A 454481-nucleotide genomic window follows, 5' to 3' on the forward strand; every position below is an offset into this window, starting at 1 on the left:
TGGGAGAGTAGGACACCGCCGGACAATCTTCCCGTCAGGGCCACCCTTTGTGAGGGTGGCCCTGACGCGTTTTCCACCCCAATTCCCGGACGTCGCGGGCTCGCGCCCTCGTTTCCCGGGATCCCCATCTTCGTCCTCGGTAGCGTCGGAGTCGGGAGCCGCACCTCGGCGATCCCACCGACGACAACGGCCCGAAGACCGGGGGTGGGCATGAAGATCGGGATCATCGGCTCAGGGCACATCGGCGGCAACCTGACCCGCCGCCTCCGGGCGATCGGGCACGACGTGACGGTCTCCAACTCGCGCGGCCCGCGGTCGCTCCAGGACCTCGGCCGGGAGACCGGTGCCCAGCCGGGCACCGTGGAACAGGCCCGTGCAGGACGCGGACGTCGTGGTGGTGGCCGTGCCGCTGATGGCGGTGCCGGACCTGCCCGACGGCATCTTCGACGGCAAGATCGTGGTCGACGCCGACAACTACTACCCCGACCGGGACGGCGACATCCCGGAACTGCTGGACGGTACGTCGTCCAGCCGGTGGACCGCGGAGCACCTGCGCGGAGCGCGGATCGTGAAGGCGTTCAACACCATCAAGGCGCCGCACCTCCTGGAGAACGGCCGTGCCCCCGGCACCGCCGGCCGCATCGCACTGCCGGTCGCCGCCGATGAGCCGGACGCCAAACGGGTCGTCATGAACCTCGTCGACGCGCTCGGTTTCGACGCCGTCGACGGCGGATCGCTGGACGACAGCTGGCGGCAGGAGCCCGGCACACCGGTCTACCTCGCCGACCGGGACGCCGACGGCGTACGGCAGGGGTTGGCGGAGGCACGGCGCTGAGGTCGTACGGCAGAGAAAAGCCCCGCCGGCGACGGTGGCCGGCGGGGCGGGGACGCGGCGAGCGCGACGAACGTCAGGAGGGCTTCGGCCCGCAGATGTAGCGCGGCTCCGCGTCGTAGCGCCAGGTGAACTTCTCCCGCTTGACCACCTTGCCGTCCTTGCGGATGACCCGGTAGGCGTCCTGGGTGAAGCCGTCGATGCCGTTGGCCGGGAGGCACGACGGGCCGGGCGTCAGGTAGATGGTCCGCGGCTTCGTGATGTTGCGGCGCGGGCTGTACTCCGTCTTGACGCTGTCGTAGATCTTCGTGCTCCAGATCGACACGGTGATCGTGCTGGCGGTGTACGACGTGTCGATCAGGACGCCGTACGGGGTGTTGTTGCGGAACTTGAAGTCCAGGTCCGGCCAGAAGATGGTCGACTCGATGACCGCCGGGTACCGGTCGAACCAGTACGAGTGCGGCTTGTGCTCGACGTCCTCCAGCCCCGCGTAGTAGGTGGCGTTGAAGAGCGTCGTGGTGAACTGGGACGTGCCGCCGCCGACCCCGGGGACCAGCTTGCCGTCGAGGATCACCGGCGCGTCCCGGTAGCCCTGCTGGTAGCCCCGCTCACCGGTGTGCCCGTTCAGCGAGAACGTCTCGCCGGGCAGCACCACCGTGCCGTCGACCTTCTTGGCGACGGTGACGATGTTCTGGCTCCGGGGCGACGACAGCCCGCCGGTGAACCGGGTGGTGAACGAGGAGACCTTCTCCTTGATGCCCAGACCGGCCAGCTTCTCGGCGGTGACGTCCGGCTCGGCCGGCTTCAGCGTCGCGGCGACCTCCCGGCCGTCGGCCTTCGGCAACACGGCCAGCAGGTCCCGGCCCAGGGCCGCCGCGTCCAGCTGTTGACCGGCGCGACCCGCCTCCAACACCGTCGGCTTGCCGCCGGCGATGGTCATCCGGGCGTTCCGCGGCTCCACCTCGATGGCGGCCAGGTCGTCGCCGAGCGCGGCGCGCAGCCGCTTGACGTCCACCTGCGGGGTCAGCTTGCCGGTGTCGTCGGCGGTGAAACGGAGACTCTTGGCGATCGCCTTCGGCGGGATGCGCACCGAACCCTTGTCGGTGCGCAGCGTCACCGGGGCCGCCACGGCCGGCTTCGCCAGCTCGTCGACCAGCCGGTCCACCTCCTCGGCGGTGGTCGCCGGATGCGACTCGACCAGCGGCACCGTGACCGGTTGCCGGTCCAGCCAGCCGGCGCGGACGACGTCGGCGGCCCGCTGGGGATCCAACGCCAGACTGGGCTTCGGGTGGACGGCCTTCGGCGTCGTACCGGAGAAGGTGATCGCCGGCATGGTCATCTTCCGGCCCTGGTCGCCGACCAGCGCCCGCAGCGCGGCATGCAGCCGGTCCACGTCGACCGTCACCACCGGCTGCACCGACCGCGAGCCGACCAGCCGGCTCACCGGGTGGGCGCTGGCCGCGGCCGCCGCGGCCACCGTCGCGTCCACGTCGACGCCGAGCCCCACCTCGGCGGGCACGATCTCGGCGGTCCGCTCGCCCACCCGGACCGGCAGAGGGGCGGCCAGCTCGGCCGCCCGGCGGTCCAGCTCCGCCCGCAGCTTCCGCGCGGCCTCCGCGCGGCTGTGGCCGCCCAGCTCGGCGCCGAGCACCGTCGTGCCGCGGGGCACGTCGCCGGCGTACGCGTAGGCGCCCGCACCGGCCACACCACCCAGCACGGCGGTGGTGACCCCGGCGGCGAGCAGCAGCCGGCCACGGCGGGACCGCGCACGGGCCGGCGGCGCCGCCGCGGCGACCGGGGGTTCCGGGTCGTCGGCGGGCCAGGTGACCGCGGTGACCTGCACCGTGGGCCGGTCGTCGGCAGGCGGACTCTTCTCGCCGTACAGCGTCACAGCAACCTCGATCGGACCTCACGGACGGGGGCCCTCCCCGCGCGGAGGACACCTACGGTAACCAACGGTCCGGGGTGTCGGCAGCCGCCGTCCTCCGGGCGTGACGCGGCGTGTCGCGTGGCGTGTCGGACGGTACGGGCCGGTGCCGGGTCACCCCCGCCGGCGTGGGACGGTAGCGGCATGCGAACCGACGAGCGGGTGCCGGCGTACGGGGGCGGCTGGCTGCACCGGGCGGGTGCGCTCCGGGCCGACGCGGAGCGGCTGGCGGCGCTGCGGGCCGACGCGTGCGCCACCGTGCTGCCGCTGTGGCGGGACCGCTGTCTCGTGACGGCCGAGCAGATGCCCGTGCGGCTCGTCGGCGCCGAGGCGGCCCGGGTGCTCGCGGACGGGACCCAGACCGTCTTCCTCGGCGTCGACGACGGAGCGGGGGTGTTCGCCGCCGACCTCTCCGCGCGGCCGGAGGCGGAGGCCGTCGCCCTGGCCGGAGCGGCGTCCACGGTCGACGTCCGCCGACTGGCCGGGCGGCTCGACCCGGCGGAGGCCGCCGCCCAGGCGTACGCGCGGGGGCTGCTGCACTGGCACCGGCACCAGGGCTGGTGCGGAAGCTGCGGCGCGCGCACCACCTCCCGGGACGGCGGGCACGTCCGGCGGTGCGTGGGGGCCGACTGCGGGCGGCTGCTCTTTCCCCGGATCGAACCGGCGATCATCGTGCTCGTGGAGGCGCCGGGCAGCCCCGACCGCTGCCTCATGGCCCGGCACGCCGGGGCGGCGGAGGACGCGTACTCGACGCTGGCCGGGTTCGTGGAGGTCGGCGAGAGCCTGGAGGACGCCGTCCGGCGGGAGATGGCCGAGGAGGCCGGGATCACCGTGACCGGGCTCGTCTACCAGGGGTCGCAGGCGTGGCCGTTCCCGGCCGGTCTGATGGTGGGCTTCCGGGCGACCGCCGCCAGCGACGACGTGCGGGTCGACGGGGTGGAGCTGCTGGAGGCGCGCTGGTTCACCCGCGACGAACTGCGGGCGCGGACGGCGGCGGGCCGACCGCTCGGGCGGATCGACTCGATCGACCACCATCTGTTGGGGAGCTGGCTCGCGGAGGGCTGACCGCTGGTCTGTCGGGCCGCCGACCGATAGCCTCTCGGTCCATGCCGACGTCGACCGGTCTGATGACCGCGGTGAGTTCCCGAGTGGCGGCGATGCTGCCCGAGCGGCTGGTCGCGGGGGCCGTGCGCGCCGTGTTTCCGCGGGTGGAACCGGAGCTCGCGCGCCTGACGGAGTTCATGCCGGCGGGCGGGACCGCGATCGACGTCGGCGCCTGGTACGGGCCGTGGAGCCAGCGGATGCGCCGGCAGGCGGACCAGGTCGTGGCTCTGGAGCCGAACGAGGAGTTGGCGGACTGCATCGAGGCGGCCTTCCCCGATGTGCGCGTCGTCCGGGCGGTGGCGTCGGACCGCGAGGGCACCGCCGAGCTGTATCGCCCGGAGGGCGGGCCGGCGGTCGGGACCTCATCGGTGGAGTACGGCAGCGGAACTCCGGTCACCGTACGCCGCGTCACGATCGACGGGCTCGGCCTCACCGACGTCCGATTCGTGAAGGTCGACGTCGAGGGCCACGAGCTGCCGACCCTGCGCGGCGCGGCGGAGACGATCCTTCGGGACGGACCGGTCCTCCTGGTCGAGGTCGAGGAGCGGATCCAACCGGTCGGACCGATCATCGACCTGCTGGGTGGGTGGGGCTATCGCGGCTATGTGCTGCCGGCGCGGGAGTGGGTGCCGCTCGCCGACTTCGAGTTGGGCGCCCACCAGCGAAAAGCGATCGCGCGCGTCGGTCAGAGCCTGGTCCGACGGGTGGTGTGGCCCAGGCCGCGCTACGTCAACTCAGTGCTGTTCCGGCGGGAGGGCTGAGGGCGTCCGGGCGGGGTGCCGGCCGGGCGGTCCGGGGGAAGTAGGCGACCAGCGCGAGGGCGAGCGTCGTGGCCGCGGCGGCGGCGAGCGCACTCCACATGACACCGGTGAAGGTGTGCGGCGCGATGAGCACCGCCCCGGTGACCAGCCCGCCGGCCCCCGCCCACAGCGGCAACGCCGGCCAGCGGACCCCCATCGCGAGCTGCGCGTTGATGAGCAGGAAGGCGAGCGCGTACAGCGCGCCGGTGGCGGCGAAGACCGGGGCGTACCGGCCGAGGGACGCGTACGCCGGGCCGCCGACCAGGCGGAAGGCGAGCCCGCCGGCCAGGGCGGAACCGGCTACGAGCAGGACGCCGCAGGTCGCGACGACGGCCAGCGCCTCCGTCCGGGAGGAGCCGTCACGCCGGGCCATCCGCGGCAGCGCGAGCACCGTGACCACCTGCGGCGCCCAGAGCGCGCCCTTGGTGAGCACCGTGCCGACGGAGTAGGCGCCGGACTCCGCGGGCGGTAGCAGTTGCCTGGCCAGGAGCAGGTCGGCGTACGAGGCCACCAGCATCGCCAGCGTGGCGCTGCCCGCCGTCACGACCTGCCGCAGGCCGAGGGGCGATGGTTCCTCGCCGGCCTCGGCTGCGACCGGCGTCGCCGCGGTCACCGGCGCGCGGCGGTCTCTCGCGAGCATCTCCAACACGGGCAGCACCACGACGGCACCGACCAGTCCGGCGAGGAGCGCGCCGACCAGCCCGGCGCCGAGGGCGAGGGCGGCGGCCAGGCCCGCGTACCGGCCGAGGGCCAGCACGGCCATGCCAGCCGCGAGCCGCAGGAAGCGCTGATCTCCCTGGAGCTCGCCGAGCAGGCCGGAGGCCAGCACGATCACGAGGGTCGTGGCGATCAGCATGGCCACCACCCCGAGCGGCAGGTCGAGCATGGTGACGACCACGGGGGCTGCCGCCGTGAGGAGGCCACCGGTGACGATCGCGGTGCGGCGGATGATCGAGTTGGTGGACGCGTGTGGGTGACGGGCCCGGTGCACGGCGATGGCCATCTGCAAGCCGGTGCCGGCAACCGCGGCGATGGTCACGAGCGCCTGGGCGGTGGCGAGCGCGCCGAGGTCGGCGGCGGGGAGCAGGCGGGCGCCGAGCATCGGAACCAGGTAGGCGAGCCCGTTCGCCAGGGTGCCCGCGAGCAGCACGGCGCTGCCGCCGAGGGCGACCCGGCCGGTGGTCGAGACGCGCGCGGTCGTGCGTGTCATGACGGCCGCCGACTCCACTCCTCCCGGCGGCACGGTCGAGGTGGGCGGTCGCCGGGGCATCAGGGTATCGGCGTACGGACGGTTTCCGGGGGGCGGAGTCCGCCCCTGTCGACCGGTCGACCGGGGCGGTGGACTCCGCTAACGTCTGCCGGCAGGCGGCGCCGGTCGGCGTGTCGCTTCCCTGCCGGTGCTCGCCAGGACCCTCAGGAGCCGTGCGTGAACTCTTCCGTGGCCCACCGTGCCGACCTGGCCCGGTCAGTGCGCCTGTTCCGCGCGTTCCGGCTGGAGCAGAGCGAACCCGACCTCTTCTACGGCATGCTCGCCGCCGACACCGTCGCGCAGCTGGGCGGCTACACGCCGCTGGCCGGGGCAGTCGTGTTGGACGTGGGTGGTGGCGCGGGCTACTTCGCCGACGCGCTCAGCGGAGCGGGTGCGCGGATCATCTGCGTGGACTGTGACGCCGGCGAGATGTCCGCTCGCGACGGCGCTCCGCCGGCCGGCGGTGTGTTGGGCAGCGCGCTCGAACTGCCGGTCCGCAGCGACTCGGTCGACGTGTGCTTCTCGTCCAACGTGCTCGAACATGTGCCGCGGCCGTTCGACATGGCTGACGAGATGCTGCGGGTCACCCGGCCCGGCGGCACGATGTTCCTCTCCTTCACCAACTGGCTCTCGCCCTGGGGCGGCCACGAGACGTCGCCGTGGCACTATCTCGGCGGACACCGGGCCGCCCGACGCTACGAGCGCAGACAGGGGCGCCGCCCGAAGAACGTGTTCGGCGAGAGCCTGTACGCGATCTCGATCGGTGACACGCTGCGGTGGGCGCGCCGCCAGACAGCTGCGGAGATCGTCGACGTGCTGCCGCGCTACCTGCCACGTTGGGCCCGAGGGGTCGTCCGAGTGCCCGGCGTCCGCGAGGTCCTCACCTGGAATCTGGTCGTTGTCCTCCGCAAGCGCTGACCAGCGGGAGCCGGTGCCGACAACGACGGCACGAGCGTCCGGCGCTCGCCGGTTGCGGCTGCACGTGGTCGCCGCGGTGACCGCGCTCCTGGTGCTCGCCCCACTGGTCCGGCCCGGATACGTGCTCCGGTACGACATGGTCTTCGTGCCGCGTCAGCCGCTGCGGTGGGACCTGATCGCGGCGGCCGACGGGTTGCCGCGGGCGGTCCCGCAGGACGCGTTGGTCTCGCTGCTCAGCCCGCTCGTACCGGGATGGCTGCTGCAGCGGGTGGTGCTCGTCGCGATCGTGTGGCTCGCCGTGGTCGGCGCCGGACGGCTGGTGCCGGCGCGGCGGGAACTGACCCGGCTGGTGGCGGCGGTCGGCTATGCCTGGACGCCGTTCCTGGCGGAGCGGTTGCTACTGGGGCAGTGGGGACTGCTGCTGGCATACGCCGCGCTGCCCTGGTTGGTGCGGGCGACGATCGCCGTCCGCGCGGGACGGTCGGGGGCGCTGCCCCGGCTGGTCCTCGCGGCGGGCGTCGCCGCGGTCACGCCCACCGGCGGGCTGCTCGCCCTGGTGACGGTGCTGGCGCTGTTGGCCGGGCGGACGGTCGGCCGCCACGTGCTCGCCGCCTGGGCTGCCGTGGTGGCGCTCAATCTGCCGTGGGTGCTGGCGGCGGTGGTGACGGCCGCCGGAGGGCGTTCCGCGCCGATCGGCGTGGCGGCGTTCGCGGCCCGTGGCGAGAACTGGGGCGGCCCGCTGGTGGCCCTGGCCGGCACGGGTGGCATCTGGAACGCGTTGACGACACCGGCCAGCCGGGGGGCGCTGCTCGTTCCCGTCGTCACCGGTGGGCTGCTGCTCCTCGCGGTGATCGGTTTTCCGGTGCTGCGCGCCCGTTGGCCGGCCGGCAGCGCGGACCGGTTGGGGCTGCTCGCCGTGGGCTCGTTCCTCGGCGCCGCCGTGGCCGTGCTGCCGGGCGGTCAGGCGGCGCTGCGGTGGTTGGTCGCGGAGGTGCCCGGGGGCGGGCTCGTGCGGGACGGGCAGAAGCTCCTCGTTCCCTACGCAATCTGCCTGGTGATCTGCGCCGCGCTCGGTGGTGAGCGCGTCGCGTCCCGGCTCGCGCCGCCCCGGGACCGTCTGGCACTGGTCGGGCTGGTGCTGCTGCCGGTGGCGGTCCTCCCCGATCTGGCCTTCGGCGCGGCCGGCCGGTTGCAGCCGGCCCGTTACCCGCAGGAGTGGGCGGCGGTGGCCGCGGTCGTGGCGGCGGATCCCGGGCCGGCCCTGTCGCTGCCGATGAGCATGTATCGGGCGTACGACTGGAACCACGACACGGTGGTCATCGACCCGTTGGCGCGGTATCTGCCCGCCGAGGTGGTGACCGATGACGTCCTCATCGTCGGCGACCTGGTGGTGCCCGGGGAGAGCCGGCGCGTCAGCGCGCTCCGGGACGCCCTCGCGCACGGCCGGTCGCTGGCCGGCACCGAGTTGCGGTGGGTGGTCGTGCAGCACCGCGCCGGTGGCGAGCTCGTGCCGGGCGCGATCGACGGTCTCCAGGTCGTCCACAGTGGCCCGGAGCTGACGCTGTACCGGAATCCGACGAGCTCCGCGCCGGCGTCGCCGCCGGCCGGCCGATGGCTCGTGGTGATGGGTCTCGGTGTCGCACTGGTGGTGGTCATCTCGGCCGTCGGGAGCCTGTTGCGCCGTCCTACTGCGTGGTAACGTGCCGCCACGCGTGTCGATGGAGGAGGGTGCACCATGCCGAAGCCGCTCACTCTGATGATGGCTGCGGTGGTCGGAGCGGCGCTGGCGGTGTTGGCCCTGGGCGCCGTCACCCAACAGCTCGTCGTCTCATCCGGCACCGCGGCGAGCCAGGCCGACGACAACGCCGACCCGGAGTTCTACGGCGCTCGTTGATCGCGGGACGGAGCCGGCGCGAGATCGTCGGTGACCGCTGCGACCAGCGCGGCGAATCGTTTTCCCGAAGTGGCCCAGGTGAAATGGGCGGCGTGTTCCTGTGCCGCCTTTCCCATCTCGTGCCGAAACTGGTCGTCGCTCAGCAACCTGCGCACCTGAGCAATGAAGTCCGCCGTGTCGTCGGCGAGCAGGCCCGTTTCTCCGGCGACGATTGCCTCGGCAACACCGCCGGCTCCTCGGAACGCCACGGTGGGGGTTCCGGCAGCGCCCGCTTCGACAATTGTCAGACCCCATCCCTCCTTCAGTGAGGGTGTCAGTGCGACCCAGGTCGAACAGAGCAGTCGTTGTTTCTCCGCGTCGCTGACGAAGCCGGCGAATTGGACCCGGTCGTGGATGCCCAATTGCGTTACGGTCGCGCGCAGGTGGGTCTCCCACCAGCCCTGCCCCGCGACGATCAGACGCAGGGCAGGAAAGTCGACGGCGAGCCGCGCGACCGTCTCCAGTGCGATTTCCACCCGCTTGTGCGGTACGAGTCGGCACAGCACCAGCAGCGACGGATGGGGTGTGCGGAGGGCGGCGCCCGGCGTGATCTCCGGTGTGCCGTTGTAGATCACCTCTACCCGCGACGGGTCCACCCCGAGCCCGCTCAGCTCCCGTCGGGTGGCCGCTGAGACGGTCACGTACCTGCAACGACGGTAGACGCGACCGGCGAGGCGCGACTCGATCCACCAGCCCATCCGGGCACCCCACGAGCCCCGCACGACCGGCCACTGCTCCCGGTGCACATGGTGGACGAGGATGAGAACCGCGCACCGGGCGTAGAGCGGCGAGAGGAAGGGCAGCCCGTTGCACACGTCGACGATCAGATCGGGACGTCCCAATGCGCGACGGCGAGCGGGCCGATGCCGATTCGACCAGAAAGATAGAGCATGGCCGCCCACAGGTAAACCGTGTGCCGGCCGCCGCGACGAAGGATTCGTAACCCGTTCGCCGTTGTATCGTCTCGGGCCGCCCCACCATGACTCGCGCACAATAGTGTCGAGCGGTGCCCGTGCGCAATCAACTCTTCGGCGATGCGTTCGACATAGACTTCCGAGCCGCCGCCTTCGGGATTGCGCGTGTCACGCCAGTTGAGGAACAGTACGTGCCGTCCGGGGCCGTCTAGGATCTGCACCACTGCTCCTACTGCCGAGTAGTGTTCGCGATCGCGCCACCTTAAGGCGCTCGCGTCCGAACCCGCAATGGGTTGACGTGTCCGTCCGACATGGGCCGTCAGGCGGCACCAGACGGGAGAGAGGCGAGATGCGCGACGCGGCGCAGCGACGGGATGAGGTGACGCCCGGTCGCGCCACCACGGCGATATGGCGATTGCGAACGGCATCGGTCTGCGTCGCGCTCACCGCCCTGGCGTTTCTCCAGGAACCCGGCAAGATCGTGATGGACACCAAGGTCGATCTGGCGATCAACCCGGTCGGTTGGCTGGAACGCTCGATGCACGTCTGGAACCCGGCCGCGTCCTTCGGCCAGCTTCAGAACCAGACGTACGGCTACCTGTGGCCGATGGGGCCGTTCTTCGCCGCCGGCGACGCCCTGGGCATGCCCGCCTGGGTGGTGCAGCGCCTGTGGTGGGCGCTGCTGATGTGCGTCGCCTGCGTCGGGGTGATCGTCCTGGCCGAACGACTCGCGATCGGCACACCCGCCGCCCGCATCATCGCCGGCGTCGCGTTTGCGCTCTCCCCGCGGATCATCACCGAGCTGGGGCCGATCTCGGTGGAGGCATGGCCCAGCGCGATCGCCCCCTGGGTGCTCGTGCCCCTGGTCGGGCTGGCCGCAGGGGCTCCACTGCGACGTGCGGTGACGTGGTCCGCGCTGGCGGTGGCGTGCGCCGGTGGTGTCAACGCCACCGCCGTGCTCGCGGTGGTGCCGTTGGCGGTGCTCTGGATGGCGATGCTCCAGCCGCTGCGGCGCCGGTTCACGGCGATCGCCGCCTGGATGCTGGCGGTCGCGGCCGCGACGGCCTGGTGGCTCGTGCCGCTCCTGGTGCTGGGCCGATACAGCCCGCCGTTCCTCGACTACATCGAGACCGCGCCGGTCACCACCCGGGTGACCGACCTGGTCACGGTCCTGCGCGGCGCCTCCCACTGGCTCGCGTACGGCCGATCCTGGCCGGCCGGGGCGCAACTAGCCCTCGACACGGCGCCGATCATCGCCACTCTCGTGGTCGCCGGGCTGGGCATCGCCGGGCTCGCCCGGCGCGGCATGCCGCACCGACGGTTCCTGATCGCCGGCGTGCTCGTCGGGCTGGCGCTGGTGGGCCTCGGGCACGTCGGCGCCGTCGACGGACTCTTCGCCGAGGACCAACGATCGTTCCTGGATCACGCCGGCGCGCCCCTGCGCAACGTCCACAAGTTCGACGTGGTGCTCCGCCTGCCGATCGTGCTCGGCCTCGCCCACCTGGTCGGGGTGTTCAGCCGCGCCGCCTCGGCAGCCGGTGGACGGTGGCACCCGTCGCGCCGTCGAGCGCTGGCGGTGCGGGCCGTCGCGCTCGCCGGGGTGGCGGTCATCGCCGGTCCCGCCGTCACCGGCCAACTGCCGATCCGGGGAAGCTTCGAAAGCCTTCCGAGCTACTGGCGGGAGGCCGGGGCGTGGCTCGACGGCAACCTCGGACACGACCGGGTGCTGGTGGTGCCGGCCGCGCGCTTCCCCGACTACCGGTGGGGAAGCCCGGCGGACGAGATCACCCAGCCCCTGTTGAAGAGCTCCTGGGTGGTGCGCAACTCCATCCCCCTCGCGCCCCCGACCACCATCCGCCTGCTCGACGCCGTCGAGTCGGCGGTGGCCGGTGGCGCCGGCTCGCCGGGTCTCGCCGAGCTGCTGTCCCGGTCCGGTGTGCGGTACCTCCTGCTCCGGTCCGATCTGGACTATGGTGCGGCCCGGGCCGCCCGACCGTTGCAGGTGCGGCAGTCCCTCGACCGCTCACCAGGACTTCGCTCGGTCGCTGCCTTCGGGCCGCTGCTCGGGGGCGAACAGCCGTACCGTGACCAGGGTCTGGACGTCCCCACCCGGGCCCTGCAGGTCTACGAGGTCCAGCGGGTGGTCCAGCCGGTGGTCGCGTATGACGCGGGCGCTCTCTCGACCGTGGTCGGCGGGCCGGAATCGCTTCTCGACGTCGCCGCGGCCGGACGGCTCGGCGCGGCGCCCACCGTGCTCGCCGGTGATCTGCCGGACGGGCGGGCGCTCGGGCCGGTGGTGCTCACCGACGGGTTGCGTCGCCGCGAGGTGTCCTTCGGGCTTTTGCACGACAACGCCTCCGCCACGACCGAGGCCGACCAGCGCTCACTGCTACGGGCCGTCACCCGCGATTACCTGCCCGACTGGGGCGACTCGTACGCGACCACAGTCCGGTACGAGGGAATCCGTGGTGTCACCGCCTCGAGCGCATGGTCCCAGGTGCATCCGCTGACCGGGTCCCGACCCGCACATCAGCCGTACGCCGCGATCGACGGGGATCCCACGACCTCGTGGCGTACCGCGCCCAGCGCGCCGGTCCGACAGTGGCTCGAGGTTGAACTGGCCAAGCCCATGGAAGTTCCCGAGGTGCGCTTGCGGTTCGACACCGGGGCAGACACCATGCCCACTCGCGTCAGCGTCCGAGCCGGTGCCGAGCACGTCACGGTTGACACGTTCGAGCCGACGCTCACCGTGCGTCTGCCCGGAGTGCTCGCGACCACGCGGGTGCGGGTCACCATCGAGTCCGCCCTGGCCGTACGCACCGGGCAGGGCCGCGTGGGAATCGCGGAGTTGGAGATTCCCGGTGTGCGAGCGGCCCGCACGCTGGTCACACCGCAGTCGCCGGAGACCGACCGGCCGGCCACCGTGGTCCTGACCGCGGCACCCTCCATCGACTCGTGCTTCTTCGTCGACGGCGTCCCGCGTTGCGGGACCGGGGTGAGTCGTGCCTCCGAGGACGGCTCCTCGATCGACCGCACCGTGCACCTGCCGACCGCCGGCGCGTACACCACGGCGGTCTGGGCACGTCCCCGACCGGGGCCACAGCTCAACGCGCTGCTGGATCGGGAGGTCGCCGCGGAGTGGCCGCTCACGCTGCCGCCGCGGGTCACCGCCTCCTCCACCGGCCTGCCGGATCCGGCGGCCCGGCCCGGCGCCGTCCTCGACGGTGATCCGGCGACGGCCTGGATCCCTTCCGCCGAGGACAACACCCCCTGGTTGAAGCTCAACTGGCTCACCAGCCGCACCATCAGCGGACTGCGATTCTCGTCCCCGGAGTCGGTCGCGCGGGCCCGGCCCTGGCGGGTGACCGTCCTCGGCAACGGGGGCGTGCGCAACGGGACGGTCACCGAGGACGGGCTGCTCCGTTTCGATCAGCCGCTGCGCACCAACGAGATCACCATCCTGTTCCGGGCGTCGACGTCCGCTCGGGGCTACGACCCGTACCGGTTGCGGACCGAGCGGCTGCCGATCGGCATCGGTGAGGTCGCCGCACTCCCCCTGAGCCCGCAGATCGGTGTGCCGCTGGACGAGCCGGTGACGTTGCCGTGCGGCAGCGGGCCGACGGTGCACGCGGCCGGTGACGAGATCTCGACGACGGTCACCGCCACCCGACGCGAGCTGCTCGAACTCCGCGAGGTGCGAGCGACCCCCTGCGGCAAGGGGCCTTCGGCTCCGCTGCGACTGCCCGCGGGCGAGACACGGGTGACCGCCGGCGGGAGCGACCTTCTCGCGCCGACCCGGCTGGTCCTGGAACCGGAGGGCTCGGGTGCCGGTGCTCCGACCCCGACACCCAGCCCGGTTCGGGTGATCTCGTGGTCGGAGTCGGAGCGGCGGCTCCAGGTGGCGGGGAACCCGGGCGGCACGGTGCTCGCCGTCCGCGAGAACACCAACCCGGGCTGGCGTGCGACGGTCGCCGGGCAGGTCCTCACGCCGTTGGTGATCGACGGTTGGCAGCAGGGCTGGCTCCTGCCACCGGGCGTCGGTGGCGAGGTGGAGCTGCGCTTCACGCCGGACCGCACGTACCGGATCGGCATCGCGACGGGCGGAGTTCTGCTCGGCGTCCTGCTGCTGCTCGCCGTCCTACCGGGCCGACGGCCTCCGGGCGGGCTGCCACTGCCGGCCGACCGTCGTCGCCGTGGCCGGGAGCTCCTGCCGGCGCTCGTCGGCGGCGCGGCCCTACTGGTCGTCGGCGGGCTGTGGCCCGTGCTACCGGCGGTCGGTGGTGTGCTGGTGCCGCTGGCTCTCGCTCGCCTCGCTCCTCACCTGCACAGCAGTGAACGGCGCACGTTGCACCGGGTCAGCCGGTTGCTGGCCTGGCTCTTTCCGGTCATCTGCTTCGGGCTCGCGGGCTGGCTCTCGCTCGCGGATCCCTCCCGGCACACCTCCGCCGCACCTCAACTGGTCGCGCTGACCGCCGTGGTGGCCCTCTGGTGGTCGATCTTGCCGGCTCGGCGACGGCCCAGCGTGGAGCCCCACCTGAGGACCGGCCGCTCCAGGACGTAGTAGCTGACGGCGGCGAATCCGATCGCGCCGAGCACGGTGAGGAGGAAGATGCGGATCGGATCGCCCGTGAAGTACGGCATGCCCTCGGCTCGGTAGATCAGGTCGAGCACGAGGGGGTGCCACAGGAACATGCCGTACGAGAGGGTGCCGAGCCACCGCACCGGCCGGCTGCCGAAGGCCAGGGAGAGCAGCGTGGTCGGGCCGAACACCAACGGAATCATGATCATCACGGCGACGACGACGTAGAGGCCGAGCTGCGTCGCGAACTGCCCGGCGGTGGGCGCCGACAGCCCGCGCGGCCCCGTCACGGGCGTGGTCGCCACGGCGAGCAGTCCGAGCGCGATGCCCCAACAGGCGAGCGGGGCCGAACCGAGCTGCTCGAAGACCTGCCAGGAATGGGGCGCCGTCGCGGTGCGGAGGGCGACGTGGATCGTCGCGAGGACGATCCCCGCCGCGAACCACATGGCGTAGGACGGGAACCACATGATGTGCAGGCCGGTGTCGAGCAGGCCGGCGCTCATCGCGGCGATCCAGATGGCGGTGACCAACAGCCCGGCGCCGGCGAGGGCGACGGTGCGGGCGGGCCGCCAGCGCCGGCCCACGAGCGCCGCCGCCAGGAACGGCAGCGCCAGGTAGAAGATCACCTCGGTGGCGAGGCTCCAGGTCTGGCCGAGCCCGCGCCGGATCTGACCGTGCTCGTAGATCTGCGCGAAGCTGAAGTGCCGTAACCAGTCGCCGATCGGTGCGACGCCGTGCTCCGGCAGGAGACCGAGGCAGACGATCACCGCCAGCCAGTACGCCGGCAGGATGCGGATGGCACGTTTCCAGTAGAAGCGCCGGGCTCCCGGTGCGGCCGAGCCGAGGGCAGCGGCGCGCGCCCAGGGCCGGAACAGCAGGAAGCCGGAGAGCACGAAGAAGAGCGCGACCGCGAAATCCATCATCGCTATCCAGCCGCCCCAACTCTCCCGGGTCGTGACCCCGGTGATGAACCCGACGTGCTGGGCAATCACCGCGGTCGCGCCGAGCACCCGGACGCCGTCGAGGGCGGGAAGTCGGGGCAACGCGGGAGCGGAAACGGCAGTCAACATCAGACTTCCCGGGGGTCGCGGAGAAAGGTGACTGGAGAGTAACGTGCCGGCTTGCCACGGACGTGTGGCTCGTCACATCGATGTCTCGGATGCATGACTAGCGGGTGCCCTTTCGCCCTGTCGCTTGAGGAGGGTCAGTGAAGAGGATCGTCGGCGCCACGTTGGTTGGCCTCGGTTTCCTGTTGGTCGTCGCGGCTGCGGGGCTGCCGCTGTACGTAGCGCCCGCTGTCAGTCAGCTGCCGTACGACCTTGAGCGGTCGACGTCTGTGGCCGAGTCGGCCAGCGCGGAGTTTCTTCAGATCAAGTCGGGCGTGCCGAGCGTGGAGCGGGGAGGGCTGCGGTCGATCGTCGAGGTGATCCCCCAGGCGAAGGCCACCGAGGAGAAGATGACCGGCGACCTCGAGGGCGAAGCGGTCGTCTGGGACGTCTACCAGACCGTCAAGCGCCTCGACGACGGTGAGGCGATCAGCCAGTACAGCACCGAGCTCGCCGTCGAACGTCGCAGCGGCGCCGCGGCGAAGTGGGACGAAGCATGGTTGAAGGACGGGACCGAGCAGCCGGCGAACTACGAGGGCCAGGTCTACAAGTTCCCGTTCGGCACGGAGAAGAAGGACTACCCGGTCTACGACCGGGATCTGCGCCGCGCGGTTCCGGCCCAGTTCAAGGAGGTCACCAAGGTTCGCGGTATCGAGGTCTATCGCTTCGAGCAGACGATCCCCGAGGAGCAGTTGCCGCTCGCCGAGGCGAACCTGAAGTTGCTCCTGTCCCGATTCGCCCCCCAGGCGACGACCGGGCGACTGATGTACAGCAACACCCGCTCGTTCTGGGTCGAGCCGGTCACCGGCTCCTACGTCGACCTGCGTGACCAGCCCCGCAAGGAGTTGGTGCCGGACGTCGGCCCGCGGACGGTGGTGCTGGGCGCCGACTTCCGGTACGACGAGAAAACTCAGAGCGACAGCGCGAAGCGGGCGGCCGACAACGCCTCCGCCATCACGATGGTGCGGCTCTGGGGCCCGCTGGGTCTCGGCCTGCTCGGGCTGGTCGCGATCGTCGGCGGCGCCTGGCTCTCGCTGCGCGGTTCGCGCCGCCCGGGTGCGGCGGTGGCGGCCGCGGGGACCGGGCCGGACGTCGTTGAGCCCGTGGGCAGCGGCGAGCACACCGGCGCCCACCGCGTCGCGGACGACGCGGCGGAGAAGCCGTCGGACGATGGGGCGCCCGCTGACGCTGACGATGCGCGGACCGCGTCGCTGCCGGAGCAGCGGCCTCCGGCGGAGCGCCCGGCGACGCGCTGACGTCGCGGTCCGCGCCGCTGCGAGTATGAGGATCGGTGGGCCCGGGGTGTCCCGGGCCCATCGCCGTCTCTAACGCTTCTCGGCCAGTACGACGAGGATCGAGGCGAGTGACGGGCGTCGGCACATGGCCGCGTCCAGCCACGCCAACGCCGAGGGCACTCCGTGGAATCCGGCACCCCGGAGGGTGAGTGGCTCGAATCCCTCGCGCCGTAACAGGTCGACCAGCGCGGTCCGGTTGAACAGGCGCAGGTGGCCGACGGGAATGGTGTCGGTCTTGAGGCGGCGCAGCGGACCCACGCCGACCTCGGTCGATCGGGTGGACGTCTCGTAGAAGATCGGCTGGATGCCCGCCAGGAAGAGCGCGCGGTTGTACCAGGCCTGCAGGTTCGGCGTGGTGAGGACGAGGTGACCGCCCGGACGCAGCACGCGGGCGCACTCCTCCAGCATTCGGTCCGGGTCGTACAGGTGCTCGAGCACCTCACCCGCGTGGACGAGGTCGACCGAGGCGTCCGGCAACGGGATGCCCTCACCGAGGTCGCACCGGTGGAACTCGTACGGCAGGGCGGCTGCCCGGGCAAGCTGGTGCTCCGAGTAGTCGACGCCGATCCATCGAATGTCCTGTCCGGACAGCATGGCGGCAAGATGGGCCAGGAAGCTGCCGTCACCACACCCGACATCGAGCACCGTGTGGCGCGGAGCGGTCTGTTCGGCGAGCGCCTTCACGACCAGTTCGGTCGCCACATGCTGGCGTTGCCGTAACGGGGGCGACTCGTTGCCCCAGCCCTGCGGGCCGTAGTAATCGATCAGCGCCACGCGGCAGAGCATAACCGTGAGTGGTCTTCGCGTGGGGTGGACGAAGGTGGCCCCCCGGCCCCCGGTTCGCGACGCCCGCCGACCCGTTCGGCCAAGGAGCAGACGCCGGCGGGGCTCGTTATTGGAACGTTACTCATCGATGTCTAGCTGACCGTCGGTGGCGCGCTCCCTGATTCTTGGTGCCGGTTTGAGTCGATATCTAGTGATTGGCTCATCGCGCTACTTCCACGTTCAGTGACGTCGATGCGACATCGCGTGGGTTTTTAGTTACCGGGCAGTAATGCGGGGGTTGTGACCCGCGCCCCAGGAGGTGCACCATCATCCTCGTTCGTTACCAGCCGGTAACAGCGGCGGGCCTGACCCCGGCGTACCACGACCTGAGGAGGAACCCGTGACGGAACATCTGGACCACCCGGGGCGTACCCGGTGGCGGCGGTTCGCCGCGATGATGCTGCCCGCGACGGCCGCCGTCGGCGCCATCCTGTTCGGCATGTCGAGCGGCGCCATCGCGGCCGACGTCACCGTCTCCGGCCAGACCTTCAAGATCGGCGCGGAGCGCCTGGAGGGTGACGGCTTCAAGCAGTACGGCGGCATCGTCCGGGAGAAGGGCAAGGACGGGGAGCCGGGCGCCGTCCACCCGGTCGCCCTCTCCGAGATCGCCTCCGCGGAGCTGTACGACCTCTGCCAGTCCGTCCGCGCCGACCTGCCCGGGCTGCCGGTCGTGCTGACGATCAACGCCGGCCAGGGCAAGGAGCCGGCCCGCGCGAAGGACCTCCTCATCGCGATGGACAGCCTCGGCGGCAACGCCACCTTCACCAACATCCGGATCGGCCGAGACGCCACCGACCTGAACCCGACCGCCCAGGCCGGCTCGTTCGGCCAGAACTCGGACCACGTCACCATCACCGACCTCCAGCAGGTGTCCCGCTACACCACGGCGGCGACGTTCAACCTGACCGGGCTCCGGTTGAAGGTGAACGTCGGCGACGACGCGAAGGGCAAGGAGTGCTTCTGAGCTGAGCGGCGGGTCCGCGACGGTCGTCCGCCGCGGACCCGGCCCAGGTTCCCCGTCCCGTCCCGCCAGGAGGAGTACGTGAACACCGCGAACCCGTCGCCCACCCAGCCGGCCGGTGCGGCCCGTGCCTGGCGAGGCTTCCGCCGCTGGCGGCGGAGCCGGCCCTTCTGGGGTGGCCTGGTCATCGCCCTGGCCGGGGTCGAGATGTTCGCCTCGACCCGGATGACGCTCAACGGGCTGAGCTTCTCCAGCGGGGCGACCGGCCTGCAGGCCCTGCTCATCCCGAGCATCCTGGTCACCTGTGGGCTGCTGCTGTGGTTCACCCCGGCGCAGCGACTGTTCTACTCGGTCGTCGCGGCGGTCACCTCGGTCTACTCGCTGATCGGGCTCAACCTCGGCGGCTTCTTCCTCGGCCTGCTGCTCGGCGTGGTGGGCAGTGCGCTCGCCTTCGCCTGGACCCCGCTCACCCGACCCGCTCCCGCCACGCCCGCGACTACCGAGACGGAGCCGGCCGGAGCGGAGTCGGCCGGGGCCGCCGCCCCGCCCGAGCGGGCGGCCCCGGGCTCCGGTGACCCCCGCAGCTTTCTCGTCGTGCTGGTGCTGCTCGGGTTCGCCGCCACCGGTCTCGTCGCCGTCCAACCGCGACCCGTGCTGGCCGCGCCGGCGCAGTCGCCCCGATCCTCGACAGCTCCCTGTCCGAGCCGGTCGACCGCACCGGCGCCGGCCGCGTCGGCGAGCCGGAGCGCACCGGCGGCCACGCCGACGGCGACCCCGAGCCCCGCCCCGGCGCGTACGTCGGGCGGCAACCTCATCGTCGACTTCTTCCGGGGCATCGGCGACCTGCTCACCGGCGGTGGCCGCGACCGGTCCACCCCGAGCCCGTCGGCCACGCCGACCTCCTCGTCCCCCGCCCGCCCGATCGCCACGGCGACACCGACCCGCCGCCCCGGCACCCCTACCTGCCCGTCCGCGTCGCCGAGCCCGACGGTCGATCCGACCCGGCCCGGGAAGGTCGAGGCGGGGAAGCTGCTGCCCCGCATCGCCGCCGATCCCGGCCAGCCGAAGGTCGCGCGTACGCCGTCGAAGCTCACCGGGTCGTCGCTGACGATGACCGGGCTGCGGTTCGAGGGCATCACCGACCTGCCGACCGAGGACGGCAGCCTGCGGGTGCTGAAGTTCAGCATGCGCAAGGCGGTGACCGACGACTTCCTGCTGCGCGCCGACGGCCCGCGAGGGCTCAACCAGCGGTACGCGACCGACCGCCTCACCGTGCAGGGCGACGTGTCCTTCTACACCACCCGGTTCGTCGGCCGGCTGCTCGGCATCAAGATCACGCTGACGCCGGACCTGCCGTTCCCGGACGGCATCCCGATCACCTCACCCATCCCGGTCACCTTCAGCGACCCGGTGATCGACCTGGCGTACGTCACCACCGACACGCTGACCGCCCGCCCCGCGCTCGCCCTCACCCTGGGCTGACGCCCGCTGCGACGGGCGGGCGGCGGGAACCCTGACGGTGCGGCACATACATGTGGCGGCCGCACCGTCAGGACGCTCGTGTGGCGAGGGGCTTGCGCGGGTGCCCGGCCGACCCGGAGGTCGGCCGCTGTCGGTCAGAGGCGGGCGAGGGCGCGGCGCAGCGGGTCGAGCCCGAGCGCGCCGAGGTCGAGCGCCTGCCGGTGGAACTCCTTCAGGTCGAAGTCGGCGCCCTTGCGCGCCTTCGCCTCGTCCCGGGCCTGGAGCCAGATGCGCTCGCCCACCTTGTACGACGGCGCCTGCCCCGGCCAGCCCAGGTAGCGGTTCAGCTCGAAGCGCAGGTTCTCGTCGGGCACCCGGCAGTGCGCGCGCATGAACTCCCAGCCCAGCTCGGGCGTCCAGCGCTCGCCGGGGTGGAAGCCGAACGGGTTGTCGCGGGGGATCTCCAGCTCCAGGTGCATGCCGATGTCGACGATCACGCGGGCGGCGCGCATCGCCTGCCCGTCGAGCATGCCGAGCTTGTCGCCCGGGTCCTCCAGGTAGCCCAGCTCGTCCATCAGGCGCTCCGAGTAGAGCGCCCAGCCCTCGCCGTGCCCGGAGACCCAGCAGAGCAGCCGCTGCCAGCGGTTGAGCAGGTCGGCCCGGACGGCGGTCTGCGCGACCTGGAGGTGATGGCCGGGGACGCCCTCGTGGTAGACGGTGGTCACCTCACGCCAGGTGGAGAAGTCGGTGATGCCCTGCGGCACCGCCCACCACATCCGGCCCGGTCGGGAGAAGTCCTCGCTCGGGCCGGTGTAGTAGATGGCGCCGTCGCTGGTCGGGGCGAGGCAGCACTCGATGCGGCGGACCTGCTCCGGGATGTCGAAGTGCGTGCCGTGCAGCTCGCTGATCGCCTTGTCGGCGAGCGCCTGCATCCAGTCGCGGAACGCCTCCTTGCCCCGGATGGTGCGCGCCGGGTCGGCGTCCAGCGCCTGCACGGCCTCGTCGACGGTCGCGCCCGGACCGACGATCCGCGCCGCCACCGCCCGCATCTCACCCTCGAGCCGGGCGAGCTCCGCGAAGCCCCAGGCGTACGTCTCGTCGAGGTCGACCTTCGCGCCGAGGAAGTACTGCGACGCCAGCTCGTAGCGTTCCCGGCCGGCCGCCTGCTTGTCCCGCCCCCGCGGGGCCAGCTCGGTGCGGAGGAACTGGCCGAACTCGGCGGTCGCCGCGGTGGCCGCCGCCGCGCCCCGGCGCAGCTCGGCGCCGACGCTGCCGTCCGCCCCGAGCCGCTCGACGAGGCCGTGGAAGAAGTTGTCGCCGTTCGGGTCGGTCCAGGTGTCGCACTGCTTGGCGACCTCGACCAGCTGCACCTTCGAGCTGACCCGGCCGGCGGCGGCCGCCTCGCGCAGCGTGGTCTTGTAGCCCTCGAGCGCGGCGGCGAAGCCGTTGAGCCGGGTGGCGATGTTCGCCTTGGCGTCCTCGCCCTCGGTGGGCATCAGGTCGAAGACCATGCGGATGTCGTGCAGCCCACTGGCGATGACGTTGACCTCGCTGGTCGCCTCGCCCGCCTCGTAGCGGGCCAGGTCGAGGCCGAGCCGCTCCTGCATGGCCTCCCGGGCGGTGCGCTCCGCCTCGGTCTCCGGCTCGGTCACGTCGAGGTCGGCCAGGGTGCGGCGGGTCAGGTCGGCCCGGGCCTCGTAACCCTCGGGCGACAGGTCGTCGAGCTGGTCGTCGTAGCCGGCGATGCCGACGTAGGTCGCACCGGTCGGGCTCAGCGGCGCCCACTCGGCCACGTAGCGGTTCGCGAGTTCGTCGATTCGTCCCACCACGCGACCCTACGTGACCCGACCCGCGTCGTGTCGACCGCGTTTGCGGTGCTCGGGCGTCATCCCGGGGCGCGAGCCCTCCGACGACCGGATGGTGGTGCCGGCCACACGGCCAGCAGGTCCGAATCTCCCGGGACTTTGTCGTACCCCTCCGGCAAAGTGTCAGGGGTGACTGGCGATAACACTCCTGACAGGGCGCCGCTCCGCAGCTGGCTGCCCGCATTCATCGCCCTCGGCGCGATCTGGGGGTCCAGCTTCCTGTTCATCAAGGTCGGGGTCGAGGAGCTGCACCCGCTCCAGCTCACCCTCTACCGGGTCGCCGCCGGCGCGCTGACCCTGCTCGTGGTGCTGGCCGTGCTGCGTGACCGGCTGCCGCGCGAGCCCCGCGTGTGGGCGCACCTCACGGTGGTCGCCACGTTCGGCGTGGCCCTCCCGTTCACCCTCTTCGGCTACGGCGAGCAGCGGGTCGAGTCGATGCTCGCCGGCATCTGGAACGCCACCACCCCGCTGATCGTGCTGCCGCTCGCGGTGCTGGTCTTCCGCACCGAGCGGCTCACCACCCGCCGGGCGATCGGCCTCGCGCTCGGCTTCACCGGTGTGCTGGTGGTGCTCGGCGTCTGGGAGGGCATCGGTGGCGCCCACTTCATCGGGCAGCTGATGTGCTTCGGCGCCGCCGCCTGCTACGGCCTCGCCATCCCGTACCAGAAGCGGTTCGTCGCGGACAGCGCCTACTCCGGCGTCTCGCTCTCGGCCGCGCAGCTGCTGATCGCCACCGCGCAGCTCGCGATCGTCACCCCGCTGGTCGCCGGCGCACCGCCGCTGCCGACCGAGCTGTCGCCCCGGGTGGTCGCCAGCGTCCTCACGCTCGGCGCGCTCGGCACCGGCCTGGCCTTCGTGATCAACCTGCGCAACATCCGGATCATCGGCGCGAGCACCGCCTCCACGGTCACCTACCTGATCCCCGTGTTCGCGGTGCTCATCGGCGCGGTCGTGCTCGGCGAGCGGCTCAACTGGCACCAGCCCGTCGGCGCGCTCATCGTGCTGCTCGGCGTCGCCGTCTCCCAGGGCCTGATCGGTCGCCGGCGCACCACCCCGGTCAGCGTTGGCACCCCCGCCGTGCCCGCCGCCGAACCCGCCACCCCCCGCTGACCTCACCCCGTCAGGCGTGGGCGCGGGTCCAGTCCAGCAGTTGCTCCGCCGGCCAGGTGTTGACCACCTGGTCGGCGGGGACGCCGCAGAGGGCGGCCCGCTCGCAGCCGAACCGCTGCCAGTCCAGCTGACCGGGGGCGTGCGCGTCGGTGTTGATGGCGAAGCGGCACCCCGCCTCCAGGGCGCGGCGGATCAGGCGCTTCGGCGGGTCCTGCCGCTCCGGCCGCGAGTTGATCTCCACGGCGACGTCGTGCTCGGCGCACGCGGCGAAGACCGCGTCCGGGTCGAAGTCGCTCTCCTTCCGGGTACGCGCGCGGTGCCCCCGGTCGCCCGGACCGGTGACGCCGGCGGGCCGGGACGACACCATCCGGCCGGTGCAGTGCCCGAGGATGTCCAGGTGCGGGTTGGCGATGGCGGCCACCATCCGACGGGTCATCTTCGACCGCTCGTCGTTCAGCCCGCTGTGCACCGAGCCGACCACCACGTCGAGCCGGGCCAGCAGCTCCTCGTCCTGGTCGAGCGACCCGTCGGCGAGGATGTCCACCTCGATGCCGGTGAGGATGCGGAACCCCTCGGGCAGCGCCGCGTTGACCTTCTCCACGTGGTCGAGCTGCCGGCGCAGCCGGTCGGCGGTCAACCCCCGGGCCACCGTCAGTCGTGGCGAATGGTCGGTCAGCACCACGTACTCGTGACCCAGCTCCACCGCGGCGAGCGCCATCTCCTCGATCGGCGAACCGCCGTCGGACCAGTCGGAATGGGTGTGGCAGTCGCCGCGCAACGCCGTCCGCAGCGCGGTGGCCTCGGCGTCCAGGTCGGTACCCTCGGTCGCGACCAGCCGCCGCAGGTAGACCGGCTCCTCGCCGGCCAGTGACTCGGCCACACAGCGGGCGGTGACGTCGCCGACGCCGCTCAGCTCGGTGAGCGTCCCGGCGGCCGCCCGGTCCCTCAACTCGGCGGCGGGGAGGCCGGCGAGCGCCTTCGCGGCGGAGCGGAACGCCCGCACCCGGTAGGTCGCCTCGTTCGCCCGCTCCAGCAGGAACGCGATGCGCCGGAGGTCGGCGATGGGGTCCCGGGCCTTCATCCCACCGAACCTAGCGGCTGGGCCGGTCGTCAGGGAGCCTTCGGGCAGCCGTGTCCGCGCTGCCAGGTGCTGACCTCGGTGGTCGGTGCCCGGTTGCCGCCCTTGCGCCACGAGTCGAGGTAGGGCGCCGGCCAGACCACGCCGCGTCGGATCCACCAGCCGTCCTTGCCGGTGCACGGCGGCGAGATGCCGAAGTGCAGGTGGCAGACGTTGTTGGCGTTGCCGGTGCGCCCCACCTCGCCCAGCTTCTGCCCGACGCGGACGCGGACACCGGCATCCACACCCGCGGCGATCCTGCTGAGGTGTGAGCCGTAGTAGCGCACCCCGTCGTCGCCGAGCAGTGACACCGACAGGCCCCCGTTGTTCGGCCCGAGCGGCCCGCGCTTGTCGAACCGGTCGACCCGGCTCACCTCGAGAATCGTGCCGTCGGCCACCGCGACGACGGGTTCACCGCAGTCGGCGAAGATGTCCGTCCCCGGGTAGCCGGAGTGCGTGGGGTGGTAGTCCACGTTGGCGGCGCGGACCGGGAAGACCCGCCGTACGTCGGCGGCACGGCTCGGGGTCGCCGACGCGGCGCTCGGCATCGGCGGGGCCGGGGCGGAGGTGCCGGGCGCCGGCTGGCCGGCGGTGGCGGGTGCGCCGGTCGTCGGGGGCGCCGACCAACCGACCGGCTCACCGGACGGTGGGGCACCGCAACCGGCGGCGAGTGCCGCGGCGAGCAGCAGCAGAACCGGGTACGCGCGGCGTCCCGTCGTCGGCGAGCACATCCGGTCATCCTGGCAGAGTCGGTACGGTGGGGAAGACTGGTCCGGCGCGGAGGGAGGCGACGGTGACGATCGGTGAGCCACCCCAGCCGTACGATCCTCGGGCCGCGTTCCGCCCGTCGCCGCGTACGCCCTCAGGGCTCTTTCCCGCCGGACCACCGACCCGGCCCACCTACCGCGAACCGCACCCCGTCACCGGCGGGGGTGTCACCGCCGGCGCGGGGGTAGCCGCGCTGTGGCTGCTGCTGTTCGGGCTGCTCGGCAGGGACGTCGCGACGTATGCGTGGTGGACACTGATCGCGGGTCTGCTCGCGTGGGCGGTCGCGCTGCTGCTCGTCCGCCACGGCGACCGGGGAGTGGCGACCGGAGTGGCGATCGTCGTCGCCGGCGGCTGGAGCATCGCCGCCGCGGTGGTCGCGGTGCGCTGGGCGACCAGCGGCGACTGGCCGCTCTGGTGAACGCGATCGCGCGGTGACCGCGGTGCGTCATGGCGGCGGCGTCCGGGGACGGCGGCGCTTCGGCGACTGCGTCCCGTGGCGGTCCGGCTGCGCAGCGAAGCCCGTCTTGACGCGGGCCGTGTGACTCGGCACTCTCGGCACTATGGCCTGGACCACCCCGCGGCTCGATCCGGAACGCAGCCGTCGTCGCCTGCAACTCCTCGCCGAGTTGGCGGGCGCCCGGGCGGTACGCAAGCGGGACCGGCCGCAGCGGGTGCGCAGCGAGCAACTGCGACAGCTCATCGCGACCCGGCGACGGATCGCCAACTGACCTGCCGGCTACTTTGTCAGGATTGACCGGCCCTTCGGGGCGTTGACCGGTCGCCTGCCGACCCGACCGGCTAACGTGCACGCGTAACGAGTCGGCGTGCTGTGCCGAGGGCAATTGGGGGGACCGTGTCGTACTTCGCTGCGGCCGTGGTGCGGGATCAGAGCGGCTGGACGGCCGCCGAGGTGAACCTGCGGGGCGCCACAGACATCGACGAGATCGCCGATCGGCTGCGCGACGTCGACCAGGACGCCGACCTGTCGCTGCTGTTCGTCGAGGCCGACGACACGTACCTGGTGATCCTGCGCCTCGACGAGGGCGAGGACCTGCGCATCTTCGGCTCCGACTCCGCGTACGCGGAGGAGTCCCGGCTCGGCGCGCTGCTGGTCGGTGACCTGAAGACCTCCGTCACCGGGCTCGACGACACGGACGAGCCGCGCCCCTCCTCCGGCGGTGACGAGGAGAGCGAACAGCCCGCCGTCGACCCGGAGGCCGACCCCGTCGGCGACGCGGACCTCCTCGCCGACCAGGGCATCTCGGCGCAGAAGCTGCTCGCCCTCTGCTCCGAGGAGGGCATGCTGCCGGCCGACGTGACCGCCGAGGTGTGCCAGATGCTCGGCTGCGCCGACGAGGTCGAGGAGCTGCGTGAGGTCTGAGTCGGCCGGCGAGGAGCCGCTGCTGCCCCTGGGCGGCGAGCCGGCCGACGCCACCGACCCGGCGCTGGAGGGCGTACGGCCCGGTCAGCCCACACCCGGCCGGATCGGCCGGGCCGGTCCCGGTGCCCACGAGGGCCTGGCCGACCCGGGCGAACTCGGCCGCCGGCAGCGGCACGAGCTGTGGATGCGCCGCGCCCTGGAGATCGCGGTGACCGGCCCGGCCACCAGCGGCGCGGGTCCCGTCGGCGCGGTCCCGGCGGAGACCGGCGCGGACGCCGATGCGGCGCGGGCCGCGACTGTCGGTGGCGCCGCTAACGCCGGCGCCGGCTCGGCGGCCGAGGACATCCCGGTCGGCGCGGTGCTCTACGGCCCCGACGGGACCGAGCTGGCGATCGGGCGCAACGAGCGGGAGCTGACCGGCGACCCGACCGCGCACGCCGAGGTGCTGGCCCTGCGCCGGGCCGCCGAGCGGCTGGGCCGGTGGCGGCTGGACGGCTGCACCCTGGTGGTCACCCTCGAACCGTGCACGATGTGCGCCGGCGCCCTGGTACTGGCCCGCGTCTCGACCGTGGTGTTCGGAGCCTGGGAGCCGAAGACCGGCGCCGTCGGCTCACTCTGGGACGTGGTGCGGGACCGGCGGCTCAACCACCGGCCCGAGGTCTACCCGGGCGTGTTGGCGAACGAGAGCGCCGCCCTGCTGCGCGCCTTCTTCCGCTGACCCGCCCGGCTGCGCCGGACCGCGGCCACCCCGCCGCCGGTTCACGCCGGTGGCAGGCCGACGGTGACGACCAGTCCGCCGCCCTCGCGGGGCCGTGCGGTCACCGTGCCGCCGTGCGCGCGGGCCACCGCCCGCACGATGGAGAGCCCCAGCCCGAACCCGCGACCGCCGGCGGCCCGCTCCCCGGCGAGCCGGCGGAACGGCTCGAAGATGGTCTCCACGTCGTAGCTCGGCACCACCGGGCCGGTGTTGCTCACGACCAACGTCGCGCGACCGTCCCGCAGCTCGGTGCTGACCCCGATCCAGCCGCCCGCCCCGACGTTGTGCCGCACGGCGTTCTCCACCAGGTTGGTGGTGAGCCGTTCCAGCAGCACCGGGTCGCCCACCACCGTCGCGGACGCGAGTTCCCGGGTCACCACCGGGCCACTGTTCTCGGCCACCGTCTGGTCGAGCACGTGATCGACCACGGCGGCCAGGTCCACCCGCGAGCGGGCGGTCAGCTCGTTCTCCGAGTCGGCCAGGGTGAGCAGTCCGTCGATCAGCCGCTCGTGCCGCTCGTTCACCGCCAGCAGCGACTCGCCCAGCCGCCGTACGTCTTCCGACGCGCCGGCCCGGCTCACCGCCAGCTCGATCAGGGAGCGGTTCAGCGCCAGCGGGGTACGCAGCTCGTGCGAGGCGTTCGCCACGAACCGCCGCTGCCCGTCGAAGGACCGGTCGAGCCGTTCCAGCATCTCGTCGAAGGTGTCGGCCAGCTCGCGTACCTCGTCGCCTGGGCCGGAGAGCGAGATGCGTTCGTGCAGGCCACGCCCGGCGACGTCCGCGCCGGCGATCCGCCGGGCGGTCCCGGTGATCTGGTGCAGCGGTTGCAGGGCCCGTCCGGCGACCAGCCAGCCGAACCCGATGGCCACGACCGAGACCAGGCCCAGCGCGATGCCGCCCTGGGTGAGCAGCGAGTCGAGCGTCTGGTCCCGCGCGTCGTCCTGCGCCTTGTTCACGATCAGTCGCAGCTGCTCGGCCTGGTCGCCGGTGAGCTTCCCGTCGATGGCCGGGAGCACCGGCTTCACGTCGCGCAGCGCGATGCCGAACGGCTGCACGGTGCGCTGGTCGACCAGCACGTAGGTGACGCCGAGCAGGACCAGCCCGGCCACCAGGAACAGGCTCCCGTAGATCATCGTGAGCCGGGCGCGGAGGGAGAGTCGCGTCACGGGATCCGGTACCCCACACCCGGCACGGTCTCGACCACCTGCGGCTCGCCCAGCTTGCGGCGCACCTTCATGACGGTCACCCGCACCACGTTGGTGAACGGGTCGATGTGCTCGTCCCAGGCGCGCTCCAGCAACTCCTCGGCCGAGACCACCGCGCCGTCGGCGCGCAGCAGCTCCACGAGCACGGCGAACTCCTTGCGGGACAGCGGCACGTAGCGTCCGTCGCGGTGCACCTGCCGGCGGGCCGGGTCGACCACGATGCCCGCCCGGGACAGTGTGGGTGGCGCCGCCCGTCGCGTCCGGCGGCTCAGGGCGTGCACCCGGGCGGAGAGTTCGACCAGGGCGAACGGCTTCGTGAGGTAGTCGTCGGCGCCGAGGGCCAGTCCGGCCACGCGCTCGCGTACGGCCGCCGCGGCGGTCAGCATCAGCACCCGGGTCTCCCCGCCGCCGTCGACGATCGACCGGCACACCTCGTCGCCGTGCACCACCGGCAGGTCCCGGTCGAGCACCACCACGTCGTACTCGTTGACGCCGAGTCGTTCCAGCGCCGCGTCGCCGTCGTACGCGACGTCCACGGCGAACGCCTCCCGGCGCAGCCACTCGGCGATGCTCTCCGCCAGGAGGGTCTCGTCCTCCACCACCAGGACTCTCACCCGCCAATGGTGCCGCGCCCCGGATAACCGGCCCGTAAACGTGCGCGGTTACGCCCGGGATACGCCCCGTGGCGTCGACTGACCGAGACGCCCGGCGGTCCCGCCGGGCGGAGAGGAAGCGTGTGATGCGACGAGGACTGTTCGCGCTGCCGCTGCTGCTCGCCCTGACCCTCCCCGCCTGCGGAGGGTCGGCCGGGGAGCCGGCGGTGGCGACCGCGGGTGGCGGCGGGAAGGCGGCGTCCGCCAGCCCGGCGGCTCAGCTCAGCGACGACGAACGGCGGCTCCGGTTCACCGAGTGCATGCGGGAGAACGGGGTCGACCTGCCGGACCCGGAGCCCGGCGGTGACCGGCTGTTCCGGTTCGACGGCAAGACCGACCCGGCGAAGGTGGAGGCGGCGATGGGCGCCTGCCGCCAGCACCTGCCCAATGGCGGGGAGAAGCTCAAGCTCGACCCGGAGCAGGTGGAGCGGCTGCGCCAGCTCGCCGCCTGCATGCGGGAGAACGGGGTGCCGGAGTTCCCCGACCCGCAGCCCGACGGCGGCCTCCAGCTGCGCCTCGACGTGGTGAACCTCAAGGACCCGAAGGTCAAGGCGGCGATGGAGAAGTGCCGGCAGTACGCGCCGAAGATCGCGGAGGCCACCCGGTGAGCGGTGCGCGCGTCCGGCTCCGCACCGTCGCGCTGACCGCCGCCGTCGCGGTCGCGGCCGTGGCCGGCGTCGCCGCCGCGGTGGGCTTCGGCGGCACCGACCGGGGTACGGCCGCCGCCGACGCCACCCCACCCGCCACGGCCACGGTCACCCGGCAGACGTTGACCGACACCGAGACGGTCGACGGGGAACTGGGGTACGGGGCCACCCGCACCGCCACCGCCCGGCTCACCGGCACGGTCACCGCCCTGCCGGACACCGGAACGGTGGTGAAGCGGGGCGGCCGGTTGTACGCGGTGGACAACGATCCGGTGGTGCTGCTCTACGGCTCGCTGCCCGCGTACCGGGTGCTGGAGCCGGGCGTGAAGGGGCCGGACGTGGCGCAGTTCGAGCGCAACCTGCGGGCGCTCGGCCACACCGGGTTCACGGTCGACGACGAGTACACCGGCAGCACCGCCGACGCGGTCCGCGCGTGGCAGGAGGACCTGGGACTGCCCGAGACCGGCCGGGTCGAGCCGGGCCGGATCGCGTACGCCGACGGCGCGGTCCGGGTCGAGAGCCACCAGGCGGCGATCGGCGACGCGGCGCAGCCCGGCCAGGCGGTGCTCGCGTACACCGGCACCCAGCGGCTGGTCACCGTCGAGCTGGACGTCGACGACCAGCGGCTCGCGGCGAAGGGTGCCGCGGTCGAGGTCGGCCTGCCGGACGGCGACCCGGTGGCGGGGAAGATCCAGTCGGTGCAGACCGTCATCGATCCCGGATCGGGTGGCGGCGCCGGCCAGTCGACGGAGGCCGAGACGAAGATCGAGGTGACCGTGTCGGTGACGGACCCGGCGAAGCTCAGCGCGTACGACCAGGCGAGCGTCGAGGTGACCTTCACCGCCGCGCAGCGCCCGGACGTGCTCACCGTGCCCGTGGCGGCGTTGCTCGCGCTCGCCGAGGGCGGCTACGGCGTCGAGGTGGTCGACGGCGGCCGGAGCCGGGTCGTCGCGGTGACCACCGGGCTGTTCGCCGCCGGCCGGGTCGAGGTCAGTGGCCCGGACCTGGCCGAGGGCACGACGGTGGGGATGCCCGCATGACCGGCGACGCGGTGGTGCTGGAGGAGGTGAGCCGGACCTATCCGGGTGGGGTGACCGCCCTGCGCGAGGTCTCGCTGCGGATCGGGTACGGCGACCTGGTGGCGATCGTCGGGCCGTCCGGCTCCGGCAAGTCCACCATGCTGCACCTCATCGGCACCCTGGACCGCCCCTCCGCCGGCCGGGTCCAGATCGACGGGTACGACGTGGGGACTCTGCCCGACCGGCAGCTCTCCGCGCTGCGGGCCCGCCGGATCGGCTTCGTCTTCCAGCAGTTCCACCTGGCCGCCGGAACCCCGGTGCTGGACAACGTGGCGGACGGCCTGCTCTACGCCGGCGTACCCCGTCGGGAGCGGCGGCGACGCGCGGAGGCCGCGCTGGACCGGGTCGGGCTGGGGCACCGGCTGACCCACCGGCCGCACGAACTGTCCGGCGGGGAGCGGCAGCGTGTCGCGGTGGCCCGGGCGGTGGTGGGGGAGCCGGCGGTGCTGCTCGCCGACGAGCCCACCGGGAACCTCGACTCGGCGGCCGGCGCGGGGGTGCTGGCGCTGCTGCGCGACCTGCACGCGAGCGGCACCACCGTCGTCGTGATCACCCACGACCGGGAGATAGCCGACGGGCTGCCCCGCCAGGTGCGGATGCGCGACGGCCGGGTGGTGGCCGACCGAGCCGGTTCGGGCGACGCCGAGGGGGTGCGGTGATGACCGGGCGGCTGGTCCCGGCCCGGCTCGCGCCGGGCGACGTGGTCCGCGTCGGCGGGGTGGGGCTACGCACCCGGCCACTGCGCGCGTTCCTGTCGGCGCTGGGCATCGCGATCGGCATCGCCGCGATGATCGCGGTCGTCGGCATCTCGTCGTCGTCCCGCGCCGACCTGGACCGCACCCTGGACCGGCTCGGCACCAACCTGCTCACCGTGGCGCCGGGAAACACCCTCTTCGGCGACCGGGCGACACTGCCGACGGAGTCGGTGGCGATGATCTCCCGGATCGGGCCGGTGACCGAGGTGGCCGCGACCGGCCAGGTGCCGGACGCGCCGGTCTACCGCAGCGACCGTATCCCCGCCGGGGAGACCGGTGGCATCGCCACGCGGGCCGCCCAGCTGGGGCTGCCCGGCACGGTGGGCGCGAGCGTCCGCAGCGGCGCCTGGCTGAACGCGGCGACCGAGCGGTATCCGGCGGTCGTGCTCGGCGACGCCGCCGCCCGGCGGCTCGGCCTCGGCGCGGCCGGGCCGCGCGTGCAGGTCCACCTGGGCGGACGGTGGTTCACGGTGGTCGGCATCCTGGCCCCGGCCCCGCTCGCACCGGAGCTGGACAGCTCCGCACTGGTCGGCTGGCCGGCGGCCGAGAGGTACCTCGGCTTCGACGGGCACCCCACGACCGTCTACACCCGGTCGGGGGAGGCGTCGGTGGAGGCGGTCCGCTCGGTGCTCGGCGCGACCGCCAACCCGGCGGCGCCGAACGAGGTGCAGGTGTCCCGCCCGTCCGACGCGCTGGCCGCCGCCGCGGCCACCGACGAGGCGTTCACCGGGCTGCTGCTCGGACTCGGCGCGGTCGCGCTGCTGGTGGGCGGCGTCGGGGTGGCCAACACGATGGTCATCTCGGTGCTGGAACGGCGGGCCGAGATCGGGCTGCGACGGTCGCTGGGCGCCACCCGCGGCCAGGTGCGCGTGCAGTTCCTCGCCGAGTCGCTGTTGCTCTCCGCGCTCGGCGGCGCGGGTGGGGTGCTGCTCGGCATCCTGGTGACCGCCGGCTACGCGCTGTCCCGGGACTGGCCGACCGTGGTACCGGTGTGGGCGATGGCCGGCGGCCTCGGCGCGACCGTGCTGATCGGCGGCGTCGCCGGCCTCTATCCGGCCGTCCGCGCCGCCCGGCTCGCGCCGACCGAGGCGCTGGCCTGAATCCCGGTTGCCGTGGTGCGTTTCCTGTTGCTCCAGCGGCAAGAAACGCACCCACGGCCGGTCAGGCGGTGGGCCGCAGCAGCGTGGTCGCGACCGCGCGGGCGGCCTCGGTCCAGGGCGTCGGTCGCAGCGTCGCCCGGTCGAGGCGGACGATCACCCGCCGCCCCTCGGCGTGCACCGTCCTGCCGTCGGTGGAGCGGAACTCGAAGGCGTACTCGGCGCTGGTGGTGCCGAGGTGCTCCAACCAGAAGTGCACCGCGACCGGGCCGGTGTAGGCGATCGGCGTCCGGTAGCTGATGCGGAACTCGCGGACCGCGTGGAACAGGTCGGGCGGGGTGTCGACGCCCCGGAACGCCAACCCCCGTTCCGACCAGTACGGCACGAGGGCCCGTTCCAGCAGGACCGCGTACCGGGCGTTGTGCAGGATGCCCATCGCGTCGAGGTCGTCGAAGTGCACCGTCACGTGCTCGACGTGGCCGTACTCGACGGCGGGCTGGTCGGCGAGGGCGTGGGTCATCGGGTGCCTTCCGGTAGCAGGGTCGGATCCGGGCACAGCGCCCGGAGGCGGTCGACCAGACCTCGCCGGGCGTGCCGGTAGGCGGCGTCGGGGTCGAGCAGCCGGGACTGCATCGCCGCGCTCATCCCGAGCGCGTCGATCTCGTACGCCAACTGGGCAACGTCCAGGTCCGCGGGGAGTTCGCCCAGGTCGACGGCCTGCTGGACGAGGCGTTCGAGGAAGGCGGTCCACTCGGCGTACGCCTCGGCGAGCCGGTCCCGGACGGGGCCGGGGCGGGCGTTGTACTCGAACTGGGTGTTGGCGAAGAAGCAGCCGCCGGGCAGCACGCGCGCCGCGTAGAAGTCGATCCGCGCGTCGTGCAGCGCCCGGATCCGGCGTACGCCCCGGGGCGCGCGCAGCCCCGGCGCGACGATCCGCTCCTGCCACTGCTCCACGGCCCGTCCGATCGCGGCGAGTTGGAGCGCCTCCTTCGAACGCCAGTGCGCGAAGAGCCCGGACTTGCTCACGCCGAGGGTGTCGGCGAGCTGCGCGAGGCTGAGCCCGTGCAGGCCGGCCTCGGTGGCCAGCGCCACCGCCGCGTCCAGGGCGGCGGCGCGGGCGCGCTCGCCCCGGGCCAGGCGTCCGTCGACGGTCATGCGGACACCGTACTAAAAAAGCACGATCGGTCGTGTTGTTTCAGGCGGTGACGGTGATCACGCAAAAAACACCGCCGCCCCGGCGTCCGCGCGGGACGCCGGGGCGGCGACGGTACGACGAGGGTCAGGCGATGATCGTGTCCAGCGCGATCTCCACCATCTGGCTGAAGGTCTGCTCCCGCTCGGCGGACGTGGTCTTCTCGCCGGTCTTGATGTGGTCGCTCACGGTCAGCACCGTCAACGCCCGCGCCTTGTACCGGGCCGCGATCGTGTAGAGCGCCGCCGACTCCATCTCCACCGCCAGCACGCCGTAGTCGGCGAGCGTGTCGTACAGGTCCGGCCGGTCCGTGTAGAAGGCGTCCGCCGCGAGGATCGGCCCGACGTGCATGGTGACGCCCTGCCGCTCCGCGACCTCCACGGCCGTACGCAGCAGCCCGAAGTCGGCGACCGGGGCGTAGTCGATCAGCCCGTCGAACCGCATCCGGTTCATGTTCGAGTCGGTCGAGGAACCGATCGCCGCGATCACGTCCCGCAGCTGAAGGTCCTCGCGGAGCGCCCCGCAGGAGCCGACCCGGATCAGGGCCTTCACGCCGTACTCGTTGATCAGCTCGTGGGCGTAGATCGAGGCGGACGGCATGCCCATCCCGGAGCCCTGGACGGAGACGTCCACGCCCTTCCAGCGGCCGGTGAAGCCCAGCATGCCCCGGACCGTCGAGTAGCACGTGGCGTCCTCGAGGTAGGTCTCCGCGATCCACTTCGCCCGCAGCGGGTCGCCCGGCATCAGGACCCGCTCGGCGATCTCTCCCGGCTTCGCGCCGATGTGCGTACTCATGGCAAAGATCCTGCCAGGCGCCACCCGCCGATACCGGTTCGGCGCCGCAACCCGGGGTCCTGTACCCTACTCGGCGGTGGTGTGTCCGAGTGGCCTAAGGAGCACGCCTCGAAAGCGTGTGAGGGTTTACGCCCTCCGCGGGTTCAAATCCCGCCGCCACCGCTCGTGAAATGCGAGAACGCCCGGTCGATCCTCAGGGATCGGCCGGGCGTTCCGCTTCTGGTCTCAGTTCCGGTCTCAGTTGGGTTCAAGGCGCGGTTTCCTGGCCCTCTGCCGGTTTCTCCCACAGCAACGGCGACCGCAACCGGCCGTAGACGAGGGTGCCCGTCGGCGGAGGCGTTCGGCGGAGGACTTCGCTACCGGCGTGTCTGAGCTGTGGAGTTGGCTTCCCTTGGGGCTCCGCGGCTTAGGGCCGCCCACGAGGTGTCGACGAGTTGATCGATGTCGGTGTCCGTGAGCGTGCTGTTGACGAGCCATCGGTAGACGAGCGGGCCAGCGAGGAGATCGCGTGCGGTGTCTGGTGAGGTGTCGGGGGGCACGTCGCCGCGGGCGATGCCGCGGTTGATGACGGCGGTGATCGCCTCGAGGCGGGGGTGCAGGTACAGGTCTCGCAGCGGGGCGGCAAGGTCGTCGTGTCCAATGCTGTCGGCGTGAACGGCGAGGACGACTGGTGCCAGGCCGGTGTGAACGAGCCGGTCGACCAGGCTGCGTGCCAGTTGGTGCAGGTCGGCGCGGGTGTTGCCGGTGTCCGGGGCGGGCGCGGGGGGCACCGCCTTGGCCAGGGCCTCGATGACGAGCCGGACCTTGTCGGGCCAGCGCCGATAGATGGTCGGGCGCGTCACGCGTGCCCGAGCCGCTACCCCTTCGATGGACAAGCCGCCGTAACCGGTCTCGCGCAGCAGGTCGATCGTGGCGCGCAGGATCGCCGCGTCGGTCTCGGGCCTCCGTGGGCGGCCTCGCTCGTTCGGCATGCACGTCCTCTTTCATTTACGGTCTGACTCGTAAATTATAAGACCATGACGTCGAAACAGAACGGAGACCTCGCCGCAGTAGCCACCTGGGGACTGCTGGCGGCGTGGGCGATCCACGACAGCGAAGAGCTGCTCACAAGACGGACCCGACCATGCTGAAGATGAAGCGGCAGTGTGAACGCTGCGACAGCCCCCTGCCCGCCGGTGCCGACGCATACATTTGCAGCTACGAGTGCACGTACTGTCCCCGCTGCACCGACGAGATCAGCGCCCGCTGCCCCAACTGCGCCGGCGAACTGGCCCGCCGCCCACGCCGAACAACCGGCGCCGCCACTATCGCCCTGCGCACCCCGGGCCGGGTCGTTCGACTACTGGGCCGAACTCGAAACGCCGACCGGCGATCTCGGTGAACCTCTCAACGAAGGCGCGCTGTCGCGCGGGCAGGAACCGGCCCGGGCAGGCGTGGAACGCGTGCTGGCGCTTGAAGCCGAACGTCGGATCGCAGACCTCGAAAGCGTGTGAGGGTTCACCTCATCCGCGGGTTCAAATCCCGCCGCACCGCCGGTGAGAACGCCCGGTCAGATCCTGACCGGGCGTTCCGCCGTTTCCGGGTCAGCGCGGCTCGCGAGGGCTGATGCCCCCGACGCGCATCGCCTGCGCCGCCCGGATGGCGTCGGCCGTGAAGCGCCTGCCAACCAGCCGAAGGAGATGGTCGCCAACGTCGCCCCGGCGTTGCCGCTCGGTCGGCTCGGCCGCCCCGAGGAGATCGCCAACGTGATCGCCTTCCTCCTGTCCGACGAGGCCTCGTTCGTCATCGGGGCGGTCATCCCGGTGGACGGGCGACAGCTGAACGCCTAGCGGTTGCTCACCGTGCGCCTGCTCAGACCTGCTGCGTCGCCGGTTCGAGTCCCCGCCGGTGGGTCGTCGCCTCCGCGCCGGCCCGCCGGATCGGGGTGAACAGTCCGGCACCCGCCACCAGGAGGCACCCGGCGCCGGCGACGACGGTGACCCAGGTGACGCCGTAGCGGGCGGTGGCCCAGGTGAGCACGGCCGCGCCGGGCGGCCCGAGCGCGTAGTGCGTGCTCCAGAAGGCGGAGGTGACCCGGCCGAGCAGGTGATCCGGTGTGATCTCCTGCCGCAGCGACATCGAGCAGATCCCGCCGATACTGACCCCGCACAGGTAGACCGCGGTGAGCGCCGTGACGACCGGCACCGTTCCCGCGACACCGATGCCCAGGATGGCGAGGCCGGACAGGGAGACCGCGCCGATCCAGGTCACGCCGAAGCCTCGGCGGCGGCGCAGCGGCGCGGCCAGCAGCGCTCCGGCGATCGTGCCGAGCGCAGCCAGCCCCAGCACCGTGCCGACGGTGCGGTCGGAGCCGCCGAGGTCGTGCTTGACGTGGTAGATGAGCACGTCGGTGAAGCCGAACGTCAGGAAGATGAAGACGGAGAGCAGGACGGTCAGCGAGCGGAGCACCGGCTGACGCCAGAGGAACCGGGCACCGGCGAGGAACTCGCTCACCGGTCCCTGCCGGGTCGGCGCAGCGCCGGCCTCGTCGGCCGGAACCGGTCGGCGTAGTCGTACCAGCCAGAGGCCGGCGGCCGACAGCGCGAAGCTGGCCGCGTTGACGGCGATCGCCGCGGTGGGGCCGAACCGGGCCGACACCATGCCGGCGAGCAGCGGACCGCCGACGGCGGCCGTCGCGTACGTCGCCTGCAACCGCCCGTTGGCCTCGGTGATCCGGTCCCGGTCGACCAGGTTGCGGACCGCGGTGACCGCGGCGACCTGGAACAGCATCCCGGCCGCCTCGCAGATCGGCAGGACGACGAAGAGCAGCCACACCTGTGGGCCGGCGAGCCAGGCCAGCGGCACGAGACCGTAGAGCACCAGGCGGACCAGATCCGCGATGATCATCAGCGTGCGGCGGTCGTACCGGTCGACGAGGACGCCGCCGAACACGCCGGCGCCGACGGACGCGGTGCCGGCCACGGCGGTGAGCAGCCCCATCTGCGCGACCGAGCCGGTCGCGTGGAGCACGAGCAGCGGCAGCACGAGGTACGCGAACGAGTCGCCGAGCGCGGAGAGCGACTGCGCGAGCCAGTAGGTGCCGAAGTTGCGGTCCCTCCACAACGGAGCATCAGCAGGCGCGGAGCGTGGACTCACGACCCCAGTGTCCCCCCGCCGCCGTGCGGACTGTGCCACGATCGCTGCCCATGCGTCCCCCGCGTGTCCTCCTGCTGACCTCCGTCGCGGCCGGCGGGTTCTCCGTGCTGGCAACGCTCTTCTCCGAGCCTCGGGCCGCGTTGCAGGCCGGTCTGGCGGCGTCGGCCGCGTTCCTCGGGTACGTGCTGCTCGTGTCCGCCCGGGTGGCGTCGGCCGGGCCGTCGGCGGACGGCCACGCCCACCCGGCTCCGCGCGTGCGGCGGACGCTGGTCGCCGGCCTCACGCTGCTCGCGCTGGTCATGGCGGTGGAACTGCGGTGGCTTTCCGGGCCGGTGGGCGTCTCCGACGTGTTCGTCCCGTTCTACGCCCCGTTGCACGGGGGCGTGACGTCGAGCCCGGGCACGCCGCCGGTTCTCCTGGACCTCTGGCGTCAGTCGATCATGCAGGGCCGGATCGCCGCGGTGGGGCCGCTGCTCGCCACCGTGTGTCTGGCGGTCGTGGTGCTCGCCCTGCCGGCGCGGCGCCGACCGGGCCGTACGCTGCCGGCCGGCATCGTCGCCGCGCTGCTGGTGGTCCTGGCCGTCGCGGACGTCTGGGATTCCGTCGGCGACGCCCCGCTGTCCGGCGCGCTCGCTGCCGGCTGGCCCGCGCTGCCGGCCACCCTGGTCGCGGCGGAGGTGCTGGCGGTGTCGGGCGAGCGTGGCGCGCCCTGCACGCCTCCCGCGACGACCTGACCGGGTCGCGCTCATCCCGCGCCGCGCGGTGGGTGCGTTTCGTGTCGCTCCGGCGACAGAGAACGCACTTACCGGAAGTCAGGCCCGCGCCGGAGGTCAGCAGGGGCCGGCGCCCTCGGCGAAGAGGCGTCGGACCCAGTCCGCGTAGCCGGCGATGACCTTCCGCACCTGATGTCCATCGTGGAGGAACAGGTAGGCGCGGTCGCCGTGCCGGGCGAGCAGCCCGTCGAAGCGGTACGTCCCGGTCGGCGCATCCAGCCGGCTCACCGACGGATAGCGGGACCAGACCTCGGTGATCGGGGTGCCGACGGTGACGCCCTCGGGCGTCCGCATCGGGTCACCGGCCCACACCAGCACCAGTCGGTCATCGATGAAGACCGGGCTGACCGTCTCATGTCCGGCGAGCGTCGGGCCGCAGGCGTCGACGTCCGAGCGCAGGATCCCGCGTCGGGTCAACTCGTCCTCGGTGTCCCCGAACGCGATGTCCGGCAGGCCGTTCAGGTCGAGCACCTCCACGTTCCCGGCCGGGATCGGCCTCTGTGGAGCGATGGAGTCCGTCGGGCTGCTGCCCGAGACCACGGCAGCCGTCAGCAGCCCCGCGATAAAGGCAAATTGTCGCAATTTCATGGCTTCCCCCGGGGTCCCTAACGGGACGGGAGACGCAGAGGTTGCTGCTAACCGCCGGATTGGCCGTTTTCCCATTCGTCGGCGAGGTCGTCCCAGTAGTCGGCACTCAGGCGCCGCCGGCCGTGCGCCAGCCAGCCGGCCGTGTTCCGCTCCACGTGTAATCCCAACTCGGCGAACGGGTCGATCCACGATCCGGGCTCGACGCCGAGTCGGACGAGCGCCGAGTTGATCGGCCAGTCCGGTCGGGCCACCGTGAGTTCGTCGTCGAACCGGGGGCCCCAGGCGACGGCGCCGTCGAGCCAGACCACCGCGGCCTGGTGGCCGAGCCCGCCCAGGAACTCCGCCTCCAGGTAGGCCACCGGACCGCTCCGCGACCAGCCGGCCAGCACCTCGGTCAGCGGCGGCGACAGCACCAGCTGGAACGGGTGGTCGCGGTCCGGCGCGTCGACGGCGAAGTCCGGCAGCGCGCCGGTCAGCTCCTCGACCAGTTGTGGGGTGATCGGCAGCAGCCCGAAGTCCTGCCGCAGCTCGCCGAGCACGGCGTGGTCCAGGTCGGCGGTGTGCTGGCGGAGCAGCTCGATGTCGGCGACCACCGCGCTGAGCTGGTAACTCACCGGGTCGGCTCCGCAACCCACAGCCTGTGGATGGAACATGTGTACGAACGATTGCTCGTGTGGATGTCTCCGGCCCGGCCCCGAGCGGTGCTGCCCGGGGAGGCGGCGGCGCTCAGGCCCGCGCCGGCAGGTGCGCGACGAACGCCTGCCAGGCCGCCGCCGGGAACACCAGCGCCGGCCCGGTCGGGTCCTTCGAGTCGCGTACGCCGACAGCGTCCGGCATGCAGTCGGCGACCTCGACACAATTGCCACCGTTGCCGCTGCTGCGGCTGCTCTTTCGCCACCGTGCCTCGTTCAGCTCCATGTCTCCGCCACTTCCGTGATGAGATCGAGCGATTGCGAGTGGGAGAGCGCCTCGCCGCGCACGTTCTCCCATGCTGACATCATGGCCGCGATGTCGTCCGGCTCGCTAACCACTTGTCCCTGGAGTTGGTTGTCCAGGTAGCCCGCCATCCGGTGGTCGGGAGCGGTGGCGATCACGAACGGGCCGTTGAGCCCCGCGTAGGCGCCCACCGAGGACGGCACCACGTGCACGCGGACGTGCGGCTCCGCGCAGGCCGCCACCAGGGCGCGCAACTGTTCGTGCATGACGGTCCGGCCCCCGACCGGCCGGCGCAGCACGGCCTCGTCGACGACCGCGGTGAACTGGGGCGGGTCGTCCCGCGTGAGAATGCCCTGCCGGTTGAGCCGTGCCGTGAGCAGGCGCTCCACGTCGCCGCGCGGGATGAGGCCGGCACCGCCGAGCACCGCCCGCGCGTACGCCTCGGTCTGCACCAGGCCCGGCAGGACGGCCGATTCGAACGACCGCAGCGACACGGCTTCGCGCTCGATCTCCTGCCAGGGACGGAACCAGACGGGGTCACGACGTCTCGAAGTGTCCGGCCAGATGTCCACAACGTCCCGGTCCAGGGCCTCCGCCGCCGCCAGGCGGTGCCGGGGGTGCGGGATGCGCCCCTCGGCCAGCCAGCGGCCGACGGTCTTGGGGTCGACCCCAACCCGTTCGGCCAGCGATTCGATCGTGTGCCCGGTGTCGCTGAGCGCCACCCGGAGTGCGTCGTTCACGGCACCCTCCATCGGATGTCCAAAATATCCGGCCACCATATCGCTGCGCCCTGTATCTGTCCGACCACGCACGGGAAGGTAGGGTGACGAGCGGAGGGGGCGCCGTGACACCAGTGAGCAGGCGGGCCGAGGTGCGCGGCCACGAGGTGCACCTCCACCGGGCGTGGCTGGCCCTGGCTGTCGCGCGGGTCGACCGGGCCCGCCCCGTCCTACTGCGACCGCTGTGACCCGGCTCCGCGACCACGTCCCCACCCGGCCCACCTGGCGCTGCACCGCCTGCGGCATCGCCTGGCCCTGCTCGCCGGCGAAGCTCCGACTGCTCGGCCAATACCGGCACGACCGGGCCGCGCTGACCGGCTACCTCGTGACGCTTCAGGCCGAGGCGTCCGAACACCTCGCCGGCCTGGACGACGGGCCGCCCCCGGGCGACCTCACCGACCGATTCGTGGCCTGGGCCCGCCCGCCCGGCTGAGACGTCCTCTGTGGACGATATGGCTGGTCGCGGCGTGTTAGTCTCCACCGGTTGAGGGTGATCACGGTTAGCGACCGAGGGGACACATGGGGGCCGGTCTTCCCGACACGGGCGGTGTGCTCGACCCGGGCGGCGCGATGGAGCGGCTGGCCGCCTGGAAGGGCCGCATCGACCAACTGGCGGCCGACACCAGGGCGATGAGCGACCGGCTCCAGGAGCTGCGGCTGACGCTCGCCGACGACAACGGCCTCGTCGAGGTCACCATCGACTCCTCCGGAGCGCTGGTCGACCTGCAGCTCGGGCACCGGATCCAGCGGGTCGCGCCCGACGTCGTCGCCAGGACGATCATGAGCACGATCGCCGAGGCGCGGCAGCAGCTCGCCACACGCTCGCAGGAGATCATCGCCGACACCGTGGGGACCGACTCGCCCGCCGCGCGTGCCATCGCCGAGCGCGTCGGACGGCAGCTGCGCGACACCGGCCCCGCCCCCGGCAACCCCGACGACCAGCGCGCCGGGTGGTGACCGGATGAGCGACGGGTTCGCGGTCGACGCCGAGCAGATCCGCGCACACGCCCGCAACATCGAGGCGCTGCGGGCACGTTTCGCCGCGGTCAAGGGCGCCAGCAAGCACATCGTCCAGGACGACGCCGCGTACGGGCTGCTGTGCGGGTGGATCGCCGGCATCCTGGAGGGCCGGCACACTCGGCAAGACGAGCTGGTCGCGTACGTCGAGGAGAACCTGTCCCTGGTCGTGAAGGGGCTCGGCACCACCGCCGACAACTATGACAACGCGGACGCCGACGCCGACAACACGATCCGCAAGGCCGGAAGCCCGTTGAACGGCACCATGACGCCCTCGGTGACATGAGCGAGTCGCTGGTCGCCGACGTCGTGTCGACGCGGAAGCCCTGGACGGGAGCGGCCGCGGCGGACAGCTTCCAGGGCCTGGTCGACGCGATCCACAGTGAGGGCTGGGTCGACGACCTCCTGGCCGGGGCGGCGTTCGGTGTCGAAGCCGTCGCCACCGTGATGGATCCGTTCAGCGCGCTGCTCGCCAACGGCCTGGGCTGGGCGATGGAATACTTCGAGCCGCTGCGGCAGATCCTCGACCAACTCACCGGCCTGCCCGACGTGGTCGCCTCGCACGCGGCCACCTGGGAGAACATTGCCGGTGAGCTGGCCGGCATCGGCCAGGACCTCCAGCGGCACCTGGGCGCGGACCTGCCGGACTGGCAGGGGCAGGCCGCCACGGCGTACCAGGGGCTGATGGGACACAACGTCGCCGCCATCGGCGGGCTGAGCGGCACCGCCGCCGCGATGGCCGCCGCGACGCAGGCCGCCGGAAACCTGGTCGCGTTCACCCGCGACGTCGTACGCGACCTCATCGCCGACCTCGTGGCGCGGGTGGTGGTCTGGGCCGTCGAGGCGATCTTCGTGGTCACGATCCCGGTGATCGCGAGCCAGATCGCGGCGGCCGTGGTCAAGTGGGGAGGGCGCATCCTCAGCTATGTCGCCGCGCTGATCAGCAGTCTGTCCAACCTCACCAAGCTGCTCGGCTAGGGCGGCGACGATGGCGAAGCCAAGACCACACGGCGACGGCGGGTCGTCGTCATCCCGCCCCGGCGACGGCGACGGCGAGGTCCCGCGGCAGCGGCGCCGCAGCACCGGCGAGGCGCCCAGCAGCATCGCCGAAGGGCACCGGGTGGCCGGCGAGGAGGCGCGGCTGGGCCGCCCGCCCGGCGAATCGGGCGGATCGTCCGACCGGCCGACGGGCAACGACCAGCGATACCGGACCCCGGAGCGCGGTACGCCGGAGTACGACCGGCGGGTGGAGGAGCTCGCCGCGGACCCGGCCCACAACGGCAACATCAGCGCCAAGTCTCGGCGGGAGGCGGAGGTCGGATTGGCGGCGGAGGCCGAGGGCAAGATCCCGGGGCCCATCCGTCGGGCCGAACTCGACAACTCCGACCCCGCATTCCAGAAGGACCAGGGCGAGTTCATCGACGCCAACGGAAACAACTGGGACGTCAAAGCTCCGGCGGACATATTTCCCGCCGGCCGGTACGCCGGCCAGCCCATGCCCGAGGGCATGCGGGGCCGCTACGATGGCGACGAGTTCGAGCAGAAACTCGCCGACGAGGTGGCGGGCGGCCAGAACGTCGTCATCGACACCAAGAATCTGTCGCCGGAGGCTGTGGCGGATCTCAAGAATCGCGTCGCCGGTCGTGACGACTGGGACGGCAAGGTGGTGTTTGACAAGTGAGCAGGTACAAGCGGAGCGCCACCGACGTGGTCCGCTGGCCCGACGACCCCGACGCGCGTGAGGCGCTGGAGGAGTGGTTCGCGGCAGTGCAGTCCGACAGCACCGCGTACCTGTCCGGCGATTTCCTGGACTTCCGCGGCGCGGACCTGAGCCGTCTCGACCTCACCGGCGCCTACCTCGCCAATTCACGCCTGGTCGGGGTTCGATTCGAGGACGCCAACCTCGGCGACGCCAACCTCGACAACGCGGAGCTGCGGGGCGCCGATTTCTCGTTCGCCGACCTGGCCAAGGCCGAAATGGTCGGCTGCTCGGCCGAGAACGCGCGGTTCCGCTCGGCTCGGCTCTTTTCCGTGCAGTTCGACGAGGCCGTGCTGGCCGGCGCTGATCTCAGTCACGCCATCCTCAACTCGGCCAAGTTCTACAAGACCGACCTGCGCGACGCCAACCTCGAACACGCGAGCCTGCGGTGGTGCACGCTGGGTGGCCGCACCATGCCCGCCGTCCTCACCGGGGCGCGGATGGTCGGTGCCCAGTTCGAGGGCGCGAAGGGCGCGGTCGTCGGCCCGGTCCTCGTCGACGAGGGGGCGACCCGGTCGTTGGCCGGCGCCGATCTGGAGGCGTGGTTCGCGGAGCACGGCGCGGAGAGCGTGCAGGTGGTGGGCTGACGGCCGGTGACCACGGAGACGACTCAGGGCCGGTCCCCGCGGGGGCCGGCCCTGTCGTTTCTCCTGCTCAAGAGAGCGGAGGATACGAGATTCGAACTCGTGAGGGTGTTAACCCAACACGCTTTCCAAGCGTGCGCCCTAGGCCTCTAGGCGAATCCTCCGCGGAACAGGATACAGGTCCCCCGGCGTACGCCCACCCCACCACCCCCTGAAGATCGACGGCGGGTCGGGTAGGCTTGGCCTACCCCCCGTGCGGCGTGCATCTCGTGAACCTCCCCAGGGCCGGAAGGCAGCAAGGATAAGCGGGCTCTGACGGGTGCACGGGGGGCCCTTCTGTTTCGGGCCCCCGATCACCTCGGGATCAGTGAAGTCGGGCTGATCCGGGCACACCGACACCGCGCCCTCCGGAAAGTCGAGTGGATCAACGCGTCGGGTGCCCCCGGCCCGGCGGGGTGGGTGGTCACCCGGGGCGGACCGGCGCAGAATGGCTCGGTCGAGAGGAGGCGGGACGGGTGGCACTGGCGCTCTACCGCAAGTACCGGCCGCGTACCTTCGCCGAGGTCATCGGGCAGGAGCACGTCACCGAGCCGTTGTCGCAGGCGCTGCGCAGCGGGCGGCTCAACCACGCCTACCTCTTCTCCGGCCCGCGCGGCTGCGGCAAGACGTCCAGCGCCCGCATCCTGGCCCGCTCCCTCAACTGTGAGCAGGGCCCCACCCCGGAGCCGTGCGGCACCTGTGAGTCCTGCCGCTCGCTGGCCACCGACGGTGCCGGCTCGATCGATGTCATCGAGATCGACGCGGCCAGCCACGGCGGTGTCGACGACGCCCGCGAGCTGCGGGAGAAGGCGTTCTTCGCGCCGGCCCGCAGCCGCTTCAAGATCTACGTCATCGACGAGGCGCACATGGTCTCGTCGGCCGGCTTCAACGCCCTGCTCAAGCTGGTCGAGGAGCCGCCGGAGTACGTCAAGTTCATCTTCGCCACCACCGAGCCCGAGAAGGTGCTCGGCACGATCAAGTCGCGGACCCACCACTACCCGTTCCGGCTGATTCCGCCGAAGGTGCTGCGGCCGTATCTGGAGCAGCTCACCCAGGCCGAGGGTGTCACCGTCGAGCCGGCGGTCTTCCCGCTGGTCGTGCGCGCGGGTGGCGGCAGCGCCCGGGACAGCCTCTCCGTGCTCGACCAGCTCATCGCCGGCGCCGGGGCGGAGGGGGTCACCTACGCGCGGGCCGCCGCGCTGCTCGGCGTCACCGACTCCGCGCTGATCGACGAGATGTGCGACGCGCTGGCCGCCGGGGACGGCGCCGCCGCCTACGCCACCGTCGACCGGGTGGCCGAGGCCGGCCACGACCCGCGCCGTTTCGCGTCCGACCTGCTGGAACGGCTCCGCGACCTGATCGTGCTCCAGCAGGTGCCGGACGCCGCCGCCAAGGGCCTGATCGACGGCCCGGCCGACCAGATCGAGCGGATGGCCGCCCAGGCCCAGCGCCTCGGCCCCGCCACGCTGTCCCGCTGCGCCGACATCGTGCACAACGGCCTGGTCGAGATGCGCGGGACCACCGCGCCCCGGCTGCTGCTGGAGCTGATCTGCGCCCGGATGCTGCTCCCCGGCACCGATGACAGCACCGGCGGCCTGCTCCAGCGCCTCGAACGCATGGAGCGCCGGCTCACCCTGACCGGCACCGACGCGCCGTCGGCCGCTGCCGGCTCCGCGCCGCCGGCTGCCGCCCCGGCCGTACGCCCGGCGCCCTCCGCCCCGCCCGCGGCTGACGCCGCGCCCCACACGGAGACCGCCGGCGCGCCGGCGGCTGCCGGCAGCCTCTCCGGGGTGGCCGCCGCCCGTGCCGCCGCCGCCAACGCGGGGTCGGCGACCGCCGCCCGCTCCCCAGCCGTCGCGCGTGCCGCCGCCGGGTCACCGGACGCCGCGCACACCACCGGTTCGCCGGCCCCGGAGGGCCCTGCCGACGCCGTGCCCGCCCCGACCCGGGGTGGTTCCGGCCCGGACGGGGGGCCTCCCGCCCGCCGTGTCGTGCCGCCGTCCGCGGTGATGCCCGACCCGGCCACGCCCGAGCCGCCACGCCCCGGCGCCGCCCCGGCGGGGCAGCTCGACGCGGTCGCGGTCCGGCGGGTGTGGCCGGACATCGTCGCCAAGGTCAACCGGATCAAGAAGCCGGCCGCCGCGCTGATGCGTGACGCGGTGGTCCGCGACGTGGACGGCGACACCCTGGTGCTGACCGTGAAGTCGCCGGTGCTCGCCCAGATGATGGGCAACCACACGTCGGTGTTGGCCGAGGCCCTCTACGAGGAGTTCGGCGGCCGCTGGCAGATCCGCTGCGAGGTGGCCGGCGAGCGGGGAGCCGCCTCGCTGTCCGGGCCGCCCCGGGCGGCGGGCCCGGCCCCCGCTCGCCCGGCGTCGCCCGGCCCCGGCGACGCTGAGGCGTCCGGCGGCCCTGGTGGGGGCGGTGACCTCTCCGGTGCGGCCCGCGCCGGTGGCGGCGCCGGCCCGACTGGCGGCTCCGGTGGCGCCGGTGGTGCCGGCTCGGCCGGTGGTGCCGGTGCGGCCCGCGCCGGTGGTGGCACGGCCCGCGCCGGTGGGAACGGCACGGCGGTCGGCGAGGCTCCGCCCGGCGACGATGACGACTGGCCGGAGCCGGCCCGCCCCGGCGGGGTCGCGGACGGGACGCGGCAACCGGCCGGTGACGCGGGTGACGACTGGCCCGAGGCGGCCCGTCCCGGCGGCGTGCCGGCGGCCGGTCAGGACGGTGCCGCTGACCAGCCGGGCACCGGACGGCCGAGCGGCCAGAACGCGCCGGGTCCCGTTGGCGCGGCGTCTCCGAGCGCCGCCCCGGCCACGCCCCGGCAGGGCGCCGGTGGGCCGGTGAACAGCGCCATCGCCGCTGCCCGGGCGGCTGCGGCGCGCGGATCGCGTACGGCCCAACCGGCCCGGCAGACCGCGGACAGCGACTGGGCGGGCGAGCCGCCGTACGACCCGGACTACGACGGTCCGGTCCGGCCCGGCGCGGCCCGGCCGGCGGCACCGGCGACCCCGGTCTACGAGGGGTTCGACCCCGGCGATGAGCCGACGGACGACGTCATCGACGAGAAGACGGCTCGGGAGTCGAGCGAGGAGCAGGCGGTACGACTCCTGCGCGAGGCCTTCGGCGCCGAAAAGATCAACGAGGTCGACGCCCGCTGAGCCCGCTCCCGCCGCGCGGGATCGGCGGGGCTAGCGGGTCCAGGCGGGGAGGCCGTGGGGGTGGGCGGTTGCCAGGAGGTGTTCGGGGCCGCCGTTGAGGCGGGCGCGGAGCTCGAAGTGGCGGCCGTCCGGCGGTTGGGGCTCGAAGAACAGGTGCGCGACCGGGGAGTCGTCCCCGGCGGCGGCCCCGAGCCGGTCGAGTTCGGCGAGCACCCGGGTCCACTCCTCGACCGGCACGTACTGCCGCATCACCGAGTGCCACACCACCGTCAGCGTGCCGGGTCGCGGGTCGATCCCGGTCAGGAAGTCCGCCGCGCCGATCGCGGCGACGGGCGGGGGTAGCCGCCGCGCCAGCTCCAGCGCGCCGTCCAGCCGGGCGGCGCGGGCGGTGTGCTCCGGCCAGACGTACGCCCGCAGCGCCAGCACGCCGTCGTCGTCGGCCGGGTCGAGCGGGGCGACATCGCAACCGGACCGCTCCACCACGGTCACCTCCGGGTGGGCCCGAGCCGCCTCCCGTAGCCACTCGGGCGCGCCGCCGCGCCAGGCGTCCGGCAGGCGTACGGGGGAGTCGGCCGGGCCCCACACGAAGTTCGTCGCCTCGATCCGGAACCGGTCGGCGTTCAGGTTGAGCCCGGCGCTCGCCCCCAGCTCGAACAGCCGCACCGGCCGGTCGCCGACCTCACGCAGCGTGTGGAGCAGACCCGCCACCAGCAGGTGCGCCCGGCCCACCTCGTTGGTCTGCGGCGGGCGGCGCAGCCAGCCGCGCAGCGTCTCGCGTTCGGAGTCGACGACCGCGCGGAACGCCTCCCAGGCGGCGGCCTCATCGCCGGGCGTCTGCCGGCCACCGGCGCTGGGATAGAAGTGGGCCAGCTCCGGCGCGCGGCCGGTCAACACCAGGGCGTGCACTCCGCCGAGCAACCGGATCGGCACCACCGCGTCGACCGGGGCGTCCAGGTAGCCGGCGAGCACGTCGGCGCAGGGGCCGCCGGCACGGACGTCGTCGGCGGCCCGGCGCAGGAGGTCCGCGTACCGGTGGGCGGCCATCCGGGCGCAGGAGACGGCCTGCCCCTCCAGGGTCGCGGCGGCCTGCTCGACGGTCATCCGTGGCCTCCCTCGGTGCTGGTGCAGTGATCGTCCGCCCGTGGCGGGGTGGGCGCCAGCACCGGGAGGGGCGAGCCTGCTCACGGACGGATAGGCTGAGCGGCGGCCGAGCAGACGAGTGCGAGAAGGAGCCATCGTGCGCCCAGGTGGACAGCCGAACATGCAGCAGATGCTGAAGCAGGCGCAGAAGATGCAGCAGCAGATCGCCAAGGCGCAGGCCGAGCTGGCCGAGGCCGAGCTGACCGGCACCGCCGGCGGCGGCCTGGTCACCGCGACCGTGTCCGGCGGCGGGGAGCTCAAGGCGATCAAGATCGACCCGAAGGCGGTCGACCCGGATGACGTGGAGACCCTGGAGGACCTGGTCGTCGCGGCCGTGCACAACGCCGCCGAGGCGGCGCGTGAGCTGACCGAGAAGAAGATGGGTCCGGTCACCGGCGGCATGGGCGGCCTCGGCCTGCCCGGTTTCTGAGCGGCAGATGTACGAAGGCGCCATCCAGGACCTGATCGACGAGCTGGGCCGGCTTCCGGGCGTGGGCCCGAAGAGCGCCCAGCGGATCGCGTTCCATGTCCTGTCGGCCGACCCGGCCGACGTCAACCGGCTCGCCGGTGCGCTGCGCAAGGTCAAGGAGCTGGTGCGGTTCTGCACCAGCTGCTACAACGTCGCCGAGTCCGAGCAGTGCCGCATCTGCCGCGACCCGCGCCGCACCGACGAGGTGCTCTGCGTGGTCGAGGAGCCGAAGGATGTGGTGGCGATCGAGCGGACCGGGGAGTTCCGTGGGCGCTACCACGTGCTCGGTGGGGCGATCAATCCGCTGGAGGGCATCGGGCCGGACAATCTGCGCATCCGCGAGCTGATGACCCGGCTCGGCGGTGGTGCCGTCCGTGAGCTGATCCTGGCCACCGACCCGAACACCGAGGGCGAGGCGACCGCCACCTACCTGGCGTTGATGGTCAAGCCGATGGGCATCGCGGTGACCCGCCTGGCGAGTGGTCTCCCGGTCGGCGGTGACCTGGAGTACGCCGACGAGATCACCCTCGGTCGCGCCTTTGAGGGGCGTCGCGCGGTCTGAGAGCTGCCAGCCGCCATCGTGGACTGAGTCGTACCACAGTGTGGGAACGACCGCGTGCCCACAGCCGTCGGCGAATTCGCCCATCGACACCTCATGTATGTGTCGCTTCCGGTGTCCGTGCGGCCGTCGAGTGTCAGAAGGTGTCGGCTTGGTAGCGATTACCTCTCGGGCGTTCCGCTTCCGGGCCGCACTGTCATAGCCTCCCGCACACGGACCGAGCCACGACTCGTGTGGTCAGGCGCATGACAGAGGTGAGAGATGCAGGCGAGAAGGCTCAGAACGGCCGTCGCGATCGCGGCCGTCACCGCCTTGGCGGTTGGTGCCGCCGGGTGTGCGGAGAGCGAGCGTGATGGCGACAGCGGCGAGGCCAAGAGCGGCGGCACCTTCATCTTCGCGGGTGCCGGTGACCCGAAGAACTTCGACCCGATCTTCAACGACGACGGCGAGTCGTTCCGGCCGGTCCGGCAGATGTTCGACACCCTGGTCACCCACACGCCGGGCACGGCGGACCTGACCGGTGGCCTGGCCGAGAGCTGGGAGCACGACCCGACGGGCAAGGTCTGGACGTTCAAGCTGCGGCAGGGCGTGAAGTTCCACGACGGCACCCCCTTCAACGCGGCGGCGGTCTGCTACAACTTCGACCGCTGGTACAACATGAAGGGCGCCGCGGCCCAGGCGAACATGATCTACTACATGGACGTCTTCGGCGGCTTCGCGAAGAACGAGGCTGAGGGCGCCGGCGAGTCGATCTACGACAAGTGCGAGGCGAAGGACGACAACACCGCCGTCCTCTCGCTCAAGAAGTACAAGGGCGCCTTCCCCGGCGCCTTCGCGCTCACCTCGCTCTCGATCGCGAGCCCCGAGGCGCTGAAGAAGTACGACGCCGACACGGTGAAGCAGAACGGCGACTCGTTCGAGTACAGCGCGTTCGCCAACGAGCACCCGGTCGGCACCGGCCCGTTCACCTTCGGTGGCTGGGACAAGACCAAGGGCGAGATCACCCTCAACCGGAACCCGGACTACTTCGGTGACAAGGCCAAGGTCGACAAGCTGATCATCAAGATCATCAAGGACGAGAACACCCGCAAGCAGGAGCTGCGGGCCGGTACCGTCCACGGCATCGACTTCCCGGCCCCGGCCGACACGAAGGCGCTCGCCGACGAGGGCTTCCAGGTCGTCGCCCGCCCGGCGTTCAACATCCTCTACCTGGGCATCAACCAGAAGAACCCGAAGCTGAAGGACCTGCGGGTGCGCCAGGCGATCGCCTACGCGCTCAACCGCCAGCAGCTGGTGCAGACCAAGGGCCCGTCCGGCGCGAAGGTCGCCGACGAGTTCATGCCGGACACGGTGCTCGGCTACGCCCCGGACGTGCAGAAGTACGAGTACAACCCGGAGAAGGCCAAGCAGCTGCTCAAGGAGGCCGGCGCCGAGAACCTGACGCTGAACTTCTACTACCCGCCGGACGTCACCCGGCCGTACATGCCGAACCCGCAGGAGATCTTCACGATCCTGGCCAACGACCTCCAGGCCGTCGGCATCAAGGTCAACGGCGTGCCGCGTCCGTGGAACGGCGGCTTCAAGGACGACGTGCAGACGTTCGGCAAGCAGGACCTGCACATCCTCGGCTGGACCGGTGACTACAACGACCCGGGCAACTTCGTCGGGACGTTCTTCGGTCGGGGCAAGGTCGAGTTCGGCGACCAGGCCATGACCGAGATGTTCGACGCCATCGCCAAGGCCGACGGCACCGTCGACGAGGCCGGCAAGAAGACGGCGTGGGAGCAGGTCAACCGGGACATCGCCAGCAAGTGGCTGCCGGCCGTTCCGGTCTGGCACGCGCCGCCGGCCATCGTCGTCACCAAGGACGTCGAGGGCCTGAAGGCCAGCCCGCTGACCGACGAGCGGTTCAACACCGTCAGCGTCAAGCAGTGACGCCGATCGGCTGACGCCGTAGGCGGAATCGGCCCGGGTTGGGGGTTTCCCCCGCCCGGGCCGATTCCGCGACCATCGAGAGTCTGGTGTGTGAGAGATGTTGCGAGTCATAGTCCGCCGCCTGCTACAGCTGGTGGTGACGCTGATAGCCCTGTCAGCGCTGATCTTCGTCTGGTTGCGGAACCTGCCCGGTGGCCCGGTCGACGCGCTACTCGGTGAGCGGGCGACCCCCGAGACCCGCGCTCTGCTGACCAAGGCGCTCGGTTACGACCAGCCGATCCTCGTGCAGTACGGCAAGTTCATGCAGCGGATCCTCACCGGTGACCTGGGCAACTCGATCCGCACCGGCGACCCCGTCACCGAGGTGATCGGCCGGGCCTTCCCGGCCACCGTGGAGCTCGCCCTCGCGGCGATGCTCATCGCGGTCGGGCTGGGCATCCCGCTCGGTTACCTCGCCGCCCGCTGGCGTGGCCGGTTCCTCGACCACCTGACGGTGGTGGGCACGCTGCTCGGCATCTCGATCCCGATCTTCTTCCTGGGCTACCTGCTCAAGGACGTCTTCACCCAGAACATCCACTGGTTCCCGCCGTCCGGCCGGGTCGGCATCGGGTTGGACAACACCAACGTCACCGGCTTCTTCGTCCTGGACAGCCTGCTGACCCGGGAGTTCGACGCCACCGCCGACGCGCTCTGGCACCTGGTCCTTCCGGCGTTCACGCTCGCCACGATCCCGCTGGCGGTCATCGTCCGGATGACCCGGGCCAGCGTGCTGGACGTGCTGAACGAGGACTACGTACGCACGGCCGAGGCCAAGGGCCTGCGCCAGCGCACCGTCCGGGGCCGGCACGTCCTGCGCAACGCGCTCCTGCCGGTGGTCACCACCATCGGTCTCCAGACCGGCGCGCTCCTGTCCGGCGCGGTCCTCACCGAGAAGGTCTACAACTGGGGCGGCCTCGGCACGCTGATCACCGACTCGATCACCGGCAGCCGTGACTACCCCGTCCTCCAGGCGCTGATCCTGCTGGCCGCTCTGGTCTTCGTGGTGGTCAACCTGTTGGTCGACCTCTCCTACGCCTTCATCGACCCGAGGGTGCGTGTGCGATGACCGAACCAACCACGCAGGCCGGCACCCCGGCTCCCCGCAGCGGGAACGAGCAGGCATCCGACGCGGGCCGCAACCGGCTCGGCGACCGCAAGAAGGCCCGCCTGGACGAACTGGCCCAGGCCAGCGCCGCCACCGGGGGTGTGAGCCTCCTCCGCGACGCGTTCCGCCGGCTGCGCCGCAACCCGGCGGCGATCGTGGGGGCCGCCATCATCGCCCTCTTCGTGCTCGTGGCGATCTTCGCGCCGCTGATCGCCCCGCACGACCCGGTGCAGCGCTTCGACGAGCTGACCAGCCGTCTCGCGGCCGACCACATCCCCGGACGCATGGACGGCTTCCCCCTCGGCTCGGACGAGCTGGGCCGGGACCTGCTCTCCCGCCTGATCTACGGCAGCCGCCAGACGCTCTTCGTCGGCGTCCTCGCCACCCTCATCGGGCTCGCCATCGGCGTGCTGCTCGGCTCGATCGCCGGCGCCCTCGGCGGTTGGGTGGACAACATCCTCATGCGGATCACCGACGTGATGCTGGCCCTGCCCGCCCTGCTGCTGGCGATCACCCTGGTCGCCCTGGCCAGCAAGTCGAGCCAGTGGACGGTCATCATGGCGGTGGCCATCGTCAACGTGCCGGTCTTCGCCCGGCTGCTGCGCGGCTCGATGCTCGCCCAGCGGGAGAGCGACCACGTGCTGGCCGCGCGGGCGCTGGGCGTCAAGCAGCGCAGCATCGTGCTGCGGCACATGCTGCCCAACGCCATGACCGCGGTGATCGTGCAGGCCACGCTGACGCTCTCCGTCGCGATCATCGAGGCCGCGTCGCTCTCCTTCCTCGGCCTCGGCGACCCCGACCGGGACCGGGCCGAGTGGGGCGCGATGCTCGGCGACGCGGGCGTGCGCTACTTCGAGGTACGTCCGGAACTGGCCTACTACCCGGCGTTGGCGATCATCGTGGTCGCGCTCGGCTTCACCCTCTTCGGTGAGGCGATGCGCGAGGCCATCGACCCGAAGAACCGGCGGTGACGGTGGTGCGACACAACAGCACGGCCGGCGGACGCCGGCGAGAGGAAGTGACCCGATGAGCCTGCTCGACGTACGTGACCTGAGCGTCGTGTTCCAACGGCGCGGCGAGCGGCCCTTCACCGCCGTCGACAAGGTGAGCTTCTCGGTGGAACCGGGGCAGACGGTCGGCCTGGTCGGCGAGTCCGGCTGCGGCAAGAGCGTGACGAGCCTCGCCATCATGGGTCTGCTTCCCAAGCGCGGCAACAAGGTCACCGGAGAGGTGCTCTTCGAGGGTGCCGACCTGCTCAAGCTCCGGCCGGACGACATGCGGGACCGGCGCGGCCGGGACATCGGCATGATCTTCCAGGACCCGCTCTCCTCGCTGAACCCGGTCATTCCGATCGGCGTCCAGGTGGCCGAGGTGCTGGAGCGGCACCAGGGCCGGGACCGCAGGCAGGCGCTGCGGGAGGCGCGCGAGCTGCTGGACGCGGTGGGCATCCCCGACCCGGACCGGCGGCTCAAGGAGTACCCGCACCAGATCTCCGGCGGCATGCGGCAGCGGGCGCTCATCGCGATCGCCCTGGCCTGCAAGCCCCGCCTGCTGATCGCCGACGAGCCGACCACGGCGCTGGACGTGACCATCCAGGCGCAGATCCTGACGTTGCTCAAGCAACTGGTGGACGACACCGGGACCGCGCTCATCATGATCACTCACGACCTCGGCGTGGTGGCCGGCCTCTGCGACACGGTCAACGTGCTCTACGGCGGCAAGGTGGTGGAGCGGGCCCGGCGGCACGAGCTGTTCGCGCAGCCCCGCCACCCGTACACGCACGGGCTGCTGAACTCGGTGCCCCGGCTCGACTCGATCCGCGGCGAGCGGCTGCACGCCATCCGCGGCTCGGTGGCGGACAACATCCCCTGGGCGGAGGGCTGCGCGTTCGCGCCGCGGTGCGACAACGTCGTCGACGCGTGCCTCGAAGGGCCGCCTCCGCTCGAGCCCACCGCCACCGGCGGCGACCTGCGCTGCAACAACCCCGTTTCCGAGGAGGTGGCGGTACCGTGACCGAGCGGACCGGACCACTGGTCGAACTGCGCGACGTCAAGGTCCACTTCCCGATCAAGAGTGGCCTGCTCGTCGACCGCACCGTCGGCTACGTCTACGCGGTGGACGGCGTCTCGCTGTCCATCAACGCCGGTGAGACGTACGGGCTAGTCGGCGAGTCCGGTTGCGGCAAGTCGACGCTGGGCCGTGGCCTGCTGCGGCTGGTCGAGCCGACCGACGGCGAGATCGTCTTCGACGGCACCGACGTCCGTGCGCTCAAGGGCGAGACGATGCGTCAGGCCCGTCGGCGGATGCAGATGATCTTCCAGGACCCGCTCTCCAGCCTGGATCCCCGCCAGTCGGTGGAGTCGCTGCTCGTCGAGGGCCTCAAGGCGCACGGGCTGGCCAAGGACAAGGCGGAGACCAACCGGCGGCTGCGCGAGACGCTGGCCGCGGTCGGCCTGCCCGCCTCCGCGCTCACCAAGTACCCGCACGAGTTCTCCGGCGGCCAGCGGCAGCGGATCGGCATCGCCCGGGCGCTGGTGCTCGACCCCGACCTGATCGTCGCCGACGAGCCGGTCTCCGCGCTCGACGTGTCGATCCAGGCGCAGGTGCTCAACCTGCTGAAGGACCTACAGACCGAGCGCGGCCTCACGTACCTGATCATCGCGCACGACCTGGCGGTGGTCCGGCACATCTCGGACACCGTCGGGGTGATGTACCTCGGCGGGCTGGTCGAGGAGGCGTCCAGCGAGGACCTGTACCGCGAGCCGCTGCACCCGTACACCCGGGCGCTGATGTCGGCGGTGCCGGTGCCGGACCCGGTGGTGGAGGACCGGCGCGAGCGGATCCTGCTCGCCGGTGACCTGCCCTCGCCGTCGAACCCACCGGCCGGGTGCCGGTTCCACACGCGCTGCCCGTGGGCACAGCCGACCCGCTGTGGGGACGAGCGGCCGGCGCTGCGCGAGGTGACCGGCGGGCACCGGGTGGCCTGCCACTACGCGGAGGACATCGCCGCCGGGCGGATCCGCCCGCACGAGGTCGAGCCGGAACTGGTCCGGCCGGTCGACGGCGACCTGCCCGGCGACCCGGGCGAGCTGATCCCGACGATCTGACCGCCCACGGACCCGGGCCGGCCCATGGTCGGCCCGGGTCGGGCGGCGCGGGCCGCTTCCCGCTCAGCCTTCCGGGCGGTTCAGCAGGCCCACGGCGATGCCGTGCACCGCGTCCAGGCCCGTCGGGTCGGCGAGGGCCGCCCGGCCGCCGGTGACCACGTACCACTCGTCGGCGTCCTTGTACTGCACCCGCACGGTGACCTGGCCGTCCACCCACTCGGTGCGCAGGGTCAGGTCGCCGGTGACCACGCCGACCTCGTCGGTCATGACACCGCCCGGGCCGGGCACGATGTCCGTGGTCCGGCTCTCCGGCGCGCCCGCGACGTCGGCGGCGCCCCCCGTGGCCCCGGCGGTGCCGCTCTCCGCGTCGGCCTGCATGCCGGCACCGGGCACCGCCGCGGTCGCGCCCGCCGGTCCGTCGGCCTGCATGCCGGCGCCGGGCACCGCTCCGGCCGTCCCGTTGCCGTCCGCGCTCATGCCGGCCGCGGTCGGCGCCCCCGAGCCGGGTGAACCGTCGTCGGCGGCCCCGGCGCCGGTCACGGCTTGCTCGCCCATGTGCAGCCCTCCAACATGTCGGTCAGGGCGGCCTTCTCGGCGCTCGTCACCGTCAGCCGCCAGTGGTGCTTGACCGTGATCCAGTGCTCGGCGTACTGGCACCAGTACGACCGGTTCGCCGGCTTCCACTGGGACGGGTCCTGATCACCCTTTGCCCGATTGGAGGACGCGGAAACCGCGATGAGCTGCGGTCGCGTCGTGTCGTTGGCGAAATCGCCCCGCTTCGCGTCGTCCCACTCGTCGGCGCCGGAGCGCCACGCGTTGGCCAGCGGCACCACGTGGTCGATGTCCACGTCGGACGGGTCGGTGAAGGAGCGGCCGTCGTACACGCTCTCCCAGTGACCCCCGACCACGTTGCAGCCGGAGAGCTTGATGTTCTCCCCGTCCCGCTTGAGCACGGTGTCCCGCACGTCGCAGTTCTTGCCGGTGTCCCGCCAGTGCGGGAAGCGTTCCCGGCTGTAGCCCTTCATCGCCCCGGCGCTTGCCACGGTCAGCTCGGCCAGCTCCTGCAGGGCGTTGCCGCCGCGCGTCGGCGACACGTCCGGGTCCGGCTCGTCCACCGGCACGCAGCCGGACGCGCCGAGCAACAGCGCCGCGGCCAGCGTGACCGCCAGCGCCGCGCGCGATCCTGATCTGGTACGCACAGACGACACCCCTCCAGCTTGCGGGCTTCCGGCGATCCCGCACAGTACCCGGGCACGGTTTCGGCGTTTCGTGGCGTCTCCCACATGGTGACGGAAAGATAGGAAGCCGTGAACCAGACCGCGCCGCAGCTCCGCCTCCGCAGCGCGGCGGGCCGGGGCGCCCTGCTCGCCGCGGTGCTCGCCTCCGGCATGGTCTTCCTGGACAGCACCGTCGTCAACGTCGCCCTGCCCCGGCTCGGGCGCGACCTCGACGCCAGCGTGGCCGATCTCCAGTGGACGCTGAACGGCTACCTGCTGATGCTGGCCGCGTTCGTGCTGCTCGGCGGCGCGCTGGGCGACCGCTTCGGCCGGCGACGCGTCTTCCTCCTCGGGGTGGTCTGGTTCACCGCCGCGTCGGTCCTCTGCGGGCTCGCCCAGGGCACCGGCTGGCTGATCGGCGCCCGGTTCCTCCAGGGCGCCGGCGGCGCACTGCTGACCCCGGGCTCACTCTCCGTGCTCCAGTCGAGCTTTCATCCGGACGACCGGGGCCGGGTGATCGGCGCCTGGTCAGGGCTGTCCGGCGTCTCCACCGCGCTCGGCCCGTTCGTCGGCGGCTGGCTGATCGACGCGCTGTCCTGGCGCTGGATCTTCTTCGTCAACCTGCCGCTCGCCGTCCTCGTGGTGCTCGCCGCGCTGCGCTGGGTGCCGGAGAGCCGGGACGAGGACGTCTCGCGTACGCGGAGGGAGGGTCACGGTCGTCGGCGGTTCGACGTGGCCGGCGCCCTGCTCGGCGCGCTCGCCCTGGGCGGCGTCACGTACGCGCTGATCGACGCACCGGGCCGCGGGTACGGTTCGCCGGCGGTGTGGGGCTCGGCGCTGGCCGGCGTGGCCGCCGCGGTCGGGTTCGTGCTGCTGGAGCGGCACCGGGGCGACACCGCGATGCTGCCGACCGGGCTGTTCTCCAGCCGGCTCTTCAGCGTGCTGAACATCTTCACGGTCGTGGTCTACGCCGCGCTCGGCGGTGTGACGTTCTTCCTCTCCGTCTACCTCCAGAACGTGATCGGCTGGTCGCCGCTGCTCACCGGGGTCGCCCTGCTGCCGATGACCGTGCTGCTGCTGATCGGTTCGGCCCGTGCGGGAGCCCTGTCGGCGCGGATCGGGCCGCGGCTGCCGCTGACCGTCGGGCCGGTGGTCGCCGCCGCCGGGCTGCTGCTCCTTCGGGAGGTGCGCCCGGGGGCGTCGTACTGGGTCAACGTGCTGCCCGGCGTGGTGCTCTTCGGAGCCGGCCTGACCCTGGTGGTGGCGCCGCTGACCGCGTCGGTGCTGGCCGCCGTGGCGGACCGGTTCGCGGGCGTGGCGAGCGGCTTCAGCAACGCGGCGGCCCGGGCCGGCAACCTGCTGGCGATCGCCGCCCTGCCGCTGCTCGTCGGGCTCTCCGGCGGCGGTTACGAGCAGCGCGGCGAACTGAGCGGGGCGTTCCGCGAGGCGATGCTGTGGTGCACGGGCCTGCTGCTGGTCGGGGCGGCGATGGCGGTGACGCTGATCCACCGACCGCCTCGGGAGGCGCCGCCGTCACAGCCGTGCCACACGCTGCCTGCCGCCACCCCGCCGGCCCGCGACCGCCGGCGTTGACCGGTGGGGAGAGGCCCGAGCGGGCCCCTCCCCACCGACGTCAGCTCCGGGCGCGGTTGACCGCGCTGGTCACCGCCTTGATCGAGGCGGTGACGATGTTCGCGTCGACGCCGACGCCCCAGACCGTCCGGCCGTCGACCTCGCACTCCACGTACGCGGCGGCCTGCGCGTCGCCGCCGGAGGAGAGGGCGTGCTCGTGGTAGTCGAGCACCCGTACGCCGACGCCCACCGATCCGAGCGCGCTCACGTACGCGTCGATGGGGCCGTTGCCGACCGCGGTGAGCGACCGCTGCTCGCCGTCGACACCGACGTGGGCCTCGATCTCGACCTTGCCCTCGGCGGTGCCGATCGTGTAGCCGGCCAGCGTGACCGCCGGGTCGGCCTGGTGGTCGACCAGGTAGTGCCGGGCGAAGATCTCCCACATGGCGCCCGGCTCGACCTCGCCGCCGTCGTGGTCGGTGACCTGCTGGACCACGCCGGAGAACTCGATCTGGAGCCGCCGCGGCAGGTCGAGCTGGTGCTCGGACTTCATGATGTACGCGACGCCGCCCTTGCCGGACTGCGAGTTGACCCGGATGACCGCCTCGTAGGTGCGGCCGAGGTCCTTCGGGTCCACCGGCAGGTAGGGCACCGCCCAGGTGTACTCGTCGACCGGCACCCCGGCCGCCGTCGCGTCGGCGTGCAGCGCGTCGAAGCCCTTCTTGATGGCGTCCTGGTGGGAGCCGGAGAAGGCGGTGTAGACGAGGTCGCCCGCGTACGGGTGGCGCTCGTGCACCGGCAGCTGGTTGCAGTATTCGACGGCGCGCTTGACCTCGTCGATGTTGGAGAAGTCGATCATCGGGTCGATGCCCTGGGAGAACAGGTTCAGGCCCAGCGTGACCAGGTCCACGTTGCCGGTGCGCTCGCCGTTGCCGAAGAGGCAGCCCTCGATCCGGTCGGCGCCGGCCAGCAGGCCCAGCTCGGCGGCGGCCACACCGGTGCCCCGGTCGTTGTGCGGGTGCAGGCTCAGCACCACGCTGTCGCGGCGCGGCAGGTGCCGGTGCATCCACTCGATCGAGTCGGCGTAGACGTTCGGCGTCGCCATCTCGACCGTGGCCGGCAGGTTGATGATCAGCTTCCGGTCCGGCGTCGGGTCGATCACCTCGATGACCTTGCTGCACACCTCCAGCGCGTACTCCAGCTCGGTGCCCGTGTACGACTCCGGCGAGTACTCGTAGTAGATGTCGGTGTCCGGGGTGTGGATCTCGGCGTACTTCTGGCAGAGCCGCGCGCCGGTGGTGGCGATGTCGGTGATGCCGTCCCGGTCCAGGCCGAAGACCACCCGGCGCTGCAGCGTCGAGGTCGAGTTGTAGAAGTGCACGATCGCCCGCTTGGCGCCGCGCAGCGACTCGAAGGTCCGCTCGATCAGGTGCTCCCGGCACTGGGTGAGCACCTGGATGGTCACGTCGTCGGGGATCAGGTCCTGCTCGATCAGCTGCCGGACGAAGTCGTAGTCGGTCTGGCTGGCCGACGGGAAGCCGACCTCGATCTCCTTGTAGCCCATCTGCACCAGCAGCTGGAACATGCGGCGCTTGCGCTCGGGCGACATCGGGTCGATGAGCGCCTGGTTGCCGTCCCGCAGGTCCACCGCGCACCAGCGCGGCGCCGCGTCCACCTGCCGGGTGGGCCAGGTGCGGTCCGGCAGGTCGACGCGGAACTGCCGCTGGTAGGGCTCGTAACGCTGGAACGGCATGCCGCTGGGGCGCTGCCGGGCGAACGGATCGGTCTCGACGTCGGTGACGGTGTCAGTCATGACGGAGTGGTCTCCTGAACAGGTGGCGTCAGCAATCGGAAGGTGTCGGCTGGTGCCGGGCCACGATGCTCCGGCGGTGCCGATGGGAGGTTCGGATGTGCTGGACGGCGCGAAGCGACTCCGCGACGAGGTGCCGGCCGGTCAGGCCTCGTCGCGGCGGCCAAGGAGAAGAAGCGCCCGCCACATGACAACGTGACCCTACGTGATGGAACCGGGGGTGCAAAGGTAGGTCCGGATTATGGGACCGACGTCATGGCCGGCTCCGGGACCGATGTCATGGCCGGCTCCGGGGCCGCGGAACCCAGCCTCGGCGTCCGTCCGACCCAGGCCACCGCGGGCACGATGGCCAGCCCGATCAGCACGAAGATCGCTGCCATCGGCAACCAGCCCCAGCCGCCGGTGGTCACGCCGAGCGCGGTCAATCCCGCCGGGGCGATCAGGTACTGCACCTGGGAGCCGAGCCGGAACGCCCCCACGTACGCGCCGCGCTGGTCGGCCGGCGGCAGGGTGGCCATGAGCCCCCAGGCGCCCGTCGACTCGATCAGCTCCGCCATGATCAGCAGCGTCGCGGCGGCCACCAGCACCACCACGGTGAGCACGCCCCGGGTGGCTCCGGAGATCGGCAGGGCCAGGCAGAACAGGGCGATCAGCAGGGCACCCCGGCGAGAGGCCCGTGACGCGCCCGCGGCGGTGTCGGCGCCCCGGCTGACGCGCACCTGGAGCAGGATGACCAGGACCGTGTTGAGCAGCACGAGGGCAGCGATCACCGTCTTCGGGGCGTCGGTGTGGGTGAGGATCCAGAGCGGCATGACCGTCAGGTAGAGCGCCTGATGCGCGGTGAGCAGCCCGGAGAGCAGGGACACCGCCATGAACGGGCGGTCCCGCAGCACGGCCAGCCGACTCATCGGCTCCACCGACCGGGTCACGTGGGGCAACCGGGGCAGTCGCCGCACGAACAGAGCCGACACCAGGGCGACCGCCGAGATGAACCAGACCATTCCCCGGTACGCCGCTGTCGTGTCCACCGCCACCACCACGCCGCTGAGCACCGCACCCAGCCCGAACCCGACGTTCAGCGACGAGCGCTGGTATGCCATCGCCGTCACCCGTTCGGCCGCAGGGAGCGCGTTGATCGAGTAGACCTGAATGGCCACGCCGGTCGCGGCCTCCACGGCTGCCAGCGCCATCACCACGGCGAGGAATCCGGCGAAGCCGCCCACGAACGGGTAGGTCGCGAAGAGGGCGGCGTTCAGCAACAGCCCGACCACCCAGACCCGCTGCGGCCCGTACCGGTCGGTGAGCCCGCCCAGCGGCACCGTACCGAGCAGCGACACCCCCGCCGCGATCGACAGGCCCAGCCCGACCTGGGCGGCGCTGAGCCCCAGCGCCCGGGTGAAGAAGACGGCGCTACCGGCGTGGAACAGGCCGCTGCCGACGGCGTAGACCATGGCCTGCACGGCCAGCGCGCGGGTCAACCCGGCCGGCGGTACGACGTTTGCCACGGCGGTGCGGAAGGTGTCTCTTGTTCCCATGGCCGGGAAGTGAACCGGGCCCCCACGACAGCGGTCGAGCCTTTTAGGCTGGGCCGAATCCTGCTCCCGGGGGAGGTCGCGTGTCCGAGTTGCGGTTCACCCTCGCCGACGTGGCGGGCGTCCGGCTGGCCGTGTCGCCGGTCAACGAGACGGTCATGAGCATCTGGGCCCTGGCCAGCCCGGTCTACTACCCGGTGCACCTGCCCTGGATCGACCGCGCCCGGGTGACTCTGCGTCGTCCCGAGGTGGCCGGCCGGGTCCGACCGCTGTTGGAGCTGGCCCGGCCGCGCAGCTGGCTGCCCGACTTCCTCACCCCGGCGGCAAGGCCGAACGTGGAGATCTCCGAGCAACTCGAACAGATCGCGGCCACGCCGCCGGCCGTGGTGGTCCAGGATCTGCTGGCGACCACTCCGCGCCGGCCGCTGAGCCCGTTCGGTCTCGCGCTGCTCAACGACCCCCGTGGGCTGCTGCCGCAGCTCGTCGACGCGGTGCGGGTCTGGTACGACGAGGCGATCGCCCCGGACTGGCCGCGGATGCGGGCGCTGCTCGACGCCGACGTGGCGTACCGCGCCGCCCAGCTCGCCGAGGGCGGGGCCGGCCGGTTCTTCGAGCAGCTCCACCCGAGCCTGCGTTGGCTCGGCGACCGGGTGGTCAGCGACGACCCGTTCGAGCGGGACTTCGACCTGCGCGGTCGCGGGTTGGCGCTGAACCCGACGGTGTTCACCGGGCACCGGGTGCTGTGGAACCTGCTGGAGGATTCGTTGCCGGCCGGCGCGTACCCGGTCCGCGCGGTCGGAACGCTCTGGGAGGCGAGCCCGACGCCGCCCGGCGACTCGCTGGCGCGGGTGGTCGGCCCCGGCCGGGCCGCGCTGCTGCACCTGCTCGAGACCGCGACCACCACCACCGACCTGGCCCGACTCACCGCGATGTCCGCCGGAGGTGTTTCCCAACATCTCGCCGCGCTGCACGCCGCGGGTCTGGTCTCCCGGTCCCGACAGGGCCGGCACGTCCTCTATCGCAACACCGACGCCGCGAGGGTTCTGCTCCAGGCCAGCCGCGGCGGTGACGCGATCGGGTAGTCAGGCGAGCAGCAGGTCCGCGACGGGGTGGCGATGCCGCAGGCCGACCTCCCGACGACGCAGCTCCTCCGGCAGCGTGAACGGGTCACCGATCCGGCCGACGGCGGCGACGACCAGCGGGTGGACCTCGCCGGGAAGGTCCAGCTCCAGGGCGAGGCCCGGCCGGTCGAAGCGGGTGAGCTGGTGCACGTGCAGGCCGAGCGCGGTGGCCTGCACGGTGAGGTGGGCGACGGCCTGGCCCAGGTCGTACGCGGCCCGCTCGTCGTCGCCCGTGTGCGCGCCCACCACCAGTGCGGAGGCGTGCCGCGCCCAGCCCTGGTCGTCGACCGGCAGGCTGATCAGGGTCCGCTTCCAGGTCTCGTCGTCCCGCCGACCGAGCGCGAACCGCCACGGCTGCCGGTTCTCCACCGAGGGCGCCCAGCGGGCGGCCTCCAGCAGCGAGGCCGCCTCGTCGGGGCTCAGCGTGGCGTCCGGGTCGAACGCCCGGGGGCTCCAGCGGAAGGCGAGCAGCGGGGTGAGGTCGGCCATGGGGGAAGCGTCCAGTATGGCCGTTTCGCCCGACAGGACGGGTCGGCCAAATGTGGGCAAGCGCACCCGTAACGGGATGAAGATCAGGGCGTTCCCGCGCTCGCGCTGGCCGACGGGTCAGGCGACGGCGGCGCGGCCGTGCCGAGCGGCTCCCCGTCGACCACCGGCCCGGCCAGCGCCACGCTGGCCGGAGCGGGTGCCGGCGGCCCGGCCAACGTGATCGTGCCCAGGTCGATCCGGACCGCGCTCGGCGTGCCGTCCTGCTCGAAGCAGTAGATGCCCACGCCCAGCGGGGCGTTCAGCGACGCCGACGTGCTCTCCACCGAGTAACACGAGCCGGTGGCCCCGGGCGGGGGCGTGGCCGGCGAGACGGAGAGCGGGGCGCGCGAATCGGTGAGCACGTCCAGCCAGTCGGTGAACGGGTGCTGCACCCCGGGGTCCAGGCGGCGGGGGAGCACGTCGTCCGGGTCGCCGACGCGTACGCAGCTCGCCGGCTCCGGCCGCGCCGGCGAGGGCAGGGCGCACTGGAACAACCCGGCCGAGGTGGCGGCCAGCGAGATGTCCACCGTCCCGCCCAGCGCGGCACCCGGGACGTCCACCCGCCAACTGCCGTCGTTCGCGCTGGTCACCATGATCACCCGGTCCGCCTCCCCGTCCCGGCGCAGCGTGTAGCGGGCGGTCAGGTGACGGTCCTGCGCCGCCGCCGCGAGCCCGGCCAGTTCGTCGCGCGCGGCGTCCACGGCCACCGGTGCCGGGTCGTCCGGCGGCGGCGCGGCGGGCTGGTCGGCGGTGCAGGCGGCGAGGAGCGCCGGCAGGGCGAGGGCGAGCGCGCCGAGGGCGAGCCGTTCGGGCGTACGCCGGTGGGGCTGGTGCGGGCGAAGCGCGGGCCGGTCGGGCGTGCGCGGGCGGTGAGCCGGGCGGTGATGGGCGTGCACCGGCCCATTCTGCGACCCCCTCCGGCCCTCCGGTGACCCGGCGGACCCGTGCGCCGCCGGCGTGTCGCCGCGGGGCCGGCCGCCCTCGCGCCTGGCCTGGGAGGGGGCGTCGCCCCGGGGTCACCGCGGGCCGGATGGTGGGATCACCTGACCCGGCGATCGGGCCGGGCGGATACCCTGGGGAGGTCTGACACGCGCCGCCGGCCAGGTGCCGGCGGCGTCGGCACGCTCAGGGTCACTGGGAGGGAGTGCACCGTCGTGGCACTCGTGGTGCAGAAGTACGGCGGGTCCTCCGTCGCCAACGCCGAGCGGATCAAGCGGGTGGCCGAGCGGATCGTCGCCGCCCGGAAGGCCGGCGACGACGTGGTGGTGGTGGTCTCCGCGATGGGGGACACCACCGACGAGCTGCTCGACCTCGCCAACCAGGTGAGCCCGCTGCCGCCGGGCCGTGAGCTGGACATGCTGCTCACCGCCGGCGAGCGCATCTCGATGGCGCTGCTCGCCATGGCCATCCACAACCTGGGGTACGAGGCCCGCTCGTTCACCGGCTCCCAGGCCGGTGTCATCACGACCTCGGTGCACGGCCGCGCGCGGATCATCGACGTCACCCCCGGCCGGCTCAAGGGCGCGCTCGACGAGGGCGCCGTGGTGATCGTCGCCGGGTTCCAGGGCGTCTCGCAGGACACCAAGGACGTCACCACGCTGGGCCGCGGCGGGTCGGACACGACCGCCGTGGCGCTCGCCGCCGCGCTGCACGCCGACGTGTGCGAGATCTACACCGACGTGGACGGCATCTTCAGCGCCGACCCCCGGATCGTGCCGAACGCGCGGCACATCAAGCAGATCACCTACGAGGAGATGCTGGAGCTGGCCGCCTGCGGCGCCAAGGTCCTGCACCTGCGTAGCGTGGAGTACGCCCGCCGGGCGGGGTTGCCGATCCACGTCCGTTCGTCATACTCGACCAACACCGGCACGATGGTCACCGGATCGATGGAGGACCTTCCTGTGGAGCAAGCACTGATCACCGGGGTCGCCCACGACCGCAGCGAAGCGAAGATCACGATCGTGGGCGTGCCCGACGAGCCGGGCGCCGCCGCGAGCATCTTCGACACCGTCGCGGGTGCCGAGATCAACATCGACATGATCGTGCAGAACGTCTCCACCGAGGGCACCGGGCGCACCGACATCTCCTTCACCCTGCCCAAGACCGACGGCCCGACCGCCATGGCCGCGCTCAGCAAGATCCAGGAGTCGGTCAAGTTCAAGGGCCTCCTCTACGACGACCACGTCGGCAAGGTCTCGCTCATCGGCGCGGGGATGCGCTCGCACCCGGGGGTCGCGGCCGGCTTCTTCGCCGCCCTCGGCGCCGCCGGCGTCAACATCGAGATGATCTCGACGTCCGAGATCCGGGTCTCCGTGGTCTGCCGCGACACCGACCTCGACGCGGCGGTCCGCGCCATCCACGACGCGTTCGAGCTCGGCGGTGACACCGAAGCCGTGGTCTACGCGGGCACCGGGCGGTAGCGCCGATGGGGGCGCTGCCCACCCTTGCCGTGGTCGGGGCGACCGGTGCCGTCGGCACCGTCATGTGCGAGCTGCTCAGCGGGCGCCGCAACGTCTGGGGTGAGATCCGGCTGCTCGCGTCCGAGCGCTCGGTCGGGCGGCGGGTGCGCTGCCGGGGCGAGGAGCTGACCGTCCAGGCGCTGACCGCGGACGCGCTCGACGGTGTCGACGTCGCGATGTTCGACGTGCCCGACGACGTCTCCGCCCGGTGGGCGCCGGTCGCCGTCGACCGGGGCGCGGTCGTCGTGGACAACTCCGGCGCCTTCCGGATGGACCGGGACGTGCCGCTGGTGGTCCCCGAGATCAACCCGGAGCAGGTCCGCAACCGGCCGAAGGGCATCATCGCCAACGCCAACTGCACCACCCTCGCGATGATCATCGCGGTCGCCCCGCTGCACCGCGAATACGGCCTCCGCGAGCTGGTGCTCGCCTCCTACCAGGCGGCCTCCGGCGCCGGGCAGGCCGGCGTGGACGCGCTGCACGCCCAGCTCACCAAGGTCGCCGGGGACCGGGTGCTCGGCTCCCGCACCGGCGACGTACGCCAGGCCGTCGGCGACGAACTGGGCCCGTTCCCGGCGCCGCTGGCGCTGAACGTGGTGCCCTGGGCCGGCTCGCCCGGCGACGGCGGCTGGTCGTCCGAGGAGATGAAGATCCGCAACGAGTCGCGGAAGATCCTCGGTCTGCCCGACCTGAAGGTCTCCGCCACCTGCGTACGCGTGCCGGTGGTGACCGGCCACTCGGTGGCCGTGCACGCCGTCTTCGCCACCGAGGTCGACGCCGAGGGGGCCCGCGAGGCGCTGCGCAACGCGCCGGGCGTGATCCTGGTCGACGACCCGGCCGCCGGCGAGTTCCCCATGCCGATCGACGCGGTGGGCACCGACCCGTCGTGGGTCGGCCGGATCCGCCGAGCCCTGGACGACCCCCGCGCCCTGGACCTCTTCATCACCGGCGACAACCTCCGCAAGGGTGCGGCCCTGAACACCGCCCAGATAGCCGAACTCCTAGCCACCGAACTAACCACCCCTCACTAACCCCTCCGCCCCCTCCCGCTCTCCCCCTCCCCCCGCCCTCTCTGCGTCGATCTTGCAGTTATGGTGCCCGGAATGACCCGTGTCGCGGCTTCTGTGTGGCACCACAACTGCATGATCGACGGGTGCGGGTGCGGGTGCGGGTGCGGGTGCCGGGGGGGTTAGGCGGGGGCTAGGTGGACGCCGTCGCGGCCTTGGCGTTTGACGGCGTAGAGGGCCTGGTCGGCGCGGCGGAGCGTGAGCTCGGCGGACTCCCCGGGGCGGGGCAGGGCCACCCCGACGCTGATGGTGCGCCCCGTGCGCCGGGCCGCCGCCGTCAGCCGTTCGGCGACCCGCACCGCCTCCTCCGGACGGTTCACCTCGATGACCGCCACGAACTCGTCGCCACCGATCCGGTACAGCTCGTCCCCCTGCCGCAGTGCCCCCTCCAGCGCGCGGGCCAGGCCGACGAGGAGCCGGTCGCCGGCCTGGTGGCCGTACGTGTCGTTGACCGTCTTGAAGCCGTCCACGTCGATCGCGAGCAGGGCCGTCCGCCCCGGGGTGGCCGCCGCGATGCGCTGCCCGAACGGGCCGGTGTGCCGCAGCCCGGTCAACGGGTCGGAGCTGGCCTGCTCGCGGAGGCGGTCGAGCGTACGCAGGCGGTCCAGGCTGTTCCAGGCCTGCGTGGCGAGCAGCTCGGTCAGGCTGACCGTGGTCGGGTCGGGCCGGAGGGCCCGTTCGTCGGCGACGAGCAGCACTCCGCCCCCCTCGGGCGGGCCGAAGGGGACCGTGACGAGGGTGCGTACGCCGGCCCGGTCGAGCGGGCGATAGTCCTCGGTCGGCGGATGGCCGCACTCGCCCAGGGTGTAGCCGGCGCCGTACCGGTGGGCGCGGCGGACGATCCGGTCGAGCGCGTCCGGCCCCGCCTCGGTCAGCTCGGCGCGGATCCGGCCCTCCAACTCGCCGGGGGCGAGCGGGGGCGCGCTGAGCCGCGGCCCGTCGTCGCCGATGAGCACCAGCACGGCGGCGGAGAGCGTGGACACGTCCCGGGCGGCGCCGAGGGCGGCGTCCAACAGGTCCCGCTCGGTCGGGGCGGCGGAGAGCGCGGCGGCGTGCCGGAGCAGCTTCTCGCTGCGGCTCTCCGCCGGTGGGCCGCCCAGCGCCACGATCCGGCTGCCGAGCCGGGCGGCCAGCCGCTCGGCGGTGTCCCGCCACGGGGTCAGGTCGACCGGCCCGCTCCACTGCAGGTCGAGGACGCCGATCGGCCGCCCGGCCGGGTCCAGCACCGGTACGCAGATCTCGGCGGTCACGTCCGGGCGGACGGGCAGGTAGTCGGGGTCCGCGGTGACGTCCGGCACGACGGCGGCCTCGCCGGAGGCGTACACCCGCCCGACGATCCCGGTCTTCGGCGGTACGGTCGCGAAGACCTGCCAGGCGCCGGTGGCCGCGACGCAGCGGAGCCGGTCGCGGACCTGGAGCAGCACCGAGATGGTGGCCGGGGTGTGGTGGGCGAGCGTGCTGACGGTCCACTGGCAGGCTTCGAGAGCGGTCGTGGCCGTGGGGAGGCGGACCGTGACGTCACGGAGAACTCGCTGGTGATCCACTCGCACGTCGTTCCGGGTAGGGGTGGGATCGGCTGGCGCCGAGCCGTGCGATCAAGCGTACTCATGACGTGAGCGGTGCTCGTCTGATCAAGATCGCGCACCGGCTTCGTACACATGTGCTATCCACAGGCTGTGGACGCGGCCGGTGGATGGAGCGGGCCCCGCGCGGCGCGGCGCGGCGATAGCGTGGAGGTCCCGCCGCGAGGAGGCGTGCTGATGCTCATCGCCCAACTCAGCGACCCCCACGTCACGACCGGTCCACTCGCCGCCGAACCGGCCAGCGGGCTGCACCGGGCGCTTGGGCGGGTGCTCGGGCTGCGGCCCCGCCCCGACTGCGTGGTGATCACGGGCGATCTGGTCGAGCACGGGCGCCCCGACGAATACCTCGCGCTGCGCGAGGTGATCGGCCGGTTCCCGCTGCCGGTGCACCTCGTGGTCGGCAACCACGACGACCGCGAATCGCTGCTGGACACCTTCGGGGGCACGCCGTGGCTGGGCGGGGGCTTCTCCGCGTACTACCACGTCGACCACCCGACGGCCACGATCATCGTGCTGGACTCGCTGCTGCCCGGTGCCGGGGGAGGGCGGATCGGCGAGGAGCAACTGGGCTGGCTGGACGGGGTGCTGGCCGGGCGACCGGACGTGCCGGCCGTGGTCTGCCTGCACCACCCGCCGGTGACCGTCGGCCTCCCCGCCGCCGACGCGGTCGGGCTGGCCGACGCCGACGCGCTCGCCGAGGTGATCGGGCGGCACCCACACGTGGTCCGGGTCGCGGCGGGCCACCTGCACCGGCCGGTCGCCGCGGCCTTCGCCGGCACCGTGCTCACCGTGGCGCCCAGCACCGTACGCCAGAGCTCGCTCACCATGAGCGCCGACGAGGAGATCGGCTGGGTCGCCGAGCCCACCGCCTTCCTGCTGCACCTCGTCGAGGGCGACGGGTGTGTGACGCACACCGTCCAGGTCAGCCACTCCGCCGGGCACACCTGCGGCTTCTGACCAACCCCGCGGCCACGGGTCCACCGCCGGGTTCGCCCGGCCGCTGCCGCCCGACCTGTGGTGACCTGTCGCGATCCTCCGGCCATATCGGACTCGTCCTCACCCGGCGCTCCGACCGATCGCCGTATTCGCAGGTCTGATGGCCTGCTGCGGTCGACCGGCGGGGGTCGGGATGAGAGGCTGTCCCCGGACGGGGCAGCGACCCCCAACCGCTGCCACCCGGACAGACCCTTCCGACGGTGTCCGTCGGCGCCCGGTCGACGTATCGCCCGGGCACCGCACGCCGAATTCTCACGAGGAGTTCCATGTCCATCCCCGGGATGCGTCGGGCCGCCGTCGGCCTGACCGCGCTCGCGGTGGCCGCCTTCGGCGCGGTCGCCAGCACCCCCGACCAGGCGGACGCGCGGCCCCGGCCGGTCGACGTCACGCTGCTGGCGCTCAACGACTTCCACGGCAACCTCGAACCGCCGAGCGGCTCCAGCGGCACGATCGCCGGGCAGACCGCCGGTGGTGTCGAGTACCTCGCCACGCACCTGGCCGAGCTGCGCAAGACGGCCAAGAAGAAGAACACGATCACGGTGGCCGCCGGTGACCTGATCGGCGCGTCGCCGCTGCTCTCCGCCGCGTTCCACGACGAGCCGACCATCGAGGCGCTGTCGATGGCCGGGCTCGACTACGCGAGCGTCGGCAACCACGAGTTCGACGAGGGCGCCAACGAGCTGCTGCGGATCCAGAACGGCGGCTGTCACCCGGTGGACGGTTGCGCCGACGGCACCCCCTACCGGGGCGCCGGCTTCCAGTACCTGTCGGCCAACGCGTTCAAGACCTCGACCAACCGGCCGCTGCTGCCGCCGTACGCCATCCACAAGGTCGACGGCGTCAAGGTCGGCTTCATCGGGATGACGCTGGAGGGCACCCCGCAGATCGTCAGCCAGGAGGGCGTCGCCGGCCTGAGCTTCACCGACGAGGCGGAGACCGCCAACCAGTACGCCCGTGAGCTGCGCCGCAAGGGCGTGGAGGCGATCGTCGTCCTGCTGCACGAGGGCGGCACGCAGGCCGCCGGTGGCGGCATCAACGACTGCGTCGGCATGACCGGCCCAATCGTGGACATCGCCAACCGGATGGACCCGTCGATCGACGTCGTGGTCAGCGGCCACACCCACCAGGCGTACAACTGCGACATCAACGGCAAGCTGGTCACCAGCGCCAGCTCCTTCGGGCGCCTCGTCACCGACATCGACCTGCAGATCGACAAGCGCACCGGTGACGTGCTCACCGCCAAGGCCGAGAACGTCGTGGTCAGCCGGGACGTCGCGAAGGACGCGGCGCAGACCGCGCTCATCGAGCGCTACCAGACCGTCCTCGGCCCGGTCGCCGACCGCCAGGTCGGCGAGACCAGCGCGGCGATCACCCGGACCCAGGAGACCCTCTTCGGTACGACGATGGGTGAGTCCCCGCTGGGCAACCTGATCGCCGACGCGCAGCTCGCCGCGACCGACACCGAGCAGAACGCGGTCGCCGCGTTCATGAACCCCGGTGGCGTACGGGCCGACCTGGACGCCGGTCCGGTCACCTACGAGGAGGCGTTCACGGTCCAGCCGTTCGCCAACAACCTGGTGACGCTCGATCTCACGGGCGCGCAGCTCTACTGCGTGCTGGAGCAGCAGTTCGTGGTCAACCGGATCCTCTACCCGTCGTCGACGGTGCGCTACGTGGTCGACCCCAACGGCACCACCGCCCCGACCAGCGACCCGTGTGCCGGCACCCGGGTCGTCCGGGGCAGCCTCGCGCTGGGCGGCGTCACCGTCGACCCCGCCGCCACCTACCGGGTGACGGTGAACAACTTCCTGGCCGGTGGCGGCGACGGTTTCAGCGCCCTCACCGCCGGGACGAACCTGGTCACCGGTCTGATCGACCTGGACGCCTTCGTGGCGTACCTGACCGCCGAGTCGCCGGTCTCCGGACCGGCGCTGGACCGGATCCGCACCACCGCCGAGGCCTCGGCCGCCTGACGGCAACCGCATTCCGATCGGGCCCCGGAGCGCCAAGCTCCGGGGCCCGACCCGTCCCAACCCCGTCACCCCGCGCCGTCTCACCGCGCGGGGCGTTGGGTGGGCGGGGCGTTGGGTGAGCGGGGCGAGATCGTGCTCGATCGTGGAAGGAGTGGGGTCCGGCTGGCGTGGAGGGGACTACATCCGGGATCGAGCGTGATCTTGAGTGTCCCGTGCGTCCCGGGCGGGCGCGGGCGGGCGCGAGCGGGGTGTCGGTCAGGCGGCGGTGGGGGCGGGCTCGGGGGAGGTTGGCGCGGTGAGCAGGTGGCGGCCGTCCTGCGTCGGGGTGAGCAGACGGCGCAGGGACAACGCGACCACGGACGCCGTCAGACAGCCGCCGACCACGGCGACCACCCAGATCCGGCCATCGGCCGCGCCGATCAGGGGGCCGGCGGTCACCGGGCCGATCACGCCACTGATGCCGAAGATCATCGAGCTCATCGCGTTGTAGCGGCCGCGCAACTCGTCGGTGGCCAGCGCGTTGGTCAGCGCCGGCATCACCGGCGAGAGCATGGTCTCGCCGAAACCGAAGATGGCCGCGCAGGCCACCACGAGGAGTGCGGCGACCAGGGCGTTCCCCGGGCCGACGGCCCCGGCGGCGCCGAGCACGAGCCAGGCGGCGGCGAACACGGCGCCCACGGCCGCGAGCGCGCGGGTGCGGCTGCGCCCCTCCATCCGCCGGATCACCACCAGTTGGGCGAGCACGATCATCACGGTGTTGCCGGCGAGCGCCCAGGCGACCACGCGCGGGGTCACCTCGGCGACGCGGACCGCGTACGCGGTGAAGCCGACCTCGATCTGCGCGTAGCCGCAGGTCGTCAGGATCAGGCCGAAGATCACCAGCCGTCGGAACGGGCGGTCCCGCAGCACGGTGAGGTAGCCACCGGCGTTCGGCTGCTCGTCGGCCGGGTCGACCACGAGCCGGCGACCGACGGCGGGGAGGGTGAGCAGGATGACGGCCGGCATCAGGTAGCTGACCGCGTCCAGCACGTAGATCATCTCGAAGGTGACCGGGCGGCTGGTGTCGACCACCGCGCCGGAGATCAGGCCACCGATGCCGATGCCCAGGTTGAGCAGGGCGAAGTTGAGCCCGAAGACCCGCTGGCGCTCACCGTCGTCGGTCAGCGAGGCGAGGATCGTGTTCTGCCCGGACCAGATGGCGGAGCTGCCGATCGCGATCAGGGTGATCACCAGGAAGGCCGAGGCGGTCGAGTCGACCAGGGCCAGTGAACCGGTGCCCGCCGCCTCGACCAGCAGGCAGGGCAGCACGACCCGGCGGGCGCCGAACCGGTCGATGAGCGTGCCGCCCAGCGGAGACAGCGCGAGGGTCACCGCTCCGTACCAGCCGATCACCAGGCCGGCGCGGGGGTCGGTGAGCCCTCGGACATCGGTCAGGTAGATGAACAGGAAGGGCAGAGTCAGGCCCCGCCCGATCGCCGAGAGCAAGGTGCCGACGAGGATGCGGCGGGCTTCCGGGCGACGGGGGAGGGCGCGACGTAACATGCCGCGATTCTGGTCAGGGGCTGTGACGAACAGCGACCGGTTTACCGCCGGCCGAGCGCGACCGGCCACCGTGGTGTGAGCAAGGCCACCGACCACGACGGGCGTGCTGGTCACGCTTCACCACAACAGCTCCGCCACCGGGCATTCATCGGGGTGCCTGGACGGCTCGCGGTTTCGGCCGATCGGGGCTGCGCGTGCCAGATCCCGATCGATACGCTCAGCGCGCCGCACACGCGGGTCTGTCACGGGGGCAATCGATGAACATCCGGCGTTGGGCGCGCTTCGCGCTTCACCCGGGCGGCGGGCAGCGGCCCACCGCCTCGAACGTCAACTTCGTCGCGGGAGAGACCGCGTCGAACGCGGCCGTGGTCGCGGTGGGCGACGGCGTCGACCTGTTCCACAACAGCAGCGGTACGTCCCACGTCATCGTCGACCGGTCGGGCTACTTCATCGCCGCCGCGTCCTGATTCACGGGGCGGTGTCCCGGCTGACCGGTGCTCCGCCCGATCGGCGTGGGCCGCCTCGGCCTGTGCGGGACCGGCTCTGACACGTATTGAAGATTCACTTTCATGAGGAATGGTTGATGACACGAACAGTCGTGGCGCGGCTCGCGCTCGTACCGCTGATCGGTGGGGTTGCTCTGGTCGGCCCGGTGGCGTCCGCGGCGGCGGCGCCGGCAGCCGTCGCGCCGCTGCCGGCCGCTGCGGGCACCGAGCTGTACGTCAGCAGGTCCGGCTGCGTGTCCGGTGGTGACGGCAGCGCGGCGGCACCGTTCTGCACCATCGCCGCGGCTGCTGCGGTGGTGGAACCGGGCCAGACGGTGCTGGTCCAGCCCGGCGACTACCGGGAGTCGGTGGTGATCAGTCGGTCGGGGACCGAGAGCGCGCCGATCACTTTCCGGGCGATGAACGGGCCGGGTCTGAGCACCACCGTGGCCCGGGTGGGCAAGCGGCTGGGCGGCAACGGCAAGGAGGGCGCGTTCAGTCTTCGCGGCGTCCACGATGTCGTCCTCGACGGCTTCCTCGCGTACGGCGACGGTACGGCGGAGGCCGTCCTCGTCGACGGTTCCTCCCGGATCACCCTCAACCGGCTGGTCGCCAGCGAGTACGACGCCCCGGGCGCGATCCGGATCACGGGCGCCGCCGAGGACGTCACGGTGAGCCGCACCTCCTTCCGACCCGGCAGCGGACTGGTGGTGGATCCGGGGGTGCGGGGTGCCCTGGTGACCGCCAGCACCTTCACCCAGAGCAGGATCACGGTGCGGGACGCGCCCGGCACGAAGATCGTCGGCAACACCCTGGAGACCGACTGCACCCTGGCGGTGGACGTCACCGGCACCTCGCCGGGCGTGTCGATCCGGAACAACATCCTGGAGACGGCCACCGGCGCGCTCAGTGACGCGGAGGCGTGCGGGGAGCCGTCGGAGGCCACCGCCATCGCCGTCTCCGCCGGCAGCGTCGCGCAGACCGTGGCGGACTACAACCTGATCGAGCCGGCCAGCGGCGGCCCGCTCTACCGATGGGCCGACGTCGAGTACGCCGGCCTGCCGGAGTTCGTCGCCGCCACCGGCCAGGGCGTTCACGACATCGCCGCGGTCCCCTGGCTGCGGGCATCGGACGCCACGGAGCGGCCGTACTACGAGATCGGCCGGAACTCGCCGGCCGTCGACTCCGCCGACGCGACCGCCGAGGGGGTCTCCCGGACGGACCTGCTGGACAACCCGCACACGGACGACCCGGCGAAGCCCAACACGGGCACCGGTTCGGGCTATCACGACCGGGGCGCGGTGGAGGCGCAGGGGCCGACGGCGGTCCACGAGATGCCGGTCCGGCGGAAGGTGGGCGGCGGCCTGCTGGACGTGACCGTCGGGCTCTCCGTCATCACCTCGTGGACCACCGACGGCCCGTTGGGCAAGGTGTCCCGCGGTTGGAGCGACGAGCCGTTCCGCCGGATCGTGCCGATCGGTCCGGAGGATCACCGCTACCGGCGTGCCGGCAAGGCCTGCGAGACCCACCAGGTGACCTTCAACGACTTCCGGAGGATCTACGGGTCTCCCGTGACGACCTGCACGGTGGTGGGGGCGGCCTACACGCCGCTGGCGCCGCAGCGGGTGCTGGACACCCGCGCCGCGATCGGGGTGCCCGGCACCCTGCCGATCCCGGCGAACGGCGAGGTCGTGCTGGCGCTGCCCCAGATCGACGGGGTGCCGGCGGCGGACATCAGCGCCGTCGTGCTGAACGTGACCGCCACCGCGCCGACCACCGCGGGGTTCCTGCGGGTGTACCCGGACGGCACCACCCTGCCGGCCGCGTCGAACGTCAACTTCGTGGCCGGTGAGACCGTGCCGAACCTGGTCACCGTGCCCGTGTCCAACGGCAACCTGCGCATCCGCAACACCGCCGGCGGCACGGTGCACGTCGTCGCCGACCTCCAGGGCTACTACTCGGCCGGCGGGGCCGGCTTCCGGTCGATCGCCCCGCTGCGGGTGCTGGACACCCGCAGCGCGGGCAACTCCGCGTTCGCGCCAAACACCGGCCGAACGCTGGACCTGACCGGTCGGGTACCGGCCGGCACGACGGCCGTCGTGCTCAACGTGACGGTGACCGCGCCGACGACCAGTGGGGTGCTCACCGTCCACCCGCACGGCACGGCGGTGCCGGTGGCGTCCAACCTGAACTTCGTCGCCGGGCAGACCATCCCGAACCTGGTGATGGTGCCGGTGGTGAACGGCAAGGTCGCGATCCAGAACGTCAGCTCCGGCCGTACGCACGTGGTGGCCGACCTCTCCGGCTGGTTCGGCGGCGGCGCCACGGACCTCTTCGTGCCGTACGGCCCGCGCCGCGTCTACGACAGCCGGGGAGAGGCCGGTGAGGGGTGGCCGCACACGCCGTTCACCTCGGCGGGCGTCCCCGTGCCGTTCCTCGACCCGTCGCGCGACGGCACCGCGCCGCGGCCGACGGCGCTGGTGGCGAACCTGACCGTCACCGCCCCGACCCGGGCCGGCGTGCTCACCGCCCACCCGAACGGATCGGACCAGCCGACCGCGTCGAACGTCAACTACGTCGCCGGTGAGACCGCCGCCAACCACGCCATCGTGGGCGTCGGTGAGGACAATGCCATCGTGCTGTTCAACAACAGCTCCGGCTTCACCCACATGATCGTCGACCAGTCCGGCTACTTCATCGCCGAAGCGTCCTGATCCGCGTACCCCCGGAGCCGGCGCTCCCCGCGACCAGCGGGTGGGCGCCGGTTCCGCGTCCTCGCGACGTGCCTCTCAGGGCCCGAACGGGCGAGGGACCGACCGATCGGCCATCGTCGTCGTCCGAGCGGTTCTGCTGCAATCGGCGTGGGGAGATGTACGCTCCCGCCAAGTCATGATCGACTACCAACGGGGATGGTCCATGAGACGACGTCGGCTGGCCGGACTGGCCGCGATACCACTGATCATCGGAGTCGGCGGGCTGGTCGCTCCGCCGCCCGCGCTGGGCGCGGCCCCGGCCGCCAGCCAGGCGTCGGCTGCCGGCACCGAGCTGTACGTCGACCAGAACCGCTGCCGGAACACTGCCGCGACCGGTAGTGAGGAGGCGCCGGTCTGCACCATCTCCGCGGCGGCGGCGATGGTCCAGCCGGGGTCGACGGTGTGGGTCGGGCCCGGCAACTACCAGGAGACGGTGACGATCACCCGCTCCGGCACGGAGCAGGCGCCGATCACCTTCCGTGCCCTGGCCGTCAAAGGTCCGGCGCGAGTCGGCTTCGTGGACGCCCTCGGCAGCACCTTCAACCTGTTCGGTGTGCACGATGTGGTCATCGCGGACTTCGCTCTCGAGAATCGAGGCACCGCCCCGGTCGTGACCGTGGAGAACTCCGAGCGGATCACGTTGGACGGCAACGGTATCTACTCGTCGACTGCGTCGGTTGGTCTGCGGATCACCGGCGGATCCCGGGACGTGCGGGTCACCCGTCAGTGGTTCCGGGTCGATGCCGGTGCGGCTATGGCCGTCGAGGACGGCTCGACGAACACCCTCGTGGCCGGCAGCCAGGGATTCTCCCGCAGTGGCCTCAGCGTCAGCGACGCGCCTCACACGGTGGTCACCGGCAACACGTGGGTGACCCGCTGCCAGCGCGGCATCAGTGTCACCGGCACGTCGACGGGGGCGAGTCTTCGGAACAACATCGTGTCCACCAACGGCTTCGCCACGTCAATCGCTGTCTGCAAGGTGCCGGCGGACGCCGTGGCGATCACGGTGGACGGGTCGTCGACCGAGGGCACGGTCGTCGACTACAACCTGCTCGACCCGTCCAGCCGGGCGCCGCTCTACGTCTGGGACGACACCGTCCACGCGGATCGGGACACCTTCGTCGCGGCAATCGGGCAGGGTGGGCATGACCTGGTCGGCGATCCCCGATTCGACGTGACCGCCATCTCGCAGCGACGCGGCTGGATCGCGCTTCTGCCGGACTCGCCCGCCATCGACTCGGCCGACGGCGCCGCGGCGGGCGCCACCGCCACCGACATCCTGCGCAACCCGTACACCGATGACCCGGCGGTCGCCAACAGCGGAACGGGCAGCGGTTACCGCGACCGGGGCGCCTGGGAGCGGCAGGGCCCGACGCAGAGCGGGCGGGTCGAGTTCCGACGGGTCACCGGTGGTGGCCCGTCGGACACGGTGGCGACCGGTGCCCCCACGTGGGATTGGCCAACCGAGAGCAACCAGGGTGCCTACGCTTTCCGGTTCGGCGACAAGCCCAACGTGGTCCTCACCGAGTCACCTCAGGCCAACCACACGTTCCGCCGGGCCGGCTTGTCCTGCGTCGAGTACCACCGGAGCATCAACGGCTTCCGGGACATCACCACGGGCATCGGTTACGACCGGACCTGCACGGTGACGGGGGCCGCGTACACCGCGGTCACCCCGAAACGGCTCCTGGACACCCGGGCGGCCGTCGGCGTGACCAGCCGGTCCGCCCTCGGTCCGTTCAGCGCGGTCTCGCTGCCCATCCCGGAGATCAACGGGGTGCCGACCGCCGACATCAGCGCCGTGGTCCTGAACGTCACCGTCACCGAGCCCACCGTGCCCGGGTTCCTCCAGATCTACGACGACCCCTACTGGAAGACGACGACGTCCAGCGTCAACTTCGTGGCCCACGAGACGGTCCCGAACCTGGTCACCGTGCCGGTGGACAACGGCCAACTCTGGTTCGGTAACGAGAGCAGCGGGTCGGTTCACGTGGTCGCCGACGTCCAGGGCTTCTACAGCGCCAACGGCTCCGGCTTCCGGCCGTTGTCGCCGACGCGGGTGCTGGACACCCGCTCGGGCGCGGGTACGCCGATGGCGCCGAACGGTGACCTGCGGCTGGACCTTTCGGACCGGCTGCCCGGCGACGCCACCGCCGCGATCCTGAACGTCACCGTCACCCAGCCGACCACCGCCGGGGTGCTGACGCTCTATCCGGACGGCGCCGCGTTGCCGGTGGCGTCCAACCTCAACTTCGTGGCCGGCCAGACCATCCCGAACCTGGTCACCGTGCCGGTCGTCCGAGGGAAGGTCGCCCTGCGAAACTCCAGCTCCGGGACCACCCACGTCGTCGCGGACCTGGCTGGCTACTACGGGTCCGCGGCCTCCGGGGCGACGCAGAGCTACGTGCCGCTCGGGCCGTCGCGTGTCTTCGACAGCCGCACCACCACCGGGTTGAACCCCCGTCCCGCCGGCCCTGTCGGGAAGCAGGGTGTGGTGCATGTGCGGGGCGAGTACTACCTGGCCACCGCCGTCTCGCCCTGCACGTCGAACTGCCCGGCGCCGACGGCGGTGGTGGCCAACCTGACCGTCACCGCTCCGACCACGGCCGGCGTGCTGACCGCGTACCCCTACGGGGAGGCTCGGCCGACCGCGTCGAACGTCAACTTCGTCGCGGGCGAGACGGCGTCCAACCTGGCGGTCGTGAAGACCGGTGACGGACTGTTGTCGCTCTACAACAACAGTTCGGGCAGCAGTCACGTGATCGTCGACCAGGCGGGCTACTTCATCGCCGCCCCGTCCTGACCTTGCGCGAAGCTACGGCCGCCCATCGCACGTCGATGGGCGGCCGTTTCGTTACCCGGCCTCGGGGCGGCGTTGTCCATCGATCGGCGGTCCACGTCTGACGGACCGTCCCGCTAAGCTCCCCTCGGCAAACGTCTATCTCCAGCGGGGGCTGTGGTGAGAAGAAGACTGTGTTCACTGGTCGTCGTGCCGGTGGTCGGTGGTGTCGGCCTGGTCGCGCCCGCGACACCCGCGGGAGCGGCGCCGGCCGCCTCGCAGGCTCCGGTCGCCCAGGCGGCGTCGTCCGAGGTGTACGTCAGCAGGACGTACTGCCCGTACCCGGGCGGTACGGGGGACGGGACGGTCGACCGGCCGTACTGCACGATCTCCGCCGCCGCCGCGGTGGCGCAGCCGGGGCAGACCATCCTGGTGCAGCCCGGTTCGTACACGGAGACGGTGGCCGTCACCCGCTCGGGTGCCAGCGGTGCGCCGATCACCTTCCGGGCGGTGAACGGCCCGGCGGGCCACGTGCAGCTGGGCGGGTCCGCCGGCGGCCACGCGTTCCTCCTCCGAGGGGTGCACGACGTGCGGGTCGAGGGCTTCTCGGTGCGGTCGTCGGGCACCGCCGAGCCGGTCCTGGTCGACGGCTCGACCGCCGTGACCGTGGACACGCTGACGGTCCGCCCGCCGGCCGGCGCGGCCGGCGTACGCGTCACGGGGGCGTCGAGCGACGTGACGGTCAGCCGGGGCTGGTTCGGCGCCTCCGGGACGTCCGGGGTGGCGATCGACGCCGGTGTGGCCGGTGGCGTGATCACCGGCAACCAGTTCCGGGGTGGCCTGACGGTCACCGACGCGCCGGGCACGGCGATCACCGGGAACACGCTGGTGACCGGCTGCACGTCCGGCATCACGGTGGCCGGTGCCTCGCCGGGCGTGGACCTCCGGAACAACATCGTCCAGGCGGCCGACCTGTCCGGCGGCGCACCCGCCGCCTGCGCCGACCCGGCCGCCGCCACGGCGATCGCCCTCTCGCCGGCGTCCGTCGCGCGCAGCGTCGCCGACTACAACCTGATCGACCCGGTGAGCGGCGGCGCGCTCTACGCGTGGGGCGACACCGCGTACACCGACCTCGCGGCCTTCCGCGCGGGGACCGGCCAGGGCGTCCACGACATCGCCGCCGACCCGAAGCTCACGCCGCAGCAGGGCACCGAGCGGCCGTGGATCGCCCTCGACCCCACCTCGCCGGCGGTCGACTCGGCCGACGCGACCGCGGTCGGCTCGGGCCCGGTCGACCTGCTCGGCAAGGCCCGTGCCGACGCACCGGGGGTGCCGAACACGGGCACCGGTTCGGGATACCGCGACCGGGGTGCGGTCGAGGTCGCGAGCCCGCTCACCGGCACCGGCACGCCCACCGTGAGCCGCAAGGTGGGCGGTGACCCGTACGACATCGTGACCCGGCTGTCCTGGGCGCACTCCTGGCCCGCGGAGACGGATGTCGTCAACGCCTTCGCCTTCCGCCTCGGCGGCGACCGCTTCCTTCAGGTCGGCAACGGCACGGTGCACGAGCAGCGGGTGCGCCGGGCGGGCCTTGCCTGCGTCGGGGTCTACTTCAGCGCCGACGGCTTCCGCACCATCTCCGATGTGAACTTCGTGCAGAGTGGCTGCACCGTCGTCGGTGCCCGCTACAACCCGGTCACCCCGACCCGACTGCTGGACACCAGATCCGGCATCGGCGTCGGCACCTCCGTGCCGGTCGGGCCCAACGCCGAGGTGCTGCTGCCGGTCCCGAGCATCGGTGGGGTGCCGGCGACGAACCTCGACGCGGTGGTGTTGAACGTGACGGCGACGCAGCCGACGACTGCCGGCTTCCTCACCGTCTACCCGGACGGCAGTGCGCTGCCGAGCGCGTCGAGCGTCAACTACGTGGCCAATGAGACGGTGCCGAACCTGGTGACCGTGCCGGTGACGAACGGGCGGATCCGCTTCCGCAACAGCAGCAGCGGCACCGTGCACATCGTCGCCGACCTCCAGGGCTGGTACGGCGGCAGCGGCTCCGGGTTCAAGCCCTTGGTGCCGGTGCGGGTGGCTGACAGCCGCGAGGGCACGGGCGGGCCGTACCTGCCGGACACGACGCGGGAGCTGGACCTGTCGTCGAAGGTGCCCGCCGACGCGACGGCCGTGATCCTGAACGTGACGGTCACCGCGTCGACGACCGCAGGCGTGCTGAAGGTGTACCCGGGTAGCTCGCTGGTGCCGGTCGCGTCCAACCTGAACTTCGTGGCGGGGCAGACGATCCCCAACCTGGTGATGGTGCCGGTGGTCAATGGCAGGGTGAACATCTACAACCAGAGCTCCGGCACGGTGCACGTGATCGCCGACCTGGCCGGCTACTTCGGGTCGGCGTCGTCCGGGGCCGACCAGACCTACGTGCCGTTCGGTCCGCGGCGGGTGGCGGACACCCGGGACGGGACCGGCCTGTCGTACCGGCCGGTGGGGCCGATCGCGGCGAACTCGTCGATCACTTTCTCCCCGCAGAACGTGCAGGGCAGACAGCCCTGCGGCAGCCCGGCCCTGCTGTGCCCGACCGCGGTGGTGGCCAACCTGACGGTCACCGGGTCGACCAGGGCCGGCGTGCTCATCGGATACCCGTACAACAAGCCGCGACCGACCGCATCGAACGTCAACTTCATCGCCGGTGAGACGGCCGCCAACATGGCCGTCATCGGAACCGAACTGGGTGCGGTGGCGCTGTACAACGCCAGTTCGGGCGACACTCACGTGATCGTCGACCAGGCCGGCTACTTCATCGCCGCCGCGTCCTGACCCCCCCGCTGCGAACCGGGGCCGACACCGCTCGTTCGGGTGGTGCCGGCCCCGGCCGTTGCAGCGATGGTGACCGATCGTCCGACGTGCCGGCTCAGCGGTGGCGGTAGTCTCCGGATGGACCATGATCGACATTGGACGGGGATGTTTCATGGGCAGGCGTCGCTTCGCCGGATTCGCAGTCGTACCCCTGGTGCTGGCGGTAGCCGGGCCGGCGGCCCCGGTCCGCGCCGCGGCGCCCGCGCCGGTCACCGCTCGCGCCGTCGCGCCGGTCGCCGCCCAGTCGGCCGCTGCTCTGAGCGAGCTGTACGTGGACCAGAAGCGGTGTGCCGCCGCCGGGGGCACCGGGACCAGCGACGACCCGTTCTGCACGGTCTCGGCGGCCGCGGCCGTCGTGCAGCCGGGCCAGACCGTGCTGGTCGAGCCGGGGCACTACGAGGAGGTCCTGCGGCTCACCCGCTCCGGCACCCCCGACGCACCGATCACCTTCCGCGCCTCGGCCGTCAAGGGTGACGTGCGGATAGGCCGGGTCCGCACCATGGAGGGACCGACGACCGGCAGCGTCGTCATCGTCGCCGGCGTGCACGACGTGGCGCTGCGGGACTTCGTCGTCGAAGGTGTGGCCGGTGCGACCGCGGTGACGGTGGAGGGCTCGACCCGGGTGACCATCGACGGCAACGGCGTACGCGGCGCCGAGGCGACCGGCGGCGTACGGATCAGCGGTGGCTCGCGGGACGTGACGGTCAGCCGGCAGTGGTTCCTGATCGGCGGCGGGCCGATGGTGGCTGTGGAGCCCGGCACGGTCGGCGCGGTGGTCGTCGGCAACCAGGGCTACAGCCGGGCCGGGGTGGCCGTCACCGACGCGCCGGGCACGGTGGTCACCGGGAACACCCTCATCACGCTCTGCCAGCCGGGCGTCGCCCTGGCCGGCGCCTCGTCGGGCACGAGCGTCCGCAACAACATCGTCTCGACCGGCACGATCGTTCGGCGGGTCTGCGCCGACCCGGCGGCCGCTCCGGCGATCACCGTGGCCCCCGGGTCCACGGCCGGCACCGTCGTCGACCACAACCTGCTCGACCCGGTCGGCGGCGGGCCCTTCTACGTCTGGGACGGCACCGCCCACCCCACCCGGGACGGTTTCGTCGCGGCGACGGGTCAGGGCGTGCACGACCTGACGACGAACCCCGGGATCGACGTCGTCGACATCAACTACATGCGGGGCTGGATCACGCTCCGGCCCGGTTCACCCGCCATCGACTCGGCCGACGGCTCCGCCCCGGGCGCACTGCCCAGCGACATCCTGGGAAACCCGTACAGCGACGACCCGGCCGTGCCGAACAGCGGCACCGGAAGTGGTTACCGGGACCGGGGTGGCTGGGAACGGCAGGGCCCCGGCGACGCCGGCGAACCCGACATCCGGAGGGCGGCCGGCGGCGGCCCGCTGGACACGGTGGCGAGCAGCACCCCGACCCACGCCTGGCCGGTCGAGCGCGAGCAGGGCGCGTACGCCTTCCGGTTCAGCGAACAGCTCAGCCCGCGCAGCACCGACGCGCCACGGGCCAGCTACACGTTCCGCCGCGCCGGCTCGGTGTGCGTCGAGTACTTCGCCAGCTCGAACGGCTTCCGCTACGTGCACGGCGGCAACGGGTACGTGGGCCGGGCCTGCACGGTGACCGGGGCGCACTACACCGCGGTCGCGCCCACCCGCCTGCTGGACACCCGGGTCGCCCTCGGCGTGCCGACCACGGTGCCGGTGCCCGCCGGCGGCCGGGTGGCGCTCGACCTGCCGCGGATCGACGGGGTGTCGGCCGCCGACGTCAGCGCGATCGTCCTGAACGTCACCGTCACCGGGCCCACCACGGCCGGTTTCGTCAAGGTCTACCCCGACGCCACCCGCGGCACCGACACGTCGAGCGTCAACTTCGTGGCGAACGAGACGGTGCCTAATCTGGTCACCGTGCCGATGGGTGACGGCCGGATCCACCTGGAGAACGCCAGCGGTGGGACCGTCCACCTGGTGGCCGACCTCCAGGGCTACTACAGCGCCCGGGGCTCCGGTTTCGCTCCGGTGGCGCCGGTGCGGGTGCTCGACACCCGGTCGGGAGCGGCCGGGCCGATGGCCTCCAACGCCGATCTGCACCTGGATCTCTCCCAGGTCCTGCCGGCCGACGCGACCGCCGCGATCCTCAACGTCACCGTCACCCAGCCGAGCACGGCCGGTGTGCTCACCGTCTATCCGGACGGCACGCCGGTGCCGGTGGCGTCCAACCTGAACTTCGTGGCCGGTCAGACGATCCCCAACCTGGTGACCGTGCGGGTCGTCGGCGGCCGGGTGGCGATCCGCAACGCCAGTTCCGGCACCACCCACGTCGTCGCCGACCTCGCCGGATACTTCGGGTCCGCGGCCTCCGGCGCGACCCAGAGTTACGTGCCGTTCGGGCCGGCCCGGATCGCCGACAGCCGCACGGGCGCGGGCCTGATCGATCGCACGGCCGGCCCGTTGGATCGGCAGTCGACGGTGAGTGTCAAGGCGTGGTACTTCTCGCCGGTGGAGGGCGGCGCGTGCACCTCGGTGTGCCCGGCGCCGACGGCGGTGGTGGCCAACCTGACCGTCACCGCCCCGACCACGGCCGGCGTCCTCACCGCCCACCCCTACCTGCAGGCGCCGCCCACCGCGTCGAACGTCAACTTCGTCGCCGGTGAGACGGCCTCGAACCTGGCGGTGATCAAGACGCGGGACGCCAAGCTGTCCCTCTACCACAACAGCTCGGGCAGCAGCCACGTGATCGTCGACCAGGCCGGCTACTTCATCCCCGCCGCGTGACCGGACGCCGAGGTTGTCGGTCGCCTCTGCGATGCTGACCCGGTGACCACCGTCTGGCGTCGGCTGCCCGCACCCGCCCGCGAGATCGCGGTGACCGCCACCGAGGCGGTCACCGCGGCGACCCGACAGGACGCCCCGGCCTACGACGAGGCGGTGGCCCGGCTCGGCACGGCCGAGCGGTCCGGTCTCGTCCTCGGCGCGGTGGTCCGGCTGCTGCTGGAGGAGAGCCACCCCGACGGTCTGGACGGCGACGACGTCCGGCAGGTGCTGGAGCGCTGCGTGCGGGGTGCGCTGCCGTGGCGGCCCGACGTCGACCCGCACGTCCTGCTGGTCCTGCTCGCCGGCGCCCTCGGCGTCTACGACCCGGGTGACGACGACGCACCCCCCGACCCGGCGGCGATCGCCCGGCACGCTCCGCTGCTCGTGGCCGACCTGCTCGCGGGCGCCGGGCGGCCGCTCGACGCCTACCTGTCGGCGGCCTTCACGGAGATCGAGCGGGCCGAGCGGCAGGACTAGCCAGGCCGACCGGGCCAGCGGGGCGCGGGTTCTCGGAAGGCGCCGCGCGGCGCGGGACGCCGGCAGCAAGATGGCGGCATGCCCACGTTGCGGTCCCGCTACCTGCGGACCGAGGCGGCTCACCGGACGACGAGCTTCGAGATCTTCTTCGACCTCGTCTTCGTCTTCGCGCTCACCCGGATCGTCGAGTTCATGGCGCGGCAGCCCAGCGGCGTCGCCCTGACCCGGGGGCTGCTGCTGATCCTGCTGCTCTGGTTCTCCTGGTCGGCGTACGCCTGGTTGGGCAACGAGGTCCGGGCGGACGTGGGTCTGATCCGTGCGGGCACCCTCGTGGCCATGGCGGCGATGTTCCTGGCCGCGCTCGTGATCCCCGACGCCTGGGGGGACGAGGAGGCCGGCCCCCGCGTGCCCGCGCCGCTGATCCTGGCGCTCGCGTACGGAGTCGTCCGGGGCCTGCACCTGGTGCTCTACCGGTACGTGTCGTCGAGCCGACAGTTGAGCCGGACGCTGCGGCTGATCGCCGTGCCGGCGTTGCTGGGCTGGTCCGCGCTGGTGGCGGGCGCGCTGCTCGGCGGCGACACCCAGACCCTGCTCTGGGCGCTGGCGTTCGTGATCGACGTTGGTGGCGGTCGTTTCGCCAGCAGGTACAGCCCCTGGCAGTTGCGCAGCGTCAGCCACTTCACCGAGCGGCACCGGCTCGTCATCATCATCGCCATCGGCGAGTCGTTGATCTCGATCGGTGCCGGGGCCGGCACCGAGCTGGCGAACTGGTCGGTGCCGGTGACGGCGCTGCTCGGCCTCGTCGTCGCGGTCTGCCTGTGGCGGCTCTACTTCGACCGGGTCGCGCCGGCCGCCGAGCGCGCGTTCGAGCTGGCCGAGGAGCCGCGGCGGGGCACCATCGCCGGCGACGCGTACAGCCTCATCCACTTCCCGCTGATCGCCGGGATCATGTACGTCGCGCTCGGCATCGAGGAGGTGTTGGCGACGCTGATCCACGAGCCGCCGGACGGGCACGACGCGCTGCGGATGCCCGCGGTCGTCGCGTTGTACGGCGGCTCGGCCGTCTACCTCGGCGGCCGCACGCTGTTCCTGCGGCTCACCACGGGCCGGGCCCCGTGGCTGCCGCTCGTCGGCGCGGGGCTGGCCCTGGTGCTCCTGCCCGTGGCCGGGCTGGTGCCGGCGATGGTGGCGCTGGTGCTGCTCGTGGTGGTGCTGATCGGGCAGTGCGAGGTGGAGCGGCACGCGTCGACCCTGGCGCGGCCCCGCAAACGGGGCCGGCCCGCCACCGGATGACCGCTGCGGCTGGTCAGGAGTTGGTCGCGGGGCCGAACACCGGCGTCCACTCGCGTACCGAGGTCACCTCGACGCCGGGCGCCGTGTAGTACGGGTCGTCCGCCAGGATCTCGTCCAGCCGCTCGCGGGAGACCATGAAGATCAGCAACGCGCCGGAGTCGTCCGGCCAGGGGCCCGAGGCGAGGATCTCGCCCTGCTCGTAGAGGGCACTGAGCCGCTCCCGATGGGCGGGCCGGGCCTCCAGCCGCCGCGGGTCCTCGCTGAAGGTGAGTTCGACACAGAACATGGCGAGGACCCTACGCCGGCCGCCCGCACCGCGCTGTGTCACCAGCCACCGCCGTCCGACCGTGGTACGCGGCGTCAGCGGGACAGCCGTTCCCGTAGCCAGTCCGGCTTCGGGTTCACCACCGCCTCGCCGCCCGCCACCACCGTCGGCACCGTCTCGTCGCCGCCGGTGACCGCCCGCACCGCAGCCGCGCCCGCCGGGTCGCTCCAGATGTTGACCCAGTGCGCCCGGCCGGCCCGCGAGCCGAGCCGGAACCGCAGCCGCAGGCAGTAGCGGCAGCCGGGCCGCCAGTAGACGACCGGCCGGCCGTCCGCCGCGCTGAGCTGCTGCGCCCGGGCCGCCGGAAGCGACCGGGGGAAGAACAGCGGTGACAGGAGGAACGCGACCGCCAGGAAGATCGCGGACCAGATCACGGCCTGCCACGGCCGGTCCTGTCCGGTCGCGACGAGCACACCCCAGGCCAGCGTCAGCACCGCCAGCGACCAGTTCCGCAACATGACGAGGAATGCTAGCCCCGTCCCGGGTCGACCCCGCCGGCGCCGCGGGATCGGACGGGGCCGGGGGCTTCAGCTCTCCGCGGCCTCCGCGAACACCTGGGCCGCGATCTGGTAGCCGTCGAACGCCCGGGCGACGCCGGCGTACGCGGCGACCTGGAGGAAGACCTCGACGATCTCCTCGCGGGTGGCGCCGGAGTGGAGTGCGATGCGGAGCTGGCCGCGCAGCGGCTCCAGGACGCCGAGGGTCGCGGCGATCGTCACGGACACCAGCGCCCGGGTGCGGGTGTCCAGGTGGTCGGTGCGCGGCCAGACGTCGCCGAAGGCGTGGATGGTGGCGATCCGTTTGAAGTCCTCGGCGTTGTCCGGCTCGCCGGGACCGGCGCCGAGGAACCGTTCCAGGCGGAAGCCGAGCAGCCGCTCGGCCGTGTCCAGCGCGGTGGCGTACGCCGGGTCGTCCGCCACCGGATCCTGCGTCGTCATGAGGCCACTGTCCCAGCCGGGCGGGCGAGAGGGACCGTCTTCGGGCAGAAGTAACCGCGCAGGGTGTGACCGTGGTCGCAGGGCGATCGCCGGACGCGCGCCCGCAGCGGCGCCGGAAACGAGTCAAGGCCCCTCCGTGGAGGGGCCTTGACCTACTGTTACCTCTGGTCGGGGTGGCCGGATTCGAACCGACGACCTCTTCGTCCCGAACGAAGCGCGCTACCAAGCTGCGCCACACCCCGAGGCGTGCCGACAAATAGTAGCCCACCCGGTCCGATGGTCAAACTCGGTACCCCGCCCGTCGCCGGGCCGGCCGGATCAGCGCGGAATGAGCGTGAGAACGCTTGCCTCCGGTGGGCAGGCGAACCGGACCGGCGCCGTCGGGTGGGTGCCGAGGCCGGCCGAGACGTGCAGCCACGAGTCGGACCCGGGCCAGCGGTGCAGACCACGGGCCATCGAGCGGGGCAGCCCGCAGTTCGTGACCAACGCGCCGACCCCCGGTACGCAGACCTGCCCGCCGTGGGTGTGCCCGGCCAGGAGCAGGCCGAAGCCGTCCGCGGCCATCTGGTCGAGCAGGCTCGGCTCGGGGGAGTGGGTCAGCGCGATCGACAGGTCCGCCGTCGCGCTCACCCGGCCCGACACCGCCGGGTAGTCGTCGCGCTCGACGTGCGGGTCGTCCACGCCGACCACGTCGATCACCCGCCCGCCGGCCTTGAGCGTCGTACGGACGTTGTTCAGGTCGACCCAGCCGGCGCCCGTGAACACGTCGCGCAGCTCCTCGTGGGGCAGCTCGACGCCCTCCGTGTACTCCCGGTCGGGCAGGAAGTAGGTGAAGGGGTTCTTCCAGACCGGGCCGGTGTAGTCGTTGGAGCCGAAGACGAAGGCGCCCGGGTAGTCGAGGAGCGGTTGGAGCGCACGCAGCACGCCGGGCACGGCGTCGGGGTGGGCCATGTTGTCGCCGGTGACGACGACCAGGTCGGGGTCGAGGGCGGCCAGCGACGCCACCCAGCGCTGCTTGCGTCGCTGGTCGGGCATCATGTGCAGGTCCGAGAGGTGGAGGATGCGCAGCGGCTCCGCGTCGGCCGGCAGCACCGGCACGTCGTACCGCCGGAGGGTGAACATGTTGCGCTCGATGAGCGACGCGTACGCCAGGGCGGCCGCTCCCGCCGCGACGGTTCCGGCCGCGAGCCGGAATAGTGTGCGCTTTCGCATGGCGTTCAGGGTAGTTTGACCGTCCATGAGCACGCTGAAGGACCGCCTGACCGCGGACATGCGCAGTGCCCTGAAGGCCCGCGACGAGTTGACCACCTCCACCCTGCGGATGGCCCTGGCCGCCGTGGGCAACGCCGAGGTCGCCGGGAAGGCCAAGCGCGAACTCACCGACGACGAGGTTCTCGCGGTGCTGACCCGGGAGTCGAAGAAGCGCCGCGAGGCGGCGACCGCCTTCGCCGACGCGGGCCGCACGGAGCAGGCCGCGAAGGAGACCGCGGAGGGTGAGGTGCTCGACCGCTACCTGCCGAAGCAGCTCTCCGACGCCGAGCTGACCGACCTGGTGGCAGGGGCGCTGGCGGCCGGCGGCTTCACGGGCAAGGCGCAGATGGGCCCGGCCATGAAGGCGGCCCAGGGCGCGGTGGCCGGCCGGGCCGAGGGCGGCCGGGTCGCCGCCGAGGTCCGTCGGCAGCTCGGCCTCTGACCCGACGCTCCACCAGCGGCGTACGCGAACCCGACCAACCCGGTACGCGAAGAACGGGCGGGCACCCCTGTCGGGGTGCCCGCCCGTTCGCGTTCTCCGGCGCGGTCGGCGGCCGAGCGACGATCAGCCGCCGGGGCGACCGCCGCCGGGGCGACCGTTGGGCGGCCCACCGGGCTGGTTGCCCGGGCCACCGGGCTGGTCGCCCGGCTCGCTCCCGCCGCCACCGCTGCTGACCTGGATGGTGACCACACCGCCCTTGATGGTCCGGCCGCTCGGGCTGGTGCCGGCGGCGGTGTTCGGCGGGCAGCTGGAGGCGACCTTCGTGTCGGAGACGACGACCTCGAACCCGGCGCCCTTGATCCGGGACTTGGCGTTGTCGACCGGCTGGCACTTCACGTCCGGGATGGACCGCTGGTCACCCTCGGAGATCTTCTTGCCCGGCGGCTCGAAGTTGATCCGGGGCTTGCCCTTCATCGCGTCGCGCAGCGTCTCCCACACCGGCGGGTTGATGCCGTTCGGCTCGTTGTGGCCCATCTTGACGTTGGTCTGCGGCCAGTCGGGGTCGGCCATGATGCCGGCGACCGCGTACTGCTTGGTCATCGCGACCAGGGCGGCGGTCTTCTCGGAGTCGGTGGTGCCCGACTTGCCGGCAACCGGGGCGTTGACGATGCTCTTCACCCGCGCGGCCGTACGGCTGCCGCCGCACTTGCTGGTGGAGGAGTTGTCACCGACCGGGCAGCGGGCGGCGTCGACGGCGGCCCGGGCCACCTCGGTGCTGACCCGCTTCTCGCAGTGCGGGTTGGCGATGTCCAGGCTCTTGCCGTCCGGGCCGGTGATCTTCTGCACCGGGATCGGGTCGCAGTACTTGCCGTCGGCGGCGAGGGTGGCGTACGCGTTGGCGAGCTCCAGCGGGGTGGTCTGCGAGACACCGAGGGTGAACGCGCCCCACTGGTGTGCCGCCTCCTTGGTCCCGCCGAGGTCGATGTCCTCGGTGGTGCGGAACTGGATGCCGAGCCGCTTCGCCACGTCGACCACGTTCTCCGCGCCGACCTGCTGCTGGAGCGGGACGAAGTACGTGTTGATCGACTGCGCGAACGCCGACCACATGTTCTGGACGCCGCCGGCCTTCTTGCCGGAGTTGGTCGGGCAGTAGAAGTGCGTGCCCGGGCAGGCGGCGGGGCTGCTGCTGCTGATGATGTACTCGGACTTGAACTGCTGCGGCGCGTTCATCGAGTAGCTGAGCGGGATGCCCTTCTCCAGCGCCGCCACGATGGTGAAGATCTTGAAGGTCGAGCCGGCCTGGTAGCCGGTGATGCCGTCACCGCCGGTGAGCAGCGGGTTCACCGTGTTGGGATAGTTGCCGTGCTGGCCCTTCTGGCGCCGCTTCGGGTCGCTGTGCGGCTTGTTCGCCGGGCGCTTCGGGTCGTCCAGCTTGAAGTTGCGGTTCACCGAGAGTGCCCGGACCCGGCCGGTGCCGGGCTCGACCACGGCGACCATCGCCGCTTCCTTGCTGTTCACGCTCTTGGCCCGGCGCACCGCCTTGTCCGCGCCTCGCTGGGCCTGCGGGTCAAGGGTGGTGATGATGGTGTAGCCGCCGCTCTTGAGCCGCCGCTCCCGGTCGTACGAGGTGGAGCCGAACGTCTCCTGCTGCAACCACCAACGGTAGAAGTAGTCGCAGAAGAAGCCCCAGTCCTTCTCGTTCGTGGCCACGCAGCCGTTCGGGGTGCGCTTGTCCTTGACGACCAGGTCGGTCGCCTTGGCGGCGTTCGCCTCCTCCTGCGTGATCGCCCCGATCTTGACCATGTTGTCGATGACGTAGTTACGCCGGTCGAGGGCGAGCGGCCTGCCGCTCTTGGTCGTCGGGTCGTTGGTGGTGGGCGCCTTCACCATGCCGGCGAGGAGCGCCGCCTCCTCGATCTTGAGGTTCTTCGGGGCCTTGCCGAAGTAGACCTGGCTGGCGGCGAAGATGCCGTACGCGCCGTTGCCGAAGGCCGCGATGTTCAGGTAGCGCTCGAGGATCTCGTCCTTCGAGAGCTCCTTGTCGATCTGGAGCGCGTAGCGCATCTCGCGGAGCTTGCGGGCGCTGGTGTCCTCGGTCGCGGCGACCACGTCGGCCGGGTGGGTGGCCGAGTAGGCGATGGCGAGCCGGACGTACTGCATCGTCAGCGTCGAGGCGCCCTGCCGGCCGTTCACGCCCTCGTTCTGGTTGTTGACGAACGCGCGGGCGACGCCGTTGAGGTCGACGCCGTTGTGCTTGTAGAAGTCGTGATCTTCGGCCGCGACGATGGCCTTCTGCATGTACGGCGACACATCGGCGAGCTTCACGTCGCGTCGATTCTCGTCGTACATGGTGGCGAGCGGTGTCTTGCCGTCCGCGGCCAGCAGATAGCTGATCTGTGGCGGTCGGGCCACGGTCAGCTCTGTGGGCAGTGCGCCGAAGGTCTCGGCGCCGGCCTTCGCGGCCAGTCCGGACATCGCCACCGCGGGGAAGGCCGCCGCTGCGACCACCACGCCGGCCAACAGGCCACATATGAGCAGCGATGCGGCGTTGGTCAGCACATTGTGGTCACGTTTCCGCATCCAGGTCACCTCGACAGGGTACGCGAACAGATAACGAGGGGCGCTGGGGCGTTCTTTCCCCATTTCCTGCGCGCGCTGCCCTCGTTGTGCTAAACGCACGACCCCTGGTGCGTGGTTGCGTGGGACCCGACGCTGAGTTTCCTCCTGACGAGGTGACGCCGCAGCGTTTTCACGTACTGGGGAGGGGTAAGCGGCGGTCAACGGCCCGGGAAGCCGGGAGTGTCCGGAATGATGGATTTCGCCGACAACGTTGCGTAATCGGGCGACTACAGAGCATGATGATGGCGGCGACAGCGCCACATGTCGTCCGTGCCGCCTTGGGGAAGGCCGGTCGGGCGATCGGGGGGATTGCCGGCTGACGCGTAACGAGGTCGGTAGGTACTGCAAGGGGGGACGTGTACACATGGGCATGATTGCCGACTGGCCGTCGCTGGCGGCGTGTCAGAACGGGGACCCGGACGCCTTGTTCGTCCAGGGCGCCGAACAGAACGTGGCGAAGCGGATCTGCCGGAGCTGCCCAGTGCGGTACGAGTGCCTGGCTGACGCGCTCGACAACCGGATCGAGTTCGGCGTGTGGGGTGGCATGACCGAACGCGAACGTCGGGCGCTGCTGCGCCGTCACCCCCAGGTGACGAGCTGGCGCAAGATGTTCGAGGCCGCGATGAAGAAGAACAGCAAGGACAAGTCCGGCAAGGACAAGATCCTGGTCACGACCGGCTGATCGCCGCGCCGATCGTCCGCAGCCCGTCGACGTCGTGGACGTCGGCGGGCTGTGCCGTCACCGAGACCGTCGGCACCGCCGGGAACGCCTCGGTGAACCGGGCCGCCACCTGCTGCTCGCGTACCGACTGCCGGGCCAGCGCCGCGTGCGCCCGCAGCACGTCGGCGGCGCCCTCGTGTCCACCCAGCTCGGTCAGCCGGTCCGCCGCGGCGCGGCTGCGGGCCGCGTCCAGCTCCGGCACCGCCGGCCGGTGGACCCGGTTGAGCACCAGGCCGGCGAGCGGCATCCGCTCCTCGCGGAGCCGCCCGGCGAAGTAGGCGGCCTCCCGGACCGCGTCCGACTCCGGGGCCGCGACCAGCAGGAACGCCGTCTCCCGGGCCTGCAGGATGCGGTACGTCTGCTCCGCGCGCTGGCGGAAGCCCCCGAACATCGAGTCGAGGGCCGCCACGAACCCGGACAGGTCGGTCAGCAGCTGGGCGCCGAGCACCTTCTGCACGACCTTGGAGAACATCCCGAACGAGGCGGTCACCAGGCTGAACATGCTGCGTCCCCCGCTGCGTGCCGGGGCCAGCAGCAGCCGCAGCATCCGGCCGTCGAGGAACCGGGACAGCCGGGCCGGCGCGTCCAGGAAGTCGAGCGCCGAGCGCGACGGCGGGGTGTCGACGACGATGAGGTCCCACTCGCCCCGGGCGTGCAGCTGCCCGAGCTTCTCCATCGCCATGTATTCCTGCGTGCCGGAGAAGGTGGAGCTCATCGCCTGGTAGAAGGGGTTGGCGAAGATCTCCGCCGCCTTCGCCGGATCGGTGTGCTGGAGCACCACGTCGTCGAAGGTCCGCTTCATGTCGAGCATCATGGCGTGCAGCTCACCGCCGCTGGCCTCGACGTCGATGCCCTTCACCTGCCGGGGCGTGTTGTCCAGCTCGGTCAGGCCCAGCGACTGGGCCAGCCGGCGGGCCGGGTCGATGGTGAGCACCACCGTCCGGCGCCCGTGCCGCTCGGCGGCCCGCAGTGCCAGCGCGGCGGCCGTGGTCGTCTTACCCACCCCGCCGGCCCCGCAGCAGACCACGATCCGTACGCCCGGATCGGCGAGGATCTGGTCGACGTCCAGCTGCGGCGCTGCGTCTTCGGAAGGCACCAATCGAGCGTATCGGGCCGGCTGCGTCCGTGCCCCCGTGCTGACCGCAGGTGTGAGTCAATCCGCCTTGAGCAGCGCCTCGGCGAGGGCGGCGAGCCCCGCCCGGTCCACCCCGTCCGGCAACAGCGGCAACTCCGTGAGCGGCAGCCCCAACTCCACCAGGTCGGCCCGGAGCGAATCCTCCAGCTCACGGCGGACCACCTGGTCGCGGGCCTCGTCGTGCAGACCGGCCACGATCTCGCGGTCGGCGGGCAGCCCGGCGGCGAGCAGCCCGCGCCGCAGCTCGGTGGTCGTGACCACCCGGCCGGCCGGCAGCGGCGGCCGGGTGCCGTTGACGATCACGCGGCCCACCGGGAAGCCGAGCGAGGTCAGTTCCTCGATCGCGTCGACCGTCTCCTGGACCGGCATCTCCTCCAGCAGCGTCACCACGTGCACCGCGGCCATCGGCGAGCGCAGCAACGCCGCCACACCCTCGCTCTGGGTCTTGATCGGGCCGACCTTGGCGAGCCGGGCGGTCTCGGCGGTGACGTTGAGGAACCGGCCGATCCGCCCGGTCGGCGGAGCGTCGAGCACCACCGCGTCGTAGACCCGGCGCTGGCCGACGGTGCGGGTCGTCGCCTCCTTCACCTTGCCGGTGAGCAGCACGTCCCGCAGACCGGGGGCGATGGTGGTGGCGAAGTCGATGGCGCCGAACTTGCGCAGGGCCCGACCGGCGGCGCCCAGCTTGTAGAACATGTCCAGGTACTCGAGGAGCGCCTCCTCGGCGTCCACCGCGAGCGCCCGCACCTCACCGCCGTCGGGCGCGTCGGTGAGGTGGCGCTCCTCGTACGGCAGCGGGTCGGTGCCGAAGAGCTGGGCGATGCCCTGCCGCCCCTCCACCTCGACCAGCAGCGTCCGTCGTCCGCCGCTCGCCAGTGCCAGGGCCAGGGCGGCCGCCACGCTCGTCTTGCCGGTGCCGCCCTTGCCGGTCACCACGTGCAGGCGGGCGGGCCACCCGTTGCCGGCAGGTTCGGCCGGTCGCTCAGCTGCTCGCACCCGTCGAGCCTATCCAGCCGCGGGGGTCAGGCGACCTCGCAGACCCACCAACCCGTCTTCTGCACCACGGTGAAGCGCAGCTCCTGGTCGGCCACCTTCTCGTCGGCGGTGGTCATGGTGACCGTGGCGGAGACGGTGGCCCGTTCCCCGGTCCGGTTGTCCACCGTCGGCGTGGTCCACCGGAAGCGGGGGTTCTGGTAGCCGGCGGCGTACTTCTCCACCTCCGCCACCTTCGCCGCGATCTTGTCGTCGTCCCGGGCCGAGGCGCAGACGAGGCTGGCCGCCTTCGCCGCGTCGCGCTCCTTGTAAACGGCGGTCAGGAACTGGTCGACGGCGACCGCGGGTTCCTTCGCGCCCTCACCGGTCTCCACGTTGCGCAGGGTCAGGAAGGCGATCACGCCGCCGCCGACGCAGAGCACCAGGATCACGACCAGCGCGATGGCGGCGATCAGCACCCCACGCTGCTTCTTCGGCGGAACGGGCGGCCCGAGCGGCGGGAACGCGGACGGGTCGCCGCCGGGCGGCGGACCGACCGGTGGCGGGCTCGCCGGGGTCGCGGCGGGGAGCGCCGGGTCGGCCGGGGCGGCGCCGGGAGCCGGCGGAACGGGCGGGGCCGGCGGGGAGTCGGCCGGCTGCGCGGGAAGGCCCGGCTGCCCGGCGGCGCCGGGTTGGGCCGGCGGGGTGGCCGGCGATCCGGTCGGGTCGCCGCTGGGCGGTTGGGTCATCTCGTCCCCCGGGGGTGCGGCGCTCGCGCCACCCGGCGCCGAGCGTGAAGTCGAGCCCGCGGCCACGCGACGCGTGCCGTCGGAACGGAAGGGTAACGGTCGATCAGTGGCCCGGTGTCGCCCGTGGCGGCGCTCCTCGGATGGGAGCGCGGCCAGGCGGGGGAGCGTACCCGGCATCTGTCACATATGCGACTGGCGATGAATGGGCCGCGCGCGTCCTGTTGGCGGGACTTCGATGCCGGACCTACGGTCGTGCCGGCACGGGGGACCGGGCCGGGCGCGCGGCCCGGGCCGACGCAGCGGGGACTTGACCAGGTACGACGCCCGGAGGCAGTGCATGCGCGACGCGGAGAACATCCCTCGAGCCCAGTTCCCGGCGAACGACCGGGCGCGCCGGGTCGGCGCCGGGGGCGAGGCCGGGGGGCCGGTCGGAAGCCTGCCGGTGAACGAACGGGCGTACCGCCGGATCGCGGAGCCGGTGGAGGTCGTCCGGACCCTCGGCCGGGCCGTCCCGGCCGGTCGGGAGGAGGAGGAACCGGGCTACGTCATCCACCTGCCGATCCGGGTACCCGACCTGGCCGCGGCGACCGTCCTCGCCGGTCGGGTCGCCGTCTCGCTGGGCTTCCTGCCCGAACTGGACGCGGGCGAGACGACCGTCTCGAAGGCCGACGACCAGAACAACCGGCACCGCGTCTTCTGCGACCTGCTGCTGCCCGACCGGTCCCGCTGCCCGCAGAGTTACGAGCACGACGGGCCGTGCGGCGAACTCCCGGCCGCGCCCGAGCAACGTCCCGCACCCCCGCCGTCCGCCGGACCGTAGGCTGTGCCTCGAAGATTCCGCGTCTTGAGGGAGCCCTGCACCGATGCAGAAGTGGGAGTACGCCACGGTCCCCCTGCTGGTCCACGCGACCAAGCAGATCCTCGACAACTGGGGTGAGGACGGGTGGGAGCTCGTCTCCGTGGTGCCCGGTCCTAACCCTGACCAGCTGGTCGCCTACCTGAAGCGGCCCAAGGCATGAGCAACGGTCCGCACGCGAAGCTCGCCGAGCTGGGTCACGAGCTGCCCGAGGTGGTGCCTCCGGTGGCCAGCTACGTGCCGGCGGTGCAGTCCGGCCAGCACGTCTACGTCTCCGGGCAGCTCCCGGTGGCCGAGGGCAAGCTGCTCGCCACCGGCAAGGTCGGCGCCGGCGTCTCCGCCGAGCAGGCCAAGGACCTCGCCCAGCGCTGCGCGCTCAACGCGCTCGCCGCGGTCGACTCGCTGGTCGGCCTGGAGAACGTGGTGAAGATCGTCAAGCTGACCGGCTTCGTGGCGTCCGCGCCCGGCTTCACCGGTCAGCCCGCCGTGATCAACGGCGCCTCCGATCTGTTGGGCGCGGTCTTCGGGGAGGCCGGGCGGCACGCGCGCAGCGCCGTCGGCGTGGCCGAGCTGCCCCTGGACGCCCCGGTCGAGGTCGAGGTCATCGTCGAGGTCGCCTGACCGCCGCTCCCGCTCCCCGCGATCCGGCCTCGTACTCCGGGGTGAAAGCCGTGAACAGGCACAAAGCCCTGCGCGGTAGCCGCAAGATCGTGGGGAGCGGCGGGCGGGGCCGTACGATCGCAGCCATGACGGGGCACGTGACCGCGCCGGCGGCGGCGCTCGCCGACCAGCTGCCGGCCTGGGTGACGCTGCTGCGCGCGCCGAACCCGGGCCCGATGACCCTCGACGGCACCAACACCTGGCTGCTCCGTGCCCCCGGCGCGGAGCACGCGATCGTCGTCGACCCGGGCCCGGCGGACGAGGCGCACCTCGCCGCGATCACCGCCCACGGGCCGGTGGCGCTGGTGTTGATCACTCACGGCCATCCCGACCACACCGCGGGCGCGCCGCGGTTGAGTGAGCTGATCGGGGGTGCGCGCGTCCTCGCCGCCGACCCGGCGCACACCATCGGCGGTGAGCCGCTGACCGCGCCGGGCGAGCACTTCGGCGGCCTCGGCCTGGAGATCCGACTGCTGAACACCCCGGGTCACACCGCCGACTCGGTCTGCTTCCTCGTGGCGCACGGCGACGAGCGGGTGGTGCTCACCGGCGACACGATCCTCGGGCGGGGCACGACCGTCGTCGCCCACCCGGACGGGCACCTCGGCGACTACCTGAGCAGCCTGGAGCTGCTCTCCACGTACCGCGGGATCCCGGCGCTGCCCGGCCACGGCCCGGCGCTGGCCGACTGCGGTGCGGCGGCCGACTTCTACCTGGCCCACCGGCGGGCCCGGCTGGACCAGGTCCGGGCCGCCGTGGCGGCGGGCGCCGGCACCCCGGCCGAGGTCGTCGCGGCGGTCTACGCCGACGTGGACCGGTCCCTCTGGTGGGCCGCCGAATGGTCGGTACGGGCGCAACTGGAACACCTCGGGGTGGAGATCCGGGAATCCGCGCCCGGGGGTACGGAGTTGGATCAGCCGTGACCTGCCCGGTGTGTGGAACCGTCGCCGTCCCCGGCGCGCGGTTCTGCCACAACTGTGGTTCCGCGCTGCCGGCCGCGGCGATGCTGCCGGCCGCCGAACGCCGGGTGGTGACGGTGCTCTTCGGCGACCTCTCCGACTTCACCTCCTGGTCGGAGGACCTGGACCCCGAGCGGGTCGGCGCGGTCACCGACCGGGTGCTCGCCGCCCTCGCGGGCGCGGTGAAGACGTTCGGGGGCCACGTCGACAAGCTGACCGGCGACGGCATCATGGCGGTCTTCGGCGCCCCCGTGGCGCACGAGGACGACGCCGAGCGGGCGGTGCGCGCCGCGCTCTCCATGCAGCGGGCGGTGCGCCGGGTGCTCGACGACGAGCGCGGCGGCGGTGCCCCCCTCGGCCTGCGGGTCGGGCTCAACACCGGCGACGTGATCGCCGGGATCCAGGCCGCGATCGAGTACACGGTCATCGGCGACACGGTCAACACCGCCGCCCGGCTGGCCGACGCCGCCGCCGTCGGCGCCGTGTACGCCGGAGCCAGGACCTCCGCCGCCACCCGGCACGTCGCCTCCTGGCGGGCGCTGCGACCGCTGCGGCTCAAGGGCAAGCGGGAGCCGGTCGAGGCGTACGAACTGCTCGGTCTCCTGGACGCGCCGGGCACCCGGTCCGGTCTCGGTGACGAGGCGCCCTTCGTGGGTCGGGAGACCGAGATCGGGCGGGTCGCCGGTCGCCTCGCCGAGGTCATCGACCGGGGTGAACCGCGGGTGCTGCTGATGACCGCCGAGGCGGGCATCGGCAAGAGCCGCTTCGCCGCGGAGGTGGAGCGCCTCGCCGCCGGCTACGACGTCGGCGCCGGCCGGTACGCCGCGCACACCGGCGCCCGGGTGCTCTCGGTGCGCTGCGCCGCGTTCGGCGAGCGGCGCCGGCTCGCCCCGCTGGCCGACCTGGTCCGGGCCGCGGTCGGCCTGCCCCACGACTCGTCCACCGCGCTCACCCGCCCGGCGGTCGAGGAGCGGCTGCGCCGCCTCGGCCAGCGGCTCGCCCGCGGTGGGAGCGAGCAGGTGCCGATCGCCACCGACCAGCTCCTCGCCCTGCTCGGCTACGCCGAGCTGCCCGCGCACGGCGGCACCGACAACGGCGAGTGGAGCGGCACCGGCGCCCCGCCGGCCGACGCCGAGGCGGTGCCCAACGCGGTCGCCGACCTGCTCAGCGCGCTCGCCGTGGAGGCGCCGCTGGTGATGATCGTCGACGACCTGCACGACGCGACCGCCGAGACCATCCGCGCGCTCGGCACGACCCTGTCCCGGCTCACCGGCCCGGTGCTGGTGCTGCTGCTCGGCCGCCCCGAGCTGGTCCGGACGGCCGGCACCCTGACCCGCGTCGCCGACGCCGAGGTGCACGCGCTGCCGCCGCTGCGCGGCGCCGACGCGTCCCGGCTGCTGACCAGTTACCTCGGCGGCGGCCGGTTGCCCCAGACCGACGGCGACCGGCTGCTCGCCACCGCCCAGGGCAACCCGTTCTACCTGGCCGAGCTGGTCACCCTCTTGATGGAGCGGGGGGCGCTGACCGCCGGACCGGGTCGGGGCGCCGACGTCGGTTGGCGGCTCGCCCCGGGCTCGCTGGGCAGTCGGCTGCTCTCCCGGGACCTCGCCGCCGTCCTCGCCGCCCGCATCGACGCGCTGCCGCCGGACCCCCGGTCCGTGCTGCGCGACGCGGCCGTGGTGGGTGACACCGTGCCGACGGGCGCGCTGGAGGCGCTGCGGGAACAGCGAACCGGGTCGGCCGGCCGGCCGGCGGCGGTCGCCGCGGTCGAGCTGGAACGGGCCGTCGACGAGCTGCTGCAACGGCGCATGCTGCACCGCACCCGCACCGGTTACGCCTTCGCCACCCCGCTCATGCGGGAGGCCGCGTACACCGGGGTCAGCAAGGCCGAGCTGGCCGAACGCCACGCGGCGCTGGCCCGCTGGGCGGCCCCGGAGCCGGCGGAGGGCGACGCGGCGCCCACCACGACCGGCGGGTTCACCGAGGCCGACCGGGACGACTTCGTCGCCGAGCACGTCGAGCGGGCCGCCGCGCTCGCCGACGCGATGAACCTGCGCCCGGACGCGCCCGCCCGTGCCGTCGTCCCGCTCGGCGTCGCCGCGCTCGGCCGGGCCGCCCGCCGGTCCCTCACGGCGGGTGAGCCGGTGCTCGCCGTCGACTACGCCGAACGCGCCGCCGAGCTGACGCCCGACGGCGTGCCCGCCGCCGACCAGGTGGTGCACGCCCGGGCCCTCCTCCAGGTCGGCCGGGTGACCGACGCCCTCGCGTTCGCCGAGAAGATCGCCGCCAACGCGGGCGACGAGTCCACCCGGGCCAGCGCCCTGCTGCTGGCCGGGCAGGCCCACCAGACGACCGGCGACCAGACCCGCGCGGTGGCCGCCTGGCAGGAGGCGTTGCAGGTGGCGAACGCCGGCAACCTGCCCACGCTCGGCGCCACGGCGATGCGCCGGCTCGGCATGGCCGACTTCGTGGCCGGGCGGCTGAGCCAGGCCAGCAGCCGGCTCGCGGGGGCCTACCAGGTCAGTCTCGCCGCGCAGGACCGCCGCGGGCAGGCGTGGTCGTTGCAGAACCTGGCCTGGGTGACCACCACCCGAGGGGACTTCGCCGGCACCGACGCGGTGCTGGGCCGGGCCGCGCGGCTCTTCGCCGAGTCGAAGGACCCGTACGGGCGGGCCTGGCTGCGCGGCACCACGGCCTTCGCCCGGCTGCTCGCCGGTCGGCTGGGCGAGGCGTGCCGGCTGGCGCGGGTCTTCCTGCCCTTCGGTGAGCGGGTCGGCGAGGCGTGGGCGGTGGGCACGCTGCGCGCGGTCGAGGCGTTCGCCGCCGCCGAGCTGGGCGAGCTGGCCGACGCCGACCGGGAGGCGCGCCGCGCGTACCGGGAGTTCGCCGCCGCGTCCGACGACTGGGGACGCGGCTTCGCGCTGGTGGTACGGGCCGTCGTGGCGCGCGGGCTGGGCGAGCCGGAGCACGCCGCCGACCTGCTGGCCGACGCGACGACGTACGTGTGCCGCACCGCCCACCCGCTGCTGACCGGGATGGCCGGCACGTTGCGCGGCTTCGTGGCACTGGACCTGGGCGACGTGGCCGCCGCCGAGCGGGAGGCCCGGGCGGTGCTCACCGCGGTCGAGCCGCACAACCCGCAGGCGCCGGTCCAGGTGGCGCCCCGCGTGCTGCTGGCGACCGCCCGGCTGGCGGCCGGTGACTCGGCGACCGCGGTGGGGCTGCTCGCCCCGGTGGCGACGGCCGCGGCGAACACCTCCTCGCTGCTCTTCTCCCGCCGCCAGACGTGGGCCCGGTACGCGTCGGCGTTGCTCGCCCACGGGCAGCGCGACCAGGCGTTGGACTGGGCCCGGCGGGCGGTGTCCGCCCCGGCGGAGGACGTGCGCAGTCAGGTGATCGCGGCCGGCGTGCTGGCCGAGGCGCTCGCCGCGTGCGGGCACCCGGACGAGGCGCTGGCCAGCGCGGAGGAGGCGGTCCGGCTGGCGTACGCGACCGAGCAGCGCAGCGAGCGGTACGCGGCCGAGGCGCTGCGCAACCGGATCGCCAACCCCTGAACGGTTCTGCCGGTTTCGCCGATGGCATCCCGGTCGATGCGCGGTTAGCGTGTCGGCGTCGATGGGGCCGTCCAGCGAGGGGGGCCTTCGGTGCCTGGGGAGGGCCGAGATGAAGCTGCCGCGTACGGTCGCGGGCTGGACGATGGCGGTCTTCGGCGTGCTCGCGCTGGTCATGGGCGCGGTCGGGCTGCTCTGGCCGGAGGCGATGCTGCGGTCGCTGGGCTTCGAGGTGCCGGCCACCCGCGCGCCGGGCGACCACACCGGCACCTTCCTGCTCGCCTCGTCGATGGCGTCGTTCAACATGGGCGTCTACTACCTGCTGGCCACCGCCACCGAGTGGCGCGCGTTCTACCGCTTCACGGTGGTGTTCCGGCTGGTCACCTTCACGGTCTTCAGCATCGCGGTGCTCGCCGACATCGCGCCGGGCCGGTTCTTCGGCGTCGCCGCGTGGGAGGGCGCGGGTGCCGTGGCCACGGCGCTCGGGCTGTGGTGGGACGCCCGTCGGGCCGGGTCCGATGGTGGCGCCGCGCCGGCCGGGGACGCCGCCTCGGCGGCGGTGGATCGGGGTGCCGGCGACGGCTCCGGGGCCGGTGGCACGGCGCCCACCGTCGATGCGGTGCGCTGAGCCGTCAGCCCGGTTCGGTATTTTCGAGCGGTGACCGACACCCCGTCCGGCGGCCTGCCGGTCCCCATTGTGCCTGGTCTAACCGATTTGCGGGTCTTTGCCCGAGGTGGCTACGCGACCGTCTACCAAGCCACGCAGATCTCGGTGGGCCGCGAGGTCGCGGTCAAGGTGGAGAACCGCACGCTGGACAGCGAGCGCGACCAGGCCCGGTTCCTGCGCGAGGCGCGGGCGGCGGGCCGGATGTCGTCCCACCCGCACGTGGTCGACCTGTTCGACGTCGGGGTGACGGTCGACCAGCACCCCTACCTGATCATGGAGCTCTGCGACGGGTCGTACGCGGAGCGGATGCGGACCTCGCCGCTCGGCGCGGCGGAGGCCCGCGACCTCGGCATCAAGATCGCCGACGCGCTGGCCCACTCGCACGCGGCCGGTGTGCTCCACCGGGACGTGAAGCCGGCCAACATTCTCTACTCGCACTTCAACTCGGCGGTGCTCGCCGACTTCGGGCTCGCCGTGCTGGCCGAGGTGCGCGACGCCTCGGTCACCCTCGAGGTGTTGACGCCGGCCTACGCGCCGCCCGAGATGTTCAGCCACAGCCCGCCGTCGCCCGCGGTCGACGTCTACGCCCTCTGCGCCACGCTCTACGCCGTGATGCACGGCCGGCCGCCGCGCTGGCAGTCCGAGCGCAACCCGAGCCTCGTGACCGTGCTGGAGATGTTCAACCAGCCCATCCCCGGGCTGCCGGGAGTGCCCGACGAGCTGGTCGACGTGCTGCGCGCGGGGATGGCCAACGACCCGGGCGACCGACCCTCCGCCGTCGAGCTGCTCGGGATGCTCTCCGCGTTGCCGATCGAGCCGACCACCGCACCGGTCAGCGGCGCTCCGGTCAGCGGCGGCCCCGCCGGCTCCGGCGGCCCGTACGCCACCGGCCACGCCGTCCGGCCGGCGCCCCGCACCTCGACGGATGACGCCCACCCCACCCTGCCCAGCCCGACCCGCGGCGAGGGCAGCCGGTGGTGGCGTCGGCGCTGGTTCCTCGGCGGCGCCGGGGTGCTCGCGCTGGCCGGGGCGGCCACCGCCGGAGCCTGGGTGGCCGGGGGCAACCCGACGCCCGGCCCGTCCCCTTCGGTGAGTCAGGCGGCCGCCGGCACGGCCGGCGGGATGCTGCCCGGCTGCACCACCGAATCCGGTGCGACCGCCGTCCTGCCCGGCGGCGCCCGGTGCCTCCCCGAACTGGAGTGCTTCGGGCCGGTACGGGTGCGCGGCACACGTGCCGAGGCGGCTCGGGTCTCCTGCGACGGCCGGCACACCTGGGAGACCTACGCCGAAGGTCTGTTGCCGGTCTCCCTTGTCGGTGCCGGCTACGCCGAGGTGAGTGCCGCGCCCGCCGTCCAGCAGGTGTGCGGCGTCGAGACGTTCCGGCTGACCACCGGCATCGACGCCCCGACGGGCTGGCGCCTGGAGGTGCTGCCACCGGTCGAGGGCAACGTCGACCGCACGTTCCGCTGCCTGGCCGGGCGGGGGGTCGACGCGTTGACCGGGCCGACCCTCACCGGTCGCTGAGCCGGTCGCGGTCCTCGAACCGTCCCGTGGTGTGTCGCCGGTCGCGCACCGCGCGGAGCGCGTCGCGGCTGTCCAGGGCGTCCAGAGTGTCCGCGTCGACGGCGAGCGGACCGGCGGCCGGCTGGCCGGGCACCGCGGGGCCGTCCGTCGTCGACTCGTCCGCCTGCCGGGCGGCGGCCACCGAGACTCCGGCGATCGTCGCGAGCAGGACGCACAGCAGAGCCAGCAGCACGCCCAGGAAGTCGTGCCGCCGCCAGACGGCGAGCGTCACCAGCAGTGCGAGGGCGGCCACGGCGGCGACGACCGCCACCGTCCGCGCGTCTGGCCTGGTCAACCGGTTCACCCGTCCAGCATGTCCCCATGGGCGCGGCTGTCAACCGTTCCACGGTAGGCTCGTGGTGGCGTCAGCGACGACGAAATCGTTACATCGGTCAGTGGATTGACCCCGAAACCGGTGTCTTACGGGCCGCGCACATCCCCCTCGATCCCTAGAGTGACGGAAGTCGAACCACGCCGCCGATCCCGGCTCACCCGGGCCGCACCGGCGGCGGCGCACCGTCCGACGAGGACCCCGAGGTGCGGCAGGCGATCGGGCGCCCGCCGCACCTCGGCTCGGCCCGCCCGGTGAGTCCGCCGCGACGATCACCACGGGAATGGACCCGGCTGGTTACGCTCGGTGTCCCGCAGGCTGCATGCGTCAGCGAGGTCGCCGATGAACGCACACCCGTCCCGCGCCCACCTCCGCTCCGTCGTGGCGACCCTCGCCGTCGCGTCGACACTGGCCCTGGCCGCGGCGGCCGGCTGCGACAGTCGGCAGGAGCCGGACCTCCCGTCGGTGCAGGAGAAGTTGCGCGAAACGCACATCTACGGCCAGTCGAAGCTGCGGATCGGCGTGGCCACCAACGAGCCGATGATGGGCGAGCTGCACAACGGCGCTCACGTCGGTTTCGACGTCGAGATCGCCCGCTACATCGCCGCCTCCCTCGGCTACGAGGGCGACCAGCGGCTGGAGTTCGTCTCGGTGTCCACCGAGGACCGCATCCCCGCGCTCCAGGGCGGCACGGTCGACCTGGTCGTCTCCAGCTTCTCGATCACCGAGGAGCGCAAGAAGCTGGTCAGCTTCGCCGGCCCGTACTTCGTGACGACGCAGGAGGTGATGGTGCCGATCCGGCTCAGGGACCGCGTCCGCACCATCGAGGACCTCCGCGACCCGGCCTACAAGATCTGCACCAGCGGAGGTTCGACCACCGAGGCGGAGCTGGAGAAGCACCAGGTGCGGGCGCTCGTGGTGAAGGACGTCGGCGACTGCGTGGCCGGCATCCGCGCCGGCCGCTACGACGCGGTCAGCTCCGACGAGACGATCCTGGCCGGCTTCCTCGCCCGGTTCCCCACCGAGTTCCAGATCGTCGACATGCCCTTCGGCACGAGCGAGCTGCTCGGCGTGGGCGTGCCGATCGGCGACCCGGCCCTGCGGGACCTCGTCGCGTACTTCCTGGACAAGAGCTACCGGCAGGGGCGGGACGGGCAGGCCAGCCCGTGGCAGACCGCGTACAACCGGACCCTCGGCCCGTGGCTGCCCGCCGAGAAGCGGCAGCCGCAGCCGCTGGACGTCCCGAAGCTGGTGGACTTCGACGACAAGGCGCCCCGGCGGTGAGCGCGTCGCCGACCACCGCCGCCGGGGGCCCGGACGCCGCCGGCCCGGTCCGCCCCGGCGCCCCGGTCGGCGCCCCTCCGGCCGCCCGCGCTGCGATCGGGCAGGGCGCGGGCCACGAGCCGATGGCCTGGTACGAACGTGGCCCGTCCCGGCCCGGCGGACGTGACCTCGCCGAGCGGCGGGCGCGGGCCAGCCAGTCCTTCTGGACGGCGGTGGTCGCCGTGCCCGCTCTCTTCTCGGTGCTCCGGCTCGGCGTCGAGGCCGGCGGCGAGTTGCAGACGACCCTGCTGCTGGTGGCGAACGTCGGCCCGGTCAACCTGCTCGCCGGCTTCCTCACCACGGCCGCCCGGCTGCTCTCGACCGGACTGGTGGCGGTCTTCGCGCTCGGGGCGGTGCTCGGGGCCGCCGTGGACCGGCTGCCGCCGCACACCCGGCGCCGCCCCCTCTTCACCCGCTGGGCGGAGATCACCCCCGCCTGGCTGGTCGTGGCGAGCTTCCTGCTCGCCCTGGTCACCTGGCCGCTGCTCTACCTGCCGCTGCTCATCCCGGCGTTCGTCGCCGCCTTCCAACTCAGCCCGCGCCAGTTGCACGAGCGGGTCAGCGCGCGGGTGCTGCTGGTCGTGGTGCTGCTCGGCGCGTACGCGTGGCTGTTGCTGCCCACGCTGCGTGACGCCGCGCGGCAGGGGGAGGTGCTGGCCCTCGTGCTGCTCGCGGCGCCGCCCGTGCTCGCCCTGGGCATCTCCGGGCCGCTGCCCGGTGCGGTGATCCGGCCGCTCGCCTCGGTCACCGAGGTCGCCGTGCTGGCCATGCTGGTGTGGGCCGCGCTGCCGGTGATCAGCACGCCCGTGCTGCCGCTGACCGTCACCACCGTCGGCACGGAGACCGGCCCGACCGAGGACGTACGCGGCCACGTCGTCACCACGGACGACGTGAACATGGTGATTCTTCAGGAGCAGGGCGGCGTGCGGTACGTGCCGGTCGGGCTGGTGCGCGCCCAGGTGCTCTGCCCGAGCGAGCAGGAACTGCCCCGGCACCGGCTGCGGATCCACGACTTCCACGTCGAGGACTCGCTGCTGGAGGGGATGGGCCGGCGGGTCCGGCCGATCCACCGCATCGACGCCGCCTGCCGCTGACACCCGTGCCCCGGGCGCGCGACCCCGGAATCAGTAGGACTTCTCCTGACCAAGCACGTGCTGAGCCACGAAGTTGAGGATCATCTCGCGGCTGACCGGGGCGATCCGGCCGGCGCGGACGGCCCCGAGCAGGGTGGCGACGCCGTACTCGGTGGTCATGCCCGCGCCGCCGAGGGCCTGCACGGCGGTGTCCACGGCCAGCGCGGCGGCCTCACCGGCGGCGTACTTGGCCATGTTGCCGGCCACCCCGGCCTCCAGGTCCCGGCCGGCGTCGTAGAGGGTGGCCGCCTTGTAGATCATCAGGCGGGCCAGCTCGACCTGCACCGCCGCGTGCGCCAGCGGGTGGGAGACGCCCTGGTGGGAGCCGATGGACCGGCCGCCCCACACCGTCCGGGTCGCGGTGTACGACGAGGCGCGCTCGATCGCGTACCGGCCGGTGCCGGCGCCCATCGCGGCGACCGTGATGCGCTCCGGGTTGAGCCCGGCGAAGAGCGCCGGCAGTCCGGCGTCCACCGACTCGCCGACCAGCGCGTCGGCGGGCAGCCGGACGTCGTCGAGGTAGAGCAGGAACTGGTTCTCCGGCGACACGATCTCCATATCCAGCTTGGACCGGGTCAGCCCGGGCGCGTCGGTCGGCACGACGAACAGCGCCGGCTTCAGCTTGCCGGTAGACGAGTCTTCGGTGCGGGCCACCACCAGAACGTGGTCCGCCTCGTCCACGCCCGAGATGTAGCACTTGCGACCGGACACCAACCAGTCGTCGCCGTCGCGGCGGGCCACCGTGCCGAGCCGGTGGAAGTTCGAGCCGGCCTCCGGCTCGGTGATCGCGAAGACGATCTTCTGGGAGCCGTCGGCGAGGCCCGGCAGGTACCGCTTGCGCTGCGCCTCGGTGCCGTGCCGGTTGATGACGGTCGCGGCGATGGCGGGGGAGACCACGAGCAGCAGCAGCGGGCAGCCGGCCGCCGCCAGCTCCTCGCAGACGATGGCCAGGTCGGTGATCCCGCCGCCCCCGCCGCCGTACTCGGTGGGGATGTTGACACCCAGGTAGCCGAGTCGCCCCGCCTCCGACCACAGCTCGGTGGTGTGGCCGCCGGACTTGGCCTTCGCCACGAAGTAGTCGTGCCCGTACCGGCGGCCGAGCGCCCGTACGGCGTCGCGGAGCTGTTCCTGCTCGGGATTGAGGTCGACGTTCATCGCGGGTCCTCCTCGGGGTTGACCACGGCCAGCACGGCTCCGGCGTCGACCTGCCCGCCGGCCGGCATCGGCAGCTCGGCGACCACGCCGTCGATCGGGGCGAGCACCGGGTGCTCCAGTTTCATGGCCTCCAGGGTGAGCAGCAGGTCACCGGCGGCGACCCGCTGCCCGGTGCTCACGTGCAGCCGGGACACCGTCCCGGGCAGCGGAGCCACCAGCGAACCGACGGCCAGCGCGGCGGTGGGCTCGGGGAAGCGCGGCAGCTCGGTCAGGCTCACCGAGCCGTCCGGGCCGTCCACGTGGACGGCCGCGCCCACCCGGTGCACCCGGAACGGCTGGCGTACCCCGTCGACGTCCAGCACCACCCGGTCCGGTGCCGCCGACACCGGCGCCACCGCGCCCGGCCCGCCCGGGTCGGAGCCGTCGGGCGTGGCTGCGGCGGCACCGCGAGGGTCGTCGCCCGTCCAGCCGTCGGCGCACGGCCGCACCGACCACTCGGCGAGCCCGCCGGTCCGGTCCAGCCGGTAGCGGACCTCGACCGCACCGGTCGTGCCGGTGAAGCGGGTGCGCTGCGGGAACGCGGGAACGTTCCGCCAGCCGGACGGCAGACCGGCGAGCACCGTTGCCGCCGACGGGCGGGCCGCCGCCGACGCCAGCGCGGCCGCCAGCGCGAACAGCGGCACCCGGTCGGCCGGCACCAGCGGCTCGAAGACCTCGGGATGTTGGTCCAGGAACCCGGTGTCGATCTCGACGGCGCCGAAGTCGGGGCTGCGCAGCACCCGGACCAGCAGGTCCCGGTTCGTGGCCACCCCGTGCAGCTCGGCCCGAGCCAGCGCGCCGGCGAGGGCGCGGGCCGCCTCGGCGCGGGTCGGCGCCCAGGCGATCAGCTTGGCGAGCATCGAGTCGTAGTGCACGCCGACCACCGACCCGTCCACGACACCGGAGTCGAGCCGCAACCCGGCCCGGGCCAGGTTCCCGAACTCGCGCGCCACGCCGGGCACGGCGAAGCGGTGCAGCGTCCCGGTCGCCGGGCGGAAGCCCTCGGCCGGATCCTCGGCGCAGAGCCGCACCTCGATGGCGTAGCCGCGCACCGGCACCCGGCCGCGCAGGTGCTCCGGCAGCGCCCCGCCCTCGGCGACCAGCAGTTGGAGCCGGACCAGGTCCAGGTCGCCGTCGGCGGTCAGCTCGGTGACCGGGTGCTCGACCTGGAGCCGGGTGTTCATCTCCAGGAAGTGGATCGCCCCGTCGGGCGCGAGCAGGAACTCGACCGTGCCGGCGCCCACATAGTCGACCGCCCGGCCCGCGGCGACCGCCGCCTCGTGCAGCCGCTCCCGCACCCCGGACGGGAGCACGCCGGGCGCCTCCTCGACGATCTTCTGGTGCCGGCGCTGGATCGAGCACTCCCGCACGCCGAGGGCGGCCACCGTGCCCTGCGTGTCACCGATGATCTGCACCTCGACGTGCCGGCCGCGCTCCACGTACCGCTCGATGAAGACGGTTCCGTCGCCGAACGCGGCGGCCGCCTCGCGTCGCGCGGAGGCGACGGCCCCGGCCAGGTCGGCGGGGTCCCGCACCACCCGCATGCCCCGGCCACCGCCGCCGGCTGACGCCTTCACCAGCACCGGGAACCCGGTGATCTCGGAGGGGTCGGTCCAGCTCGGCAGCATCGGCACGCCGGCTTCGGCGAGCAGCGCCTTCGCCGCCATCTTGTCGCCCATCGCGGCGATCGCCTTGGCCGACGGCCCGACCCAGGTCAGCCCGGCATCGGTCACCGCCGTGGCGAACCCGGCGTTCTCGGCGAGGAAACCGTAGCCGGGGTGCACGGCGTCCGCGCCGGTCCGCCGGGCCGCGTCCAGGATCAGGTCCGGTCGCAGGTACGTCTCGCCGGGCGCGTTGCCGGGCAGCCGGACCGCCCGGTCGGCCTCGGCGACGAATGGCGCGTCGGCGTCCGTGTCGGAGTGCACGGCCACCGTCTCGACGCCGAGCGACCGGCAGGTGGCGAAGATCCGCCGGGCGATCTCGCCCCGGTTGGCGACGAGCAGACGAGTGATCATGAGTGCGCTCCCTACCTACATCCGGAAGACGCCGAAGCCGTCGGCGCCCCTCACCGGTGCGTTGTGGATCGCCGACAGGCAGAGACCGAGGACGGTCCGGGTGTCCCGGGGATCGATCACGCCGTCGTCGTAGAGGCGACCGGAGAGGAAGAGCGCGCCGGACTGCGACTCGATCTGCTGCTCGACCATCATCCGCATCGCGGCGTCGGACTCCTCGTCGTAGTCCCGCCCCCGCGCCTTCGCCGCCTGCCGGGCCACGATGGACAGCACCCCGGCCAGCTGGGCGGGGCCCATCACCGCCGACTTGGCGTTCGGCCAGGTGAACAGGAACCTCGGCTCGTACGCCCGGCCGCACATCCCGTAGTTGCCCGCCCCGTACGAGGCGCCGAGGTTGACCGTCAGGTGCGGCACCGTCGAGTTCGACACCGCGTTGATCATCAGGGCGCCGTGCTTGATGATGCCGCGCTGCTCGTACTCGGTGCCGACCATGTAGCCCGTCGTGTTCTGCAGGAACACCAGCGGGGTGTCGGCGGCGTTGGCGAGCTGGATGAACTGCGCCGCCTTCTGCGCCTCCTCGCTGAACAGCACCCCTCGCGCGTTGGCGAGCACGCCGACCGGGTAGCCGTGCAGTTCGCCCCAACCGGTCACCAGGGCACTGCCGTAACCCGGCTTGAATTCGTCGAACTCGCTGCCGTCCAGCACCCGGGCCAGCACCTCACGCGGGTCGAACGGCACCTTCAGGTCGGCGCTGGCGATGCCGAGCAGCTCCTCCGGGTCGTACTTCGGTGGCTGCGGCGCCGGGTTGCGCGGCGGCGGGCCCTGCTTGCGCCAGTTCAACCGGCGTACGCACTGCCGGGCCAGCCGGATCCCGTCCCGTTCGTCGGTCGCCAGGTGGTCGGCGAGCCCCGACGTCGAGGCGTGCATCGCCGCGCCGCCGAGCGACTCGTCGTCGGTGACCTCGCCGGTCGCCATCTTCACCAGCGGCGGACCGGCCAGGTAGACCTGCGACCGCTCCCGGATCATGATCACGTGGTCGGACATGCCCGGCACGTACGCCCCACCCGCCGTGGCGTTGCCGAAGACCACGCTGACCGTGGGGATCTTCGCCGCCGACAGTCGGGTCAGGTCGCGGAAGACCCGCCCGCCGGGGATGAAGATCTCCGCCTGGGTGGGCAGGTCCGCGCCCGCCGACTCGACCAGGTTGACCATGGGGAGCCGGTTCGCGAGCGCGATCTCGCCGGCCCGCCGGGTCTTCGCCAGCGACCACGGGTTCACCGCGCCGCCGCGTACGGTCGGGTCGTTCGCCACGACCAGGCACTCCACGCCCTCGACCACGCCGATGCCGGTCACCACGCTGGCGCCGACCGGGAAGTCCGTGCCGTACGCGGCCACCGGCGACAGCTCCAGGAACGGGCTGTCCGGGTCGAGCAGCAGCTCGATGCGCTCCCGGGGCAGCAGCTTGCCGCGCGCGTGGTGCCGGCCCACGTACTTCCCGCCGCCGCCGGCCCGGGCCTGGTCCAGCGCCGCGTCCAGCTCCGCCAGCCGGTCGAGCAGCGCCGCACGGTTCTCCGCGTACGCCGGGGAGGACGGGTCGAGCGTGCTGTCCAACGTGGTCACAGCCCGATTCCCTTCGCGATGATCTCGTTCATGATCTCCGTGGTGCCGCCGCCGATGCCGAGGATGCGCGAGTCCCGGTAGTGCCGCTCCACCTCGGCGTCGCGCAGGTAGCCGTAGCCGCCGTGCAGTTGGAGCGCCTGGTCGACCACCTCGGCGCAGGCCGCCACCGCGACGTTCTTCGCCATCGCCACCTCGGTCACCACCGGCTCGCCGGCCGCGACCCGGGCCGCCACCTGGTGCACGTACGCCCTGGCCGCCTCGGCGCGCGTGTGCATCTCGGCGAGCCGGTGCCGGATGAGCTGCCGACCGGCCAGCGGACGGCCGAACGTGGACCGGTCCCGGCACCAGCGCACGGCCAGCTCGACGCTGCGCTGCGCGGTCGCGTACGCCTGGGTGGCCAGCGACAGCCGCTCCGCGGCGAAGTTCTGCATGATCGCCAGGAAGCCGGTGTCCTCCTCGCCGATCCGGTTCGTCACCGGGACCCGCACGTCGACGAAGGACAGCTCGGCCGTGTCCGAGCAGTGCCAGCCCAGCTTCTCCAGCCGCCGCCCCACGGTGAAGCCGGGCGTCCCCTTGTCGATCACCAGCAGGCTGAGCGCGCCGCTGCCCGGGAAGTCGGTGCAGACGGCCGTGGTCACGAAGTCGGCCCGGACGCCGCTGGTGATGTACGTCTTCGACCCGTTCACCACGTAGTGGTCGCCGTCGCGGCGGGCGGTGGTGCGGATCCCGGCGACGTCCGAGCCGCCGTCCGGTTCGGTGATCGCCAGCGCGCCGATGAGTGTCCCGGCGAGCGTCGGCCGGACGTACCGCTCGATCAGGTCGCTCCCCCCGGCGGTGGCCGCACCGGCTCGGCCACCGCCCGCCGCCGCCACCATGTGCGGCAGCGCGATGCCGTGGGTGAAGAGCGCGGCGACCAGCCCGGACGAGCCGCCGGAGCGGATGATCTCCTCGGTCACGATGATCGAGTCGAGCAGGTCGCCGCCGCTGCCGCCGACCGACTCGGGGAAGCCGATGCCGAGCAGGCCCACCTTCGCGGCGGTGGCGTGTACCTGCCGGGGCACCTCGCCGGCCCGCTCCCAGTCGTCCAGGTGCGGCAGCACCTCCCGCGTGACGAACGTTCGGGTCAGCTCGCGCAGCTGCCGGCGCTCCGGGGTGTCCACGATCGTCATCGCCCGGCCTCCGTCGTCAGGTCGGCGGGCAGGTCGACGAGGCGCGACCGGAGCAGCTCCCCGAGCGCCTTCGCCTGCGGGTCGAACCGGGTGGACCCGGCCACCCCGGGGCCGAGCAGCCCCTCGATCACGAAGTTCACCGCCCGCAGGTTCGGCAGTTCGTAGCGGCGCACCATCAGCGGCGCCGTCTCCGGCAGCAGCTCGGCGAGCCGCGCGGCGGTCAGCCATCCGCGCAGCCAGTCGTAGCCCGCCTCGGTGCGCGCCCAGACGCCCAGGTTGGCGTCGCCGCCCTTGTCCCCGGAGCGGGCGCCGACCAGCTCACCCAGGGCCCCCCGCCGGGTCGGCCGACCGGCGTCGTCGACCGGCGGCGCCACATCGGCCGAGCCGTCCGACGCGGCGGGTTCGGTGCGGGTCGGTGGGGCGACCGCTACGCGCTCGCCGGAGGGCAGCACCGCCACGTGCGGCACCGCCTCCTGCGGCACCGCCTCGGCCGTGAACACGCCGTACGGCGTGGCGTCGCCCGGCGGCGTGGTCAGCGTGCAGCCGGGGTAGGAGGCCAGCGCCAGCTCCACCGCGGCCGCCGAGAAGGCCCGCCCGGCCCGTGCCCTGTCCCCGTCCCGCAGGTGTACGTGCAGCAGCGCGCTCGCCGCCTCGGTGTCGACCGCGTCGGCGTGGTCGGTGCGGGCCAGGGTGAATTCCAGCCCCTCGGTGCCCACCGCGTCCGTCAGTTGCCGCCGGACCAGCGCCGCCTTGGCGGGGATGTCCAGACCGCAGAGGACGAAGGTCATCGTGTTGCGGAAGCCGCCCAGGTTGGTGACACCGACCTTGAGGGTGGGTGGCGGGGGCGTGCCCCGGACCCCGCTGACGTGGACCCGGTCCGGCCCGTCCGCGCGCAGCGTCACCGTGTCCAGCCGGGTCACCACGTCCGGGCCCAGGTACGCCGGCCCACCCACCTCGTACAGCAGCTGTGCGGTGACGGTCTCCACGGTCACCGCCCCCCCGGTGCCCGGGTGCTTGGTGATCACCGAGGAGCCGTCGGCGTGCACTTCGGCGATGGGGAAGCCGGGACGGTGGCCGCCGTCCGGCAGCTCGGTGAAGAAGCTGAAGTTGCCGCCGGTGACCTGTGCGCCGCACTCGACCAGGTGACCGGCGACGGTCGCCCCGGCGAGCGCGTCGAGGTCGTCGCGCCCCCAGCCGTACCGGGCGATCGCCGGCCCCACCACCAGCGACGCGTCGGTGACCCGGCCGGTGACCACCACGTCGGCCCCGTCGTCGAGGCAGGCGGCGATCCCGAACGCGCCCAGGTAGGCGTTGGCGGTGAGCGCGTCGGGGCGCGGCAGCGCGTCACCCTCGACGTACCCGACCCGGACGGTCAGGCCGAGCCGCTCGGCGAGCGCGCCGATCGCGGCGGCCAGCCCGGCCGGGTTCAGCCCGCCCGCGTTCGTCACGATCCGGACGCCCCGGTTTAGGGCCGTCCCCAGGCAGCCCTCCAGCTGGCGCAGGAACGTCCGCGCGTAGCCCAGCTCCGCGTCGCGCGCCCGGTCCCGACCGAGGATCATCATGGTCAACTCGGCCAGGTAGTCACCGGTCAGCACGTCCAGCTCGCCACCGTCGAGCATCTCCCGCCACGCCGTGAACCGGTCCCCGTAGAAGCCGGAGGCGTTGCCGACGCGGATCATGCCGGCACCCCGTCCGAGGTGGCCCGCGGTGGGCGGCCGGTGCCGGGCGGGCCGGCGAACGCCTGCGCCACGTCCAGCCACTCGTCGGCCACCGGCCCGGTGGCGGTCAGCGTCAGGTCGGCCCGGTGCGCGCGCTGGGTGACCAGCAGGCAGAAGTCCCGCGCCGGGCCGGTGACCCGGTCCGCGGCGTCCGCGGGACCCCAGCTCCAGGTGTCACCGTCGGGCCCGGTGAGGTCGACCCGCACCGGCGCGGTCGGCACGTCGCGGTCGTGGGCGGCGAAGCCGTGGCCGAGCGTACGCACACCGAGGTGCGCGACGTGCCGGAGCCGCCCGCTGTCCGGCCGGCGGACGCCCAGCGCGTCGGCCACGTCCTCGCCGTGCGCCCAGGTCTCCATGAGCCGGGCGGTGGCCATCGAGGCGGGCGACATGCGGGTGCCGTACCAGGGCAGCTTCTCGCCGGCGGGCACGGCGGCGAGGGCCGCGGCGAGCGCCCGGCGGCCGTCGCGCCACCGGGCGAGCAGGTCGGGTGGCGCCGCGAGAAACTCCTCAGCGCCGTGGTCGACCAGCCGCGCCGGGTCGGGCGCGGAGGTGACCGAGGCGAAGAAGGCGGCCGGGTCGGTGGCCGCCAGCAGCGCCACGTGGTCGGTCCAGGCGAGGTGGGCGATCTGGTGGGCGATGCTCCAGCCCGGTGCCGGGGTGGGTCGCGCCCAGTCGGCCGCCGGCAGGGGGCGGACCAGCGCGTCCAGCCCCTCGGACTCGTCGGCCAGATCCGCGAGCAGGTCGGTCAGGTCGACCATGGTGCCTCCGGTCGGGGCGTGCCGGCGCGAGCGGGCCGGTCAGGGGGTGAGGAGCGTGGCGAGCTGGCGCTTCCAGGTGGTCAGCAGGGCGGTGCGGCGTGCCGAGTCGTCGGTGAGCAGGTTGGCGACGCCCAGCCCGCGGAGCAGGTCCAGGGTGGCCTGCACCGCCTCCCGGACGCCGGGGCGGCTCTCGTCGACGCCGAGCAGCGCGACGGTGAGCCGGTGCATCTCCCGGCCGACCCGTGCCTCCAGGGGCACCAGGGCGGCCCGCAGCTCCGGGTCGGTGCGCGCGGCGACCCACAGCTCGATCGCGGCGACGAAGAGCGGCCCGGTGAAGGCCGCCCCGAGCAGGTCCACGACCCGGTCGAGCCGCTGCGGGCCGGCCGGCAACGCCTCCGCCTCCGTACGCAGCTCGGTCGCCCGACGCTCCGCCAGATGGTCGACGGCCGCGGTGACCAGCGCGGCCTTCGTCGGGTAGTGGTGCAGCTGAGCCCCGCGCGAGACGCCGGCCCGCGCGGCGACCAGGGTCGTCGTGGTGCCGGCCCAGCCGTGCTCGATCAGGCACTCGACGGTCGCCTCCAGGAGCCGGGCCTGAGTGGCGCGGCTGCGCTCCTGTTGAGGGACGCGGGTCGATGCGGCGGGCACGGGGACAGCGTGCCGGTGCCGAAACAAACAGTCAAGCCTGACTTTTTCCGCCCGCCGCCCGCCGCCCGCCGCCGGTGCGGCCCGTCATGATCCGCGCAACTTCGGTGATGTTGTTGCTTCCGAGGCGAGTGGATGGGACAACATCAGACATCTTGGTGCCGTGTCCGCCCTGTGGCCGTGTCCGCCCTGTGGCCGTGTCCGCCCTGTGGCCGTGTCCGCCTTGTGGCCGTGTCCCGCGTGCGAGGCGTCTCGTGGCTGCCGCCAGTCCCGTTCCTGCTGACGTGATCAGCAGTGGGGGTGTCCCGGCCTCCGCCCCCCGGCGACCTTCTGGGCCGCCGGCGGGCGCCTCCGCTCATCCACAGCCTGGGGCGCTGTCGAGCTGCCCCAGATCTGGGGCAGCTCGACAGGACGACGAGGGGCATCCTCACGTCGCCTCTCCCCGGCGGCCTCGCCCTGGCCGGCCGACCCGGCTCAGTGTCGGCCGGGCGGCCGGGCGGCCGGGCGGCCGGGCGGCCCGGCGGCCCGGCGGCCCGGTCCATGCGCCGGGCCGGTGGGCCGTGGTGCGGGGTTGGGGTGGGGTCAGCGGCCGTCGCGGGGGGCGAAGACGGCGAGGGCGTCGGTGTCGCTGTGGCGGGAGCGCAGGTACTCGTCCGCGAACCCGGCCGCGTCCGGGAAGGTCGACTCGGCGGTTACCCGGGCGCAGGCCGCGTCCACGTCGAAGTCGGTGCGGCGCAGCTGCACACCGGGGCCGAGCAGCGCCCAGTGTGCGCCCGGGCCGCCGTACGGCATGCCGACGCTGCCGGGATTGACCACCAAGCGCCGGTTGACGAGCCGGGCGAAGGGCATGTGGGTGTGCCCGCAGACGATCGTGCGGACCTCGCCGGGGACATCGGCGAGGACCTCCGCCCAGCGTTCGACCCGTGTGTCGACCAGCACGACCTCCTCGTCGTCGCGCGGGGTGGCGTGGCAGAAGAGCACCGGGCCGAGGCCGTCGACGTCCAGGGTCACCGTCAGCGGCAGTGTCGCGAGCCGGGCCACCTGGTCGTCGCGGAGCTCGCCGGCGGCCCAGTTCGACACCTCGATCGGAGCGGGCTTCCCGGCCCGTGCCTGCACCAGTTCCCGGTCGGCGTTGCCCCGGACCCAGCGGACCCGGTCACCGAGATCGGCGAGCAGGTCCAGCACCTGCACCGGCTGCGGCCCGGCGGCGATGTCGCCGGTGAGCACGATCAGGTCGGCGGCGGCGACCTCCGGTTCGGCCAGGACGGCCTCCAGCGCGGGCAGTACGCCGTGGATGTCGGAGAGGACCGCGACTCGGTTCGGCATCGCTCCACGATCCTGCCCGCGCGGCCTCCCGGTCCAGCGATTCTGCGGACGGCAGACGCCCCGCCGCCCACCACGGGCCGCGTCGAGGTGCTCGGCGGGGCCGGCCGGAACGGCGAACGGCCCGGACCGTGGGACGGTCCGGGCCGGTCAAGCGCCGGGGTCGGGGATCGTGCCCGACGGTCGGCTCAGACGCGGGCGCGGCGGGCGAGGCGCTCCGGGTCGAGGATGATGATGCTCTTGCCGTCCAGGCGCAGCCAACCGCGCGACGCGAAGTCGGCCAGCGCCTTGTTCACGGTCTCCCGAGAGGCGCCGACGAGCTGGGCGATCTCCTCCTGGGTCAGGTCGTGGGTCACCCGCAGGACTCCGCCGTCCCGGGTGCCGAACCGGCCGGCCATCTGGAGCAGGTTCTTCGCCACACGACCGGGCACGTCCGTGAAGATCAGGTCGGCCAGCGAGTCGTTGGTCCGGCGCAGGCGACGGGCGAGCACCCGCAGCAGCTGCTCGGCGATCTCGGGGCGGTTGTTCAGCCACGGGCGGAGCGCCTGCTTGCGCAGCCGGACCAGACGGGTGTCGGTCACCGCGGTGGCGGTCGCCGTCCGCGGGCCGGGGTCGAAGAGCGACAGCTCGCCGACCATGTCCGACGGGCCCATCACCGCGATCAGGTTCTGTCGGCCGTCCGCCGCCCGGCGGCCAACCTTGATCTTGCCGGACAGCAGGATATAGAGACTGTCACCGGGCTCGCCCTCGTTGAAGACGATCTCGCCCTTGCGGACCTCGATCGTCTCCATCTCCTTGGCGAGCGCCTCGGCAGCCTCCGGGTCGACACCCTGGAAGATCCCGCTGCGGGCCAGTACCTCGTCCATCGCGCACCTCCGGTTGCGCGTTGCCGTCCGTCGGCCGGGTCCGCCGTCCGCTGGTCCCTCGCGCGCCGACAAGTCTAGGCGCACGTGAGCGGTAATCAGAGGTGGCCCCTGGAAACGTGATCGTTGGGTGTAACCCGACCGATCCCTACAGTCGGTGACATCGCCGTCCCCGCGGGGGCGGGTGGTGCCCCTGGTGGGGGAGTTTCCGCGGGCCGTAGGGTCACCGGCGTGTTGACGGAGCCCCTGCTGACCAGCCGTCGGGAGGACGGGCTGGACCTGCCCGCGCTGATCTGGCGAGCAACCACACCGCTACGCTCCGTGAGCTCTGGCCCGCTGGGCGGCGGGATCGGTGTACGCCGATGGGTGTTGAACGCGACGGTGCCCATGTCGTACGCCCGGGAGGACCCCACCGACCACCTCGCCGAGATCGCCGGCGGCCTCGGCCTCGACGGACCCGGCGTGGGTCTGCTGACCGGCGTCGACGTCGCCGAGGTGGTGAGCCGGACGGACGCCGGCGTGCGCGTGTGGGCCACCGTCGGCCTCGGCACCCCGGTCCAGGCCGCCGCGCCCGCCGAGCAGGCGCCCGGGCAGCGGGTCGGCACGGTCAACATCGTCGGGTACGTGCCGGCGCGGCTCAGCGACGCCGCCCTGGTCAACGCGGTGGCCACCGCCACGGAGGCGAAGGCCCAGGCGATCGTGGAGCTGGGGTTGGCGGCCACCGGCACCCCGACGGACGCGGTGACCGTGCTCTGCCCCGCCGAGGGGCCGGAGTTCGCCTACGGGGGTCCGCGCTCGGCCTGGGGCGCCCCGCTCGCCCGCGCGGTGCATGCGGCCGTCCTCGCCGGCGGCGCCGGGCCGGTGGTGCCCTGGTCGGAGCGCCTGAACGGCTGAACTTCCAGCCGATCGGCCCTCGTCGCGGCGTTTTCACCCCGGTAGGGTCGCGGGCGATGTACGCTCCCGCCTCTCCTCCGCCGCGCCCGCGCCGTCGAGCCACCGCCCTCGCGCTGGTCGCGCTCTTCGCCCTGCTCGCGGCCGGCTGCGCCGCGCCCGGCGAGGCGCCGGTCTGGCAGCCCGGGGCGGGTGGCGGCGGCACCGGCGCCCCGATCACCGACGCCCCGTCGGAGAGCGCCGCCCCGGAGGCCGGGGGTGACGCGATCACGCTCTCCGCGACCGGCGACATCATCATGGGCAACGCCCCAAGCCGGCTGCCCGCCAACGGCGGCAAGGGCTTCTTCGACTCGGTCAAGAAGGCGCTCGCGGCCGACCTGGTGATGGGCAACCTCGAAGAGCCGCTGACGGTGGACACCGGCACCGGCAAGTGCGGTGCCAACGCCACCCGTTGCTTCCAGTTCCGAGCCCCGCCCGAGTACGCGGCCCACCTGCGCGACGCCGGCTTCGACCTGCTCAACCAGGCCAACAACCACGGCTACGACTACGGCCCGAAGGGCTACGAGAACACCCAGAAGGCCCTGGAGCGCTACGACCTGGCACACACCGGCGCCCCCGACCAGATCACCGTGGTCGAGGTGAAGGGCGTGAAGGTCGCGGTCGCGGGCTTCTCGTCGTACGTCTGGTCCAACAGCCTGGTCGACATCGCGGCGGCCAAGCAGGTGATCGCCAAGGCGGCCACCATGGCGGACCTGGTGGTCGTGCAGGTGCACATGGGCGGCGAGGGGGCGGACAAGACCCGGGTGCGGCCGGGCACCGAGCTGTTTCTCGGTGAGAACCGGGGCGATCCGGTCAAGTTCTCCAAGGCGATGATCGACGCCGGGGCGGACCTGATCGTCGGGCACGGGCCGCACGTGCTGCGCGGGATGGAGTTCTACAAGGGGCGGCTGATCGCGTACAGCCTGGGGAACTTCGCCGGCGGCGGCAACTCACTGAGCAACGACGGCCGCCTCGGCTGGGGCGGGGTGCTCAAGGTGTCGCTGCACCCCGACGGCAGCTGGGCCGGCGGCTCGTTCACCTCGACGTACATGAACAGCGCCGGCAAGCCGACCATGGACGAGGGCGACCGCGGCCTGGGCCTGGTCCGGGAGGTCACCCGCGCCGACTTCCCACAGACCGGGGCCCGCCTCGACGACACCGGGAAGATCAGCCCCGCCTCGGCCGGCTGATCCGCCCGGCAGCGCGCCACAGCCGCCGACGCCGTCGCAGTGGCGACGTAGGCTGGCCCGCGTGACCAGTAGCTCCTCCGACGCCACCGAGACGGCCCTCGGCCTCAAGCGCCGTGCCCGGCGGATCGGTCGGGTGCTGACCGAGACGCACCCCGACGCGCACTGCGAGCTGGACCACTCCAACGCCCTGGAGTTGGCTGTCGCCACGATCCTCTCCGCGCAGAGCACCGACAAGAAGATCAACGAGGTCACCCCGACGCTCTTCGCCCGCTACCGGACGGCGGCCGACTACGCCGGTGCCGACCGGACCGAGCTGGAGACGCTGATCCGGCCGACCGGCTTCTTCCGGAACAAGACCGACTCGTTGATCAAGCTGGGGCGGGCGCTGGTCGAGCGCTACGACGGGCGGGTGCCCGCCAAGCTCGCCGACCTCGTGACGCTGCCCGGCATCGGCCGCAAGACCGCCAACGTCATCCTCGGCAACGCCTTCGACGTCCCCGGGATCACCGTCGACACCCACTTCCAGCGGCTGGTCCACCGCTGGCGGCTGACCGCCGAGACCGACCCGGTCAAGATCGAGCACGCCGTCGGGGCGCTCTACGAGAAGCGCGACTGGACGATGCTCTCGCACCGGGTGATCTTCCACGGCCGGCGGGTCTGCCACGCCCGCAAGCCGGCCTGCGGGGCCTGCACGCTGGCCAAGCTGTGCCCGTCCTACGGCACCGGGCCCACCGATCCGGCGCTCGCCGCCAAGCTCCTCAAGGGGCCCCGCGCCCGTGACCTGGCGGTCGCCGCCGGGGTCGACCCGGAGCTGGTGCCGGCCCAGGCCGTCGCCGCGGAGGTGCCGTGACCCGCCGACTCGCCACGCTCCTGCTCCTGCCGCTGCTGCTCGCCGCCGCGGCGGGCTGCACCACCACCGACCCGGAGGCGCCGGCACCCGCCCGCCCCGGTGCGGCGAGCCGGCCGTCGCCGTTCGACGACTGCGCCGCGCTGACCACCGCGCCGTCGAAGGCCGGACCCACCACCGCGCCGTCGAAGGGCGCCGCCGCCGACCCGCTGCCGGAATTGACGCTCTCCTGCTTCACCGGCGGCGCGCCGGTCGCCCTGCGGGACGTCCGAGGGCCGGCGGTCATCAACCTCTGGGCCTCCTGGTGCCCGCCGTGCCGCAAGGAGCTGCCCGCCTTCCAGCGGCTCCACGAGCGGGCCTCCGGCCGGCTCCAGGTGATCGGGGTGAACACCCGGGACGCCCGCGACTCGGCCCAGTCCATCGGCGAGGACTTCGGCGTCCGTTTCCCGATGCTGATCGACCAGGGCGAGGCGTTGCAGCGGGCCCTCAACCGCAACGCCATCCCGCTCACCGTCTTCGTCGACGGGCAGGGGCGGGTCCGGCACGTCGACACGTCGGGGGCGCTGGACGACGCCCGCCTCGACGCGCTGGTGCGCGAGCACCTCGGGGTGGCGGTGTCGGCGTGACCCGGCAACCACCGGCCTGGATGGCGACCCTGCTGGCGCGGGTCGGCACCGCCCGGGCCGAGGACTTCACCCGACTGACCACGCCCGAGAGCGGAGGCCGGGAGAGCGCCGTCCTCGTGCTCCTCGGCGAGCAGGCCGACACCGGGCCGGACGTGCTGATCCTCCAGCGGGCCGCGACCCTGCGCACCCACGCCGGCCAGCCCGCCTTCCCGGGCGGCGCGGCCGACCCGGAGGATGCCGACGCGTCGGCGACCGCCCTACGGGAGGCGAACGAGGAGGTCGGCCTCGACCCGGGAAGCGTGACCGTGCTGGCCGAGCTGCCGAAGCTCTGGATCCCGGTGAGCGAGTTCGTGGTGACCCCGATTCTCGCCTGGTGGCACGCCCCGCACCCGGTGCGCCCCTGCGAACCGGCCGAGGTGGCGCACGTGGCCCGGCTGCCGATCGAGGAGCTGGTCGATCCGGCGAACCGGGTCCGCGTACGCCATCCGAGCGGTTGGGTCGGCCCGGCCTTCGCCGCCCGCGGGATGCTGGTCTGGGGATTCACCGCCGGCGTGCTCTCCGCGCTGCTCGACATGGGCGGCTGGTCCCGTCCCTGGGCGCCGGGGCGGCTCGTGGACCTGCCGCCGACCGGTGCCTCGCCGGCGCCCTCCGCCGGAACCGACGAGGTCGACGAGGCGCCCGTCCGCTGACCGCACGGTCACCTTCCGCAAGCGATGGTCATCCGGCGAGCCCGCTGCCCGTACGCTTGACCCGTGTCCGCCGTGGATCTCGTCCTACTGCTGCTCATGCTCGTGTTCGCGATCAGCGGATACCGTCAGGGCTTCGTCATCGGAATCCTGTCGTTCTCCGGCTTCTTCCTGGGCGCCCTGATCGGCCTCCAGGTGGGCCCGCTGCTCGCGCGGCAGTTCGTGGACAGCGGCACACGGGTCCTGATCTCCCTGGTGGCCGTGTTCGGGCTCGCGGTGGCGGGGCAGGCGCTCGCCGGTTGGCTCGGCTCCAGCCTGCGCGCGGCGATCACCGGCTCGGCCCTGCGCAAGATCGACGACGTGGGCGGCGCGTTCGTCTCGCTCTTCGCCGTGCTCCTGGTCGCGTGGCTGGTCGCGGTGCCCCTCGGCTCGTCGTCCCTGCCCTGGCTGGCCTCGTCGGTGCGGAACAGCGCGCTGCTCACGGTCGTCGACCGGGTCCTGCCCGACCAGGCCCAGCAGCTCTCCACGGCGCTGCGGGACACGGTCGACACGAACGGCTTCCCGGACGTCTTCGGCGACCTCGCCCCCACCCGGGCCCGGCAGGTGGAGCCGCCGGACCCGGCGCTCGCCGGCTCCCAGGTGGTGGTCAACGGCAAGCGTTCGGTGGTGAAGGTGCTCGGGTCCGCGCCGAGCTGCTCGCGGCGCATCGAGGGCTCCGGCTTCGTGTACGCGGACGACCGGGTGATGACCAACGCGCACGTGGTCGCCGGCACCCGCACGGTGGCGGTGGAGCTGGGCGGTGACCGCTACGACGGTGAGGTGGTCGTCTACGACCCGGACCGCGATCTGGCCGTGCTGTACGTGCCGGGGCTGCCCGGCCCGTCGATGCGCTTCGCCGCCGGCAACGCGGGCAGTGGCGCGGACGCGATCGTGCTCGGTTTTCCATTGGACGGGCCGTACAACGCCCAGTCCGCCCGGGTCCGGGACGTGGACCGCATCACCGGTCCCGACATCTACTCGTCGGGTGACGTCACGCGGGAGATCTACACGATCCGCGCGCTGGTCCGCAGCGGCAACTCCGGCGGCCCCCTGGTCTCCTCGAACGGGCTGGTCCTTGGGGTGATCTTCGCGGCGGCGGCCGACGACCCGAACACCGGCTTCGCGGTCACCGCGGCGGAGGCCCGCCCGGTCGCCCTGGCCGGCGCCGAGCGCACCCGTGGCGTCGGCACCGGCGAGTGCACCTGACCGTCGCCGGGCGGATCACGTCCCCGGCCGGTCCGTCGCCGAGGCCCCTCGCCGGGCAGCGGGCGTCGAAGGCCGGTCCCGGTCCGGGCGGTGCCGCCAGACGGTGAGGGCGGCGGCGGTGGCGGCCACCACGGCCGCCCCCAGCAGCCAGCCGGCGACCACGTCGCTGGTCCAGTGCACCCCCAGGGCCACCCGGCTGAGCCCGGTCAGCCCGGCCAGCAGCAGCGCGCCCACCCAGAGGGCGGCCCGACGCGCGGGGCCACCCGCGTACGGCAGGAAGACCAGCAGCAGCACCCCGGCGAACAGGGCCGCGTTGAGGGCGTGCCCGGAGGGGAAGGCGTAGCCGGTGGCCCGGGCCACCGGGTCCAGCAGGTCCGGACGGTCCCGGGCCACGAGCAGTTTGAGCAGCGGGCCGAGCAGGCCGCCGACGGTCATGGTGATCGCGACCCAGAGCGCCAGCCGGCGTGCGTCGCGCCCCACCAACCAGATCACCACCACGAGCGCGGCGACCCGCAACGGCATCGGCCCGAACACCTCGGTCCACACGCTCAGACCGCGCGTCCAGGCCGGGTGGGTCAGGGCGTAGCCGTGCAGCGCGTCGGTGACCGCGCTGTCGAGCCGCCGCAGCGGCGGCCAGGTGGTGAGGACCAGCAGAGCGAGCAGCGTGAACGGCACGAGGGCCAGGAACGCGGCGGTCGCGGCGAGGGTGAGGCGCAACCCGCGCGAGTCGTCGGGGTCGAGCCGGCGGCGCCGCCAGGATTCCCGGCCCGGGGGGACGAGGGTACGCGGACCGGGCAGGCTCATGGCGTCAGTTCTACCCCGTCGGGCGCGCGGGCAGACGCCGTCGCGTCAGTGGCCGCGCTGCCGGAGCCGCCGCACCATGAGCGCCGCGCCCGTCAGCAGGGCGACGAAGATGGCCGCGCCGGTCCACAGCTGCTCCGGCGCCGACTCCTCCTGTGCGCCGGCGGGCCGGGCGGTCCACGGGCTGTGCTGGCGGGGCGTGCTGAGGCCGAGCGGGTCGCCGCCGGTGCCGGCGGCCGATTCGTCCTGCTCCAGGCCGGGAGCCGACCCGAAGCCCACGATGCCGGGGGAGGCGTTGTCGTCGAGCGGGTTGCCGGTCACCGGCGGCACGTCGGTGGTGAGCGCGGCGACCGGGTTGACCACGCCGTAGCCGAACCGGTCGTCGCGACCGGTCGGACCGATGTCCCGGGCGGTGACTAGCAGGCGGTTGACCACCTCACCCGCCGACATCTTCGGGTAACGAGAGCGGACCAGCGCCGCGGTCGCGGCCACCAGTGGCGCGGCGAAGCTGGTGCCCTGCACCCGCCAGTAGCCGTCGGGGCGGGCGCCGACGAGCCCGGTGGCCGGTGCGGTGAGCACCGTCGCCCGGCCGGTGATCGACCCGGACCAGAGGTTGTCGCTGCTGCGTTCCAGGCCGGCGACCGCGATGACGCCCGGCTCGCGGGCCGGGTACCAGACCCGGGTGCTGGTGGAGGTGGCGAGATTGCCGGTGCAGGCGACGACGACGACATCCCGCGCGAACGCGTAGTCCAGTGCGGCGGCCAGGGCCGGGCTGTCGCCGCTGCCGCCGAGGGACAGGTTGATCACCCGAGCGCCGTGGTCGACGGCCCAGCGCACACCCTTCGCGACGATCATCGCGTCGTCGTAGCGGTTCTCCTCGTCGAGGACGCGGACCGGGAGGATGCGGGCGTTCGGGGCGAGGCCCACGACGCCCTGGTTGTCGTCGGCGCGCCCGGCGATCAGGCCGGCGACCGTGGTGCCGTGGCCCACCGGGTCGGGTTTGCCGCCGCCGGAGGTGACCAGGTCGATCCCCGGCAGGACCTGACCGACGAGATCGGGGTGGCCGCCGTCCACACCGGAGTCGATGACGGCGACGGTCACGCCGCGGCCGGTGGAGCTGCGCCACGCCGTCCGCGCGTCCAACTCGTCGAGCTGCCACTGCTCGTCGCGGATCTGGTCCGGCCGGCCCTTGGGATCGGTCGGCGCGAACGCCACCGGCGCGCCACCGACCTCGTCCAACGGGGTCGGGGCGGCGACGGCCGGCACGGCCGGACCCGCGAGCGCGACGACGGTCGCCGCGACGCCGAGCAGCGCCCGGCCGGCGATCCGTCGCGTCGCCGTCGGGCAACTGTGCCGAACCTCAGTCACATCCCCAGCCGTTCCATCCGGACAGAACCACGACGAGATTACCGGTTCCCACCCCGCCTTCGGGGCGATCCGTCGACACCGGTCACGATGGCGGCAGGTGGGCCAACTGCACCAGGCGTACGCCCTCCCGTCGGGTGACCAGCCGACCACGGCCGGGCGGCAGCGGTCCCGGTCGGACCGAACCGACGAGGGCACCCTCCTCCGGGTTCCCGGCCATCACCAGCCCGGCGGTGGAGAGCTCCCGGAGCCGCTGCACGATCGGCTCGTACTGGGCGCGGCCGGCGCCGCCCGAGCGTCGCACCAGCACCAGGTGCAGGCCGACGTCCCGGGCCTGGGGCAGGTACTCCTCCAGCGCGCGCAGCGGGTTGGTCGGGCCGGTGGCCACCAGGTCGTAGTCGTCCACCAGCACGAACAGCTCCGGCCCGGACCACCAGGACCGGTCCCGCAGCTGCTGCCCGGTGACCTCGGGCCCGGCGATGCGGCGGGCCAGGTAACCGGCGGCGGACTCCACCAGGTCGGCGGTGTGCGCGGCGGCCGTGCCGTAGCCGATCAGGTGCGGCGATTCGATGGCGCCGAGCAGACTCCGGCGGTAGTCGACCAGGATCACCCGAGCCTGCTCCGGAGTGAACCGGGTGACGATCGTGGTCGCGAGCGCGCGCAGGAAGGAGGACTTGCCGCACTCGGCGTCACCGAAGACCACGAAGTGCGGCTCGCCGGCGAAGTCGAGCGCCACCGGCCGCAGGTCGGCCTCGGCGATGCCCACCGGCAGCCGCAGGCCGGCGGTCGCGGTGAGGTCCAGCTCCGCGTACGGGAGCACCGGCGGGAGCAGCCGTACGCGCGGTGCGGGCCGCCCCGGCCAGGCCTCGGCGACCCGTTTGACCAGACCGGCGGTGTCCGCTGTGGACGCGGCGAGCTGCGGCAGCGCGGTGAGGAAGTGCAGGCTCTCGGCGGTGATACCCCGGCCGGGGACCTTCTCCGGCACGTTCGCCGCCGCCCGGCGGGCCACCAGCGAGTCGCCGGGGTCACCCAGCCGCAGCTCCAGCCGGGAGCCGAACAGGTCCCGGATCGCCGGGCGGAAGTCCAGCCAGCGCAGCGCGGTGGTGACCACGTGGACCCCGTACGACAGCCCCCGGGTGGCCAGGTCGGTGATCAGCGGCTCCAGGTCGTCGTACTCGGCGCGCAGCGTCGTCCAGCCGTCCACCACCAGGAACACGTCACCGAACGGGTCGAGTGTCGGCTGGCCGGTGGCCGTGGCCCGACGCCGCCGGTACGCCGCCATCGACTCCACGCCCAGCTCGGCGAAGCGGCGCTCCCGCTCGGCGAGCAGCGTCGCCACCTCACCGACCGTGCGCCGGACCGCCGTCGGGTCGGCCCGGCCGCTCACCCCGCCCACGTGCGGCAGGTCGCGCAGGGCGGCCAACCCACCACCGCCGAAGTCGAGGCAGTAGACCTGCGCCTCGGCCGGGGTGTGGCTGAGCGCCAGCGCGCAGATCAGCGTGCGCAGCAGCGTCGACTTGCCGCTCTGCGGCGCGCCGACCACGGCGACGTGCCCGGCCGCGCCGTCCAACGCCAGCCAGAGCAGGTCCCGGCGCTGCTCGAACGGCCGGTCGACGACGGCGACGGGCACGCCGAGCGCGCCGTGCAGCTCCGGGTTGGCGGTGGTGAGGCCGCGGGCCGGGTCGACCACGATCGGGCCCAGCAGCTCGTCCAGCGCGGGCGGACGGTCCAGCGGCGGCAGCCACACCGGGTGGGCCGGTGGGCCCTGCCCGGACAGCCGGTCCACCAGCAGGTCGAGCAGGCTGCCCCGGCTGTCCGCGTCCGCCGTCTCCGGCGGGGGCGTGGCGGCGGGCTCGGGCACCGGCACGAAGTGGGTGGTGAAGGTGAGCAGCCGTCGAGCGTCGGCGCCGGGTCCGGCAGCGGGGCCGTGGCGGGGCAGGGCCCCCGAGACGTACGCGGCCCGGAAGCGCACCAGCGGCTCGGTGCCGAAGCGCAGGTAGCCGTGCCCGGGGGTGCGGGGCAGCTCGTGGGCGTCCGGCACCCCCAGCACCGTCCGCGACTCCAGCGCCGAGAAGGTGCGCAACCCGATCCGGTACGACAGGTGGGTGTCCAGCCCGCGCAGCCGCCCCTCCTCCAGGCGCTGCGAGGCGAGCAGCAGGTGCACGCCGAGCGACCGGCCCAGCCGGCCGATCTGCACGAAGAGGTCGATGAAGTCGGGCTTCGCCGACAGCAGCTCGGAGAACTCGTCGCAGATCAGCAGCAGCGACGGCAGCGGCGCGAGCGGGCTGCCGGCGGCCCGGGCCCGCTCGTAGTCCCGTACGCTCGCGAAGTTACCGGCCCGGCGGAGCAGCTCCTGCCGCCGCACCAGCTCCCCGTTGATCGCGTCGACCATGCGGTCGACGAGCGGCAGCGCGTCGGCCAGGTTGGTGATCACCGCGGCGGTGTGCGGCAGCCGGTCGAAGGACGCGAAGGTCGCGCCGCCCTTGAAGTCGACCAGCACGAAGTTGAGCTGCTCGGAGCTGTGCGTGGCGGCCAGCCCGAGGACCAGGGTGCGCAGCAGCTCCGACTTGCCGGAGCCGGTCGCGCCGATCAGCAGGCCGTGCGGTCCCATGCCGTCCTGCGCGGACTCCTTGAGGTCCAGCTCGATGGCGCCCCCGTCGGCGCCCACCCCGATCGGCACCCGCAGCCGCTCCCGAGCCGACCGGGGCGCCCAGCCCTGCTCGACGGTGAAGCGCTCCGGGTCGCCGAGGCCGAGCAGGTCGGGGAGGCCCAGGTCGGTGGCGAGCGGGGCGTCCGCGCCGCGGGCGGCGCCGGCCAGGCGCAGCGGCGCGAGCCGCCGGGCGACCGCCTCGGCGTCCGCCGGATCCAGCTGGTCCGGCACGCCCACCTCGGCGCGTCCCTCCACCGAGTACGAGTGCAGCCGCCCGTCGCGCAGCTCCAGCAGCAGCGCGTACCGGTCGAGCAGTCGGGGCGGCGGGGTGTCCAGGTCGAGGACGGTGACCGCGTCGATGCCGCCGTCACCGGTCAGGTCGGTGGCCCCGGTCAGGTCGCCCCCGTCGAGCACCACCACGACGTGCGGCCCGTCGGTCGCCGCGCCCGTCGGGCTGAACCGGGACCGGTTGCCCAGCACGTCGTCGAGCAGGGGTTCCAGGTCGGTGGCGGAGCTGGTCACCAGGCGGACCGGGCCGAGGGCGTCGGTGCGGGTCGGGTGGTGGACGTGCGGCAGCCACTTCACCCACTCCCAGGCGGCCCGCCGTTCCGGCCCGGCGCAGACGGCGATCAGCAACTCGTCGGGGGCGTGGAAGACCGCGAGCTGGGTGAGCGCCGCGCGCACCAATGCCCGGGCGGCGTGGCCCCGCGCCGGGCCCCCGTCCGCCGCCGGCCGCCCGTCGTCCGTGGCCGCCGCCCCGGCAGCGGGCGCCTCGGCGACGAAGACCCGGGCGAAGCTGCGCAGCGAGAGCGCCACCGGCAGGTCGGGCACCACCGAGTACGCGTCGAGGAAGCGGCGCAGCGCGCCCGCCGTCATCGGCTCCAGCTCCTCCAGCGGTCGGGTGACCGGCGAGACGAGCGGGGTGGCCAGGGTCTGTGGGCCGACGGCGACCCGGACCACCGCGAAATCCGGGTCGGCGGGCCGGCGCTCCCACACCCGATGACTCGCCACGGTCGACCAGAGCCGCCCGGGATCGGGATGCCGGTAGCAGAGCCCGGCGCGCTGCTGCCCGGCGGTCTGCCGGACCCGACGCCGCAGCCCCGCGAGGTGCCGCAGGTACTCCCGCCGGGCGGCCATCATCTCCGACTTGCGGGGGGTGCCGGAGGCGCTGCCCCAGGAGGTGACCAGCATCGCCAGCGAGGAGAGCCCGAACATCCCGCCCACCACGTACGCGTACGCGCCGCCGCCCCGGCCGAACATCATCGCCATCGCGACCGTGCCGCCCAGCATGGGCAGCAGCATGAGCAGTTGCTGCCAGCGCCCACCGGCGCCGACGGGGATCTCTGGCGGGGGCTCGACGGGCAGCTCGCCGACCGGGATCTCCGGCGCCGGCCGCCGGGGCGGGCGCTTGATGACGACTGTGGACACCGACCCTCCCGGAACGCTCGGTAACCCGAAGCTGGCTCATCGTAGGTAAAGTCCTGTCGTCCGCGCAGCCACCTATCGCGCTCGATATGGAGAAGTCTCGATGACAACCGGGCTGGCCCGCGTCACTATCAGCGCACCGCGACGACGGGTGGATGTCGCCCTGCCCGAGCAGGTGCCGCTGGCGGAGCTGCTGCCCGACGTGCTCCGGCACGCCGGCGAGGGGCTGGCCGACGACGGCGAGCGGCACGGCGGGTGGCTGCTCCGCCGCACCGACGGCGCACCGCTGTCGACCGCCCAGGCGCTCCTGCCGCAGGGCGTGCGCGACGGCGAGGTGCTGCACCTGGTGCCGGCCCACGCGCACTGGCCCGAGCTCGAGTACGACGACGTGGTGGAGGCGATCGCCGACGGCGCCCGGCGTCGGGGCGGCGCGTGGACCCCGGCCGCCACCCGTGTCGCCGTCCTGGCCGGCGCGGCGGTGCCGCTCGGCGTGGGGCTGGTCGCCCTGCTCGGCGGCGGTCCACGGGCCGGCGTCGGCTGGCCGGGCGCGCTCGGTGTGGCGGTGCTGCTCGTCGTCGCCGGCACGATCGCCTCCCGGGCGTACGGCGACGGCGTGACGGCCGCGACCGTCGGCGGCTACGCGCTGCCCTACGCGGCCGCGGCCGGTGCCCTCGCCGTCGGTTCGGGCGACCCGGTCGGGCCGTTCGCGCCCCTGCGCTGGGTGGGCGCCCCGGAGTTGCTGGCCGGCGCGGCGTCCCTGCTGCTGGTGGCGGTGCTCGGGCTGCTCGGCGTGGCCAGTCGCCCGCGGGTGTTCGTCGCTGGCGCGACGGTCGGCCTGGTGGGCGTGCCGGCGGCCCTCGGCGGGCTGCTGCTCGGCCCGGCCGGCGCCGCGGCGGTGCTGCTCTGCGGGCTGGTCTTCGCGGTCGGGGTGATCCCGTTGGTGGCGATCCGGCTGGGCAAGCTCCCGCTGCCGCCGATCACCCTGCCGGCCCCGCCCGACGGCGGGACGCCCGTACGCGACCTGCCGGACCGTGGGCGGGTCCACGCGGCGGTGGCCCGCACCGAGGAGACGCTCACCGGGATGCTGCTCGGTCACGCGGTGCTGGGCGCCGTCGCGGCGGCCGTGCTCGCGGTCACCGGCGGGACGGCGGGGCGGGTCCTGGTCGCGGTCACCGCCGGGGTGCTGCTGCTCCGGTCCCGGCTCTTCGTGGCGGTGCGGCACCGGGTGCCCCCGGTGGTCGCCGGCCTCGCCGGGTTCGCCGTCCTCGGGGCGGTGCTGGCCGGGCAGGCGGGTGATGTCGGGCGGCTCGTACTCGTCGGGGCGGGCGTGTCGGTGGCCCTGCTGGCCGTGGCCGCCGGCACCACGTACGCCCACCGGCCGGTCTCCCCGTACCTCGGTCGGGTCGCCGACCTGACCGACATGGCCCTCGTGGTGGCGGTCGTGCCGGTGGCCTGCGCGGTGCTCGACCTGTACGAACGGGCCCGGGGGCTGCTCGGCTGAGCGGCCCCGGGCCCGTTCCGCGAAAGTCGTGGCGCGGTCAGTGCGCGGTCTCGCCGCGCTCCTCCGCCTCCTTGGCGCGCCGGTACGACGCCAGGATCTCGGCCTCGGCCTCGGTCCGCCCCACCCAGGTGGCGCCCTCGACCGACTTGCCCGGCTCCAGGTCCTTGTAGACCTCGAAGAAGTGCTGGATCTCCAGGCGGTCGAACTCACCGAGGTGGTGGATGTCGCGCAGGTGCTCCTGGCGCGGGTCCTCGTAGGGGACGCAGAGGACCTTGTCGTCGCCGCCCTTCTCGTCCGTCATCCGGAACATGCCGATGGTGCGGCACCGGATCAGGCAGCCCGGGAAGGTGGGCTCGGGAACCAGCACGAGGGCGTCCAGCGGGTCGCCGTCCTCACCCAGGGTGCCCTCGATGAACCCGTAGTCCGCGGGGTACTGGGTCGACGTGAAGAGGGTGCGGTCAAGCCGGATCCGGCCGGTCTTGTGGTCGACCTCGTACTTGTTGCGGTGACCCTTGGGGATCTCAACCGTGACGTCGAAATCCATCTGCACGCTCCCTCGTTTGCCCACGCTGGCCAACGGAACCACCGACTGCCGCCCGGACAGGTGAAAGCCACCCGCCGGCTCCGGCCGCCGCATAGTGTTCGGACCGAAGTAGTGTCACCCAGGCCGGTTTTCACACGGGGAGGAGGGGGCCGTGGGGAGGGAAGATTCACACTACCGCCCGGACGCGGGGTCTGGACGCGGTACGGGACGATCTGGTTCTGGCGGTGCCAGCGGTCGCGTATCGGTCCCCGGAGCCCATCCACCCCGTGCAAACGAGGGTAATCCACCCCCGAACTGGCAACCGCCGCGGGACACGCCGCCGGCCCGTCCGGGTCAGGGTCGATTCCCCGTCCTCGGGTCCGATCGGCCGATGACGCCGCCCGCCTATCCGCCGGGAACGCACACCTCGGGGCCGGCGCCGACCTCCGGGATCCCGACCAGCCCCGCACCCGCCGGCCCGAACCCGATCCACCGTCCGGTCGACCGCGGCTACGCGCCGGCCGGTGCCGGTGGACCGCAGGCCACCGGCCGCGCCACGGTCGGCCCGCCCCCATCCGGCCCGCCCCCATCCGGCCCGCCCTTGTCTGGCCCGACGCCCGGTAACTGGGGTGGTGGCCCGGTGAGCACCCCGCCGACCGGGCCCGACCCGGCCGGCGGTTCACCCCGGCGACGGCGCCTGCCCGTGGTGCTCGCCGTGGTCCTGCTGCTCGTGCTGGCCGGCGCCGGCGTCGCCGTGGTCCGCCCCGGCCCGGTCGCCGGTTGGCTGGGCGGCGACCAGGAGAGCCCGCAGGCCGCAGGCGTGCGGCCCGACCCGTCGCCGTCGCCCGTGCTCGCCGGAGCCGATCCGAACGCGCCGCTGCCCACCTCCGACGGCGTACGCGCCGCCCTGGACCCGCTGGTCGAGGCCGCCGTCCTCGGCGACCGGGTGAACGTGTCGGTAGCCGACGTCGCCACCGGTGAGTCGCTCTTCGCCAAGGGCGCCGACGACGGCACCGTCCCCGCCTCGGTGACGAAGCTGGTGACCGGTGTGACCGTGCTGGCCGCGCGCGGACCCGGCTACCGGATCCCCACCAGGGCGGTGGCCGGGGCGAACCCGGGTGAGGTGGTGATCGTCGGCGGCGGCGACCCGACGCTGGCGGTCGACCAGAAGGGCTTCTACCCCGGTGCGGCTCGCCTCGACGACCTGGCCGCCCAGGTCAAGCAGGCCCTCGGCGGCACCGCCCCGACCAAGGTCATCGTCGACTCCTCGCTCTACTCCGGCCCGACCCTCGAACCGGGCTGGGACGAGGACATCCCGGTCGGCGGCTACGGCGCGCACATCACCGCCCTGATGACCGACGGGGCGCGCAGCGACGTGCCGAAGGCGAAGAAGGACCACGAGAACGGCGAACACGCCGCCGAGCGGGTGTCCCAGCCCGCCCTGGTCGCCGGCCGCGCGTTCGCCCGGCTGCTCGGTGTGCCCGCCGGTGCCGTCAGCACGGGACGGGCGCCCGCCGGGGAGGGGGCCGCGGCCGGCGCTCCCGGCGCGGAACTGGGCAAGGTCGAGTCGCTGCCGATGGTCCGCCTGGTCGACATCATGATCACCGACAGCGACAACATCATCGCCGAGGCGCTGGCCCGGCAGGTCGCGCTGGCCCGCAACCAGCCCGCCTCGTTCACCGGCGCCGCCGCCGCGATGGACGCGGTCGCCGGTGAGCTGGGTCTGCCCGCCGACGAGTTGGCTCTCGCCGACGGCAGCGGGCTCTCGCGTACCAATCGGATCAGCCCGTCGCTGCTCACCGACCTGATCACCCTCGCCGCCAGCGGCAAGCACCCCGAACTGGCCGCCATCTTCGGCGGCCTGCCGGTCGGCGGATGGTCGGGCACCCTGGGCGAGCGGTACGCGACGGCGGGCACGAAGCCCGGCGCCGGCGTGGTCCGCGCGAAGACCGGGACGCTGTCCGGAGTGAACGCGATCGCGGGCCTGGTCACCACCGCCGACGGGCGACTGCTCACGTTCGCCGTGCTCACCGACAGAGCGGGCAGCACCGACCCGGCCCGGATCGCGCTGGACCGGATCGCCGCCGCGCTCGCCGGCTGCGGCTGCCGCTGACCGCTCCGGGACGACTCGGCCGTCGACCGCTGACCTGGCGTTCTCGACGGCCGGGAGCGACGGCCGGGCCGCACGGGATCGGTGGGGATCGGTGTCGATCGCCCGCCGCGAGGCCCGGCCGGTGTGTTCCCACGCGGGTACGGTGGGTGCATGGCGCAGTTCGTGGACTGGGATCTGGCCGCCGCGACCGCGGGGGCGCTGGGCAAGTCGGGCCCCAAGGTGACGTACGCGGAGGCCACCAACGTGGTCGGCGACCTGCGTCGGCTCACCGACGAGGCGGCCGGGCACGTGGCCGACTACACCGGCCTGCGGGCCCAGGTCACCCACCCGCCGGTGCGGGTGGTCGACCGGCGCGACTGGGCGGCCGCCAACATCGAGGGCCTGCGCGAGGTGATCAGCCCGCTGGTCAGCCGCCTCACCGGCGACAAGCAGCCCAGCGCGATCACCGAGGCGATCGGCTCACGGCTCACCGGGGTGCAGGCCGGCACGGTGCTCGCCTACCTGTCCGGCCGGGTGCTCGGCCAGTACGAGGTCTTCTCCGCCGACCCCGGTCAGCTGCTGCTGGTGGCGCCGAACATCGTCGAGGTGGAGCGAAAGCTCGGCGCCGACCCGCGTGACTTCCGGCTCTGGGTGTGCCTGCACGAGGTGACCCACCGGACCCAGTTCACCGCCGTGCCGTGGATGCGGGCGTACTTCCTCGGCGAGGTGCAGGCCTTCGTCGACGCCTCGTCCGGCAACGAGCACGTGCTGGAGCGGCTGCGGCGCGGCGTCGCCACCCTCTCCGACGTGATCCGCGACCCGGAGAGCCGCACCAGCGTGCTGGACATCGTCCAGACCCCGGCCCAGCGGGCCGTGCTCGACCGGCTCACCGCGCTGATGACGCTGCTCGAAGGGCACGCCGAGTTCGTGATGGACGGGGTGGGCCCGGAGGTCATCCCGAGCGTCGATCGGATCCGGGCGGCCTTCAACCGCCGCCGCGAGGCCGGCAACCCGCTGGAGAAGGCGATCCGCCGGCTACTCGGCGTGGACATCAAGATGCGCCAGTACGCCGAGGGCCGCAAGTTCGTGCACGGCGTGGTCGAGCGCGTCGGCATGGAGGGCTTCAACAAGATCTTCGGCTCGCCGCTGACCCTGCCCCGGCTGGAGGAGCTCGGTGACCCGGACGCCTGGGTCGCGCGGGTTCACGGGCCGGTCGGCCCGGTCCAGGCCACCGGCTGACCGCACCCGTGGCCGCACTCGCCCCGCCGGTCGCCGCCGTCCGGACGGCGGTCCGCCGCGCGCTGACCGGCCTGCCCGGCGACGGGCCGGTGCTGGTCGCCTGCTCCGGAGGCGCGGACTCGCTCGCGCTGGCCGTCGCCACCGCCTTCGTCGCCCCTCGGCTCGGCCGGCGGGCCGGTTTGGTGACCGTCGACCACGGCCTTCAGGAGGGCTCCGCCGAGCGGGCCGCCGCCGTGGCGGCCTGGGCGGACGACGTGGGCCTGGCCCCGGTCGAGTCGGTCCGGGTGGCGGTGGCCGGGCGGCCGGGCGGGCCGGAGGCGGCGGCCCGGGAGGCGCGTTACGAGGCTCTGGTGGACGCTGCCGTGCGTCATCGGGCGGCCGCGCTGCTCACCGGGCACACCCGCGACGACCAGGCCGAGACGGTACTGCTCGCGCTGGCCCGAGGCTCCGGCCCGCGTGGCCTGGCCGGCATGCCCGCCCGGCGTGAGCTCTCCGGGGTGCCGCTGCTGCGCCCACTGCTGGCGGTGACCCGCGAGCAGACCCGGGCGGCGTGTGCCGCGCTCGGGCTCGACCCGTGGCAGGACCCGCACAACAGCGACCCCGCGTACGCCCGGGCCCGGGTGCGTGCCGACGTGCTGCCGGTGCTGGTCGACGCGCTCGGGCCGGGTGTCCTGGACGGGCTGGCCCGCACCGCGGCCCTGGCCGCCGCCGACGCCGCCGCTCTCGACGACCTGGCCGACGCCGCGCTGGCGGGGGCCCGGCATCCGGACGGCGGGCTCGCCGTGCCGGCGCTGGTCGCCCTCGTGCCGGCCGTGCGGGGCCGGGTGCTGCACGCCTGGGCGCGCGAGTTGGGCGCCACGCCCGGCGCGCTCTCGCACCGGCACGTCGCCGCGCTGGAGGCGCTGGTCAGCGACTGGCGGGGGCAGGGTGCCGCGTACCTGCCCGGGGGTCGGCGGGTGCTCCGCCGCGCCGACCGACTGTTCGACCCCGACCCGGCCTGACACCGGGCCGGTTGGTCCGGCCCCGTGCCGGCCTGACACCGGGCCGGTTGGTCCGGCCCCGAGTCGGTGTGACACCGGGGGCCGGCTGGTTCGGCCGACCGTGCGCCCCGGCGGGCGCCGCCCGCGAGCGGTCCGTGCGCCGCTCGGGCCGTCAGACGGCGTGGCTGCGGTCGCGGAAGGTCGTCCGGTAGGTGTGCGGGGTGGCACCGACCCGGCGGGTGAAGTGGTGCCGCAGAGCGGCGGCGTCGCCGAAGCCCACCTGGTCGGCGACTGCCTCCACGCTGAGCCGGGTCTCCTCCAGCAGCCGTCGGGCCAGCAGCACCCGCTGGTTGGTCAGCCAGTCGTGCGGGGTGGTGCCGGTCTCGGCCCGGAACCGGCGGGCGAAGGTGCGCGGCGCCATGCCGGCCCGGGCGGCCAGGTCGTCCACGGTCACCGGCCGGTCCAGGTGTCCCATGAGCCACTCAAGCACCGGCTCCAGCGTCGGCGCCTCGGGTGCCCTGGGGATGGGCGCCTCGACGTACTGGGACTGGCCGCCGTCGCGGTGCGGCGGAACGACCATCCGGCGGGCCAGCCGGGTGGCGGTGGCCGAGCCGTGTTCCTGACGGACCAGGTGCAGGCAGGCGTCGATGCCGGCGGCGGTGCCGGCGCTGGTCAGCAGCCGGCCGTCGGCGACGTAGAGCGAGTTGCACTGCACCCGGGCCCGCGGGTGCAACCGCTGCAGGTCGTCCACGTGCCGCCAGTGGGTGGTGCAGTCACGGTCGTCGAGCAGGCCGGCCGCGCCGAGCAGGAAGGCGCCGGAGCAGACGCTGAGCACGTGTGCGCCGCGCGCGTCCGCCCGACGCAGCGCGTCGAGGACGGCGTCGGGGGCGTCGCGCTGGTTGTGGGCGGGCACCGCGACCAGGTCGGCGTCCTCCAGCGGGGCGAGGTCGGCGTGCGGGACCAGTTGAAAGCCGGACGCGGTGCGGACCGGGTCGCCGTTCGGGCTGCACACGTGGAAGCGGTAGCCGGGGAAGCCGTCGGCCGTCCGGTCGGTGCCGAAGACCTCGGCGAGCACGCCGAGCTCGAACGCGGCGACCTGGTCGAGGGCGAGGATGGCGACCGAGCGGAGCATGTGACGAGGGTAACCCATCGAATGGCAGGAAATCGATGGGTGATGGCATTACTGCCACTGTCCGGCAGGGTCGGATTGGCGCAGACTTGGGTCAAGTCCGGTGCGCACCGGCGGCGAAATGGTCATCAACCATGCGAAAGCGAGCGCCGCCATGGAGTCTCTGTTCCTTCTCCTGTTCCTCGTCCTCCTCGCCGCAGCCTCGGCGTCCGGCCTCACCGCCGACAGCCGCGACTCGGCCGACTGGAAGCCGACCGACGACGGTCACCGCTGGCAGTCACGTACCTGCTGATGTTGTTGGTCCGGATTTGCGGCAAAAATTCGTGGCGGGACCGCGCCAAAAGGGGCGGCCCCGCCGACGGAGGTCGGGGGACGTACGGCAGGCTAGGAGTCATGGCTGACGGCTCCTGGTACGACGCCGACATCGACCACGTGATCATTTCCGAGGCGCAGATCCGCGAGAAGACGGCCGAACTGGCCAAGCAGGTCTCGGCGGACTACGCCCACGTCGAGGACGGGCTCCTCCTGGTGTGCGTCCTCAAGGGCGCGGTCATGTTCATGGCCGACTTCGCTCGGGCGCTCGGCCGCAGCGGGCCCCCCGCCGAGCTGGAGTTCATGGCGGTCTCCTCGTACGGCCAGGGCACCAGCTCCTCCGGCGTGGTCCGCATTCTCAAGGACCTGGACCGGGACATCGCCGGCCGGCACGTGGTGGTGGTCGAGGACATCGTCGACTCCGGCCTCACCCTCTCCTGGCTGCTGCGGTACCTGGAGTCGCGCTCGGCGGCGAGCGTCGAGGTGGTCGCGCTGTTCCGCAAGCCGGACGCGATCAAGGTCCAGGTCCCGGTGAAGTACGTCGGCTTCGACATCCCGACCGAGTTCGTCGTCGGCTACGGGCTGGACTTCGCCGAGCGTTACCGGGAGCTGCCCTACGTCGGGGTGCTCAAGCCGGACGTCTACGCCCGCTCCTGAGCGATTCTCGTATCGGCGTTCATCAAGCCGACGTTCAGCGGACTCTCAGCTCTTCCGACTACCGTGTAGGACGGTGGCGCGGAGGCTCTTCCGCGTCCGGCCCCTCGACCGCTTGACCGGGTGTTCGCAGGTGGCCGGGCCGGATTCCCCGCCACGCCGGTCCCGCCCGGTCCCGCCGTACGCATCGGCGCGGCTGGCGGGCCCCGCGACCGGTACGCACCGTCGATGCACGAGGTGCGCCGAGTGCGGGGCTCGCAAGCTCACTCCGCGCGCACACGGTGTACCGTCGAATGACCGCAGCGCGGCACTTGTCGCGCTTCGGGGTCGAGGCCGGCCCGCACGGCGGCTCCGGCGGCCGCCGCAGGCGGCGACACCAATCAGACGGTCAGGACGTCGATCAGGAGGATGCGGGCACCCCGGTGCCCGACAACAGCATGGAACGTACGCGTTTCTTCCGCCGACCGGTGGTCTGGATCATCCTGGTCATCCTCGGCGCCGTTGTGCTCAGTCAGTTGTTCACCTCGGGTCCCAGTTACCACCGGGTGGACACTTCCGTTGCGCTTGACCAGCTTCACACCGCCAAGATCAACAAGGTCGTCTTCCAGGACAAGGAGCAGACGCTCCAGCTCGACCTGGCGCAGAAGACCAAGTTCGGCGACACCACGACCGACAAGATCCAGGCCCAGTTCCCCTTCGAGGTGGGCGACGAGGTCTGGAACGAGGTCCTCGCGGCCAAGGCGGCCAACCGGGTCACCGGTCCCGCCGACACCAAGGTGTCGTCCGACAGCATCTGGGTGAGCCTGCTGGTCAACCTGCTCCCCATCGTGCTGCTCGTGCTGCTGCTGCTGTTCTTCATGTCGCAGATGCAGGGCGGCGGCTCCCGGGTGCTCAACTTCGGCAAGTCCAAGGCCAAGATGATCACCAAGGACACGCCGAAGACGACCTTCGCGGACGTCGCGGGTGCCGAGGAGGCGGTGGAGGAGCTCCACGAGATCAAGGACTTCCTTCAGAACCCGGCCAAGTACCAGGCCCTGGGCGCCAAGATCCCGAAGGGCGTGCTGCTCTTCGGTCCGCCCGGAACCGGTAAGACGCTGCTGGCCCGCGCGGTCGCCGGCGAGGCCGGGGTGCCCTTCTACTCCATCTCCGGCTCCGACTTCGTCGAGATGTTCGTCGGTGTCGGCGCCAGCCGGGTCCGCGACCTGTTCGAGCAGGCCAAGGCCAACGCGCCGGCCATCGTCTTCGTCGACGAGATCGACGCCGTCGGTCGGCACCGCGGCGCCGGCATGGGCGGCGGCCACGACGAGCGCGAGCAGACCCTCAACCAGCTGCTCGTCGAGATGGACGGCTTCGACACCAAGGGCGGCGTCATCCTGATCGCCGCCACCAACCGGCCGGACATCCTCGACCCGGCGCTGCTGCGTCCGGGCCGGTTCGACCGGCAGATCCCGGTGGACGCCCCCGACATGGAGGGCCGCAAGGCCATCCTGCGGGTGCACGCCAAGGGCAAGCCGTTCACGCCGGACGTCGACCTCGACGCGGTGGCCCGGCGCACCCCGGGCTTCAGCGGCGCCGACCTGGCCAATGTGATCAACGAGTCCGCGCTGCTCACCGCCCGCAAGAGCCAGCGGGCGATCACCAACGACTCCCTGGAGGAGTCGATCGACCGGGTGATCGCCGGTCCGCAGCGCCGGACCCGGGTGATGAGCGACCAGGAGAAGAAGATCACCGCGTACCACGAGGGTGGGCACGCGCTGGTCGCCTGGGCGCTGCCGCACGCCGCGCCGGTGCACAAGGTGACGATCCTGTCCCGCGGCCGCTCGCTGGGCCACACCCTGGTGCTGCCCACGGAGGACAAGTACACCCAGACCCGCGCCGAGATGATCGACACCCTGGCGTACGCGCTGGGCGGCCGGGCCGCGGAGGAGCTGGTCTTCCACGAGCCGACCACCGGTGCCGGCAACGACATCGAGAAGGCCACGCAGCTGGCCCGGGCCATGATCACGCAGTACGGCATGAGCTCGAAGCTCGGTGCGATCAAGTACGGCACCAGCGGGGACGAGCCGTTCCTCGGCCGCAACATGGGCCACGAGCGGGACTACTCCGACGCGGTGGCCGCCGAGATCGACGGCGAGATGCGGGCCCTGATCGAGCTGGCCCACGACGAGGCCTGGGAGATCCTGGTGGAATACCGGGACGTCCTGGACAACATCGTGCTCGAGCTGATGGAGAAGGAGACCCTCTCCACCGCCGACATGGCCCGGATCTGCGCCCGGGTGGCCAAGCGGCCGCCGATGGCGCCGTACAACGGCTTCGGCAAGCGTCAGCCCTCCACCGAGCCGCCGGTGCTCACCCCGGCGGAGAAGGAGGCGCTCAAGGCGCAGGCCCAGGCCGACGGTGCCCAGGCGGGCGTCGGCGGCGGCACCTCGTCCAACAACTCGGACGGCACGCACTGAGTACGAACCCGGCGGCCAGCTCCCTCGACGGGGGGCTGGCCGCCTCCGCGACCGAACCGGGCGACGACGCGCTGGACTACATCGCCGCCCGGCTGATCAACGGCAAGCTCACCGGTGGCCCGGTCGAGGACAGCGTCGACCTGCCCCGGATCGAGAAGGCCGTCCGCGAGATCCTCATCGCCGTCGGCGAGGACCCGGACCGCGACGGCCTCCGGCAGACCCCGGCCCGGGTCGCCCGCGCGTACGCCGAGCTCTTCGCCGGCCTGCGCGTCGACCCGGCCCAGGTGCTCAGCACCACCTTCGAGGCCAACCACCAGGAGCTGGTGCTCGTCCGGGACATCGACGTGATGAGCCTCTGCGAGCACCACCTGCTCCCGTTCCGGGGCAGCGCCCACATCGGCTACATCCCGGGCCCGGACGGCCGGATCACCGGGCTGTCCAAGCTCGCCCGGCTGGTCGAGGTGTACGCCCGCCGGCCCCAGGTGCAGGAGCGGCTCACCTCGCAGATCGCGGACCTGCTGATGAACAAGCTCGCGCCGCGCGGTGTGATCGTCGTACTGGAGTGCGAGCACATGTGCATGGCGATGCGCGGCATCCAGAAGTCGGGCGCGCAGACGATCACCTCGGCCGTCCGCGGCACCCTGCAGAACGACGCGAAGTCGCGGGCCGAGGCGATGGCCCTGATCCTGCCCCGCTGACCGTCAGCTTGAGAGCAGGGCGAGCAGCAGCCCGGCGGTGACCAGAACCGCCGGCAACAGGCAGACCAGTGCCCCGAACCGGGAGGTCCGGTCCGGGCGTCCACCGGGCCGGGCCCGGAACAGACGCCCCACACCGATCCAGCCGGCGACGAAGGCCGCCGCCGGCATCGGCAGCCCGCAGATCAGCGCGGCGACGCTCGCCGGTCCGGGGCCGGTCGCCGTGTACACCAGCACCTGGATCACCGGTACGACCAGCGCGAGCGGCCCGTACACCAGCAGGTTGCGTGGGCGTGCGGCCCAGCTCGCCGGGCGGAGCGGGTGCCGGGCGGCCAGCGCGGCGTCCGCGGCGTCGGCGCGACCCCGGGCGGCCCGTAGCGCGGCCAGCACGGTCGCCGGCCCACCGGCCATCGACCGGGTCGCCTCGGTCAACTCCGGCGGGGACGGCACCAACGAGATCGCCGGTACGCCCCGCTCCCGCAGCCGGGCCTGCTGGACCGCGAGCTGGGTGCGTACCTCCGTCAGCTCCTCCCGGGCCGCCTGCACCGATCGCGCCTGCTCGCCGGCGGCGGACGCGGCGGCCCGGCGTACCCCGTCGAGTTGCCGCGCGGCGGTCAGGTAGTCCTGCCAGGCGGCCAGGGCCGCCTCGGGCGTCGCGGCCGGCGGCGGCACCGACTCCCGGCTCCCGGACGTCCGCTGGCGGCCGGGACCGCTGGGCCCGGGGCGGCCGTCCCGGGCGGCCGCACCGGCCGTCGACGTACGCGTGTCGCCACTCATGCCGTCGTCCCCTCGTCGCGGCTCACGCCGTGGTCCCCTCCTCCGCGAACGGCACCAGGACTACACCGTGCTCGTCCGGACCGTCCCACAGCACCACCCGGCCCGGGCGGGGCCGCCACTCGACGGGGCGGTGGAAGACCGCGGCCAGCTGGGCACCCGGCACGTCCACGGCGGCGACGGCGGCGAGCTTGTCCACCGCGTCCTCCGGGCCCAGCAGCGCCGCGAACGGCGGCACCACCCGCCACCAGCCGAGCAGGTGCCGGCCGGCGGACGGGCCCTCGTGCAGCAGCGTCCGCAGCCGCTCGGTCGGCAGCTCCTCCGCGCCGGCCCGGTCCAGCCCGAACGCCACCAGGTAGGTCGGCTCGTCGCCGTCGCCGGCGTCCAACAGGTCGCCGTGGTCGACCATCGTCGCCGGGTGCCGTGCGCCCAGCTCGACGGTCAACTCCTCGGCCAGCGCCCCGTACGCGGGGTCCGGTGCGCTGACCACGAACCGGGCTGCGCCCGCCGGATGGTGCGCGGCGGTGCTCCGCGCCGCCGTCGCCAACAGCCGCGCCGCCTCCGGGCCGGGACCCAGGACCGCCAGGTTGCGGCCCGCCGCCGGCCCCAACGGGACGGCCACCGTCGACCGGGCCACGTCCACCGCCCGCCCCAACAGGGCGGCCGGCGCGAGCGCCTGCCCGGCGACCGCGGCCCGGTAGCGCGGGTCGTTGCGCAGCAGCGGCCGGGCCCAGCCGGCGAACACCACCGGCGGCGAGGAGCCCTCCGGCCGCGCCGACCACAGCTCGTGCCGCAGCCGCTCCACCGTCTCCGGCTCGTCGTGCGGGTCCGGGTGGCGGACCAGCCGCTCGTGACCCCGGACCGCCCCGCGCGGCCCACCCAGGCCGCCTGCGGTGTTCACCACCGCGCTGCCCACCGGCAGGCCGGCGGCCGAATCGTTCGTCGGTTCCAGCACCGCGCCGCCGCCCGGCAGCGCCACCCGGACCGGGAACTGGCCGAGCAACGAGTCCCGGTGCCCGGCCTCGGAGCGCCCGGCCAGCCCCAACTCGCCCGCGCCGGCCAACACCAGGTGTACGCCGTACGCCCGGCCCGCTCGGGCCAGCCCGTCCAGGCGGGCGGCGATGTCGCCGGCCAGCCGGTCGCGCTCGGCGAACACCAGCGGCAGGTTGTCGACCACGCACACGATCCGGGGCAGGCCGCAGTGCTGACGCAGCTCGGCGAAGCGCTGCCCACCGGCCCGCCGGCCGGCGTCCTCCCGGCGGCGGACCTCCGCCGTGAGCTGGTCGAAGAGGTCCCGCACGTACTCCCGGTCGGCGGTCATCGCGGCGGCCCGCACGTGCGGCACCCACGAACGGTCCCGCTCCGTCTGAAGGAACTCCACGAAGGACTCGCCCTCCGCCAGGTCCACCAGGTACAGCGCCAGCTCGTCCGGGCCGTACCGGGCGGTCAGGCCGAGGAGCGCGGTGGTGAGGAAGGCCGATCGCCCGGCGTCCGACCGGCCGCTCACCAACCAGTGCGGCGTCAGCTCCGTGAACCCGAGCGACACCGGCCGCCCGCCCGCGTCACCGACCGTCGTGGTCAACCCGTTCGTCGAGTCACCCGACCACCGCTCGTCACCCGTCGTCGGCAGCAGGTCGGTCAGAGACAGCCGGGAACCCGCCTCGATCTGCGCGGCGAGCCGCCGGCACACCGTGTCGACCAGCTCGGCCGGCGGATCCGCCTCGACGAACACCGGCGAGTTCAGCCCACCCGGCGGGTCCGCGCCCGGACCGCAGAACGAGGTGCCGGGCGGGTCGCCCAGCAGCGCGTACGCGTTGCGCATCGACAGCGTGGTGGCCCGCGGCAGCGGCGCCCGACCGGCGCCCGCCCCGCCGGCGTGTGGCCCGGCGCCCGCCCCGCCGGCGTGTGGCCCGGCGCCCGCCCCGCCGGCGTGTGGCCCGGCGCCCGCCCAACCCGCGACCACCAGGTGCAGCCCCGCCGACGGACCCTGCTCGGCCAGCGCCTCGATCCGCGCCAGGTCGGTCGGACCCGTCTGCTCGGGCAGCGCGGCGACCACCAACAGCAACGTCCGGTCGTGCCGGCGACGGCCCGCCGCGCCCGGCGTCACCCACTGCTCCGCCTCCGTCAGCACGGCACGCAGGCCGGGAACATCCATCGCGGGCGGTGGCAGCAGACCCGCGTCGGCCAGAGCGGCGAACGGGGCGAACGTCGTGCCGCCGGAGTCGACCGCCCGGACCAGCAGCGTGCCCGCCGGCGACGCCCCCAGCGACCGCAGCAGCACGGCCCGCAGCAGCCCGGCCACCCGCGGATCGCGGGCGTCCATGTCGATGCCGAGGTGACCGGTGCCGATCAGGGGGACCAGGGCTGGGAAGCGGGCGTCGTCCAGCGGACCCGCCGTGCCGACCCGGACGAACGGCGGCGGCCCCTCACCGGGAGCGGTATCGGCGGCGAGTGTCTCCAGAGGAGCACCCGACCAACCCGGAGCCACCAACGCCGCCACCGACCGCAGCCGGTCGGCCAACTCGTACTGCCGGCGCTGGTCCGCCGGGGCCGGTCGGGTCTCGTCCAGGATGTCGGCGGCGGCCGTCGCGGCGGCCGCGGCACGACGGTGCAGAGCGGCGGCCCGGTTGGTACGTCCCTTCGGACCGGCCACCGCGTCCACCCCCTCAGTCCGAGGCTGGCAACCCCTCCCCGAGGAGAGACGGTATCCCAGGTCGGGCCGCACCTTCGGGAGGTGGGGCGGCGCTGCGCGGAAGTCGTCGGAGATCTCACACGGTGACAGCGGCCCGTCACGATCCGCCGCAACTGACCCATTGGGTACGGGGCGGTGGACCGCTAGCCTCAGGACGTGGAATCAGTGCAGCCCCCCGCCGGTTCCCAGGTGTCCCGCGGGCAGCCCGCAACCCCCGGCGTCCCCACGCCGGCACCGGCGCCGGCGCCCGCGCAGGTCCCGGCGCAGCGGCCCCCCTCGGAGCAGCTGCCGCCGCCCCCGGCCCCCCCGACACCGGCGCGTCCGCGCCGCCGCGTCCGCACCGTGCTGACCGTGGTCGCCGGTGTGCTCGCGCTGCTCTGCCTCGGCGGCGGGATCGCCGGTTACGTGCTGTACGACCGCGCCACCGCCCCCGACCGCAGCGCCCCCGACGTGGTGGTGGACAACTATCTCCGAGCGTTCCTCGTCGACCGCAACGACGTTAAGGCGGAGCAGTTCACCTGCGGCAGACCGCTCGATCAGCTCCGTGAGTTGCGTGATGATCTCTTGGTGCGGGAAGAGCGCTTCGGCGTCCCCCTCAGCGTGAGTTGGGGCCGGCTAGACGTTCAGAGACAGGGCGACAGGGCCGATGTGCAGGTCGACCTAATTATCTCTGCGATGGTGGACGGCATTACCCAGAGCGATCGGCAGCCTTGGCGTTTTAGCGCCGAGTTGGGCAGCGACTGGCGAGTCTGCGAGGGCAGCAGGTCCGGCTGAGGTCACTCGATCCATAAGAGATGAATGGGCACTTCAAGGGTGGTCGGTGCCTGCCCGCGCCACGCCCAGCGATACCACTCCTCCTCCGGTGTGACTCGCACGCAGATGTCGCCTTCGGCACCCGAGTAGGTCTCGGTCACCGCGCGCAGGTCGCGGCGTTCCACCGAGTCCACGACGTGCACGACCCGGCGGCCGGTCACCGAGTCGGCCTCGATGATCGGCGTGGGCGCCGGATGCGTGGGGCCGTCCAGCGACACCAACCGGAACTTGGGATCACCACCGGGCGTGGGGCTTGCGTGAGAGCGGTCAGCGACCGTCTCGACCCAGACCCGCTCCACCGGAATCAGCGGTGCGAAGACCTCGACCTGCTCGGCTTCGGCGCGATACCACTCGTGCTCCGGGATGATCGGGACGTAGGTGCGACTGCCCTGGACCACGCGGTCGTCGGCCCGCAGGTCGCCCCGCCAACCGAGGCCGGGGAGCCCCACCAGGACCCGCCGTCCGCGAAGGTCGACCCGGCTGGTGGCCGGCACGATCTCGATGGGGCGCGGCGGTCGCGGCGCCCAGTCCGGATGGTCCGCGAAGGGATCCGGGAGCGGCTCGTTCACGGCAGCCCGCGCCTCATCCCGCACGCCGCAGCGGCGCCCCGCGCGACTGCATGAACGGCACCGGGTCGACGGCGCCGGCACTGCTCCGGTCACCGTCGCGGTGCACCTCGAAGTGCAGGTGCGGGCCGGAGGAGTTGCCGCTGCTGCCGACCTCCCCGATCACCTCGCCGGCGTTGACGTACTGACCGACGCTGACCCTGGGCTTCTCCACCATGTGGCAGTAGCGCGTGATCAGATCGTCGGCGTGGAGGATGTCGACGAACCACCCGCAACCGCCCTTGCCCGGGTAGCCGTCGACGTCGCAGCTCAGCCGTCCGCCGTTGTCAGGATCGCAGTGTGCCACCAGCACCCGGCCGGACGCGGCGGCGTGGATCGGGGTTCCCTTGCCGGCGCCGATGTCGACGCCGTTGTGCCCCGGGCGGCTGGCGGTACGGAAGCCGGAGCCGACGCCGCCGGTGATCGGAGCGGTCCAACCGGAGGCGGCGATCTCCCGCCCCGACGCCGCATCACACGTCTGCCGACCGGCGACCAGCGCGGTGCGGGCGGCCCCACCGGCGAGCGCGTCGACGATCTGGGCGGCGAGGGTCTCGTGCTTCGCGTACGCGTCGGGGAAGGCGCTCACCTGCACCTTCTGCGCGGCGATGGTGAGCGGCAGCCGCTCCCACCCATCGATGGTGAGCAGCTTCTCGTAGAACTTGCGGGCGGCGTACTCCGGGTTCATCCGCTGGGCGACGCTGCCCCAGGAGGCGCGCTGTTGGAAGAGGCCGACCGAGTCGTGGTCTGCTCCCACGCCCTCATTGGGCAGGTCCTCCGACTCTCCGACGGTGCGGTTCGCCAGGTTGCGCAGCCCCGATTCCTGCATCGCGGTCGCCACGGCGACGACCCAACCGCGGGGCGGGACCTTCATGTCCTGCCCGACCTTGATGATCCGGGCGGCGTTGCGGAGCTGGCTGTCCCCGTACTGGCTCAGTCGGGGCATCCGGCCGGTCACGTTGACCTGGAAGTCGCCGGTGCACTCGACGCTCATCTGTGTCATCTGCTCGGCCGAGTCGCCACCCAGCTCGGTGAGGAAGTAGGCGGCCGTGCCTCCGGTGCAGCAGAGCAGCGCCAGGGTGGCGGTGAGCGCGCCGGACAGGGCGCCGAGCCGGAGGCGCCGACGAGGGCGGCCCGTGTCGCCGTTCATTCCTGCTCCCAGTCCACCGCGTCGACCAACCATTGCCCATTCGGCGCGACCAGCTCCAGGCGGAGCCGGCCGGTGTCGAGGGGCACCAGCACCTCCACGAACGTCGCGCTGCGGGGCCGGAGCGTGACCTTGTCGGTCACCTGCCCGCCGGGAACCTCGGCCGGCACCGCATCCGCCAGCTTCGCGGTGAGTTCGGGTGTGGACAGCGGACGCATCCCGTCGTGCCACTGCGCGGCCGTGGCGCCCGGCTTGCCCAGCCACGCGGCGACGAACCGGTCCGCCGTCTGCTCGGGGGTCAACTCCCCGGGCCGGGTCACCGGAGTGGGCTCGCTCGCACCGCCCACCAGGCCGTCGTCACCGGCGCCCGGCTCGACGGTGGTGATCGGCTCGCTCGGCCGGTTGGTGAGGCCGAGCGTGGGGTCGCCGGGACCGGCGACGAGTCGCGCGGCGCCGATGATGCCGAAGACCACCACCGCGAGAGCCAGGGCGATGCCGAGTCGGGATCGCAGCACCCGGGTGACCAGGAACTCCACTGCCCGTCGCAACGCACTCACCGTGCCTCGGAGCGGATCCGCGGGGTGGGTCTATCCGGATCCCGGTCCACAGAGCCGGGCCGGTAGATGACGAAGGACGGCTTCTCCTCCGGCACGTCCGGCTCCGTCCAGGTGGCGGGCTGCCGGCGGCGCGGTCGGGGAGCGGTGGGGCGGGACGATTCCGGGCGGTCGGCGGGCTGCTCCTTGGCGCCTTCCCGACCGTCCGGGCGCTGGCGATCCGTGCCAGCGGGCTTCGTGTGCACCGGGTCCTCGTGCCGTGCCTCGGGCCGCAGCCGGGGCTGCTCCGCCACGACGGCCTTGCGGCGACCCAGGGTCGGCTCGGCGGTCCCGCCCGGCTCGGCCACGTCGAGACGGGCTGCGGCCCGCATGTCACGGAAGAAGCGCCGATGCCAGGATCCCGCGGAGCTGACCGCCTCGCTGCTGTCCTTGCCGCCGAGTTGGGTGATCCGGCGATAAGGCCGCAGCAGCAGCCAGCCGACCACCCCGCACAGCCACACCAGCACCACCTGGAGCCAGCCGGGCAGGGTCGGCGTGCTCATGATGAGGTCGACCGCGAACAGGTAGATGGCGGCGCCGGTGCCGAAGATGGCGATGTTGAAGACGGCAGCGACCACAGCGTTCGCCAGGCGCCGCAGGCCGGCGCTCGCCGGTCTGAGCAACCCCACCGTGCCGAGGATCGGCGCCGCGATCACGGCCCATCGGAAGATCAGGAAGCCGAGCAGCACCAGCAGCGACGCGGTGAGGTCGAACATCGCGAAGAGCACCGACGCGAGCACCGCGATGAACCCGGCGCCGACCCGGTCCATGTCCCGGACCCCCTGGAGGTACTCGTACGCCTCCGGATCCTCGCGCTCGATCTGCGCGGCCACCGTCATCCACTGCTGCTGCTTCGCGCGGATGGTTGCGTCGCGGGTGCTCGGGTTGGCCCGGAGCTTCTCCGCCTCCTCCCACGACAGCGACTTCGCGTCGTAGAGCGCGGCGCCATACTTCTTGGCCGTCTCGCTGTCCGCAGAGCCAAGGGCACCCCGCAACCAGTTGCGGTAGAGCATTGCCTCGGTCGCCGTATCACTCGCTCGCACTGCTGGCGGGCGCTTGTCGACGCAGGCGTCCGGGTTCGGAACAACGCACTTCTCAGGCGGGATGTCCTTTGAAGCTGGGCCGACGGCATCGTGCACCACCCCGAGGGTGGTCACGAGTGTGCCGTCCGCGACGTTGGCAGACTTGACCGGCCACGCGGCCAACGCGGTGACTGCCACCATGACGAGCAGGGCCCAGCCGGCCGTGGTCATGGCATTGCTCATGTCCGACTGGCGGGAGCGCCACAGGAGGTAGAGGCCGACCACGCAGAGCGTGATGATGCCGAAGACGCTGAACACCTTCTGGTAGACGGCCTTCGTTGCCTGCTCCACCAGGGGATCGGCCCATTTCCACATGGTGCTGGGATCCCACGCCCGCTCGCGGAGTGCGTTCGAGGCACCGACGATCGCCGTCGCGACCATGAACTCGCCGTTGGCGACCGTGTTGCTGAATTTGTAGTCCGGATGCAGCACCGAGGACGCGCATCCACCGTCGACCCGGTAGGTGGTGTAGCCGTAGCCGGCGTACCCGTAGTCCGTGTAGTAGCCCTTCGGCCCCGGCTGCTTCGAGGATTCCGGACGCGACGCGAACCAGCCCGCAAGCCCGGAATCCGGTGCGGTCGGAGTCGGCGGCTTCCAGCAGTTCGCCTCGGACTCGGCGACCTGCTGAAGCTTCTTGACGCAGGCGCGGAAGTCGGCCTGCCATTCGGCGGTCGTGCACAGCTCGGCCCGGGCCTGTGCGGTGACCGGAGGTGCTGCCGCGGCCGGTGTCGCGCCGAGCAGCGGCCAGGGAACTGTGGCCCCGGCCAGTACGCCGAGGGCGAGCAGGAACGCCGTGATCCGTGCTCGGGCCCTCGCCATGTCACGCCTCCAGATCCGGCAGGGGGACGTTCGGCAGCACCCCGGCCGCCGCGGCGATCGCGGCGGGCGTGGTGTCAAGGTGTTCCAGCAGCCCGTCGACGTACGACACGTCCACCCGGACCTTCTGCACCCGCCCGTCGACGTCCCGCATCACGAACTCGCGGAAGCCGAGTCGGGCGGCCGACGAGGTGTCGGCCGTCGACAGCGAGGCCAGGGTGGCCTCGTAGCCGTCGTTGACGGGGACGCGTAGCAGCCGTAGGGCCTCGGAGGCGATCTCGGTGTCCTCCGCGATCCGCCCGACGAAGACGGTGGAGACGAGGTTCTGCACGTCGAGGCCGAGGATGTCGCGGGGGTTCTGCGAGGCGACCAGCGCGGCGAGGTTCCACTTGCGGGAGTCCCGGGCGAGGCGGACCAGGAAGGAACGCCCGGAGCGCCAGCCCTCCATGAAGTGGGCCTCGTCCAGGCCGACGAGCTTGCGCGACGACATGGACCCGCCGTAGCAGCGGCGCACGGCGAGCCGGTGCGCGGTGTGCAGCATCGGCAGGGCGAGGGCCTCCTCGGCGGACCAGTATTCGCGCTCGATCTTGAGGTCAGGAAGCCGGAGGCCGGCCATGGTGATCACGGTGAGCGCGGCGTCGGGGCCGAGCAGCCCCTCGGGTGGGCGCCCGAAGAAGAGCATCGCCAAGGGCATCTCGGCGGTGTCGAGCAGCAGGTTCGCCAACTCCTTGCCGCTGTCGTCGTCGAGTTGGCCCAGCGTGGTGACCACGTCGTCCAGGGTGGACGTCTCCTCGGCGGGCACCTGGCGGACGGCGTGCCGAAACAGGGTTGCGGTGGACGCCTCGCGGGCCACCTGCGGCGGCACGAGCATCATGCAGATGTCCTGCACCAGCATCCGCCGCTCGGCCCGGGCGTTGGAGACCGCGATCTCGAACTCCCGGTCACCGGCGGCGCCGGGGGCGAACTCGGTGCGCAGCGGCGTCGGGATCAGCGCGTACGGGGCGAGCGTCCCGTGCTCGGAACCGGTCAGGTTGAGCACCCGGGAGTAGGGGCGCAGCTCGGGCATCGCGCAGAGCCGGGCCAGCGGGCCGGACGGGTCGAGGAGGGTCACCTGGACGCCTCGTCGGGCGGCGAGGTAGCCCAGGGCGCCCAGCAGGGTGGACTTGCCACCGCCCGGCTCGGCGACGAACACGGCGAGGCCGGAGCGTTCGCGGACCTCCATCGGGTAGTGCAGGTCGAGGAAGACGGGCCGGCGGCAGGTGCCGGCCGTACGCCCGATCAGGTCGCCGCGTCGGTCGCCGACGGTGGAGGCGGCCTGCGGCAGCGCGGCGGCCAGCAGCGGCACCGGCATCCGGCGGACGTAGCCGGTGTTGGCGATGGGCTCGCCCGGGATGAACTCGCGGGCCAGCCAGTCCTGGTTCTTCGGGTGCTGCAGGGAGATGCGCAGCTCGCGGGAGTAGAGCTGGATGAGCCGGCGGGCCCGCTCCATGCACTCCTCGCGGGTGCGGCCGCCGACCGCGATCCGGTGCCAGCCGTGCGCGCGGGCCGAGTCGACGGGGAGGCCGGTGGTCATCTCGTCGCCGATGACCAACGCGCGCTTGGCGAGCCGCTCCAGCTCCGGCGGGGCGTCGATGCCGTGCTCGGCGTAGTCGAGCTGCTGGGAGCGGATCATGCGGAGCCGGTGTTCGAGGTTGCGGAACGAATCGCCCGAACCGAGGATGTCGACCCGGGTCGACAGCTCCATCGGCCAGGGCAGGCGCTCGTGGAAGTGCAGCCAGGGCTCGTGCCGCTCGGGGATCTCCAACGGTTCCATCCGACCCACGGCCAGTACGGCGACGTGCCGCTCCTCGCCGGTCATCCGGTTGACCAGCTTGACCGTCGAGCCGTAGGGGGTGCGGTAGCGCTCCACCTGCTCGGTGAGGGCGAGCAGGTCGCCCCGCTCCCAGCGTCCGTTGGTCACCGGCGACAGCGCGCCGGGGGGTGACATGCAGAGCGCCACCGAGCGGTAGAGCAGCCACTCCAGCTCCTGCGCGGTGACCCGTCGCCCGCGCATGCCGAACGCGCCGAGCACCTCGTCGAACTGTTCCACGGTCCGGCCGAGCCGGCGGCGCTCGCCCTCGGCGACGCCCCGGCCGAAGGTGCGGAGCATGCGCTCGGTGAGCGAGTCGCCGAGCGACCGGCGGGCGAAGGTGACCCCGAGGTAGGTCTGGCCCTCGGCGTGGTTGATCGACATCAGGTGCCGCTGGGCGGCGACCAGGTGGTCGCCCCAGCCGGGCGTGCCGGGCACGTCGGGCAGCGGGGCGACGGTGTGGGCGTCGATGGTCCGGGCCCACTCGTCGGCCGGGAAGGGGCGGGTGGTGCGGCGCAGGTGCAGGCGGAAGCCGGCGAGGCCGGCGTACTGCTCGGAGATCGCCGCGAGCAGCGCCTCGCGTTCGGCGTCGGGGCGGAAGGCCCAGCGCACCTCGGGTAGCCAGTACCAGGCGGTGACCGTGTTGGGGGTGAAGGTGAGGTGGCCGGCGATCTCGGTGATCGCCAGCTCCACCGAGGGGTCCCGGTCGCCGAATTTGATCTTCGGGGCGCGGACCCGGACCGGCTTGGTCGGCTGGTTGCGCCGCCCGGTCGCGCGCTCCCGCGGCGTCGCCACCTCACGACCGGTCGACGGCGCTGCCGTGCGCTCCGGCCGGTCGCCCCGCGACCGCCGGGACGTCGGCTCCGGCTCGGGTGGGCGCGGCGTCTCGGTGGGCCGGTCCGGCAGTGGCTCCGCGTCGGCCGGCGGCCGGACCACCGGCAACCGGTCGCCCGCCTGGTGGGGCACCCGCGACCGGGCCGGCGCGGCCGGCACCGGCTCGTCGCCGGCGGACGGCCGGATCGACGGCACTGCCGGGCCGCGATCCACCCGGCGGTCGACCGCCGGGTTGTGGTCCGTCGGTGCGCGATCCGTCGAGTCGCGATGCGCTGGCGTGGCGGGGAGTCGCGGTGTCGGGTGCGCGACGGGGGCGGGTGCCGGCTCCACCGCGGCGGGTTGCTGGGGGATCGGCGCGTGCTCGCGGCCCGGGCCGCGCGGCGGGGCGACCGGGCGGGCCGGTCGCGTGCCGCCGAAGAGGTCGAGGAACGGGGAGTCGATGTCCGGGCTCTCCGGGACCGGCGGCGGCTCGCCCGCCGGGCTCCGCCGGGAGACCGGCCGGGGGGCCTGGAAGACGCCCACTCCGCCGTGCCCGGGGGAGGTGGCGTACGCCGGATCCAGCGCGGCCTCGTCCACCTCCCGGCTCTCCGGGTAATCGAATGAACGCGCACGGTGACTGTCCGGCACGGCTGGACGTCCGGCCGGGGAACCCGGCGTGGAAGAGCGGCTCATGCGATCGCCTCACCCGCGTCGTGCGACCGCCCGATCGGCGTACGCCCGGTCATGCCAGCTCCTCCCGGATCCTGATCCCGCTGCCGACCAGGCGCGGATCGCGCTGCTCGGCGGCCGGCTCCCGGGTGCGCCGCCAGTCGGTCAGCGCGGTGCGGATCACCATGCGCGCCGGCCGGTCCGGATCGACGTACCGGAAGATGAACGACGTGGTCACGATGGCGAGCGCGATCTCCCAGGCGGGGAAGAGCTCCACCTTCAGCGTGAACAGCCAATGGATGAACATGTAGAGGGGGACGAGCAGCATGAAGAGCCCGTACTGGGCGTAGGGCAGGTGGACGGGAAGGGTGTAGCCGGGCGGCCCGAGGTAGACCAGGCGTGCCCGGTAGATGTCGTCGTCGGTGCGCAGCCGCATGTCGAGCTCGCGCCTACTCGAAGATCAGGTCGATCAGGTAGTCGCCGATGAAGAACAGTGTCGCGGCGCCGGCGATGAAGGCGAGGCCGACGATCGCGATGGCCGAGCTGGTCAGCACCTTGGAGATCTCGCCGCGGCTGGCCCGGCCGATGAAGATGACGCCGAGGACGGCGAGGAGGATCGGCGCGATCTTGCTGGCGAAGAAGGTGACGACACCCTCGGTGTCGATGCCCTTCGGCGCCGGCTCGGCGAGTGGAGTCGACGCCAGGGTCGAGAGCGCGTGGGCGGCGCTGGACGACGCCGTCTCCAGGAGCTCGATGGCGATCACTGAAACCTCCCCAAATCGCGGCCGGCGACGCCGCGGCGGTGCAGTAGACAAGCCTGGCGGGAAATGTGCTCACTGGGCGCAGCGGAGCTGACCCTGCGTTCGTTACTCACCACGGAGAGTGGTGAGCTTTGGCCGGATTTCTCCCGCTTCGGCCCTCCCTCCAGGCTTCGCCATCTCGATGCTGGGCAATTCCAAAGCGTACGGGCCGCCCCTGAATGCGACAAGCCGCGAAGAGGCTGCCCGATTCGGCCCGGACGACCGATCGTACACCTGTTCCAATTCGCATGTCAGGTGTGCTCCCGGAGGCTCCCCCGGGCCGGCGGGGGTCGCCACGGCGACCGGTACCGTCTAGTCGTGACCGATCTGGTACGGGCCCCGGCCCCGGTGGTGATGGGCGTCCTCAACGTCACGCCGGACTCCTTCTCCGACGGCGGACGGTACGCCGACCTCGATGCGGCCGTCGGACACGGCGTCCGACTACGCGCGGACGGCGCGCACCTGGTCGACGTGGGTGGCGAGTCCACCCGCCCGGGTGCCGACCGGGTCGACGCCGAGACCGAGGCGGCCCGGGTCGTCCCGGTCATCCGCGAGCTGTCCGCCGCCGGTGTGCCGATCAGCATCGACACCACCCGGGCGCTGGTCGCCGAGGCGGCGCTGGCCGCCGGGGCGGTGGTGGTGAACGACGTCTCCGGCGGACTGGCCGACCCCGACATGGCCCGCGTGGTGCGCGACGCCGGCTGCCCCTGGGTGCTGATGCACTGGCGTGGGCACTCACGCGGCATGCGCGAACTGGCGACCTACACCGACGTCGTCGCCGACGTCCGGGCCGAGCTGGGCCGACGCGTCGACGAGGCGCTGCACGCCGGTGTCGCCGCCGACCGGATCATCGTCGACCCGGGGCTCGGCTTCGCCAAGACCGCCGCACACAACTGGCAGCTCAGCACCCGCCTGCCCGAGCTGCTCGACCTCGGTTACCCGCTGCTCTTCGGCGCCAGCCGCAAGTCGTACCTGGGTGCGCTGCTGGCCGGCCCGGACGGCACGCCGCGCCCGACCGCGCAGCGGGAGGCGGCCACCGTCGCCACCAGCCTGCTCGCGGTGGCGGCGGGCGCCTGGGGCGTACGCGTGCACGACGTCCGCGCCACGGCGGACGCGCTCGCCGTCTGGCGCGCGACCGGCGGCCCGCGCCTGCTGCCAGGCGTCGCCGCGGGCGGCGGAGGCGGCCCGCGCCCCGGCCGGGAGGGGGCGCGATGACCGACCGGATCGTGCTGACCGGCCTGCGTGCGCACGGCCGGCACGGGGTGTACGACTTCGAACGCGTCCAGGGACAGGCCTTCGTCGTCGACGCGGTGCTCGAACTCGACCTCGGCCCGGCCGCCCGCTCCGACGACGTGGCGGACACCGTCCACTACGGGGAGCTGGCCGAGCGCCTGGTGGCGGTGATCACGGGGGAACCGGTCAACCTGATCGAGACGCTCGCCGACCGGCTGCTCACGGTCTGCCTGGCCGACCCACGGGTGGCGACCGCGACGGTGACCGTGCACAAGCCGGAGGCGCCGGTGCCGCACACCTTCACCGACGTCGCCGTCACCATCTCCCGGGCGCGCACCCGATGACCCGGGCCGTCCTCTCCCTCGGCAGCAACCTCGGCGACCGGCTCGCCCACCTGCGCTCCGCGGTGACCGCACTCGGCGACACGGTGCGGGTCGTCTCCGGGGTGTACGAGACTCCACCGTGGGGGGACGCGGACCAGCCCGCGTACCTCAACGCCGTGCTGCTCGCCGAGGATCCCACCGCGAGCGCTCGCGACTGGCTGGAGCGGGCACGGGCCGCGGAGCGCGCGGCCGGCCGGGTCCGGGACCCGGAGCGACGGTTCGGGCCGCGCACCCTGGACGTGGACGTCATCGCGGTCTGGGACGGCGACGAGCCGGTGCTCAGCGACGACCCGGAGCTGACCCTCCCGCACCCCCGCGCCCACCTGCGGGCGTTCGTGCTGCGGCCGTGGATCGACATCCAGCCGTACGGCCGGCTGCCCGGCCACGGGTGGCTCACCGACCTGCTGACCGACGGCCCGGTCGCCGCCGACGCCCTGGAACTGCGTCCCCGCCCGGAACTGGCGATAGAGTCGACGGCATGACCCAGCGGAGGCGGCCGGCATGACGCAGGCGAAGTCCCCACCGCCGGGCGGGACGGGGCCGGACGACTCGCGGATGGGCCCGACCCGGGTCTCCACCCTGGTGGTCGCCGCTCTGGCGGCCGCCGCGGTGGCCTGGCTGCTGATCAGCACCTACTACTACAGCGGCATCCCCCGGCTGCCCTGGCTGCCGGTGGTCACCCTGGCCGGGCTCGCCGTGCTGGAGGGCTACGCGGCGATCAACACCCGCGGTCGGATCGAACGCCGGCCCGGCCGTGACCCGGTCAACCCGTTGCTGGTCGCCCGGTTCGTGGTGCTCGCCAAGGCGTCGTCGCTGGTCGGCGCGATCTTCGCCGGCTTCTACGCCGGGCTCACCGGCTGGCTCTTCGTCGAGTCCACCCGGGCCGCCACCGAGGACCGGGCTCCCGCCGGCGGCGGTCTGCTCGCCTCGCTGGCCCTCGTGGCGGCCGCGCTCTGGCTCGAGCGGTCCTGCCGGGTGCCAAGGCGTCCGGAGGACGAGCGCGAGCCCGACGATCGGGAGAGCCGCCCGGGTCAGCGCTGATCGATGCTCCCGCCGGAGGCGGCGCAGCCAGGGGGTTACGTGCGGCTCCCGGCGCGGGTACGGTGCCTGCGATCGGGGAGCGACGGCCGCGCCGGTCCATCCGCACTGCGGAGCTGGACGACCGGCCGAGGGGAGGCGGCGTCATGGCGTACGAGCAACCGGGCCGCGACGGGACGGTCGAGCCCTCGTCCGGGGTGCCCGCCGCCGTCCTGGAGAACGTCTTCGACGACCCCGCGCACGGCGAGCCGGGCCGGGACCGGGTCGGGGTGCACATCGGCTGGGAGGTCGTGCTGCTGCTCGGGGCTGCCGCCGTGGCCTGGCTGCTGTGGCGGGAGGACCCGGACGTGCTGCGCGACGCGGCCCTGCGGTCGCTGCTGGTCGACGTCGTCGCCCTCGGCCTACTGGCCCTCGCCGCCGGGCTGAGCCTGCGCACCGCCGCGCCCAACCTGGCGATCGGCCCGGTGGCGGTCGCCGCGGGCCTGCACTTCGCCGAGCAGAGCGACCGTGGGGTGGTCGCCGCGGTGCTGCCCGCCGCCATCGTGGCGGCGGTCGGCGGGCTGCTGCTGGGGCTGGTCGTGGTGGTCCTGCACGTGCCCGGGTGGGCGGCCAGCCTGGGCGCCGCGGCGGCCGTGATCGTGTACATCGAACGCCGCTCCGCCCCCGTGCTGGTGCAGGGCGAGTTCGACCCGCGCCGGCACGCCGTCTACCTCGCCGCCGGCTTCGCCGCGGTCGCGGTCCTCGGCGGGCTGTTCGGCGCCATCCGGGCCATCCGCCGGCTGGTCGGCCGGTTCCGGCCGGTCGCCGACCCGGCCCTGCGCCGGGGCGGGGTGGCCGGCGTGGTCACGGCGGGCGCGCTGGTCGGCTCGATGGCGCTGGCCATGCTGGCCGGCGTGCTCCTCGCCGCGAACGGCACCGGCCCGGTGGCGCCCACCACCGGCCTGGACTGGACGGCGCTCGCCGTGGGCGTGGCGCTGCTCGCCGGGACCAGCGCGTACGGCCGGCGGGGCGGCGTCCTGGGCACCCTGCTCGCGGTGGCGCTGGTGTCGGCCTTCCTCGCGTACGCGCAGGCGCGCGACTGGACGGTCAGCCGCTGGGCGGTCGGCGCGGTCGCACTCGCCGTCGGGCTGTTCGTCACCCGGCTCGTCGAGCGTTACGGACGACCGGGCACGGCGACCGCCACCACCGAACCCGCCGAGCCGGCCGGCGACGGCGCGATCAGCACGGGCTGGGCGATGCCGAGACCACGACCGATGGACGACTGGCCGGCCCTGTCGACGCCGTCCACGGAGAGCCCCGTCGACCCCTGGCACACCCCCCGTTGGCAGGCCGAGCCGCGTCGGTGGGACGACGACGAGCGCTGACCCGGGCCGCGTCCAGCGGGCCGGCGGTGATCTCGACGGCTAGGCTCGGCGACATGACCGAGACACCTGCCAACCCCACCGGCGGCCACTCGTTCGAGGAGTTGGACGCGCTGTCCACGGAGGAACTGCGGGAGCGGGCGTTCGCGCTCGCCCGGGAACGCCGCGACGTCGGCTTCTTCTGGTCGGTGCTGCAGCGTCTGCCGAACGCGGACGAGGCCGCCGCGTTGGACGGCGCGTTGAACTCGGTCGGACCGACCGTCGACGAGGCGGCCGCGCTCTGGCGGGAGCTGACCGGGCACGGCTACGAGGAGTCCGCGCCGCTGCTGCGGGCCGCCTTCATCGACTACCTGATGAAGCACTGAGTGGCCGGCGCGCGCTGGTCCGGTAGCCGTACCGGCTCGGGGGCGGGACGCGGCCGATCGGGTGCCGCCCGGTCGGGACTGGGGCGGATCACGGCGCTGACCAACCGGACCGGCCGGGTCAGCCGCTACGGCACGGCGGCCGGCACCGGCACGCTCGCCGTGCTCGTCCTCGTCGCCGTGTCGGGCAGCCCGGCGTACGTCGGCTGGGTCGAGAACCACACCGACCCGAACGCGGCCGGCGGCTGGTATCTGCGGCTGCTCGCCTGGCCGGCCTGGCGGCTCGACGCCGACGGCCAGCCGGGCGGGGTCCTCGCCGCCGACCTGCGGGCGATCCTGCTGGTCGTCCTCGCGGCGGCGCTGCTCTACGTGCTGCCCGCCGCCCAGGTGGCGCGCGTGCCCGGCCCGGTCAGCCAGTTCTTCTCCGGCTGGGCCGCGTACGTGCTGGCCGCCGGCCTCGCCGCGGTGCTCGCGGTGCTGCTCGGGCCCGACCCGTCCCTGCTCGGCGCGCTGCAGGCCGCGAACGCGGGCGCCGGTTACGGCTTCCTCACCGGCTGGGTCATCGGCACCGCCAGCCTAGGCGGCCGGGCCTGACGGTCCGGCGTGCGCCCGACCCGGCCGGGTGCGGGTCGTCCGGTCAGTCCGCCCGGCCGAGGTCCAGCAGGCGCTGCCGACCGAGCACCCCGACCGGTCGCCCCCCGTCGGTGACGACCACCCGGTCGGCCGCCGAGGTCAACATCACCGCCAACGCGTCGTACGCCGAGCCACCCAGCGCCACGGTCGGCGCGTCCGGGGCGCCGTCGGCCGGCACCGGCTCCAGCGTCTCCGCCCGGACCGGGGTGACCACCAGCCGGCGGATGCCCCGGTCGGCGCCGACGAACTCCCGGACGAACGGGGTGGCCGGCGCGCCGAGCAGCGCCGCCGGCGGGGCGTACTGCTCCAGGTGACCGCCCTCGGAGAGCACCGCGATCCGGTCGCCGAGCCGGACCGCCTCGTCGAGGTCGTGGGTGACCAGCACGATCGTCTTGCGCACCTCGGCCTGCAACCGCAGGAACTCCTCCTGCAACCGGGTCCGGACGATCGGGTCGACGGCCGAGAACGGCTCGTCCATCAGCAGCACCACCGGGTCGGCGGCGAGTGCGCGGGCGACACCGACCCGCTGCCGCTGGCCGCCGGAGAGCTCGTGCGGGTAGCGCTGCCCGAACTGCCCCGGGTCGAGACCGACCAGCTCCAGCAGCTCGTCGACCCGGTTCCGGGTGCGGTCCCGGGACCAGCCGAGCAGCCGGGGGACCGTCGCGACGTTGGCCCGCACCGTCTGGTGGGGGAAGAGCCCGACGTTCTGGATCACGTAGCCGATCCGGCGACGCAGCCGCACCGGGTCGGCCCGGGTCACGTCCTCGTCGCCGAGCAGGATCCGGCCCGTCGTCGGCTCGATCAGCCGGTTGATCATCCGGAGCACGGTCGACTTGCCGCAGCCGGACGGCCCGATCAGCACCACCAGCTCACCGGCGCCGACCTCGAGGCTCAGCCCGCGTACGGCCTCGGTGCCGTCCGGGTAACGCTTGCCGATCCCCTCCAGGGTGATCGATGCGGCGTGCGGGGCCGCCCCCGCGCGCCCGGTGGCGCCGGAGCTCTCCGGGGTAACGTCCACGTATGTCCTTCCGCCTGAGCTACCTGGCCGACCCGGGTAACCCGTGGTTCTCCTGGCAGTACGTGCGGGACAACTCTGACACGATCCTCGCGGCACTGCGCGAGCACGCCTCGCTCACCGCCCGGGCCGTGCTGATCGCGGCGGTGATCGCGGTGCCGCTCGCCGTGGCGGCGACCTGGTACCGGGCCCTCGCCGGCCCGATCGTCGCGGTCACCGGGGTGCTCTACACGATCCCGTCGCTGGCCCTCTTCGCCTTCCTCGCGCCCTACCTGGGCATCGGCGCCGTCACGGTGCTGAGCGTGGTGGTGCTCTACGCGCTGCTGGTGATCGTCCGCAACACCCTCGCCGGCCTCAACCAGGTGCCACCCGAGGTGCGCGAGGCCGCCGAGGGCATGGGATACGGCCGCTGGGGCCGGCTCCTCCGGATCGAGCTGCCACTCGCCGTACCCGGCATCCTCACCGGCCTGCGGCTCGCCACCGTCTCCACCGTGGCGCTCGTCACCGTCGGGGTGGTCGTGGGCCGGGGCGGGCTCGGGCAACTGATCTTCGCCGGGTTCCAGAACAACTTCTACAAGGCTGAGATCATGACCGGGACCCTGCTCTGCGTCGTGCTCGCCCTGCTGCTGGACCTGATCCTGGCCGGCGTCGGCCGGCTGCTCACCCCCTGGCTGGCCCGGAGAGCGTCATGAACGCGATCGAGCAGGCCGTCCGCTGGCTGAACGACCCGCTGAACTGGACGAACCCGGGCGGTGTGCTGGACCGGCTCGGTGAGCACCTGGTGCTGTCCGCCGCCGCCGTGGCGCTCGGCTGCCTCGTGGCCTGGCCGATCGGGCTCTGGCTCGGGCACAGCGGCCGGGGCGGCGGCGCGGTGGTGCTGGTGTCGAACGTCACGCTCGCCGTGCCGACGCTCGCCCTGCTGACCATCCTGCCGCTGACCTTCCTCGGCTTCGGTCGCCCCTCGGTGATCGTCGCGCTGGCGGTCTTCGCGGTGCCGCCGCTGCTGGCCAACGCGTACACCGGGGTGCGGCAGGCCGACCCGGAGGCCCGGGACGCCGCCCGTGGGATGGGGCTCTCCGGCTGGCAGGTGCTCCGCCGGGTGGAGCTGCCGCTGGCGGTGCCCTACCTGGCGGCCGGCTTCCGGACAGCGGCCGTGCAGGTGGTGGCCACCGCTGCGCTCGCCTCGTTCGTCAACGGCGGCGGCCTCGGCCAGATCATCCGGGCGGGTTTCGGGTTGGACATCGCCGCCGGTGGCGGGCAGATCCTGGCCGGTGGTGTGCTGGTGGCCGGGCTCGCCGTGCTCGTCGAGATCGTCCTGGCGGTGGTCGAGCGGATCGTCACGCCCCGTCCGCTGCGGGCCGCCCGCCGAGGCGCGAACCGTAGGGCCGCCGACGCGGTGACCGGCGGCTGACCGCTTTCACCCGTCGCGTCCGCACCCATGACGATCCGGTGACGAAGTTCGCCTCAGGTTGTCGTACGCCGAGGGCAGGATGTTGGCTGGGATATCGCGGGCGAGCCGAAGCGGGATCGCCCGTCGGACACGCGGCCGGCCCGGGACGGGTCGCGCCGGGACACGGAAGGCGGGCATCATGCGCGCACGTACACGGCTGGCCGTCGGCGCGGCGGCCGCCCTCGCCACCGCCGGGCTGCTGAGCGGCTGCGGCGACGCCGGCTCCTCCGGCACCGAGGCTCCCCAGCAGGCCGCGAGCGGTGCGGGTTGCGCACCGGTCGCCGGCGACCAGCTGGTGGTCCTCGACGACGACAAGAAGCTGCAGAACACCGACAACGTCATCCCGGCCGTGAACGCCGACGTGGCGAAGCCGGAGCTGGTCGCGGCCCTCGACAAGGTCTCGGCCGCGCTGGACACGCCCAAGCTGATCCAGCTCAACAAGGCAGTCGACGTCGACCGCAAGACCCCGAAGGTGGCCGCCGAGGAGTTCGCGACGGCCAACAACCTGACAGCCGGGATCGCGAAGGGCCCGGGCGGACAGATCGTGGTCGGCGCCGGAAACTTCAGCGAGAGCCAGACCATCGCCGAGCTCTACCGGATCGCGCTCACCACGGCCGGCTACCAGGTCCGCGTGCAGCAGATCGGCAGCCGCGAGCTCTACGAGCCGGCCCTGGAGAAGGGCGAGATCCAGGTCGTCCCGGAGTACGCGGCGACCATGGCCGAGTTCCTCAACACCAAGGCCAACGGGCAGAACGCCCAGCCGGTCTCCTCCCCGGATCTCGACAAGACCGTCACCGCGTTGCGTGCCAGCGGCGACAAGGTGGGCATCACGTTCGGGAAGCCGTCCGCCGCGCAGGACCAGAACGCCTTCGCGGTCACCAAGGCGTTCGCCGACAAATACTCGGTGCGTACCCTCTCGGACCTGGCCGGCAAGTGCTCCGGGCAGGCCACCGTGCTGGCCGGCCCGCCGGAGTGCCCGCAGCGGCCGAAGTGCCAGGCCGGCCTCGTCGAGGTCTACGACTTCAAGGCCGGCTCGTTCAGCTCGCTGGACGCCGGCGGCCCGCAGACCAAGAACGCGCTGAAGACCGGCAGCGCCAGCGTCGGCCTGGTCTTCTCCTCGGACGGCGCTCTCGCCAGCAGCTGATCCGTCACGGGCGGTGACGCCCGACTCCTCGATGCCGGCCGGGGGGGGGGGGGGGGGGCGCGCCCCCCCCCCGCCCGCCCCGGGGGGGGGGCGGGGCCCCCCCCCCCCCCCCCCCCCCCGCGCCCCCCCCCCCCCCCCCGCCCCCCCCCCCCCCCCCCCCCCCCCCCCCCGCTTCGTGGGCCCGTTCCCACGGGCCGCAACTCTCGGTAGGCTGCACAGCCATGCCCGCCTCGGTCGACTCCGACGCCAAGCGCAGTCCGACGCTACTGACCGTGCTCTTCTGGAGCGGGGTCGGGCTGGCCCCGCTGGCGGCGTTGATCCTGCTGATAGCGGACGGCAACGGCCCGCTGCGCTTCGCCGCGGTGCTCGCCATCGTGGCCGTGGTCCTGATCGGCCTGTCGATCGCGTTGCGGCCCGGCGGTGACGGCGGTCAGGCGCGCGAGGAGTTGCTGGACGAGTTGGACCAGCTTCGCCAGGAGTTGCGCGGTGAGATCGTGGCTGCCGCCCAGCGCGGGAACCAGGCGCTCGACCAGGCCCAGCGCGCCCAGGAGGCGATCGTCGCGGTGCGCCGGCGGCTCGACGCGACCGGTGCCGCCCTCGCCGGCACCGAAGAACCGGCCGGTGCGGGCCGGGCGCGGGTGCCCGTCGCGGAGCCGGCCGAGGACGTGCCGCAGGGCCGGGGCCGTGCGGCCGCTCCGGAGGACGTGGCGCCCCGGCGCGGACGGGCCGACTGGGCGGACGACGAGGACACGGGCCGGCGGGTGCAGCCCGGCCGGTACGCCGCCGACCGCTCACCGGCCGGCCAGTACGGCACGGCACGTCCGCCTGCCGGCGAGTACGGGGCAGAGCGGTCCTCGGCCGGCGGGTACGGGGCGGAACGCTCCCCGGCCGGCGGTTACGGCGGCGGTGATCGACCCGCGCCGGCCCAGTCCGGCACCTACGGGGGTGCCGCCCAGCCCGGCGCGTACGGCGCTCCGGCCCAGCCGGGTGTCTACGGTGCCGCGGCCCGTCCGGCTGAGCACGAGGCCCGGCCGGAGCCGGGGCATCGCGGCGGCGTGGTTCGGCACACCGAGACCGTGCATGTGACGACCCGCCACACGATCGTGGACGGGGGACCGGCCGAGCCGGTCGGCGGCCGCTACGGCGGCGGGTACTCCGGCTCGTGGTCGCCCACCTCGGAGGACCGGCAGTGGACGGCCGGGCACCAGGACGAGCCCTCCTGGTCGGGCCCGGGTGCCGGGCCGGAGGAGCGGTCGTGGTCCGGGTACGCCGGGTCGGACGAGCGGGTCCGGCCGGGGGACGAGCGCCAGTGGGCGGGTCAGCCACGCCGACGCGACGAGGTCGACTGGGAGGGGCAGCGCGACGACCGGGCCTGGGACGGGCGTCGGGACGAACGGGCGTGGTCCGGGTCCGACGACCAGCCGAGCTGGACGGACCAGGCCGGGGCGGGTGAAGCCGGCTGGGCCGGGCCCGTCGAGCGGGGCGGCCAGGACCGGCCGCAACGGCCCGACGACACCGGGGCGTACTGGGCGCAGCTGCGCTCCGGTGACCGGTGGGCGGCGGTCCGGGACGACGAGAACGGCCGCGAACTACGGATCGGCGAGCGCCGCGCCGAGGTGCACGCCGACGCCACGGGCACCGAGTACCGGATGGCCGACCGGTGGGCGTCGGTCCGCCGCGAGGAGCCGCGCCAGGAACGGGACGAGCCACGCCGGGACTACGACCGTGGTGGCGACGAGGGCTGGCGCGGCGGCTGGTCCGAGCCGGAGGAGCGTGCGGCGCTGCCCGCGGGCGGCGTGCCGGTGCCGGACGAGTGGCGGCCTCCGCGCCAGCGCGGCTACCAGCCACCGGCCGACGTCGAGCCGGAGCGGGTGGGCCGCCGGGCGCGGCACGAGGATGAGCGTTACGGCTACCCGCCGCAGGACGACGCACCCCGCGCCGGGGGCGCCCGCTGGCGCTGACGCGCCGCCCGCCCGCTGACGCGCCGCCCGCCCGCCGACGCGCTGGTGACGCGCGGGTTACCGCCGTGTCCCTCCGCCGGTCCTGTCGAGCTGCCCCATATCTGGGGCGCCCCAGATATGGGGCAGCTCGACAGGCGCTGACTGACCTTTAATGTCCGGCGACGCAGGGCGCGGACCGACCCTGGGGAGCCGGCGGCACAGGCGCCGACCGACCCCGGGGCTCTGGACGGCGAGCCGGTGGCCGCGTGGGGGCGACCCGGATGGCCACCCCGAGAGGCGTGACCGGCCAGCCGCTACTTGTCGATGTCGCCGACCACGAAGAACATCGAGCCGAGGATGGCGATCAGGTCCGGCACCAAACAGCCCGGCAGGAGGGTGGCCAGGGCCTGCACGTTCGCGTACGACGCGGTGCGCAGCTTCAACCGCCACGGCGTCTTCTCGCCGCGCGAGACGAGGTAGTAGCCGTTGATGCCGAGCGGGTTCTCGGTCCAGGCGTACGTGTGCCCCTCGGGTGCCTTGACCACCTTCGGCAGCCGGGTGTTCACCGGTCCGGTGAGCCGGTCGACCCGTTCCAGGCAGCGCTCGGCGAGGTCGAGTGAGACGTACACCTGGTCGAGCAGCACCTCGAACCGGGCGTGGCAGTCGCCGGCGGTGCGGGTGACCACCGGCACGTCCAGCTCGTCGTACGCCAGGTAGGGCTCGTCGCGACGCAGGTCCAGATCGAGTCCGGAGGCCCGGGCGACGGGCCCGGACGCGCCGAACGCGGCGGCGTCGGCGGCCGGGAGCACGCCCACGCCGACGGTCCGGGCGAGGAAGATGTCGTTGCGCCGGATCAGGTCGTCGAGGTCGGGCATCCGCCGACGCACCTCGCCGATCGCCGCCCGGGCCCGGCCGGTCCACCCGGACGGGACCTCCTCCTTCAGGCCACCGACCCGGTTGAACATGTAGTGGATCCGGCCGCCGGAGACCTCCTCCATGACGGCCTGGAGCGTCTCCCGTTCCCGGAAGGCGTAGAACATCGGGGTGATCGCGCCGATCTCCAGCGGGTACGAGCCGAGGAACATCAGGTGGTTGAGCACCCGGTTCAGCTCGGCGAGCGCCATCCGTAGCCAGGTCGCCCGCTCCGGCACCTCCAGGCCCATCAGCCGCTCCACGGCGAGCACCACGCCCAGCTCGTTGGAGAACGCCGACAGCCAGTCGTGCCGGTTGGCCAGCACGATGATCTGCCGGTAGTCGCGGACCTCGAAGAGCTTCTCCGCGCCCCGGTGCATGTAGCCGACGATCGGCTCGGCGGAGACCACCCGCTCGCCGTCGAGGACGAGCTTCAGCCGGAGCACGCCGTGCGTGGACGGGTGCTGCGGACCGATGTTGAGCACCATGTCCGTGCCGAGCTGCTGCCCACCGGTGCCCGCCACCAGGCCCGCCCCGGTGCCGACGGTCAGCTCGCGGAGGTCCCCGGCGTCGGTGGTCATGCCCGTCATCGTGCCACGAGCCGGTCGGGCTCGACGCCGACCGGTTGTCGCAGCCACCAGTGCCCGCCGAGCCCGGCCGGGTCGGTCAGCTCGGCCACCGCCGACGCCGCAGCCAGTGCCCGCACATACCCCGCCGGGTCGCTGGCGGCCAGGCTCAGCGGCGGTCGCCCGCCGTCGGCCCCGAGCGCCCGCAGCGCCTCCCGCTGCGACCCGAGGGCGTACGCGCACCGGGCGACCCGCTCACCGGCGGAGGCGACCGAGTCGACGGCGACGTGGGCTGTCACGTCGCACGTCCCGTCCGGCACGGGTGGGACCTGACGACCGCTTCGGTACCCGGTCAGCGTCCCGTCGACCGGGCGGCCGTCCCGCAGGTGCCCGTAGTCGACGGCCAGCGCCAGCCCTCGCTCGATCCGGCCGATCGCCCCGGCCCAGGCGAGGTCCCGGCTGCGACCGATCTCGGCGCGTACGCCGTCCGCCCGGTCGGGCGGTGACCACCACGTCGCCAGCCAGCCGGCGTCCTCGTCGTCGACCGGTCCACCGACGGTCTCGGCGCCGGTCGCCGGGTCCACCAGCAGGTAGTGCCAGCCGTGCGGGCCGGGTACGGCGACGTCGAGGGGCACGTTGTCGAGCCACTCGGTGGCCAGGAGCAGACCGGTGATCCGGTCCGGGATCTCCTCCGCCCAGACGATCCGGGCGGGCAGGCCGTCCGGTCGGGGTGCCCGCTCCACGGCGGTGAACCGCAGCCGGCCGGCGAGCGGTTCGCCGGCGGCCAGGGCCAACGTGCTCAGCAGCTCCGCCCGCCCGGCGCCGACGTCCACCACGTCCAACCGGTCGGGTCGGCCGAGGGCCGCGTCGACGTGCCCGATCAGGCGCAGCAGCGCGTCGGCGAAGGTGGGGGAGGCGTGCACGCTGGTGCGGAAGTGGTCGGCCGGCCCGGCGCCGGAGACGAAGAAGCCCCCCGGCCCGTAGAGCGCCCGGTCCATCGCGTCCCGCCAGCGCACCGGCGTCGGCTCATCCGTCGGGGGAACCCTCACCGTGCCGACCCTACGGTCAGCCGGGTTCCGGGCTGCTCCCCGCGCCGGGCGGTGAAGGTTTTCACATCAGTGTTTCGATCGGGTGGCCCGGGCGCATACTTGCCATCGACCGGTACCCCTTCTCGAGGACTGGATCGTTGCCATGAGCGCACCGTTGCGCCCGCGCCCGGCCGCCGCCCCTCGGCGGGCCGCCGCCACCGCGGGCCGTGCCCTTCCCGGCGTGCCGGCTGCCGTCTTTCCCCGCACCCTGACCGTCGGCGTCATCGGCGCCGGGCGGGTCGGCGCCGTGCTGGGTGCCGCGCTCGCCGCCGCCGGTCACCGGGTGGTGGCCGTCACCGGCGGCTCCGGTGCGAGCCGTGCCCGTACCGCCCTGCTGCTCCCCGCCGTTCCACGACGCTCCGTGACCGTGGTGGCCCGGGCCGCGGCGGATCTGCTGCTGATCGCCGTGCCGGACGACGCGCTCGCGGGCGTGGTGACCGCCCTGGCCGACAGCGGCGTTCTGCGCCCCGGCCAGGTGGTCGCGCACACCTCCGGCGCCCACGGCCTCGACGTGCTGGCCCCGGCCGCCGCGGTCGGTGCCCACCCGCTGGCCCTGCACCCGGCGATGACCTTCACCGGTACGCCGGACGACCTCGGCCGGCTCGCCGGCATCTCGTTCGGGGTGACCGCCCCGGCCGAGCTGCGTCCGCTGGCCGCCCGGCTGGTCGCCGACCTCGGCGGCGTGCCGGAGTGGATCGGTGAGGCGGACCGTCCGCTGTACCACGCGGCGCTGGCGCATGGCGCGAACCACCTGGTGACCCTCGTCAACGAGGCGGCCGACCGGCTGCGCGACGCCGGGGTGGCCCAGCCGGAGAAGGTGCTCGCACCGCTGCTGCGGGCCGCGCTGGAGAACGCCCTGCGGCTCGGGGACGACGCCCTGACCGGCCCGGTCTCCCGGGGCGACGCCGGCACTGTCGAGCGGCACTTGGCCCACCTGGCCGCGACCGCGCCCGAGTCGGTCGCCCCCTATCTGGCGCTGGCCCGGCGCACCGCCGACCGGGCGATCTCCGCCGGCCGGCTGCGCCCGGCCGACGCCGCGTCGCTGCTCGGTGTGCTCGCCGACAGCCAGCGGGAGGTGGCGGCGTGACCGGTCGGGGAATGGCCGACGGTCGGGTCACGCTGATCTATCGGGAGGTGGGGGCCGCATGCAACTGGTGACGACCCGCGAGGAGTTGGCCAAGGCCCGCGGGGCGCTGACCGGCACGGTCGGCGTGGTGATGACCATGGGCGCCCTGCACGAGGGGCACGAGACGCTGCTGCGGGCCGCTCGCGAGCAGGCCGACCACGTCCTGGTGACCATCTTCGTGAATCCGCTGCAGTTCGGGCCGAACGAGGACTTCGACCGCTACCCGCGAACCCTCGCTGACGATCTTGAGGTGTGCCGACGGGCCGGCGCCGACGTGGTCTTCGCGCCGGGCCGGGAGGAGATGTACCCGGGCGGTGAGCCGCTGGTCCGGGTGAACCCGGGTCCGCACGGCGAGGAGCTGGAGGGGCAGAGCCGGCCGGGCTTCTTCCACGGAGTGCTCACCGTGGTGCTGAAGCTGTTCCAGCTCACCCGTGCCGACCTCGCCTTCTTCGGCGAGAAGGACTACCAGCAGCTGACGTTGGTCCGGCGGATGGCCCGTGACCTCGACGTACCGGTCCGGGTGATCGGCGTACCGACGGTCCGCGAGCCGGACGGTCTGGCGCTGTCCAGCCGCAACCGCTACCTGTCGGAGTCCGAGCGGACCACGGCGCTGAGCCTGTCGGCAGCGCTGCGTGCCGGCGTCGAGGCCGCCGAGCAGGGGCAGGACGCCGGCGGGGTGCTGGCCGCCGCGCACCGGGCCTTCGGTGCCGGTACGCCGGGCGCCGAGCTGGACTACCTGGTGCTCACCGACCCGGACCTGGAGCCGGGACCCGTCAGCGGGCCGGCCCGGCTGCTCGTCGCGGCCTGGGTCGGCGCCACCCGTCTGATCGACAACACGGCGATCGTGCTCGCCCCCCGATCCTGACCTCCGCACGACCCCCCGAAAGGCACAATCCGATGCTCCGAACCATGCTCAAGTCGAAGATCCACCGCGCCACCGTGACCCAGGCCGACCTGCACTACGTCGGCTCGGTGACGGTGGACCAGGACCTGCTCGACGCCGCCGACCTGCTCCCCGGCGAGATGGTGGCGATCGTGGACATCACCAACGGGGCGCGGCTGGAGACGTACGTGATCCCGGGCGAGCGCGGCAGCGGCGTGATCGGCATCAACGGCGCCGCGGCCCACCTCGTGCACCCCGGCGACCTGGTCATCCTGATCTCGTACGGGCAGATGGACGACGCCGAGGCGCGGGCGTACCGACCGCGGGTGGTGCACGTGGACGCGGGCAACCGCGTCGTCGAGCTGAACTCCGACCCCGCGAACGCGGCCCCCGGCACCGCCGGCGCCCCCATCCCCAACCCGTACGCCGCCACCCACTGACCTCCCGCCCGGGCTGGGCGTGCGGTCTGTCAGGGGATGGTCATTCTTCGTTACCCTTGTCACACCCGTCGGCAGGCGGGCGGTGGCTGGGGGAGGCCGCGATGCGCCGTTCGTCGATCGTGTTGCTCGTGGTCGCCACCGCGGGGGCCCTCCTCGCCGGCTGCGCGGCGGACGACGGTGACGGCGACCTGACCGACGACTGGCCCGCCCTGCCGGTCGCGGCGGCGTTCACGCCGGCCGCCGGGGTGTGCCACGCGGGCGACTTCGCCGAGGTGGTGACGCCGGCCGCGTACCAGCCGGTGGACTGTGCCGGGCCGCACCGGGTGGAGACGGTCCACGTGGGGGCCTTCCCGCTGGAGTCGGCCACGCCACCCGCCGGCGGCTCCGCCCCGATGCGTGGGGCGTTCGCCGAGTGCGACGCGCGGGCCAGCGGGTACGTCGGCGACGACTGGCGCGCGGGCCGGCTGCGGCTCTCCGTCGCCCTGCCGTCCGGCGCGGGCTGGTCGGCCGGCTCCCGCTGGTACCGGTGCGACGTGTCGGAGCTGAACACGGTCGAGGCGGCCGCCACCGTGGTGACCCGCACCGGCAGCCTGCGCGACGCGTTGAAGGGCCCGTCCCCGCTGCGGCTGGGCTGCCAGCAGACCCGCTCCGGCCGGGGCGGCGGGGTGCAGACGCTGCTGCCGGTGGAGTGCGCGACCCGGCACGACGCCGAGTTCGTCGGCGTGTGGGCGGCACCGGACCGCCCCTACCCGACCCGGGACGCGGACTGGCTGCCGCTCTACACCGGTTGCCGGACGGTGCTGGGCCGCTACGTCGGCGTACCTGACGACACCGACCTGCGCTACCGCAGCGGCGTCGTGGTGCGCCCGCCCGGCGCCGGCCGGTGGCAGGCCGGTGACCGGGGAGTGCGCTGCTACCTGTGGCTCAGCGACCGGACGGTGACCGTCTCGCTCAAGGGCGCCGGCCCGGCCGGCCTGCCCGTACGCACGCGCTGACGCCGGCGGCCCCGCCGTCCGTCGCGGCCTGCGTCCGCCGGGCGGGCCACCCGAACGGGTGCGGGACGAGGTAGCCGAAACCACTCGTCGCGCCCCCGATGCCTCTCCTGAGCGTCGTTCACGGTTGACTGTGTTCATGGACCTACCGACCGTCGACCTGCCGGCCCTGCCCGGTCTGCTGGCCGCGCCCGCGCCCGGTTGGGTGGAGACCACCGACGTCATCGTGGTCGGCTCCGGCGTGGCCGGGCTCACCGCGGCGCTGCACCTGCGCGAGGCGGGCCTGCACGTCACCGTCGTCACCAAGGTCAACATCGATGACGGCTCGACCCGGTGGGCGCAGGGCGGCATCGCCGCGGTGCTCGACCCCCTGGACACGCCGGCGGCGCACGCGTCGGACACCGAGATCGCGGGCGTGGGGCTCTGCGACCCGGAGGCGGTCCGGGTGCTGGTGGAGGAGGGGCCGACCCGGCTGCGCGAGCTGATGCGTCTCGGCGCCGAGTTCGACCGAAACCCGGACGGTTCGCTGATGCTGACGCGGGAGGGCGGCCACCGGGCCGACCGGATCGTGCACGCCGGCGGTGACGCCACCGGGGCGGAGGTCCAGCGCGCGCTGCACGAGGCGGTCCACCGTGATCCCTGGATCCGGCTGATCGAGCACGCCCTGGTGCTGGACCTGCTGCGGGCTCCCGGTGACGGTCCGGGCGGGCTCGGCCCGGCCTGCGGGCTCACGCTGCACGTGCTCGGCGAGGGCAGCGAGGACGGCGTCGGCGCGCTGCTGGCGCGGGCGGTCGTGCTGGCCACCGGAGGTATGGGCCAGGTCTTCGCGGCCACCACCAACCCCGCCGTCTCCACCGGCGACGGGGTGGCGCTGGCGATGCGGGCCGGCGCGGCGGTGACCGACGTGGAGTTCGTCCAGTTCCACCCCACCGCGCTGATCGTGCCGCAACACGCCCGGGTGCCGGGCGTGGCCCACGCCCAGCAGCCGCTGGTCTCCGAGGCGCTGCGCGGCGAGGGCGCCCACCTGGTCGACGCCGACGGCAAGCGGTTCATGATCGGGCAGCACGAGCTGGCCGAGCTGGCGCCCCGGGACGTGGTGGCCAAGGGCATCCACCGGGTGCTGCTCGCGACCGGCGCGGACCACGTCTACCTCGACGCCCGGCACCTGGGTGGGAGTTTCCTGGCCGGGCGCTTCCCGACGATCGTGGCGTCCTGCCTGGCCATCGGGGTCGATCCGGCCACCGACCTGATCCCGGTGGCCCCGGCCGCCCACTACGCCTCCGGCGGTGTCCGCACCGACCTGTACGGCCGTACGTCGATCCCCGGCCTGTACGCCTGCGGCGAGGTCGCCTGCACGGGCGTGCACGGCGCCAACCGCCTGGCCAGCAACTCGCTGCTGGAGGGGCTGGTCTTCTCCCGCCGGATCGCCGAGGACATCGCCGCCGGCCTGCCCGAGCAGGCCCGCCCGGCGGAGACCGGTGCCTGGGTCGGCGGCACCGGATGGGTCGTGCCCGCGGACGGCGTCCCGGCGCTGCAACGGGCGATGACCCGGGGTGCCGGGGTGCTGCGGTCGGCGCAGACGCTCACCGCGACGGCCGGCACGCTGACGGAGCTGGGCGCCGGCCGGGGTCGCCCCCGGATGGCGGACTGGGAGGCGACGAACCTGCTCACCGTGGCGTCGACGCTGGTCGCCGCCGCGTACGCCCGGCAGGAGACCCGCGGGTGCCACTGGCGGGAGGACTTCCCGACGGCCGACGACCGGTGGCTGGGCCACCTCGTGGAGGCGGTCGGCGCAGACGATCGGTTGACGCAGCAGTGGGAGGGGAAGCCGTGAGCGCGAGGAGTGAGCCGGGTTTGCGAGCCCCGCAGTCGCGAGGAGAGGGAGTCCGGTGAGGGAGTCGACGGAGCAGGCGTTGCGGGCGGGTGGCCTGGACCCGGCCGAGGTGCGCGTGGTGGTCGCCAACGCGTTGAGCGAGGACCTGGGCCCGGACTTCCTCGACGTCACCAGCGTCGCCACCATCCCGGCCGAGCAGACCGACACCGCCGACCTGGTGGCCCGTGCCGACGGTGTGGTGGCCGGGCTGGCCGTGGCCGCCGCGGTCTTCGAGCTGGTGGGTGAGGTGACCGGCACGGAACGTACCGTCGAGGTTTCGGTGGTGGCCGCCGACGGGGAGCGGGTGGCCCGCGGTGACGTGCTGGCGACGGTGACCGGGCCGACCCGGCTGCTGCTCACCGCCGAGCGGACGGCGCTGAACCTGCTGTGCCGCATGTCCGGGGTGGCGACGCACACCCGGGCGTGGGCCGACGCGTTGTCCGGCACGAAGGCGATGGTGCTGGACACCCGGAAGACGACGCCCGGCCTGCGGGCGTTGGAGAAGTACGCGGTGCGGGCCGGCGGCGGCACCAACAAGCGGCTCGGCCTCTACGACGTCGCGATGATCAAGGACAACCACAAGCTCGCGGCGGGCGGCATCACCGCGGCGTACCGGCGGGTGCGGCAGGCGTTCCCGGCGGTGCCGGTGCAGGTCGAGGTGACCACCGTCGCCGAGGCGGTGGAGGCGGTGGAGGCCGGTGCGGACTTCCTGCTCTGCGACAACATGACGCCGGAGGAGCTGGTCGAGGTGGTGGCCGCGGTGGGCGACCGGGCCGAGTTGGAGGCGACCGGTGGGCTGACCCTGGCGGTGGCCGCCCGGTACGCGGCGACCGGCGTCGACTACCTGTCGGTGGGCGCGCTGACCCACTCGTCGCCCATCCTCGACATCGCGCTGGACCTGCGTACCGAATGAGCCGGCCGGCACGGGCGGGCCGGGCCGGCCGGTCCGTGCCCGCCCGCACGGTCGTTGTCTAGGCTTCGAGCGTGCTGCTCTGCATCGACATCGGAAACACCAACACCGTGCTGGCGACCTTCGACGGCGACAAGCTGGTGCACTCATGGCGGATCAAGACCGACGCCCGGTCGACCGCCGACGAGCTGGGGCTCATGTTCCGGGGCCTGCTCGCCGGGGACGCTGTGGAGATCACCGGTGTGGCCGCCTGTTCGACGGTGCCGGCGGCGCTGCGTTCCCTCCGGACGATGCTCGCCCGCTACTACGGCGAGCTGCCCAGCGTGATCGTCGAGCCCGGGGTCCGCACCGGCGTGCAGCTGGCGATCGACAACCCGAAGGAGGTGGGCGCCGACCGGGTGGTGAACACCCTGGCGGCCTACACCCTCTACGGCGGGCCGTCGATCGTCGTGGACTTCGGTACGACGACCAACTTCGACGTGATCAGCGGCCGGGGTGAGTTCCTCGGCGGCGCGTTCGCGCCGGGCATCGAGATCTCCTTCGACGCGCTCGCCGCCCGCGCGGCCCAGCTGCGCAAGGTCGAGGCGACCCGGCCGCGTTCGGTGATCGGCAAGAACACCGTCGAGTGCCTCCAGGCCGGCCTCTACTTCGGCTTCGCCGGTCAGGTGGACCGCATCGTGGAGCGGATGAGCGAGGAGCTGGGCGAGGTGAAGGCGGTGATCGCCACGGGTGGGCTCGCCTCCCTGGTGATCAACGAGTGCCGCACGATCACCCACCACGAGCCGATGATCACGCTGATCGGGCTGCGGATGGTCTACGAGCGCAACGTCTGAGAACACCCGGCGTCGCCGGGTGTCCCGCGCCGCGCGGGCCTCTCAGCGCCGCCGGGCCCGCAGCACGACCGTCCGGTACGGCAGTTCGACGGTCGTCCGCCCGGCCAGGTCGGGGTGCGTGGCCAGCAGGTCGCGCAGCTCCCGGTCGACCGTCTCCCGCTCCTGTTCCGAGGCGGTCAGGTAGTACGAGCGGGTGCCGATCATTCCCAGGATCTCGTCCGGCGTGAGCGTGGTCGTGTGCCGGAACTCGCCCACCTCGACCGCGCCGAACGCGGGGCCGAAGTCCGCGTACCGCTCTATCACGTTCCCCGAACTGGTACCCATGTGCGCGATGCGGCCCAGCTCCGCCACCCAGCCGACCGTCTCGTCGCGCGTGTTCCAGATCGGGGCGAAGGTGCCGCCGGGGCGCAGCACGCGGGCGATCTCGGCGTGTGCCGGCTCCCGGTCGAACCAGTGGTACGCCTGGCCGACCAGCACCGCGTCGGCCGACCCGTCCGGCAGGGGCACGGCCTCGGCGCTGCCGGCCAGCGGCGTGCTGCCCGGGGTGGCCGCCGCGAGCTGCGCCCGCATGCCGTCGTCCGGCTCCACCGGCACCACCTGGTGGCCGAGGGCCAGGACGGCGCGGCTCAGGATTCCGGTGCCCGCACCGAGGTCGACGACCCGGGCGGGCGCGTCGCCGGTGGCCACGCCGTCCAGCGCCCAGCGCACGGCGTCCTCGGGATAACGCGGTCGGAACCGGTCGTAGTCTGCTGCGGCGACACCGAAGGACAGAGCCTGAGTGTGATCAACCATGACGGGCAGGTTATCCGGTAACGGCCCGGTGGGGCCTTGAGTACGCTCGGGCCTGACCCCCCGTATCTCCGTGACGAGGAAGCGTGCCGTGACCGAGCAGAACGCCCTGCCAGTGGACCCCGCCGACGACCTTCCCGAGCAGATGAAGGTCCGCCGGGAGAAGCGGGACCGGATGCTCGCCGAGGGCGTGGAGCCCTACCCGGTCGGTTTTCCGCGTACGGACACGCTCGCCGAGATCCGCGCGCGTTACGCGGACCTGCCGACCGACACCGCCACCGGCGACCGGGTCTCGGTCACCGGGCGGGTGATCTTCGTACGCAACACCGGGAAGCTCTGCTTCGCCACTCTCCGGGACGGCGACGGCACCGAGCTGCAGGCGATGCTGTCGCTCGACCGGGTCGGCGCGCAGCGGCTGGAGGACTGGAAGCGCCTGGTCGACCTCGGCGACCACGTCGGTGTCACCGGCGAGGTGATCACCAGCCGCCGCGGCGAGCTGTCGGTGCTGGCCGACGAGTGGGCGGTCACCGCCAAGTCCCTGCGCCCGCTGCCGGTCGCCCACAAGCCGCTCTCCGAGGAGGCCCGGGTCCGCCAGCGCTACGTCGACCTGGTCGTCCGTCCGCAGGCCCGGCAGATGGTCCGCACCCGGGCGGCGGCCGTCCGCAGCCTGCGCGATTCGCTGCACGCGCGGGACTTCATCGAGGTGGAGACCCCGATGCTGCAGTTGCTGCACGGTGGCGCGGCGGCTCGCCCATTCGTGACCCACAGCAATGCGTTGAACACCGATCTGTATCTGCGAATCGCGCCGGAACTGTTTCTGAAGCGGGCCGTGGTCGGTGGTGTCGACCGGGTCTTCGAGATCAACCGCAACTTCCGGAATGAGGGCGTCGACTCGTCGCACTCACCGGAGTTCGCGATGCTGGAGGCTTACCAGGCGTACGGCGACTACGACACGATGGCCGAGCTGACCCGCAATCTCGTCCAGCAGGCGGCGATCGCGGTGAGCGGCTCGACGGTGGTCACGCACGCCGACGGACAGGAGTTCGACCTGGGCGGCGAGTGGCGTTCGGTCACCCTGTTCGGTGTGCTTTCCGAAGCTCTCGGTGAAGAGGTCACGGTCCGCACCGAGCGCGCCCGCCTCGTCGAGTACGCCGACAAGGTCGGTCTCGCCGTCGACCCGAAGTGGGGTCCGGGCAAGCTTGCCGAGGAACTGTTCGAGGAACTGGTGGTGCCAGGTCTTCAGGCGCCCACCTTCGTCCGCGACTACCCGGAGGAGACGAGCCCGCTGACCCGGGCGCACCGCAGCGAGCCGGGGCTGGCCGAGAAGTGGGACCTCTACGTTCTCGGTTTCGAGCTCGGTACCGCGTACTCGGAGCTGGTCGACCCGGTCGTGCAGCGGGAGCGGCTGGTCGCCCAGGCGCAGCTGGCCGCCCGTGGCGACGACGAGGCGATGCGCCTCGACGAGGACTTCCTCCGGGCCATGGAGTACGGAATGCCGCCGGCCGGTGGTATGGGAATGGGAATCGACCGGCTCCTGATGGCGCTGACCGGGCTGGGAATTCGGGAAACGATCCTGTTCCCGTTGGTCCGGCCCGAGTAGTCCACGGCCGCTGCCGGGCCATCTATACCGCATCCTATTGACGCGGCGAGCGTCGCGCGGGTTATTGTGCTTGCGAGTTAGCAGGAGCACCCTGCTCGAAAGGAATGTGGGACGTGGCCAAGCAGATCATTCACAAGCTGGTCGATGACCTGGACGGCGGGGACGCGGACGAGACCGTCAAGTTCGCCCTCGACGGCGTTCAGTACGAGATCGACCTGTCGAGTGCGAACGCCGAGAAATTGCGTGACGTATTCGCGCCGTACGTGGGTGCCGGCACCAAGGTGGGCCGCGGCGGCGTGGTGGTCGGCGGTCGGGCGGCACGCGGCCGGGGCGGCGCCACCGCCGACCGGGAGCAGAACAAGGCGATCCGCGAGTGGGCCAAGAAGGCCGGCAAGGACATCTCCGACCGGGGCCGGATCCCGCAGGAGATCGTCGACGAGTTCCACGCCCGGCGCTGACCGAGGCGAAATCGCACAGGCGACCCCGACGCCGGGCCGGAGATCTCCTCCGGGCCGGCGTCGCCGCATTCCCGGCCCGGCCGGCGTGCCGCTTCCGGGGCGGTCTGGTGTGCTCATCCCCCTCTGGGGTCTCTGTCCCCTATGCGATGATCCGGGACGGGGAAGAAACCCCCGGCCGGCGACGTTGTCCACAACCGGTGGAGATTCCGTCCACAGCCTGTGGACAACTCCCGGGTGGCCCGACAGCGGGCCCCGTTGACGCGGAACCGACCCTGCCGGGCGCGAACGGCCCCGTCCACGAGTGGGTCGAATTTCGCTCTGCGCGTAGCGCCGGAGGCCCCGGAACACCTCCTGAGCGCGCACGGTTGTGCAAAACGACGCGAACCAGGCTCCCGCCGGAGACACACGACCTCAGCTGAGTCGGTCCGCGGCGATAGAGTAATGAGGCACGGACGCCCGTCCCGGACGTCCGCGCACCGGCCCCGCCAAGATCTTGACCATCAAGGCGCACGGCACGTGAGGAGCACGAGGGCATGTTCGAGCGGTTCACCGACCGAGCGCGACGGGTTGTCGTCCTGGCCCAGGAAGAGGCCCGGATGCTCAACCACAACTACATCGGTACGGAACACATCCTGCTGGGCCTGATCCACGAGGGTGAGGGCGTCGCCGCCAAGGCTCTGGAGAGCCTCGGCATCTCCCTGGAGGGCGTCCGGCAGCAGGTCGAGGAGATCATCGGCCAGGGCCAGCAGGCGCCGAGCGGGCACATCCCGTTCACGCCGCGGGCCAAGAAGGTGCTGGAGCTGTCGCTGCGCGAGGCGCTGCAGCTCGGCCACAACTACATCGGCACGGAGCACATCCTGCTCGGTCTGATCCGCGAGGGTGAGGGCGTCGCCGCCCAGGTGCTGGTCAAGCTCGGCGCCGACCTCAATCGGGTGCGCCAGCAGGTGATCCAGCTGCTCTCCGGCTACCAGGGCAAGGAGCCGGCCGCGGCGGGCGCCGCGGCGGGTGAGGCCGCGCCGTCGACCAGCCTCGTGCTGGACCAGTTCGGCCGCAACCTGACCCAGGCCGCCCGTGAGGGCAAGCTCGACCCGGTCATCGGGCGCGAGAAGGAAATCGAGCGGGTCATGCAGGTGCTCTCCCGCCGTACCAAGAACAACCCGGTCCTGATCGGTGAGCCCGGTGTCGGTAAGACCGCCGTGGTGGAGGGGCTGTCCCAGAAGATCATCAAGGGCGAGGTGCCCGAGACGCTGAAGGACAAGCAGCTCTACACCCTCGACCTCGGTGCGCTGGTCGCCGGTTCCCGCTACCGCGGTGACTTCGAGGAGCGCCTCAAGAAGGTGCTCAAGGAGATCCGCACCCGCGGCGACATCATCCTGTTCATCGACGAGATCCACACCCTGGTCGGTGCGGGTGCCGCCGAGGGCGCGATCGACGCGGCGAGCATCCTCAAGCCGATGCTGGCCCGTGGTGAGCTGCAGACCATCGGCGCCACGACCCTCGACGAATACCGCAAGCACCTGGAGAAGGACGCCGCTCTCGAGCGCCGCTTCCAGCCGATCCAGGTGGGTGAGCCCTCGCTGGCCCACACCATCGAGATCCTCAAGGGCCTGCGCGACCGCTACGAGGCGCACCACCGGGTGAGCATCACCGACGCCGCTCTCGTCGCCGCCGCGACCCTGGCCGACCGCTACATCTCCGACCGCTTCCTGCCGGACAAGGCGATCGACCTGATCGACGAGGCCGGTGCCCGGATGCGGATCCGGCGGATGACCGCGCCGCCAGACCTGCGCGACTTCGACGAGCGGATCGCCCAGGTCCGGCGCGACAAGGAGTCCGCGATCGACGCGCAGGACTTCGAGCGCGCCGCCCAGCTGCGGGACAAGGAGAAGCAGCTCCTCGGCCAGAAGGCGCAGCGGGAGAAGGAGTGGAAGGCCGGTGACCTGGACGTCGTCAGCGAGGTCGACGACGAGCAGATCGCCGAGGTGCTCGGCAACTGGACCGGCATCCCGGTCTACAAGCTGACCGAGGAGGAGACCTCGCGTCTGCTGCGCATGGAGGACGAGCTGCACAAGCGCGTCATCGGCCAGGAGGACGCGGTCAAGGCGGTTTCGAAGGCGATCCGGCGTACCCGCGCCGGCCTGAAGGACCCGAAGCGTCCGTCGGGCTCGTTCATCTTCGCCGGCCCGTCCGGTGTCGGTAAGACCGAGCTGTCGAAGGCGCTGGCCGAGTTCCTGTTCGGCAGCGAGGACGCCCTCATCCAGCTGGACATGTCCGAGTTCCACGACCGCTACACGGTCTCCCGGCTGGTGGGTGCCCCTCCCGGCTACGTCGGCTACGACGAGGGCGGGCAGCTGACCGAGAAGGTGCGGCGTCGGCCGTTCTCGGTGGTCCTCTTCGACGAGATCGAGAAGGCCCACCCGGACGTGTTCAACACGCTGCTCCAGATCCTGGAGGACGGTCGGCTCACCGACGGTCAGGGTCGGATCGTGGACTTCAAGAACACGGTCATCATCCTGACCACCAACCTCGGCACGCGTGACGTGGCCAAGGCGGTGTCGCTCGGCTTCCAGGCGTCGGAGGACTCCGAGTCCAACTACGACCGGATGAAGCAGAAGGTCAACGACGAGCTCAAGCAGCACTTCCGGCCTGAGTTCCTCAACCGGATCGACGACACCATCGTCTTCCACCAGCTGCGTCAGCAGGAGATCCTGTCGATCGTCGACATCATGATCGCCCGGATCGAGACCCAGCTGAAGAACAAGGACATGGGTCTGGAGCTGACCGAGAACGCCAAGAAGTACCTGGCGACCAAGGGCTTCGACCCGGTTCTCGGTGCGCGTCCGCTGCGTCGCACGATCCAGCGCGACATCGAGGACAACCTGTCCGAGCGGATCCTCTTCAACGAGCTGACCCCGGGTCAGATCGTGGTGGTGGACTGCGAGGGCGACCCGAACAACATCGACAAGTCCAAGCTCGTCTTCCGGGGTGCGGACAAGCCGGTCACCGTGCCGGACGCCGTTCCCGCCGACCTGGGCGGCACCGCCGCCCCGGCCGGTGCGGACGAGTAAGGCCAACAGGTAGCAGGGGTGGGGCCCCGGTGGCGAAAGCCGCCGGGGCCCCACCCTTTTGCGCCCGACCTGGCTCGGCCCCGCAACGGGCGTTGATCAACTCGGCTTCCCTGAAGTCGGGCGGTCCGCCCGGCGCGGAAACCCCGACGTCCTTGATCCCGAGCGGATCCCCCCCCGGGCCCACCCCCGGCCCCGGCCTCGGTCCCACCCGGGGTCCGGGCCGATCAGCCGGCGGGCCCTGCGAGCCGACGAGCGCCGACGGGGCGGGTCAGCGGGCGAGGTCGGGCAGGGGCAGGGACGGACCGTCGCCGACGAGGCGGAACGCTTCGGCGCCGACCGGTTCGACCAGGCCGTCCTCGACCAAGCCGGCGAGCGCCCGGGCGCGTTGGACGTCGTCGGCCCACACCTGGTCGAGGCGCTGGTGGGGCACCGGGCCGGTCGCCTCGCGCAGCACCCCCAGCAGCAGGCCACGGACCTGTCGGTCGGTGCCCGCGTACCGCTGGGGTCGTCGCGTGGGGCCGGCCGGCGCCTCCTGCCCGGAGGCGCGCCACGCGCAGGTCGATTCCACGGGGCACTGGCCGCAGCGGGGGGTCCGGGCCGTGCAGATCAGTGCACCCAGTTCCATGAACGCCGCGCTGGCCAGCGCCGCCGCGGCCGGCTCCTCGGGGAGCAGCTCCTCGGTGGCGACGAGGTCGGCAGGCCGGGTCGTGGGGCCGGCGTCGGGCTCACCGGCGATGGCCCGGCAGACGACCCGGCGGACGTTCGTGTCGACGACGGGGTGCCGCTGCCCGTACGCGAAGGCGGCGACCGCCCGCGCCGTGTATGTGCCGACGCCGGGCAGGGCCAGCAGCTGGTCCAGTCGGTCCGGGACCGAGCCGCCGTGCCGTTCCACGATCGCCACCGCGCATTCGCGCAACCGCAGCGCCCGGCGCGGGTAGCCGAGCCGCCCCCACATCCGGATCGCCTCGGCGGGGCTGTCGGCGGCCAGCGCGGCCGGCACGGGCCACCGGGCCAGCCACGCCTCCCAGGCGGGCAGCACCCGCACCACCGGCGTCTGCTGGAGCATCACCTCGCTGACCAGGATCGCCCACGCGCCGACGTCCGGTTTGCGCCACGGCAGGTCGCGGGCGTTCTCCTCGTACCAGCGGCTGACCAGGTCGGCGAACGTCGGTTCAGTCATGGTGCCGCCGATGATGTCACGCGTGCCGGTCCCGGAGGGTGGGCGGGCCGGCCGGGTGGCCGGGACAGCGCCGCCGGATCGGGCAGAATGCCCTGATGAACGAGCTCGCGATCACCGTCATCGGCCGGGACCGGCCGGGCATCGTCGCCGACGTCGCGGAGGTGCTCGCCCGGCTGGGCGCGAACCTCACCGACAGCACGATGACCCGGCTGCGGGGACACTTCGCGATGACCCTGGTCTGCGTGGGCCCGGCCGCCGCCGATGTCGAGGCCGCGCTCGCCCCGCTCGCCGCCGACGGGCAGCTGCTGGCGACCGTACGCGCGGTCACGCCGGACGGCGAGGCGGCGCCGGGCGGCGAGCCGTACGTGATGGCGGTGCACGGAGCGGACCGGATGGGCATCGTCGCGGCGATGACCCGGGTCCTCGCCGAGGGCGGGGGAAACGTGACCGACCTGAGTACGCGGCTCACCGGATCGCTGTACGTCGTGGTCGCCGAGGTGGACCTGCCGCCGGGCGTCGCCGACGCGCTGGCGGCCCGGCTCGCGTCGACGGCCGCCGAACTGGGCGTCGAGGTCAGCCTTCGGCCGGCGGATCCGGACCTGCTGTGACGGGCGAGCGGAGCGGGCCGGACGCCGCCCGCGGCGACGAGGAGTACGTCGGCCTCGGCGACTGGACACCGGAGACGCTGGACGCCTCTGGTGAGGTACGTACGGTGGTGGCCGCCCCACACCCGGTGCTCAGCCGGGCCGGCGTCGAGGTGGACCCGACCTCGGCCGAGACGGTGCGGCTGGCGGCGGACCTGATCGCCACGATGCGGGTCTCGCCGGGCTGTGTCGGTCTGGCGGCGCCGCAGGTCGGCGTGGGTGCGCAGGTGTTCGCGGTCGACGTGACCGGGCACCCGAAGACCGTCACCGTGCACGGCACGTTCGTGCTGTGCAACGCCCGGGTGGTCGAGGCGAGCCGGTGGAAGCCGGGACGGGAGGGCTGCATGTCGGTGCCCGACCTCACCGGTGACGTGAAGCGGGCCAGCCGGCTGGTGGTCGAGGGGGATCTGCCGGGCACGGGCAAGCCGGTGCGGCTGGTCACTGACGGCTTCGAGGCGCGGGCCCTGCAACACGAGATCGATCACTGCGCCGGCCTGCTCTTCCTCGACCGGGTTGCCGGCGCTCACGCCGTCTACCAGCGCAAGGTCTACCTCTGACCGCGCCGCCCGAGCCCGACGCGGCGGCGCCCGATAACCGGGCCACGCCGTCGACAGTGGACTGATCCGTTGCGCGGTCTGGTGACGCTCCGGCGCGTCGCGATGGTTGCCGGGGCATGCGCCACTACGGTGGGGGCATCATGCGTCTGACGGTCGGCCCCCTGCCACCCGCCGTTTACTGGCGGCGTCGCGCCGTCGTACTCGGAGCGGGGCTTCTCTTCCTGATTGTCCTGCTCTACTCGTGCACCGGGTCGGGTAACGGCGACGACAACCCTCGCGCGGGCTCGACCTCCTCGGCCAGCCCGGGGCCGACGGGCTCGGTGCTCACGCCACAGACGGGGGCACCGCCGTCCGCTGAGCCGTCGGACGCGCCGGAGGTGCAGACGAGGCCCAGCAATGCGCCCACGTCACCCCCCGAGGCTCCGCCGGTGGCGCCGGCGGCCGGGGGAAGTGACGACGGCAGCTGCACGGACGCCGAGATCAGTGTGATCCCGGTGGCGAAGCCGGCCACGGTTCAGCGCGGCGCGCCGGTCGACCTGCAACTCAAGATCAAGAACATCTCCGACCGTACGTGCAGCCGCGATGTGGGCGCCGACCTCCAGGAGCTGTTCATCAAGTCGGGGGCGGAGAAGATCTGGTCCTCCGACACCTGCGGCACCGGCAAGGGCTCCGACGTCCAGTCGTTCACGCCGAACTTCGAGCGTTCCTACCAGATCGCCTGGAACGGCCAGGACAGCACCCGCTGCGCCGACGGGGTGGCCAACGGGCCTAACCCGCCCGCCGGCACCTACCAGGTCTTCGCGCGGGTGGGCACCAAGCTCAGCGAGCCGGTCAAGCTGACCATCACCGGCTGAGCCGGGCCCGACGGGCGCGCCCGGGCAGCGGGCGGTCAGTCACCAACCCCGGCGTCTCAGGCCCGGGCTGGGCGCGCGACCCGTCGGAAGCGGTCAGACGTACCGTTCGAGGATGGACGCCTCGGCGAGCCGGGACAGGCCCTCGCGGACGCCTCGCGCCCGGGCGTCGCCGACGCCTTCGACGGCTTGGAGGTCCTCCACCGTGGCGCCCAGCAGCCGCTGGAGGCTGCCGAAGTGCACCACCAGCCGGTCGACCACCGGCACCGGTAGCCGGGGCACCTTGGCGAGCAGCCGGAAGCCGCGCGGGCTGACCGCCGCGTCGAGGGCGTCGGAGGCGGCCGGGTAGCCGATCGCCTTGGCGACCGAGACCAGGTCGATCAGCTCGGTGGCACCGAGCAGGTCCAGCTCGACCAGCGCCTCGTCGAGGGTGCGGGACTTGCGGCCGGCCGGCAGGTAGTCGCGGATGACCAGGGTGCGGTCGGCGTCGACGCCCGCCATCAGCTCGTCGAGCTGGAGCGCGAGCAGGCGCCCGTCGGTGCCCAGCTCGACCACGTAGCCGGCGATCTCGTCGGCGATCCGGCGGACCATCTCCAGCCGCTGCACCACCGCCACCGCGTCGCGCACGGTGACCAGGTCTTCGATCTCCAACGCGGACAGCGTGCCGGAGACCTCGTCGAGCCGGAGCTTGTAGCGCTCCAGGGTCGCCAGGGCCTGGTTGGCCCGGGACAGGATGGCCGCCGAGTCGTCCAGCACGTGCCGCTGGCCGTTGACGTAGAGGCTGATGATCCGCATGGACTGGCTGACGGAGATGACGGGGTAGCCGGTCTGGCGGGCCACCCGCTCGGCCGTCCGGTGCCGGGTGCCGGATTCCTCCGTCGGGATGGACGGGTCGGGCATCAGGTGCACGGCGGCCCGGACGATGCGGGTGCCGTCGCTGGAGAGCACCACGGCGCCGTCCATCTTGCACAGCTCGCGCACCCGCGTCGCGGAGAACTCGACGTCGAGCGGGAAGCCGCCGGTGCAGAGGCCCTCGACCACCTTGTCGTAGCCGAGGACGATCAGGGCGCCGGTGCGCCCCCGCAGGATCCGCTCGAGGCCGTCGCGCAGAGCGGTGCCCGGCGCCATCAACGCCAGGTTGGCCCGCAGCGGGTCGCCGCCCGCGCCGACGGTGCCTCCGGTCACGCTCATGCTGATGGGACGGGCCGGCGAACCCACGGCGCCGGTGCGGGCGTGGGGCGTCGTGCCGGCAGGCTTGGTGGTGTCGCGGTCGATCGGCACGGGCACAGTCTACGGACTGCCGTGCGGTGGGTGCTGTCGTGGTTACTGTGATGTGTCACGATGCCCCCTGCCCGACCCCGGGTCGGCTGTCCGTTATCGCCCCCGCGCTCCCGTGCGGCGGCCACCGTCGGTCACTCGGCCGACGCGCGGGCGGCATGCTGCAGCGCCGAGCGGACATCGGTGACCTCCATCACCTTCATCTGCTCCGGCCCGGCGCCGGTGGACTGCGGGCCGCAGCCGGGCGGGACGAGCGCGACGCGGAAACCAAGCCGGGCGGCCTCGGCGAGCCGCCGCGGCACCGCGCCCACCCGGCGGACCTCGCCGGTCAGGCCGACCTCGCCGATCGCCACCAGGTGCGGCGCGATGGCCAGGTTGAGCCCGCCGGAGGCGACCGCGAGGGCGACCGCGAGGTCGGCGGCCGGCTCGACCACCCGGATGCCGCCCACGGTGGCCGCGAAGACCTCCCGGTCGTGGAGGGTGAGCCGCTCGGTGCGTCGCTGGAGCACCGCCAGCACCATCGCGAGCCGGGCCGAGTCGAGCCCGGAGACCGTGCGCCGGGGCGAGCCGGCCACCGTCGCGCCGATCAGCGCCTGCACCTCGGTGACCAGGGCCCGACGCCCCTCCATCGCCACTGTGACGCAGGTGCCCGGCACCGGCTCGGAGTAGCGGGTGAGGAAGAGCCCGGAGGGGTCGGCCAGGCTGGTGATGCCCCCCTCGTGCATCTCGAAGCAGCCGACCTCGTCGGCGGCGCCGAAGCGGTTCTTGACCCCGCGCACCATCCGCAGCGAGGAGTGCTTGTCGCCCTCGAAGTGCAGCACCACGTCGACCAGGTGCTCCAGCACCCGGGGACCGGCCACCTGCCCGTCCTTGGTGACGTGACCGACCAGCACGGTGGCGATGCCGCGCTCCTTGGCGACCGACACGAGAGCGGCGGTGACCGCGCGGACCTGGGTCACCCCACCGGGCACCCCTTCGGTGCCGGTGGTGGAGATGGTCTGCACCGAGTCGAGCACCAGCAGCCCCGGCTTGACCGCGTCGAGGTGGCCGAGGACGGCGGCCAGGTCGCTCTCGGCGGCCAGGTAGAGCTGGTCGTGCAGGGTGCCCATCCGCTCGGCCCGCAGGCGGACCTGGCTGACCGACTCCTCACCGCTGACCACGAGCGAGGGGCTGCCGGCTCCGGCGGCCCACTGCTGGGCCACGTCGAGCAGCAGGGTGGACTTGCCGACGCCCGGCTCGCCGGCGAGCAGCACCACCGCGCCCGGCACGAGGCCGCCGCCGAGGACTCGGTCGAGCTCGCTCACGCCGGTCGGGCGGGCCCGGGCCGGCGCGGCGCTGATCGTGGCGATCGGTCGGGCCGGCTCGGCCGGCATCCGCGAGCTGACCACCCGGCCGGAGACCGTCGGGCCGGTGATCGTCGACTCGACCACCGAGCCCCACTCGCCGCATTCCGGGCAGCGCCCCACCCACTTGGGCGGTTGGTGCCCGCAGGCGTCGCATTCGTAGGCAGGCCGGGGCTCGCGGGCGGAGGCACGGCCCCGCGAACCGGTCGCCGCGCCGCCGCGCGGGGAGGTGGATCGGGAGGTGGTCACAACCGGACGCTAGCCGTGTCGTACGACGAAAACGAAGACACCGCCGGCGTGGTGGTCGCCACGCCGGCGGTGTCGTCGAGATCGGGGTGGGTCAGCCGCCGTGGCCGGCGCCGCCCTCGTCGGTGTCCTCGTGGCCGCCCTCGCGCTCGATGATCGGGGTGGGACGGGGGCCCGGGGTGAACGGCACCGCGATCGGGGCCGGCCCGGTGACCGTGTTGCCGTCGCCGAAGTCGAAGGTCACGAAGACGTTCTGGCCGGAGAGCAGCGCCTCGTTCAGGCCGACCAGCTCGAGCACGCGGCCGGACTGCTCGTTCAGCTGGATGTAGCTGAGCGGCGCGATCTCGAACCGGGCCGGCTTGCCGGCGGGGGCCGACGCCGACGGGCTGGCCGAGGCGCTCGGCGAGGCCGAGCCGCTGGGGGACGCCGACCCGCTCGGGGTCGCCGACTCGGAGTCGGACGGGCTGGCGGACGCCGACTCCGACGGGCTCGCGGACGCGGACGGGCTGGCCGAGGCGCCGGTGCTGGTGAGGACGACCGAGCGGGCGTCCTGGGTGGTGACGGTGACCGTGACCGGGTTGCGCGTGTCGTTGTAGATCACCGCGTTGAGCTTGGCGTTCTCGCCCGCCCGGTAACCCTCCACGCCGGGGAAGTCCACCAGCAGGCCACGCACCGCGAGCAGGCCGTTCGCGGTCGAGAGGTTGACGCCCTGGACCGACGGCTCCTTGCCGGCGGTCTCGGAGATCTGCCCCGCGCCGCACCCGGACAGCAGCAGGCTGGTCGCCGCCGCCACCCCGGACAGCAGCAGGGCCGCCCGCCGGGAACCCCTGATCGAGCGCGTCACGTCGGTCCTCCTCGTCACGATCACACCCGGTTGCGTACGCCGGGCACGGTGGCCATGCCCGCGCAGACCGCGCTCCAGGGTAGTTGGGGCTGATCGAGGCCCGCACGCCGACCCGGGGATGCCACCTCGGGGGGTGACGCTCAGACCACCCGACCGCTCGTGACCAGCAGGACCACGTCGATGAGCGCCACCAGCATCACGGCACGGAAGGCGCTCACCGGCCGCCGTCCGGCCCGGACCGCGGCGCGGCCGCCGTACCAGCCGACGAGGGGCGCCACGACGGCGGCCAGCACCGCGGTGAGCCCCACCCCCGACGGCGGCCCCGGCGGGCCGAAGACCAGGGTGCCGGTCGCCGCCAGCAGCAGCCCGGCGGCGGCGACCCGGCTGCCGGTCGCGCCCAGCCGGTGCGGCAGGCCGCGGACCCCGGTCCGGGCGTCGTCGGCGAGGTCCGGCAGGACGTTGGCGAAGTGTGCCCCGGCGCCGAGGAGGGCGCCGGCGGCGATCAGCCAGACCGGCGGCGCCGGCGCGCCGGGGAGGGCCAGCACCACGAAGGCGGGCAGCGCGCCGAAGGAGACGGCGTAGGGCAGCACCGACAGCGGGGTGGACTTCAGCGGCCAGTCGTAGAGCAGCGCGGAGGCCAGCGCGAGCGTCAGGGCGGCCGCCGCCCACGGGTTCGTGAGCAGGGCCAGCGCCGGGGTGGCGAGCGCGGCCACCGCCGCCGACCAGGCCACCGTGCGGCGGCCGACCGCGCCGCCCGGGATCGGTTTCTCGGTACGCCCCACCGCGGCGTCCCGCCCGGCGTCGACCGCGTCGTTGGTCCAGCCCGTGGCGAGCTGGCTGGCCAGCACCGACAGCGCCACGGCGGCGGTCCCGGCGGGCCGGTGACCGACGCCGACGGCCAGCAGACCGGCCACCGTGGTCACTGCTGCGGTCGGTTCGGGATGGCTCGCCCTGACCAGCCCTAACACCGTTGTCGACATAAGGGAAGTCTGGTCGTTACCGGGGAGTCATGCCACGCTCAGTCCCATGCGAGACGTGGCTCCGGCGCCCACCCGGGGGCGGGTGCTGCCGCGCAACGATCCGCGGCAGTACGACGACCTGGCCGGCGAGTGGTGGCGGCCGGACGGTGTGTTCGCGATGCTGCACTGGCTCGCCGAGGCGCGGGCCGCCCTGGTGCCGCCCGCCGACCGTCCCGACGCGCTGCTGGTGGACCTCGGCTGCGGCGCCGGCCTGCTCGCGCCGCACCTGGCGGGCCGGGGCTACCGGCACGTCGGTGTCGACCTGACCCGTTCGGCGTTGGTCCAGGCCGCCGAGCACGGCGTCAAGCCGGTCAACGGCGACGCCACGGCGGTGCCGCTCGCCGACGGCTGCGCGGACGTGGTGGCCGCGGGCGAGCTGCTGGAGCACGTGCCCGACTGGCGGCGGGTGGTGGCCGAGGCGTGTCGGCTGCTCCGCCCGGGTGGCCTGCTGGTGCTGGACACCCTCAACGACACCCTGCTGAGCCGGATCGTCGCGGTCCACCTCGGTGAGCGGCTGCCGACGGTGCCGAAGGGCATCCACGACCCACGGTTGTTCGTGGACGACCGTGAGCTGATCGCCGAGTGCGCCCGCCACGGTGTCGCGCTGCGGGTGCGCGGCGTACGTCCCGAGGTGGGCGGTCTGCTCGGCTGGTTGCTGCGGCGGGTCCGTGGGGCGCAGGCCCCGGCCGGCCGTGCGCCGCGCATCGTGCCGACCCGCTCGGCCGCGGTGCTGTACCAGGGCTGGGGGGTCCGGAAAGGATAGTCACGACCGGCGGGGGTATGGGGACGCCGAGAAGGGGGCGGATATGACGGTGCACGCGCTGGAGGCGGCCCGCCGGTTGGCGCCGCGTTTCGCCGCCCGGGCGGCGGAGCACGACCGGGACGGCTCCTTCCCGGTCGAGGATTTCCAGGATCTGCGGGAGGCCGGCCTGTTCGGCCTGATGGTCCCCCGCGAACGGGGCGGTTTGGGTGCGACCTTCGCCGAGTACGCGGCGGTCGCCACCGAGCTGGCCCGGGGCAATGGCGCGACCGCGCTGGTGTTCAACATGCACGCCTCGGTCACCGGCGCCCTGGGCGCGGTCACCGAGGAGTTGGCGGAGGCGCTGGGCGTGCCGGACGAGTCCCTGGCCGCCCGCGACCGGCTGCTCACCGCCGCCGCTCAGGGCTCCTGGTACGCGGTGGCGATGAGCGAGCGGGGCGCGGGCGCCCGGCTGTCCCAGCTCAGCACGGTCTACGAGCCGGTCGACGGCGGCTGGCACCTCAAGGGCAGCAAGACGTTCTGCTCCGGCGCCGGGCACGCCGACGGCTACCTGGTGGCGGCGCGCAGCGCCGGTGACCAGTCGGTGGTCTCGCAGTTCCTGGTGCCGGCCGGCGCCGGCCTCACCGTCGAGCCGACCTGGGACTCGCTCGGCATGCGGGCGACCGCGTCACACGACCTGCACCTGGACGTGACGGTTCCGGGTGACCGTCTGCTCGGCGGGGTGGAGGGCCTGGCCCTGGTGGTCGCCCAGCTCATGCCGCACTGGCTGGTGGCGAGCTACGCCGCGGTCTACGTGGGCGTGGCGCGGGCGGCGATCGACGCGGCCGCCGAGCACCTGAACGCGCGCAACCTGGCCGGCCTGCCGGCGGTCCGGGCCCGGCTGGGCCGCGCCGACGCGGCGGTGGCCGCGGCCGACCTGGCGGTCCGCGAGGCGGCCCGGCGGGTGGACGAGGCGCCGGGCGACGCGGAGACGAACCGCTGGGTGTGGCGCGCCAAGCTGCTCGCCGGCACCACCGCCGCCGAGGTGGCCGCGTCGGTGCTGGAGGCGGCGGGCACTTCGGCCACCCGCCGCGGGCACCCGCTGGAGCGGCTCTACCGCGACGCCCGGTGCGGCTCGCTGCACCCGGCCACCTCGGACGTGTGCGCCGACTGGCTCGGAATCGCGGCGCTGGGCGGTGACCCGGACCGGGACGGGTCGGCGCCTCGTTGGTGAGCGTGGGGCCGCCCGGGTTCGTCCCGGGGTCGGGGAGGGGCTCCGGTAAAGGGCAGCGTTCGGACGAGAGGTGGGATCGTGTCCGTACCGGTGATCGCGGGCCTGGGGACGGCGCAGCCGCCCTCCGCCGCGCAGGACGAGTTGTGGGCCGGCTACTTCTCCCGGCATTTCTCCGGCACCACCCGGTCGCTGGCGGAGCGCATCTTCGCCAACTCGGGGGTCAGCCGTCGGCAGGCGGCGGTCAACCCTCTGTTGGAGGACGTCTCCGACTGGCCGACGGAGCGGCGGATGCGGCGCTATCTCGTCGAGGCGTTGCCGCTGGGCAAGGAGGCGGTCGGCCGGGCGCTGACGGCGGCCGGTCTGGACGCCGCCGACATCGGTCTGTTCGTCGTCTGTTCGTGCACCGGGTACGCCACCCCGGGGCTGGACATCCTGCTCGCCCGGGACCTCGGCATGGCCCCGGACACCCAGCGGATGTTCGTCGGGCACATGGGCTGCTACGCCGCGCTGCCCGGGCTCGGCGCGGTCAGCGACTTCGTGACCGCCCGGGGCCGCCCGGCTCTGCTGCTCTGCGCCGAGTTGACCAGCCTGCACATCCAGCCGGCGACGGCCCGGGTGGACACGCAACAGATCGTCTCGCACGCGCTCTTCTCGGACGCGGCGGTCGCGGCCGTGGTGCTCCCCGACGGCCCGGGTTACGCGCTGCGCGAGGTCACCTCGGTCACCGACACCTCCACGGCCGACCACATGACCTGGGACGTCACCGACGCGGGTTTCCGGATGGGCCTGTCGCCGAAGGTGCCCCAGGTGCTCTCCACCCATGTCCGGGGTCTGGTCGACGACCTCCTCGCCCGGCACGGCAGCACGGTGGCCGACGTGGACGGTTGGGCCGTCCACCCGGGCGGTCCGCGGATCCTCAACGTGGTGGAGCGGGAGCTGGCGTTACCACCCGAGGCGTTGGCGGCGTCCCGGGCGACGCTCGACGAGCACGGCAACTGCTCGTCCCCGACGGTGCTGCTGATCCTGGACCGGCTGCGCCGGGCCGCCACCGCGCCGGAGCGGATCCTCATGCTCGCCTTCGGGCCGGGTCTCACCCTCTACGCCGTACTGCTCGATCGACAGGGGTGATCGGGCGGGCGTCCGACGATTAGGCTGATGTCCGTGAGCGGCGGGCGCGACGCGAGCGGCGAGGCGGGTGACCGGCCGAGGGCCGCGATCCTGGCCGGCGCGACCGTGCTCGCCCTGGTCATGGGTGGCTGGTGGTGGCAGGCGAGCGCGCCGGTGACCGGCCCGGGCGTGCCCGAGTCGTCGGTGGAGCGGTCCGCGCGGCTCGTGCCGACCGACCCCGACGGCGGTGCGGTGTTCCACGTCGACCCCTCCACCGGCACGGCCTCGCGGGTCGATCGGGGGCCGGTCGGAGCCCCGGGCGAGGTGGGCGGGCGCCGGCGGGGCGCGGATGCTGTCGAGGCCGAGCTGCCCCACCTGCCGAAGACCCACTGGCGTGAGCGGACGGCGCTCAGCCCGCAGCGGGGTGTGACCCGGCAGGCCCACACCTCGGCCGGCGCCAGCTACGAGCTCCAGTACTTCTGCGTCGGCCCGGGTGAGTTGCGGATCACGGTCTACGGATCACGGTCCGGTGGCCAGGACCAGTTCCAGGTGGCCTGTGACGGCTCGTTCAACGGGGTCACCCTGGTGGGCTCCGGCGATCCGCTCCGGATCTCGCTGACGACGGCCGACGACCGGTCGGTCCGGGTCGAGGCGCAGCTCGTCGCGCTCGCCTGACCGCCACGGCCGGGGCGGCAGGGCGCGAAAGCGGATCCCGGCGCGGCCGGCTCAGGCGGCGAGGCGGGTCAGGTCGGCGCGGTACGTCTCGACCGGGCCGAGATCCGGCACCACGCTCACCACCACACCGGCGCGGTCGACCAGCACCGCGGCGAGGCGGTTCGGGCGTGCCGGCAGCCGCAGGAAGGTGCGCAGGCCGTCGGTGGGGTCGCCGAGCGCGCGTACGGCCTTCGCGCCGGGCGGCACGGTGACGGGTGCGGTGGGCCCATGGGCGACGGTGACCACGGTGACGCTCGCCGGTGCGGCGCCGGCCGCCTCGGCCACCCGCCCGGGGCAGCCGCAGCCGTCGACGAGAAGGATCATGGCGGGCAGCAGGCCGCGCAGCGGGACCGGTGACTGCCCTCCGTCGACCAGGTCCAGCGCGGGCAGGGGCCGGCCGATCACGGTGGCCGGCGGGTTGTGGGGGGCCGGGGCGGGGCGGTCGGCCGAGCGGGTCGTGCGGGGCCAGGTCACGGCCACCAGGCCGGCGAGCGTGGTGAGCACCGCCACCAGGAGGACGACCAGCGGCAGCCCGAGGGTCGGGCGTCCGGCGCCGCGGCGGGCGGCCCGGCGCAGCTCCCGGCGCACCTGTGCGGCCTCTCCGGCGAGCGCGGAGGGGTCGTCGGGTATGACCACCCGACCCCACTCCGGCGGCAGGTCGGGCAGGCCCTCGGGCGGCCCGTGGCCCTCTGCGTCCGGCGTGCCCATCGGACCCCCTGGAAGCGCCTCGAAGAGCGGACAGCGGCTCGCGTTCAAGCCTCCCGTACTGGGGGCTGCTCCCGCTACACCTGGGCGCGTGAGCTGCCAACGGGATACCATGGGGGGAGCGCGTAGCCCTTGATCTCGGCGCTCCGTTCACCCGTATCGGGATGTCATCCCGACGTCACGGAGCGTGTTCGACTCATCGGTTTGGCTGCCTGTCAAGTCGAAGAAATACCTCTCACAGGGCCCCTGAGCTGCGCCAACGGTCAGGACAGCGGTGAGACATCGGTGCCTGAGCGTGTTACCCTAGACACAGCGAAAGGGGTTTCGAACCTATGGTTTTCAGTGTCGGCGAGACCGTTGTTTACCCCCACCACGGGGCCGCACTCATCGAGGCAATCGAGACTCGGGTCATCAAGGGCGAGGAGAAGCAGTATCTCGTCCTGAGGGTCGCGCAGGGTGACCTGACGGTCCGGGTGCCTGCTGAGAACGCCGAGATCGTGGGTGTGCGCGAGGTGGTCGGCGAGGAGGGCCTGGGCAAGGTCTTCGACGTTCTCCGGGCTCCGCACACCGAGGAGCCGACCAACTGGTCGCGGCGTTACAAGGCAAATCTGGAGAAGCTGGCCTCCGGTAACCCGCTGAAGGTGGCCGAGGTCGTGCGTGACCTGTGGCGGCGGGAGCGGGAGCGGGGTCTCTCCGCGGGCGAGAAGCGGATGCTCGCCAAGGCCCGTGACATCCTCGTCGGCGAGGTCGCGCTGGCGGAGAAGAGCACCAAGGACGAGGCGGAGACGCTGCTCGACAAGGTCCTGACCGAGGCCTAGCCCGCACGGCACCGACGTACCCAATTCGTAGCGAACAGATCCGAGGACCGCGACGTGACCGCGCAGCTCAATCCGCGCGGTGACGTCGCGGTCCTCGTGCCTGCGGCGGGTGCGGGCGTACGGCTCGGCCCCGGCCGGCCGAAGGCCCTGCGCCTGCTCGGCGGCGAACCCCTGCTCGTGCACGCGGTGCGCCGGCTGGCCGCCGCCGGGTCGGTGCACACGATCGTGGTGGCCGCGCCGGCCGCCGAGGTGGCGGGGGTCCGGGAGTTGCTGACCCCGGTCGCCCCGGTGACGGTCGTGGCCGGTGGGGCGGAGCGGCAGGCGTCCGTGGCCCTCGCGTTGGCTGCGGTGCCGCCCGGTCCGGAGATCATCCTGGTGCACGACGCCGCCCGGGCGCTGACCCCACCGGAGCTGGTCGAGTCCGTCGCGGCGGCGGTCCGCGAGGGCCGGCACGCGGTGATCCCGGTGCTTCCGGTGGTCGACACGATCAAGGAGGTCGGCGCCGAGGAGATGGTGCTCGGCACCGTCGACCGTTCCGCCCTGCGGGCGGTGCAGACCCCGCAGGGGTTCCGCCGCTCGGTGCTCGCCGCCGCGCACGCCGCCGCCGGTGACGCCCTCACCGACGACGCCGGCCTGGTGGAGAAGCAGGGCGTTCCGGTCTTCTGCGTGCCCGGTTCGGAGTATGCACTCAAGATCACGCGCCCGTTCGACCTGGCCCTGGCCGAGCATCTGCTGGCCGCCGCCGACCGAGGCCGTACCCTCTGATCATGATCGTTCCCCGCGTCGCCATCGGCACCGACGTGCACGCGTTCGAGGCCGGCCGCCCCTGCTGGGTCGCCGGCCTGCTCTGGCCCGACCAGGACGGCCTGGCCGGGCACTCCGACGCCGACGTGGCCGCCCACGCGGCCTGCAACGCGCTGCTCTCCGCCGCCGGGCTCGGCGACCTCGGCGCCAACTTCGGTGTCGACCAGCCGGAGTGGGCGGGCGCCTCCGGGGTGGCGCTGCTCGGTGAGAGCGCCCGGCGGGTGCGCGCCGCCGGCCTGGTGATCGGCAACGTCTCCGTGCAGGTGGTCGGCAACCGGCCCAAGATCGGGCCGCGCCGCGAGGAGGCGCAGCGGGTGCTGAGTGAGGCCGTGGGCGCGCCGGTCACGGTCACCGCCGCCACCACCGACGGGCTCGGCTTCACCGGCCGCGGTGAAGGGCTCGCGGGCATCGCCGTGGCTCTGGTGTACGAGGCTCCGGCCGGCGGGCCCACCACCGGCTAATCCACGTCGGTGCAGACGTTGTGCGTCGTACCGTGCAGCATCGTGATGGTCTTGTCGAACGTCGGGGTGAACCTGACGATGAACTGACCGTCGACGATCCACAGCCCGCGAGGCAGGGATCCCGCGTTCTCGCGGAAGCCGAGCAGCACCGGGCCGGTGACGTACCAGGTCATCGAGCCGTCCGTGGCGTACTCGACCAGTGAGGTGCCGCTGGCGTCCGCCGTGCTGGTCGCCCCGGTCTCGAGGTTCGTCACCCTGTTGATCAGCGCCCCGGTGTACAGCTCCCGTCGGGGTGAACCGTCCGGATACTCGGCCAGCACCAGCTTGCGTACCTCGTCGACGATCGGCTCGACCCGCGCGGCGAAGTCGCAGCGCGTCCCGGCGGCCACCTCGAACGGGGGCTGTGGCGCCGGCACCCATCCGCCGTGCCCGGCCCCACCGCCCGTCGCGGCGGTGGCGGGCGTCGCCACACCCGCCACGAGCACGGCCGTCAGGGCCGCTCCGACCTTCAGTCGCCAGCTCATAGGCACTCCGCCTCCTCGATGATCAGGTCTGACCGGACCAGGATCGTCGTCCCCGCTCACCACGTCCTGACCGCTCGGCGGCGGCAGCGCGCGCCGGACCGGGCCGGTCAGCTCCTCCCCGGACCGGAACCTCACCGCACGGTCACCGGGCCGCCGTGACCGTGCGGCGGACCCGAGCCGGCGGAGTCCCCCGTGGGCAGACTGTCGGGCATGGACTTCCGACTGCTCGGGACCTTCGAAGCGCGCCACGACGGCCAGCCCGTCGAGATCGACAGTCGCCGCCAGGAGCGGTGCATCCTCGCCGTCCTCCTGCTCGACGCCGGTCGCCTGGTCAGCACCGACCGCCTCATCGAGCTGCTGTGGAGTGGACGACCGCCCGGCTCGGCCCGGAGCGTCGTGCACACCTACGTCGGCCGGTTGCGGCCGTCCCTGGCCCCGTACGGGGTCCGGATCATCACCAGGGGAGACGGTTACCTGGTGGAGCCGGACGGACACCACGTCGACGTGCAGGAGTTCCGGCGTCTCGCCCTGGCGGCGGGCACGACCACGGATCCCGCCGAGCGGGTCCGGCTGCTCGACCGGGCTCTGGCTCTCTGGCGCGGGCCGCTGCTCGCCGACACCGCCGACGATCAGCTACGGGAACGGCTGCAGGGGCCGATCGAGGAGCTGCGGCTCACCGGCCTCGAACTGCGGGCGGAGGCCCAGTTGGCGCTGGGGCGTCACGCCCTGGTCGTCAGCGAGCTCACCCCGCTGGTGGACCGCTACCCGACCCGGGAACAGCTCGTCGCCATCCTGATGACCGCCCTGTACCGGGCGTCCCGTCAGGCGGACGCGCTGCTGCTGTACCGGACGACCCGGCGGCTGCTCGTCGACGAACTCGGGATCGAGCCGGGACCGAAGCTGCGCGAGGTGCACCGGGGCATCCTCCGGGACGACCATCGGCTGGACCGGCCCGGCCGGCCGGTCCACGAGGTGCGGCTGCACGGTGAGGAGCTGCCGTGGACCGTCGGTGGGCATCCGGCGCTGGACTTCTGCAACACCTTCGCCGGCTGGGGCCATGAGCCGCCGCTGCCCGGATCGGAGTGGCTGCGCGGTTACCGCACCCTGGCGGTGTGGACCGGGTACGTCGGGCTGACCGACGACTCGGCGGTGCACCGACTGATCGACCTGGCCCGGCACGACCCGGGAACGGCCGAGGCGGTCCTTGACGCGGTCCGCGGACTGCGCAGCCGGCTCTACGCCTGTCTGACCGACCCCGATGACCGGTCGGCGTTCGACGCGGTCGCCCGGTCCGCACGGGACGCCGCGAAGGCGCACGTGCTGCGCCGGGAGCCGGACGGGCGGGGACGGTGGTGGCCGGACCTCGCGGCCGGGTTGTGGCTGCCGCTGCACGCCGTGGCGTGGCGCGCCGCCGAGCTGCTGGTCGATCCGCGCCGGCTGACCGTCCGGGCTTGCCGGGACGAGCGCTGCGGCTGGCTCTTCCTCGACGACAACGGCCTGCGTCGCTGGTGCAGCCTCGCAACCTGTGGCCGATCGGTCGGCGCCGTCGCGTGTGGAACCGGCTAGGCTCGCCGCGATGTCCAGCGACGCCGCCCCCGAGCAGTCCTCCGCCGACGGCTACCTCCAGCGCGCCCAGCTCCTCGCCGAACTCGGCCGGTACGACGAGGCCGCCGCCGAGGTCGCGTACGCGGTCGCCCTGGAACCGGGCAACGCGGCCGCGCTCACCCTGCTGGCCCGGGTCCACCTGGCCGCGGGTCGGGCGACCGAGGCGCTCACCGCCACCGACGGCGCCCTGGCCGCGGCCCCGGGCAGCGTGCCGGCCCTGGTCGTGCGCGGCATGGCCCTGGCCGACCTGGAGCGTTACGCCGAGTCGGCCCGCGCCGCCGACGAGATCCTGGCGCTCGGCCCGAACGACGCGTACGCGCAGAGCAGCGCCGCGGCGATCCTGGCCGGCTCCCGCAACGGCCAGACCGCGCTCAACGCGGCCTGGCGGGGGGTGGAGCTGGCGCCGGAGGAGCCGCAGGCGCACCTGGTCCTCGGGCTGGTCGCCGCCAACATGCAGATGTTCGACCTCGCCGAGCGGGCCTACCGGGAGGCGCTGCGGCTCGATCCGCAGCTCGCCGAGGCGCAGCACGACATCGGTGTGATCCGGCTGGAGCAGCGCCGCTGGAGCGAGGCGCTGGAGCATCTCGCCGACGCCGCCACGGTGGCACCCGGCCGGGTGGACTCCGGTCGGACGATCTCCGCCGCCGTCCGGCAGCTCGTCGTCTACGCGGCGGGCTGGTCGATGATCACGGCGGTGCTGATCGCCTGCCTCGCGGCGGGCAACGGCGCTCTGTCCCGCTTCGTGGCGGTCTTCGCGGCCGCGGGTGGGGCGCTGGTGGCCTGGCGGTTCGCCGCGAGGCTGCCCGGGCCGTCCCGCACCGTCCTGCCCAGCCTGCTCCGCGCCGACCGTTCGTTGGCGCTGGCGGTCTACGCGGCAGCCGCCGCGCCGGTGCTCATCCTGCTGTACGCGCTGGTCGGCAGCCCGTGGCCGCTGGTGCTCGCCATCGCCGCGGCGGCCGCCGCGGAGCTGGTCGTCTGGTCCCGCACCCCGGTCTGAGCGCATGACCGGGGTGCCGGCGGAGCGCGGCCCGGGGGAGCGCGGTGGTCAGGGGCGGCGGGCCCAGGTCCAGGCGTAGCCCGGGTCCTCGCAGGCGGTGGCGGCGTCGCAGAGGTCGAGCGGACGGAAGGTGTCGACCATGACCGCCAGCTCGTCGAAGAAGTCGACACCGATCGCGCGCTCGGCCGCGCCGGGCTGGGGGCCGTGGGTGAAGCCGGACGGGTGCAGCGAGATGGAGCCCTGCTCGATCCCCGAGCCGCGCCGGGCCTCGTAGTTGCCGCCGGTGTAGAAGAGCATCTCGTCGGAGTCGACGTTGTGGTGGTTGTAGGGCACCGGGATCGCGTCGGGGTGGTAGTCCACCTTGCGCGGCACGAACGAGCAGATCACGAAGTTCGGGCCCTGGAAGGTCTGGTGCACGGGCGGCGGCTGGTGGATGCGACCGGTGATCGGCTCGAAGTCGTGGATGGAGAAGGCCCACGGGTAGAGGTGGCCGTCCCAGCCCACCACGTCGAAGGGGTGGTTGGCGTACACGTGTCGGGTCCAGCCGCGACGGTGCCGGACCAGCACCTCCACGTCCTCCCCGTCGACGAGCAGCGGCGCGTCCGGTCCGCGGACGTCCCGCTCGCAGTAGGGGGAGTGCTCCAGGAACTGGCCGCGCACGGAGAGGTAGCGCTTGGGCGGGCCGATGTGGCCGGACGCCTCGATGGTCAGCAGGCGTACCGGCTGGTCGCCGGTCGGCACCAGGCGGTGGATGGTCGACGTGGGCACGATGACGTAGTCACCGGCGACCGCGTCGAGCACGCCGAAGGTCGACTCGACGCGCAGACTGCCGGCCTCGACGTAGAGGCAGTGGTCGCCGGTGGCGTCGCGGAACAGCGGCGACGGCCGGTCGGCGAGCACGTACGCGATCCGCACGTCGTCGTTGGCGAGCAGGTACTGCCGGCCGAGCACCGGGTCGGCGCCGGCGCCGTCGAGCTTGTGGGTGCGCAGGTGGCGGGGCTTGAGCGGCAGGTTCGGCACCCGGGCGTACGCGGGCGGCGCGAACTCCTCGGCGGCGACGATCGCGGTGGGGGCGTGGCGGTGGTAGAGCAGCGACGAGTCGGACGAGAAGCCCTCCTGGCCCATCAGCTCCTCGGCGTAGAGGCTGCCGTCGGGCTGGCGGAACTGGGTGTGACGCTTGCGCGGCACCTCGCCGACGCTGCGGTAGTACGGCATCTCGCCTCCCGATAGGACCCGGCACCCGGTCAACGCGTCCGATAATCGGACGCTGTTGTCCGTTCCTTGTAGCGTCCCGTACATTCTTGTTCCGTGTCAACGCAGGTGCCCGCGCTCCTCGACGGCCTCGTGGACGACGCCGCCGTCTTCCCGCCCGGCAGCGCCGCGCTGCCCGACGCGGTGGCCGCGCATCGCCGGCACCGCGCCGCGTGGTACGCCGACCTCGTCGGCCCCCTGCTGATCCCCGCCTCGAAGCTGCCCGACCTGGCCACCCTGCTCGACGACGGCGAGCGGTTCGCGGTCGGCGTCATCGCCGACGAGCCCATCGGGCGACTCGACGCGGCGTGCGCCGAGGCCGACCCGCGCATCCGGATCCGCCAGGTGGAGGCGGCCGTCGCCAAGCGCGGCGAGGACCCGCAGCCCGGCCTGCACGAGCTGATCGAGCTGGCCAAGCGCACCCGGGGCACCGGCCACGACCGCCCCGCCCTCGACGTCTACGCCGAGCTGCCGCTCACCTTCGGCCTGATGGCCGCGCTGGACACCCTCGCCGCCGCCCGCGCCGACGGGCTGCCGATCGCGGCGAAGTTCCGCACCGGCGGGCTCGCCGCCGAACTCTTCCCCACCCCGGTCGAGTTGGCCGCGGTGATCTGCGCCTGCCGGGACCGTGACCTGCCGTTCAAGCTGACCGCCGGGCTGCACCGCGCCGTCCGGCACCTCGAACCGGCGACCGGGTTCACCCACCACGGGTTCGCCAACCTGCTGGCCGCGACGGTGGCCGCCGCCGACGGCGCCGGTCCGGACACGGTCGCCGGGCTCCTGGTCAAGGCCAGCCGGGGCCCGCTGGTCGAGCGCATCGCGGTCGCCCGGGACCGGGCGCGTCCGCTGTGGATCGGGTTCGGCTCGTGCAGCATCGAGGAACCACTGACCGATCTGACCCGGCTGGGGCTGTTGAACGGGGGCGAAGGCGCATGACCTGGGTGACCGGTGTCGAAGGCTCGGCGTACGGGGTGACCAACCTGCCGTACGGGGTGTTCAGCCGTGACGGCGAGGAGCCGCGCGTCGGCGTACGCATCGGAGACCTCGTGCTCGACCTGGCCGGCGCCGAGGCGGCCGGGCTGGTGCTGGCGGCAGGCGCCTTCCGCGCGCCCACCCTCAACCCGTTCATGGCGCTCGGGCGACCGCAGTGGACGGCCGCCCGGCAGCGGATCACCGAGCTGCTCACCGACCCCGCGCACCGGTCGGCGGTCGAGCCGCTGCTGGTGCCGCTGGACGCGGTACGGCTGCACCTGCCGTTCGAGGTCGCCGACTACGTCGACTTCTACTCGTCCGAGCACCACGCCGGCAACGTCGGGCAGATCTTCCGGCCGGGCCAGCCGCCGCTGCTGCCGAACTGGAAGCACCTGCCGATCGGCTACCACGGCCGGGCCGGCACGGTGGTCGTCTCGGGCACCCCGGTGGTCCGCCCCAGCGGGCAGCGGGCCTCGTCTGCCGGCCCGGTCTACGGCGCGTCCGTACGCCTCGACATCGAGGCCGAGGTGGGCTTCGTGGTCGGCGTGCCCAGCCCGCTGGGCGCGCGGGTCTCCGCCGACGACTTCGCCGACCACGTCTTCGGCGTGGTGCTGGTCAACGACTGGTCCGCCCGGGACATCCAGGCCTGGGAGTACCAGCCGCTCGGCCCGTTCCTGGGCAAGTCGTTTGCCACCTCGATCTCCGCCTGGGTGACGCCGCTGGACGCCCTCGCCGACGCGTTCGTGCCGGCGCCCGAGCAGGATCCGCCGGTCGCCGACTACCTGCGCGACGTGCCGCACCTCGGGCTGGACCTGCGCCTGGCGGTCGAGTGGAACGGGGAACGGGTCAGCGAGCCGCCGTTCGACACCATGTACTGGACCCCCGCCCAGCAGTTGGCCCACCTGACCGTCAACGGCGCCTCCCTGCGCACCGGGGACCTCTACGCCTCCGGCACCGTGTCCGGCCCCGAGCGCGGGCAGGTCGGCTCGTTCCTGGAGCTGACCTGGGGCGGCGCCGAACCGGTGAAGTTCGCCGACGGCGCCACCCGGACCTTCCTGGAGGACGGCGACACCGTCACCATCACCGCGACGGCGCCCGGCCCGGACGGCACGACGATCGCCCTCGGCGAGGTCGGCGGCACCATCCTGCCCGCCCGCTGACCTCGGTCGCACCGAGTGTGCGATCAAGGCCGTCACCTCCCCCGTTGATCGCTCCGGATTCCGACGCCCCGTCGCGCCGGTCCGGGCCCGATCCACGGTCCCCCCGGCCGGGGCGCGGGGCGTCCCACCGGACAGGGAGGTAGTCACGATGAACGATCTGGCGGGCGCCGTCTGGCGCACCAGCAGCCGCTCCAACGACCAGGGACTCTGCGTGGAGGTGGCGGACAACCTGGTCGACGTCGTCGGCGTCGTCGGCGTACGCGACTCGAAGGACCAGACCGGCCCCACACTCGCGGTCAGCCCGCCGGGATGGACGGCGTTCGTGGAGGCGATCCGGGGCGGCCAGTTCGACCGCTGACCGTCCTCCCCCCGGCACGCCGCCGCCGGGCGTACCGACCTGGTCTCCCGGCGGTGGAATTTCCGGGTGGTGGGCCCCGCGCCGAGTGCACGCCGCGTACCGTCGACGCCACGGGAGGTGGCATGTCGACGGTGGCGGTTACCCGACTGATCGAGGCGCACGCCGTCGACGTCTGGCGCCTCCTGACCGACCTGCCCGACCGGGCCGGGCGACACCTCGCCGGCCCGGTCGAGCTGCTCACCCCCGGCGCCTTCGGCCCCGGCACGGTCTGGCGGGAGCCCCGCGCCCAGCCCGGCGGCGCGATCCTGGTCGAGGAGTTCTGTGTCGTGGAGGCCGTCCCACCGCGACGGCTGGTGCTGACCTCCCCCGGGGTCGGGGTCGACTACCGCATCACCTGGACACTGCGTGCCGCCCGGCGCGGGCGCCGCGGCGGCACCGCCGTCCGGGTCACCCAGGAGGCTCTGCTCAGCGACCCGTACGGCCGGATGGTCGCACTGCTGCTCGGGGGTCTGGCCGCCCGCGCCGTGGAGCACTCCCTCCGCCGCGACCTCGCCGACCTCGCCCTCGCCGCCGAGCAACCCGCCGGAGCGGTCGAGGCCGCCTGACGCCGCCACCACCGCCCCTGCACCCCGCGGACACCTGGCAGGGAACGGGCGGGCTCCGCTGGGTAGGGTGCCGGGCGGAGGTGCGCATGGGGTTCCCGAAGGGCCGGCGACGGATCGTGCTGGTGGTAGCGGCACTGCTCGTCACCGCCGCGGTCGGGGCGACGGTCTACCGGGTGCTCGCCCCCGCCGAGGTCAGCACCGTCGCGCAGGCGGCGTACCCGGCGGCACCCCAGCCCCCGGTCGGCGTCATCGGCCGACTGCCCGCCGCCCCGCTGATCGTGGACGGGCGGCTGCGCGTGTACGCCGCCCACCGCCAGGTCTACGCCGACCGCCCGGTCGACTTTCGGCACCGGACCACCCCGTACTGGTCGTACCGGCGTTGGCCGGCCGAGCTGGTCGGTGTCGTGGCGAGCGGCACGACGGTGGTGAGCCGCTGGTCGGACGGTCGGCTGGTGGCGCTGGACGCGCGTACCGGCGCGGTGGCGTGGCGCGCCGACGGACCGCGCCCGACGGAACAACCGAACGCCCGGCGCACCGGCGCGGCGATCGTGTGGAGTCCGCCCGGCCTCTACCTGACCCGTGTCGCCGACGGTCGCGACGTGGTGGTGGCGACGGGCTCCGGAGCCGCGCGTGGCGTCGCGCTCGCCGACGGGCGCGAGCTGTGGCGTACGGACCTGACGAGCGGGTGCCGCACCGACGTGGGCACCACCCCGACGGGCCGGTTGGTCGGTGTGGACGCCTGCTCCGGGCCGGCGGCGGTGGAGTTCCGGGACGCGGCCACCGGTGCGGTGACCGGGCGGTGGCGACCGCCGGGTGCCGGCGACGAGCTGGTCGTCACGCCGGTGGGCTGTCGGACCGGGCGGTCGGAGTGTCCGGCCCTGCGTACGGCCGGACCGGGTGACGCGGCGGGTCGCGGCTGGCTGCTCGGCCCGGGCGACCCGCTGGCGGCGCCGGCGCTGAACGGCCGTGACGTCGAGCTGGCCGGCGACCAGGCGGTGACCGTGGTGAACGGGGTGCTGGTCGGCCGGTCCGCCCGGACCGGCGAGGAGCTGTGGCGTCGCCCCGATCTGGGGTCGGGGCGGGTGATCGCCGTGCAGCCCGGCCGGGTGCACCTGCTGACCGACGCGCGGGACCTGGTCACGATCGATCCGGCGACCGGCGCGGAGCGGTCCCGGTTCACTCTGACGGTCGGTCAGGACGGCACCGGGTACGTGCCGGGTGCGGCGTACGCGGCGGACGGTTATCTGGTCGTCGAGCGCCTCCGTGAGCCGGTCGATCCGGACGCGGACGACCAGGGTTACTTCCTCACGTCGGAGCCGCTCGTCCTCGCGGCCACCTGATCAGGTAACGGTGACGCGGAAGGATCGGAACCACCGTCACGTTCTGCCCGAAAAGGTATGTTTCTCCTGATTCATGTTCTCGGTCGGGAGGCAGCGGATGGGTACCAGGGCGGCTGGATGGTTTCTCGGAGCGGGGCTCGCCGCGACGGCGGGAGTCGCCCTGGCGATCTCGCCGGTGTCCGTCCCCCAACCCACGTCGCCGGACGCCCGGGCCGCCGGGCAGGTCGAGCCGTCCGGGAACGTCACCTTCCGGGTCGTGCCGGCCTCCCCGCAGCCGCCGACGCCCCGGCCGACTCCGCCCACCCCGCAGCCCACCCCGCCGACGCCCCAGCCCTCGCCGAGCGGGCACCTGCCGGTCACCGGAGAGCGCGGGTCGCCGGGTCCGCTGCTGCTCGGGCTGGGTGCGACTCTGTTGCTCGTCGGTTGGCTCGCCGTCCGCGCCGTCCGCCGTGACCCGCGCCCCTCGCGTCGGGGTGCGGCCTGACCGTGGCCGCCCACCGCGCCACCGCCCGGCGTGACCCGGGTGGCGCGGTCACGCCGGGCGGTGCGGCCCTGACGGGCTCAGTGCCGGACGGGAATCCGACCGGCGGGCGGTCGCCGCGACGGCTGCCGGGAGCGGCGGGCCAGTACGACCAGCCCGGCCACCAGCAGCAGCCCCACCACGGACGCGCCGACGGTCCAGACGGTGAGCACCCGGGACAGGCCCGAGGCGGGCTTCCCGACCCGACCCGCTTCGGGAAACTCGATCCGTCCGCTCGCGGTCTTCTTGATCCGCCCGCTCTCCAGCGCGACTTCGACCTTCCAGGGGCCGTTCGGCAGCTCCGCGGGCAGCCGGGCGGAGACCTGGCCGGACTCGCCCGGTGCCAGCGTCGTGCCCCGCGTGACCGCGAACGGGCCCGCTCGGCTGCCCGCCGGGCCCTCGGACAGAGTGACCTGGCCGGACAGGTCGAGGGCCCGACCGCCGGTGTTCGTCACCTGGGCGCTGATCGACGGCTCACCTCCGGGATCGCGCGCGGGGCGCAGTTCGCCGATGGCGAAGTCGGACGCGGGCTCGCCGCCGGGGCCGACGTCGAGATACATCCGTACGCCCACCCGGTGGATCTGGGTGACGGAGTCACCGGGCCGGGGTGTGGAGGCGGCGGACGCCCAGATCACGCCGTACCGCTCGCCGGCCGAGGCGGCCCGGGGCACCGCCACGGTCGCCCGGACCCGGGTCTCCGCCCAGGGCTCCAGCTCGACCGACGTGCGGTCGAGCGTGACCCACGAGGTGAGCTCGTTGTCCGCCCGGCCCTCGCCGAAGACGAACCGCTGATTCTCCAGGGTCGCCGCCGCCGGGTAGAGGTCGATGCGGCGATGCTCGGGAGTGCGGTTCACGATCAGGAGCTGCCGGTTGATCCTGCTGCCCGGCGGCAGGTGGTCGACGACGTAGCGCAGGGCGCGGGGATCGTCGCGTCGATTGGTCGGCGCCTCCACCAGCCGGATCCCGATGCTGCCCTCGTCGGGGTCCGGCTCGGCCGCGCCGGCCCGGGTCGGCAGACCCGGACCGGCGAGGCAGGCGAGCGCGATCGCAGCCGCGACGATCGACCGCTCCCGGCGGCTATGCCACCGAATGCGTCACCGTGCCGGCGTACTCGCCCGCGATGCTGTCGAGCGGGACGTTGACGACCAGGGTCGGGTTCCAGGTCGCGGAGTTGTTGCCGGTGCCGCCGCCGTGGCCGAAGGCGGTGAGCGGCGTGCCGCTGCTCAGCGGGGCCGCGTCGCCGGAGGTGAGCTGCCCCGGCGTGAACGTGCCGGTGCCGGTGGTCGCGGTGGCCGGGCCGGACCAGTAGTCGATCTCTTCGGGCAGGACGGTCTCCGGCGGGCTGCCGCCACCGGTCTGGAAGACGGTGGCGGTCACGCTGGCGGTCCAGCTGGCGTCGTCGGAGGCGCGGGTGTCAGCGACCGTGACGTCGCCGAGCTGGCCGACGATGGCGGTGCCGGACCCGCCCGAGCCCAGGTCGGCGGTGGCCGGCGCGGTCACGTCCAGGGTGCCGGCCGTCACCTCGAAGGTGGCGTCCGTTTCGATGGTGGGTGCCGCGGCGGCGGGCCCGGCGAGAGCCGCCACCAGGGCGGCGGCTGCCGCCCCGGTGAGACAGATCTTGGCAGTACGCACTGGTTGCTTCCCCGTTTCTCGAAGTGGACCGGCACCGCGCCTGGAACGGCGGTGCCCGGTAGCTCCGAAGATAAGGGAGTTCCAGGGATTAAACGGATAAAAAGGATTTATCGCCAAGCCGGGCCGGTCAGGCCAGCGCCGCCTCGGCGGCGGCGAGGAACGCGTCGTTCTCCGCCGGGGTGCCGATGGTCACCCGGACACCGTCCCCGGCGAACGGGCGCACGATCACCCCGCGCGCCTCGCAGGACTTGGCGAAGGGCACCGCCCGGTCGCCGAGCGGCAGCCACACGAAGTTGGCCTGGCTGCCCGGCACCTCGGGGACGAACTTGCGCAGCGCCTCGGTGACCCGCTCCCGCTCGGCCACCACCAGGGCGCACCGCCGCTCCACCTCGTCGGCCTGGGCGAGCGCGGCGAGCGCGCCGGCCTGCGCCGCCAGGCTGGTGGAGAACGGGGTGACCACCTTGCGTACCGCGCCGGCCACTTCCGGGGCGGCGGCCAGCCAGCCGATCCGCAGCCCGGCCAGACCCCACGCCTTCGACAGGGTGCGCAGCACCGCCACGTTGGGCCGGTCCAGGTAGGTCAGGCCGTCCGGCACCTCGGGGTCGGTGACGAACTCCCGGTATGCCTCGTCGATCACCACGAGCACGTCGTCCGGCACCGCGTCCAGGAAGCGGTCCAGCTCCGCCCGGCGGACCGACGTGCCGGTCGGGTTGTTCGGGTTGCAGACCACCACCATCCGGGTCCGCTCGGTCACCGCCGCCGCCATGGCCGCCAGGTCGTGGCCGTGGCCGGCGTCGTTGGGCACCCGCACGCTGGTCGCCCCGCTGGTCGCCGCGATGATCGGGTACGCCTCGAAGGAGCGCCACGAGTAGACGACCTCGTCGCCGGGGAGGCAGGTGGCCCGCACCAGGTGCTCGGCGAGCGCCACCGACCCGCAGCCGGTGGCGATGCGGTCGGCGTCCACCCCGTACCGCTCGGCCAGCGCGTCGCGGAGCGCCACCACACCCATGTCCGGGTAGCGGTGCGCGCCCGCGGCGGCCTCGGCGACGGCCTCGACGACGCCCGGCAGCGGACCGTACGGGACCTCGTTGCTGGCCAGCTTGATCGCCTCCGGCAGGCCCAGCTCCCGGGCCAGGTCGGCCGGGCTGCGGCCGGGTACGTAGCTGGGCAGCGCGTCCAGGTCGGCGCGGGTCAGCCGCAGCGCCGGCTGGGGACGTCCGGTGTCGCTCATGGGGTGTCTCCCGGGAGGTTGGTGCGGTCGGGGGTAGCGGGGGCGGCGGCGCCGTGGGGAATCCGCACGACGACGGTCTGCGCCCGCTTGTCGTGCAGTGCCTGCCGCATCGGATGGTCGAAGAGCGGGGACAGCGCGTCGATGAGATAGAGCAGCAGGCCCAGGCCGAAGCAGCAGCACAGCAGGGTCGGCATGCCGCCCAGCAGGTTCCACCGGCTCAGCGAACGGGCGAAGCCGAGCGTCTGGCCACCGACGAGCGGCACCGCCCTGATCCGCATCAGCCGCTTGCCGATCGTCTGGCCGCCCGACGCCATGGCGGGCACCTCGTAGGCGAGCCAGAGCCCGAAGGCGATGGCCACGATCGCCAACTGGAACCCGCCGGCCTGTTCACCGATCGACGGCAACCCCTCCGCGGAGGTGTCGCCCGCCTCGGCCCGGCGGAACACCTCCCGCCAGTACGGTCCCATCTCCTGCGCGAGCTGCCAGATGAACCAGCCGTTCACGGCTGCGTTCAACAGGAGGAGGATGCCGAAGTCGATCAGTCGGGCGACCAGCCGCTGGCCGTATCCGGCCAGCGCCATGCCGTGCGGCCGTGGCGGCGCCTGCCCGGGCCAGCCCGGAGGCGCCCAGCCGGGCGGCGGCCCGGCCTGCTGGCCGTACGCCGGCGGGGGCTGCCAGCCCGGCGGCGGCTGCGTGCCCGGCGGCGGCTGCGTGCCCGGCGGCGGCTGCCACCCGGACGGGGGCGGGGTGCCCGGTGCGGGCTGCCAGCCCGGCGGTGGCTGCCACCCCGGTGGCGGCTGCCATCCCGACGAGGGCTGGTCGCCCGGCGGGGACTGCCAGCCCGGCGGGGGGCCGGCGGCCGGCGGCGCGGACGTGGGCCAGCCGGGTGGGGTGGTGCCCGCGACCGGGCCGGGTGCGACCGGCTCCGGGGTCGGGGCGGGCGGGGGCTCGACCGGGGGCGGACCCTCGGGCGGGGTCGCGTCGACGGGGATGGGCGCGCCGATCCAGCCCTCGCCGTCCCAGTACCGTCGGGTCTCGGGATCGGCGGGGTCGACGTACCAGCCGGGTTGCACGCTCACGCAGACACCTTAACGACGACCGTTGCGAGGCAGCTGTCGTGGCGGCGCGGCCGTCCACGCCCGGCCCGGCCCCGCACCTGCGGTGCGGGAACCGGACCGGTGGACGGTCCGAAGCCGCCGGCGGCGGGTGGGGGCCCACCGGCCGACGGCACCGGGTACCACGGGGGTTGCGTCACGCTCGCAAGTGTTACAGGTTGCCGCGGGCTTCCTGCTCCCGCTCAATCGCCTCGAAGAGCGCCTTGAAGTTGCCCTTGCCGAAGCCGAGCGACCCGTGCCGCTCGATCAGCTCGAAGAAGACCGTCGGCCGGTCCTGGACGGGCTTGGTGAAGATCTGCAGCAGGTAGCCGTCCTCGTCCCGGTCGACCAGGATCTTGCGGGCCTTCAGCTCCTCGATCGGGGCCCGCACCTCGCCGATCCGGGCCCGCAGCTCCGGGTCGTCGTAGTACGAGTCCGGGGTGTCCAGGAACTCCACGCCCGCCGCCCGCATCGCGTCGACGCTGGCCAGGATGTCGTTCGTGGCCACGGCGACGTGCTGGGCGCCCGGGCCCTGGTAGAACTCCAGGTACTCGTCGATCTGCGACTTCTTGCGCGCGATCGCCGGCTCGTTGAGCGGGAACTTCACCTTGCGGGTGCCGTTCGCGACGACCTTGCTCATCAGCGCGGAGTAGTCGGTGGCGATGTCGTCACCGATGAACTCGGCCATGTTGCTGAAGCCCATGACGCGCTTGTAGAACTCCACCCACTCGTCCATCCGGCCGAGCTCGACGTTGCCGACCACGTGGTCGACCGCCTGGAAGAAACGCTTCGGCTGAATGCCGGCTTCGATCATCGGCTGCCGGTCCACGATCGGGCCGCGGGCCACGAAGCCGGGGAGGAAGGGGCCGGTGTAGCGGGACCGGTCGACCAGCGTGTGCCGGGTGTCGCCGTACGCCGCGATGGACGCCATCCGCACGGTGCCGTGCTCGTCGCTGACGTCGTGCGGCTCGACGACGCCGGTCGCGCCCTGCGCGGTCGCGTGGGCGTACGCGGCGTCGACGTCCGGCACCTCCAGCGCGATGTCGCTGATGCCGTCGCTGTGCTTCGCCACGTGCTCGGCGCCCTCGGCGTCCGGCCGGACGGTGCCGGTCAGCACGAACCGGGCGGAACCGCTGGTCAGCACGTACTGGGCGTGGTCCCGGTAGCCCTGCTCCGGCCCCCGGTACGCGACGCAGGTCATGCCGAACGCCGTGGAGTAGTAGTGCGCCGCCTGCTTCGCGTTGCCGACCAGGAAGTGCAGGTGGTCGAGTCCCTTGACCGGGAACGGGTCGCGGCTGATGTCGTGGTCGACGGCACCGACGAGCCGGTCGACGTCGACCTCTTCGGTCGACTGGGGTCGGTCGATCGCCTGGGTCATCGCGGCCTCCCTCGCGTGCCGGCCGGCCTGGTGGGCCCGCCGGGATGGTCTGTGTGGCGAGGATCGCTGGCCCGGGGTGGAGTGGGCAACAGTTGACGTAAATGCTGGTCAGGTTGCGCATTCGGTATGGTCTTCACCCGTGAGGGGTGTGCAGGATGTACAGCTCGACGAGCTCGATGCTCGCTTGATCGAACTGCTCGCCGAGGAGCCGCGGATCGGCGTGCTGGAGTGCTCGCGCCGGCTCCGCGTGGCTCGGGGCACCGTCCAGGCCCGGCTCGACAAGTTGGTCGACCGGGGGGTGATCGCCGGCTTCGGGCCCGAGATCGTGCCGGCGGCGATCGGCTTCGGCGTCACCAGCTTCGTCACCCTGGAGATCAGCCAGCGGCACGGGCACGACCCGGTCACCGCCCACCTGGCCGCGATCCCCGAGGTGCTGGAGGCGCACACCATCACCGGCTCCAGCGACCTGCTCTGCCGGATCGTGGCCCGGTCGAACACCGACCTCCAGCGGGTGATCGACCAGATCGTGTCGTCCGAGGGGATCACCCGGGCGTCCACCATCATCGCCCTGGCCGAACAGATCCCGTACCGCACGCTCCCGCTGATCCGCTCGGCCGCCGTGCGCTGAACGGCCCGACCCCCGCTGCCGCGCGCGGCACCCCCGGTGCCGGTTATCGCCCCCTTCTAACACCTTCGACGGCAGAAAGCGCGGCGACACGGCGGCGCGGCGCGACGGCCGGTCGGTGATCGTGGCTACCGTGTGCGTGTGGCGAAGGGGAGCGGCCTCGGCGTGCGTGGCGTGTTGCTGCTCGCGTTGATCGCCGTCGTGGTCCTCGCCGCGACGGGAGTGTGGAACCCGTTCCCCGGCCTGTGGGACTGGGTCGACCGCAGCGAACCGATCTCCGAACCCGACGTGGTCTGGCAGCAGCGGGTCGGCGGCACGCCGAAGAGCGTCACGTTCGCCGGTGACGCCGTCGTGGTCGAACAGCGCACCCGGGTCGAGGCCCGCGCCCTGAGCACCGGCAGCCAGCTCTGGGAGCGCAAGGCCGACTGGGCGGCGGTCGCCGGCGCCGACCGGGAATCGGTCGTCGTCGTGGGCAAGCTGCTGGTCAAGGGGTACGAGGTGCTCGACCCCACCACCGGGGTGACCCGGCGGCGCGACGACGACGCGGTGGCCGTCTGGACCTACCGCAACCTGCTGCTGGACGCCCGCTGCACCCAGCCCACCGACTGCACCCTCAGCGCCTGGGACCCGCGCGGAACGGCACCGCTGTGGACGGCGTTCCTGCCCGGCGTCGGCAGTGGCCTGTTCGCCGACAACCCGGGGCTGCGCGGCACCCGGCGGCTCACCGCCAACCGGATCGAGGACGGGGTCGCCGGCCCCGAGTCGGTGCCGCCGCTGCTCGGCTTCCCGGTCGACGGCCGCGTACACGTCGTGGACACCGCCACCGGCGCCGTCCTCCAGAACGTCGAGCCCGGCCGTGAGGAGCGCCTCTCCGTGGTCGGTGGCCGGCTGCTCCGGATCACCGCCCGCTCCCAGGACGACAGCTGCTACTTCACCATCTCCGGGCGCGACCCGGCGACCGGTCAGGAGGCGTGGCACCGCGCCGGGATCAACGTGCGGACCGCCGACAAGGCCGGCTGTGTGCAGCGGGAGGACCCGCAGGGCGCGCGGAACGTACTGATCGGGGTCGCGCCGGACGCGCGGGAGGCCGTGCTCGACGGGTACGACGGGCGACTGCTCTGGGTCGGCGCCGAGCGGGAACGCCTGATCGCCGTCGACGACCGCTACGCGCTGGTCCGCGCGGGCGATCAGCGGTCCGTCGTGGCCCGGGGGCTGGGCACCGACCGGGTGCTGTGGAGCCGGCCGGCCAGCGGCAAGGCGGGCGCGTCGCTCACCCCGTACGCGGCCGTCATCGCGGACGAGAAGCCGAACCGGCTGGTCGCCCTCGACCCGCGCAGCGGCCGGGAGTTGGCGGTGCTGCGCACCTCGGCGAACGCGCTGGCCGTCGGCCCGACCGGCATGATCGTCGGGGAGGGACGGGAGATCGGCTACATCCCCTTCTCCGGCGCCGCCGGGGCCCCCGCGCCCACCGGCGGCCGACCCGGCTCCGGCCCGGGTCCCGGCACCGCCCCGACCTCCGGCACCGGCCCCGGCAGTGACGACGACAAGTGCGGGCCCAAGCGCGAACTCTGCCCCGACCCCGCCAACGGAAGCTGACGTCGGACGGGCGACGGTGAGAGCGGTGTCCCAGCGGGGCACCGGCGGGTGGGAGTGATCGACCGGTCTGCCCTAGGCTTTCCGTTCATGAGCAGTGCCGCCGCCTTCTCGTACGCCCCCCTGCTGCCGACCGGCCCCGACCAGACGGAGTACCGCCTGGTCACCGACGAGGGCGTCGACGTCGTGCACGGTCCCGGGGGCCGCCGGTTCCTCACCGTGGAGCCGTCCGCGCTCACCGCGCTGACCGCCGAGGCGATGCACGACATCGCGCACTTCCTGCGCCCCGCGCACCTGGCCCAGCTGCGGTCGATCATCGACGACCCGGCCGCCTCGCCGAACGACCGCTTCGTCGCCCTCGACCTGCTGCGCAACGCGAACATCGCGGCCGGCGGGGTGCTGCCGATGTGCCAGGACACCGGCACCGCGATCGTCATGGGCAAGCGCGGCCGGCATGTCCTGACCGACGGCTCCGACGCCGAGGCCATCTCCAAGGGCGTCTGGCAGGCCTACACCCGGCTGAACCTGCGCTACTCGCAGCTCGCCCCACTGACCATGTGGGAGGAGCGCAACACCGGGAGCAACCTGCCCGCGCAGGTGGAGCTCTACGCCGAGGACCCCGACGGTCACCCCGACGCGTACAAGTTCCTGTTCATGGCCAAGGGCGGCGGGTCGGCCAACAAGTCGTACCTGTACCAGGAGACCAAGGCGCTGCTCAATCCGACGCGGATGATGCAGTTCCTGGAGGAGAAGCTGCGGCTGATCGGCACGTCCGCCTGCCCGCCGTACCACCTGGCCATCGTCATCGGCGGCACGTCGGCCGAGTACGCCCTGAAGACCGCGAAGTACGCCAGCGCGAAGTACCTCGACGCGCTGCCCACCACCGGGTCGATGACCGCCCACGGCTTCCGCGACCTGGAGCTGGAGGCCGAGGTGCTGGAGTTGACCCGCAACTTCGGCATCGGGGCGCAGTTCGGCGGGCGCTACTTCTGCCACGACGTACGCGTGGTCCGCCTGCCCCGCCACGGTGCCTCCTGCCCGGTGGCGATCGCCGTCTCCTGCTCCGCCGACCGGCAGGCCGTCGCGAAGATCACCCCGTCGGGCGTGTGGCTGGAGCGGCTCGAAACCGACCCGGCCCGCTACCTGCCGGAGGTCACCGACTCCCAACTGGACACGTCCGAGGTCGTGCGCGTCGACCTGAACCGGCCGATGGACGAGATCCGCGCCGAGCTGTCCAAGTACCCGGTCAAGACCCGGCTGTCCCTGACCGGCCCGCTGGTGGTGGCCCGCGACATCGCCCACGCGAAGATCGCCGAGCGGTTGGACGCCGGCGAGCCGATGCCGCAGTACCTCCGCGACCACGCGGTCTACTACGCCGGCCCGGCGAAGACCCCCGAGGGCTACGCCTCCGGCTCGTTCGGCCCGACCACCGCCGGGCGGATGGACGCGTACGTCGAGAAGTTCCAGGCCGCCGGCGGCTCGCAGGTCATGCTGGCCAAGGGCAACCGCTCGGCCCAGGTGACCCGCTCCTGCGAACAGCACGGGGGGTTCTACCTCGGCTCGATCGGCGGCCCCGCCGCCCGACTCGCCCAGGACTGCATCAAGCACGTCGAGGTGCTCGAATACCCGGAGTTGGGCATGGAGGCGGTCTGGAAGATCGAGGTGGAGGACTTCCCGGCCTTCATCGTCGTCGACGACAAGGGCAACGACTTCTTCGCCGAGGTCACCAAGCCGGTGCTCACCATCGGCCGCCGCTGACCCGTTGCACGGCACGCCCCCGGGGCGTCGGGCCTCGGCCCGGCGCCCCTCGTCGTGTCCGCGTCCGACCGGGCGTCGACGTCGGTGCGCCCGTCCTTCCCTGGGGGTGAGGAACGGGCGCACCGCCCCCGTCGAGCGCCGTCCAGGACGCCCCGTACGAGTCTGAGCCGCACGTCTGCCGATCCGCTCTCACATCGCTATCAGCCGGGCGCGGCACTGGGTCACGGTCGGGCTACTCTCCACAGAAGTTGCACCTGAAGTGGGAGAGCAGATGCGGTTCGGGATCCTGGGGCCCCTGCGGGTCGGCGATGGCGAGGCCACCGTCACCGCGGGCCGCGACCGGACCGTGCTCGCCGTCCTGCTGCTGCGCCCCAACCGCATCGTGCCGGCGGAGGAACTGGTCGACGCGGTGTGGGACGAGCACCCACCGGCCACCGCCCGGGCGCAGCTGCAGACCTGCGTGTCCCGGCTCCGCCGCCGGTTCGCGCAGCTCGGGGTGCCGCCGGAGGTCATCGTCACCGACCCCGTCGGCTACGGGGTCCGGACCGGACCGGACGACCTGGACGCCGAGATCTTCGACCGGCGGGTGAACGCCGCCCGGGCCGCCCTCGCCGCCGGTCGGCTGGCCGAGGCGCGTGGGCATTTCCGCGCCGCGCTGGCCCTATGGCGTGGGCCGGCGCTCGGTGGCATCCCGAGCCGGACCGTGCGTCGCCGCGCCCAGGCCCTCGACGAGCACTGGCTCGCCGCGTTCGAGGAGTGCGTGGACGTCGAGCTGCGCCTCGGCCGTCCCGCGGAGCTGCTGGACGAGTTGACCGAGGCCATCGACCGGCATCCGCTGCGCGAGCGGCTCCGCGGCCAGCTGATGCTCGCCCTCTCCGCGGTCGGCCGGCAGGCCGACGCCCTCGCCGTCTACCGGGACGGACGACGGCTCTACGCCGAGGAGCTGGGCATCGAGCCGGGCACCGCGTTGCAGGAGCTGCACCAGCGGGTGCTCGTCGGCGACCTGGCGTTGGCCGGCCGGGAACGGCAACCGGTGACCGCGGTGCACTGCCTGCCGCGGGCGATCCCCGACTTCACCGGCCGCGAGGACACCCTGACCCGGCTGACCAAGGAGATCCAGGAGGACGGCACCCGGGTCCAGCTCATCGACGGAATGGCGGGCAGCGGCAAGACCACCCTCGCGATCCATCTCGCCACCGCGCTGGGCGACCGGTATCCCGACGCGCAGCTCTTCATCGACCTGCACGGGCACAGCGAGCGGGAGCCGGTGACTCCGGCGGCGGCGCTCGCCGGCCTCCTGCGGCAGCTCGGCGTGCCCGGCGAGCGCATCCCCGCCGACGAGGACGAGCGGGCGGCCCTGTGGCGCGGCGAGCTCGCCGACCGGCGGGCCGTGGTGGTGCTGGACAACGCCGCCTCCGCCGCCCAGGTGGCGCCGCTGCTGCCCAGCGGTCGGCACACCCTCACGCTCATCACCAGCCGGCGCCGCCTGACCGGGCTGGACGAGGGCAGGCCGTCGTCGCTCGCCGTCCTCGACCAGGACGAGGGGGTCGAGCTGCTCGCCCGGGTCGTCGGCCCGGAGCGGGTGGCGGCCGAGCCGGAGGCCGCCGCCGAGGTCGTCCGCAGGTGCGGTCACCTGCCCCTGGCCATCCGACTGGCCGGCGCGCGCCTCGCCCACCGACCCCGCTGGCGTATCGCCGACCTGGCTGCGCGCCTCGCGGACGGGCCGGGTGTGCTGACCGAGGTCGGTGCCGGGCAGCGGACCGTCGTGGACGCCTTCGCCCTGTCGTACGAGCAGGTCGGCGCGTCGGCGCAACGGATGTACCGGATGCTGGGGCTGCATCCGGGCGAGTCCTTCGACGCTCCGGTGGCCGCCGCGCTCACCGGCCTGTCGCTGACGGAGGCGCGGCACCTGGTCGACGAGCTGGTGGACGCGCACCTCGTCGACGAGCCGGAGCCGGGCCGATACCGCTTCCACGACCTGATGCGGGAGTACGCGCGGCTCCTGGCGGCGAGCCGGGACAGCGAGGAGGAACGGCGGGGCGCGCTGGTGGCCCTGTTCGATCACCACCTGCACACGGCCTGGGCGGTGTCCGCGCCCGTCGAGCCCGCCACGAGCCGGATCGGAACGGACTTTCCGGACCCGCTCCGGCCGGACCTGGTCGAGGCGGCCCTGCCGGAGGGCCTCACCTGGTTGACGGCCAACCGGGTCTCGCTGCGGGCGCTGGTCCTGCTGGCGGAGCAGACCGGCGAGCTGCGGTATTGCTGGCAGCTCGCCCGGGCCGGCTGGTACTTCGGGTTCTACGGCGGGCACCTCGACGAGCTGATCGACACGCACACCGTGGGTCTGCGTGCCGCCGAGCGGTTGGGCGACGAAGCGGCGATGGCCACGATGCGCAACTACCTCGCGTCCGCCTACTACCGGCTGGGCCGGTTCCCGGAGGCGATCGAGCTGATGGAGGTGGCGCTGCGGCTCCGGCAGCGACTCGGTGATCGCCGCGGCGTGGCCACGATCCACCGCAACCTGGCACTGGCGTACGCCATGGACCGGCGTTTCGCCGAGTCCATGCGGCATTCGGCGGCGGCACTGCCCCTGTTGCGCGAGACCGGCCAACCCAGCGAGATCGTGGCGATGCTGAACAACGAGGCGGTCGCTCTCCTGGCGTGGGGCCGGTACGAGGAGGCGCAGACGATCTCCCGGCAGCAACTGCTGCTCGCTCGGGAGTCGGGTCAGCAGGACCTGCTGAGCCACGCGGTCGGGCATCTCGGTGCGGTTCGGGCTCGGCTGGGCGACTACGACGGCGCGCTGCGCCGACTGCACCTCGCCCTGCGGTTGAAGCGGCGGCTCGCCAACCGGATGGGCGCGGGGGAGGTGCTCAACGACATCGGCGTGATCGAGCGGATCCTCGGGCGTCCGGAGGCCGCCGCGGCGCGGCACCGAGAAGCGTTCGTGCTCTTCACGCAGGTAGGGGACAGGATCGCCGCGTTCGCCGCGCGGAACCTGCTGGGCTACGCGCTGCTCGCGCAGGGCGACGCGACGAGTGCGCTGGACCTGCACCGGCGGGTGCTGGCCGACGCCACCCGGTTGAACGCCCGCTACGAGCAGGGCCGGGCGCTCGACGGCATCGCCCGCTGCCTGCGCCCGTCGGATCCGGCCGCCGCGCGTACCCATTGGACCCGGGCGCTGGCGTTGTTCCGCCAGGCCGAGGCGCCGGAGCGGCACGAGGTCGAGCGGCTCCTCGCCGAGCTGGGCTGACGGGTGTGTGCGCGATCATCTGCACGCCCCGGCGCGGCGCGGCAGGATGGTACGCGTGACGACTCCAGAGGCGACGGGTTACCGGATCGAACGCGACTCGATGGGCGAGGTGGAGGTGCCCGCCGAGGCGCTGTGGCGGGCGCAGACGCAGCGCGCGGTGCAGAACTTCCCGATCTCGGGTCGGGGCATCGAGCCCGCCCAGATCCGGGCGCTGGCCCAGATCAAGGGCGCGGCGGCCGAGGTCAACGGTGAGCTGGGTGTGATCGACGCGAACGTGGCCGCGGCGATCACCGCGGCGGCGGCCCACGTGGCCGACGGGGGCTACGACGACCAGTTCCCGATCGATGTCTTCCAGACCGGCTCCGGCACCTCCTCCAACATGAACACCAACGAGGTGATCGCCACCCTGGCCGGTCGGGAGCTGGGCCGGGACGTCCACCCGAACGACGACGTCAACGCCTCGCAGTCCAGCAATGACGTCTTCCCGTCCTCGATCCACCTGGCCGCCACCCAGGCCGTCGCGCAGGACCTGCTGCCGGCGCTCGCCCACCTGGCCGAGGCGTTGGAGGGCAAGGCCGCGGAGTTCGAGACCGTGGTCAAGGCGGGCCGTACGCACCTGATGGACGCCACCCCGGTGACCCTGGGCCAGGAGTTCGGCGGGTACGCCGCGCAGGTCCGTTACGGGATCGAGCGCCTGGAGGGGGTGCTGCCCCGACTGGCGGAGCTGCCGCTGGGCGGCACGGCGGTGGGCACCGGCATCAACACCCCGCTCGGTTTCGCCGCGGCCGTGATCGCGAAGCTGCGTGAGTCGACCGGCCTGCCGCTGACCGAGGCGCGCAACCACTTCGAGGCGCAGGGCGCGCGGGACGCGCTGGTCGAGGCGTCCGGGCAGCTGCGCACCATCGCGGTCGGCCTTTACAAGATCGCCAACGACGTACGCTGGATGGGGTCCGGACCTCGGGCGGGCCTGCGGGAGCTGCGTATCCCCGACCTCCAGCCCGGCTCGTCGATCATGCCGGGCAAGGTGAACCCGGTCGTCGCCGAGGCCATGCGGCAGGTCTGCGCGCAGGTGATCGGCAACGACGCGACGGTCGCCTTCGCCGGCTCGCAGGGCGACTTCGAGCTGAACGTCATGCTCCCGGTGATGGGCCGCAACATCCTGGAGTCCATCCGGCTGCTGGCCGCGTCCAGCCGACTGTTCGCGGACCGCCTGGTGGTCGGCCTGGTCGCGGATGCCGAGGTCTGCCTGGCGTACGCCGAGGGCTCGCCGTCGATCGTCACGCCGCTCAACCGCTACGTGGGCTACGACGAGGCCGCCTCGATCGCCAAGGAGGCGCTGGCCAAGCAGACGTCGATCCGGGAGGTGGTCATCGCCCGGGGCCACGTGGACAGCGGCAAGCTCTCCGAGACCCAACTGGACGAGGCGCTGGACCTCCTGCGCATGACCCACCCCTGACCTCGCCCTCCCAGGCCCGCTGGGGTCACCGCTGGGCGGCTGCCTTGCGGGCCCGGTACGCGCTGACGGCGGCCCGGTTGCCGCAGCCCGCCTCACAGAACCGGCGGGACCGGTTGCGGGACAGGTCGACCAGCACGTTGTCGCAGTCGGGGTGGTCGCAGATCCGCAGGCGGCTCAGCTCTCCACCGCGTACGAGGTCGGCGACCGCCATCGCCGCCTCGACCGCGATCCGGGTGGCCAGCGGGGCGTCCCGGGGCACGGCGTGGAAGTGGTACGGCTCGTCGTCGTGCGTGATCAGCTGGGGCAGGGCGTCGTTCTCCCGCAGCAGGCCGTTGACGATGACGACCACCTCGTCGACGTCCACGTCCCAGATGCGGCGCAGTCGGGGCCGGAGCGCGCGTACGGCCTCCAGTTCGGCCTGGGTGTGCTCGTGGCGGCCGCTGTAGGCGTGTGTGACGTAGTACTCGTCGAGGGCCGCGACGTCCGGCAGCCCTTCGCCGTCGCTGCCACCGGTGTTGACCAGGGCGGCTGTGGCGATGAGCGAGCACTCAGTGTCATGAGCGAAAAGCAACTTGACTCCTGTCGGGGTGGCCGCATAGCGTCATCGGTATAGCCATAGTTTGCCCATTACCACCCCGTCGTGCCAAGGAGCGCCCGATGCAGCAACCCCCCGCCGTCGGCGTCGGCCTCGGTCTTGCCCTGCTCTCGGCGGTCACGTTCGCCACCTCCGGCACCTTCGCCCGCTCACTGATCGAGGGCGGGTGGTCGGCCCCGTCGGCGGTGATCGCCCGGGTCGGGATCGCCGCCCTCGTGGTGGCGGTGCCGGCGGTGCTCTCGCTGCGCGGCCGGTGGCACGTGCTGCGACGCAACCTGGGCACCATCGGGGTCTTCGGCCTGCTGGGCGTGGCGCTCGCCCAGGTCTGCTTCTTCAACGCCGTCCGCTACCTCCCGGTCGGTGTCGCGCTGCTGCTGGAGTACCTCGGCATCATTCTCGTCGTGGCCTGGACGTGGCTGGTCCACGGGCAGCGCCCCCGGCGACTGACCGTGGCCGGCTCCGCCGCCGCCCTCGCCGGGCTGGTGTTCGTCCTCGACCTCACCGGCGCCGGGCGGCTCGACCCGCTGGGCCTGCTCTGGGGCCTCGGCGCCGCGGTCGGCCTGGCCGGCTACTTCGTGCTCGCCGGCCGGGTCGACGCCGAACTGCCGTCCGTGGTGCTGGCCAGCGGCGGGATGGCCGTCGGCGCCGCCGCGCTGGCCGCGCTCGGGCTGGTCGGGGTGCTGCCCCTGAACGCCACCTTCGGCGCGGTCGAATTCGCCGGGCAGCACACCAGCTGGCTGGTCCCGATCGCCGGGCTGTCGCTGGTCGCGGCCGTCGTCGCATACCTGACCGGGATCGCCGGAGCGCGGATCCTCGGCCCACGCCTGTCGTCCTTCGTGGGGCTGACCGAGGTGATGTTCGCGGTCCTGATCGCCTGGCTGGTGCTGGGGGAGCTGCCGACCGTCGTGCAGCTGCTCGGCGGTGCGCTGATCATCGCCGGTGTCGCGCTGGTGCGCGTCGACGAGCTGCGCGGCTCGCGGCCACCGGTCGACGCCACCCCGGAGCCCGCCCTCGCCGGCGAGCGGTAGGTCCTGGTCGGCGTGCTGACCACCGTCGTCTTCGACGCCGACGAGACCCTGCTCGACCTGCGCCCGGCGGTGACCGGCGGGCTGGTGGCCGTACCTGAGGAGATGCGCCCTGGACGATCTCGCGGCGCTCTTCTTCGCCCGGCGGTTCGCGCTGACCCGACCCTTCGCCGACGTGCTGCCGGTCCTGCCGACGCTGCGGGAGCGGTGGACGCTGGGCTACGCCACCAACGGCAACAGCCGCGCCGAACGCTGCGGGCTCGCCGGCGAGTTCGCCTTCGAGGTGTACGCGCACGAGAACGGCCTGCCGACCTGCCCTCCGTGTTGGCGCGCCTCTCCGAATGACGGAGAGATTTCCCGGCGATCACCGTGGTCGCCCGAAAGAAATACGCGCCCATCGCTGTGATGGCCGGCACTTCTTCGCTTGGGATTCTCGGGTGGCGGAATTCCCGTAGGTGCGATGTGATGGCTGGCACGTTCCGCAACGGAAGGACTCGATGTGGTGAGCAAACGCTTCACCGCCGGTGCCGTCGCCACCGCGGCAGCCCTGGCACTCACGGTGACCGGGCTGGAGGTGCCCGCCGGCGCCGCTCCGACCAGCTCCCGGACCTTCACCGTGGTCGCGGAGGACGGCGTCGCCGCGGACTCGGCCATCGCCGCCATCCGCGCCGCAGGCGGCACCGTGGTCTCCCGGACCGACGAGGTCGGCATGTTCCAGGTGACCAGTGACCGGGCCGACTTCGCCGCGAAGGCGACCGCCGCGACCGCCCTGGTCGGCGCCGCCGAGCAGAAGGCCATCGGCCGCAAGCCCAAGCTCGACCGGGTCGAGCAGGAGCACCTGCTGGCCACGGCCGCCAAGAAGGCCGCCGCCAAGCCGCGGGGCAAGAAGCTCGACCCGCTGGACGACCGGCTCTGGGGCCTGGACATGATCCGCGCCGACGACGCCCGCAAGGTCGAGCCGGGCGACCGCCGGGTGACCGTCGGCGTCCTGGACACCGGTGTCGACGCCAGCAACCCCGACATCGCCCCCAACTTCAGCTGGTCGCTGTCGCGCAACTTCGCCCGGGACATCGTCGACGTCGACGGCCCGTGCGAGGTGCCCAGCTGCCTCGACCCGGTCGGCACCGACGACGGCGGCCACGGCACGCACGTCGCCGGCACCATCGGCGCCGCCGCCAACGGCTTCGGCCTCTCCGGCGTCGCCCCGAACGTCACGCTGGTCGAGCTGAAGGGCGGCCAGGACTCCGGGTACTTCTTCCTCGACCCGGTCGTCAACGCCCTGCTCTACGCCGGCAAGGCCGGCCTCGACGTGGTCAACATGTCGTTCTACGTCGACCCGTGGCTCTACAACTGCACCGCCAACCCGGCCGACTCGCCGGAGGCCCAGGCCGAGCAGCGGGCCATCATCAAGGCGGTCAAGCGGGCGCTGACCTACGCCCACGACCGGGGCGTCACGCTGGTCGCCGCGCTCGGCAACGAGAACGACGACCTCGGCAGCCCCCGGACCGACGTCACCAGCCCGGACTACGGCGCGACCCCGTACCCGCGGCCCATCGACAACGAGAGCTGCTGGAACCTGCCCACCGAGGGCCCGAACGTCATCGCCGTGTCCTCGGTCGGCCCGTCCGGCAAGAAGGCCGACTACTCCAACTACGGCACCGAGCAGATCTCCATCGCCGCCCCCGGTGGCTGGTACCGGGACGGCTTCGGCACCGACACGTTCCGCACCGACGCCAACATGATCCTCTCCACGTACCCGAAGAAGGTGCTCCAGGAGGAGGGCTCGGTCGACGCCGACGGCAACATCGTCGCCGGCTTCGAGGAGTCGGTCTTCAAGCAGTGCGAGCGCAACGGTGAGTGCGGCTACTACACGTACCTCCAGGGCACCTCGATGGCGTCCCCACACGCCGCCGGCGTCGCCGCGCTGATCGTCAGCAAGTACGGCAAGGCCGAGCGCCGTGGCGGCTTCGGCATGTCGCCCGACCTGGTCGAACAGCACCTCTACCGGACCGCCGCCGAGCACGCCTGCCCGGAGCCGCGGCTCCAGCAGTACCGCAACGAGGGCCGGGACGAGACGTTCGACGCGTACTGCGCCGGCGGTCTCAACTTCAACGGCTTCTACGGCTACGGGATCGTGGACGCGTACGCGGCTGTGAAGACCCCGCTCAAGCCCAACGCCCGCCCGTAACGCACCTCTCTGCCGGGCCCGGTCGACCCGTTCGACCGGGCCCCGCGCCGTGGTCCACTCGATGTCGGTGATCCGGCGGTATCGAGGTGCCGTGGATACCGCCATATCGCGGAACCGGTGTCGATCATGGATGCCGCCAGCCGCGTGCGAACAGCGCGGACCTGACCTCCCTCGCCACACCGAGGAAGTCCCGGTGGAGACGACGGCTTGTCACGTGCAACACGAGCCAGCCGGCGGCAACCAGCTGGTTGAGCCGGTACCGGTCGCGGTGCAACTGCTCGGCGTCGGCGTGCCACTGCCCGTCGTACTCCACCGCAACCCGGTAATCCGGCCAGGCCAGGTCGGGATGCAGGATGAGCCCGCCCGGCAACCGCACCGGGTGTTGGGCCACCGGCCGGGGCAGCCCGGCCAGCACCAGCCGCACCCGCAGGTGGGACTCGGGCGGTGACTGCGCACCGGGATCGGCGAGGTCGAAGACCCACCGTGCCCGTCGCCCGCCGGACCGATCGGCGTGCTCGTCGGCGACCACCGCGAGAGCATCTCTGCTGGTCAGGCCTTCCCTCAACAACGTGTCGACGATGCCGACGGCCCGGACCGGCTCCAGCCAGACAGCGGTCTCCCAGGCCGCCCGGGCCGGATCCGACGTCGGTATCGGGCCTCCGCCCCCGGCTCGACATCCGGCCCCGGACGCCGGCCGGATGACCGTCGACCTGCCACCACGGCCGGACGCACCGGAAGCCGCGCGGGCGGCGGTCGGGCCGACGGAGGCCGTGGTCGGGTTAGGGCTGGCGGTGGTCGGGCTGATGGTGGCAGCGGTCGGACTGACGGTGGCAGTGGTCGTGTCCGGGGTGGCGGTCGCGGCGGCTCGGCCGGGAACCGGTCTCCGGCCGAGTCCGACCGGGACGGGTCTCAATCCGGCTCCGACGGTTGCGGATGCCGGGCTGGCTCCGATGGGGACGGGTGCCGGGCCGGCTTCCACGGGGTCGGCCGAATGAACCCGGATGCCGGTGTGAGAGCCGACCCGGCCCTCTCTCGGCACGAGGACGTGCACCTCGTCGGTGAAGGACGCCGCGTGCTCGACGCCGTGCAGGTAGGCGGCGGACGGGCCGGCGATGACCGCCGTCGGCGGCAGTCTCAGCAGCGCGGCCTGGCAGGTGAGCCGGTGGTCACGGTCGAGGCGGGCGTCCGCGTAGACGTCGTGGAGCAGGCGGATCCAGGAGGCGCCGCGGAGTTGGTGCCGGGTGAGAAGCCCTCGCCGGACGGCGTCCGACCCTCGGAAGACCTGCCAGGCGAGGGTTGCCGGTCGGTGCGGTTGGGGTGGCATGTCCACCAGCGTGCGGGCGGCCGGGCGGCCCCCGACACCCCTGTGGACAGCGGCCTACCCCGGCTCGGATCGTCCTGTGGACAACCCGAACGACCCGCCGGAGCCGTGGTATGCGTGATCGACCGCAGGGGGCCCGCACGGCGGCGTGCACGGCTCGGGGACCACAGCACATGGCCCAGCTGAAGTTGATCAAGCCGGACGGACGGTGCGCCGATCGGCCGGCCGCGCGTTCCCGGGCGGTCAGCCCAGGGCGGCGGCGATGTCGATGGCGGCCACGCGGACCTGGGCGCCGACCGTCCCCACGTCCAGCGGGGCGAGGGCGACCACGCCGACGCTCGCCTCCAGCCCGGGTACGCCGAGCACCGGTGCCGCCACCCCGTACGCCCCGGCCTGCAACTCCCCGCTGCTGCTCACCGGGTCGGCGAAGCCCTCCCGGCCGGCCAGGATGGCCCGGCCGGCGGCCCCCCGGTGCAGCGGGTGCCGCGCGCCCGTCCGGTACGCCACGTGGAACGACGTCCAGGTCGGTTCCACCACCACCAGCGCGACCCCCTCGGCGCCCTCCACGACGGTGAGGTGCGCGGTGGCGCCGGCCTGCTCGGCGAGTCGGCGCAGTGCGGGCAGGGCTCCCTCCGCGAGCAGCGGCTGGGCCCGCCGGGCCAGGTGCAGCACACCCGCGCCGAGCCGGAGTCTGCCGTTCTCGTCGCGGCGGAGCATCCCGTGCGCGGTGAGCGGACCGGCCAGTCGGTAGACGGCGGCTCGGCCGATGCCGAGCCGGTTGGCGGCCTCGGTGACGGTCAGCCCGCCGGGCTCGTCCGCGACCAGGTGCAGCAGGCGTAACCCGCGGTCCAGGGTCTGCGCCGTCTCACCGGCCCGACCGGCGCCCTCGACCGCGTCGATCCCGGCGACACCATCACCGTGGGTCGTCACCTCGGCCGAGCCGTGGGGCGTACGTCGGCTCGGCCGAGCCTCGCCGCGGGCTCGATGAGCCACCCCGTCGGCCCGACCCGCCCCGGTCGTCGCGCCGGGGCCCTGCCGGCCCGTCGGGTCGCCGCCGGCACGGGGTGCCGGGCCGCCGCCGGGGCGTGCCGCCGTATCCATGACAGGCAGCGTACGACGTGACACCGGCCGCCCCGGAAAAGCGCGGACGGCTACCCTTGTACGGTGACGCTACGCCTGTATGACACCGCCACCCGATCGGTGCGGGACTTCGTCCCGCGGGAAACCGGCAAGGTGGGGGTCTACCTGTGTGGTCTCACCCTTCAGGCGCCGCCGCACATCGGCCATCTTCGGTCCGGCGTCAACTATGACATCCTGCGTCGCTGGCTGCTGGCCACCGGCTACCAGGTCACCTTCATCCGCAACCTGACCGACATCGACGACAAGATCCTGGTCAAGGCGAACGAGCAGGGGCGGCCGTACTGGTCGATCGCGTACGCCAACGAGCAGATCCTGGCCTCGGCCTACCGCGCGCTCAACGTGCTGCCGCCGACGTACGAGCCGCGGGCCACCGGGCACATCCCGGAGATGCACGAGCTGATCGGCAAGCTGATCGCCGACGGGCACGCCTACCCGGCCCTCGACGGCTCCGGCGACGTCTACTTCGACGTGGCCTCCTGGCCCGCGTACGGGTCGTTGTCGAACCAGTCCCCGGAGGACATGCAGTCCGCCGGTGACGCACCGGACCGGGGCAAGCGCGACCCGCGCGACTTCGCGCTCTGGAAGGGCGCCAAGCCCGACGAGCCGTCCGACGCCTACTGGCCGTCGCCGTGGGGGCGGGGCCGGCCGGGCTGGCACATCGAGTGCTCGGCGATGTGCTGGCGCTACCTGGGCCCCGAGTTCGACATCCACGGCGGCGGGCTCGACCTGACCTTCCCGCACCACGAGAACGAGATCGCCCAGTCGCAGGCCGCCGGCCTGCCGTTCGCCCGCTACTGGGTGCACCACGGGCTGCTCAGCATCGGCGGCGCCAAGATGGGCAAGTCGCTGGGCAACACCCTGGACCTGGCGTACGTCGACTCGCTCGGGGTGCGCCCGGTGGAGCTGCGCTACTACTACGCGGCCGCGCACTACCGGTCCCGCATCGACTACTCCGAGGACGCGCTCCGCGAGGCGGCGATCGCCTACCGCCGGATCGAGGGGTTCGTGCAGCGGGCCGTGGAACGGGTCGGTGCCGGGCAGTTCGGTGAGCTGCCGGCGGGGTTCGTCGCCGCGATGGAGGACGACCTCAACACGTCCGCCGCGCTGGCCGTGCTGCACGAGGTCGTGCGGGACGGCAACACCGCGCTGACCGGCGGCGACGATGTGACGGTCCGCACCGCCCTGGCCGCTGTCCGCGCGATGCTGGATATCCTCGGTGTCGACCCCCTCGACCCGGTGTGGACCGGTGGCGGCCGGGTGGACGACCTGCGCGGCGTGGTGGACTCGCTCATCGCCCTGGCCCTGGAACAGCGCGCGCAGGCCCGCACCCGTAAGGACTGGGCCGCTGCGGACGCCGTACGGGACCAGCTCAAGCAGGCCGGCGTGGTGGTCGAGGACACCCCCCAGGGCCCCCGTTGGACTATTGGAGAGCAGGACTGATGGCCGGCAACTCGCAGCGCCGTGGCCGACGGCTGACGCCGAAGGCGGGCGCCCCGAAGGGCTCCGGCGGCAAGGGCCGGGACGCCCTCGCCGGGCGGGGGAAGACCCTCCCGGCCGACGAGCGGCCCTGGCACAAGGCGTACTCGGGCACCGAGAAGCTGCCGCAGCGCACCGCCTGGAAGCAGGAGAAGGAGCGCCGCGCGGCGGCCGAGGAGGGGCGTGCCCCGAAGATCGGCCAGCCGGGCACCAAGGACACCACCTGGGGCAAGGGCGGCGGTCGGGCCACGGCGGGCGGTCGCGCCGCGGCCGGCCGCGGTGGCGGCAAGCCGGCCGGCCGGACGGGCCCGCGGGTCGCGCCGGGCCGCAAGTCGAACCCGTCGCGGGACGCGCCGGAGCTGCTGGTGGGCCGCAACCCGGTGGTGGAGTCGCTGCGCGCCGGTGTGCCGGCGACCGCGCTCTACACCGCCCAGGGCATCGACATCGACGACCGCATCAACGAGATCGTCCGGACGGCCGCCGACCGGGGCATCGCGATCCTGGAGATCAGCCGTGCCGAGCTGGACCGGATGACCGGTGGGGTGCTGCACCAGGGCGTCGGCCTGCAGGTGCCGCCGTTCGCGTACCAGCCGTTCGAGGACATGCTCGCCGCCGCGGTGGAGCAGCCCGCCCCGCTGCTGGTGGCGCTGGACGGGGTCACCGATCCGCGCAACCTCGGCGCGGTCATCCGGTCGGCCGCCGCGTTCGGCGCGCAGGGCGTCTTCGTACCGGAGCGGCGGGCCGCCGGGATCACCGCGACCGCCTGGCGGACCAGCGCCGGCGCGGCCGCCCGCGTCCCGGTCGCCCAGGTCACCAACCTGACCCGGTCGCTCAAGGCCGCCCGCGACGCCGGCTTCATGGTCGTGGGCCTGGACGCCGACGGCGAGACCGACCTCTACGACCTGGAGGCCGCCGTCGGCCCGCTGGTCGTGGTGGTCGGCTCGGAGGGTCGTGGGCTGTCCCGGCTGGTCGGGGAGACCTGCGACCTGACCGTGAGCATCCCGATGATCTCCGAGGTCGAGTCACTCAACGCCAGTGTCGCCGCCGCGGTCACCCTGGCCGAGGTGGCCCGCCGCCGGTCCGTCGAGGGCTGAGCAGCCGACTCCGCACAGACGAAAGGGGCGGCCCGCCGGATGGCGGGCCGCCCCTTTTTCGCGTACGTCAGATGCGCTTGCCGGTGGCGGCGTGGAAGACGTGGCTGCGGCCGGTGCGCGGCTTGACGAACACGGTGTCGCCCATGTTCGGCATGCTGCGCCGGTCGGTCCGGACCACGAACCGCTCCGAGTTGCCGCCCAGCGCGGCGTGGCCGTAGACGTTGGCGTCGGAGCCCAGGTCCTCGACCAGCTCGACCACGACCGGCATACCACCCTCGGTCGGGCTGACCAGGTCGCAGTCCTCCGGACGGAAGCCGACGGTGACCTTGCCGTCGCCGCCCTCGGCCTTGGCCGCCTCGACCTGCTCACGGGTCAGCGGCACCAGCAGCTCGGCGAACTCGGCGCCCTTCTCGTTCAGCGGCACCGTCTTGATGTTCATGGCCGGCGAGCCCATGAAGCCGGCGACGAAGACGTTGGCCGGGGTGTCGTAGAGCGCCCGCGGGGTGTCGACCTGCTGGAGCTCACCGTCGAGGAGCACGGCGACCCGGTGACCCATGGTCATGGCCTCGACCTGGTCGTGGGTGACGTAGACGGTGGTGACGCCGAGCTTGGCCTGCAGCGACGCGATCTGCGTACGGGTCTGCACCCGCAGCTTGGCGTCGAGGTTCGACAGCGGCTCGTCCATGAGGAAGACCTGCGGCTCGCGGACGATCGCCCGGCCCATCGCCACACGCTGGCGCTGACCACCGGAGAGCGCCTTCGGCTTGCGGTTGAGGAACTCCTCCAGCTGGAGCAGCCCGGCCGCCTCCTTGACCCGCCGGTCGATCTCCGACTTGGAGGTCTTGCGGAGCTTGAGCGCGAACGCCATGTTCTCGTAGACCGTCATGTGCGGGTAGAGGGCGTAGTTCTGGAAGACCATCGCGATGTCGCGGGCCTTCGGGGGGAGGTGGGTGACGTCGCGCTGGTCGATGTAGATCGAACCCTGGTCGACGTCCTCCAGGCCGGCGAGCATGCGCAGGCTGGTGGACTTACCGCAACCGGAGGGGCCGACCAGGACCAGGAACTCGCCGTCGCCGATCTCGAGGTCCAGCTGGTTGACGGCGGGGCGCTCGGTGCCCGGGTAGATCCGGGACGCCTTCGCATAAGTGACCGTGGCCATGATGGCGCGCTTCCTTTCACCGGCAGGAACGTGCCGGACGATCCGAGTGAAGGAGCGACCGGCGCGCGTCGCGCCGGCCAACGGGCGGCGGGGCCGGCCGCGGGGGCGGCCGGACACGACGTCCGTGTCACTGCACGGTAAACGGGATTTGCAGTGCTGCCAAGGCGTGGCGATCTCGGGTTCGGCCCACGGCATACACATTCCGGTCAACCGGGCACGGGCGGACAGCAATCGGCCGCGGTATCCGTGCGACCGGACGCGCGGAACGTCGGGATGTTGACGTTTCCCGTGCTCGGGAGCCCTGCGACGCGGGAAATCCCGACGTCAGTCGCTATGCTGGCCACGAAACACGCGCCCCTGTAGCTCAGCTGGCCAGAGCACTCGCCTTGTAAGCGAGATGTCGCCGGTTCGATCCCGGCCGGGGGCTCCAATTTCCACCAGGCGACGTCGGCGGCGTTCGCCTCGGGCCGTCAGGCCGGGTAGGGGATCGACTCCCGTGCCGCACGCAGGGCGGCTGCCCACCAGGCGAGCTGATCCAGCATGGCCTTGGCGTAGCCGGGAGCCTCCTGGTCCTGCGGCCTCCCGTCCTCCCAGGACCGGTAGTAATACGGGAACGCCAGTCCGTCACGAATGGTGACGGCGTGCAGTTCGGTGAACACGTTCTCCAGGTGCAGGACGGCGTGGCGGCCACCGGCGGCGCCGCCGTAGCTGACGAAGGCGACGGGCTTGGCCTTCCACTGGGAGAAGTGCCAGTCGATGGCGGCCTTCAGGGACGCGGGATAGCTGTGGTTGTACTCCGGCGTGACGACGACGAACGCGTCCGCCTCTTCCAGATGCGACGTCAGGGACGCCATTGCCTCGGGCCGGGGGTACGAGTCACCGGCGAGCACCGGTGAGACCTCCGGCAGCGCCAGCGGGATGTCGGCGTCCGCGAGGTCGACGATGTCGATGTCGAAACCGCCGTGCTCGCGCGCCCGGTCGGCGACCCAGGACGCGACGACCGGCCCGAAACGGCCCTCGCGGACGCTGCCGACGATGATGACCAACTTGTGCGTGTCGTTCATGCACTCCACGGTCGGTGGTTCCGGCGGCGGCAACCAGGCCGGGTTCAGGCTGGCCCTGGTAGGGCCACCCTGGTGGGCCGGGGTGCCGGGAAGCCCGACCTAGACTTCGACCATGGGCACGCCGCTGGGCGACTTCATCCGAGCGAAGCGCGACACCACCCAGCCGGATTCGTTGGGGCTGCCAGGTCGCAGCCGCCGCCGGTCGCCGGGCCTGCGGCGCTCGGACCTCGCCACGCGCGCCGGGATAAGCGTCGAGTACCTCACCCGCATCGAGCAGGGGCGGGACCGCAACCCGTCGCCTGCTGTGATCAAGGCATTCGCGGATGCCCTGGACCTCGACGCCGCCGAGCGCGGCCACCTGCGCTACCTGGCCAAGATCACGGCCGGTGGGTGCCCGGGACGTGCGCAACCGGTGCCGCCGAGCCGCCACGTCCGTCCCGCCGTGGTGGAGATCCTCCGCCTCCTCGAGCCCGGCGTCGCCTTCGTCACCAACCGCCTCGGAGACGTGCTCGCCCACACGAGCGAGTTCGAGCTGCTGATGCGGGACACCGGGCTGATCGAGGGCCCCACGCCCAACCTGACACGCTACGTGTTCACCGACCCGCGTGCCCGGATGATCTTCCCCGACTGGGACCAGGTGGCCGATGAACGGGTCTTTGAGCTGTGGCTCGGGCCGTCGGCGGAGACCTCCGAGTGGTTCCGGGCGGAACTCGCCCCCGTGGCCGGAGTGGAGTTCACCCGCCGGCTCAACCGCCATCTGCCTCCGCCGCTCGTCCCCCTCAGGCTTCACCACCCCGTCTGGAACGAGCTCCGTTGGCACCGGGAGAAGCTCGAGCTGCCGAGCACGGACGCCCAGGAGTTGGTCGTGCTCCTGCCCGCCGACGACGCGACGGCGCGGTGCATGGAGCGGCTGCGCCGCCAGTCTGACCGTGTCCTCCGCGCGGTCGGTTAGCTGACCCCGCCGGCCGCCGTCGGGGCCGGCCGGTGACATCGCCCGGCACCCGGCCACGGCCACCCGGGGAAACGACGAACCGGTGGCGTGACAGAACGCGGATCTCGCGCAGGTGACCCTCCACGCGTACGACGATGGCATTCGGGGACGGGCGCGTTGTCGGAGGTGAGGGTGCGCGGCCTTCGAGGTGTGCCGCGGGGCAGCGTGCGGCGGGAGGGCCACGACGTCGTCGAGCGGCTCCGCACGTACCTCATCGTGGCGGCCCAGGCGGGCGTGGCCGCCGGCCTGGCGTGGTTCGTCGCGAGCGGGGTGCTGCACAACCCGCAGCCGATGTTCGCGCCCGCCGCGGCGGTGGGCACGATCGCGGCGGCCGTCGGCAACCGGGTCCGCCGGACGTTGGAGCTCATCGCCGGGGTGATCGTCGGGGCGCTCGCCGGCAACGGGATCGTCGAGGTGATCGGCGTGGGCCCGGTGCAGACCGGGCTGGTCGTGACGCTGGCCATCATGGCGGCGGTCCTGGTCCGGGGTTCCGGCGCGGTGATGACGCAGGCCGGCAGCACGGCCGTGCTGCTGGGTACGGTCTCCGCGAAGGCGCCGGACCTGGCGGTGCCGCGTACGGCGAACGCGCTCGTCGGCGCCGGGGTGGCGCTCGTCGTGGTGTTGCTGATCCTGCCGCTCAACCCGGTGCGGACGGTCCACCGCACCGCCGGTCCCACGCTGCGCGAGCTGGCCGACGGGTTGAGCGGATGTGCCCGGGCGCTGACCGACCGCGACGCCCGGCAGGCCGATGACGCCCTGGGCCGGCTGTGTGATCTGGAGCCGCAGGAACAGGGCACCCTCGGCCTGATCGGCGCGGCGCGGGAGGTGGCGGTGCTGTCGCCGTGGCGTCGGCGCCGGCTGGGCATCATGCGCCGGTACGAGCAGACCGCCGCGCACCTGGACCGGGCCTACACGAACAGTCGCGAGATGGCGCACTGGTCGGTGTCGGCGATCCGCGCCGGTGAGCGGGTGCCGCCCAGCCTGCCCGCGTCGATCGAACACCTCGGCGAGGCGATCCGGTGCCTGCACCGCGAGTTCCTCGTCGGGAAGGAGCCGGAACACAGCCGGTCCCTGCTGCTCCGAGCCGCCCGTGAGCTGGACGAGGCCTGCGACGCGGGGGTCGACTTCGCGATGGAGGTCGTGGTCTCCAAGCTGCGGGTCATCGTCACCGAGGTCCTGCAGGGCTGCGGTGTGCCGCAGGAGGAGGCGAACCGGCAGGCGGGCCTGGTCACCGAGATCTGACCCGGCGACCCGGCCCGCCTGTCGTCAGCGGGGGCCGCCTCGCCGGGCAGCCGCTCCCGACGTCACGCCGTGCTGGACACCGCCCAGAGGTCGATGCCGGACTCGGTGGCGTACCGGTCGATCTCGGTGAGCTCCTCGTCGGTGAACGCGGTGTTCCCCAGGGCCGCGACGTTCGCCTCCAGTTGGGCGACGCTGCTGGCGCCGAGCACCGTCGAGGTCATCCGCGGGTCCCGCAGCACCCAGGCGATGGCCAGTTGGGCGAGGCTCTGGCCACGCCGCGCGGCGATCTCGTTCAACGCGCGGATCTTGGTCTGGTTCTCCTCGGTCAGCCACTCGGGCGTCAACGAGCTTCCGGCCGTGGCGCGCGACCCCTCCGGTACGCCGCCCAGGTAGCGGTCGGTCAGCATGCCCTGCGCGAGTGGGGAGAAGCCGATGCACCCGACACCCTCACGCTCCAGCACGTCCAGCAGGCCGCCCTCGATCCAGCGGTTCAACATCGAGTAGGACGGCTGGTGGATCAGCAGCGGCGTACCGAGGTCGCGGAGGATGGCGGCGGCCTGGGCCGTCCGCTCCGGCGAGTAGGACGAGATGCCGACGTACTGCGCCTTGCCGGCGCGGACGGCGGCGTCCAGGGCGCCCATGGTCTCTTCGAGCGGGGTGTCCGGGTCGAAGCGGTGCGAGTAGAAGATGTCGACGTAGTCCAGGCCCATCCGCCGCAGCGACTGGTCCAGCGACGCGGTCAGGTACTTGCGGGAGCCGCCGAAGCCGTACGGGCCGGGCCACATGTCCCAGCCGGCCTTCGTGGAGATGATCAGCTCGTCACGGTGGGACCGCAGGTCGGTGGCGAGGATCCGGCCGAAGTTCTCCTCGGCGGAGCCGTAGGGCGGGCCGTAGTTGTTGGCGAGGTCGAAGTGGGTGATGCCCAGGTCGAAGGCCCGCCGGATGATGGCGCGCTGGGTCTCGAACGGGCGGTCGCCGCCGAAGTTGTGCCACAGGCCGAGCGAGACGGCGGGCAGTTTCAGGCCGCTGCGGCCGGTCCGGCGGTACTCCATCGTGCGGTACCGGTCGGGATCGGCGACGTAGCTGGTGGTCACGGGACTCCTCGGGTGGACGTGGCCGGTGGCGGCGGGTACCCGCCGCCACCGGCGGACATGCGCGTCGGACCGGGCTGATCAGCCGAGGCTGGCCAGCTCCTCGTCGCTGAGGACGAGCTCGGCGGCCTGGGCCGAGTCGATGATCGTCTCCGGTCGGCTGGCGCCGGGGATCGGGATCACCACCGGGGACTTGGCCAGGTGCCAGGCGAGGCAGACCCGCTGCGGGCTGACGCCGTGCCGTTCGGCGACCGCGGCGAAGGCGGCGGCGTGGCCGCCCAACTGGTCGGCGCGGCCGATGCCGCCCAGCGGCGACCACGGCAGGAAGGCGATGCCCAGCTCGTCGCAGAGCTCCAGCTCCGGCTCGGACGAGCGGAAGGCCGGCGAGTACTGGTTCTGCACCGAGACCAGCCGGCCGCCGAGGATCTCCTGGGCCTGCCGGATCTGCTCCGGGTTGGCGTTGGAGATGCCGGCCATCCGGATCTTGCCGGCGTCGAGCAGGTCACGGACGGCGCCGACGGAGTCGGCGTACGGGACCCTCGGGTCGGGGCGGTGGTGCTGGTAGAGGCCGATGGCCTCCACGCCGAGGCGCTTCAGGGACGCCTCGCACGCCTGCCGGATGTACTCGGGCGAGCCGTTGATCGTCCAGCTGCCGTCGCCGGGCCGCAGGTGCCCGCCCTTGGTGGCGACCAGCACATCCGACGTGTCACCGGCGTAGGTGGCCAGCGCCCGGGCGATCAGCGACTCGTTGTGTCCGACCTCGTCGGCGTGCAGGTGGTAGGCGTCGGCCGTGTCGATCAGGCTGATGCCGGCGTCCAGCGCGGCGTGGATCGTACGGACGGAGCGCTCCTCGTCCGGTCGGCCCTCGATCGACATCGGCATGCCGCCCAGACCGATCGCGCTCACCGACACGTCGCCGATGCGGCGGCTCTGCATCACAGACCTCCTCGTCACGGGTCCCGCGCTCGTGCCGGACCCGGTGTGCCGGCCCTGCGCTCGCAGGGCCCGGTTGCCAAGCCTTGCTCGGCCCCGGCCGACCGTCCAACAGAAGAAAGCGCTCAGAATCAGCACCTAGACTGCTCAATCATGGAGTTGCGGCACCTGGAGTACTTCGTGGCGGTCGCCGAGGAGCGCCACTTCACCCGCGCGGCGGAGCGGATGCGGGTGGCCCAGTCCGGGCTGTCCGCGGCCATCCGGACGCTGGAGCGGGACCTGGACGCCGAACTCTTCGTCCGCAGCACCCGCCGGGTGGAGCTGACCGACGCGGGGCGGGCGCTGCTGGTCGAGGCCCACCGGACGCTGGCCAGCGCCATGGCGGCCCGTGACGCGGTGGCCGCCGTACGCGGACTGCTGCGGGGTAGCCTCGCGGTCGGCTCGGAGCAGTGCCTGGGTGTGATCGACCTGCCGCCGCTGCTGGCCTCGTTCCGCCGGGCCCACCCCGGCGTGGAGATCCGGTTGCGCTACGCCGGGTCCGGCCAGGTCACCGAGCTGATCCGCCAGGGCCGGCTCAACGTGGGCTTCGTCGCCCTGCCCGGTCCGCCGCCGGACGGCGTACGTCTGCTGCCGGTGGCCGCCCAGGACATGGTGCTGCTCTGCCACCCCGCCCACCGGCTGGCAGAGCGGGACACCGTCGACGTCGAGGCGCTGCGCGGGGAGGACTTCGTCGACTTCAGCACCGACTGGGGAGCCCGCCGGGTCAACGACCTCACGTTCGCCCGCGCCGACGCCGAGCGCCGGGTGTCGGTCGAGGTCAACGACGTGCACACGCTGCTCGACTTCGTCCACCAGGGGTTGGGCGTGGCGCTGGTGCCGGCCCCGGTGACCCGCAAGGCGCAGGCGAAGGGCCTGCACTCGGCCACGCTCGCCGCGCCGGACGGCCCGACCTGGCAGGTGTCGATCGCGGTGGCGGCCGGCGCGCCGCCCGGCCCGGCCACCGAGGAACTGCTCCGGATGGCCCTGCCGGGTGCCGCCGACCCCGCCGACTGAGGGGGCTGGGGAACGCCGCAGTCGCACCGATCGGGAGGCGTGACTATGATCGCGCCTCCCGATCCCGGTGCGAGGTGACGACGATGGCGACCCGGCTGCTCTGGCTGGCCCGGCACGGCGAGCAGGACCGGCCGGCGGAGACGCCGCCCGGTGTCGACCCGCCGGAGACGGGGCTCTCCGACCGGGGGCGCCAGCAGGCCGTACTGCTCGGTGAGCGGCTGCGTGACGTGCCCGTCGACGCGATCCACCACGGCCCGCTGCGCCGGGCCGCCGAGACCGCCGCGTTGGTCGCGGCGGCGTTGCCCGGCGTACCCGTGGCGAGCTCGGACATGGTCGGCGACCACCTTCCGGAGGACACCGACCCGGCCGGGCTGCCGCCGGCGTACGCCCGGTTCCTCGACGGCTTCGACGCGGCCGAACGCGTCGACGGGCCGCGGCTGACCGCGGCGGCCGTACGTCGGTTCGCCGCGCCGCCGGACGAGGGTGACCGGCACGACGTGATCGTCACCCACACGTTCCTCATCGCGTGGTTCATCCGGGATGCGCTGGGCGCGCCCGGCGCACGCTGGATCGGCCTGAACCATCACAACGCCGGTCTGACCGTCATCCGCTACCGGGCCGGCGCGCCGCCCACACTGATCGCGGTCAACGACGTGGCCCACCTTCCCCCGGCCCTGCGTGGCACCGGTCTACCCCCCGAGTACCGGCTCTGAGGCACCGGTCGCACACCCCTCGGCGGAGCCGGCGGGCCTGCGCCGTTAGGGTCGGCGGACCGGGCGGGAGAGGGGTCAGGATGGCGGACGCGGAACTCGTCGTCGAGGTGAGCGGGCCGGTGGCGACCGTGGTCATCCACAACCCGCCACGCCGCAACGCGATGACCCCGGCCATGTGGCGGCAGTTGCCGCCGCTGCTGGACGAGGTGGAGGCCGACCCGTCGGTCCGCGCGCTGGTGCTCACCGGCGCGGGCGACACCTTCTGCGCCGGCGCCGACCTCACCGACCTGGACGAGTTGCTGGCGGCGGGCGACGGAAGCATCGCGGTGGCCGCCGAGGAGCGGCTGGCCCGGTTCGCCAAGCCGACCATCGCTGCCGTCCGCGGAGCCTGCGTGGGTGGCGGCTGCCAACTCGCCGTCGCCTGCGACCTGCGGATCGCCGCCGACGACGCCCGGTTCGGCGTGCCACCGGCCCGGCTCGGCCTGGTCTATCCCGCGCCGACCACCCGTCGGCTGGCCCGGCTGGTCGGCCCGTCCGCCGCGAAACACCTGCTCTTCACGGCCGAGCTGATCGACGCCGAGCGCGCCCTGCGCATCGGCCTGGCCGACGAGGTGCTGCCCGGGGAAGGGCTCGCGGCTCGGGTCGCGGAGATCACCGCGTCGATCGCGCAGCGCTCGCCGCTCAGCGTCGCCGCCGCGAAGGAGATCATCGACGACCGCGCGGCGCCGTCACGGATCGCCTGGTGGCATCGGAAGGTCGCGGAGACGGGCGAGGCCCGGGAGGGGATCACGGCCGTGCGGGAACGCCGGGCACCCGGCTTCGCCTGGACGCCGCCGACCCCCTGACCGTCGACCGCCGAGCGGGTGAGCGCCGACCGCCTGACCGCCGAGCGGGTGACCGGCGGGCGCCGCGCCGGAGGCGTACCCCCGACGCGACCCCCTGTGCCCGCCGGCCGGCCGGTCACCGCCCGGCCAGCGCGGCCCAGCTCGGAACGACCGGCTCGCGGCGCAGCGGCATGCCCGCCTCGGCCGGCGTCCGGTCGCCCTTGCGCTGATTGCACGCGTAGCAGGCGGCGGTGGTGTTCCGCCACGTGTTCCGGCCGCCGCGCGAGCGGGGCAGGATGTGGTCGATGGTGCTGGCCGGCGCGTCGCAGTACGCGCAGCACCGGCCGTCGCGCCGTAACACGCCCGCGCGGGACCACGCCGGGCCGGCACTGAACCGCCAGCGGGTGACGACGTACCGGACGAGTCGGACCACCCGGGGCATCGGGAAGACCCCGATCACCTGGTCGGGCTCGGCCTCGTGGATCTCGGCGACCCGGCGGCAGAGCATCCGGATGGCGTGCTGGACGGTGACCCGGTGCAACGGGCCGAGGTCGGCGTTGACGACGAGGACGGCATCCACCGGAATCTCCCTCCACAGTGGTCGGACGGGGGTGCTCGGACGTGCCGGACCGGGCAGCGAAAGAGCCGCCCGGTCCGGCGTTGGGACGGGGCGGCTCGGCGCGGGTGGGCGCGCGTCAGTCGGGCCGGTCGTCCCCGGGACCTTCAGCTCGGCAATCGCCGTCGGGCAGCCACGACGGCACGAGAGTGACGTGCGACATCGACATGGACGGCTCCCGGAGCGGTGGTTGACCTTGCGGCATCACGGTAGGTCCGCCGGGGAGAGACGGGCAACGGAATTCGATCGAGGCGCGGTCGATGGCGGTCGCCCGGGCCCGCCCACGCCGGTTCAGCGTCGCTTCGCCAGGAGGCCGCGTGGCCGGATCGAGCGGACCGGCTCGGCCGCGCCGCCGCACGCGCGGAGGACGTGGTTGGCCGCGATGATGCCGGTCGCCGCCGCGCGTTCCATCAGCGCGCTGGGGAAGTCCGTGGCGATGCCGTCACCGGCCAGCCAGAGGCCGTCGGCGTCGGTGCGTACGCCGGGCCGCCAGGCGTGACCGCCGGGTGTGAAGGCGGGTGCCTGCGCCGCCACCCGGGCCCGCAGCTCACGGACCGTCAGGCCGGCCGACTCCGGCCACAGTGTCGCCAGCTCCGCGCGCATCCGCTCGGCCAGCTCCGTCGCGGGCACCCCCGGCTCGCAGGCGTACGCGTGCAGCTCGATCACGCTGCCGCCGGTGCGCTCCGCCCAGCTGCGGGGTTCGCGTTCCAGCCGGTGGTAGAGCGTCACCGAGTCCAGGGTGGGTTGCCGGGACACCCCGCTGAAGACGGCCCGGTCGGGGCGTACGTCCCCGTCGAACCAGTAGCGGGCCACCGCGTACGGCGGGCCGGGCCGGCCGAAGTCGGGCATCCGCGCCACCAGCCGGGGCGCGCGCTCCGCCAGGTCGGGCGAGGCGCCGACCAGGGCGGCGAGCGCCGGTGGGTCGAGCGCGAGCACGACGTGTCGGGCATCGTGCTCGCCCCCGTCGGCGGTGCGCACCCGCCAGCCGTCGCCGTGGCGGTGCAGCGCGGTGGCCGTCGCGCCCGTCGTCACCCGTCCGCCGTGCCGCTCGACGTGCCGGGCCAGCGGCCCCCAGATGGCCGTCCCGTGGTCCTCGTCGGGCGCGTCGAAGGCCAGCCCCTCACCGTTGCCGAGCAGGTAGAAGTGGAACTGGGCGACCATCTCGGCGGCCGACATCTCCGCCTCGTGGTTGAAGAACGAGTGCGAGAAGACCTCGAAGAGCATCGCCCGCGCCCGGTCCGGCAGGCGCAGCGAGTCGAGCAGCTCGTCGGCGGTGGTGTCGTCCAGAGCGGCGTACGTGCGCACCGGGTCGTAGCTGAGCAGCGGCAGCGCGGCGTCGCGGTCCATTCCCCGCAGGTCGCGCAGGCGCAGGCTGGGGCTGCGCAGCAGGAGCGTGAGCAGGTTCAGCGGCGGCGCGGCCGGCAGGTCGCCGAACTCCTCCGCGGGCCAGCGGGCGGACAGCACCGGATAGCCCGGCACCGGCCGCAGGAAACCGAGGTCGGGGTCGATCCGGCGCAGGATCGCCCGCCAGTTGTAGTACTGCCGGAAGAACGCGTGGAAGCCGTGCTCCACCTGCTGCTCGCCGTCGGCCAGTGACTCCGGCCAGGCCGCCAGCCGGCCGCCCAGTGTCGGCGCGGCCTCCAGCACGGTGACGTCCACGCCGCGTTCGGCGAGCACCACCGCTGCGGACATGCCGGCGATGCCGCCACCCACCACCACCGCCGGGACCGGGTGCGGGACACGGTCGGCACCACCGCCGCCGGGGTCCACCAGCCGCGGGCGTACGCCGAGAAGCCCGCCGACCACTCGCGACAGTCCCATCGCCACCTCCCGCCCCCGGGCGCGTCTCCAGTCTGCCCGCTGGCGGGCGTCGGCGCGTGGAGCCGCGCGTACGGGTCACGGGGGCGGCGTGAGGCAACGACGTTCCCGGTCGGAGGCCGGCCAGACGTACTCCAGGTCGTCCGGGACGTCGCCGAAGATCGGTCGGTAGTGCGCCGGGTCCTTGCGGACCAGCGACGACCGGTGACTGAGGTGCAGGTCCTCCCGGCCCAGCCAGGGTGGCAGCTCGCCGGCGGCGGCCAGCTCTTCCTGGGTGCGGACGGTCTCGACGCCGCACGCGGTGGCGAGGTCGAGGGCCATGGTGGTGGCGCAGGTGTCGGCCCGGCCCGGCTCGACCCACACCGCGCACATGTCCAGCCCGTAACGGGTCAGCGCCTCCTCGTACCCGGCCCACATCTTCACCGCGGGGTGGTTGCGCCACCCGTACGTCGGCCAGGTCAACCCGCGAAGCACCTGGATCGTCTCCACCCGCTGCTTGCCCAGCCGCTTCTGGTCCAGCGTCCGGGCGCTCGCCAGAAAGTCCGGGTACGGGAGGAACGTCTGCATGCCCGCTGCTCTACCCGCCCGCACCGTCGACATGCCTGGCGGGGCAGGAATCGGACGGGGTCGCCCAGCGTGGTCGTGCTGACTACGATCCGGGCATGGGGGAGCCGTGGCGGGATCGCGCGCGGCGGGCGGTCGAGTGGAACTGGCGGCTCCGGTCCGTCGGTGACCCCCGCCCGCACTACGTCGTCTGTGGGCGGGACGCGCTGGCCTACTACGTGGCCAAGGGGCTGTTGGAGACGGAGCTGCCGGCCGGTGGTGCCCGGGTCACGGTGGTCGTGCCGGAGCGGCACCGGGCAAACGGGCCGGACGCGGCCACGCTGCGCGGTGTGCGGGTGATCCGCTCCGACCGGCTCGACGAGGCGACGTTCCGCGCGGCCGGCCTGGTCGGGGCGGCGGGGCTGGCCCTGCTGCACCAGGACGACGTCGGCAACCTGCACGCGGCGCTCTGCGCCCAGGCGGTCGACCAGCAGGTCCGACAGGTGCTCCGGATGTTCAACGGCACCCTGGCCGACGGCGTGCGTACGCTGCTCAAGGCCCGGGTCGAGGTGCTCTCCGACGCCGAGATGGCCGCGCCGGCGTTCGTCGCGGCGGCGCTCGGTGAGGTCGACCCGAGCCACTTCCAGCACCGGGACCGCACGCTACGGGTCGCCCGTCGGGCCGACGTGCGCGAGCAGGACGTGGTCTGCGGTCTGGCCGACCTGACCGATCCGCACCGGGTGGTGCTGCTGCCGGCCGACCAGGCGACGGCTGACCTGGTGCTCGCCGAGGCGACCGGGCAGCCCCCGGGGACCGAGGTCGCGGCGCGTCGGCTGGTGCGGGCGCGGCGGCGGCGCCGGCCGGTCACGGTGGTGATGCGAGCGGTCCGGGGCTTCGCCACCCGCAAGATCGGCATCGCGGTGATGCTGGTGCTGGGCCTGATCGCCGTGCTGGGGGCGTTGATCTCCCGGGCGGAGGGGGTCTCGCCGGCCGAGGCGCTCTACCTCACCCTGGTCACCACGCTCAGCGGTGCCGACCCCGACACGACCAAGCCCCCGGACGCCCAGGTCATGCAGGTGGTGCTCAACCTCGCCGGGCTGGCCCTGATCCCGCTGATCACCGCCGTCGTCGTCGACGGCATCGTCAACGCCCGGCTGGCCCTGCACACCGGCCGGATGCAGCCGGCCCGCTCCGGGCACGTGGTGGTGGTCGGTCTCGGCAACGTGGGCACGCGGGTCATGGCCCAGCTACGCGAGTACGACGTCGAGGTCGTCGCGATCGACAAGGACCCGGAGCCCCGCGGTGGCGCTCTGGCCCGGCAGTTGGAGGTGCCGCTGATCACCGGCGACGCCGCGCTGCCGGAGACGCTGGAGTCCGCCTCGGTCGCCGACTGCCAGGCCCTGGTGGTGGTCTCCACGGACGACGTGGCCAACCTGGAGTCGGCCCTGGCCGCCCGCGACCTCCGCCGGGACCTGCGGGTGGTGCTCCGGCTCTTCGACGGCGACTTCGCCGGGCGGGTCGAGGAGGCGTTCGGCCTCGGCGTGTCCCGCTCGGTCTCCTACCTGGCCGCGCCCGCCTTCATCGGTGCGCTGACCGAGCGCGCGGTCATCGCGACGATCCCGGTCGGCCGGCACGCGCTTCCGGTCGCCGAGGTGCCGGTGGCCGTGGGGTCCGAGTTGGACGGCCGCCCGCTGAGCGCGGTGTTCCGGGCCGGCCAGGTGCGGGTCATCGCGCGTACGCCGGCCGGCGGGGCCCGGACGATCTGGTGGCGTGACCTGGACCCTCGGCAGGTCATCTTCGCGGGCGACCGGCTGACGGTGGTGGCCCGCCGGGCCGGGCTGGACTGGTTGACCCGGCAGTGCGCCCCGCCCGCACCACCCACGCCGGGCGGCGTGCCGGCGGCCCGGGCCGGCGCCCTCCCCCGGGACACGCTGCCGGTGGCCGCCGCGCCGCCGCAGACCACACCCCAAGGGCCGGGCGCGTCGGTCGGCGCCGGACCGGCATCGACCGGCGCCCCGCCCAACGGGGCGCCGATCCCGGGCCCGGTCACGCCGTCGCCGAATACTGCCGACAAGAGCCAGGTCGACGGGCCCGCCGACGACGACCCGACGGCGGAGCCCGCCCGGCACTCGGGCTGACCGGCCGCTTCGGGCCTGCCGAGGAGGCGTACGGCCGAGTAGGGTGCGGCCGTGCTTGGTGGTGGGGTGGGCCGGCGGGCCCGGGACGCGCGACGGACCCGGCGGGGCGACGCGGTGGTCCGCTGGCTGCGGACCCGACCGCTGTGGTGGCCGGTGGCGGCCGCGGCCCTCGTGGCGGCGGTCGTGGTGGGCTGGGCGCTGTGGCCCGAGGACGAGCCTGCGCCGCGTCAGCGGGAGTACCGGGCGGAGACGGCCTGCCTGCTCACCGGGGCGCAGGGCGTCACCGCGCCCGAGTCGCGCCCGGTGTGGGCCGGCATGCAGGAGGCGTCGCTCGCCACGCGCGTGAAGGTGCAGTTCCTCGAAGTGGACGGTCCGCAGACGGCGGAGAACGCCCAGACCTTCCTCGCCAGCCTCGTGCAGGGCCGCTGCGACGTGATCCTGCTGGTCGGTGAGGCGCCGGTGGGCGCGGTGGCCGCCACGGCGGCACGGTTCCCGGCCGCGCGGTTCGTCGCCTTCGGCGCCGCGTCCCCGGGCCCCAACGTGTCCGTGGTGGACGTCACCGACCCGGCGGTGGTGCAGCGGGAGGCCCGCGACCGGGTGACCGCGCTGGCCTCCGCAAAGGACTGACGGCTCCAAGGTTTCTCACAGGATTGGCCGTTCGGCCATCTTGTGCCAGAGATCGATGGACCCCCAAACTCCGCGATGACATTTTCATCTCACGGGGGAGGGGACCGGCCATGCGCCGATCCGTCACTGGCGCGCGCCGTTCGGCGTTCGTGGTCGCGGTGGTCTTCGCGCTGACCATCGCCGTGCCGCCGGAGGCCGTACGGCCCGGTGGCGAGTTCCCCCTCACCTGGCTCACCTGGCTCGCGCAGCGCCCGGCCTGGTCGGCGTCGGCGGCGTTCCTGGGCCTGCCCGTGCAGCAGAAGGGGCGGCCGGTCACGACCGACCCGCACGTGCCGGCGTCGGCGACGGACGCCGGTCGCGGGGCGGGGCGCGCGCCCGAGCCGGCGCCCGGCACCCTGGAGGCGTACCAGCCGCACCAGGTCCCGATCACGCCGGAGGTGACGGACGCCGCGGAGCTCGGCTTCGACGCCCGCACCAGCCGCCGGGACGCCAAGAAGTCGAGCGCCCGCTCGGACGTCTTCGCGAACGCCGACGGCTCGTTCACGAAGCGCACGTACAACCGCCCGGTCAACTACCGCGCCGCGGACGGCAGCTGGCAGAAGATCGACTCGAACCTCACCCGCCGATCGGATGGTCGACTGCACGTCACCGCGAACCGGCTCGGCGTCTCGGTGGCCGGCGGGGCGTCGGCCGGTCGTGCCGCGAACGCGTCCGCGTCGGGCGCCGCCGGCACGGACGCCGACCTCGCGCAGTTGACCCTGCCCGGCGGGGAGAGCGTCGGCTACCGACTCCAGGGCGGCACCGTCGGCACGCCCGAGGTGACCGGCCCGACCGCGCGCTACCGGGACGTCCTGCCGCACACCGACCTGGAGCTGACCACCTTCGACGCCGGTGTCAAGGAGACCCTGGTGCTGCGCTCGCCGGAGGCGGCGTCGAGCTGGATCTTCCCGCTGCGGCTCAGCGGCCTGACTCCTCGGCTCACCGCGAGCGGATCGGTCGAGCTGCTGAACGCCGACGGCAAGGCGGTGGCCTGGTTCCCGCACGGCTCGATGCAGGACTCGTTGGTCGACCCGCGCTCCGGTGCGCCGGCCGAGTCCGACGCCGTCACGTTCGAGATCATCACCGTGGACGGCGCGCCCGCGCTGAAGGTCGTCGCCGACCCGGCCTGGCTCCGTGACCCGGCCCGGCAGTATCCGGTGCGGGTCGACCCGACCGCCACCACCGGCACCACCGGCGACGTGTACGTGGACAGCGACACCGAGACGACCAACCACAACGGCGACAACCTGCCCGTCGGCACGTACGACGGCGGTGGGGTGAAGGCGCGGTCGTTCATCCACTTCGACGAGTTCGCCAGCGACGGCCTCGCCGGTAAGCGGTTCAGCGCGGCGAAGCTGTTCCTCTACCACACCTGGTCGTACGACTGCACCTCGCACAAGGCGTTCAACGTGCACCGGGTGACGCAGGCGTGGACGGTCGACAACCTCTCCACCGCCAACTACCCGGGCCCGTCGATCTCCTCGTCGATCGGCTCCCTGACCATCGGTGACAACTACCCGGCCTGCACCAACACCGGGGCGAACCGCAGCACCGGCCGGTGGGTCAGCGTCGGGCTGAACGTCGACACGTTCAACGACTGGTCGACCGGCGGCATGAACGAGGGCCTCGCGCTGACCGCCTCGGAGACCGACTCGACGGCCTGGAAGCGGTTCACCGCCGCCAACTACTCCGCCGGCTCCTACAAGCCGTACCTGGAGCTGACCTACACCAACAACGTCGCGCCGCAGGTCAACGTCCGCTACCCGGCCAACAACGCGGTGGTGCCGACGCTGACACCGGAGCTGCACTCCCGGGCGGTCGACCCGGACAACTGGCCGAACAAGGGCTTCACCTACAACTACGTGGTCGGTGACGCCGCGACGGGCGCGATCGTCGCCAACTCGGGTTGGGTGTCCACGGCGAGCTGGACCGTCCCGGCCGGCAAGCTGACCTGGAACAAGAGCTACCTCTACACCGTCCAGGTCAACGACAAGGCCGGCCCCAGCGCGGTCTACCCGGCGTACGCGTTCACCACCTCGGTGCCGCAGCCGCTGTTGACCGGGAACCTCGCGCAGAACGCGGGCAAGGGGTACGACGCCGGCATCGGCAACTACACGACCTCGGCCACCGACGCCAGCGTCGCCACGGTCGGCCCGTCGCTGTCGATCACGCGCAGCTACAACAGCCTCGACACCCGCCGCGCGAACGCGTTCGGCGTCGGCTGGTCCAGCATGCTCGACACCAAGGCCACCCAGGTGCGGGACACCGCGGGCCAGGTGCAGTCGGTGCTGATCACGTACCCGACCGGCCAGGACGTGGCGCTGGGTCGCAACGCCGACGGCAGCTTCACGTCGGCCTCCGGCCGCTTCTCCATCCTGCGCGAGAACAAGGACGTGAGCGGCGCGGTCACCGGCTACACGCTGACCGACAAGGACGCCTCGGTCTACGTCTTCGGCCAGCCGGCCGGCACCGGCGTCTTCAAGATCACCAGCATCACGGACGCCAACGCGCGCGCGATGACCTTCTCGTACGACGCCACGGCGAACGCGACGAAGGTGACCTCGGCCTCGGGTCGGTCCCTCTACGTCACCTGGTCCACGCCGGCCGGCTCGGCGCACCCCCACCCGGCGACCGTCTACACCGACCCGGTGACGCCCGGCGACTGGAGCACCTCGACCACCTGGCAGTACGGCTACGGCGCCAACGACCAGTTGGCGAAGGTCTGCCCGCCGACCAACTGGGCGGCCTGCACCACCTACCAGTACGACACCACCTCCCAGTACGCCAACGCGACGCTGAACGCCGGGCCGTACTCGTACTGGCGGTTCGCGGAGGGGGCCGGCGCCACCACGGCGGCCAGCGCCGTGCTCGGCAACGCGGGTGTCGACAACGCGCGCTACACCAACGTCGCCCTCGGTCAGCCGGCGCTGCTGCCCGGCTCCACCGCGACCTCCGCCGGCTTCAACGGCACCAGCTCGCACGTCCAGCTGCCCGGCAATCTGATCAGCGACGGCCAGTACCAGTCGGTCAGCCTCTGGTTCAAGACCACCACGCCGAACGGGGTGCTGTTCAGCTACCAGGCCGACCCGATCAGCAAGGGCACGACACCGGGCAACTACACGCCGTCGCTCTACATCGGCAGCGACGGCAAGCTGCGGGGCGGGTTCTGGAAGGGCGCGCCGACGCCCATGATCACCGATGTGGCGGTCACCGACGGTGTCTGGCACCACGTGGTGCTGGCCGGTGCCGGCGACACCCAGAAGCTCTACCTGGACGGGGTCGAGAAGGGCAGCCTGGACGGGACCATCGCGCAGATCGCCGGTGGTTCGGCGAACGTGCTGGTCGGTGCGGGCTTCGTCGGCGGTGGCTGGCCGAACCACGTGAACACGGGTGCCAACCCGGCGAAGGCCACCTACTTCACCGGCTCCATCGCCGAGGTGGCCTTCTTCAACCAGGCGCTCACCGGCACCACCGTGGCGGCGTTGACCAGCGCGGGCCGCGGTGCCCACCCGGTGCTGACCAAGGTCGTCCGTCCCTCCGGGGGCGTCACCGCCCAGGTCGGCTACGACAAGGCCACCGGCCGGGTGTCCACCGTCACCGACGAGAACGGTGGCGTCTGGACCATGGGCACGCCGACCGTCTCGGGCAGCAGCGACGTCTACGCCGCCTCGGTCCTCGGCGCGAAGCCCGCCGACTACTGGCGGCTCGGTGACGTCGCCGCCACCGACGCGGCCAACGAGGTGCAGGGCGGCACCGCCACCTACAGCTCCGCGACCCTGGGGGTCGCCGGTCCCTTCAGTGACAGCCGGGCCGCGTCCTTCAACGGGACGAGCTCCTACCTCCAACTCCCGCCGGAGGACATGCCGACCACCGGGCCGAACACGGTCGAGTTGTGGTTCAAGATGCCGTCCGGCAACACCGCCGGCGGTGTCCTCTACGGCTACCAGGCCAGCCCCGTCTCGGACCCGAGCGTGGCCGGAATGTGGACCCCCGCGCTGTACGTCGGCACCGACGGCAAGCTGCGCGGCGGCTTCTGGACCGGCAGCGCCACCCGGGTCATCACCAGCGCCGGCCTCGTCAACGACAACAAGTGGCACCACGTCGTGCTGTCGGCGGCGACCAACACCCAGTCGCTCTACCTGGACGGCAACCCGGTCGGCAAGCTGGACAACCTCCTGGTCGCGACGGACGCGGTGAACGCGTACGTCGGCGCGGGCAAGTGGGCCGGTGCCTGGCCGATGCACGGCACCCGCGACGTCGGCTACTTCCCCGGCTCGATCGCCGAGGTCGCCTTCTACCGGTCGCAGCTCTCCGCCGACCAGGTCACCGCGCACTACAAGGCGTCGACGCAGACCGCGCCGGTCGCCGTCACCATGGTCAACGGCGTGGCCACCGCCATCCCGATGCCGGTCTCCACCGTCTCGGTCACCGGGCCGACGGGTGAGAAGGTCTCCTACAGCTACGACCTGGTCAACGGCAACCGGATGGTCGCCCAGACCGACGGGCTGGGCAACACCACCAAGTTCGGCTACGACGTCGGCGGCTACGGCAACCTCACGTACGACCCGCGCGGCGTGTGGACGCAGGAGCTCCAGGACGCCCGCGGCAACACGAAGCAGGTCATCACCTGCCAGGACCAGTCGGCCAACAAGTGCTCGTCGGTGTACTACACCTACTACGCCAACTCGGCGGAGCCGCTGAACTGGGCGAGCGCGGCGCTGCCGATGATGTTCGAGGACTTCAACGGCGACGGCGCCCCCGACATCGTCTACCGCGAGGCCGACAACACGATCCAGATGGTGTCGGGCAACGGCACCGGCGGCTGGCTCACCAGCCTGCCGACCCAGATCGGCACCAGCCTGGCCTCGGCCAACCTGGCGGTGGCCGCCAAGGACTTCACCGGCGACGGCAACCCGGACCTGATCTGGCGCAGCGCCTCCGACAGCAACCTGTACGTCCTGGCCGGCAACGGCCGGGGTGGTTGGGTCAGCGGCACGTCGACGAAGATCGGCCCGAGCGTCGGCGCCGCCGACCTGATGACCTTCTCGAAGGACTTCAGCGGTGACGGCAAGCCGGACGTCATCTTCCGCAGCTCGGTGGACAAGAATCTCTACCTGCTGAAGGGCAACGGCACGGGTGGCTGGCTGAGCACCACCGCGACCCTGATCGGGCCGAACGTCAGCGCCGCGAACCTGCTCGTCTCACCCGGCGACTTCGACGGCGACGGCAAGAACGACGTCGTCTACCGCAGCGGTGCCGACAACAACCTGTACCTGTTGAAGGGCAACGGCACGGGCGGCTGGCTGAGCACCGTCGCCACCCGGATCGGCACGGGGTGGGGCAGCGCCAAGGCCCTGCTCTCCGCCGGCGACTTCGACGGCGACAAGAAGGCCGACCTCGTCTACCTCAAGTCGACCGACAACGACATGTACCTCGTGTCGGGCAACGGGACCGGCGGGTGGATGACGGGCACCTCCGTCAAGATCGGAGGTACGCCGGATCCGCGCAACGACGTCATCCTGACGATGCGGGACGGGCGGTCCTCCTCCGCGACCGACAACCGCTACCTGACCAGCTACGGCTACGACGGCAAGGGCAACCAGACCAGCATCACGGATCCGCTGGGCCGGGTCACCCGCACCGTCTACACCGACGGCACCACCGTGGCGGCGAAGGACGGCGGGTTCGCCCCCGCCGGCCTGCCGGCGAGCGTCACCACCGCGGGCGGCCAGACCCAGACGATCACCTACTACGCCAGCGGCGACGTCGCCGAGGTGGTCGAGCCGGGCGGCAAGGTCAACCGCTTCACGTACGACGGGCTCGGCCGGGTGCTCACCGAGACCGAGGTCACCGGCAGCTTCCCGCAGGGCCTGACCACGAGCCACGAGTACGACAAGCTGGGCCGTGAGGTCACGGAGACCGAGCCCGGGGTGACCAACCGCGTCACCGGCGCGGTGCACACCGCCCGCACCACGACGGTCTACGACGACGACGGCAACATCACCGAGGTCACGGTCAGCGACCTGACCGGCGGCGACGCGCCCCGCACGGAACGGCACGCGTACAACGCGTACGGGCAGGAGACGTCGAGCACCAACGCCGCCGGTCAGACGACCACCCTGGAGTACGACAGGTACGGGCGGGTGGCCAAGGAGACCGACGCCGACGGCGGGGTCACCACCAGCACGTACGACGTCGAGGGCAACCTGCTCACGACGACGGTGAAGGACTGGACCGGCGACCCGAACAACCCGTCGGCGCCCCGCGACCTGGTGACCACGAGCCGGGCGTACGACCCGGCGGGTCGGCTGGCCAGCGAGACCGACGCGATGGGTTGGACCACCAGCTACACCTACACGGACAACGGCCTGGAGGCGAAGGTCACCCGGACCGACGGCACCCGGACGTTCGTGGTGGAGGAGAACGTCTACGACGCGGCCGGCAACGTGGTCAGCGAGGTGACCAACAACGGCCACTCGGTCACCACCAGTGAGTACGACGCGGCCGGCCGGACGACCGCCTCGGTGGTCGACCCGAACGGCCTGAAGCGGCGGACGGCGCTCACCTACAACGTGGACGACAATGTCGTCTCGACCGTCTCCTCCGCGGCCGACGGCACGGTCACCAGCATCTCCGAGGCGCTCTACGACAGGGCCGGCCGGGCGGTCGCCGAGATCGACTACCCGTCGGCGGCGCTGACCCCGGTGGCGCGCTGGAAGCTCGACGAGACCAGCGGTACCAAGGCCGCCGACTCCACGGGCAACAGCCCGGCCACCGCGGCCGGCAACGTCACCTGGTCCACCGACCGGGGCGGCTCGGCCGTGTTCGACGGCAGCACCACCAAGTTGCAGACCGCGGGTCCCGTGGTGGACACCACGCGGAGCCTGACGTTCGCCGCCTGGGTCAAACTCGCCGGCACCGGGGTCAAGGGTCGCATCCTCGGCCAGGACGGCGATCGGCAGAACGCGTTCGAGCTGCGCTACCACGAGACGAACCACTGGAAGTTCGTCCTCAAATCCGCGGACATGAACGACCCGCCCAACGACCAGGTCGCCACGGCCACGTCCGTGCCCGTGGTCGACACCTGGACCCACCTGGCCGGCGTCTTCGACGCCGCCGCCGGCACCATGACCATCTACGTCAACGGTGTCGCCGGGGGGACGGCGACGGGGGTCAAGCCATGGCTGGCCGACGGGCCGTTCACGATCGGTTGCGGCAAGTACAACGCTGTCTGCGACAACTACTTCAACGGCAAGATCAGCGACGTCCAGGTCTACCAGAAGGCGCTCTCGGCCACGGAGATCTCGCAGCTCAAGGCCGGGACCGCGCCGGCGGCGGACGCGCAGGTCATCCGTACCTCGCAGGTGCTGGACTCCGACGGCCTGCCGACCTCGGTCACCGACCCCAACGGCAACACCACCTTCTACGGGTACGACGAGGAGGGCCGGGCGGCGAAGACCACCGCCCCGGCGGCGACGGTCGAGCAGCCCGGTCAGCTGCCCGCGCAGGCCAACGCGGTCACCTGGGTCGGCTACAACACCTTCGACGAGCCGACCGACACCCGCGACGCCAACGGCAACTGGTCCGTGGTGGAGTACGACGCGGTGGGCCGGGTGGTGTCGGAGAAGGCGCCGGCGTACACCCCGCCGGGCGCGGCGGAGCCGATCGTGCCGGAGACCCGCCAGACCTACGACGCGACCGGGCAACTGTCGGCCGTCACGGACCCGCTCGGGAAGGTCACCCGCTACGAGTACGACCAGCTCGGCCGGGTGTCGAAGGAGATCGCACCGAACGACGGGGCGACCACCTACACCTACGACGAAGCGGGCAACGTGCTGTCGTCGACGGACCCGACCGGCGCCGTCACCACCGCCACGTACGACTTCCTGGGCCGCACGCTGACCTCGACGGAGGTGGTGCGGCAGGAGGGGAGGAACCACACCACCCGCTACACGTACAACGAGCAGGGTTGGCCGTCGCTGGTCACCTCGGCGGCCGGCGTCACCAGTTCGACGACGTACAACTCGGTCGGTGACCCGGTCACGGTGACCGACGGCGCCAACAACGTGTCGCGGTTCGAGTACGACGGCGAGGGCCGGACCACGAAGACGATCCGCCCGGACGGGTCGTACTCCACGGTCACCTACGACCTGGCGGACCGGCCCACCCGCACGGCGGAGTACGGCCCGACCGGGACGCTGCTCTCCGAGCAGTCGGCCCGCTACGACCGGGCGGGCAACCTGGTGGCGAGCACCGACGCCCGGGGCACCACGGTGACCTACGAGTACGACGCGACCGGCGTGGTCACGAAGGAGACCCAGCCGATCTCCGCGTCGGACTCCATCGTCACCACGTTCGGCTACGACCTGGAGGGCAACCGCACCCGGTTCACCGACGGCCGGGGCAACGCCTTCCACACCACGTACAACTCGTGGGGGTTGCCGGAGTCGATGATCGAGCCGGCGACGGCGGCGCACCCCGACCCGGCGGACCGCACGTTCACGCTGGAGTACGACCGCGCGGGCCGGCCGGTGAAGCAGACCATGCCGGGCGGGGTGACCGTCACCAACGCGTACGACGACCTGGGCCAGCTGGTCCGCCAGTCGGGCGCGGGCGCGGAGGCGGCCACCGCGGACCGGTCCTTCGGCTACGACGTGGCCGGCCGGATGACGTCGTTCTCGGGCGCCAGTGGGACGAACACCATCGACTACGACGACCGGGGCCTGCCGAGGTCGGTGACCGGCTCGTCCGGGAACTCGACGTTCGGCTACGACCCGGACGGCCGGCTGGCCTCCCGGCAGGACGCGGCCGGCACCACCTCGTACACGTACGACGGCGCGGGTCGGCTCTCGACGCTGGCCAACCCGTCGGCCGGCGTGCAGATGGCCTACACCTACAACACGCTCTCCCAGGTCACCAAGATCACCTACGGGTCGAACGGCAACACCCGCAACTTCACCTTCGACCCGCTGCGGCGGCTCAAGGACGACGAGTTGAAGTCGGCCGCCGGGGCGTCGCTCGCGAAGATCACCTACGGCTGGGACGCGAACAACAACATCACGTCGAAGACGACGAGCGGCTTCGCCGGCTCGGCGAGCAACAGCTACACGTACGACCTCGCGGACCGGTTGACGTCGTGGAACAACGGCGCCACCACCACCGTGTACGCGTACGACAAGTCCGGCAACCGGGTGCAGAACGGCAACAAGCTGTTCACGTACGACCAGCGGAACCGGCTGCTCACCGCGGACGGGGCCAGCTACACGTACACGGCCCGGGGCACGCTGGCCGAGGCCGGCGGCAACATCACCCGCACCGACGCGTTCGGGCAGGTGTTGTCGCAGCAGTCGGCGGGCGGCACCCAGACCTACGAGTACGACGCGCTGGGGCGGGCGATCCGGCCCGGCCACGCGTACGCCGGTCTGGGCAACGACCTGGCCGCCGACGCGGGCGCGACCTACGTGCGGGGCACTGCCGGTGAGGTGGTCGGCACCACCGCCGGCGGCACCCAGCGGATGGTCTGGACGGACCTGCACTCCGACGTGGTCGGGCAGTTCGCGGCGACCGGGACGGCGCTGTCCGGGTCGGTGACCTACGACCCACTGGGCAAGGTGCTCAGCACGAGCGGGCTGCTCGGCCAGCTCGGTTACCAGTCGGAGTGGACCGACGCGGTGACGAGCCGGGTCAACATGCACGCCCGCTGGTACAACACGGACACCGGCCAGTTCGACACCCGGGACGCGGCGAACAACAGCCCGCTGCCGGACTCGATCAACGCCAACCGCTACCAGTACGGCGACGCGAACCCGCTGATCGTCACCGACCCGACCGGCAACTTCGGCTGGGGCAGCCTGAAGAAGTCCTTCTCCCGCGCGGTCAGCTCGGTCACCTCGACCGTCCGCTCGTACGCCTCGTCGGCCTACTCCTACGCCTCCTCGTACGCCTCGTCGTACGTGTCCAAGGCGTACTCGACCTACAGCTCGGTCAAGTCCACGGTGAAGAAGACCGTGAAGAAGGCCAAGGCGGCGGTCAAGAAGAAGGTCAACCAGGTCAAACGGAAGTACAACCAGGTCAAGCAGAAGGTCAAGAAGAAGTACAACCAGGTCAAACGCGCGGTCAAGAAGAAGATCGAGCAGGGCCGCAAGTACGTCGCCAAGAAGGTCGCGGCGGTCAAGAAACGCGCCAAGCAGGCAGCCGCCAAGATCAAGCAAGCCGGTAAGAAGGTCGCCGCCAAGGCGCAGCGGGTGGTCAAGAAGGCCGCCAGCGCCGTACGCGACGCGGCCAGCGCGACCACCAAGTGGGTCAAGGAGCACAAGGACGTCCTGCTGGAGGTCGCCGCGATCGGCGGCGCGATCCTCGCCGGCGTGGCCTGCACGGCGGTGACCGCCGGCGCCGGCGCCATCGCCTGCATGGCGGGTGCCGGGGCGTTGATCAACCTGGCGAAGGACGCCGCGCAGGGCGACATCCACAGCATCGGTGACGCCCTCGGCTCACTGGGCACCGGCGCGGTCTCCGGCCTGATCGGCGGCGCGGGTGGCGCGATCGCCGCCCGGGTCGGCGCGGCCGTGGCGAAGAAGGTCGGCACCGGTCTCGTCGGCCGGCTGGCGACCGAGGCGGCGGAGAACGGCGTCGAGGACGCGGTCAGCCAGCTCGCCAGCACCGGCACCTACAACCCGCGGGCCGCCGCGGAGAACATGGTGCCGGGCCTGAGCGCGCTCAACCGTCGCGGTGGCGGTGGCGGTGGCGCACGCTCCGGCGGGGCCAGCTCCAGCGGCTCCGGCGGCGGCTTCAACCCGCTCGGCCTCGCCGTCGGCGGCGGTGGCCCGGGCTGCTCGACGGGCGGGAGCCGGCACAGCTTCGACCCGAAGACCCAGGTCCTGATGGCCGACGGCAGCACCCGGCCGATCGAGGACGTCAACGTCGGCGACAAGGTGCTGGCGACCGACCCGGTCGCCGGTACGTCGGAGCCGAAGCGGGTCACCCAGCTGCACCGCAACAACGACAAGGACCTCACCGACGTGACCGTCCGCGACCAGGACGGCAAGGTCACCAAGGTCGAGACGACCTGGCACCACCCGTTCTGGAACGCCTCGGAGCGGAAGTGGAGCGACGCCAAGGACCTGAAGCCGGGCACGAAGCTGCTGGTCCGGGGCAAGGGCGCGGTCACCGTCGTCGCGGTGCTCAACAAGCTGGGCGCCGAGGAGATGCGGGACCTCACGGTCGCCGACATCCACACGTACTATGTACTCGCCGGCGCTGAGCCCGTCCTCGTCCACAACAACAACCGCTGCCGCAACAGCTTGGGGCAGTTCGCCGCTGATCCCTCCGCCGGGCCCTCAACCCACACGCGGGGCTCCGAGTATCCGCACGGCTACTCGCCGGAGACTCACGAGCAGATGGTCGTGAGCTGGACGGACGAGGGGCGCTCGGCCGGAGCGTGGCCGACGGATTCCAGCGGCTCCAGGATTCCGCGCCGGGACCTCACCTGGCGGGACGGCAACGGGGACGTAATTCCTGGCGATGAGTTGACGTACGACCACGATCCGATGGTCGCCCAACACTGGAACAGGGAGGGCTACAACCAGTCGCAGGCGGAGCGGGCAGCGTGGTACGACAATCCAGTGCATCTGACGCCCATGCGAAGAGGTCCGAACTCAAGCGCGGGGGCTCGAAGCGGGGTGCGGATGCGGCAAGATGTAGGCCCGAACTACAGGCGCTAGCGAGGAAAAATGGATCTTGAACGACACCTCTCAGGGCGGCCTGGAATCAGGAGGATGGAGGGGCTCCCCAGCGCCTGGCAGTGGTCGCCGGCCCCCGGTCTCGACTTCGCCTGTGTCCTCAGTGCGGACGGTGGTCATGTTTTCCAGGTCGCCAGCCGCGACTCCTATGACGCGGAGGTCTTCAGGACGGTGCTCCAGGCAGCCCTCGACCGCTCTGAGCTGATTGTGCGGAGCGATCGACCGCTCACGGTGATCCGGGATGTCGAGTTCGTGGGACGCGACTTCGACTGTGTGGTGGCGCGGCGGGCGTCGAATGAGAGGCGATTCGTCCGGCAGGGGAGCGAACTCGACGAATTGACGATTCCCGTCTTTCCCGCAGCCCACTTCGAATTCTCCGGTGACGAGACGCAGGAGGAGGCTGACGAACGGGTTGGGCGGCGCATAAGGTCGGCCGACCTGCGTCGGCGGTTGCTGCCCTTCGTTCGCCTGGGATTCAACAATCCTCGTACGGCGGCGGGCACCGAAGGCTCCGGCCGGATTCTGCTGAACGACGAGGTGTTGCGTTCGGAGTTGGCGAACCTGGAGGACTCTCCGGGCGGCTTCGTGGAATTTGAGAACTGGCAGGGCCGCCTCGTCCACGTCGAGTGGGTTGACCGCTACGTCGTCACCGAACAAGAGCAGTCCACGGTCATGGAACTTCCGGAACTGTTGGCCCACGTGGACGCCCTTCTCCTAGCCGATTAGGGCGGTGCCGAGGTCTGCGGTCAGGTGTCCCGTCGGCGGGTGGCGGAACAGCGCGGTGGCGGGTCAGCCGTGGTGGCGGAGGGCGTACCAGGCGGATCCGGCGGCCAGCACTCCGAAGCCCGCGAGCACGATGACCAGTGGCAGGTTGGCCGCGAGTAGGAGGCAGCCGATGAGCCCGAGTCCGGCGAGTGCCTGTACGGGTAGCCGCCGGGCCGGGCCGGGTCGGGTCGGGGTCGAGGGTCAGCGCGGCCGCGTTGGTGATCGCGTAGTAGACGAGGACGGTGCAGGCGGAGAAGCCGATCGCGTCGCGGACGTCGCCGAGCAGCACCACCACGGTCACCACGGCGGCGACGGCCAGCTCGGCGCGGTAGGGGACGGTGCGAACGGACGGGATGATGGTGAGTTGGCCTATGACCACAGAGGGCTTTGACGGTCCGCGGCTTCGGGACGTCCTTGCCGGACGACGCGGTGGCAACGAATCGCGTTCGCGGCCAGTTGTGTCGAGGTTCTGGTGCCGTCCTACGTCAGGTACAGCGAGCTGGAGCAGGTTGGTGACCCCGCCCTGGTGAGGGCCGTGACAGACGCGGTCTGGTCGGCGCTGGTGAGTGACCAGCCGGAGGAAGGTTTGTCCGCGTTGCCGTCAGCCGGCGCTGTCAGAGAGCTGTTGCCGTCGGAGGAGGGCTGGAACGAGTGGGCGCCCCAGGCGGAGGACGCGATCGCGTCCCTGGGCTACCTGCTTGAGTTGGTGAGGAACGACGACGTCACCGTTGCCGCGTACCCTGCTGAGCGGGCGTACGCTGCGGTGGACGAGCTGACTGCCCGGGAGCAGGATCTCGGCGTGCTCGACGCCGATGGTCGGGAAGCCCTGCTGGAGTCGCCGCCGATCCAGGTTGAGCTTCAGCGCCAGGCGGAGGCGCTCAGGGGTCCTGCGGGGCTCGGCCTCGGAACGTTCAGCCGTGAGGGACTTCGTGCTGCTGCTGAGCGAACTCCGGTCGGTGGTGTCACTGGCTTCGAGAGGTCTTGACCGATGTCGGCCGAGGTTTCGGGAATCCGTCCGGAGGGTCTGATGCTCGTTCTGCAGCAGGCTCTCCGGTCGGATGTGGGGAAGATTTACCTGCAAAAAGCATCTGGTGAATACGCTGCGGCGGGTTACGAAGTCACGCCATGGCTCCGTAGCTTCCTCGAACGCTACTCCGAGTTGGTCGTCGCCTGGCGGACGGCGCGTGGTGGGGAGGTTGAGCTGGACACGAGGGTGGAGGCTGCTCTCGATGCCTACCCTCACAACGTTCGTGTCTGGGGTCGGCGACTCGGGATGAGTGTGGTGCCGGTCGGAATGGCCTTCGAGACCGAGGAACGACTCCTGCTGGCCGAGGACGGCGAGATTCTGATCGCTGGCGACGGCGGAATTCAACGCGTCGGGCGCGGCTTCGAAAATTGCCTGGCCGCGCTCATCTCCGGCGCCTGGAACAAGCGCTTCTTCTAGAAGTTCCGTCGGCGGCGGCGTGTTGCGAGGGGGTACCAGGCGGCGTCGGGCGGCCAGGACTCCGAAGCCCGCGGGCACGCTGCCCAGTGACAGGTTGGCCGCGAGCAGCAGGCAGCCGATGAGCCCGAGCCCGGGCGAGCACCCGCACGAGTAGTCGTCGGGCCGGGTACGTGACATCGATCCACGTCAAATGGCGCATATCGGTGGTGCCGAGCTTGATGCGCGGCTTCCGGGGCAGTACGCAGAGGTCAGTGCCAACGAGCGGGCAAAGGACCTCGGACTTCAGCCACGGGCTCTCGCCAGCTATCCGCATCAGATCTGCCTTCCGGCGGCTCGGGCGGCGGCTTCAACCCGCTCGGCCTCGCCGTCGGCGGCGGGGGTGCGGGCTGTTCCCGGACGCAGCGACCGCACAGCTTCGACCCGAAGACCCGGGTCCTGATGGCTGACGGCAGCACCCGGCCGATCGAGGACGTCAACGTCGGCGACAAGGTGCTGGCGACCGACCCGGTCGCCGGTACGTCGGAGCCGAAGCGGGTCACCCAGCTGCACCGCAACAACGACAAGGACCTCACCGACGTGACCGTCCGCGACCAGGACGGCAAGGTCACCAAGGTCGAGACGACCTGGCACCACCCGTTCTGGAACGCCTCGGAGCGGAAGTGGAGCGACGCCAAGGACCTGAAGCCGGGCACCAGGCTGCTGGTCCGGGGCAAGGGCGCGGTCACCGTCGTCGCAGTGCTCAACAAGCTGGGCGCCGAGGAGATGCGGGACCTCACGGTCGCCGACATCCACACGTACTACGTACTCGCCGGCGCTGAGCCCGTCCTCGTCCACAACAACAATCTCCCCAGACGCAGTAATGAGTTCTGCGAACCGACCTTGTTCGTTTTCCGGGATGGCGCCACTTCAAGCCCGCAGCAGATTGCGAGTAGCAGGGGACGTCCGACTGGTGGAACCCGGCAGGGTCAGGCCGATGTTCGACAAGACCTTCTTGATGCTGCCGGAGACGGGCCATATCAGTGTTGGAGATGTGGCGAGCGATCTCCCAACCCGGACGACATGCATATGGGGCACATCAACGTTCCTACTTCAAAGGGTGGGAATCTGGAGCCCGAAAACTGCCTACTCGAGGGTGCGGCGTGTAACTTGAGTAGCGGCAATAGGGGTGGCCCCAAGGATGGTAGGTCCTGCGCTGAGCGCGGCGGCTGCGGTGCCCCCTATGGTAGGTATAGATGGAGTTATTGAGATGGCTGTCGAGCGCCTTAGGTTAGTGGCTGGGAAGAAGCGCTCCGGGGAGCTGGTTTACGAAGAGGTTCTTGGCGAACTGCAGTCAGATGGAACGTATCGGGTGGCGGTGACTCCCGGTCTTGTTCTCGGGACTGCGGCGGGCGACGTTATTGAAGTCGATAAGATTGATGGATCTTACGAAGTCGTCACCAGAGGGGGGAACATCGCGGTTCAGGTGTATGGTGATCCGGCTCAGGCTCTTCGAGTAAAGGATGAAATCAAGAGGTTGGGCGGCTGGCATGATGGCGGCCTAAGAAATCTGACGGTATTCACCATTCCGTATCGTGATGGTTTTGAGCGGCTGGAGGCTGTTCTAAATTCGCTCTTGGATGCCTCCGGATCTCTGCAATGGTTCTACGGAAACGTCTATGAGTCGTCTGATGGAGTCACCCCGTTGGGCTGGTGGGAGTAACTGGATAGGCACTACTGCGCAACAGCCCTAGGGTTTATGCCCGTGCTCCGTGCCGGGTCAGCCGTGGTGGCGGAGGGCGTACCAGGCGGCGCCGACGGCCAGGACTCCGAAGCCCGCGAGCACGCTGCCCAGCGGCAGGTTGACCGCGAGCAGCAGGCAGCCGACGAGCCCGAGCCCGCCGAGTGCCTGTACGGGTAGCCGCCGGGCCGGGTCGCGGCCGAGGGTCAGCGCCGCCGCGTTGGTGATCGCGTAGTAGACGAGGACGGTGCAGGCGGAGAAGCCGATCGCGTCGCGGACGTCGCCGAGCAGCACCACCACGATCACCACGGCGGCGACGGCGAGTTCGGCGCGGTGCGGGACCCGGTGCGTGGGGTGGACGGCGGCCAGGGCGCCGGGCAGGTCGCGACGGCGGGCCATGGCGAGCAGGGTGCGGCCGACCCCGGCGAGCAGGGAGAGCAGCACGCCGGTGACGGCGACGGCCGCCCCGGCCCGGACCACCCAGGCCAGGCCTGGCAGGCCGGCGGCGGTCACCACGTCGGCGAGCGGCGCGGCCGAGGCGGCGAGCCGGTCGGCGCCGAGCACGCCCAGCGCGACCACGGCCAGGGCCAGGTAGATCGCCAGCACGATCCCCAGCGCCAGCGGCACCGCCCGGGGGATGGTGCGCTCCGGCTCGCGGACCTCCTCGCCGAGGGTGGCGATCCGGGCGTAGCCGGCGAAGGCGAAGAAGAGCAGCCCGGCGGCGGTGAGCACGCCCCGCCCGGAGCCGCCGGGGTCACCCAGCCGGGCCGGGTCGACCGGCCCGCCCACGACGCCGACGACGGCGACCAGGGCCAGCACCGCCAGCACCAGACCGACCAGCAGCTTCGTCGCGGTGGCGGTCTTGCCGATGCCGCGCAGGTTCACCGCGGTCACCGCGACGACCGCGGCGACCGCCACCAGCCGGGCCTGCCCCGGCCACAGGTACGTCCCGATGGTCAGCGCCATCGCCGCGCAGCTCGCCGTCTTGCCGACCACGAAACCCCAGCCGGCCACGAAACCGGCGAACGGGCCGAGACGCTCCCGGCCGTAGACGTAGGTGCCGCCGGACTCCGGGTAGCGGGCGGCCAGCCGGGCCGAGCTGGTGGCGTTGCAGAAGGCGATGAAGCCGGCCAGTGCCAGCGCGGGCAGCAGACCGCTGCCGCCGGCCGCCGCGGCGGCCGGGCCGAAGACCACGAAGACACCCGCGCCGAGCATGGACCCGAGCCCGATGAGCACGGCGTCCGGCACGCCCAGGCGGCGTACGAGCTGATTCACGACCGGCAGGCTAGGTGGCCGAGGTAAACAACGCGGTACGGCGCGACCCGGGCAGCCGACCCGGCAGCGGTACGTCGTCCCACGGCACCCGGCGCAGCAGACGATCCAGCAGCAGCCCGAGGAGCAGCCCGGCGACCGAGTCGGTCAGCCAGTGCCAGCCCAGGTAGGTGGTGGTGCAGAGCACGATCAGCGGTGGCAGCGCCCGGACGGCGAGGACCAGCCGGGGCGGCAGCTCCCGCCCGTATGTGCGCAGCAGCGCGCCGAGCAGCAGCGCGATCATCCCGTACCAGACGATCGCGTTGGCGACGTGCCCCGACGGGTACGACTGGGCGAAGCGCAGCGGCAGGTGCTCCTGGAACAGGGGCAGGGTCTGCTCGGGCGGCAGGAACGGCTCCTTGATGCTGGCGCTCGGTGCCGGCCGGGCCGTCCAGACCTTCAGCGGCCCGATCGTGAAGGTGGTGAGCACGAACGCGACCACCGGGGGCAGCACCGGGCGGACGGAGCGCACCCGGACCGCGACCAGCACTCCCAGCCCGGCGGCGATCAGGGTGAGCGGCGTGCCCTGGCCGAGCAGGTTGAGCACCCGCGCCACCCAGTACGCCGCCGTCGGCCGGTGAGCTTCCGCCCAGTCGGCCACCGCCCGGTCGAGCCCGAAGAGCTGGTCCGCGGCGAGGGCCACGGTCAGGCCGACGAGCGCGACGAGCAGCAGCGCGTCGTACCACCAACCGGCGGGGCGGACGGGCCGCAGCCGCACCGCTTGCCGTACCTCCGTGGTCTCCCGCACGCGCCCACGCTACCGGTCGGTGCTGTGGGCCCAACCACGATGGGAAGCGCTTCGCACCGCGGACCCGGCATGCTTGTCCCCGTGCGGATCACGTCTGCTCTCGTGGACCCGGCGTTGCTCGACCTCCCGTGGTCGACCCCGCTGGAGGAGTGGCCTGCCCAGCACCTGGTGGCGCTGCCGCAGGGCATCTCGCGGCACATCGTCCGTTTCGTCCGGCTCGGCGACTACGTGTACGCGGTCAAGGAGACCGGCGAGCGGGTCGCCGAGCGCGAGTACGACCTGCTCCGGGCGCTGGAGCGGATCGACTTCCCGGCGGTGGAGGCGGTGGCGATCGTCGCCGACCGGCAGACCGACGACGGCGAGCCCCTGGACCCGGTGCTGATCACCCGGCACCTCCAGTTCTCGCTGCCCTACCGGGCGCTCTTCTCGCACACCCTGCGACCGGAGACGATGGGCCGGCTGCTCGACGCGCTCGCCGCCCTGCTGGTCCGGATGCATCTGACCGGCTTCTTCTGGGGCGACTGCTCGCTGTCGAACACGCTCTTCCGCCGCGACGCGGGCGCCTTCGCCGCCTACCTGGTGGACGCCGAGACCGGCGCGCTGCGCCCCTCGCTCTCCAACGGTCAGCGCGGCGAGGACCTGGAGATCGCCCGGGTGAACATCTTCGGTGAGGCGCTGGACCTCCAGGCCGCCGGGCTGCTGCACGAGTCGATCGACCCGGAGGCGGTCTCCGAGGAGGTCGTGCAGCGCTACGAGCGGCTCTGGCACGAGATCACGTACGAGCAGCAGGTCGAGCGGGACGCCCGGCACGACATCGAGCGCCGCATCCGTGGCCTCAACGAGCTCGGGTTCGACGTGGCGGAGATCGCCGTCTCCACCATCGACGACGGGCGCTACCTGGTGCGGCCGAAGGTCGTCGACGCCGGCTACCACACGCGCCGGCTGCTGCGGCTGACCGGCCTGGACGCCGAGGAGAACCAGGCCCGCAAGCTCCTCAACGACCTGGACGCCTACCGCGCCGAGAGTGACCTGATGGACGAGCAGCAGGCGGCGCACCGCTGGCTGACCGAGGTCTTCGAGCCGGTGGTCCGGGCGGTGCCGGCGCACCTGCGCCGCAAGCTGGAGCCGCAGGAGATCTTCGCGCAGATCATCGAGCACAAGTGGCTGCTCTCCGAGCGGGCCGGCCGCGACGTCGGGATGCGCCACGCGGTGCAGTCCTACCTGGCGGACGTGCTGGTGCACCGCCCCGACGAGCAGGCCGTGCTCGGTGTGGAGGTCCCGGCCGCCCGCTGACCGGCTACTCCTGCCAGGTGCCGCCGCGCAGGACGCGTACCACGTTGAGGTCGTCGTCGAGCACCACGAGGTCGGCGCGGAGGCCGACCTGGAGGGCGCCGAGCCGGTCGCCGAGGCCGATCGCCCGGGCCGGGGTGGTGGCGAGCATGCGGGCGGCGTCCGCGATCGGGATGCCGGCGGCCACCGTGTGCCGCAGGGCCGCGTCCATGGTCAGGGTGCTGCCGGCGATCGCCCCGTCGCGGGTCAGCCGGGCCACACCGTCGGCCACGGTCACCCCCTGGCCGCCCAGCTCGTACTCGCCGTCGGGCATGCCGGCGGCGGCCATCGCATCGGTGATCACGGCGGTCCGTTCGGGACCGGCCGTCGAGGCGGCGAAGGTGAGCATGCCGTCGTGCAGGTGCACGCCGTCGGCGACCAGTTCGCAGACCACGTTCGGCGCGTCCAGCAGGGCGACCACCGGCCCGGGCTCGCGGTGGTGCACCGGCCGCATCCCGTTGAACAGGTGGGTGCCGACGCTGGCGCCCGCCGCGACGGCGGCGCGGGTCTCGTCGTACGTGGCGTCGGTGTGGCCGACCGCGGCGACCACCCGGTGGGCGACGAGCAGCTTGATCGCCTCCAGGGCGCCGTCGCGCTCGGGGGCGATCGTCATCATCCGGACGGCGTCCCCGCCCAGCTCGATCAGCTCGGCCAGCTCGTCGGTGGACGGGTCGCGGAGGAACTCGGGGTTCTGCGCGCCGCAGCGGGTCGCCGACAGGTAGGGACCCTCGAAGTGGATCCCGGCCAGCACGCCCTCGTCGACCAGCGGCCGGTACGCGGCGGTCGCCGACCGCATCAGCGCGAACGGCGAGCTGACCAGGCTGGCCAGCAGGCTCGTGGTGCCGTGCCGGAGGTGGAAGGCGGCGGCCTCGCGGGCCTGCGCGACGTCGCCCGTGGTGAAGGTGTGCCCGCCACCGCCGTGGGTGTGCATGTCCACGAAGCCGGGGAGGATCCAGTGTCCGTCCCGGTGGGTCGGATACTCGGCCACCGCCGTGATGCGGTCGCCGTCCCACTCGACGCAGCCCTGCCGGATGACGCCGGTCGGCGTCACCACCCTGCCGCTCACCCGCACGGTCATCGCTTCTCCACTGTTGTCGGGACGCCGACGGCGTCGAGGGCGAGCAGGGCGGCGCCGAGGCAGCCGGCCTCGTCGCCGAGGGCCGCCGGCACCAGGGCCGGCTCCCGATGGAACGTCATCCGCTCCCGCAGGGCGGCCCGCAGCGGGTCGAGCAGCTGCGCGCCGGCCTGCGCCAGCCCACCGCCGACCACGACCGTCGCGACGTCGAAGAGCGCCTGGGCGGTGGCCAGGCCGTCGGCGAGCGCGTCCACGGTGTCCTGCCAGACCCGCGCCGCCAGCGGCTCACCGGCGGCCGCCCGCTCGGCGACCTCCGCCGCGGTCGCGGGAGCGCCGGCCAGCTCGGCGTAGCGGCGCCCGACCGCGGCGGCCGACGCGACCGCCTCCAGGCAGCCGGGTCGCCCGCAGCCGCAGCGCGGCCCGTTCGGGCGTACGAGGATGTGGCCGAACTCGCCGGCCGCGCCGTGCGCGCCGACGTCGGCGGAGCCGTCGACCACGTGCGCGGCGGCGATGCCGGTGCCGATCGCGACGAAGAGGACGTGCCCGGCGCCGCGGCCGGCGCCGAGCCGGGCCTCGGCGACACCACCCACGCGTACGTCGTGGCCGAGCGTCGTGGGCAGGCCGAGCCGCGCCACCGCGAGGTCCCGCAGCGGTACGTCCCGGAAGCCGATGTTGGCCGACCAGACGGCGACGCCCCGCGCCTCGTCCACGATCCCGGGCACGGCGACGCCGAGCGCCACCGGGTTGCGGCCGTCGGCGCGGGCCTTGCCGGCCAGCCCCTCGGCGACGGCGAGGATCGTGTCGACCACGGCATCGGGGCCGCGCGCGGCGTCGGTGGGGTGCCGTTCGCTGTGTACGGTGCGCCCGTCCGGGCTCACCAGGGCGCACTTCATCCCGGTGCCTCCCACGTCCAGCGCGACGACAACGTCGGCGTCGCCCACGCCGCCGGCGAGCCGGGCGGGTGGCTCCGTCACGCGAGCACCACGGACCGGGTGAGGTGTCGGGGCGCGTCCGGGTCGAGGCCGCGGCTCGTGGCGAGGGCGACCGCGAAGCGCTGGGCGAGGATGAGGTCGGCCATCGGGTCGACCGGGTTGCGGCCGGCCGACCAGCTGCCGAGGACGGTGCGGCAGCCGTGGGTCCGGCTGTGCACGAAGGCGGCACCGGTGGCGGCGACGTCCTCCGGCAGGCCGTCGGGGAGCGCGCCGAACGCCCAGACCATTCGGCCCGGGGCGGCGATCGAGATCGGGCCGTGCCGGTAGTCCATCGCCGGGTACGCCTCGGCCCAGAACGTGGCGGCCTCCCGGCACTTCAGCGCCGCCTCCTGCGCCAGCCCGACGGTCCACCCGCGACCGAGGAAGGTGACCTGCTCGATGGTGGTCGGGTCGATCGGCAGCGGGGAGCGCACCGCGACCTCGGCGTCGGCGGCGAGCGCGTCGACGTTGTCGCCGAGGTGGGCGCGGAGCAGGGCGAGCGCGGTGGTGGCGAACCGGGTCTGCACCACCGAGCGCTCGTCGGCGAAGGGCATGGTCACCGCGGCGTCGGCGAGCTGCACCGCGGGCGAGCCCGGGTCACCGACGATGACGGTGGTGGGCACCTGACCCCGGAGGGTCTCCAGCAGCTCGACGACCTCGGTGGTGGTGCCGGAGCGGGTGATCGCGACCAGCCGGTCGTAGCGGCGTCCGGCCGGGAACTCGGAGGCCTGGAAGGCGTCGGTCTCGCCCTGGCCCGCCTGTTCGCGCAGGACCGCGTACGCCATGGCCATGAACCACGACGTGCCGCATCCGACGACGGCGACCCGCTCGCCGGGGGCCGGCAGGTCGGCGCGGACGGCCTCGGCCAGCTTCGCCGCCTCCCGCCAGCAGTCGGGTTGGCTTGCGATCTCCGCGTCGACGTACGCCATGAAGTAACTCCTCGCAGGAGGCGGCCGTGCGCAATACGGCTCATTAAGCCCGTGTTTCGCGCGTCATTCTGCGCGAGTCGGGGTAGCGGTCGCAACCGCTGGGCCGATCGAGCAGGTGAGTGTTTTGCGCCCTCGTAGTTTCGCGCACTAGTGTGCACGCAATCAATCACCGATCGTGCAGTCGCGGGAAGGGCGGTCGAGGTGGACCGGTACGCCAGATGGAACGCGCTGCTCGAAATGCTGACCGACAGCGGCCGGGTCAGCGTCGAGGAGGCCGCCGAGCGCCTCGACGTCTCGCAGGCGACCATCCGGCGTGACTTCGACCAGCTCGCGCAGCAGCAGATGATCACACGGACCCGGGGCGGCGCGGTCGCCAACGGCGTCTCCTACGACCTGCCGCTGCGCTACAAGACCGCCAAGCACTCGGCGGAGAAGCAGCGGATCGGCGCGGCCGCGGCGGCGCTGGTGTCGCCGGGCACCGTGGTCGGCCTCAACGGCGGCACGACCAGCACCGAGGTGGCCCGCGCCCTGGCCGTCCGCCCCGATCTCAACACCAACGCCGAGGGCGCCCAGCTGACCGTGGTCACCAACGCGCTGAACATCGCCAACGAGCTGCTGGTCCGCTCCCGGATGAAGGTGGTGGTGGCCGGCGGCGTGGTCCGGCCCAAGTCGTTCGAACTGGTCGGCCCGCTCGGCGGCGCGCTGCTGCGCGAGGTGACCCTGGACGTCGCCCTGCTGGGCGTGGACGCGATCGACCCCGGGCTCGGGGCCGCCGCGCACCACGAGGGCGAGGCCGCGATGAACAGCCTCATGGTCGCCCGGGCCAAGCGGGTGGTGGTCATCGCCGACTCGTCCAAGCTGGGCGGCCACGCGTTCGCCCGCATCTGCCCGGTTGACCGGGTGGAGACCCTGGTCACCGACTCCGGCGCCGCCCCCGAGGTGGTCGAGGCGTTCCGCGCGGCCGGCGTACACGTCATCTGCGCCTGACCCGGGCCCGCGTTTCCCGGACGGTCGCCCAGCGTGATCGACCGACCCCGATCGGAGGTATTCGGCGCGTCGTTGCATACCCGGTATTGCGCGGTCCTGCATACCGCGTATGGTGTCGCGTGTCATACCACCCAACGGGGGAGGTGCAGCTTGCCCGCTGTCCTGGAGATAGAAGGTCTACGTAAGACGTACAAGAGTCGGCGACGCGGCACCCGCAACGCGTTGGACGGCTTCGACATGCGGGTCGAGGCCGGTCAGGTGCACGGCTTCCTCGGCCCCAACGGCTCCGGCAAGACCACCACGCTGCGTACGCTGCTCGGCCTCATTCGGCCGAACGGTGGCCGGATGAGCGTCCTCGGGCACGAGGTCCCCGAGGCGCTGCCGGCCGTCGCGGGGCAGGTGGGCGCGATCGTCGAGAGCCCACAGTTCTTCCCGCACTTCACCGCGCGGGACACGCTGTCCTTGCTGGCGTCCGCCGGTGACGTCCCGGCGACGCGGGTCGACGAGGTGCTGGAGCTGGTCGGGCTGCGCGACCGCGCCGGCGAGCGGGTCAAGACCTACTCGCTCGGCATGAAACAGCGGCTCGCTGTCTCGTCCGCCCTGCTCAAGAACCCGAAGCTGCTGATCCTGGACGAGCCGGCCAACGGCCTCGACCCGGGCGGCATCCGCGAGATGCGGACGCTGATGCGCAACCTCGCCGAGTCGGGGATGACCGTGCTCCTGTCCAGCCACATCCTCGGCGAGATCCAGCTGATCTGCGACTCCGTCACGATCATCTCGCTGGGTCGGCGGGTGGCCTTCGGCCCCGTCGAGCAGGTGCTCGCCGAGCACTCGTCCAACACGGTGCGCGTACGCCTGGAGGCCGTCACCGACCTCCCGGCCGCCACCGACGCGCTGACCCGGGCCGGGGTCCGGGTCACCGGGCACCCGGACCACCTGATGCTGACCGGCGTCGACAAGCCGGCGACGGTCACCCGGCTCCTCGCCGAGCAGGGCCTCTACGTCAGCGAGCTGGCCCCGGTCGCCGTCGACCTGGAGAGCGTCTTCCTCGAACTGACCGCCACCGCGCCGGTGCCCGGCCAACACCGTCAGGTCGACCAGTCCACGAAGGTCGGTGGGCCGGAGCAGACCGGAGCCACCGGAGGGGGGTGGGGGGCGTGAGCCTCTACCGTACGGAGCTGCGCCGACTGGTCAAGCGGCGCTTCACCCGCTACATGACGCTGCTCGGTCTGCTGGTGCTGGCGGCGGTGGTGGTCGGGGTCTTCTTCAGCAACCAGAAGATCGACGCCGCGGCGCACGCACGCGCCGAGCGGCAGGCCGAGCAGCAGTACCAGGACCAGGTGCGCTACTCGGAGCAGGAGCGTGCCTCCTGCGAGCGGGACAAGGCGGCGGGCGTGAACGCCGACCGCTACCCGCCGGACTGCGAGATGATCTCGGCCCCGCCGCGCGAGGCGTTCGAGGCGAAGTGGTTCCTGCCCTCGACGTTCAACTTCCGGGAGGCCTTCCCCGAGACGCTGATCCCGTTCGCGGCGATCCTGGCGCTCGTCGGCTTCGTGGTCGGCGCGTCCTTCGTCGGGGCTGAGTGGAACACCGGCGGAATGATGAACCTGTTGCTGTGGCGGCCGAAGCGGCTGACCGTCCTGCTCAGCAAGCTGGCCGCGCTGCTGACCGGCGTGGTCGCGGTGACCGTCACCTCCGGGTTGCTGTGGTTCGGCGGGTTCTGGCTGGTCGCGACGTTCCGGGGCAGCACCGAGAAGATGACCGCCGGGGCGTGGCAGTCGTTCGCCCTCACCGGGCTGCGTGGGCTGGCACTGGTGGTGGTCATCAGCGCGATCGGCTTCGCGCTCGCCTCGCTGGGGCGGCACACCGCGATGGCCCTCGGTGGCGTGGTCGCGGTGATGGTCGTCGGCCAGTTCGGGCTCGGCATCCTGCTGGACATGGCGGGGGTGAAGTTCGCCGAGGCATGGCTACTGCCCACGTACGCGCTGGCCTGGATGACGAAGAAGGTGACCCTGGAGAACTGGGACGCCTGCAACGCCACCTTCACCGGCGAGTGCAAGCCGGAGACGCTCGACGTCACCTGGCAGCAGTCATCGGTGCTGCTGTCGGTCGGTGTGGTGGTGATCCTCGGCGCGGCACTCTGGGCGATGCGCCGCCGGGACATCTCCTGACCGTCCCCACACGACACGACGGCCGGGGTCGTCCGCCGGGAGACCGATGGGTGGCCCCGGCCGTCGTGTGCCCGCTTGTCGTCTGCTCCCGGGTGTGGGTGCGCGGCACGGCCGTCGCGACGGATGCGAGCCGTGTCCGCCCTGGTTAGGCTGGGGGTCCCCCGGTTCGGCGTCGCCGTGCCGGCCGCCCCGACCGAGGAGCGCCATGCCGCCTGCCGACGCCGCCCCGGCCGCCGCCGAGCCGCCCGTCGACGCACCGGGCGACGGCACGGGCACCACGCGTACCGCCGCGACCGGCTCGGGTGCTGTGCCGCCGCCCCGCTCCGCGCCGCCCGAGGAGACCGTCCCCGCCGCGACCGTCCCCGCTCAGGCTGCGCCCACCGGGAGCGCCGCGACCGTCCCCACCGAGGCCGGGCTGAGCGATCGGGAACTCGCGATCCTGGCGTTCGAGCAGCAGTGGTGGCGGCACGCCGGCGCGAAGGAGCAGGCGGTCCGCGACACGTTCGGTCTCTCCGCCACGCGCTACTACCAACTGTTGAACAAGCTGCTCGACAATCCCGCCGCGCTCGCCGCCGAGCCGGTGCTGGTCGGGCGGCTGCGCCGCCTGCGTTCGTCCCGCGCCCGCAATCGTCGTCGCTGACCGGCCTTTCGCACGGCCTGGTGTGTCGCGAGGGTCGGTGCCGTCGCCGTCCCGCTGCGCGGTCCGGGGCCTCCCGTGTCGCCCCGTCCGGCTTGGCGACCGGGCGCGTGAGCTGGCGGAAGACCGGGCCGCGGGATCGCCGGTGTCGGGCACCGGGAGAACGAATGCTGCCCCGACCCGCCGGGTAGCCCGACGATGTCCCGGGCCATACCGTCCGGGGCGGAGGAGGGAGTGTGTGATGACGGCGATCAACCAGAGCAGAGCGCCGGGCAGCACCACCGAACAGGCCCGGCAGCAGGCGTCCCGGGTCGGCCACCAGACCGCACAGGCCGGCAGTCAGGTCGGCCATGCCGTCGCCGAGCAGAGCCGACACGTGGCCGAGGAGGCGCGGCACCAGGCGCAGCACCTGACCACGGAGGCCGGCTCTCAGCTGCGCGATCAGGCGCGGTCGCAGAAGCACCGGGCCGCCGAGGGGCTGCGCGGCATCGGCCGCGAACTCGGCGACATGGCAGGCGGCAGCGACGACTCGGGCCTGGCCGGAGAGGCCGTACGCCGGGCGTCGGACGCCGTCCAGCGGGCCGCCGGCTGGCTGGACGAGCGGGAGCCCGCCGACCTGCTGCACGACGTACGCGGGTACGCCCGGAAGCACCCGGGCACGTTCCTCGCCGGTGCGGCCGTGGCCGGACTGCTCGTCGGCCGGCTCACCCGGAACATGGCGTCGAACGGCAACGGCAACGGCAAGCACGCCGGTGCCCAGGCGGGCCAGACCGGGCAGCAGCGTCAGGGGATGCCTCCGATGCCGGAAGCGGACATCCATGCGTCCTACTCGGCTGAGGGCCCCTACTCCGGTGTGGCGCGGGCGCAGAACGTGTCGCCCGCGGTCCGCGAGTCGGGCCTGACCGGTCGGGTGGCGCCGTGAGTGCCCCGACCACGGAGCGCACCCAGTCGGTGGGTGAACTGCTGGGTGACGTGACCCGTGACATGTCGACGCTGGTCCGGCAGGAGGTTCAGCTGGCCAAGGCGGAGCTACGGGAGGAGGCGACCCAGGCCGGCAAGGCCGGTGGCCTCTTCGGCGGCGCCGCGTTGGCCGGGTTCCTCACCGTGCTGTTCCTCTCGTACGCCGCCTGGTGGGGTCTGTCCAATGTGATGGACCAGGGCTGGGCCGCCCTCATCGTGGCCGCCGTCTGGGCGGTGGCCACCGCGATCCTGGCGATCGCCGGGCGGTCGAAGCTACGGCAGTTCCGTGGCGTGCTACCGCGGACCCAGCAGACCGCGCGTCAGGTGCCGGACGCCCTGCGCGGCCGGTGAGCGGGCTGGAAGGGAGCAGACATGTCGAGCGACCCGGAGCAGATCCGGCAGGAGATCGAACGGACTCGCAGAGACCTGAGCGACAACGTCGATGCGCTGGCCGACAAGGTCAACCCGCGGCGGATCGCGGGCGACCGTGTCGACCAGGCACGCGGCGCGTTCAGTCGAGCGAAGGAGAAGGTGATGGGTAGCCAGATGGACGGCCACGGCGCCAGGCAGAAGATGTCCGACGCCGCCGGTTCGGCGCAGCACATGGGCAACCAGGCCGGGCAGCGTATGTCCGAGATGGGCCACCAGGCCGGGCAGCGCATGTCGCAGGCCAGCGACCAGGTGCAGCACATGGGCAACCGGGCCGGCCAGCGGATGTCGCACGCCGCGGGTTCGGTCCGCGACGAGGCCCGCTCGCTGGGGTACCAGTCGCGGGAGCAGACGCAGGGCAACCCGCTCGCGGCCGGGATGATCGCGTTCGGCGCGGGCCTGCTCGCGTCCGCGCTGATTCCGGCGAGCCGTCACGAGCGGCAGTGGGCCGGCCAGGCCAAGGGGATGGTCGGTGACCAGTTCCGGCAGCACTCGGACGAGTTGCGGCAGCAGGCCAGCCAGTTCGGTCAGGGGATGACGGGCAACATGCGGGGGCCTGCGCAGCAGGCGGCCAAGTCCGTGGGGTCCACCGCGATCCGTGGTGCCGCCCAGATCCGGGAGCAGGGCCGGTCGGCCACGCACCAGGTGCGCGGCCAGGCGCAGGAGTCCGCCGGTGAGTTTCGGCGTTGAGCCGGTGCGGGCGGTGGGGCGGGCCCCGCTGATGCGGGTCCGCTCCGCCTCCGCTCCAGCCCCCGGCCGCGACCTGAACGAGGATCTGGTCTTTCGGTTCGGGCCGCTGGTCGGGGTGCTGGACGGCGCCACGGTGCCGGAGGGCTTCGACACCGGTTGCGTGCACGGCCCCGAGTGGTACGTCCGGCACCTGGCCGCCCGGATCGGGCTGGCCGAGGCCGCCCGACCGGCCGCCACGTTGATGAGCAACCTCGCGGCGGCCATCCTCGCGGTCCGTGCCGACCACGGCGGCCAGTGCGACCTCGACCATCCGGGCACACCGTCCAGCACGGTGGCCCTGCTGCGTGAGGGTGCCGAGCAGGTCGACTACCTGGTGCTCTGCGACAGTCCACTGGTCCTCGACGCGGGCGGGCGGGTCACCGTCGTCGCCGACGACCGGCTCGACGCCGCGATGGCGGACCTGCGGCGCACCGTCGCCGCCGTGCCGGCCGGCGCGGACCGGGCCACCCGCTTCCGGCAGGCCGTGGGCGTGCAGCGGGAGCGGATGAACCGGACGCACGGCTACTGGGTGGCCGCCGCCGACCCGGACGCGGCGTACCATGCGGTGGCCGGGACGGTGCCGCTGCGCGGGCCGGGTGCCCTGCGCCGGGCGGCGCTGCTCACCGACGGCGCGTCGAGCGCCGTCGAGCAGTTCGCGCTGTTGGACTGGCCCGCGCTTCTGGACCTGCTCTCCACCGAGGGGCCGGACGCGCTGATCACCCTCGTCCGCGACGCCGAGCGTGACCACGCGGACCGACTGCGGCGACACAAGCGGTCGGACGACGCTTCGGTGGTGCTGTGCGAGTTCGGTGTCGACGACAGCGGAGCGTGAGGCAGAACACGATGCCGGCCGACCGGCCGGTACCCGGCGACGGACCGCCAGTCGCGGCCCAACGGGGTGGACTTCTCCCGGTAGGGGCGGCAGACTGCGGCACGTGACGGGTTCGGTCCGGTTGGAGCCGGTGGACGAGCGGAACCTCGAGCCGTTGCTCTCCGTAGCGGCTGCGGAGGCGGAGCCCGGCGACGTCATGCCCCCGGTGGAGGCCCCGGCCGGCTGGTCGCTGGCCCGCCGGGAGGCGTTCCGCGAGTTCCACCGGGCCAGCTTCGCCGGGCTCACCGGCCCGACCCGCACCCAGATGTACGCGATTCTGGCCGGCGGCGAGGTGGTGGGCATGATCCGGATGACCCTCCGCGACGAGCCCGGCACGGTGGAGACCGGGATGTGGCTCGGCCGCTCGGCCCGGGGGCAGGGGATCGGCGGTGCCGCCCTGCGCGAACTGCTGAACGAGGCGGCGGCGGTCGGCATGAAAGCGGTCGTCGCGGAGACGACCCGGGACAATGGGCCAGCCGTCTCGGTGCTCGAAAAATGCGGCGCGAAATTAACTGACAAGGGCGAGAAGGTGCGGGCCGAAATCTGTCTCGATTCACCTCCCCCGGCCCTCTGATCCGATTAGCGATCGTCCGTTCCTCGGTGTTGCCTCCTGGTCTCTGACCTGCTGCTACGTGCCCTGTTGTCCAGTTTGAGGCACCGAGGCCGCCCGATTCGCAATTCACCGTCCGGTGTTTCCGTCGAAATTGTTCGTGCGGTTTCACGGCTAGGCCCTGGGGTACTGCCCGCCGGGTCCGCCAATTCCGACGCCTGACGGAATGTTCCGCTCGTGCAGTCAGTGGGCCCTCTTTCGGCCTCGACCGCAGCAGGCGTCCGGGCCGCGGGGGAGCGAAGGAGAACTGATGAACAGCGGAACACGGATCGGCCTGGCAGTGAGTCTCGGCTACCTGCTGGGCCGGCGTCGCAAGATGCGTGCGGCCCTCGTGCTGGCCGCGGCGGTCGCCGCCGGGCGGGCGAGCCGGGAGCCCGGCGGGCTGCTGCAGAAGGGCACGGACCTTCTGCAGTCGTCGCCTCACCTGGCCGGTCTCGGCCGCTTGGGCGGCCCGCTCGCGGTCGCCGGGAAGGCGGCGGCGACCGCCGCCGCCGGCAACGGCATCGACGCCCTCGGCGACAAGCTGCGCGACAAGGCCGACTCGCTGCGGCGCCGGACGGCCGGGGTGGCCGAGCACCGGTCCGGCGGTGCGGCGGAGTCCGCCGACGGCGACGGCGAGCCGTCGTCGCGGGAAGCGGCCGAGCCGGTCGGCCCGCGACGGGGGCGGTGAGCATGCCCCCGGCGATGAGTGCGGGCGGGCTGACGGACAAGGTCCGCGGCCAGCTCGCCGACGAGATGCGAAACCTGGCCGAGGCCATCGGTGAGCGGGCCGTCTCCGTGGTGACGGAGAAGGTCACCGGGGCGACCGGCCGGCTCAGTGAGTACGCGAAGCAGGGCGGCGGCCCGGGGCTGATCGCCGCCGCGACCGGCGCGCAGCGGATGGCCGAGGGCGATTCCCCGGTGAAGGCGATGTTCCATGCCGGGCTGGCCGGCGGTAAGGAGAAGGTGATGTCCGCCCTCGGCAGGGGCACGGCTCGAGGCGGCAAGGGCGGCCGGAAGCTCAAGGTGACGAACATCGTCGAGACGATCGAGGTCGGGGTGCCCGTCCGGGTCGCGTACAACCAGTGGACCCAGTTCGGCGACTTCCCGAGCTTCATGAAGAAGGTCGAGAACGTCGACACCGAGTCGGACGAGAAGCTCACCTGGAAGGCGCAGGTGTTCTGGTCGCACCGCAGCTGGGAGTCGACCATCGTCCGGCAGATCCCGGACCGGCTCATCCACTGGCGGTCCAAGGGCGAGAAGGGCTCGGTCGACGGCACCGTCAGCTTCCACGCGGTGACGCCCGACCTGACCCGGATTCTGGTCGTGCTGGAGTACCACCCGCAGGGGCTCTTCGAGCACACCGGGAACCTGTGGCGGGCCCAGGGCCGCCGGGTGCGGCTGGAGCTGAAGCACTTCGTCCGGCACGTCATGACGCAGACCGTGCTCGACCCGGAGTCGGTGCAGGGCTGGCGTGGCGAGATCGAGGACTCGCAGGTGGTCCGGGACCACGACACCGCCGTGCGCGAGGAGCAGGAGCAGGAGCAGGAACAGGAGCAAGGGCGGGAACGGGAGGAGCCGGAGGAGGAGCCGCGCCGGGCCCGGCCGGCGCCGCGCGGCCGGCGCCGGACCGCCCGGCGGCGCCCCACCGAGGAGGAGTACGAGGAGTACGAGGACGAGTACGACGAGGAGCCCGAGGAGCCGGAGGAGCCCGAGGAGCCGCGCCCGACACGTCGACGCGCACCCGAGCGGGCCCGCCGCACACGGCCCCGGGAGGAGCCGGAGACCGACGCCGAACCCCGTAGCCGTCGGGCGCCGCAGTCCCCACGCCGCCCGGTCGTCCGTCGTCGTCGAGAGGAGTCGGACGAATGACGATCGCGACGACCGATGGCCGGGCCGGGGGCGCGCTGGAGCGCAGCGGCTCCGGCTCCGGCCTGGCCGACGTGGTGGAGACCGTGCTGGACAAGGGCGTGGTGATCGACGCCCAGGTCTCCGTCGCCGTGGTGGGCATCCAGCTCCTGGAGATCAACGCGCGGATCGTGGTGGCGAGCGTCGAGACGTACCTGCGGTTCGCCCAGGCGGTCGACCGCCTCGACATCACTCCCCGTAACCAGAAGGGGCTGCCCGACCTGGTCGAGGGCGCATCCGGCGCGGTGAGCGCCGGCAAGGCGGCGTCCAGCCTCGGCAAGACCGTCGGGGCGATCGGCGGCGCCGTGCGGGACGCGGTCGGTGACCTCGGCACCGACCGGGACCGTGACCGGGATCGTGACCGGGACCGCCGCCGCCGCGACGGGGAGCGCTGATGGCCGACGAGCGCGGACTCTTCATCTACGGCATCGTGCCGTCCGACGTGGAGCCGACGGCCGACGCGGAGGGCGTCGGAGACCCGCCCGGAGCGGTCACCGCGATCCGGCAGGGTCCGGTGGCCGCGCTGGTCAGCGAGGTCGCCCTGGAGGCCCCGCTGGGTCGGCCGGCGGACCTGGTCGCGTACCAGCAGCTGCTGGACGGCACGGCGGCGGTGGCACCCGTGCTGCCGGTCCGCTTCGGCACGGTGGTCACCGGGCCGGACGCGGTCGCCGACCTGCTCGACGCGCACGGCGACCGGTTCGCCGACGCCCTGGACGACCTGGAGGGTCAGGTCCAGTACGTGGTGCACGGCCGCTACGAGGAGGCGGAGCTGATCAGCGCCCTCCTGGCCGAGGATGCGGCCGCCGCCGACCTGGCCGACCAGGTGCGGGGGCAGCCGGAGGAGGCGACCCGGGAGCAGCGCATCCGGCTCGGCGAGATGATCAGCCAGGCGGTGGAGCTGCGGCGCGAGGCCGAGAACCGGGAGCTGCTCGACCGTGTCGGCGAGCTGGCCGTCTCGGCCGTGCCCCGCCCGCCCAGCAGCGAGCTGGACGCGGTGAACGTCGCCTTCCTGGTCGACGCCGACCAGGAGGACGAGTTCCTGGACGCCGTCGAGGAGTTCGCCGAGCAACGCCGCGACCTGGTCCGAACGCGGCTGCTCGGGCCGCTCGCCCCGTACGACTTCGTCAGCGCCCACGAGTTGGCGGGGTGAGGCGGTGGACATTCTGTGGACGCTGCTGACCCTCCCGTACGCGCCGGTCCGTGGGCTGACCGCGGTGGTCAAGGTGATCGCGCGGGAGGCGGAGTCGCAGCGGTACAACCCGGCGAACATCCGGCGTGAGCTGGAGGAGCTGGACGCGGCGGCGGCCGCCGGTGAGCTGACCGCCGAGGAGCGGGACGCGCGACAGCAGCAGGTCCTGGACCGGCTCACCGGCGGCGGCCCACGCCGGGCCTCCTCCTCGACCGCCCGCCCCGGCCCCGGTGCGGAGCGGGTTCCGGGTCCGGGGCCGGAGCGGAGCCGGTCGGGGCCGGTGGTGCGACGACGCAACCGCGGGGGAGGTGTACGCGATGGTGGATCGGATCCGCGGCGGCGACCGGGTGCGACGTCGTGAACCCGAGCCGGAGGACGAGTGGGCCGATGACGAGGAGTACGTGGAGCCGCTGTCGGCCGCCGAGGCGGCCCGGGAGGGGTTGCGGCAGATCATCGAGCTGACCGGACGCGAGCCCGTCGGCACGACGTCGCTGAAGGCGGTCCGCGACGGCTGGCTGGTCGGGGTGGAGGTGGTCGAGGACCGCCGGATCCCCGCCTCGACCGACCTGCTCGGCCTGTACGAGGTGCAACTCGACGTCGACGGCGTCCTGCTCGGCTACCGCCGGGTGCGGCGCTACCAGCGGGGGAAGGGCGAGGTGGGCTGATGACCACAGCGCGTACGCCGTCCGTGGTGCAGAACTCCGGCCAGGTGCTGCCGGCCGGGCACGAGCCGGCCAACCTCGGCGACATCCTGGAGCGGGTGCTCGACCGGGGCATCGTGATCGCCGGTGACATCCGGGTCAGCCTGCTCGACATCGAGCTGCTGACGCTGAAGCTCCGGTTGGTCATCGCCTCGGTCGACACGGCCCGGCAGATCGGCATCGACTGGTGGGAGCACGACCCCTGGCTCAGTTCCCAGGCCCGCCCCCCGGTCGAGCCCGGCCCCCGTGATCCGGAGCAGGTCGAGGCGGAGCGCCGGCCCCGGGTCGAGGCCCGGGCGCGACGGCGGGACGCCGGGGAGGAGTGGGATGAGTTCGACGGCTGACGCGCTGACCGCTCGGTGGCTGCACGGCGTCGTCCGCGAGGCCGACCTCGGGCTGCTCGACGGGCTCGCCGGGTTGACCGGCGAGCCGGTCCGCCCGGTCCGGGCCGCCGGCCTGGTGGCCGTGGTGAGCCGGGTCCCCCTCGCCGAGTACGGGGAGGAGGCGCTGCGCCGCAACCTGGAGGACCTGGCCTGGCTGGAGTGGGCCGCCCGCGCCCACCACCGGGTGGTCGACGCCCTGGGCCGGGCCGGCGCCGTGGTGCCGGCCCGGCTGGCCACCGTCCACCACGACGACCGGCGGGTCGTCGACTCGCTCACCGAACGGCGCGCCGACCTCGCGGGGCTGCTCGACCGGCTCACCGGGCGCGGCGAGTGGGGCGTCAAGGGGTACGTGGTGCCCGGGGCCGTGCCTCGCGCGGAGGAGCCCACCGCGTCGGGCGGGCCGGGGGCCGCGTACCTGCGGCGGCGACGCGCCCAGCTCACCGCCCGCGAGGACGGGCAGCGGGCGGCCGGGGCCGCCGCCGCCGAGGTGCACGAGGCCCTGGCCCGGCACGCGGTCGCCGCCCGCCGGCACGCGCCGCAGGACCGCCGCCTCTCCGGTGCGCCCACCGCCATGGCGCTCAACGGCGCGTACCTGCTGGACACCGCCACCCTGGCCGCCTTCGCCGGGCTCGTCGAGGCGCTCGGGGCCCGGCACCCGGAGCTGCGGCTGGAGCTGACCGGCCCGTGGCCGCCGTACTCCTTCGTGGCCGACGGTCCGACGGAGCCGGCGCTGACCGTCCGGGAGCCGGCGTGACCGCCGGCCCGGGTGCGCGGGGGCGGTCACGATGGTGACCACCGGGCTCGCCCCGAACAGCGCCGACGATCCGCTGGCTCACGGGCAGGTCGCCCTGGTCGACCTGCTCGACCGGGTGCTCAGCACGGGCGTGGTGGTCAGCGGCGACCTCACCCTGGCCATCGCCGACGTGGACCTGGTCCGCATCTCGCTGCGCGCGCTCGTCGCGTCGGTCGGCGCCCTGGCGCCCCCGGTGCCGGACGCCGCCCTGGGATCGCCGGACGCCGCCCTGGCGTCGAACACCGCGCCGGTGCCGGACGCTGCCCTGGGGCCGTCGGTGCCGGACGCCGGGGGGCCGGCGTGACCGACCGGGACGAGGCGGCGGAGCTGGCCGCCGCGCTGGACGCACCGCAGTGGCGCCCGCCGCGCGTGACGCCGCTCGACCGGCGGCTCGCGGTGGACCGGGAGTCGGTCGAGCGAGGGCTGGCCAGCCTGGTACTCACCGTGGTCGAGCTGCTCCGTCAGCTGATGGAGCGGCAGGCGCTGCGCCGCGTGGAGCTGGGTGACCTCACCGAGGAGCAGGTCGAGCGGATCGGCACGACGCTGATGGCGCTGGAGGAGCAGATGGCCGGGCTCTGCGAGCACTTCGGCCTGGGCCCGGAGGACCTGAACCTGGACCTGGGCCCCCTGGGCCCCCTCCTGCCACCCCCCTGACAGCGCCGACGAGTTCATGATCACCGGGGGCGTCCGGGTGGGGCGTTCGGGCGGGGGTGGTCAGGGGGTGTGGGTGGCGGCGTAGGTGGCCAGGTGGGCCAGTTGGACCGGGTCCAGGGACGGGCGGACGCGTCTGCGCGCGGCCGCCACGTGCGCGGCGGTGACCGTGGTGGCGGTCAAGGACTCCCGCATCGCGGCCAACGCGGCCTCCCGCACCAGCGCCGCGCAGTCCGCCGCCGAGAAGCCGTCCAACTCCTCGCCGAGGCCGGTCAGGTCCACGTCCGGTGCCAGCGGAACGGTACGCGAGGCGGCCCGCAGGATCTCCGCCCGCGCGGCACCGTCCGGCGGCGGCACGTAGACCAACCGCTCCAGCCGCCCGGGCCGCAGCAGTGCGGGATCGACCAGGTCGGGACGGTTGGTCGCGCCGACCACCACGACGTTGCGCAGCGCCTCCACCCCGTCCAACTCGGTGAGCAGCGCGGCGACGACCCGGTCGGTCGTACCGCCGTCGCTGGTCTGCCCCCGCACCGGGGCGAGGGCGTCCACCTCGTCGAGGAAGACCAGGGTGGGCGCGGCCTCGCGGGCCCGGCGGAACAGTTCGCGGACCGCGCGTTCGCTCTCGCCGACCCACTTCGAGAGCAGTTCGGCGCCCTTCACCGACAGCACGTTCGCCCGCCCCGAGCCGGCGAGCGCGGTGACCAGGTACGTCTTGCCGCAGCCCGGCGGGCCGTAGAGCAGCACCCCGCGCGGTGGCCGTACGCCGAGCCGAGCGAAGGTGTCCGGGTAGGTCAGCGGCCAGAGCACCGACTCGGTCAACGTCTGCTTCACGTCGGCGAGGCCGCCCACGTCGTCGAGGGTCACCGTGGCCAGCTCCAGCGTGGACGCGGCCATCGTGGTCGGCCGGACCACCTCCAGCGCGGCGGTGAAGTCGGCCATCGCCACCGTCGGCGTCTCGGCCGACTTCTGCCGCAGCGCCGCCCGTACGCCGGCCTCCCGCACCAGCGCGGCCAGGTCGGCGGCGACGAACCCCGGGGTCCGGCCGGCGATCTCGTCCAGCCGGACGTCGTCGGCGAGCGGCACCTGGCGGGTCAGCACGGTCAACTGCTCACGGCGCAGCGCCGGGTCGGGCAGCGGGACGCTGATGCGCAGGGAGAGCAGGTCGGGCGCGCGCAGTGCGGGGTCGACCGCCTCCGGCCGACCGGTGGTGCAGACCACCGCCGCGCCGGACCGGACGGTCTCGGCGAGCACCTGCCGGAACACGGTGGCCACCGGGCCGGGCTCGTCGGCCGGGGCGAGCGCCTCCACATCGGTGACCAGCAGCACGGCGGGGCCGTTGGCGCGTACCGCGGCTGCGGCGGCGCGCAGCCGGTCGGCTGCCGCCTGGTTGGTCAACGCCGCCACCTCGGGGGCCCACAGGGCGTACACCCGGGCACCGACCTGGGCGGCCACCGCGCGGACCAGGGCGGCCTTGCCGGAGCCGGCCGGCCCGCTGACCAGGACGCCCAGCGACACGTCGGTGCCGAGCCGCCCCAGCACCTCCCGGTGGTGAAAGCCGAGGTCGAGCAGTTCGGTCAGCTCCTCGGCCTGCGCCCGCAGCCCGGGCAACTCGTCCACCGCCGGCACACCGGCCGTCCCGGGGCGGCCGGTGGTTCCGTCCGGGCCGGCAGTTGCGGCCGCACCGGGGGTCGCGGGCCGGCCGGGGGCGGGGGAGCCGTGACTGAACGGCGCGTGTTCCCAGCCGACCAGGGTGTCCATGGTGACCAGCGTGCCGTCGGCCGGTTCGGCGGCGACCACGGTCAGCAGGGTGCTCGTCCAGGCGTAGCCGACGGTGTTGGCGAGGCTGCGGCGGGCCGCCTCGACCAGGCTCCGGACCGACGCGTCCGGCAGCACGTCCTGGGGGAGCAGGGACACGTCGTCGCCCGCCGTGACCACCTTGCCGAGCAGCGCCAGCCGCAGCATCTCCGGGCTCACCGCCGCCACAATCTCCACCGGCCCGGCCAGCTTCACCCGTGCCGCCGGGGCCACCGGGAGCGGCGCGACGGTCACCCGGCCGCCGTCGCGTACGCCGAGGTTGCCCAGCACCAGGTCGTCCGCGTAGAGCAGGGCGGCGGCCGCACCCGGCTCCGCCGCCGCCACGATTCCGGCGGTCACCCTGCGGGCGGACAGCCGAATCGGATCGCCGGGGCGCAGGCCCAGCGCGGTCAGCACCTCCGGGTGCAGCCGGACGACGCCTCGCCGGGCGTCCAGGGCCGCCGGGCGGAGGCTCGCGATCAGGGTCAGCTCGGGTGGCGCCACCGCCCGACCCTAGCCGCCGCAGGCACCCCCCGCCCGGTCACCGCCGCGGGTCGTGCCCGCTGAGCAGCGACGGGTCCCGCCGGATCAGCTCGGCCAGCCGGGCGGCCTGGTCGGGGCCGGGCTCGCGTTGGCCGGTCGTCCAGGCGGGCACGGTCTTGACCGACATCGGCCAGGGCGGCGGTGGCCCGGTGGGGCGTGTCGCGTCGTCCGGCGGACCCTCGGACGCGGTGACGGTCACCCGGTCACCGGCCCAGCCGACCCGCAACGGGTACGACTGCCCGTCGTGCTCGGCGCGTACGGTCACCGTCAGGCCCGGGTGCGCGGCCACGACCCGCCGGACGGCCTCGGCGACCTCCTCCACCGGGTCGTCCACCGGCGGCCCGTACGGGTCCTGCCGGTGTGCGCCCGCCTCCCGGCCGGCCGGCTCGGCCGGCGGCTCGGTGACCCGCCGCAGCGCCTCCTCACGCCGGGCCATCCGGGCGAGTGTCTCGTCCAGACCACCTCTCACCACGACCACCCCCTCAAGGACACGGGTCTGACCGTCCAGGAGTTCAGGCCTCCCGTCGCCGGGTGGCCCGTTCCAGCGCCCGGTCCAGGACGACCAGCAGGGTGTCCCGCACCGACAGCCGGTCCCGGGCGTCGAACTGCACCAGCGGCACGTGATCGCCGACCGCCAGCGCCCACCGGATCGAGTCGAGGTCGAGGGCCAGCCGCCCGTCGAAGGCGTTGACCCCCACCACGAACGGCAGCCCGGCCCGCTCGAAGTAGTCGATCGCCGGGTAGCAGTCGTCGAGCCGGGAACTGTCCACCACGACGAGCGCGCCGAGCGCCCCACGGGCCAGGTCGTCCCACATGAAACCGAAGCGGGACTGGCCGGGCGTGCCGAAGAGGTACAGCTTCAGGCTGCGGTCGATGGTCACGCAGCCGAAGTCCATCGCGACCGTGGTGGTGGTCTTGGCCGACCGGGCGCCGGGGTCGTCGATGCCGATCCCGGCGCTGGTCATCTCCGCCTCGGTGGTGAGCGGGGCGATCTCCGATATGGCGCCGACGGTCGTGGTCTTGCCGACGCCGAAACCGCCGGCGATGAGGATCTTCACCGGTACGGGCGGCGCGGCGACCCCGCCACCGTCCACCCGGGCGGCGGGTCGCGCCTCGGGTGGGGTCGGCGGCCGGTGGGGCGGCGGGGTGGCGCGTCCGGTCGCCGGGCCGGCTGCGCCGGGTGTGCCGTACCGGGTGGTGGCGCTGTTCGCGGCGAGTCCGCCGAGCGGGGCGAGGGGCCAGTCAGGAGATCGCACGGAGTCCATCAATCACTCGCAGGATGAGGTCGGGGTCGGAGGCGCCGTCGCCGTGGTCGAGGTGCACCTCCAGATGGCCGGTGGCCCGCAGGTCGCCGACGAGGACCCGGGCCACGCCGAAGTGCAGCCGGGTCCGGGCCGAGATCTCCGCGACGGAGATCGGCTCGTCGCAGAGGGCGATGATCGCCTGAAGTTCGGGCGTCAGCAGGGCCACGGCCGGGCCGGTGCCGCCTCCGTCCGGCGCGGCCGTCACCTGGGTCTCCAAGCCGATCGCCGGATCGGGAGCGGTCACCCGGCCGGCGGTCAGCACGAACGGCCGCGGAACGGCCGGACCGTCGCCGTCGGGCCCCGCCGTCGAGCCGCCCGGCCGGGACGTGACCGGCGCGCGCAGGTACGGACGGATCCGGATCTCCGGGTCCGGTCCGTCGCTCGCGCCCTCGCTGGTCATTGCTGGGCGGCGTTCTTCAGCTCGGCGATGAGGCGGGGGGTGAGGGCGCCGCCGGCCCGCCCCGCGAAGAGGGTCATCTCGTACGCGACCGTGCCCAGGTTGGCCGACCGGTCGGCGACCACCCCGAGCACCGACCCGCTGCTGATGGCGCTGATCAGCAGGTAGCCCTCGGCCATGTCGACGACGACGCGGTTGAGCCCGCCGAGGGCGTACCAGCTCGCGGCCCCGCCGGCCAGGCTCGTCATGCCGGAGACCACCGCGGCGAGCCGCTCCGCGTTGGACCGGTCCCGGATCGCCGACATGGCCATCAGCAGGCCGTCCGAGGAGACCGCGATGGCCTCCAGCACGCCGGCGGTGCTCGACGTGAACGTGTCCAGCAGCCAGTTGAAGGTGCGGGCCTCGGGGCTGAGGTCCCCGGCGGGGGCGGGGCTGCCCGGGTTGTCGACGTTGTCGTGCAGGTAGGAACTGGTCACCGTGTCGATCCCTCTTCGTTCGGACGGTCTGGACTGACTTCGCGCAGAGCACGGGCGACGCCCGCCTCGAACTCGGTGATGAGGTCGCGGACCTCGGCGGGGTCGCCCGGGTGGGGGCTGACCGGCGGGCGGGCCGGCTCACCGTCGAGGCTCGCCCCGGGCATCCGCCGGTTCAGCGCCGGCCGAGCCCGGTGCGCCGGCTCCAGCCGCTCCGCCCGGCGTACGCCGGACTCGATCGCCTCGACCAGCGCGCGGGCCGCCGCCGGGTCGGCGCCGGTGCCGTCGATCGGTCCGGCCGGGGGGCCGCTCGGCGGTAGGTGGCTTCCGGGCACCCGCTGGCGGATGCGGGGCCCGACCGCCGACCCGGCGCGGTCCGGTCCGCCGCCGTTCGCCGCCGCTTCTCCGCCGGCCGTTCGGAGGGACGGCCGGCGGGGCAGCCCCGCCGGGGTGACCCCGGCCGGTGGGGTGGCGGTGGGGCCCGGCACGGCCGCTCGGCCGGCGACGGTGGCGGTGGGTTCCGGCGCCGCCGGCGACCGGTCCACCGGCACCGTCTCCGGTGGCGCGACGTCGCGGTGCGGCGCGCTGATCTCCAGGTAGGCGACGCCGCCGGTCAGGGCCGGCGACCGCCGTTCCCGGGGCGGGACGGTGGCCCGGGCGATGGCGGCGCCGGCCCGCTCGGTACGCCGGAACACCAGCGACGCCTGCGGGATCTCGAGCCGGGCGGTCACCCCGCCGCCGCCGGTGGGGGCGAGGTTCACCGCCCAGCCGTGCCGGCGGGCCAGCCGGCCCACCACGAACAGCCCGAGCACCTCGGTCGGGGCCAGGTCCAGCCGCTCCCGCCGGGTCAACCGGGCGTTCTCCTCGGCCAGCCGTTCCCGGGTCATGCCGATGCCGTGGTCGGTCACCGTGACCCGGACGCCGGCTCCGGTCGGCTCGGCGCTGACCACCACCCGGGTGTGCGGGGGTGAGAAGACGGTGGCGTTCTCCATCAGCTCGGCGAGCGCCAGCACGAGGTCGCCGACGGTGGCCGGTGCCGCCGCGATCTCCGCCGGCACGCGTACGTCGACGCGGGTGTAGTCCTCGATCTCGCCCAACGCCAGGCGGACCACGTCGGCGAGCGGCACCGGCGCCACGTACGCGTCGGTGCCCGGCGAGCCGGAGAGCACCACGAGGCTGCCGGCGTTGCGCCGGAGCCGGCTGGAGATGTGGTCGAGGCGGTACAGGTCCGACAGCCGCCCCGCGTCGGTCTCCCGCTGCTCCAGCCGGTCGATCAGCGCGATCTGCCGGCCGACGAGGTTCTGCGTACGCCGGCCCACGTGACCGAACATCTGCGCCACGTTGCGCCGGCCGGCGACCTGTCGCTCGACCAACCGGGCGGCCGTCGTCTGCACCCGCTCGAACGCCCGGGCCAGGTCACCGATCTCGTCGCGGGCCCGGACGTCGACCGGATCGAGCCGCACCGGCGGCGCGCTCTCCGCCTCGGCGTCGGCGACCCGGACCAGCTCCGCCTCGGCGACCCGGGCGACCCGGTCGGCGGAGCGGGTGAGCCGGGTCAGCGGGCGGGCGACCGTGCGGGCCACCACGGCGCTGAGCAGCAGCACCACCGCCAGGATCAGCACGGCCAGGCCGGCGACCAGGTACGCGGCGGTCAGCGCCCGCCGCTGTTCCCCGGTGGCCTCGGCGAGCACGTCCGCGACCATCTTCTTCTCGATGAACTGGCCGAGGGTGACCATCGACCGCGCGGACGGGAAGACCATCTCCAGCGGCACGTTGCGCACCGCGCCGGCCGGGTCGACGGCCCCCGTGCTGAGGAAGTCGGCGCTCGTCCGGGCGGTCACCGCGGCGTCGTTCAGCTCGGCGAGCTTGCGCTGCTGCGGCGTGATGAGGCTGCGGAACCGCTGGCTGTCGACCCGGAGGGCGGCCATGGTGGCCACGAACCCGGCGGTGACGGCCGGGTCGTCGGAGACCTTGACCAGCACGATCAGGGTGGCGCAGAGGCCCAGCCCTTCGTCGGCGCGCAGCAGCGAGTCCAGCGCCAGCACCTGCCGGCCGGCCGCGGTGTCGGTGTCCACGTCGAACGCCAGCCGCAGCGAGTCGATGAGCGCCCGGTTCACCGGGCCGTACGCGTCCAGCACCTGCTGGGGTCCGGCCGCGCCGGCGAGCACCGCCGCCCGGACGTCGGTCAGCGACCGTACGCCCTCCAGAGCGTCGGCGACCAGCGGCTCCAGCCGGTCGCCGCGATCGGCGCGCAGGTCGGCCACCCGGTCGTCCACGCTTGCCGACCGGCGCATCAGTTCGGCGCGGGTGACCGCGCCCAGCAGCAGGCCGACGGAGAGGATGCGCTCCTGCTGGAGGTCCTGCACGAGGGTGCCGATCCGGCTGGCCAGCCGGACCCGGTCGGCGATGTCACCGGCCCGCTGGGCGACGGCGACCCGGTCCAGGACCACGGGCACGGCGAGCCCGATCATGCTGACCAGCGGGATGACGACGAGCAGGGCGAGCTTGCCGCGGATCCGGAGCCTACCGAACAGCATCGACCGGCCCCCAGCGTGCGGCCTGCGGTTCGGCCGGTCGGCCCGTCGGTGCCAGCGGTCGGGGCTCACCCGCCCGTACGTCGTCCGGTCCGGGTCGTGGCGGCCACGGCGGCGTCCGCGGGGGCCCGCCCGCCTGCGACGGCGACACCGGGGCGGCCCGGCGACGGGCCCGGCGGGCCGCGGCGACCAGCAGTCCGGCGAGCGCCGCCAGCAGCAGGACGGCCAGACCGGACGCGCCGAGCAGCAGCCACCGCTCTCGGTCCAGCCGGTCGACCCGGGCGGCGAGCAGGGCGTCGAGTTCGGCCAGGATGACCGGTTGGAGCTGCCCTGCGGCGGCGTGCGCGTTCAGTCGTGCGCCGACGATCGGCGCGGGATCCAGCACCGGGGTGCGGCTCGGGGCGGAGGCGACGGCGAGCGCTTCGACGGCCCGCTGGTAGGTGTCCAGCGGGGTCAGCACCGTGCCGCCCAGGTCGGTGCTCTCCGAGCTGTCGACCGCCGCGCGCAGGTCGTCGACCAGGGCACCGGCGGGTGCGAGCGCGCCGACCCGGAGGGTGGCCAGCTCGGCGAGGGTACGGCCGCGGTCGGCGGCCGGCCGTCGGGCGGCGAGCACGGCGAGGTCGGCGAGCCGACCGGCGGCCACCACCGCCTCCGGCAGTTCCTGACCGGCGGCGTCCTGGAGGAAGGACGAGTCCGCCTCGGGGTCGCGGACCAGCCCCGAGCTCTCCCGGACCTTGCGGTGCAGGTCCAGCAGCAGGTCGGTGACCTCGCCGTACGCGGTGAACGCCGCCTCGGGGTCGCCGGCTCCCCGGTCGCGCAGCGCCTCCAGCTTCGCCCGCAGCCCCGCCCAGCGCTCCTGGCTGCGCAGCAGGGCGCCGATGCGGGCGTCGACCGTCGCGGCGTCCTCGACGGCCTCCGTGAGGGCCGGGCCGGCGGGCCGGCGGCCGGCGACCGCGGCGGACTGGGCCTCCACCAGGGCGGCGGTGACCGGGGCGAGCGCCCGCAGGTACTCCACGCCGAGGCGTTCCCGGGCGGCGAGGCTCCGGTCCTGGTCGGTGAGCCGCCAGGTCTGCCGGGCCAGCACACCCATCGGTGCGAGCAGGGCGACGACGATCAGCAGGGGCAGGACGCGGCCGGCGGGCCGCCGAGGGGCCCGGGGCGCGGGGACGGTCATGGTCGGTCTCCTCCGGCGAGGGCGGGGACGGTGTGGTGGTGTCGATGCCGGGTTCGCCGGACCAGTCCCGTACACCGGACCGGAAAAGTAACCGAAGGGCCTGGTGGTGCGGTCGCTGTCGATCGGTCAGCTATGCGTCACTACGAGCGATGTCACCGTTCGTCCCTCTCGCCGGCACGCTCGGTGCGCCACCGGGGAGTGACATGCAATGATCACTGACGATTTCTCGCGGAAGATCGGAATTCACGGGATCCGAATTCATCTCTCCGGGATCCACTGGAGCGTGGTCGATCGCGCCCCTTTCGGCACCGACCGGAGCAACCGGACAGACGTACGGCGGATCTCAGCCAATGCTCAGGATCCGGCCCGTACCGTGTGCCGCATGAGATCGCCGTTGTCGGCCGCGCGGGTCCGGCGCGCCCTGCCCACCGGCCGTCGCGCCGTCGCCGCGGCGGCGGTCGTGGTGCTGCTGGTCGCCGCCGTGGTGTGGGCGGTCCGGCCGCGCGGGCCGGAGGTGCGCACCGAGTCCGCCATGCTGACCGTCCGGTCCGGGCCGGACGGTCAACAGCCCGTCGACCTGGACACCACGCTGTACCTGCCGAAGGACGCCTCGGCGGGCAGCAAGGTCCCCGGGGTGCTGCTCGCGCACGGCTTCGGCGGCACCAAGGAGTCCGTACGGGCCGACGCCGAGGAGTTCGCCGGCCGGGGCTACGCGGTGCTCACCTGGACGGCCCGCGGCTTCGGCCGCAGCGGCGGCGAGATCCACCTGGACCATCCGGACTACGAGGTGCGGGACGCGCAGCGCCTGCTCGACTGGCTCGCCGCCCGGCCGGAGATCCGCACCGACTCCTCCGGTGACCCGCGCGTCGGCGTCGTCGGCGGCTCGTACGGGGGCGGGCTCGCCCTGCTGCTCGCCGCCCAGGACCGGCGCGTCGACGCCATCGTCCCGATGATCACCTGGAATGACCTGGCGCGGAGCTTCCTGCCGGAGAGTACCGGCGGCCCCGCCACGGCGGGCGTGTTCAAGAAGGGCTGGGCGGGCCTCTTCTTCGGCGGTGGCGGCACCGTCGGATCGGGGCCGGCGGGGCTCTCCGGGGTCACCGCCGCCCAGCCGCAGGGCGCGCCGGCGTCGGCCGGGCCGCCGAGTCCCGGCCCCGGCGCCGGTCCGGGAACCGGGCCGGGGCGCGCCCCGACGGGCGCCGCCGACCCGTCCTGCGGCCGGTTCGCCGCCGACGTGTGCTCCGCGTACCTGCGCATCGCCACCACCGGCCGGGCCGACCAGGCCGCCGTGGATCTGCTGCGCCGGTCCAGCCCGGCCGGCGTGCTCGACCGGATCGCCGCGCCGACCCTGCTCGTGCAGGGCGAGGCGGACACGCTCTTCCCGCTCGGCGAGGCGGACGCGAACGCGCGCGGCATCGCCGCCGCCGGCACCCCGGTGCGGGTCGCCTGGTTCACCGGCGGCCACGACGGCGGCGCCGGGCCGAAGACCGACTCCGACCGGGTGCGCTACCTGACCGTCCAGTGGCTGGACCACTACGTCAAGGGCGGAACGGCGGCACCCGGCAACGACTTCACCTGGTCCCGGATCGCCGGCTTCGACGCGCTGGACCGGGGTCTGGTGGCCACCGGCTACCGGACCACCGACTACCCGGGCACCGGCGGCGACGGCCGCACCGACATCGCCGTGACCGGCCCGGAGCAGACGATCGCGAACCCGCCGAACGGCAACCCGGCGGCCATCTCGTCGGTGCCGTTCGCGGGCGCGCTCTCCTCGCTGCTCGACGGGGTGGCCGGCGACGTGCCGGGCCAGCACGCCCGGTTCGAGTCGGCGGCCCTGACCCAGGCCGTGGACGTGGTCGGCGCGCCGACCGTGTCGATCCGCGCCGCGTCGCCGACCGGCGAGGCCGTGCTCTTCGTGAAGCTCTACGACGTGGACCCCAACGGCGGGGCCACCCTGCCGAACGGTCTGGTCGCCCCGGTGCGGCTCACCGGCCTGCCGCAGCGGATCGCCGACGCCCGGCCGGTCACCGTCACCCTGCCGGCGATCGTCCACCGCGTCGAGGCCGGGCACCGGCTGCGGCTGGTGGTCGCCACGTCGGACCAGGCGTACACCGGCCCGGCCGAGCCGGCGGTCTACACCGTCGCCGCGGGCGACGGCCCGGTGGCGCTGCCGACCGTCAGCGGCGAACCCATCCCCACCGCGGCGACCGTCTGGCGCTGGGTGCTCGCCGGGCTGCTCGCCGCGATCGTGCTCGGGCTCGTCGTGGTCGTCGCCGTGGTCCGCCGCCGGCACCGCCGCCAGGACAGCTCCGTGCATCCGGCGTACGCGGACGTCCCGCTCGCCGTGCGCCAACTGCGCAAGGAGTACGCCGACGGTTTCGTCGCCGTCTCCAACGTGGACTTCGAGGTGCACCCCGGCCAGGTGGTCGGCCTGCTCGGGCCCAACGGCGCCGGCAAGACCACCACGCTGCGGGTGCTCATGGGGCTGACCCAGCCGACGGCCGGCGAGATCTACGTCTTCGGTCACCGGCTGGTCCCCGGCTCCCCGGTGCTCTCCCGGATCGGCGCGCTGGTCGAGGGACCCGGTTTCCTGCCGCACCTGAGCGGCCTGGAGAACCTGCGGGCCTACTGGCGGGCCACCGGCCGGCCATGGGCGGACGCCCACTTCGACGACGCGTTGGAGATCGCCGGGCTGGGCGACTCCGTCCACCGGAAGATCAAGACGTACAGCCACGGGATGCGCCAGCGGCTCGCCATCGCCCAGGCGATGTTGGGGCTGCCGGAGCTGCTGGTGCTCGACGAGCCGACCGACGGGCTCGACCCGCCGCAGATCGCCGAGATGCGCCGGGTGCTCCAGCGGTACGCCACCGACGGGCGGGCCGTGCTGGTCTCCAGCCATCTGCTCGCCGAGGTCGAGCAGACCTGCACCCACGCCGTGGTCGTCAACAAGGGGCGGATCGTCGCGTCCGGCCCGGTCGAGGAGATCGTGGGCGAGTCGCCGAGCGTGCTCTTCGACGTGACCGACCCGGCGGCGGCGCGCGACGTGCTGGGCCGGCTGGCCGGCGTACGGGTGCTGCCGGAGAGCGACGGCCAGCTGGTCGTGGACACCAACGGCACCGCGCGCAGCGAGGTGGTGGCGGAGCTGGTCCGCGCCGGCATCGGGGTGGACCGGGTGGTGCCACGGCGGCGCCTGGAGGACGCGTTCCTCGCCCTGGTGGGCGAGAACTCTCGGGGAAGCGGGGACCGGTGATGGGTACGTCCACGGTGGGCGCGGCCTCCGGCTACCGACCGTCGGCCACGCTGCCGTTCGCGGCGGAGTTCCGGCGGCAGGCGGCCCGGCGGCGTACGCAGCTGGCGCTCGGGTTCATGGTGCTGCTGCCGCTGATCATTCTGATCGCGTTCCAGTTCGACTCGGGTGGCGACGACGACAACGGTCGCGGCGAGTTCGGCAGCCTGATCGAGTTCGCCACCTCCGGCGGGCTGAACTTCACCCTCTTCACCATCTTCGTCTCGGCGTCGTTCCTGCTGGTCGTCGTGGTGGCGCTCTTCTTCGGCGACACGGTGGCCAGCGAGGCGAGCTGGGGGAGCCTGCGCTACCTGCTCGCCGTGCCGGTGCCCCGGGCCCGACTGCTCACGGTGAAGCTGCTGGTCGCGCTCGCGTACTCGGGGCTGGCGATGCTGCTGCTCGCCGGCACCGCCCTGCTCGCCGGCACGCTGCGCTACGGCTGGTCGCCGCTGCGCAGCACCGTCGCCGCCGAGCTGCCGGCCGGGGAGGGGCTGCTCCGGCTGCTGGCCGTGCTGGGTTATCTGGCCGTGGTCCTGCTGGTCGTGGCCGGCCTGGCGTTCCTGCTGTCGGTCACCACGGACGCGGCGCTCGGGGCGGTGGGCGGCGCGGTGCTGCTGTGGATCCTCTCCAGCATCCTGGACCAGATCACCGCGCTCGGGGCGCTGCGGGCGTTCCTGCCCACCCACTTCAGCACCGCCTGGCTGGGCCTGCTGTCCACGCCGGTGCAGACCGACGACGTCGTACGCGGCACGATCTCGGCGGTCGGCTACGCGACCCTGTTCTGGGCGCTCGCCTACTGGCGGTTCACGCGCAAGGACGTGACCTCGTAGCCGACCCCGGTCCCGTAGGCGCACACCTCGTCCCACCTGGTCCTGGTGAGTGGTCGGTCGCCCTGTCGACCTGCCCCGGATCTGGGGCGGCGTCCGACGCCGTGGCGAGCCGCCGTAGGGCGGGGTCGCGGGACGCCGTAGTGCGCAGTCGCGCCGGATGCCGTAGCGGGAGGGAAAGGTCCACTCCGTTGGGCCGACCTGGCGCGGTGCCGCGCGGCGAAATCCCGCCAGAGGGCCCCGACGGTGTCGATCATGTCGCCGGGCCGGACGTGCGGGTGCCGGATGCTGGCGCGTGGCGGATGTCGCGGCGAGCGGCGGCAGGACAGGCTAGCCCGGGGTGGATTCGACGTCGGTCGCGGGCTTGATCGACACGGTTTCCCTGATATCGCGGGGTTGGCGCGACGGGGACACCGCGATATCAGGGAAACGGGGTGGAGCACGGCGCCCCAGCGCGGGTGGGTAACGGCGCGCGAGCGCGGTTGGGTAACGGCGCCGGGGAGCCGGTGCGGGGTCAGGCGCGTTTGGCGGGGGTGGTGTCCCGGTTGAGGACGGCGTCCAGCAGGCCCGGGTAGAGCCGATCCACTTCCTCCCGGCGCAGCCGGACGTAGCGGCTGGTGCCGGCGGCCCGGGTGCGGGTCAGCCCCGCCTCGCGCAGCACCTTGAGGTGGTGGCTTCGGGTGGCCTTGGAGACGCCGAACTCGAAGCTGCCGCATGCGTATTCCCCGCCGGCGGCGAGCGCGCGGACGATCTGCAGCCGCACGTCGTCGGCCAGCGCGGCCAGCACGTTGGTGACCGGCACGTCGCGCAGCTCGGGTTCCTCCAGCTCCATGTGACCAGTGTAACCCTTGTTCGACAGAAGTCGAACAAGGCCCTAGGGTCGGTGAGGCTGGTTCGAAGGTAGTCGAATATAGGAGTCGAGGATGCGTTCCCGCGCCGCCGCCTTCCCGCTGCTCGCCGCGCTGAGCTGGGGGGTGATGTTTCCCGTCCTGGCCAGCGCACTGGACCGGGTCGACCCGCTCAACCTGACCACCGCGCGCTACCTGCTCGCCTCCGTGGCCCTGGTCGCCCTGCTGCTGCTCCGCGAGGGGCGGGCCGGTCTCCGCCCGGCGGGCCGGGGCGTGGAGCTGGCCGTGCTCGGTGTCGTCGGCTTCGCCGGCTTCAACCTGCTCACCAACCTGGCCCTGGAGCACGCCGCGCCGCAGCAGGTCGCCCTCTTCGTCGCCACGACCCCGCTGGTCACGCAGCTCGTCCGCTGGGCCTGGGACGGCGTACGCCCGCGGCCCGCCCTGCTGGCCCTCTCGCTGGTGGCGCTCCTCGGTGTCGGTCTGGTGATCACCCGCGGCAGCCTGGCCGGGCTCGGGCAGTTCGGTCTCGGCGGGCTCATGATGATCGGCGCCGTCGTCGGCTGGGCGATCTACACGCACGGGGCGGGCCGGTTCGCCGGCTGGTCACCCCTGCGCTACACCACGCTGACCGCGCTCGCCGGCACGATCGCGATGCTCGCCGGAAGCGTCGCCGCCGACCTCGTCGGGGTCCAGCACGCCCCGTCCGCCGCCGACCTCGGCGCGGTCTCGCCGCAGCTGGCGTACGCCGTGGTGGTGGGCGCGGTGATCGCCGTGCTGGCCTGGAACACGGGGGTCCAGCGGCTCGGCGCGGCCAACGCGGCGCTGTTCATGAACCTCGTCCCGGTGACCACCTTCGCGGTGCAGATCGCCCGCGGTTACCGGCCGGGCCCGGTCGAGCTGGTCGGCGCGGGGCTGACGATCGCCGCGCTGATCGCCGCGAACCTGGTCAACCGGTCGCGCGGCGGCGCGTCACCGCGGGTGGTCGAGCAGCGCGGAGCCGCCGTCACCGATCCGGTCGCGGTCGTCGACCCCGTGGCGGTGGTGAGCCGCTGACGGCTCACACCGTGGGAACCGCCGGAGGGCGGGGCCGGGTGGGCGCTTAGACTCGGTCGTACAACTGAATACCTCATCCAGAGGGGCTGAGGGATACGGCCCGACGACGCCCCGGCAACCACCCCGCGCGCTCACCGCTGAGCGACGGCGGGGCAGGTGCCAATTCCGTCCCCGCCGCACGGTGCGATGCGGGGAAAGATGAGAGGACTCCTCGACATGACGTCGACGATCGCCCCGTCCGGCATCGACACCACCGCCAGCCCCGCCCGCGCCCTGGTCTGCCGGGCCTGTCAGGCCCGCTACCCGCTCGCCGCGCAGCACGCCTGTTACGAGTGCTTCGGCCCGCTGGAGGTCGACTACGACGCGGCCGCCCTGGCGAGCGTCACCCGGGAGCAGATCGAGGCCGGGCCGCAGAACATCTGGCGGTACGCCGGGCTGCTCCCCGCCGGCCAGGACCCGGCCACCCGGGTCACCCTGGACCCCGGGCTCACCCCGCTGGTCGCCGCCCCGCACCTCGCCGCCGAGCTGGGCATCACGGCGCCGCTGTGGGTCAAGGACGACAGCGCCAACCCCACCCACTCGTTCAAGGACCGGGTCGTCTCGGTGGCGCTCACCGCGGCCCGGGCGCTCGGCTTCCAGCGGTACGCCTGCGCCTCGACCGGCAACCTGGCCAACTCGGTGGCCGCCCACGCCGCCCGTGCCGGGGTGCCCTCGGTGGTGTTCATCCCGTCCGACCTGGAGCAGGGCAAGGTCGTCACCACGGCGGTCTACGGCGGTGACCTCGTCGCCATCGACGGCTCGTACGACGACGTGAACCGGCTCTGCGGCGAACTGGTCGAGACGGACGAGTTCGAGGACACCGCGTTCGTCAACGTGAACGTGCGGCCCTACTACGCCGAGGGGTCCAAGACGCTGGGCTACGAGGTGGCCGAGCAGTTGGGCTGGCGGATCCCCGCCCAGGTGGTGATCCCGATGGCCTCCGGCGAGCTGCTCACCAAGATTGACAAGGCGTTCTCGGAGCTGGTCGAGATCGGGCTGGTCGAGCCGCCGGCCGGCGGCTGGAAGGTGTTCGGCGCGCAGTCCGCCGGCTGCAACCCGATCGCCACCGCGCTGCACGCCGATAGCGACACGATCAACCCGGTCAAGCCGACGGGGATCGCGAAGTCGCTCAACATCGGCGACCCGGCCGCCGGCCTCTACGCGCTGGAGGCGGTGCGCCGCACCGGGGGCTGGATGGAGTACGTCGACGACGACGAGATCCGCGAGGGCATCCGCCTGCTGGCGCGTACGACCGGCGTCTTCGCCGAGACCGCCGGCGGGGTGACCGTCGCGGTGCTGCGCAAGCTGGTCGAGTCGGGCAAGCTCGACCCGGCCGCCGAGACGGTGGTCTTCAACACCGGTGAGGGGTTGAAGACCATCGACGCCGTCGCCGGCCAGGTGGGCCCCACCCACCGGATCCGCCCGTCGCTGCGGGCCGCCCGCGACGCCGGCCTGCTCGGCTGACCCGCGCCCCCGGTCTGATCGACCCCCGTGACGCGGTGCCCGGCCCGGGCACCGCGTCCGGGAGCCTCGGCTCGATCGTGCCGGCTCGCCCGAGCGGGGGATCAGGCCGTTCCGCCGGGTAACCGGCTTTTCGCTCTGGGTGCGGAAAACCCACCGCTAAGGACTTGACGGCAGGAACCGGACGGCGCAAGATGCTCCGTGCGGGAGGGCATTTCGCCGAAGACTTTTGAAGTTCTTGCGACCCAACGCCGGAGGCGTTGTGCGAGTGTCCCTCCCGACCAGCCTCCGATCGGGCCAGCGAAAATCGCTGGCCCGATCGTCGTCTCGGGGCGCACCCTACCCGCCATGAGCATCACGATCGCGCCGTTCGACGCCGCCGATCCGGCCGCGATCGACGAGGCCTACCGGATCGGGGTCGCGGCCCGCGACGCCGACGAGCCCGACTTCCCGCCCTTCTGCCGCCGGCGCCTCGACGGCATGCTGCGTCACCCGATGCCCGGCACCGTCACGCTCTGGGCGTTGGCCCGGCTCGACGGTGTGCCCGCCGGCCTCTTCACGCTGGACCTGCCCCAGCTCGACAACACCGAGAACGCGACGGTGGAGCTGATCGTCCACCCCGACCAGCGGCGGCGCGGGGTGGGCCGTGCGCTGCACGAGCACTGCGTCCGGCTGCTGCGGGAGCAGGGTCGCAAGCGGGTGGTGGGCATGGCGGTCTCGGCGCTGCCCGGCGGCCCGGCGCGCCCGACGGCGGGTGCGGCGTTCGCCGCCGCGATGGGCGCCCAGCCCGCGCTCGCCGAGGTGCGCCGTCGGCTCGACCCGGCGACGGTCGATCAGACCGCTCTGGACGAGTTGCTGGCCGAGGCCCGGGCGCGGGCCGCGGGCTACCGCACGGTCCGTTGGCACGGCCGCATCCCGGAGGAGTACGTGGCCGACATCGCCTACCTCGACGGGCGGCTGTCGACCGACGCGCCGATGGGCGACCTGACGTGGGAGGCCGAGAAGGTCGACGCCGAGCGGATCCGGGGCACCGAGCGGGCGCTGGCCGCGCGGGGGCGCCGCCAGTACCACGTCGCGGCCCGGCACGAGGCGTCCGGCCGGCTCGTCGCGTGGACGCTGCTCGACGTCGGTCCCTCCGCCGACTGGCACGCGTACCAGCAGATCACCATCGTCGACCCGGACCACCGGGGGCACCGCCTCGGTCTGCTCACCAAGATCGAGAATCTGCGGTACCTGCTCGCCGAGGAGCCGGCGGTACGCGCGATCGACACCTTCAACGCGGCGTCCAACACGCACATGATCACGATCAACGAGCAGCTCGGTTTCCGCCCGGTGGACGGCTGGACCGACTGGCAGTTCACGCTCTGACCGGCGGCCCGGGGCTGCCCGGTGGACCCTCGTCCGTGCCGGGCGGCCGCAGACGTCGCACCAGCTCCGCCACCGTCCGGTCGAAGTCGGCGTCCGGCACGAAGCGGTGCCCCCGGATCGTCGGCGGCACCGTGTCCCCGGGTGGGATGAGCAGCCCGGCGGGGTCGGCGACCCGGCGATCCACCTCGGCGGCGTGGCCGGCGGCGTCGATGCCGAAGACCGGCCCGCCGATCGGGTCGGTCAACCGCCACAGGTTGAGCCAGCGCCAGTCGAGTCGTTCACCCACCTCCCGCAGCATGTCCGGCCCTATGTAGGCGGGGAAGACCCGGCTGTAGAGCCGCCCGAGCGGGGTGCCGTACGTCAGCAACGCGACCCGGGCGCGGGCGGCCGCCGGCAGTTGGAGGACCGTTGCCGCCACCAGCACGCTGCCGTGGCTCTGCCCGGAGAGGACGACGGAGTCACCGCCGGCGGTCAGGTGGTTGATCCGCCGGGTGAGGTCCGGCACCACCCGCTCGGCGTAGCAGGGCGGGGCGAGGGGGTGCGCCGAGCGCGGCCAGAACGTGGCGAGTTCCCAGAGCACGCCGACCACCCGGATCGCGGCGGACCGGTAGGCGAACAGCCCCGCCCCGAACAACACCAGCGCGAACAGCCCGATGATCAGGCCACCCAGGTCCGTCACGAGGATCATCGGGGTGGCCAGGGGATCCCCGCCGAGCAGTCGGGCCACGTCCTCCGGTCCCTGACGTCGCATCGACAACCCGGCGGCGGCCAGGCCCAGCACGTTCAGCGCCGCGTACGCCGCCAGGAACAGCGGGCCGAGACGGTCCGCCAGGCGGGCGCCGATGATCTTGTCGCGTACCGCCCGGACCCGCTCCGGCGCCGCCCGGGCGGCCTCGGGAAACTCCCGCCGGACGATCTCCTCCGCCGCCCGCCGTTGGCGGATCCGCTGGTAATAGCGGGCCACGACGGCGACGACGGCGGCGACCACCAGGGCGGTCGAGACGCCGAGCGCCGCCCAGCGGTACGCGGCCGGTGGCGCCAGCGGCGGCACGTCGGCCGGTGACGGCCGGGCCGGTGTCGGGGTCAAGCCGCGATCCAGGTACTCGGCGATGCCGTAGTTGAGCGCGGAGGAGTACGCCACGGCCAGGCCGATGGCGACCGAGAGCATCATCGGCGCGGCGAGACCGAGCAGGGCGGGGCGGCTCCGCCTCGACGTCCGGGCCGCGACGAGGACCGTGAGCACCACGAGCAGGGCCCACTGGATGCTGAACAGGCGGGCCACCAGACTCTCGTATCCGGGCAGCGCGGCCACGGGAGTCGACGGTCGCCGCGGCAGGGCCGCGTACGCCAGGGTCACGCCGGTGAGCACGAGCCCGGTGGCGCCCGTCAGCCGGACCGCGCGCGGTGACCACAGCCCCCCGCCGCGGTGTTCGATCTTGGGAAGGCAGAGCATCGTCAGCGCGACGACGAGCAGCACGACGGACGCGACGATCAGCGCGTCACCGGCCATCCTGTGCCCGTCCGACCCGAGCGGGGTCAGCACGGCCAGGTTGAGGGTCGCCGTCGCGACCACGATGTGCAGGGCGCGCAGGCGCATCAGCAGCCCCCGGTTGTCCCAGAAGGCCGGGTTGTCGAGCCGCCCCGCCCCCAGCGCCTCCGGGTCCGCGCTGCTGTTCTCGGGCAGCTGCCAGGTGCGGCCGCCGAGCCACCAGACCAGCACGATCGCGAGGAGCGGCAGCAGGGCGAGCAGCGCGAGACGCTGCTCCGCCGGCACGCCCGCCATCCAGGCGATCTCCCGGCGGCCGTCCATGCAGCGCGGGTAGCTCGCGCACTGCCAGGCGACCAGGTCGATGGCCACGCCGACGATCGACAGGACGTACATGGCGGTGAGCGTGGCGCCGAGCAGCCGGCACAGCGCCTTGCCGACCGGCTGCGTACGGCGACCGGGCGGCAGCATCCAGATGGCGGTGTTGGCGAGCATGAAGGGCAGGAGCAGGACCAGCGAGAAGGTACGCGTCGCCGTCCCACCGGCCAGCCCGCTCCACCGGTACGCCTCCAGCGTGGTGCCGGCGCCGCCGCGCGGATCGCCGAACCCGGGGCGCACCCGGTAGAACGCCGCGTCACGGTCGCCGGCCACCCGGCTCACGATGGGCCGGTCCAGCGTCGCCTCGGGACCGCGGTCGGCGACCCCGTGCACCCGGATCTCGGTGGTCCCCACCCGTGGCCGCTCCCCTCCTCGGCAGGCTGGGCGCTTACCCGGAGGCGGTGGGGTCACACCGGCGCGGAAAGCGGGTGGGGACGATCAGAGTTGTGACACGGCCCTACTGATCCTGGGGCTTCCTGTTGCATGATGGCGGGCATGACGGAGACCCCGCACCCCCTGTACGCCCGGCACGCCGACACCCTCACCCGTGCGCTGACCGCCATCACGGAGCGCGGGTACTGGTCCGCCTACCCGGAATCACCCAGCCCCCGGGTGTACGGCGAGACCGCCGCCGCCGACGGGAAGGCCGCCTTCGAGGCGTACCGGGGCGGCGACTTCCCCCTCGATCAGCCGGGTGACGGCGACCGGGTCGCCACCGAGACGAGCCCCTTCGGGCTGGACCTGTCCGTGCGCTACCCGCACGCCGACGCCGACCAGCTCGTCACCGCCGCCGGCGCCGCGCTGCCGGCCTGGCGCGACGCCGGCCCGCAGACCCGGATCGGCGTCTGCCTGGAGATCCTCGACCGGCTGCACAAGCACGTCTTCGAGCTGGCCAACGCGGTGCAGTTCACCAGCGGCCAGGCGTTCGTGATGGCGTTCCAGGCCGGCGGCGCGCACGCGCTGGACCGGGCGCTGGAGGCGCTCGCCTACGCCTACGCCGAGATGACCCGGCACCCGGGCACCGCCGGTTGGGAGAAGGCGGCCGGCAAGGGCGACCCGCTGCGGATGACCAAGACGTTCCACGTGGTCCCGCGCGGGGTGGGCCTCGTGATCGGCTGCAACACCTTCCCGACCTGGAACTCGTACCCGGGTCTGTTCGCGTCGCTGGCCACCGGCAACCCGGTGATCGTCAAGCCGCACCCGCGTGCCGTGCTCCCGCTCGCCGTCACCGTGCGCTACGCCCGTGAGGTGCTCGCCGAGGCCGGCTTCGACCCCAACCTGGTGCTGCTCGCGGCGGAGGCGCCGGGCGAGAAGCTCGCCTCGACCCTGGCCCTGCACCCGGCGGTGAAGATCGTGGACTTCACCGGCTCCACCGAGTACGGCGACTGGCTGGAGGCGAACGCCCGCCAGGCGGCCGTCTACACCGAGAAGGCCGGCCTGAACACGGTCGTCATCGACTCCACCGACGACTTCGCCGGTCTGTGCCGCAACCTGGGCTTCACGCTGACCCTGTACAGCGGGCAGATGTGCACCACCTCGCAGAACATCCTGATCCCCCGGGACGGCATCGAGACCGACCAGGGGCACAAGAGCTTCGACGAGGTGGCCGGCGGCATCGCGGCGGCGGTCGGCAAGCTCACCGCCGACCCGGCCCGAGGCGTCGAGCTCACCGGCGCCATCGTCAACGACGGGGTGCTGGAGCGGCTGGACGAGGTGACCAAGGTCGGCGAGCCGGTGCTGGAGTCGCGTACGGTCGAGCACCCGAGCTTCCCCGACGCGGTGGTGCGTACGCCGACCATCGTGAAGCTCGCCGCGGACGACACGGCGACCTACGGGCGGGAGTGGTTCGGGCCGATCGCGTTCGCCATCGCCACCGACTCCACCGCGCACAGCCTGGAGATCATGCGGAAGACGGTCGGCGAGAAGGGCGCGCTCACCGCCGGGGTCTACTCCACCGACGAGGCGATCCTGGACGCCGCCGAGGACGTGGCGATCGAGGTCGGCGTGCACCTGTCGTGCAACCTGACCGGCGGGGTGTTCGTGAACCAGTCGGCCGCGTTCTCCGACTTCCACGGCAGCGGTGCCAACGCGGCCGCGAACGCGGCCCTCACCGATGGCGCGTACGTGGCGAACCGGTTCCGCATCGTCCAGTCACGCCGCCACGCCTGACCCCACCCCCCCCGGATCACCCCCCGGGCCGCCGTTGATCATGAAGTTGTTGCCGCGACACGCCGCGACACGCCGTGGCTGCGCGCGACAACTTCATGATCAACGCGGCTGGGGCGGGCGGCCGTCAGGCCGGGCGGCGCATTCGCAGCTCGGTCAGGGCGGGGATGGTGGGGTGCGGCACCCGCACGCCGGTGTCCACGAAGCCCAGCCGCTGGTAGGCGCGGTAAGCCCGGTCGTTGCCGACCACGACCTCCATCATCAGCTCCGGCCGGCCACACGCGCGCGACCAGGCGGCCACCGCGTCGACCAACTCGCCCAGCAGCCCGCCGCCCCGCCAGGCAGGGGTGATGTAGACGGCGTAGATGACGGTCAGGCCCGGCTCGCTCGGGGTGACCGTGCCCCCGGCGTGCCCGACCAGCCGGCCTCCCGGGTCGGCGATGAACTGCGCCGTGTCCGAGCCCTGCGAGGTGTACGCGACCCGGGCGGCGTACTCGGCGTGCGGGCGGGCCGCCGCGTCGGCGAGGGTCTCCAGGAAGGCCAGCGGCGCGTCGGCGAGCATCTCCAGCCGTAGCGCCCGCATCCGTGCGGCGTCGGCGGGCCGGACCCGCCGGATCTCCGCCTGCTGTCGGCGTCGGCTCGGAGCGGTCATCATGCCCGCATGCGTACCACAGTGCCCGGCGGTGGTTCCCGCCGCGCCGGCCGCCACGGGCCGGTCTCCGGCAGGCGGGCTCGCACGGTGGGCCGGCTACCCGCGCGGGACGGCCCCGCGGGGTCGATCGGCCGGCGGCTGTCCCGACGTCTGCTCCGGGGTCCGCACGCCGGTTCCCACCCGGTCCGCTCCCGGTGACGGCAATCATCGGCATGAATCAGCCGCATCGACGAGCCGCCTGACCACGGCCGTCCGGAACAGGGCCGGGGCGTACCGGAATATGCCCGATTTGTGGTCGTGCACGGTCGTCACGCCTCGTGTAGCGTGCGATTTCGGTCACCGGAAATTCAGCGGCCGTCGCCGATCGCTGGGCCGGTGGTGCGGGGTGCCGGCGTGCCGGCAGCCCGGTTGTGGAGCGCCGCGCAGAGTGAGGAAGTGCACCGTGGCACAGGGCACCGTGAAGTGGTTCAACGCCGAAAAGGGCTACGGCTTCATCGCCGTCGACGGCGGGCAGGATGTCTTCGTCCACTTCTCCGCGATCGAGATGGACGGCTACAAGGCGTTGGACGACGGCCAGCGGGTCGAGTTCGAGATCGCCCAGGGCCAGAAGGGCCCCCAGGCCGAGCGCGTGCGCGTCATCGGCTGACCGGCCCCGTCGGCCGGGCGACCCTGGGCGGGTCCGACCGGTGTCAGTGCCGGTCGCCGTCAGACCGGCCGGACGGGGGCTGCGCCGCAGGGCGGTCAGCCGGGAAGATCGTGAGCCGTACCCAGCTGTCGCTGAGGAGGGTTCATGTCCGACCAGCCACCCCCGGCTGCCCCGCCCCCGGGCCCGTCCGATCCGTCCGGTGCCCCGCCTCCGTGGGGCCCCACGGCGCCGCACGGCGACCAACCGGGCGAAGATCCGACCGTGTCGCAGGGGCAGGCCGGCCCGCAGCCGGGCTGGGGCCCGGCCGCGCCGCAGGGCCAGCCGGGCTGGGGCCCGGCCGCGCCGCAGGGCCAGCCGGGCTGGGGCCCGGCCGCGCCGCAGGGCCAGCCGGGCTGGGATCCGACCGTCCCGCAGGGCTGGGGTCCACCGCCCGGTGTGCCGACGGCCGGTTACCCGGCTGGCGCCGGCTATCCGCCGGGCGCCGCCTATCCGCCGGGTGCAGGTTTCCCGCCGGGCGTCCCCTACGGCGGCCAGCACTGGTATCCGGGTATGTCGGCGCCGGGCTGGCACTCGCCGGGCCTCGACCCCTCCGACCCGCTGGTCACCGCACCCGGCCTCGGGCTGGCCGGGTGGTTCGACCGCTGCCTGGGCGCGGTCCGGCGCGGCTGGCGGATCCTGCTGCCCATTCTCCTGCTCACCCAGGTGCTGCCCGCGGCGGCGCTGTCGGTGCTCTCCTACGGGATCGACCCGAGCGCCGAGTGGGAGGCCTCGACCGGCGGTGACCCGGCGGCGCTGCCCGACAACTTCGTCAGCGATCTCGGCACGATGCTCCTGGTGTTGATCGGCGGGAGTCTCGTGCTCGGGTTCGTGCAGGGCCTCGGCTGGGCGGCCGGCACCTGGGTGGTCACCCGCCAGGCCGCCGGGGAGCCCGTCGCTCTGGGCGCCGCGCTGCGGTACGGCCTGCGCCGGGCCCTCGGCCTCTGGGGCTGGACCCTGCTGATCGCCGTCCTCGTCGGCCTCGGCTTCTGCTTCTGCGTTCTCCCCGGCGTCTACCTCGCGTTCGCGCTCAGCATGGCCGGGCCGGTCTACCTGTACGAGCGGGACAACCCCATCGGCCGGTCGTTCCGGATGTTCCACGACCGGCTGGGGATGCTCCTGGGCCGGGTGGCGCTGGTGTTCGGTGCGGTGATCGTGTTCGGCTTCGTCGTCTCGATGCTGGAGGGCGTCGGCACGGCCCTGTTCGGCACGGATCCGTTCGGCAGCGCCGGGTCGGCGGCGGGCGTGGTGGCCGTGATCGCGGTCACCGCCGTGCTGACCCTGCCCGCCCATCTTGCGCAGCTCGTGGGGCTGGTCGTGACGTACGCCGAGCAACGGGGGCAGGAGGCGCCGGTGAACAGCGCCCGCCTGGCCGCGGAACTCGGCTGAGCGGGGCGGTCGTGCTTGCACTCGGCATGGGAGAGTGCTAAACAAGTCATTGGCACTCGCATACCGTGAGTGCCAATGGTCGGGACGGTGGGGCCAGGTTGCGCCGGCATGGAGACGCCGGGGCGACACATGGCCGGTCGTCGCGGGCTATCCGGCCCGGCCGAAGGACGTCGTCGTCGCCAGGTGGCGACGTCCCAAGGTGCGTACACCAGGCGGCCCATCCGGGACACACACTCGGGTGGCCCGTGAGTGTCCAGGAGGACAACGCCGTATGGCCAAGATGATCGCGTTCGACGAAGAGGCGCGCCGCGGCCTCGAGCGGGGCATGAACCAGCTCGCTGACGCCGTCAAGGTGACCCTCGGCCCCAAGGGCCGCAACGTCGTGCTCGAGAAGAAGTGGGGTGCCCCCACCATCACCAACGATGGTGTGAGCATCGCCAAGGAGATCGAGCTCGAGGACCCCTACGAGAAGATCGGCGCCGAGCTGGTCAAGGAGGTCGCCAAGAAGACCGACGACGTGGCCGGTGACGGCACGACGACGGCGACCGTCCTGGCCCAGGCCCTGGTCCGTGAGGGTCTGCGCAACGTGGCCGCCGGCGCCAACCCGATGGCCCTGAAGCGGGGCATCGAGGCGGCCGTGGCCAGCGTCTCGGAGGAGCTGCTGAAGCTCGCCAAGGACGTGGAGACCAAGGAGCAGATCGCCTCCACCGCCTCCATCTCGGCTGGTGACACCAGCGTCGGCGAGATCATCGCCGAGGCGATGGACAAGGTCGGCAAGGAAGGCGTCATCACCGTCGAGGAGAGCAACACCTTCGGCCTGGAGCTCGAGCTCACCGAGGGCATGCGCTTCGACAAGGGCTACATCTCCGCGTACTTCATGACCGACCCGGAGCGTATGGAGGCCGTCTTCGACGACCCGTACATCCTGATCGTCAACAGCAAGATCTCGTCGGTGAAGGACCTGCTCCCGATCCTCGAGAAGGTCATGCAGTCGGGCAAGCCGCTGCTGATCATCGCCGAGGACCTGGAGGGCGAGGCCCTGGCCACCCTGGTGGTCAACAAGGTCCGGGGCACCTTCAAGTCGGTCGCCGTCAAGGCGCCGGGCTTCGGTGACCGCCGCAAGGCCATGCTCACCGACATCGCCATCCTCACCGGTGGTCAGGTCATCAGCGAGGAGGTCGGCCTCAAGCTCGACGCCGCCGGTCTCGACATGCTGGGCCACGCCCGCAAGGTCGTGGTGACCAAGGACGAGACCACCATCGTCGACGGCGCCGGTGACGCCGAGCAGATCCAGGGCCGGGTCAACCAGATCCGGGCCGAGATCGAGAAGAGCGACTCCGACTACGACCGGGAGAAGCTGCAGGAGCGGCTGGCCAAGCTGGCCGGCGGTGTTGCGGTGATCAAGGTCGGCGCGGCCACCGAGGTCGAGCTGAAGGAGCGCAAGCACCGCATCGAGGACGCCGTCCGCAACGCGAAGGCCGCCGTCGAGGAGGGCATCGTCCCGGGTGGTGGCGTCGCGCTGGTGCAGGCCGGCAAGACCGCCTTCGACAAGCTGGACCTGGTCGGCGACGAGGCGACCGGCGCGCAGATCGTCAAGATCGCGCTGGACGCCCCGCTGCGGCAGATCGCCGTCAACGCCGGCCTTGAGGGCGGCGTCGTGGTGGAGAAGGTTCGCAACCTGGAGGCCGGCCACGGCCTCAACGCCGCCAACGGCGAGTACGTCGACCTGCTGGCCGCGGGCATCATCGACCCGGCCAAGGTGACCCGCTCGGCGCTGCAGAACGCGTCGTCGATCGCGGCGCTGTTCCTCACCACCGAGGCCGTCGTCGCGGACAAGCCGGAGAAGACCCCGGCCGCCCCGGCTGGCCCGGGTGGCGGGGACATGGACTTCTGAGTCCAGTTCCGACCGGGAACGGGGCGGGCCGCTGATGCGGCCCGCCCCGTTCGTCGTCACCGGTCAGGTCGGCAGCGGACGCTGGTTGCGCCGTTTATGCACCCGGTCGTACGGGGCGGGGAGCTGGATCGGCGCGTCCACCATCTCGACGGGCTCCTCGGCCGCGTGGTCGCCGGTGTCGGTCATCTCCGCCAGTTGCTCGGCGTCGCCGTAGTCCAGCCGGTCGATGGGCAGGTGGCCGGGCAGATCGCCGGTCGGCGGCGTCCAGGCGACGGGCCCGACGTCCTCGGCGTGTTCGTCGTCCGTGGTGGTCATGGCTGCCTCCTCTACCGAAACGGTAGGGGGCGTCAATGGCCGGTACGGCCGAACGGCGTTATCGGGATCTATGCACCCTTTGCCCGTTAGCTACCGATCCAGCGTCCGCCGGTAGAGGAAGAACACCCGCTCGATGTGAGCGCCCGCGCTGCCCGAATAGAACGGCACCGGCCCCACCCAGCCGATCTGCGCCGACGGGAGACCGGCGTCGTGCTGGTCACGAAGGCAGCGGCGCAGCAGGACACCGCCGATCCCCGAGCCCTCGGCCGCCGGGGCGGTGCCCATCGGCCCGAACCAGCTGGGCCGCGACGACCCGTACGCGGCGAAGCCCAGCACCGCCCCGTCCCGCTCCGCCAGGTGACAGCCGGCTCCGGGCCGGCCGACCGACTCCGTCAGCTCCGCGTCCCAGCTGCCGCCGAACGTGCTCCGGGCGAACTCCGTCAACGCGGGCACGTCGGCCGGCTCCGCCCGGCGTACGGTCACGCCCTGGCCGGCCAACCGCTGCTCCGCGGCCTCCGTCGACCGCAGCGCCGGCGAACCGTCGTACGACAGGTCGGCGGTCATGTTCCAGGCGGTCCGGTCCTGCCGGTAGCCGAGCGCCAGGGCGGCGCAGACCGCCGGGGTGTACCGGACGTCGATGCCCGGCCACGCGTAGTACGGCGGGTTGCCCGCCAACAACACCTCGGTCGCGCCCCGGTCGCCGAGCCGGCGCTCGGCCGCGCGGATCAGCGCCCGCCCGACGCCCCGACGGCGGTGCACCGGCGCCACCGCGACCAGGTCGACGTGCCCGAGACCGGGCTCGGCCGCCGACATCGACCCGATCAGCGCCCCCACCAGTTCGCCCTCCCGGTACGCGCCCAGCGCGACCACGGGTCGCGCGACGGCGGCCCGGGCCCAGAGGGTGTCCACGACGACCGCCGCCTCGGCGGCGTCCTCGGGCAGGTCGAGCGCCTCGGCGCAGAGCCGGGCCACGGCGGGTGCCAGATCGGCGGTGAGGTCGTCGACGGTGATCTCCGCGTCCATGGTCGCCGACCTTAGATCACCGGCACCGGACCGCGTAAGACCCGCCGCCCGCGCCCTCCGGATAGGTCGGAGGCGGCAGCGTCTCCCGACCGCGCGGGGCATCGACCAGGCCGGACGCGGGCGTCCCCGTTCGGGTAGAGCGCCCCGGCCGCTCAGCCGGCCGCCCGGGCCGCGCGTACGGCCGCGTAGGCGTCGATCAGGCCGGCGCCGGTGATGTTGGCGTCCCCGCCGCACGTGTCGGCCGGGTTCCGGGAGCGGTAGGTGGGCTCGGCCGGGGTCGCCGTCTCCCGCAGCAGTTGCCGGGTCCGGGGCAGGTCGCCGATGAGCGCCGGGTTGGCCGACCACATGAGCGCCACCACGCCGGCGACCTGCGGCGTCGCCATGGAGGTGCCGTCGAGGGTGGCGTACCCGCCGCCGGGCATGGCGGAGCGGACCCCGACGCCCGGCGCCAGCACGTCCGGCTTGGCGCCCCCGGCCACCGGGCCCCGTGAGGAGAAGTCGGCCACCCGGCCCTGGTCGTCGACCGCGCCGACGGTCAGCACGTCCGGGTAGGCCGCGGGCGGGTCGTCGATCGAGGCGCACCAGGGGCCGGTGTTGCCGGCCGCGGCGACCACGAAGATCCCGGCCGCGTCGAGCGCGGCGGTGGCCGGCCGCAGTGCTTGCGCGTCGCAGCCCTCGATCCCCGGGCAGCCCCAGGAGTTGGTGAGGACGTCCGGTGCGCGCGCCGGCCGCCCGTCGGTGAACGGGTCACCACCGGTTGGGAACGGTGCCAGCATGAACTGGAGACAGTCGAGGTAGTGCCCCGGGCTGCCAAGGTTGCGGTCCAGGTTGACGCAGCCCACCCACTGGGCGCCCGGAGCCACCCCGATGCCGCCGCTCCCGACCGCGCTGCCCGCCGTGTGGGTGCCGTGCCCGCCCTCGTCGGTGGGTGTGCGGGTGCCGTCCCACGGGTCGTACCAGGAGTCGTCGCCACCGCGGAAACCACCGGCGAGGGCCCGATGCCGACCGTCGACGCCGGAGTCCGAGCTGCCGACCACGACGCCCGTCCCGGTCACCCCGAGCTCGGTCCAGACCCGGTCGGCGCCGATCCGTCGGATGTTCCACTCCGGCCCGGTCGGTGCGGGGTCGGTGCCCCGGGTGATGCCGGCCGGCGCGGGGAGCGGACGCAGGCGTTGGCTGACCAGCACGCGGTCGACCTCGGGTCGACGGGCCAGCCAGGCACGCACCGCCGGTCCGCCGTCCACCTCGATCGCGTTGACCAAGTAGTAGGGCGTCGGGTTCAGGCGCAGCCGGGTCAGGTCCCGGCGCAGGTCGGCCTGGCTTCGGTCGGCGGTCGCGACGAGCCGGCGGTAGACCTCGGCCGTGCGGGCGTTCCGGCCGACCCGCCCCGGCGCGGCGGCCGGCAGCCGGGTCAGGTCGGCCTGTTCGCGCAGCACGACGAAGAGTCGCTCGCCGTGCAGCCCCGGCTGCCCGGGCCCGAGGTCGACCCCGGCGAGCGCGACGAGCAGCACCGCCACGGTGACCGCCGCGGTCCGCCGGCTCGGGGTGCGGGCGCCCGGGCGGGCGAGCAGCACCCCGTACGCGACGGCGAGCAGCAGCGCGACGGCGAGCCCCGCGCCGGCGGCGGCCGCCACCCAGAACGGCACGTCCCGGGTGCCGACCAGCAGCAGGCTGATCTCCTCCGGGTCGGTGAAGGCCAGCGGACCGAACGCCGCGAGCCCGACCAGCCACCGGGTCGCGCCGGCCCCGGTCGACCCCCGGCGGGCCTCGACCGGGAGGGCGGCCGCCGCGGTGCCGGCGGCGGCCGACCGTCGTCGGCGGGCGGTGACCTGGAGGGCGCCGAGCGCGAAGCCGGCCGGCGGCAGCGTGAGCAGAGCGGGCAGTTGGGCGCCGGACTGACCGGCGCCGGCACCGAGCAGCAGCAGCGCGACCCCGGCGACGAGGCCGCCGACCAGCACCAGCCGGGCCGGTCGGGGCGGATCGCCGGCCGTGAAGCGAGACCAGAACCGGGCGTCGAGCAGGGCACCGGCCAGCACGCCGAGCGCGGCGGCGGCCAGTGCGGCGAGGACGGTCTCCAGCAGGCCGCCCAGCGCGCCCAGCCAGGCCCACGGCAGCAGCAGCGCCAGCCCGCCCGCGATCCCGAGCAGGGTGACCGGGTCGGGTCGCCGGCCGACGGGTGTCGCGTCCGAGGAGGGCGCGGCACCGGTCTGCGGCGCAAGCGCCCCGGGCACGGTGCCGGTCTCCGAAGGGAGTGCCCCGGGCACGGTGCCGGCCCCCGGCCGGAGTGCCCGCCGGTCGAGGCGGCTCACCACCAGCGCGGCCACGGCGGCGGTCGCGGCCAGCCCGGCCAGGTACGCCTCGTGGTGCACCGGCGGGACGGCCCGGAGCAGCGCGAAGACGCCGAGCACCACGACGCCGGCCAGCCAGGCGCGACCGGTGGCCCGGACGGCGGCGGAGCGGGGCAGCAGCGCCAGCAGCAGTGCGGGCGTGCCCACCAGCAGCAGGGTGGGCACGCTCAGCAGCGGCCAGAGCCAGCCGATCCGGTCCCGCCCGATGCTGAGCAGCACCTGATCGGTGAGCCAGCCGCCGAGCTGGGTCGCCGTGACGACGAGTACGGTCCAGCAACCCGCGAGCACGGCCGCCACGACCGGCCAGGGGCTGCTCCGCGGCGTCGCCGGGGCGTACGGGAAGGGCTGACCAGCGGGGAACGGGGGGCCCAGCGCCATGCCCAGACAGTACGGGCCGGACGGCACGGTTCGCGGACGTGGTCTTGGCGGTTACCGTGGACGGGTGCGCGACCCCAACGTCTCCCGATCCGTCGCCGGCCGGCTGTCGCCCGAGCGGCGCGCCACCGACCTGCGCAGACTCCGTGCCGAACGCTTCGACGTGCTGGTCATCGGCGGCGGGGTGACCGGTGCGGGCGCGGCCCTGGACGCGGCCTCCCGAGGGCTCAAGGTGGCCCTGGTCGAGGCGCGGGACTTCGCGGCCGGCACCTCCAGCCGCTCCAGCAAGCTGATCCACGGCGGGCTGCGCTACCTGGAGCAGTTGGAATTCCACCTGGTCCACGAGGCGCTCACCGAGCGGGGGTTGCTGGCCACCCGGCTGGCGCCGCACCTCGTCCGGCCGGTGCCGTTCCTGGTGCCGCTCCCCGCCGGTCGGGGCCTGCGTGACCTGCCGGCCCGGATCCTCCGCCGCTCCTACTACGGCACCGGCGTGGCGGCGTACGACGTCTTCGCCGGCATCTTCGGCACCGGGCGGGGCATGCCGCTGCACCGGCACCTGACCCGGGAGGCGACGCGACGGATCTTCCCCAGCCTGCGCGCCGACGCGGTGGCCGGGGCGATCCGCTACTACGACGGGCAGGTCGACGACGCCCGGCTGGTGGTGACCCTGGCCCGCACGGCGGCGAGCCTCGGCGCGACCGTGGTGAGCAGCGCCCGGGCGGTGGGGCTGGTGCGGCAGGCCCGCGAGGTGACCGGCGTCCGGGTCCGCGACCTGGAGGCGCCGGCCGGTTCGCCGGACGCCGAGTTCGAGGTACGCGCCCGCACGGTGATCGCCGCCACGGGCGTGTGGACGGACGACATGTCGCGGATGCTCAACGACGTCGGGCTGCGCCCCGGGCTGCGCGTCCGGGCTTCGAAGGGTGTGCACCTGGTGGTGCCGCGGTCGGCCATCACCGGCGAGACCGGCCTGATCCTGCGTACCGCGACGTCGGTGCTGTTCGTCATCCCGTGGGGCGGTCACTGGATCATCGGCACCACGGACACCGACTGGCGGTTGGACCGGTCCCACCCGGCCGCGTCCGCCCGCGACATCGACTACCTGCTCAAGCAGGTCAACACGGTGCTGGACCGGCCGCTGACGACCGCCGACATCGAGGGCGTGTACGCGGGCCTGCGCCCCCTGCTGGCCGGCGAGGCCGACTCCACCTCGAAGCTCTCCCGCGAGCACGCGGTCATCGAGCCGATGCTCGGGCTGCTGCTGGTGGCCGGCGGCAAGTACACGACGTACCGGGTGATGGCCACCGACGTGGTGGACCGGGCGGCTCGGCGGCTCGGCGGCGTGCGCGCGTCCCGCACCGCCGACCTGCCGCTGCTGGGCGCGGACGGCTACGCCGCGATGTGGCGGGACCGGGCCGACCTGGCTCGGCGGCACGGTGTCCCGGTCGGGGTGGTCGAGCACCTGCTGGAGCGCTACGGCACCCTCACCCTGGACGTGCTCGCCCTGATCGACGCCGACCCGCTGCTCGCGTCGCCGCTGGCCGGCGCACCGGAGTACCTGGCCGCCGAGGTCACGTACGCGGCCCGCGCGGAGGGCGCGCTGCACTTGGAGGACGTGCTCACCCGGCGTACCCGGATCTCGATCGAGACGACCCACCGGGGGCTGGAGTCGGCGGAGCACACGGCCGAGCTGATGGGCGCCGTCCTCGGCTGGGACGCCGCCCGACGGGCCCGCGAGGTCGAGCACTACCGGGCGCGGGTCGAGGCCGAGCGGCAGTCGCAGCGGATGCCGGACGACGTCGCGGCCGACGCGGCCCGGCTCGGGGCCCCGGACGTACGCGGCTACGCCGCCGACCGGGGCGGCGACGGCGACCCGGCGGCGCTGCCGTCGACCTGATCCCGCCGGTGCGTGACGACGCCGCGGAGGCGTGGGGGAAACCGCCATAAGCTACCGAGGTGTAGGGGTACCGTCCGTTACCTACGGTGCTGTAGGTTCCGGCGCGTGGTGCGCCGTTCCCGTTCGCGTCTGATTGTCCCCTTCCTCGGTGCGGTGCTGGTCACCGCCCTGGCGGGGTGCTCGCTGGTACGCGCGGAGTCGGCCGACGACCCGGGGCCCGCACCGAACGGCGCGGCCGCCGGGCTGCCCGCGCCCGAGGTGCCGACCACGGTGAGTGAGGGTCAGGTGGCCCTGCTCCAGAAGCTCGGTGCGGACGGTCCGCTGCGGACGCTGCGGGTCGAGCCGGACGGCACCTGGAAGTGCATCGACTGCGCCGGCGACGGCGTGAACTCGGCCGGCACCCTCAACCCGGAGCAGACGAGCCGCCTCCAGCAGATGCTCGCCGACCCGCGGCTCGCCACCGAGACCGACGAGGCCCGCAAGTACCGGGCGACCTGCATCGACGCCCTGACCTCCAGCCTGCTCACGGCCGTCGGCCTGACCACCTGGCAGGACTGCCCGGGCGAGGAGCGCCCTCCGACGGCCGGGGAGATCCTGCTGCTGCTCACCCAGGCCACCCCGGCCGAGCTCGAAGGCTGACCTCAGAGGACCTTTCCGGGGTTCAGCAGCCCGGTCGGGTCCAGCGCGGCCTTGACGGCCTGGTGGACGCGTACGCCGACCGGCCCGATCTCCTGGGCGAGCCAGTCCCGCTTGAGCAGGCCCACCCCGTGCTCCCCGGTGCAGGTGCCGCCGAGCGCCAGGCCCAGGCGCATGATGTCGTCGAAGGCCCGCCGGCCGCGCTCCACGCTGTCCGGGTCGGCCCGGTCGATCACGATGTTGGGGTGCATGTTGCCGTCACCGGCGTGCCCCACCACACCGATCGGCACGTCGCACTCCACCGCGATCCGGGACACCCCGTCGAGCAGGGCGGCGAGCGCGCCCCGGGGCACCGCCACGTCGTCCAGGATCAGCCCGCCGTTGCCACCCGGGTACGCGTCGGCGGCGAACTTCTCCATCGCCGGGTGGGCCAGGCGGCGCGCCTGCAACAGCGCCGCCGCTTCGACCGCGTCGGTGGCCGCGTACACCTCGTCGGCGCCCTCCGCCGCGCAGACCTCGGCCAGCGCGGCCAGGTCGTCGGCGGCCCGCGTGCCGGTGTCGGCGGCGGCCAGCAGCAGGGCCTGGGCGTCGGTCCGCAACCCCATCGGCTGGTACGCCTCGATGGCCCGCAGGTGGGTCTGGTCGAGCAGTTCGAGCAGGCTGGGGCTGAGCCCGCGGGCGGCGATCTCGGCCACCGCCGTGCCGGCCGCCCCGGTGGACGGGAAGACCGCCACGAGGGTCAGTGACTCGGCCGGCGCGGGACGCAGCGACACGGTCACCTCGGTGATCACCCCGAGGGTGCCCTCGGAGCCGACGAAGAGCCGGGTCAGGTCGTAGCCGGCCACCCCCTTGGCGGTCCGCCGGCCGGTGCGCAGCACCTCACCGGAGGCGAGCACCACCTCCAGGCCGAGCACGTACTCGGTGGTGACGCCGTACTTGACGCAGCACATGCCCCCCGCGTTGGTGGACACGTTGCCGCCGATGGTGGAGGACTCCCAGGAGCCCGGGTCCGGGGGATACCAGAGCCCCTGCTTCGCCACCGCCGCGGCCAGGGTGGCGTTCACCACCCCCGGCTGGACGACCGCGATGCGGCTGACCGGGTCGATCTCCCGGATCTCGTCCATCGCCACGGTGCTCAGCACGACCGCGCCGTCCACCGCGTTCGCCGCGCCGGTCAGGCCGGTCCGGGCGCCCTGCGGCACCACCGGTACGCCGTGCCGGGCCGCCGCCCGCACCACCGCGACGACCTGCTCGGTGGTGCGTGGCCGGGTCACCACCAGCGGGGTTCCGGCGGCGCACAGGTCGGCCTCGTCGCGCTCGTGCATCCGGAGCAGGTCCGGGTCGGTCAGCACGGCGCTCTCGCCGAGGGCGGCACGCAGGTCGTCGAGCAGGGGGGAACCGGCCATGGTGCAGAGGCTAGGTCGCCGGCCGTCGATCCTCAACATGATCGACAAGTGGCGGGCTAGGTTTGTGGTCATGCTCTACCTGGATCGGCCCAGCTGGCCGTCCCGCGGCCGGCTCTGGTCCCATCTGGTCAGCGACGTCTCGTACGCCGAACTGCACGCCTTCGCGGAGGCGCTCGGCGCCCCTCGGCGCGGCTTCGACCGGGACCACTACGACATCCCGGCGGAACGGTTCGCGATGGCCGTCTGGCTGGGTGCGCGCGTGGTGCCCAGCCGCGAGTTGGTGCGGCTGCTCCGCCAGGCCGACCTCCGTCGCCCGAAACACCTGTTCCGCCCCGCGCCACCACCCCTCACCCCGGTTGATCATGTAGTTGTGGTGCCCGGTATGACCAGGTAGATCCCTTTCGTCCCCCGCCACAACTGCATGATCGCCGAGAGCCCGGTCGGTGCGGCGCGGCGCGGGAGCCCGGGCGGCTCAGGGGGCGGTGGTCAGGGTGGTGAGTTCTCTGGTCAGGTTCGCGCGGGCGGCCGATTCCCACCGGCGGGCCAGCGGCGGAAGGTGGAACAGCGCGGGGAGGGCGAGCAGCCCGTCGAGCACCCGTGCCCGGCCGGCGCGGAAGTCCGGCTCCGGCACGTGCGCGTACTCCCGTCGCACCGCCGCCGCGTAACGGTCGTACGCCGGTGGCGGCGCGGCCAGCACGGCGAGGTCGGCGTCGCAGAGCAGACCGCCGTCGGCGTCGCCCGGCGCGACCGCGTGCCCGGCGGTGAGCAGCACCAGCCGGCGGACCTCGGCCACCGCGTCGGCCGGCACCCCGAGCCCACCGAGCAGCCGCCCGGCCAGGTCGGCGCTGTCCCGCTCGTTCGCGTCACCGGCCGCCCGCGGGTCGTAGACGGCGTCATGGCACCAGGCGGCCAGCCGGACCAGGTCCGGGCGGGTAGCCGACCCGGCGTACGCGTCGACCACGTCGAGCACGGCGGTCAGGTGCTCGACCGTGTGGTAGTGCCGGTGCGGCTCCCGCCACCGGCCCAGCATCTGGTGCCCGGCATCGGTCAGCCCGACCACATCGGTGGCACCGGCCGCTCGGGCCGCCGCCCGCCATCGGTCGAGGAGGTCGGTCACCCGAGAAGTGTGCCGCACGCGGCGGAGTGTGGCGTAACCGCAGGATTCAGGCGGCCCGGCGTGGGTAGTACCGGCCATGGCCGAGGCGCGGGGGAGCAGACGACAGTCACTCATGCGGCGGGTCGGCCTGGGCGAGACGCTGACCGACATCGACAGCGCCCGCATCGCGGACGCGATGGAGGAGCTTCGCCACCGGGGCAAGGCGACCTTTCACGACCGGCTGCACCGGGTGCGGATGGCGGGCGGCCTGGCGGTGCAGGCCGGCCTGGCGGCCGCGCTCTCCTATCTGGTGTCGCACCGGCTGCTCGGGAACCCGCAGCCGGTGTTCGCGCCGATCTCGGCGGTCGGCACGCTGGCGGCCTCGGTCGGCCAGCGGTTCCGCCGCACCGTGGAGCTGATCCTCGGGGTGGCGATCGGGGTGGCGATCGGCGACGGGATCATCTACGTGCTGGACACCGGGGCCTGGCAACTGGGCGTGGTGGTGACGGTGGCGATCCTGTCGACGATCTTCGCCGGCGCGAGCGTCGCGATCGTCATCCAGGCGGCGGCCACGGCGGTGCTGATCGTGACCCTGAGCCCGTCCACGCAGAACATCGAGATCCCGCGCTTCGTCGACGCCTTCGTCGGCGGTGGGGTCGCGCTCCTGGTGACCGCGATCCTGCTGCCACTCAACCCGAGGCGGGTGATCAACCGGGCCGCCCGGCCGGCGCTCGACCTGCTCGCCACCCAGCTCGACATGGCCGCCGACGGGCTGCGCCGACGGGACCGGAACGCCACCCAGCGGGCCCTCGACCGGCTCCGCGACAACAAACAGGAACTGGCCACCCTCGGTGAGGCGATCGAGGGGGCCAAGGAGACCGCCATCCTCTCGCCGGCCCGCTGGCACCGCCGAGACGAGCTGACCCACTACGCGGAGGCGGCCGACCCGATCGACCGGGCGATGCGGAACAGCGGCACCCTCATCCGCCGGTCGGTCACCCTGATCGAGGACGAGGAGCCGATCCCGGAGCCGATGCCGGAGGCGATCGACCACCTCGCCGAGTCGGTCCGCCTGATGAAGCACGAGTTCGCCGCCGGCGAGGAGCCGCAGAAGGCCCGCGAGCGGTCACTCCGCGCGGTCAGCGAGGCCGGCCGGGCGTACGCCCAGGGGGTCGGCTTCTCCGGCAGCGTGGTGATCGCCCAGGTGCGTACGACGGCGAGCGATCTCCTGGTCGCCACCGGCATCGAGCAGGAGGAGGCCAACCGGCTCGTCCGGAACTCCTTCGGCGACCAGGAGACGCCGCAGGGCACCGGGCCCGAACCGGACGGGGGCGGGCCGAAGGCGCCCGTCGCCCCTCCCATCGGCTGAGCCCCGCCCCGCCCCGGCCGTCAGTCGAGCGCGGCGAGCGCCGCCACCAGGCGGTCGACGTGCTCCTCGGTGCTGCCCAGACCGATGCTCGCCCGCAGCGCCGTCGGCGGCAGGTCCCGCCGACCACTGCGCGCCGCCGCCTCGCCGAGCAGCCGCCGGGCCAGCGGGTGGGCGCAGAACAGCCCGTCGCGTACGCCGATGGACCGCGCGGCCAGTTCGGCGGCGACGTCAGCGGAGTCCCGCCCGGCGACGACGAACGAGACGATGCCCACCCGGGGCGCCTCCGGCCCGAAGGTGCGCAGCTCGACGACGTGCGGCAGGGCGGCCAGCCCCTCCCGCAGCCGGGCCAGCAGCCGCTGCTCCCGGGCGTGCAGCGCGTCCCGGTCGGCGCCGGCGAGGGCGTCGCAGACGGCGGCCAACGCCACTGCGCCGAGCAGGTTGGGGGTGCCTCCCTCGTGCCGGGCCGGCCCGACGTTCCAGGTGACGTCGTGGGTGGCCGCGCCGACCCGGACGGTGGCACCGCCCCCGGCCAGGTACGGCGGCGCCGCGTCCAGCCAGTCGGCCCGCCCGATCAGCACTCCGGCGCCGAACGGGGCGTAGAGCTTGTGCCCCGACACGGCCAGATAGTCGACGTCCAGCGCGAGCAGGTCGACCGGGGCGTGCGGGGCGAGCTGCGCGGCGTCGACGGCGATCCGGGCGCGGTGCCGGTGCGCCACCCGGGCCAGGTCGGCCACCGGCCACAGCTCACCCGTGACGTTGCTCGCCCCGGTGACCGCGACCAGCACGGGCAGCCCCGGGTTCGCGGCGCGGCGCAGCTCGCCGAGCGCCGCGTCGAGGGCGCGCACCGCCTCACCCGGGTCGGCCGGCACCGGCAGCCGGACCGAGCCGCGCGGCCAGGGCAGCAGGTTGGCGTGGTGCTCGCCGGCGAACGTGACCACGGTGGTGCCGGCGGGCAGGGCGCGGCCGAGCAGGTTGAGCGCGTCCGTCGTGTTCCGGGTGAAGATCACGTGGTCGTCGGTGCGGGCGCCGAAGAAGTCGCCGATCGTCTGCCGGGCCCGCTCGTAGGCGAGCGTGCAGCGGCGGGAGAGCGCCCCCGCACCGCGGTGGACGCTCGCGTACCACGGCAGCAGCGCGGTGACCGCGTCGGCGGCGACCCGCGCGCACGGCGCGGTGGCGGCGTAGTCGAGGTTGATCTCACCTGGCACGCCGAGCACGTCGAGCGATCCGGCGAGGGCCGGGTCGGACACGACGACAGGGGCGGGGACGAGGGTGACGGTCATGCCGGAACCTCCCGGAGGCCGGGACCCCGGGCGCACATGGGGACGGGGTCCGCGCTTGCCCGGCTCGCGGATCGGGGCCGGGCCCGGTCATCACCCGGGGCACCCCACCGCGAACCTCGACGAGGGTTGCCGGCCAGCAAGCCGGGGCTTGACGCTGGCGCTCGTGACCTGTGCTGAGCATAGCGGCCACCGATGCGACCGGAACAGGGAGCCGGCGGCCACTACGCTGACCGCATGGCCGACCCCACGCCCGGCGGAGCCCCGCCGTCGCCGACCGTGCCCTCGGGCCCACCCGCGCCCGGTGGCACGCCCCGGATGCCGCTGCGCCGGCTGAGCTGGCGGCGATTCCTGGTGCTCGCGGCCGTGGTGCTCCTCATCGCCGCCTGCGCGGTGTTCATGGTCTACACGCTGGGCGAGAGCCTCGGCCTGGAGGCGCTGCTCATCGGCGTCGTCGCCGCGGTCCTGCCGGTGCCGGTGCTGGTCGCCTGCTTCCTGTGGCTCGACCGCTACGAGCCGGAGCCGCTGAAGTACCTGATCTTCTGCTTCGCCTGGGGCGCGTTCGTGTCGACGGCGGCGTCGCTGACCGTCAACGAGTTCGCCGCCCGCCAGTTCGCCCACTTCGGCCTGCCGGCGGCGTTGACGGGCGTGCTGGCGGCGCCGTTCATCGAGGAGTTGACCAAGGCGCTCGGGCCGATCCTGCTGCTCGTCTTCCGGCGGCGGGAGTGGTCGGGCATCACCGACGGGCTGGTCTACTGCGGGCTGTCCGCGGTCGGCTTCGCGATGGTGGAGAACATCCTCTACCTGGGCGGATACGGCTTCGCGTCCGGTGCCGAGCGGTTCGGCCCGGCGACCGGCGCCCAGCAGGTCATCGCCATCTTCATCGTCCGGATCCTGCTGTTCGGGTTCGCCCACCCGCTCTTCACCTCGATGACCGGCGTGGGGCTGGGCATCGCCGCGCGTACGGCCGACCGGCGGGTCCGGGTGCTCGCCCCGATCGCCGGCCTGCTGCTGGCGATGATGCTGCACGGCACCTGGAACCTCCTGCCGACGCTCACCCAGGCCACCGGCCAGCCGCTGATCATGCTGTACGGCTTTCTCGGTGTGATGGTCCCGGTCTTCTTCGGCACCGTCGGGCTGGCCATCTGGCTGCGCGCCTGGGAGGGGCGGCTCACCGAGCGCCGGTTGCCGGACTACGTGCGGGCCGGCTGGCTGAGCCCGCCCGAGGTGGCGGCGCTCAGCAGCTTGGGCCGCCGGCACGCCGCCCGGGTCTGGGCGCGGCGGGTGGCCGGCGACGCCGGGGTGAAGGCGATGCGCGGCTACCAGTTCGCCGCGACCCGGCTGGCGCTGCTGCGGGACGGCTCGCTACGCGGGCTGGACACCCGGGCCACGGACCGGGACCGGACCGCCCGGGAGGAGCGGGAACTGCTGGACGCGCTCGTCGCGTACCGGTCGTTCTTCTCCGGGCGCGACCCGCAGGCGCCGACGGGGGTGTGGGACGGGAACCGCTACCACCTGCGCTTCCCGGACGGCTCCCAGCGGCCGGTCGACGCGCCGGACGAGCCGGTGGTGCCGATTCCGGTGCTGCTGCCCGCCCCGCCGCCTCCGCCGCCGGTCGGTCACCCCGGCCCGGGCTGGTACGGCCCGCCGCCCGGCTGGCCGGCGCGCTCCTGACGGCCCGTCGCACTCCTGATGGCCCATCGTGCGCCTGGGGCCCGTCGCGTTGCTGGCGGTGCGGCGGGCTCGACCGAGGCGTCGCCGAGCGCGCGGCGGGCTCAGGTCATCACACCGGTCAGGAAGTCTCCGAGGCCCTGGAAGATCGCCACCAGGCCCGCCCCGATCGCTTTGAAGGCCGCCGCCGCGCCGTCCGGTCGGAACGCCATGAAGTAGATCAGGAACGCGATGAAGCCCCAGAACAACAGCTTCCTAATCCACTCGGGCATCGTCCCTCCCCAGGGCCGGTGGTGCGGCTGGCTTCCCGGCGGGGAGCGGCGCAAACGACGTCCGGGACGGCGGAGGCGGGAAAAGCCGCCGACGGTGCCCCGGGACGCGGTCTAGCGGAAGCGGTTCAGAGGTAGAGGCCGGTGGAGTCGTTCTCGACCCGCTCGGCGGCGACGGCGTGCACGTCCCGCTCCCGCAGCAGCACGTAGCCCCGGCCGTGCAGCTCGACCTCCGAGCGGTCGTCGGGGTCGAAGAGCACCCGGTCGCCGGAGACGATGGAGCGGACGTTCGGACCCACCCCGACGGCGGTCGCCCAGGCCAACCGCTTACCCACGGCGGCGGTGGCCGGGATGACGATGCCGGCGGTGGAGCGGCGCTCGCCCTCGCTGCCCTCCATGCGGACCAGCACCCGGTCGTGCAGCAGGCGGATCGGCAGGCCGGAGTCGAGAGTCTTGTCGGCGGTCACGCCGCAGACGCTACCGTGCGCGTCCGGCCCGGCCCGTGGTTGGGGCGGTGGTGAGCGGGGCACTGTGTGGCGAAACTGTCCTACGGTGGTGCGGGTCGGCGTATGCTGTCCGACCTGTCGCCGTGGGCGGACGGTCGTCTTGCCAGGAGGTGCGCTTGAGCCGCTTCGAGCGGGTACGTGGCCGGCTGCGCCGCGCGTACGAGTCGGGACGGGAGACGGTGCGGTCCGGGCGCGACAGGGTCGACGAGGCACCCGCGCGGGCCGAGCTGGCCACGCCGGAGTCGCCGGGCCCGGTGGCGCCCCCGACGGCGACGGTGGTCGGCGCCCCGCCGCCCGCCGCCATGCACGCCTCGACCTCCAGCCGTGACGACGCCGATGTGCCGCACGCGCTGCGCATCGCCGCCGCCTGGTCCTGGCGCCTGATCGTGATCGGCGCGGTGGCCTGGGCGCTGCTCAAGATCGTCGGCACGATCCGCATCGTGATCATCCCGCTGGCCGTCGCGCTGCTGCTCTCGGCGCTGCTGGCCCCCGCCGTCGGGTGGCTGCTGCGCGCCCGCTTCCCCCGCTCGTTGGCGACGGGGGTGGTGCTGGTCGGCGGTCTCGCCGCGGTGGTCGGCACGCTGACCCTGGTCGTGAACGAGTTCATCCAGGGGGTGCCGGAGCTGAGCGACAAGTCCTCGCAGGGCGTCCGGCAGATCCAGAACTGGCTCAAGACCGGGCCGCTGCACCTGTCCGACAGTCAGCTCACGCAGTACATCGACGAGGCGCAGCGCTGGGTCGACGACAACACCGGCCGGTTCACCAGCGCCGCCACCACCACCGCGGCGACGCTCGCGGAGGTGCTCACCGGCACCATCCTGGTGCTCTTCGCGACGTTCTTCTTCCTGCGGGACGGCAACCGGATCTGGCGGTTCCTGGTCCGGCTGCTGCCGGTCGCCGCGCGGTGGAAGGTCGACGACGCGGGGCGGGCGTCCTGGGCGACCCTCGGGGCGTACGTCCGGGCGACCGTCCTGGTCGCCTTCATCGACGCGGTCGGCATCGGCATCTTCCTGGTCATCTTCGACATCCCGTTCGCCTTTCCGCTGGCCGCGCTGGTCTTCCTGGGCGCGTTCATCCCGATCGTGGGCGCGGCCCTCTCCGGCGGCGTCGCCGTGCTCGTGGCGCTGGTGGACAGCGGCCCCGTCACCGCGCTGATCATCCTGGGCGCGGTGATCGGCGTGCAGCAGCTGGAGGGCCACGTGCTCCAGCCGCTGATCATGGGACGAGCGGTGGCCATCCACCCGCTCGCGGTGATCATCGGGATCGCGGCCGGAGTCGTGCTCGCCGGGATCACCGGCGCGCTCGTCGCCGTACCACTGATCGCGGTGCTCAACACGGCCGTGCGCCGACTCGCCGCCCGGACCGTCCCGGACACCCCACCGGACGCCGTGGTCGTGGCCTCCCAGGCCCCCTGACCCGGCCTCGCCCGCCCCGGCGCGCCGGTGGGCGCAAGTTCCCGGAAAGAGTGGTCATCCCAGGTGCGGGAGGCCACTCTTTCCGCGATGTAGTGGCCTCAGCCGCCCGGCGCGCGGGTGCCGTCAGGCCTTTGCCAGGCGTTGCAGGGCGCCGCGGGCGACCTCGGGGCGGGTCGTGTACCAGAACGGGGGCAGCGAGCGGCGCAGGAACGGTCCGTAGCCGCGCGCCGTCTCCAGCCGGGAGTCGAGCACCGCGACGACGCCACGGTCGCCGGTCGCGCGGATCAGCCGCCCCACGCCCTGCGCGAGCCGGATGGCCGCGATGGGCACGCTCACCGCGGCGAAGCCCGAGCCGCCGCCGGCGTCCACCGCGGCGGCCCGCGCCGCGGCCAGCGGCTCGTCCGGGCGGGGGAAGGGCAGCCGGTCGATCACCACGAGCTGGCAGGAGTCGCCGGGGACGTCGACGCCCTGCCAGAGCGACATCACCCCGAACAGGCAGCTGGCACGCTCCTCGCGGAACCGGCGGACCAGCAGCGGAAGGGCCTCCTCGCCCTGCAGCAGCACCGGCAGGTCGGTCCGCGCGCGGAGCAGCTCCGCCGCCTGCTGGGCGGCCCGTCGGGAGGAGAAGAGCCCGAGCGTACGACCACCGAGCGCCTCGACCAGCCCGAGCAGCTCCTCGCCGGCCGCGTCGGGGAGACCGGAGACGCTGGGCCGGGGCAGGTGCGCGGCGACGTAGAGGATGCCCTGCCGCGCGTAGTCGAACGGGGAACCCACGTCCAACGACCGCCAGCCCGGCCCGCTGGTGGCCGGCACGCCCGCCGTGCCACCGCCGGCACCTCGGCCCGCGCCGCCCGGCCGATCCGCACCGCCGCTGTCTCCGGGCGACGTCCCGTTGGGGGAGCCGGTGCGGGAGGTCGAGGCGGCCAGCGCGGCGGCGGCCGGCGACGGCGGGGCCGGGGGAGGAGCGTCCAGCCCGAGGGCGCGGGCCACCGTGTCGAACCGGCCGCCCAGCGTGAGGGTGGCCGAGGTGGCCACGACGGTGCGTTCGTCGTAGAGGTGGGTGGCGAGGGTGCCGGCGACCGAGAGCGGGGCGACCACCAGCGCGCGGCGGCTGCCGTTGTCGGGCTTCTCCACCCAGGCCACATCGTGTTCGTTCTCCTCCAGCAACCGCTGCGCGGTCGCGGAGAGCTCGTCGAGGACGGCCTTGGCCTGCTGCTTGCGGACGGGATCGGGGTCGTCGCCCTTGACGTCGCCGATCGCGTCGAGGGCGGCGCGGGTGGCGGCGTCGAGCAGGGTGCACGCCTCCCGCAGCGGCCCGGGCAGCCCGGCGGTGAGGCGACCGGCCGGCACCTCGGCGAGACCCACGGTGAGGGCGTCGCCGGCAGCCATGAGCGCCTCGGCGGTCTCCGGGCGCAGCAGTGGCCGGGCCCGGCGGGTGGACCGGTCGATCAGCTCCGGCACCAGCTCGGCCTGGGCGGCCGAGGAGACCCGGTCGGCGAGCTCGTGTGCCTCGTCGACGATGAGCAGCTTGTGCGGCGGCACGATCTGCCGCCCGGCCAGCATGTCGACCGCGAGCAGGCTGTGGTTGGTGACCACGATGTCCGCCTCACGGGCCCGGGCGCGGGACGCCTCGGCGAAGCATTCGGCGCCGAACGGGCAGCGGGCCGCGCCGACGCACTCCCGGGCCGGCATCGAGACCAGCCGCCACGCCTGGTCGTCGACGCCCGGGTCGAGCTCGTCGCGGTCGCCGGTCTCGGTCTCCGACGCCCAGTCGCGCAGCCGCTGCACCTGCTTGCCCAGCCGGCCCGCCTCACCGAGCCACTTCCCGGCCGCCGGCCGGGCGGCGGGGGCGTCGAAGAGGGTGTCCTCCGGCTCCTCCTCGGTCGAGTTGTCGAGCCGGGCCAGGCACAGGTAGTGGTGCCGTCCCTTGAGGACGGCGAAGGTGGGCCGGCGACCGAGCACCGGCTCGACGGCGTCGGCCAGCCGCGGCAGGTCGTGGTCGACGAGCTGGGACTGGAGGGCCAGGGTGGCGGTGGAGACCACCACCGGGCCGTCGACGGTGAGCGCCGGCGCGAGGTAGGCCAGGGACTTGCCGGTGCCCGTGCCGGCCTGGACGAGCAGGTGCTCGCGCGCCTCGACGCACTCCTCGATGGCCGTCGCCATCTGCTGCTGCCCGGGGCGGGCGGCGCCACCGGGCACCGCGCCGACCGCGGCCGCGAGCAGCTCGGCACCGCTCGGCCGGGCGCCGCCACCACGCCGCCCACGGGCCGACGGGAGGCGGGAACCGGTGGCGGTGCGGGACGGAGTCACCGTGCGACGGTACCCGCCTTCGCCGACACCGGATGCGCCGCTGTGCCGCGTGGCGCGGTCGGCGCGGGACGGAATTCCGACCTGCCCGCCCGGTTACGGGGGCGCTACGTCGAGTGGGCGGTATCGGTTAGGGTGCGATTCATGCCGAGCGACGTGGTCCGTGTGATCTACCGCAAGTACGACGGCAGCGCCCACCGCGACTACCCGGCCCGCCGGCTCGCCGAGGACGACCTGGGCATCTGGCTCGGCGTGACCGCGGGCACCAAGTCCGTCTACCACGGCCGTCCCTCGGTGGAGCAGATCCCCTTCGTCATCCTCGTCCCCCATCACGCGTGGTGGACCGGCATGTTCAACCCGCCGCCGCGCACCAGCGAGGTCTACTGCGACATCGCGAGCCCGGCGCGCTGGGAGTCCGACGACACGGTGCACCTGTTCGACCTCGACCTGGACGTGGTGCGTCGGCGGACCACCGGTCTGGTGGAGCTGCGCGACGAGGACGAGTTCGCCGAGCACCGGGTGCGGTTCGGCTATCCGCAGGAGCTGGTCGTCGAGGCGGAGGCGGCCGCTCGCTGGCTGTTCGACGCGCTCGGCGACGGCACCGAGCCCTTTGCCACCTCCTACCGCAAGTGGCTCGCGTTGGTGGTCTGAGCCGCCCGCCGACCGGCCGGGGCCCTCACCAGCGGGGCGGCCACGAGTCCGCCGGGCCCAGCGGCGGCAGGTCGCGAACCTTCTCCGGGTTGAGCTGGTTGAAGATGCCGGTGATCCGGCCCTCGTGCACCGCGAACGCGATGACCAGCCGGATCGTCCGGCCGTCCGTGTGCGGTGTCTGCAACTGGAGCCCGAGCACGCCGTCCACCAGCACCGGGCGGGCCAGGACCCGCTGCTGGTAGCGGCCGGCGCGACCGAACAGCCCGAGGATGAAGCGACCGGCCGGGTCGGCGCCGACGACGGGCCGCCGGGCCGCGGGGAAGTATCCGCCACTGTCCCCGAGGACGACCACGTCCGGGGCGAGCAGCCGGAGCAGCTGGTCCAGGTCGCCGGACTCGGTGGCGTCGACGAACGCCGCCACCACCCGCCGCTGCTCGGCCGGGTCGGCGGTGTGCCGGGGCAGGTCCGGTGCGTTGACCGCCCGGCGGGCCCGGGAGGCGAGCTGCCGGGCCGCGGCGTCGGTGGTGCCCAGCACCTCGGCGACCCGGGCGAACGGCACGGCGAAGACGTCGTGCAGGACGAAGGCGACGCGCTGTTCGGGCGCGAGCCGCTCCAGCACGACCAGCAGGGCGGTGCCGAGCTGGTCGGTGCGGACGGCCCGCTCGGCCGGATCCGGAGCGTAGCCGTCGGACCCGCCGTTCCCCAGGGGCGTCACGATGGGCTCCGGCAGCCACTGGCCGACGTACGCCTCCCGGCGCACCCGGGCGGAGCGCAGCACGTCGAGGCAGATCCGGGCACAGGTGGTGGTGAGCCAGGCACGCAGGTCGCGGATCTCGGCGCGGGCGTCCGGGGCGGCGAGGGCGTGCGCGTAGCGCAGCCAGGTCTCCTGGACGGCGTCCTCGGCTTCGCTGCGGCTGCCGAGCATGCGGTGGGCCACCGCCAGGAGTCGACCCCGCTCGGCCTCGAACTCGGTCGCCAGATCCCCCACCCCGTGCTCCTCCCGGTCGCGCCCCATCCTCCCGCCCCTGGGACGGTCCCGCCGCCCCGATCCTGACAGGAGGCGGACGAGAGGTGGGTCGAGGGCTCGGCGGGCGGATCAGCGGTGGGTGGGTGATGATCCGGGGATGAGCACACCTCGGGAGACGCGGTTCGTGCCGCCGATCGGTGGGCCGATGCGGGAGCTGCTGCGGGTGGCGGCGCCGGTCGACCTCGGCGCGATCGACCCGCGTTCGACGCCCGGCCTGCCGGAGGTCGCGGCGGGCGAGCATCGGAAGGGCTGGGCCCGCGAGCAGGTCGCGCTGCTGGGGGCGGGGCTGGGCCGCCAGCAGGAGATGCTGTACGCGACCGCCAAGGCGGCGCAGGAGCGACCGGCGTCGGCGGGCCGCCCCGCCGGCAGTGTGTTGCTCGTGCTCCAGGCCATGGACTGCGGCGGCAAGGACGGCACGATCAAGCGGGTGGCCGGGGCCATGAACCCCCTCGGCCTGCACATCCGCTCGTTCGGCCCGCCGACTCCCGAGGAGTTGCGGCACGACTTCCTGTGGCGGGTACGCCGGGCGTTGCCGCCGCCGGGCTACGCGGGGATCTTCAACCGTTCGCACTACGAGGACGTGCTGGTGGCCCGGGTCGCGTCCCTGGTGCCGGAGCCCGTCTGGCAGGCCCGGTACGACGAGATCAACGACTTCGAGCGGGAGTTGACCGGCGCGGGCGTGACCCTGGTGAAGGTGCTGCTGCACATCTCGTACGCGGAGCAGGGCGCGCGCCTGCTCGAACGGCTCGACGACCCGCGCAAGCACTGGAAGTACAACCCGTCGGACATCGACGCGCGGGCCCGCTGGGATGACTACCAGGCCGCGTACGCGGAGGCGCTGAGCCGGTGCACGACGGACGCGGCGCCGTGGTTCGTGGTGCCGGCGGACCGCAAGTGGTATCGGGACTGGGCGGTGGCGCACCTGGTGAGAGAGACGTTCGACACTCTCGCGCTCGGGTATCCGGCCGCGAACTTCGACCTCGGGCGGGAGCGTGAGCGCCTGCGGGCTGGGGAGGCGGTGGCGGGAGGGGCGGGCGAGATGAACAGTAGGTGAACGAGCAGTGAATGCGGCCTGGCCAGGGGTGGGCCGGCGATTGCCGCTCTTCGCCGCCTCCTAGCATTCCCAGGGCGGGCGCCCCGGGGCGGCCGCCACCCTTCCACCGACACGACGAGGTCCGTGCTGTGAAGTTTTCCTTCCGCCCCACCGAGGGGGCCTTCTACGAGCTCTTCACCAGGGCCGCGCAGAACCTGGTCCGGGGCACCGAGCTGCTCAACGAACTGGCTCTGCCGGGCGTCGAGGTGCAGTCCGTGAGCGAGCGGCTCACCGAGGTGGAGCACGACAGCGACCAGATCACCCACGAGCTCTTCAAGAAGATCAACTCTACCTTCATCACACCCTTCGACCGGGAGGACATCTACCGGCTCGGGTCGCTGCTGGACGACGTGATGGACCACCTGGAGGCGGTCGGCAACCTCCTCTACCTCTACGGGCTGACCAAGCTGCCGTCGCTGCCGCGTGAGATGCACGAGCTGGTCAACGTCCTCGACCAGCAGGCGAAGCTGACCGCCGAGGCGATGCCCCGGCTGAAGTCGATGAAGGACCTCGAGGACTACTGGATCGAGTGCAACCGGCTGGAGAACGAGGGCGACCAGGCGTACCGGATGCTGCTGGTCCGGCTCTTCTCCGGCGAGTACGACGCCCTGACCGTGCTGAAGATGAAGGAGGTGGCCGACGAGCTGGAGGCCGCCTGCGACGCGTTCGAGCACGTGGCCAACACCGTCGAGACCATCGCGGTCAAGGAGTCCTGATCCTGTGACACCCGAACTCATCGCCGTGCTGGCGGTGATCCTGGTGGCCCTGGCGTTCGACTACACCAACGGCTTTCACGACGCCGCAAACGCGATCGCGACCAGCGTCTCCACCCGGGCGCTGACCCCCCGGATCGCCCTGTTGCTGGCTGCCGTCGGCAACTTCGTCGGTGCCCACTTCGGCGCCGGCGTGGCGAAGACGGTCGGCGACGGCCTGGTCACGCTCCCCACGGGCGTGGCCAGCCTCGGGGTGGTCTTCGCCGGGGTGCTCGGCGCCATCGCCTGGAACCTGATCACCTGGTACTTCGGCCTGCCCTCGTCGTCGTCCCACGCGCTGTTCGGCGGCCTCGTCGGCGCGACCCTGCTCGCGGCCGGCGGCGTCGTGCAGTGGACGAACATCCTCGAGAAGGTCATCCTCCCCATGGTGATCTCGCCGATCGTCGGCCTCACCCTGGGCTACCTGGTGATGCTCGCGATCCTGTGGCTGTTCCGGAAGGGCCAGCCGGGCAAGCTCAACCGGGGCTTCCGCTGGGCGCAGACCGCCTCGGCGGCCGCCATGTCCGTCGGCCACGGCATGCAGGACGCCGCCAAGACCATGGGCATCGTGGTCCTCGCGCTCTACACCGGTGGCTTCCAGGAGAGCAAGACCCACATTCCGGGTTGGGTGTTCTGGACCTCGGCGACCATGCTGGCCCTCGGCACGTACGCCGGTGGCTGGCGCATCATCCGCACCCTCGGCCGAAAGATCATCGACCTGGGGCCGCCGGAGGGCTTCGCCGCCGAGACGGTCGCCAGCGCGGTGCTCTACTTCAACGCCCTGGTGCTGAAGGCGCCGATCTCGACCACCCACACGATCACCTCGGCGATCATGGGCGTGGGCGCGACCAAGCGGCTCTCCGCGGTGCGCTGGAACGTCGCCGGCAACATCGTCGTCGCCTGGATCATCACGTTCCCGGCGGCGGCGCTGATCGCCTGCCTCACCTACCTGGTGGTCCGCCCGCTGTTCGGCTGAGGCCGCGACCTCGGCCGAGCCCCTGACCTCGGCTGGGCCACTGACCCGCGACAGGGCCCCCGGCGCCGCCGGGGGCCCTGTCGTATGCGGGGGTTCAGACGCTGTAGTCGACGCCGATCTGGGCGCGGATCGCGTCGAGCAGAGCCATCACTTCGAGCGTGGTGGCGTGCGGCACCAGAGGGCTCTCGGTGAGCCCCGCCGCCAGGCAGCGCTGCGCCTCGATCGCCTCGTACTGGTAGCCGCCACCGGTCAGGTCGGCGGCGATCGTCTCCGGCTCGGCCCCGGCGCGGTGCAGGGTCAGCGACGGCGGCCGGAAGAACGGCGTCGGCAGCTCGATCCGGCCCGTGGTGCCGGTGACCGAGGCGACCAGCGGGGTGGCGCCCACCATGCCGCAGCTGAGGGTGGCGACCGCCCCGGAGTCGTACCCGAGGACGAACCCGGTGTTCTCGTCCACCCCCTCGGGGGTCAGCGTCGCCCACGACCGGATGTGCTGCGGCACCCCGAGGATCAGGTGCGCCAGGCTGAGCGGGTAGACACCCAGGTCGAGCAGGGCGCCCCCACCCAGCACCCGGGCCCGCATCCGGTGCTCCGGCGGGAACGGCCCGGCCACCCCGAAGTCGGCCTGCACGCTCGTCACCGTGCCGATCGCGCCGTCGGCGATCAGCTCGACCATCCGGAGGATCAGCGGGTTCGTCCGCATCCACATGGCCTCCATGAGGAACACCCCCGCGGCGCGGGCGGTGTCGACCAGCTCGCGGCTGGTGGCCAGGTCGAGCGTGAACGGCTTCTCCAGCAGCACCGCCCGCCCCGCCCGCAGGCAGGTCAGGGCGGCCTCGTGGTGCGCGGCGTGCGGCGTCGCCACGTACACCACGTCCACCTCGGGGTCCGCGGCCAGTTCGGCCCACGAGCCGTACGCGCGTTGCGCGCAGTGCCGGTCGGCGAACAGCTTCGCGCTCTCCGGCGTGCGAGAGCCGACCGCGAACAGTTCGGCGCCCGGCACGTGGCGCAGGTCTTCGGCGAACCGGGCCGCGATGTGGCCGGTGGCCAGGATGCCCCAACGAGTCATGCGGGCAACGCTAGCGAAGGTCGCCGGACGGCCGTCCTGCTGGTCCGCCCCTCGGGAACTAGGCTCGCGTCATGACGATCGACCGCGGCGGCTTCGCCGCGCCACCCGCCCTGGTCGAGCACGCCCGGCGGTTCCGGGCCGAGGGCGGCGTGCCGGCCGTCCCGCGGGTCGCTGCCACCGTCCTGCTGCTCCGCCCGGCCGGCACCGGCTTCGAGGTCTACCTGATCCGCCGGGTCGCCGGGATGACCTTCGGCGGGATGTACGCCTTCCCCGGCGGCGGCGTGGACCGGTCCGACTCCCAGGCGCACCTGGGCTGGGCGGGGCCGGCTCCGGCCACCTGGGGTGAGCGGCTGGGGCTCGCGCCGGACGCCGCCCAGGCGGTCGTCTGCGCCGCCGGCCGCGAGATCTTCGAGGAGGCGGGGGTGCTGCTCGCCGGCCCGGACGCCACGAGCGTGCTCGGCGACGTCAGCGGGGACGACTGGGAGACCGCCCGGGTCGCGTTGGAGCAGCACCGGGGCGGCTTCGCCGACCTGCTCGCCGAGCGCGGCCTCACCCTCCGCTCCGACCTGCTGCTGCCGTGGAGCCGGTGGATCACCCCGGAGTTCGAGCCGCGCCGCTTCGACACGTACTTCTTCGTGGCCCTGCTGCCCGAGGGGCAGCGGACCCGGAACGTCACCGGGGAGGCCGACCACGCGCTGTGGATCGCGCCGGCCGAGGCGCGCGCCCGGGCCGAGGCGGGCGAGCTGACCATGCTGCCGCCGACCCTGGTCACGCTCGGACAGGTGGCGGCCGCCGGCGATCTGGCCGGGGTGGTACGCGCGGCGGCCACCCGGGACGCCGCGACCCCGGTGACCCCGCGGCTGGACCTGTCGCCCGACGGCGAGCCCCGGTTCCGGCTCGCCTGAGCCACCCGTCGGGGCGGCGACCGGCCCCGAAAAAACGGGAGTGGCCATCCCCCGTGACATGGCCACTCCCGTCGCGCCGAGGGCAACCCGCCCCCGGTCCGCCGCCTCAGCCGAAGCGGCCGGTGATGTAGTCCTCGGTCTTCTTCTGGCTCGGGTTGCTGAAGATCTTCTGGGTGCTGTCGTACTCGATCAGCCGGCCCGGGTCGCCGGTCTTCTCGATCGAGAAGAACGCCGTCCGGTCCGAGACCCGCGCCGCCTGCTGCATGTTGTGCGTCACGATGATGATCGTGAACTTGTCCTTGAGCTGGAAGATCAGGTCCTCGATGGCCAGCGTGGAGATCGGGTCGAGCGCCGAGCAGGGCTCGTCCATGAGGACGACCTGCGGCTCGACGGCGATCGTGCGGGCGATGCAGAGCCGCTGCTGCTGACCGCCGGAGAGGCCCGCGCCGGGCTTGCCGAGCCGGTCCTTGACCTCGTCCCAGAGGTTCGCCGAGCGCAGCGCCTTCTCCGCCGCCTCGTCCAGGATCGACTTCTTGCGGACGCCGTTGAGCCGCAGCCCGGCCACCACGTTCTCGTAGATGCTCATGGTGGGGAACGGGTTCGGCCGCTGGAAGACCATGCCGATCATCCGCCGGACCGCGGTGACGTCCACGTCCCGGTCGTAGATGTCCTGGTCGTCGATCGTCAGGCTGCCCTCGACCCGCGCGCCCGGGAGCACCTCGTGCATCCGGTTGATCGAGCGGAGGAAGGTGGACTTGCCGCAGCCGGACGGACCGATGAGGGCGGTCACGGTCTTCGGCTCGACGGTCAGGTTGATGTTGTCGATCGCCTTGAAGGAGCCGTAGTAGGCGGCGACGTTCGAGGCTTCGATGCGCTTGGCCATGGTGGTACCTCCGGGATTCATCGGCCGAGGCGGTTGCGACGGGCCAGCAGCTTCGCCGCGATCGTCAGGATGAGGACGAGGGCGACCAGGGTGAGGGCCGCGGTCCAGGCGCGCGCCGGTGCGTACCGGGACGCGTCGGCGGCCTGCTGGTAGACGAAGAGCGCCAGCGACGACTGGTTGTTCTCGAACGGGTTGAAGTTGATGGCCGCGCCGCCACCGGCGACGAGCAGCACCGGGGCCGTCTCGCCGGCCGCGCGGGCGATGGCGAGCATGACGCCGGTGACGATGCCGGGCAGCGCCGTCGGGAGCACGATCCGCAGGATCGTCTTCCACTTCGGCACCCCGAGGGCGTACGCACCCTCGCGCAGCGGCGCCGGGACGAGGCGCAGCATCTCCTCGGTGGAGCGGACCACGGTGGGCAGCATCAGGACGCTGAGCGCCAACGCGGCGGCGAAGCCGGAGAAGCTCGGCCGACCGTCGTTGAACCACGGCGACACGACCAGCACCCAGAACGCCAGGATGAAGAGGCCGGAGACGATCGACGGGATGCCGGTCATCACGTCGACGAAGAAGCGGATCGCGAAGGCGAACTTGCCCCGCCCGTACTCGACGATGTAGATGGCGCAGAGGATGCCGAGCGGGACGGTGATCAGGGTGGCGATGCCGACCTGCTCCAGCGTGCCCACGATGGCGTGGTAGGCGCCACCCTCCGGGTCCCGAGCCCCGATGTTGTTCATCGAGGTGAGGAAGAAGTTCCCGTCCAGGCGCTCGACACCGTTGCTGACCAGCGTCCAGACGACGGACGCGAGCGGCAGCACGGCGAGCACGAACGCCGAGTGGATCAGCGCGCTCCAGGTGCGGTTGCGGGCCGCCCGTCGGCCTTCCACCGCGTTCGCGGCGGCGAAGAGCCCGGCGAGGTAGAGCAGCGCCCCGAGCACCACGACGAGCACCGGCCCGCCGATGCCGGCGCCGTAGACGACGACGGCGGCGACCAGCAGTGCGGCCAGTGCGAGGGCCGGCGCGGCGTACCAGGGCAGCCGCTTGGCCCGGAGGGTGGTCGGCTGCGCGGCCGGACGCGGACGGTGGCTGGTGAGTGTGGTGCTCATGCGGCCGACTCCGTGAACTCCCGGCGGCGGTAGATGATCACCCGCGCGGTGATGTTGACGATCAGCGTGATGGCGAAGAGCACCAGGCCGGAGGCGATGAGGGCGCCCCGACCGGTCTCGTTGGCCTCGCCGAACGCGTTGGCGATGTTCGCGGCGATGGTGTTGCCGCCGTTCTGGATCAGGTTGAACGAGATACCGAAGGTGATGCCGAGGGTCATCGCCAGCGCGATGGTCTCGCCGAGCGCGCGGCCCAGCCCGAGCATGACCGCGGCGATGATGCCGGGGCGGCCGTACGGCAGCACCGCGGTGCGGATCATCTCCCAGCGGGTGGCGCCCAGCGCGAGGGCGGCCTCCTCGTTGGCGGTCGGGGTCTGCAGGAACACCTCGCGGGAGAGCGAGGTGATGATCGGCAGCACCATGATCGCGAGGACCAGCGCGCCGAGCAGGATCGACTTACCGAACGGTCCGTCGCCGCCGAAGATGGGCAGCCAGCTGAAGTACTTGTTCAGCCAGACCGAGAAGTCCCGGACCGGGTTGATGAAGATGTCGCGGCCCCAGAGGCCGAAGACGACGCTCGGTACGGCGGCGAGTAGATCGATGAGGAAGCCGAGCGCGGTGCCGACTCGGCGCGGCGCGTAGTGGGACAGGTAGAGCGCGATGCCCAGCGCCACCGGCACCGCGATCAGCAGGGCCAGCGCGGAGCTGAGGACCGTGCCGAAGGCCAGGGTGCCGATGCCGAACTTCGGCTCGGCCTCGTTGGGCGACCAGCCCTCGTAGGTCCAGAAGTTCTCGGTGTCGGCGCGCAGCGCCGGCACCGCCTTGGCGATCAGGAAGATCGCGATCGCCGCGATGATGACCAGAACGGCGGTACCGGCGGCCAGGGTGACGCCGCGGAACGCCCGCTCGGCACCGAACTTGCGGGCTCTGGGCAGCGCGCCGCCGCCGCCCAGCCCGGTGCTGCCCGGGGTGCGGGTGCTGACTGGTGCCTCGGCCAGACGCGCCGAGGCACCGGCGGGCCGCTCGTGACTCTCGGTCACGCGCGTCCCACCGGTGCCGGCGTCGGCCGAGCGGTGGGGGGTTTCACCCATCTGCTCGCTCGATTCGGTTGCGGAGGTGGTGTGTCAGGTCAGGAGATGTTCTTGACCGCGGCCTCGACCTTGGTCCGGACGCTCTCCGGCAGCGGGGCGTAGCCCAGCTCGGTCAGCGAGGTCTGGCCCTCGGTGCTGGCGGCGTAGCTGAGCAGGCCCTTGACCAGCGGCAGCTTGTCGGCGGCGAGGCCCTTGCTGCAGACGATCTCGTAGGTCGCCAGGACGATCGGGTAGGCCCCGGCCTCCTTGGTGTTGTAGTCGATCGACAGCTTGAGGTCGTCGCCCTGGCCCTCGACCTTGGCACCGGCGATGGTCTTGCCGGCGTTCTCGGCGGTCAGCTCGGCGAACTCGCCGGCGCCGTTACCGATCTTGGCCATCTTGAGGCCGGCGTTCTCGGCGAACGACCACTCCATGTAGCCGATGCTGCCGTCCGCGCCCTTCACCGAGCTGGCCACGCCGTCCGAGCCCTTGGAGCCGGTGCCGCCCGGGGCCTTCCACGCCTTGGCCTTGCCGAAGGTCCAGTCGGCCTCGGCGGTCTTGCTCAGGAAGTTGGTGAAGTTGTCGGTGGTGCCGGACTCGTCCGAGCGGTGCACCGTCTGGATGGTGGTCGACGGGAGCGTCGCGCTGGGGTTGTCGGCCTTGATCGCGGCGTCGTCCCACTTGGTCACCTTGCCGGCGAAGATCTTCGCCAGGGTGGCCGGCTTGAGCTGGAGGTTGTCCACGCCGCTCACGTTGTAGGCGACGGCCACCGGGCCGACCACCATCGGCAGGTGGATGGCCTTGCCACCGACGCACTTGGCGTCGGCCTGCGGCTGCTCCTCCGGCTTGAGCGCGGAGTCGGAGCCGGCGAAGTCGGCGGTGCCGGCGATGAAGGCCTGGATGCCCGCACCGGAGCCGGAGGGCTCGTAGTTGATGGTGGCGCCGGCGCACTTCTGCTGGTACGCCTTGATCCACTCGGCCATGGCGTTCTTCTGGGCGGACGAGCCCTGGGCGTTAACCGTGCCGGTGGCGCAGTCGACCGCGGCGGCCGAGCCGGAGGCGCTGGCGCCGGACGCCGGCTCGTTGTTGTCCGAGCCGCATGCGCTGAGAGCGAACGTCGCGGTAAGAGCGAGCGAGGCAATCGCGCCGAGCCGCTGGAGCTTCACCTGAGGGGTTTCCCTTCACGTCTGACTTGGCGCCCCGTTCAGGGGCCCGGAGAGGACCGGCAGTGACCGGCTGATTCCACAAGTTAGGAGGGCCAGGTAGCCGGCTCGCCCGTCGCAAGTGAACGGAGGGTGAACAGGTTCGACCCACAGGATGTCTGCTCGCTGAGGGTGAGTTGTCCGTTAAGTGAACTCGTGGGCACCTGTCGGAAGAATCCGCATATTCCCGGTTATGCGTTATCCCGCCGAGGCGGGGCCGTTATCCCGCGGTGACCTGTCCGGCTGGCCGTGCCGCGGCGCGCCGGGGATCTCCGGCCGGCGGACCGACGGGACGCGGCCGCGGCGCGTGGGCGTGGCTGGCCGGCTCCAGGGCCCGTCCGTGGCGGTGTCCCCGACGACCCCGCCACGGGGCCACCTGATGTCGATCAACCCGGGGCCGGCCGCGAAGCCCGGTCGGTGCGGCTCAGCCGAGCTGGTAGTTGACGTGCGCCGACCAGCGCAGGAAGCCGAGCCGCTCGTAGAGAGCCACCGCCGGGGTGTTCGACTCGTCGACGTAGAGCATCACCCGGTCCAGCCCACGCCGGTCGCGCAGGTGGGCGAGCCCGGCGTTGGTGAGCGCCCGGCCCAGCCCACCGCGGTGGGTGGTCGGGTCGACCCCCAGCACGTAGACCTCGCCGATGCGGGCCGACCCCGGCCGCTCGTGCACCTTGGTCCAGTGGAAGCCGAGCAGTCGACCGGTGGACTCCTCGACGGCGAGCAGGAAACCGGCCGGGTCGAACCACGGCTCGGCGAGGCGTACGCGCAGGTCGTCGGCGCTCCACCGGCCCTGCTCGGGGTGCTCGGCGAAGGCCCGGGCGTTGAGGGCCAGCCAGGCGTCGTCGTCCACGCCGGGCTGGAAGGCGCGCAGCGTCACGCCGTCGGGCAGCTGGGGTTCGGCCACCGGCGCGGTCAGCGAACGGCGCAGCTGCCAGAGCACGCGGGCCCGGGCGAAGCCGAGGTCGACGGCGAGCGCGGCGGCGGACGGGTGGTCGCCGTGCGCCCAGGCGCGCAGCGGGCCGGTGGCCGAGGCCAGTACGCCCCGCGCGAGGGCGCGTCCGGTGCCCCGCCGCCGGTACGCCGGGTGCACCACCAGCTCCACCCCGGTCGCGGCCGGGTCGCTGGTGTCGAGGTGCGCGTAGCCGGTCAGGGTGCCGTCGTCGGCGCGCGCGGTCAGGTGTACGGCCGGGGCGTCCGGGTCGCGCAGTTGGAGCAGGCTGTGCTCGTCGAGCGGATCCGCACCGTCGGTGTCGCCGGCGGTCCGGGCCAGGGCCAGCACGTCGGCGACGGCGGAGGGGGACAGTCGGTCGGCCCGGGTCACCTGGTCGAGCGTGGGCTCAGCGCTGCTCATCCGATCACCGTAGCGGGCGGTGTCGGCGCGGCGCGGGGTGTCCCGCCGCCCCGGCTCTCCCACGGCCCGGCGTGGACCGCCGCCCCGGCTGCGCTCGCCGCCCCGGCGTGGGCCGGCGGATCAGGTGGGGTCGGTCGGCAGCGCCTCCAGTTCGAAGCGGGAGGTCAGGTCGGACAGGATCCGGTGCAGCGCGTCCACGGTGCCCTGCCGGTTTCCGCCCGCGTCGTGCAGCAGCACCACCGAGCCCGGTTCCACCGCGCTGAGCACCGAGGTGGTGATCCGGCTCGCCCCCGGCGCCTCCCAGTCGGCCGGGTCCACCGTCCAGTGCACCGGGGTCATGCCCAGCGAGTGCGCCACGGAGACCACGGGGTACGTCCACGCGCCGCCCGGCTGGCGGTACCAGACGATCGGCGCGTCGGGCACCGCCGCCCGGATCGCGGCGTTGGTGCGCAGCAGGTCCTGCCGGATCGCGTCCGTCGACCGGGAGCCGAGGGTCACGTCGTGGTTCCAGCTGTGGTTGCAGATGGTGTGCCCGTCGTCGACGATCGCCCGGACCAGGTCGGGATGGTTCTGGGCGTTCTCGCCGACCAGGCAGAACGTCGCCCGTACGCCGTACTCCCGCAGCGCGGCCAGGACCTGGGGGGTGTACTGCGGGTCCGGCCCGTCGTCGAAGGTGAGCGCCACCTTCCCGTTGCCCGTGGTGGTGTGCGCGCCGTAGAGGTTGTCCCCGCCAGCATCCCGGCCGCTGCCGTCCTGCCCCGACTCGGTCGGCCCGCCGCTCTGGTCAGCGGACGACGAGGTGGTGGCGGACGGTGGCTGGTCGGCGTAGTGCGGGGAGGCGCTCAGGTCAGCGGTCGTGCCGGTGGCGTGGCGACGCGGTGACTGGTCCGGGACCAGGCTGCGGCCCAGGGCGTACGCGGAGCCGAGCAGCGCGACCACCACGACGGTGACGATCACGACCGCCCGGCCCGTCGACCCCGGTCGGGTCAGCGTCCGTATCCGGCCGAGCCAGTCGGCCGTCCCGCCCCCCGTGGCCATCCCGTACCCCTTCCGCAGCAGACCCGGCAGTCAGAATAGAACCGACGAGTTGCGCAAAAAGGGCATATAGGAAACAGTGCTGGATCAGACCGGCAGCGGCGCGGGCTCCGACTCGGCCAGCGAACGCGACGGCGGCACCACGAACTTGTAGCCCACCTGGCGCACGGTGCCGATCATCGACTCGTACTCCGAGCCGAGCTTGGCCCGCAGCCGACGGACGTGGACGTCGACCGTGCGGGTGCCGCCGAAGTAGTCGTAACCCCAGACCTCGCGCAGCAGCTGGTCGCGGGTGAAGACCCGGCCCGGGTGCTGGGCCAGGAACTTCAGCAGCTCGAACTCCTTGTAGGTCAGGTCCAGCGGCCGACCCTTGAGCTTCGCGGCGTAGGTGTCGGGGTCGATGGTCAGCTCGCCGGCCCGGATCGAGCCACCGGCGCCCGTGACCGCGTTGTTGATCCGGCCCACGGCGAGGCGCAGCCGCGCCTCCACCTCGGCCGGGCCGGCCGAGGCCAGGATCACGTCGTCGACGCCCCAGTCGGCGTTGAGGGCGATCAGGCCCGCCTCGGTGACCACCGCGACGAGCGGCACGCCCAGACCGGTCGCGTGCAGCATCCGGCAGGTCGCCCGGGCCTCACTCAGCTCGGACCGGGCGTCGACCAGGACCGCGTCCGGGCTCGGACCGGCGACCAGGGTGCGGACGTCGCGCGGCGCGGTGCGGACCGAGTGCGGCAGCAGGTCGAGTGCCGGTAGCACCACGGACGGTTCACCTGCGCGCGCGCTCACCAGCAGCAGGATCTCCACGATCACCTCCGTCCCGGCGGCCTCATGGCCGCGCGCGACCAGCGGCACTCCAGGGCGGGGTGCGCTGAGAACTAACGTGGGTCCCGGCGTCGCTGACGGGCGGGTAACGCGTTGAGCGTAACGGATCGTCCGCGCGACGCCCCCGGCGCATTTCCCGTTTGTTCGCTTTGCCCTCGATCGCGGCGCAGTTTTTAACGTTGTCGAAACCCGTGGCCTCCGCGCCACGGGCCCGATCTGGCACGATCGGGGCGTGTTTCCCTCCACCTCGCCCGAGACCGGCCGGGACTCGTGGTCCGACGGCCCTCCCCCGGGGCAACCCTACGGCCAGCCGCCGGCGCCGCGCAGCGGCCCGGGCGTCGACGACGGCGAACGTCGCGAGCGCAGCGGCCCTCGACGGGCGCGGCGCGGCGGTGAGCCGGCCCGCCGGCCGGACGACGCCGCGGCCGACGAGCCGGACGAGGAGATCGTGCCGCCGGTCGAGGTACGCCGGTCGCTCTCGGTCGCCGTCGCCGGCTTCGCCGCCCTGCTCGGGGTCGGCCTGGTGCTCGGCGCGCAGACCTCCGGGCCGGGGCACCGGCTGCCCTTCGCGGTGATCATCTTTGGTGTCCAACTGCTCTTCGTGCTCGCCTGGACGATGGCCATGCGACCGCCCGCGATGCTGGTGGTGGCGTTGCTGAGCGTCGGCGCGGCCGCGGTGGCCGACACCGCCGCGGTCCAGTCCGAGATCGCCGGCCTGGCGCCGCTGGGCTACGTCGCGGCGGGCGGTTTCGTGCTCGGTGTGCTCGGTCAGCTGGTCCGCCGCGTCGACCGGGTGCGGGTCACCGACTCGCTGGGCACCACCCTGCTGATCGTGGTGGGCGTGGTCGCGTTCGGCACGCTGATCGTGCTGAGCCGGATCCCCGCCGGCACCCAGGCCATCACCGTCTGCCTGACCGCCAGCGGCGTCGCGCTCACCGTTGCCCGGCTGGTCGACGCCGTCGCGGCCTGGCCCCGACTCGCACCGCAGGTGCCCCGGGGTGCGGCCGGCGTGGTCGGCGGCGCGATGGTCGGCACGCTGGTCAGCGCCGTGCTCGGCAGCTACCTCGTCACGCCGTTCACCCCGACCCGGGCCGCGATCATCGGCCTGGTCGCGGCGGTCGCCGCTGTCCTGGCCGACCTCGCCGTGGGGTACGCGGAGGCGGGTCGACTGATGGCCGGCGAGCCGCCGACGATGTGGGTCGCCCGGCACATGCAGGGCCCGCTCGGCGGCTTCGCCCTGGCCGCGCCGGCGGCCTACGCGATGTGCATGTTCGTCCTCTGACCGTACGGTTGAGCCCGAGTCCGGTCGGGTACCAACGGTGCGCCGCTCGGCGGCACCGGCAGTGACGAGCCGCCCGGCGCGGCCAGCGGAGATCAGGAGGCGGCGTGGCCCAGGTCCAACCGGCGTACGAGGAACGTCCCCGGCGACGGGGGCGCCGGGCGCTCGTGGTGCTCGTCGTCCTGCTCCTGGTCCTGGCCGGCCTGCTGGTCGTCGCCGACCGGGTCGCGGTCGGCGTGGCCGAGCGGGCCATCGCCGACCAGGTCCGGCAGGAGGTCGCCAAGCAGCAGGCGCAGTCCGCCCCGCCGGAGGTCGAGGTGGGCGGGTTCCCGTTCCTGACCCAGGTCCTGGACGGCCGCTACGAGCGCATCTCCATCGTGCTGCGCGAGGTGCGCGGCTCGGTCCAGGGTGACGCGATCAGCCTGCCGACGCTCGATGTGGACGCCCGCGACGTACACGCCTCGCTGGACACCCTCCGCTCCGGGCAGGGCGAGGTGGTCGCCGACACCGTGAACGGCACCGCCACCATCAGCTACGACAGCCTGGCCGCCCTGCTGGACCGGCCCGGGCTCAAGCTCAGCGAGCAGGGCGGCAAGCTCGCCGTCACCGCCCCGGTCGACATCCTCGGCCAGCAGCTCACCGTCACCGGCACCGCCGACGTGACCGTCGGCGAGCAGGGCAAGGTCAGCCTGCGGTTCAACGACCTCAACGCCGAGGGGCTGCCGAACCTGCCGCTGGCGCGCACCCTGCTCAACAACTACGCCCGCGGCATCTCGGTCGACGTGCCCCTGCCCGACCTGCCGTTCCAGCTCGCCCTCCGCGAGGTCCGGCCGCAGCCCGAGGGGCTGACGGTCACCGCGGACGCGAAGGACGTACCGCTCAACGCCGCCGGCTGAGCGCCGGCGGCCGTGCGGTGGCGCGGCGGCCCGGTGTCCCGGATGCTGGTCGTCCCGGTAGCGCCACCGGCGGTGACTGATAGGCTGCGTCCCCATGGGGACTCACCTCACCAAACGGCGCGCGGTCGACCTGTGCCGCGTGGCCACCTGCCTGTGTCGCCCCGTCATCTGACGGCGGGGCTGTCCTCGGTCGCCTGACGCGACCACTGGCGCGGAGGGTCCATCCACCCTCCGGTGCTTCCCCCAATCGCCCGGCAGCGGCGCCGTCGCACGAACCCGTGATCCGTCCTTCGCATGGGACCCGCGCGTGGTGCGACAACTTCCACATCTCGATCTCCGCGCGCTGGCTCACCGTCCATCCTCACCAGGGAGTGATCTGATGAGTCGCGACACCGCACTCGTCTCGGCCGACTGGGCCGAGAAGAACCTCGACGCCACGGGCGTCGTCTTCGTCGAGGTCGACGAGGACACCTCGGCCTACGACACCGGCCACATCGCCGGCGCCGTCAAGCTGGACTGGAAGACCGACCTGCAGGACCCGGTGCGCCGGGACTTCGTCAACCGGAGCCAGTTCGAGGCGCTCCTGTCGGAGCGGGGCATCGCCAACGACGACACCGTCATCCTCTACGGCGGCAACAACAACTGGTTCGCCGCCTACGCGTACTGGTACTTCAAGCTGTACGGCCACCGGGACGTCAAGCTGCTCGACGGCGGCCGCAAGAAGTGGGAGCTCGACGCCCGTCCGCTGGTCAAGGACGCGGTGGACCGCCCGGCCACCCGGTACGTGGCGCAGGAGCCGGACACCTCCATCCGCGCCTTCCGGGACGAGGTGGTCGCCGCCATCGGCACCAAGAACCTCGTCGACGTACGCTCGCCCGACGAGTACGCCGGTCGGCTGCTCGCCCCCGCGCACCTGCCGCAGGAGCAGGCGCAGCGGGGCGGGCACGTGCCCACGGCGATCAGCGTGCCGTGGTCGAAGGCGGCCAACGAGGACGGCACCTTCAAGTCCGACGACGAGCTGCGCAAGATCTACGCCGACGCGGGGCTGGACGACAGCCGGGAGACCATCGCCTACTGCCGGATCGGTGAGCGCTCCTCGCACACCTGGTTCGTGCTCCAGGAGCTGCTCGGCCACCGCAATGTGAAGAACTACGACGGCTCCTGGACCGAGTACGGTTCGCTGGTCGGCGTGCCGGTCGCGCTCGGCGACGAGCCGGGGGAGGCCTGAGTCATGACCGCCGCTTCCACCGCCGCCAGCTGCGCCGCTCCGGACCAGGCCGCTCCGTTGCCGGCGAGCCTGGACCTGGAGAAGGAGACCGTCATCACCGGCGTCGTCACCTCTGCCGAGGGCGAAGCCGTGTCGGGCGCGTACGTCCGGCTGCTCGACTCCACCGGTGAGTTCACCGCCGAGGTGGTGACCTCGGCCGCCGGACAGTTCCGGTTCTTCGCGGCGCCGGGCACCTGGACCCTGCGTGCCCTCTCCCGGCACGGCAACGGCGACGCCGCCGTCACCGCCGGGCGGGGCATCAACGAGGTGGGCGTCACCGTCGCCTCCTGACCCACGCTCTGATCGACCGGGGCCGGTCACCCGCACGGGTGGCCGGCCCCGGTCGTCTGCCCGGCCGGCCCGCCGCGTCCGGGGCACGCCGCCGCTCGCGTCGACTCGCCGAATCGCTCGGAAGCGGTGACGAAAGTCGATGTATGCCGCTAGGCTGGTGCCCGAGCCCCATCGGCGTTCGTCTCTGCGGATGGGTGGGAGCTTCTCACGTCAGCGACCGCCGTGGGAGGCAGTGTGTCCGGAGAAGGCGTCCCCATCGTCGTCTGCGTGAGCGCGGACGTCGCGGTGCGGGAACGGGTGGTGCGTCGCCTCGACGGGGTGGCGCCGGTGGTGAGCTGTGCCGATCTCACCGAACTGCGCGCCGTGCTGTTCGCGCCGCAGGTGGCCACCGCGTCACCGCGGGAGCCGACGCCCCTCGCGCGGGCCGACGAGTGCGCCGGCGCCCCCGACGATCCGCCCGACGGGCCGGTCGGCTGGGGCGACCTGCTCGTCGACCGGGTCGGCCATCTCGTCACCTGGCGGGGCGAGCCGCTGACCCTGACCCGCACCGAGCGCGAGCTCCTCGCCCGGCTGATCAGCCCGCCGATCTCGGTGTGGACCTACGAACGGCTGTTCGGCGCCGTGTGGGGCGGCGACTACCTGGGCGACGCGGCGGTGCTGCACTCGGCGGTCAAGCGACTGCGGCACAAGCTGCAGCCCCTGCCGGGCGGCCCGCGGGTGCACACGGTGCGTGGCGTCGGATACCGGCTGGACCCGCCACCGCCGTCGAGCGCCGGTTGATCCCCACTTGCCCCACGCGCCGCCGGGGGCGCGGACGCCGCGTGACACCATGACCGGGTGAGCGGTGCAGTCCAGGCGGGGTACGCCCCACCGAGCGGTCCCCACGCGCCCGCGCCCGCGCGGGCCCGGCGGCGTTGGCTGCTCGTCGCGACCGTGGCGTGGGCGCTGCTGCTCGCGCTGCTGACCTGGCTCTCGGTGCGCGACGACCCGCCGACCGTCCGCGAGCAGCGCAGTCTCGCCGAGGCCGGACCGGTGGCGGACCGGGCCACCGGCGAGCTGGCCGCGGCTGCCGGCCCGACCGCGTTGGTGGAGCTGACCCCGCCCCAACTCGACCGGGGTTGCCGGGTCACCCCGTTCGCCGACGGGGCCGCCCTCACCCGGGGCGTCGAGGTGACCGTCCCCCAGGGCGGTGAACGGGAGCTGCTGGACCGGATCGCCGAGCGGCTGCCGGCGGCGTGGCGGGCCGGGGTGCGGCTGACACCGGACGGGCTCCGGCTGCGCGCCGACGCCGGCGAGTTCGTCGCCGTCGACGGGCGGCCCGCCGGCGAGGGTCGGATCCGGTTGACCGTCCGCACCGGCTGCCGACCGCTCGGCGACGGCTACCCGCCGGCCACCGGGCCCGCGGGGGCCGAGGCCGTCGCCCTCGCCGACGCCCTGCGTGCCCTCGGCCAGCCGGCGCAGGCGGCTCCGCAACTGGTCAGCGCGCCCTGCCCCGGCGGCGGCGTCGCCCGGACCGCCCGTGTCGACGGGCTCACCACCTCGACCGGCCTGGCCGCCGCTCTCGGTCCGCTCGCCGCCGGCGGGCCCGCCCTGGACACCGTCGACACGTACGCCTACCGCGTCGGCCCGCTCATCGTCCTGGCCACGACGGCCGCAGGGTCCCCCCGGGTGAGCGCCACCGCACCGTGCGCCTGACCCGTCGGGTCACTGGTGCAGGTGCGTGTGGTTGCGGCTGCGGCCGAGGGCGTCCACCGTGCCCCACCGGCCCGGGATGTCGAGCAGTTCGATGCGACCCATGCCCTCCGGAACGGCCGGGTCGATGATCAGGTGCTCGCTCTGCGGCTCCAGGCCGAGCATGACCCGCAGCAACAGCAGCGGCGTGCCGGTCGACCAGGCCTGTGGGCTGCACGCCGTCGGATAGCGCACCGGGTAGTCGGTGAGGTCGCGCTCGTACCCGGCGAACGCCTCCGGTAGCCGCCCGCCGAAGAACTCGGACGCGGCCAGGATTCCTTCGCAGATCCGCCCGGCCTCCTCCCGGTAGCCGTAGCGCCACAGACCCCAGGAGATGATCGAGTTGTCGAACGGCCAGACCGTTCCGACGTGGTAGCCGATGGGGTTGTAGCGCCCCTGGTCGTCGGCGAGCGTACGCACGCCCCAGCCGGAGAAGAGCCGCGGGCCGAGCAGGTGCTCGACGATCCGGCCGGCCCGGGACTCCTCGACGATGCCGCTCCACAACAGGTGGCCGATGTTCGAGGTGAGCGCGTCCACCTGCCGCCCCTCCGCGTCCAGGGCGAGCGCGTAGTACTCCTTCTCCGGGATCCAGAAGTCGCGGTTGAACCGGTGCTTCAGCTCGGCGGCCTCCCGTTCGAGCCGGTCGGCGTACGCCGGGTCGTTCCAGAACGTCCGGGCCAGCCGTGCCCCACGGATCTTCGCGTCGTACGCGTACCCCTGAAGCTCGCAGGTGGCGCGGGGGAAGCCGGGCAGCCGCCCGTCGGCGAAGGAGATGCCGTCCCAGGAGTCCTTCCAGCAGTGGTTCGCCAGCCCGGTCTCCGGGTTGCGGGTCTGGTACCAGATGTAGCCGGTGCCGAGCAGGTCGCCGTACGTGTCGATCCAGTCCAGCGCGCCCCTCACCTGGGATTCGAGCAGCCGCACCAGTTGGCTGTCCCCGGTCCACCGCTCGTACTCGTCGAGCAGGATGACGAAGAGTGGGGTGGCGTCGGCCGAACCGTAGTACGGCGAGTGCGGCTGCTCCTCGAAGCCGGCCATCTCGCCGTACCGCAGCTCGTGGAGGATCTTCCCCGGCTCCTCGTCCCGGAAGTCGTCAACCCGGGTGCCCTGGAGGCCGCCGAGGATCTGGATGGTCGGCGGGATCAGCTCCGGCAGGAACGGCAGGACCTGGAGCGACGTGAAGATGCTGTCCCGCCCGAACAGCGTCATGAACCAGGGCAGCCCGGCGGCGAGCAGCCGCACCCCGAGCGCGATCGACTCGTAGCGCAGGGCCGCCAGGTCGTTCAGGCTGCGCCGGTACGCCCCGCCCAGCGGCTGGCAGTCGCAGCCGAGTTTCGGCGCACGCTCGATCAGCTCGTTCTGCTCGGCGTGGATCGTGTCCGCGCTTCGGCTGCCGCCGTAGGGCAGGGTGCTGCGGATGTCCTCGCCCCGGGCGCCGTAGACGACCGTCGCCACGTGCAACCGGGTGGTCCACTCGCCGTGCCCGTCGACGCGTACCTGGAAGGTCATGCCCGACACGTCGACGTCGGCCGGTTCGCTGGTGGTGATCTGGGCCTCCCGGTGGAAGGCGTCCCGGCGGTACGTGAGTCGCAGCTCCCGGCTGCTCACCGTGGCGGTCGTCCGGCCCTTCTTCTGCCGCACGTTCTTGATCTCGAAGAGGTCGGCGAAGTCGCTGCCGATGTCGAGCCGCAGGGTGAAGTCGACCGGCTCACGCGAGTGGTTGAGGACGGTGACCTCCTCGTCGAAGCTCCCGCCGATCGCGCGGCTGCGGATCACCGACACCTTCGCGTCGAGGTAGTGGGTCGGCTCGCCGGGGGCAAGGAAGTAACGGGTGCGGTAGCTCTCCTCGTCGTCGATGGAGAGCGTCTGCAGCCGGCTCCCGTCGACGGTCAGGATCCAGGTGGAGAGGAAGCGGGTGTCGAAGGAGAAGAGGCCGGTGGGGAAGTCGTACGACGGCTCGATGTCGCCGCGCTGGTCGGTCACCAGGAAGGTGTTGCCGTCCAGGATGCTGACCAGGTCCTTCACGTCGACCGCCCGGTCTGCCGCCGGGCCACCTCACGCGGGTCCCGGGTGCCCGGCGGATCGGGGAAGAACCTCCGGAACGCGAGGAACAGGACGACGTTCCCGCTGAAGGTGCTCTCGTTGCGCAGCACCGCGGCGACCCCCTGCGCCCGGCCGCTCACCAACCGGTCGAAGAGGTCCTCGCTGCTGTACCAGATGGCGTCGGCCGGGCCCCGGTTGCGGCTCACCTCGACCGCTCCGGGGCGCATCCGCACCAACCAGTGGTCGGTCTGCTCGCCCGTGTCGAGGTCGATCTGGAGGGTGCCGCTGACCAGCCCGCGCAGAACCTCGGGGGCGCGCGCCGGCAGCGATTCGAAGAACCGCTCGGTCGCCTCGCCCACACCCGAATCGTAGGCAGCAACCCGGCATGTCGGGTCGGTATCGGCACTCACCCGGATCGGGTCAAAGGGCCCCGGGGTGGCGCGGCGATCAGTAGACCAGGGCCTGCGCGCCCTCGGCCATCGCCTCCTCGACGAAGACCGCCGCCCCGGCGATCCGTACCCCGGGCAGCACGTCGTCCGGGCCGATCTCGCGCCGGGCCGCGCACTGGGTGCAGGCGGTGACGGTGCCGCTGGTGAGCACGACGTGCAGCAGTTCGGCCAGCGGAGCCGAGTGCGGCAACTCGAACTCCTGGGCGCGGCCGGGCAGGGCGAACCAGGTGGATTCCCCGGTCAGCCACAGCGAGACGTCCACACCGGCCGCGACGGCCGTCGCGGCCACGGTGAACGCCTGGGCGCACCGCTCCGGGGCGTCCGCGCCGGCGGTGGCCTTGACGACGAGAGAGCGGGCCATGCCGCCAGCATAGGATGGCCAGGATGGTCACCGAGATCGGGTTTGTCAGCCTGTTGGTCGCCGGCCTGGGCGCGCTCGCCGGTGGCCTGGTGTACGTGGCCGTCCGCATTTCGAGAGGAAACTGGTGAGCGCGAGGAGTGAGCCGGGTTTGCGAGCCCCGCAGTCGCGAACGAAGGTGGTCCGGTGAGCGCGAGGAGTGAGCCGGGTCTGCGAGCCCCGCAGTCGCGAACGAAGGTGGTCCCGTGAGCGACGACAACCCGCTGGCACCACCCCCGTGGCTGAACGCGCCGCCGGTGGACGCGTACCCCTACGAGGAGAGCCACGACCTGCGTGTCGGCCCGAAGCTGCATCCCACGCTGGACGGTCTCCTGCCCTACGTCGGGGTGTGGCGCGGGCGTGGGCGGGGTGGCTACCCGACGATCGAGGACTTCGACTTCGCGCAGGAGATCCGGATCAGCCACGACGGGCGGCCGTTCCTGTTCTACGAGTCCCGGGCGTGGATCCTGGACGAGCAGAGCCGCCCGGTGCGCCCGGCCGGCCGGGAGGTCGGCTGGTGGCGTCCGGTGCTGGACGGTGAGCGGGCCACCGGCGAGTTGGAGGTGCTGCTCAGCACGCCGACCGGGGTGATGGAGCTCTACCTCGGCCGGCGCAACGGCACCCAGGTCGAGTTGGCGACCGACGCGGTGGTGCGGACGTCAACGGCCAAGGAGGTCACCGGCGGGCACCGGCTCTTCGGCATCGTTGAGGGCGCTTTGCTGTACGCGCAGGAGATGGCCGCGGTGGGGCAGGGCCTGCACCCGCACCTGTCCGCGCGGCTCCTCCGCGTCGGCGGCTGACATCCCCGGGTGGGTGGCGGGCATCGCCACCCACCCCCGGGTCACCCGGCGTCGGGCGCCGGGTCCGGCTGGTCGGCGACGGGGAAACCGGCGAGCTTCTGCAGTGGCGCAGTGTGCGGGCTGCGGGTCCGGGTCCGGCCGTCGAGGGCGGTGATCTCGGCGAGCCCACGGATGGACGAGCTGAGCCAGACCCCGTCCGCGTCGTGCAGCTCGGCCGGGCTGACCATCCGTTCCGCCGCGTCGAGGCCCACGTCGGCGGCGTGCGCGAGCAGCCAGGCCGCCGTGGTGCCGGGCAGGATGCCGGTGTGGGCGGCGGGCACCGTGCAGAGGGTGCCGCCGACGACCCACACGATGTTCGCGGTGGGCCCTTCCAGCGCGTACCCGTCGGAGGAGACCCAGAGCACGTCGTCGACACCGGCGCGCCGCGCCCAGCGGCGGGCGGCCGTGCTGACCGCGTACGACGTGGACTTGACTCCGGTCGGCAGCCACTCCAGCGCGATCCGCGAATCGGCCGGCACGCCGAGCGGCAGGGTCGCGACGGTGATCCCGGTCGCCCGGGCCCGCCGGGACACGGCGGGGACCTCGGCGAGGGTGGCGTAGACGGTCGGTGGGCCGCCGTCCTCGGGCCCCCGGGTGCAGACCAGCCGCAGCGCGCCCTCGACCTCGGCCGGCCAGCCGGCCCGGACGGCGTCGAGCAGCCCGACCAGCACCGCCCGGGGCGGGAGCTCCAGCTCGATCGCGTCGGCGGAGCGGGCCAGCCGGGCCAGGTGCTCGTCGCGCAGCCACGGCTGCCCGTCGCGCAGGTGCATGGTCTCGAAGAGCCCGTCACCCCGCAGGACGCCCAGGTCGTCGCCGCGCAGCACCGGCTCACCGGCGGGCACGGTGCCGCGGCCGAGCACGGCGATCCTCGATGTCACCACGAGCGCCGAGCCTAGCGTCGCTCGCGGTCCCCCGGGAGCGCCGCGACGACGAACTATGATCGGACGGTGTCCGAATCCTCCCTCGCCGAAATGCTCCGCTCCCGTGGCCTGCGGCTGACGGCGCAGCGGCAGCTCGTCCTCCAGGCGGTGTTGGATCTCGGACACGCCACGCCCGAGCAGGTGCACACGGCGGTCCGTGAGGTCGCCGCGGGCGTGAACATCACCACCATCTACCGGACGCTGGAGCTGCTGGAGCGGCTCGGCCTGGTGACCCACACCCACCTGTCGCACGGCTCGCCGACCTACCACGCGGCCGGTGAGCACCAGCACGTCCACCTGGTCTGCCGGCAGTGCGGCGCGGTCGACGAGGTGGATCCGGAGCTGTTCCGGCCGCTCGCCGACGAGCTGGCCGCCCAGCGGGGCTTCCGGGTCGACATCGGGCACGTGTCGCTCTTCGGCGTCTGTGGGAGTTGCGAGAACGGGGACCAGGAATGATCGACATCGCGGGCGCGGTGGCCGTCGAGAGCATCGACGAGGCCAGCCGGGACCAGCCGGAGCCGGCGCACGCCGCAGCCGGGGTGCGTGGGGTCGCCGCCCACTACGGCGACCCGATGCGGGAACAGCGTGTCCTGGAGCGTGCGGTGGGCCTGGTGGACCGGTCCCACCGGGGTGTGGTCGCGGTGCCGGGGGAGGAGCGGGCCAGTTGGCTGCACACGCTCACCACCCAGCACCTGGCAGACCTGGTCGCCGGTGAGGGGACGGAGCTGCTGGTGCTCTCCCCGCACGGGCACATCGAGCAGCACGCGATGGTGGCCGAGGACGGCGTCACCACCTGGCTGGACACCGAGCCGGGCGCGACCGGTGGGCTGCTGGGCTACCTGGAGAAGATGCGGTTCTTCAGCAAGGTGGAGCCGCGCGACGTGACCCCCGACCACGCCCTGCTCTCGCTGGTCGGCCCGGAGGCGACCGGCGCGCTGGAGACGCTCGGTGTCACCGGGCTCGCGGCGCCCGACGCGGTCGCGGTGCCGGGTCCGAAGTTCCGGCACGGCGAGGTGCCGCCGCGGCCCACCGTGCGGTACGCGGTAGCGCCGCTGCCCGCCGGCGGCTGGGCCCGCCGGGTGCCGCGCGGCGTGGACCTGCTGGTGCCCCGGGACACCATGGACCAGGTGGTCGCGGAGTTGCGCGGCGCCGGGGTGCCGCCGGTGGGGCTGTGGGCGTACGAGGCGATCCGGGTGGCCGCCCGACGGCCGCGGGTCGGGGTGGACACCGACCACCGGACCATCCCGGCGGAGGTGGATCTGATCAGCCCGGCGGTCCACCTGGACAAGGGGTGCTACCGGGGCCAGGAGACGGTGGCCCGGGTGCACAACCTGGGCCGTCCGCCGCGTCGCCTGGTCCTGCTGCACCTGGACGGGGTGACCACCGATCAGCCACCGGCGGCGGGCACGCCGCTGACCCTCGACGGGCGGACGGTCGGCTTCGTCGGCACGGCGGTGCACCACCACGAGCTGGGCCAGATCGCCCTGGCGGTGGTGAAGCGCAACGTCCCGGAGGAGTCCCGCCTCATGATCGACGGCGTCGTGGCGGCCATCGACCCCGACTGACCACGGCGTCTAGGATCCCCGGCATGACGACAGGGACGTTGATCACGGTTGCCCCCACCGGCGCGGAGTCGGCCAAGGCGGAGGTGCCGGCGCTGCCGGTGACCCTCGACGAGCTGCTGCTCACCGCGAAGGAGTGCGAGGCGCTCGGCGCCGCCGTGATCCACGTCCACATCCGGGACGACGAGGCCCGCCCCACCCTCGACCAGGGCCGGCTGCGGGAGACGGTGGCGGCGCTGCGCGAGAGCACCGACCTGATCGTGCAGCTCTCCTCCGGCGGCGCGGTCACCGACCCGGAGGCCGACCGGCTGGCGGTGCTGGACGCGGGCCCGGACATGGCCTCCTGCACCATGGGCACGGTCAATTTCGGCGACGACGTCTTCCTCAACCGCTGGGAGTTCATCGTCGACCTGCACACCCGCATGCAGGAGCGGGGTGTCGTGCCCGAGTACGAGATCTTCGACCTCGGCCACCTCACCGCGCTCCAGCGGCTGCTCGGCAAGTACGGCCTGCCGCACGGCGGCCACGTCCACGTCGACTTCGTGATGGGCGTGCCGGGCGGCATGCCGGGCACCACGGAGACACTGGTCGCGGCCCGGCAGATGCTGCGGGACCTGCCGGACGGCACCACCTTCTCGGCCACCGGCATCGGCCGTAGCACCATCCCGGTGCTGCTGGCCTCCCTGTCGGCGGGCGGGCATCTGCGGGTGGGCATGGAGGACACGGTGACCTACGCCAAGGGTCGCCCGGTGGAGTCCAACATGCAGCTGGTCGCCCGCGCGGTGGGCTTCGCCCAGCTAGCCCAGCGTCCGCCGCTGACCACGACCGAGGCCCGGGAACTGCTCGGCCTGTAAGGGCAGCCCCGTTCGCCACTCCTGTCACGAATTTCCGTACCACCTGGTCACCCCGCCACCGTCCCCCGTCGACTCGTCGGTACCGTCCACACCGTGGGAAAGACGTACGAGGGCGGCGCGCCGCTCGCCGAGGTGGTCCGGTCCGGGTTCGTGGAGGGGGTGCACCGCGGCTCGGTCGTGGTGCTGGACGCGTCGGGGGCGTCGGTCGCCGCCGCTGGTGACGTCACCTCGCCGATCTTCCCCCGGTCGGCCAGCAAGCCGATGCAGGCGATCGGGATGCTCCGGGCCGGCCTGTCGCTGACCGATCCGGCCGACCTGGCGGCGGTCTCGGCCAGCCACGCGGGGGAGGAGTTCCACCTGGAGCGGGTGGATGCGCTGCTCGCCGACGCCGGGCTGGACGATTCGGCGCTGCACTGCCCGCCGGACCTGCCGGTCGGTGAGGCGGCCCGGGCGGCGGTGCTGCGGGCCGGTGGCGGGCCGACCCGGATCCAGATGAACTGCTCCGGCAAGCACACCGGGATGCTGCTCACCTGTCAGGCCGCGGGCTGGCCGCTGGACGGCTACTGGCGGCCGGAGCACCCGTTGCAGCAGGGGCTGCGGGCCGCGATCGAGGAGTTCACCGGCGAGGAAGCCGCCGCGGAGGGCGTGGACGGCTGCGGCGCGCCGGTGCTGGCGGTGTCGCTGACCGGCCTCGCCGGGGCGTACCTCCGACTCGTCTCGGCGGACGCCGGCTCGCCGCCCCGCGCGGTGGCGGACGCGATGCGCGCGTACCCGGAGATCGTCGGCGGCACCGAGGCCGACGACACCCGGCTGATGCGCGGTCTCCCGGGGTTGCTGGCGAAGGTCGGCGCGGAGGGTGTGATCGCCGCGGCGCTGCCCGGCGTGGGCGCGGTGGCCCTGAAGATCGACGACGGCGCCGGTCGGGCGCGGATGCCGGTGCTCGTCTCCGCGCTGCGCCGCCTCGGCGTGGACGCTCCGGTCCTCACCGAGTACGCCGAGATCCCGCTCTTCGGCGGTGGCGTCCCGGTAGGCGCCGTAACCCCCCTCTGGTAACCCTCACCCGCCTGCGGTGATCAAGAGGTTTGCGTCAGATCGGAGATCGAACCTGACGCAAACCTCTTGATCGAACCGCGGTCTGACCGGGCCCGCGGTCAGGGGAGGAAGGTCAGGAGGGCGGCCGCGACCGGGGCCGGGCGTTCCAGCGGGGCGAGGTGGGCGGCGTCGGCGATGTCCGGCAGACGGACCCCGTGCGGCGCCTCGGCGGCGATCCGGTCGGCCAGGCGGTGCAGGTCCGGGACGTCGTGGACGCCGGAGCAGGCCGCCACCGGCATGCTCAGCTCGCCGAGCCGCTCGATCGCCGGCGGGTCGAGTTCGTCGGCGTCCACCGCGCTGAGCGCCAGCTCGGCGGCGAGGGCCCGCTGGTCCATCTCCTCGGCGAAGCGGATCAGCTCCGGGTCGACGTCCGCCGGCTGGCGGCTCGGGCCCACCACCCAGAACCGCACCTCGCCCGCCGCGGTGGCCGGGAAGTCCTCCGGGTCGACCTCGCCGACCAGCTCCTCCCAGAGCTGCTCGGTCTCCTCGGACCACTCGTTGCCGGAGACCGGGGCGCCGAAGAGGGCCAGGGCCGAGATCCGTCCAGGGTGCGCGAGCGCGGCGTCCACCGCGACCTTGCCGCCGAAGGAGCAGCCGACCAGCGCGGCGTGGGGCAGGTCGAGCGCGTCCAGCAGTCCGACCACGTCGTCGTGGTGGGCGAACGGCGCCGGGGGCAGTTCCGACTCGCCGTGGCCGCGCAGGTCCACGGCGATCACCCGGTGCGTGGTGGCGAGCGCGTCGACGACGCCGCGCCACATCCGCCGGTCCGCGATGCCGGCGTGCAGCAGCACCACCGGGCTTCCTGTGCCGGCGTCGTCGTACGCGAGCACCGCGCCGTTCACTTCGATCTTGGTCATGGGAGGACCGTACGCAGCGGAGGACCGGCGCCGCAAGAACGCACCTGAGACCTCGCTAACTCTGGTTAGCATTATGCTTGCAAGAGCTAGCAGTCGGAGTTACCGTCGATGCATGGCCAGTGGTAAGGACCTTCCCGACATCGGCGGGTTCATTCGCGACCTTCGGCGGAACGCGAAGATCTCGCTACGTCAACTCGCCGACCAGGCGGGAGTCAGCAACCCGTACCTCAGCCAGATCGAGCGTGGCCTGCGCAAGCCGAGCGCCGAAGTGCTCCAGCAGATCGCCAGCGCCCTGCGCGTCTCCACCCCGGCCATGTACCTGAGGGCCGGGCTGCTGGACGACAAGGAGGGCCAGGGCGTCCTGGCGGCCATCGCCGTGGACCCCGACCTGACCATGGCGCAGAAGCAGTCCCTCAGTCAGATCTACGAGACCTTCCGCCGGGAGAACGTCCGGCTCGCCGAGGCGACGGCCGCGGCGAACGAGAACACCACCGGGGCGGCCGCGACCACCACGCCGACCGCCGGCCGGCCCGCCACCCCGGGCGAGTCGGCGGGCCTGGTCAACCCCGCGGCCACCGGACCCACCACACCGGACGGCACGCCGACGGAGGCCGTCCTGGAGTCGGTCGCCGTCACGGAGGCCGGCCCGGCGCCCGCCCCGACCAGCACCACGACCCCCGCGAACCGGAAGGCCGCCGAGGCGGCCGAGGAGGAGACGTCATGACCCAGCCGAAGACCAACCGCATCCCGGCCCCGCTCTACGCCGCCGCCGGTGCCGGTGAGCTCGCCCTCGAACAGCTGCGCAAGCTGCCCACCGTGGTCAGTGACCTCGGCACCCGGGTCGTCGCCGACCTGGGCGGCAAGGCCGTGCTGACCGGTCTCGAACTGCGGGAGAAGGCCACCGCGACGCTGCGCACCGCCAACGAGACGATGGGCACGTTGCGCGGCGGCGCCGTCCCGGCCGACCTGGCCAAGCTGCGCGAGGCCGCCGACCTGAACCGGCTCCGCGAGGCCGCCGACCTGGCCAAGCTCCGCGAGGCCGCCGACCTCGACCGGCTGCGCGCCGCGGCCACCCGCAACGCCGCCGTCGTCGTGGCCGGCGCGCAGGTCGCGCAGGAGCGGGCGCTGGCCGCGTACGGCGCGCTGGTCGCCCGTGGCGAGCGCGTGGTCGGTGCCGGTGTGCTGGAGGCCGCCGACACGGTGAATGCCGACATCGCGGCGACCGAGGCGCAGCGCGTCGAGACGCCGGTCGCCGAGACCGCGCAGCCCGCCGCCCCGACCACCGAGGACGTCCCGACCCCGGCCGAGGTGGCCGAGGTCGCCACCCCGAAGCCGGCCACCGTCCGGAAGGCCACCGGCGCGCGGAAGGCCACCAAGGCGACCGCCACCAAGGCGACGACCACCCCGTCGGCGAAGCTGCCCCGGGCCACCAAGCGGACGCGTCCCGCGGCCGAGTGATCGACCAACCGGCGACCCCGGAGGCGTTCCTGTCGGACGTTTCCGGGGTCGTGGACATAAGCTTGCCGTCATGGCCAACGCCGCGCCGCTCTTCGCCTTCGAAGTCCGCTCCGTCATCGAGCTGATCCTTCTCGTCTTCGCGCTGATCATTCAGGGCGTCGCGCTGGTGCACGCCATCACCCAGCGATCCGACGCCTTCGCCGCCATCGGCACCCTGCCGAAGGGCGGCTGGATAGCCATCCTGGCGGTCTGCCTGGTGCTGACCCTGCTCGGTTTCGGCCCGATCAGCCTCTTCGGACTGATCGGCATCGCCGCCGCGCTCATCTACCTGCTGGACGTCCGCGTCGGCTTGCGCGACCTGAGCGACGGCAAAGGCTTCTGGTGAGGGGTTTCCGCTGGCCGCCCCCACCGGACGGCGGTCCCCGCACCTGGGGTCCGGGCCCGGGGGCACCGCGGACCGGCCGGCCGGCCCTGCCCGAGCCGGAGACCGACCTGGTCACCACGCCCCACGGCGTACGCCTGGAGCGGCTGGTCACCGGCGCCGGTGACCCGGTCACGGTGTTCGCGCACGGGCTCGGCAACGGCATCGCCACGACCCGCCCGTTCGGCAGCGGGGTCACCGGTCGCCGCGTGTTCTTCCAGTTCCGGGGGCACGGCCGCTCGGACGCGCCACCCGGGTCGTGGGACTACGCCGACCTGGCCCGCGACCTGCGGGCGGTCGCCGACCTGGAGGGTGCCGGCCGAGCCTTCGGCGCGAGCCTGGGTGCGGGGGCGCTCTGCCGGCTGCTGGTCGAGAGTCCGGAGCGCTTCGACCGGCTGGTCTTCTTCCTGCCCGCCGTGCTCGACCGGCCGCGCGGCGAGGTGGCCCGGCAGCGGCTGACGGCGCTGCTGGAGGCGGTGCAGAGCGGTGACGCGTCGGCGGTCGCGGAGGTCGTCTCCGTCGAGTTGCCGCCCGCGGTGCGCAACACGCCGGCCGGGTGGGCCTACCTGCGTCAGCGCCTCGACCAACTGCTCCGCGACGGGCTGGCGTCCGGGCTGGCGAGCCTGCCCGAGCAGGTGGCGGTGCCGAGCACGGACGCGCTCGCCGCGGTGACCGCGCCCGCGTTGGTCATCGGCTGCGCCGGCGACGACCTGCACCCGGTGGAGGTCGCCGAGCAACTCGCGGCCGCCCTGCCCGCCGCCACGCTGCACGTGTACGACCGGCCGGGCGTGCTCTGGTCGGAACGCGCCGACCTGCGTACCCGGATCTCCTCGTTCCTGAACGAGTAACGTGCGCTGACATGGGCGTCACACACCACGGCCGGACGCACCGGCTCGACCTCGCCGACCCGACCTTGCGGGAGTGGGAGTGCACGGTGCTGCACGCCGACCCGGAGCAGGGCATCGTGCTGGACCGGTCGGCCTTCTACCCGGGCGGCGGCGGCCAGCCGCCGGACCACGGGGTGCTGCTCTGGCAGGGCGTACAGACCCGGATCGTCGGCACCCGCAAGGGCGACGACCTGTGGCTGATCCCCGCCGAGGGTGATCCGCTGCCGCCCGCTGGCACGACCGTGACCGGTGCGGTGGAGGACGAGCGGCGCACCCGGCTGATGCGGACCCACTCGGGGCTGCACGTGCTCTGCGGTGTGGTCTTCCGCGACTTCGGCGCGCTGGTGACCGGCGGCAACATGGAGCCGGGTGAGGCGCGGATGGACTTCAACCTCCCCGAGGTGCCACCGGACTTCAAGACCCGGATCGAGGAGTTGGTCAACGCCGAGGTCGCGGCCGACCGGGCGGTCGCGGTGCGGGTGCTGCCCCGGGTGGAGGCGCTGGCCCTGCCGGACATCATCCGCACCCAGTCGAACCTCATCCCGCCGGACGAGCAGGAGGTCCGGATCGTCGACATCGTCGGTCTCGACGTGCAGGCCGACGGCGGCACGCACGTCGCCTCGACCGCGCAGATCGGCAAGGTGCAGGTGGTCAAGGTGGAGAGCAAGGGCCGGGCCAACCGGCGGGTCCGCGTCCGTCTGGCCGACTAGGACAGCCAGGACGGCGGGCCGAGGCTCAGTCGGTGGCTCGGCGGGCGCGCAGCGCCCGGACCTTGTGCCGGTTGCCGCACCGGTCCATCGAGCACCATCGGCGCTGCCCGGGGCGTGAGATGTCCACGAACACCAGGTGACAGTTGTGCGCGCCGCACTCGCGGATCCGGTCGGCGTGCGGGCCGCTGAACAGGTCGACGGCGTCGCGGGCGACGGTGGCGAGCACCTGCCCGCCCCGCGCCGGCAGCCATCGCCGCGTGCCCTCGGCGGTCAGCTCGGGGGCCAGGGGCTCACCGGCCGCGATCTCGTTGAGCGTGGCGAGGTCGGCGGGGGTGGCCTCGAAGTCGGCGGGGTCGTCGGTCGGCGGCCGGCCGCCGGTCCGGGTGCAGGCGAGGCGCCACAGGGCGTCGCGCAGCCGTCGGGCGGTGGCCAGGTCGTCGGCGTCGACCCGCACCCGCGCCGGGTCGAGGCGCAGCCGGGACAGCTCCAGCCAGGCGGCCAGGTCGTCGGGCCGGTGCAGGGCCTCGTAGCGGCGGCCGAGCGGGCCGGGGCCGCCGGTGGTGAGGAGTTCCAGGCAGAGAGCGCCGGGGTCGAAGCGGAATCGGGTGCCCGAGAGGGAGACCAGAGTGAGTCCACTTGCGCCGTCCGTCATGTAACCACTATAAACAGTTACAGAGGCGGTCCGCACGGGTGGTCCGCGGTCGGAGGTGAGCACGGATGGCCCTGCACTGGAAGCTCGTCGTCGACTGCGCGGACGCGATCCCGCTGGCCCGGTTCTGGGCGGCCGCCCTCGACTACGAGGTGGAGGACAACAGCGACCTCATCGACCGGCTGGTCGAGATGGGCGCGGTCGGGCCGGAGGCGTACGTCGACATCGACGGCCGGCGGGCGTTCCGCGAGCTGGCCGGCATCCGCCACCCGGACGACCCGGTCGATCCGGACAGCGGCATCGGTCTCGGCCGGCGGCTGCTCTTCCAGGCCGTCCCCGAGCCCAAGCGGGTCAAGAACCGGCTGCATCTCGACCTGCACGTCGGCCCCGCCGACCGGGAGGTGACGGTGAAGCGGCTGACCGGGCTGGGCGCCACCGTGCTGGCGGAGGTGGATGAGCGGGGCAGCCGGCACACCACGATGGCCGACCCGGAGGGCAACGAGTTCGACGTGCAGTGAAAGACGTGCGGTGAAAATCTGACGTCGGCTGTCAGCTATCGCTGGCAGGCTCGGCGGCATGACGAAACCGCTGACAGGAAAGGTCGCCCTCGTCGCCGGGGCGACCAGGGGCGCGGGCCGGCAGATCGCCGTGCAGCTCGGCGCGGCCGGCGCCACGGTCTACGCGACCGGGCGCAGCAGCCGGGCGGGCCGCTCCGAGCTGGACCGGCCGGAGACGATCGAGGAGACCGCCGAGCTGGTCACCGCGGCCGGCGGTGAGGGCATCGCGGTCCGGGTCGACCACCTCGTCCCCGAGCAGGTGCGCGACCTGGTCGCCCGGATCGACGCCGAGCGGGGCCGCCTCGACGTGCTGGTCAACGACATCTGGGGCGCCGAGCCGCTGATCACCTGGGAGAAGCCGGTGTGGCAGCAGCCGCTGGACGCCGGCTTCCGTACCCTGCGGCTGGCGATCGACACGCACATCATCACCAGCCACTTCGCGCTCCCGTTGCTGACCCGTCAGCCCGGCGGCCTGGTGGTGGAGATCGGCGACGGCACGAAGGCGTACAACGACGAGAACTATCGGCTCTCCCTCTTCTACGACCTGGCCAAGGTGTCGGTGAACCGGCTGGCGTTCAGCCAGGCGCACGAGCTGGAGCCGTACGGCTGCACGGCCGTCGCGCTGACGCCGGGCTGGCTCCGGTCGGAGTTGATGCTGGAGATCTTCGAGGTCACCGAGGAGAACTGGCGCGAGGGCGCGGCGAAGGACCCGCACTTCGTCATGTCGGAGACGCCGGCCTTCGTCGGGCGGGCGGTCGCCGCCCTGGCCGCGGACCCGGACCGGGCCCGCTGGAACGGGCAGTCCCTCGATGCCGGCGGGCTCGCCCAGATCTACGGGTTCACCGATCTCGACGGCACCCGGCCGCACTTCTTCCGCTACCACGAAGAGGTGATCAAGCCGGGCCGGCCGGCCGACGACACCGGCTACCGCTGAGCCGCGCCCGCGTCGTCGGTGTCGGCATCCGCGTCGGCCGTGTCCGCGTAGAGCGCCGCCGAGCGTACCGCCGCCTCGGCCATCCGCCGCCGCAGCTCAGGCGGGTCGAGCACCTCCACCTCCGGCCCGAGCGAGAGCAGCTGGGCGTACGCCACCTCGACGGACTCGACGGGCAGCCGTAGCACCACCCGGCCCTGCCCGTCGGGCCCCTCGGCGGCGGCGACCGCCTCGTCGTACACGAAGGGGGCGTCGGCGAGGTGGCGTAGCCGGCGCAGGCCGGCGGGGCTCAGCCGGACGGTCACCTCGGCCCGGAGCATGTTCCGGAGAAACGCCTCGCCCTGCTCCCGCCAGTACCCGGCCAGGTCGAAGTCCTCGTCCCGCTCGAAGGTCGCCGCCCCGACCTCCACGCCGGTGACCCGGTCCACCCGGTAGGTCCGATGGTCGTCGCCGACCCGGCCGACGAGATACCAGACCCCGCTCTTCAGCACCAGCCCGTAGGGCCGCAGCTCGCGGGTGACCTCCCGGTCTCCCCGCCGGTAGCGCAGCCGCACCTCCCGGTCCCGCCAGACCGCGCCGGCCAGCTCGGTCAGCCAGGCCGGGGGTGCGGCCTCCCGGAACCAGCCCGGCACGTCCAGGTGGAACCGCTGACCGGTGCGGGCGGAGGCGTCGCGCAGGCTCGGCGGCAGCGCGGCGAGCACCTTCAGCTCGGCGGCGGCGACCGCGTCGGCCAGACCCATGTCGCCGGCGGGCCCGGGCACCCCGGCGAGGAACAGCGCCTCCGCCTCGTCCCGGGTCAGCCCGGTCAGCCGGGTCCGGTAGCCGCCGAGCAGCCGGTAGCCGCCCGCCCGGCCGCGATCGGCGTAGACGGGCACCCCGGCGGCTGAGAGCGCCAGCACGTCCCGGTAGACGGTCCGCTCGGAGACCTCCAGCTCCCGGGCCAGCTCGGCCGCGGTCATCGTCTCCCGCGACTGGAGCAGCAACACCAACGAGATCAGCCGGGACGCCCGCACCCGTCCATCCTGCCCCGGGCCTGCTCACCGCCCGCCGGGGGTGAGCAGGCCCCGGTCGTACGCCACGGCGACCGCGGCCGCCCGGTCGTTGACCCCGAGCTTCGCGTACACGTGCAGCAGGTGGGTCTTGACGGTGGCCTCGCTGATGAACAGGCGGGCCGCCGCCTCCCGGTTGGAGGAGCCCCGCGCGACCAGGGTCAGCACCTCCAGCTCCCGCTGGCTCAGCGGCTCCTCCGCCGGGGCCCGGAGCCGCCCCATCAGCCGCCCGGCCACGCTGGGCGCGAGCACCGACTCGCCGCGTGCCGCCGCCCGCACGGCCCGGACCAGCTCCTCGCGCGGCGCGTCCTTCAGCAGGTATCCGGTCGCGCCGGCCTCGATCGCCGGCAGCACGTCCGCGTCCGTGTCGTACGTGGTCAGCACCAGCACCTTCGCCGGGCTGCCGGAGCGGGCCAGTCGGCCGATCGCGGTCACCCCGTCCATTCCGGGCATCCGCAGGTCCATCAGGACGACGTCGGGGCGCAGCGACGCGGCCAGGGCCAGCGCCTCGGCGCCGTCGGCAGCCTCGCCCACCACCTCGAAACCCGGGTCGCCGGTGAACATGCCGCGTAGCCCGTCCCGCACGACCGGGTGGTCGTCGACGATCAGCAGCCGTACGGTCACGCGGCACCTCCCGGGAGCGCGGGGACGGACGCCGAGACGGCGGTGCCGCCGCCCGGCTCGGACTCGACCGCCAGCTCGCCGCCGACCCGGGTGACCCGCTGCCGCATGACCGTGAGGCCGTACCCACCGTCCGGCCGACGCGGCCCGGGCAGGTCGCGCGGGTCGAAGCCGACCCCGTCGTCCCGCACGTCCAGGGTGACCACGTCCTCCATGTACGACAGGGTCAGCCCGACCCGGGACGCCTTGGCGTGCCGGCCCACGTTGGCCAGCGCCTCCTGTGCCGCCCGCAGCAGGGTCACCTCGATCTCCGGGTGCAGCGGCCGGGCGTTGCCGGTCACGCTCACCTCGACCCGTACCTCGTTGATCGCCTGCCACCGCCCGGTCAGCTCGGCGAGCGCGTCGGGCAGCCGGGCGGACTCCAGCGCCTCCGGACGGACCGCCCGCACCGAGCGCCGCGCCTCGCGGAGACTCTCCCGGGCCAGCGTGACGGCCATGTCCACGTGCCGCTGCCAGTCGGCGTGCCGGTCCCGGGCCTGCCCTGCCGCCTCCAGCTGCGTGATGATGCCGGTGAGCCCCTGGGCGAGCGTGTCGTGGATCTCCCGGGCCATCCGTTGCCGCTCGTCGGTCACCCCGGCCTCGCGGGCCTGGGTGAGCAGCTGGGCGTGCAGCCCCTCGTTCTCCCGCATCGTCTCCGCCAGCCGGCGGTTCGTCTCGGCCAACTCCACGACCAGTCGTTTGCGGTTGGTGTTCTGCCGATCGGTGACCGTGCCGAACCAGGTCACGCCGCCGGCGACGCCCATGTTGAACAGCACCAGCACCGACCAGAGCAGCCAGTGCGCCCCGGACGAGGGAAGGCCCCCGCCCTGGGCGGTGCCGAGCAGGACGGCCGTGGCGGCCACACCGACGAACCGCCACCTGCCGTGCAGCGCGAGGAACGAGTGCAGGAACCCGACCCAGGCGAAGAACCCGTACCACGGGCTGTCGAGCACCAGCCCGGCGGCGAGCGCGAGCAGCCCGACGTAGTAGACCGCCATCAGCCTGCGGCGGGTCGCCCAACCGGGGTGCAGGTTGACGAACCAGGCGACCCAGCACGCCGTGGCCGCGGCGAGCAACGGGTCGGGGACGAGCGACAGACCGGTCGGTGCCGGCGCGGCGGCGGTGAGCAGGGCGCCGACGGCCAGGCCGACGTACGGCAGCACGCGGTGGAGCGTCACCTCGCGCGACTCCCACGCGGCCAACCGGTCGACCTGCTCGGCGGTGCTGCTCATCGGTCGCTGCTCACTCCCAGCGGAACAGTTTCGCGGCTACCGCGCCGGCGGTCACCCCGACCACGGCCATTATCCCCAGGTGCAGCGGCCGTGGTGGATCTCCGGTCCAGGCGTCGAGCAGCGCCTGCACCCCCGGCGGAGTGTAGTCGCCGACCCGGGCCAGGAAGTCCGGGAGCAGGAACCGGGGGAGGTAGACCCCGCCGAAGAACATGACGACCAGGAAGAGCGGTACGGCGAGCGCCTGGGCAGCCCTCGTCGTCCGGCCGACGGCGGCGATCAGCAGGCCGAGCGCCAGCAGCGCCGCCGTGCCGAGGACGAAGGCCGCGGTGAAACCGAGCGGGTGCCGGGGCAGCGGGACGTCGAACGCCAGCCGGGCGACCACGATGAGCAGCACCGCGCTGGCCAGGATCCCGGCCAGGGCCAGCACCAGTTGCGCGGCGAGCAGCGCCGCCGGATGCGCCGGGGTGGTCGCCAGCCGACGCAGCACCCCGCGCTCGCGGTAGGTGGCCAGCACGGTGGGCAGGATGTTCACCCCGACCATCGCGAGCGTGACCACCAGCAGGGACGGGGCGAAGTAGCTGACGAAGGTCTGCCCGTCGAAGGTCGGGTCGGGCCTGCGCAGCGTGGGGATCAGCCCGAGCACCACCAGGATGAGCGTGGGCAGCCCGACGGTGAGCAGCAGGGTCGGCAGGTCGCGCAGGTAGAGCCGAGCCTCGATCTTGAGGATCTGGCCGAAGGCGTGCATCGTCTTCCTCTCAGTCGGCGGGCCGGTGCCCGGTCAGCTCGACGAAGGCGTCGTCCAGCGTGGACTGCTCCAGCCGCAGGTCGGCGGCGACGATCCCGCTGCGGGCGAGCACGGCGGTGACCGCGTGCAGCAGGTCACCCGTGCCGGTCACCACGAGTTGGGTGCCGGAACGGGTCACCCCGCTCACCTCCGGCAGCTCGGTGAGCAGCCGGTCGTCCACCGGCGCGGACGGCCGGAATCGCACCCGCTGCTCGGGGGCCACGGTCGACACCAGACCGGCCGGCGTATCGAGCGCGACGACCCGGCCGGCGTCGATCACCGCCACCCGGTCGCAGAGCCGCTCGGCCTCCTCCATGAAGTGGGTGACCAGCACGACCGTCACGCCACGGTCCCGGATCCGCTCGACGAGCCCCCACGTGTCCCGCCGGGCCTGCGGGTCCAGCCCGGTGGTCAGCTCGTCCAGAATGGCGATCTCCGGGTTGCCGACCAGCGCCAGGGCGACCGAGAGCCGCTGCTTCTGGCCGCCGGAGAGCTTGCGGTATGGCGTGTCCCGCTTCCCGCCGAGGCCCAGCTCGTCGATCAGCCGGGCCGGGTCGGCCGGGTCCCGGTAGAAGGAGGCGTACAGCTCCAGGGCCTCGCCCACCCGGAGCCGGTCCGGCAGCTGACTCTCCTGGAGCTGCACGCCCACCCGATGCCGGAGCCGGCTCGCGTCCCGGCGGGGGTCGAGCCCGAGGACCGACACCCCGCCCCCGTCGGGGACCCGCAGCCCGGCCAGGCACTCCACGGTGGTGGTCTTGCCGGCGCCGTTCGGGCCGAGGACACCGAAGATCTCCCCGGCCGCCACGGTGAACGACACATCGTCGACGGCGACCAGGTCGCCGTATCTCTTGTGCAGGTTGGTCACCTCGATGACCGGCATCGCCCCACCCTTCGCCGCTGCCTCGTACCTGTTCAGCGTGGTGGCGGCGGGCCCACCGCGAATCGACCGACCGGGATCGGACCTTGCCGGCGTCGGTTGACACCGGCGATCCACCAACCGGTTGATGCGCCGTCAACAACTAGGCTCTGCGGTCGTGGACGTGTCCAGCATCGCCAAGCCGGTGACCGGGGCCACCGGCCGCTTCTTCGCCGGAGTCGGTCTGCTGCTGCGCGGCATCGGCCTCTATGTGCGCAGCCCCGGTCTCATGCTGCTCGGCGTGGTGCCGGCGCTGATCTCCGGCACGCTCTTCGTCAGCGCGTTCGCCGCCCTGATCTGGTTCGTGGACGACCTGGCCGCACTGGTCACGCCGTTCGCCGACGACTGGTCCGGCACGTGGCGCGGCCTGGTCCGGGTGGTCGCCGGGCTGGCGTTCCTCGGGCTGGGCGGGCTGCTCGGCGTCCTGACCTTCACCGCGGTCACCCTGGTCATCGGCGACCCGTTCTACGAGAAGATCTCCGAGCGGGTCGAGGAGCGGCTGGGCGGCACACCGGGCGCGGTGGACGTGCCGTTCTGGTCGTCGCTGCGCCGCAGCCTGGCCGACTCCGTACGCCTCGTGGCCCTCTCCGTGCTGGTCGGCATCCCGCTCTTCCTCGCCGGGTTCATCCCGTTCGTCGGTCAGACCGTCGTGCCGGTCATCGGCGCGGCCGTCGGCGGCTGGTTCCTCGCCGTGGAGCTGGTCGGCGCGCCCTTCTACCGGCGGGGGATGCGCCTGCCCGAGCGCCGGGCCCTGCTGAAGGCGGACCGGCCCACCGCGCTCGGGTTCGGGGTGGCGGTGTTCGTCTGCTTCCTCATCCCGCTCGGCGCGGTGCTCCTCATGCCGGCCGCGGTGGCCGGCGCGGCTCTGCTCGCCCGCCGCTCGCTCGGCCAGTCCATCCAGGAGAGCTGACGGAAATCATCATCCTGGCCGAGGGCTTCGGCCGACGGTCAGGTCAGTTCGGCGAGGCAGGACCACTGGGCGGCCACCGGCCGGTAGCCGAGCCGCTCGTTGATCGCCAGCATCGGCGCGTTCGCCTCGTCGTTCGACGTGTACGCGATCCGCACCCCGCCGGCCGCGGCCCGGTGCAGCGCCGCCCGCTTGGCCAATCCGGCGAGGCCACGCCCGCGGTGCCCGGGCAGGGTGCCGGTGAAGTCCGACCACATCCGGTCGCCGTCCCGCTTGACCACGCTGAACGCGACCAACTCGCCGTCCAGTTCGGCGGCGGTGCTGGCGGCCTTGTCCAGGCCGAGGTTGTGCCAGACGTCGTGCTGCCACGTCTCGTAGCTGATCGTGTCGGCGGCCACGTCGCCCGGCTCGTCGGCGGCCGTCGCGATCTCGGCCCGGTAGAGCCGGTGTGGGTCCAGCTCGGCGAACGGCAGCAGCCGTACGCCCGCGGGAGCCGTCGGCATCGGCGGCGCGGGGCGCAGGTCGAGCATCGAGTAGCGCAGCTCCCGGCTCGGCGTGAAGCCGTGCCGGTGGGCGAACGGCAGCGCGTCCGACAGCGCCCAGGTGCGGACCCGGCGTACGCCGAGGGGGCGGAGGTGACGCAGCGCCTCGGCCAGCAGCGCGTCCCCGATGCCCCGGCGGCGGTGGTCGGGGTGCACGTGCAGCAGCGAGACCTCGCCGAAGTCGGGCTCGGAGGTGCGGATGTTGAGGTACGCCGACACCCAGCCCACCACCTGGTCGTCGACCTCGGCGACGAACGCCGTCCACTCCTCGCCGGCGGGCGGTTCGGCGATCATGTGTCGGGTCGACGCCTCCCCCCGCACCAGATACGGGTAGACGAGGGCGCGCAGCGCCACCACGGCGGGCGCGTCGTCGGGCGTGGCGGTGCGGATCAGTGGCTCAGGCATCGCGTGAGGCTACCGATCGGACCGGCACGGGTTCGACCGATTTGCCGTCAGGCGGAGTCGCGCAGGATCAGCTCGGTGGGGAGCATGAGCGACGGCTCGACGGTCTCGCCGGCCGCGATCCGGAGCAGCTGCCGGGTCATCTGCCGGCCGATCTCCTGGATCGGCTGCCGGACGGTGGTCAGCGGCGGCTCGGTGTAGGCGGCGGTCTCGATGTCGTCGAAACCGATCACCGCCACGTCGTCCGGGACCCGTCGCCCGGCCTCGCGCAGCGTACGCAGCGCGGCGTGCGCCATCAGGTCGGACGCGGCGAAGACGGCGTCCAGCTCCGGGTCCTCGTCGAGCAGGTGCCGCATCGCCGCCGCCCCGGACTCGCGCGTGAAGTCCCCGGTGGCCACCCGCTGCGGCAGCCCGGCCTCGGTCATCGCCTTCCGGTAGCCGGTGAGCCGTTCGATGCCGGCGACCATGTCCTGCGGCCCGGCGATCGTGGCGATTCGGCGTCGGCCGCCGGCCACCAGGTGTCGTACCGCCGCGGTGACCCCGCTGACGTGGTCGACGTCGACGTACGGCACCGGGACCTCGCCGAGCGGCCGGCCGCTGCACACCACCGGGATGCCCAGCCGGGCGAGAGTGCCGGGCAGCGGGTCGGCCCCGTGCAGCGAGGCGAAGAGCACGCCGTCGACGTGCCGGCCGGTGGTGTAGCGCTCCACCCGGGCGTGCCCGGCCGGCGAACCGGCCAGCATCAGCACCAGCTGCTTGTCGGCGGCCTCCAACTCCTGGCTGACGCCCCGGATGATGCCGGGGAAGACCTGGTCGTCGGAGAAGACCCGGGTGGCCGCCTCGGGCATGACCAGCGCCACCGAGTCGGTCCGCTGGGTGACCAGGCTGCGGGCGGCGAGGTTCGGCACGTAGCCCAGCTCGGCCACCGCCCGATGGACCGCCTCCCGGATCGGCTCCGCGACCGTGGTGGAGCCGTTCACCACCCGTGAGACGGTGGCCCGGGAGACCCCGGCCCGCCGGGCCACCTCTTCGAGCGTCGGCCGCTGCGCCGTCGTCATCGCCGTTCCCCCGCTCGTCACAGCCCGTTCCGGGAGATCACCTCCTGGTACCACCGGGCGCTGGACTTCGGTGTGCGGCGCTGGGTCAGGTAGTCGACGTGCACGATCCCGAACCGCCTGCGGTAGCCCTCCGCCCACTCGAAGTTGTCCAGGAACGACCATACGAGATAACCCCGGAGATCCACCCCCCGGGAGATCGCCTCGTGCGCGGCGCGCAGGTGGCCGTCCAGGTAGGCGATCCGGTCGTTGTCGACGACCGGGCCGGGGCCGTCCGGGGGCTCGGTGCCGGGCTTGTCCGGGTAGGCGGCGCCGTTCTCGGTGATCAGCAGCGGCACGCCCGGGTAGTCGGTCGCGATCCGTTCCAGCAGCCGGGTCAGCCCGGCCGGCTCCACCATCCAGCCCATGTCGGTGAGCGGTCCGGTGGGCGGGAGGAACTCCACCGCGCCGTCGGTGCCCGGGTACGCGCCGCCGCCCCCGGCGCCGTCCGGCCGGCCGGCCACGTAGGTCGGCTGGTAGTAGTTGACCCCGAGCAGGTCGATCGGTGCGGCGATCAGCTTCTCGTCCCCGTCGCGCAGGAACGTCGGCTCGACGATCCGAGCGACGTGTTCCAGCACGTCGGTCGGGTAGCCGCCGGCCAGCAGCGGGTCCAGGAAGATCCGGTTGTGCAGCCCGTCGACCAGCCGTACCGCCGCGGCGTCGGCGGCGCTGGACTCGTCGGCGGGGCGTACGTCGGCCGGGTTGAGGGTGATGCCGACGGTGCGCGCGCCGGCCGCGCGCAGCGCCCGGGCCGCCAGGCCGTGCCCGAGCAGCAGGTGGTGTACGGCGGTGAAGGCCGCCCCCGCGTCCTGCTCGCCGGGGGCGTGCAGGCCGTTGCCGTAGCCGAGGTAGGCCGAGCACCACGGCTCGTTGAGGGTGGTCCAGACGTCGACGCGGTCGCCCAGTCGGCCGTGCACGGCCGTCGCGTAGGTGGCGAAGTGCTCGGCGGTGTCGCGGTTGGTCCAGCCGCCCCGGTCACCCAGGCTCTGCGGCAGGTCCCAGTGGTAGAGCGTGACGATCGGGTCGATGCCCCGGGCCAGCAGGGCGTCCACCAGCCGGTCGTAGAAGTCCAACCCGCGGGGGTTGACCGGGCCGGTGCCGTCGGGCTGGACGCGCGGCCAGGCGACCGAGAAACGGTAGGCGGCGAGCCCCAGCTCGGCCATCAGCGCCACGTCCTCGGCGTAGCGGTGGTAGTGGTCGCAGGCGACGTCCCCGGTGTGCCCCTGGTAGACCTTTCCCGGCGTACGGCTGAAGGTGTCCCAGATGGACGGGCCGCGACCGTCGTCGTGGGCCGCGCCCTCGATCTGGTAGGCCGCGGTGGCGGCGCCCCAGAGGAAGTTCTCGGGAAATCGGAGCTCCGTCACGCCTTGACCGCACCTTCCATGATCCCGCCGATGATCTGGCGGCCGAACAGGACGAAGACCAGCAGCAGGGGCAGCGTCGCGATGGCGGTCCCGGTGAACACCTGCGACATGTCCTGGTAGTAGCCGTCGGACAGGGCCCGCAGGGAGAGCTGAACGGTCGGGTTCTCCGGGTCGTTGAGCACAGCGTACGGCCAGAGGAAGTCGTTCCAGGTGGTCATGAAGGTGAGCAGCCCGAGCACCGCGGCGGCCGGGCGCAGCGCCGGCATGACCACGTTCCACCAGATCCGGGCCGTGCCGCAGCCGTCCACCCGGGCGGCCTCGATCAGCTCGTCGCTGACCGCCTGGCCGGCGTACTGCCGCATCATGAAAACCCCGAACCCGGTGACGAGCGCGGGGACGATCACGGCGGGCAGCCGGTCGTTCCAGTTCAGCTTGGTCATCATCAGATAGAGCGGGATCACGCCGAGCTGGGTGGGCACCATCATGGTCGCGATGATCACCAGCAGCAGCGCGTTGCGGCCCCGGAAGCGCAGCTTCGCGAAGGCGAATCCGGCGAGGCTGGAGAAGAAGACCACCGACACGGTCACCGTGGTCGCCACGACGGCCGAGTTGATCAGGCCGGTCAGGAAGTACGCGTCGGTGTTGGCGAAGAGGCGGCTGATGTTCGCGCCGAGGTTGCCGCCCGGGGTGAGCGGCGGCGGCACCTGGCCCATCGCGTCGCTGGAGCGGCTGGCCACCACGAACATCCAGTAGATCGGGAAGATCGAGGTGAGCGCGGCGAGGACCAGGGCCCCGTACGTCAGCGGGCTGGCCCGCCACAGGCGGCTCATCGCAGGTCTCCCTTCCGGGCCCGGCTCACCGGCGTACTTCCGCCGAGCCGACGGATGATCAGTACGTTGACGGCCGCGACGACGGCGATGAGGGCGAAGAGCAGCCAGGCGACCGCGGAGCCGTAGCCGAAGTTGTAGTGCGGCGCGAAGGCGTTCTCGAACATGTACATGGTCACGGTCTGTGATTCGCGCAGTGGTCCACCCCGGATCGGGTTGGTGCCGGAGTGGAAGAGCCGGGGCTCGGTGAAAAGCTGGAGCCCGCCGATGGTGGAGATGATGACGCAGAAGATGATCGTCGGCTTCAGCAGCGGCACGGTGATCGACCAGAACTGCCGGGCCCGGTTGGCGCCGTCGATGGCGGCCGACTCGTACAGGTCGCGGGGGATGGCCTGCATGGCGGCCAGGAAGATCAGCGCGTTGTAGCCGGTCCACCGCCAGTCGACCATGGTCGAGATGGCCACCCAGGAGGCGACCCGGTTCGACTTCCACTCCACGGGGCCGACCCCGATCAGGTCGAGCAGCCAGTTGGCCATGCCGAACTCGCGGCTGAAGATCACGCCGAACACGATCGCCACCGCGGCGGTGGAGGTCACGTTGGGGATGAGCACGCTCATCCGCCAGCCGGTGCGGAACCGGAGCATGCGGTTGAGCAGGTTGGCCAGCCAGAGCGCGGCCAGCAGCTGCGGGACGGTCGAGATGACGAAGATGCCGAGCGTGTTGACGACCGCGTGCCAGAAGTCGGTGTCGGCCAGCAGCCGGGTGTAGTTCTCCGCCCCGACGAACGGGTGGTCGCTGCCGAGCAGGTCCCAGTCGTGCAGCGAGACCCAGAAGGTGTAGGCCAGCGGGTAGACCCCGAAGACGGCGAAGATCAGGAAGAACGGCGCGATGTAGAGGTACGGCGAGAGCCGCGTGTCGAGCCGGCTGAACCGGCCTCCCGGTGGCCGGCGTCGGCTGCCGGGCGCGGGTGCGGCCGGCGGGCGGGCGTCGAGCTGGACGGTCATGCCCGGGCACTCCTTTCCGCGGTGCGGGCGGGTTCCGGTGCCCCGGAGCCCGCCCGCACGCTGGCTCGGCTACTTGTCGGCGGCCTTCTTCGCGTTGGTCACCGCGTCGGTCCAGCCCTGCTCGGGGCTGCGCTGCCCCAGGTCGACGGTGCGTACCGCGTTCTCCACCTCGGTGCGTACGGCCTGGTTCTTCGGGCCCATGTAGACCGGCTTCAGGTTCTTCGCGCCGGCGGCGAAGATCTGGCCGACCGGGGCCCCGGACAGGTACGCGTTGGTCGCGTTCGCGATGGCCGGGTCGTCGAGGGCCTGCGGCGACGAGGGCAGCGGGCCCTTGGCCTTGAACGCGCCGATCTGCCCCTGGGCGCTGGTGAGGAACTTGGCCAGCTCGATGGCCTCGGCCTGGTGCCTGCTCTGCTTGGGCACCGCGAGGAACGACCCGCCCCAGTTGCCACCGTTGCCGGGCACCTTGGCGATGTCCCACTTGTCCTTGGCGGCGGGGCCGGCGTTGCCCTCGATGACGCCGGTCATCCAGGCGGGGCAGGCGATGGTGGCGAACTTCGACTGCTTGAACGCGGAGACCCACTCCTCCGACCAGGAGCCGTACTTGCCGGAGAGGCCGGAGTCGATGATGTCCATCGTGGTGTCGTAGGCCTGCTTCACCGCCGGATTGCTGTCGACGACCAGGTTGTTGCTGGTGTCGTAGTAGCTGTAGCCCGTGGTGTTGCCGGCGGTCTGGAGCAGGATGGTGTTGAAGGTGTTGGTGGCGCCGTCCAGGAACGCCGCCCCGGTGTTCGCGGCCTTGAACTTCTCGCCGGTGGCGATGTAGTCCTGCCAGGTCGGCCAGAGCTTGGACACCTCGTCACGCTCGGTCGGCAGGCCGGCCTTGGCGAAGAGGTCCTTGCGGTAGCACATCGCGATGCCGCCGACGTCGGTGCCGAGCCCGATCAACTGCTTGCCGTCGGCGGTCAGCCCCTGGTTCCACTTCCACTCCAGGAAGTTGCCCTTGAGTTCGGCGGCGCCGTGGTCGAGCAGGTTGACGAAGTTGCCCGGGTTGGCCTTGTACTCGACGAGCAGCCCCTCCTCGATGGCGACGACGTCCCCGGCGCCCTTGCCGGCCGCCAACCACTGGGTCAGCTTCGGCGAGTATTCGTCGAGGTTGCTGCCGGTGCCCCGCTCGACGATCTTCACGTTGGGGTGGGCGGCCATGTACTCCTGGTAGAGCTGTTCGTAGCCGAACTGGCCGAACACGTCGACGGTCAGCGTGATCGGACCGTCCTCGCCGGCGTCGTCACCGCCGCACGCGGTGGTGGCGAACAGGGCGGTCGCGGCGACGAGGGTAACCGCCGCGAGGCGGCGGCGCGGAATGACACCCATCTCTTTGTGACCCCTCTCAGGTCGGGCGGGTGGTGGGGGACGGATCTGAGAGAGCGCTCTCACGACAGGGTGGTGTGCGCCACGCCCGCTGTCAAGAGAGCGCTCTCATCACGTTCCGCCCGGTTCCACCCCGGACACGCGAAGAGGGGCCGCTCCGGTGGGAACGGCCCCTCTGCGAGGTTGGAGTGGGGGAGGGTCAGCGGGGTAGCAGGCCGTTCAACAGGCTCGGGTCACCGGCGACGTCCAGGGTGTCGAAGCTGACCCGACCCCAGAGCGCCAGCAGCAGGTCGCTCGCGGTGCCGCTGACCTGCACCCGCGCGTGGTGGTCGTCGTGGTCGAGGATGGTGTCCGTGTCCAGCAGCGCGACCCCCTCCCCGCGCAGCCGCAGATACCAGGACTGCGCCGCGTCCACCGCGGAGAGCTGCACCACACCGTGCCACTGGCCGGGATCGCGTCGCCGGCCCGCCGGCAGCCAGGTGTCCAGCACCTCGCTCACCCCGTCGGCCGCGAGCTTCGCCTCGATCGGCTCACCCGCCGCGATGGCGAGCTGGGCGTCCCAGCGGTGCACCGCGGTCTCGTGCGCCATGCGACGCGGCCAGAAGCCGGCCCGCTTCGGCTGCGGCGCCCAGTTCCACGCCGGAGCCTCCGGGTCGAGACCGTCGAACAGGGTCATCAACCGGTCGTACCCCTGCTGCCAGTAGTCCAGCGGAGAGACGCCGGGGGGCGTCTCGACCTGTTGCGGCCGGGCCGGCGGCGCGGTGGTCAAGCCGGATCCGGCGACGGCGCAGACCCAGTGGTAGATGCCGCCGAGGTGCCGGGTCAGGTCGGCGACGGTCCAGCCGGGACAGGAGAGGACGGGTGTCTCCGGCGGCGCCTCCGCCACCGCCGCCGCGAAGGAGGGGCCCTCCGCCCGCAGCGCACCGATCCAGAAGTCCTTCGTGCCGTGCAGTCTGCTCATCGCCATCCTCCCGGGGGTGACCCGGCCACCAGTGGGTGCCGCGGCTACCCCTCAGCCTAGGGTGAAAGGTGTGTCAGACGTCTACGCCCAGCCGACAACCGGAGCCCGCCGATCCGACGTGAGTGCCCTGGCCAGCTACACCACTCTGCGCATGGGCGGGCCCGCCGGCCGGATCGTGTCCGCGACCAGCGCCGACGAGATCGTGCGCGCGGTGCGCGACGCCGGCGCCCGGGGGGATGCCGTCCTCGTCCTGGCCGGCGGCAGCAACGTGGTGATCGGTGACGACGGCTTCCCCGGCACCGTGGTGCTCGTCCGGTCGCGTGGCCTGCGGGTGGTCGCCGAGGACGCCGACACCGTGACCGTACGGGTCGAGGCCGGCGAGCCGTGGGACGACCTCGTCGCCGCCACCGTCGCCAACGGCTGGTCCGGCTTGGAGTGCCTCTCCGGCATCCCCGGCTCCACCGGCGCCACCCCCATCCAGAACGTCGGCGCGTACGGCCAGGAGGTCGCCGAGACCATCACCGGCGTCGAGGCGTACGACCGGGTCGAGGAGACCACCAGCCGGATCGCCGCCGCCGACTGCGGCTTCGCGTACCGGGGCAGCATCTTCAAGTACAGCGACCGCTGGGTGGTGCTGTCGGTCGACTTCCGCCTCTCCAGGTCCCCGCTCTCCGGGCCGGTGCGCTACGCCGAACTCGCCCGTGCCCTGGGCGTCGAGGTGGGGAATCGGGTGCCGCTCGCCGACGCCCGGGCGGCCGTACGCACACTGCGCGCCGGCAAGGGCATGGTGCTCGACCCGACCGACCCCGACACGCGCTCGGTCGGCTCGTTCTTCACGAACCCGGTGCTCGACCGGGCGGCGTACGACCTGCTGCGTGACCGCGCCGCCGACCTGGGGGAGCCGCCGTCCTGGCCGGGCGCCGGCGACATGGTGAAGGTCAGCGCCGCGTGGCTGATCGACAAGGCCGGCTACGGCAAGGGCTACGCGGGGCCGGGCGGGGCCGCCATCTCCCGCAAGCACACGCTGGCGCTGACCAACCGCAGCGGTCAGGCGAGCACGGCCGATCTGGTCGCCCTGGCCCGGGAGATCCGCGACGGCGTCAAGACCCGCTTCGGCGTCACCCTTCACCCCGAACCCGTCCTCATCAACACCACCATCTGACGCACCCACCCACCCACCTGCCCCGGGGCGGCTCGACAGGGGCGCGGGGTCGCCGCGGAGGGTGGGTGGGTGTCAGCGGGGTTGGACTGCGGGCCAGGGGATGGTCAGTTCGCCGTGGCGCCAGCGGGTGGGGCGGTCGAGGATCGGCCAGCCGGCGTCCTTGACGGACTGGACGGCGCGCAGCCAGCGCTGCCGGGGGCCGAACGGGGCATAGCCGGCCGCGGCCAGCCAGGCGTCGTCGAGGGCGCGGATCAGGTCGTGCACCCGCTCGCCGGGAACGTTGCGATGGATCAGCGCCTTGGGTAGCCGCTCCGCCAGCTCGGCCGGGCTCTCCAGGGTGGCGAGCCGGGCAGCCAGGGTCAGCGTGCGCGGCCCGTCGGCGTCGATCAGCAGCCAGCCGCCCAACCGGCCCAGTTCGTCGCAGGTGCCCTCGACCAGCACCCCGCCGGGGGCCAGGGCGGCGGTCATCGTCCGCCAGGCGGCGGGGACCTCGCTCTCGTCGTACTGGCGCAGCACGTTGAACGCCCGCACCAGCACCGGGCGCAGGCCGGCCAGCTCGAACCCGCCCCGGGCGAAGGTGAGCCCCGGCGGGTCGGCGGCGGGCGCCGCGGCGGCCACCCGCGCCGGGTCGATCTCCAGCCCGACCAGCCGTACGTCGGCGCGCACTCCGGTGGCCAGCCGGGCGCGCAACTCCACGGCGGTCACCGGCGTCGCCCCGTAGCCGAGGTCGACCACGAGCGGGTCGGGTGCGCCGCGCAGCAGGTCGCCGCAGGTGGCCACGATCCAGTTGTCCACCCGGCGCAGCCGGTTGGGGTTGGTGGTGCCCCGGGTGACCACCCCGTACGGCCGCCGCGTCGCCCCTGCCACGTCGGGCCGCCTCAGCGCCGGACCCGCCCGCGGTCCCGCCTCACTGCCCGACCCGGTGCACCTTGTGCTGCGCCGCCTGCGCCAGCGGGCGCACCACCAGCCGGTCCACGTTGACGTGGTGCGGGCGCGTGGCGCACCAGGCGATGCAGTCGGCCACGTCGTCGGCGACCAGTGGCTCGGGCACGCCGGCGTAGACCGCCTCGGCCCGCTCGGCGTCGCCGTCGAACCGGACCAGGCTGAACTCGTCGGTCTTCACCATCCCCGGGTCGATCTCGATGACCCGCACCGGTCGCCCGGACAGCTCCAGCCGCAGAGTGCCGGCGATCGCGGTCTGCGCGTGCTTGGCGGCCGTGTAGCCGCCGCCGCCCTCGTACACGGTGAAACCGGCGGTCGAGGAGACGATCACGATGGTCCCGGCGCCGGACGCCTCCAGCGCCGGCAGCAGGGCCTGGGTGACCCGGAGGGTGCCGAGCACGTTCACGTCGTACATCCACTGCCAGTCGCCCACGGACCCGGACTCCACCGGGTCCAGGCCGCGCGCGCCGCCGGCGTTGTTGACCAGCAGCGTCACCGGCCCGGGCGCGGCCGCGGCGGCCTCGGCCAGCGCCGCGACCGACGCGTCGGAGGTGACGTCGCAGGCCACCGCCGTGGCGTGGCCACCGTCGGCCGTGATCTCCGCGACCAGGTCGGCCAACCGGTCGGTACGCCGGGCCGCGGCGAGCACGTGGAAGCCCTCGGCGGCGAGTCGGCGGGCGGTGGCGGCACCGATCCCGCTGGAGGCTCCGGTGACGATGGCGACAGAGGTCATCCGGTCATTGTCACCCGGGCGCGGGCCGGTGCCCCGGCCGGGCGTGGGGACGTCCGGATGAGGTCCGTCACGCCCGCCCCCCGCCCGCACGCATTACCGAAGCCCGATGGGGAAGATGAGATCCGGCGCACTGTTGCGCGTACGCCGGTCGTGCGAGACGGCATCCACCGTGACAAGAGGAGCGGACGTGGCGGAACTGCACACCGGCGTCGGTCGTCAGCGGGGTGCCCTGCCGTGGCCCCGGCCCCGGCGGATCGCCACCCTGTCGGTGCACACGTCACCGCTGCACCAGCCGGGCACCGGTGACGCCGGTGGCATGAACGTGTACATCCTGGAGGTCGCCCGGCGGCTGGCCGAGGCGAACGTCGAGGTGGAAATCTTCACCCGGGCCACCTCCGGCGACCTGCCGCCGGTGGTGGAGATGGCGCCCGGCGTGCAGGTCCGGCACATCACCTCCGGGCCGTTGGAGGGGCTGACCAAGGAGGAGCTGCCCGGCCAGTTGTGCGCCTTCACGGCCGGGGTGCTCCGTGCCGAGGCGGCCCGCCCACCGGGCCACTACGACCTCATCCACTCCCACTACTGGCTCTCCGGCCAGGTCGGCTGGCTGGCCAAGGAGCGGTGGGGGGTGCCGCTGGTACACACCGCGCACACCCTCGCCAAGGTGAAGAACGCGCAGCTCGCGGTCGGTGACCGGCCGGAACCCAAGGCGCGGGTCATCGGCGAGGAGCAGGTGGTGGCGGAGGCCGACCGGCTGGTGGCCAACACCCGGGTGGAGGCCCGGGACCTGATCGAGCGGTACGACGCCGACCCGGCCCGGGTTTCGGTCGTCCAGCCCGGTGTCGACCTCGACCGGTTCCGCCCGGCCCCGGGGGACCGGGCCGAGGCGGCCGTCGCCGCCCGTCGCAGGCTGGGCCTGCCGACCGACGGCTACGTGGTGGCGTTCGTCGGCCGGATCCAGCCGTTGAAGGCGCCCGACGTGCTGGTACGCGCGGTCGCCGCGCTGCGCGAGCGCGATCCGCGGCTGGCCGACCAGGTGACCGTGGTGATCTGCGGCGGTCCGAGCGGCAGCGGGCTGGACCGGCCGACCGCCCTGATCGAGCTGACCGGCTCTCTCGGGGTCGCCGATCGGGTGCGCTTCCTGCCGCCGCGTACCGGTGCCGACCTGCCGGACCTCTACCGGGCCGCCGACCTGGTCGCGGTGCCGTCGCACAACGAGTCGTTCGGTCTGGTCGCCCTGGAGGCCCAGGCGTGCGGCACGCCGGTCGTCGCGGCCGCCGTGGGCGGTCTGGTGACCGCCGTACGCGACCAGGTGAGCGGCCTGCTCATCGACGGGCACGACCCGGTCGACTGGGCCCGGGCGCTCGGCGGGCTGCTGCCGGACGCGCCGCGGCGCGCCGCGCTGGCGCGGGGGGCCGAGCGGCACGCGCGCGGCTTCTCCTGGGCCCGTACCGTCTCCGGTCTCCTCACCGTGTACGGCGAGGAGATGGCCGCGCGCCGGGAACGGCTCGCGGCCGAGCTGGCCGGTGACCCCGCCCTCTCCTGCTCCTGGTGACCCGGCGACCGGGCCGGCGGCACCCGGTGGTCGGGCCGGGTCGACCGTAGAGTGGGTCCGGTGAGCGGGAAGAGCGATCTTGTGGCCCTCATCGAGTCGGTCTGTGCCGAGCGGGAGCTGGCCTGTGAGCGGACCGGTCCGGAGTCGTACGCGGTCACGCTGCCCGGCACGCACAAGCTGAAGACGATCTGCAACCTGATCGTGGGCGAGCACGCGCTGCGGGTCGAAGCGTTCGTGATGCGCCAGCCGGACGAGCGGCGCGAGGAGCTGTGGGCCTGGCTGCTTCAGCGCAACGCCCGGATGTACGGGGTGTCCTTCTCCATCGACGCGGTCGGCGACGTCTACCTCACGGGTCGGGTCAACCCCGCCGGGGTGGACGCGGAGGAGCTGGACCGGTTGCTGGGCGCGGTGCTGACGTACGCCGACGAGTCCTTCGACACGATGCTGGAGATCGGCTTCGGCAGTTCCATCCGCCGGGAGTGGGAGTGGCGGGTCAAGCGTGGGGAGTCGACGGCCAACCTCGCCGCCTTCGCGCACCTCTTCGAGCCTTCCGGAGGTTCGGAACCCTCCTGACGGGTATGCCGCACCGCGCGGTGCGGCACGATCTGGGGACCCGCCGCGCGCCGAGGACGGACTGTCGAGGAGCGTGAGCGTCCCATGGCTCAGCGGAACAGCTCAGGTCGCGGCGGGACTGCGACCACCACCAGGCGGCAGGGGAGCAACAGGACCCCGAACACCCCGATGATCTCGGAGTCGGAGATCGGCCGGATGCGGGTGGATGACATCCGCGGGCAACTGCGTAAGCGTGGTGTCTCCGGCATCTCCGCGTTGCGTAAGCCGGATCTGGTGAAGGAACTGGTGCGGACGTTGCGGGCGGAGGGCCGTGGGGGCGGCGCGGCCCGGCGGGCCACCGGCCCGAGTGGCCGGGCGACGGGCACCCGGGCGGCGGCGGGCCGGGCGGCCGCCACGAAGAAGGCGGTGAGCGGCCGGGCGAAGGCCGCGCCGAGCCGCGCCAAGGCGGTCCCGGCGAACAAGGCCGCCCCGGCCAAGCGCGCCGCCGTGAAGAAGGCGGCGGCCAAGAAGACGGCGGCGGCCAAGAAGACGGCGGCGGCCAAGAAGGCGGCGCCGGCGAAGCGGTCGGTGGCGGCGAAGAAGGCGCCCGCGAAGAAGGCGCCGGCGAAGAAGACGGCGGCGAAGCGGTCGGTGGCCGCGAAGAAGGCGCCCGCCACGAAGCGTGCCACCACGGCCCGGACGACGACGGCCGCGAAGAAGGCACCGACCACGAAGCGCGCTACCGCGGCCCGGAAGACGGCGGCGGCGAAGAAGGCGCCCGCGCGCAAGACCACGGCCGCGCAGAAGACGACGGCCGCGAAGAAGGCGCCCGCCCGGAAGGCCCCGGCCCGCGGGGCCGCCGCGACGAAGGCCGCACCGAGAGCCACGGCGGGTGGCGGTGCGGCGGCGTCGACCGGCGGCGCGATGCGGACCGGTCCCGGTACGTCCCGGTCGGCGCTCTCGTCGCAGGTCATCTCCTCACTGATGGACCAGCCGGAACGTCCCGGCCGCAGCCTGGTGACGAGCAACCACGAGGTGATCCAGCGCTGGGCGCGGGAACGCGGTGCGAAGCCGGCGACCATCGCGGGCACCGAGCGGGAAGGCCGCGTCGGCGTGCTGACGTTCAACATCCCCGGCTATCGGGAGAGCAGTCGGATCCGGGAGATCACCTGGGACGACTGGTTCCACACGTTCGACCTGCGACGGCTGAACCTGATCTATCAGGAGCAGCTGCGCGACGGCCGACAGAGCAATTTCTTCCGGACCGAGTCGCCCGATCGGGAGGACGGCTGAGCGTTTGGGGGAATGCCTAGTGGGTATCCGCTGTTGGCTTACACCGAGGCCTCAAGCAGCGACAACTCGGCGGCTGTGACCATGGAGACAGCCGGTGCGGGTTGAATCCAGAATCTGGGCGAACTAACTTTATTGCACCGCGCCACGCTTGGAAACGTTCGGGGGAGCGGCGGATCGATCAGATCCGTGCACCGGGCGAGGCGCGAGGGGACGGGTGGATCAAGCCGTTGGGGGACGGTGCCACCTGTTTGGACCGGCGGCGCGAGCGGGCGACGCTTACGGGGGTGAGTGTCGCCCGCCGCCGCCGGCCCCGCCATTCGCGAACGCTCACCACCGCCGACTCCGATCGTGCCGGGTGAGCGTTCTGCGTATCCCCGTACCTTCTGGGCGGTTTCCGGTCAGTGGACCCCGACCTGGTCGGCCGGCCGGGGCGGCGTGGCGCGGCGGAGGGCCGCCACGCGACGCTCCCGGGGCGGCCCGGCGAGCAGGTGACCCGCGGCGGCCAACAGCCCGAGCCCGCCCACGATGAGCCAGTGCGCCGACCCCAGGTACTGCAGGCTCACCCCGCCGAGCGTCGGGGCGACGAACGAGGCGGCCGGGAAGGTCAGGTAGAAGACCGACTGGTAGCGGGCCCGTAGCTCGGGCGGGGCCAGGTCCGCGTTGATTTGCGCGTTGGGCGGGGCGGCGAGCATCGAGCCGACCGTCCAGACCGCCGCGGCGGCCAGGTAGACCCCCAGCCCGTCGGCGACGCTGAGCGCGCCGAAGCCGATCGCCATGAGGCCGGTGGAGACGGCGAGCACGCGAGCCTTGCGGTGCCGATCGATCAGCCGGGGCACGAACAGTTGACCCACCACGATCAGCGCGCCGCCGAGCGCCACCACCAGCCCGTACGCCGACGGTCCCAGGCCGTCCGCGCGCATGGCGAGCGGCATGATCGTCGAGGTCTGCATCGTCAGCACGGCGAGCACGAACGTCAGCGCGACGAAGGTCAGGAAGGTCCGGTCGGTGAGGGCGGTGAGCAGCCCGGGCCGCCGACGCCCGTCGGTTGCCGGGGCCGGCCGGGGCGCCCCTCGGCGCAGCGTCTCCGGCACCTTCGCGGCGATGACCAGGGCGGTGACCAGGGTGGCGCCCGCGTCGACCAGGAACAACGCCAGGAAGCTCGCCTCGGCCAGGACGCCGGCCAGCAACGACGCGACGGCCATGCCGAGGTTGAACGCCCAGAACTGGAGGTTGAACGCGCGGGAGCGGCGTGACTCGGGGACCAGGTCCACGATCGCCGCCACGAACGCCGGGCTGGGCATCGAGTGCACCACCCCGACCAGCGCGGACAGCACGGCGATGACCGCCAGGTGCTCGCTCAGCGCGAGCGCGACCATCAGGCCCACGGTCGCCAGGTGCGCCGCGAGCAGGGTGGACCGTCGGCCCCACCGGTCGGCCAGCACCCCGCCGAGCAGCACGCCCACCGCGCCACCCGCCCCGTACGCGCCGACCACGGCTCCGGCGAGCGCCTCGCTCGCCCCCCGCGCGGTGGTGAGGTAGAGCGAGAGGAACAGCATCGCGAACGCGCCGGCCCGGTTGATCAGGATGCCGGCCCAGAGGTACCAGAAGGTGGCGGGCAGCCCTCCCGCGGTGTCGTGCCACCAGCGTCGCAGGACGTGCACCCGCCCCCCAGACTGTTCGGGTTCCTAACGGTTAGCGGTGCCGACCGTATCGGACGCCGAACCGGTGGCCGCGAGCGGCGCGGCCGGTGCGGTGGCCGCGGCCTCGGTGGCCTCCGGCGCGGGCGGCTGCACGGCGACCACCGGGACGACCGGCTGCGGGGCGTGGCGCAGGGTGGCGGCGCGGCGTTCGCGGGCCGGCCCGGAGATCAGGTGAGCCACGGCCATGACCCCACCGATGGCCGCGCAGGCCGCCCAGAGCGTCGTGTTGCCCAGGTGCTCCCGGACCAGCCCGCCGAGGATCGGGGCCCCGGCACCGGCGACCTGCCAGGAGAGCCCGAACACGCCCTGGTAGCGGCCCCGCAGGTCGGCGGGGGAGAGTTCGGCGATGAGGGTGGCGTTGGAGGGCGAGTTGAGCATCTCGCCGAGCGTCCAGATGAGCACCGTCAGGCCGTAGAACCAGGCCGCGTCGGCGAACGCGGTGAGCCCGAAGCCGACGCCCATCACCAGGGAGGCCAGGGCGAGCACGTGCGACCGGCTCCGGCCCCGGATCAGCCGGGGGACGAAGAGTTGGCCCACCACGATCAGGATGCCGTTGAGCGCGATCACCGAGCCGTAGGTGGCGGGGGAGAGGCCGGAGTCACCCATCGCGATCGGCAGCATCGAGATGTGCTGGAGGAAGACCAGCGCGCTGAACAGGTTGAGCGCCACGAAGCCCAGGAAGACCCGGTCGGCGAGGATGGTGCGCAGCGCGCCGGTCGGGGCGGGCGTGCCCGCGACCCGCGGGCCGGCGCTCGTCCCCCGCCGGGTCTCACCGACCCGGGTGACGATGACCATGGCGGTGATCAGCGTGGTGGCCGCGTCGACCACGAAGAGCAGCAGGTAACCGGCCTGCGCGGCGACGCCGGCCAGCACGGCGGCGCAGGCGAAGCCGAGGTTGATGGCCCAGTAGTTCAGCGAGAAGGCACGCAGGCGGTCCTTCTCCGGCACCACGTCGATGATCATGGCGCCGAAGGCCGGCTGCGCGGCCTCGGCGAACATGCCGAGCAGCATGGCGCCCAGGGCCACCGCCCAGAGCGGCCGGGCCAGCCCGAGTGCCAGCATCATGGTCGCCGCGCCGAGGTGCGCGGTGAGCAGCGTGGGCCGTCGGCCCCAGCGGTCGGTGAGGGTGCCGCCGATGGTGGTGCCCGCCGCGCCGCCGACGCCCCAGAGACCGATCACCAGGCCCGCCTGTGACGCCGAGAAGTCACGTTCCTGGGTGAGGTAGATCGCGAGGAAGACCAGGACGAACGAGCCGAGTCGGTTGATCAGGGTGCCGGCCCAGAGGTACCAGAACCGCCGTGGCAGCCCGCCTGCCGTTTCCCGTAACCAGCCCTGCACTGTCCGCATCCGGCGCCCCCGCGTTGGTAATGACTGATCTATCGCAAACGCCTTACAAACTAGTGGCGTCCACCGAGCCCGGTCACCGGCTTTTCCACGTGGTGGTCGTCACGGCCGGTCCCTGCGTGTCCCGGCACGGCGTACGGCAGGATGATCCGCATGACTGCTAGCGAAGGGCCCACCGTCGGGACGCTGGTCCTGCTGCGGCACGGCGAGAGCGACTGGAACGCCAAGAACCTCTTCACCGGCTGGGTCGACGTCGACCTGACCGCGAAGGGGGAGGGCGAGGCGCGGCGCGGCGGCGAGCTGCTCCGCGAGCACAACCTGCTGCCGGACGTGGTGCACACCAGCGTGCTGCGCCGGGCGATCCGCACCGCCGAGCTGGCGCTGAGCGCCGCCGACCGGCACTGGATCGCCGTGCGCCGGTCGTGGCGGCTCAACGAGCGCCACTACGGCGCCCTGCAGGGCAAGAACAAGAAGCAGACCCTCGACGAGTACGGCGAGGAGCAGTTCATGCTCTGGCGCCGCTCGTACGACACGCCGCCGCCGCCGATCGACGACAACGACGAGTGGTCGCAGGTGGGCGACCCGCGGTACGCGCTGCTGCCGACCGAGCTGATGCCGCGCACCGAGTGCCTCAAGGACGTCGTCGAGCGGATGCTGCCGTACTGGTACGACTCGATCGTCCCGGACATCCTGGCCGGCCGTACGGTGCTGGTGGCGGCGCACGGCAACTCGCTGCGCGCGCTGGTCAAGCACCTCGACCAGATCTCCGACGAGGCGATCGCGAAGCTGAACATCCCGACCGGGATCCCGCTGCGCTACGACCTCGACCCGCAGCTGCGCCCGCTCACCCTGGGCGGCACCTACCTCGACCCGACGGCCGCCAAGGAGGCCGCCGCCGCGGTCGCCAACCAGGGCCGCTGAGCCTGAGCCACCGCCGTAGGACGCGCCGAGGCCCCCGGTCGCCCGGGGGCCTCGGCGTGTGTCCGGTTCAGTTCGACGGGAACGCGGTCTCGCCGATGATCAGGCGGTCTCGCCGGTGATCAGGTAGACCACCTGCTCGCCGGCGTTCACGGCGTGGTCGGCGAAGCGCTCGTAGAAGCGGCCCAGCAGGGTGGCGTCGATCGCCGTCTCCACCCCGTACGGCCAGTCGTCGCCGAGCAGGACGCTGAACAGGTTCTTGTGCAGGTCGTCCATGGCGTCGTCGTCCCGGTCGAGCTCGGCGGCGAGGTCGGCGTCGGGCTTGGCGAGCACCGAGCCGATCTTCTCGGCCATCCGGTCGGCGATCCCCGCCATGTCGGTGAAGATCGTCCGGAGCTCGGCGGGCACGGCCGGCGAGGGGTGCCGGCGCAGAGCGGTCTTGGCCACGTGCTCGGCCAGGTCACCCATCCGCTCAAGGTCGGCGGCCACGTGCAGGGCGGTGATCATGGCCCGCAGGTCGGAGGCGACCGGCGCCTGCCGGGCCAGCAGGTCGCAGACCCGCTCCTCGACGTGCCGGTAGAGGTCGTCGATCTCGGCATCCCGTTCGACCACCGTCTCGGCGGCCTGCCGGTCGGCGGTCAGCAGGGCCTTGGTGGCCTGGCGCATGGCGGACCGGATTGCCTCGGCCATGTCCACCAGCAGTTGGCTGACGATGTGCAGGTCGGCCCGGAACTCGTCGCGCATTTTCACGTCCTGTTGTCGGTCGCCGCCCCAACCGGGCCGGCGCGGGGTTGAGCGGTGCGGGTTTCACGGTAGGGGGCACCGGCGGACCCGACGTGAACCCTGGTGAACGACGCCGGACGCACGGGTGAACATTGCTGGAAGCGAGCCTGCTTCGCCCCTTATGGGTGGGAGCCAGGTTAACAATGACCCTACGATCGCCAGGTGGAGTGGGCAGTGGCGGTCGCGGTGGCCGTGGCGCTGGCGACCGGGTTGGTCGCCGGGTTCCTGCTGCCCCGGATCATGTCGGCGACGGGCCGCCGTGCCGCGCCGACCGGGAGCGGGAGCTCCCTCTCGAGCTGGGGGAGGCCCGCGATAGCCGACGATCCGCAGATCGGGCTCGGGCGCCGCACGATCGACTCACTGCGGGCCGGCGTGGTGGTGCTGGACCCGGACGACGTGCCCGTGCTGGTCAATCCCGCGGCCCGGGCGATGGGCCTGTTGCGCACCGGTGCCAGTCCCGGCTCGATCGCCGCCCACCCCCTGATCCGTACGCTGGCCGGGCAGGTCCGGCGCACGGGCATCCGCCGCGAGATCGAGCTCGACCTCCCGCGGGGCCGCGACAACGCGGGTGACAACCCGCTCGGCGTGCACCTGCGGGCGATGGGGGTCGGTGCCGGCTACATCGCCGTGGAAGCGGCCGACGTGACCGAGTCACACCGACTTGCCCGGGTTCGGCGCGACTTCGTGGCCAACGTCAGCCACGAGCTCAAGACCCCGATCGGTGCCCTGCAACTGCTCGCCGAGGCGCTGCTGGACGCCACCGAGCCGGCGAGTGACGCCGCGCCGGACCTCTCCGAGGACATGATCGCTGCCCGCCGGTTCGCCGAGCGGATCCAGCACGAGTCGACCCGACTCGGCCGGTTGGTGCAGGAGCTGCTCGAACTGACCCGGCTGCAGGGCGCCGAGCCGCAGCCGGCACCCGAGCCGGTCTCGGTGGACTGGGTGATCGCGGAGGTCGTGGACCGCACCCGTACGACCGCCTCCGCCCGGGGAATCGAGGTCTCGGTCACGGGTGAGCGCAACCTCACCGTCTACGGCAGCGACAGTCAGATCGCCACGGCGGTCTCGAACCTGGTCGAGAACGCCATCAACTACTCGGGCGAGGAGACCACGGTCACCATCGCCACCAAGGTCGGCGAGGAGACCGTGGAGATCGCCGTCACCGACCAGGGCATCGGCATCGCGCCGACGGACGTCGACCGGATCTTCGAGCGGTTCTACCGGGCCGACCAGGCCCGTTCCCGCGCCACGGGGGGCACCGGCCTCGGGTTGGCCATCGTCAAACACATCGCGAGCAACCATGGCGGACGGGTCGAGGTGTCGAGCACTCTTGGTGGTGGATCGACGTTCACCCTCCGGCTGCCCTCCCGTCCCCCGGACGACCTCCTGGCGACACTGCCGCCGGTTGGGATCGAGCCCGGTCCGGCCGAGCTTCGGCAGGTCTGACAGAAATGGAAAGGAAATCCCCGTTGAGCCGCGTTCTGGTGGTCGAGGACGAGGAGTCGTTCTCCGACGCGCTGTCGTACATGCTCCGTAAGGAGGGCTTCGAGGTCTCGGTCGCCGCGACGGGTCCCTCGGCTCTCACCGAGTTCGACCGGACCGGCGCCGACATCGTGCTGCTCGACCTGATGCTGCCCGAGATGTCGGGCACCGAGGTGTGCCGGCAGCTCCGGCAGCGCTCGCACGTGCCGATCATCATGGTCACGGCGCGGGACAGTGAGATCGACAAGGTGGTCGGCCTGGAGATCGGGGCCGACGACTACGTGACGAAGCCGTACTCGCCGCGGGAGCTGGTGGCCCGGATCCGGGCGGTGCTGCGCCGGCAGAGCCCCGAGGTCGCCGAGTCGGGCGCGCCAACCCTGGCCGCCGGCCCGGTCCGCATGGACATCGAGCGCCACGTGGTGACCGTCGACGGGGCCACCGTGCAGCTGCCGCTGAAGGAGTTCGAGCTGCTGGAGCTGCTCCTGCGCAACGCCGGCCGGGTCCTCACCCGGGGTCAGCTCATCGACCGGGTCTGGGGCGCGGACTACGTCGGCGACACGAAGACCCTGGACGTCCACGTCAAGCGACTGCGCTCCAAGATCGAACCGGAGCCGTCCGCGCCGCGGTACATCGTGACCGTGCGGGGCCTCGGCTACAAGTTCGAGCCCTGATCGAGCCGGCCACGGCGGGGCGGCGGCGCCCCGTCGTGGCCGTCGCCACCTGAGCGACCGGGACCGCCCCGGCTTCGGGTGCGGTCAGTGCGCGTCGGGGTCGGCCGGGTGGGGCGCGACGAGACCCTGCTTCGTGCGGGCCGCGCAGAGCTCGGCCAGCTTGGCGTACGCGGGGGCGCCGATCAGCGCGGTCAGCTCCGGGCCGTAGGAGACGTACATCGGCTCGGTGCCGACGTGCGCGTCGGTCGAGGAGGTGCACCACCAGTCGAGGTCGTGCCCGCCCGCGCCCCAGCCGCGCCGGTCGAACTCGGACAGCGTGGACACCAGCACCTTCGTGTTGTCCGGTCGCTTGACCCACTCCTGGTCCCGGCGGATCGGCAGCTGCCAGCACACGTCCGGCTTGTACTCCAGGGGATGCACCCCGTCGCGCAGCGCCTGGGCGTGCAAGGCGCAGCCGCCGCCACCGGGGAAGTCGGCGTCGTTGAGGAAGACGCACGGCCCGTCCACGCCCTGGGTGGCGGTGCGGCGGGCCGGGTTCTTGCCGTCGATCGTGTCGTTGTCGGTCCAGTTCTTGAACCCCCGGCGGTAGTGCTGCCAGGTCTCCGGGGTGAGCCGCTTGGCCGCGGCGCGGACCCGCTTCTCGTCGTCGGAGTCGGTGAAGAAGGCACCGTGCGAGCAGCAGCCGTCCGCCGCCCGACCGGCGATGATGCCGTGGCAGCCGCGGCCGAAGATGCAGGTCCAGCGGGAGAGCAGCCAGGTCAGGTCGGCCCGGACGAGGTGGCTCTCGTCCGCCGGGTCGGCGAACTCGATCCACTCCCGCGGGAAGTCCAGGGGCACCTCGCGGCTGCGCGGGTCACCGGGGTCGTCCACCAGTACGCGGAGCTCCATCGTCACCCGGCCCAGCGTACGCGCGACCGACCGCGCGGGCCGCCGAGCCGCGCAAACAGTGTGGCCATAGGGTCGAGGGATGCGACTGGGTGTCCTCGACGTCGGCTCCAACACGGTGCACCTCCTGGTGGTGGACGCGCACCACGGTGCCCACCCCTGGCCGGCGCACTCGGAGAAGGTGGTGCTGCGGCTGGCCGAGCAGATCGGCCCGGACGGGGCGATCACCGAAGTCGGGGCCGACGGGCTGGTCCGGGCGGTCAGCATGGCCAAGGCGGCCGCCGCCGGCCTGGAGACCGACGACCTGATCGCGTTCGCCACCTCCGCCGTGCGCGACGCCACCAACGCGGCAGCGGTGCTGACCCGCGTCCGGGAGGAGACCGGCGTACGCCTGGAGGTGCTCCCCGGCGCGGACGAGGCGCGGATGACGTTCCTCGCGGTGCGCCGGTGGTTCGGCTGGTCGGCGGGGCGCCTGCTGGTGCTGGACATCGGCGGTGGCTCGCTGGAGATCGCCGCCGGGATCGACGAGGACCCGGGGGTGGCGATCTCGTTGCCGCTCGGGGCGGGGCGGCTGACCCGCGAGCGGTTGACGGCGGAGCCGGGGGGACTCACCCCGCCGTCCGGGCGGGCCGTCGAGGAGCTGCGGGAGTACGTGGACGGCGTGCTCGACCCGGTGGTCAAGGAGATGACCGACGTGGGGTGGGAGCGGGCGGTCGCCACCTCGAAGACGTTCCGCACCCTGGCCCGGCTGGCCGGGGCCGCACCCTCCGGTGCCGGGCTCTGGGCCCGGCGACGTCTGAGCCGCACCGGGCTGCGTCAGGTGATCGGTTTCATCCGGCACATCCCGCCGGCGCAGCTGCACGAGCTGGAGGGGGTCAGCGCCGGCCGGGCCCACCAGCTGCTGGCCGGCGCGATCGTGGCGGAGGCGGTGATGCGCCGGCTGGACGTGGACGCGCTGGACATCTGCCCCTGGGCGCTGCGCGAGGGCGTCATCCTGCGCCGGCTTGATCAACTCGGCCCGGTCTGAGGGGGACCGGCCGGTTGCGGTCGCTTTGCGACTTCTCGTCACGATGTCCGGGCGGGACCGGGCTACCCTGGCTGGTGTGACTTCCCGCGTCCCGGTGCTCCTCTCCAGCTCGTCGGTCTTCCCCGAGCGGACCGCGGCGGCGTTCCAGCTGGCCGCGGCGCTGGGCTATGACGGCGTCGAGGTGATGGTCTGGACCGACGCGGTCAGCCAGGACGCCGGGGCGTTGCGCGGTCTCGCCGAGCACTACGGGGTGCCGGTGCTCTCCGTGCACGCGCCCTGCCTGCTGGTGACCCAACGGGTGTGGAGCCCTGACCCGTGGGAGCGGCTGCGCCGCTCGGCCGAGCTGGCCGAGACCCTGGAGGCCCCCACGGTGGTCGTGCATCCGCCCTTCACCTGGCAGCGCGACTACGCGCGCAACTTCGGCGACGGTCTCGCCACGATCGCGGAGCAGTTCCCGGGCCTCCGCCTCGCCGTGGAGAACATGTACCCGGTGCGGATGGCCGGCCGGCAGTTCGTGCCGTACGTCCCGACCTGGGACCCGACCGAGACCGGCTACCCGGCCTACACGCTCGACCTGTCGCACTGCGCCGCGTCGCACAGCGACTCCATGGAGATGGCCGACCGGATGGGCGACGCGCTGGCGCACGTGCACCTGGGCGACGGCACGGGCGAGGGGCGCGACGAGCACCTGGTGCCGGGCCGGGGCACGCAGCCCTGCGCGGAGCTGCTGCGGTCGCTCGCCGGGCGGGGCTTCACCGGGTCGGTGGCGGTGGAGGTGTCGACCCGGGGCGCCCGCAGCCGCGCGGTGCGCGAGGACGACCTGCGCGCCGCGCTCGACTTCGCCCGCCAGCACCTGAGCACGCCGTCCCCGATCGACGCCTGAGCGGCGCGGGCCGGGCGGCCCGCGCCGCCGCCGTCAGCTGACCGGGCTGAGCGACTCGGCGGCCGCCGTCTGCGCGCCGACGGCCACCTGCTCGCCGACCGCGGCCCGCTTGCGAGCCCGGTGGGCGGCGACGTGCGACCGGGTGGCGCAGCGCTCCGAGCAGAAGCGCCGGCAGTTGTTGGACGAGGTGTCCAGGTAGACGTTGCGGCACCGGTCGTCGGCGCACACCCCGAACCGGGCGCTGCCGTATTCGCAGAGCCAGACGGACAGGCCCCAGATCGCGCCGGCGAGGTATTCCGCGCTCACCGACGCGCCCCGGCTGGTCACGTGCATGTGCCAGTCGCTGGAGTCGTGACCCGAGATGCGCGGCTGCACCGGGTAGGCCTCCAGCAGGATGTTCAGCTCGGCCACCGCCTGCGCGTCCCGCCCCGACGTGCCGTATTCGAACACGTCGCGCAGGCGCTTCTGCGCCCGCCGGAAGATTGTCAGATCCCGTTCCGCCACCTCGTCGCGCATCCACGCGCTGGTGTCGGGGAAGAGGGCACGCAGGTCGTCGAGGTCGTCCAGACGGGCGTTGACGAGGTCAACGCCGGTCCGGGCGTACGCGTCGAAGTTCACCCTGCCAACGGTAGACGACTCAGGCGGGGCGCGGCGCGTCGATGTAGTGCGGCAGAAACCGCGCGTAACCGTCGGTGATGAGACTGGCGCTCTCCCGCACCCCGGCCCCGGCCGACTCGCCGGCCACGATCCAGCTGCCCAGGACCGTCCGGTTGCCGGCGAAATCGGGCAGCGGGCGGAACTCCTGGTAGCACCAGCCCTCGTCGCCGTAGATACCCGGGTTGGTGATCTCCTCGGCGGGAGTGACGATCCGCACTGAGCCGCCCTCCCGGCCCAGCAGCGGCTTGGCGACGTACTCGGTCATGCCGCGCGGCGAGTCGAGGTACGCGGGCAGCAGGAACTCGTGGCCCGGGTAGAGCTCCCAGAGCACGGCGAGCAGCGCCTTGTTGGACAACAACAGCTTCCACGCCGGCTCGATCCAGGTGGTCGGGGTGCCGGGGGCCAGGGCCAGCGGCCCGTACGGCTCGGCGAGCATCCACTCCCAGGGGTAGAGCTTGAAGCAGGTGGTGACCGGCCGGTCGGCGGCGTCCCGGAAGCGCCGGCCGTCCCAGCCGATCTCCTGGATCGGCAGCAGCTCCACCGCGAGCCCGGCCTGGCGGGCGGTCTCGGCCAGGTAACCCGCCGTCATGTGGTCCTCGCCGGACTCCTCCTCGTTCGACCAGACGACGTGCACCCGCGGCTCGTGCAGCCCGGCGCCGACCGTCGCCCAGGCGGCGACCAACCGCTCGTGCAGGCTGTTCCACTGGTCCAGCTCGGGCCGGGTGTGCTCCAGCCAGTACCACTGCACGATCGCCGCCTCGACCAGCGCGGTCGGGGTGTCGGCGTTGTACTCCAGCAGCTTGGGCGGCCAGCTGCCGTCGTACCACAGGTCGAAGCGGCCGTAGAGGGTCGGCGGCGCCTCCCGCAGCGAGCGGGCGACCGCCTCGGCGGCCCAGGCGGGGATGCCGAACTCGGCGTACCGGCCCCGGGTCACGACGTGCTCGGCGGCGGCCACCGACATCCGGTGCAGCTCCTCCGTCGCCTCCTCCAGCCGCAGCACCTCGTCCAGGTCGAAGGCGTACGCCGCCGTCTCGTCCCAGTACGACATGATGCCGCCGTCGGGCAGCTCGGTGTCGACGTAGACCAGGCCCTGCGACCGGATCGTCGCGTCCCAGTCCCGGCGGGGCGTGGTGGACTCGCGGCGCACCTCAGCCGCCGCAGGAGGCGAGGTGGGTGCCGAAGCCGCCACGGTCGGGCACGGCCGCCGCGACCGGCTCCGGGGCGGTCCGCGTGGCGGCCGGCACGGCGACGCGCGTGGCGTGCGCGACGGTGTCGCCGCCGCCCTCGGGGCCGAGCGCGCAGTCGTCATCGTCGTCGTCGGAGGTGAGGTTGCAGCCGGAGAGGGCGAGCGCCAGGACGGTGAGGGTGCCCAGCTGGACGGAGGCCGACCGCAGCCGGCGGCGGGGGTGTCGTTCCACGGCATCGTTGTAACCCATCCATGCCAGATCCGCGTGCCCGGACCGGGCCCCGGACGAGGCCGCCCGCCCCTCGGCGGGGGTCCGCGCACGGGCGTTACGCTCGGCTCATGCTCCGTTCCGTCATCCTCGCCGCCGCCCGGTCATCCCAGGTCGAGCGGCTCGTCGCGACGGCCCCGTTCACCCGGGACGTCGTCCGCCGGTTCGTGGCCGGCGCCAAGACCGACGACGCGCTGCGCGCGACCCGCGCACTCGCCGCCGACGGTCTCGCGGTCACCCTCGATCACCTCGGCGAGGACACCGTCACCCCCGAGCAGGCCAACGCAACCCGCGACGAGTACCTGAAGCTGCTGCGGCTGCTCGCCGGGGCGGGCCTCACCCCGGCCGCCGAGGTCAGCGTGAAACTGTCCGCGCTCGGGCAGATGTTCGACGAGCAGTTGGCGTACGACAACGCTCGGGCGATCTGCGCGGCGGCCGACGCGGCGGGCACCACGGTCACCCTGGACATGGAGGACCACACCACCACCGACTCGACGCTGGACATCCTGGCGAAGCTGCGCAAGGACTACCCGTCGACCGGGGCGGTGCTCCAGGCGTACCTGCGCCGCACCGAGTCGGACTGCCGCGAGTTGGCCACGGCGGGGTCCCGGGTGCGGCTCTGCAAGGGCGCCTACAAGGAGCCGGAGTCGGTGGCCTACCAGTCGGCCCGCGAGGTCGACAAGTCCTACGTCCGGTGCCTGAACATCCTGATGTCCGGTGACGGCTACCCGATGCTCGCCACGCACGACCCGCGCCTGATCGCGATCGGCGAGGACCGGGCCCGCTGGTTCGACCGGGGGCCGGACCGGTTCGAGTTCCAGATGCTGTTCGGTATCCGCCCCGAGGAGCAGGCGCGCCTGGTCGGCGAGGGCTACACCGTCCGCACGTACGTCCCGTACGGCGACGAGTGGTACGGCTACCTCATGCGCCGGCTCGCGGAGCGCCCGGCCAACCTGGCCTTCTTCGGCCGGGCCCTGATCTCGAAGAAGTAGTCGACGGCGACGCCCGAACGGGCCGGTGGGACGTGCTCCCCCCGGCCCGTTCGTCGTACCCGGCTTGACGCTGTTGGCTAAGTGGATTAGCTTTTACGTTATGACAGTTAGCTACGTTGCTCGCGACGGTGGTCGGATCGCCTACGAGGTGCACGGCGCGGGCCCGCTGGTGGTCCTCGCACACGGCATGGGGGAGAACCGGGGGTCCTACCGGCACCTGGTGCCGTTGCTGGTCCAGGCGGGCCACCGGGTGGCCGCGGTCGACGTCCGGGGGCACGGCGACTCCAGCGTCGACTGGCCGTCGTACGCCCCGGTGGAGGTCGCCGCCGACCTGCTGGCGGTGGTCCGCGACCTGGGCGGCGGCCCGGCGGTGCTGGTCGGCAACTCGTCGGCCGCGGCGGCGGTCGTCTTCGCGGCGGCCGACGCGCCCGAGCTGGTCGCCGGCGTCGTGCAGACCGGCGGGTTCGTCAACCAACCGAAACTCAACCCGTTCATGCGGGTCGCCGTGGCCGCGGTGATGCGCAGCCCACGGCTGTTCGGGATGTTCCACAAGACCCTGTTCCCGGTGACCCGGCCGGCGGACGACGCGGCGTTCCGCCGGGCGATGGTCGCCAAGCTGAAGGAGCCCGGCCGGATGGCGGCCCTGCGTGGGGTCATCGAGCCGGTCGAGCCGCACTGGACGACCCGGGCGCGCGAGGTCCGCCAGCCGGTCCTGGTGCTGATGGGCACGAGGGACCCCGACTTCCCCGACCCCGGCGCCGAGGCCCGGGCCGCCCGACGGCTCTTCACGACCGCCGAGGCGCGGATGATCGACGACTCCGGGCACTACCCGCACGCGGACCAGCCGGACCGCATGGCGGAGCAGCTGACCGCGTTCGTGGCGGTGAGCCGCGGTGCCTAGGGTCGGCCTCAACCAGCAGACCGTGGTGCGCGAGGCGGCCCGGCTGGCCGACGAGGTCGGCTATCCGCAGCTCACCCTCGCCGCGCTGGCGGCCCGGCTCGGCGTCGCGCTGCCCAGCCTCTACAAGCACGTCCGGGGCGCCGACGCGCTCGCCCAGAAGCTCTCCGCGCTGGTCACCGCCGAGCTGGCCACCGAGCTGACCACGGCCGCCGCCGGGCGGGCCGGCGTCGACGCGCTGCGCGCGACGGCCGCCGCCTACCGGTCGTACGCGCGGCGGCACCCCGGGCGCTATCCGGCCACTCAACAGGTGCCGGATCCGAGTGACCCCGAGCACGTCGCCGCGGGCGAGCGGGCGGTCGGTGCGGTCTACGCGGTGCTGCGCGGCTACGGGCTCACCGGGGACGACGCGGTGGACGCGGCCCGCGCGCTGCGCAGCGCGTTGCACGGGTTCGTCGCCCTGGAGTCGGCCGGCGGCTTCGGCCTGCCCCGCGAGGTCGACCGCTCGTACGACCAGTTGGTCGACGCGTTGGACATCGCCTTCGCCGCGTGGCCCCGGCGCGCCGGGTGACCGGACCCGGTCCCGCCGGTGGCCGAACGGTGGTGTCGACCTCGCCCGACCGGACCCGGGGTCGTACCCTTCGCCGGTGACTGACGGTCTGGACCAGCCGCGAGCCCGCCGCCTATGGCCACTGTGGACGGCGCTCACCGTGGTCGTGCTGGTGCTGACCTGCGGACTGCCCGCACTGCTGGTGGCCGGCGTGGCCCGGGAACGCGGCGACCGGGCGGTGCTCACCCGGATCGGCGCGGCGGCCGACGACCCGGCGAGCCGGGCGGGGCGGCAACTCGCCGACCGGATCACGGCCGAGCTGGACCGGCAGTCCGACGCGCTGCTCGCCGGTGACCGTGCCGGCTTCCTCGCGATCGCCGAGCCGGTCGCGCACGCCGACCTGCGACGTCGGTTCGCGGCGCTGCGGGCGCTGAAGGTCACCTCCTGGCGGGCCGAGGTGACCGGGCTGCCCGCCCCGGTCGGCGACCGTCCGGGCGAGTGGCGGCTCGTGGTCCGGTTCCACTACTGCTTCGTGGTGCCCGGCTGCCGGACCAGCAGCGTGCTCGCCGGCACCCGCTGGCGGGAGGCCGGCGGCCGGGCCCGGCTGCTCGCCGTCGAGGAGTCCCGGTCGGCCGAGACCGGCACCCGACCGTGGGAGATCAGCGACCTGGTGGCCGCCACCGGTGAGCGGACCCTCGTGGCCACCACCCCCGCGCTGCGCGGGCGGCTGCCCGGCCTGCTCGCCGAGGCCGAGGCGGCGGCCGCGGTCGCCGACCGGTTCGCGGTGGGCGGTGACCGGCCGGACCGGTACCGGATCTTCTTCGCCGGCCGATCCGAGTGGAAGCGCTGGTACGGCGGCGGACGACCGGCCTGGACCGGCGGTTACGCGGTCACCGTCGGCGGCGGTCACCACGAGGTGGTGCTCAACGCGGACGGTCTGAGCCCCGGCGGTGTGGACGAGCTGCTCCGACACGAGCTGACCCACGCCGCGTCGCTGCCCGACCGGGGCTACCCGGGTGGCGGCACCTGGTGGCTGGTGGAGGGCCTCGCCGAGTACGCCGGCGCGGACGGCCAGTCGCTCGACCGCTACCCGGGGCTGGCTGAGGTGCGGCGGCTGGTCCGGGGCGGCTGGAACGGCCGGCTGGACAGCGCCACCCCCGCCGACGACGCGTCCGCCGAGCGGGTGGCGGGCAGCTACGGCCTCGGCTACCTGGCCGTCCGGCACCTCGTCGACCGGTTCGGCGAGCGGCGGGTGCTCGCCTTCTTCAAGGCCGTCGTGCACGACCGCACGCCGGTCGACCGGGCCGCTGAGCAGGTCCTCGGCGAACCCTGGGCCGGGCTGCACGACGACTGTGTCGCGTACGTCCGCGCCCTGGTGTCCTGACCCCGCGCCCGTCCCATGATCCACCGCTGTCCGGTCGCCCGGACGTACCTGCGACACTGGTCCCCGCTCCCAGCGCGGAGCCCCGGTCCGTGTCCGGACGCGGCCCGGGGTGCCCGCCCGGTGGCTCCGGTGGCGCCGCCGGAGCCACCGGGCGCCTTCCGCGCCGTGCCGCCCCGCCGTCGGGGCACGGATGCAGGATGCACCGTGCCGGTTGCGCTCCGTGTCGGTGTGCTCGACCCACCGTGGGTCCCGGTAACGGGACGCCAGGGGCCGCGAGGCCGATAACGGCAGGTCGGAACGGGTGAACCCGCCGTCAAATCATGATCAGTTGTACGAAGGGATCGCGCCGGTCACAACGGCCCCGCTACCGTACTGGTAACACGCGCGTCGCCGGTCCGGGCGGGAGCAATCCGTCGGATGGGCACGCGCCGGGCATGGGATGGGTCGGTGAGCCATGGCCGGGTCGCAGTCCGACGGTCGGCTGTCGGAGGTCAAGTTCCTGACCGTCGCGGAGGTGGCGACGGTCATGCGGGTGTCGAAGATGACGGTCTATCGCCTCGTCCACAGCGGTGAACTCACCGCGGTACGGGTGGGCCGATCGTTCCGCGTCCCCGAACACGCGGTCCACGAGTATCTCCGGGGTGCCTTTCAGGAGACCGCCTGAGCCGCCGGACAGCCCGTCACGCCCGACGTGACCGGCCCGCCGGGACGGCCCCCCGTGCCGGCGGACGGCAGGTCGGGCGGGTGTATCGACGGGGGCCCGTTGGTCCTGCCGCCGCCCGCCCGCTACCCTGGATCCCGACCGTGACCGCACCCCGGTGCGCCCTGCCGCCCGAGCTGGTCCGGTCCGTTGTCCGCAAGCGGTCACCGATGCCACCCGCGTGGCGTCATCCGGTCCGCCCCGCACGTTGCATCGAAAGGCTGTCGTATGGGCTCGGTGGTCAAGAAGCGCCGCAAGCGCATGGCTAAGAAGAAGCACCGCAAGCTGCTGCGCAAGACCCGCGTCCAGCGTCGCCGTCTCGGCAAGTGACCCACGCCGGGCCCGCGGCCCGGCACCGGCGTCACTCGCCAACTGTCGACCCTCGGAGGCTCAGGTGATCAGGCCGTGGATGTCCCGGCTCGATCCCGCCTGCCGAGGAAGGTGCGTCAGATGACCCCCGGTGGCACCCTCGGTGCTCCGGGGGTCGTCGTCGTGACCGGGGTCGGTCGCTACCTCGGCGCGCACGTCGCCGCGCGGCTCGCGGCCGACCCGCGCACCGAGCGGGTCATCGGCGTCGACGGGCCCGAATCCGGCGGCGAGTTCGCCGAGCTGCTCGACGGCGTCGAGCGCATCCGGATCGAGCCCGGCTCACTGGGCGGGCTCCTCGCCGACCTGGACGTCGACGCGGTGGTCCACCTCGCGCTGGTCACCGCCCCCGACCAGCAGCACGGCGGCCGGTCGGCGATGAAGGACCAGAACGTCATCGGCACCATGCAGATGCTCGCCGCGTGCCAGCGTGCACCCCGGCTGCGCAAGCTCGTCGTCCGCTCCTCGACCGCCGCGTACGGGGCGTCCTTTCGGGACCCGGCCGTGTTCACCGAGGAGACCGAGCCGCGTGAGGTGCCCCGCGGCGGGTTCGGCCGCGACATCCTCGACATCGAGGGGTACGTGCGGGGCTTTCGCCGGCGGCGCCCCGACGTGACGGCGACCGTGCTGCGGTTCGCGCCGTTCATCGGCTCCACCGCCGACACCACCCTGACCCGCTACTTCTCCCAGCCGGTCGTGCCGACCGTCTTCGGCCGCGACCCCCGGTTGCAGTTCCTGCACATCGACGACGCGCTGGAGGTGCTGCACCGGTCGATCGTGGAGGACCACCCCGGCACCTACAACGTGGCCGGGCCGGGTGTGCTCTCCCTCTCCCAGGCGATCCGGCGGGCCGGCCGGGTCGCCGTGCCGGTGCTCGAACCGGGCCTGTCCGGGGCCGCCGCGCTCGCCCGCAACCTCGGCTTCGGCCGCTACGGCCTGGACCAGGTCGACCTCTTCGTCCACGGCCGGGTCGTCGACACCACCCGCCTGGAGCGGGAGTACGGCTTCACCCCGCGCTCGACCGCGGCCGCGTTCGACGACTTCATCCACGCCCACCACGGTGGGCGGGTCGTGACCCGGAGCCAGCTGGCCACCGCCGAGCAACTGGTGCTGGACGGGATCCGACAGGTGCGCGCGGCCGTCCGGGAGCGGACGTGACCGGGGCCGGGCCGGAGCGCGACGGTCGTGAGCTGGGCGGCCGGTTCGACGTACCGGCCGCCGCGCCCGACCCGGAGGCGGAGCCGGCGCGGCGCAACGGACACCGACCCACCACCGCGCCCGTCGCCCCGGCGGTGGCCGACCAGCCGGGCGACCCCTGGGACCGGCGGGTCGCCGGCGGCCTGGCGTTCCTGCGCCGGCGGCTGTCCGGCGAGTACGAGGTCGACGAGTTCGGGTTCGACCCGGAGCTGACCGAGGCCGTGTTCCACCCGCTGCTGCGGCTGCTCTACCGAGACTGGTTCCGCACCGAGGTCACCGGGATGGAGCACGTGCCCACCGACGGGGCCGGCCTGGTCGTGGGCAACCACTCCGGCACCGTCGCGCTCGACGCGCTGATCCTCTCGGCCGCCCTGCACGACCAGCACCCCGCGCACCGGTTCCTCCGACTGCTCGGCGCCGACCTGGTGTTCCGCATGCCGGTCGTCTCCGAGCTGGCCCGCAAGTCCGGCGGCACGGTGGCCTGCAATCCGGACGCGGAACGCCTCCTCGGCACCGGTGAGCTGGTCGGTGTCTTCCCCGAGGGGTTCAAGGGGATCGGCAAGCTCTACGCGGAGCGCTACAAGCTCCAGCGCTTCGGCCGGGGCGGCTTCGTCTCGGCGGCACTGCGCACCGGCACCCCGATCGTGCCGGTGGCCATCGTCGGGGGCGAGGAGATCTATCCGATGCTCGCCGACATCAAGCCGCTGGCCCGCCTGCTCAAGCTGCCGTACTTCCCGGTCACCCCGACGTTCCCGTGGCTCGGGCCGCTCGGCATGATCCCGCTGCCCAGCAAGTGGCTGATCGAGTTCTGCCCGCCGATCCCGACGGCGCACCTGACCGACTCCGCCGACGACCCTCTGGTCGTGTTCAACCTCGCCGACCAGGTGCGGGAAACCATCCAGCAGACGCTGCACAAGCTGCTCGAGCGGCGGCCCGACCCGTTCGGCCCCTGACCGGCGCCGAAGCCTAGATCCCGCGGCGACGGCGGTGCAGCGCCAGACCTGCGCCGACCACACCCGCGACCACGCCGACCGCCGCGGTCGACGGCACGGCGATCCGGACCGCCCGCCGGCCCGTGCGGAAGTCCCGCACCTCCCAGCCGTGCTCCCGGGCCCGGCGCAGCAGCGTGCCGTCCGGGTTGACGGCCACCGGACGTCCGACGGCCTGCAGCAACGGCAGGTCGTTCGAGGAGTCGCTGTAGGCGGCGCACCGACCCAGGTCGAGCCCCTCCACGGCGGCGAGCTGGGTGACGGCCTCGGCCTTGGCCGGGCCGTGCATCAGGTCACCGACCAACCGACCCGTGTACGCCCCGTCGACGACCTCGGCCACCGTGCCGATCGCGCCGGTCAGCCCGAGTCGGGCGGCGATCACCCGGCCGATCTCCACCGGGGCGGCGCTGACCAGCCAGACCCGCTCGCCGGCGTCCAGGTGCCGCTGGGCGAGCTGGCGGGTGCCGCCCCAGATCCGTGGCGCCATCAGCTCGTCGAAGATCTCCTGGGAGAGGCGTTCGACGTCGTCCACCCGCCAGCCCTCGATGAAGGCGAGCGCCGCGTCCTTGGCCTGCGACATGTCACCGGCGTGCTCCCGGGCGAGCAGGCGGAACCGGAGCTGCTGCCAGGCGAACCGGGCCAGATCGCCGGTGGTGAAGTAGTTGCGGGCGGCGAGCCCGCGGGCGAACCAGTAGATCGAGGCGCCCTGCATCATCGTGTTGTCCACGTCGAAGAAGGCCGCCGCGCTCCGGTCCGGCTCGGCGGGGACGCTCGTCGCCGGGTCGGCCTCCGCCCAGCCGGCGGTGTGACCGTGGGCGTCGGTGCTGACCGTCACCTTCCGGCTGCGGGCCACGCGACTCCCTCCCTCACTGGCGCGAACTGCGCCTCCAGCGAGGGTAGCCGGGTCGGACGGCCGCCGCGGAGATCCCCAGGGGGCCTGCTGAACTCGTCGGCGCGTCGCGGTGCGCCGGGCCAGGGGCGGAGTGGGGTGACCGGGCCGGCGGTCAGCGGTCGGTCGGGCAGCTGGTCGGGGCAGGGCCGAGCGCGTCGCTGGCCACCGGTGCCGGCAGGCCGCACCCGATCGCGGCGCGCAGCGCGTCCGAGCGCTCCCGGACCGCGTCGAGCAGCGCCAGGGACTCGTTGGTGCGCTCCCGGTCGGCCCGCGTGGCGCCGTCGAGCAGCTCGCGTACGACGCGTCGCTGCCCCGTGACGAAGGTGTTGACCGCGTCCAGTCCGGCGGCGTCGGAGCGCTGCGCGGCGGCACCGGTCAACAGGCGTACGCCCTGGCGGGTGTCGGCGTCCATGTCGTCGAGGACGGCGCTGAACCCGGCCTCGTTGCCGCGCAGCTCGGCGGCCTCGCCGAGGCGGGTGCGGGCGAAGTCGAGGAAGAGCTGGCCCCGGCTGATGTCCGAGCTGGCCAGGGCGAGCTGGGCGCGCTCGGTGGAGCGTTTCATGCCGTAGAGGGCGTCGCCCGGCACCGCGTTCTCGCTGGCCGCCGAGATGCCGGAGACGGCGATGGCGCCGGCCGCGACGCCGACGAGGATCGCACCTCGGGCGCGGGCCCGGCGGGCGGTGACCGCGGGCAGCAGCGAGCCGCGGAGGCTGCCCGCGCTGGTGCGCTGACCGGCCGCCTCGGTCGCCGGGGTCTTCGCCGGGTTGCCCAAGCCCTCCCGCTCGGCCGTGGCGAGCAGCATCGCCCGCAGGCCGGTGCGGAACTCCTGGTCCACCTCGACCGTCGGGCGGTCGACGCTGAGCCGCTGACCCACCGCGACGAGCGGGGCGAGCTCCTCGTCGACCCGGGACCGGACGTGATGCCGCCGGCCGCCGTTGGCCTCGTCGAGCAGCTGCGCGAAGCGCTCGGCGCGCCGGCGGGAGAAGAGGATGTTGTCCACCGCAGGCACCTCCTCTCGCTGGTCGCGGCCGGTCGGCCGCTGTCTGGCCAGCGACCGGCGGCAGCGTGACGCCGCGGGAGGTGAGGTCGCGGATGGTTGCACCCGTCGACCTCGGTGGCCCGGGGGGATGCCGGGGCAACCACCGGTCGCACCCGGAGAAACGGTCCGCGCCGGGCACGGGTTACGGGCCGGGCGGAGCGAAAATCACAGAAAGTGATGGGCGTCACGCCGTGATATCGCCCCTGACCTGCGGTTTTGCGGATCGGGTCGGATATCGGTCCCGGCCACGGGACTACGGTTGGAAACCGTCGGGCAGGAGCCGGGCCAGGGCCCTGACCGCGCGATACTGCAAGGCCTTGATCGCGCCCTCGTTCTTGCCCATCGCGCGTGCGGTCTCGGCGACCGAGAAGCCCTGGAGGAAGCGCAGCACGATGCACTCCTGCTGCTCCGGGTTGAGCTGCTTGACGGCGGTGAGCAGGGCGACGTTGGTGATGTGCTCGACCACCGCGGCCTCCGGGCTGCCCTCCGGGCCGCGGTCCTCGCGGTCGGCGTCCAGCACGTCCCCGGTGGTCACCTCCAGCCGGTAGCGGCCCGACTTGAAGTGGTCGGCGACCAGGTTGCGGGCGATGGTGACCAGCCAGGCACCGAGGTCCCGGCCCTGCCAGGTGAAGCTGCCGATCCGCTTGAGCGCCCGCAGGAACGTGTCGGAGGTGAGGTCCTCGGCCAGCTGCCGGTTGCCGACCCGGAAGTAGACGAAGCGGAAGACCGTGTCGACGTACCGGTCGTAGATCAGGCCGAACGCCTCGGCCTCGCCGGCCTGCGCCCGCTCGACCAGCGCCCACACCTCGGTCGCCGGATCCGACGGGTCCGGTCGGCTCGGATAGCCGGTGGTGCTGCCGGTGCCGGTGCCGTTCGGCGTGCCGCTGGCCGGGACCGCGGGCAGCACCGCCGTCTCGCCGGCCGCCGGGTCGGCCACCGCCGGTGAGTCGTCCACCCGCCGGGTCTGCGCGGGCATCATCGGGCGGGCCGGCACGGCGACGCGACCACCGGCGGGCTTCGCATTCCCGCCCGGGACGGCCGGGCGCGCGGGCGGCTCGTTGTGGTGCGGCCGGTTGCGGACGCGTTCGGCGGCGCTCTCACCGTGGACAGCGAGGCCGCCGGTGTCCTCTGCGGTGCCGTGACCGGGGATGGGGCGCTCGTTCATCGTCGCCCGGGTGGTCGGGCCGGTCAGCCCGAGCGGACGGTCCGCGTAACCGAAGGTCGTCACCGCGCCGCCCCCGTCCCGTGGACGATGAAGCGGGCCGACCGGCACGCCGCGATCCCGGCCCGGGCGGGCGCGCCGCGGTCGGGCAGGGCGGTTCCGGGGTATGCCGGCGGGCGGCAAGTCCCCTTGAGGTGCTGGTCCAATGCGCTGACGGGCACGGGGGCCTCCTCGGGCTGAGGGGTGTCGACTCACGGCAAATGGGGTGAGCCGACCCGAGTGATGATAGGGCCAACGTCACCCGCGCGTGGCAAGTCCGTTACACAGGGCCGAAGTATTTCCCGCTGTGTCGCACCCATGGCGGACCGGTTGTCCGTCGTGTGTGGTTGACTTTCGGCGGTTCCGATGGTCCGCATTGGAAGTCCTGGTCAGGGCGATGATGGCGGACCTCGTCCGGGTGTGTCGGTCGGCTTCGCGACAGCGCCGCGTGCGACGCGTCCCTGGCGTGTCGCGCGTCCCATCGACGGGATCGGATTGGCCCGCCGGTGGACGCCACTGTGTCCCGTCCACGGGACTGCCGGGGCGGAGGCGCGACGACGACGGCACCCCATCGACCGTCCGGCCGACGACGGCCGGTCCGGGCGACCGTCCGGCCGACGACCATGGCCCCGGCCGCCCGCCTGTGCCAGACTCAGCGACCGTGCAGGACGCAGCGAGCAGCTCCGCGCCGAACCTCGCCGACCGGGCCCACCGGGCGGCCCTCGCCCACGGTGAACGACCCGCGCTGCACTGGCGCGACCGGACGGTCACCTGGTCCGAACTGGACGAGCGGATCAGCGCGGCGGCCCGCGCCCTTGCCGCCACGGCACCCGGGCCGGACCGGGCCGGAGCGCCGGCCCGGGTGGCGATCGCCCTGCCCAACACACCGGACTTCGTGGTCAGCTACCTCGGCGCCCTGCGCGCCGGGCTGGTCGCCGTGCCGGTCAACCCCGGCTTCACGGCACCGGAGCTGCGGCACGTGCTCGCCGACTCCGGCGCGTCGGTGCTGATCGCGACGCGGCGGGTCGCCGACCTGGTCGCCACGGTCGCCGGGGAGCTGCCCGCGCTCACCGCCGTGCACACCAGCCCACCGGAGACACCCGCCGACCCGGCGACCGGGGCCGACGCGTTCCCGGCGCGCGGCGGTGCCGACCTGGCGGTGCTGCTCTACACGTCGGGCACCGAGGGCCGACCCAAGGGCGCGATGCTCCCGCACCGCGCGCTGCTGGCCAATCACGACCAGGTGGACCGGATCGACCCGCCGGTGGTCGGGCCGGACGACACCGTGCTGCTGGCGCTGCCGCTGTTCCACGCGTACGGGCTGAACTCGGCGCTCGGCGCGGTCGTCCACCACGGCGCGACCGGGCTGCTCGTCGAGGAGCCCGGTCCGGACGCCGGGCTCGCCGAGATCGCGCGGCACCGGGCGAGCGTGCTGGTCGGCGTACCGTCGATGGTGCTCGCCTGGTCCACGGCGGACGCCGGCGCGCTCGCCACGGCGATGGCGTCGGTGCGGGTGGTGGTCTGCGGCGCGGCGCCGCTGGAGCCGACCGTCGCCGCCCGCTTCGCCGAGGTCGCCGGCCGTCCGGTGCACGTCGGCTACGGGCTCACCGAGACCGCGCCGGTGCTCACCTCCACCCTGGTCGGCGGGGCGGCCAAGGCGGGATCGATCGGCCGGCCGCTGCCCGGCGTCGAGCTGCGGCTGGTCGGCGCCGACGGTACGGACCTGTGGCGCGACGGCGTGGCGGAGCCCGACGACGACCCGGACGAGCTGGACCTCTCCGACGCGGCCCCGGGCACCGACCCCGGCCAGATCGTGGTCCGCGGCGCCAACCTCTTCGACGGCTACTGGCCGGACGGCCGGGGCGGCCCGGACGCCGAGGGTTGGTGGGCGACCGGCGACGTGGCGTACGCCGACGAGGACGGCGACCTCTTCCTGGTCGACCGGCTCGGCGAACTGATCCTGGTCAACGGCTTCAACGTCTACCCGCACGAGGTCGAGCTGGCGCTCGGGACGCACCCGGCGGTGGCCGAGTCGGCGGTACTCGGTGTGCCGCATCCGCGGACCGGCGAGACTGTGCGGGCGTACGTGGTGCGGGCGCCGGGGCGGTCGGTGACCGCCGAGGACCTGCTCGCCCACTGCGCGCGGAACCTCGCCCGGTTCAAGTGCCCGACCGGCGTCGAGTTCGTCGACGCCCTGCCGCACTCGGTGATCGGCAAGGTTCGCAAGACCCAGCTCCGGTCGGCGGCCGCCCCGCCCACCCCGCGTACGGAGGTGCCCGATGTCCAGTGACGCCCGGCTCACACTGATCACCCGGCCGGGGTGCCACCTCTGCGACGAGGCGCGGGAGGCGCTGGGACGGGTGGTCGCGGTCACCGGCGACCGGTGGGTCGAGCGGGACGTCACGGACGACCTGGAGCTGGAGCGCGACTACGGCGACCGGCTCCCGGTGGTGCTGCTCGACGGCAAGGAGCACGGCTACTGGCGGGTCGAGGAGGACCGGCTGCTGCGCGACCTCACCACGCCTCAGCTGTGAGACGTGCGAGATAGGGTGCGCCGATGACCGCTGCGCACCCCCACCTGGTGTGGGACTGGAACGGCACTCTGCTCAATGACCTCAGCCTCGTGGTGGCGTCCACCAACGCCGCCTTCGCCACCGTCGGCGGCCCGACGGTGACGGCCGACGAACACCGGGTGCGGTTCCGCCGGCCGGTCGCCGACTACTACGCCGAGGTGCTGGGGCAGGCGGTCGACGACGAGCAGTTCGGCCGGCTGGACAAGATCTTCCACGAGGCGTACCGGAGCGGGCTGACGACCTGCGAGCTGGCCGCCGACGCGCGCACCGCGATGGAGTCGTGGCCGGGCGGCCAGTCGCTGCTGTCCATGTGGTTCCACGAGGAGCTCGTGCCGACCGTGCACACGTACGGGCTCACGTCGCACTTCCTGCGGGTCGACGGGCTGCGCGGCACCGTCGGCGGTGACCGGAAGGCGGAGTCGCTCCGGCGGCACCTCGCCGAGCTGGGCCTGGACGGCGGCTCGGTGGTGCTGATCGGCGACTCCCTCGACGACGCGGACGCGGCGAGCGCGGTCGGCGGCCGGGCCGTGCTCTACACCGGTGGGTTCACCGACCCGGCCCGTCTGCGTGCCTCCGGTCACCCGGTCGCCGACACCCTGACCGAGGCCGTCACCCTGGCCCGCACCCTCGGTTGACCGCGACTCCGCTCGTCGATCATGAAGTTGTCGCGCCGACACGCCGAGGCGGCGGGGCGACAACTTCATGATCACGGGGCGGAGCCGCGGGTCAGTTGCGGAGGTAGGTCAGGACGGCCAGGACCCGGCGGTGCTGCTCGGTGTCCGGCGGCAGGTTGAGCTTGGTGAAGATGTTGCGGACGTGCTTCTCCACGGCGCCGTCGCTCACCACGAGCGTGCGGGCGATGGCGGTGTTCGACCGCCCCTCGGCCATCAGCCCGAGCACCTCCCGCTCGCGGGGGGTCAGCTCACGCAGCGGGTCGTCGCGTCGCCGCCGGGCGAAGAGCTGACCGACCACCTCCGGGTCGAGGACCGTGCCGCCGGTCGCCACCCGGTTCAGCGCGTCCAGGAACTCGTCGATCGCCGCCACCCGGTCCTTGAGCAGGTAGCCGATCCCGCCGCCGCCGGCACCGCCGGTGGTGGCCAGCAGGTCGTCGGCGTACGAGACCTCGACGTACTGGGAGAGGACCAGGACCGGGCTCCGCGGCACCAGTCGGCGGGCCTCCACGGCCGCCCGAAGCCCCTCGTCGGTGTGCGACGGCGGCATCCGCACGTCGACGATCGACACGTCCGGCCGGTGGGCCACGACCGCCTCCACCAGCGCGTCGCCGTCGCCGACCACCGCGACCACCTCGTGCCCACTCTCGGTGAGCAGCCGCACCAGCCCCTCCCGGAGCAGGACGGCGTCATCCGCGATCACGATCCGCATGGCTGTGTTGTCTAGCACGTCGGGCTCACAGTGGGAGCTCCGCGCGGATCTCCGTGGGGCCGCCGGCCGGGCTGACGACGCGCAGCTCGCCGCCGGCGGCCCGGACCCGGTCGGCGATCCCCACCAGTCCGTGACCCTTCGCCAGGTGCGCACCGCCCTGCCCGTCGTCGCCCACGCTGACCGTCAGCCGGCTCTCCGCCCGCTCGACCCCCACCTGGCAGGCGGTCGCCCGGCTGTGCTTCGCGACGTTGGTCAGCGCCTCGGCCACCACGAAGTACGCCGTGCTCTCCACCGCCGGGTCGAGCCGGCCGCCGGGGGTGCCGAGGGTGGGGTCCACCTGGAGCTCGATCGGGATCAGCCCGCGACCGGCGAGCGCGGCCAGGGCGCTCGGCAGGCCCCGGTCCACCAGGATCGGCGGGGCGATCCCCCGGGAGAGGGACCGCAGCTCGGCGAGGGTGTCCCGGGTCTGCGCGACGGCCTCGTCCAGCGTCCGGCCGGCGGCCTCCGGGTCGGACGCGAGCTGCTGCCGGGCCCGACTCAGGTCCATCGCCAACCGGACCAGCCGCTGCTGAGGCCCGTCGTGGATGTCCCGCTCCAGCCGGCGCAGCGCGGCGGCCTCGGCTGAGACGGCCGCGCGCTTCTGCTCCTCCAGCACGGTGATCCGGTCGCGCATCTCGGCGACCCCGGTGAGCATCGCCCGGGCGAAACCGGCCTGCATCAGCGCGCAGCCGCGCGCCACGATCGGCAGGGTGATCAGGAAGAACAGCCCGATCGCGCTGTGCAGGCCGACCCGCGCGGCGGCCGACCCGCCCAGGCCGAGCAGCTCGGCCAGGTCCGTGTCGTCCGGGCCGCCGCGCGGCAGCGCCCAGTCGTACGCCCAGTAGAGGGTGCCGGCGACGGCCCCGGCCCACCAGACCAGCGTCACCACGAACGTGGCGATCGCCACGATCAGCCGGAGGATGCCGTGCGCCAGGTCGAGCCACGACTGGGCGTCCCGGATCGGCACGAAGATCCGCCGCCACGCGCTGGCCCCCGGCTCCGGCGTCCGGTAGTGCGGACGGATCCGTGGCTGCCGCAGCACCGCCGGCAGCCGGAGCCGTTCGATGTCGGCGAAGGCCCGGGCGGCGTGCAGGGTGCCGCTGAGGATGGGCAGCCCGATCACCGTCACCACGAGGCCGACGCTGAGCGCGGAGCCCACCAGCAGGACGACGAAGCCGGCCAGCGCGAGCGGGAGCCCGAGCAGCACGTACCCGGAGTCGAGGAGGAGCTGTCGGGGGATGCTCGGCGCCAGCATCGGCTGGTCGGCGGTCGAGACGGCGGTCATGCCCAAAGGCTAGGAGCGTCGGACCGGTCGTCCCATCCCGCCGGCCACCCGGTGCACCGTAGTGCTGCCCCTACCGTGCCCGCCGGCTCTTCCCGCGATCGTGCGCTCGTGGCCCCGGACGCGTCCGGAATGCCGCTTGCGCCGGGGCGGAAACCGCACGATCGCGGGGGCGGGAAGGGGGCGGGACGCGCGGCGCGGGATTGGTCAGAGAAGTCGGGATTGAGCAATAATTGCCGCGCGGCGCCGGCGGAGGTCGCCGGATTGATCTTGCGGGAACGGAGGGCCAGGTGGGGGCGCGTCGCGACCTGACAAGATCGCGATTTGTGCGCGTCTTCACAAGCGCCTACCCTGTTGTTCCGACGCGCCCTGCTAGCACAGCCGGCAATCTCGGTCGCCAGCGGGAGCCCCGAAGCGGCCGACCGGCGGAGTTGGCCGAGGATCGCACCGCACGGAGTCTCATGAGTCAGCACCGTCACCCTGGCGCGCCCGACCGCGCCGCCGGTGCCGTACCGGCGCTACCGGACCTGCCCGAGGCGACCGTCGCGCGGCTCCCGGAGTACCTGCGCGCGCTGCACAACCTCGCCGACACCGGTCACGAGACGGTCTCCAGCGAGGGTCTGGCCAGCGCCGCCGGGGTCAACTCCGCCAAGCTCCGCAAGGACCTCTCGCACCTCGGCTCGTACGGCACCCGCGGCGTCGGCTACGACGTGACACTGCTGATCGAGCAGATCGAATATGTGCTCGGGCTCACCCAGCGGCGGGCCGTCGCCCTGGTCGGCGTGGGTAATCTCGGTCACGCTCTGGCCGGCTACGACGGGTTCGCCAGCCGCGGATTCCGGATCGCCGCGCTCCTCGACGCCGACCCCGCCCGGGTGGGTGAGGAGATCAGCGGTCTGGTCGTCCAACACGTCGACGACCTGCCGAGAATCGCCGCCGAGGAGTCGATCGCGATAGGCGTGATCGCCACGCCGGCCGCCGCCGCCCAGCGGGTCGCCGACCAGTTGGTCGCGGTCGGCGTGACCAGCATTCTGAACTTCGCACCCTGCGTACTCTCAGTCCCGGAGGGGGTCGACGTCCGCAAGGTCGACCTCGCCATCGAGTTGCAGATCCTGTCCTTCCACGAGCACCGCAAGGCGTCGCTGACCGCGCTGCCCGCCACCGGCGGGTCCGCCCTCACGGCTCTGCCGGGCGGGCTCGCGGCCACCGACACCCAGGAGGCGATCGGCCCGTGAAACTGCTCGTCGTCGGCGCGTCGTACCGCACGGCGCCGGTCGCCACGCTGGAGCAGCTGGCGGTGCCCCCCGCCGAGTTCACCCGCACCCTGGAGCGGCTGATCGCGCAGCCGTACGTGAGCGAGGCGGTCGTCGTCTCCACCTGCAACCGGGTGGAGGTCTACGCCGCCGTGTCCGGTTTCCACGGCGGGCTGGGCGACATCTGCCAGGTCCTCGGTGAACACGCGGACTGCTCGCCCACCGCGCTCGCCAACCACCTTTACGTGCACTACGACGCCGCGGCCGTCAACCACGTCTTCCGGGTCGCCACCGGGCTGGACTCGATGGTGGTCGGCGAGTCGCAGATCCTCGGGCAGTTGCGGGACGCGTACCACTGGGCCACCGACGCCGACTCGGCCGGCCGGCTGCTGCACGAGCTGATGCAGCAGGCGCTGCGGGTGGGCAAGCGGGCGCACGCCGAGACCGGCATCGACCGGGCCGGACAGAGCGTCGTCAGCGCTGCGCTGGAGCTGGCCGCCGGTCACTTCGACGGTGACCTGGCCGGCCGACCCGCCCTGGTGGTGGGTGCGGGTGCGATGGGCTCGTTGGGCGTGGCGACGCTCTCCCGCAGCGGCGCCGCGCCGCTCCTGGTGACCAACCGGGGGGCCGATCGGGCCGCCCGGCTCGCCGAGTCGTACGGGGCCACCGCCCTTCCGCTGGCCGAGCTGGCCACCGCGCTCTCCACAGTGGACATCGTAGTCGCCGCGACCGCGGCCACCGAACCGGTCCTCACCCGTTCGGTGGTGACCCGCGCGCTGGCCGAACGCGACCCCGCACGGGGGCCGCTGGTCCTGCTCGACCTCGCCGTCCCCCGCGACGTGGAGGCCGGTGTCGGCGACCTGCCGGGCGTCGAGGTGATCGACATCGACCGCATGGCGGCCCTGGTCGCCGAGGGGCCGGCCGCCACCGACGCCGCCGCCGTCGAGCGGATCGTCACCACCGAGCTGGAGGGCTTCCTCACCTGGCTGCGCGGCGCCGACGTCGCGCCCACCGTGGCCGCCCTGCGCGGTCGCGCCGACGACGTGGTCACCGCCGAACTGCGCCGGCTCGCCCAGCGCCGCCCCGACCTGAGCGACGACCAGCGCGCCGAGGTCGCCCGGACGGTGCACCGGGTGGTGCAGCGGCTGCTCCACCAGCCGACCGTGCGGGTCCGGCAGCTCGCCGCCGAACCGGGCGGTGACCAGTACGCGGCCCTGCTCCGCGAGCTGTTCGACCTCCAGGTCCCGCAGACGTCCCCGGTCGACACCGTCCCCGACGTCGTGGAGACCGAACCCGCCCCGTCAACCGGAGGTGAGCGATGACCGCCCCCCTGCGCCTCGGCACCCGCGGCAGCGCCCTCGCGATGGCCCAGTCCGGCCACGTCGCCGAGGCCCTCACCGCGGCCACCGGGCGCCCCGTGGAGCTGGTCGAGGTGGTCACCGCCGGCGACCGCTCCACCGCGCCGGTGCACCGGCTCGGCGTCGGTGTCTTCGTGTCGGCCCTGCGGGACGCGCTGGCCGCCCGCACCATCGACTTCGCCGTGCACTCCTACAAGGACCTGCCCACGGCGGGCGCCCCCGGGCTGCACATCGCGGCGGTGCCGCCCCGCGAGGACCCGCGTGACGCGCTGGTCGCCCGGGACGGCCGTACGCTCGCCGAACTGCCGCCCGGCGCGACGGTCGGCACCGGCGCCCTGCGCCGCATCGCCCAGCTGCACGCCCTCGGGATGCAGCTGGAGGTCACCCCGATCCGCGGCAACGTGGACACCCGCCTGGGCCGGGTGCTCGGCCCGGTCGCCGACCTCGACGCGGTCGTCCTGGCCCGGGCCGGACTGGCCCGGCTGGGGCGGGCCGGCGAGATCACCGAGACGCTCGACCCGATGCTCATGCTGCCCGCGCCCGCCCAGGGCGCGCTGGCCGTGGAGTGCCGCGTCGACGACCCGGACCTGGTCGAGCTGCTCGCCGTGCTCGACCACGCACCGTCCCGCGCCGCGATCACCGCGGAGCGGGCGTTGCTGGCCACCCTGGAGGCCGGGTGCAGCGCACCGGTCGCCGCCTACGCCGAGGTCGCCGAGGGCGACGCCGGTGAAGAGATCTACCTGCGCGGGGCGGTGATCAGCCCGGACGGCACGCGTGACCTCCGGCTGTCCCGCACCGGAACGCCCGCCGACGCCGCGGAGATCGGTAAGGCACTCGCCGCCGAACTCCTCGACCTCGGCGCCGACTCGATCCTCGGCCACGAAGGACCCACCGGTCCGGGGACCCAGCAATTTGGGAGCACAGAATGACCCGCACCCGTAAGCCCGTAGGCCGTATCGCGTTCGTCGGGGCAGGTCCCGGCGACCCGGGCCTGCTGACCCGCCGGGCGCACGACGCCCTGGTCGACGCCGACCAGGTGGTGTACGACCGGGGAGTACCCGAGTCGCTGCTCGCCGTCGTCCGCGCCGAAGCCCGCGAGGACGCCGAGTTCACGCCGGCGGAGGGCGCGCCCGGAGACGTGGCGAAGGTGCTGATCTCGGCGGCCCGCGCCGGGCAGAACGCCGTGCACCTGGTCGCCGGGGACCCGTTCGGCCACGACTCGGTGGTCAAGGAGGTGCAGGCCGTCGCCCGCACCGCGGCGCACTTCGAGGTCGTGCCGGGTGTCGGCCAGGCCGAGGGCGTCGCCACCTACGCCGGTGTGCCGCTGCCGGGCGTACGCACCGCCGCCGACGTCGAGGACGTCAGCGCGCTGGACTTCGAGGCGCTCGCCGCAGCGGTCGGCCGGGGCTCCCTCGCGATCGCGGTCGACGCCGGTGACCTCGCCGCCGTCCGCGACGGGCTGCTCGCCGCGGGCCTCGACGGCGCCACCGCGGTCGCGGTGACCGGCGACGGCACCGGTGAGACCCAGTACACGACCACGTCGACCGTGGACAGCTTCGTCGCCGCCGCGCTCGGCTTCACCGGGCGCGTGGTGCTCACCGTCGGTGCCGGCGTCAGCCAGCGCGACAAGCTCAGCTGGTGGGAGAACCGGCCGCTGTACGGCTGGAAGGTGCTGGTGCCCCGCACCAAGGAGCAGGCCGGCGTGATGAGCGCCCGGCTGCGCGCGTACGGGGCCATCCCGTGCGAGGTGCCGACCATCGCGGTCGAGCCGCCGCGCACCCCGGCCCAGATGGAGCGGGCGGTCAAGGGCTTGGTCGACGGCCGGTACGCCTGGGTGATCTTCACCTCGGTCAACGCCGTCCGGGCGGTCTGGGAGAAGTTCGGCGAGCACGGCCTGGACGCCCGACACTTCGGCGGCGTCAAGATCGCCTGCATCGGTGAGGCGACCGCCGACGCGGTCCGCGCGTTCGGCATCCAGCCGGAGCTGATCCCGTCCGGGGAGCAGTCCTCCGAGGGGCTGCTGGCCGAGTTCTCGCCCCACGACGAGGTGCTCGACCCGGTCGGCCGGGTGCTGCTGCCGCGCGCCGACATCGCCACCGAGACGCTCGCCGCCGGGCTTACCGAGCGTGGCTGGGAGGTCGACGACGTGACCGCCTACCGGACCGTCCGGGCGGCCCCGCCGCCGGCCGAGATCCGCGACGCGATCAAGTCGGGCGGCTTCGACGCGGTGCTCTTCACCTCGTCCTCGACCGTCCGGAACCTGGTCGGCATCGCCGGCAAGCCGCACGCGCGTACCGTTGTTGCCGTCATCGGCCCGAAGACGGCGGAGACCGCGACGGAGTTCGGCCTGCGGGTCGACGTCCAGCCGCAGCACGCCTCGGTGCCCGATCTGGTGGAGGCGCTCGCCGCCTACGCCGTCGAGCTGCGGGAGAAGCTTGCCGCCATGCCGGCCAAGCAGCGCCGCGGTTCGAAGGTGCAGGGGCCGACCGCCCTGAGGTTCCGGTAGTCGTTCAGGAGGCACCCATGCCGTTCCCCGAGATCCGGCCCCGCCGGCTGCGCCGCACCCCGGCGCTCCGGCGGCTGGTCTCCGAGACCCGCGTCGACCCGGCCGAGCTGGTCGTGCCGATGTTCGTCAAGGAGGGCCTGACCGAGCCCCGGGCGATCAGCTCGCTCCCGGGGGTGCTCCAGCACTCCCGGGACTCGCTGCGCAAGGCCGCCGTCGAGGCGGTCCAGGCCGGGGTCGGCGGCATCATGCTCTTCGGGGTGCCCGCCGAGCGTGACCCGGCCGGCTCCGGTGGGCTCGACCCGAACGGGATCCTGAACGTCGCCATCCGCGACGTCGTCTCCGAGGTGGGCGACTCCACCGTCGTGATGAGCGACCTCTGCCTGGACGAGTTCACCTCGCACGGGCACTGCGGCCTGCTCACCCCGACCGGCGAGGTCGACAACGACGCGACGCTTCAGGCGTACGCCGAGATGGCGGTGGCCCAGGCCGACGCCGGGGTCGGCATGGTCGGGCCGTCCGGGATGATGGACGGCCAGGTCGGCGTGGTGCGCCGGGCGCTCGACGCCGCCGGGCACCAGGACGTGGCCGTGCTGGCGTACGCCGTCAAGTACGCCTCCGCGTTCTACGGCCCCTTCCGCGAGGCCGTCGAGTCGGCGCTGGAAGGTGACCGGCGGACCTACCAGCAGGACCCGGCCAACCTGCGGGAGTCGCTGCGCGAGGTCGCGCTCGACGTGGCCGAGGGTGCCGACCTGGTGATGGTGAAGCCGGCGCTGCCGTACCTCGACGTGGTCTCCGCGGTCCGCGCCGCGGTCGACGTCCCGGTCGCCGCCTACCAGGTCTCCGGCGAGTACGCGATGGTCGAGGCGGCTGCCGCGAACGGCTGGATCGACCGGGAGCGGGTGATGTTGGAGACGCTCACCTCGATCCGCCGGGCCGGCGCCCAGGTCATCCTCACCTACTGGGCGGTCGAGGCCGCGCAGCTGCTCCGCCAGCGCTACTGAGGCCGGCCCGCGACGACGAGCCGGTCGTCCACCGGCGCACCGACGAGTGACGGCCCGCCACCCCGGTCGGGGTGACGGGCCGTCGACGCAGGGTGGGTCAGTCGTCGTCGCGGATGGTCCCCGTCGCCAGCGGGTCGCGCAGCTCCAGGCCGGGCACACCGGCCACCAGCAGGGTCACCTTCTCGTCGGCCTCCCGCTTGCGGTCACCGTTGACCGTCACCGGGAAGGTGAGCGACGTCCGCCCCGCCGGCAGCACCTTGCAGCCCACGTACGGGTCGTAGTCCGACCCGGCCTGCGCCGTGGTGCCGTACGTGGCGGCGCAGAGCAGCACCGGCTGGGAGAGCGGCCGGGACACGGTGGCGGTGAAGGTCAACTCCCGGGTGCCCTTGTCACCCTCGACCACCGACGTGTCGGCGACGGTCAGCGCGGCACGGGACCGGAACCGGGCGACCTGCGGGTCGTGGTCGCTGGAGCCGCGTGAGCCGTCGGCGGTGTGCTCGGCCGGCCAGTCGGCGTTGATGTGCGCCGCCCGCACCTGCACGAGGTCCCGGTGCAGGGCCTCGTTGACGAACAGGTGGTCGAGCGTCTGCGCCTGCCCCTCGTAGCTGTACGAGTAGGCCGACGCGGGCACCTCGGCGACCAGGTCGTCCCACAGGTTGCGCAGGCCCGCCGCGTACAGGGGGGCCAGCTGGTCGGACGGGGTCGGCCGGGCGGCCGTGGCGATCGGGTCGTCGGGGCGGGGGAAGACGTTCAGGTCGCCGCCGTAGACGACGCGGGCGTTCGCGTCGGACGCCTCGATCGCGGTGACGATCGCCGCGCCGTACGCGGCCTGTTCCCGGCGCTGCCCCACCCGGCTGTCCGGCCCGGACGAGTAGTGGTTGCTGACCGCCCACAGGGTGAACCGCTCGGCCGCGCCCGGCGCGGCCGCCACGGTGAACTTCCCGACCTGCGGGGCCCGGGTGAAGACGTTGTCGCCGTCCCGGCCCGTCGAGGTGTCCACGTCGGCCGGGAGCAGGGCGTTGAGCGCCTTCGGGTTCTGCACGTCGGCGTTCGCCGGCAGCCCTGCCGCCCGGTACTGGACGGTCGGCGCCGCGCCGAGCACCGGGTCACCGGCGGTCGCCGGGGCCAGGCTCAACCGGTCCGTGCGGTAGAGGAACGCCGCGGTGATGCCGCGGGCGTCCGCGCCGGTGCGGTCGTACGCGGCGGCGTACGCCGGACCGCCGGCGGCCCGCACCGCGAGCGCTAACTCCTGGATCGTGTCCGGCGCGCCGTCGGCGTTGTCGGTGCCTCCGCAGGTCAGGGCGGCTCCGCTGACCGTGCAGATGTCCTGGTCCTCCGCCTCCTGCACGAGGATCAGGTCCGGTGCGTGCAGGTCCCGGACGATCTGGTCGGCCAGGGACGTCAGGTGCTCCTGGTAGTCGGCCTCGCCGGCCGGCACGTAGTCGAACGGCGGGCTCACGCCGGGGCAGCCCGCGTTGCCGGTGAAGTCGCAGCCGTCGAACGGGTCGTCCCGGAAGTCGTACAGGTTCTCCACGTTGTACGTGGCGACGGCCACCTCCGCGGACCGGTCGGCCGGCTTCGGCGGGTTGTTCTTCGACGGGTCGGCTCCGGCCGCGAACTCGGCCCCCTCGACCTGCACGCCGTACTTCTCGAACGAGTAGTAGAGACCGCCGAACGCGTCCTGCCGGAGGGTGTCGAAGGTGTGCGCCGGCGCGACCAGCGTGGTGCTGTCGCCGCTGGTCCCCTTCACGCCCATGCTGCCGAGCAGGATCCGCTGGCCGTTGCCGTCGTCGAACAGCCGCGTCGGGTCGTTGTCCAGCGGGTGCGCGTCCCGGAACACCCGGCGGGCGTACGGGTCGGCGCGGTCCAGCAGCGGGTCGTCCCGGTCGACCACCCAGAGCTCGGCGTCGGCGGTGGAGGCGAATACGTCCCGCCCGCTCACCGCGCCGCTCCCGGCCCGTACGCGCAGCCGCGCGCCCTCGTGCCGCTCCCAGAAGCGCTCGGCCGCGGCCAGGTCGGCCGGCGGCACCGCGTCGGTCACCTCGACCACGGTGTTCACGTCCAGCCCCTCGGCCAGCTTGCGCACCAGCGACGCGCTGGAGAGCTGCGTCATGTTGTAGTACTCCGACACCCGGGCGCGGAGCACCACCTCGTCGCCGACCGTCGGCACGTAGCCGCCGATCAGCGACGTGAACGAGCCCATGAACACGAAGATGCCGTCCGAGCTGGCCGGGTCGCCGTCGGTGGCGTCGCGGCGGCTCTGCAGGAAGAAGCCCCGCTGGTCCCGGCCCGACGAGTCACGGGCCAGGGTGAGCTGGGTGATCACCCCACGGACGTCGTACAGCAGGCTGCTCGTGCCGTTGCCGCTGGCCGGCGCGAGCGGCGAACGGTCGGCGGGCCCGGCCTCGGTGTCGGTCGTCGGGCCCTGCACCTCGCCCACGGTCAGCTCCCGGGTGACCTGCACCGCGAGGCTGCACGCGGCGGTGCCGCCGTCCGCGTCGGTGGCGGTCACCGTGACCGTGTACGCCCCGGCGGTCAGGTCGGCGCTCGTGGCGATCGTGGCCCGCGCGATGCCGCCCACCCCGTCGGCCGGGGTGACCGCGGTGCGGCTGATCGACCCGGTGGCCGGGGTCGGGCTGATGCCGGTGACCGCCAGGTCGACGATCGTGTCGTCCGGGTCGGTGGCGGTGACCTCCCGGGTCGCCGCGGTGCCGGCCGGGGTGACCAGGGCGGGGCCGCAGTCGAGGGTGGCCGGCGCGTCGACGGGGCCACCGCCGTCGACGCTGTGCGCGCCGAGGCCGTCGAAGGTGTCGGTGGCGAAGCCGGCCCACTGCGCGGCCGGGTCGAACGCGTCCGACGGGTCGGTGTCACCGGAGGTGACCGTGCCGAGCCGACGGAGGGTGTTGTCCGCCGTGCTGGTGAGGCCGCTGCCCCACTCGGTGCCGGGGTCGACGCCGGCCTGGCCGATCGAGTCCAGCACCGTGGCGCCCCGGCGCAGCACGACCGCGTCGTCGCCGTTGAACAGGCCGGCGCCGGAGGTCTGGTCGGCCTGGGCGAGGATCGCCGGCGAGGCCGAGGCGGCGGCGAACACGAACACGTCCCCGGCGGCGACCGTCCCGGTCAGCGCGAAGGCGGTCGCCGTGGTGGAGCCGTTGAAGTAGATCGCGAGCTGGTAGCCGCCGGCGGCCAGGTCGATCGCCGACCCGGTGCCGTTGAACAACTCGATCGCCTTGTTGTTCGACGAGCCTTCGACGTACTCGGAGATGAACAGGTCGGTGGGCGCGGCGACGGCCGCGGCGGGCGTGCCGACGATGGCCGTGGCGGTGACGGCGGCGGTCGCGAGCGCGGCGAGGGTGCGGCGCGGGCGCATAAGGCCTCCACGATGGGTGGACGGTGAACTAACGCACGTTAAGGGCACACAGTGGCCAGCGTCCATCCCCCGTGGGACAGTTTCGTGAACTGCCGGTCAGCGTGACGCGTCGAGGCGGTGCACCAGGTCGGCCACGTCCACGCTGTATTCACACCAGTCCCGGTCGGGGCGGTAGCCCAGCTCGGCGTTGACCTTCAGCATCGCCTCGTTGGCCTGCGCGTTCCAGGTCTGCACCTCGGCCAGGTCGGGCTCCGCCGACCGTAGCTCCAGCAGCATCCGTGCCTTGATCGCCCGGTCGATGCCGTAGCCCCGGTGGTCCTGCACGACGATCGTGTCGTACTGGTCGGCCCGGGTCGGGTGCTGCGCCGGCACCACCACCTCGGTCAGGCCCGCGACCTCGCCGGTCTGCTCGTGCAGGGCGAGCACGATGTACGGCTTCATGCCCCGCCGGTGCAGGCAGTCCAGGCTGTCCCGCAGCCGCTCCGGGTCGTAGGAGCTCGGCCGCAGCTCACCGTCGTCGACGTCGCGCACCTCGGCCTTCGCCCGCGCGTACGCCTCGATCAGCTCGTCCGGCGGACCGCCCGGGTGGAACTCCACGTGGTAGCCCGCGCCGATGCCCGTCGCCATCTCGGCCAGCTCGGCCCAGTCCACCACGGACAGGTCGAGCACGCTGCGGGTCTCGACGTACTCCCGGGTGAACCCGAGGGACTCGTAGAACGCCACGGACGGGGTGTCGCCGACCACCTCGACGCCGATCGCCGAGAAGCCCTCCTGGTAGACCCGGCGGGCCGCCGTGCGGACGAGGTCACGCCCGAGACCGGTGCGTCGGGCGGACGGGTGGACCAGCACCTCCAGCACGCCGATGTCGCCGAGCAGCAGCACCTGCACCTGACCGAGGATCGCTCCCGGCGCCCCGTTCGTGCCCGGCTCCTCCTGCGCGACCCACGAGATCCGCCGTTCGCCCGGCATCACCTCGGTGAGGTATTCCCGCAGTGAACTCTCCCGCCACGGCGGGTCCTGCGGCAGATCCGCCGCGAGGACCGCGTTGAGCGTGTCCAGCAGCGACGCGATCTCGGCGGACGACGCGGTCCTGGGGTCCCACTCGCGCACCATCACCCGTCTAGCTTGCCGCTTACCGCAGCCTGGGGGAAGTGTCCAGTTCTCCAAATGTAGGCGGACGATCACTTCACGTACGGCTCGCCTGCCCGTAGCGGTTGGCGGTGTCGAAGACGTCCTGGGCGTAACGGCGCACGTCGTTGTACGACAGGATGGCGTTCCACCAGTCCTCCGCGATGCTCAGGTTGCGCCCGTTGCGGCAGAGGTAGTTGCCGGCGGCGAGAGCCGCGTCGTCCAGGTCGTGCGGGTCCTTGACGCCGTCGTTGTCGGCGTCCACCCCGACCTCCGCCCAGGTCGTCGGGATGAACTGCATCGGCCCGATCGCCCGGTCGTACGTGGTGTCCTTGTCGAGAACGCCGCGGTCGGTGTCGATGATCCGCATGCGGCCGTCCCGACCGTCCAGCGGCAGTCCGATGATCTCCGGGGTGGCCCGGCCGTCCTGGCCCAGCTGGGCGCCGTTGGCCCGGCCGTGGTTGGACTCGACGGACCCGATCGCGGCGAGCGTGGTCCAGCTCAGGGCGCAGCTGCGGTTGGTCTGGGCGAGCACGAGTTCGGCATAGCCGTACGCCTGCACGGCGACCGGCGGGATGCCGACCTTGGCGCCGACCTGCTGCGCCCAGCCGGCCAGCGCGTCCGCCGGACGACCACCGACAACGCCGCTCACCGGCCCGCCCGGCGGCACGCTGCCGGTGGGGTAGGGGTAGGTGGGCAACCCGGCACCGGGCAGCCCGGACGGGCTGCCCGACGGGCCGGTCGGCACCGCGCTCGGCCGGATCTCCGGCGGGAGACCGGCCGTTTCACCCTCGTCGACCGCGACGGGGCGAGGTGCCCGGACCGCCGCCGGGACCAGCACCGCGCCGGCCGCCGCCATCGCGAAGACCAGGATCAGCAGGAAGACGCCGGGCAGGGTGAGCCGGCCGCTGGGTCGCCGGGACCACGCGCGGGTGGCCCGGGCGGCGGTGGCCGCCGCCTGCCGTGGACGAAGGCGTAGCGCGTGCGCGAACGGCGTCCGGTGCCGCCGGCCGGGGCCGGTCGCGGCGGTACCGTCCACGGTGGCCGCCCCGACCGCCGCGTCGCTCGTGCCCACCGAGGTCGTGCCCTCCGCGCTCACCGGCGTGGTGTCGCTCGTGCCCGCCGAGTCGCTCGCGGTCGTCGCATCGACCGCAGTCGTCGTCTCGGCCGTGCTCGTCGTATCGCTCGTGCCGGGCGTGTCGGCCGTGCTCGTCGCGTCGGCCGTGCTCGTCGGCCGGGCTTCGCTCGCCGCGCCGGACGGCTCGGCCGCACCCACCGGCTCTGTCCGGTCCGCCCCGGCCGTCAGGTCGCTCGTCGCCGCGGCGGCCGGGCCGGCCGATTCCGGCGCGTCCGGCGTCTCGGAGCGCAGCCAGGGACGGCGGGGCCGGGGCACCGGTCGGGGCGCCGGATCCGGTGCCGCCCCGGATTCGGCGAGCGCCCCGTCGAGCGGCGCGGCCGGTCGCAGGGGTCGAAGGGTCGATCTGTCCTCGCCGTCCACCACCCGTCGAGTATCACCCATGCCCCGACGGACGTCAGGCCCGGACGTACCCTGGTGCCATGCCCCGGTACGAGTTCCGCTGCCGCGCCTGCGGCGACACCTTCGAGGTCAACCGCCCGATGGCGCAGGCCACCGAGCCCGCCGCGTGTCCCCAGGGTCACGCCGACACGGTGAAGTTGCTCTCCACGGTCGCGGTCACCGGGCGGGGTTCCTCCGGTATCGGCGGCGCCTCCCCGGCGCCCGCCGGGGGTGGCTGCTGCGGCGGCGCCTGCGGCTGCTGACGCTCCACCGGCCGCTCCGCAACCCGCCGAGCGGCGGGCCGGGCCTTGCCCGGGGCGGGGGTGAGTGGCACTTTGGGTCCGAGCCCGCCCGGCCGTTCTCACGATGTGTGACCGCTCGGCTTCGGGCAGCATGAACCCGACGTGACGGGCGGAGGTTCGACGCATGGCGGAACGGATCCAGCTCCCGACCGGGTGGGTGACCTTCGTGTTCACCGACATCGAGGGCTCGACCCGACTTGCTCAGCTGCTCGGTCCGGATTACCGCCCGGTGCTGCGCGAACACCGCCGGCTGCTGCGTCGTACGCTGGCCGGCACCGGTGGCGCGGAGCTGCTGACCGAGGGCGACTCGTTCTTCCTCGCCTTCGCCGACGCCGCCGAGGCACTGACCGCCTGTCTCACCGCGCAGCGGGCGCTGGCCGGCCACGACTGGCCGAATCCGGATGCCGCGCCCCGGGTGCGGATGGGTCTGCACACCGGCTACGCCGAGCCGCGCGACGGCGAGTACGCCAGTCCCGAGGTGCACCGGGCGGCCCGGATCGCCGCCGCCGCGCACGGTGGCCAGGTGCTGTGCTCGGCGTCCACGGCACGGCGGGCCGAGCCGTTGCCGTCCGGCGCCTCCCTGCTCGACCTCGGCCTGCACCGGCTGCGCGGCTTCGACGACCGGGAGCGCCTGTTCCAGCTGGTCGCGCCGGGTCTGGAACGGCAGTTTCCGCGCCCGCGTACGGCCGACGCGGTGGCGCACAACCTGCCCACCCAGGTCACCTCGTTCATCGGCCGGGATGCCGAGCGCGCCGAGCTGCGTCGGCTGGTCGAGGAGCACCGGCTGGTCACCGTGCTGGGGGCGGGCGGGGCGGGCAAGACCCGGCTCGCGGTCGAGCTGGCGTCGGGGGTCGTCGAGGCGTACCCGGACGGGGTCTGGTTCGTCGACATCGCGGCGGTGACCGACCCGGGTTTGGTGGCGTTCGAGATCGCCGCGGTGCTCGGCCTGCGTCCGGAACCGGGTCGCCCGATGGTGGACACCCTGGTGGAGTACGCGGCGGCCCGCCGGATGCTGGTCCTGCTCGACACCTGCGACGCGCAGCCCGCCGCCTCGGCCGAGGTCATCTCCCGGCTGCTCGCCGGCGGTCGGGGCGTGCGCGTGCTGGCCACCAGCCGGGAGTCGTTCGGCCTGCCGGGCGAGGTGGTGTGGCGCATCCCGCCGCTGTCGGTGGACCCGTGCGACGACGGCGCGGAGAGCGACGCGGTGGCCCTGCTGCTGGACCGGACGGCGGCGGCCCGGGGTGGCCGGCATCCCGACCCGGCCGAGTCGGCCGACCTGCGGCGGGTGGTGCAGCGGCTCGACGGGTTGCCGCTCGCCATCGAGCTGGCCGCCGCCCGGCTGCGGGTGCTGTCGGTGGGTCAGCTCGCGGAGCGCCTCGACGACGTGCTGGGCACGCTGGACGCCGGCCGGGACGAGCCGGAGCCGCCGCCGGTGGACCGGGGTTGGATGGGCAACCAGCAGGACACCGTGGACCTGGTGGCCGCCGCGGCCGGTGCCTCCCCGCCGACGCAGGCGACCCGGGCGGTGCAGCGGTCCGCCACCGAGCGGCACCTCACCATGCAGGCGACGGTCACGTGGTCGTACCGGACCCTCGGGCCCCGGGCCGCCCGGCTGCTGCGGTGGCTGGCCGTCTTCGCCGGTCCGGTGGACCTGGCGACGGTGGAGTGGCTGCTCGGCGACGACCCGCTCGACCCGCTGTCGGTGCTGGTGGACAAGTCGATGGTGCTGGCCGAGCCGCACGCGGCGGGGAGCACCTACCGGATGCTCGACCCGATCCGGGCGTACGCGGCGCGCCGGCTCGCCGAGGCGGGGGAGGAGCAGGCCGCCCGGAACCGGCACGTGGCCTGGTCGGCGCACGCGCTGGAGCGGGCGCACCTCGGCCCCGACGGACGGCCGGTCACGCTCTCGCTCTACGCGCTCGACCCGTTGGCCGGCGAGCTGCGGGCGGCGCTGCGCTGGTGCGCGACCGGGGGCAGCGCGGCGGCGGGGCTGCGGCTGGCCGGTGGCCTCGACCAGTGGTGGCGGGAGCGCGGGCTGGCCCGCGAGGGGCGGCTGTGGCTCTTCCGCCTGTACGGGCGCATCGCCGAGACGGGGGAGCGGATCCCGGAGGCGGAGCTGGCCGCGGCGTACCACATGCATTCGCTGCACGCCGGCGCGGACGGTGAGTTCGCGGAGGAGCTGCGCTACTCGCAGCGGGCGGAGGCGGCGGCGCGGCAGGCCGGCGACTCGGGTCTGCTGGCCCGGGTGCTGGCCGGGCGGGCCGCGCCGCTGGTCGACATGGGACAGTTCGCCGAGGCCGAGCGGGTCTGCCGTGAGGTCATCGACTGGGCGCACAGTCAGGACGTGCTGCCGGACGCGCTGCTCGCCGTCTACATCCTGGCCGAGCTGCTGTGGCGCCGGGGCGCGCTGGACGAGGCGGCGGACCTGCTCGCGGCGGCGCGTCCGGTGGAGGCGGCGCGTCCGGTGGAGCGGGGGCGGCGCTCCGTCGACATGCTGCTCGGCCTGGTCGCCCTGTCCCGCGGCGATCTGATCGCCGCGCACGAGCATCTGCTGGTGGCGCTGCGGTCGCGGATGACCCACGGTTTCCACGGCCGGGCCTGCGACACGTTGAACGCGATCGCGGTGCGGTGTCTGGCCGGCGGCGATCCGCACACCGCCGCCCGGCTCTTCGGCGCCACCCAGGCGACCCGCGCCAACCTGCGCTGCACCCCGGGCATCTACGGGGGCTACTGGGCCGACCAGCAGGCGGAGCTGCGCCGGATGCTGGGTGACACGGCCTTCGACGACGCGTACGCCGAGGGCGCCGAGCTGGGGCTCGACGAGGCGGTGGCGTTGGCGCTCGACGTGGAGCACCCGGACCTGGCGGCCGACTCGACGCGGTTCCGGACGATGCAGGGGCCCCCGGCTCCCCGGCAGGGGGAGCCGGAGTCGCAGCGTCGCCCGGCGGGTCAGACCGAGCGCGCCTGATGGCGGGCGGAGGGCCCGTGCCGCCGGGCTTCCGGCGGCACGGGCCCTCCCGGTTCTCAGGCGCGCAGGCCGGCGCGGCGCTCCGCGTCGGCCTTCATCTTCGCGGCCCGCTCGATGTCGGCGGGGTCGACCGCCGCGGGTGAGCCGAAGATGCTGACCGCCTGGTAGTAGGTCCAGGCCAGGCTCAGGCAGGCCGGCCGGACGACCGAGTTGTACGTGGCGCAGACCCGCTTCAGGTCGGCGTAGAAGGCGTCGTCCAGGCGGGACTTGTTGGCGGAGAACACGCCCATCGCCTTGTGGTTGCGGTATCCGAAGTCGTGCCGGTAGCAGGAGAGTTCGAAGGTGAACCCGAGCGGGTTGTCGGGGCTCGACGAGCAGTAGTCGGTCGACCAGTCGAACGCGTACTCCGACCAGGCGGCCTTGTTGAGCCGGCCCGAGTTCCAGGAGTTGTAGCTGCTGGCGCTGGTCTGCGTCCAACTGCTGAGCACGGCGAGCTTCTGTTCGCGGCTGACGGCGGCGCTGGCGGGGGAGGCGAGGCCGAGGACGACGAGCAGCGCGAGCGTGCCCGAGGTGAGGAGGGTGGCGATACGTCTGGGCAGCACGGGGACCTCCGCGGGGGTGTGCGGCTGGGGGGTAAGTTACCGGCTGGTTACCGGTGCCCATGAGTGTCGATCAACTGACGTACGTAAATCTGTGCTCGGTGCCAACTATTGGTGACATGCGTTGAAACAGGCGAATGCCCCGAGCGTCAGCGACACCCGGGGCATCCGGTCGGTGGTGATCGGCCTCAGTGGACGAAGGCCGGCGGGCTCGCGGGGCTCTCGTTGGCGAGCCGGTCGAGCGCCGTCACGTAGTACGTGTAGCGCTGGCCCGGCACCGCCGTGGTGTCCACCCAGTGCTGGGTGCCGCCGTCCGTGGCCCGCACGGTGTCGACGAGGTGTGCCGCGTCGGCGAGGTCGCAGCGTCCGGCCGGTCTCGTGCCGTCGAGCCGGTAGATCGCGTACGACGTGGCCGTGCCGAGCGGGCCGACGCCGTCGGCCGGCTGACGCCAGGTGAGCCGGACCCCGTCCGCCTGCCGGTCGGCCCGCGTCACCACCGGGAAGAGCAACGGCTTGGCCGGCAGGTGCGACATGGTCGGCACGAGGGCGGGGCGGGAGTAGTGCTCGGCCGCGTAGATGTCGGTGGCGCCGAGCCGGTTGGCCCGCACCTGGACGGCCGAGAAGTGCACGTTGCCCAGCACCTCCGGGTAGGACCGGTTGAGCGTCAGGTGGTCCGACAGCTCGCGGGGGTTCATCCAGTACGTGCCGTACGCCGGGTCGCCGCTCTTGTAGTCGGCCTGCCCGATGTAGAGCTGCACCCGGGTGCCGCGGACCGTCTCCGCCCACCACGGCACCAGCCGGGCGTAGTCGGCGGCCGGGTACTGCCCGATGTACCAGTAGAGCTGCGGGACGATGTAGTCGACCCACTCCTGCTTGACCCACGTCCGGGTGTCGGCCGAGATGATGTCGTACGACTGGCTGCCGGTGGTGTCCGAGCCGAGCGGGTCGGCGCTGGCGTTGCGCCAGATGCCGAACGGGCTGACCCCGAACTTCACCCACGGCTTCGCCGTCTTGATCTTGGCGTTCATCTCCTGGATCAGCAGGTTGATGTTGTCCCGCCGCCAGTCCGCCTTGTCGGTGAAGCCCCGGTTGTACGCGGCGAAGGTGGCGTCGTCCGGCACCTGGTGGGTGCCGCTCGGGTACGGGTAGAAGTAGTCGTCGAAGTGGACCGCGTCGATGTCGTATCGGGTGACCGCGTCCATCATCGCCGTCTGGACGAACTCGCGGACCTCGAGAATGCCCGGGTTGTAGTAGAGCCGGCTGCCGGCCACGCCAGCCGGCGGGTAGGCGAAGGCCCAGTCCGGGTGCTGCCGGGCCGGGTGGTTCGGCGCGAGCTGGTCCAGGTCGGCGCCGGCGCCGCCCGGGGCCGGCATGGAGATCCGGTACGGGTTGAACCAGGCGTGGAACTCCAGGTTGCGCTTGTGCGACTCGGCGACCAGGAAGGCCAGCGGATCCCAGCCCGGGTCCTGGCCCCGGACGCCGGTCAGGTACTCCGACCAGGGCTCGTGCGGCGAGGGCCAGAAGGCGTCGGCGGTCGGGCGGACCTGGACGACGACGGCGTTGTGATGGAGTCGCTCGGCGAGGTCGAGCCAGGCGAGGTATTCGGCCTTCTGCTGGGCGACCTGGTCCGGCGCGGTCTGGGAGGCCTTGCTGGGCCAGTCGATGTTGGTCACCGAGGCGATCCAGAGCGCGCGGAACTGGCGCTTGGGGGTGGTCGGGTCGGTGACGCAGGTGGTGGCGGCGGCGTCGGCCCGGTCGGGCGCGGCGGTCGCGGGGGTGGTGACGAGGAGCGAGCCGAGCAGCGCTGCGGCGAGTCCGGCGGCTGCGAGGCGCGGTGCCTTCATGCGGTGTCCCTTCGTTGGGGCTCCCGGTTTCGGTGGCGGCCACCTCGGCAACATTCGCCGTTGGCTATCTGCCGCTAGAAGAAAATTTTCATACCGTACGCGCTGTGCGCAAGACCCGCGCCCCGGAACGCCCGCTCCATCCCGGTTCGGGCCGCCGCGGGCCCGCTGACCGGTGCCGTGGACCGGGGTGACCGATCGGCGCCGAGCGCGGTGATTGGCGCTGATGCGGACGGGGTAGCAACGCCGGTCACGGACTGCCAGGGTGGCGGTCGCACGGCGGGAGGAGTGCGCGTGTCCGTGCTGCGTACCAAACCGATCAAGGACGTCCTCGCGCAGGGCGAGGCCGACGGCACCGACGGCCGACCCGGCCTGAAACGACGACTCGGCGCACTCGACCTCACCGGGTTCGGCATCGGCATCGTGATCGGCACCGGCATCTTCACGTTGACCGGCATCGAGGCGCGGGACAGCGCCGGGCCGGGCGTCGTGATCTCGTTCGCCATCGCCGGCGTGGTCGCCCTGCTCGCCGCGCTCTGCTACGCCGAACTGGCGTCCAGCGTGCCGACCGCCGGCAGCGCCTACACCTACGCGTACGCGACGATGGGCGAGATCGTCGCCTGGATCATCGGCTGGGACCTGCTGCTGGAGTTCGCGCTCGGCGCGGCCGTGGTCGCCCGCGGCTGGTCCGGCTACCTGGCCGAGCTGTTCAACCTGCCCACCGCCTGGTTCGGCGAGGAGGGCAGCGTGCTCAACGTCGGGGCCATCGCCATCGTGCTGATCCTCGGCATCGTGGGCATCATCGGCATCCGGGAGTCGGCCCGGGTGACCAACCTGCTGGTGCTGGTCAAGGTGGCGATCTGCGTGTTCGTGGTGGTCGCCGGCCTGTTCTTCGTCAAGGCCGCCAACCTGACCCCGTTCATCCCGCCGTCCGAACCCGCCGGGGCCGGCGACGACGGAATCAAGCAGCCCGTCACGCAGGCGCTCTTCGGTCTGGAGCCGTCCGTCTTCGGGTTCGTCGGGGTGCTCAGCGCCGCCGCCGTGGTCTTCTTCGCGTACACCGGCTTCGAGGCCGTGGCGAACCTCGGCGAGGAGACCCGCAAGCCCCGCCGTGACCTGCCGCTCGGCCTGCTGGGCACGCTGCTGATCTCCACCGTGCTCTACATCGGCGTCTCGCTGGTCGTGGTCGGCATGGTGCGCTACACCGACATCGATCGGGGTGCCCCGATCGCCTCCGCCTTCGAGGCGGTCGGTGCCGGGTGGGCGGCGGTCCTCGTCTCCATCGCCGCGATCGCCGGCCTGACCAGCGTCATCCTCGTCGACCTGGTGGCCATGGGCCGGATCGGCTTCGCCATCGCCCGGGACGGGCTGATCCCGCCGTCGATCGCCGAGGTGCACCCGCGCTGGGGCACCCCGTACCGGATCTCGGCGATCATGACCGTCGGGGTCGCGCTGCTCGCCGGCCTGCTGCCGCTGTCCGCGCTCGCCGACCTGGTCAGCATCGGCGCGCTCTGCGCGTTCGTGCTGGTCTCCATCGCGGTGCCCGTCCTGCGGCGGAAGAGTCCGGAGCTGGAGCGGCCGTTCCGGGTGCCGCTCTCGCCGGTCCTGCCGATCGTCTCGGCGCTGGCCTGCTTCTACCTGATGCTCAACCTCTCGGTCGAGACCTGGCTGCGGTTCGCCGCCTGGATGCTGCTCGGCGCGCTGATCTACTTCGGCTACGGCTACCGGAAGAACCGGCTGGCCCGCCGCGAGGACCCCGCCACCCCGTCCCCGCGCGAACCCGCCGCCACCTGACTCCGTTCGTCCGCACCCCGTGCAAGCAAAGAGTGGCTGTCCCGTTGCAGGGCAGCCACTCTTTCCGCGCGGGCGCAGGGCGTTACGGGCGCGGTTGCGGGCTGCCGGTCGGGCCCTTCACCGTGGGCCGGCCGTCGGTCCAGACCACCTCGTCCAGCCACGTCTGCCGGCCCGGGTCGACGCTGCCCTCCTGGCCGGGCGGCCAGGCGTGGTAGAGCAGCCAGGTCCGGCCGTCCTTGACCACCATCGAGGCGTGGCCCGGTCCGGAGGCCGCGTCGTTGCTCCGCAGGATCGGGTTCTCCGGAGCCTTCACGCATGGCCCGGTCGGCGACTCGCAGACCGCGTAGCCCTCGGCGTACTCGGCCCTGTCGTACGCGTTCGCCGCGAAGAAGAGGTGGAGCTTCCCGTCCTGCCGGTGGAAGAACGGCCCCTCGATCAGGGTGCCCTCCCACGGCTCGGTCTGCTTGAGCAGCTTCGTCGGCTCACCGACCAGGCTCAGGCCGTCCTCCGAGAGGCGCTGCGACCAGATCCAGGTGTCCACCCCGATGGCGTTGCCGTCGTTCTTCCACAGCAGCCAGAGGCTTCCGTCGGTGTCCCGCCACGGGCTCGCGTCGATCGCCCCGCCCAGCTCGGCCTGGCAGATCAGCGGGCCGGCCGAGTCGTCCCGGTACGGCCCCTGCGGCGTGCTCGCCACCGCGCGGCTGACGCACTGCCGCCCGGACTCCCGCCCGGCCACCGTGTAATAGAGGACGAAACGGTCCGGCCCGAGCTGGATCGCCTCCGGCGCCCAGGTCTTGCCGGGGTCGGCCCACTCCGGCAGTCGCGGCAGCGCGTCACCGGCCGGCGTCCAGTCGACCAGGTCGGGCGAGGTGTGCACCGGCACGTTGCGGCCGGCGGCGTTGGTGTGGAACAGGTACCAGGTGTCGCCCACCTGGATCGCCTGGGGATCCGGGGCGTCGGTGCGGATGACCGGGTTCGTGAACATGCTCGCGTCGCTTCCCGTGCTCGTGGGGGTGGGTTCGCCGGCGCTGTCACCGGCGTCGCCGCTGCCGCAGCCGGCGGCGAGCAGCGCGACGGCGAGGACCGCCGCCGAGCCTCGCCGCCGGAGGGTTCCGGCCGTCATCCCTTCAGGCCGCTGCGGGAGACGCCCTGGATGATGTGCCGCTGGGCGAGCACGAAGAGGATCAGCACCGGCACGCTCGCCAGCACCGCACCCGCCATGATCACCGGGTAGTCGGTCACGTAGCTGCCCTGGAGCAGACCCAGGCCGGGCGGCAGGGTCAGCCGCTCCGGGCTGAACAGCACGAAGATCGGCCAGAGGAAGTCGTTCCAGTTGGTCAGGAACGACAGCACCGCCAGGGTGGCCAGCGCCGGCTTCGACAGCGGCAGCACCACCCGGTAGAAGATCTGCCACTGGTTCGCGCCGTCCAGCACCGCGGCCTCCTCCAACTCCTTCGGGAGGGAGAGGAAGAACTGCCGCAGGAAGAACACCCCGAACGCGCTCGCCGCTCCCGGCACCACCACCACGGCGAGGGTGTCGATCCAGTTCAGCGTGTCGACGATCAGGAAGTTCGGGATGATCAGCGAGGTCGGCGGGATGAACAGCGTCCCGACGATCAGCGCGAAGCTCACCCCGCGACCCCGGAACCGCATCCGGGCCAGGGCGTACGCGGCCATCGAGGCGGTCGCCAGCACCAGCACCGAGTGCAGGGTGGCCGCGAGCATGCTGTTGAGGAACCAGCGCAGCACCGGGTTGGCGGAGTTGTTGAGGATCTGCTCGTAGCCGTACCCGGAGGCCGGGTCGGGCAGCCAGGTCGGCGGGATCCGCTGGGCGCCGTCGTAGGTCTTCAGCGAGGTGATGACCATCCACACCAGCGGTACGAGGAAGACCAGGGCCAGCGCCACGAGGATGGCGTAGAGCCCGACGCGGCGCAGGGTGTGCGACGGCGTGGTGGACGTGGGCGTCGTCATGGCGGGTCCCTCAGTCTTCCCGGTAGCGGAAGAGGCGGAAGTTGGCGAGGCTCACCACGGCCAGCATCAGTGCGAAGACGATGCTCATCGCGGCGGCCCGGCCGGCGTCGTTGTTCCGCAGCCCCTGCTCGACGATGTACCAGACCACGGTGCGGGTCTCCGTGCCCGGCGCGCCCTGGGTGATCAGGAACGACTGGCCGAACACGTTCGCCGAGGCGAGCACGGTGGTCGTCATCACGAAGAGCAGCACCGGACGCAGGCCGGGGAGCGTCACGTTCCGGAACCTCTCCCAGGCGTTCGCGCCGTCCACCTTCGCCGCCTCGTACAGCTCGGGCGAGATGTCCTGGAGACCGGCCAGGTAGATCACGGCGTTGAAGCCGGAGGTCCACCAGACGGTCACCCCGACCAGCGAGACCCAGGCCCACGGCACGTCCGTCACCCACGGCGTGTCCGACGGCAGGCCCACCACGGCGAGGAGGCGGTTGACGAGACCGAGGTTGGCGTCGAGCAGGAACCGCCAGAGCAGACCGATCACCGCGACACCGAGCACGTACGGCGCGAAGTAGACCGCCCGGAAGAACGTCCGGCCCGGGAACGAGCGGTTCAGCAGCAGCGCCAGCCCCAGCGGGACCACCACCAGCAGCGGCACCGACAGCACCGTGAAGATCGCGGTGGCGCGGATGCTCTGCCACCAGTCCCCGTAGACCGCCGAGTCGCTGGAGAACAACTCCTTGTAGTTGTCCAGCCCGACGAACGGCCGGTTCGGCAGCTGGAAGTCCCACTGGTGCACGCTCAGCCAGAGGCCGAGCACGATGGGCAGCAGGCCGAACACCCCGAACAGAACCAGGTAGGGGGCGAGGAACAGGTACGGCGTCGCCCGACCGGTCCGGTTCGCCGAGGTGCGTCGGCGGGCGGCACTGGCCGCCGGGGGCGGCGCGTCACCGCGCGCCGCCCCGACCTCGATCACGTCCGCCACGGAGAATCAGCTCCCGTACTTCTTGCGGTTGTCCTCAAGCTGCTTGTTGGCCTTGGACACACCGTCGTCGAGGGCCTGCTTGGGCGACTTCTTGCCCAGCACGGCCTCGTTGAACGAGTTGTAGAAGGTCGTGAGGACCTCGCCCAGACCCGGGGTCGCCGGCGGGAAGGCCGCGTAGTCCAGCTCGGGGGCGAGGGCGTTCACCTCGGTCAGTGCCTTGAAGTCGGCGCCGTCCCGGACGCTCTTGCGGGCCGGCACCTGGCCGCCCTTGGCCCAGTCGAGCGAGTGCTCGCTCAGCCAGTTGATGAAGACCTTCGACGCCTGGACCTTGTTGGCGTTGTTCGCCCGCTGCTTCACGATCGTGAAGTTGTGCGAGTTCGCCCAGGCGGCCGGCTTGCTCCCGATCTGCGGCAGCGGCGCCACGCCCCACTGGACGTCCGGGCTCTTCTTCAGGTCGTTGATCTGCCAGATGCCGTTGAACGTGAAGGCGTTCTTGCCGCTCTTCAGGGCGAGGTACTCGGCGTCCTGGCCGACGTTCGACGGGGAGTGGCCCTGCTTGATCATGTCGGCCATCCAGGTGCACGCCTCGATCGCCGGGTCGGCGTTGAAGGTGGCCTTGGTGACCTCGGCGTCGAAGAGGCTGCCGCCGAACTGGTAGACCAGCGAGTAGAAGGACATGCCGCCGGTGAACTGGAACGGGCTGATCCAGAAGCCCTGCACCCCGGACTTCTTCAGCTCGGTCAGCGCGGCGGTGAAGTCGTCCCGGGTGGTCGGCGGCTTGTTCGGGTCGAGCCCGGCCTTCTCCATCACCGACTTGTTGTAGTAGAAGCCCAGCGGGTGCATGTCCAGCGGAATGCCGTACCGCTTGTTGTTGTAGATGCCGCCCTTCCAGACGGTCGGGGCGAAGTCGCTCTCGGTCAGCCCCAGCGTCGTGGCCACGTCGTCCAGCTCGGTGATGACGCCGCGGGCGGCGAACGTGGCGAGCTGGTCCATGTGCATGACCGCGATGTCCGGGCCGTTGCCGCTGGAGGCGGCGCTCGGGAGCTTGTTGTAGTAGTCCTCCCACTGGTACGTCGCCACCGACACCGCGATGTTTTGGTGCTCGGTGTTGAACTGGTTCACCAGCGTCTTGAAGATCTCGCCGTCGCCGCCGGTGAACCCGTTCCAGAGCTTCAGGTCCACCTTCGGGCCGGTGTAGTCCTTACCACCGTTGCCGGCCGCCGGGCCGGAGGAGTCGCTGCCGCCGCCACAGCCGGCCAGGGTCAGTGAGGCCGCGGCGCCGAGGCCGAGACCGAGACCGAGGAGCCGTCGCCGGCTCATTTCGTTGTGGATCATGCTGTATCTCTCCTTGGGGGACGGGATGAAGTGTGCCTGCTCAGGGCCGGTTACCGAAGCGCAGCACGTTCCAGGAGACGGCCGGCAGGCGCACCGAGCACCGGCCGGCGTCGAGGGTGGGGGTGTGCAGTTCCCGGGGCGTCACCTTGTCCGGTTCCGCCTCGGTGTTGGTCGCCTCCGGGTCGTCCCCGGCGGCGAGGCTCAGGTGTGACGAGGCGGACAGACCGGGCAGCCCGCGAAGGTCGAGCTGAAGCTCCAGGTCGGTGTCGCCCCGGTTGACGGCGAACACGGTCAGCTCGCCGGTCTCCTCGTCGTGGACGGCGACGGTGTCCAGCACCGGCACGTCCCCGTACTTCTTCGTCTCGTAGCGCGGCGAGATCGGCTCCGTACGCAGGACGGTGCCCCGGGCGTAGCGGGCGGTCAGCGCGAACGGGTGGAAGATGCTCTGCCGCCAGGCGGGCCCGCCGTTGCGGGTGCGGATCGGCGCGATCACGTTCGCGAGCTGCGCCTGCGCGGCGACCCCGACCCGGTCGGCGTGCCGCAGCAGGGTGATCAGCAGGTCACCGACCACCACCGCGTCCACGGCGTTGAAGTCGTCCTCGATCAGCGCCGGGGCCTCGACCCAGCCGCGCCGGTCGAGGTCGGCCTGGAGGCGGGCCTCGTACCAGACGTTCCACTCGTCGAAGGAGATCTTGAGCTTGCGGCGGTGCCGCTGCTTCGCCGCCACGTGGTCGGCGGTGGCGACGACCTCGGTGATGAAGTTGTCCATGTCGACGGCCGAGGCGAGCAGGCTGGCCCGGTCGCCGTCGGAGGGGTCGTAGTACGTGTGCGCGGAGATGTAGTCGACGTGCTCGTACGTGTGCTCCAGCACGGTCGCCTCCCAGGAGGCGAAGGTCGGCATCCGCCGGTTGGAGCTGCCGCAGGCGACCAGGCTGATCGACGGGTCGATCATCTTCATGGCCCGCGCGGCCTCGGCGGCGAGCCGGCCGTACTCGTCGGCGGTCTTGTGGCCGACCTGCCACGGGCCGTCCATCTCGTTGCCGAGGCACCAGAGCTTGACCCCGAAGGGGTCCTCGGCGCCGTTCTTGCGGCGCAGGTCGGACAGGTGGGTGCCGCCGGGGTGGTTGCTGTACTCGAGCAGGTCGAGCGCCTCCTGCACACCGCGGGTGCCCAGGTTGACGGCCATCATCGGCTCGACGCCGGCCTCGGCGGCCCAGGTCATGAACTCGTGCAGGCCGAACGCGTTCGTCTCGATGGTCTTCCAGGCCAGGTCGAGCCGGCGCGGCCGGTCGCCGACCGGGCCCACGCCGTCCTCCCAGCGGTAGCCGGAGACGAAGTTGCCGCCCGGGTAGCGGACCAGGGAGACGCCGAGCTCGCGGGTCAGCTCCAGGACGTCGCGCCGGAGGCCCAGGGCGTCCGCCTCGCGGTGGCCGGGCTCATAGATGCCTCCGTAGACGCAGCGGCCCATGTGCTCGACGAAGGAGCCGAAGAGTCGCCGGTCGGCCGGCCCGATCGCGAACGCCGGGTCGATCGTCAGCTGCGCGGTCCGCACGGATGTCACCTTTCGTCGTTTCTGGTGGGCAGTGACCGCAGTCACCGCTCACCCGGTGTCCATGCTTTCTACAACGTTGTAGGCAACGTTGTAAAGGGTTCGTTAAGCGGTAGAGTGCCGGTGGTTACAGCGGGAGGTTGCGGAGTTGCGGCACAGGCTGAAGGACGTCGCCGAGCGCGCCGGCGTGTCGGTGAAGACCGTCTCCAACGTGGTGAACGGTTACGTACACGTCCGGCCGGACACCCGCGCCCGGGTCGAGGAGGCGATCGCCGAACTCAACTACCGGCCCAACCTCTCCGCCCGCAACCTCCGCAAGGGGCGCACCGGGGTGATCGCCCTGGCCGTCCCGGAGCTCGACATCCCCTACTTCGCCGAGCTGGCGCGCCACGTGGTCAGCGCCGCGGCCGACCTGGGCTGGACGGTGCTGATCGACCAGACCGGCGGTCGCCGCGAGCAGGAACGGGTGGTCGCCGCCGGCATCACCGACCACCTGATCGACGGGCTGATCTTCAGCCCGCTGGCGCTCACCGCCGACGACCTGGCCAACCTCGACGGCACCCCGATGGTGCTGCTCGGCGAGCGGGTCGACCACGGCCCCGCCGACCACGTCGTGATCGACAACGTCGCCGCCGCCCGGGAGATCACCACCCATCTCGTCCGCCTCGGCCGCCGCCGGATCGCCGCCATCGGCTCCCAACGCACGCCCGAAGGCGCCAGCGCCCGGCTGCGCCTCGCCGGCTACGTCGCCGCCCTCGACGAGGCCGGTATCGGCTACGACGAGGCCCTCGTGGCGCCCGCGCCGGCCTGGCACCGCGCGGACGGCGCGGCCGCCATGCGCGCCCTGCTGACCTCCGGCGTACGCCCCGACGCCGTCTTCTGCTTCAACGACACCCTCGCCCTCGGCGCGCTGCGGGCGCTGCACGAAGCGGGCCTGCGGGTGCCCGAGGACGTCGCGGTGGCCGGCTTCGACGACATCGAGGACGGCCGGTTCTCGGTCCCGACACTGACCACGATCGCCCCCGACAAGGAGCGGATCGCCCGGCTGGCGGTCGAGCTGCTGGCCGACCGCATCGACGGCGACCGCAGCGCCCCGGCCCGCGAACTCTCCGCCCCCTACCTCCTGACCCCCCGCGAATCCACCGAAGGCCGCTGACCTCCGCCCTACCGGCGGGGGTCGGTCCGGTCAGTCGAAGAAGCGGGCCAGGTGGGCCTTGGTCGGCGGGTCGGCGTCGGCGGCGACGGGGGTCAGGTCGGCGAAGATCGACGCGCCGTCGCAGCCCGCGTGCAGCGGGTACCAGCGCGGGGTCCCCGGTGGCCGCTGAAGACAGATCCCCTTGATCGTCTGCACGTCCAGCAGGCGTACGTGGGTCGGGTCGGCCACTGCGTTCACGTGCCCCCACCAGGGACTCATGACGTGCAGCACGCCGCCCGGACGGAGCACCCGGTGCGCCTCGTCGAGCAGCGGCAGGAAGTCGATGAGGTGCTCCAGGATGTGCACCGCGAAGAAGACGTCGACGGCGTCGTCGGCGAGCGGCAGCGAACCGGAGAGGTCGGCCACCGCGTCCACCCCGGGCGCCGGGAAGATGTCCAGCCCCAGGTTGCTCGGCCACTGCTTGGTCGGTCCGCAGCCCAGGTCCACCACCACCGGGTCCCGCCCGGCCACCCGGACCCGGCACCAGACGCCGAACACCCCGGCCAGCCGGCCGATCCGGTCCCGGACCAGCCGCAGCTGCGCGGGTTCGGCCACCTCGCCGGTGACGTGCGCGACGCCCCGGTCGAAGCGCACCTCCACGGTGAGGCCGCGCAGCCGGTCGTCGTGGCCGACCTGATCGGCCCACACCTCGGCGAGGAAGTCGTCCATCGCCCGCAACCGGTCCGCCGACGGCGGGGTCTGTGCCAACGCGACCACGGTCCACCTCCCGCCGCCCGTTACCCGGGTCGTCGCCGGATATGCCCCACTATGGGGGGACGTTCGGCGGGCGGGCGTGGCGGCGTCAGCCGCCGATGGTCCGGCGGGGCCGACCACCGGCCCGCATCCGCTGCCGGGGCGGCGGCGTGGCGGCCTTCGGTCGCTTCAGGTGGTAGCGGTGCAGCTCGTTGTTGCCGGGCAGCGACGGGTCCTCGCTCATCGCCACCAGTTCCCAACCCTGGTCGCCGGCCCGATTCAGGTGGGCGAGCGCGGTGTCCCCGTACGGGGTGACGTCGACCATCGAGCCGTCCGGGCCGTACCAGACGAAGACGACCTCCCACCCGACGTCGGTCGTCGCGGCCTGGCGTCGCCGGACCAGCAGCGCGTACTCCCACTTGAGCATGGGGTCATTCTCACCCCGCGTGCCCGGATCGGCACGGATCAGTCTTCGGCGATCCGTCCCGCGTCCACGCGCAGCCGCCGGTTGGTGGTCACCGCGTCCAGCATCCGCCGGTCGTGAGTGACCAGTAGCAGCGTGCCCGGGTAGGTGGCCAGGGCCGACTCCAGCTGCTCGATGGCCGGCAGGTCCAGGTGGTTCGTCGGCTCGTCCAGCACGAGCAGGTTCACGCCCCGGCCCTGCAGCAGCGCCAGCGCCGCGCGGGTGCGCTCGCCGGGGGAGAGGGTCGCCGCCGGCCGCAGTACGTGCCCGGCCCGCAGGCCGAACTTGGCGAGCAGGGTCCGCGCGTCGGCCGGCGACAGGTCCGGTACGGCGGCCCGGAACGCGTCGATCAGCGGCACGTCACCGAGGAACAGCCGCCGGGCCTGGTCCACCTCGCCGACCACCACCCCCGACCCGAGCGTGGCGTGCCCGCCGTCCAGTGGGAGCCGACCGAGCAGGGCGGCCAGCAGGGTGGACTTGCCGGCGCCGTTCGCGCCCGTCACCGCCACCCGGTCGGCCCAGTCGATCTGCAGGTTCACCGGGCCGAGGGTGAACGTGCCGCGGCGTACGACGGCGTCGCGGAGCGCGGCCACGACGGCGCCGGCGCGGGGCGCGGCGGCGATCTCCATCCGCAGCTCCCACTCCTTGCGCGGCTCCTCGACCACCTCCAGCCGCTCGATCAGGCGCTCGGTCTGTTTGGCCTTCGCCGCCTGCTTCTCGGTCGCCTCGGACCGGAACTTGCGGCCGATCTTGTCGTTGTCGGTGGCCTTGCGCCGCGCGTTCTTGACGCCCTTCTCCATCCACGCCCGCTGGGTCCGGGCGCGGGCCTCCAGGCCGGCGCGGGTCTCCGCGTACTCCTCGTAGTCGGCCCGGGCGTGCCGGCGCGCCACGGCGCGCTCCTCCAGGTAGGCCGCGTAGCCGCCGCCGTAGTGGTTGACCTGCTGCTGGGGCAGGTCCAGCTCCAGCACGCGGTTGACCGTCCGGGTGAGGAACTCCCGGTCGTGGCTGACCAGCACGGTGCCGGCGCGCAGCCCCGTGACGAACTCCTCCAGCCGCTCCAGCCCGGCCAGGTCCAGGTCGTTGGTGGGCTCGTCGAGCAGGAACACGTCGTACCGGCTGAGCAGCAGCGACGCGAGCCCCGCGCGGGCGGCCTGGCCGCCGGAGAGCGCGGTCATCTCCTGCTCCAGGTCCACCCCGAGGCCCAGCTCCGCCGCGACCTGCTCGGCCCGCTCGTCCAGGTCCGCGCCGCCGAGCGCGAGCCAACGCTCCAAGGCTTCGGCGTACGCGTCGTCGGCGCCCGCCGCCCCCGCGGTCAACGCCTCCGTCGCGGCGTCCAGCGCCGCCTGGGCGCCGGTCACGCCGGTGCGCCGGGCCAGGAACCCGCGGACCGTCTCCCCGGGCCGGCGCTCCGGCTCCTGCGGCAGGTGCCCGACGGTCGCGGTGGGCGGGCTGAGGGCGACCGCGCCGGCCTCGACCGGCAGCAACCCGGCGAGGGTACGCAGCAGCGTCGACTTGCCGGCGCCGTTCGGCCCGACCAGGCCGACCACGTCCCCGGGGGCGACCACCAGGTCCAGCCCGGTGAAGAGCGGACGGTCGCCGTGCCCGGCGGCCAGGTCCTTGACGATCAACGTGGCGCTCATGAGGAGCCGAGCCTATCCGCCCGGAGCAGCCGGGGAAGGAGCAGACTGCTCGGGTGGCGACCACACTGGCGATCGACTGCGGCGGCGGCGGCATCAAGGCCTCCGTGCTCGACGAGGCGGGCACGATGCGCACCCGTCCGCTGCGGGTGCCCACCCCGTACCCGCTGCCGCCCGCGCTCTTCGTGAAGACCCTGGTGGATCTCGGCGGCCGGCTGCCCACCGCCGACCGGGTGACCGTCGGCCTGCCCGGAATGCTGCGGCACGGCGTCGTGGTCGCGACGCCGCACTACGTCACCCGGGCCGGCCCGCGCACCAAGGTCGACCCGGACCTGCTCGCCGAGTGGTCCGGCTGGGACGTCCGGTCCGCGCTCGCCGACGCCTTCGGCATGCCGGTGCTGGCCCTCAACGACGCCGAGGTGCACGGCGCCGGCGTGGTCGCCGGCACCGGGCTGGAGCTGGTCCTCACCCTCGGCACCGGGCTGGGCTGCGCGCTCTTCGACGGCGGGGTGCTCGCGCCACACCTGGAGCTCTCCCAGGCTCCGGTGCGCTGGGGCATGACCTACGACACGTACGTCGGGGAGCCGGAACGCCGCCGCCTCGGCGACGGTTTCTGGTCCCGACGGGTCCGCGGGGTGGTCGAGGGCCTGCGCCCGGTGTTCCGCTGGGACCGGCTCTACCTCGGCGGCGGCAACTCGCGGCTGATCCGGCCGGAGCAGCTGGCCCGGATGGGCGACGACGTGGTGGTGGTGCCGAACACGGCGGGCATCGTCGGTGGCGTACGGGCCTGGGACCTGGCGGCGGCGCGGCCCGCCGAGCGGTGAGCCCCGTCACGATCCACCACCCCGCCGGCGATCAATACGCCCCCGGGAACAGTCGCCGTCCTGCCGATGTTGTGCCAGCGTCGGCACAGTGACGACAGCGACACGAGGGGGGAGGCCGAATGGATCTTCTGGCCGAGTACCGGCTGGCGACCTTGTACTTCGAGGCCGGTGACCCGACCGCAGCGGCCCGGCTGCTCGAGCCGATCATCGAGGCCGAGCCGGACAACGCCTCCGTGCGGCAGCTGCTGGCGCGTGCGTACTTCCAGTCCGCCCAGCTCAGCCGCGCCGAGGCGCAGCTGCGCACCCTGGTCGACCAGGACCCGAGCGACCACTACTCGCACCACGTGCTGGGCCGCACCCTGGAGCGGCTGAACCGGCACACGGACGCGCTGCGGCACCTGCGGATCGCCGCGGCGATGCACTCCGCCAACGACGACTACGCGACGGCGCTGCGCCGGGTGGAGACCCGGGTCAGCGGCGGTCGCTAGCCCCGGCCGGAGCACGACGACGAAGGGCAGCCCTGGTGGCTGCCCTTCGTCGTCTCCGTGCCCGGGCGTCGGGCGCGCCTACGATGAACTGGTGAAGCTCAAGCTCGACCTCCACGACATCTTCAACAAGGGCCACGACATCGACCGCGCGCTGCGCGGGATCATGGACGAGGCGGTCGCGAAGAAGGCCACGCTCGTGGAGATCATCCCGGGCAAGGGCTCCGGCCAGCTCAAGAAGCGCGTGCTGCGGTTCCTCGACCAGAAGGACGTCAAGCAGCTCTACCACCGGGTCGAAAAGGACTCGAAGAACTTCGGCCGCCTCTTCGTCCACTTCCGCTGGAAGTAGGAAATAACGCGGGGATGGCGGTTCCGTCCGGACCGTCGCCCCGATTCTGCGCGGCTCACCTCACGGGGCGTCCTCGCTCTCGCTGGATCGCTTGCAACCTTTTCTGACCGCCCGGCCGTCCAAGACGACGACAGGTACCAACGGCTGGTGAAGAGGGCGAGGGATCAGCCGGCACGGTGCGGAGGAGTGCGGCGGTGCGGCCGTCCTCCTGGTCCGCGCCGTGCCCGTACGCGAACGCATCACATTGAGCCCCGTCAAAGGATCTGCATGTACTCACCTCTCGATGCCGCGCGCCCTCGTGCGGGTGGTGACGCCCGTCCCGGGTGGCCGGGCAGCAGAATCGTCGTGCTGCTCGCCATGGTCGTGCTGGCGGCGCTGACCACGGGCTGCCAGCGCCCACCCGGCGGGTCGGGCGGGTCGGAGCCGGGTGCGACGCGCCCGGTCGGGGTGAGCTGGACGGACCCGGCGGCGCTGCTGTCCGCCGCCGACCTGGGGCCGGGCTGGCAGGAGCGCGCGACCGCCCCGGAGCAGCCCCGGTGGCCGTGGGAGCAGGCCGACTGCCCCGCCTACCGGCGGGAGGACTACCGCGCCCAGGCGCACCGGCGGGACGCGGTCCAGCGCTTCTACGACCGGGCCGGGGCGTCCGCGACGGTGCACCACATCGTCGAGGCGTACGAGCCCGGTTGGGGTGGGCCGGCCCTCGACGACGTACGGGCCGTGTTGCGGCGGTGCGCCGCCTACCTGGTGCTCGGCGCGCGCATGGCGTTCACCCTCGTCGACACGCCGCCCCTCGGGGACGGGGCCCTGCTGGTGCGCGGGCTGATCGCGCACTCCGGATCCACGCCGACGACCGCCTACTTCGTCGTCGTCCGGCGCGGCGACACCATCTCCACCCTCAACCTTCCGGATCCCGGGCACCGGGCGGCGGTCGAGGCGGTCGCCGCGAGGCAGGTGGCCCGCCTTGGCTAGTCCAGCTGGTCGCAAGCTGCCTCGGCGGTGGGTCCTCTCCTCGGGGGTCCTGGCCCTGGTGGGTCTCTCCTCGGCGGGTTTCGGCGTGGCGCGACTGCGCGCCGAGGCGGAGGGCGCGGTGGCGTCGCCGGCCACCCCGTCGCCCAGCCCGAGCATCAGCCCGACGCCGGACCGGTTGGCCATCGCGCGGACCCGCATCGACGCGTACGTGCGGCGGGCCGGCGGGCGGCTCAGCGTGGCGGTGCGGGATCTGGGCGGCAGCGCCGCCGCGACGGCGGGCACCCGGCGCTTCCCGACCGCGAGCATCGTGAAGGTCGACATCCTCGCGGCCCTGCTGCTGCGGGAACAGGCGCGCGGCCGGATGCTCAGCTCCTCCGCCCGACGACGGGCCAGGGACATGATCGTGTTCAGCGACAACGACGCGACCACCAGCCTGTATCGGGAGCTCGGCAGGTCCCCGGCTCTGACGACCGCGAACCGGACGTTCGGGCTGCGGGAGACCAAGCCCAACACGCACTGGGGCCTCACGACCACGACGGCGGACGACCAGCTACGGCTGCTGTCCACGCTGGTCGCGCCCGACGGCCCGCTCGACCCGGCCCACCGCGGGTACCTGCTGGACCTGATGGGCCAGGTCGACGCCGAGCAGCGGTGGGGAATCACCGCGGCGGCCGGGCCGGGTGCCACGGCGTACGTCAAGAACGGCTGGGACACCTCAAGCGACGACGGCGACCTGTGGATCGTCAACAGCATCGGCCGGATCACCGAGCCGGACCACGACTGGGTGATCGCGGTGCTCTCCGACCATCACCGGACGCGGGCGGACGGCATCCGGGTCGTGGAGCAGGCGGCCACGTACGCGCTGCGGGAACTGCGCGCCGCGTCGTCCGGGCTCTGAGTCGGCCTCGCCGGCCCGGTGTCGGGACCGGGCCGGCGAGGTGTCGGGTCAGACCGGGTAGGTCCGGGCGACCGCGAGCATCTCCGAACTGTGCGAGCCGACGACGCCGACGTCCGCCCGGCGGGGCTGGAAGCCGGGCAGCGCGTCCAGCCCGTCGCTGGCGTCCATGGCGCGCAGCGCCACCGGCCCGCCCGTCGGTGTGACCGTGAGCGTGACCTCGATGCCCTCCGCCGGGGGCGCGTGGAAGACCACCCCGAATCCCCACCGGCCGTCGCGGGCCTCGACCGGCACCGAGCGGCCGGCAACCTCGGCGCGCCGCACCGCTGCGGTGGTCGTGTCGACGTGCAGGCTCATCAGGCGTACCTGCCGCTGCGGGGTGACCCGCAGCCGCAGCGTCCGGTCCCCGCCGGCGGTGGTGTCGGCGAGCACCTCCAGCTTCGGCGCGGGCAGGTCGGCGGCCGGGGCCGGCCCGACGCGCAGCTCGCCGTCGCCGAGGCCGGGGAAGTCGTCGGAGACGTCCTGCTCGCCGTCCACGTACCGGTCGGTCCACGGCTGCGGTCCGGTCTCGTGGCTGAGCCACCGCGCCTGGCGGGTGCCGGCGTCGAGCGCGTACATCAGGTGGGTGGGCGCGGGGTGCGCGGCGTCGAACCGGTCGACGCGCAGGCCGACCCCCGCGCACACGACCGCCGCGACGGCGGCGGCCAGCGCGGGCAGCGCGCCGAGCCGCCGGGCCCGCAGCGCGACCAGGCCACGCTGCCCGCCGGCCTGCGGGTGCAGCAGGTCCAGCACCGGCAGCGCGGCCAGCCCCAGCAGCACCGCGACCAGCGCCGCGACGCCGCCCATCGCCATGCCGAGCGCCGGGAAGAGCAGCACCACGGTGGGGAGCAGGATCACCACGCCGACCGCCGCGGCGGCCGTCACCGCCACGACCGGCCACGGACCGTCGAGGCGGGTGCCGAGCGCGACCAGGGCGCCGACCGCGCCGGCCAGCGCCGGCAGGGTGGCGAGGTACGCGCCGCCGGGCACCGCCACGGCGAGCAGCACCCCGAACAGGGCCAGCCAGGTCAGCCCGCCGACGGCCAGCGCGGCCGGGCCGACCCGGCGGCGGGTCAGCGCGTACCAGGCGAGGACGATCGCGGCGGCGAGCGCCAGCACCGCGATCCGGTACCAGGTCGGGCGGTACGGGTCGAGCAGCTCGGCGTAGCCGGGCCGGATCGTGGTGATCGCCGCCCAGAGCAGCTGCGCGGCGACCGGGGCGGCCACGATGGGCACCAGCGTCAGCCCGAAACCGGCGGCCAGCCGTCCCACGGTGGTCCGCCCGCGCCGGCGCGCGAGCCAACCGACGGCGACGACGGCGGCCAGCGCCAGCAGCGCCAGCGGCAGGGTCAACCAGCCCGGGTAGTGGACGAGCGCGCCCGGCACGGGGAAGTAGGTGGCGTCGCCGCCGGCGCGCAGGTCGGCCAGGTCGGTGCGGCCGAACTCGCGGGCCAGCCCGAGCGCGTTGTCGCCGTGCTGCTGCAGGCTCGCCCGGTCCAGGGCGGCGGGCGTGTCCAGCGGGGTGTGGTAGATCGCCCCACCGTCGATGTACGCCGAGTTGAGGCCGAGGAAGTCCTCGTCGAGGAACGCGGTGAAGTCGGTGTCGTTGGGCAGCGCCCGGTAGATCTCCACGGCGAACGAGGTGCCGACCGGGTGCGGTGCGGCCCGGCCGAAGACGTCCACCAGCTTCGCGTTGTTCCGGGACGTCTCGAACATGATCACCGGGCCGGTGGAGCCGCGGGCCTCCAGGTTGAGCACCACCCCGCCGTCGGCGGCGAGCGGATGGCCGGATGCGAACGCCGCGGCGCCGCAGAGGCACGCCTCCTCGGCGTCGGTGAGCACGAAGACGATGTCGTTGCGGGGCCGGGGGCCGGCGGCGAGCGCGCGGGCGACCTCCAGGATCGCCGACGTGCCGGCCGCGTCGTCGTTGCCGCCCGGGCCGGTCTGCACCGAGTCGTAGTGGGCGACCAGGAACACCTTGCCGGTCGGGTCGGTTCCGGGCAGCCGGGCCACCACGTTGCGGACCCGCGCCAGGGTGGCGCCCCCGGCCGCGCCGCTGAGCTGGCCGGCCTCCGGCGCCACCGTGTCCTGCACCTGCGTCTCCAGGCCCAGCCCGCGCAGCACCTGCTCGACGTGTGCGCGTACCTGGTCGTTGGCGGGGCTACCGGCCGGGTGCGTACGAGCCGCGATGATCTTGACGTGCTCGTACGCCCGGCCGGCGCTGAAGTCGGTGGCCGGCGCGTCGGCGGCGCGCGGCGTCGGGGGCCGCAGGTCGACGAGGCTGGTGGCGCCCACCGCGATAAGCGCGGCGAGGGCGGCGAGCGCGGCGACCAGCCGGCGGCGGGGCCGGGCCAGCGCCCGGTCGGCGGCCGGCGGCCGGGGGCCGGGGCGGGCCGCAGCGCGGTCCGCGGTGGGGGTGGGGGGTGCGCCCACGGGGACTCCTCGGGGTGGGGCGGGTGGGCACCATCCTGCACCGGAAGGCACCCGGACGGTGCGACCGGAACGGACGGCCCGGAACGGCCGGCGTTGATGGCCCGTTTTGTCCCGGAGCGGGCAGTGATCCGGCCCATCCCCGCCGACGTCGAGCCCGCCGTGTTGTGTACGACCGTTGTGTAATACAGGATCAGCAGGGCACTCGGAAGGAGCCCGACATCAGCAGCGAAGTCCCGCGTCTCGCGGCGGTGACCCGGCCGCACCGGGGGACCGGCCTGGCCGGTCCTGCCGTCGTGCCCCGGGCGCTGCCGCAGGGCGGTCTCGGGCACCACCCCCAGGTGCCACCGGGCGAGCGGCTGCGGGTGCTGCTGGTCGAGGACGACGAGGGGGACGCCTTCCTCGTCGGCGAGCTGCTCGCCGAGACCAACACGATGATCGACCTGCTGGTCGCGACCAGCCTCAGCGAGGCCCGGCAGCGGGTGACCGGCGTCGACTGCGTCCTGCTCGACCTCGGCCTCCCCGACGCGCAGGGCCTGGACGGGCTGCGCCAGGTGCTGGAGATGTCCAGCGGCGCGGCGGTCTGCGTCCTCACCGGGCGCACCGACGAGCACCTGGGCATCGTGGCGGTGGCCGAGGGCGCCCAGGACTACCTGGTCAAGGGGCAGGTCGACGGCGTCCTGCTGACCCGGGCGCTGCGTTACGCGGTCGAGCGCAAGCGCGCCGACGAGAACGCCCGCCGGCTGCGCGAGGTCGAGCTGCGCCAGGCCGAGTCGGCCCGCCTGGAACGTGGCCTGCTGCCGCAGCCGCTGATGTCGACCGACACCGTCGCCGTCCACACGTTCTACCGGCCGGGCCGGCACGCCGCGCTGATCGGCGGCGACTTCTACGACGTGGTGCAGACCCGGCCAGACCGGGTCGACCTGATCGTCGGCGACGTCTGCGGGCACGGTGTCGACGAGGCCGCGCTCGGCGTCGAGCTGCGGGTCGCCTGGCGCGCCCTGGTGCTCGCCGGCGTGCCCGACGACGAGGTGCTGCCCGCGTTGGAGCAGGTGCTCATGAGCGAGCGCCGGCTCCAGGAGATCTTCGCGACCGTGGCGACCATCCGGCTGGATCTGGTCGCCAACCGGGCGACCGTACGCCTGGCCGGCCACCCGCCGCCGCTGCTGCTCTCCGGCGGCCGTGTCGTGCCGGTGCCGGCGCCCGGTGGACTGCTGCTCGGCGTCCGGCCCCGTCCGCCGGTCGCCTACGACCTGGAGTTCGACACCGATGACTGGTCCCTGCTGATGTACACCGACGGTCTGATCGAGGGGCGGGTGGGCGCCGGCGACGAGCGCCTCGACGTCCCCGGGCTCAGCCGGCTGCTGGACGAGCCGGCCAGCCGGGCGGTGTCTCTGTCCGAGCTGCCGGCCTGGCTGGTCGGCCGCGCCGAGCAGCTCAACGGCGGCCCGCTCGCCGACGACGTCGCCATGCTGCTGGTCAGCCGGGGCGGTGGCCGGTGAGCGCTGGAATCCGCGGGTGGAGTCTGCGCCAGCGGGTCGTCGCACTGCTGGCCGTCGCCGGCGTGCTGCTGATCGGGCTGGCCGCCGCCGAGGCCGCGGTGGCGGCGCGCAACCGCACCCACGTCGACGCCCTGCTCAACCGCACCGGCCCGCTGCGGGTGCAGTCGCAGGAGCTGCTCAACGCCCTGCTCGACCAGGAGACCGCGGTCCGGGGCTACGCGGTCAGCGGCAAGCGGGACGACCTCGCCCCGTACACCGCCGGGCTCGCCCAGGAGCGCGACCGCGTCGCGTCGATGCGGCGGCTGCTGGCGGACTACCCGCAGGTCGAGACGGAGCTGCGGCAGGTCGAGGAGCAGGCCGGGCAGTGGCGGCAGGCGGTGGCTGTGCCGGTCATCACGACGACCGAGCAGCAGGGCACCGAGGCCGGTCAGGCGCTCGTCACCGACGAGGCCCGGCAGCAGTTCGACGCGGTCCGGGCGGCCGTGGACGACCTGCAGGCCGAGATCCTGGCCGCGCGTGAGGTGAACGCCCGCAACGTCCAGCGGACCGGCAACATGCTCGTCGTGCTGCTGGTCGCCGCCGCGCTCGTGGTGGTGATCGCCGGTGTGGTGCTGCTGCTCTCGCTGGACCGGATGGTCGTCCGTCCGGTGACCGCGCTGGCCGGCCAGGTGCGGGAGGTCGCCGACGGTGACTACCAGCACCCCATCGTCGGCGGCGGTCCACCGGAGTTCGTGGGGCTCGCCGACGACGTGGAGGCGATGCGGCGCAAGATCGCCGCCGACCTCGCCGAGGTGCGCGAGGCGCGGGAACGCATCGAGTGGGTCAACAGCCAGCTCCAGAAGCAGGCCGAGGAGCTCACCCGCTCCAACCGCGACCTGGAGCAGTTCGCGTACGTCGCGTCGCACGACCTCCAGGAGCCGCTGCGCAAGGTGGCGAGCTTCTGCCAGCTGCTCCAGCGCCGCTACGCGGGGCAGCTGGACGAGCGGGCCGACCAGTACATCGCCTTCGCGGTCGACGGCGCGCAGCGGATGCAGCGCCTGATCAACGACCTGCTGGCGTTCTCCCGGATCGGGCGGCTCACCGCCGGCTTCACCGAGGTCGACCTCAACAAGGTGATGGGCGACGTCGCCAACCAGACCGAGGCGGCCCGGCAGTACGCCGACGCCGAACTCACCTGGTCCGCGCTGCCGGTGATCCGCGGCGAGGAGCCGTTGCTGACCAACCTGCTGGCCAACCTGGTCAGCAACTCGATCAAGTTCCGTCGCCCGGACGTGCCGCCGAAGGTGCACATCTCGGCCCGTCTCGTCGGCGCCGAGTGGGAGATCACCTGTCAGGACAACGGCATCGGCATCGAGCCGGAGTTCGCCGACAAGATCTTCGTGATCTTCCAGCGGCTGCACTCGAAGGACGCGTACCCGGGCACCGGCATCGGTCTGGCCATCGTGAAGAAGATCGTGGAATACCACGGTGGCCGGGTGTGGGTGGACACGGACGTGCCGGAGGGGACCGCGATCCGATTCACCCTCCCCGCGCTGCCGGAGGACGTCCAAGCCGCCGAGGCAACCGCCGACGACGACGCGGCGACCCCGAGTGAGCAGCCCGTTGAGCAGGCCGAGACGGAGGCGACGGCGGGTGCGACGGTGGCCTCCGGCGACGTGCCGGGCGCGGCGCCGGGGCAGACGAACGGGGCAGACCAGCCGGACCGCGCTGATGCGGCGCCGGAAGGCGGTAGAACGGGTGGCATGAGGGAGACGGTGGGATGACCGCGCCGGCAGATGGCAAGAGCCCGATCGAGGTCCTACTGGTCGAGGACGACCCGGGCGACGTGCTGATGACGCAGGAGGCGTTCGAGGAGCACAAGCTGCGCAACCGGCTGACCGTCGTCTCCGACGGCGCCGAGGCGCTGGCCTACCTGCGCCGCGAGGGGCAGTACGCGGACGCGGTCGTCCCCGACCTGATCCTCCTCGACCTCAACCTGCCCCGGCGGGACGGCCGCGAGGTGCTGGAGGAGATCAAGAAGGACGAGGACCTCCGCCGGATCCCGGTCGTGGTCCTGACCACCTCCCAGGCCGACGAGGACATTCTCCGCAGCTACCAGCTGCACGCCAACGCGTACGTGACGAAGCCGGTGGACTTCGAGCGGTTCATCTCGGTGGTCCGGCAGATCGACGAGTTCTTCGTCAGCGTGGTCAAGTTGCCGCCGCGTGGCTGACGACACCCTGCTCGACGACGTCGGCGCGCTGCTCCAGGAGGCCGCCGACGAGGTCGTGGTCCCGCTGTTCCGCAAGCTGGACGCCGCCGACGTCGCCGAGAAGGCACCCGGTGAGATCGTCACGGTCGCGGACCGGCGGGCCGAGGAGCTGATCTCCGCCCGGCTGCGCGAGCTGCGGCCCGACTCGGTGGTGGTCGGCGAGGAGGCGGTCGCGGACGACCGTGACCTGCTGCGCCACCTGGACGGCGGCGGGGACGTGTGGCTCGTCGACCCGGTCGACGGCACGTCCAACTTCGCCGCCGGCCGCCGGCCCTTCGCGCTGATGGCCGCGCTGCTCAGCAACGGGGAGCAGACCGCGGCCTGGGTGCTCGACCCGCTGGCCGGGCTGCTCGCCACGGCGCGCGCGGGCGACGGGACGTACCTGGACGGGCAGCCGGTGCGGCTCCCCGAGGGCGCGCCGCCGCCGGAGGAGCTGCGGGGCGTCGCCATGACCCGGTTCCTGCCGCCGGCCGCCCGCGAGCGGGTGAGCGCGGGCCGATCTCGGATCGGCGAGCTGCTCCCCGGGCAGCACTGCGCCGGCCGCGAGTATCTCGACATCCTCACCGGCCGTCAGCAGTTCGCCCTGTTCTGGCGCACCCTGCCGTGGGACCACGCGCCGGGCGCCCTGCTGGTCCGCCTCGCCGGGGGAGTGGCCCGCCGGTTCGACGGCAGCGAATACCACCCGGCCGACGAGGGCCACGGCCTGCTGGTCGCCGCGAACGAACAGGTGTGGACCGAGGTGCGGGACACCCTGCTGGGCGACTGAACCGAGGCGTACGGCAACCGGGCCGACACGCTGCGTCGACGATCCGTGCGCCGGACGTTCACGGGGCCGGCCGGGGGCTTCCGGTCCGGTAAGGTGACCGGCGGTCACCGCCAGCAGGCCGCCGACCGGCGCCGGCGGGGCCGCCGCCGCGCAGGACCACGGGGGCCGGCGGTCGACGGAAGGACGCTGTCGTGCCCACGACCATGCCCAGTCGGCGTCGCGCCCGCGGCCCGCTCATCGCCCTGTTCGCCGTCGTCGCGCTGCTGTTCGCCGGCGGTGCGGTGCCGGCGTACGCGGAGCCGAACGAGGGCGGCACCAAGAAGCTGCGTGACGCGCTGGAGGCGACCGCCCGGGCGCACCTCGAGGCGAAGGCGAAGCTGGACAACTCCAAGCGCCGACAGACCGCGCTGGTCGCCGAGATGGCCACCCTCCAGTCGCGGGTCACCGACCTGACCGCGCAGGTGGGCGAGGTGGCCGCGCAGTCGTACCGGCTGGGTCGGCTCACCCCCACGTCGATGCTGCTCAACAGCGCCTCCCCGGAGGCGTTCCTGCAGCGGGCCGCCAACCTCGACCTGATGGCGCAGCGGGACGGCAAGCGGCTGCGTGACCTCACCGCGGCGCGCGAGGAGGCGCAGCGGGCCAAGGTCGCCATCGACACCGAGGTGCGGGAGCAGCAGAAGCAGCTGGCCGTGATCGCGAGGAAGAAGAAGGAGGCCGAGGCGGCGCTGGCCGAGGTCAGCGGCGGCGGCAGCGGCGGGTTCAGCGGTGGCAGCTCCACCTCGGCCAAGCCGGCGCCCCGCAACGCGGACGGCTCCTGGCCGTCGGAACGCTGCTCGGTGGACGACCCCACCACCTCCGGCTGCATCACCCCGCGCACGCTCAACGCCCTCCAGCAGACCCAGGCGGCCGGCTACAAGCGACACGTCTCCTGCTACCGCAGCGGCGGCGACGGTGAGCACCCGAAGGGGCGGGCGTGCGACTTCGCCGCCGCCACCAACGGCTTCGAGGACCGCTCGGCGACGGGCGGCGACAAGGCGTACGGGGACAGCCTCGCCGCCTGGCACGTGCGCAACGCCAACCGGCTCGGTGTGCTCTACGTGATCTGGTACCGGCAGATCTGGCATCCCGGCACCGGCTGGCGGGCCTACAGCGGTGGCGGCAGCCCCGCCGCGGACCACACGAACCATGTTCATCTCTCGATGTACTGACCCGACGCCCCAGGATCACTGCGTACCATCGCGACGGTGAACACCGCATCGTCCGACGTCACGGTCCCGCCGACGCGGCCCGCGCCGCCGAGCGTCCACGCCCTGCCCAACGGGCTCGCCGCGTTCCTGGTCTTCTTCTCCAGCGGCGCCGTGCTGGTCCTGGAGACGGTCGCGCTGCGCCTCGTCGGCCCGTACGTCGGGGTGACCCTCCAGGTCACCAGCTCGGTCATCGGCATCGCGCTGGCCGCGATCGCGTACGGCGCCTGGTCCGGTGGCTGGCTCGCCGACCGCCGTGACCCGCGACCACTGCTGGCGCCCGCGCTCGTCCTGGCCGGCATCGCCACGGCGGTCACCCTGCCCGTCGTCCGGTACGCGGGCGAGGTCCTGCGCGGCGGTGCCGCGAGCGCCATCCTGCTGCTCGTCGCGCTGGCCGTCTTCGTTCCGGCGATGCTGCTCGCGGCGGTCACCCCGCTGGTCGTCAAGCTGCAGCTCGCCGACCTGCGCCGCACCGGTCAGGTGGTCGGCCGGCTCTCCGGCATCGGCACGCTCGGCGGCATCACCGCCACCCTGCTCACCGGGTTCGTGCTGGTCGCCGCGCTGCCCAGCACGGTGATCCTGCTGGCGTTGGCGGTGGCGCTCGGTGCCACCGGCCTCGGCCTCGGCTGGTACCTGCGCCGGCAGGTGCGCGCCGAGCTGCCCGGTCCGGCCCGCGCGCCGGCCGCGCTGGCGGTGCTCGGCCTGGTCGGCGCCGGCCTGACCACGGTCGCCCCGAACCCGTGTGACATCGAGACCGCCTACCACTGCGCGCGGGTGGCGACCGACCCGGCCCGCGCGAGCGGCCGGACCCTGCTGCTCAACTCGGCGCAACACTCGTACGTGGACCTCGCCGACCCGCGTCACCTGGAGTACGCGTACACGAAGTGGTTCGGCGCGGTCACCGACGTGGTCGCCCCGGCCGGGCAGCGGCTCGACGCGCTGCACCTGGGCGGCGGCGGCTTCACCGTGCCGCGCTACCTGACCGCGACCCGACCCGGCACCGACAACCTGGTCTTCGAGATCGACGGCGGGCTGATCGAGCTGGGCGAGCGTGAGCTGGGCGTACGCCAGGGGCCGGACCTGCGGGCGGTTACCGGCGACGCCCGGATGCTGGTCGCCGGGGAGCCGACGGACAGCCGGGACCTGGTGGTCGGCGACGCGTTCGGGCACCTGGTGGTGCCCTGGCACCTGGCCACCCGGGAGATGGCCGCCGACATCCGGCGCGTCACCCGCCCCACCGGCGTCTACGTGCAGAACGTCATCGACTACCCGCCGCTGCGCTTCATCCGCAGCGAGCTGGCCACGGTCGGCGCAGAGTTCCCGCACGTCGCGCTCATCGCCCCACCGGAGGCGCTCGTCGGCGAGCAGGGCTCCAACTTCGCGATCGTCGCCTCGGACGCGCCGCTGCCGCTGGACGCGATCCGCGAGCGGCTGGCCGAGGTGGACGCCCAGGTGAGCCTGGTCAGCGACGCCGAGCTGGACGGGTTCGTCGACGACGCGCTGGTGCTGACCGACGACTACGCGCCGGTGGACCAACTGCTCGCCACCGCCTGAACGGGTGACATCCTCGACCGATTTCGACCACTGAGGTGTAGCGGAGGCCGTCCTGGGCAACAACGCTGACCATGGACGGTGGGGACCGGAACGGCACCAGACTGCTCGGTGAGCGGTATCGGCTGATCGAGCAACTCGGCGCGGGCGGCATGTCCGTGGTCTGGCGGGGCTACGACGAGGTGCTGGGCCGTCAGGTGGCGGTCAAGGTCCTCGCGTCCCGGCTGGCCAGCGACCGGGCCTTCCGACACCGCATCCGGATCGAGGCACAGTCCGCGGCCCGGCTCTGCCACCCGCACATCACCAACGTGTACGACTACGGCGAGTCCCAGCAGGGCGGGCTGACCGTGCCGTACGTGGTGATGGAGCTGGTCGACGGCGGTTCGCTGAGCAGCCGGTTGGGGCGGCAGCCGCAGTTGGCGTGGCGTGAGGCGGTGACCATCGGCGCGGAGGTCGCCTCGGCGCTGGCCACCGCGCACGCCCGCGGCGTGGTCCACCGGGACGTCACCCCGGGCAACGTGATGCTGACGTCGACCGGGGTCAAGGTCGTCGACTTCGGCATCTCCGCGCTGGTCGGCGAGAGCGAGAAGGGCGCGGACGGGCAGCTGCTCGGCACTCCCGCGTACCTCGCGCCGGAGCGGCTGGACAACGGCCAGGTCTCCCCGGCGACCGACGTGTACGCCGTGGGACTGCTGCTCTACCGGATGCTCGTCGGGCGTCTGCCCTGGCAGGCCAGCACCACCACCGAGATGCTGCGCGCCCACATGTACAACGACCCGGAGCCGATGCCCACCGTGCCGGGCCTGCCCGACGAGGTGGCCGACCTCGTCCGGCGCTGCCTGGGCAAGCGACCCGCGGACCGGCCCTCGACCGCCGAGCTGACCCGCGTCCTGGCCGACGCGGCCGGGATGGTCGCCGCGGTGCCCGTGTCACCGGCCGCCGGACCGGTGGACCCGGGCACCCTGGCGAACGCGGGCACCACGATCCTCCCCTGGTCGGCCGAGACCGACGCGCTGCCGTTCTCGCGTACCCGCAACCAGCGCGCGTCGACGCGGCGTCGGCGGGTCGAGGCCGGGGTGGCCGCCGCCGGCCTGGTCGCCGTCACGGCCGCGCTCTGGGGGGTGACCGGGCGCACCCCGGCCAGCGGCGACACCGAGCAACCCACCGAGGCGCGCATGGGGCTGGAGCGGCCCGCCCCCTGCCAGGTGTCGTACGCGCTGCGCACCGACTCCGGCAAGGAGTTCGCCGCCGACCTGACGTTGACCAACACGGGCGAGCGGGAGCTGCGCGACTGGGCCATGAGCTTCACCTTCCCGGGTGGGCAGACGGTCACCCGGGCGACGCCCGCGTCCGCGCAGCAGCAGGGGCGTACGGTCGTCGTCCGCCCGCCGGCGGAGCGCCCGACGCTGGCGCCGGGCGCCGCCGAGAAGATCACCCTCTCCGGCCACTACACCGGTGCGAACCCGCTGCCGGTCCAGTTCACGCTCGGCGCGGAGAGCTGCGGCGTGCAGGTCTCCGGGGTGGCCGGCAGCGCGCCGAAGCCGGCCGTCACGACCAAGGCCCCGGCGCCGAAGCAGCCGGCGAAGAAGACGGCCACGTCGCCCCGCGGCGGCTCCGGCCCTGCCGGCGGCGCTCCGAAGGCCAAGGCCGAGAAGCCCGGCAAGGGGAAGGGCCCGGGTGGTGGCCCGGGAAAAGCGGGAAGCTAGGTAAGGGCCACGGGGGAGGCGGCCACGGGAAGCGGTGAGCCGACCGTACGGACGCAAGGTGGTGCCGGCCGGGGTCAGCTGAGCCCCGCGAACCTCTGCACCTGGTCGATGCTGCCCTCGACGACGAGGACGCTGCCCGCGGGCAGCACGGTGGTGTCGGAGGCGTACCGGAAGGGCTCGCCGGTCACCTTCGCGCCGAGGACCCGCACCCCGTACCGCTCGATCGGCCGGATCTCCGACAGCGGTCGCCCGGCCAGGGCCTTCGGCACGCGGACCTTGGCGATCGCGAAGTCGTCGCCGAACTCGATGAAGTCGAGCATCCGGGTGACGATCAGGTGCGCGACCCGCTCGCCGGTCTCGGCCTCGGGGAAGATGACGCGATGGGCCCCGACCGAGGAGAGGATCCGGGCGTGCCGCTGCGACGTCGCCCGCGCCCAGATCTGCGGTATGCCCAGCTCGGCGAGGGCCAGCACGGTGAACACGCTCGCCTCCAGCGAGGCGCCGATGGCGACCACCGCGCGCCCGAAGGACACGATGTCGAGTTGCCGGAGCGCGTCCTCCTCGGTCGCGTCCGCCTGCACCACCCGGTCGAGCCGGGCCGACCAGCGCTGCACCCGTGCCGGGTCGCGGTCCACGGCCATCACCTCGTGACCGAGCTGGAGCAGGGAGCCGGCGAGGTGGCTGCCGAACCGGCCCAGGCCGATCACCACCACTCCGTGCCCGTCGTTGCTGCTAGCCGACAATGGGTTGCTCCTCGGGGTAGCGGTAGAGCCGGCGCCGGGTGTTCAGGGCGATCGCCGACCCGAGCGTGAGCGGACCGACCCGGCCGATGAACATGAGAGCGGTCAGCAGGAGCTGCCCGCTCTCCGGCAGGCGCTGCACCAGCCCGACCGTCAGGCCGGTGGTGCTGAACGCCGACGTCACCTCGAACAGCGCCTGCGCGAAGACGACGTTCTCGGTCAGCAGGATCACCGCGAAGGTGCCGAGCGCGACCAGCGCGACGCTGAGCAGCGCCACGGTGAGCGCCTGCCGCTGACTCGCGTTGGCGATCCGGCGATGACCGACCGACACGTCCGGCTCGCCCCGCAGCTCGGCCCAGATGACGAACGCGAGTAGGAAGAACGTGGAGACCTTGATCCCGCCGGCGGTGCTCGCGCTGCCGCCGCCGATGAACATGAGCGCCACGAGCAGGGGGTAGCTCTCCTCCCGCAGGGCGCTGATGTCGAGCACCTCGAACCCGCCGGTGCGGCTGAGCGCGATCTGGGTGAACGACGCGACGGCCTTGCCCGGCATGTCGTACTGGCCGATGGTGTGCGGGTTCGTCCACTCGGTCATGAGCAGCCACAGGAAGCCGAACACGATCAGCGCGACACTGCCCCAGACGGTCAACTTGGTGGAGACGCCCCAACAGACCGGCTGGCGCCACTCGCGCACCGCCTCGAAGAGCGCCGGGAAACCCAACCCGCCGATGATCGCGCCCAGCGCGAGCGGCAGTGACACCCACGGGTCGCGGGCGAACGCGAGCAACCCGTCCGTGTAGAGCGAGAAGCCGCCGTTGTTGAACGCCTGCACGGAGTGGAACACGCCGACCCAGATGGCGTGGCCGGGCGAGTAGTCGTACGTGAGCCAGAGCCGGGCCGACACCACCACGGTCATCGCGGCCTCGCAGGCGAACACCGTGACAGCGATGCGGCGAAGCAGTCGGACCACGTCGCCGATCCCGAACTCCTGGGTCTCCGCCTGCACCAGCAGGCGGTTGCGTATCCCGAGTTGCCGGCTGACCAGGAGGATGACCAGTGCGGCGGCGGTGAGGATGCCGAGACCGCCCAGCTGGGTCAGCAGGGTGATGAGCACCAACCCCCACCCCGACCAGTAGTTCGGTGTGTCCGTGGCGGCCATCCCGGTGACCGACACCGCCGAGGTCGCGGTGAAGAGGGCGGTGACGAACGGCGCGTGCTGGTTCTCGGCGGTGGCCGGACGCATCATGAGCAGCCCGGTGCCGAGCAGGATCGGCACCAGGAACCCGATCGGCACCAGCCGTACGGGATGACGGAGAATCCGGCGCACCAGACAATCTTCCTTTTCCACCCCCAGCGGGGTGGGTGAACCGGGGATCCGGAGATTCACCTGCCGACCAGGCATCGACCAACTGAGCTGCCGGCCGCGCAACTTCCCGCCCCACGATCCCCGGGCCGCGGCGGTCTGTGCGCGTCGCGGTCGTGGTCGATGGCCCGGGTCGACACATGCGGTCCGGCGAAGGGGGCGGCGTGACCCATCGCGAGGCGGGACGAGACTCGGTATGGGAGCCGGGTTGTCAGTGTGGGCCACCCCACACGTGTTACTTGTGTGTTTCGACCACATAGCTCGTGGGTGACGTCACTTCTAGCGTGAGCCGACAATGAGTTTCCCTCCCTCCGAGTCCTCACGTGGAGTCGCAATGACGGTCCGGACGACGCGGCGGGTGTTCCTCTCCGCCGCCACGATGATGGCCGCGGCGCTGGCCGCCACGGCGTGTGGCAGCCCGCAGGACACCGCCTCCGGCGGCGGCGACAGCGCCGCGCCGGTCAAGGTTGGCCTGGTGTACTCGCAGTCGGGTGCGCTGGCGAGCTACGGAAAGCAGTACATCGAGGGTTTCAAGGCCGGCCTCGACTTCGCCACCAAGGGCACCAACAAGGTCGGCGACCGGGCCATCGAGGTGACCGAGGTCGACGACGCCGGTGACCCGGCGAAGGCGGTCTCCGCGGCCAAGGACCTGATCGGCAAGGGCACCAAGATCATCGCGGGTTCCACCGCCTCCGGCGTGGCGCTCCAGGTGGCCCCGATCGCGGCGCAGAACAAGGCGCTCTTCATCTCCGGCCCGGCCGCGACCGACGGGGTGACCGGGGCGAACAAGTACACGTTCCGCTCGGGCCGGCAGTCCTACCAGGACGTGCTGACCGCCAAGTCCTTCATCGGCGACCCGACCGGCAAGAAGGTCGTGGTCTTCGCCCAGGACGGCGCCTTCGGTGACGCCAACGAGGCGGCCGTGAAGGCCGTCATCGGTGGTGCGGGCGCGACCGTCAGCAGCGTCCGGGCACCGGCCAGCGCGACGGAGTTCACCCCGTTCGCCAGCCAGATCAAGGCCGCCAAGCCGGACCTGCTGTTCGTCGCGTGGGCCGGCGCCACCGCCCCGGCGATGTGGCAGACCCTCGACCAGCAGGGCGTCCTCGCCTCCACCACGGTCGTCACCGGTCTGGACATCCGCGCGTCCTGGCCGACGTTCGGCGCGGCCGGCACCAAGATCTCCTTCCTGTCGCACTACTTCGACGGGGCCAGCGACACCGAGGCCAGCAAGGCGCTCAAGGCCAAGGTCGGCACCGTCGACCTGTTCCACCCGGACGGCTTCGCCGCCGCCCAGATGGTGGTGCGCGCGGTGCAGGAGGGCGGCGACGACGTCGACAAGATGGTCAAGGCGCTGGAGGGGTGGACCTTCGACGGGGTTAAGGGCTCGATGACGATCCGGGCCGAGGACCACGCCCTGCTCCAGCCGATGTACCAGGCCAAGCTGACCGGCAGCGGCACCGCGTTCACCGCCACCGCCCAGAAGACCCTGACCGGTGACGAGGCCGCGCCGCCGGTCGTGGCGATGAAGGGCTGACCGGATGCTCGCCACCCGCGGTCTGACCTGGCGGATCGGTGAGGTCGCCATCGTCGACAGCGTCTACCTCGACCTGGCGCCCGGGGAGTTCCTCGGCGTGATCGGGCCGAACGGCGCCGGCAAGACCTCACTGTTCAACCTGATCACCGGCCTGCGCCGGGCCACGGAAGGTCGGATCACCCTCGACGGGCAGGACATCACGGACCTCCCGCCGCACCGGCGGGCCCGACTCGGGCTCGGCCGTACCTTCCAGGCGTCCTCGGTCTTCGGCTCGCTCAGCGTGCGGGAGAACGTGCGGCTCGCCGTACAGGCGCACCGCGGGGGCTCGATGAAGCTGTGGCGGCGGGCGGCGGCCGACCGGGAGGTGGCCGCCGCCGCCGACGCGGCGCTCGACCGGGTCGGCCTCGCCCACCGGGGTACGGCGCTCGCCGGCACCCTCGCCCACGGCGAGAAGCGCAAGTTGGAGATCGCCCTGCTGCTCGCCGGTGAGCCGCGGGTGATGCTGCTCGACGAGCCGATGGCCGGGGTCAGCGCCGAGGACGTACCGGAGCTGGTCGCGGTGATCCGCTCGCTGACCGGGGACAGCGGACGGTCGGTGCTCATGGTGGAACACCACATGGACGTGATTCTGGAGCTGGCCGACCGGATCGCCGTGATGCACCACGGTGCGCTGCTCGCCTGCGACACCCCGGAAACGGTGATGGCGAACGCCACCGTCCAGGAGGCATACCTGGGGGAGTCGCTCTGATGGAACCCGTACTGAATGTGGAGAACCTGTCGGTCCGGATCGCCGGGCTGCACATCCTCCAGGGCGTGTCGTTCACGGTCGCCCCGACGGGCGTGACCGTGCTGCTCGGCCGCAACGGCGTCGGCAAGACCACGACGCTGCGCGCGATCGTCGGGCTGACCCCCCGCAACGGGGAGGTGCGCGGCACGATCCGGATGGGCGCGCAGAGCCTGCTGGCCCGGCCCACCTACCGGCTGGTCCGCGGCGGGCTCGGCTACGTGCCGGAGGACCGCTGCGTCTTCGCCGGGCTCACCGTCGCGGAGAACCTGCGGCTGTCGGAACGGCGGGGCACCGCTCCGGCGTACGACAAGGTGTACGCGCTCTTCCCCGAGCTGGACCGGCGCGGACGGCAACGGGCCGGCTCGCTCTCCGGCGGGCAGCAGCAGATGCTCGCGATCGGGCGCGTGCTGCTCAACGACAACCGGCTGCTGCTGATCGACGAGCCGACCAAGGGGTTGGCGCCGAAGGTGGTGACCGAGGTGACCGAGGTGCTGGAGCGGGTGGCCGAGTCCGTGCCGGTGCTGCTGGTCGAGCAGAACCTGGCCGTGGTGCGGCGGCTCGCCCGCGACGCGGTGGTGCTCGCCGCCGGCCAGGTGGCCTGGGCCGGCGACGCCCAGGAGCTGCTGCTGGAGACGGCGCTCACGAAGTCCCTGCTGGGGGTCGGCACCGGCGACGGGCACCACCCGGCCACGTCGGCGCGGACCGCGCCGGGCGCGTCGGACGGGGCGCCGGGCAACCGGGCCGCCGCGGGGAAGGACGCGAACTGATGGGCACCGTCATCCTGTTGGCGCTGACCGGCCTGGGCCTGGCGGCGCTGTACTTCCTGGTCGCCTCCGGCCTCTCCCTCGTGTTCGGCCTGGCCGACGTGCTCAACTTCGCGCACGGGCTGTTCCTCGGCGTGGGCGCCTACGCGACCTGGTGGGCGGCGGGCAACCTGCCCGGCGCCGGGTCGGACGGCTTCGGCTTCGTGGTCGCGGTCGTCTTCGGCGTGGCCGCCGGCACCCTCGTCGCGGTGCTCGTCGAGCTGGTGCTGATCCGGCCGCTCTACTCGCGCACCATCGAGCAGGTGCTGGTCACCGTCGGCCTGTCGCTGGCGGGTGTCGCCCTGCTCCAGGCCACCTGGGGCGCCGACGCCCGGCCCTTCCCACGCCCCGACTGGACCCGCGAGGTGACGGGCATCCTCGGGGCGCAGGTGCCCAACGGCGGCCTGCTGCTGATCATCGCCGCGGCGGTGGTGCTCGGCGCGCTGCTCGCCTTCCTCCGCTGGACCCGCTACGGCCTGGTGATCCGGGCCGGCGTGGAGAACCGGGAGATGGTGACCGCGCTCGGCATCGACGTCCGCAAGGCGTTCACGCTGGTCTTCGCGATCGGCGGGGCCGCCGCCGCGCTGGCCGGGGCGCTCGGCGGCGTCTACTTCGGCACCGTCTCCCCCGGGCAGGGCGGCTCGCTGCTCATCTTCGCGTTCATCGTCGTGGTGATCGGCGGCATGGGCTCGGTGGTCGGCTCGGCGTACGCGGCGGTCGCGGTCGGTCTGCTGCAACAGTTCGTCAACTACTACGGCCCGTCCGGCCTCGGCGACGTCTGCGTCGTCGGTCTGCTGGCCGTGGTGCTGCTGCTGCGCCCGCAGGGCATCGCCGGAAAGGTGGCAACGGCATGACCGAGGTCAAGAGCCCCGAGGTTCCGGCGCCCCCCGCCGCGGTACCCGCCGAGCTGACGCCGCGGCGGGGCCGGTGGCACCGCGTACGGCCGTTCCTGCCGCTGGTCGCGCTGCTGGTCGCGGCGATCCTGCCGTACTCCACGGTGGAGCTGCCCGGGATCTTCGAGGGCCCGCTCAACTCGCCCGGCACCCTGCAACTGCTCGCGGTCTGCCTGGTGTTCGGCGGTCTCGCCGCCGGCTACGACCTGCTCTTCGGCCGCACCGGGATGCTCTCCTTCGGGCACGCCCTCTACTTCGCGGCCGGCGTGTACGGCACCGACATCCTGGTCACCAGGGCCGGGCTGCCGCTGTGGCAGGCGGCGCTCTTCACCGTCTGCGGTGGGACGATCCTGGCCGCGCTGCTCGGTGCGGTGGCGCTGCGTACGGTCGGCATCGCCTTCGCCATGGTCACGCTGGCGTTCGCGCAGGTCGGCGCGATCCTGGTGGCGCGGGACTTCGGCGGCTTCACCGGCGGCGAAGAGGGCCTCCCGTTGGACGTGACGAACCTGCCCGCCGGTCTGGTCGGGGTCGCCAACACGGTCAACCTGTACTGGTTGGCGCTGGCGTACCTGGCGCTGGTGGTCCTCGTCGTGCACCGGGTCTCCGGCTCGCCGACCGGGCGGGTGCTGGCCGGGCTGCGCGACGACGAGCGGCGCATCGGCGTGCTCGGGCTCGACCCGTACCGCTACAAGCTGGTCGCGTTCACCCTGGCGGGTGGGCTCGCGGCGGCCGGTGGCGTGGTCTACTGCCTCATCGTCGGTGGCGCGTCGCCGCACATCACCTCGTCCGAGCTGACCCTGTCGCTGCTGGTCATGGTGGTGCTCGGCGGGCCGGGCACCCGGTGGGGTCCGGTGCTCGGCGGCGTCCTCTACATGTACCTGGACCACCGGCTCACCGCGTTCGGCACCTCCGACGCGGTCGACGCCCTGCCCGCGGTCCTGAGCCGGCCGCTGTCCCAGCCGCTCTTCGTGCTCGGCACCATCTTCATCCTGGCCGTGTACTTCTTCCCCGGTGGCCTGGCCAGCCTCACCTCCCGGCTGACCCCGCTCCGCCGCGCCCTGCGCCCACCCCGCTAACCCCCACCCCACCCCCTTCCCGCCCTCCCGCCCCCACCCCGTCGATCATGAAGTTATTGTCACGACACGCCGCGTCGGCGAGCGACAACTTCATGATCGACGGGGTGTTTTTCGCGTACGGGGAGGACGAGATGGTGGATTCGCGGGTCGCGGTGGTCAGCGGAGGCGGAACCGGGATCGGCGCGGCGGTCGCCGGCACGCTCGCCGGAGACGGGTACGACGTGTTCGTCATCGGGCGGCGGGCCGACGTGCTCGACGCCGCCGCCGCCCGGATCGGCGAGGAGTGCGGCCGGCCGGGCGCGGTCACCCCGGTCACCGCGGACCTGACCGACCCGGAGCAGTTGGACCGCGTACTGGCGGCGCTCGACGGTCGGACGGTCGACGTCGTGGTGAACAACGCCGGCGGATACCTCGCCGGTGACACCGGCTCGCTGGCCGGCACCGCCGCCTTCTGGCGGTCCAACCTCGACGCCAACGTGCTCACCGCCGTGCTGCTCACCGAGGCGCTGCGCCCGTCCCTGCGTCGCCCCGGCGGCCGGGTGATCCTGGTCAGCTCCATCGCCGCCCAGCGCGGCGGCGGCGGGCCGTACTCGGCGGCCAAGGCGGCCCTGCACGGCTGGGCGTACGACCTCGCCGCGCAGCTCGGACCGGAGGAGATCACGGTCAACGTGATCAGCCCCGGCTACGTCGCGGAGACCGAGTTCTTCGGCGACCGGATGACCCCGGAGGGGCACGCGCAGCGGGTCGCGGCCACCCTGGTCGGGCGGGCCGGCGTACCGGCCGACATCGCCGAGGCGGTCCGCTACCTGGCGAGCCCGAGGGCGGGCTACGTCACCGGTCAGGTGCTGGGAGTCAACGGCGGCTCCGTGCTCGGCCGCTGACCAACGCCGTCCGACGCCCGCGCCGGCTCCGCGCCGATCCGCGCCGACCCGCTTCGGTGTCGTCGCCGGGCGGACCCCGGTGCGCGGGCGGCGGGCGATGTCGGCCGGGGCTGGTAGAAATGCCGGATGGGTCAGGATCGGGCGGCGGTACGGGAGCGGGCCGAGGCGGTGCTCCGGCGGTTGGCCGGCGAGCACGCCCGGCTGCGCGAGGACCAGTGGCGGGCGATCGAGGCGCTCGTGGTCGACCGGCGGCGGGTGCTCTGTGTGCAGCGCACCGGGTGGGGCAAGTCGGCGGTCTACTTCGTCGCCACCGCACTGCTGCGCGAGCGGGACCGGGCCGCCGACCCCGGCGCCGGCGGCACCGGAGCGGGCACGGCGTCGGGGGGGCCCGGGGAGGGCAACCCCGTCGGGCCCACCGTGATCGTGTCGCCGCTGCTCGCGCTGATGCGCAACCAGGTGGATTCGGCAGCGCGGGCCGGGATCCGCGCCCGCACGATCAACTCGGCCAACCTGGACGAGTGGGACGAGATCACCGCGGAGATCCACGCCGGCGGGGTGGACGTGCTGCTGATCAGCCCCGAGCGGCTCAACAACCCCGACTTCCGCGACGGGGTGCTGCCGAAGCTGGCCGCCACGACCGGCCTGCTGGTGGTGGACGAGGCCCACTGCGTCTCCGACTGGGGGCACGACTTCCGGCCCGACTACCGGCGCCTGCGCACCTTCCTCGGCAACCTGCCGACCGGCACGCCGGTCCTGGCCACCACCGCGACGGCCAACGCGCGGGTCACCACCGACGTCGCCGAGCAGCTCAGCACGGGTGACGGCAGCGACGCCCTGGTGCTGCGCGGCACGCTCGACCGTGAGTCGCTGCGGCTCGGCGTGCTCGACCTGCCCAGCCCGGCGCACCGGCTGGCCTGGCTCGCCGACCACCTCGACCGGCTGCCCGGCTCCGGCATCGTCTACACGTTGACGGTCGCCGCAGCGGGCGAGACCGCCGAGTTCCTCCGCTCCCGTGGCTACGCGGTGGCCTCGTACACCGGGCAGGTCGAGGACGCCGACCGGCGGGCCGCCGAGCAGGATCTGCTGGACAACAAGATCAAGGCGTTGGT

At 73.2% G+C, this 454481-nt stretch carries 412 protein-coding genes, 4 tRNA genes, 1 other RNA gene, 7 pseudogenes and 2 riboswitches (1 of these 426 running past the window's edge); of the genes and pseudogenes, 251 read left to right on the forward strand and 173 right to left on the reverse strand.

From position 1 onward, the window contains the following. Positions 1 to 210: 210 nt before the first annotated feature. Both ACIBTV_RS00005 and ACIBTV_RS00010 read left to right on the forward strand, forming a co-directional pair. A pseudogene (locus tag ACIBTV_RS00005) lies at positions 211 to 312 on the forward strand (NAD(P)-binding domain-containing protein); the annotation flags it as partial. Positions 313 to 373: 61 nt separating this feature from the next. Beyond that, positions 374 to 835 (forward strand): NADPH-dependent F420 reductase, encoded by a 462-nt coding sequence (locus ACIBTV_RS00010; protein WP_396702075.1) that lies wholly within the window; start codon positions 374 to 376, stop codon positions 833 to 835. Positions 836 to 908: 73 nt separating this feature from the next. Here the strand turns inward: ACIBTV_RS00010 and ACIBTV_RS00015 are convergent, their stop codons facing one another. Then, complete coding sequence (locus ACIBTV_RS00015; protein WP_396700744.1) at positions 909 to 2723, reverse strand: VanW family protein; 1815 nt, start codon at positions 2721 to 2723, stop codon at positions 909 to 911. Between the two features lie 180 nt (positions 2724 to 2903). On the opposite strand from ACIBTV_RS00015, the gene nudC reads away from it, so the two are divergent. Both nudC and ACIBTV_RS00025 read left to right on the forward strand, forming a co-directional pair. Further along, positions 2904 to 3824, forward strand: a complete 921-nt coding sequence (gene nudC / locus ACIBTV_RS00020) for an NAD(+) diphosphatase (RefSeq protein WP_396700746.1) — start codon at positions 2904 to 2906, stop codon at positions 3822 to 3824. 41 nt (positions 3825 to 3865) lie between these two features. Further along, a complete protein-coding gene (locus tag ACIBTV_RS00025) occupies positions 3866 to 4624 on the forward strand; it encodes an FkbM family methyltransferase (protein WP_396700748.1) in 759 nt (252 codons plus the stop codon). Here ACIBTV_RS00025 and ACIBTV_RS00030 read toward each other — a convergent pair. Continuing rightward, positions 4593 to 5873: a lipopolysaccharide biosynthesis protein gene (locus ACIBTV_RS00030; protein WP_396700750.1), complete on the reverse strand. Its 1281-nt coding sequence runs from the start codon at positions 5871 to 5873 to the stop codon at positions 4593 to 4595. The genes ACIBTV_RS00025 and ACIBTV_RS00030 overlap by 32 nt on opposite strands. A gap of 216 nt (positions 5874 to 6089) precedes the next feature. On the opposite strand from ACIBTV_RS00030, the gene ACIBTV_RS00035 reads away from it, so the two are divergent. Genes ACIBTV_RS00035 through ACIBTV_RS00045 form a run of 3 tightly spaced genes read left to right on the forward strand, consistent with a single transcriptional unit; the run spans position 6090 to position 8724 of the window. After that, positions 6090 to 6830 carry a class I SAM-dependent methyltransferase gene (locus tag ACIBTV_RS00035; RefSeq protein ID WP_396700752.1) on the forward strand — a complete coding sequence of 247 codons (741 nt, stop codon included), beginning with the start codon at positions 6090 to 6092 and terminating at the stop codon, positions 6828 to 6830. Continuing rightward, complete coding sequence (locus ACIBTV_RS00040; protein WP_396700754.1) at positions 6811 to 8529, forward strand: hypothetical protein; 1719 nt, start codon at positions 6811 to 6813, stop codon at positions 8527 to 8529. The genes ACIBTV_RS00035 and ACIBTV_RS00040 overlap by 20 nt, the downstream gene beginning before the upstream one ends. Positions 8530 to 8565: 36 nt before the next feature. Then, positions 8566 to 8724, forward strand: a complete 159-nt coding sequence (locus tag ACIBTV_RS00045) for a hypothetical protein (protein ID WP_157741696.1) — start codon at positions 8566 to 8568, stop codon at positions 8722 to 8724. Here the strand turns inward: ACIBTV_RS00045 and ACIBTV_RS00050 are convergent. Next, positions 8709 to 9665 carry a glycosyltransferase family 4 protein gene (locus ACIBTV_RS00050; RefSeq protein ID WP_396700756.1) on the reverse strand — a complete coding sequence of 319 codons (957 nt, stop codon included), beginning with the start codon at positions 9663 to 9665 and terminating at the stop codon, positions 8709 to 8711. The two genes, ACIBTV_RS00045 and ACIBTV_RS00050, sit on opposite strands and share 16 nt — an antisense overlap. Continuing rightward, the gene (locus ACIBTV_RS00055) at positions 9587 to 9898 is read right to left on the reverse strand and encodes a hypothetical protein (RefSeq protein WP_396700758.1); all 312 of its coding nucleotides are present in this window, start codon (positions 9896 to 9898) and stop codon (positions 9587 to 9589) included. Before ACIBTV_RS00055 ends, ACIBTV_RS00050 begins: the two co-directional genes overlap by 79 nt. A gap of 194 nt (positions 9899 to 10092) precedes the next feature. Here ACIBTV_RS00055 and ACIBTV_RS00060 point away from each other — a divergent pair, with 194 nt between their 5' ends. After that, positions 10093 to 14238, forward strand: coding sequence for an alpha-(1->3)-arabinofuranosyltransferase (locus ACIBTV_RS00060; protein WP_396700760.1), 4146 nt, complete (start codon positions 10093 to 10095; stop codon positions 14236 to 14238). On the opposite strand, the gene ACIBTV_RS00065 is transcribed toward ACIBTV_RS00060, so the two are convergent. Continuing rightward, a complete protein-coding gene (locus ACIBTV_RS00065; RefSeq protein ID WP_396701987.1) occupies positions 14130 to 15323 on the reverse strand; it encodes an acyltransferase family protein in 1194 nt (397 codons plus the stop codon). The genes ACIBTV_RS00060 and ACIBTV_RS00065 overlap by 109 nt on opposite strands. Positions 15324 to 15463: 140 nt before the next feature. On the opposite strand from ACIBTV_RS00065, the gene ACIBTV_RS00070 reads away from it, so the two are divergent. Continuing rightward, entirely contained in the window at positions 15464 to 16618 is a 1155-nt protein-coding gene (locus ACIBTV_RS00070) for a DUF3068 domain-containing protein (protein ID WP_396700762.1), read from the forward strand. Between the two features lie 69 nt (positions 16619 to 16687). Here ACIBTV_RS00070 and ACIBTV_RS00075 read toward each other — a convergent pair whose 3' ends face one another. Continuing rightward, entirely contained in the window at positions 16688 to 17431 is a 744-nt protein-coding gene (locus tag ACIBTV_RS00075) for a class I SAM-dependent methyltransferase (protein ID WP_396700763.1), read from the reverse strand. A gap of 445 nt (positions 17432 to 17876) precedes the next feature. Here ACIBTV_RS00075 and ACIBTV_RS00080 point away from each other — a divergent pair, with 445 nt between their 5' ends. After that, positions 17877 to 18446, forward strand: a complete 570-nt coding sequence (locus ACIBTV_RS00080; RefSeq protein WP_396701989.1) for a DUF6230 family protein — start codon at positions 17877 to 17879, stop codon at positions 18444 to 18446. Between the two features lie 78 nt (positions 18447 to 18524). Next, a complete protein-coding gene (locus ACIBTV_RS00085) occupies positions 18525 to 19925 on the forward strand; it encodes a DUF6114 domain-containing protein (RefSeq protein ID WP_396700764.1) in 1401 nt (466 codons plus the stop codon). 134 nt (positions 19926 to 20059) lie between these two features. Here ACIBTV_RS00085 and ACIBTV_RS00090 read toward each other — a convergent pair whose 3' ends face one another. Next, the gene (locus ACIBTV_RS00090; protein WP_396700766.1) at positions 20060 to 21730 is read right to left on the reverse strand and encodes a DUF885 domain-containing protein; all 1671 of its coding nucleotides are present in this window, start codon (positions 21728 to 21730) and stop codon (positions 20060 to 20062) included. Between the two features lie 168 nt (positions 21731 to 21898). On the opposite strand from ACIBTV_RS00090, the gene ACIBTV_RS00095 reads away from it, so the two are divergent. Continuing rightward, positions 21899 to 22879, forward strand: a complete 981-nt coding sequence (locus ACIBTV_RS00095; RefSeq protein ID WP_396700767.1) for a DMT family transporter — start codon at positions 21899 to 21901, stop codon at positions 22877 to 22879. 10 nt (positions 22880 to 22889) lie between these two features. Here ACIBTV_RS00095 and ACIBTV_RS00100 read toward each other — a convergent pair whose 3' ends face one another. Further along, on the reverse strand, positions 22890 to 23960 hold the full coding sequence (locus tag ACIBTV_RS00100; RefSeq protein WP_396700769.1) for a PHP domain-containing protein: 1071 nt from the start codon (positions 23958 to 23960) through the stop codon (positions 22890 to 22892). A gap of 29 nt (positions 23961 to 23989) precedes the next feature. Next, the gene (locus ACIBTV_RS00105; RefSeq protein ID WP_396700771.1) at positions 23990 to 24727 is read right to left on the reverse strand and encodes a M23 family metallopeptidase; all 738 of its coding nucleotides are present in this window, start codon (positions 24725 to 24727) and stop codon (positions 23990 to 23992) included. A gap of 68 nt (positions 24728 to 24795) precedes the next feature. Between ACIBTV_RS00105 and ACIBTV_RS00110 the strand changes: the two genes are divergently transcribed. The 4 genes from ACIBTV_RS00110 (at position 24796) to ACIBTV_RS00125 (ending at position 26863) form a co-directional block, all read left to right on the forward strand. After that, positions 24796 to 25182: a hypothetical protein gene (locus tag ACIBTV_RS00110; protein WP_396701991.1), complete on the forward strand. Its 387-nt coding sequence runs from the start codon at positions 24796 to 24798 to the stop codon at positions 25180 to 25182. Positions 25183 to 25324: 142 nt separating this feature from the next. Next, positions 25325 to 25492, forward strand: a complete 168-nt coding sequence (locus ACIBTV_RS00115) for a hypothetical protein (RefSeq protein WP_172836484.1) — start codon at positions 25325 to 25327, stop codon at positions 25490 to 25492. A gap of 125 nt (positions 25493 to 25617) precedes the next feature. Continuing rightward, the gene (locus tag ACIBTV_RS00120) at positions 25618 to 26145 is read left to right on the forward strand and encodes a tRNA adenosine deaminase-associated protein (RefSeq protein WP_396700773.1); all 528 of its coding nucleotides are present in this window, start codon (positions 25618 to 25620) and stop codon (positions 26143 to 26145) included. 184 nt (positions 26146 to 26329) lie between these two features. Continuing rightward, positions 26330 to 26863 carry a nucleoside deaminase gene (locus ACIBTV_RS00125; RefSeq protein WP_396701993.1) on the forward strand — a complete coding sequence of 178 codons (534 nt, stop codon included), beginning with the start codon at positions 26330 to 26332 and terminating at the stop codon, positions 26861 to 26863. Positions 26864 to 26904: 41 nt separating this feature from the next. On the opposite strand, the gene ACIBTV_RS00130 is transcribed toward ACIBTV_RS00125, so the two are convergent. Both ACIBTV_RS00130 and ACIBTV_RS00135 read right to left on the reverse strand, forming a co-directional pair. Then, positions 26905 to 28068, reverse strand: coding sequence for a sensor histidine kinase (locus tag ACIBTV_RS00130; RefSeq protein ID WP_396700775.1), 1164 nt, complete (start codon positions 28066 to 28068; stop codon positions 26905 to 26907). After that, a complete protein-coding gene (locus tag ACIBTV_RS00135; RefSeq protein ID WP_396700777.1) occupies positions 28065 to 28721 on the reverse strand; it encodes a response regulator transcription factor in 657 nt (218 codons plus the stop codon). Before ACIBTV_RS00135 ends, ACIBTV_RS00130 begins: the two co-directional genes overlap by 4 nt. 125 nt (positions 28722 to 28846) lie before the next feature. Here ACIBTV_RS00135 and ACIBTV_RS00140 point away from each other — a divergent pair, with 125 nt between their 5' ends. Genes ACIBTV_RS00140 through ACIBTV_RS00155 form a run of 4 tightly spaced genes read left to right on the forward strand, consistent with a single transcriptional unit; the run spans position 28847 to position 32341 of the window. Further along, positions 28847 to 29368, forward strand: coding sequence for a hypothetical protein (locus ACIBTV_RS00140; RefSeq protein WP_396700779.1), 522 nt, complete (start codon positions 28847 to 28849; stop codon positions 29366 to 29368). Next, complete coding sequence (locus ACIBTV_RS00145; RefSeq protein WP_396700781.1) at positions 29365 to 30447, forward strand: peptidoglycan-binding protein; 1083 nt, start codon at positions 29365 to 29367, stop codon at positions 30445 to 30447. Before ACIBTV_RS00140 ends, ACIBTV_RS00145 begins: the two co-directional genes overlap by 4 nt. Continuing rightward, complete coding sequence (locus tag ACIBTV_RS00150) at positions 30444 to 31145, forward strand: ABC transporter ATP-binding protein (RefSeq protein ID WP_396700783.1); 702 nt, start codon at positions 30444 to 30446, stop codon at positions 31143 to 31145. Before ACIBTV_RS00145 ends, ACIBTV_RS00150 begins: the two co-directional genes overlap by 4 nt. Next, entirely contained in the window at positions 31145 to 32341 is a 1197-nt protein-coding gene (locus ACIBTV_RS00155) for an ABC transporter permease (RefSeq protein WP_396700785.1), read from the forward strand. The genes ACIBTV_RS00150 and ACIBTV_RS00155 overlap by 1 nt, the downstream gene beginning before the upstream one ends. Positions 32342 to 32402: 61 nt before the next feature. Here the strand turns inward: ACIBTV_RS00155 and ACIBTV_RS00160 are convergent, their stop codons facing one another. From ACIBTV_RS00160 to deoD, 3 genes are all read right to left on the reverse strand, one after another. Further along, positions 32403 to 32858, reverse strand: a complete 456-nt coding sequence (locus tag ACIBTV_RS00160; protein ID WP_396700786.1) for an acyl-CoA thioesterase — start codon at positions 32856 to 32858, stop codon at positions 32403 to 32405. Continuing rightward, positions 32855 to 33493 carry a TetR/AcrR family transcriptional regulator gene (locus tag ACIBTV_RS00165; RefSeq protein ID WP_396700788.1) on the reverse strand — a complete coding sequence of 213 codons (639 nt, stop codon included), beginning with the start codon at positions 33491 to 33493 and terminating at the stop codon, positions 32855 to 32857. The genes ACIBTV_RS00160 and ACIBTV_RS00165 overlap by 4 nt, the downstream gene beginning before the upstream one ends. 124 nt (positions 33494 to 33617) lie before the next feature. Then, a complete protein-coding gene (deoD, locus tag ACIBTV_RS00170) occupies positions 33618 to 34325 on the reverse strand; it encodes a purine-nucleoside phosphorylase (RefSeq protein WP_396700790.1) in 708 nt (235 codons plus the stop codon). A gap of 75 nt (positions 34326 to 34400) precedes the next feature. Here deoD and ACIBTV_RS00175 point away from each other — a divergent pair. Then, positions 34401 to 34487 (forward strand) — tRNA-Ser (locus tag ACIBTV_RS00175). Between the two features lie 194 nt (positions 34488 to 34681). Here the strand turns inward: ACIBTV_RS00175 and ACIBTV_RS00180 are convergent. Further along, positions 34682 to 35296, reverse strand: a complete 615-nt coding sequence (locus ACIBTV_RS00180) for a TetR/AcrR family transcriptional regulator (protein WP_396700792.1) — start codon at positions 35294 to 35296, stop codon at positions 34682 to 34684. Between the two features lie 161 nt (positions 35297 to 35457). Here ACIBTV_RS00180 and ACIBTV_RS00185 point away from each other — a divergent pair, with 161 nt between their 5' ends. Beyond that, entirely contained in the window at positions 35458 to 35706 is a 249-nt protein-coding gene (locus ACIBTV_RS00185; protein ID WP_396701995.1) for a DUF1272 domain-containing protein, read from the forward strand. Positions 35707 to 35860: 154 nt separating this feature from the next. Beyond that, positions 35861 to 36154, forward strand: coding sequence for an SDR family oxidoreductase (locus tag ACIBTV_RS00190; protein ID WP_396700794.1), 294 nt, complete (start codon positions 35861 to 35863; stop codon positions 36152 to 36154). A 22-nt stretch (positions 36155 to 36176) separates the two neighbouring features. On the opposite strand, the gene ACIBTV_RS00195 is transcribed toward ACIBTV_RS00190, so the two are convergent. Further along, the gene (locus ACIBTV_RS00195) at positions 36177 to 37460 is read right to left on the reverse strand and encodes an MFS transporter (RefSeq protein ID WP_396700796.1); all 1284 of its coding nucleotides are present in this window, start codon (positions 37458 to 37460) and stop codon (positions 36177 to 36179) included. A 50-nt stretch (positions 37461 to 37510) separates the two neighbouring features. On the opposite strand from ACIBTV_RS00195, the gene ACIBTV_RS00200 reads away from it, so the two are divergent. Further along, positions 37511 to 38194 (forward strand): hypothetical protein, encoded by a 684-nt coding sequence (locus tag ACIBTV_RS00200; RefSeq protein WP_396700798.1) that lies wholly within the window; start codon positions 37511 to 37513, stop codon positions 38192 to 38194. 96 nt (positions 38195 to 38290) lie between these two features. On the opposite strand, the gene ACIBTV_RS00205 is transcribed toward ACIBTV_RS00200, so the two are convergent. From ACIBTV_RS00205 to ACIBTV_RS00220, 4 genes are all read right to left on the reverse strand, one after another. Then, on the reverse strand, positions 38291 to 38785 hold the full coding sequence (locus ACIBTV_RS00205; protein ID WP_396701997.1) for a hypothetical protein: 495 nt from the start codon (positions 38783 to 38785) through the stop codon (positions 38291 to 38293). Positions 38786 to 38868: 83 nt separating this feature from the next. Beyond that, positions 38869 to 39435, reverse strand: a complete 567-nt coding sequence (locus ACIBTV_RS00210) for a hypothetical protein (RefSeq protein ID WP_396700800.1) — start codon at positions 39433 to 39435, stop codon at positions 38869 to 38871. Between the two features lie 112 nt (positions 39436 to 39547). Further along, positions 39548 to 39739, reverse strand: coding sequence for a DUF397 domain-containing protein (locus ACIBTV_RS00215; protein WP_396700801.1), 192 nt, complete (start codon positions 39737 to 39739; stop codon positions 39548 to 39550). Continuing rightward, positions 39730 to 40497, reverse strand: a complete 768-nt coding sequence (locus ACIBTV_RS00220; protein ID WP_396700803.1) for a Scr1 family TA system antitoxin-like transcriptional regulator — start codon at positions 40495 to 40497, stop codon at positions 39730 to 39732. The genes ACIBTV_RS00215 and ACIBTV_RS00220 overlap by 10 nt, the downstream gene beginning before the upstream one ends. 104 nt (positions 40498 to 40601) lie before the next feature. Between ACIBTV_RS00220 and ACIBTV_RS00225 the strand changes: the two genes are divergently transcribed. The 7 genes from ACIBTV_RS00225 to ACIBTV_RS00255 all read left to right on the forward strand — a co-directional run bounded on the left by ACIBTV_RS00225 (position 40602) and on the right by ACIBTV_RS00255 (position 43899). Next, a complete protein-coding gene (locus ACIBTV_RS00225) occupies positions 40602 to 40724 on the forward strand; it encodes a hypothetical protein (RefSeq protein WP_396700805.1) in 123 nt (40 codons plus the stop codon). Next, positions 40721 to 40969, forward strand: a complete 249-nt coding sequence (locus ACIBTV_RS00230; protein ID WP_396700807.1) for a flavin reductase — start codon at positions 40721 to 40723, stop codon at positions 40967 to 40969. The genes ACIBTV_RS00225 and ACIBTV_RS00230 overlap by 4 nt, the downstream gene beginning before the upstream one ends. An 86-nt stretch (positions 40970 to 41055) precedes the next feature. Beyond that, positions 41056 to 41493: a YbaB/EbfC family nucleoid-associated protein gene (locus ACIBTV_RS00235; RefSeq protein WP_396700809.1), complete on the forward strand. Its 438-nt coding sequence runs from the start codon at positions 41056 to 41058 to the stop codon at positions 41491 to 41493. 4 nt (positions 41494 to 41497) lie between these two features. Further along, positions 41498 to 41839: a hypothetical protein gene (locus tag ACIBTV_RS00240; RefSeq protein ID WP_396700811.1), complete on the forward strand. Its 342-nt coding sequence runs from the start codon at positions 41498 to 41500 to the stop codon at positions 41837 to 41839. Then, on the forward strand, positions 41836 to 42531 hold the full coding sequence (locus ACIBTV_RS00245; protein ID WP_396700813.1) for a WXG100 family type VII secretion target: 696 nt from the start codon (positions 41836 to 41838) through the stop codon (positions 42529 to 42531). The genes ACIBTV_RS00240 and ACIBTV_RS00245 overlap by 4 nt, the downstream gene beginning before the upstream one ends. 142 nt (positions 42532 to 42673) lie before the next feature. Then, positions 42674 to 43234 (forward strand): hypothetical protein, encoded by a 561-nt coding sequence (locus tag ACIBTV_RS00250; RefSeq protein ID WP_396700815.1) that lies wholly within the window; start codon positions 42674 to 42676, stop codon positions 43232 to 43234. Beyond that, positions 43231 to 43899, forward strand: a complete 669-nt coding sequence (locus tag ACIBTV_RS00255) for a pentapeptide repeat-containing protein (protein ID WP_396700817.1) — start codon at positions 43231 to 43233, stop codon at positions 43897 to 43899. Before ACIBTV_RS00250 ends, ACIBTV_RS00255 begins: the two co-directional genes overlap by 4 nt. 76 nt (positions 43900 to 43975) lie before the next feature. Here the strand turns inward: ACIBTV_RS00255 and ACIBTV_RS00260 are convergent. Beyond that, positions 43976 to 44060: transfer RNA gene (locus ACIBTV_RS00260), tRNA-Ser, on the reverse strand. Between the two features lie 81 nt (positions 44061 to 44141). On the opposite strand from ACIBTV_RS00260, the gene ffs reads away from it, so the two are divergent. Together ffs and ACIBTV_RS00270 are read left to right on the forward strand one after the other, a co-directional pair. After that, positions 44142 to 44232, forward strand: an RNA gene (ffs, locus tag ACIBTV_RS00265) — signal recognition particle sRNA small type. A 179-nt stretch (positions 44233 to 44411) separates the two neighbouring features. Further along, a complete protein-coding gene (locus ACIBTV_RS00270) occupies positions 44412 to 47093 on the forward strand; it encodes a DNA polymerase III subunit gamma and tau (protein WP_396700818.1) in 2682 nt (893 codons plus the stop codon). 30 nt (positions 47094 to 47123) lie between these two features. On the opposite strand, the gene ACIBTV_RS00275 is transcribed toward ACIBTV_RS00270, so the two are convergent. Beyond that, a complete protein-coding gene (locus tag ACIBTV_RS00275) occupies positions 47124 to 48194 on the reverse strand; it encodes a DUF2332 domain-containing protein (protein WP_396700819.1) in 1071 nt (356 codons plus the stop codon). A gap of 160 nt (positions 48195 to 48354) precedes the next feature. On the opposite strand from ACIBTV_RS00275, the gene ACIBTV_RS00280 reads away from it, so the two are divergent. The 7 genes from ACIBTV_RS00280 (at position 48355) to ACIBTV_RS00310 (ending at position 55447) form a co-directional block, all read left to right on the forward strand. Next, complete coding sequence (locus tag ACIBTV_RS00280) at positions 48355 to 48663, forward strand: YbaB/EbfC family nucleoid-associated protein (RefSeq protein WP_396701999.1); 309 nt, start codon at positions 48355 to 48357, stop codon at positions 48661 to 48663. A gap of 7 nt (positions 48664 to 48670) precedes the next feature. Then, complete coding sequence (gene recR / locus ACIBTV_RS00285; RefSeq protein WP_091594171.1) at positions 48671 to 49264, forward strand: recombination mediator RecR; 594 nt, start codon at positions 48671 to 48673, stop codon at positions 49262 to 49264. A 258-nt stretch (positions 49265 to 49522) separates the two neighbouring features. Further along, on the forward strand, positions 49523 to 51196 hold the full coding sequence (locus tag ACIBTV_RS00290) for an ABC transporter substrate-binding protein (RefSeq protein WP_396700822.1): 1674 nt from the start codon (positions 49523 to 49525) through the stop codon (positions 51194 to 51196). Positions 51197 to 51293: 97 nt separating this feature from the next. After that, the gene (locus ACIBTV_RS00295) at positions 51294 to 52301 is read left to right on the forward strand and encodes an ABC transporter permease (protein WP_396700824.1); all 1008 of its coding nucleotides are present in this window, start codon (positions 51294 to 51296) and stop codon (positions 52299 to 52301) included. Beyond that, entirely contained in the window at positions 52298 to 53311 is a 1014-nt protein-coding gene (locus ACIBTV_RS00300; RefSeq protein WP_396700826.1) for an ABC transporter permease, read from the forward strand. Before ACIBTV_RS00295 ends, ACIBTV_RS00300 begins: the two co-directional genes overlap by 4 nt. Before the next feature lie 55 nt (positions 53312 to 53366). Next, complete coding sequence (locus ACIBTV_RS00305) at positions 53367 to 54353, forward strand: ABC transporter ATP-binding protein (RefSeq protein WP_396700827.1); 987 nt, start codon at positions 53367 to 53369, stop codon at positions 54351 to 54353. Beyond that, complete coding sequence (locus ACIBTV_RS00310; protein ID WP_396700829.1) at positions 54350 to 55447, forward strand: ABC transporter ATP-binding protein; 1098 nt, start codon at positions 54350 to 54352, stop codon at positions 55445 to 55447. The genes ACIBTV_RS00305 and ACIBTV_RS00310 overlap by 4 nt, the downstream gene beginning before the upstream one ends. Positions 55448 to 55510: 63 nt before the next feature. On the opposite strand, the gene ACIBTV_RS00315 is transcribed toward ACIBTV_RS00310, so the two are convergent. Both ACIBTV_RS00315 and ACIBTV_RS00320 read right to left on the reverse strand, forming a co-directional pair. After that, positions 55511 to 56002 (reverse strand): hypothetical protein, encoded by a 492-nt coding sequence (locus ACIBTV_RS00315; RefSeq protein ID WP_396700831.1) that lies wholly within the window; start codon positions 56000 to 56002, stop codon positions 55511 to 55513. Then, positions 55984 to 56646, reverse strand: coding sequence for an HNH endonuclease family protein (locus ACIBTV_RS00320; RefSeq protein WP_396700833.1), 663 nt, complete (start codon positions 56644 to 56646; stop codon positions 55984 to 55986). Before ACIBTV_RS00320 ends, ACIBTV_RS00315 begins: the two co-directional genes overlap by 19 nt. Before the next feature lie 108 nt (positions 56647 to 56754). Here ACIBTV_RS00320 and ACIBTV_RS00325 point away from each other — a divergent pair, with 108 nt between their 5' ends. Next, positions 56755 to 58257: an MFS transporter gene (locus ACIBTV_RS00325; RefSeq protein WP_396700834.1), complete on the forward strand. Its 1503-nt coding sequence runs from the start codon at positions 56755 to 56757 to the stop codon at positions 58255 to 58257. 40 nt (positions 58258 to 58297) lie between these two features. On the opposite strand, the gene leuA is transcribed toward ACIBTV_RS00325, so the two are convergent. Both leuA and ACIBTV_RS00335 read right to left on the reverse strand, forming a co-directional pair. Further along, positions 58298 to 60049, reverse strand: a complete 1752-nt coding sequence (gene leuA / locus ACIBTV_RS00330) for a 2-isopropylmalate synthase (RefSeq protein WP_396700836.1) — start codon at positions 60047 to 60049, stop codon at positions 58298 to 58300. A gap of 236 nt (positions 60050 to 60285) precedes the next feature. Continuing rightward, positions 60286 to 61581: an MFS transporter gene (locus ACIBTV_RS00335; protein ID WP_396700838.1), complete on the reverse strand. Its 1296-nt coding sequence runs from the start codon at positions 61579 to 61581 to the stop codon at positions 60286 to 60288. Between the two features lie 80 nt (positions 61582 to 61661). On the opposite strand from ACIBTV_RS00335, the gene ACIBTV_RS00340 reads away from it, so the two are divergent. After that, the gene (locus tag ACIBTV_RS00340) at positions 61662 to 62660 is read left to right on the forward strand and encodes an ArsR family transcriptional regulator (protein ID WP_396700840.1); all 999 of its coding nucleotides are present in this window, start codon (positions 61662 to 61664) and stop codon (positions 62658 to 62660) included. Here the strand turns inward: ACIBTV_RS00340 and ACIBTV_RS00345 are convergent, their stop codons facing one another. Both ACIBTV_RS00345 and ACIBTV_RS00350 read right to left on the reverse strand, forming a co-directional pair. Further along, positions 62661 to 63188, reverse strand: a complete 528-nt coding sequence (locus ACIBTV_RS00345; protein WP_396700842.1) for a nitroreductase family protein — start codon at positions 63186 to 63188, stop codon at positions 62661 to 62663. Positions 63189 to 63271: 83 nt separating this feature from the next. After that, on the reverse strand, positions 63272 to 64123 hold the full coding sequence (locus tag ACIBTV_RS00350; protein ID WP_396700844.1) for a hypothetical protein: 852 nt from the start codon (positions 64121 to 64123) through the stop codon (positions 63272 to 63274). Positions 64124 to 64381: 258 nt separating this feature from the next. Here ACIBTV_RS00350 and ACIBTV_RS00355 point away from each other — a divergent pair, with 258 nt between their 5' ends. Both ACIBTV_RS00355 and ACIBTV_RS00360 read left to right on the forward strand, forming a co-directional pair. Then, positions 64382 to 65647: an aspartate kinase gene (locus ACIBTV_RS00355; protein ID WP_396700846.1), complete on the forward strand. Its 1266-nt coding sequence runs from the start codon at positions 64382 to 64384 to the stop codon at positions 65645 to 65647. Between the two features lie 5 nt (positions 65648 to 65652). Then, complete coding sequence (locus ACIBTV_RS00360) at positions 65653 to 66717, forward strand: aspartate-semialdehyde dehydrogenase (protein ID WP_396700848.1); 1065 nt, start codon at positions 65653 to 65655, stop codon at positions 66715 to 66717. A gap of 158 nt (positions 66718 to 66875) precedes the next feature. Here the strand turns inward: ACIBTV_RS00360 and ACIBTV_RS00365 are convergent, their stop codons facing one another. Continuing rightward, positions 66876 to 68297, reverse strand: a complete 1422-nt coding sequence (locus tag ACIBTV_RS00365) for a diguanylate cyclase (protein WP_396702001.1) — start codon at positions 68295 to 68297, stop codon at positions 66876 to 66878. A 216-nt stretch (positions 68298 to 68513) separates the two neighbouring features. On the opposite strand from ACIBTV_RS00365, the gene ACIBTV_RS00370 reads away from it, so the two are divergent. Both ACIBTV_RS00370 and ACIBTV_RS00375 read left to right on the forward strand, forming a co-directional pair. Then, positions 68514 to 69293, forward strand: coding sequence for a phosphodiesterase (locus tag ACIBTV_RS00370; protein ID WP_396700850.1), 780 nt, complete (start codon positions 68514 to 68516; stop codon positions 69291 to 69293). A gap of 305 nt (positions 69294 to 69598) precedes the next feature. Continuing rightward, complete coding sequence (locus ACIBTV_RS00375; protein WP_396700852.1) at positions 69599 to 71305, forward strand: bifunctional metallophosphatase/5'-nucleotidase; 1707 nt, start codon at positions 69599 to 69601, stop codon at positions 71303 to 71305. A 255-nt stretch (positions 71306 to 71560) separates the two neighbouring features. On the opposite strand, the gene ACIBTV_RS00380 is transcribed toward ACIBTV_RS00375, so the two are convergent. Further along, on the reverse strand, positions 71561 to 72847 hold the full coding sequence (locus ACIBTV_RS00380) for an MFS transporter (protein ID WP_396700854.1): 1287 nt from the start codon (positions 72845 to 72847) through the stop codon (positions 71561 to 71563). A gap of 257 nt (positions 72848 to 73104) precedes the next feature. Here ACIBTV_RS00380 and ACIBTV_RS00385 point away from each other — a divergent pair, with 257 nt between their 5' ends. The 7 genes from ACIBTV_RS00385 (at position 73105) to ACIBTV_RS00415 (ending at position 86323) form a co-directional block, all read left to right on the forward strand. Continuing rightward, positions 73105 to 73314, forward strand: coding sequence for a hypothetical protein (locus tag ACIBTV_RS00385; protein ID WP_396700856.1), 210 nt, complete (start codon positions 73105 to 73107; stop codon positions 73312 to 73314). Positions 73315 to 73430: 116 nt separating this feature from the next. Next, positions 73431 to 76046, forward strand: a complete 2616-nt coding sequence (locus ACIBTV_RS00390; protein ID WP_396700858.1) for a hypothetical protein — start codon at positions 73431 to 73433, stop codon at positions 76044 to 76046. 202 nt (positions 76047 to 76248) lie between these two features. Beyond that, on the forward strand, positions 76249 to 78888 hold the full coding sequence (locus ACIBTV_RS00395) for a NosD domain-containing protein (protein WP_396700860.1): 2640 nt from the start codon (positions 76249 to 76251) through the stop codon (positions 78886 to 78888). Between the two features lie 156 nt (positions 78889 to 79044). Next, the gene (locus ACIBTV_RS00400; RefSeq protein ID WP_396700862.1) at positions 79045 to 81690 is read left to right on the forward strand and encodes a hypothetical protein; all 2646 of its coding nucleotides are present in this window, start codon (positions 79045 to 79047) and stop codon (positions 81688 to 81690) included. A 151-nt stretch (positions 81691 to 81841) separates the two neighbouring features. Continuing rightward, positions 81842 to 84514 (forward strand): right-handed parallel beta-helix repeat-containing protein, encoded by a 2673-nt coding sequence (locus ACIBTV_RS00405; protein WP_396700863.1) that lies wholly within the window; start codon positions 81842 to 81844, stop codon positions 84512 to 84514. A gap of 42 nt (positions 84515 to 84556) precedes the next feature. Further along, on the forward strand, positions 84557 to 85030 hold the full coding sequence (locus ACIBTV_RS00410) for a hypothetical protein (RefSeq protein ID WP_396700865.1): 474 nt from the start codon (positions 84557 to 84559) through the stop codon (positions 85028 to 85030). A gap of 78 nt (positions 85031 to 85108) precedes the next feature. Continuing rightward, a complete protein-coding gene (locus ACIBTV_RS00415) occupies positions 85109 to 86323 on the forward strand; it encodes a low temperature requirement protein A (protein WP_396700867.1) in 1215 nt (404 codons plus the stop codon). A gap of 13 nt (positions 86324 to 86336) precedes the next feature. Here ACIBTV_RS00415 and ACIBTV_RS00420 read toward each other — a convergent pair whose 3' ends face one another. The 5 genes from ACIBTV_RS00420 to ACIBTV_RS00440 all read right to left on the reverse strand — a co-directional run bounded on the left by ACIBTV_RS00420 (position 86337) and on the right by ACIBTV_RS00440 (position 88798). After that, positions 86337 to 86609, reverse strand: coding sequence for a YciI family protein (locus tag ACIBTV_RS00420; RefSeq protein ID WP_396700869.1), 273 nt, complete (start codon positions 86607 to 86609; stop codon positions 86337 to 86339). 74 nt (positions 86610 to 86683) lie between these two features. Then, positions 86684 to 87106 (reverse strand): glutaredoxin domain-containing protein, encoded by a 423-nt coding sequence (locus ACIBTV_RS00425; protein ID WP_396700871.1) that lies wholly within the window; start codon positions 87104 to 87106, stop codon positions 86684 to 86686. 69 nt (positions 87107 to 87175) lie between these two features. Then, a complete protein-coding gene (locus ACIBTV_RS00430; RefSeq protein WP_396700873.1) occupies positions 87176 to 87586 on the reverse strand; it encodes a carboxymuconolactone decarboxylase family protein in 411 nt (136 codons plus the stop codon). Positions 87587 to 87751: 165 nt separating this feature from the next. Continuing rightward, a tRNA-Pro gene (locus ACIBTV_RS00435) sits at positions 87752 to 87828 on the reverse strand. A gap of 76 nt (positions 87829 to 87904) precedes the next feature. Then, a complete protein-coding gene (locus ACIBTV_RS00440; protein WP_396700875.1) occupies positions 87905 to 88798 on the reverse strand; it encodes a metallophosphoesterase in 894 nt (297 codons plus the stop codon). 25 nt (positions 88799 to 88823) lie between these two features. Here ACIBTV_RS00440 and ACIBTV_RS00445 point away from each other — a divergent pair, with 25 nt between their 5' ends. Beyond that, positions 88824 to 89279 carry a GatB/YqeY domain-containing protein gene (locus tag ACIBTV_RS00445; RefSeq protein ID WP_396700877.1) on the forward strand — a complete coding sequence of 152 codons (456 nt, stop codon included), beginning with the start codon at positions 88824 to 88826 and terminating at the stop codon, positions 89277 to 89279. Positions 89280 to 89402: 123 nt separating this feature from the next. On the opposite strand, the gene ACIBTV_RS00450 is transcribed toward ACIBTV_RS00445, so the two are convergent. After that, positions 89403 to 91859 carry a penicillin-binding protein gene (locus ACIBTV_RS00450; protein ID WP_396700879.1) on the reverse strand — a complete coding sequence of 819 codons (2457 nt, stop codon included), beginning with the start codon at positions 91857 to 91859 and terminating at the stop codon, positions 89403 to 89405. Positions 91860 to 92262: 403 nt separating this feature from the next. On the opposite strand from ACIBTV_RS00450, the gene ACIBTV_RS00455 reads away from it, so the two are divergent. Continuing rightward, on the forward strand, positions 92263 to 92580 hold the full coding sequence (locus ACIBTV_RS00455) for a WhiB family transcriptional regulator (protein ID WP_091594219.1): 318 nt from the start codon (positions 92263 to 92265) through the stop codon (positions 92578 to 92580). Here ACIBTV_RS00455 and ACIBTV_RS00460 read toward each other — a convergent pair. From ACIBTV_RS00460 to ACIBTV_RS00470, 3 genes are read right to left on the reverse strand one after another with little or no spacing between them, the layout of a single operon-like run. Beyond that, positions 92567 to 93718 (reverse strand): ArsA family ATPase, encoded by a 1152-nt coding sequence (locus ACIBTV_RS00460; RefSeq protein WP_396700881.1) that lies wholly within the window; start codon positions 93716 to 93718, stop codon positions 92567 to 92569. The two genes, ACIBTV_RS00455 and ACIBTV_RS00460, sit on opposite strands and share 14 nt — an antisense overlap. A gap of 54 nt (positions 93719 to 93772) precedes the next feature. Next, entirely contained in the window at positions 93773 to 94750 is a 978-nt protein-coding gene (locus tag ACIBTV_RS00465) for an ArsA-related P-loop ATPase (protein ID WP_396700883.1), read from the reverse strand. 26 nt (positions 94751 to 94776) lie between these two features. Then, positions 94777 to 95475, reverse strand: a complete 699-nt coding sequence (locus ACIBTV_RS00470) for a hypothetical protein (RefSeq protein ID WP_396700885.1) — start codon at positions 95473 to 95475, stop codon at positions 94777 to 94779. A gap of 337 nt (positions 95476 to 95812) precedes the next feature. Between ACIBTV_RS00470 and ACIBTV_RS00475 the strand changes: the two genes are divergently transcribed. The 7 genes from ACIBTV_RS00475 to ACIBTV_RS00505 all read left to right on the forward strand — a co-directional run bounded on the left by ACIBTV_RS00475 (position 95813) and on the right by ACIBTV_RS00505 (position 103692). Then, complete coding sequence (locus ACIBTV_RS00475; protein ID WP_396700887.1) at positions 95813 to 96295, forward strand: hypothetical protein; 483 nt, start codon at positions 95813 to 95815, stop codon at positions 96293 to 96295. 43 nt (positions 96296 to 96338) lie between these two features. Next, entirely contained in the window at positions 96339 to 96494 is a 156-nt protein-coding gene (locus ACIBTV_RS00480) for a DUF4177 domain-containing protein (RefSeq protein ID WP_091594229.1), read from the forward strand. Beyond that, entirely contained in the window at positions 96491 to 96952 is a 462-nt protein-coding gene (locus tag ACIBTV_RS00485; RefSeq protein WP_396700889.1) for a RidA family protein, read from the forward strand. The genes ACIBTV_RS00480 and ACIBTV_RS00485 overlap by 4 nt, the downstream gene beginning before the upstream one ends. Before the next feature lie 125 nt (positions 96953 to 97077). After that, a complete protein-coding gene (locus ACIBTV_RS00490) occupies positions 97078 to 97914 on the forward strand; it encodes an MBL fold metallo-hydrolase (protein WP_396700891.1) in 837 nt (278 codons plus the stop codon). Then, entirely contained in the window at positions 97911 to 101504 is a 3594-nt protein-coding gene (locus tag ACIBTV_RS00495) for an adenylate/guanylate cyclase domain-containing protein (protein WP_396700893.1), read from the forward strand. Before ACIBTV_RS00490 ends, ACIBTV_RS00495 begins: the two co-directional genes overlap by 4 nt. A gap of 109 nt (positions 101505 to 101613) precedes the next feature. Next, positions 101614 to 102129: a hypothetical protein gene (locus tag ACIBTV_RS00500; RefSeq protein WP_396700895.1), complete on the forward strand. Its 516-nt coding sequence runs from the start codon at positions 101614 to 101616 to the stop codon at positions 102127 to 102129. 30 nt (positions 102130 to 102159) lie between these two features. Further along, positions 102160 to 103692, forward strand: coding sequence for a serine/threonine-protein kinase (locus ACIBTV_RS00505; protein WP_396700897.1), 1533 nt, complete (start codon positions 102160 to 102162; stop codon positions 103690 to 103692). On the opposite strand, the gene ACIBTV_RS00510 is transcribed toward ACIBTV_RS00505, so the two are convergent. Further along, positions 103679 to 104026, reverse strand: coding sequence for a hypothetical protein (locus tag ACIBTV_RS00510; protein WP_396700899.1), 348 nt, complete (start codon positions 104024 to 104026; stop codon positions 103679 to 103681). The genes ACIBTV_RS00505 and ACIBTV_RS00510 overlap by 14 nt on opposite strands. Positions 104027 to 104404: 378 nt before the next feature. On the opposite strand from ACIBTV_RS00510, the gene ACIBTV_RS00515 reads away from it, so the two are divergent. Continuing rightward, positions 104405 to 105346: a transporter substrate-binding domain-containing protein gene (locus ACIBTV_RS00515; RefSeq protein ID WP_396700901.1), complete on the forward strand. Its 942-nt coding sequence runs from the start codon at positions 104405 to 104407 to the stop codon at positions 105344 to 105346. Then, positions 105343 to 106479 (forward strand): hypothetical protein, encoded by a 1137-nt coding sequence (locus tag ACIBTV_RS00520; protein ID WP_396700903.1) that lies wholly within the window; start codon positions 105343 to 105345, stop codon positions 106477 to 106479. Before ACIBTV_RS00515 ends, ACIBTV_RS00520 begins: the two co-directional genes overlap by 4 nt. A gap of 30 nt (positions 106480 to 106509) precedes the next feature. On the opposite strand, the gene ACIBTV_RS00525 is transcribed toward ACIBTV_RS00520, so the two are convergent. The 9 genes from ACIBTV_RS00525 to ACIBTV_RS00565 form a co-directional block, all read right to left on the reverse strand. Then, positions 106510 to 107673 carry an acyl-CoA dehydrogenase family protein gene (locus ACIBTV_RS00525; protein WP_396700905.1) on the reverse strand — a complete coding sequence of 388 codons (1164 nt, stop codon included), beginning with the start codon at positions 107671 to 107673 and terminating at the stop codon, positions 106510 to 106512. Further along, entirely contained in the window at positions 107670 to 109727 is a 2058-nt protein-coding gene (locus ACIBTV_RS00530; RefSeq protein ID WP_396700907.1) for a biotin carboxylase N-terminal domain-containing protein, read from the reverse strand. Before ACIBTV_RS00530 ends, ACIBTV_RS00525 begins: the two co-directional genes overlap by 4 nt. A gap of 15 nt (positions 109728 to 109742) precedes the next feature. Continuing rightward, positions 109743 to 111344 (reverse strand): acyl-CoA carboxylase subunit beta, encoded by a 1602-nt coding sequence (locus ACIBTV_RS00535; protein ID WP_396700909.1) that lies wholly within the window; start codon positions 111342 to 111344, stop codon positions 109743 to 109745. Continuing rightward, positions 111341 to 112513: an acyl-CoA dehydrogenase family protein gene (locus ACIBTV_RS00540; RefSeq protein WP_396700911.1), complete on the reverse strand. Its 1173-nt coding sequence runs from the start codon at positions 112511 to 112513 to the stop codon at positions 111341 to 111343. The genes ACIBTV_RS00535 and ACIBTV_RS00540 overlap by 4 nt, the downstream gene beginning before the upstream one ends. Then, positions 112510 to 114192 (reverse strand): acyclic terpene utilization AtuA family protein, encoded by a 1683-nt coding sequence (locus ACIBTV_RS00545; protein ID WP_396700913.1) that lies wholly within the window; start codon positions 114190 to 114192, stop codon positions 112510 to 112512. Before ACIBTV_RS00545 ends, ACIBTV_RS00540 begins: the two co-directional genes overlap by 4 nt. Next, positions 114189 to 114989 (reverse strand): TIGR03084 family metal-binding protein, encoded by an 801-nt coding sequence (locus ACIBTV_RS00550; protein ID WP_396700915.1) that lies wholly within the window; start codon positions 114987 to 114989, stop codon positions 114189 to 114191. Before ACIBTV_RS00550 ends, ACIBTV_RS00545 begins: the two co-directional genes overlap by 4 nt. 39 nt (positions 114990 to 115028) lie before the next feature. After that, complete coding sequence (locus ACIBTV_RS00555) at positions 115029 to 115634, reverse strand: TetR/AcrR family transcriptional regulator (RefSeq protein WP_396700917.1); 606 nt, start codon at positions 115632 to 115634, stop codon at positions 115029 to 115031. A 579-nt stretch (positions 115635 to 116213) separates the two neighbouring features. Continuing rightward, positions 116214 to 116957, reverse strand: a complete 744-nt coding sequence (locus ACIBTV_RS00560; protein ID WP_396700919.1) for a metallophosphoesterase family protein — start codon at positions 116955 to 116957, stop codon at positions 116214 to 116216. 185 nt (positions 116958 to 117142) lie between these two features. Then, positions 117143 to 117820, reverse strand: a complete 678-nt coding sequence (locus tag ACIBTV_RS00565) for a Crp/Fnr family transcriptional regulator (RefSeq protein ID WP_007466162.1) — start codon at positions 117818 to 117820, stop codon at positions 117143 to 117145. Positions 117821 to 118048: 228 nt separating this feature from the next. Here ACIBTV_RS00565 and ACIBTV_RS00570 point away from each other — a divergent pair, with 228 nt between their 5' ends. The 6 genes from ACIBTV_RS00570 to ACIBTV_RS00595 all read left to right on the forward strand — a co-directional run bounded on the left by ACIBTV_RS00570 (position 118049) and on the right by ACIBTV_RS00595 (position 123341). Continuing rightward, positions 118049 to 118711 (forward strand): adenosylcobinamide amidohydrolase, encoded by a 663-nt coding sequence (locus tag ACIBTV_RS00570; protein WP_396700922.1) that lies wholly within the window; start codon positions 118049 to 118051, stop codon positions 118709 to 118711. A gap of 56 nt (positions 118712 to 118767) precedes the next feature. Then, positions 118768 to 119937 (forward strand): CapA family protein, encoded by a 1170-nt coding sequence (locus tag ACIBTV_RS00575; protein WP_396700924.1) that lies wholly within the window; start codon positions 118768 to 118770, stop codon positions 119935 to 119937. A gap of 61 nt (positions 119938 to 119998) precedes the next feature. Further along, positions 119999 to 120787 (forward strand): endonuclease III, encoded by a 789-nt coding sequence (nth, locus tag ACIBTV_RS00580; RefSeq protein ID WP_396700926.1) that lies wholly within the window; start codon positions 119999 to 120001, stop codon positions 120785 to 120787. Then, entirely contained in the window at positions 120784 to 121410 is a 627-nt protein-coding gene (locus ACIBTV_RS00585) for a TlpA family protein disulfide reductase (protein WP_396700928.1), read from the forward strand. Before nth ends, ACIBTV_RS00585 begins: the two co-directional genes overlap by 4 nt. Further along, complete coding sequence (locus tag ACIBTV_RS00590; RefSeq protein WP_396700930.1) at positions 121407 to 122099, forward strand: NUDIX hydrolase; 693 nt, start codon at positions 121407 to 121409, stop codon at positions 122097 to 122099. Before ACIBTV_RS00585 ends, ACIBTV_RS00590 begins: the two co-directional genes overlap by 4 nt. A 63-nt stretch (positions 122100 to 122162) precedes the next feature. After that, the gene (locus ACIBTV_RS00595; RefSeq protein ID WP_396700932.1) at positions 122163 to 123341 is read left to right on the forward strand and encodes a MarP family serine protease; all 1179 of its coding nucleotides are present in this window, start codon (positions 122163 to 122165) and stop codon (positions 123339 to 123341) included. A 15-nt stretch (positions 123342 to 123356) separates the two neighbouring features. Here the strand turns inward: ACIBTV_RS00595 and ACIBTV_RS00600 are convergent, their stop codons facing one another. The 3 genes from ACIBTV_RS00600 to eccCa all read right to left on the reverse strand — a co-directional run bounded on the left by ACIBTV_RS00600 (position 123357) and on the right by eccCa (position 129585). Beyond that, entirely contained in the window at positions 123357 to 124145 is a 789-nt protein-coding gene (locus tag ACIBTV_RS00600; protein WP_396700934.1) for a phosphatase PAP2 family protein, read from the reverse strand. Positions 124146 to 124190: 45 nt separating this feature from the next. Further along, a complete protein-coding gene (mycP, locus tag ACIBTV_RS00605) occupies positions 124191 to 125381 on the reverse strand; it encodes a type VII secretion-associated serine protease mycosin (RefSeq protein WP_396702003.1) in 1191 nt (396 codons plus the stop codon). A 211-nt stretch (positions 125382 to 125592) separates the two neighbouring features. Next, a complete protein-coding gene (gene eccCa, locus ACIBTV_RS00610) occupies positions 125593 to 129585 on the reverse strand; it encodes a type VII secretion protein EccCa (protein ID WP_396700936.1) in 3993 nt (1330 codons plus the stop codon). Between the two features lie 100 nt (positions 129586 to 129685). Here eccCa and eccD point away from each other — a divergent pair, with 100 nt between their 5' ends. Further along, positions 129686 to 131083, forward strand: coding sequence for a type VII secretion integral membrane protein EccD (eccD, locus tag ACIBTV_RS00615; RefSeq protein WP_396700938.1), 1398 nt, complete (start codon positions 129686 to 129688; stop codon positions 131081 to 131083). A gap of 37 nt (positions 131084 to 131120) precedes the next feature. Here the strand turns inward: eccD and ACIBTV_RS00620 are convergent, their stop codons facing one another. Beyond that, positions 131121 to 131627 carry an inorganic diphosphatase gene (locus tag ACIBTV_RS00620; RefSeq protein ID WP_091599259.1) on the reverse strand — a complete coding sequence of 169 codons (507 nt, stop codon included), beginning with the start codon at positions 131625 to 131627 and terminating at the stop codon, positions 131121 to 131123. A gap of 685 nt (positions 131628 to 132312) precedes the next feature. Between ACIBTV_RS00620 and dacB the strand changes: the two genes are divergently transcribed. The 3 genes from dacB to tilS all read left to right on the forward strand — a co-directional run bounded on the left by dacB (position 132313) and on the right by tilS (position 135938). Further along, positions 132313 to 133719: a D-alanyl-D-alanine carboxypeptidase/D-alanyl-D-alanine-endopeptidase gene (gene dacB / locus ACIBTV_RS00625; protein ID WP_396702005.1), complete on the forward strand. Its 1407-nt coding sequence runs from the start codon at positions 132313 to 132315 to the stop codon at positions 133717 to 133719. A gap of 150 nt (positions 133720 to 133869) precedes the next feature. Beyond that, positions 133870 to 134937, forward strand: coding sequence for a zinc-dependent metalloprotease (locus ACIBTV_RS00630; RefSeq protein ID WP_396700941.1), 1068 nt, complete (start codon positions 133870 to 133872; stop codon positions 134935 to 134937). 8 nt (positions 134938 to 134945) lie between these two features. Further along, positions 134946 to 135938, forward strand: coding sequence for a tRNA lysidine(34) synthetase TilS (gene tilS / locus ACIBTV_RS00635; protein ID WP_396700943.1), 993 nt, complete (start codon positions 134946 to 134948; stop codon positions 135936 to 135938). Between the two features lie 151 nt (positions 135939 to 136089). Here tilS and ACIBTV_RS00640 read toward each other — a convergent pair whose 3' ends face one another. After that, entirely contained in the window at positions 136090 to 137049 is a 960-nt protein-coding gene (locus ACIBTV_RS00640) for a GlxA family transcriptional regulator (protein ID WP_396700945.1), read from the reverse strand. A 151-nt stretch (positions 137050 to 137200) separates the two neighbouring features. On the opposite strand from ACIBTV_RS00640, the gene ACIBTV_RS00645 reads away from it, so the two are divergent. The 4 genes from ACIBTV_RS00645 (at position 137201) to folE (ending at position 141166) form a co-directional block, all read left to right on the forward strand. After that, positions 137201 to 137338: a hypothetical protein gene (locus tag ACIBTV_RS00645; protein WP_396700947.1), complete on the forward strand. Its 138-nt coding sequence runs from the start codon at positions 137201 to 137203 to the stop codon at positions 137336 to 137338. A 101-nt stretch (positions 137339 to 137439) separates the two neighbouring features. Further along, entirely contained in the window at positions 137440 to 138015 is a 576-nt protein-coding gene (gene hpt, locus ACIBTV_RS00650; RefSeq protein ID WP_091594290.1) for a hypoxanthine phosphoribosyltransferase, read from the forward strand. Between the two features lie 434 nt (positions 138016 to 138449). Further along, positions 138450 to 140468, forward strand: coding sequence for an ATP-dependent zinc metalloprotease FtsH (gene ftsH / locus ACIBTV_RS00655; RefSeq protein ID WP_396700950.1), 2019 nt, complete (start codon positions 138450 to 138452; stop codon positions 140466 to 140468). Between the two features lie 35 nt (positions 140469 to 140503). Beyond that, on the forward strand, positions 140504 to 141166 hold the full coding sequence (folE, locus tag ACIBTV_RS00660; protein WP_396702007.1) for a GTP cyclohydrolase I FolE: 663 nt from the start codon (positions 140504 to 140506) through the stop codon (positions 141164 to 141166). 3 nt (positions 141167 to 141169) lie between these two features. Here the strand turns inward: folE and ACIBTV_RS00665 are convergent, their stop codons facing one another. Both ACIBTV_RS00665 and ACIBTV_RS00670 read right to left on the reverse strand, forming a co-directional pair. Next, positions 141170 to 141940 carry a hypothetical protein gene (locus tag ACIBTV_RS00665; RefSeq protein ID WP_396700952.1) on the reverse strand — a complete coding sequence of 257 codons (771 nt, stop codon included), beginning with the start codon at positions 141938 to 141940 and terminating at the stop codon, positions 141170 to 141172. Positions 141941 to 141962: 22 nt separating this feature from the next. Next, positions 141963 to 144599 (reverse strand): FtsK/SpoIIIE domain-containing protein, encoded by a 2637-nt coding sequence (locus ACIBTV_RS00670; protein ID WP_396700954.1) that lies wholly within the window; start codon positions 144597 to 144599, stop codon positions 141963 to 141965. Positions 144600 to 144794: 195 nt separating this feature from the next. Between ACIBTV_RS00670 and ACIBTV_RS00675 the strand changes: the two genes are divergently transcribed. Continuing rightward, the gene (locus tag ACIBTV_RS00675; protein WP_396702009.1) at positions 144795 to 145403 is read left to right on the forward strand and encodes a hypothetical protein; all 609 of its coding nucleotides are present in this window, start codon (positions 144795 to 144797) and stop codon (positions 145401 to 145403) included. A gap of 2 nt (positions 145404 to 145405) precedes the next feature. On the opposite strand, the gene ACIBTV_RS00680 is transcribed toward ACIBTV_RS00675, so the two are convergent. From ACIBTV_RS00680 to ACIBTV_RS00710, 7 genes are read right to left on the reverse strand one after another with little or no spacing between them, the layout of a single operon-like run. Then, a complete protein-coding gene (locus ACIBTV_RS00680; protein WP_396700956.1) occupies positions 145406 to 146011 on the reverse strand; it encodes a hypothetical protein in 606 nt (201 codons plus the stop codon). A gap of 13 nt (positions 146012 to 146024) precedes the next feature. Beyond that, positions 146025 to 147194, reverse strand: a complete 1170-nt coding sequence (locus ACIBTV_RS00685) for a M23 family metallopeptidase (RefSeq protein ID WP_396700958.1) — start codon at positions 147192 to 147194, stop codon at positions 146025 to 146027. Next, positions 147191 to 147748, reverse strand: coding sequence for a hypothetical protein (locus ACIBTV_RS00690; RefSeq protein WP_396700960.1), 558 nt, complete (start codon positions 147746 to 147748; stop codon positions 147191 to 147193). The genes ACIBTV_RS00685 and ACIBTV_RS00690 overlap by 4 nt, the downstream gene beginning before the upstream one ends. After that, complete coding sequence (locus ACIBTV_RS00695; RefSeq protein WP_396700962.1) at positions 147745 to 149685, reverse strand: MFS transporter; 1941 nt, start codon at positions 149683 to 149685, stop codon at positions 147745 to 147747. The genes ACIBTV_RS00690 and ACIBTV_RS00695 overlap by 4 nt, the downstream gene beginning before the upstream one ends. Position 149686: 1 nt before the next feature. After that, complete coding sequence (locus ACIBTV_RS00700) at positions 149687 to 153037, reverse strand: ATP-binding protein (RefSeq protein WP_396700964.1); 3351 nt, start codon at positions 153035 to 153037, stop codon at positions 149687 to 149689. Positions 153038 to 153086: 49 nt separating this feature from the next. Next, positions 153087 to 153449 carry a hypothetical protein gene (locus tag ACIBTV_RS00705; RefSeq protein WP_091594303.1) on the reverse strand — a complete coding sequence of 121 codons (363 nt, stop codon included), beginning with the start codon at positions 153447 to 153449 and terminating at the stop codon, positions 153087 to 153089. A 13-nt stretch (positions 153450 to 153462) separates the two neighbouring features. Further along, positions 153463 to 153777, reverse strand: coding sequence for a hypothetical protein (locus ACIBTV_RS00710; protein ID WP_396700966.1), 315 nt, complete (start codon positions 153775 to 153777; stop codon positions 153463 to 153465). A 354-nt stretch (positions 153778 to 154131) separates the two neighbouring features. Between ACIBTV_RS00710 and folP the strand changes: the two genes are divergently transcribed. From folP to ACIBTV_RS00745, 7 genes are all read left to right on the forward strand, one after another. Beyond that, on the forward strand, positions 154132 to 155028 hold the full coding sequence (gene folP, locus ACIBTV_RS00715) for a dihydropteroate synthase (protein WP_396700968.1): 897 nt from the start codon (positions 154132 to 154134) through the stop codon (positions 155026 to 155028). Then, on the forward strand, positions 155025 to 155390 hold the full coding sequence (gene folB / locus ACIBTV_RS00720) for a dihydroneopterin aldolase (RefSeq protein ID WP_396700970.1): 366 nt from the start codon (positions 155025 to 155027) through the stop codon (positions 155388 to 155390). Before folP ends, folB begins: the two co-directional genes overlap by 4 nt. Further along, positions 155387 to 155911 carry a 2-amino-4-hydroxy-6-hydroxymethyldihydropteridine diphosphokinase gene (folK, locus tag ACIBTV_RS00725; RefSeq protein ID WP_396700972.1) on the forward strand — a complete coding sequence of 175 codons (525 nt, stop codon included), beginning with the start codon at positions 155387 to 155389 and terminating at the stop codon, positions 155909 to 155911. Before folB ends, folK begins: the two co-directional genes overlap by 4 nt. Positions 155912 to 155930: 19 nt before the next feature. Beyond that, a complete protein-coding gene (locus tag ACIBTV_RS00730; protein WP_396700974.1) occupies positions 155931 to 156470 on the forward strand; it encodes a DUF3180 domain-containing protein in 540 nt (179 codons plus the stop codon). A gap of 143 nt (positions 156471 to 156613) precedes the next feature. Further along, positions 156614 to 157831: an ABC transporter permease gene (locus tag ACIBTV_RS00735; protein ID WP_396700976.1), complete on the forward strand. Its 1218-nt coding sequence runs from the start codon at positions 156614 to 156616 to the stop codon at positions 157829 to 157831. A 53-nt stretch (positions 157832 to 157884) separates the two neighbouring features. Then, entirely contained in the window at positions 157885 to 158193 is a 309-nt protein-coding gene (locus tag ACIBTV_RS00740; RefSeq protein ID WP_396700978.1) for a hypothetical protein, read from the forward strand. 87 nt (positions 158194 to 158280) lie between these two features. Then, on the forward strand, positions 158281 to 158784 hold the full coding sequence (locus tag ACIBTV_RS00745) for a hypothetical protein (RefSeq protein WP_396702011.1): 504 nt from the start codon (positions 158281 to 158283) through the stop codon (positions 158782 to 158784). A gap of 43 nt (positions 158785 to 158827) precedes the next feature. Here the strand turns inward: ACIBTV_RS00745 and ACIBTV_RS00750 are convergent, their stop codons facing one another. Next, entirely contained in the window at positions 158828 to 159841 is a 1014-nt protein-coding gene (locus tag ACIBTV_RS00750; protein ID WP_396700980.1) for an ABC transporter ATP-binding protein, read from the reverse strand. 2 nt (positions 159842 to 159843) lie between these two features. On the opposite strand from ACIBTV_RS00750, the gene ACIBTV_RS00755 reads away from it, so the two are divergent. The 4 genes from ACIBTV_RS00755 to ACIBTV_RS00770 all read left to right on the forward strand — a co-directional run bounded on the left by ACIBTV_RS00755 (position 159844) and on the right by ACIBTV_RS00770 (position 164393). Then, entirely contained in the window at positions 159844 to 160530 is a 687-nt protein-coding gene (locus tag ACIBTV_RS00755; protein WP_396700982.1) for an ABC transporter permease, read from the forward strand. Continuing rightward, positions 160527 to 161249: an ABC transporter permease gene (locus ACIBTV_RS00760; protein ID WP_396700984.1), complete on the forward strand. Its 723-nt coding sequence runs from the start codon at positions 160527 to 160529 to the stop codon at positions 161247 to 161249. Before ACIBTV_RS00755 ends, ACIBTV_RS00760 begins: the two co-directional genes overlap by 4 nt. Positions 161250 to 161427: 178 nt before the next feature. After that, on the forward strand, positions 161428 to 162432 hold the full coding sequence (locus ACIBTV_RS00765; protein WP_396700986.1) for a glycine betaine ABC transporter substrate-binding protein: 1005 nt from the start codon (positions 161428 to 161430) through the stop codon (positions 162430 to 162432). Positions 162433 to 162653: 221 nt separating this feature from the next. After that, positions 162654 to 164393 (forward strand): hypothetical protein, encoded by a 1740-nt coding sequence (locus tag ACIBTV_RS00770; protein ID WP_396700988.1) that lies wholly within the window; start codon positions 162654 to 162656, stop codon positions 164391 to 164393. Positions 164394 to 164686: 293 nt separating this feature from the next. On the opposite strand, the gene ACIBTV_RS00775 is transcribed toward ACIBTV_RS00770, so the two are convergent. Continuing rightward, the gene (locus tag ACIBTV_RS00775; protein WP_172836489.1) at positions 164687 to 165874 is read right to left on the reverse strand and encodes an NADH-quinone oxidoreductase subunit D; all 1188 of its coding nucleotides are present in this window, start codon (positions 165872 to 165874) and stop codon (positions 164687 to 164689) included. Further along, positions 165871 to 166848 (reverse strand): SAM-dependent methyltransferase, encoded by a 978-nt coding sequence (locus tag ACIBTV_RS00780; protein WP_396702013.1) that lies wholly within the window; start codon positions 166846 to 166848, stop codon positions 165871 to 165873. The genes ACIBTV_RS00775 and ACIBTV_RS00780 overlap by 4 nt, the downstream gene beginning before the upstream one ends. Before the next feature lie 193 nt (positions 166849 to 167041). Between ACIBTV_RS00780 and ACIBTV_RS00785 the strand changes: the two genes are divergently transcribed. The 7 genes from ACIBTV_RS00785 (at position 167042) to ACIBTV_RS00815 (ending at position 173995) form a co-directional block, all read left to right on the forward strand. Further along, positions 167042 to 168025, forward strand: a complete 984-nt coding sequence (locus ACIBTV_RS00785) for a Rossmann-like and DUF2520 domain-containing protein (protein ID WP_396700991.1) — start codon at positions 167042 to 167044, stop codon at positions 168023 to 168025. Between the two features lie 58 nt (positions 168026 to 168083). Beyond that, a complete protein-coding gene (gene panC, locus ACIBTV_RS00790; RefSeq protein ID WP_396700993.1) occupies positions 168084 to 168929 on the forward strand; it encodes a pantoate--beta-alanine ligase in 846 nt (281 codons plus the stop codon). A gap of 32 nt (positions 168930 to 168961) precedes the next feature. Continuing rightward, positions 168962 to 169387, forward strand: a complete 426-nt coding sequence (gene panD / locus ACIBTV_RS00795) for an aspartate 1-decarboxylase (RefSeq protein ID WP_396700995.1) — start codon at positions 168962 to 168964, stop codon at positions 169385 to 169387. A gap of 101 nt (positions 169388 to 169488) precedes the next feature. Then, the gene (locus tag ACIBTV_RS00800; RefSeq protein WP_396700997.1) at positions 169489 to 170382 is read left to right on the forward strand and encodes a septum formation family protein; all 894 of its coding nucleotides are present in this window, start codon (positions 169489 to 169491) and stop codon (positions 170380 to 170382) included. 136 nt (positions 170383 to 170518) lie between these two features. After that, entirely contained in the window at positions 170519 to 172213 is a 1695-nt protein-coding gene (locus ACIBTV_RS00805; protein ID WP_396700999.1) for an L-aspartate oxidase, read from the forward strand. A gap of 55 nt (positions 172214 to 172268) precedes the next feature. After that, positions 172269 to 173165, forward strand: a complete 897-nt coding sequence (gene nadC, locus ACIBTV_RS00810; protein WP_396701001.1) for a carboxylating nicotinate-nucleotide diphosphorylase — start codon at positions 172269 to 172271, stop codon at positions 173163 to 173165. A 71-nt stretch (positions 173166 to 173236) separates the two neighbouring features. After that, on the forward strand, positions 173237 to 173995 hold the full coding sequence (locus ACIBTV_RS00815) for a type III pantothenate kinase (protein ID WP_396701003.1): 759 nt from the start codon (positions 173237 to 173239) through the stop codon (positions 173993 to 173995). A 42-nt stretch (positions 173996 to 174037) separates the two neighbouring features. Here ACIBTV_RS00815 and ACIBTV_RS00820 read toward each other — a convergent pair whose 3' ends face one another. Next, positions 174038 to 174787, reverse strand: a complete 750-nt coding sequence (locus ACIBTV_RS00820) for a class I SAM-dependent methyltransferase (RefSeq protein WP_396701005.1) — start codon at positions 174785 to 174787, stop codon at positions 174038 to 174040. Positions 174788 to 174875: 88 nt separating this feature from the next. Between ACIBTV_RS00820 and lysS the strand changes: the two genes are divergently transcribed. The 3 genes from lysS to ACIBTV_RS00835 all read left to right on the forward strand — a co-directional run bounded on the left by lysS (position 174876) and on the right by ACIBTV_RS00835 (position 179910). After that, positions 174876 to 176384 (forward strand): lysine--tRNA ligase, encoded by a 1509-nt coding sequence (lysS, locus tag ACIBTV_RS00825; protein WP_396701007.1) that lies wholly within the window; start codon positions 174876 to 174878, stop codon positions 176382 to 176384. A gap of 113 nt (positions 176385 to 176497) precedes the next feature. Beyond that, positions 176498 to 176842: an Lsr2 family protein gene (locus ACIBTV_RS00830; protein ID WP_197677479.1), complete on the forward strand. Its 345-nt coding sequence runs from the start codon at positions 176498 to 176500 to the stop codon at positions 176840 to 176842. Positions 176843 to 177375: 533 nt separating this feature from the next. Further along, a complete protein-coding gene (locus tag ACIBTV_RS00835; protein WP_396701010.1) occupies positions 177376 to 179910 on the forward strand; it encodes an ATP-dependent Clp protease ATP-binding subunit in 2535 nt (844 codons plus the stop codon). A 268-nt stretch (positions 179911 to 180178) separates the two neighbouring features. On the opposite strand, the gene ACIBTV_RS00840 is transcribed toward ACIBTV_RS00835, so the two are convergent. Next, positions 180179 to 181090 carry an A/G-specific adenine glycosylase gene (locus tag ACIBTV_RS00840; RefSeq protein WP_396701012.1) on the reverse strand — a complete coding sequence of 304 codons (912 nt, stop codon included), beginning with the start codon at positions 181088 to 181090 and terminating at the stop codon, positions 180179 to 180181. A 95-nt stretch (positions 181091 to 181185) separates the two neighbouring features. Between ACIBTV_RS00840 and ACIBTV_RS00845 the strand changes: the two genes are divergently transcribed. The 3 genes from ACIBTV_RS00845 (at position 181186) to ACIBTV_RS00855 (ending at position 183145) form a co-directional block, all read left to right on the forward strand. Continuing rightward, on the forward strand, positions 181186 to 181698 hold the full coding sequence (locus ACIBTV_RS00845) for a glycine cleavage system protein R (RefSeq protein ID WP_396701014.1): 513 nt from the start codon (positions 181186 to 181188) through the stop codon (positions 181696 to 181698). Further along, the gene (locus tag ACIBTV_RS00850; protein ID WP_396701016.1) at positions 181695 to 182291 is read left to right on the forward strand and encodes a peptide deformylase; all 597 of its coding nucleotides are present in this window, start codon (positions 181695 to 181697) and stop codon (positions 182289 to 182291) included. The genes ACIBTV_RS00845 and ACIBTV_RS00850 overlap by 4 nt, the downstream gene beginning before the upstream one ends. 140 nt (positions 182292 to 182431) lie before the next feature. Then, entirely contained in the window at positions 182432 to 183145 is a 714-nt protein-coding gene (locus ACIBTV_RS00855; protein WP_396701018.1) for a hypothetical protein, read from the forward strand. A 93-nt stretch (positions 183146 to 183238) separates the two neighbouring features. Here the strand turns inward: ACIBTV_RS00855 and disA are convergent, their stop codons facing one another. The 4 genes from disA to ACIBTV_RS00875 form a co-directional block, all read right to left on the reverse strand. After that, positions 183239 to 184423: a DNA integrity scanning diadenylate cyclase DisA gene (gene disA / locus ACIBTV_RS00860; protein WP_396701020.1), complete on the reverse strand. Its 1185-nt coding sequence runs from the start codon at positions 184421 to 184423 to the stop codon at positions 183239 to 183241. Positions 184424 to 184554: 131 nt separating this feature from the next. Next, positions 184555 to 186012 (reverse strand): DNA repair protein RadA, encoded by a 1458-nt coding sequence (gene radA, locus ACIBTV_RS00865; protein ID WP_396701022.1) that lies wholly within the window; start codon positions 186010 to 186012, stop codon positions 184555 to 184557. A 91-nt stretch (positions 186013 to 186103) separates the two neighbouring features. Next, positions 186104 to 186853 (reverse strand): hypothetical protein, encoded by a 750-nt coding sequence (locus tag ACIBTV_RS00870; RefSeq protein WP_396701024.1) that lies wholly within the window; start codon positions 186851 to 186853, stop codon positions 186104 to 186106. A 140-nt stretch (positions 186854 to 186993) separates the two neighbouring features. Then, a complete protein-coding gene (locus ACIBTV_RS00875) occupies positions 186994 to 187833 on the reverse strand; it encodes a UbiA family prenyltransferase (RefSeq protein ID WP_396701026.1) in 840 nt (279 codons plus the stop codon). A gap of 46 nt (positions 187834 to 187879) precedes the next feature. On the opposite strand from ACIBTV_RS00875, the gene ACIBTV_RS00880 reads away from it, so the two are divergent. The 4 genes from ACIBTV_RS00880 to ACIBTV_RS00895 all read left to right on the forward strand — a co-directional run bounded on the left by ACIBTV_RS00880 (position 187880) and on the right by ACIBTV_RS00895 (position 191627). Then, positions 187880 to 188635, forward strand: coding sequence for a methyltransferase domain-containing protein (locus ACIBTV_RS00880; protein ID WP_396701028.1), 756 nt, complete (start codon positions 187880 to 187882; stop codon positions 188633 to 188635). A 43-nt stretch (positions 188636 to 188678) separates the two neighbouring features. Next, positions 188679 to 189845, forward strand: a complete 1167-nt coding sequence (locus ACIBTV_RS00885) for an acyl-CoA dehydrogenase family protein (protein WP_396701030.1) — start codon at positions 188679 to 188681, stop codon at positions 189843 to 189845. A 78-nt stretch (positions 189846 to 189923) separates the two neighbouring features. After that, complete coding sequence (locus ACIBTV_RS00890; protein ID WP_396701032.1) at positions 189924 to 190973, forward strand: type III polyketide synthase; 1050 nt, start codon at positions 189924 to 189926, stop codon at positions 190971 to 190973. A 33-nt stretch (positions 190974 to 191006) separates the two neighbouring features. Continuing rightward, a complete protein-coding gene (locus ACIBTV_RS00895; RefSeq protein ID WP_396701034.1) occupies positions 191007 to 191627 on the forward strand; it encodes a hypothetical protein in 621 nt (206 codons plus the stop codon). A gap of 51 nt (positions 191628 to 191678) precedes the next feature. Here the strand turns inward: ACIBTV_RS00895 and ACIBTV_RS00900 are convergent, their stop codons facing one another. Next, positions 191679 to 192374, reverse strand: coding sequence for a hypothetical protein (locus ACIBTV_RS00900; protein WP_396701036.1), 696 nt, complete (start codon positions 192372 to 192374; stop codon positions 191679 to 191681). Between the two features lie 329 nt (positions 192375 to 192703). Between ACIBTV_RS00900 and ACIBTV_RS00905 the strand changes: the two genes are divergently transcribed. The 3 genes from ACIBTV_RS00905 to ispF are packed head-to-tail and all read left to right on the forward strand — an operon-like array spanning position 192704 to position 194454. Then, positions 192704 to 193189, forward strand: a complete 486-nt coding sequence (locus ACIBTV_RS00905; protein ID WP_012015454.1) for a CarD family transcriptional regulator — start codon at positions 192704 to 192706, stop codon at positions 193187 to 193189. A 54-nt stretch (positions 193190 to 193243) separates the two neighbouring features. After that, positions 193244 to 193954 (forward strand): 2-C-methyl-D-erythritol 4-phosphate cytidylyltransferase, encoded by a 711-nt coding sequence (gene ispD / locus ACIBTV_RS00910; RefSeq protein WP_396701039.1) that lies wholly within the window; start codon positions 193244 to 193246, stop codon positions 193952 to 193954. Continuing rightward, positions 193954 to 194454, forward strand: coding sequence for a 2-C-methyl-D-erythritol 2,4-cyclodiphosphate synthase (gene ispF / locus ACIBTV_RS00915; RefSeq protein WP_396702015.1), 501 nt, complete (start codon positions 193954 to 193956; stop codon positions 194452 to 194454). Before ispD ends, ispF begins: the two co-directional genes overlap by 1 nt. Here the strand turns inward: ispF and ACIBTV_RS00920 are convergent. Beyond that, a complete protein-coding gene (locus tag ACIBTV_RS00920; protein ID WP_396701041.1) occupies positions 194451 to 194978 on the reverse strand; it encodes a hypothetical protein in 528 nt (175 codons plus the stop codon). The two genes, ispF and ACIBTV_RS00920, sit on opposite strands and share 4 nt — an antisense overlap. A 210-nt stretch (positions 194979 to 195188) precedes the next feature. On the opposite strand from ACIBTV_RS00920, the gene ACIBTV_RS00925 reads away from it, so the two are divergent. Together ACIBTV_RS00925 and ACIBTV_RS00930 are read left to right on the forward strand one after the other, a co-directional pair. Then, positions 195189 to 196544: a BTAD domain-containing putative transcriptional regulator gene (locus ACIBTV_RS00925; protein ID WP_396701043.1), complete on the forward strand. Its 1356-nt coding sequence runs from the start codon at positions 195189 to 195191 to the stop codon at positions 196542 to 196544. 10 nt (positions 196545 to 196554) lie between these two features. Further along, positions 196555 to 197580, forward strand: coding sequence for a tetratricopeptide repeat protein (locus ACIBTV_RS00930; RefSeq protein ID WP_396701044.1), 1026 nt, complete (start codon positions 196555 to 196557; stop codon positions 197578 to 197580). Positions 197581 to 197628: 48 nt separating this feature from the next. Here ACIBTV_RS00930 and ACIBTV_RS00935 read toward each other — a convergent pair whose 3' ends face one another. Next, positions 197629 to 198795 carry a homogentisate 1,2-dioxygenase gene (locus tag ACIBTV_RS00935; RefSeq protein ID WP_396701046.1) on the reverse strand — a complete coding sequence of 389 codons (1167 nt, stop codon included), beginning with the start codon at positions 198793 to 198795 and terminating at the stop codon, positions 197629 to 197631. Positions 198796 to 198888: 93 nt separating this feature from the next. Here ACIBTV_RS00935 and ACIBTV_RS00940 point away from each other — a divergent pair, with 93 nt between their 5' ends. The 6 genes from ACIBTV_RS00940 to ACIBTV_RS00965 all read left to right on the forward strand — a co-directional run bounded on the left by ACIBTV_RS00940 (position 198889) and on the right by ACIBTV_RS00965 (position 203750). Continuing rightward, the gene (locus tag ACIBTV_RS00940) at positions 198889 to 199767 is read left to right on the forward strand and encodes a hypothetical protein (RefSeq protein ID WP_396701048.1); all 879 of its coding nucleotides are present in this window, start codon (positions 198889 to 198891) and stop codon (positions 199765 to 199767) included. Beyond that, positions 199764 to 200963, forward strand: coding sequence for a fumarylacetoacetase (fahA, locus tag ACIBTV_RS00945; RefSeq protein WP_396701050.1), 1200 nt, complete (start codon positions 199764 to 199766; stop codon positions 200961 to 200963). The genes ACIBTV_RS00940 and fahA overlap by 4 nt, the downstream gene beginning before the upstream one ends. Positions 200964 to 201111: 148 nt before the next feature. Then, positions 201112 to 201321 (forward strand): DUF397 domain-containing protein, encoded by a 210-nt coding sequence (locus ACIBTV_RS00950; RefSeq protein WP_396701052.1) that lies wholly within the window; start codon positions 201112 to 201114, stop codon positions 201319 to 201321. Positions 201322 to 201443: 122 nt separating this feature from the next. Then, positions 201444 to 201926, forward strand: a complete 483-nt coding sequence (locus ACIBTV_RS00955; RefSeq protein ID WP_396701054.1) for an SRPBCC domain-containing protein — start codon at positions 201444 to 201446, stop codon at positions 201924 to 201926. Between the two features lie 86 nt (positions 201927 to 202012). Next, complete coding sequence (locus tag ACIBTV_RS00960) at positions 202013 to 203266, forward strand: PQQ-binding-like beta-propeller repeat protein (RefSeq protein ID WP_396701056.1); 1254 nt, start codon at positions 202013 to 202015, stop codon at positions 203264 to 203266. Between the two features lie 97 nt (positions 203267 to 203363). Beyond that, a complete protein-coding gene (locus ACIBTV_RS00965) occupies positions 203364 to 203750 on the forward strand; it encodes an LPXTG cell wall anchor domain-containing protein (RefSeq protein WP_396701058.1) in 387 nt (128 codons plus the stop codon). 77 nt (positions 203751 to 203827) lie between these two features. Here the strand turns inward: ACIBTV_RS00965 and ACIBTV_RS00970 are convergent, their stop codons facing one another. From ACIBTV_RS00970 to hppD, 5 genes are all read right to left on the reverse strand, one after another. After that, entirely contained in the window at positions 203828 to 204739 is a 912-nt protein-coding gene (locus ACIBTV_RS00970; RefSeq protein WP_396701060.1) for a hypothetical protein, read from the reverse strand. Positions 204740 to 204863: 124 nt separating this feature from the next. Then, positions 204864 to 205418 carry a hypothetical protein gene (locus tag ACIBTV_RS00975; RefSeq protein ID WP_396701062.1) on the reverse strand — a complete coding sequence of 185 codons (555 nt, stop codon included), beginning with the start codon at positions 205416 to 205418 and terminating at the stop codon, positions 204864 to 204866. Positions 205419 to 205545: 127 nt separating this feature from the next. After that, complete coding sequence (gene hisC / locus ACIBTV_RS00980) at positions 205546 to 206649, reverse strand: histidinol-phosphate transaminase (RefSeq protein WP_396701064.1); 1104 nt, start codon at positions 206647 to 206649, stop codon at positions 205546 to 205548. After that, the gene (locus tag ACIBTV_RS00985; RefSeq protein WP_396701066.1) at positions 206646 to 207728 is read right to left on the reverse strand and encodes an RDD family protein; all 1083 of its coding nucleotides are present in this window, start codon (positions 207726 to 207728) and stop codon (positions 206646 to 206648) included. Before ACIBTV_RS00985 ends, hisC begins: the two co-directional genes overlap by 4 nt. Before the next feature lie 187 nt (positions 207729 to 207915). Then, positions 207916 to 209121, reverse strand: a complete 1206-nt coding sequence (gene hppD / locus ACIBTV_RS00990) for a 4-hydroxyphenylpyruvate dioxygenase (protein WP_396701067.1) — start codon at positions 209119 to 209121, stop codon at positions 207916 to 207918. Positions 209122 to 209260: 139 nt separating this feature from the next. Here hppD and ACIBTV_RS00995 point away from each other — a divergent pair, with 139 nt between their 5' ends. From ACIBTV_RS00995 to ACIBTV_RS01015, 5 genes are all read left to right on the forward strand, one after another. Next, positions 209261 to 209749 carry an Lrp/AsnC family transcriptional regulator gene (locus ACIBTV_RS00995; RefSeq protein ID WP_396701069.1) on the forward strand — a complete coding sequence of 163 codons (489 nt, stop codon included), beginning with the start codon at positions 209261 to 209263 and terminating at the stop codon, positions 209747 to 209749. A 138-nt stretch (positions 209750 to 209887) separates the two neighbouring features. Continuing rightward, on the forward strand, positions 209888 to 211342 hold the full coding sequence (locus ACIBTV_RS01000) for a PQQ-binding-like beta-propeller repeat protein (RefSeq protein WP_396701071.1): 1455 nt from the start codon (positions 209888 to 209890) through the stop codon (positions 211340 to 211342). Positions 211343 to 211429: 87 nt separating this feature from the next. Further along, positions 211430 to 213097, forward strand: coding sequence for a fumarate hydratase (locus tag ACIBTV_RS01005; RefSeq protein ID WP_396701073.1), 1668 nt, complete (start codon positions 211430 to 211432; stop codon positions 213095 to 213097). A gap of 271 nt (positions 213098 to 213368) precedes the next feature. After that, positions 213369 to 216350 carry an AfsR/SARP family transcriptional regulator gene (locus ACIBTV_RS01010; protein WP_396701075.1) on the forward strand — a complete coding sequence of 994 codons (2982 nt, stop codon included), beginning with the start codon at positions 213369 to 213371 and terminating at the stop codon, positions 216348 to 216350. 46 nt (positions 216351 to 216396) lie between these two features. Beyond that, positions 216397 to 217806 carry a class II fumarate hydratase gene (locus ACIBTV_RS01015; RefSeq protein WP_396701077.1) on the forward strand — a complete coding sequence of 470 codons (1410 nt, stop codon included), beginning with the start codon at positions 216397 to 216399 and terminating at the stop codon, positions 217804 to 217806. A 25-nt stretch (positions 217807 to 217831) separates the two neighbouring features. Here ACIBTV_RS01015 and ACIBTV_RS01020 read toward each other — a convergent pair whose 3' ends face one another. Further along, positions 217832 to 218377 (reverse strand): CGNR zinc finger domain-containing protein, encoded by a 546-nt coding sequence (locus tag ACIBTV_RS01020; protein WP_396701079.1) that lies wholly within the window; start codon positions 218375 to 218377, stop codon positions 217832 to 217834. An 86-nt stretch (positions 218378 to 218463) separates the two neighbouring features. On the opposite strand from ACIBTV_RS01020, the gene ACIBTV_RS01025 reads away from it, so the two are divergent. From ACIBTV_RS01025 to ACIBTV_RS01035, 3 genes and pseudogenes are all read left to right on the forward strand, one after another. Then, the gene (locus tag ACIBTV_RS01025; RefSeq protein ID WP_396701081.1) at positions 218464 to 219429 is read left to right on the forward strand and encodes an EamA family transporter; all 966 of its coding nucleotides are present in this window, start codon (positions 218464 to 218466) and stop codon (positions 219427 to 219429) included. A 12-nt stretch (positions 219430 to 219441) separates the two neighbouring features. Beyond that, positions 219442 to 219745 (forward strand): annotated as a pseudogene (locus ACIBTV_RS01030) (HAD family hydrolase); the annotation flags it as partial. A gap of 183 nt (positions 219746 to 219928) precedes the next feature. Then, a complete protein-coding gene (locus tag ACIBTV_RS01035; RefSeq protein WP_396701083.1) occupies positions 219929 to 221614 on the forward strand; it encodes a S8 family serine peptidase in 1686 nt (561 codons plus the stop codon). A 124-nt stretch (positions 221615 to 221738) separates the two neighbouring features. On the opposite strand, the gene ACIBTV_RS01040 is transcribed toward ACIBTV_RS01035, so the two are convergent. Beyond that, the gene (locus ACIBTV_RS01040) at positions 221739 to 222938 is read right to left on the reverse strand and encodes a hypothetical protein (protein WP_396701085.1); all 1200 of its coding nucleotides are present in this window, start codon (positions 222936 to 222938) and stop codon (positions 221739 to 221741) included. A 240-nt stretch (positions 222939 to 223178) separates the two neighbouring features. Next, complete coding sequence (locus ACIBTV_RS01045) at positions 223179 to 223835, reverse strand: IclR family transcriptional regulator (protein ID WP_396702017.1); 657 nt, start codon at positions 223833 to 223835, stop codon at positions 223179 to 223181. Positions 223836 to 224099: 264 nt separating this feature from the next. Here ACIBTV_RS01045 and cysS point away from each other — a divergent pair, with 264 nt between their 5' ends. Both cysS and rlmB read left to right on the forward strand, forming a co-directional pair. Then, entirely contained in the window at positions 224100 to 225515 is a 1416-nt protein-coding gene (gene cysS / locus ACIBTV_RS01050; RefSeq protein WP_396701087.1) for a cysteine--tRNA ligase, read from the forward strand. Next, positions 225515 to 226645 (forward strand): 23S rRNA (guanosine(2251)-2'-O)-methyltransferase RlmB, encoded by a 1131-nt coding sequence (rlmB, locus tag ACIBTV_RS01055; RefSeq protein WP_396701089.1) that lies wholly within the window; start codon positions 225515 to 225517, stop codon positions 226643 to 226645. Before cysS ends, rlmB begins: the two co-directional genes overlap by 1 nt. A 67-nt stretch (positions 226646 to 226712) precedes the next feature. Here rlmB and ACIBTV_RS01060 read toward each other — a convergent pair whose 3' ends face one another. Continuing rightward, positions 226713 to 227804 carry an ABC transporter ATP-binding protein gene (locus tag ACIBTV_RS01060; RefSeq protein ID WP_396701091.1) on the reverse strand — a complete coding sequence of 364 codons (1092 nt, stop codon included), beginning with the start codon at positions 227802 to 227804 and terminating at the stop codon, positions 226713 to 226715. Positions 227805 to 228157: 353 nt separating this feature from the next. On the opposite strand from ACIBTV_RS01060, the gene ACIBTV_RS01065 reads away from it, so the two are divergent. Continuing rightward, positions 228158 to 228234: transfer RNA gene (locus ACIBTV_RS01065), tRNA-Thr, on the forward strand. A gap of 40 nt (positions 228235 to 228274) precedes the next feature. Here the strand turns inward: ACIBTV_RS01065 and ACIBTV_RS01070 are convergent. Then, complete coding sequence (locus ACIBTV_RS01070) at positions 228275 to 228868, reverse strand: NADPH-dependent FMN reductase (RefSeq protein ID WP_396701093.1); 594 nt, start codon at positions 228866 to 228868, stop codon at positions 228275 to 228277. Between the two features lie 112 nt (positions 228869 to 228980). On the opposite strand from ACIBTV_RS01070, the gene ACIBTV_RS01075 reads away from it, so the two are divergent. Beyond that, on the forward strand, positions 228981 to 229820 hold the full coding sequence (locus ACIBTV_RS01075; RefSeq protein ID WP_396701095.1) for a helix-turn-helix domain-containing protein: 840 nt from the start codon (positions 228981 to 228983) through the stop codon (positions 229818 to 229820). A 171-nt stretch (positions 229821 to 229991) separates the two neighbouring features. Continuing rightward, the gene (locus ACIBTV_RS01080; RefSeq protein ID WP_396701097.1) at positions 229992 to 231101 is read left to right on the forward strand and encodes an aromatic acid exporter family protein; all 1110 of its coding nucleotides are present in this window, start codon (positions 229992 to 229994) and stop codon (positions 231099 to 231101) included. A gap of 62 nt (positions 231102 to 231163) precedes the next feature. Here the strand turns inward: ACIBTV_RS01080 and mgrA are convergent, their stop codons facing one another. Beyond that, entirely contained in the window at positions 231164 to 232153 is a 990-nt protein-coding gene (gene mgrA, locus ACIBTV_RS01085) for an L-glyceraldehyde 3-phosphate reductase (protein WP_396702019.1), read from the reverse strand. A gap of 120 nt (positions 232154 to 232273) precedes the next feature. After that, a complete protein-coding gene (locus ACIBTV_RS01090; protein WP_396701099.1) occupies positions 232274 to 233128 on the reverse strand; it encodes an aldo/keto reductase in 855 nt (284 codons plus the stop codon). 150 nt (positions 233129 to 233278) lie between these two features. Here ACIBTV_RS01090 and ACIBTV_RS01095 point away from each other — a divergent pair, with 150 nt between their 5' ends. The 3 genes from ACIBTV_RS01095 (at position 233279) to ACIBTV_RS01105 (ending at position 235736) form a co-directional block, all read left to right on the forward strand. Further along, complete coding sequence (locus ACIBTV_RS01095) at positions 233279 to 234178, forward strand: LysR family transcriptional regulator (protein WP_396701101.1); 900 nt, start codon at positions 233279 to 233281, stop codon at positions 234176 to 234178. Positions 234179 to 234261: 83 nt separating this feature from the next. After that, positions 234262 to 234891, forward strand: a complete 630-nt coding sequence (locus ACIBTV_RS01100) for a histidine phosphatase family protein (RefSeq protein WP_396701103.1) — start codon at positions 234262 to 234264, stop codon at positions 234889 to 234891. 80 nt (positions 234892 to 234971) lie between these two features. Continuing rightward, a complete protein-coding gene (locus ACIBTV_RS01105) occupies positions 234972 to 235736 on the forward strand; it encodes an enoyl-CoA hydratase/isomerase family protein (protein WP_396701105.1) in 765 nt (254 codons plus the stop codon). A 115-nt stretch (positions 235737 to 235851) separates the two neighbouring features. On the opposite strand, the gene ACIBTV_RS01110 is transcribed toward ACIBTV_RS01105, so the two are convergent. The 3 genes from ACIBTV_RS01110 to ACIBTV_RS01120 form a co-directional block, all read right to left on the reverse strand. Then, on the reverse strand, positions 235852 to 236295 hold the full coding sequence (locus tag ACIBTV_RS01110) for an HNH endonuclease (protein ID WP_396701107.1): 444 nt from the start codon (positions 236293 to 236295) through the stop codon (positions 235852 to 235854). 327 nt (positions 236296 to 236622) lie between these two features. After that, entirely contained in the window at positions 236623 to 238152 is a 1530-nt protein-coding gene (locus ACIBTV_RS01115) for an FAD-dependent oxidoreductase (protein WP_396701109.1), read from the reverse strand. A gap of 75 nt (positions 238153 to 238227) precedes the next feature. Beyond that, positions 238228 to 238716 carry an MSMEG_6728 family protein gene (locus ACIBTV_RS01120; protein WP_396701111.1) on the reverse strand — a complete coding sequence of 163 codons (489 nt, stop codon included), beginning with the start codon at positions 238714 to 238716 and terminating at the stop codon, positions 238228 to 238230. 95 nt (positions 238717 to 238811) lie between these two features. On the opposite strand from ACIBTV_RS01120, the gene ACIBTV_RS01125 reads away from it, so the two are divergent. The 4 genes from ACIBTV_RS01125 to ACIBTV_RS01140 all read left to right on the forward strand — a co-directional run bounded on the left by ACIBTV_RS01125 (position 238812) and on the right by ACIBTV_RS01140 (position 253960). Then, the gene (locus ACIBTV_RS01125) at positions 238812 to 240830 is read left to right on the forward strand and encodes an NAD-binding protein (protein WP_396701113.1); all 2019 of its coding nucleotides are present in this window, start codon (positions 238812 to 238814) and stop codon (positions 240828 to 240830) included. 51 nt (positions 240831 to 240881) lie between these two features. Continuing rightward, positions 240882 to 241457: a hypothetical protein gene (locus ACIBTV_RS01130; RefSeq protein ID WP_396701115.1), complete on the forward strand. Its 576-nt coding sequence runs from the start codon at positions 240882 to 240884 to the stop codon at positions 241455 to 241457. A 110-nt stretch (positions 241458 to 241567) separates the two neighbouring features. Beyond that, complete coding sequence (locus tag ACIBTV_RS01135; protein WP_396701117.1) at positions 241568 to 253216, forward strand: LamG-like jellyroll fold domain-containing protein; 11649 nt, start codon at positions 241568 to 241570, stop codon at positions 253214 to 253216. Between the two features lie 54 nt (positions 253217 to 253270). Next, entirely contained in the window at positions 253271 to 253960 is a 690-nt protein-coding gene (locus ACIBTV_RS01140) for a hypothetical protein (protein WP_396701119.1), read from the forward strand. Between the two features lie 63 nt (positions 253961 to 254023). Here ACIBTV_RS01140 and ACIBTV_RS01145 read toward each other — a convergent pair. Next, a pseudogene (locus tag ACIBTV_RS01145) lies at positions 254024 to 254345 on the reverse strand (amino acid permease); the annotation flags it as partial. Between the two features lie 93 nt (positions 254346 to 254438). On the opposite strand from ACIBTV_RS01145, the gene ACIBTV_RS01150 reads away from it, so the two are divergent. The 4 genes from ACIBTV_RS01150 to ACIBTV_RS01165 all read left to right on the forward strand — a co-directional run bounded on the left by ACIBTV_RS01150 (position 254439) and on the right by ACIBTV_RS01165 (position 257142). Beyond that, positions 254439 to 254984 (forward strand): DUF416 family protein, encoded by a 546-nt coding sequence (locus ACIBTV_RS01150; RefSeq protein WP_396702021.1) that lies wholly within the window; start codon positions 254439 to 254441, stop codon positions 254982 to 254984. 3 nt (positions 254985 to 254987) lie between these two features. After that, a complete protein-coding gene (locus tag ACIBTV_RS01155; RefSeq protein ID WP_396701121.1) occupies positions 254988 to 255443 on the forward strand; it encodes an SUKH-3 domain-containing protein in 456 nt (151 codons plus the stop codon). A gap of 318 nt (positions 255444 to 255761) precedes the next feature. Beyond that, the gene (locus tag ACIBTV_RS01160) at positions 255762 to 256688 is read left to right on the forward strand and encodes a polymorphic toxin-type HINT domain-containing protein (RefSeq protein WP_396702023.1); all 927 of its coding nucleotides are present in this window, start codon (positions 255762 to 255764) and stop codon (positions 256686 to 256688) included. Position 256689: 1 nt separating this feature from the next. After that, on the forward strand, positions 256690 to 257142 hold the full coding sequence (locus ACIBTV_RS01165) for a DUF4265 domain-containing protein (protein WP_396701122.1): 453 nt from the start codon (positions 256690 to 256692) through the stop codon (positions 257140 to 257142). A 57-nt stretch (positions 257143 to 257199) separates the two neighbouring features. On the opposite strand, the gene ACIBTV_RS01170 is transcribed toward ACIBTV_RS01165, so the two are convergent. Further along, on the reverse strand, positions 257200 to 258435 hold the full coding sequence (locus ACIBTV_RS01170) for an APC family permease (RefSeq protein ID WP_396701124.1): 1236 nt from the start codon (positions 258433 to 258435) through the stop codon (positions 257200 to 257202). A 10-nt stretch (positions 258436 to 258445) separates the two neighbouring features. After that, positions 258446 to 259219, reverse strand: coding sequence for a phosphatase PAP2 family protein (locus ACIBTV_RS01175; protein ID WP_396701126.1), 774 nt, complete (start codon positions 259217 to 259219; stop codon positions 258446 to 258448). A 69-nt stretch (positions 259220 to 259288) separates the two neighbouring features. Between ACIBTV_RS01175 and ACIBTV_RS01180 the strand changes: the two genes are divergently transcribed. Continuing rightward, positions 259289 to 260512: a DUF4032 domain-containing protein gene (locus tag ACIBTV_RS01180; RefSeq protein WP_396701128.1), complete on the forward strand. Its 1224-nt coding sequence runs from the start codon at positions 259289 to 259291 to the stop codon at positions 260510 to 260512. Positions 260513 to 260516: 4 nt separating this feature from the next. Here the strand turns inward: ACIBTV_RS01180 and nagA are convergent, their stop codons facing one another. From nagA to ACIBTV_RS01195, 3 genes are read right to left on the reverse strand one after another with little or no spacing between them, the layout of a single operon-like run. Then, a complete protein-coding gene (nagA, locus tag ACIBTV_RS01185) occupies positions 260517 to 261626 on the reverse strand; it encodes an N-acetylglucosamine-6-phosphate deacetylase (RefSeq protein ID WP_396701130.1) in 1110 nt (369 codons plus the stop codon). Next, on the reverse strand, positions 261623 to 262597 hold the full coding sequence (locus ACIBTV_RS01190; RefSeq protein WP_396701132.1) for an ROK family protein: 975 nt from the start codon (positions 262595 to 262597) through the stop codon (positions 261623 to 261625). Before ACIBTV_RS01190 ends, nagA begins: the two co-directional genes overlap by 4 nt. Next, positions 262594 to 263523, reverse strand: coding sequence for an SIS domain-containing protein (locus tag ACIBTV_RS01195; protein ID WP_396701134.1), 930 nt, complete (start codon positions 263521 to 263523; stop codon positions 262594 to 262596). Before ACIBTV_RS01195 ends, ACIBTV_RS01190 begins: the two co-directional genes overlap by 4 nt. Before the next feature lie 201 nt (positions 263524 to 263724). Between ACIBTV_RS01195 and ACIBTV_RS01200 the strand changes: the two genes are divergently transcribed. The 19 genes and pseudogenes from ACIBTV_RS01200 to ACIBTV_RS01290 all read left to right on the forward strand — a co-directional run bounded on the left by ACIBTV_RS01200 (position 263725) and on the right by ACIBTV_RS01290 (position 276524). Next, complete coding sequence (locus ACIBTV_RS01200) at positions 263725 to 264510, forward strand: DeoR/GlpR family DNA-binding transcription regulator (RefSeq protein WP_396701136.1); 786 nt, start codon at positions 263725 to 263727, stop codon at positions 264508 to 264510. A 150-nt stretch (positions 264511 to 264660) separates the two neighbouring features. Next, entirely contained in the window at positions 264661 to 265671 is a 1011-nt protein-coding gene (locus tag ACIBTV_RS01205) for an ATP-binding cassette domain-containing protein (RefSeq protein ID WP_396701138.1), read from the forward strand. Next, complete coding sequence (locus ACIBTV_RS01210; protein ID WP_396701140.1) at positions 265668 to 266681, forward strand: ABC transporter permease subunit; 1014 nt, start codon at positions 265668 to 265670, stop codon at positions 266679 to 266681. The genes ACIBTV_RS01205 and ACIBTV_RS01210 overlap by 4 nt, the downstream gene beginning before the upstream one ends. A gap of 205 nt (positions 266682 to 266886) precedes the next feature. Continuing rightward, a complete protein-coding gene (locus ACIBTV_RS01215) occupies positions 266887 to 267321 on the forward strand; it encodes a DUF3263 domain-containing protein (RefSeq protein WP_396701142.1) in 435 nt (144 codons plus the stop codon). Positions 267322 to 267559: 238 nt separating this feature from the next. Continuing rightward, positions 267560 to 268240 carry a hypothetical protein gene (locus ACIBTV_RS01220; protein WP_396701144.1) on the forward strand — a complete coding sequence of 227 codons (681 nt, stop codon included), beginning with the start codon at positions 267560 to 267562 and terminating at the stop codon, positions 268238 to 268240. Next, the gene (locus ACIBTV_RS01225; protein ID WP_396701146.1) at positions 268237 to 268629 is read left to right on the forward strand and encodes a phage holin family protein; all 393 of its coding nucleotides are present in this window, start codon (positions 268237 to 268239) and stop codon (positions 268627 to 268629) included. The genes ACIBTV_RS01220 and ACIBTV_RS01225 overlap by 4 nt, the downstream gene beginning before the upstream one ends. Positions 268630 to 268650: 21 nt before the next feature. Next, positions 268651 to 269397: a DUF3618 domain-containing protein gene (locus ACIBTV_RS01230; RefSeq protein WP_396701148.1), complete on the forward strand. Its 747-nt coding sequence runs from the start codon at positions 268651 to 268653 to the stop codon at positions 269395 to 269397. Further along, positions 269381 to 270268 (forward strand): hypothetical protein, encoded by an 888-nt coding sequence (locus ACIBTV_RS01235; protein WP_396701150.1) that lies wholly within the window; start codon positions 269381 to 269383, stop codon positions 270266 to 270268. The genes ACIBTV_RS01230 and ACIBTV_RS01235 overlap by 17 nt, the downstream gene beginning before the upstream one ends. 103 nt (positions 270269 to 270371) lie before the next feature. After that, positions 270372 to 270881, forward strand: coding sequence for a GNAT family N-acetyltransferase (locus tag ACIBTV_RS01240; RefSeq protein ID WP_396701152.1), 510 nt, complete (start codon positions 270372 to 270374; stop codon positions 270879 to 270881). Positions 270882 to 271167: 286 nt separating this feature from the next. Then, entirely contained in the window at positions 271168 to 271587 is a 420-nt protein-coding gene (locus tag ACIBTV_RS01245; protein WP_396701154.1) for a hypothetical protein, read from the forward strand. 2 nt (positions 271588 to 271589) lie between these two features. Further along, positions 271590 to 272768 carry an SRPBCC family protein gene (locus ACIBTV_RS01250; protein WP_396702025.1) on the forward strand — a complete coding sequence of 393 codons (1179 nt, stop codon included), beginning with the start codon at positions 271590 to 271592 and terminating at the stop codon, positions 272766 to 272768. Further along, positions 272765 to 272980, forward strand: a pseudogene (gvpJ, locus tag ACIBTV_RS01255) (gas vesicle protein GvpJ); the annotation flags it as partial. The gene ACIBTV_RS01250 and the pseudogene gvpJ (ACIBTV_RS01255), both read left to right, overlap by 4 nt. A gap of 218 nt (positions 272981 to 273198) precedes the next feature. Beyond that, complete coding sequence (locus tag ACIBTV_RS01260) at positions 273199 to 273954, forward strand: GvpL/GvpF family gas vesicle protein (RefSeq protein WP_396701156.1); 756 nt, start codon at positions 273199 to 273201, stop codon at positions 273952 to 273954. 4 nt (positions 273955 to 273958) lie between these two features. Then, positions 273959 to 274354, forward strand: a complete 396-nt coding sequence (locus tag ACIBTV_RS01265; RefSeq protein WP_396701158.1) for a gas vesicle protein GvpG — start codon at positions 273959 to 273961, stop codon at positions 274352 to 274354. Continuing rightward, positions 274311 to 274658: a gas vesicle protein gene (locus ACIBTV_RS01270; protein ID WP_396701160.1), complete on the forward strand. Its 348-nt coding sequence runs from the start codon at positions 274311 to 274313 to the stop codon at positions 274656 to 274658. The genes ACIBTV_RS01265 and ACIBTV_RS01270 overlap by 44 nt, the downstream gene beginning before the upstream one ends. Then, a pseudogene (gene gvpJ, locus ACIBTV_RS01275) lies at positions 274658 to 274858 on the forward strand (gas vesicle protein GvpJ); the annotation flags it as partial. The gene ACIBTV_RS01270 and the pseudogene gvpJ (ACIBTV_RS01275), both read left to right, overlap by 1 nt. Positions 274859 to 275021: 163 nt before the next feature. Continuing rightward, positions 275022 to 275831, forward strand: coding sequence for a GvpL/GvpF family gas vesicle protein (locus tag ACIBTV_RS01280; protein WP_396701162.1), 810 nt, complete (start codon positions 275022 to 275024; stop codon positions 275829 to 275831). 31 nt (positions 275832 to 275862) lie between these two features. Next, positions 275863 to 276174 (forward strand): gas vesicle protein, encoded by a 312-nt coding sequence (locus ACIBTV_RS01285; RefSeq protein WP_396701164.1) that lies wholly within the window; start codon positions 275863 to 275865, stop codon positions 276172 to 276174. Beyond that, positions 276171 to 276524, forward strand: a complete 354-nt coding sequence (locus tag ACIBTV_RS01290; protein ID WP_396701166.1) for a gas vesicle protein K — start codon at positions 276171 to 276173, stop codon at positions 276522 to 276524. Before ACIBTV_RS01285 ends, ACIBTV_RS01290 begins: the two co-directional genes overlap by 4 nt. A 60-nt stretch (positions 276525 to 276584) precedes the next feature. Here the strand turns inward: ACIBTV_RS01290 and ACIBTV_RS01295 are convergent, their stop codons facing one another. The 7 genes from ACIBTV_RS01295 to ACIBTV_RS01325 are packed head-to-tail and all read right to left on the reverse strand — an operon-like array spanning position 276585 to position 284740. Continuing rightward, positions 276585 to 278819: an AAA family ATPase gene (locus tag ACIBTV_RS01295; protein WP_396701168.1), complete on the reverse strand. Its 2235-nt coding sequence runs from the start codon at positions 278817 to 278819 to the stop codon at positions 276585 to 276587. A 37-nt stretch (positions 278820 to 278856) separates the two neighbouring features. Beyond that, a complete protein-coding gene (locus tag ACIBTV_RS01300) occupies positions 278857 to 279327 on the reverse strand; it encodes a hypothetical protein (protein WP_396701170.1) in 471 nt (156 codons plus the stop codon). Between the two features lie 43 nt (positions 279328 to 279370). Beyond that, a complete protein-coding gene (locus ACIBTV_RS01305; RefSeq protein WP_396701172.1) occupies positions 279371 to 280123 on the reverse strand; it encodes a GTP-binding protein in 753 nt (250 codons plus the stop codon). After that, positions 280101 to 280562 carry a DUF742 domain-containing protein gene (locus tag ACIBTV_RS01310; protein ID WP_396701174.1) on the reverse strand — a complete coding sequence of 154 codons (462 nt, stop codon included), beginning with the start codon at positions 280560 to 280562 and terminating at the stop codon, positions 280101 to 280103. Before ACIBTV_RS01310 ends, ACIBTV_RS01305 begins: the two co-directional genes overlap by 23 nt. Beyond that, on the reverse strand, positions 280559 to 281035 hold the full coding sequence (locus ACIBTV_RS01315) for a roadblock/LC7 domain-containing protein (protein WP_091594516.1): 477 nt from the start codon (positions 281033 to 281035) through the stop codon (positions 280559 to 280561). The genes ACIBTV_RS01310 and ACIBTV_RS01315 overlap by 4 nt, the downstream gene beginning before the upstream one ends. Beyond that, complete coding sequence (locus ACIBTV_RS01320) at positions 281032 to 283569, reverse strand: nitrate- and nitrite sensing domain-containing protein (RefSeq protein ID WP_396701176.1); 2538 nt, start codon at positions 283567 to 283569, stop codon at positions 281032 to 281034. The genes ACIBTV_RS01315 and ACIBTV_RS01320 overlap by 4 nt, the downstream gene beginning before the upstream one ends. Next, a complete protein-coding gene (locus tag ACIBTV_RS01325; protein WP_396701178.1) occupies positions 283556 to 284740 on the reverse strand; it encodes a hypothetical protein in 1185 nt (394 codons plus the stop codon). The genes ACIBTV_RS01320 and ACIBTV_RS01325 overlap by 14 nt, the downstream gene beginning before the upstream one ends. Before the next feature lie 382 nt (positions 284741 to 285122). Between ACIBTV_RS01325 and ACIBTV_RS01330 the strand changes: the two genes are divergently transcribed. Beyond that, entirely contained in the window at positions 285123 to 287990 is a 2868-nt protein-coding gene (locus ACIBTV_RS01330) for an alpha/beta fold hydrolase (protein WP_396701180.1), read from the forward strand. Continuing rightward, the gene (locus tag ACIBTV_RS01335; protein WP_396701182.1) at positions 287990 to 288856 is read left to right on the forward strand and encodes an ABC transporter permease; all 867 of its coding nucleotides are present in this window, start codon (positions 287990 to 287992) and stop codon (positions 288854 to 288856) included. The genes ACIBTV_RS01330 and ACIBTV_RS01335 overlap by 1 nt, the downstream gene beginning before the upstream one ends. 511 nt (positions 288857 to 289367) lie before the next feature. Here ACIBTV_RS01335 and ACIBTV_RS01340 read toward each other — a convergent pair. After that, positions 289368 to 289685: an ArsR/SmtB family transcription factor gene (locus ACIBTV_RS01340; protein ID WP_396701184.1), complete on the reverse strand. Its 318-nt coding sequence runs from the start codon at positions 289683 to 289685 to the stop codon at positions 289368 to 289370. A 91-nt stretch (positions 289686 to 289776) separates the two neighbouring features. Here ACIBTV_RS01340 and ACIBTV_RS01345 point away from each other — a divergent pair, with 91 nt between their 5' ends. The 3 genes from ACIBTV_RS01345 (at position 289777) to ACIBTV_RS01355 (ending at position 293622) form a co-directional block, all read left to right on the forward strand. After that, the gene (locus tag ACIBTV_RS01345; protein WP_396701186.1) at positions 289777 to 290754 is read left to right on the forward strand and encodes a DMT family transporter; all 978 of its coding nucleotides are present in this window, start codon (positions 289777 to 289779) and stop codon (positions 290752 to 290754) included. Positions 290755 to 290824: 70 nt separating this feature from the next. Continuing rightward, a riboswitch (SAM riboswitch) is annotated at positions 290825 to 290959 on the forward strand. A gap of 11 nt (positions 290960 to 290970) precedes the next feature. Continuing rightward, a complete protein-coding gene (gene thrC / locus ACIBTV_RS01350; protein WP_396701188.1) occupies positions 290971 to 292257 on the forward strand; it encodes a threonine synthase in 1287 nt (428 codons plus the stop codon). A gap of 345 nt (positions 292258 to 292602) precedes the next feature. Then, on the forward strand, positions 292603 to 293622 hold the full coding sequence (locus ACIBTV_RS01355; protein WP_396701190.1) for a GNAT family N-acetyltransferase: 1020 nt from the start codon (positions 292603 to 292605) through the stop codon (positions 293620 to 293622). Here ACIBTV_RS01355 and ACIBTV_RS01360 read toward each other — a convergent pair. Beyond that, a complete protein-coding gene (locus tag ACIBTV_RS01360) occupies positions 293612 to 295840 on the reverse strand; it encodes a hypothetical protein (protein ID WP_396701192.1) in 2229 nt (742 codons plus the stop codon). The two genes, ACIBTV_RS01355 and ACIBTV_RS01360, sit on opposite strands and share 11 nt — an antisense overlap. Positions 295841 to 295981: 141 nt before the next feature. On the opposite strand from ACIBTV_RS01360, the gene paaN reads away from it, so the two are divergent. Further along, positions 295982 to 297655 carry a phenylacetic acid degradation protein PaaN gene (gene paaN, locus ACIBTV_RS01365; protein ID WP_396701194.1) on the forward strand — a complete coding sequence of 558 codons (1674 nt, stop codon included), beginning with the start codon at positions 295982 to 295984 and terminating at the stop codon, positions 297653 to 297655. Positions 297656 to 297779: 124 nt separating this feature from the next. Here the strand turns inward: paaN and ACIBTV_RS01370 are convergent, their stop codons facing one another. Further along, positions 297780 to 298307, reverse strand: a complete 528-nt coding sequence (locus ACIBTV_RS01370) for a GNAT family N-acetyltransferase (protein WP_396701195.1) — start codon at positions 298305 to 298307, stop codon at positions 297780 to 297782. Positions 298308 to 298746: 439 nt separating this feature from the next. On the opposite strand from ACIBTV_RS01370, the gene ACIBTV_RS01375 reads away from it, so the two are divergent. The 3 genes from ACIBTV_RS01375 (at position 298747) to groL (ending at position 302269) form a co-directional block, all read left to right on the forward strand. Next, the gene (locus ACIBTV_RS01375; protein WP_091594539.1) at positions 298747 to 298950 is read left to right on the forward strand and encodes a cold-shock protein; all 204 of its coding nucleotides are present in this window, start codon (positions 298747 to 298749) and stop codon (positions 298948 to 298950) included. A 261-nt stretch (positions 298951 to 299211) separates the two neighbouring features. Further along, positions 299212 to 300375, forward strand: coding sequence for a hypothetical protein (locus ACIBTV_RS01380; RefSeq protein WP_396701198.1), 1164 nt, complete (start codon positions 299212 to 299214; stop codon positions 300373 to 300375). A gap of 271 nt (positions 300376 to 300646) precedes the next feature. Next, on the forward strand, positions 300647 to 302269 hold the full coding sequence (groL, locus tag ACIBTV_RS01385; RefSeq protein WP_091594544.1) for a chaperonin GroEL: 1623 nt from the start codon (positions 300647 to 300649) through the stop codon (positions 302267 to 302269). A 63-nt stretch (positions 302270 to 302332) separates the two neighbouring features. On the opposite strand, the gene ACIBTV_RS01390 is transcribed toward groL, so the two are convergent. From ACIBTV_RS01390 to ACIBTV_RS01400, 3 genes are all read right to left on the reverse strand, one after another. Next, positions 302333 to 302584, reverse strand: a complete 252-nt coding sequence (locus ACIBTV_RS01390; RefSeq protein WP_396701200.1) for a hypothetical protein — start codon at positions 302582 to 302584, stop codon at positions 302333 to 302335. A gap of 90 nt (positions 302585 to 302674) precedes the next feature. Next, complete coding sequence (locus ACIBTV_RS01395) at positions 302675 to 303607, reverse strand: GNAT family N-acetyltransferase (protein ID WP_396701202.1); 933 nt, start codon at positions 303605 to 303607, stop codon at positions 302675 to 302677. A 152-nt stretch (positions 303608 to 303759) separates the two neighbouring features. Then, the gene (locus ACIBTV_RS01400) at positions 303760 to 306333 is read right to left on the reverse strand and encodes a S8 family serine peptidase (protein ID WP_396701204.1); all 2574 of its coding nucleotides are present in this window, start codon (positions 306331 to 306333) and stop codon (positions 303760 to 303762) included. A gap of 64 nt (positions 306334 to 306397) precedes the next feature. On the opposite strand from ACIBTV_RS01400, the gene ACIBTV_RS01405 reads away from it, so the two are divergent. Beyond that, complete coding sequence (locus ACIBTV_RS01405; protein ID WP_396701205.1) at positions 306398 to 308224, forward strand: glycerol-3-phosphate dehydrogenase/oxidase; 1827 nt, start codon at positions 306398 to 306400, stop codon at positions 308222 to 308224. A 105-nt stretch (positions 308225 to 308329) separates the two neighbouring features. Beyond that, the gene (locus tag ACIBTV_RS01410) at positions 308330 to 308863 is read left to right on the forward strand and encodes a hypothetical protein (RefSeq protein ID WP_396701207.1); all 534 of its coding nucleotides are present in this window, start codon (positions 308330 to 308332) and stop codon (positions 308861 to 308863) included. Between the two features lie 2 nt (positions 308864 to 308865). Here the strand turns inward: ACIBTV_RS01410 and ACIBTV_RS01415 are convergent, their stop codons facing one another. After that, the gene (locus ACIBTV_RS01415; RefSeq protein ID WP_396701209.1) at positions 308866 to 310266 is read right to left on the reverse strand and encodes an FAD-binding oxidoreductase; all 1401 of its coding nucleotides are present in this window, start codon (positions 310264 to 310266) and stop codon (positions 308866 to 308868) included. A 70-nt stretch (positions 310267 to 310336) separates the two neighbouring features. Here ACIBTV_RS01415 and ACIBTV_RS01420 point away from each other — a divergent pair, with 70 nt between their 5' ends. Further along, positions 310337 to 310660, forward strand: a complete 324-nt coding sequence (locus ACIBTV_RS01420; protein ID WP_396701211.1) for a DUF4031 domain-containing protein — start codon at positions 310337 to 310339, stop codon at positions 310658 to 310660. A 78-nt stretch (positions 310661 to 310738) separates the two neighbouring features. Here the strand turns inward: ACIBTV_RS01420 and ACIBTV_RS01425 are convergent, their stop codons facing one another. Next, positions 310739 to 311383, reverse strand: a complete 645-nt coding sequence (locus tag ACIBTV_RS01425) for a metal-dependent phosphohydrolase (protein WP_396701213.1) — start codon at positions 311381 to 311383, stop codon at positions 310739 to 310741. A gap of 112 nt (positions 311384 to 311495) precedes the next feature. On the opposite strand from ACIBTV_RS01425, the gene ACIBTV_RS01430 reads away from it, so the two are divergent. Continuing rightward, positions 311496 to 312731 (forward strand): aromatic acid exporter family protein, encoded by a 1236-nt coding sequence (locus tag ACIBTV_RS01430; RefSeq protein WP_396701215.1) that lies wholly within the window; start codon positions 311496 to 311498, stop codon positions 312729 to 312731. Between the two features lie 20 nt (positions 312732 to 312751). Here ACIBTV_RS01430 and ACIBTV_RS01435 read toward each other — a convergent pair whose 3' ends face one another. After that, positions 312752 to 314011 (reverse strand): aminotransferase class V-fold PLP-dependent enzyme, encoded by a 1260-nt coding sequence (locus tag ACIBTV_RS01435; RefSeq protein ID WP_396701216.1) that lies wholly within the window; start codon positions 314009 to 314011, stop codon positions 312752 to 312754. Positions 314012 to 314057: 46 nt separating this feature from the next. Beyond that, a riboswitch (SAM riboswitch) is annotated at positions 314058 to 314180 on the reverse strand. 23 nt (positions 314181 to 314203) lie between these two features. On the opposite strand from ACIBTV_RS01435, the gene ACIBTV_RS01440 reads away from it, so the two are divergent. After that, a complete protein-coding gene (locus ACIBTV_RS01440) occupies positions 314204 to 315682 on the forward strand; it encodes a PrsW family intramembrane metalloprotease (RefSeq protein ID WP_396701218.1) in 1479 nt (492 codons plus the stop codon). 101 nt (positions 315683 to 315783) lie between these two features. Here ACIBTV_RS01440 and ACIBTV_RS01445 read toward each other — a convergent pair whose 3' ends face one another. Together ACIBTV_RS01445 and ACIBTV_RS01450 are read right to left on the reverse strand one after the other, a co-directional pair. Next, positions 315784 to 315951: a hypothetical protein gene (locus ACIBTV_RS01445; RefSeq protein WP_172836494.1), complete on the reverse strand. Its 168-nt coding sequence runs from the start codon at positions 315949 to 315951 to the stop codon at positions 315784 to 315786. Positions 315952 to 316076: 125 nt separating this feature from the next. Continuing rightward, a complete protein-coding gene (locus ACIBTV_RS01450; protein WP_091594561.1) occupies positions 316077 to 316415 on the reverse strand; it encodes a co-chaperone GroES in 339 nt (112 codons plus the stop codon). A 149-nt stretch (positions 316416 to 316564) separates the two neighbouring features. Here ACIBTV_RS01450 and ACIBTV_RS01455 point away from each other — a divergent pair, with 149 nt between their 5' ends. After that, positions 316565 to 317869, forward strand: a complete 1305-nt coding sequence (locus tag ACIBTV_RS01455; protein ID WP_396701221.1) for an AI-2E family transporter — start codon at positions 316565 to 316567, stop codon at positions 317867 to 317869. Positions 317870 to 317992: 123 nt separating this feature from the next. On the opposite strand, the pseudogene ACIBTV_RS01460 reads toward ACIBTV_RS01455, so the two are convergent. Next, positions 317993 to 318688: pseudogene (locus ACIBTV_RS01460) on the reverse strand (ATP-dependent DNA helicase); the annotation flags it as partial. A 141-nt stretch (positions 318689 to 318829) separates the two neighbouring features. Continuing rightward, positions 318830 to 320254: pseudogene (locus ACIBTV_RS01465) on the reverse strand (ATP-dependent DNA helicase); the annotation flags it as partial. A 66-nt stretch (positions 320255 to 320320) separates the two neighbouring features. Between ACIBTV_RS01465 and ACIBTV_RS01470 the strand changes: the two are divergent. Continuing rightward, the gene (locus tag ACIBTV_RS01470) at positions 320321 to 320827 is read left to right on the forward strand and encodes a DUF402 domain-containing protein (RefSeq protein ID WP_396701223.1); all 507 of its coding nucleotides are present in this window, start codon (positions 320321 to 320323) and stop codon (positions 320825 to 320827) included. 25 nt (positions 320828 to 320852) lie between these two features. On the opposite strand, the gene sigJ is transcribed toward ACIBTV_RS01470, so the two are convergent. Then, complete coding sequence (gene sigJ / locus ACIBTV_RS01475) at positions 320853 to 321815, reverse strand: RNA polymerase sigma factor SigJ (protein ID WP_396701225.1); 963 nt, start codon at positions 321813 to 321815, stop codon at positions 320853 to 320855. A 136-nt stretch (positions 321816 to 321951) separates the two neighbouring features. Between sigJ and ACIBTV_RS01480 the strand changes: the two genes are divergently transcribed. The 3 genes from ACIBTV_RS01480 (at position 321952) to ACIBTV_RS01490 (ending at position 324675) form a co-directional block, all read left to right on the forward strand. Further along, positions 321952 to 322908: a PPK2 family polyphosphate kinase gene (locus ACIBTV_RS01480; RefSeq protein ID WP_396701227.1), complete on the forward strand. Its 957-nt coding sequence runs from the start codon at positions 321952 to 321954 to the stop codon at positions 322906 to 322908. A gap of 128 nt (positions 322909 to 323036) precedes the next feature. After that, positions 323037 to 323663, forward strand: coding sequence for a DUF47 domain-containing protein (locus ACIBTV_RS01485; RefSeq protein ID WP_091594573.1), 627 nt, complete (start codon positions 323037 to 323039; stop codon positions 323661 to 323663). A gap of 4 nt (positions 323664 to 323667) precedes the next feature. Next, positions 323668 to 324675: an anion permease gene (locus tag ACIBTV_RS01490; RefSeq protein WP_396701229.1), complete on the forward strand. Its 1008-nt coding sequence runs from the start codon at positions 323668 to 323670 to the stop codon at positions 324673 to 324675. A gap of 94 nt (positions 324676 to 324769) precedes the next feature. Here ACIBTV_RS01490 and ACIBTV_RS01495 read toward each other — a convergent pair whose 3' ends face one another. Next, complete coding sequence (locus ACIBTV_RS01495) at positions 324770 to 325741, reverse strand: Gfo/Idh/MocA family protein (RefSeq protein ID WP_396701230.1); 972 nt, start codon at positions 325739 to 325741, stop codon at positions 324770 to 324772. Between the two features lie 71 nt (positions 325742 to 325812). Between ACIBTV_RS01495 and ACIBTV_RS01500 the strand changes: the two genes are divergently transcribed. Then, complete coding sequence (locus tag ACIBTV_RS01500) at positions 325813 to 326646, forward strand: NUDIX hydrolase (RefSeq protein WP_396701232.1); 834 nt, start codon at positions 325813 to 325815, stop codon at positions 326644 to 326646. A 106-nt stretch (positions 326647 to 326752) separates the two neighbouring features. Here ACIBTV_RS01500 and pstB read toward each other — a convergent pair whose 3' ends face one another. From pstB to ACIBTV_RS01535, 7 genes are all read right to left on the reverse strand, one after another. Beyond that, a complete protein-coding gene (gene pstB, locus ACIBTV_RS01505; protein WP_396701234.1) occupies positions 326753 to 327529 on the reverse strand; it encodes a phosphate ABC transporter ATP-binding protein PstB in 777 nt (258 codons plus the stop codon). A gap of 17 nt (positions 327530 to 327546) precedes the next feature. Then, positions 327547 to 328635, reverse strand: coding sequence for a phosphate ABC transporter permease PstA (gene pstA, locus ACIBTV_RS01510; RefSeq protein ID WP_396701236.1), 1089 nt, complete (start codon positions 328633 to 328635; stop codon positions 327547 to 327549). After that, the gene (gene pstC, locus ACIBTV_RS01515) at positions 328632 to 329723 is read right to left on the reverse strand and encodes a phosphate ABC transporter permease subunit PstC (RefSeq protein ID WP_396701238.1); all 1092 of its coding nucleotides are present in this window, start codon (positions 329721 to 329723) and stop codon (positions 328632 to 328634) included. Before pstC ends, pstA begins: the two co-directional genes overlap by 4 nt. A 38-nt stretch (positions 329724 to 329761) precedes the next feature. Further along, entirely contained in the window at positions 329762 to 330868 is a 1107-nt protein-coding gene (pstS, locus tag ACIBTV_RS01520; protein WP_396701239.1) for a phosphate ABC transporter substrate-binding protein PstS, read from the reverse strand. A 460-nt stretch (positions 330869 to 331328) separates the two neighbouring features. After that, entirely contained in the window at positions 331329 to 332252 is a 924-nt protein-coding gene (mshD, locus tag ACIBTV_RS01525) for a mycothiol synthase (protein ID WP_396701241.1), read from the reverse strand. A 120-nt stretch (positions 332253 to 332372) separates the two neighbouring features. After that, positions 332373 to 333290, reverse strand: a complete 918-nt coding sequence (locus ACIBTV_RS01530) for a polysaccharide deacetylase family protein (protein WP_396701243.1) — start codon at positions 333288 to 333290, stop codon at positions 332373 to 332375. Positions 333291 to 333374: 84 nt separating this feature from the next. After that, a complete protein-coding gene (locus ACIBTV_RS01535) occupies positions 333375 to 334094 on the reverse strand; it encodes a winged-helix domain-containing protein (protein WP_396702026.1) in 720 nt (239 codons plus the stop codon). A 244-nt stretch (positions 334095 to 334338) separates the two neighbouring features. Here ACIBTV_RS01535 and ACIBTV_RS01540 point away from each other — a divergent pair, with 244 nt between their 5' ends. The 7 genes from ACIBTV_RS01540 (at position 334339) to ACIBTV_RS01570 (ending at position 339534) form a co-directional block, all read left to right on the forward strand. Further along, on the forward strand, positions 334339 to 335388 hold the full coding sequence (locus ACIBTV_RS01540; RefSeq protein ID WP_396701245.1) for a hypothetical protein: 1050 nt from the start codon (positions 334339 to 334341) through the stop codon (positions 335386 to 335388). A 104-nt stretch (positions 335389 to 335492) separates the two neighbouring features. After that, a complete protein-coding gene (locus ACIBTV_RS01545; protein ID WP_396701247.1) occupies positions 335493 to 336281 on the forward strand; it encodes a DUF2993 domain-containing protein in 789 nt (262 codons plus the stop codon). A 94-nt stretch (positions 336282 to 336375) separates the two neighbouring features. After that, positions 336376 to 336453 (forward strand): Ms5788A family Cys-rich leader peptide, encoded by a 78-nt coding sequence (locus ACIBTV_RS01550; RefSeq protein ID WP_310503780.1) that lies wholly within the window; start codon positions 336376 to 336378, stop codon positions 336451 to 336453. Between the two features lie 207 nt (positions 336454 to 336660). Next, on the forward strand, positions 336661 to 337509 hold the full coding sequence (locus ACIBTV_RS01555) for a sulfurtransferase (RefSeq protein WP_396701249.1): 849 nt from the start codon (positions 336661 to 336663) through the stop codon (positions 337507 to 337509). A gap of 3 nt (positions 337510 to 337512) precedes the next feature. Beyond that, on the forward strand, positions 337513 to 337839 hold the full coding sequence (locus ACIBTV_RS01560) for a DUF1416 domain-containing protein (protein WP_091594599.1): 327 nt from the start codon (positions 337513 to 337515) through the stop codon (positions 337837 to 337839). Between the two features lie 234 nt (positions 337840 to 338073). Beyond that, a complete protein-coding gene (locus ACIBTV_RS01565; protein ID WP_396701251.1) occupies positions 338074 to 338619 on the forward strand; it encodes a winged helix-turn-helix domain-containing protein in 546 nt (181 codons plus the stop codon). Between the two features lie 57 nt (positions 338620 to 338676). Continuing rightward, positions 338677 to 339534 (forward strand): hypothetical protein, encoded by an 858-nt coding sequence (locus ACIBTV_RS01570; RefSeq protein ID WP_396701253.1) that lies wholly within the window; start codon positions 338677 to 338679, stop codon positions 339532 to 339534. A 9-nt stretch (positions 339535 to 339543) separates the two neighbouring features. Here ACIBTV_RS01570 and ACIBTV_RS01575 read toward each other — a convergent pair whose 3' ends face one another. The 3 genes from ACIBTV_RS01575 to ACIBTV_RS01585 all read right to left on the reverse strand — a co-directional run bounded on the left by ACIBTV_RS01575 (position 339544) and on the right by ACIBTV_RS01585 (position 342420). Further along, positions 339544 to 341592 carry a glycogen debranching N-terminal domain-containing protein gene (locus ACIBTV_RS01575; RefSeq protein WP_396701255.1) on the reverse strand — a complete coding sequence of 683 codons (2049 nt, stop codon included), beginning with the start codon at positions 341590 to 341592 and terminating at the stop codon, positions 339544 to 339546. Further along, the gene (locus ACIBTV_RS01580; protein ID WP_396701257.1) at positions 341589 to 341969 is read right to left on the reverse strand and encodes an SCP2 sterol-binding domain-containing protein; all 381 of its coding nucleotides are present in this window, start codon (positions 341967 to 341969) and stop codon (positions 341589 to 341591) included. Before ACIBTV_RS01580 ends, ACIBTV_RS01575 begins: the two co-directional genes overlap by 4 nt. A gap of 88 nt (positions 341970 to 342057) precedes the next feature. Beyond that, positions 342058 to 342420 carry a DsrE family protein gene (locus tag ACIBTV_RS01585; RefSeq protein ID WP_396701258.1) on the reverse strand — a complete coding sequence of 121 codons (363 nt, stop codon included), beginning with the start codon at positions 342418 to 342420 and terminating at the stop codon, positions 342058 to 342060. 23 nt (positions 342421 to 342443) lie between these two features. Between ACIBTV_RS01585 and mtfM the strand changes: the two genes are divergently transcribed. Together mtfM and ACIBTV_RS01595 are read left to right on the forward strand one after the other, a co-directional pair. Then, positions 342444 to 342548, forward strand: coding sequence for a small membrane protein MtfM (gene mtfM / locus ACIBTV_RS01590; RefSeq protein ID WP_269456547.1), 105 nt, complete (start codon positions 342444 to 342446; stop codon positions 342546 to 342548). A gap of 114 nt (positions 342549 to 342662) precedes the next feature. Then, positions 342663 to 343256, forward strand: coding sequence for an FABP family protein (locus ACIBTV_RS01595; protein WP_396701260.1), 594 nt, complete (start codon positions 342663 to 342665; stop codon positions 343254 to 343256). 41 nt (positions 343257 to 343297) lie between these two features. Here the strand turns inward: ACIBTV_RS01595 and ACIBTV_RS01600 are convergent, their stop codons facing one another. Further along, on the reverse strand, positions 343298 to 344176 hold the full coding sequence (locus tag ACIBTV_RS01600; RefSeq protein ID WP_396701262.1) for an aminotransferase class IV: 879 nt from the start codon (positions 344174 to 344176) through the stop codon (positions 343298 to 343300). 66 nt (positions 344177 to 344242) lie between these two features. Here ACIBTV_RS01600 and ACIBTV_RS01605 point away from each other — a divergent pair, with 66 nt between their 5' ends. The 4 genes from ACIBTV_RS01605 (at position 344243) to ACIBTV_RS01620 (ending at position 347684) form a co-directional block, all read left to right on the forward strand. After that, on the forward strand, positions 344243 to 344671 hold the full coding sequence (locus tag ACIBTV_RS01605) for a Fur family transcriptional regulator (RefSeq protein WP_396701264.1): 429 nt from the start codon (positions 344243 to 344245) through the stop codon (positions 344669 to 344671). Beyond that, entirely contained in the window at positions 344668 to 345780 is a 1113-nt protein-coding gene (locus tag ACIBTV_RS01610; protein ID WP_396701266.1) for a YgfZ/GcvT domain-containing protein, read from the forward strand. Before ACIBTV_RS01605 ends, ACIBTV_RS01610 begins: the two co-directional genes overlap by 4 nt. Positions 345781 to 345803: 23 nt before the next feature. Beyond that, on the forward strand, positions 345804 to 346631 hold the full coding sequence (locus ACIBTV_RS01615) for a 3-keto-5-aminohexanoate cleavage protein (RefSeq protein ID WP_396701268.1): 828 nt from the start codon (positions 345804 to 345806) through the stop codon (positions 346629 to 346631). A gap of 93 nt (positions 346632 to 346724) precedes the next feature. Then, entirely contained in the window at positions 346725 to 347684 is a 960-nt protein-coding gene (locus tag ACIBTV_RS01620; RefSeq protein WP_396701270.1) for an asparaginase, read from the forward strand. 98 nt (positions 347685 to 347782) lie between these two features. Here ACIBTV_RS01620 and ACIBTV_RS01625 read toward each other — a convergent pair whose 3' ends face one another. Then, positions 347783 to 348580, reverse strand: coding sequence for an alpha/beta fold hydrolase (locus ACIBTV_RS01625; RefSeq protein ID WP_396701271.1), 798 nt, complete (start codon positions 348578 to 348580; stop codon positions 347783 to 347785). 112 nt (positions 348581 to 348692) lie between these two features. Between ACIBTV_RS01625 and ACIBTV_RS01630 the strand changes: the two genes are divergently transcribed. From ACIBTV_RS01630 to ACIBTV_RS01650, 5 genes are all read left to right on the forward strand, one after another. After that, entirely contained in the window at positions 348693 to 349304 is a 612-nt protein-coding gene (locus tag ACIBTV_RS01630) for a helix-turn-helix domain-containing protein (protein WP_396701273.1), read from the forward strand. Then, entirely contained in the window at positions 349301 to 350038 is a 738-nt protein-coding gene (locus tag ACIBTV_RS01635) for a hypothetical protein (RefSeq protein ID WP_396701275.1), read from the forward strand. Before ACIBTV_RS01630 ends, ACIBTV_RS01635 begins: the two co-directional genes overlap by 4 nt. A gap of 70 nt (positions 350039 to 350108) precedes the next feature. Then, positions 350109 to 350423, forward strand: a complete 315-nt coding sequence (locus ACIBTV_RS01640; RefSeq protein WP_091594630.1) for a DUF2516 family protein — start codon at positions 350109 to 350111, stop codon at positions 350421 to 350423. After that, on the forward strand, positions 350420 to 351307 hold the full coding sequence (locus ACIBTV_RS01645) for an alpha/beta fold hydrolase (RefSeq protein WP_396701277.1): 888 nt from the start codon (positions 350420 to 350422) through the stop codon (positions 351305 to 351307). Before ACIBTV_RS01640 ends, ACIBTV_RS01645 begins: the two co-directional genes overlap by 4 nt. Before the next feature lie 11 nt (positions 351308 to 351318). Then, on the forward strand, positions 351319 to 352056 hold the full coding sequence (locus ACIBTV_RS01650) for an alanyl-tRNA editing protein (RefSeq protein ID WP_396701279.1): 738 nt from the start codon (positions 351319 to 351321) through the stop codon (positions 352054 to 352056). A 25-nt stretch (positions 352057 to 352081) separates the two neighbouring features. Here ACIBTV_RS01650 and ACIBTV_RS01655 read toward each other — a convergent pair whose 3' ends face one another. Beyond that, positions 352082 to 352708 (reverse strand): CGNR zinc finger domain-containing protein, encoded by a 627-nt coding sequence (locus ACIBTV_RS01655; RefSeq protein WP_396701281.1) that lies wholly within the window; start codon positions 352706 to 352708, stop codon positions 352082 to 352084. Positions 352709 to 352773: 65 nt separating this feature from the next. Here ACIBTV_RS01655 and ACIBTV_RS01660 point away from each other — a divergent pair, with 65 nt between their 5' ends. Together ACIBTV_RS01660 and ACIBTV_RS01665 are read left to right on the forward strand one after the other, a co-directional pair. Further along, positions 352774 to 353223, forward strand: a complete 450-nt coding sequence (locus tag ACIBTV_RS01660) for a VOC family protein (RefSeq protein ID WP_396701283.1) — start codon at positions 352774 to 352776, stop codon at positions 353221 to 353223. A gap of 58 nt (positions 353224 to 353281) precedes the next feature. After that, the gene (locus ACIBTV_RS01665; protein WP_396701284.1) at positions 353282 to 354196 is read left to right on the forward strand and encodes an SDR family oxidoreductase; all 915 of its coding nucleotides are present in this window, start codon (positions 353282 to 353284) and stop codon (positions 354194 to 354196) included. Here the strand turns inward: ACIBTV_RS01665 and ACIBTV_RS01670 are convergent. From ACIBTV_RS01670 to ACIBTV_RS01690, 5 genes are read right to left on the reverse strand one after another with little or no spacing between them, the layout of a single operon-like run. Further along, on the reverse strand, positions 354187 to 355206 hold the full coding sequence (locus ACIBTV_RS01670; RefSeq protein ID WP_396701286.1) for a helix-turn-helix transcriptional regulator: 1020 nt from the start codon (positions 355204 to 355206) through the stop codon (positions 354187 to 354189). The two genes, ACIBTV_RS01665 and ACIBTV_RS01670, sit on opposite strands and share 10 nt — an antisense overlap. A 24-nt stretch (positions 355207 to 355230) precedes the next feature. Further along, on the reverse strand, positions 355231 to 355866 hold the full coding sequence (locus ACIBTV_RS01675) for a response regulator (RefSeq protein ID WP_396701288.1): 636 nt from the start codon (positions 355864 to 355866) through the stop codon (positions 355231 to 355233). Continuing rightward, positions 355863 to 357134, reverse strand: a complete 1272-nt coding sequence (locus ACIBTV_RS01680) for a sensor histidine kinase (RefSeq protein WP_396701290.1) — start codon at positions 357132 to 357134, stop codon at positions 355863 to 355865. Before ACIBTV_RS01680 ends, ACIBTV_RS01675 begins: the two co-directional genes overlap by 4 nt. 10 nt (positions 357135 to 357144) lie before the next feature. After that, the gene (locus ACIBTV_RS01685) at positions 357145 to 357879 is read right to left on the reverse strand and encodes an ABC transporter permease (RefSeq protein ID WP_396701292.1); all 735 of its coding nucleotides are present in this window, start codon (positions 357877 to 357879) and stop codon (positions 357145 to 357147) included. A gap of 10 nt (positions 357880 to 357889) precedes the next feature. Further along, a complete protein-coding gene (locus ACIBTV_RS01690; protein ID WP_396701294.1) occupies positions 357890 to 358798 on the reverse strand; it encodes an ABC transporter ATP-binding protein in 909 nt (302 codons plus the stop codon). A gap of 124 nt (positions 358799 to 358922) precedes the next feature. On the opposite strand from ACIBTV_RS01690, the gene ACIBTV_RS01695 reads away from it, so the two are divergent. Further along, entirely contained in the window at positions 358923 to 359744 is an 822-nt protein-coding gene (locus ACIBTV_RS01695; RefSeq protein WP_396701296.1) for an EI24 domain-containing protein, read from the forward strand. Positions 359745 to 359782: 38 nt separating this feature from the next. On the opposite strand, the gene ACIBTV_RS01700 is transcribed toward ACIBTV_RS01695, so the two are convergent. The 7 genes from ACIBTV_RS01700 to ACIBTV_RS01730 all read right to left on the reverse strand — a co-directional run bounded on the left by ACIBTV_RS01700 (position 359783) and on the right by ACIBTV_RS01730 (position 367306). Continuing rightward, positions 359783 to 360688 carry a GNAT family N-acetyltransferase gene (locus ACIBTV_RS01700; protein WP_396701298.1) on the reverse strand — a complete coding sequence of 302 codons (906 nt, stop codon included), beginning with the start codon at positions 360686 to 360688 and terminating at the stop codon, positions 359783 to 359785. 47 nt (positions 360689 to 360735) lie between these two features. Further along, positions 360736 to 361743, reverse strand: a complete 1008-nt coding sequence (locus ACIBTV_RS01705) for a LacI family DNA-binding transcriptional regulator (RefSeq protein ID WP_396701300.1) — start codon at positions 361741 to 361743, stop codon at positions 360736 to 360738. A gap of 17 nt (positions 361744 to 361760) precedes the next feature. After that, complete coding sequence (locus tag ACIBTV_RS01710) at positions 361761 to 363143, reverse strand: GH1 family beta-glucosidase (RefSeq protein WP_396701302.1); 1383 nt, start codon at positions 363141 to 363143, stop codon at positions 361761 to 361763. Further along, a complete protein-coding gene (locus ACIBTV_RS01715; protein WP_396701304.1) occupies positions 363140 to 363973 on the reverse strand; it encodes a carbohydrate ABC transporter permease in 834 nt (277 codons plus the stop codon). Before ACIBTV_RS01715 ends, ACIBTV_RS01710 begins: the two co-directional genes overlap by 4 nt. After that, complete coding sequence (locus tag ACIBTV_RS01720) at positions 363970 to 364974, reverse strand: carbohydrate ABC transporter permease (protein WP_396701306.1); 1005 nt, start codon at positions 364972 to 364974, stop codon at positions 363970 to 363972. Before ACIBTV_RS01720 ends, ACIBTV_RS01715 begins: the two co-directional genes overlap by 4 nt. Positions 364975 to 365043: 69 nt before the next feature. After that, a complete protein-coding gene (locus ACIBTV_RS01725) occupies positions 365044 to 366348 on the reverse strand; it encodes an ABC transporter substrate-binding protein (RefSeq protein ID WP_396701308.1) in 1305 nt (434 codons plus the stop codon). A 196-nt stretch (positions 366349 to 366544) separates the two neighbouring features. Further along, positions 366545 to 367306, reverse strand: a complete 762-nt coding sequence (locus ACIBTV_RS01730) for a maleylpyruvate isomerase family mycothiol-dependent enzyme (RefSeq protein ID WP_396701310.1) — start codon at positions 367304 to 367306, stop codon at positions 366545 to 366547. A gap of 70 nt (positions 367307 to 367376) precedes the next feature. Between ACIBTV_RS01730 and ACIBTV_RS01735 the strand changes: the two genes are divergently transcribed. Further along, the gene (locus tag ACIBTV_RS01735) at positions 367377 to 368468 is read left to right on the forward strand and encodes a UDP-N-acetylmuramate dehydrogenase (RefSeq protein WP_396701311.1); all 1092 of its coding nucleotides are present in this window, start codon (positions 367377 to 367379) and stop codon (positions 368466 to 368468) included. Between the two features lie 72 nt (positions 368469 to 368540). Here the strand turns inward: ACIBTV_RS01735 and ACIBTV_RS01740 are convergent, their stop codons facing one another. Continuing rightward, positions 368541 to 369335, reverse strand: a complete 795-nt coding sequence (locus ACIBTV_RS01740) for a class I SAM-dependent methyltransferase (RefSeq protein ID WP_396701313.1) — start codon at positions 369333 to 369335, stop codon at positions 368541 to 368543. A 40-nt stretch (positions 369336 to 369375) separates the two neighbouring features. Next, positions 369376 to 370143 carry an SDR family oxidoreductase gene (locus ACIBTV_RS01745; protein ID WP_396701315.1) on the reverse strand — a complete coding sequence of 256 codons (768 nt, stop codon included), beginning with the start codon at positions 370141 to 370143 and terminating at the stop codon, positions 369376 to 369378. Between the two features lie 115 nt (positions 370144 to 370258). Here ACIBTV_RS01745 and mshA point away from each other — a divergent pair, with 115 nt between their 5' ends. The 3 genes from mshA to ACIBTV_RS01760 all read left to right on the forward strand — a co-directional run bounded on the left by mshA (position 370259) and on the right by ACIBTV_RS01760 (position 373540). Beyond that, a complete protein-coding gene (gene mshA, locus ACIBTV_RS01750) occupies positions 370259 to 371695 on the forward strand; it encodes a D-inositol-3-phosphate glycosyltransferase (protein ID WP_396702028.1) in 1437 nt (478 codons plus the stop codon). Between the two features lie 60 nt (positions 371696 to 371755). After that, on the forward strand, positions 371756 to 372268 hold the full coding sequence (locus ACIBTV_RS01755) for a YbjN domain-containing protein (protein WP_396701317.1): 513 nt from the start codon (positions 371756 to 371758) through the stop codon (positions 372266 to 372268). A gap of 567 nt (positions 372269 to 372835) precedes the next feature. Then, positions 372836 to 373540, forward strand: a complete 705-nt coding sequence (locus ACIBTV_RS01760) for a hypothetical protein (protein WP_396702030.1) — start codon at positions 372836 to 372838, stop codon at positions 373538 to 373540. A 398-nt stretch (positions 373541 to 373938) separates the two neighbouring features. On the opposite strand, the gene ACIBTV_RS01765 is transcribed toward ACIBTV_RS01760, so the two are convergent. Then, positions 373939 to 375201: an MFS transporter gene (locus ACIBTV_RS01765; protein WP_396701319.1), complete on the reverse strand. Its 1263-nt coding sequence runs from the start codon at positions 375199 to 375201 to the stop codon at positions 373939 to 373941. Positions 375202 to 375225: 24 nt separating this feature from the next. Then, on the reverse strand, positions 375226 to 376587 hold the full coding sequence (locus ACIBTV_RS01770; protein WP_396701321.1) for an MDR family MFS transporter: 1362 nt from the start codon (positions 376585 to 376587) through the stop codon (positions 375226 to 375228). A gap of 150 nt (positions 376588 to 376737) precedes the next feature. Here ACIBTV_RS01770 and ACIBTV_RS01775 point away from each other — a divergent pair, with 150 nt between their 5' ends. Further along, a complete protein-coding gene (locus tag ACIBTV_RS01775; RefSeq protein ID WP_396701323.1) occupies positions 376738 to 377505 on the forward strand; it encodes a phosphoglyceromutase in 768 nt (255 codons plus the stop codon). Positions 377506 to 377604: 99 nt separating this feature from the next. Here ACIBTV_RS01775 and phoU read toward each other — a convergent pair whose 3' ends face one another. Beyond that, positions 377605 to 378246, reverse strand: a complete 642-nt coding sequence (gene phoU / locus ACIBTV_RS01780; protein ID WP_396701326.1) for a phosphate signaling complex protein PhoU — start codon at positions 378244 to 378246, stop codon at positions 377605 to 377607. Between the two features lie 201 nt (positions 378247 to 378447). On the opposite strand from phoU, the gene ACIBTV_RS01785 reads away from it, so the two are divergent. Next, positions 378448 to 379731, forward strand: coding sequence for a sensor histidine kinase (locus ACIBTV_RS01785; RefSeq protein ID WP_396701328.1), 1284 nt, complete (start codon positions 378448 to 378450; stop codon positions 379729 to 379731). Between the two features lie 23 nt (positions 379732 to 379754). Next, positions 379755 to 380438, forward strand: a complete 684-nt coding sequence (locus ACIBTV_RS01790) for a response regulator (RefSeq protein ID WP_396701329.1) — start codon at positions 379755 to 379757, stop codon at positions 380436 to 380438. Positions 380439 to 380522: 84 nt separating this feature from the next. Here ACIBTV_RS01790 and ACIBTV_RS01795 read toward each other — a convergent pair whose 3' ends face one another. After that, entirely contained in the window at positions 380523 to 381326 is an 804-nt protein-coding gene (locus tag ACIBTV_RS01795; protein ID WP_396702031.1) for a hypothetical protein, read from the reverse strand. 79 nt (positions 381327 to 381405) lie between these two features. Between ACIBTV_RS01795 and ACIBTV_RS01800 the strand changes: the two genes are divergently transcribed. Together ACIBTV_RS01800 and ACIBTV_RS01805 are read left to right on the forward strand one after the other, a co-directional pair. Next, entirely contained in the window at positions 381406 to 382350 is a 945-nt protein-coding gene (locus ACIBTV_RS01800) for a Ppx/GppA phosphatase family protein (RefSeq protein WP_396701331.1), read from the forward strand. Positions 382351 to 382426: 76 nt separating this feature from the next. Next, complete coding sequence (locus tag ACIBTV_RS01805; RefSeq protein ID WP_396701333.1) at positions 382427 to 383233, forward strand: sugar phosphate isomerase/epimerase family protein; 807 nt, start codon at positions 382427 to 382429, stop codon at positions 383231 to 383233. A gap of 33 nt (positions 383234 to 383266) precedes the next feature. On the opposite strand, the gene ACIBTV_RS01810 is transcribed toward ACIBTV_RS01805, so the two are convergent. From ACIBTV_RS01810 to ACIBTV_RS01820, 3 genes are read right to left on the reverse strand one after another with little or no spacing between them, the layout of a single operon-like run. After that, positions 383267 to 383851, reverse strand: coding sequence for a CGNR zinc finger domain-containing protein (locus ACIBTV_RS01810; RefSeq protein ID WP_396701335.1), 585 nt, complete (start codon positions 383849 to 383851; stop codon positions 383267 to 383269). Positions 383852 to 383870: 19 nt separating this feature from the next. Next, positions 383871 to 385037 carry a glutathionylspermidine synthase family protein gene (locus ACIBTV_RS01815; RefSeq protein ID WP_396701337.1) on the reverse strand — a complete coding sequence of 389 codons (1167 nt, stop codon included), beginning with the start codon at positions 385035 to 385037 and terminating at the stop codon, positions 383871 to 383873. A 1-nt stretch (position 385038) separates the two neighbouring features. Further along, positions 385039 to 385308, reverse strand: coding sequence for a hypothetical protein (locus ACIBTV_RS01820; RefSeq protein ID WP_396701339.1), 270 nt, complete (start codon positions 385306 to 385308; stop codon positions 385039 to 385041). A gap of 107 nt (positions 385309 to 385415) precedes the next feature. Here ACIBTV_RS01820 and ACIBTV_RS01825 point away from each other — a divergent pair, with 107 nt between their 5' ends. The 8 genes from ACIBTV_RS01825 (at position 385416) to ACIBTV_RS01860 (ending at position 392384) form a co-directional block, all read left to right on the forward strand. Continuing rightward, a complete protein-coding gene (locus ACIBTV_RS01825) occupies positions 385416 to 386336 on the forward strand; it encodes a proline dehydrogenase family protein (protein WP_396701341.1) in 921 nt (306 codons plus the stop codon). A gap of 100 nt (positions 386337 to 386436) precedes the next feature. After that, on the forward strand, positions 386437 to 387237 hold the full coding sequence (locus ACIBTV_RS01830) for an alpha/beta fold hydrolase (RefSeq protein WP_396701343.1): 801 nt from the start codon (positions 386437 to 386439) through the stop codon (positions 387235 to 387237). Next, positions 387230 to 387805, forward strand: a complete 576-nt coding sequence (locus tag ACIBTV_RS01835) for a WHG domain-containing protein (RefSeq protein WP_396701344.1) — start codon at positions 387230 to 387232, stop codon at positions 387803 to 387805. The genes ACIBTV_RS01830 and ACIBTV_RS01835 overlap by 8 nt, the downstream gene beginning before the upstream one ends. Before the next feature lie 76 nt (positions 387806 to 387881). Next, positions 387882 to 389168 carry a hypothetical protein gene (locus ACIBTV_RS01840; RefSeq protein WP_396701346.1) on the forward strand — a complete coding sequence of 429 codons (1287 nt, stop codon included), beginning with the start codon at positions 387882 to 387884 and terminating at the stop codon, positions 389166 to 389168. A gap of 454 nt (positions 389169 to 389622) precedes the next feature. Further along, positions 389623 to 389832: a helix-turn-helix domain-containing protein gene (locus ACIBTV_RS01845; protein ID WP_007465625.1), complete on the forward strand. Its 210-nt coding sequence runs from the start codon at positions 389623 to 389625 to the stop codon at positions 389830 to 389832. 264 nt (positions 389833 to 390096) lie between these two features. Continuing rightward, entirely contained in the window at positions 390097 to 390198 is a 102-nt protein-coding gene (locus tag ACIBTV_RS01850) for a 30S ribosomal protein bS22 (RefSeq protein ID WP_007465623.1), read from the forward strand. Positions 390199 to 390318: 120 nt separating this feature from the next. After that, positions 390319 to 391392 (forward strand): NAD-dependent epimerase/dehydratase family protein, encoded by a 1074-nt coding sequence (locus ACIBTV_RS01855; protein WP_396701348.1) that lies wholly within the window; start codon positions 390319 to 390321, stop codon positions 391390 to 391392. 134 nt (positions 391393 to 391526) lie between these two features. Continuing rightward, positions 391527 to 392384 carry a lysophospholipid acyltransferase family protein gene (locus tag ACIBTV_RS01860; protein ID WP_396702033.1) on the forward strand — a complete coding sequence of 286 codons (858 nt, stop codon included), beginning with the start codon at positions 391527 to 391529 and terminating at the stop codon, positions 392382 to 392384. Positions 392385 to 392397: 13 nt separating this feature from the next. On the opposite strand, the gene ACIBTV_RS01865 is transcribed toward ACIBTV_RS01860, so the two are convergent. From ACIBTV_RS01865 to ACIBTV_RS01875, 3 genes are all read right to left on the reverse strand, one after another. After that, positions 392398 to 393273, reverse strand: coding sequence for an HAD family hydrolase (locus ACIBTV_RS01865; protein ID WP_396701349.1), 876 nt, complete (start codon positions 393271 to 393273; stop codon positions 392398 to 392400). Between the two features lie 151 nt (positions 393274 to 393424). After that, positions 393425 to 394321, reverse strand: a complete 897-nt coding sequence (locus tag ACIBTV_RS01870) for a DUF5667 domain-containing protein (RefSeq protein WP_396701350.1) — start codon at positions 394319 to 394321, stop codon at positions 393425 to 393427. A 283-nt stretch (positions 394322 to 394604) separates the two neighbouring features. Next, positions 394605 to 395579 (reverse strand): ECF subfamily RNA polymerase sigma factor, BldN family, encoded by a 975-nt coding sequence (locus tag ACIBTV_RS01875; RefSeq protein WP_396701352.1) that lies wholly within the window; start codon positions 395577 to 395579, stop codon positions 394605 to 394607. A 634-nt stretch (positions 395580 to 396213) separates the two neighbouring features. Here ACIBTV_RS01875 and ACIBTV_RS01880 point away from each other — a divergent pair. Genes ACIBTV_RS01880 through ACIBTV_RS01890 form a run of 3 tightly spaced genes read left to right on the forward strand, consistent with a single transcriptional unit; the run spans position 396214 to position 398760 of the window. Then, a complete protein-coding gene (locus ACIBTV_RS01880) occupies positions 396214 to 397842 on the forward strand; it encodes an AMP-binding protein (protein ID WP_396701354.1) in 1629 nt (542 codons plus the stop codon). Beyond that, positions 397832 to 398086: a glutaredoxin family protein gene (locus ACIBTV_RS01885; RefSeq protein ID WP_396701356.1), complete on the forward strand. Its 255-nt coding sequence runs from the start codon at positions 397832 to 397834 to the stop codon at positions 398084 to 398086. The genes ACIBTV_RS01880 and ACIBTV_RS01885 overlap by 11 nt, the downstream gene beginning before the upstream one ends. Before the next feature lie 23 nt (positions 398087 to 398109). Beyond that, complete coding sequence (locus tag ACIBTV_RS01890) at positions 398110 to 398760, forward strand: HAD family hydrolase (protein WP_396701358.1); 651 nt, start codon at positions 398110 to 398112, stop codon at positions 398758 to 398760. Positions 398761 to 398851: 91 nt separating this feature from the next. Here the strand turns inward: ACIBTV_RS01890 and ACIBTV_RS01895 are convergent, their stop codons facing one another. Beyond that, positions 398852 to 399508 carry a response regulator transcription factor gene (locus ACIBTV_RS01895; protein WP_396701360.1) on the reverse strand — a complete coding sequence of 219 codons (657 nt, stop codon included), beginning with the start codon at positions 399506 to 399508 and terminating at the stop codon, positions 398852 to 398854. Positions 399509 to 399533: 25 nt separating this feature from the next. Then, positions 399534 to 400832, reverse strand: coding sequence for a sensor histidine kinase (locus ACIBTV_RS01900; RefSeq protein ID WP_396701362.1), 1299 nt, complete (start codon positions 400830 to 400832; stop codon positions 399534 to 399536). Between the two features lie 458 nt (positions 400833 to 401290). Here ACIBTV_RS01900 and ACIBTV_RS01905 point away from each other — a divergent pair, with 458 nt between their 5' ends. From ACIBTV_RS01905 to hemB, 5 genes are read left to right on the forward strand one after another with little or no spacing between them, the layout of a single operon-like run. Next, entirely contained in the window at positions 401291 to 402064 is a 774-nt protein-coding gene (locus tag ACIBTV_RS01905) for a redox-sensing transcriptional repressor Rex (protein ID WP_396701364.1), read from the forward strand. Then, the gene (locus tag ACIBTV_RS01910) at positions 402061 to 403404 is read left to right on the forward strand and encodes a glutamyl-tRNA reductase (RefSeq protein WP_396701366.1); all 1344 of its coding nucleotides are present in this window, start codon (positions 402061 to 402063) and stop codon (positions 403402 to 403404) included. The genes ACIBTV_RS01905 and ACIBTV_RS01910 overlap by 4 nt, the downstream gene beginning before the upstream one ends. Continuing rightward, positions 403401 to 404369, forward strand: coding sequence for a hydroxymethylbilane synthase (gene hemC, locus ACIBTV_RS01915; protein WP_396701368.1), 969 nt, complete (start codon positions 403401 to 403403; stop codon positions 404367 to 404369). The genes ACIBTV_RS01910 and hemC overlap by 4 nt, the downstream gene beginning before the upstream one ends. Beyond that, positions 404366 to 405946 (forward strand): uroporphyrinogen-III synthase, encoded by a 1581-nt coding sequence (locus ACIBTV_RS01920; protein WP_396701370.1) that lies wholly within the window; start codon positions 404366 to 404368, stop codon positions 405944 to 405946. Before hemC ends, ACIBTV_RS01920 begins: the two co-directional genes overlap by 4 nt. Positions 405947 to 405963: 17 nt before the next feature. After that, entirely contained in the window at positions 405964 to 406947 is a 984-nt protein-coding gene (gene hemB / locus ACIBTV_RS01925) for a porphobilinogen synthase (RefSeq protein ID WP_396701372.1), read from the forward strand. 97 nt (positions 406948 to 407044) lie between these two features. Here hemB and ACIBTV_RS01930 read toward each other — a convergent pair whose 3' ends face one another. The 3 genes from ACIBTV_RS01930 to ACIBTV_RS01940 all read right to left on the reverse strand — a co-directional run bounded on the left by ACIBTV_RS01930 (position 407045) and on the right by ACIBTV_RS01940 (position 412964). Continuing rightward, entirely contained in the window at positions 407045 to 410317 is a 3273-nt protein-coding gene (locus tag ACIBTV_RS01930) for a lamin tail domain-containing protein (RefSeq protein ID WP_396701374.1), read from the reverse strand. A gap of 96 nt (positions 410318 to 410413) precedes the next feature. After that, positions 410414 to 411430, reverse strand: coding sequence for a GNAT family N-acetyltransferase (locus ACIBTV_RS01935; RefSeq protein ID WP_396702035.1), 1017 nt, complete (start codon positions 411428 to 411430; stop codon positions 410414 to 410416). A gap of 73 nt (positions 411431 to 411503) precedes the next feature. Then, positions 411504 to 412964, reverse strand: coding sequence for a lytic transglycosylase domain-containing protein (locus ACIBTV_RS01940; RefSeq protein WP_396701376.1), 1461 nt, complete (start codon positions 412962 to 412964; stop codon positions 411504 to 411506). Between the two features lie 38 nt (positions 412965 to 413002). Here ACIBTV_RS01940 and ACIBTV_RS01945 point away from each other — a divergent pair, with 38 nt between their 5' ends. Next, entirely contained in the window at positions 413003 to 413224 is a 222-nt protein-coding gene (locus tag ACIBTV_RS01945; RefSeq protein WP_396701378.1) for a zinc ribbon domain-containing protein, read from the forward strand. A gap of 163 nt (positions 413225 to 413387) precedes the next feature. Then, positions 413388 to 416231 (forward strand): ATP-binding protein, encoded by a 2844-nt coding sequence (locus tag ACIBTV_RS01950; RefSeq protein ID WP_396701380.1) that lies wholly within the window; start codon positions 413388 to 413390, stop codon positions 416229 to 416231. A gap of 56 nt (positions 416232 to 416287) precedes the next feature. On the opposite strand, the gene ACIBTV_RS01955 is transcribed toward ACIBTV_RS01950, so the two are convergent. Further along, positions 416288 to 416830 (reverse strand): phospholipase, encoded by a 543-nt coding sequence (locus ACIBTV_RS01955; protein ID WP_396702037.1) that lies wholly within the window; start codon positions 416828 to 416830, stop codon positions 416288 to 416290. 188 nt (positions 416831 to 417018) lie between these two features. Continuing rightward, positions 417019 to 418674, reverse strand: coding sequence for a glycoside hydrolase family 10 protein (locus tag ACIBTV_RS01960; RefSeq protein ID WP_396701382.1), 1656 nt, complete (start codon positions 418672 to 418674; stop codon positions 417019 to 417021). Positions 418675 to 418965: 291 nt separating this feature from the next. On the opposite strand from ACIBTV_RS01960, the gene ACIBTV_RS01965 reads away from it, so the two are divergent. After that, on the forward strand, positions 418966 to 420465 hold the full coding sequence (locus tag ACIBTV_RS01965) for an amino acid permease (protein WP_396701384.1): 1500 nt from the start codon (positions 418966 to 418968) through the stop codon (positions 420463 to 420465). An 82-nt stretch (positions 420466 to 420547) separates the two neighbouring features. Here ACIBTV_RS01965 and ACIBTV_RS01970 read toward each other — a convergent pair whose 3' ends face one another. Genes ACIBTV_RS01970 through ACIBTV_RS01990 form a run of 5 tightly spaced genes read right to left on the reverse strand, consistent with a single transcriptional unit; the run spans position 420548 to position 426299 of the window. Beyond that, on the reverse strand, positions 420548 to 421588 hold the full coding sequence (locus ACIBTV_RS01970) for a glycoside hydrolase family 43 protein (protein WP_396701386.1): 1041 nt from the start codon (positions 421586 to 421588) through the stop codon (positions 420548 to 420550). Beyond that, positions 421585 to 422436: a carbohydrate ABC transporter permease gene (locus ACIBTV_RS01975; protein WP_091594750.1), complete on the reverse strand. Its 852-nt coding sequence runs from the start codon at positions 422434 to 422436 to the stop codon at positions 421585 to 421587. Before ACIBTV_RS01975 ends, ACIBTV_RS01970 begins: the two co-directional genes overlap by 4 nt. Before the next feature lie 10 nt (positions 422437 to 422446). After that, entirely contained in the window at positions 422447 to 423412 is a 966-nt protein-coding gene (locus ACIBTV_RS01980; RefSeq protein WP_091594752.1) for a carbohydrate ABC transporter permease, read from the reverse strand. Positions 423413 to 423418: 6 nt separating this feature from the next. Next, positions 423419 to 424747, reverse strand: coding sequence for an ABC transporter substrate-binding protein (locus ACIBTV_RS01985; protein WP_396701389.1), 1329 nt, complete (start codon positions 424745 to 424747; stop codon positions 423419 to 423421). Between the two features lie 40 nt (positions 424748 to 424787). Further along, complete coding sequence (locus tag ACIBTV_RS01990; RefSeq protein ID WP_396701391.1) at positions 424788 to 426299, reverse strand: alpha-N-arabinofuranosidase; 1512 nt, start codon at positions 426297 to 426299, stop codon at positions 424788 to 424790. Positions 426300 to 426444: 145 nt separating this feature from the next. Between ACIBTV_RS01990 and ACIBTV_RS01995 the strand changes: the two genes are divergently transcribed. Further along, complete coding sequence (locus ACIBTV_RS01995; protein ID WP_396701393.1) at positions 426445 to 427452, forward strand: LacI family DNA-binding transcriptional regulator; 1008 nt, start codon at positions 426445 to 426447, stop codon at positions 427450 to 427452. A gap of 30 nt (positions 427453 to 427482) precedes the next feature. On the opposite strand, the gene ACIBTV_RS02000 is transcribed toward ACIBTV_RS01995, so the two are convergent. The 3 genes from ACIBTV_RS02000 to ACIBTV_RS02010 all read right to left on the reverse strand — a co-directional run bounded on the left by ACIBTV_RS02000 (position 427483) and on the right by ACIBTV_RS02010 (position 430287). Beyond that, complete coding sequence (locus ACIBTV_RS02000) at positions 427483 to 428208, reverse strand: methyltransferase domain-containing protein (RefSeq protein ID WP_396701395.1); 726 nt, start codon at positions 428206 to 428208, stop codon at positions 427483 to 427485. 85 nt (positions 428209 to 428293) lie between these two features. After that, complete coding sequence (locus ACIBTV_RS02005; protein ID WP_396701397.1) at positions 428294 to 428611, reverse strand: hypothetical protein; 318 nt, start codon at positions 428609 to 428611, stop codon at positions 428294 to 428296. A 38-nt stretch (positions 428612 to 428649) separates the two neighbouring features. Then, the gene (locus ACIBTV_RS02010) at positions 428650 to 430287 is read right to left on the reverse strand and encodes an ABC-F family ATP-binding cassette domain-containing protein (protein WP_396701399.1); all 1638 of its coding nucleotides are present in this window, start codon (positions 430285 to 430287) and stop codon (positions 428650 to 428652) included. 53 nt (positions 430288 to 430340) lie between these two features. Here ACIBTV_RS02010 and ACIBTV_RS02015 point away from each other — a divergent pair, with 53 nt between their 5' ends. The 5 genes from ACIBTV_RS02015 (at position 430341) to ACIBTV_RS02035 (ending at position 433809) form a co-directional block, all read left to right on the forward strand. Next, complete coding sequence (locus tag ACIBTV_RS02015) at positions 430341 to 431108, forward strand: ROK family protein (protein WP_396701401.1); 768 nt, start codon at positions 430341 to 430343, stop codon at positions 431106 to 431108. A 119-nt stretch (positions 431109 to 431227) separates the two neighbouring features. Continuing rightward, the gene (locus tag ACIBTV_RS02020) at positions 431228 to 431596 is read left to right on the forward strand and encodes a tetratricopeptide repeat protein (protein WP_396701403.1); all 369 of its coding nucleotides are present in this window, start codon (positions 431228 to 431230) and stop codon (positions 431594 to 431596) included. A 91-nt stretch (positions 431597 to 431687) separates the two neighbouring features. Next, positions 431688 to 431942 carry a Smr/MutS family protein gene (locus tag ACIBTV_RS02025; protein ID WP_013736060.1) on the forward strand — a complete coding sequence of 85 codons (255 nt, stop codon included), beginning with the start codon at positions 431688 to 431690 and terminating at the stop codon, positions 431940 to 431942. Positions 431943 to 432209: 267 nt separating this feature from the next. Next, on the forward strand, positions 432210 to 432911 hold the full coding sequence (locus ACIBTV_RS02030) for a hypothetical protein (RefSeq protein WP_396701404.1): 702 nt from the start codon (positions 432210 to 432212) through the stop codon (positions 432909 to 432911). Continuing rightward, positions 432904 to 433809 (forward strand): serine hydrolase, encoded by a 906-nt coding sequence (locus tag ACIBTV_RS02035; protein ID WP_396701406.1) that lies wholly within the window; start codon positions 432904 to 432906, stop codon positions 433807 to 433809. The genes ACIBTV_RS02030 and ACIBTV_RS02035 overlap by 8 nt, the downstream gene beginning before the upstream one ends. A gap of 48 nt (positions 433810 to 433857) precedes the next feature. Here the strand turns inward: ACIBTV_RS02035 and ACIBTV_RS02040 are convergent, their stop codons facing one another. Further along, the gene (locus ACIBTV_RS02040; RefSeq protein WP_396701408.1) at positions 433858 to 436278 is read right to left on the reverse strand and encodes a M28 family peptidase; all 2421 of its coding nucleotides are present in this window, start codon (positions 436276 to 436278) and stop codon (positions 433858 to 433860) included. A gap of 248 nt (positions 436279 to 436526) precedes the next feature. Between ACIBTV_RS02040 and ACIBTV_RS02045 the strand changes: the two genes are divergently transcribed. The 7 genes from ACIBTV_RS02045 to ACIBTV_RS02075 all read left to right on the forward strand — a co-directional run bounded on the left by ACIBTV_RS02045 (position 436527) and on the right by ACIBTV_RS02075 (position 445295). After that, positions 436527 to 437777, forward strand: a complete 1251-nt coding sequence (locus ACIBTV_RS02045) for a PP2C family protein-serine/threonine phosphatase (protein ID WP_396701409.1) — start codon at positions 436527 to 436529, stop codon at positions 437775 to 437777. Beyond that, positions 437774 to 439540, forward strand: a complete 1767-nt coding sequence (locus ACIBTV_RS02050) for an ATP-binding protein (protein ID WP_396701411.1) — start codon at positions 437774 to 437776, stop codon at positions 439538 to 439540. The genes ACIBTV_RS02045 and ACIBTV_RS02050 overlap by 4 nt, the downstream gene beginning before the upstream one ends. Then, positions 439537 to 439989, forward strand: a complete 453-nt coding sequence (locus tag ACIBTV_RS02055; protein WP_396701413.1) for a response regulator — start codon at positions 439537 to 439539, stop codon at positions 439987 to 439989. Before ACIBTV_RS02050 ends, ACIBTV_RS02055 begins: the two co-directional genes overlap by 4 nt. Further along, positions 439982 to 440794: an inositol monophosphatase family protein gene (locus ACIBTV_RS02060; RefSeq protein ID WP_396701415.1), complete on the forward strand. Its 813-nt coding sequence runs from the start codon at positions 439982 to 439984 to the stop codon at positions 440792 to 440794. The genes ACIBTV_RS02055 and ACIBTV_RS02060 overlap by 8 nt, the downstream gene beginning before the upstream one ends. Before the next feature lie 203 nt (positions 440795 to 440997). Continuing rightward, positions 440998 to 442002 (forward strand): coiled-coil domain-containing protein, encoded by a 1005-nt coding sequence (locus ACIBTV_RS02065; RefSeq protein ID WP_396702038.1) that lies wholly within the window; start codon positions 440998 to 441000, stop codon positions 442000 to 442002. Between the two features lie 36 nt (positions 442003 to 442038). Then, positions 442039 to 443592: a fused MFS/spermidine synthase gene (locus ACIBTV_RS02070; RefSeq protein WP_396701417.1), complete on the forward strand. Its 1554-nt coding sequence runs from the start codon at positions 442039 to 442041 to the stop codon at positions 443590 to 443592. 71 nt (positions 443593 to 443663) lie between these two features. Next, positions 443664 to 445295: a protein kinase gene (locus tag ACIBTV_RS02075; protein ID WP_396701419.1), complete on the forward strand. Its 1632-nt coding sequence runs from the start codon at positions 443664 to 443666 to the stop codon at positions 445293 to 445295. Positions 445296 to 445369: 74 nt separating this feature from the next. On the opposite strand, the gene ACIBTV_RS02080 is transcribed toward ACIBTV_RS02075, so the two are convergent. Then, positions 445370 to 446038, reverse strand: a complete 669-nt coding sequence (locus ACIBTV_RS02080; RefSeq protein WP_396701421.1) for a potassium channel family protein — start codon at positions 446036 to 446038, stop codon at positions 445370 to 445372. Next, on the reverse strand, positions 446028 to 447362 hold the full coding sequence (locus tag ACIBTV_RS02085; RefSeq protein ID WP_396701423.1) for a TrkH family potassium uptake protein: 1335 nt from the start codon (positions 447360 to 447362) through the stop codon (positions 446028 to 446030). Before ACIBTV_RS02085 ends, ACIBTV_RS02080 begins: the two co-directional genes overlap by 11 nt. A gap of 370 nt (positions 447363 to 447732) precedes the next feature. Between ACIBTV_RS02085 and ACIBTV_RS02090 the strand changes: the two genes are divergently transcribed. From ACIBTV_RS02090 to ACIBTV_RS02120, 7 genes are all read left to right on the forward strand, one after another. After that, positions 447733 to 448932 carry a substrate-binding domain-containing protein gene (locus ACIBTV_RS02090; protein ID WP_396701425.1) on the forward strand — a complete coding sequence of 400 codons (1200 nt, stop codon included), beginning with the start codon at positions 447733 to 447735 and terminating at the stop codon, positions 448930 to 448932. A gap of 4 nt (positions 448933 to 448936) precedes the next feature. Further along, positions 448937 to 449680 carry an ABC transporter ATP-binding protein gene (locus tag ACIBTV_RS02095; RefSeq protein ID WP_091594794.1) on the forward strand — a complete coding sequence of 248 codons (744 nt, stop codon included), beginning with the start codon at positions 448937 to 448939 and terminating at the stop codon, positions 449678 to 449680. Continuing rightward, the gene (locus ACIBTV_RS02100; RefSeq protein WP_396701428.1) at positions 449680 to 450486 is read left to right on the forward strand and encodes an ABC transporter ATP-binding protein; all 807 of its coding nucleotides are present in this window, start codon (positions 449680 to 449682) and stop codon (positions 450484 to 450486) included. Before ACIBTV_RS02095 ends, ACIBTV_RS02100 begins: the two co-directional genes overlap by 1 nt. Beyond that, on the forward strand, positions 450486 to 451376 hold the full coding sequence (locus ACIBTV_RS02105; RefSeq protein WP_396701430.1) for a branched-chain amino acid ABC transporter permease: 891 nt from the start codon (positions 450486 to 450488) through the stop codon (positions 451374 to 451376). The genes ACIBTV_RS02100 and ACIBTV_RS02105 overlap by 1 nt, the downstream gene beginning before the upstream one ends. Then, on the forward strand, positions 451373 to 452491 hold the full coding sequence (locus ACIBTV_RS02110) for a branched-chain amino acid ABC transporter permease (protein ID WP_396701432.1): 1119 nt from the start codon (positions 451373 to 451375) through the stop codon (positions 452489 to 452491). Before ACIBTV_RS02105 ends, ACIBTV_RS02110 begins: the two co-directional genes overlap by 4 nt. A 134-nt stretch (positions 452492 to 452625) precedes the next feature. Beyond that, a complete protein-coding gene (locus tag ACIBTV_RS02115) occupies positions 452626 to 453372 on the forward strand; it encodes an SDR family NAD(P)-dependent oxidoreductase (protein WP_396702040.1) in 747 nt (248 codons plus the stop codon). Positions 453373 to 453498: 126 nt separating this feature from the next. Next, a protein-coding gene (locus tag ACIBTV_RS02120; protein WP_396701434.1) for a DEAD/DEAH box helicase crosses the window boundary here: on the forward strand, positions 453499 to 454481 show its 5' portion. Its footprint extends 1216 nt past the window's final position; 983 of the gene's 2199 nt are visible here — the first part of the coding sequence; the start codon lies at positions 453499 to 453501; its stop codon lies off the right edge, out of view.

Source organism: Micromonospora sp. NPDC049366 (assembly GCF_044466625.1).
In the GTDB taxonomy this organism is placed as follows: domain Bacteria; phylum Actinomycetota; class Actinomycetes; order Mycobacteriales; family Micromonosporaceae; genus Micromonospora.

Bases quoted from the DNA above. Each gene is read 5' to 3' on its own strand.
- nudC (WP_396700746.1), top strand. From the start codon at position 2,904: ATGCGAACCGACGAGCGGGTGCCGGCGTACGGGGGCGGCTGGCTGCAC.
- ACIBTV_RS00025 (WP_396700748.1), top strand. From the start codon at position 3,866: ATGCCGACGTCGACCGGTCTGATGACCGCGGTGAGTTCCCGAGTGGCG.
- ACIBTV_RS00030 (WP_396700750.1), bottom strand. From the start codon at position 5,873: ATGACACGCACGACCGCGCGCGTCTCGACCACCGGCCGGGTCGCCCTC.
- ACIBTV_RS00045 (WP_157741696.1), top strand. From the start codon at position 8,566: ATGCCGAAGCCGCTCACTCTGATGATGGCTGCGGTGGTCGGAGCGGCG.
- ACIBTV_RS00080 (WP_396701989.1), top strand. From the start codon at position 17,877: ATGATGCTGCCCGCGACGGCCGCCGTCGGCGCCATCCTGTTCGGCATG.
- ACIBTV_RS00100 (WP_396700769.1), bottom strand. From the start codon at position 23,960: ATGAAGGCCCGGGACCCCATCGCCGACCTCCGGCGCATCGCGTTCCTG.
- ACIBTV_RS00105 (WP_396700771.1), bottom strand. From the start codon at position 24,727: ATGTGCTCGCCGACGACGGGACGCCGCGCGTACCCGGTTCTGCTGCTG.
- ACIBTV_RS00115 (WP_172836484.1), top strand. From the start codon at position 25,325: ATGGCCTGGACCACCCCGCGGCTCGATCCGGAACGCAGCCGTCGTCGC.
- ACIBTV_RS00125 (WP_396701993.1), top strand. From the start codon at position 26,330: ATGCGCCGCGCCCTGGAGATCGCGGTGACCGGCCCGGCCACCAGCGGC.
- ACIBTV_RS00140 (WP_396700779.1), top strand. From the start codon at position 28,847: ATGCGACGAGGACTGTTCGCGCTGCCGCTGCTGCTCGCCCTGACCCTC.
- ACIBTV_RS00150 (WP_396700783.1), top strand. From the start codon at position 30,444: ATGACCGGCGACGCGGTGGTGCTGGAGGAGGTGAGCCGGACCTATCCG.
- ACIBTV_RS00155 (WP_396700785.1), top strand. From the start codon at position 31,145: ATGACCGGGCGGCTGGTCCCGGCCCGGCTCGCGCCGGGCGACGTGGTC.
- ACIBTV_RS00160 (WP_396700786.1), bottom strand. From the start codon at position 32,858: ATGACCCACGCCCTCGCCGACCAGCCCGCCGTCGAGTACGGCCACGTC.
- ACIBTV_RS00165 (WP_396700788.1), bottom strand. From the start codon at position 33,493: ATGACCGTCGACGGACGCCTGGCCCGGGGCGAGCGCGCCCGCGCCGCC.
- deoD (WP_396700790.1), bottom strand. From the start codon at position 34,325: ATGAGTACGCACATCGGCGCGAAGCCGGGAGAGATCGCCGAGCGGGTC.
- ACIBTV_RS00180 (WP_396700792.1), bottom strand. From the start codon at position 35,296: ATGCCGAACGAGCGAGGCCGCCCACGGAGGCCCGAGACCGACGCGGCG.
- ACIBTV_RS00185 (WP_396701995.1), top strand. From the start codon at position 35,458: ATGAAGCGGCAGTGTGAACGCTGCGACAGCCCCCTGCCCGCCGGTGCC.
- ACIBTV_RS00200 (WP_396700798.1), top strand. From the start codon at position 37,511: ATGCGTCCCCCGCGTGTCCTCCTGCTGACCTCCGTCGCGGCCGGCGGG.
- ACIBTV_RS00215 (WP_396700801.1), bottom strand. From the start codon at position 39,739: ATGGAGCTGAACGAGGCACGGTGGCGAAAGAGCAGCCGCAGCAGCGGC.
- ACIBTV_RS00235 (WP_396700809.1), top strand. From the start codon at position 41,056: ATGGGGGCCGGTCTTCCCGACACGGGCGGTGTGCTCGACCCGGGCGGC.
- ACIBTV_RS00240 (WP_396700811.1), top strand. From the start codon at position 41,498: ATGAGCGACGGGTTCGCGGTCGACGCCGAGCAGATCCGCGCACACGCC.
- ACIBTV_RS00245 (WP_396700813.1), top strand. From the start codon at position 41,836: ATGAGCGAGTCGCTGGTCGCCGACGTCGTGTCGACGCGGAAGCCCTGG.
- ACIBTV_RS00275 (WP_396700819.1), bottom strand. From the start codon at position 48,194: ATGACCGTCGAGCAGGCCGCCGCGACCCTGGAGGGGCAGGCCGTCTCC.
- ACIBTV_RS00280 (WP_396701999.1), top strand. From the start codon at position 48,355: ATGCAGCAGATGCTGAAGCAGGCGCAGAAGATGCAGCAGCAGATCGCC.
- recR (WP_091594171.1), top strand. From the start codon at position 48,671: ATGTACGAAGGCGCCATCCAGGACCTGATCGACGAGCTGGGCCGGCTT.
- ACIBTV_RS00290 (WP_396700822.1), top strand. From the start codon at position 49,523: ATGCAGGCGAGAAGGCTCAGAACGGCCGTCGCGATCGCGGCCGTCACC.
- ACIBTV_RS00295 (WP_396700824.1), top strand. From the start codon at position 51,294: ATGTTGCGAGTCATAGTCCGCCGCCTGCTACAGCTGGTGGTGACGCTG.
- ACIBTV_RS00300 (WP_396700826.1), top strand. From the start codon at position 52,298: ATGACCGAACCAACCACGCAGGCCGGCACCCCGGCTCCCCGCAGCGGG.
- ACIBTV_RS00305 (WP_396700827.1), top strand. From the start codon at position 53,367: ATGAGCCTGCTCGACGTACGTGACCTGAGCGTCGTGTTCCAACGGCGC.
- ACIBTV_RS00315 (WP_396700831.1), bottom strand. From the start codon at position 56,002: ATGGGCGAGCAAGCCGTGACCGGCGCCGGGGCCGCCGACGACGGTTCA.
- leuA (WP_396700836.1), bottom strand. From the start codon at position 60,049: ATGACTGACACCGTCACCGACGTCGAGACCGATCCGTTCGCCCGGCAG.
- ACIBTV_RS00335 (WP_396700838.1), bottom strand. From the start codon at position 61,581: ATGGGAACAAGAGACACCTTCCGCACCGCCGTGGCAAACGTCGTACCG.
- ACIBTV_RS00345 (WP_396700842.1), bottom strand. From the start codon at position 63,188: ATGGCCGACCTCACCCCGCTGCTCGCCTTCCGCTGGAGCCCCCGGGCG.
- ACIBTV_RS00360 (WP_396700848.1), top strand. From the start codon at position 65,653: ATGGGGGCGCTGCCCACCCTTGCCGTGGTCGGGGCGACCGGTGCCGTC.
- ACIBTV_RS00370 (WP_396700850.1), top strand. From the start codon at position 68,514: ATGCTCATCGCCCAACTCAGCGACCCCCACGTCACGACCGGTCCACTC.
- ACIBTV_RS00375 (WP_396700852.1), top strand. From the start codon at position 69,599: ATGTCCATCCCCGGGATGCGTCGGGCCGCCGTCGGCCTGACCGCGCTC.
- ACIBTV_RS00380 (WP_396700854.1), bottom strand. From the start codon at position 72,847: ATGTTACGTCGCGCCCTCCCCCGTCGCCCGGAAGCCCGCCGCATCCTC.
- ACIBTV_RS00385 (WP_396700856.1), top strand. From the start codon at position 73,105: ATGAACATCCGGCGTTGGGCGCGCTTCGCGCTTCACCCGGGCGGCGGG.
- ACIBTV_RS00390 (WP_396700858.1), top strand. From the start codon at position 73,431: ATGACACGAACAGTCGTGGCGCGGCTCGCGCTCGTACCGCTGATCGGT.
- ACIBTV_RS00395 (WP_396700860.1), top strand. From the start codon at position 76,249: ATGAGACGACGTCGGCTGGCCGGACTGGCCGCGATACCACTGATCATC.
- ACIBTV_RS00405 (WP_396700863.1), top strand. From the start codon at position 81,842: ATGGGCAGGCGTCGCTTCGCCGGATTCGCAGTCGTACCCCTGGTGCTG.
- ACIBTV_RS00415 (WP_396700867.1), top strand. From the start codon at position 85,109: ATGCCCACGTTGCGGTCCCGCTACCTGCGGACCGAGGCGGCTCACCGG.
- ACIBTV_RS00420 (WP_396700869.1), bottom strand. From the start codon at position 86,609: ATGTTCTGTGTCGAACTCACCTTCAGCGAGGACCCGCGGCGGCTGGAG.
- ACIBTV_RS00425 (WP_396700871.1), bottom strand. From the start codon at position 87,106: ATGTTGCGGAACTGGTCGCTGGCGGTGCTGACGCTGGCCTGGGGTGTG.
- ACIBTV_RS00430 (WP_396700873.1), bottom strand. From the start codon at position 87,586: ATGACGACGCAGGATCCGGTGGCGGACGACCCGGCGTACGCCACCGCG.
- ACIBTV_RS00440 (WP_396700875.1), bottom strand. From the start codon at position 88,798: ATGCGAAAGCGCACACTATTCCGGCTCGCGGCCGGAACCGTCGCGGCG.
- ACIBTV_RS00445 (WP_396700877.1), top strand. From the start codon at position 88,824: ATGAGCACGCTGAAGGACCGCCTGACCGCGGACATGCGCAGTGCCCTG.
- ACIBTV_RS00450 (WP_396700879.1), bottom strand. From the start codon at position 91,859: ATGCGGAAACGTGACCACAATGTGCTGACCAACGCCGCATCGCTGCTC.
- ACIBTV_RS00455 (WP_091594219.1), top strand. From the start codon at position 92,263: ATGGGCATGATTGCCGACTGGCCGTCGCTGGCGGCGTGTCAGAACGGG.
- ACIBTV_RS00470 (WP_396700885.1), bottom strand. From the start codon at position 95,475: ATGACCCAACCGCCCAGCGGCGACCCGACCGGATCGCCGGCCACCCCG.
- ACIBTV_RS00475 (WP_396700887.1), top strand. From the start codon at position 95,813: ATGCGCGACGCGGAGAACATCCCTCGAGCCCAGTTCCCGGCGAACGAC.
- ACIBTV_RS00480 (WP_091594229.1), top strand. From the start codon at position 96,339: ATGCAGAAGTGGGAGTACGCCACGGTCCCCCTGCTGGTCCACGCGACC.
- ACIBTV_RS00485 (WP_396700889.1), top strand. From the start codon at position 96,491: ATGAGCAACGGTCCGCACGCGAAGCTCGCCGAGCTGGGTCACGAGCTG.
- ACIBTV_RS00490 (WP_396700891.1), top strand. From the start codon at position 97,078: ATGACGGGGCACGTGACCGCGCCGGCGGCGGCGCTCGCCGACCAGCTG.
- ACIBTV_RS00500 (WP_396700895.1), top strand. From the start codon at position 101,614: ATGAAGCTGCCGCGTACGGTCGCGGGCTGGACGATGGCGGTCTTCGGC.
- ACIBTV_RS00515 (WP_396700901.1), top strand. From the start codon at position 104,405: ATGAACGCACACCCGTCCCGCGCCCACCTCCGCTCCGTCGTGGCGACC.
- ACIBTV_RS00525 (WP_396700905.1), bottom strand. From the start codon at position 107,673: ATGAACGTCGACCTCAATCCCGAGCAGGAACAGCTCCGCGACGCCGTA.
- ACIBTV_RS00530 (WP_396700907.1), bottom strand. From the start codon at position 109,727: ATGATCACTCGTCTGCTCGTCGCCAACCGGGGCGAGATCGCCCGGCGG.
- ACIBTV_RS00540 (WP_396700911.1), bottom strand. From the start codon at position 112,513: ATGACGATCGTGGACACCCCGGAGCGCCGGCAGCTGCGCGAGCTGACC.
- ACIBTV_RS00545 (WP_396700913.1), bottom strand. From the start codon at position 114,192: ATGATCCGCGTCGGCAACGCCTCCGGCTTCTACGGGGACCGGTTCACG.
- ACIBTV_RS00550 (WP_396700915.1), bottom strand. From the start codon at position 114,989: ATGGTCGACCTGACCGACCTGCTCGCGGATCTGGCCGACGAGTCCGAG.
- ACIBTV_RS00560 (WP_396700919.1), bottom strand. From the start codon at position 116,957: ATGCCGAACCGAGTCGCGGTCCTCTCCGACATCCACGGCGTACTGCCC.
- ACIBTV_RS00565 (WP_007466162.1), bottom strand. From the start codon at position 117,820: ATGGACGAGGTACTGGCCCGCAGCGGGATCTTCCAGGGTGTCGACCCG.
- ACIBTV_RS00575 (WP_396700924.1), top strand. From the start codon at position 118,768: ATGTACGCTCCCGCCTCTCCTCCGCCGCGCCCGCGCCGTCGAGCCACC.
- ACIBTV_RS00600 (WP_396700934.1), bottom strand. From the start codon at position 124,145: ATGAGCCTGCCCGGTCCGCGTACCCTCGTCCCCCCGGGCCGGGAATCC.
- eccD (WP_396700938.1), top strand. From the start codon at position 129,686: ATGACAACCGGGCTGGCCCGCGTCACTATCAGCGCACCGCGACGACGG.
- ACIBTV_RS00620 (WP_091599259.1), bottom strand. From the start codon at position 131,627: ATGGATTTCGACGTCACGGTTGAGATCCCCAAGGGTCACCGCAACAAG.
- ACIBTV_RS00630 (WP_396700941.1), top strand. From the start codon at position 133,870: ATGGCGCAGTTCGTGGACTGGGATCTGGCCGCCGCGACCGCGGGGGCG.
- ACIBTV_RS00640 (WP_396700945.1), bottom strand. From the start codon at position 137,049: ATGCTCCGCTCGGTCGCCATCCTCGCCCTCGACCAGGTCGCCGCGTTC.
- ACIBTV_RS00645 (WP_396700947.1), top strand. From the start codon at position 137,201: ATGGAGTCTCTGTTCCTTCTCCTGTTCCTCGTCCTCCTCGCCGCAGCC.
- hpt (WP_091594290.1), top strand. From the start codon at position 137,440: ATGGCTGACGGCTCCTGGTACGACGCCGACATCGACCACGTGATCATT.
- ftsH (WP_396700950.1), top strand. From the start codon at position 138,450: ATGGAACGTACGCGTTTCTTCCGCCGACCGGTGGTCTGGATCATCCTG.
- ACIBTV_RS00665 (WP_396700952.1), bottom strand. From the start codon at position 141,940: ATGAGTGGCGACACGCGTACGTCGACGGCCGGTGCGGCCGCCCGGGAC.
- ACIBTV_RS00685 (WP_396700958.1), bottom strand. From the start codon at position 147,194: ATGAACGGCGACACGGGCCGCCCTCGTCGGCGCCTCCGGCTCGGCGCC.
- ACIBTV_RS00695 (WP_396700962.1), bottom strand. From the start codon at position 149,685: ATGGCGAGGGCCCGAGCACGGATCACGGCGTTCCTGCTCGCCCTCGGC.
- ACIBTV_RS00700 (WP_396700964.1), bottom strand. From the start codon at position 153,037: ATGAGCCGCTCTTCCACGCCGGGTTCCCCGGCCGGACGTCCAGCCGTG.
- ACIBTV_RS00705 (WP_091594303.1), bottom strand. From the start codon at position 153,449: ATGCGGCTGCGCACCGACGACGACATCTACCGGGCACGCCTGGTCTAC.
- folB (WP_396700970.1), top strand. From the start codon at position 155,025: ATGACCGACCGGATCGTGCTGACCGGCCTGCGTGCGCACGGCCGGCAC.
- folK (WP_396700972.1), top strand. From the start codon at position 155,387: ATGACCCGGGCCGTCCTCTCCCTCGGCAGCAACCTCGGCGACCGGCTC.
- ACIBTV_RS00730 (WP_396700974.1), top strand. From the start codon at position 155,931: ATGACGCAGGCGAAGTCCCCACCGCCGGGCGGGACGGGGCCGGACGAC.
- ACIBTV_RS00735 (WP_396700976.1), top strand. From the start codon at position 156,614: ATGGCGTACGAGCAACCGGGCCGCGACGGGACGGTCGAGCCCTCGTCC.
- ACIBTV_RS00740 (WP_396700978.1), top strand. From the start codon at position 157,885: ATGACCGAGACACCTGCCAACCCCACCGGCGGCCACTCGTTCGAGGAG.
- ACIBTV_RS00755 (WP_396700982.1), top strand. From the start codon at position 159,844: ATGTCCTTCCGCCTGAGCTACCTGGCCGACCCGGGTAACCCGTGGTTC.
- ACIBTV_RS00760 (WP_396700984.1), top strand. From the start codon at position 160,527: ATGAACGCGATCGAGCAGGCCGTCCGCTGGCTGAACGACCCGCTGAAC.
- ACIBTV_RS00765 (WP_396700986.1), top strand. From the start codon at position 161,428: ATGCGCGCACGTACACGGCTGGCCGTCGGCGCGGCGGCCGCCCTCGCC.
- ACIBTV_RS00770 (WP_396700988.1), top strand. From the start codon at position 162,654: ATGCCCGCCTCGGTCGACTCCGACGCCAAGCGCAGTCCGACGCTACTG.
- ACIBTV_RS00775 (WP_172836489.1), bottom strand. From the start codon at position 165,874: ATGACGGGCATGACCACCGACGCCGGGGACCTCCGCGAGCTGACCGTC.
- ACIBTV_RS00780 (WP_396702013.1), bottom strand. From the start codon at position 166,848: ATGGACCGGGCGCTCTACGGGCCGGGGGGCTTCTTCGTCTCCGGCGCC.
- ACIBTV_RS00785 (WP_396700991.1), top strand. From the start codon at position 167,042: ATGAGCGCACCGTTGCGCCCGCGCCCGGCCGCCGCCCCTCGGCGGGCC.
- panC (WP_396700993.1), top strand. From the start codon at position 168,084: ATGCAACTGGTGACGACCCGCGAGGAGTTGGCCAAGGCCCGCGGGGCG.
- panD (WP_396700995.1), top strand. From the start codon at position 168,962: ATGCTCCGAACCATGCTCAAGTCGAAGATCCACCGCGCCACCGTGACC.
- ACIBTV_RS00800 (WP_396700997.1), top strand. From the start codon at position 169,489: ATGCGCCGTTCGTCGATCGTGTTGCTCGTGGTCGCCACCGCGGGGGCC.
- ACIBTV_RS00805 (WP_396700999.1), top strand. From the start codon at position 170,519: ATGGACCTACCGACCGTCGACCTGCCGGCCCTGCCCGGTCTGCTGGCC.
- ACIBTV_RS00820 (WP_396701005.1), bottom strand. From the start codon at position 174,787: ATGGTTGATCACACTCAGGCTCTGTCCTTCGGTGTCGCCGCAGCAGAC.
- ACIBTV_RS00835 (WP_396701010.1), top strand. From the start codon at position 177,376: ATGTTCGAGCGGTTCACCGACCGAGCGCGACGGGTTGTCGTCCTGGCC.
- ACIBTV_RS00840 (WP_396701012.1), bottom strand. From the start codon at position 181,090: ATGACTGAACCGACGTTCGCCGACCTGGTCAGCCGCTGGTACGAGGAG.
- ACIBTV_RS00845 (WP_396701014.1), top strand. From the start codon at position 181,186: ATGAACGAGCTCGCGATCACCGTCATCGGCCGGGACCGGCCGGGCATC.
- ACIBTV_RS00855 (WP_396701018.1), top strand. From the start codon at position 182,432: ATGCGTCTGACGGTCGGCCCCCTGCCACCCGCCGTTTACTGGCGGCGT.
- ACIBTV_RS00875 (WP_396701026.1), bottom strand. From the start codon at position 187,833: ATGTCGACAACGGTGTTAGGGCTGGTCAGGGCGAGCCATCCCGAACCG.
- ACIBTV_RS00880 (WP_396701028.1), top strand. From the start codon at position 187,880: ATGCGAGACGTGGCTCCGGCGCCCACCCGGGGGCGGGTGCTGCCGCGC.
- ACIBTV_RS00885 (WP_396701030.1), top strand. From the start codon at position 188,679: ATGACGGTGCACGCGCTGGAGGCGGCCCGCCGGTTGGCGCCGCGTTTC.
- ACIBTV_RS00900 (WP_396701036.1), bottom strand. From the start codon at position 192,374: ATGGGCACGCCGGACGCAGAGGGCCACGGGCCGCCCGAGGGCCTGCCC.
- ACIBTV_RS00905 (WP_012015454.1), top strand. From the start codon at position 192,704: ATGGTTTTCAGTGTCGGCGAGACCGTTGTTTACCCCCACCACGGGGCC.
- ACIBTV_RS00920 (WP_396701041.1), bottom strand. From the start codon at position 194,978: ATGAGCTGGCGACTGAAGGTCGGAGCGGCCCTGACGGCCGTGCTCGTG.
- ACIBTV_RS00925 (WP_396701043.1), top strand. From the start codon at position 195,189: ATGGACTTCCGACTGCTCGGGACCTTCGAAGCGCGCCACGACGGCCAG.
- ACIBTV_RS00930 (WP_396701044.1), top strand. From the start codon at position 196,555: ATGTCCAGCGACGCCGCCCCCGAGCAGTCCTCCGCCGACGGCTACCTC.
- ACIBTV_RS00935 (WP_396701046.1), bottom strand. From the start codon at position 198,795: ATGCCGTACTACCGCAGCGTCGGCGAGGTGCCGCGCAAGCGTCACACC.
- fahA (WP_396701050.1), top strand. From the start codon at position 199,764: ATGACCTGGGTGACCGGTGTCGAAGGCTCGGCGTACGGGGTGACCAAC.
- ACIBTV_RS00950 (WP_396701052.1), top strand. From the start codon at position 201,112: ATGAACGATCTGGCGGGCGCCGTCTGGCGCACCAGCAGCCGCTCCAAC.
- ACIBTV_RS00955 (WP_396701054.1), top strand. From the start codon at position 201,444: ATGTCGACGGTGGCGGTTACCCGACTGATCGAGGCGCACGCCGTCGAC.
- ACIBTV_RS00960 (WP_396701056.1), top strand. From the start codon at position 202,013: ATGGGGTTCCCGAAGGGCCGGCGACGGATCGTGCTGGTGGTAGCGGCA.
- ACIBTV_RS00965 (WP_396701058.1), top strand. From the start codon at position 203,364: ATGGGTACCAGGGCGGCTGGATGGTTTCTCGGAGCGGGGCTCGCCGCG.
- hisC (WP_396701064.1), bottom strand. From the start codon at position 206,649: ATGAGCGACACCGGACGTCCCCAGCCGGCGCTGCGGCTGACCCGCGCC.
- hppD (WP_396701067.1), bottom strand. From the start codon at position 209,121: ATGACCCAGGCGATCGACCGACCCCAGTCGACCGAAGAGGTCGACGTC.
- ACIBTV_RS01005 (WP_396701073.1), top strand. From the start codon at position 211,430: ATGAGCAGTGCCGCCGCCTTCTCGTACGCCCCCCTGCTGCCGACCGGC.
- ACIBTV_RS01010 (WP_396701075.1), top strand. From the start codon at position 213,369: ATGCGGTTCGGGATCCTGGGGCCCCTGCGGGTCGGCGATGGCGAGGCC.
- ACIBTV_RS01015 (WP_396701077.1), top strand. From the start codon at position 216,397: ATGGTACGCGTGACGACTCCAGAGGCGACGGGTTACCGGATCGAACGC.
- ACIBTV_RS01025 (WP_396701081.1), top strand. From the start codon at position 218,464: ATGCAGCAACCCCCCGCCGTCGGCGTCGGCCTCGGTCTTGCCCTGCTC.
- ACIBTV_RS01040 (WP_396701085.1), bottom strand. From the start codon at position 222,938: ATGCCACCCCAACCGCACCGACCGGCAACCCTCGCCTGGCAGGTCTTC.
- rlmB (WP_396701089.1), top strand. From the start codon at position 225,515: ATGGCCGGCAACTCGCAGCGCCGTGGCCGACGGCTGACGCCGAAGGCG.
- ACIBTV_RS01060 (WP_396701091.1), bottom strand. From the start codon at position 227,804: ATGGCCACGGTCACTTATGCGAAGGCGTCCCGGATCTACCCGGGCACC.
- ACIBTV_RS01070 (WP_396701093.1), bottom strand. From the start codon at position 228,868: ATGAACGACACGCACAAGTTGGTCATCATCGTCGGCAGCGTCCGCGAG.
- ACIBTV_RS01075 (WP_396701095.1), top strand. From the start codon at position 228,981: ATGGGCACGCCGCTGGGCGACTTCATCCGAGCGAAGCGCGACACCACC.
- mgrA (WP_396702019.1), bottom strand. From the start codon at position 232,153: ATGGAGTACCGCCGGACCGGCCGCAGCGGCCTGAAACTGCCCGCCGTC.
- ACIBTV_RS01090 (WP_396701099.1), bottom strand. From the start codon at position 233,128: ATGCAGAGCCGCCGCATCGGCGACGTGTCGGTGAGCGCGATCGGTCTG.
- ACIBTV_RS01095 (WP_396701101.1), top strand. From the start codon at position 233,279: ATGGAGTTGCGGCACCTGGAGTACTTCGTGGCGGTCGCCGAGGAGCGC.
- ACIBTV_RS01100 (WP_396701103.1), top strand. From the start codon at position 234,262: ATGGCGACCCGGCTGCTCTGGCTGGCCCGGCACGGCGAGCAGGACCGG.
- ACIBTV_RS01105 (WP_396701105.1), top strand. From the start codon at position 234,972: ATGGCGGACGCGGAACTCGTCGTCGAGGTGAGCGGGCCGGTGGCGACC.
- ACIBTV_RS01115 (WP_396701109.1), bottom strand. From the start codon at position 238,152: ATGGGACTGTCGCGAGTGGTCGGCGGGCTTCTCGGCGTACGCCCGCGG.
- ACIBTV_RS01120 (WP_396701111.1), bottom strand. From the start codon at position 238,716: ATGCAGACGTTCCTCCCGTACCCGGACTTTCTGGCGAGCGCCCGGACG.
- ACIBTV_RS01125 (WP_396701113.1), top strand. From the start codon at position 238,812: ATGGGGGAGCCGTGGCGGGATCGCGCGCGGCGGGCGGTCGAGTGGAAC.
- ACIBTV_RS01135 (WP_396701117.1), top strand. From the start codon at position 241,568: ATGCGCCGATCCGTCACTGGCGCGCGCCGTTCGGCGTTCGTGGTCGCG.
- ACIBTV_RS01140 (WP_396701119.1), top strand. From the start codon at position 253,271: ATGGAGGGGCTCCCCAGCGCCTGGCAGTGGTCGCCGGCCCCCGGTCTC.
- ACIBTV_RS01155 (WP_396701121.1), top strand. From the start codon at position 254,988: ATGTCGGCCGAGGTTTCGGGAATCCGTCCGGAGGGTCTGATGCTCGTT.
- ACIBTV_RS01165 (WP_396701122.1), top strand. From the start codon at position 256,690: ATGGCTGTCGAGCGCCTTAGGTTAGTGGCTGGGAAGAAGCGCTCCGGG.
- ACIBTV_RS01180 (WP_396701128.1), top strand. From the start codon at position 259,289: ATGCTTGTCCCCGTGCGGATCACGTCTGCTCTCGTGGACCCGGCGTTG.
- nagA (WP_396701130.1), bottom strand. From the start codon at position 261,626: ATGACCGTGCGGGTGAGCGGCAGGGTGGTGACGCCGACCGGCGTCATC.
- ACIBTV_RS01195 (WP_396701134.1), bottom strand. From the start codon at position 263,523: ATGGCGTACGTCGACGCGGAGATCGCAAGCCAACCCGACTGCTGGCGG.
- ACIBTV_RS01215 (WP_396701142.1), top strand. From the start codon at position 266,887: ATGCCGCCTGCCGACGCCGCCCCGGCCGCCGCCGAGCCGCCCGTCGAC.
- ACIBTV_RS01220 (WP_396701144.1), top strand. From the start codon at position 267,560: ATGACGGCGATCAACCAGAGCAGAGCGCCGGGCAGCACCACCGAACAG.
- ACIBTV_RS01230 (WP_396701148.1), top strand. From the start codon at position 268,651: ATGTCGAGCGACCCGGAGCAGATCCGGCAGGAGATCGAACGGACTCGC.
- ACIBTV_RS01245 (WP_396701154.1), top strand. From the start codon at position 271,168: ATGAACAGCGGAACACGGATCGGCCTGGCAGTGAGTCTCGGCTACCTG.
- ACIBTV_RS01250 (WP_396702025.1), top strand. From the start codon at position 271,590: ATGCCCCCGGCGATGAGTGCGGGCGGGCTGACGGACAAGGTCCGCGGC.
- ACIBTV_RS01260 (WP_396701156.1), top strand. From the start codon at position 273,199: ATGGCCGACGAGCGCGGACTCTTCATCTACGGCATCGTGCCGTCCGAC.
- ACIBTV_RS01270 (WP_396701160.1), top strand. From the start codon at position 274,311: ATGGTGGATCGGATCCGCGGCGGCGACCGGGTGCGACGTCGTGAACCC.
- ACIBTV_RS01280 (WP_396701162.1), top strand. From the start codon at position 275,022: ATGAGTTCGACGGCTGACGCGCTGACCGCTCGGTGGCTGCACGGCGTC.
- ACIBTV_RS01285 (WP_396701164.1), top strand. From the start codon at position 275,863: ATGGTGACCACCGGGCTCGCCCCGAACAGCGCCGACGATCCGCTGGCT.
- ACIBTV_RS01305 (WP_396701172.1), bottom strand. From the start codon at position 280,123: ATGGACTCCGTGCGATCTCCTGACTGGCCCCTCGCCCCGCTCGGCGGA.
- ACIBTV_RS01310 (WP_396701174.1), bottom strand. From the start codon at position 280,562: ATGACCAGCGAGGGCGCGAGCGACGGACCGGACCCGGAGATCCGGATC.
- ACIBTV_RS01320 (WP_396701176.1), bottom strand. From the start codon at position 283,569: ATGCTGTTCGGTAGGCTCCGGATCCGCGGCAAGCTCGCCCTGCTCGTC.
- ACIBTV_RS01325 (WP_396701178.1), bottom strand. From the start codon at position 284,740: ATGACCGTCCCCGCGCCCCGGGCCCCTCGGCGGCCCGCCGGCCGCGTC.
- ACIBTV_RS01330 (WP_396701180.1), top strand. From the start codon at position 285,123: ATGAGATCGCCGTTGTCGGCCGCGCGGGTCCGGCGCGCCCTGCCCACC.
- ACIBTV_RS01335 (WP_396701182.1), top strand. From the start codon at position 287,990: ATGGGTACGTCCACGGTGGGCGCGGCCTCCGGCTACCGACCGTCGGCC.
- ACIBTV_RS01340 (WP_396701184.1), bottom strand. From the start codon at position 289,685: ATGGAGCTGGAGGAACCCGAGCTGCGCGACGTGCCGGTCACCAACGTG.
- ACIBTV_RS01345 (WP_396701186.1), top strand. From the start codon at position 289,777: ATGCGTTCCCGCGCCGCCGCCTTCCCGCTGCTCGCCGCGCTGAGCTGG.
- thrC (WP_396701188.1), top strand. From the start codon at position 290,971: ATGACGTCGACGATCGCCCCGTCCGGCATCGACACCACCGCCAGCCCC.
- ACIBTV_RS01355 (WP_396701190.1), top strand. From the start codon at position 292,603: ATGAGCATCACGATCGCGCCGTTCGACGCCGCCGATCCGGCCGCGATC.
- paaN (WP_396701194.1), top strand. From the start codon at position 295,982: ATGACGGAGACCCCGCACCCCCTGTACGCCCGGCACGCCGACACCCTC.
- ACIBTV_RS01370 (WP_396701195.1), bottom strand. From the start codon at position 298,307: ATGATGACCGCTCCGAGCCGACGCCGACAGCAGGCGGAGATCCGGCGG.
- groL (WP_091594544.1), top strand. From the start codon at position 300,647: ATGGCCAAGATGATCGCGTTCGACGAAGAGGCGCGCCGCGGCCTCGAG.
- ACIBTV_RS01390 (WP_396701200.1), bottom strand. From the start codon at position 302,584: ATGACCACCACGGACGACGAACACGCCGAGGACGTCGGGCCCGTCGCC.
- ACIBTV_RS01395 (WP_396701202.1), bottom strand. From the start codon at position 303,607: ATGGACGCGGAGATCACCGTCGACGACCTCACCGCCGATCTGGCACCC.
- ACIBTV_RS01400 (WP_396701204.1), bottom strand. From the start codon at position 306,333: ATGGCGCTGGGCCCCCCGTTCCCCGCTGGTCAGCCCTTCCCGTACGCC.
- ACIBTV_RS01415 (WP_396701209.1), bottom strand. From the start codon at position 310,266: ATGGCCGGTTCCCCCCTGCTCGACGACCTGCGTGCCGCCCTCGGCGAG.
- ACIBTV_RS01420 (WP_396701211.1), top strand. From the start codon at position 310,337: ATGCTCTACCTGGATCGGCCCAGCTGGCCGTCCCGCGGCCGGCTCTGG.
- ACIBTV_RS01430 (WP_396701215.1), top strand. From the start codon at position 311,496: ATGCGGCGGGTCGGCCTGGGCGAGACGCTGACCGACATCGACAGCGCC.
- ACIBTV_RS01435 (WP_396701216.1), bottom strand. From the start codon at position 314,011: ATGACCGTCACCCTCGTCCCCGCCCCTGTCGTCGTGTCCGACCCGGCC.
- ACIBTV_RS01440 (WP_396701218.1), top strand. From the start codon at position 314,204: ATGCGACCGGAACAGGGAGCCGGCGGCCACTACGCTGACCGCATGGCC.
- ACIBTV_RS01445 (WP_172836494.1), bottom strand. From the start codon at position 315,951: ATGCCCGAGTGGATTAGGAAGCTGTTGTTCTGGGGCTTCATCGCGTTC.
- ACIBTV_RS01470 (WP_396701223.1), top strand. From the start codon at position 320,321: ATGCCGAGCGACGTGGTCCGTGTGATCTACCGCAAGTACGACGGCAGC.
- ACIBTV_RS01480 (WP_396701227.1), top strand. From the start codon at position 321,952: ATGAGCACACCTCGGGAGACGCGGTTCGTGCCGCCGATCGGTGGGCCG.
- ACIBTV_RS01495 (WP_396701230.1), bottom strand. From the start codon at position 325,741: ATGACTCGTTGGGGCATCCTGGCCACCGGCCACATCGCGGCCCGGTTC.
- ACIBTV_RS01500 (WP_396701232.1), top strand. From the start codon at position 325,813: ATGACGATCGACCGCGGCGGCTTCGCCGCGCCACCCGCCCTGGTCGAG.
- pstB (WP_396701234.1), bottom strand. From the start codon at position 327,529: ATGGCCAAGCGCATCGAAGCCTCGAACGTCGCCGCCTACTACGGCTCC.
- pstA (WP_396701236.1), bottom strand. From the start codon at position 328,635: ATGAGCACCACACTCACCAGCCACCGTCCGCGTCCGGCCGCGCAGCCG.
- pstC (WP_396701238.1), bottom strand. From the start codon at position 329,723: ATGGGTGAAACCCCCCACCGCTCGGCCGACGCCGGCACCGGTGGGACG.
- mshD (WP_396701241.1), bottom strand. From the start codon at position 332,252: ATGAGCAGCGCTGAGCCCACGCTCGACCAGGTGACCCGGGCCGACCGA.
- ACIBTV_RS01530 (WP_396701243.1), bottom strand. From the start codon at position 333,290: ATGGCCACGGGGGGCGGGACGGCCGACTGGCTCGGCCGGATACGGACG.
- ACIBTV_RS01550 (WP_310503780.1), top strand. From the start codon at position 336,376: ATGGGGACTCACCTCACCAAACGGCGCGCGGTCGACCTGTGCCGCGTG.
- ACIBTV_RS01555 (WP_396701249.1), top strand. From the start codon at position 336,661: ATGAGTCGCGACACCGCACTCGTCTCGGCCGACTGGGCCGAGAAGAAC.
- ACIBTV_RS01560 (WP_091594599.1), top strand. From the start codon at position 337,513: ATGACCGCCGCTTCCACCGCCGCCAGCTGCGCCGCTCCGGACCAGGCC.
- ACIBTV_RS01585 (WP_396701258.1), bottom strand. From the start codon at position 342,420: ATGGCCCGCTCTCTCGTCGTCAAGGCCACCGCCGGCGCGGACGCCCCG.
- mtfM (WP_269456547.1), top strand. From the start codon at position 342,444: ATGGTCACCGAGATCGGGTTTGTCAGCCTGTTGGTCGCCGGCCTGGGC.
- ACIBTV_RS01610 (WP_396701266.1), top strand. From the start codon at position 344,668: ATGATCGACATCGCGGGCGCGGTGGCCGTCGAGAGCATCGACGAGGCC.
- ACIBTV_RS01615 (WP_396701268.1), top strand. From the start codon at position 345,804: ATGACGACAGGGACGTTGATCACGGTTGCCCCCACCGGCGCGGAGTCG.
- ACIBTV_RS01625 (WP_396701271.1), bottom strand. From the start codon at position 348,580: ATGACCAAGATCGAAGTGAACGGCGCGGTGCTCGCGTACGACGACGCC.
- ACIBTV_RS01630 (WP_396701273.1), top strand. From the start codon at position 348,693: ATGGCCAGTGGTAAGGACCTTCCCGACATCGGCGGGTTCATTCGCGAC.
- ACIBTV_RS01635 (WP_396701275.1), top strand. From the start codon at position 349,301: ATGACCCAGCCGAAGACCAACCGCATCCCGGCCCCGCTCTACGCCGCC.
- ACIBTV_RS01640 (WP_091594630.1), top strand. From the start codon at position 350,109: ATGGCCAACGCCGCGCCGCTCTTCGCCTTCGAAGTCCGCTCCGTCATC.
- ACIBTV_RS01650 (WP_396701279.1), top strand. From the start codon at position 351,319: ATGGGCGTCACACACCACGGCCGGACGCACCGGCTCGACCTCGCCGAC.
- ACIBTV_RS01655 (WP_396701281.1), bottom strand. From the start codon at position 352,708: ATGACGGACGGCGCAAGTGGACTCACTCTGGTCTCCCTCTCGGGCACC.
- ACIBTV_RS01660 (WP_396701283.1), top strand. From the start codon at position 352,774: ATGGCCCTGCACTGGAAGCTCGTCGTCGACTGCGCGGACGCGATCCCG.
- ACIBTV_RS01665 (WP_396701284.1), top strand. From the start codon at position 353,282: ATGACGAAACCGCTGACAGGAAAGGTCGCCCTCGTCGCCGGGGCGACC.
- ACIBTV_RS01680 (WP_396701290.1), bottom strand. From the start codon at position 357,134: ATGAGCAGCACCGCCGAGCAGGTCGACCGGTTGGCCGCGTGGGAGTCG.
- ACIBTV_RS01685 (WP_396701292.1), bottom strand. From the start codon at position 357,879: ATGCACGCCTTCGGCCAGATCCTCAAGATCGAGGCTCGGCTCTACCTG.
- ACIBTV_RS01690 (WP_396701294.1), bottom strand. From the start codon at position 358,798: ATGCCGGTCATCGAGGTGACCAACCTGCACAAGAGATACGGCGACCTG.
- ACIBTV_RS01695 (WP_396701296.1), top strand. From the start codon at position 358,923: ATGCGCCGTCAACAACTAGGCTCTGCGGTCGTGGACGTGTCCAGCATC.
- ACIBTV_RS01700 (WP_396701298.1), bottom strand. From the start codon at position 360,688: ATGCCTGAGCCACTGATCCGCACCGCCACGCCCGACGACGCGCCCGCC.
- ACIBTV_RS01705 (WP_396701300.1), bottom strand. From the start codon at position 361,743: ATGACGACGGCGCAGCGGCCGACGCTCGAAGAGGTGGCCCGGCGGGCC.
- ACIBTV_RS01715 (WP_396701304.1), bottom strand. From the start codon at position 363,973: ATGAGCCGCCTGTGGCGGGCCAGCCCGCTGACGTACGGGGCCCTGGTC.
- ACIBTV_RS01720 (WP_396701306.1), bottom strand. From the start codon at position 364,974: ATGACCGTCCAGCTCGACGCCCGCCCGCCGGCCGCACCCGCGCCCGGC.
- ACIBTV_RS01725 (WP_396701308.1), bottom strand. From the start codon at position 366,348: ATGGGTGTCATTCCGCGCCGCCGCCTCGCGGCGGTTACCCTCGTCGCC.
- ACIBTV_RS01730 (WP_396701310.1), bottom strand. From the start codon at position 367,306: ATGAGCAGACTGCACGGCACGAAGGACTTCTGGATCGGTGCGCTGCGG.
- ACIBTV_RS01745 (WP_396701315.1), bottom strand. From the start codon at position 370,143: ATGACCTCTGTCGCCATCGTCACCGGAGCCTCCAGCGGGATCGGTGCC.
- mshA (WP_396702028.1), top strand. From the start codon at position 370,259: ATGAGATCCGGCGCACTGTTGCGCGTACGCCGGTCGTGCGAGACGGCA.
- ACIBTV_RS01770 (WP_396701321.1), bottom strand. From the start codon at position 376,587: ATGCGGACAGTGCAGGGCTGGTTACGGGAAACGGCAGGCGGGCTGCCA.
- ACIBTV_RS01775 (WP_396701323.1), top strand. From the start codon at position 376,738: ATGACTGCTAGCGAAGGGCCCACCGTCGGGACGCTGGTCCTGCTGCGG.
- phoU (WP_396701326.1), bottom strand. From the start codon at position 378,246: ATGCGCGACGAGTTCCGGGCCGACCTGCACATCGTCAGCCAACTGCTG.
- ACIBTV_RS01795 (WP_396702031.1), bottom strand. From the start codon at position 381,326: ATGGAGCTCCGCGTACTGGTGGACGACCCCGGTGACCCGCGCAGCCGC.
- ACIBTV_RS01800 (WP_396701331.1), top strand. From the start codon at position 381,406: ATGCGACTGGGTGTCCTCGACGTCGGCTCCAACACGGTGCACCTCCTG.
- ACIBTV_RS01825 (WP_396701341.1), top strand. From the start codon at position 385,416: ATGCTCCGTTCCGTCATCCTCGCCGCCGCCCGGTCATCCCAGGTCGAG.
- ACIBTV_RS01830 (WP_396701343.1), top strand. From the start codon at position 386,437: ATGACAGTTAGCTACGTTGCTCGCGACGGTGGTCGGATCGCCTACGAG.
- ACIBTV_RS01845 (WP_007465625.1), top strand. From the start codon at position 389,623: ATGGCCGGGTCGCAGTCCGACGGTCGGCTGTCGGAGGTCAAGTTCCTG.
- ACIBTV_RS01850 (WP_007465623.1), top strand. From the start codon at position 390,097: ATGGGCTCGGTGGTCAAGAAGCGCCGCAAGCGCATGGCTAAGAAGAAG.
- ACIBTV_RS01855 (WP_396701348.1), top strand. From the start codon at position 390,319: ATGACCCCCGGTGGCACCCTCGGTGCTCCGGGGGTCGTCGTCGTGACC.
- ACIBTV_RS01885 (WP_396701356.1), top strand. From the start codon at position 397,832: ATGTCCAGTGACGCCCGGCTCACACTGATCACCCGGCCGGGGTGCCAC.
- ACIBTV_RS01890 (WP_396701358.1), top strand. From the start codon at position 398,110: ATGACCGCTGCGCACCCCCACCTGGTGTGGGACTGGAACGGCACTCTG.
- ACIBTV_RS01895 (WP_396701360.1), bottom strand. From the start codon at position 399,508: ATGCGGATCGTGATCGCGGATGACGCCGTCCTGCTCCGGGAGGGGCTG.
- ACIBTV_RS01900 (WP_396701362.1), bottom strand. From the start codon at position 400,832: ATGACCGCCGTCTCGACCGCCGACCAGCCGATGCTGGCGCCGAGCATC.
- ACIBTV_RS01905 (WP_396701364.1), top strand. From the start codon at position 401,291: ATGAGTCAGCACCGTCACCCTGGCGCGCCCGACCGCGCCGCCGGTGCC.
- hemC (WP_396701368.1), top strand. From the start codon at position 403,401: ATGACCGCCCCCCTGCGCCTCGGCACCCGCGGCAGCGCCCTCGCGATG.
- ACIBTV_RS01920 (WP_396701370.1), top strand. From the start codon at position 404,366: ATGACCCGCACCCGTAAGCCCGTAGGCCGTATCGCGTTCGTCGGGGCA.
- hemB (WP_396701372.1), top strand. From the start codon at position 405,964: ATGCCGTTCCCCGAGATCCGGCCCCGCCGGCTGCGCCGCACCCCGGCG.
- ACIBTV_RS01930 (WP_396701374.1), bottom strand. From the start codon at position 410,317: ATGCGCCCGCGCCGCACCCTCGCCGCGCTCGCGACCGCCGCCGTCACC.
- ACIBTV_RS01935 (WP_396702035.1), bottom strand. From the start codon at position 411,430: ATGGTGCGCGAGTGGGACCCCAGGACCGCGTCGTCCGCCGAGATCGCG.
- ACIBTV_RS01940 (WP_396701376.1), bottom strand. From the start codon at position 412,964: ATGGGTGATACTCGACGGGTGGTGGACGGCGAGGACAGATCGACCCTT.
- ACIBTV_RS01945 (WP_396701378.1), top strand. From the start codon at position 413,003: ATGCCCCGGTACGAGTTCCGCTGCCGCGCCTGCGGCGACACCTTCGAG.
- ACIBTV_RS01950 (WP_396701380.1), top strand. From the start codon at position 413,388: ATGGCGGAACGGATCCAGCTCCCGACCGGGTGGGTGACCTTCGTGTTC.
- ACIBTV_RS01960 (WP_396701382.1), bottom strand. From the start codon at position 418,674: ATGAAGGCACCGCGCCTCGCAGCCGCCGGACTCGCCGCAGCGCTGCTC.
- ACIBTV_RS01970 (WP_396701386.1), bottom strand. From the start codon at position 421,588: ATGACGGCCGGAACCCTCCGGCGGCGAGGCTCGGCGGCGGTCCTCGCC.
- ACIBTV_RS01975 (WP_091594750.1), bottom strand. From the start codon at position 422,436: ATGACGACGCCCACGTCCACCACGCCGTCGCACACCCTGCGCCGCGTC.
- ACIBTV_RS01985 (WP_396701389.1), bottom strand. From the start codon at position 424,747: ATGATCCACAACGAAATGAGCCGGCGACGGCTCCTCGGTCTCGGTCTC.
- ACIBTV_RS02005 (WP_396701397.1), bottom strand. From the start codon at position 428,611: ATGCTCAAGTGGGAGTACGCGCTGCTGGTCCGGCGACGCCAGGCCGCG.
- ACIBTV_RS02010 (WP_396701399.1), bottom strand. From the start codon at position 430,287: ATGAGCGCCACGTTGATCGTCAAGGACCTGGCCGCCGGGCACGGCGAC.
- ACIBTV_RS02020 (WP_396701403.1), top strand. From the start codon at position 431,228: ATGGATCTTCTGGCCGAGTACCGGCTGGCGACCTTGTACTTCGAGGCC.
- ACIBTV_RS02030 (WP_396701404.1), top strand. From the start codon at position 432,210: ATGTACTCACCTCTCGATGCCGCGCGCCCTCGTGCGGGTGGTGACGCC.
- ACIBTV_RS02055 (WP_396701413.1), top strand. From the start codon at position 439,537: ATGACCGCGCCGGCAGATGGCAAGAGCCCGATCGAGGTCCTACTGGTC.
- ACIBTV_RS02065 (WP_396702038.1), top strand. From the start codon at position 440,998: ATGCCCAGTCGGCGTCGCGCCCGCGGCCCGCTCATCGCCCTGTTCGCC.
- ACIBTV_RS02075 (WP_396701419.1), top strand. From the start codon at position 443,664: ATGGACGGTGGGGACCGGAACGGCACCAGACTGCTCGGTGAGCGGTAT.
- ACIBTV_RS02090 (WP_396701425.1), top strand. From the start codon at position 447,733: ATGACGGTCCGGACGACGCGGCGGGTGTTCCTCTCCGCCGCCACGATG.
- ACIBTV_RS02095 (WP_091594794.1), top strand. From the start codon at position 448,937: ATGCTCGCCACCCGCGGTCTGACCTGGCGGATCGGTGAGGTCGCCATC.
- ACIBTV_RS02100 (WP_396701428.1), top strand. From the start codon at position 449,680: ATGGAACCCGTACTGAATGTGGAGAACCTGTCGGTCCGGATCGCCGGG.
- ACIBTV_RS02105 (WP_396701430.1), top strand. From the start codon at position 450,486: ATGGGCACCGTCATCCTGTTGGCGCTGACCGGCCTGGGCCTGGCGGCG.
- ACIBTV_RS02110 (WP_396701432.1), top strand. From the start codon at position 451,373: ATGACCGAGGTCAAGAGCCCCGAGGTTCCGGCGCCCCCCGCCGCGGTA.